The following is a 461,373-nucleotide window of genomic DNA, read 5'->3' as shown; positions in this document are numbered from 1 at the left end:
TTTTTTTCAGGAGCTATTCCTGCTATCATTCCAATCTTTTTTATTGCAGAAAAAGCAATAAAAAAGGATTTTCCCTTCTATCAGGGCTAAAAAAAATCCGCTAAGCAACACTCAGCGGAAATTTCCATTCATCTATTTATTCTTAATTACAATTCAAATAATAATGTCAGCGAAACATTCGTAAGCTTCGAGGTTATGTTAGCACCGTCTGTAAATCCGGTGGCAAAAAATCCTTCATTCGATTTTCTTTCGGAATAAGAATAAGCTAAATCCAATTTTGTAGCTCCAAAACTATATCCTAAACCGCCAGAATAACCGGTCAAATCTCCAATTGTTGTGGCGTTTTTATAAGGACTTCCTTCAAAACGATATCCGCCACGCAAACTCAGTTTATTTATTTTATACTCTCCGCCAATTCTAAGTTCGCCATTGCTTGTCAATTGATTACTTAACTGATTGTTGATTCCTCTAAAACCTTCGTCGCTAGTAGGTTTAAATTTAGTACTTCCGTAGTCTTTAATTGCGTAATCAATGCTAATTAAGCCAGATTTTCCAAAAACATAAGCCGCACTAAAAGTGGTTTTTCCCGGAGTTTGCAAAGTATAAGATTCATATACGTTAATTACGTTAGGATTTACAAATTTGTTTATAGGTTGTCCGCCATCTGCTTGTCTTGTGGTAGATAAAGTTTGCGAAGTTTCATCAAAAAGTTCGTACCAAGTATTTGACTCGTATGCCAATCCTAGTCTAAATGATTCTGTAACTTTTGCAATAGCTCCTAATTGAAAAGAAAAACCATTACCGTACGTGTACAATTCATTGTTAAAACGTAAATTAGAAATAGTTTCTTCTGGAGTTAACGGATTGTTATTGTCTTCGTAAAAACTGCTGGATCTTCTATAATCGGTAACATGAACATTTAAATTCGCTCCAAAGTAAAGACGGTCTTTATAAGAAGTAGCTATATTAAAACTTAATTTACTGTTATAACCTCTGGTATAAATTTCGTTTTCATGATAGTAATTTCCTCCTGCTGGTACATTAGAGTTGTATTGAGTGTTGTTATTGTCAAGTGGAGCAACGGGGTTAATAACAAAACCTTCATATCCCATGTACGCTTGTTGTTCTCTGTAGTTGAGCTCGTCGTAATACGAATTTTTAATTACCCCAAGCGGAACTCCATCAGCAAAAGCTAAAAAATAATCATCAATAGAGTTGGTAGGATTTGTACCGGCAGAAAAAACATTATTATTAAAATTGTTTGTGTTTTCGTAACTGGCCCCAATAGCAATTTTTTTCCAACTGTTACTTGGGTTGCTGTCGTGAAAAACAAAAACACCACTTGCTTGATTCAATATAAACGAGTTGTCTTTGTCACTTGTGTTCGTGCCAAAATAATTAGAGTTGTTTTTGGTATTTTGGTTGCTAAGCGTAAGTCCAAACTGGTTATTGTTGAATATAGCAGAACCAGCGGGATTGACCGTTGTAGAGGATAAATCTCCGCCAACAGCTCCAAATGCACCGCTCATGGCTCTAAATCGGGCAGTTCCAGTTAAATTATCTTGCGCATAACGTACAGCATCAGAAACTTCTTGAGAATAAGACACGCTAAAAGTTAGTCCTGTTGCAATAAGGAGAAATATTTTTTTCATTTGGCTAAGTTTTAATTTTAATTATGGTATTCAGAAAAGGGAAAAATTATCTTCTTCCACCACCACCGCCTGATGATCTTCCGCCACCGCCGCCACCTGATGATCTCATGCTGCCTCCGCCGCCACTATTCATAGAGCGCGATGGGCTAGGAGAGTAGTTTCTGGAAGAATTGCTATTGCTGCTATTGTTGTAGTTTCTGTTTGTTGTAGTTGTGTTTGATGATCTTCTGTTAGAGTAATCATAAGTGCTATTTTGTCCCTGACCAGTGCTTCTTCTATTGGTAAAAGTTGAATTACTTGCTCTGTTATCCATACCAGATCCTCTTCTGTCAGTAAAACCTCTGTTAGATGTGTAATTTCTGTTGGTAGTATAACTACTTCTGTTAGAAGTGTAACTGCTTCTGTTAGAATTGTAACTTCTGTTGCTTACAGTGCCTCTGTTAGAAGAATAGTTTCTTCCTGCGTAATATCCTGCAGAACCTCTTCGGCCTGTCGCGTATGAATAGTTATTGTAGCCGTACCCATAACCTGGTCTTCCATAGTAACCGCCTCCATAATAACCTCCGTAAAATCCACCACCATAACCCCAGCCCCAGCCGTATCCAGGTCCCCAAAAACCAGAGTAGCCCCAGTTTCCGCCACCGTACCATCCGTAACCAGGATATCCCCATCCGCCGAAGCCATAACCAGGAAATCCCCATCCCATAGACATTCCCCATGACCATGAAGAAGTTGGGTATGTATTTATGACAACTTCGGTATTGCTGCTTCCCCAAGCCGGGTAGCTTTTAGCTACTACTGTGCTGTCATTTTCGGCATTGTAATTACTGTAATTATCTACGTCTGTAAAAATTTCCGTTGGTTGTTCTTCGTCCTGCAACGATCTGAAATAGTCTGTGTATTGGTCATTTTTATTGGTTGTTGTTTGAGCATAGGTCCTTGTTGTTCCTCCGTAAACACCATCACTATCATAGTATGAAGTATTTTGATAAGAACCACATGACGTTACTAAAAAACTCACTAATACAATAATGTACAAATGAGATGAATTTTGGCGGAGAGAAGTATAAGTTTTCATATCTGTGGTGTTTTTTATTGTTGGACATTACAAAAATAGTTAGTTTTGTCAAACTATTTAGTTAAAATTATTAAAACAAAATTTGTGCCAAACTATTCAATATGAGCAAGAACCTCACTACAAGATCCGAAGATTATTCAAAATGGTATAATGAGCTGGTTGTAAAAGCAGATTTAGCTGAAAACTCGGGAGTTAGAGGCTGTATGATCATAAAGCCATACGGTTATGCTATTTGGGAAAAAATGCAAGCAGAGTTAGATAGAATGTTTAAAGAAACAGGACATCAGAACGCTTATTTTCCTTTATTTGTGCCAAAAAGCATGTTTGAAGCTGAGGAAAAAAATGCCGAAGGATTTGCAAAAGAATGTGCTATTGTAACGCATTACAGATTAAAAAACGACCCTGATAAACCTGGAAAATTGATGGTTGACCCAAATGCTAAATTAGAGGAAGAGCTTATTGTTCGCCCGACAAGTGAAGCTATTATTTGGTCAACGTACAAAGGTTGGGTGCAATCATACAGAGATTTACCTTTATTGATTAATCAATGGGCGAATGTTGTGCGATGGGAAATGCGTACGCGTTTGTTTTTAAGAACAGCCGAGTTTTTATGGCAGGAAGGGCATACGGCACACGCAACAAAAGCCGAAGCACTTGAGGAATCTGTAAAAATGATGAATGTTTACGCTGATTTTGCACAAAATTTTATGGCTATTCCGGTGGTAAAAGGTATAAAAACCGAAACGGAGCGTTTTGCTGGAGCTGATGAAACCTATTGTATCGAAGCTTTAATGCAGGACGGAAAAGCATTACAGGCGGGTACATCGCACTTTTTAGGACAGAATTTTGCAAAAGCTTTTGATGTAAAGTTTGCTAATGCCGAAGGAAAGCAAGAACACGTTTGGGGAACTTCATGGGGTGTTTCGACTCGTTTAATGGGTGCTTTGGTAATGACGCACTCTGATGACCAAGGATTGGTGTTGCCTCCAAATTTAGCTCCGATACAAGTGGTCATTGTTCCTATTTATAAAACGGATGAGCAACTGGCCGAAATTACTGTTGCAGTTAATGAGTTGACAGCGAAATTGAAAAAATTAAAAATATCGGTCAAATATGATGACAGAACAACTCAAAAACCAGGATTCAAGTTTGCTGAATGGGAATTGAAAGGGGTTCCTGTTCGAATTGCGGTTGGTCCAAAAGATTTAGAAAACGGAACTTTTGAGGTTGCGAGACGTGATACTTTATCAAAAGAAGTGGTTTCTAAAGAAGAAATTGTAAATTATGTAAACGAGTTGCTGGAAACGATTCAGGCAGATTTATTTAATAAAGCTTTAGAATATCGTAATTCTCACGTTACCGAAGTAAATAGTTTTGAGGAGTTTAAAGAAATTCTGGATGGAAAAGGAGGTTTTGTATCGGCTCATTGGGATGGTACGGCTGCTACCGAAGAAAAAATAAAAGACCTGACAAAAGCAACCATTCGTTGCATTCCTTTGGATAGTGTTGAAGAGGTGGGAACCTGTGTATTTACTGGTAATCCTTCTTCAAAAAGAGTGTTGTTTGCTAAGGCGTATTAAAAAAAAATAAATTTTTTTGCATCAGCTATTGTGCATCTTAAAAATAGATGTATCTTTGCATCCGCATTAGAGAAGCAGGGCCCGTTCGTCTATCGGTTAGGACGCATGGTTTTCATCCATGTAAGAGCGGTTCGATTCCGCTACGGGCTACTAATTTCTATTGCAAATTAAGTTATTTAACTTGATGTTTAAAAAAATGGCCCGTTCGTCTATCGGTTAGGACGCATGGTTTTCATCCATGTAAGAGCGGTTCGATTCCGCTACGGGCTACTATCTTCAATTATTTAGTTTGAAGAAAACTTAGAACGAGAATGGTCCGTTCGTCTAGGGGTTAGGACTCCAGGCTTTCGTCCTGGTAACAGGGGTTCGATTCCCTTACGGACTACTGAAATTAGTTGTAAATAAGTTTTGTAAAATAAAAACTGGTGTCTCTGTTTTTGTTTTATTAGTTAAAACCAAAGTGATTGTCATACAATTGTGGGAGGTTTTTCTTTTTTAACTAGTATTTATAATAATTATTACATCTAAAATTAAAAAGAAATGGCAAATCATAAGTCAGCATTAAAAAGAATAAGAAGTAACGAAAAAAGAAGAGTATTAAACAGATACCAACACAAAACTACTCGTAATGCTATTAAGGCATTAAGATTAGCTACTGATAAATCTGACGCTGCTTCAAAATTATCAACTGTAATTTCCATGATTGATAAATTAGCAAAAAAGAACATCATTCATGATAACAAAGCTTCTAACCTGAAGTCTAAGTTAACAAAACATGTTGCTAAGTTGTAATTCATTACAATTTCCTAAATATATAAAAGTCCTCTTTTTGAGGACTTTTTTTTGTTTGTGTAAAACTGATATATTTTAATGGAAAATGGTGAAAGCAATAGTGGCTTTCATTGTTTTATTGATTGCCTAGATGTCTAATTGTCGCTAGAGTGCGTTAAGGATGGTAACGATATCCTTTTGCGAAACCCTGAAAGTGTTCTTAGCAAAAGATATTCTTGAGCAAAAGATTTAGTGAACAGCCTGACCCGATAGGGAAACGCCATTATTATTATTATTATTATTATTATTATTATTATTATTATTATTATTATTATTATTATTATTGTGTTTTTGACGTGTTCATTGTGGTTTCATACATCAATTTTCTTTTTTATGTATTCTAACATTGGTAATGTTATGGGTTTTGAAAGAAAGTCGATTATAATTGGGTATTTTTTTGCTTTTATCAGGTCTTCGGGATCAATAGTTGATGATAAGACTATGACATTGACTGAGTTATAGTCGGAATAAGCGTAGGAAGTAAAGTGATCAAGGAATTCCCAGCCACCCATAACAGGCATGTTGAGGTCCAGGAAAATGAGTTCGGGTTTTTTGGGGTTGCTTTTGCTGCCGGCGTATTTTAAGGTGTTGAAATGATGAAGGGCTTCTTCTCCGTTTTGTGCTGTTATGATTTCATTTGAAAACTCTGATTTCGCAATTACTTTTTTGCACAACATCAGCGTGATTGGGTCATCATCGATGCATAAAATTTGCTTTAACATGTTTTTTATTGGTTTTTAAATGTTATGGTAAATGTTGTGCCTTTGTTTACTTCGCTGTCGATGCTTATCGTTCCGCCCATTGTTTCTACTTGCGATTTTACAAGATATAAGCCCAGTCCTTTACTGTCGGGGTAATTGTGAAATCTTTGATACAGGCCAAAAACTTTGTCTCTGTTTCTTTCTAAATCTATTCCGATTCCGTTGTCTTTAAAAGTTAGAATAGTTTTGTGATCTATTTGTTCGGCAGTTATTGTAATTTTTAATTTTCTGTTTTCGGATTTGTATTTGATCGAATTGGTTAGTAAATTGAGTAAAATGCTGTCGATATACGCCTTGTTGATGTGTAATGAAGGTGTTTGATCAAATTTGAGTTTTATGATTGGTTTGTGTAATTCGATCTGAAAGGCAAGTTGGCTCAATACATTTTCGAAGACCTCTTTTAGCGAAACTTCTTCTTTTTGCATAGAAGGATTGTCTTTGATGATAATTACTTTTACCAGATCATTGATGGTCTCGTTTAGTAAATGGGTCGATTTGCTGAATCCGGATAAAATTTCGTCCAATTCTGGATTCTCTACCGGAATGTCTTCTATAAGATTCAGAAGGCCAATTAAATTGGATAGTGGCGCTCTTAAATTATGCGATGTGATGTATGAAAATTGTTTTAGATCTTTGTTATTCTGAGTGAGCTCTCTAATGAGGTGTTCTTTTTCTGTTTCTAATTTTTTCTCGTCGGTGATGTCTCTTTGAATAGAAATCCAGTGCGAAATTTTTGTATCAGAATTAAAAATCGGAATCATAGAAAAACGAACCCAATATTCTTTTTTTTGTTTGGTGTAACTAATGGTTTCGATATAAAATTCTTCCTCGTTTTTTATTGCTTTTAGCAGTTTTTTTAGCTCGGATGAGTCGGATTTTGGGCCTCTGAAAATGTTAGGTGATTTGCCTATTATTTCATTAGATTGATAGCCGGACATCTGTGAGAATGCGGGATTTATATATACAATTTTGGGTATTTTGCCCTTTTCTGAATTTGCTTCGGTTATTAAAATAGAATCTTTAGACTGTGTAATAACGGTTTCTAAAAGTTTAAGTCGCTGTTCTTCTTCCTTCTGTTTAGTAATGTCCTGAATGGCTCCAATCATCCGTATAGCTCTTCCGTTTTCATCTTTTAACAAAAATCCTCTATCAAGAACATATTTATAGGATCCGTCTTTGCATTTAAAACGGTACTGATCTTGCCATTTTTCGGTTTTTTGTTCGATAAAAGAATAGAGCTTGATGGACATTCTGATACTGTCTTCGGGATGAATTTTGTCAAACCACCATCGAGAAGTTTTTCCAACTTCCTCAGTGTCATAACCAAAAACATTTTCTATGCCTTTATTCCAGCTAATAGTGTCTTGTTGAATTTTCCAGTCCCAAATAGTGTCGCTTGTAGCTTTGGCAACTATGTCATACTTTTCATTCGATTCTTTAATTTCCTCGTTTGTTGTGTTTAGCTTTTTAAATATAGCAATACTTTTCTTTTTGTTTTGGATTAAAATGTATTTGAAAATTAATCCCGTAGCCAAGATAAAAAAGATGTCTTTTAGGAAATTATAAAAGTAAAATTTTTCGGGAGAAGCATATTTAATAAGTAATTTATGACCTGCGACAGCCAAGAACAACGAAATGATAATGTAAATAAGAGTTATTTGTGTTGTTTTACTTTTCATCACTCAAATATAATTAATTTACCGAAAAAACATTAAAAAAATAATCCATTTGAGGTCGAAATTGGCGTTTGTTTTTCGAAACTAATTGCTTGGCAATACGTAAACTATAGTAAAAACGTTTTTTATATCAAAATAAAGTGTACCTTTGCACCCATTAAAAATCTCAGATGGAATCTATTAGAAACATTGCAATTATTGCCCACGTCGATCACGGTAAAACCACTTTGGTTGATAAAATTATGTATCACTGTCAATTATTTCGTGACAACGAAAATACAGGTGATTTAATTCTTGATAACAACGATTTAGAGCGCGAAAGAGGTATTACTATTACTTCAAAAAACGTATCAGTTCAATACAAAGGAACAAAAATCAATATCATTGACACTCCTGGTCACGCGGATTTTGGAGGTGAAGTAGAGCGTGTATTAAACATGGCCGATGGTGTATGCTTGCTAGTAGATGCCTTTGAAGGACCAATGCCACAAACGCGTTTTGTATTACAAAAGGCGATCGATTTAGGTCTTAAACCATGCGTAGTTATTAACAAAGTTGATAAAGAAAACTGTACTCCTGAAGAAGTTCATGAAAAAGTTTTCGACCTTATGTTTGAATTAGGTGCTGAAGAATGGCAGTTGGATTTTCCAACAGTTTATGGTTCTGCTAAAAATAACTGGATGTCTGATCATTGGGAAAACGTAACTGATAATGTGGAAGCATTATTGGATATGGTTGTTGAAAATGTTCCAGCTCCTAAAGTTTCTGAAGGTACTCCACAAATGTTGATTACTTCTTTAGATTTCTCAGCTTTTACAGGTCGTATCGCTATTGGTCGTTTGGAAAGAGGAGTTTTGAATGAAGGTATGCCAATTTCTTTGGTAAAAAGAGATGGAACTATTTCTAAATCTCGTATCAAAGAACTTCATACTTTTGAAGGACTTGGTCGTAAAAAAGTACAACAAGTTATTGCTGGAGATATTTGTGCAATCATTGGAGTTGAAGGTTTTGAAATTGGTGATACTATTGCTGATTTTGAAAATCCTGAAGGTCTAAAAACGATTGATATCGACGAGCCTACTATGAGCATGTTGTTTACAATTAATGACTCTCCTTTCTTTGGTAAAGAGGGTAAATTTGTAACTTCTCGTCATATTAGAGACCGTTTGACAAAAGAATTAGAGAAAAACTTAGCAATGAAGTTGGGTGAAACTGATTCTGCTGATAAATTTATGGTTTTTGGTCGTGGTGTACTTCACTTATCTGTTCTTATTGAAACGATGAGAAGAGAAGGGTATGAGTTACAAATCGGTCAGCCACAAGTTATCATCAAAGAAATTGATGGTAAAAAATGTGAGCCAATTGAAGAATTGACAATTGATTTACCAGAAACTCTTTCAGGTAGAGCTGTTGAATTCGTTACAATGCGTAAAGGTGAAATGCTAAGTATGGAAACTAAAGGTGACCGTATGATTGTAAAATTTAATATTCCATCACGTGGAATTATTGGATTACGTAATCAATTGCTTACTGCTACTGCTGGTGAAGCGATTATGGCACACCGTTTTATAGGATATGAACCTTACAAAGGTGAAATCGCCGGACGTAACAAAGGTTCATTGATTTCTATGGAAAAAGGAAAAGCGATTCCTTATTCTATCGATAAATTACAAGATCGTGGTAAGTTTTTTGTTGAACCAAATGCCGAAATTTACGAAGGTCAGGTAATTGGAGAAAACTCTCGTGGTGATGATATGTGTGTAAACGTAACTAAAGAGAAAAAACAATCTAACGTTCGTTCTTCAGGAAATGATGAAAAAGCTAGAATTATCCCTCCAATTATTTTCTCATTAGAGGAAGCTTTAGAGTACATTCAAAAAGATGAATATGTAGAGGTTACTCCAAAATCTATTCGTTTGAGAAAAATTTACTTGACAGAAACTGATAGAAAAAGATTCAAATTCTAATTCTTATCAAATTCAAAATATAGAAAAACCCAAATTCCAATATGGAGTTTGGGTTTTTTATTTTTAATAAGTTTGAAGTTTCAGGTTTCAAGTTTGGAATTTACAAACTTTATCTCTTCAAACTAAAGTGTCCTTTTGCCTCACGGCCATCTTCAAACTTTGCTGCATACCAATAATCATCTGCTGGCAAAGGACTCCCGTTAAAGGTTCCGTTCCAGCCTTCGGAGAGAGGAGAAAGCTGCTTGATTAATTTTCCATAACGATCAAAAATATAGATTATTGAGTTTGTATAAAAATCAGCATCAGCTCCTTTTACATTCCAAGTATCGTTATAGCCGTCTGCGTTTGGAGTGAAAAATTTTGGTGCTCCAAGAACTGCAATTAATTTTTCTGAAATTCCACAATCATTCAAATCCTTTACATAAACGGTGTGAAAACCTATTGGCACATTTTCGAATAAATTGGACTCTTGATAAGGACCATTCGCATCTGTAATGCTGTACACATAATTTCCTGCTCCAGTTGCTTTTACCAAAACAGAATTGTTGTCGCTCAAATCTTCAACTTCAATTGCCTGTATTTTTGCAATATCCGATGCTGTGACTTTTACAGTTCGTGTTCTCGAACAATTACTGGTGTTTTTTACTACTACGGTATAAATTCCTTGGGTACTGACTTCTATCGAAAAAGTAGTGGCACCCGAAAGTAGATTTCCATTCAGAAACCATTGATAAGTATAATCATTTACTGTGCTAGGAGTTGTAATTCCAGCATCGATTGTTATCAAAAACTCTGGTATGTTACTGCAGATTAACTCATTTTCTGCTCCATCTGCATTGAGCCGTACTTCCGGAAGTGGATTTACTATTAGATTAAAAGTGATAAAGCCATAACAATCATTAGATAAAGTGTTTTCTACTCGTGCCCAAATTTTTTGATTATTTGGATAGCCAATATTGCGATAATTTGAAATTGCGGTGATTGCCAAAGAATTGCCGGAAGCATCTGTTTCTGCGAGAAAATCGGCTTCATTTTTATAATAACTTACGGTATAATTTGTTGCAGGAGCGGGAAGCCTATTTTTGATTTCCTGGGTAGCATTGCTAAAATTAAAACTGGTAACGCCATCAGTATCATTGTTTAAAACATCAATAAAATCATCGCATTGCTGATAATCCGGTATTTGAAAATTACCGGGAAGCTGCGTAACAGCAACCACAAGATTTAACTGGCTAACTCTAAAACATCCGTTGGCGTTGGCAACTCTGGCGTAAATTATTTTATTTGAGCTTTTATAAGCAAGAGGTGTTGCAATTAACAAGTTCGGATTTTCTGTTTCTGCACCAGCAAGTGTGGCATAATAACTGATCGTCTCCTGAGCTGAATTTGCACTAATGATGTTATTCTTTTGTGTTAAATTGAATGCGGTAACTCCATCTGTATCATCATCGCATTGTACCAAAGTGACAGACGAAGCAACACTTGGCAACGCTAATATTGATACTGTAGCATTTGCAGAATATAAACCGCATGAATTCCCTGTTCGGTTCAAGTATACTCTGTATTGATACTTATGCATCAACAACGTAACATTCGAAACGACTAGCGTTGATGCAGTAACGCCCGAATATGTTGTATTGTTGGAAAGATCTGTCCAGGTTGCACCATTGTTGGTAGAAATCTGCCACTGGTAACTCGTAATAAAAGCGCTAGTTACGGCAAAAGTAGTGCTTTGTAATTCGCAAACGGATTTGTTTTCTGGTTGATTATTGATTATGATAGGAGCAGCAATAGTATAATTAGTATTCGGATTTGTGTAGCCCGCTCCGCTTGTTACAACACCATTGGCATTTACCGTTGGAGGGGAAATGGCACCTAATATTCGGTCATTATTGCCATCTGTAAAACCAGCTTCAATTACATCAGAGCACAAATCATTGTCGCTGTCAAGTGAGGTATAATTATAAATGCCGTCCGAATCTGTATCTGCAACAGTATAATTTAGTTTCCCGCTTTCTGCTACTGTTTCTACTGTATTTGCTAAACCGTTTGGGCCAAAATTATTGCCATCAATGATTCCATCCAAATTAGTATCAAGAGCATTACTGCCGGATTCTTTTAGATCATAAATACCATCATTGTCACTATCCAAATCCAGATAATTCATAACATTGTCGTTATCAAAATCGGCGGGTGTTATTCCGTTGGCAAACGCATCATCAATTCCGTCATGATTGGCATCAATAGTAGAAATCGTTTTAATCGTAGTACCTTGCGCCTCAATACTATCAGGTATGCCGTCGTTATCGCTGTCGAGATCCCATTGGTCTGGCACACCATCATTGTCAGTATCTTTTGAGACACAAACAGCGTAGAACTTTAATGAAGTCTTATTTGGTAATACATCCGAAAGGTTTTTATGCTTCAAGCTAATCATTTTTGACTGATTGGTCAGGAATTTAAAAGTTCCGGTTCCTGCGGCTAATGGTACTGTATTGTTGAGTCTAAATCGAATTTCGAAAGAAGAATATTCTGTTATACCGCTTTCATAAAAACCATCATAATTGGTGTCAATTAGTAATTGATTGTCTGGATTTAATACTGTGATCGTTTTGTTTATTTCTGAGTTTACCACATATTCAGCACCAGAATTTAATAAATCTCCCGTATTTGCTGTCGAAATATATTCTAAACCAAGCGAAATAGGTTGCGTAAAATTTAAAGTATAAGTTACCCAATTGGTTTTTCCGGGAGGAACTTCGGTAACAAAACTGCCATCAATGCTTCCTGTAAATGGAGTTGTGCTAGCGGAGGTAGAAGTTGTGACTTTTGTAATAAATGAATTGTTGTAGGTGCCAACTGAAATGATTCCGTTGCTTGTGGCGTCAATATTGATGTTTTGGTTCCCGAACGATTCGGTACAATTTGTTATTCCATCTGCATCATTATCCAAATCGATGTTGTCGTTTGTTTTGTCGTTATCTAGATCCGTAGGGCAATCGCTAACGGGTATTTCATCAGAAAATAAATCGATACCACAAGCAGATAAAGTTGCTTTTACTTTGTAATATCCAGGCTGAGTCGGCGAATATGAATTTGAATTTGCACCGGAAATGGCTACATCATTAAAATACCACTGAAAAGTGTCGAATCCTGTTAATGAGCTGATATTGAGTTTTATATTTGGAATACATCCGGATTGTGTAACGTTTAATTGCTGAAAATTCACCTCTGGTTTGAAGGTAAATCCGGAATAATAACCTCCAAAAGTTGCTGCACCATCGCTTCCATAAGCGGCCAAATACAACTCGGAAGTAGAAAAAACGGATACGTTTCCTGTCAATCCCGTGATGACATAGCATTGATAATCAGGATTTCCTGTTACAGCTGTTGGTCCTAAAACATTTACAAAAGGGGGTAATGTGGCCAAAGTATAAGGAGTGGCATCGATTATAAAATTGAGATTAGAACCTGTTTTTGTAGTAAGAGTAACCCTGCCCGTAAAATACCGATTACCAATTGCTTCAATAGCTGGAATATTATCTATCGTTTGCGGAGTTTGACAACTTAAAGGAGGTACAAAAAACATTTCCTGATTAGCTTCGTCCGGTCGCGAATTATCTCCTACACTTTGATAGGCAAAAATATTTTTATTAGAATGTACGTAAAGATTTCCTTCTGCATTATAATTATTACCCAAAACAGCAACATATTCGCCCGCATTGATTGTATAGTTTGGAGTTAGGGATCCATTTAAAAATATTTCAGTATTGTTTTCATGGGCAATTAAAATCACTTTTTCGACCTCGTCAGAACCTGTGCTTTTTATAAAAATATAATCTTTTCCTGTTCTTTCTGCCGATACAATTTGGTCAAAACCTAAATCTATATTGTTAGGAAGCGACCCGTTTGATCCTGCAAAAGAACCACAATTTACTGCTATTGGCTTATTTGATGCGATCAAAGCTCCTATTAATGCATCATTGTTGGCAGGCGTAGGGCCTTGTACAGCGATGGTATAACTTTCTCCGCTGTTGAGTGTGATGCTGGGAAGCGAATTGCCTGAAACGAAATTATTAATTAAAACTGAACCTGGTTTTATATCAGTAAAATTGATCACAGTATTGTTTTCGGTGGCCAAAATAGAAGCAAAAGTCAGATGCCTGTCTGAGTAGCCTGGATTGAATTTATTGGTGAGGCCACTTATTCTAAATTGTGTTCCTAATGCAGCAAGCCCTTTCGATACTATTTCGCTTGATTGATTGCCCGTTCGGTCTATAACTCTAACTGTAGCATACACAACATCTGCGGCTTCAATAATGTAACCACTGTTAGACTTGATTCGGCTCACCTCATATTCGTCCAGAACAAACTGATTGGCGTTATGCGCATTGATATCAAAAATATAAGGATTGTCTCTTGAAACTGTTCCTGAGAAGACGGCTCCTCCGATTTCTTTTAAATTAAAATTGACAGGAATTGTACTTGGAGTTGAAATATATATAAATTGCGAACCAACCGGAACTTTGGCAGAGGCAACAACTGGCGGAATATAATGCGTTTTACTAAATTGTGAAAATCCCAAAAAAGGCACTATTATCAATAAAATAAGTAACAGTAGTTTTTTTCGCATGTTTTAAAAGTAATAATTTTTAGATTATCTTTTCAAACTAAAATGGCCTTTAACATTTTTTCCATCTGCAAATAATAAAGTAAACCAATAATCATCGGCTGGAAGTTGTTGGTTGTTGAATAAACCGCTCCAACCGCTGCTCTGTTGATTCATTTGTTTTACTAATTTTCCATAGCGATCAAAAATAGAAATTTCAAAATCAGGAAGATAACTAGCGTTTTTAATTTGCCAAATATCATTAAAACCATCACCATTTGGCGTAAAAAATCTTGGGTAATCAACGACATAAATCAATAAAGTATTAGACATCCCGCAACCTTTTTTTTCACGAGCTACTGCATTGTAGATTCCCGGTAAAACGCTGGTAAATAAAGGCTCATTCTGAAAAGTAATGCCGTCAAGCGAAAATTCATAATCGCCTGAACCTGTAAATTCCAGTAAAACCGAATTGTCATTTCCTGAGAATTCTTTGACTTGCGTATTGGTTAAAGTGGCAGGTTCAGATAGATCTACCGCAAACTTTTTTGCTTTTTCGCAACCGTTAATATCGGTCACGGTCACGATATAATCACCAGCAGTGGTAGCCGTTATGGTGTTGGTATTGTTGCCTCCTGTGTCCCAGCGATAACTTGCAAATCCAGAAGCAATAGTCAAATCTACACTATCGCCTTTACATAAATGAATCGTTTCATCACCAAAATTTGGTGGATTAAAATTGTTTATTTCAAGTTGTATTGGTATGATGCCATAGCAATCGCTTCCGTTGATAGCTCGCGCATAAATTATTTGAGAATTTGGAGTGGTGTTTTTGAAAATATTGGGTAATGGATTTTTTTCTGCTAAAGCGTCCGAGGTATTCAAATAATAAACAAAACGCAATCCTGCGGGAACGCCTGTAATATTGGGAGAAATTTCTGCATTCAAATCAAATTGATACAAACCATCCTGAACCAGATCCCGATCACAAGTTTGAAAAGGGTTTTGATTCGGAATAGTATTATTGACAATCCTTAACGTAATTTCTGCTGTTGTGTAACAGCCGTATTTATTTTCAATTCGGGCAAAAATGATTTTATCTCTTGAAGTGTAATTTTCGGGTGAAATGATGGTATTTGTTTTTGCTTGTGCATCTACCAATGTTTCATAATAGCCCGCATTTGTAATATCTGTAGTATTGTTTTTTATAATGTTATCCAGTTTTGACAAATTAAAAACAGCTTCATCATTATTATTTGCACCACATTGGATCATTGTTGCATTCGAAACTGAAATTTGGGAGGCAAAATCAATTTTAATTTCTCCAATTAAAGTACATGTTGAAGGAGTTAGCACCACTTCCGCTTTATAAGTTCCGGAATCTGTTGGTGAATAATAGGGATTCGTTGCTGCTGGAATCAGAATATTGTTTTTGTACCACCTGTAGGTATAAGTTGCAGATAAATTGGTGTTTAAAGTAGTCGTTTCACCAAAGCATATCGGACTATTATTTGAGATAGTTCTATCGGGGCCAAAGTCTATCTTCGATTTAAAACTGCCTGCTTCAATAAAAACTGCCGAATCATAATATTCTTCAGAATCATCTGCGATAACAAGTTTTATGTGGTATTTTTTTCCCGAAATCACAGGGCTTTGAGCGTTCATAACGACTGTTTGTCCTGCATAATTTATCGGACTAGCAGCTGTATTAATTCCATTAAAATATTCTTGGTTTTGCTCAGGGCATCCTTGGTAAGGCACGTTTCCGTTAAGGCTAAAACCCGGTTCTATTTTGGGACGAACATTTGTTGAGGAAACTATCGCAGTTTGATTCGGTAAAACTGCAAGATTTTTATAAACGGCTGTTGGATCATCTGCTTCTTTCATTAAAAACGCAAAACCGTCGGAATACTGACACGGAAAAAACGACTGATATTCATTAGAAGCAAAAATATAATTGAAACTTAAAAAATCTGTTAGAGGAATAAAATCGAATTCTAAAACGGTTGCATTTACCGAATTAATACCCAACGCTTGATTTAAATCGCTGTCACCTTGCCAATTTGGATTTCCGCCTCCGCGATTGGTTCTAAAAGGGCCAATGGCATCGTGGCTGGGCGAAGTAGCAAGAACAACACCTTCTGAAAAGGGAAAATTACTGGCGTCTTTATTAAAGTAAGCAAAACTTTTTTGTCCGGGAGTAAACGTATCGCCAAAACCATTAATATTGGATACAGAAACGCAGGTGTTATTTACTAAAATAGTATTAATAAGTTGTTCCGGCGTTTTTGTATCATCAATACTAATAACTTGTTGTCCAATCATTTTTATAGAAAAAAAGGACATAAAAAGACCAATAAGCGTAATTTTAAAACAATTCATAGTATAGCAAATATACTACAAATCTCTCTTTTTTAATAATTTATAAGAGAAGAACACAAACAAGAACGTCCAGATCAATACTATGAGTATCGAAAGATAATTGACATCATAATCTTTTATGTTTTCAACGCCCATTTGGGTTCCGATATTTTTTACAACAGACAATCTTGTGAAGGGTTCAATAATCAAATTTGACATCGCTTCTAAAGGCAAAAATTGCATGATTGTCTCGTGAGTATTGCTGTTTGGAAAAATTTTAAAAGCTAAAATCCCTTTTACAATTCCTTCAATGATACTCCAAACCAAAAGAAATCCCAGGGCAAAAGCAGAGCGTTTTACTAATATTCCTAAGAATAGACAGAACGAAAAGAAACCGGTCAATTTGACAAAAAAGGCCAAAAGATAATCTAGATGACTAAAAACAATTCCTGCTTCGGTATAAGAAGAAAAGCTGAATCCTAAAATTAAAGTCATTACAAATACAAAAATAGTCGAGCAAAATGCAAAAAGTACCACCGTTAAAAATTTTGATAAAATAAATTCTCTTTTACTCAAACCATCAATTAGGTTTTGTTTTAAAGTACCGTAGCTGTACTCATTTGCCATCATTGAAACGATTACAATTGCCAGAAAAAACTTGAGCCAAGCGGCAACATAAGTATTAAAATGCCAGATAAACGGGAAGTTAAAGATGCCCATTTCGGCCAAATGAAATTTAAAAATACCTATGTCAAATTTTATCGAAGCAATCAAGGCGATAAACGAAAGTAAAATAAAATACGTCAGTGTAAGGATTTTGCTGGCTTTGTTTTTCCAGATTTTTTGTAATTCTATAGCGATAAGTCTGTTCATGATCTAGTTGTTTTGTGTAATGGTTTTACTAGTTAATTCTAAAAATTGAGCTTCTAAACTGTTTTTACGTTTGACCAAATGGCTCAACGCTATGTTTTTAGAAAATAAAAACTGATTCAGTTCTGAAGCCGATAATTCTGATTTTAGATACACCAAAACTTTTCCTTCTTCCTCTATCATTCTTTCTACTGATGAATGTGTTGCCAAAACTGTTTTCAAAATGTCATTATTTTCAGCCTGTACTTCAAAAAAGCCTTCATTGGCCGACATTTCATCTACCGAACCTGAATATAATATTTCGCCTTTTCTTAAAACAATCACATGCGAACATACTTTTTCGACTTCGTCTAATAAATGCGAAGCCAATAAAATTGTGGTACCTTGAGAGGCGATTTTTCTAATGATATCACGAATTTGGTGAATTCCCTGTGGGTCCAGACCGTTTGTAGGCTCGTCTAAAATTAAAATTTCGGGATCATTCAAAAGTGCCGAAGCGATAGCCAAACGTTGTTTCATCCCTAAAGAAAAAGTACTGAATTTGCTGTCTTTTCTTTCGGTAAGGCCAACTAAATCTAGCTTTTCGTTTATTTTAGCATAACTGATGCTTTTTATTTTACAAACCAGTTTTAGGTTTTCTTCGGCGGTCATGTACGGGTAAAAGTTAGGCCTTTCTATAATAGCGCCTACTTTTTTTAAGGCTTCGTGCGTTTGCATGTTGCCGCTAAACCAGCTGTAATCGCCGGAAGTTCGGTTGACGACATTCAACACAATTCCCAAAGTGGTAGATTTTCCGCTTCCATTAGGGCCTAATATGCCGTAAACGCGGCCTTTTTGTATTTCAAAAGACACATTTTTTAAGGCTTGAATACGCCCGTATCTTTTGCTGAGATTCTGAATTGTAAGTATGGTTTCCAATATAATTTTTGTTTTAGTTATTTAGTAAGACGTTTCAACTAAAGTTTTGTTACTGCCAAATGTAATTTAATGTAAATTTGCATTAAAGATATTGAAAATGAGCGAGCCGTTGATGGTTTTAAAAAAACCTTCTTACCCTTTGATGCAACCCCTTTTGAGTTATTTAGAACGATACGAACGTATTTCAAAAGTTTCTGTTTTTTATGATGATTTATTGCGTTTTACAGGTTCTGTAAACGTGTACGATAAGTATGAAAGTGATACGTTGTGGATTCGTGTGTATTATAGCGAATTTGAACGAAATGAGATCGACCTAAATCTAAAAAAAATTTATTCGTTACTGCATTCGGACGGAAATAACGAAATTATTCAGTTTCTAAATGTGGATGCGATTGATTATTGTACGTTTGGAAATTCTAAACCTTTCCGAATTAAAGTTCGAAATATTCTCAACGATAATTATGTGCATTTTTATATCAAAAAGGCAGATGCTTCGCGTATTTACGGACTCGAATTGGAAGATATTCTGTCTCCCGACAAAATCAATTTTTTGGTTTATAAAGACACTTTAATCGAGGAACATATTATCGGAATTCCAGGTGATGTTTTTATGGATACTTTGCTAGACACGTGTACTGAAACCGAAAAATCTCAGATTGCAAAAGAGTTTGTAAAATTCAACGAACGTTGTATGATCAGGCTTTTGGGAGATATGCGTGCGTATAATTATGTAATTGTCCCTATTCATGATTTTGATCAGGTGGTTTATAAAATTCGGCCCATAGATTTTGATCAGCAATGTTATGAAGGGAATTTTAAAGTATATCGGCCACAGTTTTTCAAAGAAAATTATCCAATGATTCAACTAATTAAGGATAAATTAGAAGAAAGATCGATCATTCAATATAAAGATGAGGAACGTGCTATTTTAGCAAAACGTATTCACTCGGCCGAGAACAGAATCAAAAAGTTACTGAATATCATGTGCCACGATACGATTTCGACAGAAGAAAATCTTAGTCAGCTAAAAATGGAATTATACCGTTATACTAATGATATGAAGTTTAAAAATGCAAAATCTATGGGGCATATTATGTTTGCTGCTTTTGAATTTATTACACGTAACTTTAAAAACACCCATTTAATTTAATTTTTGCCTCGAATTAACACAGCTTAAATGAATTTTTGAGTCATTCATATCATTTTAATTTGTGTTTAAATAAAAAAAAGTATGATGAAAAAATCAATTTTGTTCAGTTTTTCAGTTATTTTACTTGCTTGTCAGCAAAAAGATTCCAGCGATTTAAAAGCGCTTTATCCCCTTCCTAAAAAATTAAAAGAAGTTTCTGGAATTACTTATTTCCCAGAGACAAATCTAATTTATACTCTGGAAGACAGCGGAAATGCCAATGAAATCTATGCTATAAATGCAGAAGGAAAATTAGATAAAAAAATTGCAATTACCAATGCGACAAATGTAGATTGGGAAGATATTACCAAAGACAAAGACGAAAATATTTACATTGGAGATTTTGGGAACAATGATAATGAGCGTCAGGATTTATGTATTTACAAAGTGAATAAAAACCAGTTAAATTCAGAAAACGCTACAGCCGAATATAAAGTTTTGTTTTCTTATCCCGAACAAAAAGAATTTCCGCCGAACAAAAAAGAATTGTTTTTTGATGTCGAAGGCTTTTTTGAATACCAAAACTATTTTTATTTATTTACAAAAAACAGAAGCAAAATTTTTGATGGAACAGCTTTTATCTACAAGATTCCAAATGCAGCCGGAACGCAAAAAGCGGTAAAAATTGGAGAGTTTAAAACATGTAACAACTACAATCATTGTGTATTGACAAGTGCTACAATAAGTCCAGACGGAAAAAAAGTAGCTTTACTAAGCCACGATAAAATTGTGTTGTTTGAAAATTTCCCTGGCGATTTATTTCATAAAGGAACTCAGAAAGAGATCCAGCTCAATCATTTTTCTCAAAAAGAAGCCATTGTTTTTAAAGACAATTTTACATTGTTAATTGCCGACGAAAAAACAAATAAAGTAGGAGGTAAGGTGTATGAGTTTATTTTACGATAGGTTAAATGTAAAATGTAAAATGTAAAATGTAAAATGTAAAAAGTGAGATGTAAAAAGTGAGATGTAAAAAAGTGAGATGTGAAATGTAAAATAACAAATCACATTTCACTTTTTTATATCTCGATTTGTGTAAATTTTAGTATTCCTAAAAACTAAAGGCTGCTGCAAAAATAACTCTTCCAACTTCTTCAGGTGCTTTAAAATAGGAGATTCTCGCTGTCAAAACGTTGATAGCATTCAGCCAGAGGCCTCCTCCAAAATCCTGATGCCATTTTTTAGAATTATCTCCGTCTATCCAAATTCTTCCGTAGTCGAAACCACCTAAAACGCCGTAAGTCAGGGGAGCAATGGTACGCTGAATTTTACCAATGCTAAAACGCAAATCGCTGCTTTGAGAAAAATACGAACTGCCTAAAAATCGTTCGTTTCTATAGCCGCGCAAATTAGTATCGCCACCCAAAGAGGCTCCGTGGTAAAATTCGTAATTGTTGTTTAAAACTGTTTTTCCTTTAAAAGCTGTCGCTAAAACTAGCTTTCCGTTATGATCTATTTTATGTGTAAAACTTAAAAGACTTTCTAATGTAGGGAAATTTTGCTTGGTATTTTCCAGATTTACCAGCCACGTTGCAGACATCATAAAACCAATTCCTAAAGTAGGTTTTGATGCAAAATCGGCATTTTTAAAGCCATATTTTACTTTTGCACCACCATATAACTGACTTTCAAATACCGTTGGATTTATGATATTCGGCAGATCAATATAGCGGTCTTTGGTTTCCTCAACTCTCATTTGCTGCAATAAAGGCTGAATGCTAAATTCGCTTCCGTAACGTCCAACATGCCTGATGGCCGCTGCGATATTAAATTTCTGAATACGGACCCTATTGTAATCCATTCCAAATTCATCATCATTATTTTGTGTTTCATTTCCATAACCAAAATAATTCATGGCAAAGTTTGGAGTGGTGTATTGCGATTCAACATCAATAATCCATTTTCCTAATAATCCTGGAAAATGTGCTGCATAATTAAATTCCAGACCTCCTGTTGCAAAATAATAGAAACCGTTTAAAACATGTCGTTGTGTGTACGGATTCTGCTTAAAATTATTAACCGTATAATTTAAATTAATGCCTACTTTTATCCCGTCATCTGGGTTAAACCCAATGTTGGGTAGCCCCGAGACTACATTATATTTCGGTTTTTGATAATTATACAAGTTAACCTCGTAATCATCGGTCAATTGTGTTTGTGTTTTGCTATCTAAATTATAAGTGTTCTCTTTTGATTTAAAATCATAAACAATCACCTTTCTGCCGTTTTCGATTGCGTAAGTATCATTGTTTTGACCGCCAATTAAACGAATTTTTATTCTCGATTTTTCTTTTCCAACGACTTCAAAAACATCATTGTCATCCAAACCATAAATCCATAAATTTTTGGTTTTTGCATCCGTAACGTTTTTAGTATAAACTAATTCGTCACCTTCTTTTTTAATTCTGAATACTTGAATTTCAAGGCTTTTTTTAGCATTGTGATGAATGACAAATTTGTCTTTTTTGTCTGTTCCTGCTATCATTATCGTGTGGCTTAAAACACCAAAATATTCTGAAGCATATTTTTGAAGTTCTTTTTTTCTGTTTTTTAATTTTTGTTTGATATCAGCAACCGTTTCATCCTGTACTTCTTTCGGCATGTTTTTAAAAGCATTATCGATATCTGTATCAGACAAGTTGTCTTGAATAAATTGTGCCTGAGCCAACCAGTCTTTTTCTTCTGCCGTCTTCAAAAAAGCCAAATCCAAAGGATAAGGTTCTCTGTTGAGCCATTTTACATTGTCAATTTTATTTTTGAAAGTACGCATGTGACGCAATGCCGGAATATTCATCAATATCGACAGTAATGTTCCGTCATATTTTGTAAAAGCCTGATCGCGATCGCGAGGAATCGGGCGGTAAATTATTTTATCCCCTTTTTTATGCTCGGCCCAGCGCCATTGGTCAGAATGCCTGTCCCAATCGCCAATAAGCATGTCAAATAAACGTGCTTTTATATATTCTTTTTCATCCACTTCATATTTTTCGTCCTTATGAAGATTTTTCATCATATCATCAGTACTAATAATATCGCTCGGATGTCCAAAATTTTTGGCATCCAGATGATTGTCGGCTGGTCTTTCTTCCACCATGTACAATGCATCTCCAAAATTCGAATTAAACTCTTTTAATCCATCTTGTTTCGGAATGTAATACAATACAGGATTAGTATGCGGTAGACCTAATTGATCTGCCATACTGCCAATTACAAATGGAGCATAAGGATGCGAAGTTGTGTAAAAATCAAGTAAGAAATTTTCAGCGTATGTTTTTTCAAAGTCATTTACAACATATTGATCTTTAAAAGCAACAGATTGTAAAAATGCAGTGGCGCTTTTTTTCATTCCCCTCATCACATATTCTCTTCCTTTAGGATCAGACATACGAAGTGAAATAGATTGATGTCCGCCGCCTTCGCGAATGGGTTTCAACCCTCCCATTAAGGTATCTATTGTGGCTGTTTTGGCATTAATGGGTAAACTATAATATTTTCTATAATGATTTCCGAACAAAAATTTATGAAAAAGACTTTTCTTCGTCATATCGGTAGTATAAATCGAGGTCGTTGTGGTTTTCTGAAAAGTATTAGAACCTGCTGGAGCCCAATTAAATTCTTTCGCTTTGATGATTTCATGTTCAAAAAGCAACTTTTCTTTGTTGTTAGTATTGCCGAAAAAAGACACTTTTGCATCTCCGCTCTTAAAAAGCACTAGCATTGCATAACCATTTCCACCGTATGAAAAATCGTTTGGATTGATGGCTCTAGCAGCTTCAGATTTTGAGCCGGCACCACTAATAATTTGTTTAATGTTTTCGCTGTTGATATACTGTAGATTGTGGTCATGGCCCGAGACGACAATGACATTTTTCTGGCCTTGCAATAGGGTTTTAATTCTTTTGGCGTAAATTGTATATTGCTTGTTTTGAAGGTCTTGCGGATTAATTCCGGATGTCTTTCGTAACAAATTTATAAATGAGCCAATAATAGGAAGCGGTATCTTTTTTTCAAAAGGGAATAATTGTTTTTCTAAAGAATATTGTCCTCCGTGAGATCCGTTGCTCAGGATAGGATGATGAATAGCGACAACGACTGTTTTTTCCTGATTTTTTTTTAAAATATTTTCGAGCTGATCAAAAAAATCTTCTCGTGTTTTTATGTCACAATTCTCATTTATGGTCGGATGGTTGTCCCAATCTTCCAGAAACCATTCGCTGTCAATAGTAACCAGAGCGGTGGTGCTATCAATTTTTACATCCTCTATTGGGCAACTTTTCCTGGGCAAAAAAGCTTTTTTATTGTTCAGGTATTTAGAGACAAATTCGGCTTGAAGTTCTAAACCTTTAATGCCGCTGTACCAGTCGTGATTGCCCGGAATAAAAATCGTCTTTCCTCTGAAACCTTTGGTGAGTTGCAGCTGATTGGTGAGTTTTGTCTCTGCTAAAGCCTTCTCTGTTGCGTTATTATTGCTGGGAAACCCTTTCGGATAAATATTATCACCCAGAAATAAAAGAGTGGCATTTTTACCGGATTTTTTTAGTCTTTGATGGAGTAATTCTAATGTTTGCTGTGCCTTTTCTTCATCAGCATTTCCGGCATCTCCAACCAGGTATATGGTTTGTGCAATTTTTATCGTATCGGTTGCGTTTTCGGTATTGTTGGCAGTAACATTTTTTCCGTATTGTACTTTGTGAGTAGCACAGGAAGCGACAAGCAAAATGAGAGAAGCAAACGCTAAATAGGTGTTAAGTTTATTATTTAAATGATAATCCAAAAACAATTTCATAATTTCGTGGTATAAAAATATTCTTTATGAATCTGATAGACCAAGCCGAAGATTTCGTGAGTAATTTACTCAAAGATAAACTTTCTAATTTATATTCTTACCATAATTTTAATCATACTTTGACTGTTGTAAATGCGGTAAAAGAACTTTGTAAAAAAGAAGAGGTCGTAGACGATGAAAAAACAGCACTCTTAGTAGCTGCTTGGTTTCACGATACAGGTTACATTCAAGGATATGAAAATCATGAGAGTGAGAGTGTAAAAATTGCTGCTGCTTTTTTAAAAGAGCACGGCAAATCGGATGATTTTATCGCGATTGTTTCTAATTTGATTCTTGCTACCGAAAAAGAATATGTTCCTAAAACGCAATTAGAAAAAATAATTAAAGACGCAGATTATGCTCACATAATGGGTTCTGAATATGGAACGACTTGTGAGTTATTGCGCTATGAACTAAAAAATATCTGGAATATTTCATTTTCTAATTCTGAATGGGCCGCAGAAAATTTAGAATTTTTATTAAAAAAACATCGATTTTATACGGATTATGCGCAAAGAAAATGGCAGCCTCTGAAGGAAAAAAATTTAATTGCGCTTCAAAAAAAGATAGACAAACAAAAATTAAAAGAGTCGATAGCAATAGAGAATGATAATAAAAAGGATAAAGCAGAAAAACCGGATCGCGGGATCGATACTTTATTTCGTGTAACACTTGGAAATCACACGCGATTAAGCGGAATTGCAGATAGTAAAGCCAATATTTTATTGTCTGTAAATGCCATTATTATTTCAATTGCACTTTCGACTATTATTCCAAAATTAGATAGTCCCAAAAATGCACATTTGGTCATTCCTACTTTTATAATGTTGATTTCGAGTGTCACGACGATTATTTTTGCTATTCTTTCTACACGACCAAAAGTAACATCCGGCATTTTTACCCGAAAAGACGTAGAAGATAAAAAAGTAAATTTGATGTTTTTTGGAAATTTTTACAAAATGCCACTACAGGAATATGATTGGGCCATGAACGAAATGATGAAAGACCGTGATTATTTGTATTCGACGATGATTAAAGATTTGTACTACCTCGGACTCGTTTTGCAACGTAAATACAACTTATTGCGTATTGCTTACAATCTTTTTATGGTCGGATTGATTGTGACGGTGATCTCGTTTGTAATCGCTTTTAAAAATATTTAAAAAGCTCAATTAAAAATTAATTGAGCTCGTCTAGTAAGTCTTGATACGTTATTTTTTTGGCAGTGCTCGGCGTGTTGTTAATTACTTTTACACGAATGGCTCTTAATCCTGAAACACCTTGCAAATCTTCAACTTCAAATTGTTCGATGGCTGGTTCAAGAATTTTTTTGTGCTGCAAATATTTGATGTATTTTAAATATTCTGCTTCTTCGCTGTTCTGAGAATATACAATTGTGATTTTTTCTTTCTCAGTAATACGTTCTTTTGAGCCTTTAATATTGGCTTTGTCGATACGTTTTTTTACGACTTCGTATCTGGCATTGTAAGTTCCATCAACGTCAAAACGCTTTTCATCCATTCTAAAACGAATAGAAAGAGGCTGACTAAAGACCAAAATTAGCGAAGTCACATCCAGTTCATACGGCAAAGAAGCTTTAAGTTGGTGGTGTTCCAGCTCCATTTCGCATAATGTTTGTAATTGCCACAAACGTAAATTGTGCAAATACATGATGTCAAAAGGTTTTGTAGGCGCAATCGAAGACCCAATATATAAATTATGCTCAACACCATCCGTTTTAAAACGTTCGTAGTAATGCGGATAAATTTGCTGCGCATCGAGTTGTTTTTTGTCCAGAACAGTTGCCAGCTTTTTATTAATAATAGACATCGCATTATCAAATTTCTTTCTTTCCTGATAAAAAAGACCTGTTTTCTCGTCTAAACTTTTAAAATACAATTGCTCTAATTCTTCGTTTTGAGCATTGTCTTTGGTGTTTTTTAAAATAGGATGAATTTCATCTTCAATATAATGCTGAATATGCTGCTCTGTATCTGCTTTAAGCGGATGATCTAATTCATCTCGAAGCGATTCAAGTTCAAATTTGCGTTGTTCCAAAAGTACTAAATTGCTGTTAGGTTTTTGATTTTCAAAAATTTCTAAAAGCATCGTCAATTGGTTTTTTAAATCTTTTTTTACCGTTTCATTACGATGTTCAGACGAACCTTTTATATCAATCTGGCCGTATAAAGGAAATACATTTTTAAATACAATTTCTTTAAAAATATAATCTTTGGTAGGATGGGTATTTTGAAAATAATTTTGTGATTCTTTCTTAAACTTCCAATAAACACTCGGGTGGATCGTTGTATATTCACGCTGAATAATAGCCTCGATCTGATGTTGCATATCGGTGTTGTAACGATCAATAGTATCCGTTAGATAAGGCAAAACCAGTTCGAGTTTGGTAGCATTTACACTGTTTAAATCTCTGGAATTTTCAGAAACTAATTCTACAATTCCTAATAAATTTCCCTCTTTTATGATAGGTGCAAAAACACAGCTTTGAATATTTTGCTGCAATAAATGTTCGCCTAGTTTCTTGTTTTCTGATTTTTGTATGAATTTTTTAACATTCGAAATTACAAATGGTTCTTTGTTTGTGAGCAAATTTTCAAAAGAACATCCAAAAAAAGCATTGCTGCAATCTATTTCCTGATCTGCAGAAAGTAAAAAGCTCTGAATTTGATTGTCAAATTTAATGGGTCTTATAAATTTATCTTCCTCCGAATTGTAAATAATGAAACCTACTTTTAATGCTGGAATTTTAAAAATAGATCTAAAAATATTGGCGATCACATCATTAGAAGCAACGGTTTTGGAATCGGGTTTTAGCAAATTACTTTTTAAATTCGAAATCGCACTTTCTGTAGTGGCATCAAATAAAGTTACAATTCCAAAGCCTTTGAGAATCCAGCTTCCTACCGGAAATTTAGATTTCCATAAATCGATGTCGGTATAATTGTCTATCAGTAAATCGAGGTCGTCCTGAGTAAGATTAATAGCGTTTTCAGAAGGAATAATTTCAATAAAATCGGCATTATATAAAATTCTGTAATGTTTTATAACGCCATTTTCATCCGGAATATCATAAAAAAAAGGTTTATTAAAATCGATCTTTTGATTGTAATAACTTGCCAGAATCAAACAGCAATTGTTGATATAAAATTGGTGATCGTCAAAATCACGAATTTCCATGTCAAACTCGGTACCCGCATTATTGAGTATTTTTTTGAAGCGTTCGCTATAATTGAATGTTAAATTCTGAAAAGGTATCGTAACGGCTTTTATTTCGTTGTGTGTCAATGCTGTCGGAAATAAGTCTGACAGTAAGTGTTTTATGAGTGTTTCATTTTTTTGAATGAAATCATAGTCCTGTATTCCAGTTCTAAATTCTGGTAATGGAGCTATCTGTTGTAGCACAGCCTTCGCGTAGTCCGAACGATAGTCTACATCGGATAAAGCAATTTCTTCAAAAGATTCAATTAATTTATGAAAAGAAATAATTGTTTTGAAGGGACTTTCGTTGTACAAATGAGTATTCATCTGAATTTTATTTAGAATACAAAATTAAGCATAAATTAAGAATTGATCATTATTTTACTATTTCTTTCGCTTATGCAATGATAAATTTTTATGTTGACCAATAAAAAAACGGCAATTACGAAGGTAGTTGCCGTTTTTTGTTTGTAATAAGTAAGTAGTAGAAAATGAATGACTCTTAGCTTTTTTCTTCTTTATTGAAATAAACTAAGTAGTAATACATTTGTTTTTCTTCATCCCAGCCTTTTTCAACAAATTTTTCTGCACTTTCGGGATTGATAAAATCCATTTTAATCTGAATGTGAGTATCCAGATTTATTACGTTTTTAATCGATTTTCTAGCGTCAGAAACTGCTGCGTTTGCAATTGGGAACGAGGTGATGTCTTCGATGCTGTATTTTTCTCCTTTATCTACCTTATAGTTTTTAAATTCTGGGATAAGATCAGGATTGTCCAGTACTTCGTTTAAGAAATTTTGCTCTTCAAACTGGTCATTTTTTGCAAAATAATTCACAGAGCGATTCATAAACATGACTTCTTCTTTTTTGTCTTCTGCAGGCAGAACTACATCTTTTGCAAAATTCTGGCAGAATTTTAAATATTTTTTGGTAATAAAATTTTCATCTTCAAAAGCATCAACAGACAAAAAGTGCTCTAACCAATAACGCGCATCATAACGGTTGCTGTCAACAGTCAGGATTTTATAACCTTCTTCTTTTTTGTAGTTAAAAATCAAACATCCTTTGTCTAATTTGCTCAGGTTGATGCCTTGTTGCAAAATCATTTCAAGATTGCTGTTTTTTTCTTCAAATTGTAAAAAGTCAGCTTGTAATTCGCTTTTAAAAATTCCAATAGCATCCACCACATTATTATCGATGCTTAAATTGGTTAGATACGTTACATAAACCTCTCCGTTTTTAATGTGCGGATGGTTGGATTGCTCATATAAATGTGTGGTAATATTTTTAGAAACCTCAAGTAATTTGCTCGGATTGTCAAAGATTTCAGTTGCATATTTAAACATGTCGTTGTAATCCAAATCGACTTCGTGTGCAAACTGAAAATAATTTTCTTCTTTCTCTCTAAAAGGCTTAAAAAAATACTCTTTTATTAGCGGAACAATTTCATCATTTAAGTTAAAAGTTTGTTCTGATAAAAAAATTGCTTCGTTTCTGCTTTTGTTTCCTACGCGGTGTATCGCAAGCGTCTCGATGTGTGTGTTGAAAAGGTTTATCATTTTTTAAAGTTGCTGAGGTTCTGAGTTACTAAGGTTCTGAGTTTTTAGTTTCTGTTTTTTAATTTATTAATAAAAGACACTAACATTCTTTCTACTTCGCGACTATCCTCATATAAATTGTTAAATTCTTCTTCGTTAAGGTAGGTTATATTTTTAGCAATTTCTAATTGAGTTTGCATTTCAAATAATGAACCAATTGAAATATTTAAAAAGCGTAAAAAATCTTTATCACTTTGTCGTCCATAGCCTTCAGCGATGTTGCTTGGAATTGAAATGGAACTTCGTCTAATTTGTGAAGTTAGTCCAAAGATTTCTTCTTTTGGAAAATTATTGGTAGAATAATAAATTTTTGTAATCAAGCTCATCGATTTTTGCCAGATAAGTAAATTTCTAAAATTGCTCATTTTCTTAAATTTAATTCTAAAAATTAAATTTAAGAAAAAACTTTCAAAATATAAAACTTATAAACTTAGTTTCTTAGCAACTCAGAGCCTTAAAAAAAACTAATTCCAATTCTCCTCAAACCCAAAATCTTCAAAGCTGTCGTCGCCTTCAAACATGTCTAGATCGTCTTCGTCAAGGTCATCTTCAAATTCGCCGTAGATATCGTCGTGCATATCGGCTTCAAAGTTTTTTTCGATCGCTTCGTCAGGCATTTCTCCATGAGAGAATAAAGTTTCCGGATAAGGAGCTCCCGCAATTTGATCTTCTATAGCAGCCAATTCCACCAAAAAGGTCCACATATTGATAAAATCATATACATAGATAATTTTGGTATTTTGTTCGTCTAAGATGTCTGATAGTTTATAATCGCTCATGGTTTTTTGTTCTCCGGGAATGTCACCAGTATCAAAAAGTGCGATTTCATCTTCCTGATTCCAAGTTTCATCGCAGGTATAAAACGAAGCTACTTCCATCCCGTCAAAACCAAAAGCATTGAAGATTGCGTTGTGTAAATCTTCAAGAGTATCATCTTCAAGAATTGCAATGTCTCTAAAAATATCTTCTTCGGCGTCTAGAATTACTCTAAATTTATAAACCATAATCTTTGTTTTTATTGAAAGGTCAAAGGTAAAATATAAAAAACGAATTATGAATTAGGATTTAAGATTTGTTGAAAAGATTTTATTAAGCTCCTACAAGGGTTTAAAAATCTTGCGGGAACAAGCGACACATTATGATTTGCCTCTCAATCTCTTTCTAATCTTATGATACTGTTTTCGGTACAGACCATGACTTGGATAAGTTCTGCTCGAAGTCATATTGTTAAAAATCAAAGCGGTAATTAGCAAGATAAGTACACCCACCAAAACTGGAGAAAGCACGTACATATATCCCAAAGCTTTTATTTTTTCTGAGCCAATAATAGCGATCAGTGCTGTAGCACCTCCGGGAGGATGGAGTGTTTTGGTAATCTGCATGAAGATAATAGCCAACGAAACCGCTAGCGGAGCGGCAATCCAGATGATGTCGGGAGCCAATTTCTGAACCGTAACTCCTATAAAAGCAGATACAAGATGACCGCCAACTAAGTTTCTGGGCTGCGAAAACGGACTCTGGATTATTCCGTATACCAGAACACTTGAGGCTCCAAAAGAGCCAATCAGATAAACCGCATCATGTCCCGAAAATTGTATAGATTGAATGTAAGCCAAAACTCCAATTCCGACAAACGATCCTATAAAAGACCAAAAATGCTCTTTGTAATCAACTAAAGTTTCTTTGTAAAGAATGTAACGGGTTTTGCGATATCCTCTCTTTATTTTTTGAATTGGCATAAATTCTAACTATTTGTTTTGGTGTTTTTGTTACAGATTTAAAGGCTTGAAAATTTGTATGAATCTCTGAAATCTGTGGCAAGAATATTATTTTATTAGGCTAGGGGCGTAACTATAAACAGTATAGGGATAAATTGTTTTTGCAGTGTATTTGGATATCAGGCAGGCTACTAAAATCGGTAAAAATAAAGTATAATCGTTTATAAGTCCGCAAACTAAAAATAGGGCAGTAAATGGCGCATGTATGCTGGCACTTAAAACTGCCGCCATTCCGATAATCATAAAGTTTATCGGAATCACATTTACATGAAAAAAGGTATTCAAGGCAGAAGCCAATAATAATCCTAAAAAAGCACCAATAAATAAACTAGGAGCAAAAACACCTCCATCGCCTCCAGAAGCCAGCGTAATTGAAGTTACGATTGGTTTTAGAATCAAAATCCCGATAAAAGTCAGTGTCAAAGTTACCGTTAACGGCATTTCAGAAGTACTGAAAATTGCTTTTATCGCATGATAACCTTCTCCGTATAATTGAGGAAAAATAAATAAAGAAATACTCAAAATGGCTGAACCTAGTAAAATTTTATAATAATGAACTTCTATTTTTTGAAATTGGGCTTTAAAAAACAAGACGCAACGCGTTAAATAAACCGAATTGATTCCGGCCAAAATTCCTAAAACAATAAAATAAGATATGGCTTTTAGATGCCAAGTCGTAATTGAGATCGTAAACAAAGGTTCCTCTTTTAAAATTGAAAGTAAACCAAAAGCAACTAAAACCGAAATTACATTTGAAATTACAAATGCACGAGTGACTTTTCGGGAGATAACTTCAAGAGCAAATAAAATTCCTGCAATCGGGCTGCTAAATAAAGCGGTAACTCCAGCAGCAACTCCAGCACAAATTAATTCGGTTTTATACTTGCGAAATATATTTTCTTTTTGCTGTGCCACAGAACCAATTGTAGCGGTGGCGACCACTGTAGACACTTCGATTCCTGTTGAACCTCCAAAAATAACCGTTAATAATCCATTTATAAAGTGAGATGGAATTTTATAAGAAGGTAAATTTTTAGATCCAGTTCTTGTACTTTCAAAAACTTCTTTGATGCCTTTGTTCTCTTTTTTCTTAAACAAATACTGTCTTAAAAAGTAAATAACAGATAATCCGAAAACTGGAAAAACAATAAAAAATACAGGATGTAATGACGCTTTGTGAAAGAAGATTTCCTCGTAATATTCTGTAATTTTTTTAAGTGAAATTCCTAAAAAGGCAGATAAAAAACCAATTAAAACAGAAACAATTACTAATTTTTGAAAAAGGATAAATTGATAATTTTTTTTGATTCGAGCTGTTTTGTTCATCAGAAGTAAAATTTTGAATCGCAGAATTTTTATGCGATTTTACAAAATTAGAGAATCAAATTGGGTTTTTAATAAAAACGCTTTGCATATTGTGTTAAAGTTGGTAAAAAAGAAAAATCGTATGCTTTTATTGCGGTGATATTTGCCTGTAACGATAAGAAGTTTTCACAATACTTTAATTATCGCTCATAAAACTCAATTGGCAAAGCATCGGGGTCGGCGATAAAAGTGAATCGTTTCTGGGTGATTTGATCAATTCTAATAGGTTCCGACTCGATGTTTTTTGTATTTAAAAAAGCAATAGTTTCATCCAAATTTAATACTTCAAAAGCCAAATGTCTCAAGCCTGTTGCCTCTGGTTGTGACGGTCGTTTTGGCGGATTTGGGAACGAAAATAATTCGACAATATAATGACCATTCAAAGCCAGATCAAGTTTGTAAGATTGGCGTTCTTCGCGGTAGATTTCTTTAATGATTGACAATCCTAATACTTCAGTATAAAAAAGTTTAGATTTTTGATAATCCGAACAAAGAATTGCAATATGATGTATTTTAGTTAATGAAAGCATTATTTATTTGGAGATTTTTAATTTAATTTTCGAATAATTTTTGCTGGGTTTCCAACAGCCAAAGAATAATCGGGAATGTTTTTTGTTACTACAGAACCCGCTCCAACCACACATCCTTTTCCGATGGTTATACCGGGACAAATTACAGTATTTCCGCCAATCCAGCAATCGTCTCCGATAGATACAGGCAGCGCATTTTCGAGTGTTTTTCTTAATTCAGCGTCAAGCGGATGAGTTGCCGTGTAAATTTGAACATTTGGCGCAATAAACACATTTGAACCAATAGTGACTGGAGCACAATCCAAAACCACACAATTTACATTAAAATAAACATTGTCACCACAAATAATATTGTACCCGTAATCGCAATGAAAAGGAGGTTCTATGTAAAAACTCTTGCCGGTATTAGGAATTAATTCGGCTAAAATTTCTTTCGCTTTTTTCGTTAGGCGATATTCAGTAACATTCAAACGATGTAATAAATTTTTGGCTCTTCGGCGCTCTTTTACCAAAACTGGATCGCCGGCTGCATAGTATTCTCCGGCAATCATCTTCTCTTTTTCAGTTCTCATATACAACTTATGTTTAGAGTAAAAGTAGCTTAAAAACAATTCATCCCCAAATTTCAACAATTGGGTTATTTAATATTTTTTAACTTGAATCGTTAAAATACATTTGCCTCATCAAAACCAAATGTTATGAAAACCAAATTACTTTTTGCAATAGCTTTTTTATTTATTGGCTCACTTATTTTTGCCCAAAACACCATTTCCGGAAAAGTGGTAGACGAAAAAGGGAAACCTGTTCCGGGAGCTAATATTTACATCGATGGAACTTATGATGGCGCCACCAGCTCTGAAACCGGAGATTTTTCTTTTGAAACGACTGCAACCGGAAATCAATTTTTAGTAGTAAGTTTTTTAATTTATGATACTTTTAGAAAAGAAATTGATGTTACCAATTTTAAAGAGCAGACAGTAAAACTGCGAGAAAATGTAAACGCACTAGATGCTGTTGTCATCACCGCAGGAACATTAGAATCTGGGGATAAAGCGAGAGTTTCGGTATTAAAACCTCTTGATATTGTAACCACTGCAGGTTCTGCCGGAAATATTATTGCGGCGCTCCAGACTTTGCCTGGAACGCAAACAGTGGGCGAAGATGGCCGTTTGTTTGTTCGTGGAGGTGAAGCCAGCGAAACGCAAACTTTCGTCGATGGTATTCGTGTTGCACAGCCTTACGGAGCTACAACAAATAATTTGCCAACTCGTGGTCGATTTTCTCCTTTTTTGTTTAGCGGAATCGCTTTTTCAACGGGAGGATATTCTGCAGAATATGGCGAAGCTTTGTCAAGTGTTTTGCTGTTGAACACCCAAGACGAACCCGACCAAAATAAAACAGAAATAGCTCTGATGACAGTTGGTTTAGGACTTGGAAATACTCAAAAATGGAATAAAAGTTCTTTAAGCGTCAATACGGCTTACATCAATTTAGCGCCTTATCAAGCTGCTATTCCTCAAAATGTCGATTGGAATAATCCGTATCAATCTTTATCGGGTGAAACGGTATATCGTTATCATTTTGTAAACGGAATTTTTAAATTATATGCAGCTTTTGACTCCGAAAAATTCGATTTGAATCAACAGAATATCAATTTTATTGATCCTATCAGGACTAATTTAAATAATAATAATTTTTATTTGAATGCTTCGTACAAAGGCACAATCGGAACGGGATGGCAATTAACAACAGGAATGAGTTACGGCTACAATAACGGCAAAGTAAAACTGAATAGTAGCGACATTAACAGCGACGAGAATGCGGCTCAGTTAAAAATAAAACTGAGAAAAAATGTTTCAGATCATTTTAAATTGTCTTTTGGTGCCGATTATTTTATTACAAAATTCAATGAAAATTTTAATGATAATGCTTCCATTAACGTGGCAAATGGGTACGATTCTAATATTGCAGCTTTTTACACTGAAGGAGATATTTTATTTTCGAAAAATTTTGCAGCCAAAGTAGGTTTTAGACTTTCAAATAATAGTTTGCTGGACGAAACTGCTATTGCGCCACGAGCTTCTCTAGCTTATAAAGTTTCAAAAAGCAGCCAGTTTTCTTTTGCGTACGGAGATTTTACCCAAACTCCTGTGGTTGATTATATTAAATATTCGAAATTTCATCAATTCGAAAGTGAAAAAGCAAGACATTATATCCTGAATTATCAGTTTACTAAACCAGGACAAACTTTTAGAGCCGAAGCTTATTTTAAAGATTATAGCAATTTGGTGCAATACGATACGAGAGATATTCAGTACAATTCGAATTTTAATAATAATGGTTCGGGGTATGCAAAAGGATTGGATTTGTTTTGGAGAGACAGCAATTTATACAAAAATTTAGAATATTGGATTTCGTACTCCTACATCGATTCGGAGCGAGCGTATAAAAATTTTCCAACGATGGCTACACCTGGTTTTATTGCTAATCATAATTTGTCTGTTGTTACGAAATATTTTATCACCGATTGGAAATCGCAAATTGGTTTTACAAATAGTTTTAGCACTGGAAGACCTTATAACAATCCAAACGAAGCACAATTTATGAACGGAAAAACAAAAGCGTATAATAGTTTGAGTTTTAATTGGGCGTATTTATTAACCACTCAAAAAATACTGTATTTCTCGATTTCAAATGTATTAGGGACTCAAAATGTTTTTGGCTACGATTATGCCAAAACACCAGATGCAACAGGGTTTTACAACAGACAAGCCGTTGTGCCAACTGCCGATAGATTTTTCTTCGTAGGTTTCTTCTGGACCATCAGCCAGAATAAAAATGATAATCAGTTGAAGAATTTATAAGCTCCTAAGTGACTTAGGATCTGAGTCTATAAGGTAAAGCCTTAGGTTCTTAGCAGCTTAGTAGCTCAGAGCCTTAAAAAAAACAATTCAGTCACAAAATTCGACAACTCGGTAGTATTTAATTTTAAAACAATAAAAACCAACCTACTTTTGAAGTATAAAATAACAGCGTTTTAATCATCAGTAAAACTTAGAACACTAAAAATAAAATTTAACAACCTTTAAAAAAAAGAAATCATGACCAAAATTATCACCGTAATTACATTATTTATTTGCAGTTTAATTTCTGCACAAACACAATTTGAGCAAGGAATGAGTAAAGCTTTTGGGCTTTGGAAAGAAGGAAAAAATTCAGAAGCTTCTGCCATGTTTGAAAGAATCGCTGCCGCTGAAAAAACAAGTTGGTATCCTAATTACTATGTAGCTTTAGTAAATACAACCGGCGCTTTCTCAGAAAAAGACAAAACAAAAATAGAGTTGATGTTGACAAAAGCACAAGATGCTTTGGATGTTGAAATGATCAAGGATCAAAATAACGCCGAATTGTTTGTGCTTCAGGCGCTAATTTATACCGCGTGGGTAGTTGCAGATCCTATGACAAACGGAATGAAATATTCGTCTAAAGTGATGGAAGCTTATGCAAAGGCAAAGTCTATAGACCCAAATAATCCAAGAGCCGTTTTTGGAGAAGCAGATTATCAGTTAGGCGGTGCAAAATGGACAGGAGTGGATACTAAGCCTCTTTGTGCTGAGGTGGATAAAGCTGTCGAACTTTTTGCTACTTTTAAGCCAGAAACAGCTTTTTCTCCAAAATGGGGATTAGAAAGAGCTTTGGAAGCTCAAAAAGGGTGTAAAAAATAATATTAGAAGAAGATCACAATGAAAAATCATGGAAATACATTTACAGATTTAAAAGGAGGAGCCATCGTTTGTTTTAAGATTTCTATGATTTTTACTGTAATATTCTCTGCCTTTTTGGGCGCAGATTTGAGTATAAAAAATGTTTTAATCACATTCTCTTTAAGTTGTCTTTATTCTTTTGGTTTAGGATTTGGCAACGGTTTCATCAATTTGTTCTTGGATAAAAAATGGGATTGGCTGGATCAAACAAATCTCAGGGTTTATTATGGCATTCTGGTTACTGTTTTGTACACAATTCCGGCTGTTTTAGGAATCAATTACATCATTTTTGTGATTTTGCAAAAAATGCCGATCAACCAGTTTTTTACAGAAAGAATGATTTGGGTACATCTTTTTTACATTATTTTATCATTGGGTGTTTCTACGTTTATGCAGGCCAGAAGCTTTATGGTAAAATGGAAGCAGGCTTCTAAATTTGAAGTGACACAACAAAAGATAATCGCAGGAACAGCCAATGCTAAATTTGAAAGTTTAAAAAACCAAATTGACCCGCATTTTCTTTTTAACAGCTTGAATGTTTTGAGTTCTTTGATCGAAGAAAATCCCGAGAATGCACAACGTTTTACAACTTCCTTGTCTAAAATTTACCGTTATGTTTTAGAACAAAAAGACAAAGAACTGGTTTCAGTTGAAGACGAATTGTCTTTTGCAAAAACCTATATGAATTTGCTGAAAATGCGTTTTGAGAACAGTTTGTTTTATGAGTTGCCGACGGGAGATATAAATGATGATGCAAAAGTGGTTCCGCTGTCGTTGCAGCTTTTGTTGGAGAACACGGTAAAACACAATGTGGTGAGCGAGCAAAGACCCTTGCACATAAGAATTTTTATTGACGGCGATTATTTAGCCATCCAAAATGATTTTCAGAAAAAAGAAGTTTTACAAGACAGGCAAGGGGTGGGACTGCAGAATATCGTAAATCGATACGGAATTGTCACCAATAGAAAAGTCTTAATTGAACAAAATGAACAAAATTTTACAGTTAAAATTCCAATTTTAACCAAACAAATAACAGTTATGGAAACAAATGCAGATTATAATGATGAAAGTAAAGCTTATTTTAGAGCAAAAAAAAGAGTAGAAGAAATAAAAGGATTTTATGCAAATCTTATTTCATACTGCTGTGTAATCCCGATCTTGGTTTTTATCAACCTAACGTATTCTCCTAAATTTCAATGGTTTTGGTTTTCGGCTTTAGGCTGGGGATTTGGAGTCGTAATGCATGCCTTCAAAGTGTATGGCTACAGCTCTGATTGGGAGGAGCGAAAAATTAGAGAAATTTTAGAAAGAGAAAACAATAAACAAACCTGGAAATAATCATGGAAATTAATTATAGCGAAGAGGATAAATATTACATAGCGAAGAAAAAAGTCGAAAATATTAAAGGATTTTATGGAAATCTAACCTCATTTGTATTTGTAAATATATTTTTAATCGGAATCAATTTGTACACTTCACCAAACCATTTATGGTTCTACTGGCCCTTGATGTGGTGGGGCATCGGAGTGGTATTTCATGGATTGAAAGTTTTTGAAGTTTTTCCCGCTTTTGGAAAAGATTGGGAAGAGAAAAAAATCAAAGAATTAATGGAAAAAGAGAAGGAAAACAAAGGAAAATGGCAATAATTTAAATTTAGAAAAAATGGGTAGATTTAGAAAGTATATGTTCGAAAGTGAAGCTGACAGAGAATTAATTTCAGATGAACATTACAATATGGCGTATAAAAAAGTAAAAAGAATTAAAGGATTTTATTCGCATTTAAGAGTTTATTTAATCATTAATGTGCTGCTGATTATTTCGAACTTGAGCAGAAATTTTATAGGATCAGGATTCAACGAAGAGCGATTATTTGAGTGGCATACCTATTCTACCGCATTATTTTGGGGAATCGGTTTGCTGGCACACGCATTATCGGTGTATGGTCGCGATATCTTTTTTAGCGATGCATGGGAAGAAAGAAAAATCAAGGAAATTATGGATAAAAAATCGGCAAATACCAAATGGCAGTAATTTGGTTTAAATTTTAATCCGTTGGCTTTTGAAAAAAGAGTATTGCTTTTGCAGTATATAAATTAAGAATTCATTTCGTTAAAAATTTAAATTATAGATTTTAGTGAGATGAATTCGTGCCGTTTTAAGTTTTGTTATTTCTTTCTTTTTTTAATTGATAAAAAGCATATTTTTGATTCATTTTTATATTTAAAACCAAAATAAACCGACCTTTTTAAGCATGAAAACATTGATCATAGAAGATGAGAAACCCGCAGCAAGATTACTGCAACGGAAGTTAGAGAAACTAAATATTGCGGTAGAAACCATGTTGCATTCTGTTGAAGAATCGGTAGATTGGTTTACGAAAAACGAACATCCAGATCTTATATTTTTAGATATTCAGCTGTCTGATGGTTTATCTTTTGAAATTTTTGAAAAAATTGACATCAAAAGTGCCATTATTTTTACGACAGCTTATGACGAGTATGCACTGAAAGCTTTTAAATTAAATAGCATCGATTATCTCTTGAAGCCAATTGATGAGGATGATCTGGAAGTAGCTGTTATTAAATTTAAAGAACGTTTACCTAAGGTAGATTCGACAAATCTTCAGCTTGATTTTGAGCAGATAAGAAAAATGTTGTCCAATCCTTTTGAGAAAAATTATAAAAAAAGATTTACGGTTAAGATTGGACAACATTTGAAGGTGATCACAACAGATGAAATCGAGTGTTTTTTTAGCGAAAATAAAGGGACTTACATCCATACTTTCGACAATAGAAACTATCTTATTGACTCTACTTTAGAGATTCTTGAGCAAGAATTAGACATGAAAGATTTCTTTCGCGTAAGCAGAAAATTTATCATTCCGCTTCCAGCGATAAAAGAAATACAGTCGTATACCAATTCTCGTCTTAAAGTAATTTTACCTACTTACAAAGAGGATGAGGTGATTGTGAGTCGCGAAAAAGTACAGGATTTTAAGAGTTGGCTGGGATAGGTTTTTTTGCTTCCAAAATCATATAAAACTGAATTCCGAACAAGATAGAGGCTATTATCAAGTGTATTGCCTGACTTCCAACAGGGAAATCAAAATAGGCCATAGCTATCCCGGTTATAATCTCAAATCCGATTAAGAGTAGCACCCATTTTGTTTTTGAAAAGCCTAAGCCGAACTTTGTATTCCTCACATACAAATAGATGTTTGTAAGTAGGATCACTATAGAGAAGGAGCGGTGAACGTAAAAAATAACCGATGGATTTTGCAACCATAAAATGCTTTCAGTTAAACCATTTTTTATCTGCTCGTCTACAAATTGACGTACTTGTGTACCAATTGCAATCTGAATCAAAGTCAATAGAAGCGAAAATAACAATACATTTTTAAAATTGGTATTGTATCGTACCGCAGCTAATTTGGGTCTTGCCAATTGAATAATGTACAAAATAACCGCTACGATTACCAAAGCCATAATCATGTGAACTGTTATTTTGATAGGATTTAATACAGAATAAACCACTTTTGCCCCTAGCCAGGCCTGAAAACCCATCATGACAACAACAAGCCATGAAAGCAAAGTGATTTTTTTATTTTTATTCCGAAATTTAAATGAAGCAACTGCCATTATAAAGCAAGCAATTCCAGCCAGAGCACCAAACAATCTGTTGATATATTCGATCCAGGTATGCAATGGATTAAAAATAGCATAATCATGTTTAGTATATTTTTCCCAGTGAGACGCATCAAAACTTGTTTGGGTTGTAAAGTTATCCTTGGCAACCAAAAGTGTTTCATCTTTGATAATTACCTGACCTTTTTCGAAAACACGATTTGGCGCCCAAGTCAATTCTTTTAAATCGGTTGGGGGAATGTAATATCCAAAACATTTTGGCCAGTCCGGACAGCCCATTCCGGAACCTGTCATACGAACCAAAGCTCCTGCAACAATAACTAAATAAACTAAAACTAATGCTGTTTTTGCGATTGTAGGGAAATATTTTTTCATTTTTTTTGAGTGAATAAGTTTCTGAGGTTCTAATTTTACAACACTTCAATTGAAACAATAATATTTTAAATGATCTAGATTTTTGTTACTTTAATTACTCAGTAACTTTTTTCAGCCCTAATTTTTTTGCTCTTTTTTGCATAAAAGCAAAAGCTGCATCATATTCATTAGGGATTTCACCTTCCAGAATGGCTTCCTTAATTGCCTCTTTTAAGATTCCGATTTCTCGAGAAGGTTTTAAATTGTAATATTCCATGATTTCTTCGCCCGAAATAGGTGGCTGAAAATTACGTACATGGTCGCGTTCTTCAACTTCGACAATTTTTTTGCGAACTATTTCGAAATTTTTATGGTATTTTTTGAATTTGCCTGGGTTTTTGGTCGTGATATCTGCTTCGCAAAGTGTCATCAAATTTTCTACATCTTCGCCAGCATCAAAAACCAAACGACGAACCGCACTATCTGTCACGATATCTTGCGCCAAAACAATCGGTCGTGAACTCATGATGACCATTTTTTGCACAAATTTCATTTTATGATTCAAAGGCATGTGCAGGCGCTCGAATATTTTTTTGGCCATTTTTCCGCCTAAAAACTCATGTCCGTGAAAAGTCCAGCCTTGTTTTTTGTTAAAACGTTTTGTGGGCGCTTTTCCTATATCGTGCAACAAAGCCGACCATCGCAACCAAACATCATCTGTATTTGGGCAAATATTATCGACCACTTCAAGCGTGTGATAAAAGTTGTTTTTGTGGGTGTGACCTTCAATTTCTTCTACCTGATTTAAAGCGGTGAGTTCGGGCAAAATTATATCTAAAAGTCCAGTTTGGTACAAAAGCAAGAAACCTACAGAAGGTTTATCTGTAGACAGAATTTTGTTCAGCTCGTCTACGATGCGTTCGCCAGAAATAATTTTTATTCTTTCTGCATTTTGTGTAATAGCATCAAGAGATTTTTTTTCGATCTCAAAACCCAATTGATTCGCAAAACGAATCGCACGTAACATACGCAGTGGGTCATCAGAATACGTGATGTTTGGGTCTAATGGCGTTTTGATCGTTTTGTTTTCTAAATCTGCCAGACCATCAAAAGGATCAGAGAGCTCGCCAAAAGTTTTTTCATTCAATGATAAAGCCAGCGCATTGATGGTAAAATCACGACGATTTTGATCATCTTCCAGCGTTCCGTTTTCTACAATTGGATTTCGGCTCTCAAAATTATAAGACTCTTTTCGTGCTCCAACAAACTCAATGTCAGTATCTTCAAAACGCAACATGGCTGTACCGTAGGTTTTAAAAACTTGTACTTTAGGTTTTTTTGGAAGTAGTTCAGAGACTTTTAAGGCCAATTCGATACCGCTACCCACGGCAACCACATCAATGTCTTTTTTACTGCCTCGGTTCAAAAGCAAATCTCTCACAAAACCGCCAATTACGTAGCTATCTACGTTGAGTTCCTGAGATGCTTTCGAAATGATTCCGAAAATTTTATGATGTAAAGCTGTTTTGTAGTTTGTTGGTATCGCCACGAATTCACTAATTTAAAATATTACTTTTCTTTCTCGAATGAGATTGAAACGTATGCAAATTTACAACATAGATTACGCCTTTTATAATCTGGAAGCTACTTTTTTAAAGAAATTATCAGTTTTGAATGTCTAATTTTATCAAAATGTAAAAAGAGATTATTTTTGATCTAAGACTTTTATAGAACTATCGAACAAATCAATTTGTATCTGTGTTTTTTATGAATGCAATTTGTATTTTTGAATCAAAGAAAAAAGTACAGATGAAAATTGTTATATCGCCAGCCAAGTCCTTAAATTTTGATAAAGAGTTACCCACTTCTCACTATACAGAACCTTCTTTTTTGAAGGAAGCACGTGAGGTTCATAAAGTTTTAAAACCTAAAAAGCCTTCAGAATTGGCCGATTTAATGTCAATTTCGGATAAATTATCCGAGCTAAATTGGCAAAGAAATCAAGACTGGAAAACACCTTTTACACCAAAAAATGCGAGACCAGCAGTGTACACTTTTGATGGTGATGTGTATACAGGTTTGGATGCCTACACAATTCCCGTAGAAAAACTAGATGTTTTGCAGCGTAAATTGCGAATATTATCGGGACTTTATGGCGTTTTGAAACCGCTTGATCTTATGCAGGCCTATCGATTGGAAATGGGAACTAAATTACCTGTTGGTGCATACAAAAACTTGCACGAATTTTGGAAACCTACTGTTACCAAAGCTTTGAATAAAGAACTTGTAAAAGATGAATTATTTGTCAATTTGGCCAGTAACGAATATTTTTCTGCAGTAGATGTAAAGGCTTTAAAAGTACCGGTTATAACGCCAGATTTTAAGGATTATAAAGACGGAAAATTAAAAATAATTAGTTTTTTTGCGAAGAAGGCAAGAGGTATGATGGTGCGTTATATCATAGATACCAATGCCGAAACTATTGATGACCTGAAGGGTTTTAATTATGAAGATTACCAGTTTGATGCCAATCTTTCAAAAGGAAATCATTTGGTTTTTACGCGATAGTTTTTTTAGGGAGTGGCAGAGGTTTAGAGAGGCAAAGCGGCAGAGGTTTTGACTTCAAAATTTTGAAATTTTATTATTGTTGTAACGAATTTTAGATTGTTTAATTTATAAAAACACAAAAGCCGGGTTAAAATTATCTAACTCGGCTTTTTTGTGTCAATTGTTTTTTAATGCATTGCATCGGCAGGATTTATTTTGTTTTTTCCTTTTTTAATTAATAGAATAATCGGAATACAAAATAAAAACATTATGCCCAAGTACATAAAAATATCAGTATATGCCATGACGGTACTTTGTTTTAGAACGGCGTAATCAAGTGCCTGATACGTTTTTTTTAGGGCAACATCTGCACTGTATCCTTTGGCTTCAAAAGCTTTTTGCATTCCTGCGATACGTTGTTGAACCTGATATTTTGCCGGATCGAGATTGTTGATCAAATTTACCCGGTGTTCCTGACTAAAACGCGTGATAAAAGTAGTAATGATTGCAATACCAAAAGAACCTCCTAATTGTCGCATCATTCCTGTAAAAGCTGCTCCTTCGCCAATGTGTTTTCCTTTTAATGTCGAAAGTGATAATGTCGTGATCGGTACAAAAAGTAATCCCAAACCAACACCTCTTAATATCAGTGGCCAATACATGTGTTCTACTCCTGTGTCGGGTGTCATGCGGGTTTGCATCATAAAGGTAAAGAAGAAAAAGACCAAAAATCCAACTCCTACCATATAGCCTTGCGGAACTCCTCGCTGAATCATGTTTCCAACAAATGGCATCATGATCGCCGTTGTAATCGAACCAGGTATGAGCAGCAAACCTGCATCCGTGGCGGTCCATCCTAAAATAGACTGCGTGTAGATCGGAATAATTAACGTGGAACCATATAATCCGAAACCAAGAATGAAACACATAACAGTTCCGATTCGAAGGTTTCCATCCTTTAAAACACTTAAATTTACGATTGGATGCTCATAAGTAAGCTCTCTCCAAATAAATAATACTAATCCGAGAACACTTACAACACTTAGGGTTATAATTAGCGAATTATCAAACCAATCGTCTTGCTGTCCATGCTCTAATACAAATTGTAAAGAACCTATAAATGTTGTTAACAAAATAATACCCCACCAATCTACTTGATTGGCTTTTAATTTTTCGCCATATTTCGGACTTCTTACAAAAGCAAGAGTTAGTACAGTAGCGATAATCCCTAACGGAATATTAATATAAAAGATATACGGCCACGAATAATTTTCGACTAAATAGCCTCCTAAAGGCGGACCAAGAGTAGGACCAACAATTACTCCCATTCCGTAAATGGCTTGTGCCATACCTCTTTTGGCTACAGGATAACTTTCGGTAATAATAGTTTGAGCGGTAACTAATAATGCGCCACCACCCATACCTTGCACAAACCTAAAAGCGACCAACTCCCAAATATTACTGGCATTTCCGCATAAAAACGAACAGACAGTAAATATTATAATCGACGCCACAAAGTAATTTCGTCTTCCAAATTGCTGTGACAGCCAACTGGTCATCGGAATTACAATCACGTTTGCAATTGCATACGCTGTAATTACCCAAGCCACATCTGTCAAGGTAGCGCCAAGGCTTCCTCGCATGTCTGTTAGTGCTACGTTTACAATCGTGGTATCAACAATTTCCAACAATGCACAAAGTACTGCGGTAATCGTAATAATGACACGTCTGTAACCGTATTCTACTAAATCGTCTTCTCCTGCTTGTACTGCTGTCATTATTTTATTTTAAATGTACGTCTACATCAACATTCATTCCCGGACGTAATAATTTTACTTTTTCAGGATCATTTGAGTCATCCAAACTGATTTTTACCGGTAATCTCTGAATTGTTTTTACGAAGTTACCTGTGGCATTATCAGGAGGCAATAATGAAAAGCGTGATCCTGTTGCTGGAGAGAACGAAGTTACAGTTCCTTTAAATTCATAATTAGGATAAGCATCTACTTTTAAGGTCACTTTTTGTCCCACAATCATTTTATTCAATTGTGTTTCTTTAAAGTTGGCTACCACCCAAGCTTCATTATTATTGATGATGTAAAACAAAGATTGTCCCGGCTGTACCAGTTGTCCTGGCTGAATATCAACTTTAGAAACCTGACCATCAATTGCAGCGGTAACTACGGTATAACTAAGGTTAAGTTTAGCAACTTCCAACATGGTTTGTGCTCTTTTGATATTAGCAGCAGCAACTTCTGTTTGTTTGTCTGAAACTTTAGATTTTGACTGAATAACCGATTTTTGGTACGAACTTGCTCTTTGTTGTTGCTCTAAAATACGCACTTGACTTTCTGCTTCATCTTTTGCAGCCAAAGCTTTCTCGTACTGTTGTTTGGTGATCGTGTGTGTTTTGTATAAATTATCGTAACGGTTAAAATCACTGGTAATTTGTTTCAATCGAATTTTAGCCGTTTCGATAGAACCGCCGGCAGATTTTACATTCGCATCAGAAACAGAAATACTTGCATTCGCACTTCCAATATCTGCCTTTGCAGCTTCATATTGACTTTCTGAACCCAATAAAGTAGCGTTAGCTTCATCGATTTTTAACTGGTAATCTCTTTTATCAATCGTAAATAACGTGTCTCCTTTTTTTACAAAATCATTATCTTTTACATACACTTTGCTAATGTAACCTGATACTCTAGGGATAATCGGATTCATTTTTTTCTCAATCTGAGCATCATCTGTTTCTTCATGAGCTAATGAATGCATGTATTTTGTTATTCCGTATATTCCGCCCACCAAAATCAAAACGGTTAGTATAATGATGAATTTCGTATTTGTTTTTTTCTTTTCCATGAGAGCTATCGATTATATTTTAGAAAGATTGAAAGATTGTGATAATTGTCCTGATACGGTAAGCAATTCGTAATATTTTTGAATGATATTCGATTTTGAAACCGCTTTGTTTATTTGCGCACTTAGTTGATCTACATCAGCCTCTAATAAATCATTAGTATCTGCCAAATCATTATCATATTTGTCTTTTACAAGTCTAAAGTTTTCAGAAGCTTGTTCTACAGCCTCCTCATAAACAATACTTTGATTGATGGCTAAGTGATAATCTTCTATCGCTTTTTGAACTTCTACTTTTATGTGATCTGTAAGTATGGCTTCAGAAGTTTTTGCTTCTAAGGCTTTACTTTCTGCAACTTTTACATTAGCACTATTTTTGATGATTCCCGATAAATCATACGATAATCCTATTCCAAAATTCATTGCATATTTTACAGTAATAATATCTTTTAAGTCCAAAGCGGTATAACCTCCCAACAAGGCAATAGAGGGATAATAACCTGCTTTTGCTATTTTGATATTGGCTTCACTTGCTTTTCCCTGCAATCGAATCGCTTCAAGATCTTTTCTATTTTCGATAGCAACCTGATCGGTCATCGGAGCGTTATCCGTTTTTAAATTAAAGAAATCACTTTCGTTAATTTCTAACTGAGTTGTAGTGGGCAGCTTTAGTAAAGTCGTTAGATAAAAGTTAACGATATTCAAGTTGTTATTGGCTTCATCAATCGATAATTGTATTTTAGAAACCTGTAATTGCGCTTTCAATAAATCATTTCTCGGAATAATACCATTCTTTTCTAATTCTGTAAAATCAGTTACACGTTGTTTGGCTCTCTTTTGATTTTCATTCAATAAATCCAGTGTTTTTTGAGCTTTATACAAATTAGTGTAATACGTAATAACACGCATGGCTACATCTTCTTTGGTTTTGGCAGAATAAGCACTTTCAGCTTCATATAAATTTTCATTTAATTTAATGCTGTTCTGAATTTTAAAACCTGCAAAAAGCGGTAAACTTAAAGTCGCTTGCCCAAACATAAGTTGATCCGGAGACGGCAATGGATCAGAACTGGCAACATCATTGTGCATATCAACAGACGCTTTTGTCAAGCGTTGGTACTGACCCGAAATTTTTAAGTCAGGATACTGATTGTTTTTTATAGATCGTAATTCATATTTTTTTGAGTTCACCTTAGTTTCCGCAAGAGAAACCTCGTTGCTTTTTGTCCAGGCCATTTTTACGGCTTCGTCTAAGGTTAAACTTGTTTTTTCTTGTGCTTCTATTGAAGAAATTCCGATAAAGAAAACTCCAAAGAGCATTAATTGATTAATTTTCATAAACAAGTAGCGCTTTTATAGTTTGTTGAATGTGCTTTGTGAGGCTGTTTTTAATATAATCGTTGTACAACGTTTCTGTATTTAAATGTAAGAGTTCCTGAAAGAAAGGTTTGTTCATGTGAAAGTGAAAAAAAGTTCCTAAAATCGTGGGTGTGATCAGCGGAATAACAACATCTGTTCTAAAAATCCCCTTAGATTGTCCTTCTCTGATGATGGTTTCCAGAGATTTTAGATTTCCTTTTTTTAACTCAGCAAAAGCGGCCAAATTCTCTTCTCTTTTTTTAGAAGTTAATTCAAAATGTAAAATTCTGTAAATTCCTCTGTTGCAATTAATTCTGTTGATGTAAATTTCAACTAATTTATTTACTTTATCAAGTGGCTCGAGATTTTCGTGCAATAATGACTCAATTTGTAATTTTAAATCAGAAGTTTTGTACAGAATTAAAGCTTCAAGAAGTCTTTCTTTAGAACCAAAATAATACGAAACCATGGCGATATTTATTTTCGCCATTTTTGAGATATCCCGTATCGAGGTGCCGTCAAATCCTTTCTCAGAAAATAGCTTTTCTGCAACCTCAAGAATCTGAATTTTTTTATCGTTTAATTCAATGTTTGACATGATCGTGTTTCTAATCGTGTACAAAATTAAACAACTGTTTAATTTAAACACTTGTTTAGTTTTTGTTTAACAAAATATTAACGTAAAACGGTGTGGTAATTTTTGTGCATAAAAAAAGCTGAAATTTGTATTTCAGCTTGTATTTCTAGTAATCTTATCATTTCGACAAAGGAGAAATCTTCGTTGCAAGATCGACAAAGATTGAGGCTTTTGATTGAGGAGTAATTTATGGAGATTTCTTCTCCGTCGAAATGACAAATTATGATTAATAAAATATAGTTTTACCTGATCTCTCCAACAAAATCCTTAATTTTTCCGGAACCATTTTCGCTCAAATGTTTGATAAAAGCACTGCCAATAATAGCTCCTTTTGCAAATTTAGTAGCCTGAGTAAAAGTTTCTCTGTTCGAGATTCCAAAACCAATTATTTGTGGATTTTTAAGGTTCATGTTTGAAATTCTCTCAAAATAATTTTCCTGTGTGTCTCCAAAACCTGCCTGAGAACCCGTAACGCTTGCAGAACTGACCATATAAATAAATCCGTTTGAAACGCTGTCGATAAAACGAATGCGTTCGTCAGATGTTTGTGGAGTGATCAGAAACACGTTTATTAAACCGTGTTTTTCAAAAATAGCTTTGTATTTTTCGGCATAAACATCAACAGGTAAATCTGGAATAATTAAACCGTCGATACCAACTTCGGCACATTTTGTGCAAAATTCTTCTATACCGTATTGCAGCATCGGATTGAAATATCCCATAATAATGAGCGGGATTTTTACGCTTTCGCGAATAGTACGCAGCTGATCAAAAAGAATTTGAGTGGTCATTCCGTTGTGAAGTGCCTGCGTAGAACTCGCCTGGATAGTGGGGCCATCAGCCAACGGATCGCTAAAAGGCAAACCAATTTCGATTAAGTCAACGCCATTTTTTTCTAAATCCTGAATGATTTGAACCGTATCGTTTAAGTTTGGATATCCAGCCGAAAAATAAATAGAAAGTATCTTTTTATCTTCTTGTAATTTTTGAGTTATTCTGTTCATTTTTATTCTTTTATTGATTCCTGCAAGGTTTTTCGAACCTTGTAGGTATGTTATTTTTTTAATTTTTTATAATCTGACTCGTCCAATGATCATTTTGATTTTCGACCAATAATAATCCCGAATCCGAATCGTTCATCTGTGCGACAAGTTCACCTTTGTTATTCCAAAAAGCACTTTTTCCGCCAGAAGGATGTCCCCAGGATGCTCCGCTAAAATTAGACATCAAAATATTCATTTTATATTTTTGCGCATAATTTTGCAAATCCCGATACGCATTAGGAACGCCGCTTGGTGAGAAAAAAATACTTGCTATGTAAATTGAAGTATCTTTTTTACCGGCATTTTCAGGATGCAAAGGATTGTCAATATCGGCGCAAATTGCAAAAGAAATTTTTTGATCGTCTATCAATATCATCGGATTGTGATCTAACGAAGGCTGAAAAAATTCGTCTTCACCTTGGTGTAAAAATTGCTTTGTATATATTTTGATTGAATGGTCGGGAGCGATGATAAACTCGCTAATAAACAATTGCTCATTTATCTGAATAGGCGCACCAACCACAATAATAATGTTATGTTCTACCGATAATTTTCTTAAATGATCGAGTCTACTATCGTTTTTTGCAAAAGCCAATTTTGTCGCATTCTCCCGCTCGTAGCCTGTAATAGACATTTCGGGAAAGACAATTAGATGAGCTCCTTTTTCTGCAGCCAATTTTATAAGACGATAATGATCTACTAAATTAGCTTCTATATCTCCTCGTTTTGGTTGTGTTTGTGCAGCTGCTAGGATCATTTTTGGGTGCAAGTGTTTTTCTATTATTAACTTTCTATATAAATCCAAGCAACTAGCCCTGATTTTAAGGTGATTTGAACTCTTTTGTAAGCATTTGATTCAAATAAATCTGCTTTTGCGAGGTCTTTGCTGGTGATTTTAAAAACCATACCTTCGATCTTATCTGAAGATTTTTCGCTAGCAGTTGCTACAAAATAGTCTGTCATGCCAAATTCTTCCTCTATTTTCAGATCTTTTAGTTTATAGCCTGTCAGCTCATCTGGTGTGCCGGTGAGAAGTTTATTAAAAACCTGCATTTGAATTTCTTTTGATTGTAATGTTCCGTACGAAAATAGATGTTCCATAATTGCTGTTTTTCTCGTTGTTTGTGTGCGTTAGGGATGGAAGCGATATCTCCCGATTTAGAAAAACAAGGCTTTTTAGCCGTAGTTTTTGTTAATCGGGAATTTAGCGGACAGCCCGACCCTTGGGTAACGCCCAAAATAGTCTTCTATAATTTGAAATAATCGATATAATTGTCTAAATCTTTATCGCCACGACCCGAAAGACTGATGACCACGATGTCGGTTGGTTTGAATTTCTTTTGGTCTAAAACCGCAAAAGCATGCGCACTTTCTATGGCTGGAATGATTCCTTCCAGTTGGGTGAGCTGCAAACCTGCATTCATGGCATCCTCATCGGTAACCGAGAAGAATTCGCCACGACCTGTTTGCGCTAAGTGTGCGTGCATTGGCCCGACTCCAGGATAATCTAAACCAGCAGAAATCGAGTACGGTTCCGTAATTTGCCCGTCTGGAGTTTGCATCAAAAGGGTTTTGCAACCGTGAATAACGCCTACTTTTCCTAACTTACTAGTGGCTGCGCTGTGCCCGCTGTCAACTCCTTTTCCGGCAGCTTCAACGGCAATAATTCCAACTTCAGGCTCGTGCAAAAAGTGATAATAGGTTCCCGCAGCGTTGCTTCCGCCTCCGATACAGGCTACGACATAATCAGGGTTTTCGCGACCTTCTTTTTCTTTTAACTGCCATTTTATTTCTTCTGAAATCACGCTTTGAAAACGTGTTACCATATCGGGATAAGGATGCGGCCCGATGGCAGAACCAATAATATAATGGGTGTCTACCGGATTGTTGATCCAGTCACGGATGGCTTCGTTGGTGGCATCTTTTAGAGTGCGTGAACCCGAAAGAGCTGGACGAACTTCGGCTCCCAACATTTTCATACGTGCCACATTGGGTGCCTGACGCGCAATGTCAATTTCGCCCATATACACGATACATTGCATACCCATTAAAGCACAAACTGTTGCAGTGGCCACTCCGTGTTGTCCCGCACCGGTTTCGGCTATAATTCGTTTTTTATTCAGACGTTTTGCAACCAATATTTGCCCGATCGTATTGTTGACTTTATGTGCTCCGGTATGATTGAGGTCTTCTCTTTTTAAATACACTTTTGTGTTGTATTTTTCAGACAGTCGCTTGGCAAAGTACAATGGACTAGGACGTCCCACATAATCTTTTAGCAATTGGTCAAACTCTGCTTTGAAATCAGGCTCACTCGTAATTTTTAAATAATTCTGACGTAATTCTTCTACATTTGGATACAGCATTTCGGGAATGTAGGCTCCTCCAAATTCTCCGTAATATCCTTTTTCATTGACATTATAATTCATTGTACTCTTGTTTAAGGTTTAAAATTTCAGGTTTTAAGGTTTTCTGAAACTTTCTCAATAGACTTTTGTTTTTTAATCCTGGTACTGTCTCAAATTTGCTGTTTACGTCTATGGCGTAAATAGGTAAATTGAGGTTTTTTATGACGGGTATTTCTTCAATTCCGATGCCACCACTCAAGAAGAATGGTTTTTCAGATTTGTAATTTTCTAATATTTTCCAGTCGAAAGTGACTCCGTTTCCGCCGGGTAACTTTCCTTTTGTGTCGAATAAAAAGTAATCACATACTTTCTCGAAAGGTAGTAAAACTTCGAAATCAAAAGTTGCTTCAACAGAAAATACTTTTATGATTTCGATTCGGTTCCCGATTTTATCTTTCAATTCCTGGCAGAAGGCAACAGATTCTTCTCCATGCAATTGTACCGCCTGCAAATCGTAGTGATTGATTTTGGAAATAATGTTTTCGACGGTTTCGTCTACAAAAACACCGACTTTTTTGATTGTTTTGATCAGTTCCGGAATTTCTCCGTTACAATATCGAGCGGATTTTTCCCAGAAAATAAAGCCCATATAATCGGGTAGGAGCGAGCCTACTTCGAGGATATTATCGGGATATTTCATGCCGCAGATTTTGAGTTTCATTTTTTTTTGCTTTAAACTAAATTATTAATTCTTAAAAGATGTATTCTTTACAACTGAGTCTATAGCTGTTTGATAAAATCAGTTGCTGCCTGACCCGCATTATTAGTTTTCATGAAATTTTCGCCTATTAAAAAACCCTTGAAACCATAAGGCCTTAGTTGAGAAATAGCTTCGACTGATGAAATACCGCTTTCCGAAACTTTTACAAAGTCATTTGGAATTTGTGAAGCCAATTGCTTGCTAAAATCAAGGCTTACTTCGAAGGTTTTTAAGTTTCGGTTATTTACGCCAATCATGTCTAATGTAGGCATAATTGATTTTTCTAACTCTTCCTGATTATGTACTTCTAATAAAACTTCTAAACCTAAATTTTTAGCAAAAATCGAAAGAGATTTAATTTCTTCGCGTGTTAAAACCGCAGCAATCAAAAGGATCAGATCGGCTCCAAAAGCTTTGGCTTCGAGAATTTGATATTCGTCTACGATGAATTCCTTTCGCAAAAGCGGAATATTGACACTCGCTCTTGCTAAAAGTAAATCGTCTAGTGAACCACCAAAATATTTCCCGTCTGTTAAAACTGAAATACCACAAGCTCCTGCATTTTCATACCCTTTTACCACTTCTTCAACCGTAAAATCATGATTGATGACGGATTTTGATGGGGAACGGCGTTTGTGTTCGGCTATAATTCCGCTTGAACTTGTTTTTAGTTTTTGACTTAAAGAAATAGTCTCTCGCTCAAAAAATACAGAATTCTCCAGTTGCGATACTGGAATAATAGCTTTTTTAAGAACGACTTCTCGGTGTTTATCGAAAATTATTTTATCTAAGATATTCATTATGTTATTTGTTTCAGGTTTCAAGTTTCAGGTTCGTTCCAACTAATTTGAAACCTGAAACAAAAGAAACTAATTTTTTATTTACTTAATTCTTGTAATGTTTTTAATGCTTGATGTCCTTTTCCAGAGAACAGACTTTCTTTTGCTAATTCAAAACCTTCCAGCGGACTGCATTTTGTAACGGTTGCAATAGCCATTGCGGCATTGGCACAAACCACATTGTTCTGAGCTTCGGTTCCTTTACCGGAAATAATATTGACAAACATATCTGCAGATTCCTCGATGGTTTTTCCGCCTTCAATTTGGCTTTGCGATAAAAGGTGAATGCCAAAATCTTCCGGTTTGAGCATGCCTTCTATATGATTCGAAATGGTTTTGGTTGGTCCTGTCAAAGAGATTTCGTCATAGCCGTCAAGCGAATGTAAAATCGTAAAATTGACATCGGTACTTTGGTACAAATACGCATAAATTCGGGCTAATTCTAGGTTGAAAACACCAACCAATTGATTCTTTGGAAATGAAGGATTTACCATAGGTCCCAACATATTAAAGAAGGTTTTTACAGCCAATTCTTTTCGGATCGGACCAACGTTTTTCATTGCTGGGTGAAATAATGGCGCGTGTAAAACACAAATTCCAGCCTGATCAATACATTTTTCTAAAAAGGAAGCATCATTACTAAATTGGATGCCCATTTTCTCCATTACGTTGCTCGATCCAGAAATAGATGAAACTCCGTAATTCCCGTGTTTTGCGACTTTTATTCCGGCTCCGGCTGCCACAAAAGAAGCCAATGTTGAAATGTTGAAAGTATCTTTTCCATCACCACCGGTACCACACAAGTCGATCGTATTATAAGCAGACAAATCAACACGAATACACAATTCTAGCAAAGCCTCACGAAAACCCGAAAGTTCTTCAATAGTAATACTTCGCATCATAAATACAGTCAAAAATGCCGAAATCTGACTCGGATTGTAATGGCCACTCGAAATGTTAATCAATACATTTTTGGCTTCTTCTTTGGAAAGTATTTCGTGGTTGATTAATTTATTTAATATATTTTTCATTGTTTTTAAAGGTTCTAAGTCGCTAAGCAACTAAGGTTCTGAGTTTTTTTAGGTTTAAAGTTTCAGGTTTCAGGTTTCAAGTTTCGTTACCTGAAACTTGAAACAAAACAAACTAACTCTTTATCCAATTCTCTAAAATTCTTTTTCCGTTTGGAGTTAACACACTTTCGGGGTGAAATTGTACGCCTCTTACATCAAATGTTCTGTGGCGAAGCGACATAATCTGACCGTTTTCGTCGACAGAAGTGGCTTCTAAAACGTCCGGTAAACTACTGTCTACTACCCAAGAATGATATCTTCCTACTTCAAATTCGTTCCCCAAACCTTCAAACAAAAGTTCATCCGAAACTACTGTTTTTACATTCGTAGCAACTCCGTGGTATACTTTGTCAAGGTTTGAAAGTGTTCCTCCAAAAACTTCTCCAATTGCTTGTTGCCCCAAACAAACGCCCAAAATACTTTTTGTTGGCGCATATTTCTGAATTACAGCTTTTAATAAGCCTGCTTCCTCTGGAATTCCTGGTCCTGGTGAAAGTAAAATTTTTTCAAAAATGACAATCTCATCGATGTCAAATTCGTCGTTTCTGTATACCGTAACCTCACAATTTAAATCCTCTAAATAATGCACCAAATTATAAGTGAAACTATCGTAATTGTCTATAACTAATATTTTTTTCATGTCTTTTATTTTCTTTCAGGTTTCAAGTTTTCTTTGTTTCAAGTTTCAACAATTTGAAAATTAAAACCTAAAACTATTTTTCTATTTTTCTCGAACGTATTTTTCTGTAATAATTCGGTCAACTCCTAATTTTTCTATTTTTTCAATTCCTTTTTGAATCAGTGTGTCGTTTTTAATTTTAACAACAAATTCAAATTTATTATTCTCCCACTTACGATTATTGAAGTATTCTAAATTCTCGGTATAAATACTATCCTTTAAAGTATATTTTCCGCCACCACCAAAAAATATGGCTGAACTGTCTTTTCCGTTATTCAAATCATGATTGAAAAAAGCAAAATGAGAATCGTTTATAATTTTGATCATTTTTGTTTTTGAGTCGAAAGTAGAGACAGTCGAATCTTTTTCAGTCTTTTCAGCAGCTACTAAACGCCAGGTTCCTTCAATTGAGTTTTTATTTTTGTCTGTGTGACAAGCCGAAATGGTCATCATTAAAATTAAAGCCGAAATTATTTTTTTCATAATACTTTTTATTTTGTTTAAAATTTCAAGTCCCAACAATCTGAAACTTGACACAAAGAAAACTTCTAACTAAATTTTCTCTGCCATTTCTAAGGCGGTATTCAATGCTCTCAGTTTGTTGTACACTTCCTGCATTTCGCTTTCTTCATCAGAACTTGCCACGATTCCAGCACCTGCCTGACAATGCAATTGATGATTTTTACTGAGGAAAGTTCGAATCATAATGGCATGATTAAAATTACCTTCAAAATCCATGAAGCCAATCGCGCCTCCATAAAAATTACGATTTGTTTTTTCGTACTCTTCGATCAATTGCATGGCTCTGTGTTTTGGGGCTCCACTCAAAGTTCCGGCCGGAAAAGTATCGGCAACCACTTGCATCGTGGTTGCTTTTTCATGTAAATGTCCCGTAACTTTTGAAACCAAATGAATCACATGAGAGAAAAACTGTACTTCTCTGTATTTTTCTACATTTACATCGTGACCATTTCTGCTCAAATCGTTTCGGGCCAAATCAACCAACATTACATGTTCGCTATTTTCTTTTTTATCCTCTGAAAGTTCTTTGGCCAAAAGCGCATCACGCTCATCATTTCCTGTTCTTTTGAAAGTTCCGGCAATGGGATGAATCTCAGCCTTTCTATTTTTTACAATAATCTGTGCTTCTGGCGAAGAACCAAAGATTTTAAAATCGCCGTAATCAAAAAAGAATAAATAAGGAGATGGGTTAATGCTTCGCAAAGCTCTGTAAACATTAAATTCGTCACCTTTAAAACCCTGTGTGAAACGGCGTGATAAAACCAGCTGAAAGACATCGCCACGGAAACAATGTTTTTTTGCCAAAGCCACATTATGCTTAAATTCTTCATCGGTTAAGTTAGAGAAACCTTCGCCTTCTTTGGTGAATTTGTACGAAGCGATATTTCGTGATTGTAATAATTGCTCAATTTCAGAAATATTGTTTCGACCGTCAACACTGTGGCAAAAAATATACGCTTCATTTTTGAAATGATTGATAGCAATAATATTTTGATACACCGCATAAAAAACATCCGGGATTGAAGTAGCATTGTCTTTTTTGGCAATGGCAACTTTCTCGAAATAACGAACAGCATCATACGAAATGTATCCAAACAAACCATTATTGATAAATTTAAAATCGTTTTTCTCTGATTCGAATTGACTCGAAAATGCCTGAATTACTTCTGGAATGTTGGTTGAAGCATCAATGGCAATTTGCTCTGTTGTTCCGTCAGGAAAGCTTTTTGAAATAATTTCGTTTTCGATCTTAATGGTAGCAATAGGGTTGCAGCAGATGTATGAAAAACTATTGTCATTACCATGATAATCACTACTTTCCAGCAATAAACTATTCGGAAATTTATCTCTTATCTTAAAATAAATGCTTACTGGCGTGATGGTGTCTGCCAGAATTTGTTTGTAATGTGTGTTGAGTATAAAAGGTTTCAAAGTATTTCGTTTTTTAAGTTTTAATTTATTTTTAATTGAGTTATAACCAAAAAAAAAGGCTTGTCGTGATGACAAGCCTTTTATGTTTATAGTTTTACAATACCATAGGAAGCTTTGTTCACGACGTTTGACGTAAATTCTTCCACCACCAAGTATTGTTCATTATTGTTTTCATATCTTATTTTGATTTTACAAATATATAAATGTAATTTGAATTAGAATACATAAATTTTCAAAAAAAAACTTTATAAACTTAGAAATTTGTTAGATTTAAAAATCAATAATTTTATACTTGCTTAGTTTCCGATGGCAAGCGTATTGTTTTGGTTCATTCTAAAGTCTGGATTCCCTTTGATATTTGGTAATGTAAACAACTCACTGTTTTTGTTTTTGGTGTATGAAAGCTCTAATTCGGGTTTGTTATAAAAACTTTGAATGATAGTATTACTACCTGTAGATTCGCTTGTAATTCCGCCATTGCAATTGTTAATAATCAAATTTTTGAATGTAAGTTTAGATAAATTTACCTCTCCATTGCCAATGTTTCCTTCTAACAAGGCAAAAGGGCTAAAGCCTGAAATGATGCTGTTGGTTAGATTAAAAAAAGTATCTTCTCTCACAAAAATAGATTCACGAACCAAACCTTGGTTGTTTTCTTCCAGATTTACAAGTGTGATATTACTGGCGTTTATATGAGTAAATTTTTTAGAGACGTCTGTGTTTTGAATTTTATCATAAGAATCTACTTCAAAACATCTTGAGCCTGAAACATCCGATGAAAAAGGATGACGAATCGCAATACTGTTACTGATATTGATTTGTGAACCTTGCGTAAAATCAAAATCATCATCGGTTGTACGGTATGAAATCAGGTTGCTCATGTTTAATTCTCCTCCGTAACATTCAAAAGAGTCGTCATTTGAGAAACTAATTTGTATATTATTGATAACGGTTTTGCGACCAACTCCCGCCAATGATAATCCGTTAAGTTCCTTTAGAGCACTTAATTTTCGACCCGAATATTCAATTCGAACATATTTTATGATACCGGAGTTGTCATCAATATCTTGGCCTCCATAATGGTTTATTACTGGATCTAGATCAAAAGGCAAAGGATGTATTCCGCCAAGAGTATTTATGGGAGCTTTTCCTAAAATTACAATTCCGCCCCAGTCGCCTGGTTTTCTGTCGTTTATTTCTTTATTTGATGTAAAAATAATAGGATCTGTTTCCAGTCCTTCAGCTATAATTTTTGAACCATTAGCGATAACGAGTGTTCCGCAAGTTTTGTCGTCACCACGAATTACTGTTCCCGGTTCTATAGTCAAAACGGCGTTATTTGTTACGTAAACTACCCCAACGAGCTGGTACGTATTGCGTTTGTAAAGTTTGGTGTCTTTGTCGATCGTTCCAGCAATTATATTTGTCGCTTCATTGTATTCGATGGCAGTAGGCTTAAAATTGGTCCAGTTGCTCATCCAGTTGGTATTTCCGGTGATTCCTTTTTGTTGTGCCTGAAGAAAAAAACTGCTTAACAGCATTAGAAGTGCAATATGCATTTTTGTTTTCATAATTTTGATTGCTAGTTTTGATATTTTTATTTGTCCCAAAATTAAAAGACTCATGTTAATCAAAACCCCAATCATTATTACCAAAGTGTTATGTAAAGATTATGAACGTTATTTTTTTTGAATATATCGCAAAAAAGAAACCTCAATAGCACAAGCTTTTGAGGTTTCTTTAATAGATGAACGAGTAAGTCTGAAATATTAGAATTTTAAAACTACTGCCAATTCGAAATCGTCATTGATTGTTTTGTCTCCTAAGTTTTCGAAGAAGTTACCAGAATTGTATTTGATGTCGTATTTAGTTCTGTCAACTTTGAAAGCTGTTGTAGCAGAATTTCCGCTTACTGCGATGTCAAAAGTTACTGGTTTAGTAATTCCTTTGATGGTTAAATCAGCAGTTACTGTATATACGTCAGTTGCTTTAGCTCCGATAGTTTTGAAAACTAATTTTGCTGTTGGGAATTTTTCAGTTCCAAAGAAATCGTCTGCTTTCAAGTGACCATTCAATTTTCCTTGGTATTCTCCAGTTAAATCCGTAGCAGTCAATGAAGTCATGTCTACTGTAAAACTTCCGCCAGTTAATTTTTTTCCTTTAAAAACAACAGCTCCGTCTTTAAAATTTACTGTTCCAGAGTGCTCTCCAGTTACTTTTTTTCCTACCCATTTGATAGTACTTGTTTTTACGTCGATTTTTTTAGTTTGAGCATTTACAGAAATGCTAGCTACCGCTACGAATAATGCTATTGCAATTGTTTTTAAATTTTTCATGTTCTTTAAAATTGATTTTAGATTAATATTAATTATAGTTTGATAAATAATTCTTCTTGTGATTTTCTAACTTTTTTGTAATGTTGTGCTTCGTCTTCATCGTGTCTGTAGCCTATTGGTGCAATAACAGAAGCGTTTAAACCTAGTTTGTCAAAACCTAAGATTTCATTAAATGCAGCAGCATTAAATCCTTCCATCGGTGTTGCATCGATTTTCAATTCAGCGGCAGCGTTTAATAAGTTGCCTAATGCAATATAGGTTTGTTTGGCTGTCCAGTTATTTTTTGCTTCAGCCGATAAGTTTGCTATCGAGCCTTTTATCATGTCACTAAATCCTGCTAAAGCTTCTAAAGGTAATCCTCTTGTTTCGCTGATATTAGCCATATATTTGTTTACAGCATCTTCACCAACGTTCACGTCATTTGCAAAAACAAATAAGTGTGAAGCGTCTGTAACCTGAGTTTGTCCATAAGCGGCAGCTTTTAGTTGCTCTCTTATTTCTGGATTTTCTACAATAACAACTTTGTAAGGTTGTAATCCGTATGAAGAGGCGCTTAAGCGTACTGCTTCTTTTATTGTGTTTAGATCTGCATCAGCTATTTTCTTGGTAGCATCAAATTTTTTGGTAGCATATCTCCAATTTAGGTTTTCTAAATATGTGCTCATAATTTTAATTATTTGTATTGGTTCTGTATTTTTCTAATAAATAATTTAATAATTCTAATTCTTCAGGACTTATATTTTTTGCAAAAAAATGTTCATGTTGATCTACTTTTGGGTCCAGTTCTTTCAAAATATCCAATCCTTTTTGAGTGATCAGGACTTCAATTTTTCTTCGGTTGTCCGAGCAAACATTTCGTGTCACCAAATCTTTTAGTAATAATTTGTCTACCAATCGAGTCGTATTACTTGTCTTGGCTAACATGCGCTCTTGTATGACACACATGTTGGCAGGTTTTCCTTTTTGGCCTCTCAATATTCGTAATACATTATATTGTTCCCCAGATAGATCATACGGCTTCATTAATTCACTAAAGTTATCATTAATCACGTTCTGCGTGTACATGATGTTCAGAATAACTTTTTTCGCATTATCCATCTTAACTGTACTTTTTATAACCTCTTCAATTGTCATAGTCGTAAGTGTATAATTTGTATATACAAATGTATAACTTTTTATAGTTGTATATACAAGTGTTGTGTTAATTTTAAGTTAATACTGCAAGCTGGAATATTGATATTTATAGTTTACGAAATAATTATAGATAAAGTTACAGTAATTTTTTATATTTAAATAATTGATTTTATGGAATTTAACTATTATTTAAAGTTGTGACTGAGTATGCTTTGTTGCAAAAGAAAACCCGACACGTAAAAAAAACTGTCGGGTTTGATGGAATAAAAAAGGTAAAATTATTAATGAGGTAACTTATCTTTAAAGTAGCCATACACCCAAGTTCCTAAAATAGCACTGACTAAAGTGACAACAATTACGGTAACTCCCGTGCCAATCTGAGCAAATAGTGGTCCTGGACAAGCTCCTGTAATGGCCCATCCAAAACCAAACAACAGCCCGCCATAAATTTGTCCTTTACTGAAGGTCTTCGGCTGAATTTCTATTTTTTCGCCTTGAATGGTTTTGATATTGAATTTTTTTATCACCTGAACCGAGATGATTCCTACTACAACAGCGCTTCCAATAACACCGTACATAAAGAAAGATTGCAACTGAAACATTTCCTGAATGCGATACCAGCTGATGATTTCTGCTTTTACGAATACAATTCCAAAAACAATTCCCACCAAAAGGTATTTTAGATTCGAAAATCCAGAATCTTTCAATTGACTTCCGTTAATTCCTTCGGTATCGGTATTTTTATTTTCTAAATTTGAATGTGACATTTTCTAAATTTTAAAGTGAAAGAATATAAGGAAGGATCCAATTGGCCGTAATAAAACCACCAATCATAAAGCAAATCGTAGCCACCAAAGAAGGCCATTGCAGGTTTGAAAGTCCCATAATCGCATGTCCACTAGTACAACCGCCTGCGTACCGCGTCCCGAAACCAACCAGAAATCCTCCAACCACAATCATGATAAAACCACGCAATGTTACTAAACTTTCCCAAGAAAAGAGCTGTTTGGGCATCAATCCCGAGTGATCAGTGATGCCATAAGATGCTAATTGTTCTGAAAGTTTTGCATTGATTTCGATCGCATTTGGATTAGATAGAAAATAAGCAGCAATTATTCCGCCAAGGAAAATGCCAAAAACGAAGAATAAATTCCAGCTTTCTTTCTTCCAGTCGTATTTAAAGAAAGTAATATTTGAAGGAATACAAGAGGCGCAAATATGGCGCAATGACGAACTGATTCCGAATGATTTATTTCCGACAATTAATAAAATAGGAACGGTTAGCCCAATTAGCGGACCGGAAACGTACCACGGCCAAGGTTCTTTTAGGATTTCTAGCATATTTTAAGGTTCTTAGTTGTAGAGGTTCAAAGGTTCAAAGGCTTAACCATTATCGCTTTTCGCATCTTTATGTTTGTTATTTTATTTTTAGATTCTGAGTAGCAGAGGCTCAAAGGTTAAAAAAAACCTTTGCTACTTTGTACCTCTGCACCTTTGCATCTTTTTATTTTAATACTTTACTCTGGCAAACAAAATCAGATTTTGGAATGTTGGTGTTTGCGATAGCTCCAAAACCGCCTTCAATTTCGGTAAAGTTTCTAAAACCGCGTGCCTGCAAAATCGAAGCTGCAATCATGCTGCGGTAACCGCCTGCACAATGCAAATAAAAATGCTCGTTAGTGTTAATATCTTTTACCCAGTCATTAATGTAAGCCAACGGTTTGTTGTACGCATTGTCAATATGTTCTGCACTGTATTCTGTTTCTTTACGAATGTCGATTACTTTACTGTCCTCAGGTTTAAACTCTTTTGAAAATTGCTCAGCCGAAATTCTATTGATGCTATCTACTTCAAAACCTGCTTTTTCCCAAGCTTTAAAACCACCGTCAAGATGTCCGATAATCGCATCAAAACCTACGCGGCTTAAACGCGTTACGGCTTCTTCCTCTAAGCCAATTTCGGTAACCAATATTATAGGTTGTTTAACGTCGGCGATTAAAGTTCCTACCCAGGGTGCAAAATCACCGTTGATACCAATATTTACAGACTGCGGAATAAATCCTTTGCTAAAATCACTATTATTTCGGGTGTCTAAAATCAAGGCCCCAGTTTCTTCGGCTACAGCCTCAAATTCTTTAACATCAATCGCTTTCATCCCGTTATTCAAAACCGATTCGAAACTTTCATAACCGCCTTTATTCATTGCGACATTCATACCAAAATAGGCTGGCGGAGGCAATAATCCGTCTGTAACTTCGGTAATAAATTCGGCTTCGGTCATGTTAGCACGCAACGCATAGTTTGTCGCCTTTTGATTTCCTATCGTCGAAACGGTTTCTTTGCTCATGTTCTTTCCACAGGCACTTCCGGCGCCGTGTGCGGGATATACGATTACATCATCTGGCAAAGGCATAATTTTATCTCTTAAAGAGTGAAACAAAATTCCGGCCAGTTGATCTTGGGTCATTCCCGCTGCTTTTTGCGCTAAGTCGGGACGTCCTACATCGCCAATAAACAAAGTGTCTCCAGAGAAAAGTGCGTGATCTTTTCCGTTTTCATCAATCAATAAAAAGCTTGTGCTTTCCATCGTGTGCCCGGGAGTGTGTAACACCTTAATGATAATGTTTCCTATTTTGAATTCTTGTCCGTCTTTGGCTGAAACACAATCAAATTTGCAGGTAGCATTAGGGCCGTAAACAATAGGCGCCTGAGTTTCTTTGCTAAGATCGACATGTCCCGAAACAAAATCGGCATGAAAATGCGTTTCAAAAATATATTTCAATTGTACCTTATCACGTTCTAAACGATCGAGATAAGGTTGAATTTCTCGTAATGGGTCAATAATGGCAGCTTCACCATTTGAAGTAATATAGTAAGCACCTTGCGCTAAACATCCAGTGTAAATTTGTTCTATTTTCATGATAGTATATCTAAAATATTGTTTGACAAAGGTAACTCTGTTTTTTTGGAAAGTAAGTGACTAATGTTACAGAAATTATTTTTTTTGATTAAAAATATTTAGAATATTATTGAATAACCCGCATAAGCAAATTTAAGTTTTTCTCTATAGAACCTGAAGCATAATTTTAATGAGGCACCAAAAAATTAAATGTTTTTTGTGGTTAGAAATCTGGGTTTTAATAGGTAAATTTGTGGAACTTCATAAAACAAATACCACTCTATGGAAGAAATGCTTTTTTATGACCGAATGCAATTTGCCTTCACCATTACCTTTCACTATCTTTTTCCGCAACTAACAATGGGTCTCTCGTTGATTATTGTTTATTTTAAATGGAAATACCTCCGAACTAAAAATGAACAATACAATCATGCTACTCATTTTTGGATGAAGATCTTTGCCCTGAATTTTGCAATGGGTGTCGTAACAGGAATTCCGATGGAGTTTCAGTTTGGTACTAATTGGGCAAAATTCTCAGAATTGACTGGCGGAATTATCGGACAGACTTTGGCTATGGAAGGCATGTTCTCCTTTTTTCTGGAGTCATCCTTTCTCGGCATCTTTTTATTTGGAGAAAAAATAATAGGGCATAAGTGGCATTTTGTAACCGGATTATTAATTATGATTGGTTCGTGGGCAAGCGGTTATCTTATAATTGCCACACATTCGTGGATGCAAAATCCGGTGGGTTATGAAATTCTTGAAAACGGAAAATTTGTTTTGACCAACTTCAAGGCTTTGTTCCTGAATCCGTGGTTATGGCCTTCTTATTTGCACAATCAGGCCGCTTCTTTGGTCACAAGTTCTTTTGTGGTAGCCGGAATTGGAGCTTTTTATATTCTGAGTCAAAAGAATGTTTCTTTCGGCAGATTATTTGTAAAGACAGGCGTTGTTTTCGGTTTGATTTCGAGTCTTTTTGTAGCGGTTCCAACAGGTGATTTACTGGCTAAAAATGTGGTGAAATATCAGCCTGTAACTTTTGCTGCTATGGAAGGAATTTTTCATACCGAAAAAGAAGGTTCTGAAATTGTTTTAATCGGTCAACCCGATGTAAAAGATAAAAAATTAGACAATAAAATTGCAGTACCTAATATTCTGAGTTTCCTAACGTATGGCAGCTGGCATGAAGAAATTAAAGGCTTGGATAAGTTTGATCAAGACTTGCATCCTACCAATATTTCGGGACTTTATTATGCCTATCATATTATGGTGGGACTCGGAACGTTATTTATTGGTTTGATGGTTTTGGCTCTTTTTCAATTAATTAGAGGAAAATTATACCAAACCAAATGGATTTTATGGTCGCTGATGTTTATGATGCCGTTTCCTTATATCGCCAACACCACGGGCTGGTATACCGCCGAATTAGGCAGACAACCGTGGCTCGTCTATAATCTATTGCGAACTTCTGCGGGAGCTTCGCCAACTGTTTCTTCGGGAAATACATTGTTTACTTTGTTGGGTTTTATAGGATTGTATCTTTTACTCGGAATGTTGTTTTTGCTTTTAATTGGAAAAATTATTAGTAAAGGCCCGCACACAGAAGTCATAACTGAAAATATATAAGTATGGAATTTTTTTGGTACGTAGTTTTAATGGGAATTCTGGCCGTTTATATTGTATTAGACGGTTACGATTTTGGAGCAGGAATTATTCATTTGTTTTTTGCCAAAACAGAAAAAGATAAAAAAGCAATTACAAGCGCCATTGGCCCGTTTTGGGATGCCAACGAAGTTTGGATTATTGCGGCGGGAGGCGTATTGTTTTTTGCTTTTCCTACTTTGTATGCCTCTTCTTTCAGTGGTTTTTATTTGCCTCTAATCATGATTTTATGGCTGTTGATTTTTCGTGCTATTGGTTTAGAAATGCGCGGTCAGGTGCATCATCCGATGTGGGAAGCCATCTGGGATAAGGCTTTCGGAATTGCAAGTTTGCTTTTGGCCTTGTTTTTTGGGATTGCTCTTGGGAATATTGTCCGTGGTGTTAATCTCGGAATGGTAACCAACGGCGTTTCTACGCAAGAAGCACATTATTTCTTTTTGCCTTTATGGAATCCTACTTTTAGTCCACAAGCCAATGAATTGGGAATTATTGACTGGTTTACGCTCTTCTTGGGAGTAGTGAGTGTCGTTGCTTTGATGATTCACGGCGCCAACTGGATTATTTTCAAAACCAATTCGTCTTTGAATCCTCAGCTTAAAAAGTTGGTTTTTAAACTCAATATTGTCTTGCTGGTTTTGGTTATTGTTTCGTTACAAATCTCGCATTTTATTGAGCCGAAGCCGTTTCATAATTTTGTCGAAAACCCGATTTTATGGTTTTTCCCAATGATGACTTTTGTTGGTATTATTGGATTGTTTAAGGTACGATCGTACCAAAAAGATGGCTTGGGATTTTTATTCTCGAGTTTGTTTTTGGTGGGCGGTTTTGCCTCAACAGCGGTTTCTATTTTCCCGAATGTTTTGCCCTCAACCAACAAATTAAATCCTTCTTTAACAATTTATAACACTGCTGCCAACGAATACGGATTAAACGCTGGCATGAGCTGGTTTTTTATCGCTTTGTTTTTGGTAATTGTGTATTTAATTGTGCAATACCGTGTTTTTAGTGGTAAAATGGATGAGGTTGGGTATGGGGAACATTAAATGGTTTAATTTTTTTAGCCACTAATTGCACAAATTTTCACGAATTAATTATATGAATAGGCTTAATATTTACTTATTGTAAATTTGGTAGTGTGTTTGCTTCGTTCCTCGTAATAAGGTTAGGTGTGTCTTTGTGAGGAACGAAGCAATCTCATTTTTTACGTCCTTTAACTTAAATCAGTTGAGAATTTCGGTTTTATTGTCGTTACTTTAATTAATTCAAAAAAAACTTTAGTTTTCCGTAATTTCCCCAATCTTCAATAATAAGGGATCTGTTATTTGCAATTTCTATTAGTAAAGGAGCGAAAATATCATTTTTTTGATTGGATAGAATTTCTTCAAAAGCATTGACAATTATAATATTTCCGTTACTATCTTTTTTTTGTTTTGCGATAGTTCTGTCTTTTTTGTCAACAATCGTAATCATATCAAAGATGTTAGTTTTTTGCTTTGCTATTGTTTCTCCTTTTCCATTTTCGATACTAATGTTATCAAAAATATCTTTTTTTTGTGTCGCTATAGTGTAGCCTTTTCCATCTGTAATAACAACGTTATCAAAAATATCTCTCTTCAAGATTGCTATCACTTTTCCTAAAGAATCTTGAATTACAATGTTGCCAAAAATATCGGTTTTATAGTCTGATATGTTATGTTTTTGTAGCAACTCAATGGTGGTATTGCTAAATGTATCTGTTCTATAAATTATATTTTGGCTGTAAGTATAAATAGAAAAGCAGAAGAAACTTATAGTTAGAGTAATTTTTTTCATTAGGCCATTTGTTTATGACCCATAATTACAAAAGTAGTGCCAAAAAATCAATCAATTTGAAACGTAGTTTGCAAATTAAAAATATATTCGCACCTCAAAGTTTAGAAAATATCTTTAAATTAAAAAGACGTAAAATGTCTCAATTATTCGAGTTTGCATTAGGGATAGGAGCGGTATCCTTTTGCTTTTTTCTTTAAAAAGCAAAAGATTTAGCGGATAGTCCGACCGAAGGGAATGCCCAAATGATAGCAATACTCTAATGCAAACCGAATTTATTTTTTAAAAATAATGTCCAGTATATATTGACAGATTAAATTACTCTCTATTTTTTCTGGAAGATTATTTTTACTCATAAATATTGGTTTGTCTGCATCATTTTTCGGGATGCATCCATGAGAACCCTTAACCAGTTTGGCGTCTAGAGGAATTACATTCATAAGAGTGCGAAAGCCGAGTTTTTTTCTAATTAATTTTAAAATGATGCGCGGTAAAATAAACTTTTTCTTAGGGTCAAGAAATAGTTCAACAGGATCATACCCTATTTTTTTATGAATTTCTACCGTGCGGGCAAAATCGGGTGCCTTCCAATCATCTAACCAATAGTAATAAGTAAACCAACTGTCTTGATCTGCAACAAGTACAAGATCTCCTGCACGTTCATGATCCAGATGATGCGCTTTTTTTCCGGCATTATCCAGCACTTTTGCCACTCCTGGTATTTTTTCCAGTAATTTTTTCAGCTCCGGAATATCATTTTTACATTTGATATATACATGCGCTATTTGGTGATCTGCCAATGCAAAAGCACGACACTCACCAGTATCTAATAATTCGAGTTCTTTTTCTTCTCTAATTTGCAAATAACCGTTAGTTCGCAAAAACCGATTGATATGTATTGGGTTGCTAACTTTGGTAATGCCATATTCGGATAAAACAATTATTTCTGTTCCTTTATCTTCAAAATATTCAATTAAATCTTTGAAAACTAGGTCGATAGCTTTTAAATCTACTTCTATTTCGGGCGAATTGGGTTCGAATTTTTGACAGCAATAATCTAAATGTGGTAGGTAAATTAAGGTCAGGGTAGGATTGTGCCATTCGTAAACGAGTTTTGCCGCTTTGGCAATCCATTCGCTTGAGCGGATTGTTGTTTTTGGCCCCCAAAAGTCAAACAACGGAAATACGCCCAATTTGTCTTGCAAGCGATCTCGTAAATTAGCTGGTTTTGAGTACGAATCTGGTTTTTTCTGTCCGTCTGCCCAATATTGCGGACGAGGCGTTACCGTAAAATCAGCGTCTGAATACATATTGTACCACCAAAACAAATTGGCGCACGTAAATGTTGGATCAATTTCTCTCGCTAAGTCCCATATTTTGGGAGATTGCACCAGTTTGTTTGATTGTTTCCACATTTTTACCTCGGCATCATTTCGGTCATACCATCCATTGCCTACAATACCGTGTTCTGAAGGCCATTTTCCAGTTAGATAAGTGGTTTGGGCAGAGCAGGTAAGAGCAGGAAGCACGGGTTCGATACTACTCAAATACTTATTTTTTTTTAACCATTGGTGTAAAAAAAGATCTGGATTTTCGAGTAAATTGGTGGTAAGCCCCACTATATTAATAACGACAGTTTGCTGCATTGTTTTGATTTTACTTTTTTTTAAAGTGCTTTTGCATCAATCATTTGCTCTTTTGCATTATGATCTACTCTGTTTAAAACCCATTTTAATTCTCTCTCGATGGATTGCTCCAAATCTGTTTGTAAATGGGCAGGTAAAACTTGCCAAGTGTAAGTCTCTATTTCGAGATGTTTGGTAAACTCTTTTTGGCGCCATTTTTTTAAAACATCAATAATATCATTTTGGGTAGATTGCAATAGCTGGTAATCTTCAATGAAAATTGGAACATGAAAATGTGTACGCAACTCTTTAAAATCTTCTCGTTGCATGGCCTCGATACCGTTTTTTAAATCATTAAATTTTAGCAGTTCCTCGTCTATCGTCTTGATTACTGACTGATGCAAATAAGTAGGTTCATCAAAATTATGGAGGCATTTCTGTAGTTCCTGAATTGTTGTATTTGATGATGCAGTACATTTGAGAGCAGCACTAATTTGTAATTTTCCAATCTTTAAATTATGCTTTTCCATTTTTTGAAGTACATCTTCGCTTTTTTCAAATCCAATGGCAAAATGACAAACATCATAACAAAGCTGCACATGATTGCGTATGTAATATTTTGCTTTTGGCAGACTGCAAAAAAGAGTAGCGGCCAATAATGATGCCCCTTCTTTTAGTAAATAATCTTCAAAAAAAGCAATATATTCGGCACTGTTTTCAATGATCCCGTCGGGTTCCGGTTCTATATCCAAATGCATCATTGTACCTTTACTTTCATGAAGATTTACTAACTCTTTGACCACTGCGACCAATTGTTTTGTGGCTGTTTTTTTGGCTTCAATCAAACTGGCTTCGGTGGGGTACCAATGTTTGTAGGAGAGTGGAGAAGTAGAAATTCCGCCTTCTAAACCAGAGGGCAAAAGTTCAGACAAAATAGTAAAAAGTAACTGGGTATATTGCAATCTGTCGTCGCTTGTCCAATCCGGAAAATGAACTTTGTCTTTTACGGGTTGATCATGAAAATTTCCATAAGGAAATCCATTCATCGTAAAGACATACATTTTATTATTTTGCAGCCAATCCTTAAATATTGAAAGATTATTATCTAAGGTTAATTCGGTGGCGGCTTGGTAAGACAGACGCAAACCAATTCCGAAGGGCTTATTTGGTGAGACTTTTTCTTTGAGCGGAATGCAATACGTTTGGATACTTTTAAAAACAGCTTCCCACGATTCACCCGCGTGAATGTTGGTACAATAACTTAAATGACCATTTGCACTGATTAACATACTTTTGTATTTAATTGGCAAAATGAGTATAAGTATTGAATGGATGCTGCAATTAATTTATTATCAAGCGAATGTACTTCTTCTCCCGTGCCAATATCGCTTAATAACATGATTGTTAGTTGACCTCCGAGGTGTTCTCTAAATTCATCTAATCCTTTTATTACCTCATCAAGATGCGTATCAAGGATGGGATGTGTTATTGCAAACCCCAATGTTAAAAAGCATCTTAAGATTCGGTCCAGGCTTGATTGATCAATTTTTTTTGATAAAAAAGAATAGGTGACATCGAGGGCGATACCAATCGCTACGGCTTCTCCGTGTGTAATTTCATAATTGGTAAGCTGCTCCATTTTATGTGCCGCCCAATGTCCGAAGTCTAACGGACGGGAAGATCCTTTCTCAAAAGGATCTCCTTTTTTAGAAATATGATCAGTATGTAAAGCGGCACAACGAATAATGAGTGTTTCCATTGTTAAAATATCTCTATTATTTAGTGCCTGAGTATTTTTTTCTATCCAATCAAAAAATGATGCCTCTTTGATAAGCGCTACTTTTATAGCTTCGGAAATACCGGATCGCCAATGGCGTTTGCTCAAAGTTTTTAAAAAGTCGGAATCATTGAGGACAGCATAGGGCGGTGCAAATGTGCCCAAAAAGTTTTTTTTGCCAAAGTAATTCATGCTGTTTTTTACGCCAACGCCAGAATCATTTTGAGACAAAATGGTTGTCGGTATTCGGATCAGGCGCACACCACGATGTGCAATTGCAGCAGCATAACCCACAGCATCCAATACTGCTCCTCCGCCAATAGCTATTAAAAAAGAATGGCGGTCTATTTTATTATTGTTTATTAATTCTAGTACGGATTCGATATCATTGTGATTATTCTTAACGGCTTCACCTCCTTCAACTACAAGTATGTTGTTTTCGGTAATTCTGAACTGCTGATGATTAAAATAATGGATAACTTTTGTGATAAAATGTTCTGTACAGTCTACAACACCTTTATCAATCACAATTGTGACTTTGGGTTGTTGAAAACTAGGCTCTTTTTTAATCACATCAATAAGTGATGAATTATTTACATCAAATAAAGAACGATTAAAAATAATGTCATAATTAAATGCGACTTGAAAATTTTGCTGAAGTATATGTTGGTGTTTCATTTTTATGAGGTATAATCAAGTGACTGCAAATTTTTTAGATAATAAAATTGATACTGGCAATAAAGCCAGAACCAGTAGCGCATAAAACAATCCTGCCGAACCCGCAACGTAACTAGCATTAAGCGGAATTAAAGACAATATTCCTGTTTTTACAGCTTTTTGAATGGTGTGGGGTCGGTTGTAAACGAATGCTTTGTATTTGGCAAAAAAATTAATTCCGTACCAAAAAAGAAGAAAAGGCATCAATATCCAGAACCTAAATCCAAGTAGATGTCCTATCCAAACAAACAAGGCCACTACAGCGGCATCCAAAAACATAGCAATTAGTAAAGTCGATTTGTTATTGCCAGCTGCTTCTTTTTTGGCAGTAAGCGTGATGGCGGCAATAAATAAAATAGGAATAATGCCAATGTACCAATAATTGAAAACGGTGTCGTTGTTGATGCTCATTCCTAAAAGTAAATTGCCTCCCCGACAAAGCCCCATATTTAGCGGACCTATGACAGGATAATGTTTGCTTATCTTGTCGTAACTAAGTGCTAAAATGCTGATAATAATGGCTAAAACACCACTTAATGTAGAAACTGCAAAAGCAAATCCAATGCCCATCAGCAACAGTAAACAGCCCAATAAAATGGCTTCCTTTTTACGTACTAAACCTCTGGGAAGCACTCTTTCGGGACGGTTTATGATGTCTGATTCTAAATCAAAAATATCATTAAACACAATTCCTCCTCCGTATAAGCCAATAGTAGAAAAAACTAATAACAATAAATCGAGTAGAAAATAACCGTTGTTACCAGTAAAAACTAAAACTCCCGAAATGGCAATACCTGCCAAAATATCTGCTATGGCAGTTATAATATTGGCCGGACGCATTAAGGTTAATAAATAAAAGGGCTTACTTGACATTTAGTTTTCGATAATAATATTTGGGTATACAATTTTTTTTGATTCCTGTCCTCTAAGAACACTACTTCCCTCAAACATTGTATCTTGGGTAACTACCATTTCATTTTTCCAGTCTTTTTCATGCATTTGTCCGCTTTGAGAATAAGCTGTCAATGCATTTTTATAACAAGTTAGATGAACATCTTCTTTGGCAATTCCTCTTTCCAGCATTAAAGCGGCAGTTTTAGGAACAGACAAGGGATCACTCACACCCCAATCGGCAGAACTATCGACAATAATACGCTCAGAGCCATATTGTTTTACAACTTCTACCATTCTTTCGTTCCCCATTTTGGTATTAGGATATATTGTAAAAGCGGTCCAATAACCCCTGTCCAAAACATGTTTGGCAGTTTCTTCGTTATTGTGGTCGATTACGACCATGTGAGGAGCGATTCCGTGTTCTTCCAGCACGTCCATACTTCTGATAGTTCCGTTTTTTTTATCTCTGTGTGGCGTATGCACCATTACAGGGAGATTAAACTGTAATGCCAGTTCGATCTGCAATCTAAAATATTTATCCTCAGCTGGAGTTTGATCGTCATAACCGATTTCGCCAATAGCTACAACTCCTTCTTTGGCGGCAAACAAAGGCAATAAATCCATGACTTTTTCTGCCAAAGATTCGTTATTGGCTTCTTTAGAATTTAAACCTATTGTACAATAATGTTTGATTCCGAATTGTGATGCTCTAAATCGTTCCCAACCTACCAAAGTGCTAAAATAATCTTTGAAAGAAGAGGCTTCTGTTCTGGCTTGCCCCAACCAAAAAGCGGGTTCAATAACGGCTACGATACCTGCGGCACGCATGGCTTGGTAATCATCAGTAGTTCTGGATACCATGTGAATATGTGGGTCAATAAAATACATAGGTTAAGAATTTAATTGTGAATAATATTTTGCTCCTATCGCATTCCATGAAATGTTTTTATAAAACAGTGCTTCATTGGGCATTTCATTTTCATGATAAAATGAGCTTTTTTTTATTGTTTTGAAGGCTGCTCGTTTTGTTAGGTCATCTCCGTTATGTACAGCACTTACTAGATCTTGTGCTATTTCGGTATTTACAAAACCCACAACCAATCTCCAAATTTCAGGTGTTACTGCTCTTCCTGCTGACCAGCGTTCGTGAATATAATCGTGAACTATCAAAGCTAGTTTCTCGTTTTTTCGCGAGTCTAAATCGGTGATTTGATACAATGGACGCCCCATAAAAACGGCTTTCAATACCAATTGATTCCAAGCATCGATAGGTAGATATTTTGCAGCAAAAGGGTTTCCTAATGCTATGGCGTCAAATACAGCGACCATATTGGTTCTGATTCCTTCCTGAGCCATTGGCACAAAATCCTTAGCATTCTCTAGAAAAAATAAACCTTTATAAAGGCAAACAAGCTCTGTAATTGCAGCCATTTCGGCTAAGTTTTTCAGTATTTCAATATTTTGATGTTTTGGAAGCTGTATCATTAACAAGCAACGACAAAGCTGCTGTAAATCCCAGTTACTCTCTGTAAAGCCTGGATACAAATCCTCTAACAATGCTTTTTCTTCTGTAGTCCATTGCGGAAAAACCGGCGAAATGTTTCTGGAGATTAATCCGAATGTCTTAAAAAAATAGGTGCTGTTTTCGAATTTGATAGTAGCAGTAAACCACTCTAATTCAGATTCGGAAAGTTTCTTCTGAAGCAGGTTCTGAATGATTTCCTCGGCAGTTTTACTTGATTTTGCTATCATTTCTTTTTAATTTAGCACTTCTTTTATACCAGTATTATTTCAAAATATTCTCGCGGATGACCAAAGAATTATTGTCAGGATCTCTAAAAAAGAAAAACTTGTCAACATACCCTTTATCCGAAGTATTAGTATTGATTATTACACCGTCTATTTTATCGATCACAACTTTTTTACTTATAAAATACTCTAGGGTTGCCTTGATATCATCTACGATAAAACTGGGAACGCTACCAGTTTCAGGCAGCGGATAAAAAGGCACACTAATGTCTTTAAACAAACCCAGCATAAAATCATTTTTCTCCTTAGAGTCTAGGTACATTTGTAGGTATGACTCCATTCCGAAATTCCCACCCGAATTGAGCGTATATTTATCATCGACCTTAAATCCTAGAATTTCCTCATAGAATTTTCTGGATGCTACGACATCACTTACAGATAACTTAACAATTAGAGCTTTTGATTTGAATTTCATATTATGAAAGAATTTCGTGTTCAGAAAGTGTTTTGGTAAACTCGTATGAAGGTCCAATGGTGTAACCTTTTTTTCCAGGAAATGGCATTTCAGCTAATTTCTGAGAAGTTAACCTCAAATCAAACATAACTCCGATCGTATTGTTAAGATATTCGGGTTCTCCATTGAAAGTACGATGTAGCCCGTTTAATAAATCACTGTAAGAATTATTAAAAATATCTACCTGTCTTCTTTCTTCAGAACCTTCGGGCAGCATATTTGCTTTGGTGTTCGGAAAAATAGGCTGGACATTATTGGGATGAAATGGGATGGCAGGTCCGCTAAAAGAATAACCATTTGGAGCCGTTGGATTTTTGACTAATTCTTTGCCAACATATAATTCCTGAAATCGGTAATAATGTGCTAATTCTCCCTCTTCGTCTATTGGCGAAGTTGTGGTTCCCTCTCCTTGCTCTACAATTATATTGATGGCGCTTATGGCATCATGTTTTGTTAGAATAGGATACAGTAAATTAGAGTCAAAAAATGATGAAGTCACTTGTCTAGCAGGATCACCTGGTAATTTTTCTGGTGCTAATTCGTCTATTTTTTTTTGTAAAGCCATATAAAATTCTCCGATGGTCCTGAAGGAAGGCAAAGCGCTTTTGTTTGCCGTTTTTTCATAAACTATAGGGTTTTCAGGCTCTTCTATTTCCATAAAAACATTCTTTACCAGTTCGGGCGAATATTTTTCTATACCCACTATCAGGCCTTCACCAATGCCCATAGGCAAATGGGTAGGGTAATTGGGTACAAAATTCGGATTTGATATGTCTGGTTTTCCTCCCAAAGCATTCAATATATTCGCAGCGATGGTCATGTGCAGCATCTCTTCGATTACAATCGAATGGATGACTTTCCTGATCTCAGCTTCGGTGTTGGGTTTAAAAGAAAACAATGCTGTCAAATAAGGAGGGATCGTAGCATGTTCTAGTTCGATAGCATTTTGCAGCAATGGAAAAAGTTCTTCTAAACTTTCAGCATTGATTATAGAATTTACAAATTTAGGACTTATCTTTAGCATAGTGTTATAATTTAGAATTCAAATAGATTAGTGATTTCAGGGCTACTAAAGTTGGAGCCGTTTTTTGCTCGTACAGCATTTTTTAATCGCTCTTGGTTATTTGTCAAAGTGATAGTTTCTGTTAACGCTATTTCTTCCACTACATTTACTTTTGCTATCGTCTTTTGTTTTGTTACAGCAACCTGCTCATCAATGATTGGGTTTTCCAGCCATTTTAAAATAGTCAGTCTTTTATTTTCTGATAAATCTCGGGTTACGGGCATGTAAATAGGATCTTTTATATCTCTATCAAACGCAAACGTTAAAATTTCCTTCTTGGCTATCATTGCATTAGGATCAGTAAAATCAATAAAAAACTTGCTCATAATAGGGTAGAGATGCGCAAATTGTACCATAATATCTTTAATATCTGACCAAACCGGTTTCTCTGGAATTTCAAAATAGTCTCTTAAGTGTATTGCAATAAAAGCATCTGGCATCATAGAACCCGAGGCGGGATCTGGCGTTACGCCACTTAACTGATAATCCAGTGTGTAGATCTGACCATCCATATAATCTCGTGGACTATCAATTCTGTTTCCTGTCAATTTTAATATTGCCAAACCATTTTCATCGGTACTAATATTTGCATCAAAGCTAAGGCCTGCTGCGGGATAATTATTTCCCGGTATGTCGCAAATAGGTGGGGTGTTTTTGTTTTTTGGAGAAACTGGCGTAGCAGGCTCCAAAGTGATATCTAGGCTCGCGTTCTGTAGAGGTTTTCCAAACTGGTAGGCATAAAATCTCACTTCATTGGTTTGGTTGGTGTCTAAACGTTGTACAAAATTATCTGCTCTTACTACAAGTCCGTTAATCGCTTCTCGTGCAATAACCACATATTGATTTGCTTGTGAAGAGCCGCCAAGTAATAGTAATTGATTATTTTCTAAGGCCGCAACGGCCTCGGCAGTTAGGTTATTAAAATCTAAAATAGCACTGGTCTTATTGAGCCAATCTGTTCCGTTTTGATACTCAATTTTACCGATAAGTACAATATCGGTACTAGCAACTATAACAGAATTTGGGCTAGAAGGAGCGTCTATTACTTTTTTACTAACAGCCAGATATAAATTGGTAGTTAGCGAAACGTTGCCTATCGAGTTTGATACGGGGAATGAACTTCCCATATCAATCGAGAGTCTTGCATTATTTTTATCGAATAAAAAATTAGAAGTTCCAAAGAAAATAGAACCTCCATTAGAAAGAATTCCGTATAATCTTCTGGTAGGTGCAAAAAGTTGCGGTTCGTTGAAAAACCAAGGTCCCAAACTTCCTAATACACGTCCTAATGAAAATCTGCCATCTTCAGCATGACTGTAATAATAGCCAAAACCATTTAGGTTGATACTCAGTTTATTTCCTTGTGTTTTGTTTTTTAAGGCCAGTAAAAAAGGGGAATTAACAGCCAAATCGCCCCAAACTACATCTTCAAGAACCGAAGTCCATGAACCTCCTAAAGGTTGTCCGTTGACCCTGCCGCCAGATTGCTGACGCATTTGTAAATCCCTAAAACCAGTAGGCTCAATTTTTCCCTCAAGTAACAACTCATTCTTAGCGGTAAGTATTCTAAAAGTTACACCCCAAAGTTGTGAAACCATCTGCTGCTGTGGGTCTAAATCTACCATTTTTCCGGAGTTTCTTCCCTCAGCACCACATACAGCCTGGCCGATAATGCCATCCAATAAAGGATCTGAGGTGCTAGTACCATCTTCTCCTGTAATTCGTTTTACAAAACAATTTTGAAATCCAAATGTGGCACCGCCTTCAGGGTTCCACCATCCGTTTTGCGCCCCTTTGCCAAATTGCTGAAATGAAGGCTCAAAGCTGCTATTGTTGTAATGTTGTGGGTCATTATTGACCGTAGAGACATCAGAAATGAAATCTCCTGAAAAGGTAAGACGAGGGACGTTTAAGTACGACATGATTTTCTGGTTTGATTACTAAAAAACTACTAATAAGAAAGAAATGGATTGGGTTAATTTTCTATAGTAAATTTAATTTATCACCTCATTTTTTGATAGTAAAATGTCATGAACGGGCTTTTTTTGGACACAGGAAGGGTAAATGATGTTATAAGTTTTTTTTATAAATAAAGGTTTTACTGATTAAAAAAAGCTTCAGCATAATTTAGAAAACAATAAATCAATTAGACTAATGCTTCTCTGACCATTTTTGTTGGTATAGCAATGGTTTTATTTTGAATAAAAACTAGCTCAAAATTGAACGCTGATATTGAATAAATTAGACTAATTTTATAGAGATTAAAATAAATTCAAATTCATCACCCATACTAATACAAAATACTTATGTTTATAAGTACTTAAACGTAGTTTTTATTTCAAAAAAATGATACAAGTTATTGAAGCTTTAGCGATAGTCGAGGCAAACAGTTCTAAAATGCCGGGCAAAAGAATTCCTCTAGGTAAGGCTTTGTGCTATGTTTTGGCAGAAACGGTTTACTCTCACACTGCGACACCTGCTTTTCGACAATCTGCAATAGATGGTTACGCTTTTGTTTACAGCGAAAAACAACAATATGATATTGTAGGCAGTTTGCAGGCGGGAGAACACTTAAATACAAAACTGGAAAATAACCAAACCGTGCGTGTTTTTCCGGGAGCTTTTTTGCCCGATGGCGCCGATACTGTCGTTACACATGATTATGTGATGTCAAATGAAAAGTCAATTTTGATTACCGTAATGCCGGATCAGTTCGATAATATTCATGAAAATGTGGAACAAATTGATAAAATTGACAAAAATGAGGTGGTTATAGAAGCCAATACTTTAATTACACCGGCTTCAATAGGTCTTTTATCTGGTTTAGGAATTACAGAAGTTACGGTTTATAAAAAGCCGAAAATAGCTCTTTTGGTAATGGAAAACGAATTGGTTAAAACGGATGAAAAATTCCTAAAAGATAAAATTTACGAAAGTAATTCGCTGATGTTACAAGCCGCACTACAAACTATTGGAATCAAAAAAACGAAAGTTTTTGGAGTAAAAAATAATTTCAAAGTAATTAAAAAAGCACTAAAAAATAGTCTTTCAAAATATGATATTGTCCTGATTTCTGGCGGAGTTTCGGCAGGAGATTTTGATACTGTAAAAGAAGTATTACTCGAAAACGAAGTGAAAGAACTTTTTTATAAAATCAATCAAAAACCTGAAGGACTACTGTTTTTTGGAAAAAAAGAGGAAACTTTAGTTTTTACTTTATCAGGGAATCCAGCATCGTTATTAACTAATTTTTATGTTTACGTTTGTCCCGCAATAAAAAATAAAATGGGTTTTGGAGAAATTTATGTGCCAAAAGTAATTCGGAAATTAAATTCAGAAATTACAAATACATCAGGAAAAACAGTGTTTTTAAAAGGTTTATATGACGAAACATTTGTAACTGTTTTAGAGGATAATAGCCTGCTATTGCTCGATACTTTCGCAAAGGCCAACAGTGTATTGATGGTTCCTTATAACGTAGAAAATGTAAAAAAGGGAGAATCGGTTGCTTTGTTGCCGATAAATTAAACAATAATTAAAAGATCAAAACAACAACTTTGACTGAAGCTTAAGCATATAAATTAGTAGTAAATCATCAATAAATTGTTTGTTATGGAGACACTAACAGTATTTATTCTCTGCGGAGGAAAAAGCAATCACGTCCAGTCGGAGAAAGGGTTGGTTTTGTTTCAAAAAAAGCCTTTTATCGAACATATTATTCAGGCAATTTTGCCTATTACAGAAAATATTCGTTTGGTAACAAACTCAAAAGAATACGATTATTTGGTATATCCAAAAATAGCAGATATTATAATGGACAAAGGCCCTTTAGGAGCAATTTATACGGCCTTGTCACATTCTGAAACCGAATTTAATTTGATTTTGAGTTGTGATATTCCTTTAATTTCAACACAATTATTATCCGATTTGATTACGAGGCACAACCAGGAAGCGGGAATTACCATTTTTGCTTCCGAAAGCAGATTGCATCCGTTAATCGGAATCTATTCAAAAAAAATAGTGGCAGTTATCAAAAGCGCAATTGATGCAGGAGAGTTAAAAATGAATGATTTAATCGCGAAAATTCCGCATCAAATCATCACAATAGAAGATAGCGAAAAGATTCATTTGACCAGTATTCATTCGATGGATGAGTTAAACGACCTCAATATCAATTTAAGTTAAAAGAGTATGAAAAACTTTAAAAAACCAAAACTAACCATTGTGGGCGCAGGTCCTGGAGATGCTGAACTAATTACGCTGAAAGCCATAAAAGCGTTAAAAAATGCCAACGTGGTTTTGTATGATGCTTTGGTAAACGAAGAATTGTTGCAATATGCTACTCATGCTGAGATTGTTTTTGTTGGCAAACGTTCAGGATGCCATGCTTATACGCAGGATCAAATAAATGATTTGATCGTTTCTATGGCCAATCGTTACGGTCATGTAGTGCGTTTAAAAGGTGGTGATCCGTTTGTTTTTGGTCGCGGAAGTGAAGAAATTGAATATGTAGAAAAATTTGGGTTAGAGACTGCGGTCGTTCCCGGAATTTCATCGGCTTTGGGTGTTCCGGTTTCGTCAGGTATCAGCTTGACACAGCGTCATGTTGCCGATAGTTTTTGGGTAATTACAGGTACAACTTCCAATCATGAATTGTCTAAAGATGTTCAATTGGCTTCAAAATCAGCTGCAACTGTGGTAATTTTGATGGGAATGCATCAGCTTGATAAAATTGTTTCAATTTACAAAGCAAACCGAACCGATGATTTGCCAATTGCCATTATTCAGAACGGAACGAAAAATAACGAGCAAAAAGTAGTAGGAAATATTAGCTCAATTATTGACTTAGTAGCTCAAAAAAACATCGCGTCTCCGGCTATTATTGTCATTGGTGATGTGGTAACAAACACATCAAAATTAAGCTCTTATTTTAAAGAATATTTCGAGGATGAATTTGTCTTTCAGAATTTAAATTTAGAACAATAATTGAGTTTAAATGTTTAAAACTATAGTTGTAAAATAAAAACGGATGAATTAGTCTCTGACAGGTTTATTTACAACCCCAGAGATGCTTTAATCAAATTTAAATTTTCTTCAGAATAGCTGATCTTTAAAGCTTCCTTATGTCCTTTTTCAGACATTTTATCCCAAGTTTTTTTGATGATGTTTTTTAGTTTTTCGTCATCATGTTTTTGTGCAAAAGGCTCTAAATAGTAATCAAGAAAAACCAGGCAAATGACATCTTCCAGAAGCTGTGTTTCGGCATCTTTTTTAAGTAATTTTTTTTCGATTAAAAAAGAAACACGAGCAATAAAAGCCTCATCATAACCAGCTTTTTCTAAAATTTCTGAAGTAGTTTTGGCATGAAATTTTTTCAAATCTTCTCTCCATCTTAAATAACCAACACGATCCATAGCGTAAGATTCCCTTGCAACTTTCCATCGACAAATGTGTTGTGCTTTTGCTGCAATTTGGACTTCTTCAGAAGTATCTGGAGCAAAATCCATTAGTTTTTGATACATCCTCATCGAGTACAATAACTCTTTTGGATATTCGTTGTTTTGGTCAATTTCGATATTTGGATCCTGAGCATTTTCGGCATCAATCCAGATACTTGCTTGTTGAAAAGGTGTATTCATTTTTTTTGAAAAATATTGATTTCAAATATAGGTAATTAAAACAAAAAAGCCTCAAAATCAAAAGATTATGAGGCTTTGTGTGAACGCAGAAGGATTCGAACCTTCGACCGCCTGCTTAGAAGGCAGGTGCTCTATCCAGCTGAGCTATGCGTCCATTTGTTTTTAAACTTTATGGAAAGTTTTGTCGGGGTGGCAGGATTCGAACCTGCGGCCTCCTGCTCCCAAAGCAGGCGCGATAACCGGGCTACGCTACACCCCGAAAAGCAAATTATTATGCGGAGAGACAGGGACTCGAACCCTGGCGACGATTGCTCGTCGACAGATTAGCAATCTGCTCCATTACCGCTCTGGCACCTCTCCAAGCTCAAGGAAACATGTCCTATTTTGCGGTTGCAAATGTAACACAACATTGTATTACTCGCAACTATTTTGAGTCTTTTTTTTATCTTTTTTCAATCTTTTTTTTAAATCGCTTAACAATCAAACGAATAGAATTAACAAAAAGGCAACCTCAATTTAAAATTCAATCGTATTCGCTCAAAATTTGAATATCTACAAATAAAGGTTAAATTTGCTATCACTAACTAATAGTCTACAGAAAATGAACAAAAGAGTTGTTATCGTTTCTGCCGTTAGAACACCTATCGGAAGTTTCATGGGAGGTTTATCTACCGTTCCCGCACCAAAATTAGGCGCAGCCGCAATAAAAGGCGCACTACAAAAAATTAACCTTCACCCAGAATTAGTTGATGAAGTTTTTATGGGCAACGTAGTACAAGCTGGAGTGGGTCAGGCACCAGCTCGTCAAGCTGCACTGTTTGCAGGCCTATCTGAAAAGGTTGCCTGTACCACTATAAACAAAGTCTGTGCTTCTGGGATGAAAGCAATCATGTTTGGTGCGCAAGCCATTGCTTGTGGTGATGCCGAAATAGTTGTAGCAGGAGGGATGGAAAACATGAGTCTCATTCCGCATTATGTGCAAATGAGAAACGGAACTAAATTTGGTCCCGCCACAATGTTAGACGGCATGCAAAAAGATGGTTTGACAGACGCTTATGACAACAGTGCAATGGGAGTTTGCGCTGATTTGTGTGCTTCTGAATACCAGATTAGCCGTGAAGAGCAGGATAATTTTGCGATACAATCTTACGAAAGAAGTGCAAAATCATGGGAATCAGGAAGATTTGACAATGAAATAGTTCCTGTTGAAGTACCGCAAAGACGTGGAGAGCCCGTGATTTTTTCGAAAGATGAAGAATATACTAATGTAAAATTAGATAAAATACCTTCTTTAAGCGCTGTTTTTACCAAAGACGGAACGGTTACTGCCGCAAATGCATCAACAATAAACGATGGAGCAGCTGCTGTGATTTTGATGTCTGAAGAAAAAGCAATCGCATTAGGATTAAAACCTTTGGCCTACATAAAAGGCTATGCGGATGCTGCACAGGAGCCAAAATGGTTTACTACAAGCCCGGCAAAAGCATTGCCAAAAGCATTAGATAAAGCCGGAATAGCGATTGGAGATGTTGATTACTTTGAGTTTAACGAAGCTTTTGCTGTCGTTGGATTGGCCAATTCTAAAATCCTTGGTTTGGATAACGATAAAGTAAACGTAAATGGTGGAGCTGTTTCGTTAGGACATCCTCTTGGTTGCTCTGGTGCCAGAATCGTTGTAACTTTGCTCAATGTTTTAGAACAAAATAATGCCAAAACGGGTGCTGCCGCTATTTGTAATGGTGGAGGTGGAGCTTCGGCAATTGTGATAGAACGAGTTTAAAAAATAAATAGCATTATTAGGAGTTATTCTAAAAAAAATAACTCCTAATTTTAAATACATAAATTATCTGAAATGTTCGGAATTTGTAATCTAGCCATAGTACCTGTTCGATTGGAACCAAGTGACAGAAGTGAAATTGTTACGCAGCTTTTGTTTGGTGAACACATCGAAATTTTAGAACGCCAAAACCAATGGGCTAGAATCAGGATTCAGTTTGATGGCTACGAAGGATGGATGGATTCTAAACAATATCAGGTAATTTCTGAAACAAATTTCAATCAATTGAGCAACGAAGCCATTATTCTAAATGCGGATTTGATTGATTATATTACTTCTCCGGATAATTTATTATTGCCTATTCCGCTTGGAGCTTCCTTGTCATTTTTGAATAATAACGAAATTAATACCTCTAATTTTGAGTTTGAAGGAACCAAAACTAGTGGTATAAAACCCAAAACTGCTTTAATAACGACTGCCTATATGTATTTGAACGCGCCTTATCTTTGGGGCGGAAAAACTCCTTTCGGAATCGATTGTTCTGGTTTTACACAAATGGTATACAAATTAAACGGTTACAAACTCACCCGCGATGCTTCGCAGCAAGCCCTAGAGGGAGAACCGCTAAGTTTTATTGAAGAAAGTGAACCAGGTGATTTGGCTTTTTTTGATAATGAAGAAGGAAACATCATTCACGTCGGGATCATCATGGAAAACAATTACATCATTCACGCAAGTGGAAAAGTACGAATTGACCGTTTGGATCACCTCGGAATTTACAATCCTGAACTCAATAAACACACACACAAATTAAGAGTAATCAAAAAGATTATTTAAAAAAAAAAAATTCACCAATTGCCTTGGTAAAAAAAAATCTTTTTATTCTATTAAATCTGTCGCAAAAATTAGTATTTAAGCACTTATACGAATCGTTTTTCTAAATTCTGAAGGACTATTTCCTCGTTGCTTCTTAAAGAATTTATTAAAGTGGCTTTCGTCCGTAAAACCAAATTCATAAGCAATTTCATTGATTCGTTTTTCACTGAATTGCAAACGATGTTCAATCAATTTCGTTTTATAATTGCTAATATATTGCTGCATGGTTTCGCTGGCATGTTTCTTAAAATAACGCCCCAAATACGTATTCGAGATACCAAAATAATCACTTATTACATCTGCTTTTATTTTTTCTGGATAATAAATATTCGTCTGAATATATTGCAAAATATCCATTGCTTTTGCTTCACAACTCATATTTACCTGCTCGGGTAAATATTTTGCAATATTACGCGCCACAATAATAATCAAAGTATTTACGAGCTGCTGAATCAGTTCTTGGTTATAGACATCCTTATCCAGATGCTCCCGAATAACAGCTTCAACCATCACTTTTACCAAACATTTATCGGCATCATTCTTTAAAATACACCCCGGCTGATGATTCGCATTTTGCAAAATATATTCCAATCGCTGAATATTTTCGTTTTGCAGGCTTGAATTCTTCAAATAAATATCATTAAACCTCAAAAAGAAAAATTTTGTTTCGGTCTCAATCGTAAAATTATGGCAATCCTCAGGCGTTAATAAAAACAGATGTCCCGCATCATATTCAAAAATGTTTTTATTGATACATTGCGACCCAGTTCCCTCCAAAATATAAACCAATTCAAAAAAATTATGACGATCTCCCACCTCTGGATATTCAGTCAGAGTTTCAAAAGAAACCGTAAAAGGTTCGTATAAATTTTCTTTTATCATTTTGCAAATATACCTAATAAACGAAAATATCTACCAATATAAAGTCTTAAAAAAGGTATAATTTTGTCAAATAATTATAAACAGAAAAACAATAAGAAGTTTTTGGGTGTGTCCCCGCAGAAAAAGCGGGGTCGGGTCATTCGCTAAATCTTTTGCTTTTTAAAGAAAAAAGCAAAAGGATACCGCTGCTACCCCTCACACTACTCTCGACTTTAAAGAACATTTACAATATGAAGAAAATTTTTATCATCAACGGAGGACAAAACTTCGCACATTCAGGAGGAAAATTCAACCAAACAGTCACTGATTGGACAATCGAATACTTAAAAAGTAAAAATTACGAAATAAAAACAACCAGCATAAAAGAACAAATTGACCTTGACAAGGAAGTCGAAAAATTTGTTTGGGCAGATGTAGTCATTTATCACACACCTATTTGGTGGTTTCAATTGCCCAATCTTTTCAAAAAATATATTGACGACGTTTTTACAGCAGGACACAACAAAGGAATCTACAAAAGCGACGGTCGAACCAGAACAAATCCAGACATCAATTACGGTACTGGAGGACTTTTGCACGGCCGAAAATACTTGCTAACCACAAGCTGGAATGCGCCTGCAACTGCTTTTACACTTCCTGGAGAATTTTTTGAAGAAACATCCGTAGACGATGGAGCAATGTTTGGTTTTCATAAAATGAATAAATTTGTGGGAATGGAAAAACTAGAAAGCTTTCATTTTCACGACGTCGAAAAAGGAGCTACTTCCGAAAATATTAATATATTTAAGAAAAATTACACCGATCACCTGCAACAAATTTTTAAAAAGCTATAATCATGATTTCAATTACAGCCATCATAAAAAGTAAAACAGAAAACAGAGAACAAGTCCAAAATATGCTGCATCATTTGGTTACCGAAACCAGAAAAGAAGCGGCTTGTGTGCGATACGATTTACACGCAACAAAAAATATTTTTATCATCTGGGAAGAGTGGAAAGACCAAGATGGACTTGATTTTCATAATAGTCAAATTTATCTGCAGGACTTTATTGCAAAAAGCGAAGATCTGATTGATGCTCCTATTCAGGTTTACAAAACGGCAGCAGTTTTGTAAATAATAATTGTTTCTGTATTCGATAAAGTTCACGAATTAAAGTTTGTCTGCATGTGCAAAATTGGTTTACGTAGTGTGGTAAAAGCCCTCAATTTTAAATATCTTAGCAAATTATAATTCGACTTAATAAACTCAATAAAATGACGGAGCAATCTTCAATTCAGTGCCCAAACTGCGGAACCACTATCGACGTAAATGATATACTGAAACATCAGTTGGAAGATAGTATTCGCAAAGAATTTCAACAAAAAGCAAATGTTCAGTCGAGAGAACTCGAACTAAAAAATGAGCAATTAGAAAAAGCAAAATCTGAATTTGAAGCCAAAAAAAAGCAAGAAAACGAACTTTTTGCAGAACGTTTGGAGCGTGAAAAAAAACTAGCCGAAAAAGAAATTACCGAAAAACTAAAAAACAAACTCGAAGAGGAAAACAAAGATCGTTTGACATCGATGGAGAAGGAGCTCACAGAAAAATCTGAAAAAATTCGTGAACTCAATAAAATGGAAGGCGAAATTGCCAAGTTGCAACGTGAAAAACTCGAGATGAAAGACGCTATTCAGGCCGAAGCCGAAAAGCAGCTCAACGCTACTTTAATTCTCGAGCGTGATAAAATTAGAAAGCAGGAAGACGATAAAAACGAGTTGAAATTTAAAGAACTTCAAAAGCAGCTCGAGGAACAAAAAAAGCTTACCGAAGAAATGAAACGCAAGCAGGAGCAAGGTTCTATGCAGCTACAGGGCGAGGTGATGGAACTTGCAATTGAGGAATGGCTAGCCAATAATTTCCCACTTGACAGTATCGACGAAGTGAAAAAAGGCGCCAACGGAGCAGATTGTTTGCAAATTGTAAACACGAGAGAATTACAAAATTGTGGTTCTATTTATTACGAAAGTAAACGTACCAAAGCTTTTCAACCTGCTTGGATTGAGAAATTTAAGAATGATATACGAACAAAAAAAGCCAATATTGGCGTTTTAGTAACCGAAGTTATGCCCGCCGGAATGGAGCGATTAGGAATGCGTGATGGCATCTGGATTTGTACTTATGAGGAATTTAAAGGTCTAAGTGCCGTTTTGCGACAATCGCTCATACAAGTGAGTCAAGCCGTTCAGGCACAAGAAAACAAAGGCGATAAAATGGCAATGTTGTATGATTTTCTTACTAGCAACGAATTTCGTTTGCAAATAGAAGGAATCGTAGAAGGTTTTACCCAGATGCAAAGTGATTTGGATGCTGAAAAAAGAGCCATGCAGCGTATCTGGAAACAGCGTGAGAAACAAATAGAAAAAGTAGTCAATAATACTTTAGGGATGTATGGCTCTATTCGTGGTATTGCAGGAAATGCTGTTCAGACGGTTAGAGCATTGGAGCTGGATTTTATTGAAGACGAAGAGCCTACTGAAGAATTAGAATAACTGTATCTAACGATATAATGATAAAAAAATGCCTCTCGTTGAGACGAGAGGCATTAAAAAAACTACTTTTTTTAATTACAATTTTTTAAAGACCAGTGTTGGTCCAAATTGATTGAAAAGTGATAATTTTTCACTTTTTCTAGTGTAATTTGTTGTTGTTTTTAATAATCTTAAAAACTCATCTTCTTTTTTAGCCGCTGGGCATTTTTTTGTTTCTGAGCTCACATTTAAAAATTGAAGTTCTCCTTTTTCTTTCGAAAATAAAAAACCTTTAATAGCGTTACACCCCGAATTTCCGGTAAAAGATTCTGCTGAAGTATTGATTTCAACTTTAGGAAGTTGCTGTTCAAAATCAGATTCGGTAACCTTTTTACCGTTCATCTCATCCAGAACCCAAACTTCCTGCAATTTGTTTTCAATTGCTTTTGAGAGTGAATTCGTGGTTGGTTTGGCCTCTTTGGTAGCGTTACAGCTATAAGCCAATGAAGCTGTAATTAATAACATTAAAATCCTTTTCATGTAAAAAATAATATAATTTGTAAGTTTAATTTTTCAAAATTACGATTATTTTTATATTTATAAGAAAATTTGTATGTTAAAATAATTATAATATAATTTTTATCTTACATTTTTAAGGCTTTAATCTAGTCTACTTTTCTAAAAATCAAACGTAAACCGGAAGCATCAGAAAGAGACAATTGATTATTTCCAATAAAATATTGGGTCGTGGTTTGGAGGGTTTTTAGGAATTCCTCCTCATAATTTGAGGGAACGCAAGCCATCATGGTCGAAGTTACATTGGTGAAACGAAGCGAATCTTTCTCATAAAACAAACGTCCATTGATAGAATTACAGCCTCCAAAACCCATAAACTCATTTTTAGCCGCATTTATTTCGATTCTTGGCAACTCTTTAGAAACATCAGAAATTGCTACTTTTTTACCGTTTAATTCTTCTAAAACCCATATATCATGCAAGCGATAATCTGTCACATAATGTCCGCAGCCTTCTATATTTTCTACTTGATTAGTTGCTGTTTTTTTTATTAAAATTTGTACGCTGTAAGGAGACATGATGCCAGACATAGTAGTAGTGCACTCTTTTTTTAAAATGGTAATCTGAAAGTTGTAATTCGAATTACTCAATTTATAAATCTTAACATTAGCGTTGGCTGTGGTAATGGTCTCGACAGACGAAAAAACAATTTTCTCGGCACCTGGAAGCAATGATTTAAAAACGGTTTGTTCGGTACCTATTTTTACCTCCCAAAAAGGCTCATTTCCTCTGGCAATAAAAAGGTAATTATAGTCGTCATACTCAGTTTTTGTTTCTTCTAACTTTACTGGAACGACAGATTTACAGCTTATTAATAGTATGCTTGCGATAAAAAGTATAAATATTTTTTTCATAGAAAATAATTTTAAAAGGTAAAAAGAAAGTAAATATTAGATAGCTAATTTTTTAAAAAAGTTGGCAAAAGCTCTTCAATCAAAGTTATGCAGAATAAAGTGCTGTGCAACGTTTTATTGTAGTTACTATTAATCGAAGATCAATTGATGGGAAGTAACATCAGCTAATAATGCATTTTTATTAGTTTTAAACAAAAAAAGACGATCATGAAACATAATCGTCTTTTTGAGAATAAAGTAAGTCAGAATATAATTATTTATCTAAAATAGTTTAGAGATTTTTCAATAATATCAAGGCATTCATGAATTTGTACTTCAGTCATTACTAATGGAGGTGCCAATCTGATTTTGTTGCCATGAGTCGGTTTTGCCAGTAAACCGTTGTCTCTGAATTTTAAGCAAATTTCCCATGCCAAATCAGAAACTTCAGTACAATTAATGACAATTGCATTCAGTAATCCTTTTCCTCTCACCAAAGTAATTAGGTCGTTGCGTTCGGCAATTTCATTTAATCCTTTTCTTAAAATAATTCCTAAATGTTCTGCGTTTTCTGCTAGTTTTTCGTCTTTTACTACTTCAAGCGCTGCAATAGCAACAGCCGCAGCAACTGGATTCCCACCAAAAGTAGAACCATGCTGACCAGGTTTTATGACATTCATAATTTCGTCATTTGCCAACACAGCCGAAACAGGATAAACACCTCCAGAGATTGCTTTACCTAAGATAAGAATATCAGGCTGTACATTTTCGTGGTGTACGGCCAATAATTTTCCGGTACGGGCAATGCCAGTCTGAACTTCATCGGCAATAAATAAAACATTATGTTTTTCGCAAAGTGCTTTGGCTTTTGCTAAATATCCTTCAGATGGCACGTAAACGCCTGCTTCACCTTGTATTGGTTCTACCAGAAATCCCGCAATATTTTTTGAAGAGGCTAATGTTTTTTCTAAGGCTTCGAGGTTGTCATATTCAATTTTTATAAATCCTTCTGTAAAAGGGCCAAAACTTTTACGAGCTGTTTCGTCATTCGAGAACGAAATTATCGTGGTTGTTCTTCCATGAAAATTATTTTCACAAACAATTATTTGCGCCTGATTTTCCGGAATTCCTTTTACTTCGTAGGCCCATTTTCTGCATAATTTAAGCGCTGTTTCAACTGCTTCTGCACCCGTATTCATTGGCAGCACCTTATCAAAGCCAAAATATTTGGTTACATATTCTTCGTAATTTCCTAATTTATCATTGTAAAAAGCACGCGAAGTCAAACTAAGTTTTTGTGCCTGATCAATCATGGCTCCTACTATTTTTGGATGGCAATGCCCTTGATTTACAGCAGAATAGGCAGACAGGAAATCATAGTATTTTTTGCCGTCAACATCCCAAACATAAACTCCTTCGCCTTTTTCTAAAACTACAGGTAACGGGTGATAATTGTGAGCTCCGTATTTATTTTCTTTTTCAATTAAAACCTCAGATTTTGATGAAAGTACTTCCTGAATATGTCCCATGATCATTTATTTTTTAGTAGTACAAAAATATAAAAATTATTTATTTATTGATTAAAAAAGAATAATTTTAACTTAAAAACCATATTTAAAAACTAATTTTACTTTTAATTGTAGTATAATAAGTCATATTTGATATTGTTCGAAAGAATTAAATCATACTTATTTTTATCTTTATTGCTTTAAACGAAAAACAACAATTTCATGGAAATTTTAGATGAATTTGACATTAGAATAATAAAAGAATTAGAAAAAGACGGTCGGGTTGCCTATTCTACCATTGCCACTAATTTGAAAATTTCGAATACAATGGTGCATCAGCGCATCAATCGTCTGATGGAACAGGGTATTATCTCGGGAATTAAACCTGTGTTAAACGAGAAACAAATGGGGTATGATTGGGCTTCTTTTACGGGTATTACGCTCAATAAAGATTCGGATTCCGAGAGAATCATTGAAACACTAAAAGGTATTCCGGAAGTTACAGAATGTTATTTTGTAACAGGATCTTTTACTTTATATTTGAAAATTACAGCAAAAAATCATGAGCACATGCGGAAGATTTTGTATGAGCAAATTGATAATATTCCGGGTATTGCCAAAACAGATTCGATGATTGAATTGGGATGTGCCTTTAAAAGAAATATTATTTTGTAAATTATATAGTAAAAGCTTTAGAATAAATATCTTCAGAGGTTTTTTAGTACAATATTATTTCAGATATTTGTTTAAAATCTATCTTTATGAAAAATTATGCTCTTTTAATTTTAACTACTATATTCGTTTCGAGTACAATAACTGCTCAATTAAAGCCTGTGAAATATGCAGATGAAGGTCAAGTGCTAAATGGCTTATCGATAAAATCTGCCAAAAAAAGCAGTCAAAATCCCGGAATTTTATTGCTTCCGGCATGGCTAGGAATTGACAATGCTTCTAAAGGAATTGCAGAAAATTTATCTAAACTCGGCTATCATGTTTTTATTGCCGATATCTACGGCGAGGGAAATTATCCAAAAAACACTGCCGAAGCTGGAAAGCTAGCCGGTTTTTACAAGCAAAACGTTGCGGCTTATCAAAAACGTATTGATTTGGCTTTGCAGGAATTGGTAAAATCGGGTGCCAATGCCGATAATATTGTTGCAATTGGTTATTGTTTTGGAGGAACTGGAGTTCTTGAAGCCGCTCGCGGTCACCTAAATGTAAAAGGTGTAGCTTCTTTTCATGGAGGATTAGGAAAAGATGCAGCTCGCACCGCTGAGCCTATTACAACAAAAGTGTTAGTATGTCACGGTGCAGATGATCCTTTTGTTCCTACAGCAGAAATTACTGCTTTTCAGCAAGAAATGAGAGATAGCAAAGCAGACTGGCAAATGATTTATTATGCCAATTCTGTACATTCTTTTACCAATCCTGAAGCGGGAAATGACAATTCTAAAGGGGCTGCCTACAACGAAAAGGCCGCCAAAAGAGCTTTTGAGCATTTGCAATTATTTTTGAATGAAGTGCTTAAAAAATAACGCTCAACCAACTGATCAACCACCACAATAATGTCAAAAAGTACAATAAGAAAAGATAAAACGTGCCTGAACTGCAGGCACGTTGTCGAGCAACACTTTTGCCCCAATTGTGGGCAGGAAAATACAGAATCTCGAAAAACATTTCACCATTTGTTTATTCATTTTTTTGAAGATTTGACACATTACGAAAATGCTTTCTGGAAAACTATTCGGAATTTACTTTTTAAGCCATCTACACTAACTAAAGAATACCTCTCTGGAAAAAGACTTTCGTACCTGGCGCCAGTGCGCCTTTATATTTTTATCAGTTTTATTACGTTTCTTTTAATTGCTTTGTTTCCTAATAACGTAAGTGAACAATTAAATAAGAGCCGGGAGGTCATTTCTTTAGAAACAGAGAAAACCGCTAAAGCGAGCAATAAAAAGTTGGATGAGTCATTTGAATTCGAGTTAAATTCGGTTAGGAAACTCGATTCTATTCAAAAATACGGAACAGATAAAGAAAAATTTTCTGAGTTTGAATATTGGGCGATGAAGAAAGTTTTGGTGGTTACCGAACATTATTCAAAAAAGGAAATTATCGAAAAATTTATCGAATCTTTCTTTCATAATATTCCGAAAATATTGTTTATAGTGATGCCGTTTTTTGCTTTCTTTCTATGGTTATTTCACAATAAAAAGAAATGGTATTATTTTGATCACGGCATATTTACCCTGCACTACTTTTCGTTTTTGCTATTGCTATTTCTCATCATGTTTATCACTCAGAAAGTGATTGGCATGTTTGGAGAAAATAGTCCGATAGCTTTTGTGGCAGACATTACCAATTTTATTGGCTACGTCTGGATGATCTATTATTTTTTTCCTGCACATCATCGTTTTTATGGAGAAACGCGATGGATTTCTTTTATAAAAACCGTTCTATTATTTTTTATAAACTTCTTTTTTACTCTATTTTTACTCGTTTTATACACCTTTTATATATTCGTCAACTTACATTAATTTAAAATGAAAAAAATTTTAGTTTTATTACTAATTGCATCTGCGTTTTCTTGTAAAAACGTACAGTTAGCCGCTCCTCAAGACAATTCAGAACCAGCGAAGTACATGAATATTATTTCTGAAGAAAATTTAAAAAAGATGCTGTACATTGTTGCTTCTGATGAAATGGAAGGCCGTGAAACTGGCTCGAAAGGACAAAAGAAAGCAGGTCTTTATATGATTGAGCAATACAAGAATAACGGAATTCCTTTTCCTAAGGGTGCCAAAGATTATTACCAAGCTGTTCCTGCCGCTTTTTTGAATGCAAGACGCAACGAAAACCTTCCTGATTCTGAGAATATTTGGGCCTATATTGAAGGAAGTGAAAAGCCAAATGAAGTTTTGGTAATTTCTGCGCACTATGATCACGTAGGAATCAAAAAGGGAGAAATTTACAATGGTGCTGATGATGATGGTTCCGGAACAGTGGCGTTGTTAGAAATTGCAAAAGCATTTGCAAAAGCTAAAAAAGACGGACACGGACCTAAACGCTCTATCTTATTCTTGCACGTTACGGGCGAAGAGCACGGCCTACACGGTTCACGCTATTATTCTGAAAACCCATTATTTCCGATTGCGAACGCTATTGCAGATATTAACATTGATATGATTGGTCGCCGTGATGTAGAACATGCTAATACTAATAATTATGTGTATGTAATTGGTGCCGACAGATTATCATCGGATTTGCATAATATTACGGTAGCTCAGAATGAAAGATATGTTAAATTAGATTTGGATTTTAAATTTAACGATCCCGCAGATCCAAATCATTTTTACGAGCGTTCAGACCATTACAACTTTGCAAAACACGGTATTCCTGCTGTTTTTTTATTTAATGGAGTTCACGAAGATTACCACCAAAAAGGAGATGAGCCAGAAAAAATTGAGTATGATGCTTTGACCAAAAGAGCCAAATTGGCCTTTGTAATAGCGTGGGAATTGGCCAACAGAGAGAGCAGGCCAGTAGTAGATAAACCGATTAAATAAACGGATTTAGAAAGTATATTTTAGAAAAAGGATGAGTTGTAAAAATTCATCCTTTTTTGTTTCCCTAAAATATAGTTGAGATGCTCTATTGTCTGAGTGCGCGTTAGGGATAGTAGCGATATCCTTTTTGTTTTTTCTTTAAAAACAAAAAGATTTAGCGGATAGCCCGACCGAAGGGAACGCCCAAAATAGATGCTGTCTTTTAAAAGAAAATGTGCCAAATTGTTTGAAACTAATTAGATTAAAACAGCACTTCTTTGGTGATGATATAAAATCCCATGACGAGGACGAACCAGCCAAAAATAGGTTTTAGTCTGGCACCATCAATTTTTTTGGAGAGTTGGCTGCCAATAAACATTCCAGTGAGTGCCATTGCAGCAACGCTTAGTAGAAACGGGTAATCGATTGGTGTGCCGATGTATAGATCGCCTCCAAAGCCGATGGAAGAATTGATGGCGATAATGAGCAGTGATGTTCCAACGGCTTGTTTCATGGGTAAATTGGCAAAAAAGAGCAAGGCGGGAATGATCAAGAATCCGCCACCAGCGCCTAAAAATCCCGTGATGATTCCGACTACAAAACCGATGATGCTTAATTGCAAATAATTGGTTTCAGTTGTTACTATTTTGGGCTCTTTTTTTCGGATCATAGAGATCGATGCAGTAATCATCAATACAGAAAAGATGATCATAATGAGGAAATCCTTGGAAACAGAATAAGAAGCGATAGAAAATAGTGTTGAGGCAATTTGAGGAAAAATTACTTCTCTGATAATGAGTATTGAAATTACCGATGGAATCGCAAAATACAAAGCCGATTTAGGTTGCAGGTTGCCCATTTTGTAGTGACTATAACTCCCAAAAATGGCTGTCAATCCTACTATAAATAGCGAATACGATGTAGCTTGTTCTGGATTTACTTTAAATAAATAAACCAAAATAGGGATGGTGAGTATCGAGCCGCCTCCGCCAATTAAACCAAGTGAAACTCCGATGATGATAGAAGCAAAATATCCTAAATATTCCATTGTATTATTTTTTGGCAAAGTTGGGTCGTTAAACGCAAATGCGCAGTAACATTTGTCACATACGAGAAGAAATTTTAAATTATTTTTTTGATGTATTCACGAATGTATTTTATGGCTAATGGTCTCAACTATTTATTTTTAAAAGCTCGATTTGGTTTCGGTTTAATTTTACCAGACCGCGTTGTTCCATTTTTTTGAGTAATCTCGAAATTACTTCTCGTGAGGTGTTTAGTTCTGTTGCAATTTCCTGATGAGAGAGTTTTACTTCGGCACAGCCACAGGCGTCTGAGTGGCGTTTTAAATAAAATTCTAAACGTTCGTCCATAGATCGAAAAGCGATGCTGTCTACTACTTCGAGGATTTCTTCGAAACGGTTTTTGTAGGTTTCGATCACAAACTCATACCATGATTTGTGTTCCATCATCCATTTGTCCATCAGGTTTAACGGTATCATCATCACCGAAACATCTTCAACGACTTTGGCCATGATCTGGCTTTTTTCGCTTTTGGTTGCGCAGATCATCGAAATAGCACAGGCTTGTCCGGGTTGCAAATAATACATCAGGAACTCACCACCATCTTCGCCTTCGCGGTAAATTTTGATTTTTCCTTTGGTGACCAAAATGGTGTTTTTGATGTATTGTCCGGTGCGCATTAAAATTGTTCCCGCTTTAAAATCTTGCTCGCTGGCATTTTTTTCGATATCCGAAATGAGTTCGCTTGAGAAGTTGGGAAACAGTTTTTGTATAGAATTTTGCATGAATGAGAAGGATTAGGTTACATTGTGCAGCTTCGAATTTTTTGCTGTTTTGAATGCTGCTTGATGCGAAAACCATTAATTTGAAAGGCTTGTATTTTATTAAAAAAAGATTTAAACGGATGATTTTATACAAAGATAACAGAATGTAATAGTATAAGTTGTTAGAAAATCATATTTTGAAGGTATTTTATGCAAATGAAAAAATCTTATTTTCTATCGATTTTATAGAGTATATTTTTAAAAATAGTGAGTAAATTTGTATTTCACTGATTAAACTACTTTCTCTAAAACGTTTTCTGAGAATAATAATCGAAATCGTATTGGGCACGTTTTTAATTAGTAGAAACATCGTAATTTTACAAAAACACAATATTATGAATTTATCACAAGAAGAGTGGATTGCTCAGCTGGCTGCTGACAAAAACGCAGTTATACTGGATGTACGAACTGAAGACGAATTTAACGACGGCTATATCGAAAATGCCGTTAACATAGATATTCATAAAGGACAAGGTTTTATTTATGAAATCGAAGAATTAGACAAAAACAAAAACTATTATGTGTACTGTCGTTCTGGTGCAAGAAGCGCCAAAGCCTGCCAAATAATGAACGAATTAGGGATTGAAAATGCCTATAATTTACTTGGCGGAATCCTGGATTGGGAAGGCGAAACTGTACAGTCATAAAAGTTAGAGAGAGGCCCTGAAAAAGCCTCTCTTTTATTTGAAAAGCTATTAATAACCAAACTATAAATTACGAGATTATGAATTTGATACCCGAAGAATTTCAGATTAAAACCCTTATCAATCAAGATACTTATCTTGTAAACGGCGAGTTAAAAAAATGGACAGGTCAGACCACTCCTGTGTTTTCTACGATATCGTCTACAGAAAAATATGCTCCTACGCTATTGGGTTCAATTCCTTTTATGGGAGAAAAAGAAGCTCACGAAGTGGTGCAATCTGCTTATGATGCTTATGATATGGGACAGGGTTTATGGCCTACGATGAAGGTAATTGACCGTATAAAATGTATGGAAAGTTTCGTTAAGCAAATGAAGACCACCCGAGACGAAGTAGTGAAATATTTGATGTGGGAAATAGGCAAAACATTGGGAGATTCGCAAAAAGAATTTGATAGAACGGTAGAATACATCTACGATACCATTGACAGTTATAAAGAGTTAAACGGCCGCAGCTCACATTTTTCTAAAGTACAAGGCGTAAATGCCATGATTCGTCGTGGTCCTTTGGGCGTTGTTTTGTGCCTGGGGCCATACAATTATCCTCTCAACGAAACTTTTGCATTATTGATTCCGGCTCTGATCATGGGGAATACCGTGATTCTTAAACCTGCTAAAAATGGTGTTTTGTGTATCTCGCCACTCTTAGAGGCTTTTAGAAGCAGTTTTCCTAAAGGCGTAATAAACATCATTTATGGCAGAGGCCGAGAAGTAGCTTCTCCTATTATGAAGTCGGGAAAAGTTGATGTCTTAGGTCTTATCGGAAACAGTAAATCGGCTATCGCTTTGCAGGATCAGCATCCTAATAAAAATAGATTGCGTTTGATTTTAGGTCTTGAAGCAAAAAATCCCGCCATTATTTTGCCGGATGCCGACTTAGATTTGGCCATTCAGGAATGTATTGCTGGAACTTTGTCGTTTAACGGGCAACGTTGTACTGCATTGAAAGTTTTGTATGTACATGAGTCGATTGCAGAAGAATTTAATAAACGTTTTTCTGAAAAAGTGGATGCGTTAGTTTTTGGAAATCCATGGGGGAAAGGTGTTTCACTGACACCGCTTCCTGAAACAGATAAGCCGGCATATCTTCAGGGATTGGTTGATGATGCAACGGCTAAAGGAGCCAAAATATTGAACGAAAAAGGAGGGAAACATAGTGAGAATTATATTTTTCCAGCGGTTTTATTTCCTGTTAATAAAGAAATGCGTGTGTACCACGAAGAGCAATTTGGCCCCGTTATTCCAGTGATTTCATTTAAGGATATTAAAGAACCTTTGCACGATATGGCGGAGTCCAATTATGGTCAGCAGGTGAGTTTGTTCGGAAAAAACATCAAAACTCTTGCACCGCTTATTGATGCTTTGGTCAATTTGGTTTGTCGTGTAAACTTAAACAGCTCCTGCCAAAGAGGCCCTGATGCGTTTCCTTTTACAGGCCGAAAAGATTCTGCTGTAGGTACTTTGAGTATTCCAGATGCATTGCGTTCGTTCTCGATTCGTACTTTTGTAGCTTCAAAAGATATTGATTACAACAACGAAATTTTGCAGGAATTATTAAATAGTAAAGAATCAAACTTTATTAATACCGATTATATTCTTTAATTTTAGTACATATTACTGTCTAAAAAACCGTCTTTTTCTTTCGATTAAGACGGTTTTTTTTAAATAAAAAAAAGAAAAATACTACAAATAAAAGCACTTATATTTAGCTAGGATTTAGAAATAATTTATCTATTTTTGCCAAAAATATAGCTTTATTTTATGAAAAATTATCTTGTTATTATTACCTTTTTATTTGCCTTACAAAATTACGCTCAGAGCGATGTTAAAAAAAAATTTCAAAAAAACAGATATGATTTAGCTGTTTCGCATTACAAAAAATTAGAGTACACAAAAGCAATTGATCTTTTCTTTGTTGCCTCTAAAATTGATCCGGAAAGCCCAATAGGTCTTGAATCACGACAAAAAGTCGATACACTGAAAACAATTTTAAGGAAAGAATTAGTAAACCATTTACAGGGAACTTGGAGAAAAACAGGGAACGAACCAAGCTGGACAACTAAGGAAAAAAGCAAAATCTCCAGCACTGAAAAGGACGAATTAATCGTTATAAATGACAAGCAGATTTTGTTTTATGAACAAAATATAAAAACAAAAGAAAGAAAACTCGTAAAATCTGAGAACTTTGTGTTTTATGATAAAGAGGATCTGAATGGTGTGTTTTCTGGAATTATTTTATCTGATAAAACAATTTGGACGTATAGTGTGGATGATACTGCAAAAACATTGCAAATGCTATGTGTAGGTGAGGAAACACAAGAAGGAACCAAAAAAATTATTGTCGATAATCCCGAAATATATTGCGAAAAAGTACTATATCCTTAGGTTTTTACTGTTTTTTAGGGATATGATTTTTAAATTTTTCTTATGATAATCAAAGAAATCAAAGCTTCTGATACCTGGAAAATCAGGCATGAAGTGATGTGGTCCAACCAGCCCTTTGAATTTGTTCAACTCGAAGAAGATAATGAAGGATTGCATTTTGGAGCATTTATTAACGAAGAAGTAGTAACGGTAGTTTCCTGCTTTATCATTGCCGATGAAATGCAATTTAGAAAACTCGCAACATTAGAAAGTTATCAGGGACAAGGAATGGCTTCGAGACTTTTGAAATATATTTTGCAACTTGCAAAAGACAAAGGACTGAAAAAAGTTTGGTGCAATGCGAGAACCAATAAAAAGACATTTTATACAAAATTTGGATTGAAAGATACGCAGCAAAGGTTTACTAAGGCTGGGCAGGAATTTACAATAATGGAAATTGTTTTTTAGCAGTCTCTTTAGAATAAAAAAGAACTAAAAACCGCAATCAACTTTAATTGATTTCGGTTTTTTTATAGCTCAATTTTGGGTTTTTTAACACCATTGATGCGGTTCTTAACCCCAAATTTGAGGCTCCAGACCTAAACGATGGGGTTCCTAACCCCTTTGATGGGGTTCCTAACCCCATTGATGCGGTTCTTAACCCCAAATTTGAGGTTCCAGACCCAAACGATGGGGTTTCTAACCCCGTTGATGCGGTTCTTAACCCCAAATTTGAGGTTCCAGACCTAAACGATGGGGTTTCTAACCCCGTTGATGCGGTTCTTAACCCCAAATTTGAGGTTCCAGACCTAAACGATGGGGTTCCTAACCCCATTGATGCGGTTCTTAACCCCAAATTTGAGGTTCCAGACCTAAACGATGGGGTTTCTAACCCCGTTGATGCGGTTCTTAACCCCAAAGTTGGGGTTCCAGACCCAAACGATGGGCTTCCTAACCCCAACGTTGCAGCTTAGAACCCTATCGGAGGAGCTTTTAACCCCAACAACGCTATTTTATCCCTGTTAGAATGCTTTTTGATAATTCGCAACAGCGTTTTTAGCTTTTTTAGAAGGTAGAATAGAGCGGCAGTTGTCCTTTTCGATTACGGGATTCCAATCTCCTTCAAGAGGAACCGCGGTGGTAGTATTAGCCGCAAATATCTTTGCTTTGGTATACATAGATGCTTCTTCTTTAGTTAATTGATGCGTCCATGACAATCGTTTTTTTGGTAGATAGCCAGGACCAAAACAATCGTATTCGGCATAAAAAGTAGTTTTCCAGTTGTCAAACGCTTTATGGCTGGGGTCTTTTGACCATACCGACCAACCATCTGCTGCTATCTGTGGGCCTTCATACGAATGAATTAGCACCACATTGGCACCAGCACCCCAGGGTCTGCCAAAACTTACGTTGGTGACAGTCTCTTTGGGATAGGTCATAAAAACACAATCTTTAAACACAAAACCATATTTGCTTTTGCCAATCTCCTGATTGCTAGCGGTGATGTAAGAATCTTTTCTGCTGCTGATAAAGCAGTTTTCAAACAAGGCTATTCCGGCACCAAAAATAAAGTCTGTGGTTCCGTCAATAATGCAATCTTTAATGTAGGTTCTTTTGTTGTCTTTTAGATAAAAAGTATCCTGAAAACCAGTTATTTTACAGAGGTGAAAAACACCTCTGTCTCCCGTAACCATCAGCGCGACAGCTTGCCCTCCTTTTTGGTATTGTGGCAATTGGCTGTCGATGGTATTTTCAAAAGTAATGTTCTCTGCCGTAAAATCATCTGCCTCAATGCAGACGCTGAAAGACTTTTTGGTGCCGCCCGCAATTTCGGCATAATCATCATACGTCAGAATTGTGTTTTGGTACGATTCGCCTACAAGCTTTACATTTTTCTTGGCAGCAGCCAATATTAGTTTTTCTTTGTAAATCCCCGGTTTTATAAAAATCACAATTTGTTTAGAGTTATTTTCGGGCACAGCATCAAAAGCTTCTTGTATTTTAGTATAATTTCCGCTGCCATCTGTTGCCACTACGATGTCGTAAATAGCATTGTTTTTTTGAGCAATTACTGCATTTGTAAAGACAAATAAGAATATAAAACAAGAGGCAAGAGTAGTTTTCATTTGTAGTGTTTTTGGATTTGCAATGTAATTAAAATTTGAGTTTCTAAAATAATAAATCGCCAGAAAAGGCTCCTACAACCTATTCTTCATAAATAAAAAATAATTACACGCATAGCACATCCAGAAGATTACTTCATAGGCAACATCTTTATGCTTTGATTGCCTAATCTTCCCAGCCGCAAAGCGTAAGCCCGTAGTTTTTGGCCTGCGAAAGAGATGTTTTAAAAGTACCGTGTTTGCAGGAAGATAAGCCACGACAGCTTTCGTTATAATGGTATTTTTTGGCTCCCGTCTGGCCACAAATATAGACCTGAGTTTCGATAATATTCAAAGGACTCAGAAAAAGAAACAGTAGGATATAAATGGTTTTCATGTACGTATAGATTTGGGGAGTACTACTGTTATCTGACTACGAGCTGATAGTAGTTTCCGTGTTGATCGACTGCTTTTAGTTTTCCATAATGAACCCATTCAGCCTTTATTTCAATAACCGGAATCGAATCGTTTGTCAGGATTCCGGCACCATATTTTCCTTCAATATTAATGTTTCCAAAAACAGAATCTCCTTCGGTATTTATTCCTTTTACATCATAATTGTACTCATAATGTCCTGGTTTTCCTGTCCTGTACTCGTACTGATGCGTTGTATTGGTATGGTAGGTTTTGGCCTCTTCTACGGTAATGGTCTGGCGGTCAGCGGGCGTGATTACCTCTTTGTAAAAAGTATTTATTTTTTGAGGAGGCAATTGCTTTTTGCAGGAAATTAATCCTAAAGACAGCAATACGAGCGGTATTTTATAATTGAAAAGCATATTTTATAAATGTAAAAAGAACAACTCTAATGAAATAGCGTATTTATACGGGATTAATATGTTTTTTTATGAATTTTATTCGGCTTCATAAAGAGTGACAGTGTCCAGTAATTCCTTTTCAAATTGATAAATATCATCAATTGAAGCAATAGAGATTTTGGCTTCGGTTTTATTTTCGTTAAAGAGGCTGATGTATTTTTTACTGCCGTTAAGGTGCAATCGGCAAAGAGGTTTTCTATTATTATCATCTAATAAAATACCAAAATAAGATTGGGTATCACGATAAACAACTCGGCTGGTAGGAATTTTTCGTCTTAGTATGGCAACGATAATGCGATAGCCTTCAAGTTCTTCTTCGCTGGTAACTATTTTACTTTCTTCTTCAATAGATTCAACCTGTTCTCCTTGCTGTTTGATAGTTTCTTTGGTAAGTGCAGCATTGAGACGGTCATTTATTTTTTCGCTGATAAATTGGTTTAAGGATTTTTGTACCAAATCTTTAAACTCGTCTACTACTTTTTCTGTAAGTCTCCCAGCATACACTTTATTGGCGAAAAGTTTTGTAAAATCGTTTGAAGGATTTTCTAATTCGATAGTGATTTGCTTTTTAATTTCTTTGATATATTTTAAAGCGCTTGCGTTGCTTACAATGTTATCAACATTAAAATTTGTTTTATGAAATTTTGTAATTTCACTAATGGTATTTTCTTTAAGATTGGTAATGTCAAACTCTAAGAATGGCTTCTGATCCATTTTGTTTTTATCATCCAGATCAGTAAAAAACTGATATTGGATGCCATTGGTCAAAAGTGCAAAACGAGTTTTGGTTACATGAAAATAGCGAAAAAGTTGCGAATTATGAACTGTCAAATTTTCTTTCCAGCTTTTGCATTCAACTATGATAATGGGTTCTCCGTTTTGAAAGATGGCATAATCTACTTTCTCGCCTTTTTTTAAACCTAAATCGGCTGTAAATTCGGGCACTACTTCCAGAGGGTTAAAAGCATCATATCCCAAAACATGTATAAAAGGCAACACAAAAGCATGTTTGGTAGACTCTTCGGTCTCGATTTTGCTTTTTAGTTGGTTTATTTTATCAGCTAATGCTTTAAGTTGAATATTAATTTCCATAAGGTTCATTTTTAGTATGGTTTAGTATTTGATTTTTTAATTATTCAAATGTAAAACCATTAAAAAACAGTATTTTATGGAAAACCGTAATGAGATAAAAAAATGCTAAATAATTCCCATATCTTTTGCAATAGCCACGAGATGTACTGTGTTGTTTGCCTTAAAAAAGTCTCTAAGTTTGGCAATTCTTTTTTCGATAGTGCTTTTGCTGTTGGGTTTTATGCCTAACTCTTTAAATGTTGCGCCGATATCGTCCTGAGGTACACCCAACGAAAGTTGCTTGAGAATCAGGACATCAAAATCGTCTATTTCGTAGTTGTTTTTTTCTTGAATGACAGCCGCTATTTCAGATGAAACATACCTTTGTTCTGAAGCCGCCAATAAGTTGATCGCTTTTTTTAGTTCCTCGATACTGTTTCTGCCTTTAAGGACGAAACCATTTATCCCTGAGTTTTCAAAAAGTGACTTGATACGATAGCCTTTGTCTTCTACAGAATATGCAATAATTTTAATGTTAGGCTGCAGCGCGCGAACTTGCTCGATGAGCTCGTCTCCGCTGGCAATTTTTACTTCTCGATGGTCTGTTTTAAAAGACAAATCACTAATTAGTAAATCGTATGGTTCGTTATCCAAGATGGCTTTTCTCATCTTCAAAAATGCATCATCACAATATTTCGAATGTTGAAAATTTACAATATTCAGATCTTTTAAGGCTTGTTCGATTCCTAGATTAATACTGTCAAAATCTTCGGCTACTAATACTTTTTTAAACATGTGGCTCTTATTTAGTCAAGGCTATTTTTACTTTAAAACCTTTATGCGTTTCTGAGTCAAAAGTAATAGTTCCTTTGATGGCCAGAATACGGTTTTCCATATTTTGCAAACCATTTTTGATTATTTCCTCTTTTGCACATCCTTTTCCGTTGTCGGCATAGTCAATAAGCAGCGAATTTTGCAAGTTTTCAAACTTTACAATCACTATAGACGCCTCGCTGTGCTTTTTCATATTGACCATTAACTCTTGTAAAGTGCGGTAAATAGTGATTTTTTTTATATCATCCAGACCTTCCCAATTTACTTTTTCAAAATTGTTGATGATAATATTTCTACTCTCAGAGTTAAAAGTAGAGAGCATTTCTTTGATGTTTTTAGAATATCCGATACCCGTATCAACATCGTTATTCTCTCTCGAAATTCCTCTTACACGAACGTAAATCTGATCCAGTTGCTCCAATAATTTTTCTTTTTTATTCTCGCTTGTCAAAGATTGGGTCTCGGCAAAAGTGATCACATGAAATACATCATTGGCCAACTCATCGTGAATTTTTTTAGCAATTCGGGTCTCGGTATCGTACGAAGCTTTTAGTTTTCCGATTCGATTTCTGTTGCGGAAATAGCGAATCAAAACCAGAATCAGAATCAAAAGAAAAACTGCTACAATCAACCAAACAATACGCTGGTACTTTACTTTTTGAAGCGTCAGCAAATTTTCGGCTCTCTCTAAACGAAGTTTCTGATTTTCGTCTTTTTCTTTTTTAGAATCGTATTTTATTTTGGCAAATTTGTTTTTAAAATTGTTTCGAATCTTAATAATACTATCGTTCAGGAAAATGTATTTTTGGGCATACTGTGTATTTTTCGAACTAAAATCAGTTGAAATTAAAAAGGATAATGCTTTCAAACGTTCGTCAATACTGTTAAATTTTGTAGACGTTTGATAAGCTGTTTTTGCATAGTCAATAGATTTCTTCTGATTGGTTTCGGCGTAATATTCTGCGAGATGCAGGTTGCTTTCGATCGCACCGTATGCATCATCAATTTCATTTCGCATCGCAAATCCTTCATTCATCAAAGAAATACCTTTATCAAAATTTCCTTTTTTAAAGTAAGCGTAACCTAAATTGTCTGTAACACGTGCTTTTGTTGTCTGAGGTAACTTATTACTTATTTTACTATTTAAAATTGATTCCAAAATTTGAATAGCCTTGTCGTATTTTTTTTGCTTGATATAAACAACCGCAATATTGTTTAGGGGAGATTTTTTTGATATTGAATCCGTTACACTTTTTAAAGCAGTTTTGTATGAAATAATAGCATCATCGTAAAGTGACAATTCTTTATCTGCAATGCCAAAGAAATTATATATTGAAAGGAGATAAATATCGTCTTTTTTAATGTATGGTAAAGCTTCTGTTAAGGTTTCTTTACTGCCGTAATAATCGCCATTAATTTGCTGAATCGAAGCCATTTGGATCAAATTATATGCAATATTTATGCTGTCGTGAAAAGATTCAAATTTTATTTTTGATTTATTAAAATTATAGAAAGCAGTATTGAAGTTTTTATTCTTAAGGTTGAATAATCCTTTTTCAAGTAAAATATGAGCTTCTTTTTGAATGGGACTTTTAATAATATTCTTCTCCTCCTTATTGTCTTTGCAGGAAGTAAAGAAAAGTAGGAGGACAAGAATACTAAAAAACGGGGATCGTAGCATAAGAGTTACTTTCCCCGAATGTAGCAATTAATTATATATGATTACTTTTAATTAATCTTTTTTTGGTGGTGGCGGAACTATAGGATCATCACCAGGGCCATCTGCAACGGGTTGAATTGTTTTTTTAATTTCCTTTTTTGCTTGAGATTCCATTTCTTCAGCAGTGCAAGAAACAATTGTTGAACCCAATAGCGCAAACGCTCCCAATAATATTAATTTTTTCATGATAATTTGAATTAAAATTAGATATAGGTATTGCTGTCCGGAACTTTTCCGGAGCTGTTTTTAAGACAATACCAAGTTGTTTTTTGGGAAGTGAAGTGCGTAGAACAGTATGATTTTATTTATACTTCCCGGATAAAGTCCGTCTTACGGTTTTCCGCACTTTTAATTGAACTAGTTTTGTACATTTGTTTTATTTCGATATCGAACAACAACTAATTTCTGGTACAAAGGAAATACGATTACAAGCCTGCATTGATAGGGAATTCCCGGAATTCCTATTAAGTTTTTTCCACTCCTGACAATTCCTTAAAGTTCCCGGAAATTCCTAAAATAAATTTGTAATGCCTATGTCCAACACTACTTTTGAAGATTATAAAATTGCCGTTAAAAATAAATATGAGGAAGAAAAAGACGGCCGATATTTTACTTATTTGAGCGCTCCAACGAGAGCAAAACTTCGGGATTTATGTTGGGAAATATTTGAAAAACCAAACGTACATCAAGACGATTTGACTGTTTTTAATACTTTTTTAGGATTACCTTTTAGTATTAATACGAAGAATAAGTTTAAAGAGCAGAAAGATAAGTTTAGACCAATTGAGACTTTTTTTAAAGGAGAAACAGATCCGACAAATGTTGATGCTGTAAATCTTGCAGCCATATTGCTGGATTTTACACCACGTCCTTATGCTAAATTTAGAACGAGTAATCGGGAAGATGAGAATAAAGAAATTAACAGGTTTTATAATTCCGAATTAGTTGTAAAAAAAGAACAACCACTTGAAGTACTATCTGAATTAAAAGAAGTAAAGCCAGCGAGAGTCAACACTCCGATAAACCTTTTTATTAGTTTTAAGAAAAAGTGTTGTGAAACACTTTTAAAAAAATCAAAAGGAACCATCATTAGTGTAGCCCTTATTTTTTGTTTAATATCGGCTGTAATTTATTTTGCTTTCTTTAAAAAAGATTGCATGCAATGGTCGGGTGATCATTACGAAAGGGTAGATTGTAATTTAAAAGTTGAAGGATTAGTGGAGCTAAATAGTGTAGTACCCTTTGATAAAAGTACGTTTGAACTCAAAAAAATTAATCTTTCTGATACCACAATTTGTTTTAAAAATGGGGAAGCCATTATTTGGTATGCCAAGACGGCCAATGGAGTAGATTTTTTTAATACACACGGAAGACATCCTGAAAATAATAATCCGCTTCGTCCTGTGACGCAGTATATTTTGAATAAGTATGGAAAGCATTAGCCTATTTAAGAATTAAGCCAGCTTTTAAAATTATTGATTTCTTTTTTGCTCAGAATAATGGGTTCGGCATCTGGGCACGCCACATTCAGAACGATCTCTATTTTTTGGCTGGAGTGTTTGATAATTTCCTGAATATGATTGCGGCTGATAATGTACTTTCGATTTACTTTAAAAAAAAGTGACGGATCTAGTTTGTTAATGAGGTCTTTTAGATTGCTGTTGTACAAATGGCTGTTACCCGATTGGGTATGAATAAAAAGATGTTTTCCTGTGGCAAAAAAATAAGTAATTGAAGTAGTATTGATAGAGATGAGTTTATCTCTGTGATTGACCAAAAAGTGATGCTGAATATTGCTTTGGTTTTCAATTTCAACCAATGATTCAACAATTGGGTTGGGATTAAAAGTTGCTTTTATGTTTTTGTATTTTAATAAGGCTTCTAATAATTCTTCTTCTTCATACGGTTTAAGAAGATAGTCTATGGTAAAATGTTTAAAAACTTTGACCGCATAAGAGTCGTAAGCGGTTATAAAAATGATGGGGCAGGAGACCGCAATTTCTTCAAAAATGTCTAAGCTTTTTCCGTCTCCTAAATGAATATCCATAAAAGCAAGATCAACAGTGTTTTTTGTAAAAAAAGCAATAGCATCTTTTACAGATTTTAGAACCGTGATTGCGGTGATCGTAATTATAGTTTGTTGTTCTAGAGTTGATTTCAGATAATTCGAAGCCAGATGTTCATCTTCAATGATGGCAATTTTCATTTTCCTTTTTTTGCAAAGGTAAAAAAAAGCTCCGTTAAAAACGGAGCTTAATTCAATCTACAAGTTTGGATTATTTAAACGTGCATTCTGTGGGAATGGCAGTGTATAACGTGGGTCATTTTGGATTAATGTATAATCCTGATCAATTACTGTGTGTTTGATTGATTTTTGAGTTGTTCTTCTCAAATCAAACCAACGGTGTCCTTCTGCAGCAAACTCACGCTGTCTTTCCTGAGCAATAAAGGCAAGTAGTGCTGTTTGGTTCATTGCATCAATTTCAATACTAAGCTGATTGAAACCTGCAGCTTTATATCTTTTTTTGATAAAATCCAATACAGTAGTTTTTGCCGTTGTAAGATCACTTAATTGAGCTGAAGCTTCTGCTTTTGTCAAATATAATTCAGAGGCTCTAAAAGAGCATTTTTGAGCAAGTTCTCCTCCTTTTCTAAAAACATAATCACCTCCAAGTTTTTGAAAATATACCCCAAAACGTAAATCATTTGTCTGATCGTAAGCATCTAATAAATCTGAAGAAACATAACCAGCTCCTTTTAAGTTATTTGAAAAAACATCTTCAAGTGCTAATATAGATTCAACACCATCATAGCTTGTTGTTAGTACAGGAGTTGCATTTAAATCAACTAAAGTATTTTTGTATGTTAATGCTTTGTTTGCAGCTTCTACAGCTTTTGTCCACTCTTTTTGGTATAAGAAAATACGAGATTCCAATGCATAAATAGCTGCTTTAGAAAAACGGTAGTTCAATCCTTTAGTCTGAGTGTCTTTAGTAAGCAATCTTTTAGCTTCTTCCTTATCAGAAAGAATTTGCTCGTAAACTTTAGCGACACTTTCTGGAGTATAAGCCTGCTCTAAATCTACTTTTAAAGCTAATGGAACACCTTTATCAGTACCTGCTGTAGCAGCATTGTAAGGTTTTGCAAATAAGTTCAATAAGTCGAAATACGAGTAAGCTCTTAAAGCATAAGCTTCTCCAATTAATTGATCTTTATCAGCAGAGGCTTCAAGTTTACCTGCTGCATCATTAATAATAACATTTGCATAAAAAATGGTATTGTAAAGAGCATCGTATTGAAAACTTGTTGTAATCTTATCAGGGTTTGTATCATTCCATACATAAATATCTCTGAAATAAGCGAAATCCTGGCTATATTGGTCTAATATGATTTCATCACCTCTTAATGTAGTAAGCGACTTGTGTTTAGGAAAAGCTTCGTATCCTCTTGTAAGTACACTTCTGTAATCTGTTAATGTTTCAGGGATTACTCTGCCAATAGGCTGTACGTCCAGATAATCATCACAGCCTACTGTAGTTATAGCTGCAACGAAAAAGAATGCATATTTTAATATATTTTTCATTTTAAATCAGTTTAAAAAGTTAAGTTACATCCTAGAGATATTGATCTAGGGATTGGTTGTGCGTAGATATTTCCATAAGTTTCAGGATCAAAGTAACCTTTGTAATCCGAACTTAGAACAAATAAGTTTCTTCCTTCTACACTAAATCTGATATCTTCCATGAAAACACTATTTGTCGCTTTTTTAGGTAAAGAATATCCTAAACGAAGACTGCTTAATCTCATGTAACTCATCTCTTTTACCCATGTGTCAAGTAAAGCATAAGTGTCTACTGTATTTGCTGTAGCATACCAGTCGTAAGCCATCCATGAATCACCTGTTCCAGAATTTTTACCCACGATACCAGGTAAGTTTGAGCTGGTATTTGTCGGTGAATAGGCATTTAAAATATCCGTAGAATAGTTTTGTCCACGGTCTACTTCAGTTCCACTATAAGGAGGTCTCTCAACTACAGTTTGTTTAATATTAAAAGTAGTAGCAATGGTTAGGTCAAAGTTATGTACTTTAAATGTGTTGATAAAACCTCCTGTAAATTTAGGGTCACGATCTCCTACGTAGGTAAATAGGTTACGTGTTTCTGTTGCTGTTAAGCGCGATTGCGATATTTCTCCAGGAAAAAGATCTGCATAAGGGTCATAAAGGGCAAAAAAGGTGTTTGTATTAACGGTTTCTCCATTTTTATTAATAAATAATGGGTATCCATTTTCGTCGATTCCTGCTGTTTTTAGGGCGAATACAGCATTCACAGGATATCCTTCTCTTGAAGGTGTATAGGTGTTTTCTCTAATCTGGATACGATCTACATTACTCTTGTTGTGAGAGAAATTAATATTGGTAGTCCAAGAGAAATTAGGGCGTTCGATATTTTTTGTTGTTAATGCAATTTCATAACCTTTATTAGACACTTGTGCCCAGTTTAAAGTAGAGAATTCAAAACCATTTTCGATAGGAAGAGATTGTAAACCAATCAAATCTGTACTTTTTCTTCCGTAAACATCGGTTACAACACTCACACGGTTGTTAAACAATCCAAGATCAAAACCAAAGTTGGTATTGGTTGTTTTTTCCCATCTTAATTTATCGTTTGGAGGAGAGGAGATAAAGATAGTTGGCTCATTTTGTCCAGGCAATAATACTACGTTTTTATATTCTCCAACTACATAAGGAGAGGTATTTTTGTCGATATTTCCTTGTAAACCATAAGAGGCACGTAATCTTAAAGCAGAGATAATTGGGTTCTCTTTTAAGAAGTTTTCTTCAGATACTAACCAAGAACCAGAAATAGCCCATAATGGTAAGTATTTGTATTTAGGGTCTACACCAAATAAATCTGATCCGTCATAACGAACACTACCAAAAGCAGTATATTTTCTATTGTAAGTATACGATGCTGTAGCAAAGAAGGAAGCAAATGCATTTTCATTCTCTGTTTTTTGATATGTTTTGTAATTAGCATCATTAGCAACATCTGCATTAGGAAAAAGAATTTGCTTTGTTGTTAATGTTTTAGGATCAAATCCAAAACCTTTAGTTGCGATAGAAGTATTGTAATTTTTTCTTAATTCGCTACCAGCCATTACCTCAACCTCGTGTTTTTGGTTGAAAACAGCACTATAGTTTAACATTGTTTTCCAGTTGTACTGGAAAAAGTCAGTATTTGAGTTTTGAATAATTCCACCATCAGGAAGGAAATAATTAGCCACTCCGCCACTAAATCTTCTCGTTTTTTCTCTTTCTTTTCTAGTGTAATAGGTTTCTTTATCTGCAAATTTCTCAGAAGCATTATTGTCAAATTGAAGACCTACCTGAGTAGTTGCTTTGAAGTTTTTAGTAATGTTATAATCAATATCAAGTATCGCTTTTATAGCTCTGTTTTTTAATTCGTAAGATGTATTTTCTCTCTCTTCAAGGATGTTAAAAGGAACATATACAGAATTATTACCATATCCTGCAATATCCTTATCGTAGTTATAACTTCCATCAGCATTTCTAGGAGTTAAATAAGGGTTTACAGTTCTTGAATAATTGGAAGGATTTGTAAAACCATCTGTGTCAGTTAAATATGATTTTGTGGTACTTTGAGAACCAAAAATACTAACACCAACACGTAATTTATCGCTTACCTCAAAATTGTTTTTTAGGGTAAGGTTGTATCTGTCGAATCCGGTTCCAATTGTGGTTCCTTCTTCGTTATAAGCTCCAAGAGAGAAGTAGTAATCAGATTTTTCTCCACCACCAGATACACTCACACCATATTGCTTATTAACTGCATCCTGATATAATAAGTTACCCCAGTTTGTATTGTTGTTTCTTAATGCATTGATTGAGTTTTGAGTTTCTGGATTAAGAGAAGAAAAACCTCCGGCTCTGTAAGCTGCTAATTCATTAGAACCATTTAGAATACGAGAAATTTGTCCGCCAGTATCTCTGTAAGTTAAGTTTGGATCAGAAGCCATTGCTAATTCTAAATCTACTTTTTGAGAAGAGTTCATCAGGTTTAATTTAGAAAAGTCAGGTCTTTGTGTAATGAAAGTATTCGTAGTAAAATTGACTCTCATATTTCCTTTTTTTCCTTTTTTCGTGGTAACAACGATAACTCCGTTTGCAGCTCTTGCTCCGTAAATAGCAGTTGCAGAAGCATCTTTTAAGATCGTGATGTCTTTAATATCTTCAGGGTTTAATCCTGCAATAGAAAAGTTTGTCAATTGATCGATGTTGTCTTTATCATAGTTTTGTGGAACATCATTTCCTTCTAAAGGCAAACCATCTAAAACCCATAAAGGATCTTGTGGACCTGAAAGCGAAGCTGTACCACGAATTCTTACTTTGGCAATTGTTCCAGGAGCACCTGTTGCTTGAGTAACAGCAACACCCGTAACTTGTCCTATCAATAATTGGTCAATACTGGCAACACCCGCTTGCTGGATGTCGATCATATTTGCTTTACCAATGGCAGAAGTAAGTTTTCTAGTTTCAATTTTTTGGTAACCCGTAACCACAACTTCTTTCAACTCTGCTGTTTCAGATTTTAATGAAACACTGTAGTTATTCTGATTGGTAACTTCAAGTGTAGTAGATTCGTATCCAATATAGGTTACTCTCAAAAACTTGACATTACCATTTATTTTTAGTTCAAAGGTACCATCAAAATCGGTAACGGTACCAAGGCTTGAACTCTGGATTACGCCTTTTTGTTGTGTGCTGTTAGAAATAGAAGCGTTCTCTACATAAACGGTTACACCATACAAAGGCATACCATCTTTGGAGTCACTTACTTTTCCTTTAATAGTTCTGGTTCCTTGGGCAAACCCTGACAGGGTCATTAAGAAACTCAGGATGTAAAATAGATTTTTCATTCGGGAATTTGGATTTGGTTAAAAATTATAAGGTATTGTTTAATGCTCTTTCAATGCGCTGAATCAAGTCGAAATAATGGTTCTTGGTTTCTTGGTTACCACTATTTCTTTTTATTTTTAATAATTGTAAAATCTGATTCAATTCTCCTTTTTTGTCAGAAGTAACTTCTGATACTCTTTTCATAAAAGATTGATTTATGTTGCGCGCCATTCTGGATTCTTCTAAATAATCGCACAAATGTGGCATACTAAGATTTTCCTGTATTTCGATACTCTTTTTAGGTTCTGTCTTTTCAAAAAGTTTGTTTGCTGAAACGATAAGTACATCAACATAATTTTTCTGACTCAGGCGTTCTAAAATCGTAAGTGATTTATTTTGAATCGTAGAAGCAAAAATGGATTCACGCATTGTCTTAAATAATTGCGTTACCGTAAACACATTATCTTTGGTTTTATTACGCTGAAATAATTCATTTTCCGTAATACGTAATAAACGTTCGTCGCTTAACATTTTGTATAAAATATCGTATTGTAAATCTCTTGCCAATGTATAAGGCGTTATTTCATATGGCCCTAAAGGAGTATCTTTGATCGGATTTGTTTTATCCAAAATCGGATTAAAAAACAACCATTCAGGTAAAGCAATACTGTTTTTCAATAAATAAGCTACAGCTCTTTTTTGAACGGCAGCCGGAACCGGAACATAACTTGCCTTATTATCACCATGAACCGTAGGATTAAGATAAATACCCCCAAGATTGGTTAATACGTGATAGTTGTACAAATTCCATTGGCCAATAGCACTAATATAAAGTTTGCCTGTTTCATAGTAAGATTCATCTTTATCATAGGTCCAGTCCAGAATATTGCCAACAACTCTTTTTAAGTTTTTAAGTCCGTATTCACCGGCTTTCATGGCATCATTTCCTAAATCTTCAGATTGTGAACGCGGATCAATCGAAGTTCCTAGACTTTGTTGTTCTCCGTAAAAATAAAGAGGATCATTCTGATGTTTTGTAATCAAATTGTTCAATGCAGTATGCTCTTCATTTTCGTTAGCATACCATCTGTATCCCCATTCGATTGCATATTTGTCGTACTCGCCAATTTTTGGCGTAATCGCTTCTACATGATCTTCGGGTTGGGCGATATAATTGTAACGCGCATAATCCATTATTGAAGGCGCAGTTCCACCCATTTTTGCCGTAAAGTCTGGTGATCGAAGGGATTCAACATCATAAGCAAATGAAGCGCCCATATTATGTTTTAAACCAAAAGTGTGTCCAACCTCATGAGACGAAACAAAACGGATGGCTTCTCCCATGTGTTCATCAGTAAATTTATTTCCTCTGGCTTTCGGGTCAATTGCGCCGGTTTGTATGCGCATCCAGCTATGAAGTGAAGTCATTACATTATGCCACCAGATAATGTCTGATTCAATAATTTCGCCACTTCTTGGATCAACAACGGCTGGTCCCATCGCATTTGACTTTTGCGATGCAACATACGTAATAACAGAATAACGAACGTCATCAATGTCAAAATCCGTGTCTTCATCTGTAGGTTCTTTGGCAATAACTGCATTTTTAAAGCCTGCTTTTTCAAATGCAATTTGCCAGTCACGAACCCCTTCGATGATATACGAGCGCCATTGTTTAGGTGTCGACGGATCGATGTAGTAAACAATGGGTTTCTTAGGCTCTACTAATTCGCCATTTTTATATTTTTCAAGGTCTTCTTTTTTAGGTTCTAATCTCCAGCGTGTAATCAATTCTTTTTCGCGCACCGCTTGCTGATTATCACTAAAATACCAGTGTTTTTCTGAGAAATAACCAACTCGGTTGTCTGCAAAACGAGCTTGCATTGGCACTTTATCCAACAAGATGATATTACTTGTTATGCCAATTGTAACTGATGAGGGAATGCCGTTATCATTTATAGAAGTTGTAAGCTGTGACTTTACTACTATATTATTAGGAAACGTTTTGACACTCTCTATATAAGACAATTCAGATTTTACAGAACTGCCAATACCAATGTTGCTCAAAATATCATTGAAACTCTTTTGTTTCCCGTCAAAAACCTTATTTGCTTTAATAACAACCGAAGTTGAGTCGTCATTTTTTGTTTCAATATCAAAGACTTCTATAATAGATTCCGAAAAATTAGCATTTACCGAAGCTGTTATAGCATCTCCTACAGGCGATGAAACTTTTGGAACGGATGATTTTACCCAAACTTTTTTTGCCATAAGATCTTTGTGGAAAGTAATAATCTTGTTTTCGTAATTCATTCCTCTGTTTAAACCTTCTTCATTAACCAGCATTGGAACATTGGAAATTTTATTAACGACCAAAAATTCTCTTTGAAATAAAGAATCGTTTATTTCCAGGTATAAATCTGTTTTAACCTGAATTGTATTGAATAAGCCTTTTTTGAAAGTTCCCTTTTTAACAAGGTCGTTGTAATTTTTCCCTTTTGAAGCTTTAAGAGAATCTGTAACTTGTTCTGTTTTGTCTTTGTCTTTTTTATTCTTTTTTTGAGAAATAACAGAACTGGTACTTAATAGCAATGCTACCAAAGCAACGTTTTTTAGGTTTGTTAATAATGCCTTTTCCCTCATATTGAAAGTTAAGTTTAGGTTAATTTTTGCCGAAATTATTGGATAAATTATGTTAAAAAAAACAAAATGGAGTGAGTGGCTTTTTTTTGGGAGTGAATGATTTTTTTTAACCGATTAAGGGTAAAATGCAAGTAAAATTCCCGTCTTTTTTGAAGGTTAGAAACGGCTCTTTTGAGTAGAATGTATAAACGCTCTCCAAATATTTGTGACCAAATTGAGAAGGGTTCTCAAACTGTTGTTTTTCGTTTAGATTATTAACAATTATCACTTGATTTTGAAAGATTGCAATACTTATTCTTAACGGGTTTTCAACCGAGGCAATATTGTGTTTAATAGCATTCTCTACCGCAATCTGCAAAGAAAGATACGGTACTTTTTTGGTCAAAACACTTTCATCTTCGATCCTGATGCTAAAATCAAATTCTTCTTTAAAACGGGTTTGTTGCAAGAAAATATATTTTTCTATAAAAAGTAATTCTTCCTGCAGGGTCACAATGTTTTGAACAGGAGGATTAATAAGGTAACGATAAATTTTAGAAAGATTCAGCGTAAACTTCCTCGCTACACTCGTATTGCCATCAATAAGCATGTAGAGTGAGTTTAGAGAATTAAACAAAAAATGAGGATTTATCTGCTCTTTTAGCTGCTGCAATTGTATTAGCGCTTTCTCTTTGTTTATCTTTTCGTTCTCCAAGAGCAAAGTGTTTTTTTCTTGCGAAAGAATCTCTTTCTCCCGAAAACTCCTTCTGTTAAAAAGCGTGAATAAATAGAAAAAAACAATCAATATAAAGGTGGTGATCACATATATAAGCGATGCGTATTTTTTTACAGCACGTACATCCTCACTTCTAATTTCTTTAGGAAAGTTAACGCAAATGTACCAATGTGTATTTTTTACAGGAAGCCTTTTGGTATAACGTATAATATCCAATTTCAAATATTCTGAAAGATCTATTTTTTTGCCAAAAAATTCGTTATTAATAAAGGTAGTGTCTGCTGCCACCAAATTTGTAATTTTAAAGATGTTTTTTTTAAGAAGTTTGATCTCGGGATGATACAGTACCGTTCCTTTTTCATCAAACACAAAAGCATAATTGGGAACATTTTGATCAACGGTCGCAAAATAAGCTTGCAAAGATTTCAGATCAATGTCATAACCATAACGCACGATGGTGCCATTTTTTCCTTTTGACATAAAATAAATACGCCAAAAAAAGTTTTCATGATCTTGAACGATACCATTAAATTGATCTTTCGAATCATTCTGGTCAATAAGTTCTTTTATCTGGGTTGCTAGAGTAGGGTTGCTAGTAGCAGTAGTAACCTCTATTTTGTCGTTGTCTATTTGAAACCAGTTATTCTTAACAAGGCTATCATTCGCGTGAAGCGTACTCAAGACTTTAAGATGATCAGATAAATTTTGAGGAGTACTAATTGCAATAATACGATCAATTTCCTCTTGAGTTTGCAAAAAACGCGAAAATTCCTGTTGTACCACTTCCTGTTTTTTTAGAAAGCTGCGCTCCGCGCTTTCCGCGCTTGATTTTTCAGTTATTTGTGTAATTAAATTACTTAAAACATAAATAGAAATCAATGTCAGGACAATAAAAAAGAATCCTAAAATAAAGAAGTTGCGTCCGGAAAAGATATTTTTTAAAGAAAATTTCAAAGGTGTTTTTTAAGTATAAAGTATCGACCATTTTTAGTCAGAAACTATTTTTGGTCGTCAAAGATAGTATTTTCTTTCATACTGTTTTTCGATTGTTTTTTCAGAATCTTTTTAAAATTACAAATTACAACAAATTTTTAAGAGAGTAGAAAAAAAGTAGCTCCATGCATTTCATTTTGAGATAAGGTAAGATTCCCTTACTCTTCAGGTTCGCTAAAACAGAAACAAAAAAACAGAATGATTTTGCTATGATCTCGTTCAGTTTAGTAGATCGGGGGGATAATTGAACACCTAATACCTCTTTTAGCGTTTCTTGATAATTTGAAATTATTATTATTTATTATTTAAAATTCTTGAATATATTAAAATTTTATATGATAAAAAAAAAGTAGACACTCTTCATTTAGCCATTAAATAATTTTATGAATTAACGAATAAAAAAAATGTAGTTTTACTTTTTCTCTTCTTTTTATTTGCAGATTCAGTTTGTAAAATCAGTAATTAATTTTCTTTTCAATAGCTAAGAAAGCAATATATTTTTTTTTATTTTTAAGTTAATTTTAGAAGAATTAGTTATATTATTAAGTAAAATTTGTTATTTTTATAAGTAAAAGAAATAGACCTTCCTTACATAGTTTTGTTTTAAAAACAAATAAAAATTCAGTTATATGCATAAACCTGAAATTCCTGATAATGAGGATCTTCGTTTTGAAGCCTTGAGCAGTTATAATATACTAGACACCCTCCCTGAAGAAGAGTATGATGCCTTAACCAAAATAGCAGCACAAATTTGTGGCACCCCTATTGCCTTGGTAACTTTGATAGATCACAATCGACAATGGTTCAAATCACATCATGGTTTAGATGTAACCGAAACTCCTCGGGATTTTGCTTTTTGTGCACATGCAATCAACACACCTAATGAATTATTTATTATTCCAGATGCTACTAAAGACGAAAGGTTTCATGATAATCCGTTAACAACTAATGACCCAAACGTTGTATTTTATGCAGGAGCCCCTTTAAATACCAAAGACGGTTATTCTTTAGGAACGCTTTGTGTTATTGATAATAAACCAAGAGAAGGTCTTACAGAGAGCCAGCAAGAATCTCTAAAGGCATTGGCCAATCAAGTGATTTCGCAATTTGAACTTCGTAAAAAAAATAGATTTTTAGAAGATTTGAATGATGAAATTTCGAAAAAAAATGTGCAGTTGAACCAATTTGCGCATCGTCTTACTCACGATTTAAAAGTCCCAATTCGAGGGGTAAATTCGTTATTAATTTTTATAAAAGAAGATTATAAAACACTTATCGAAAATACAGACTTAGAAGTCTGGATTGATTTGATTTATTCTCGAAATGAATACATGGATTTTTTAATTAATGGTATTTTAGAATATACAAAAGTTAGTAACGACCAAATTTGTTTTGAAGATTTTAATGTCAAAAGTATTATTCAATATATAGTTGATAATGATGCTTTACATATTCCAACTTATATTCATTATAGAAATTGTGATACCGTGATAAGGCATTCAAAAATAGGTTTTGTTCAAATTATTCAAAATCTTTTATCAAATACTACAAAACATACCGACAAAGAAGAGTGCAATGTTTGGATATCACTCACAGAAAATGAAACTAGTTATTCTTTTGTTTATGAAGATGATGGTCCAGGTATACCACAAGAATATTGGGAAAAAGTATTTGAATTATTTGAAACAGTTAGTTCAAAATATGGTAAAAATGCCGGTATTGGCTTGTCAACAATAAAAGCCATAGTAGATCGAGTAGGTGGTGCTATCTATTTGAAGAAAAGAGAAGACAATAAAAAAGGTGCTTGTTTTTGTTTTGTTTTACCTAAAGAGTACGAGTGCTAATTTTTTATCAATTATAATAAAATTGATTACACAATACTTTTACTTTTAATGATAATTAGGATCAAAAGTTTATTTGTGGATTAGAAAAATAGCACTTCTCTAGAATTACATCGCCTTTACTGATTTTAATTTGGATAAAAGCTCAGGGCTTTTCGGGCAAAAAAGGCGGTCATGTTTTTGGTACTTAGCAAGTCTTTTTTGAATTTGTAGGCAATTTCAAAATTGATTTTAAAAGGGCAAAAGTCCAACAATAAACGGCAATGTAATTCTGGAAGTAACTGCAATAGTGGCATAATATTGGTGCAAACAGGATAATGGCAGTGACAAAAATGAAACAAAAAATTAGTTTTAGTTTGTCATTTTTCAAACAACTAATAAAAAATTCTTTGCTTGATACTATAACTTGCGGTAACTAATACCGTTTTTGAAATGTATCGAATAAAATTTTGTTTTTTAAAAGGTTATTAACAATTTGAAGTGTCATTCCGATTAATGAAATGGCTAAAAAACTCATAATCAAAGTGTTTACTTCGATAGGGATCTTTGGCTCTAGGCTTTTTCCAACAGTTATAATAATCATGGAGAATACTAAATAGTGCTCAGATTTGATTTCAGTAGGAATTGTGTTTGCTAAAGTAATTGCTGTTTTCATTTTTCAGTGGTATTTGAATGAAACTTCATTTCTTGTTAATAAATAGTTTTAATTTTGAGTGTTTACTAAATCGAATAGATTATCTATCGAAGTTGCAATCACTGCTGACATTGTTAAATTGTTTTTGGAAATAATTATTTTATTAATTTTTATTTTGATTTTTTTGTTTCTTAATTCTGATACAAATCTAAGACGATTATAAGAATTGTTTTTTGTTTTTTCGATGAATAGCAGTTTGCTGTCGATGAATAATCAATCTTTACACTTGACTTACAGTTGATTATGAATTTTGTGTCGATAAATGAATATTAAAAATGGAAATCGTCCTTTTTTTTTGGTTTTTTTAATATTCAGTTTACTTATTATATAGATACAGACGTTCTACTTATCTATAAGAAATTTTAAAAATCAGATGCAATGGCTGTTCTATAAAAAATAGATTGAAGTATTAGGATCCCTTTTTAGATTTCGTTTTACTGGCTTCAAGATATTTTTTATGGTTGAATTACATATAAAATACCATTCGTCGACACTTTTTTTGCAGTTGTCTACACTTTATTATGAATTAACGAAAAATGACTCTTGCTTTAAAAGGAATAAAATACCTTTGAAGTTGAATAAGTATGCATCAAACTTTAAAATTAATAAAATGGCAAAATCGTTGAATATACTATTAATAGAAGATGATGCAATTGAAGTAATGAAATTCAATAGAGTACTAAAAAGTTTAGAACTCAATCATCGCATCATTGAAGCAAATAATGGAGAAGAAGCAGTTGATGTATTAAAAAAGAAAGAAATAATACCAGATGTTATTATTTTAGACCTTAATATGCCTAAACTAAACGGTATCGAGTTTTTGTCTATCTTAAAAGCAGATGATGTATTAAAATACATACCAGCAATTATCTTAACTACTTCTAACAATCATAGAGACGTTATGGAGTGTTATAAAATAGGTATTGCGGGCTACATTTTAAAGCCTTTGAAATATGAGGATTATGTAGATAGGATAAAAAAAATACTAGATTATTGGAGCACGAATGAATTAATTTCTCAGTAAAAATAAGTAGTGTTGTTTTTTGAATCTAGAACTAGAGATAAGAATTAAAGCTTTTAAATGTTTTTTTGTTTTTATGTCATAAACAAATTGAAAACCACTTTAGATTTAAAATATTTGTAGTGTAAGAAAAAAAGTAGTACTTTACGTTACAATTCTAAAAGAGTTGAATAGCTGGAATTTGAGTTGGGTTTAGCAGTAGTCTTAGCTACTTTTCGTAATCAAAAACATTCTAAATAATAGATTGTATTCAGATGCCGTATTCATGAAATTTTTAAAAATAAGGAGGCAACAGCATGGAAAATTCTCAATTTCATTTTGACAGTGAAACATTCAATAGGATTTTCCCTTTTTATGTTTTGCTAGACCACAACTTACTTATTCAAGACCGAGGTGAAGGTTTAATCAAAGTGCTTCCGGACTTAAAATGCGGAGGATATTTCCTGAACTCATTTACAATTACCAATCCATTTATCGAAGAGCTAAATGTTGACAATTTTTATAAAGTCACTAATCAATTAGTTGTAATAGAATCTGTTAAATATAAAATTTCGCTTCGAGGACAATTTGAAAACTATGAAAATGGCTATTTGTTTATAGGTAGCCTATCGCATACTTCTGTGGATTATTTTGAAGAAAAAAAAATCTCTCTTTATGATTTCGCTCACTACGATGCAGCATTACAAAATTCTTTGAATACAATACATCAACAACAAAATCAATTAAAAGAAGCCAATAAGGAAATTGTTGATATTGCTCTTTTTACTACTCAAAGTCCAGATCCATTAATTCGCATTGATTTTGAGGGTCATCTATTAAAAATGAATCCAGCAGCCGAAGATTTAAAAAATCTTACATTTCAAGGAATTGATTATGAAATTGAGGATTTTTTAAAATTTATCATTCATCAAATTGATAAGACAAAAGAAAGATGGATGTTTGAGGCGGAGAATAATGGAAAGTGCTATTCTTTTGTTTGTAAAAGTCTGCAACGAGAGGGCTGTGTAAATATCTATGGACGTGATATTACAGAACAAAAAAGAAATCAAGAAGAGCTAAATAAGTTGTCGTTGGTGGCAAAAACGAATAAAAACGGCATTGTATTTACTTATCCGGATGGAAAGATATTTTGGTGTAATGATGCATATCTTAAATTGACAGGATATGAGAATGATGAAATTATCGGGAAAACACCTGTAGAAGTAGGTTCAAATCCTTTATCGAATAAAGAGGAAATTCGTAGAATGATCAATGCTTTTTACGAAGGAAATACTTTTGAAGTAGAAATTTTGCATGCTAAAAAAAACGGTGGTACTTTTTGGTCTAAAACAGTGGGACAGCCCATTCTGGATTCCTCCAAAAAAGTGATTCAGTATTTTGCAATGATAGAGGATATTTCTGAAGACAAACAAAAAGAAGAACAACTTTTATTACTTTCCTCGATAGCTGATAAGAATATTAGTGCTGTCATTATTTGTGACAAAGAAGGGAAAATTGAGTGGGCCAATAGTAGTTTTACCACAATGACTGGCTACTCCAAGGAAGAATTGATTGGTAAGAGTCCTGGTCGTTTATTACAAGGTGAAGCAACCAATCCAGAAACAATTGCTTATTTAAAGAATCAAATAAGACAAGGACTTCCTTTTACTTGTGAGATCTTAAATTATACAAAATTTAAAAAAAAATACTGGGTTAAAGTCCAAGGACAGGCGCTGCATAACAAACAAGGAGAAGTGATTAAGTATTTTGCTATTGAAGAAAATATTAGTCAAGAAAAAGAGTTCAATCAACAGCTTATAGATTCTGAAAATCGTTTGACTTCGTTAATAACCAATCTTCAATCGGGTATTTTACTAGAAGATGAGGATAGAAAGGTGCTAATTGCCAATAAAAGGTTTTGTAATTTATTCGATTTTAAAGGAGAACCTGCAGAGATGATAGGTTTTGATTCTAAAATGGCTACTGAAGAAAATAAACACTTTTTTAAAAGACCAGATGAATTTATTGAAAGGGTAGAAGAAATTTTGAGAAATAAAAAAAACGTCTTTTCTGAAGAAATTGAATTGGCCGATGGACGCGTTTACGAAAGAAGTTTTATTCCGATAGCCAAAGGCAAGAAAAATGATGGTCATTTATGGAGTTTTGAAGATATTACCATCAAGAAAAAGTACAAAGAAAGTCTAGAAGCAGAAAAAGAAAAATATAGAAATATTATTGCCAATATGAATATGGGCTTATTGGAAGTAGATAAGGACGATGTGATACAATTAGCCAATCAGTCTTTTTGTGATATGAGTGGTTTCTCTTTAATTGATTTGTTAGGCAACAATGCATCTGAAATTTTGTTGCATCCTGAGGATAAAAAATTAGTAAATTTTAAAAATAAAGAACGGGTTAAAGGTAAGTCAGATTCGTATGAAGTAACTTCTATCAATAAAAAAGGAGAGACAAGATATTGGTTAATTAGCGGCGCTCCCAATTATAATGTAAATGGTGAAGTAATTGGTTCAATAGGTATACATTTAGACATAACTCGACAAAAGAGTCTGGAATTGCAAAAAGAAGAATTACTTAAAAAATTAGAAAAACAGAACGAGCAGCTCAATGATTATGCTCAAATTGTATCGCATGATTTAAAGTCACCACTGCAGAGCATACATTCTCTTGTTACATGGATTAAAGAAGATAATGATAAAGAGTTTAATGTGCAAACGACTCAATATCTTGATATGATTGAAGACAAAGTCGAGAAAATGGATCATTTGATTGAAGGAATTCTAACTTATTCTAAAGTAGATGATATTGAGATGATTACTGAGAATATTAATTTGAATGTTGAAATCAACAAAATAATTGATATCATTCACATACCGAAAAACATTCAAGTTATCATAAAAAATGAACTTCCAACAATTAAAGCAGAACGATTTAGAATGCAACAGTTGTTTCTAAATATCATCAGTAATGCGGTTAATTATATGGATAAGCCTCAGGGAATTATTGAAATAAGTTTTGAGGAGGAAAAAAAGCATTATATTTTTGCTATCAAGGATAATGGTCCTGGAATTGCTACAGAGAATCAAGAAAAAATTTTTAAAATATTTCAATCTTTTACATCGAATAAAAAATCTACAGGTATTGGATTGTCTATAGTAAAAAAAATAGTCGAGAATTACAAAGGAAACATTTGGATAGAAAGTGAACTGACTAAAGGTACAACCTTCTTTATTAAATTACCAAAATAGAAACTATGAAAATAATTCAAGCTTATAAAAAAAAGAATGAAAATTGGCAGTACCTAACAAATGAGGAAGAACTAAAAAATCCGCTGGTACTTGTTTTTGCCAATAGGATGCAATTAGAGCTTCCAGAAGTCATTGATGCTATTAGAAAGGAGTTTCCTTATGAACATCTGGTTTTTGGCTCTACAGCGGGTGAAATTTTAGATGCAAATGTCTTTGATGATTCTATTGTTGTTACTGCTATAGAATTTGAAAAAAGTACGTTTGCAATTAAAACAGATAATATTTTTAATCATAATAAAGATGCAAATGCTTTAGGACAATCTCTTTACGAACAAATACCTAAAGAAAATTTGAAGCATTTATTTGTGCTCTCAGAGGGAAGTTTCGTAAACGGAAGTTCCCTTATTGACGGTCTTGAAAATAGTATTCAAAATAAAGTTCCTATTTCAGGAGGTATGTGTGGAGACGATGCAAAATTTGAGAAAACATTAGCTTCTTATAAAGAAAATCCAAAAGAAGGAGAAGTTGTTTTAATTGGATTTTATGGAGAAACTTTAGAAATTTCATTTTCCAGTTTTGGAGGATGGAGCTCTTTTGGCCCGGAAAGAATTATTACACGATCAGAAGCCAATGTGTTGTATGAAATTGATGGACAACCTGCTTTGGATTTGTATAAAAAATACTTAGGCGATAAAGCCAATCAATTGCCTCAGGCTTCTTTGTTATATCCTTTAAATGTTACCCCAGAAGGCAAATCTCAAGCTGTAGTTCGAACTATTTTAAATATTAATAACCAAGATCAGTCGATGATTTTAGCTGGTGATGCACCCGAAAATGCAAAAGTACAGCTCATGATGGCTTCTGTAGATGCTATCGCAGAGGGAGCTTCACAAGCGGCAATGTTAGCAATGCAAAATAGAATAAATCATCCACAACTTGCTTTACTAGTGAGTTGCGTAGGAAGAAAATTAGTTATGAATCAACGGGTTGAAGAGGAAATAGAGCGTGTTCAGGAAATAATTGGAAATGAAGTAGCAATTACCGGGTTTTACTCGTATGGCGAAATGGCTCCATTTAGCGAGAATACTTTTTGTGAATTGCATAATCAAACGATGACTTTAACCCTAATCAGCGAATAATGAATATGCTATTAAAAAGGCAAATTGCCAAATTTATAAACCCTGAGCATTTAAAAGATTTAAAGCATTTTTTGCAGGCAGTCAATGAATCTTATGATAATCACGAGGATCAGATGAATATGTTGCAGCGAGCGATGAAAATTAGTTCTGATGAACTTTTCCAAGCCAATAAAAAACTCCGAGAGGAAGCAAATAGTTTAAAAGAAATAAATTCAAATTTAAAGGAGATTTTAAATTCTATGAATTTGGATGCTGAAAAATTAGGTAATGAAAAAGATTTTAATCAGTCTGATTTCTTAAAAAAACAATCTATAGAAATTGTCACGATGAACAAGCAACGAGAAGAATTGTTGCAAAGTTTAGAAAATCAAAATAGAGAACTTAACGAATATGCTCATGTTGTTTCTCATGATTTAAAAGCACCACTCAGAAATATAGACACCCTTATTAATTGGGTCATTGAGGATAATAAAGAAATGGGTGAAAGTTGTTTAAACTCGCTTAATCAGGTACTTTTTAATGTAGAAAAGATGGATTTATTAATCAAAGGGATTTTAGATTATTCTACTGTAGATAAATTAGACTCTGAAGAAAGATTAATTGATCTTAATCAAGTGATTGATGAAATTAAGAGAGAGATTCACATTCCGAAAAATATTCAAATTTCGATAATTAATGATTTGCCTAAAATAAAAGGAAATACTTGGCGATTCAAACAATTATTGCAAAATTTAATTGAAAATAGCATCCATTATAATGATAAAGCTCAAGGTATAATTGAAATTGCTTGCACAGAAAAAGAGCAAGATTTTGAATTTTATATCAAAGATAATGGCATTGGAATAGCTAAAAAATACCACGATAAAATTTTTAAAATATTTACAAAATTAGAAAGCAACAATCAAAATTCAGGAGTAGGACTTTCTATAGTTAACAAAATTATTGAGTATTATAAAGGTTCTATCTGGCTTGAAAGTAAAGAAAACATTGGGACAACATTTTATTTTACCTTACCTAAAAACTATGGAACAGCCTAATTTAAATTATATAGATCAACTCTGTGGAGAGGATAATGCATTTAGAATTAAAATGATTGATATTATTAAAAAAGAACTTCCAATTGAAATATCGGCATATCATAAAAGTATGGAAGCCCATAATTACAGACATGCAGCAGAACATGTTCATAAATTAAAACATAAAATATCTATTTTAGGTCTTGAAAAAAGCTACAATCTTGCACATGAATATGAAGAACATTTATTAAATGGCACATTTGAGTCTCAAGATAAATTTGAAAGTATTTTGCAGTTAATGCAAAGTTTTGTAAACGGTTTGTAAAAAAAACTTTATTTGCGAATCGTATTGTTGTCATTTCAAGAAATAAATTTAGTATCCCTGAATGAAAGTAGTAAATAAAATTACATTTGGTAGTGTATTTTTAACAACTAAATGTGCTGTAGATTCAACTATTGTAGTTTACTCTATTGTGCTAATTTTAAGAATAATGGTTCAATTGTTTTTTGCTAAATAATCCATTACAGAAAATAAGCTTTGAAAAAGGGTTAGCTTTGTTTCTTTAACATTCAAAATCTTTTCATTGTATTTTAAAATATTCAGTTGATTATCTTGAATGAATTTGATTAACATTCCTAAGTTTTCAAACTTACAAAATGTGTTTGTAGTAATAAATCCAATTTGTTTTAAATTGTATTCGTTGAACATAAATCTAGCTCCGGCTTTTATCGCTAATCTACTACTTTTGTATTTGTTGATATTAACTACAGAGACATTTTTGCACGTTTCGCTGATGTCTTTTAAGAGTTCAAAGGTATTGTCTTCACTATTATTGTTGACTAAACAAAACTCAATATCTCTAACATCATTTATATACTTGATACAGATATCCTTATCAATTTCGTATTCATTGTTGTAGCAAATGATGATAATTCCTGTTTTCATCTTTTTAAATTATGAGTTATTCTTTCTTGTTGAATTAAAAAATACTAACGGGCTCTTTGGATTTTTTTAAAAAAAAGTGTGCTGTCGCTTTATAACTGTAGAAGTTTTTCTAATTGTTTTTTTACTCCTTTTTACCTTTTCAAATTCTCTCTTTTACTATCCGAACAAGTTGACTTATAAAATGAAGGTGTTCGTTGTTTCCTTATCAATTATTTATAGGTGTAGGCCTTTATAAAAGAAGGAATATTTTGGTATCCGATAAATTTAGGTACAATATTACTAGATTAGAAGATAGTATTCCGCTCCAAGGGATTCCTGCTACTAGATCAATATCTCTAGGAATTAAGTAAATTTTTTTAAGAATGGTAATGTTTAATAGGTTTAAATTTCTGTCATTCATAATATTAAATTTATAGTACAAACTTAAGGTTACAAAACAGCGTATTTTAAGATATTTCGATGGATAGGAGTTTAGTATAGTTGAATGGCGATTTTTGTTGCTCTATTTCGGTTGCAACGATTATTAACATTATACTCACATACTTCTACACGCCAGTTGGTGTTGCCTAAAAACACTATTGCTGTAAGACGAAATTCCGCACCTAAAGGCTACGTGATTATTCCAGTGAAAGTGTACACCTAATTCCGTTTTAAACTGGACAGGTGATTCCGGACAAAGTGGACAGTTATTTTACTGATGTTTTCTTCGTTTTAAATTAGCTAATTTTTTTACTGCTTTTTCATTTTTTACTTATCGATTCCTCTTTGGGTTCAAAACGTATTGCCGAGTGAATAATTCGATCCAAAATGGTATCGGCTATTGTCTTTTCTTCTATTAAGTCGTACCCATTTTTATGGGTAATTGTAAACAAAAGCTACTAGCTCTTTTTTGATTCCGGTCCTCTACAAGATCCATCAATGTCATCTGTTTATCACTGTTGAAGACTTGGTGTTCAAAGTCATCGATGATCAGTAAATTATAATTCTCTATTTTATTGAGTTCTCTGATATAGGAGCCATCGGCTTTAGCCAGCATTAACTTTTGAAAAGGGTCCCTAAATTATAATAAAGGACTCTATACCTTTTAATACAGTCTTGGTATCCCAGAGCTGTTGTCAAAAAGTTTTTTCCTGTCACTGTAAAGCCCGTGATAATGATATTTTCATTGCGATTCAATAAAAAGAACAGTCTGAAAAACGGAGTAGAAGATTACGGTCAAGATTTGGATCTTCGTTATGGCTCATCTCCTCTTAGGAGTTCTGATAGTGTAACTTGGCATTTTTTAGTAATCGATCTGTACGACTTTTGTTGCGATGGTTGTCTTCCGATTTTATAAGCCATAAGGGATTTCCAGTTTTCTTATTAACAGCTAATTATGAGTGAATCTAAGAGATGTTACTATTTCATTTGCTGTAATTCTTTATAAGTTAAAACCTAACTATCACCATAAAATAAATTTATGTTTTCTTCTTTTTTGGTCTAAATATCCACTAAACTCAAAACCGTTTATCGTTACTTTTTGGTGATTTGTCTTGACTTGTTAATGAGTTGACGAAAATGGTTTATCGCTCATAAAGAATTGGGATAATTTTGATTTTGAATAAGAGGTTTAACCGATCAGTATTTTAAAAATACAGCTGCTAGATGAGTCTTTGAGATTGATTATTAGCTATCACTTTTTAAAAACCAATGCGATTTATCTCTTAAATTAATTTTAAAGATTCTAATTAAAAAATTACATAACATGAAGAATTTTACTCCCATCAATTCTGCAAATAAAGGTTTAGTTGTGATTTTACACTTATTATTGATTAAATTATCAACGAGCTTCAGTAAGAAAATTCAATTTAATTTCTTTACTTATTTTATGATGATAATTTTACTTTGTAATACTTCATCTTTTGTTTATGGTCAAGCCACCATTACAACAAATCCCTCAAATTTGCAGATAAATACTGCTATAAATGGGAGTGGAATAGTAATTGTAGGAGGAACATTATCTGGAGGTGCAGCTGCTGCTACATTGCGTGCCAATCAAGTTGCTACTTTTTCGAATGGTGTCAGTGGTGCTGGTTTAAGCATAGCTAGTGGGGCTTATTTTACTACAGGAAGTGCTCCTTTCGAATTAGCAAATAGAAATACGGCTATTCAAAGAAGTTCTAACCCTGCAGGAGCTACAACAGTATCAGATCCTAACTTATCTACAATTGATGCTACTGCAACACGCGACTTAGTATCGTATTCTTTTTCGATAACTTTAGCAGCAAATGTTTCGGGGCTACTTTTTAGCTATCAATTTGGATCAGAAGAATATCCAGATTATGTAGGTTCTAATTTTGATGATGCTTTTGGTTTTTTTGTTTCTGGACCTGGTATTACTGGAGTTCAGAATTTCGCAACATTACCAAATGGTAGTGCCACATCAATCAATAAGGTAAATGCGGGTACTCCTGGATTCAGTTCACCTGCAACTCCTGTTGCTGCATACGATGGTTCTCAATCTGCTTTGTATATTAATAATGGTCATATTACAACTGTTACTGGAGGTAAATACAACCAGAATGTTGCGCCTCAACCTGGGCCTTTTCCTGTTTTTACAGAGCATAATGGTTTAACAAGAGCGATAAAAAAATCCATTAAAGGTTTAACTCCTGGGGGTACTTATACTTTTAAAATTGTAATTGCTGATGCTGGTGATGCATTGTTGGATTCTGGAGTTTTTTTAGATCAAATACAAGGCATCACATCTTCAGATCTTTCTATTTCTAAAACTGTCAACAACGCAAGCCCAAATGTGGGAAGCAATGTTGTTTTTACACTTACAGCGAGCAATGCAGGTCCTAGTAATGCGCCAAGCACTATAGTTACCGATATGTTGCCATCAGGTTATACTTTTATTTCTGCTACTCCAAGTGTTGGTACATACAATTCTTCGACAGGAGTTTGGGATATCGGTTTATTAAATGTAGCCTCTTCACCAACTTTACAAATTACTGCCGCCGTAAATGCTACAGGTTCTTATTCAAATAGTGCTTCTATATCATCTACAGACATTACCGATCCTACATCGGGTAATAATACCTCTAGTGTTACTCCAACACCGGTTGCCCAATCTAATGTTGGTATCACAAAAACGATAAATACTGCTAATCCAAATGTTGGTAGTAATGTTACTTTTACCTTAACGGCTACTAATGCAGGACCAAGTGCAGCAACAGGAGTAAGTGTAGCAGACATTTTACCTTCTGGTTATACTTTTGTAAGTGCTAGCACAGCTACAGGAACCTACACAAGTGGAACAGGTATCTGGTCTATTGGTACTTTAGCCAATGGATCGAATGCTACTTTGTCTATTATTGCAACAGTAAATGCCACAGGAACGTATACCAATAGCGCGAGTATTGCTGCTAATGAAGCCGATCCTACACCGGGCAATAACACTTCTAGTGTTACTCCAACACCAGTTGCTCAATCTAATGTTGGTATCACAAAAACTATAGATACTGCTAATCCAAATGTTGGTAGTAATGTTACTTTTACCTTAACGGCTACTAATGCAGGACCAAGTGCAGCCACAGGAGTGAGTGTAACAGACATTTTACCTTCTGGTTATACTTTTGTAAGTGCTAGCACAGCTGCAGGAACCTACACAAGTGGAACAGGTATCTGGGCCATTGGTACTTTAGCCAATGGATCGAATGCTACTTTGTCTATTATTGCAACAGTAAATGCCTCAGGAACGTATACCAATAGCGCAAGTATTGCTGCTAATGAAACTGATCCTACACCAGGCAATAATACCTCTAGTGTTACTCCAACACCGGTTGCACAATCTAATGTGGGTATCACAAAAACTATAGATACTGCTAATCCAAATGTTGGTAGTAATGTTACTTTTACCTTAACGGCTACTAATGCAGGACCAAGTGCAGCCGCAGGAGTGAGTGTAACAGACATTTTACCTTCTGGTTATACTTTTGTAAGTGCTAGCACAGCTACAGGAACCTACACAAGTGGAACAGGTATCTGGTCTATTGGTACTTTAGCCAATGGATCGAATGCTACTTTGTCTATTATTGCAACAGTAAATGCCACAGGAACGTATACCAATAGCGCGAGTATTGCTGCTAATGAAGCCGATCCTACACCGGGCAATAACACTTCTAGTGTTACTCCAACACCAGTTGCTCAATCTAATGTGGGTATCATAAAAACTATAGATACTGCTAATCCAAATGTTGGTAGTAATGTTACTTTTACCTTAACGGCTACTAATGCAGGACCAAGTGCAGCCACAGGAGTGAGTGTAACAGACATTTTACCTTCTGGTTATACTTTTGTAAGTGCTAGCACAGCTGCAGGAACCTACACAAGTGGAACAGGTATCTGGGCCATTGGTACTTTAGCCAATGGATCGAATGCTACTTTGTCTATTATTGCAACAGTAAATGCCTCAGGAACGTATACCAATAGCGCAAGTATTGCTGCTAATGAAGCTGATCCTACACCGGGTAATAATACCTCTAGTGTTACTCCAACACCGGTTGCCCAATCTAATGTTGGTATCACAAAAACGATAAATGCTGCTAATCCAAATGTTGGTAGTAATGTTACTTTTACCTTAACGGCTACTAATGCAGGACCAAGTGCAGCCACAGGAGTAAGTGTAACAGATATTTTACCTTCTGGTTATACTTTTGTAAGTGCTAGCACAGCTACAGGAACCTACACAAGTGGAACAGGTATCTGGTCTATTGGTACTTTAGCCAATGGATCGAATGCTACTTTGTCTATTATTGCAACAGTAAATGCCACAGGAACGTATACCAATAGCGCGAGTATTGCTGCTAATGAAGCCGATCCTACACCAGGTAATAATACCTCTAGTGTTACTCCAACACCGGTTGCACAATCTAATGTGGGTATCACAAAAACTATAGATACTGCTAATCCAAATGTTGGTAGTAATGTTACTTTTACCTTAACGGCTACTAATGCAGGACCAAGTGCAGCCGCAGGAGTGAGTGTAACAGACATTTTACCTTCTGGTTATACTTTTGTAAGTGCTAGCACAGCTACAGGAACCTACACAAGTGGAACAGGTATCTGGTCTATTGGTACTTTAGCCAATGGATCGAATGCTACTTTGTCTATTATTGCAACAGTAAATGCCACAGGAACGTATACCAATAGCGCGAGTATTGCTGCTAATGAAGCCGATCCTACACCGGGCAATAACACTTCTAGTGTTACTCCAACACCAGTTGCTCAATCTAATGTGGGTATCATAAAAACTATAGATACTGCTAATCCAAATGTTGGTAGTAATGTTACTTTTACCTTAACGGCTACTAATGCAGGACCAAGTGCAGCCACAGGAGTGAGTGTAACAGACATTTTACCTTCTGGTTATACTTTTGTAAGTGCTAGCACAGCTGCAGGAACCTACACAAGTGGAACAGGTATCTGGGCCATTGGTACTTTAGCCAATGGATCGAATGCTACTTTGTCTATTATTGCAACAGTAAATGCCTCAGGAACGTATACCAATAGCGCAAGTATTGCTGCTAATGAAGCTGATCCTACACCGGGTAATAATACCTCTAGTGTTACTCCAACACCGGTTGCCCAATCTAATGTTGGTATCACAAAAACGATAAATGCTGCTAATCCAAATGTTGGTAGTAATGTTACTTTTACCTTAACGGCTACTAATGCAGGACCAAGTGCAGCCACAGGAGTAAGTGTAACAGATATTTTACCTTCTGGTTATACTTTTGTAAGTGCTAGCACAGCTACAGGAACCTACACAAGTGGAACAGGTATCTGGTCTATTGGTACTTTAGCCAATGGATCGAATGCTACTTTGTCTATTATTGCAACAGTAAATGCCACAGGAACGTATACCAATAGCGCGAGTATTGCTGCTAATGAAGCCGATCCTACACCAGGTAATAATACCTCTAGTGTTACTCCAACACCTATAAATATAATTGCCGCGATCACAGAGACTACAACTCCAATTAATGGCAATACAGGCGGTACTACACCAGCCTTGACCGCCAATGATACTTTGAATGGCAATCCAGTTGTGATTGGCACTAATGCAGGAGAAGTAACCCTAACAGGGGTGAGTGTTCCATCAGGATTGACTTTAAATGCAGACGGTACTCTTAGCATTGCCGCTAATACTCCAGCAGGAAATTATACTGTGAGCTATACGATCTGTGAGGTAACCAATGCATCTAATTGCAGTACGGTATCAAGTATTGTGGTGGTGACTCCAGCGAGCATTGCCGCGATCACAGAGACTACAACTCCAATCAATGGCAACACAGGCGGTACTACACCAGCCTTGACCGCCAATGATACTTTGAATGGCAATCCAGTTGTGATTGGCACTAATGCAGGAGAAGTAACCCTAACAGGGGTGAGTGTTCCATCAGGATTGACTTTAAATGCAGACGGTACTCTTAGCATTGCCGCCAATACCCCAGCAGGAAATTATACCGTGAGCTATACGATCTGTGAGGTAACCAATACATCTAATTGCAGTACGGTATCCAGCATTATTGTGGTGAGTGCCGCGAGCATTGCCGCGATCACAGAGACTACAACTCCAATTAACGGTAATACAGGCGGTACTACACCAGCCTTGACCGCCAATGATACTTTGAATGGCAATCCAGTTGTGATTGGCACTAATGCGGGAGAAGTAACCCTAACAGGGGTGAGTGTTCCATCAGGATTGACTTTAAATGCAGACGGTACTCTTAGCATTGCCGCTAATACTCCAGCAGGAAATTATACTGTGAGCTATACGATCTGTGAGGTAACCAATGCATCTAATTGCAGTACGGTATCAAGTATTGTGGTGGTGACTCCAGCGAGCATTGCCGCGATCACAGAGACTACAACTCCAATTAACGGTAATACAGGCGGTACTACACCAGCCTTGACCGCCAATGATACTTTGAATGGCAATCCAGTTGTGATTGGCACTAATGCAGGAGAAGTAACCCTAACAGGGGTGAGTGTTCCATCAGGATTGACTTTAAATGCAGACGGTACTCTTAGCATTGCCGCCAATACCCCAGCAGGAAATTATACCGTGAGCTATACGATCTGTGAGGTAACCAATACATCTAATTGCAGTACGGTATCCAGCATTATTGTGGTGAGTGCCGCGAGCATTGCCGCGATCACAGAGACTACAACTCCAATTAACGGTAATACAGGCGGTACTACACCAGCCTTGACCGCCAATGATACTTTGAATGGCAATCCAGTTGTGATTGGCACTAATGCAGGAGAAGTAACCCTAACAGGGGTGAGTGTTCCATCAGGATTGACTTTAAATGCAGACGGTACTCTTAGCATTGCCGCCAATACCCCAGCAGGAAATTATACCGTGAGCTATACGATCTGTGAGGTAACCAATACATCTAATTGCAGTACGGTATCCAGCATTATTGTGGTGAGTGCCGCGAGCATTGCCGCGATCACAGAGACTACAACTCCAATTAACGGTAATACAGGCGGTACTACACCAGCCTTGACCGCCAATGATACTTTGAATGGCAATCCAGTTGTGATTGGCACTAATGCAGGAGAAGTAACCCTAACAGGGGTGAGTGTTCCATCAGGATTGACTTTAAATGCAGACGGTACTCTTAGCATTGCCGCTAATACCCCAGCAGGAAATTATACCGTGAGCTACACGATCTGTGAGGTAACCAATGCATCTAATTGCAGTACGGTATCAAGTACCATTGCAGTGACTCCAGCGAGCATTGCCGCGATCACAGAGACTACAACTCCAATTAACGGCAACACAGGCGGTACTACACCAGCTTTGACCGCCAATGATACTTTGAATGGCAATCCGGTTGTGATTGGCACTAATGCAGGAGAAGTAACCCTAACAGGGGTGAGTGTTCCATCAGGATTGACTTTAAATGCAGACGGTACTCTTAGCATTGCCGCCAATACTCCAGCAGGAAATTATACTGTGAGCTATACGATCTGTGAGGTAACCAATGCATCTAATTGCAGTACGGTATCCAGCACCGTTGCAGTGACTGCCGCGAGCATTGCCGCGATCACAGAGACTACAACTCCAATTAATGGCAACACAGGCGGTACTACACCAGCCTTGACCGCCAATGATACTTTGAATGGCAATCCAGTTGTGATTGGTACTAATGCAGGAGAAGTAACCCTAACAGGGGTGAGTGTTCCATCAGGATTGACTTTAAATGCAGACGGTACTCTTAGCATTGCCGCTAATACTCCAGCAGGAAATTATACCGTGAGCTACACGATCTGTGAGGTAACCAATACTTCTAATTGCAGTACGGTATCCAGCACTATTGTGGTGAATGCCGCGAGTATTGCCGCCATCACAGAGACTACAACTCCAATCAATGGTAATACAGGCGGTACTACACCAGCTTTGACCGCCAATGATACTTTGAATGGCAATCCAGTTGTGATTGGCACTAATGCAGGAGAAGTAACCCTAACAGGGGTGAGTGTTCCATCAGGATTGACTTTAAATGCAGACGGTACTCTTAGCATTGCCGCCAATACCCCAGCAGGAAATTATACCGTGAGCTACACGATCTGTGAGGTAACCAATACATCTAATTGCAGTACGGTATCAAGCACCGTTGCAGTGACTGCCGCGAGCATTGCCGCGATCACAGAGACTACAACTCCAATTAACGGTAATACAGGCGGTACTACACCAGCCTTGACCGCCAATGATACTTTGAATGGCAATCCAGTTGTGATTGGCACTAATGCGGGAGAAGTAACCCTAACAGGGGTGAGTGTTCCATCAGGATTGACTTTAAATACAGACGGTACTCTTAGCATTGCCGCCAATACCCCAGCAGGAAATTATACCGTGAGCTACACGATCTGTGAGGTAACCAATACATCTAATTGCAGTACGGTATCATCAATTATTAGTGTAGGACAATCTTCTTTGAATGCTATTGAAGATGATTTTACAACTAGTCCAATTAATGGTATTACTGGGGGCATTACGCAAACAGTATTTGAGAATGATTTGCAAAATGGAAAATTTGTAAATGTATTGGATTTTAATTTACAAGTTGTTGGAGAAATGCCAAAAGGTTTTAGCTTAAATGCAAACGGAACAATAACAGTAGCACCAAATACAACAGGAGGTAACTATATGTTAATGTATGAGATTTGCGATAAATTGAATTCATCTAATTGTAGTACGGCTAAGGTTCTTGTTTTTGTTGAAGTTCCATCAATTGCCATAATTAAGACAGCGGTATTTAATGATGAAAATAGTAATGGAAATGCAGATGCTGGAGAAACAATAACTTATAACTTCAAGGTTACTAATACTGGAAATATTCTTTTACACAATATTACTGTTTCAGATCCATTACCTGGTATTATTATGTCAGGAAGTCCAATCGATTTGGATGTAAATGATACGGATGAAGTTTCTTTTAGTGCTCAATATAGCATCACGCAAAATGATATTAATATTGGAAGTGTTAGTAATCAGGCTAGTGTAATGGGTAGTACTCTAAGTGGAATTAAAGTTGAGGATAAGTCAGATAACATAAATAATCTAGGTGATAATCCAACAGTCTTATTATTAAGCGGATGTGTAATCAAAATTTTTAATGCCGTTTCAATAAATGGAGATAGCATGAACGAAAGATTCTATATACAAGGAATAGAATGTTATCCTGACAACACAGTTCAAATTTATAATCGTTGGGGTGTATTGGTTTTTGAAAGAGATCATTACAATAATACCGATGTTGCCTTTAGAGGAATTTCAGAAGGACGTGTTACCATTAAAGAATCAAATGGATTACCAGAGGGAACATATTATTATATCATAAAATATAAAGACCATCAATCTAATCCTCATCAGGAAGCGGGTTATTTGTACTTGACCAAATAATATTCTATGCTAATTAAATGGCTTGTTGAAGTTTGAGCTGTTATTAAAAATGAAAAAAATGAAAAAGTTAATTCTAGTTTTACTGTTTTGTTCAACTGCAAGCTTTGCACAGCAGGATGCACAATTTACACAATACATGTACAATACCATTAATGTGAATCCTGCTTATGCGGGATCACGTGGAGTACTGAGTATTTTTGGTTTATATCGTACCCAATGGGTTGGATTAGAGGGAGCACCAAAAACAAGTAGTTTTTCGGTAAATACGCCATTAAATAATAGCAATTTAGGACTTGGTGTTTCGTTAATCAATGATAAAATAGGCCCAACTACTGAAAATAACTTATCTGTTGATTTGTCTTATTCTATTCAAACATCTGCAGATGCTAAACTTTCTTTCGGTATAAAAGGAACAGCAAATATATTTAATCTTGATCCTACCAAACTATCTCCAGAAAATCAAGGAGATCCTCAATTTCAGGATTTTGCTAATAAGTTTAGACCAAATATTGGCGCTGGAATCTATTGGCATTCTGATAAGGCATATGTTGGTCTTTCTGTACCAAATTTTATTGAAACCGATCGTTATAACGATAATAATATTGCTATTTTCAAAGACAAAATTAGCTATTACTTTATTTCAGGATACGTTTTTAATTTAGATCGTTATGAAATGATAAAATTTAAACCTGCTTTGTTAGCAAAAATGGTAGCTGGTTCGCCACTACAAGTAGATATTTCAGCCAATTTTATGTTTAATGAAAAATTTGTATTAGGAGCCGCTTATAGATGGAGCGCTTCTATAAGTGCAATGGCTGGATTTCAAGTTACTGATGGTTTATATATTGGTTATGCGTATGATCGCGAAACAACCAAGTTGGTAAATTACAATTCAGGATCGCATGAGATTTTCTTTCGCTTTGAATTTTTAAACAAATACAGTCGTATAACTTCACCTAGATTCTTTTAGTTATGAAAATTAAAAAATTAATATACAGCATCTTTTTGTCATTTTTATTTTTTAATACTAATGCTCAGGAGGCTGTATTAAGTAGAGCAGACAGAGATTATAACAAATATGCTTACATAGATGCAATTGCTATTTATGAAAAGTTAGCAGAAGCGGGTTATAGAGAGGAGAAAATTTTTCAAAGATTGGGAAATGCTTATTATTTTAATGCTGAATTAACAAAAGCGCTAAAGTGGTACGACGAATTATTCTTGTTAAATAATCAGCAAGATCCGGAGTATTATTATCGCTATGCGCAAACTCTTAAATCTGTTGGAGATTATTCAGAAGCAGATAAGATGTTGGATATCTTCAATGAAAAAATCAAGACTGACAGTAGAGGTGTCTTGTTTGAAAATAATAAAAATTACCTCGAACAAATTAAATTAAATTCCGGCAGATTTGAAATCGCTGATGCAGGAATTAATTCAACTGAATCCGATTATGGAACCACCATGCTTGATGGAAAATTAGTATTTGCTTCTGCAAGAGATACAGCTAGATTAAGTAAAAATACATTTAGATGGACAAATAGATCTTTTACAAATTTATATACGGCAGTAGTTAAATCAGACGGAAGTCTTGAATCTCCTATACAACTTGATAAAAAGATTAATTCAAAGTTTAATGAATCGACTCCAGTTTTTACTAAAGACGGAAATACAATGTATTTTACCAGAAATAACTTTTTAGCAGGAAAAAGAGGTAAGGATGATAAAAAAGTTACGCTACTAAAACTATACAAAGCAGAACTTGTAAATGATAAATGGATAAATGTTGTAGAATTGCCTTTTAATAGCGATCAATATAGTATTGCGCATCCAGCTTTAAGTGTTGATGAAAAGAAATTATTTTTTGCCTCAGATATGCCAGGAGGTCAGGGACAATCTGATTTATATAGTGTTACCATTAATAATGGCGGTACATTTGGAAAGCCAGAAAATTTGGGGCCAGTTATTAATACTGAAGGAAGAGAAACTTTTCCTTTTATTTCGGGAGATAATGAACTATACTTTGCAAGTGATGGTCGTCCAGGATTAGGAGGTCTAGATATTTTTGTGGCAAAGATAAAAGACGATGCAGGTTTTGGTGATGTGCAGAATATTGGAGAACCAGTTAATACAAAATTTGATGATTTTTCTTTTATAATAGATCCTGCGAGTAGAAAAGGATTTTTCTCTTCAAATAAATCTGGCGGAATTGGCAGTGATGATATCTACAAATTTACCGAAACAAGAAGATTAGATTGCAATAAAAAATTATCAGGAGTAGTCGTAGATTCTCAAACGAATCTGACATTGAGTGATGCGAAGGTAATTTTGCTTGATTCTAATTTTCAACAAATTTTAGAAGTTGTAACGGATAAAGAGGGAAGGTATACATTTGAAGTTACTTGCAATAAAAATTATTATATAAGAGTTTTAAAACAAGACTTTGAAACACACGAAAGTGAGATCAAAATTGGATCATCAAAAGAGAAATATGAACTTGACGTTAAATTAGAAAAACAGATTAAAAAAATAGAAGTCGGAACCGATTTAGCTAAAACATTAGATATTCCACTTATTTATTTTGATTTAAACCAGTCATTTATTACACCCGAAGCTAAATTCGAGTTAGAGAAAGTTTTAGCCGTAATGAAGCAATATCCTAAAATGAAAATAGATGTCCGCTCTCATACAGATAGTAGAGAAAATAAAAATTACAATTTGATTTTATCAAACAAAAGAGCTAAAGCAACAATAGAATGGTTTGTAAAAAGAGGGATTTCTAATCAAAGAATCTCGGGTAGAGGATATGGCGAGAGCCAGTTGGTAAATCAATGTTCGGATAATGTGAAATGTTCAGAAGAAGAGCATAAGATAAACAGAAGAAGTGAGTTCGTCGTGCTTTCAATTAAATAAAAAAAATAGTAGAAATAATTGATAATTAATAGTATTAATAACCAAAGAGCTTGAAATGAAATTAGCTCTTTGGTTTTTTTTTAGCTTGAAATAGCTCCCCCTACTAATGAATATTGATAAGATTGAACTTAGGCAGTAGTTGTAATATTTTTTTAAGACACTGTCCTAAAAAGTGTGTAAGTTTAAAAATAATGGGGTTTGACTTTTTAATTAAAGTTGAACCCTTTTTTCAAATATAGTTAAGAACTGATTGAGTATTAATCCCCAATTATGGATTGGCATTGTCCATTTTTTGGTAGCTTCTCTTAAAGCCAAATATACAGATTTTAAAACTGCTTCATCGGTTGGGAATGATAATTTATTTTTGGTGTATTTTCTAATCTTACCGTTTAGATTTTCGATTAGATTAGTGGTATAAATTATTTTTCTAATCTCAACGGGGAAGTCAAAGAATACGGTAAGCTCTTCCCAATTGTCTTGCCATGATTTTACAGCATATGGATATTTACTATTCCATTTATTAGCAAAATCTTCAAGAGAAGCCCTGGCAGCCTGTTTGGTTGGAGCATCATAAATCTGCTTCATATCTTTAGAGAATTCCTTCTTATCTTTCCACACTACATAACGCGCTGAGTTGCGTATTTGGTGCACTACACAGATTTGAGTCTGTGATTCAGGAAATACATTTTTAATGGTTTGAGTAAAGCCGTTTAGGTTATCTGTAGCAGTAATTAATATATCTTCAACACCTCTGGCTTTTAAATCGGTTAAAACTCCCAACCAAAAACTGGAACTTTCATTCTTGCCCAGCCACATACCTAAAACTTCTTTTTTTCCATCTCGATTCAGGCCTACAGCTAAATAAATAGTTTTGTTAATGACCTTAGAGTTTTCTCGAACTTTAAATACAATCCCGTCCATCCAAACAATTAAATAAACAGCTTCTAGTGGGCGATTTTGCCAAGCTATTACATCATTAGAAACAGATTCAGTAATTCTAGAAATAGTGGAGGTTGAGATATCAAATTTATAGACTTCTCTTATTTGTTCTTCAATATCACTAACGGTCATTCCTTTGGCATAAAGAGAAATAATTACATTCTCTAATCCATCAACCATATTTTGACGTTTTGGAATAATCATGGGATTAAAAGAAGATTCTCTGTCCCTTGGAACCTGAATGTCTGATTCTCCAAATGAAGTTTTTATCTTCTTATTGGAAAAACCATTACGAGAATTAGTTGAAGGCGTCTTTTCGTGTTTCTCATAACCTAGATGAGAATCTAACTCTCCTGATAAAATAGCTTCTATCCCTCGTTTTTGTAATTGAGCAAGAAAACCATTTAGGTCTTCGCCTGTTTTGAATTGTTTTAAAAATTCATCTGATAATAAATCTTCTTTTTTCATAAGACTGTGTAAAAGTTAAAGTTAAAAAAAAATGATGGGTGATTTTAAACCCCATCATTTTTTAACTTACACAGTTAGTGAGACACTACCTTTTTTAATATGGCCTGTAATTTATGATTGAGTATAGTTTTTTATCTATAATGGAGTGCAATCTGGCCAATTTGACCAATAATTTTTATAGAATCTTTAAATGATAATTTAGAGCCATCCATGTGAATCCATCTATTTAAAGGTTTTTCTAAAATTAAGTCCTGAGTTTTTGCAGAGCCATATATTTTTTTCATTCGCATAAAAATCTCTACGTCAAAAACCCATTTTGTTATGAATTTTTCGTTAAAAGTTTTTTCTATGATTTCTCTTGTCATTATTTTGGCGCCACATTGTGTATCATTAATTTCCATTCCAAGAATTTTTCTGATGATGTAATTTATCGTTTTGCTAATGATAGCTCTTGCAGATTGTTTGGTGATGTCAGCTCCCATTCTTGAAATTCTAGAACCAAAAACTAATTTGTATTTAGAGTTATAAATAGTATCTGCCAAATCTTGAAAATCATCAAAATTGGTGGATAAATCGGCGTCTAAAAAACCGATGTAATCAAATTGATTTTGCTTGGCCAAGTGTAACATTCCCAGACGGACAGCTTCAGCTTTTCCACCATTTTTCTCGCAATCATATACGCTAATATATTCTTCTTTTCCTTTTGTTAGTTCATGCAATACGCCCAATGTATTGTCTTTACTTCCATCGTTTACAAAGCACAAATGGTACCCTAAATTTTTATGTACAAAAGACTTAAATTCATCACTAGACAAACGTGTCTCCTCGTTATAACAAGGAATAACAACTCCAATACATTTGTTTTGGATGTATCGCTCTTTCGAATTGGGTTTTTCCGTAACATTTTTTTCGATAGTAGAGCCTATTAATCTTTTTACTCTTGCGCCAATTTCGCTTAAGCTCAAAGGTTTCTTCATGTAATCATCAATTCCCAAATCAAAACCTTTTATAATGACTTCTTCATCAGTGTTACCAGATAAAACCATTACAGGTGTATTGTCTTTTTTGATTTGCTTAATATGCTTGACTACTTCTAGACCAGACGCATGCTCATTTATAGATTCTGTATTAGAAAGATTAGACATATTAATGTCGACAATAACTAAATTTGGTTTTTCACTGTCATATTTGGTAATGGCATCTATTATATTATCTGTACTTACAACTTCATATCCTAAACCACTTAACATTTTTTCTAAAGACAACAACACCAATTGCTGATCATCTACTATTAGTATTTTCATAATATTACATTTAAGTTTATTGTATTGATTTAAAACATTCTATATACATCATTATAATTTTGTCCATTGAAAGGGCACTTGCAGCGTTAAAATTGGCAATAGCTAATTCTTTTCGATAGGCATCATTTGAGATAATTTTATCAATTGCCATAGCTAAAGAATCAGCACTTTCCGGATTGAAAAATTCTCCTTTATATCCCTCATCTTTTATGAGCAAAGTCAAATCGCCCAAATCAGGCATTATAACTGCTTTGCCGTAGCTTCCTGCTTGATGCAATACTCCAGAACTACCAGTAGTAGAGGTATAAGGAAACACCACAATTGTACTATTAGTAAAAATTCGTTCTACATCATTTTCTTCGACATAGCCGGTAAAAATTATTCCGTCAACGTTTTTGTATTTTTCTTGTACTCCATCTAAATATCCAGGTGTGTTTGGACTATCTGTTCCAGCAATTACGACTTCTAATTTTTCTGGATTTGTTTTTCTAACAATTTCGACTGCTTCAATTAAAATTTCCACTTTTTTGTAGGTTCCAAATTTCCCAAAAGCCATAATTTGTTTAGGGCCAGATTTAATTTCAAAATTAGGATTTTTGACTGATTCGAATGTCCCATGTGGTATTAGCATTACATTTTTGGTATGGTATTTAGCATTTAAAACATCCACATATTTATGAATAGTTACTGCAACTTTATTGGCTTTCAAAATGCATCTGGTAATGTTAGTTCCAATAAAATTATAGATCTTCTGCATGAATTTACTCTCTGTAAATCCCGCTTTTTCTAGATCAACTTGTTCTAAAATGTTGTGTAATAAAACCACTGTTTTGTATCCAAAAAATCTCAAAATCATGGGTAACAATAATCCCAAGGCAGAAGGTACTTTTTTGTCTCCAAATTTTACAAACTGAAGATTAAACAAAATCACATCTGGTTGTTCTTCTCGAACTGCATTAAGAACAGAAAAAATAGTGGTGTAACTGTTAAATCTCCAACATTCTTTTACTTTTACCTTTTCTTTTTGGTCAAAGTCTAATTGTTTCGCTTCAGATGTTTTATCGGATAATAAAATTAATTCGGATACTTCTGAGTTTTGAACAAAGTTTTTTACCAAATGATAACCATATTCATTTAGTGTAACTTTACTTGGCGGAAATGCAGTGACTACAGCTACTTTCATATTTAAAATATTACTTTTTATTGTGATTAAAAAAGAAAAAAACCAATTGAAATAATAATAATACCACCATTGCGATGATTTGCATCACAACAACCTGTTCCAGTGAATTATGATAAAGGATTATTAGAATTATTTGTGCAAGTCCAAGAAAGGCTGATATTATCACAGGTACATACTTATTTATGGAAAGAAAATAGTAAGCAAAAATATTTGAAATGGCAAAAATTGAAGTTGCCAATGCGTATTTCCACAACAAGAAAGCAATGGGCAGGTATTTCTCGCCAAACATTAACCGTACTACAATTTCGGGAAATAAGAGTGCACTTAAAACAATTATTGTAGACAAGCAAGCAATATATAAAACATATTTTAACAGAATCGGAAGTGTATCTGCTCCTTCTTTTTTTAACTGTATTACTTTAGGTAAAAGGAGCATTACAAACATCCAAGCGACAAAATATACCACCCTGCCTATTAATGCTAAAGAAGCATATAAACCCGCTTTTTCATTATCAAAATAATGTTTAACCAACATAATATCACTATTGTTAATGATGATTTGCGTTAATTCATAGAAGGCTGTTAAAGCAAAAAATGTAATAATGGATTTTGTGTCTAAATTGTCACTTAGGGTTTGTTTGTTTTTACTGTTAATTATTTTTTGAAAAGGAATCAAACCAAAAGCAAAAGAAATTAAAATCCCTAGTGCGATGATAATAGAAGATTGAATTTTAGGTAAAAGGTAGAGTAACAAAAGTGTTAAAATCAAACGACATAACATTTCAAAATAGTAGGTTTTTGACAAATTTCTCAGATCGTTTTTGCCCTGATATAAACCTCTATTAATACTCATAATAAAATACATTGGAAGTCCTAAACCAAACAAAATGAACATTAGTGAGGTTTTGGTTTTAAAAATTTCTTGCAATTGATGGCTGAATAATAGTACAATACACCCAAACAATACACCAAACAGTAATGCGTACCTAAAAATAAATTTTAAAAAGATATGCAATTGAGTTCCTTCTAGCAAAACTGCATATTTAGCAGTAGTAACCTGAAATGTCATTCCAACAAAAGACAATACTAAGAGTAAAGTTATTAAAATCGCAGCGTCAGCAAACCCAGAAGGACCAAGTATCCTTCCTAATAGTAGATTGTACAAATAATTGCCTGCATTTACAAATAAAATTGTAAGCATAAAAAAATTCTCCGCAGTGATTTTTTTATAAGTATTTTTAATATTCAATTCAAGTGTGTGGTATTAAAAAAATTGTATGATGAAATTTTAAAAAGCTTATTCTTATAAACAAATATAAGAAAAATAAGAAAACTTTAACAAAAATGAAAAGGAATTTATTAGATAAATTCCTTTTCGGCAACAATTAACTAAATCAACATATTTATTATGAATTGTAATTTTTTAAATTAAACAGTACTTTCAGCGAAAGTCTCTACAAGAGCTGTAAACAAACGATGTTTTGTTTTTTTGAAAATAACATCACTATAAATGCTCTAATTACATGCTTCTGGCAATACTTATTTTTAGAATATTATTCTGATGTAAAATTAGAACTCTTGTATGACTTTTTTTGATATTTTAGATGTTTGGTACTGTTTCTTTCGATGAAAGGACATTTTGTACAGTTATATCGTTTTCTTCTATAGAACGATATCGCTATATTTACAAAAACAATAATCTAAAATAAGAGTGATTGAAAGAAACTTCTAATAAATATTTGATAGTAGCCTTACTTTTTGGATTGACTTTCCATGGCAGCGCTATTTTTTTTACTTTAGAAAGTACTTATGATGCTTTAATTCACATGTTTTTCGGAAATCATTATGCCCACAGTTGGTTTGAACCTTGGAACTATAGTTGGTATACGGGTTTTAACGTGATGAGTTATCCTCCATTAGTGCACCAAACCATTGGTTTACTTTCTTTAATTGGAGGTTTGAAATTTGGCATGTTTACTGTTGCCATCGTTGGAATTATTTTATTCATTACAGGAGCTTTTAGATTTTCACTTTTAATAACTGGAAATCGAACCGTTGCAGGCTATTCTGCTATTCTGGCGGTGGTTTCTTCTTCTTTTGTCGAAACATTGCATATTTTTGGACAGCTCCCGAGTATTATTGGAATTTCTGTTTTAATGCATGCACTTCCAGAGATTTATCTTTTTATCAAAACAGGAAAAAAGAAATATTACTTCACATCTTTGTCTTTAATGGCCGTAACTGTTTGTTCGCATCATGTTACACCTTTATTTGGGATGGTATTTTTTGTTTCGCCTTTAATCGGAATGATCATAATGGATACCGCTCGCGAAAATGTCAATTCATTCAAGGAAATCACATTCAAAATATTCTACAAAACATTTCTATCATTATTAAAACGGATTATTCTTTTCTGTGGTAGCGCCGTTTTTCTGCTAGTATTTTGTATACTGCCTTATTGGATTAATTCTAAAGCCAATCCCATTACTCAGGTTCCTATTCCGCATGGGAGTCGCGACAATTTTATAGAAGTGACCTCTTCGGGCTTGATGTTCTTTTTAATACCTTGGGGAATATTACTTTTTATATTGCCTTATATATTTTATCGATATTACAGCAAAAGGTATATTTTTTTCGGATTATCTTTAACCTTGCTAACTGTTTTAGGGACAGGCGGCACAACTCCAATTCCCTTATCAATTTTAGGAAAAAATGCTTTTAATATCCTAACCTTAGATCGCTTTACACTTTGGGCTTCTATAATGAGTTTACCCATTTTTGGTGAATTTGTGTACCGATTAGTTGAAGGTGACTTAAGAACCGCTTTGCAAGTGAAATTTGGTAGTGTTTATAGGAGGATCGTAGGCGGATTATTTGCTGGTTGCTTTTTGTTTTTTGCAGTTTTTACTATGACGTTAGGGTATTTTAGACCCTTGCAACCGCAAAAAATTAACTTTTTACCAATTGTCAATTTCTTAAATCAGGATCAGCATGATCATTGGCGGTTTTTGCCATTAGGTTTCGGTGATCAGATGGCCTACTTATCGACACAAACAAAGGCAATGACGGTTGATGGAAATTACCATTCGGCAAGAAGATTACCAGAATTGACTTCTCGTGCGGTAGAAAGGCTGGAAAACTCCAAATTTCGAGGACTTGAAGGCATTGGTTCATTGCAACAATTTCTAACGGTTCCTGAAAAATACAATTTGAAATATGTTTTTTCTAACGATAAATTCTACGATCCAATTCTCTATTTCTGCGGTTGGCATCGATTATCACAATTAGAAAATGGTATAATGGTCTGGGAAAAACTAAATGTGCAGCCCTTGTCCAAAATTCTTCCAAAAGATGAAGTACCGATCTATTTGAAATTAATGTGGGGAATTATTCCATTGTTAACGATTCTTGTGGCTTTTATACTTAATGTTCAGATGATTTGGTTGCAGGCCTTAAAAATAAAGCCTTTAGAAAAACCTTCTTTCAATAAGTATGGAATTGTTTATGCTAATTTCCCAAGAGCGATGATAAAATTTCTACACATTTGGACAGGAATTTTACTGCTAATTATAAGCTTTGGAGTATATCGCATTTACATCAAAAATGCTACTCAGATTAGTCCTGAAAATGTTGTAAAAGCATATTATGATGCTCTAGATTTTAAGTTTTTTGATAAAGCGCACTCATATATTGTTCCTAATAAAGAATACTCGGTGGCGCAATTTATGTTAGAAATTTCTGTTTCTGATGGTGTTCTTAATTCTTACGCAAAATTAGATGCTATCGAAACTAAAATTGTTCAGCAAAGTAAAGATAAAGCCAAAATCATTGCAACGACCAAATGGGTTACACCATTAGAATTAATTGAAAAAAAGTACACACATGACGTTCAGAAAATAAAAGGGAAATGGTTTATCATTCCAGATAAAAAAGATACCGATATTCCTCCGGACGAATTCATGTCAGACAATATTAATTCGTATTACAAGCAAGGTAGAAGAAAGATAACTACTCAGCAAACCTACCATGAAGATGTGTTGCGTCAACCAGATTTAGAAATTATATCGGCAAGTTTGGTAAAAATTGACAGTCAATATATAGTGATTGGTGAAGTTCAAAATATAGATAATGTTCCCGCAGATGTCGTATTGAAAGCTACTTTATATGATCGAAATGATAAATCGATTGCCGTATTCAACGCGAAGTATACTATTAAACATAAATTGATGCCAAAAGAAGTCACTAGTTTTAAGGTTAATTTTGAAGATATTGCGTGGTTAAAGCCAACTGATGTAAAACCAACTACTTTTAACCCCGATGAATTTACACCAAAAGAATTGAAAAATATTCCCACCACATTTGATATTCAAAGTGCAGGAAATGTAGCGACCACAGACTTGTATAATTCGGTTGCTATTTCAGATTTAGTGATAGATAATAACCAGATCAAAGGTACTTTATTCAATTACGGAATTCAAGAAGTGACCATCCCAGAGCTTTTAATTTCGTATTACAATGATAAAAGAGAATTGGTTTATGTTGATCATCAGTTTGTAAAAGAGGGTGTTCGCATTCAGCGTAAGCAATATTTTACGTATAATTTGTCAAGAGATTTGAAACCTGTTATTATAAAATCTTCAACAGAAAATTGTTTTGTAAATGGTTTAAAATCAGAAGTTCTTGCTCGTGCGGTAATTCCAGTGCGAAATAGTAAACGAGAAAATGCACAAATGCAAAGGGTTAAAGGACATAAAGGGTATTCGTTTATTAAAATTGAAATCAATAATTACGTTGGAAATCCTAGATAATGAAGAATAAAGTCTGTATATTTTGTTTTTGTTTGTTTACTATATTATTGGTATCAGTCACTTTATTGCCTAAAAAACAAACGGGCGCTATTGGATTAATGACGCAACAGAAGACCTTTATAGCGGGTACCAAAATAACTTTAGATTTTAAGGTAAATTCCTCAAATAGACCGAAGTTGTTTTTAATTCATTCTTTAGGAAAAACACTTTTAGATGGTACTGTAAAAAATGATAAATTAACTTTTACTCTTCCTGAAAATTATGCTAAAAAATCGGGTCGTATCGATTGGTTTTTGGTTGTAAACGGAGAAAATAAACTACAGGGTAACTTTCAAATTTTGCCCAATAACGATACTAAAACGGGTATAGAAAATTATTTAGGTCCGCCAAGTACGTTGGTAGGAGATGGTCATTTTGTAATGTACGTTACGATTCCGACAGATGACTTTGATAATCCGAAACCCGAAAATACTCCCGTAATTTTTAAAACTCAGTTTTTAAACGCTATTACGGCTCAAACGGTAAAAACGAAAGATCTTATTGCTTGGAAAATAGTTAATGCTCCGACAAAATCTGGAATAGTTTTACTCTCTGCTCAATGCAATGCTACAATTACTAAAGAATTTGATGCTGTAATTTTTCCTGGAATCGCTACAAATTTCATAATTTCATTTACCAGAAATCATCAATTTGCCGATGGAAATCAAATAACGACCTTAAAAACGGCTGTTATTAAAGACAAATTTGGTAATGTTGTAAGCGACGGAACTATGGTGTCATTTGTCATTTTTACTACTAATAATATGGTTTTAAAATCATTTGGAACAACAATAGACGGAGTTGCAACCGCTCAGATTTTGCATCCTGATCACCAAGATGTTTATACTGCAAAAGCTTATGTGGCGGGAATAGCAGAAAGTAATTCTATAGTAATTAACTACAAACCGATTAATCCGAAAATTGAATTTGAATTTTCAAAAGATAATCGAACTATAATAGTTGGTCCGTTGCGTAGTTTCATGAATCAGCTAGTTCCTGACGGAATTAAAGTGACTCTAAAAGTGTATCATCATAATCAACTCGTAGCAAATTTGCAAGAAGATAGCGTAAAAGGCAATGCTGTTTTTACTATTTCATCTGAATATTATAAAGAAAAAAAATATTCATTTGAAATTTCAACCTTAGGAAGTATTCAAAAAATAGAAGAAAAAAATTATGATAGTAATTAACAATAAAAATAATTATCGGGCAATTTTAATAGTTTCATTTATTGCGATTAATATTTTGGTATTATTTGCAATTAGTGAAATTTTAGGCTACTTAAATTCGGGAGCAGATAGAAGTTCGATGCTGCATTTAGAAAAAGAGACCTCAAATACATATTTACCAAAAGTAACGTGGGAAACCTTAAAAAATCAAGGTAGACCGATGGAAAATCAAACCATCCAGAAAATTGAGAGGCATTATTTGTTTTCTTATGTAATAAAAAATAATGCTCTCAAAAACAATGTTAATGATGGAATTGACGATTATTTTACAGAAAGTTCGAGAAAGCAATTAGAACAAATTATAGCCTATAATAAGGCCAAAAAAATTTCGATCCACAGTACGACAATTGAACATCATCCATCTTTAAATTTTTATAGTGAAGATGGCCAACAAGTCGTTTTTACTGATAAAAATGTAGTTGAATTTCAAAATATTTATCAAGATAACAAGCTTATAACTTCTGTTCGGGACACCGCAAATTATAAGGTTTTAATGCTATTAGAGGATGGGTTTTGGCGTATTCGACATTATGTTCGGATGCAAAAAGAAAAGAGTTTGGTTGCTGTAGAATTAAATAAAAAAATATACACAGTAAAAGAAAATGAAATTTTAAAAAATGGTGTTCCCTATATCATAAAAGGTATTAATTATTATCCTAAAAATTCTGCTTGGGATATGTTTGGGAATAAATTTAATAGAGATACGATAGCCGCTGATTTTGACATTATTACAAAAGCAAAACTCAATACGATTAGGATTTTTGTTCCTTATGAAGAATTTGGTAAAGCAGAGATTTCACAAGAGAAATTAGATAAGTTAAAAATAGTTTTAGACTTGGCAGAAGAAAAAAAACTAGCTGTAATCGTTACATTATTCGATTTTTATGGAGATTATGCTCCAGAAAGCTGGACTTTAACGCATCGCCATGCAGAGAAAATTGTGACTACTTTTAAGGACTGCAAAAGTATTATTGCTTGGGATATTAAAAACGAACCTGATCTAGATTTTGAATCGCGCGGGGAACAAAATATAAAGCCTTGGCTGGAAGAAATGATTGCTACTGTTAAGAAATTCGATCCTAATCATTTGGTCACTATTGGATATTCTAATATTGTATCGGGAGAGATACTAAAAGATAAGGTAGATTTTATATCGTATCATTATTATGAAGATATTTCACTTTTTGAAGACAAGCTTGTTGTTTTAGAAAAAGTAACCAAAAAGCCTTTGGTAATGCAAGAATTTGGACTTTCATCCAATCGTGGACTTTGGAGTTGGTTTGGTAATTCAAAAGAAGATCAGGCTGATTATCATAAACAAATGCAATCCATATTCAAAAAGAGACAATTGGCATTTGTATCCTGGACTTTATATGATTTTCCAAAAGTTCCAGATAAAGTTGCTGGAAAATGGCCGTGGATAAAAAACAAACAAAAACAGTTTGGATTCATCGATTCAGAAGGCAAAAATAAACCTTCTTTTTTGTATATTAATTATTGATTTTAATTTTCATGATAGTACTTCACTAAAATTACATTGCCTTTACTGATTTTAATTTGGATAAAAGCTTACAGCTTTTGGGGCAAAAAAGGTGATCATGTTTTTGGTACTTGGCAACTCTTTTTTGAATTTGTAGGTAATTTCAAAATTGATTTTTAAAAATGCAAAAGTCCAACAGTAAACGGCAATGTAATTCTGGAAGTAACTGTAATAGTGGCATAATATTGGTGCAAACAGGATAATGGCAATGACAAAAATGAAATAAAAAAATACTTTAGTCGGTCATGTTTCTGACAGTTTTTGATTTTTTTTTCTGTGTTTAATGGTTTTTCATGCTCATGAAAATTTATCAATTATTTATAATTAATTTTTACTCTTTTGTTTCTTAATTCTGATACGAATTTAAGCTGCTCATAGGATTTTTTTTTATTTTTTTCGATGATTAGCAGTTTGCTGTAGACGAATAATGAATGTTTATACTTAACTTGCAGTTAATTACAAATTATATGTTAAAAAATGAATATTAAAAAGGAAATAGTCTTAGTTTTTTGCTTTCTCCTTGGATTATCAATCCAAGCCCAAGATATGCAACAGGGTTTTACCAATTTAGAGAAAGGAGAATTTGCTCAAGCCGAAATTTTTTTCAGCAAAATTTTAAAGACATATCCAGATAATAAAACGGCAAAGCTATGTTACGGGAGAGCTGTCGGTTTAAATTCTAGTCCAGAAAAAGCTACAGTAATTTTTTCTGAACTACTAAAAACGTATCCAGATGATTTTGAAATCCAACTGAATTATGCAGAATGCATGTTATGGAATAAAAATTTTTCTGAGGCAAAACCTTATTATTTTGGTCTGATAGCAAAGCATCCCGAAAGTTTTCCGGCTTTGTTAGGCTATGCAAATACTTTGTCTAATTTAAAAGAATATAAGGAGGCTTTAATATATGTAAATAAAGCTTTGGCAGTTTCTGTTAAAAATCCAAATGCCTTGGTTTCTAAGAAATACATACGCATGGGATACGCCAATCAATTGGTACAACAACAAGATTATAATACTGCACTCTCTTTACTAGATGAAAATTTTGAGGATTTTCCGAAAGACAAGGAAACATTAATGAATAAAGCTAATATTTATTTAATGACTAAAGATAAAAAAAATGCAACTAAGACATATCAAGAAATAGCAGTGACTAAAAAGGATAGTTTGTTTTCTTTGAACGGATTATCATTGGTTGCGCATATAGCCGAAAGAGATAGCGAAGCTTTATCCATAGCCGAAAAAGCATTAAAAAAGAGCGAACTTATTGAGGATGTAAAATTACAAAATGAAACAAAAGAGCGTTATGTTCAGGCATTAATTTGGAATAAAAAATACAAAGAAGCAGCAGCAAAAATTAAGGAATACCAAATTAGCAATCCCAATGAAAATTGGGTATTAGCACTTTCTGCAACTTTAGGAATGTATCGCAGTGATTTTAAAGAAAGTATTGCTGACTACCAAAATATATTGGTCAACGATGCAAAATCATTCGATGGAAACTTAGGAATATCGAATGCTTATTTTGCGGATGGCGAACCATTAAAAGCTTATGAAGCAGTAGATACTACCTTAAGAATATTTGAAAATCAAAAAGATGCTGTCGGATTTCTAAAAAAATTAAATGAAAATTTCACACCAAGTGTAGAGGAGAAGTTCAGTTATTCATTTGATAATGGTAAGAATGAAGCGTACGCAACTAATACAGTTTTGAATTTTCCAATATCGACGAAATGGTCCTTTTTAGGGACTTATCAATACAGGAAGACCGAAAATACAGTCACTAAAAATTCGGCAACATCGAATGATTTTAAGTTAGGAGCACAGTGGCAATTTCATCCCAAAATAAATTTTAATGTTTTAGTAGGTTCAAGTAACGCGCGATCTTTTGTTAGTAGTTACAGTCAATTATTGGTAGATGTGTTTTTTAAGATAAAGCCCTTAAAATTGCAAGATTTAGAAGTGGGGTATAAGCGAGATATTCAGAATTTCAATGCTGATCTGGTAAGTAGAGAAATAACTGCTAATAATTTTTATTTCAATTATAATATTGGCACTAACTTCAAATTAGGATGGTTTACACAATATTTTTATAGCACTCAAAGTGATAGTAACCAGCGAAACTTATTGTTTACCTCGCTATATTATAATTTTTTATCAAAACCAATTTTAAAAGCTGGTTTTAATTATCAATTTATAGCCTTTCAAAAACAAGTACCAACAATTTATTTTAGTCCAAGTAAATTTAATGCTTATGAGATTTTTATTGATTTTTTGAAAGATGAAAAATCGGCTGAAAACAATACTATCTTTTATACACTAAGTGCTGCAACAGGATTTCAATACATTGAAAATGATAGCAAGCAATCGACTTATCGTGTGCAAGCTAAATTTGGCTATAAATTTTCAGATCGTTTTTTGGCTAACTTTTATGGTGTTAAAAGTAATATTGCTTCAGCTACGGCTGCTGGATTTCAATATACAGAAGTAGGTTTGCGTCTTAGATGGATGTTGACATCTAAACCAGTATTCAAAGTCAAGAAAAACGAGGAATAACAACTTTTTCAACTTAGTAATAAATATGTAGTATTGTTTTTTATAAAGATTGCTACAATAAATTCAAACGTTTCATCAAATCAGGTCGATTGGCACGACTTACAGGAATCACATCTTTACCAATTAAGACACTATTGTCCTCAATGTCAATAATTTTTTTTGTATTGATGATAAAGGAACGATGCACTTTTAAAAACAAATCTTTGGGTAATTTGTCTTCAATTTTTTTAAGAGTGGAGTGAACCACATAGTTTTTGTTTTCTGTTTTGATATGAATGTAATCTCCTTTGGCTTCTACAATATTGACCAAAGCAAATTCAATTTTGATCAAACGGCGATCGATATTAATATAAAATTCGTTTGCAGTATCTTCGATTATGCCTTTATTTACTATTGTTGTTACAGATGATGAAATAGCATTTGCTTTTTGAATTGCTTTTTGAAAACGATCTTCGGTAATAGGTTTGACTAAATAATCCACAATACATTCGTATTCAAAAGCTTCGATAGCAAAATTTTTATCAGAAGTTACCAGTATAATTTTAGGAGGATTTTTTATTGTCTGAATAAAATCGAAACCTGTGAAATCAGGCATGTGGATATCTAGAAAAATCAAATCGACCTCATTCTGATTCAGATACTTTATGGCATGCATAGCATTTGAGAACTCTTGTAACAAGTTTAATTGAGGGGTATTCTCAATCATTTTTTCTATGATGGCTCTTGCCATTTCTTCGTCGTCAATAATAATGCAATTCATAATATAAGCTGATATTATAATGCCAGACCAAGCTTTTTAAGGATCTTGAAAATAACTTCAAAGCCTGATTGAAAAGCCGTACTGATGTTTATGTAATTTTCGTACTATTCTTTAGCAATATAATAATTTTTTTTAAGACTTTGCTAATATAGAGTCAATAGCTGTATCAATATTTGGAAGAATTGAAATCGCTTGTGTAATTTTTGATGAAGCAATATTTTCAAGAAAATTTCCATGCATTTCAAAGTAGGGTATCAATGAAGCTAAACAGCTTTCCAGTAAAGGACGTTGATTAAAATTGAAAATTTTTACTCTGGGCAGCTTTGTGGGGTGTATTTCGAGGCTATAAAATCGCCCAAGTCTTTCTAGTCGATAAATGCATGGCAACTGCTTTATTCGGTAATCCATCTTTTGGGATCTTGATGATGGTAGCCAATTGATTTCTTAGAATTAAAAAAAGTACTGACCGCACCAAATACACAACTTTTATCTACCAGGAGAGCATTAATAAATACGGACTTGAAAACCTCTTAAGGCTCGGGGAGGCCTTCTAAAACAGCAGTTTAGTAGATTCTGGGAGATGATTGGTTTAATTTTTCCTGAAAATTTCACATTTTGAGATAGTAAAATCCAAATCGCTCGAATCAATGAAATGGTCAATTTTATTTATTTTTTCAAATAAAAATGCATCAAATTTTTAAATGATTAAAGACATTAAAATATGATTTGTTAGTATTTTATAAAATAAAAAAGGAAGGTGTCGAACACCTTCCTTTTTGTGGAGTCGCCGGGAATCGAACCCGGGTCCAAACAAGCAACTAAAGAGCTTTCTACACGTTTATTTCCTGATTAGATTTTCGATAGTATGCTGGGCCAGAAACAGCCACATACTACTTAGCTTCTTAATTTCGAAAACCACCCAAAGCTAGTGATAATCTAGGTCTATTTTTACGGTTCCCCTGTACTGACCGCCACAAACCAAGGCTTTCAAGGAGAATCCAGCTTTCCTATCTGATAGGAACGTGGCTTAATCTTACTATAATTCGGATTATGCAGCTAAAGCGTAGTTATTTTCGCCGTGTAAAAGTGTAAGATCTTATATTTACGAGCAAGGTCTCAATGCTCGACGTGCTTACTTTCCAATTCGACTTGCTGTCAAAACCAGTCGACCCCAAAAATGAATTTGCAAATTTAGACTTTTTGAACTTAGTTTTGTAATAAATCTTTCAGAAATTTTTTATTCCGCTTCTTCCTTAAATTTAAACGGATAGTCGCCAAAAATTGGCGCTAATTTGCGAATAGCATACGTTTTTCGAGTCATTTTATTTGATAAGGCAATAATAGTAACGTGCTCTTTCATCAATGTAATGTATGAAGAAGTATTTCCGTGCCACCAACCGTTATGAAAATAGAAATTCTGTCCGGTCTCCCAGTTAATCATCCTAATTCCTAATCCATAGTTTTTTTGTCCTTGTCGTTCGTTGCTGTAACCGGTATACACTTCTTTGAGCAAAGCAGGTTTTAGAAAATCGGGTGAATTTCTCGCACGATCAAATTTTAATAAATCTCTTGGTGTAGAAAAAATATTTTTATCACCATACACACAATCCAGATAATCAAAACCAATTTCGGCATTATTCCCTTTATACGATGGCACTATTTTTTTTCTGTCTTTTTCGTTATCAAAAACATAGGTATTTGTCATGTTCAGAGGCTTAAAAATCATCTGATACATGGCTTCTTTGTATCTAAGTCCGGTAATCTTTTCGATAATCAGTGCCAACATAGCATAATTGGTATTGCAATACGCAAAACGAGTACCAACAGGAGCTTCTAAACCTATGTTCTTGGTGGCCAGAATCTCCAGAATATCTTTATTTGTCAATTGATTGTGCCTGTCCCAAACCGATTTGTCCCTGTCTGTAAAATAGGCGTAGTTACGCATCCCGCTTCGGTGGCTTAACAACATTCTAATCGTACATTCATCATAAGGAAATGTCTTCAGAATCGTATTTACTTTTTGATCTAAAATAATTTTTCCCGCATTGACCAACTTTAAAACCGCTGTTGCAGTCAAAACTTTAGTTACAGATGCAATGTGTACAGGAGTAGTAGCGGTTATCTTAGTGCCTTCGTTTTTATTGGCGTAACCATTATATCTTTCAAAGAGAATATGACCGTTTCTGGCAACCAAAAAGCTTCCGTTCATGCTATTGTTGGGCCAGTTTTTGGTGTAAAAATGATTTATACTTCCTTTTATCGAATGAATATAATTGGCTGGTAACCTTTTTTCACGACCTAAAGGTTTCATTTTAGGGAGCGTATCTTCTATCGTTGAGACGGTTTTTTCTTTAGGTTTATTATTGTTCCCGCAACTACTTAAAACTAAAATTAGGAAAAGTATTTGTGGTATATTTGTTTTTTTAAGGAAATTCATTTGCATCGTTCTTTAAAAACAAATATATAGAATTCAATAGTTATGTTTTATCGTTTTTGTGAAGTTTCTAAGGTTGATTAGACAATTTTATTAAACCATTTTTATCTATTTGTTTGTGCATCAGATTATAAAGGCTTTTGCATTTTTAAATTTAGTAGAGGAAAATAAAAATTTAACTAAATTTGTTATATTTGAAACAAATTAGATTAAAAAAGTTATATTAATTAATTATATTAAAGCTGTATAAATGAAGTTTGGAATCATAAAAGAAAGAAAAAGCCCACCAGATCGTAGAGTTGTTTTTGCTCCGGAAGAATTGGCAAAACTGAAACAACAATATAATGAAGCTTCCATTGAAGTGGAAAGCTCTGATATTCGAATTTTTTCTGATCTTCAATACCAAAGTTTTGGGATTACTGTTACCGATGATCTTTCTGACTGTGATGTATTATTTGGTGTGAAAGAAGTACCAGTAGAAAATTTAATTCCAAACAAGGCGTATTTCTTTTTTTCTCATACCATAAAAAAACAGCCTTATAACAGAAAGCTCTTGCAAGCTATTTTGGACAAAAAAATAGATTTATATGACCATGAAACAATCGTAGATGAGCAAAATCGTCGTTTGATTGGTTTTGGAAAATATGCCGGAATGGTAGGTGTATATAACGGAATTCGTGCATTTGGAATAAAATTTGAATTATTTAAACTGCCAAAAGCGGAAACACTTGCGGGTAAAGATGCTTTGATCATGCAATTGAAGCGCATTACGTTGCCGCCTTTAAAGTTTGTTCTTACAGGAACTGGAAAAGTAGGAAGTGGAGCAGTTGAAATTCTAAAAGCAATAAAAGTTAAAGAAATTACTACTGAAAATTACCTGACAAAAAATTATACACAACCAGTTTATGTGCAATTGGATGTTTTAGACTACAACAAACGATTGGATGATCAAGTGCTTGGTTTTAATGATTTTATAGCACATCCCGAAGCGTATGTTTCTGATTTTGAAAGATTCACAAAAGTTTCTGATGTTTATTTTGCTGGACACTTTCACGGAAGTGGAGCTCCAATGATTTTAACTCAGCAAATGTTAAATGCAAGCGATTGCAAAATAAAAGTAGTAGCAGATATTTCTTGCGATGTAGGTGGACCAATTGCCTGCACACTTCGTTCTTCTACGATTGCAGAACCTCTGTACGGTTATTGGCCATTAGAAAACAAAGAAGTAGATGTTTTTCATCCTGCCGCAGTGGTCGTGATGGCTGTTGATAATTTGCCTTGCGAAATTCCGAAAGACGCCAGCGAAGGTTTTGGAGAACAGTTTATGGAGCATGTGATTCCTGCTTTCTTCAATGGTGATAAAGACGGAATTCTAGAAAGAGCCAAAATCACCGAAAAAGGAAAACTAACGCCAAGATTTAGCTATCTGCAGGATTATGTGGATGGAAAATAAAGTTTCTAGTTTTTTAGAAAAGAAGTTTCAAGTTTAAAAAGTTTCAGGTTTAAGGTTTCAAGTTAGTGGAACGTAGACATAGCGTAAAAAAAAATCCCATTCGTTTAACGGATGGGATTTTTTTTTAGGACTGAAACCTGAAACCTGAAACCTGAAACCTGAAACCTGAAACCTGAAACCTGAAACCTGAAACCTGAAACCTGAAACCTGAAACCTGAAACCTGAAACCTGAAACCTGAAACCTGAAACCTGAAACCTGAAACCTGAAACCTGAAACCTGAAACCTGAAACCTGAAACCTGAAACCTGAAACCTGAAACCTGAAACCTGAAACCTGAAACCTGAAACCTGAAACCTGAAACCTGAAACCTGAAACCTGAAACCTGAAACCTGAAACCTGAAACCTGAAACCTGAAACCTGAAACCTGAAACCTGAAACCTGAAACCTGAAACCTGAAACCTGAAACCTAAAACCTGAAACCTGAAACCTGAAACCTGAAACCTAAAACCTGAACAATTGCAATTAAACCATCTCCTCAGGTTTCACCCAAGCATCAAATTCTTCGGAGGTGACATAACCTAAACGAACAGCTTCTTCTTTAAGAGTAGTTCCGTTTTTGTGCGCAGTTTGGGCGATTTCAGCGGCTTTATAATATCCTATTTTTGTGTTCAATGCCGTTACCAGCATGAGAGAGTTGTCTACTAATTCTTTGATTCTTTTGTAGTTGGGTTCAATTCCCTGAGCGCAATGTTCATCAAAAGACACACATGCATCTCCCAATAGTCGCGCCGATTGCAGGAAGTTTGCAGCCATCATCGGTTTAAAAACATTGAGTTCGTAATGACCTTGCATACCGCCCACGGCAATAGCAACATCGTTCCCGATCACTTGTGCGCAAACCATAGTCAGCGCTTCGCATTGTGTTGGATTTACTTTTCCGGGCATGATAGAAGACCCTGGTTCGTTTTCGGGAATATGAATTTCGCCAATTCCAGAGCGTGGTCCAGAAGCCAGCATTCTAATGTCATTGGCTATTTTATTTAGAGAAACCGCCAATTGTTTTAATGCTCCATGCGTTTCTACAATGGCATCGTGGGCGGCCAAAGCTTCAAACTTGTTTTCGGCAGTTACAAAAGGATGATTGGTAAATTGTGCAATATATGTGGCCACTTTTACATCGTAGCCTTCTGGTGCATTAAGTCCTGTTCCTACAGCAGTTCCGCCTAAAGCGATTTCTGATAAATGTGCCAGTGTGTTTTTTAATGCTTTGATGCCGTAGTTTAATTGTGCTGCATATCCCGAAATTTCTTGCCCTAATGTTAGTGGCGTGGCATCCATAAGATGGGTGCGGCCAATTTTTACAACGTTTTTGAACTCGGTTGCTTTTTGGTGTAATGTATCTCTTAATTTTTCAACTCCCGGAAGGGTCGTTTCTACGACCATTTTGTAAGCTGCAATGTGCATCGCAGTAGGAAAAGTATCGTTGGAAGATTGCGATTTATTGACATCGTCGTTGGCTTTTATAAAAGGTTCGCCTTCGCCAATATTAAAGCCTTTAAGGACTTGTGCACGATTGGCAATGACTTCATTGACATTCATATTACTTTGTGTTCCTGAACCTGTTTGCCAAATAACCAAAGGAAATTGATCGTGTAGTTGGCCTGCCAAAATTTCGTCGCAAACGGCTGCAATAGCGTCTCTTTTTTCGGCGGGTAAAACACCTAAATCGGTATTGGCAAATGCGGCAGCTTTTTTAAGATAAGCAAAACCTTCTATGATTTCTTTGGGCATGGAGGATGCTGCGCCAATTTTGAAATTGTTTCTTGAACGTTCGGTTTGGGCTCCCCAATATTTGTCTGCCGGAACCTGAACTTCGCCCATGGTGTCTTTTTCTATTCTGTATTTCATGATTTTTTTGTAAAATGTTATCTGTAATTTGTGAAATGTTGTCTGAACTCTCTAAAATGTTATCTGTAATTTATGAAATCGCTCAACCAGATAGTATTGAATAAATTTTATTATGAAAACAAGTGTCCTAGCCCTGATGGGACCGACATCCTTTTTCTGGCTTCTTTAGCTAGGAAAAGATACAGGGGACAGCAGGAAACAGCTCCTGAAAACACTCATATTCTTGTGATTTAGTTAATTAAAAAATAATCGAAAGAAAAGCTTATTTAAAATGAGTTTAAATATACGGATTATTGTGATTTTATAAAAATTGATTTGGTTTTTATTGCTAACGAAAAATTTAAAACATACATTTGTACTTACATTCAAAAATTCCGGAAAACATGTTTGAATTTTCACAGTACTTAGGTTTTTTACTTTTCTTGACCATACTAACTATAGGGTTTTGGTTGATGTTTTTCTTGGTTGGTTTCGTAGGTTATTGGATAACTGGAGCCAGTGTAGAAATGATCAAAGAGAAAAGAGCAAAGAAAAAGCAAGAACAATCAATTTAATTTTGAATTGATTTCATAAAAAAAGGACCCGTTTGTACGAGTCCTTTTTTTTATGTCTTTTGTTGGATTATCCAGGGAATTCTCCACCACCGTTTTCGTCGCCACCATTTTTTGGAGCATTTTTATCTCTATCGGTTTTCTTTTTGTTGAAACGATACGTAAACGATAAGTTGAACTGTCGTCTACGGAACTGCATTTCGCCATAAGAGGTTTGATTTTCAAGATAGGTATATGACCTCATGACACGAGAATTGAAAATATCACTAACATTGAAGGCGACTGTTGCCTGTTCTTTTAAAATATCTTTGCTAAATGAAGTGTTCATTCCAAATTGTCCAAGGTTTTTACCCTGAGCTGTTTTTTGTTCACCATTGTACACGCCTGTTAACTGCCAGTCAATTTTATAAGGCAATGTAACTTTTGAGCTCATTCTAGCAAACCATGTATTGGCTTTGTTGTCCAGATTTTGAACTACAAGTTCTCCATTGGCATTTGTATAGCTGTTTTCTCCACTGGTTTTTACGTTATAAAGATTGAAGTTACTATTTAATCTCCACCATTTAAAAGGTGTATAATTTAATGTGAATTCGAAACCAAATTTTTGCTCTTTTCCTAAGTTGATAGGTCTGCTTAAAATGACAGGCACACCATTTACTTCTTCACCAGTAGGAGATCTCACAAAACTGAAAACATCTTTAGTATCTTCATAATAAGCAGAAGTATTAAAAGTTACTTTCTCCCAACGTTTGAGATAACCAACGTCATATTTGTCAGTTAAAGAGGGATCCAGATCTGGATTTCCTTGAAAAATATTGATATTACTTGAATAATTTACTGCAGGATTCATGAAACGTCCTCTTGGTCTTGACAGACGTTTACTGTAGCTGACAGAAAAATTACTCTGATCGGATATTTCATAACTAACAAATGCACTTGGAAACAAGTTGTTGTATTTTTTAGTATTAAAATCATTTGTATCTAAAAGGTTAACCTGAATATTGGTATCCTCCCAGCGTAAACCAAATAAATAAGAGAATTTGTTTACTTTGAAGCCGTACTGAGTGTAGATTGCATTGATGTTTTCTTTATACTCTAACGTATTGGATAAATTTGGAAGTGCGATACCGTTTTCGTCAAGAACATAATATTCATTGTTCAAATCGGCAAAGTTTCCTTTGTATCCTGCTTCAAACTGACTTCCTTCGCCGATTGGTAAAACATAATCTGCCTGCAACTGAACTTGTTTTTGAACCTGATCATTTAACGTATTGTTAAAATCATCTGTACCCGTAATAAGACTGTTGCTATCGTCTGTATTTCTTGAAATAGATAAATCGGCAGTTAATTTATGGCCTTCATTATTAAAGTTTTTGATCAAATTTGAGCTATATTCTACATTTTCGCTACTGGTATTTCCGTCATTCAATCGAAAAGTAGCACCTGTAAAATTACGAGAGGCATCATAATTATTATAATTGATCAAGTCTCTGTCTTCTCCGGTATTATTTTGATAATTAATAGAGTTGGTCCAAAAAGTAGTAGGGGTAATGGTCCATTCCAATCCCGCTCTTGCATTAAAACCGTCTCTGATTCTTTTGGTATCACGGTCTTCATCCAAAAAGTTTTTAGTTGTGCCGTCTTCGTTAAAATATTCTGAATCAGTTTTACCACGACCTTCATTGGTTCTGTAGTTGTAACCAGCAGTTGTAAAGTAATTTAATTTTTCAGTTTTATAATTTAAATTAGCGCTTAAACCGTACGTTTCTGGTATACCAGTTGAAGCAATAAAAGTTCCGTTAAAACCTTGATTTTTACCTTTTTTAAGAATGATATTAATTAATCCTGAACCTCCTTCTGCATCATAACGAGCTGATGGATTGGTAATCACTTCTACTTTATCAATAGCATCTGCCGGAAGTTGGCGCAATGCTTCTGCCATATTAATTGCGTTAGAAGGTCTTCCGTCAATTAATATTCGAATATTGTCACTTCCTCTTAAACTTACATTTCCTTCTGTATCTACAGAAACAGATGGTACATTGTCCAGAACATCGCTTACGGTTCCGCCTTTTACCATCATATCCTGACCTACGTTATATACTTTTTTGTCTAGTTTAATTTCTACCGTTGATTTTTCTGCACGAATGACAACTTCATTCAATTGTGCAGCATCTTCAGAAAGATTCACGGCACCAAGATTAGTGTCGCTTTCAATATTTTGTTGCTTAATTTCTGTTGCTTTAAAAGAGATAAATTCAATCTTAATATCATATATTCCCGGTGCAACGGCTACTTCAAATTCACCTTTTGGGTTGGTGATTCCTCCTGCAATAACTTTCGTGTCATTGGCCGACATGATAGAGATCGTGGCATATTCAAGAGGTTGTTTACTTACTTTTTCGAAAACTTTTCCGGTAACTTTAACTTTGTTTTTGGGTGATAGTGCTTGTTGAGCGTAGTTGTAAAAACTTGTAAAAAGAAATACAAGTATTACAGCAAATTTCAATTTTTTCATTGGTGTTTTGGGTTTCATTCAGTCTTTAGACTGAAAATGTACCTTTTGGTTTAATGATAAGAATCACAAAAATATGTTAATATTATTCTTTGCAATTATTCTAAAAAAGAAGCAACCTCATCTAAATCTCTACCAATAATGGCTTTTTTATCTTTTACTACAATGGGTCTTTCGATTAAAATAGGATGATCGACCATTGCCTGAATGATTTCGTTGTCTTGTAAGTTTTTGCTTTTATAGTTTTCGATCCATATTTTCTCTTTAATTCGAATCAATTGAATTGGTTTTATATTTAATTTTTCGAGTATAATTTTTAAATCCTCAAAAGATGGATTTTCAATGAGATACGGAATAATTTCGTACGGTTGATTGGTTTGCTCAATAAAAGCAAGACAGTTTCTGGATTTTCCACAACGTGGATTATGATAAATTTGTATCATTTTTGTATTTTTAGAGGATATAAAGGTAGTTAAAATAAAAAATAAGTATTTTAGCATTCCCCAAAAAAATTATTAGTTGTACAACTAAACTCTTATTTTTTAAACTTTCAAATGTATGTTTTTAGAACAAGGAATTTCACCAGAGAATAAATTTTGGAAATATCTTATTGGCTCGGTATTTATAATTGCGGCTTCATTTATCGGCCAAATACCGTTTTCAGTAGCGGTTCTTTATAAAAGTTATATAAACAAACAGGATTTTCCCAGCGAAAATGCTGTTATAATGAAAGTTTTTGAGCCCAATCTTACGTTGTTTTTAGTCATGCTCTCGTTTGTTTTTGCTTTTGCAGGAGTATTTTTTGTCGTAAAATATTGGCACAGTCAAACGTTGTTGTCTATTACCACTTCTCGAAAAAAAATAGATTGGAAACGTGTTTTTTTCTCCTTTGCGTTGTGGGCAACTTTTTCCGTAGTAAGTTTTTTTATTCTTTATTTTAATGCGCCAGACAAGTTTATCAGTAATTTTAAATGGGAGCCTTTTTTGATATTATGTTTTATAGGAGTAATTTTTATTCCTATACAAACCAGTACAGAAGAATATATTTTTAGAGGATATTTGATGCAGGGATTTGCCAATTTGGCTCATAATAAATGGTTTCCTTTAGTTATGACTTCACTTATTTTTGGTTCGATGCATTGGTTCAATCCAGAAGTCACCAAAATGGGAAGCATTGTCATGATTTATTATATCGGGACCGGTTTTTTATTGGGTATCATTACCTTAATGGACGAAGGTATAGAGTTGGTACTTGGTTTTCATGCTGCCAACAACCTCACGGGAGCATTACTGGTTACATCAGATTGGTCGGTTTTTCAGACGCATTCTATTTTTAGAGACTTGTCTGAACCTTCCGCTGGTTTTGATGTGATTTTGCCGGTGGTGATAGTATATCCTATTTTGCTTTATATTTTTTCAAAAAAATACAAATGGAGCGACTGGAAACAAAAATTAACGGGAAAAATAAATGTTGTAGAATCATCAAATCAATAGCGCTATGTCAAACTTAACACACCACAACGTACATAATTTTTTTAAATTAAATGGTCATCATTTTAATGCTAAAGAACTGGGGAATATTGCCTACAGTTATATTAAAGAAGGCGATCTTTACGAAAAAGCAATTGGCGAATTTTTGCTGGATTGGTTTGATAATAAAGAGTATATTGAAATGACGACATCCGGGTCTACAGGGCTTCCGAAGGAAGTTAGGCTTCAAAAACAAGCCATGATTCATTCGGCTCTGGCAACGGGTGATTTTTTTGATTTAAGCCCGGGTGATAAGGCGTTATTGTGTCTTCCGGTTAAATTTATTGCGGGAAAAATGATGCTTGTGCGAAGTTTAATTCTCGGTCTCGAAATAGACATCGTAGAACCAAGTCTTGATCCTTTGGCTAGAAATACAGTAAAATACGATTTTGTGGCTATGGTACCTTTACAGGTTCAAAATAGTATAAAACAATTAATAAATGTAAAGAAACTAATCGTAGGAGGCACAAAAATGGATGCTTCTCTAGAAGAAAAATTATTGTCTCTAAAAACGGAAGTTTACGAAACGTATGGCATGACCGAGACAATTACTCATATTGCCGCCAAGCGAGTAGGAGAGAAGGTTTTCTCTGTTTTGCCAAACGTAAAAATTGCAAAGGACGAAAGAGAATGTCTGGTGATTTATTTGCCTTCCGTATCTGCTGATCCTATCGTTACTAATGATTTGGTTGAACTTATAAACGACCGCCAATTTGTTTTTATTGGCCGAATAGATAACGTCATTAATAGTGGCGGTGTAAAATTGATTCCCGAACAAATTGAAGCAAAACTGACAGGAAAAATAAATGCACGATTTTTTGTAACAGGAGTTCTTGATATCGCTTTGGGCGAAAAATTAATTTTAGTCATTGAAGGTGAAAAACAAGAGTTTGCGTCAGATTTCTTTAATTTTTTGGGCAAATTTGAAAAACCCAAAGAAATTGTTTTTGTACCTAAATTTAAAGAAACAGGAAACGGCAAAATGCTCCGAAAGCCAAGTTTAGAATCCTAAAAAACAAAAATCCAAATTCCAAGTTTTAGTGTTGGAATTTGGATTTTATTATTTTAGAATTAAAAATTTATCCTTTTCTTTCTAAAAGCGCCATGTAAAAACCATCAAAACCTGACTCTGAAGCCAAAATTTTTCTGTCTTTGATAAAATTAAATTGTTGTCCAATTTCTGTTTTTAGAAATTTTTCTACTTGTTCCTGATTTTCAGAAGGCAAAACAGAGCAAGTTGCATATACTAATTTCCCGCCTGGTTTTACAATTTTAGAATAGCTTTCCAAAACTTCACTTTGTACTTTTCGAATGTTATCAATAAACTCCGGTTGCAATTTCCACTTAGCGTCAGGATTTCTTTTCAGTACTCCCAAACCACTACAAGGTGCGTCAATCAAAACACGGTCTGCTTTTTCGTGCAATTTTTTGATCACTTTTGTACTGTCAATAATGCGGTATTCTATGTTGAAAGCGCCGTTTCTTTTGGCTCTTAATTTCAATTGTTTCAATTTGCTTTCGTACAAATCCATTGCAATTAGTTGTCCTTTGTTTTCCATTAAAGAGGCAATATGCAATGTTTTTCCTCCTGCACCTGCACACGTATCTACAACTCGCATTCCTGGTTTTACATCAAGAAAACCAGCTACCAATTGTGAGTTGGCATCTTGTACCTCAAAAAGTCCTTGTTTAAAAGCGTCTGTCAAAAATACATTGGCTCTTTCTTTCAGAACCAAAGCTTCAGGTTGATCGTTTAAATATTCGGTTTCGATATTCAAATCCATCAAGGTGTTTCTAAGGTTTTCTTTGGTTCCTTTAAGTGTGTTGGTTCTTAAAATAACTTTGGCAGGTTGGTTTTGAGCAGCAATTTCTTTTGCCCATACTTTTTCGCCAAGTTCCTTTACGCCCAATTCGTCCATCCAGTCCGGAATGGATTCTTTTAATGCTCTAATTTTAGAAAGTTCGTCAAAACGTCCTTTTATTTTTCGCTCTGGCGTTCCTTCCAATTGTCTCCAATCTGGGATAGGATATCCTCTTAAAACTGCCCAAACAGAGAACATTCTCCAAAGATTGTCCCTGTCAAAAGGCTCTTTTACTTCGGCAATTTCTGAGTATAATCGTTTCCAACGAACAACTTCGTATATGGTTTCAGCAACAAACTTCCTGTCAGAACTTCCCCAACGTTTGTCTTTTTTTAAGGCTCTTGCTACCACTTTGTCTGCATATTCTCCTTCATTGAAAATTGCGTTCAAAGAATCGATGGTAGTATAAACTAAATTTCTGTGTAATCTCATTTTAATTATTTGATTTGCAAAGGTACTATTAATTGATTGAAAGTTAAATTTTTAATTTTGAATGTTATTTTGACTTTCAATAAAAAGAAAAAAAACACTCAGATAGTAACTAAATGAGTGTTTTTGAATGTATTTTAAAAGAATTTTTATTTTATTATTCGAGTTAATCCAATGTTTTCGGGAGCATGAAGCACCATTGGGAATTTCTCTATTTTCACAGAACTACTATCTAAACCGAAAGCTCTTTCTTCAGACAAACTTAGTTTCTTGATGAAGAAATAAGAGTTCATGATAATATTCTCATGCCATTTTAAATCACTATCATTCGAAAGGAATTTTTCTGATAATACAAATTTAAAGTCGCCAATAATATTGTTTTTGTTTAATGATTCATAACGGCTGGTAATATCTACTTCTCCTCGTTTTACCATATCTCGAATCACTTCACGAAACATTAAATTGATTTTGGTAGGTTCTCTAAATCCGAGATTAAAATCGATTCTATAAATATCATCTTTTACTATTTCGGTAACTTTATATTGCGTTTTATATGGTTCTGTCAAAATATTTACGTGTACAAACCAATAAATATCGGCTCTTTTTGGTCGCTTTTGCAAAATAGAATACATTACTTTTTGCTCTAATTCATCTACACGATTAGCATTTGTCATATATACCAAATGGGTAGCATATTTTGGAATCGTTAAGTCCTGACTCAATTCCATCAACACCTTTTTATAATCGTCAATCTTGACAATTTTGGTGTAACTTTTGTTAATTTTCTTAGCTAAATACCAAGTAGTCATTACAGAAATTAACAGAACGGCAATAATTAAAGTAACATATCCGCCTTCGCTAAATTTTGTAATGTTGGCAATCAAAAAGCTAAATTCAATTATTAAATAAATAGTAATCAACGGAATCATAAAATAGAGTTTTACTCTTTTCATGATTAAATAATAATTGAGTAAGATGGTTGTCATGATCATGCACAATACGATTGCAAGACCATAGGCATGCTCCATATTACTTGATTTTTCAAAATGTAAAACGATTCCAACACAACCAAAAAATAACAACCAGTTGATTGACGGAATGTACAATTGACCTTTGACTTCTGTAGGGTATTTGATTTTTACTTTTGGCCAGAAGTTTAGTCGCATCGCTTCATTTATCAAAGTAAACGAACCGCTAATAAGTGCTTGAGAGGCAATAACAGCAGCCAAAGTAGCGATAACAATACCCGCCGGCTGAAACCAATCTGGCATGATTAGGTAGAATGGATTTCCGTTTTCACCGCCTAAACCTTTAAGTGTTTGACCTTCATTATTTATAAGATAAGCTGCTTGTCCAAAATAATTTAAAACCAAAGTTATCTTAACAAAAATCCAACTAATTCTGATGTTTTTGCGTCCGCAATGTCCCATATCCGAATACAAAGCTTCTGCTCCCGTTGTACACAAAAACACAAAGCCAAGTACAAAAAAGCCATCCGGATGTATTTGTAATAAGTGATAAGCATAATAAGGGTTGATTGCTTTTATTACTTCAGGGTGATCTAAGATTTGAATTATTCCTAACGTACCTAACATGGCGAACCAGATTAGCATCATCGGAGCAAAGAATTTTCCAACTAGTTTGGTCCCAAATTGTTGTATAGTAAATAAAACGAACAAAATTCCGATAACGATCGGGATCGTGTTTATCTCCGGATAGTAGGTTTTTATTCCTTCTACGGCAGACGAAACCGAAATCGGCGGTGTTATAATTCCATCAGCTAATAAGGCACTTCCTCCAATAATGGCGGGCACAATGAGCCATTGAATTTTTGTTTTTTTTACCAAAGCATACAAAGCAAAAATGCCTCCTTCACCATGGTTGTCAGCGCTTAAAGTGATAAGGACATACTTTATAGTAGTTTGTAAAGTTAATGTCCAAAAAACGCAGGAGATACCCCCTAAAACGATATCTGCATCAATGGTATGTTCACCAAGTATGGCTTTCATTACATATAAAGGAGAAGTACCAATATCTCCGTAAATAATTCCTAATGTGATCAATAAACCTCCTACAGACAACTTACTATGTAAGTTTTTATGTGATGCGCTCATGTATGTTTTTATAAAAGACGGTTGCAAATTTACTGTTTTAAAATAAATTAACGTCAATTATAATTAAAAAGATAAAAAAAAGCACAATCGTAAAATTGTGCTTTTTAGTTATCGTGAATTCTCTTAATTTAAATTCTTCTGCCACCACCTCTAGAAGAGGAAGAACTTTCTCTTGAGCCTTGATTACCCCTTGCTTCCTGATTGCCCCTCGGAGCTTCGGAGCGTTGAGTGGCTTGTGGTCTCGAAGTACTGTTTCTGTTTTCTGAGTTGCTTCTGTTTTGAGAATAATTTCTTTGCGACTCTGTTGCTCTTTGCTCAGTAGCAACTCTGTTAGTATTATTTCTGCTTTCTGAATTTCCTCTTGAAGAACTCATATTATTTTCGCCGTAGCTTCTTTGAGATTCTACTCTTCTTGTACTTTCAACTCTTGCGGGAGTAGCTGCTTTTACAGTATTATCTCTATTGTATGCAACTCGCTCTGTATTATAATTTTTGTTTGATGATCCTCTATTTTCGGTGTAATTTCTATTTTTATTATCTAAAGATGAAGATCTTCCTTCGTTTGATCTGTTAGCATTAGTGTAAACACCATTGCTTCTGCTGGATTGTCTACTTGCAACACGTCTTTGATCTAATTCGTATCTGTTGTTTACATTTGAATTTCTTTGCGAAAAACTATGATTAGGACGCATTTTTTCGTACCCATAAGCACGTCTTGTTTCACAGATGGCAGGAGCTCTATAGCTTCTTCTATAGTTTACATAGTTGTAATTGTTGCTTACATTAATACAAACATTGATGTTTCTTCTGTATCTGTAAATAGGGTAAGGTCTCCATGCATAGTAATAGGTAGGATAAACATTCCATGTGCAGCTAGAGTAATAAGGTCTGTAATTATTTACCCAAAACGATGTGTAAATTACTGGAGATACATGGTAAACTGGCTCATAAATATAATTGTCTCCATATAAATAAGAGTTTCCTACCACCTGTACGCTTACTTTGTTGTAATTGTCTCTTTCAACATCAATTGTTGCAATGTCTTGGTAAACATCTCTGTCTAATACCGCCTGAATTATAACAACGTGCGTTCTGTTTTCTACAGATTCTATTACACGTAAATAATCAACATCGTTGTCGTCATTTAAATCAAGATTCGAAATTTGAAATTTTGGATCGTTTAAACGTCTCTCAAAATCTTGTAAGTTATTCGATTCTCCAAAAATAGAAGCAACAGCTCTTAGATCTAAATTATCGCTTATATCTGAATTTTTTGCATAAACAGTTGTTTGAGCCTGAACTTGAAAAGTGCTAAAACCCAAAGTTAGCATTGCTATTAAAAGTAGATTGGTTTTCATGGCAAATCATTTTTAAGATTAATATTCTGAGATATCCAATTACTGTGCCAGAAAAAAAGCGAAAGCTTTTCATATCTTATAAATAATTGTATTTTAGCGCAAAAAAAAATCTGTATGAGAAAATTAGTTTTGTTTCTAGGAGCCTTTGTTTTATTAATGTCTTTTAGAACTGCAAATGATGGTAACAAGCGCGCATTATATTATGGTTTTACATCTATGCAAGTAGATACTTTATTTCAGGATAAAATCAGTATTCGTGCCATTGCTATTGATGGTGATAAAGTATGGTATGGAGCAGATAACTCTCGTTTTGGTTATTATGATTTGAGTAAAAAGTCAAGATTTGAGGAGCATATTTATCGTGATACGCTTAAATTAGAGTTTAGAAGTATTGCACAAACTTCGCAAAATATCTATTTATTAAGTGTTGCTAACCCGGGATTATTGTATCAGGTTTCTAAAAAAACGCAAAAAGTAAAATTGGTTTACAAGGAAATTCATTCAAAAGTTTTTTACGATAGTATGCAATTTTGGAATGAAAATGAAGGAATCGCTATTGGAGATCCAACAGAAGATACTTTTTCGGTTATTGTAACCCGTGATGGTGGCGAAACTTGGGCAAAATTATTGTCTGATAAATTACCAACAAATGCTGTTGGCGAAGGCGCTTTTGCAGCCAGTAATACAAATGTGGTAGTCAAAGGAGATGATACATGGATCGTTTCTGGTGGAAAAAAATCACGTGTTTTTTATTCGGGAGATAAAGGAAAAACATGGAAAGTGATCGATACCCCTATCATACAAGGAAAAGCAATGGCTGGAATTTTTACAGCCGATTTTTATGATTCTAAACACGGAATTATAGCCGGTGGAGATTTTGAAGATCTGGATAAAAAGACAGACAATAAAGCGATAACCAATGATGGTGGTCAAACTTGGCAATTAGTAGCTCAGGACAAAGGATTTGGATATGCTTCTTGTGTGCAATATGTACCGGGTACGAATGCCAAAGAATTAGTTTGCGTGGGACAATCAGGAATAATGTACTCACTGGACGGAGGAGTAAATTGGATAAAATACTCTAATGATAATTCACTTTTTACCATTCGTTTTATCAACAAAACTACTGCAATTGCTGCGGGATACAATAAGGTAGTTAGACTTCGTTTTAAGAGACAAGAGCCTTAATTAAATATATAACATCAGTTAAATAGAAAGAACCCTAAATAATAAAGTAAGTATTATTATATAGGGTTCTTTCAGCTGTTGTTTCTTTGGGTAATTAATTTTTACCTGCTTTGTCTCTGTATTGCTTTAATAATTTTCTATTAAAATCATCTTCCGATTTTTTAAGCTTTAATATCTTTTTTGCCGAAAGTATTTTTTTTAGGCTTTGAATGTATTTTTCTTTTAACAAATACAATTCTTTATCTGTACTTTCTATTTGTGATAAAAGCGTAGTAGCCTCTTTTTCTGAAATCGAATTAATAGTATCGTCATTCAATTTGCGTAGATACGTTTTCATCTTATCATGACGCAATTCAAATTGTTTGTCATCATAAGCGTTATAAATCGGCCAAAATTTTTCAGCTTCTGCTGAAGTAAGTTCGAGTTCAGTCGTTAAAAAAGCAACTTTGTATTCTTTTATTTTTTCACGTTTTTCATCTAGGTTTCCATTTTGTGCATAAAATGAAAAGCTGACCAGAAAGAAAAGTATTGATAGTATGTTTTTGATTTTCATCTTTTTAAAATTTAGTTATTCCGAAATTAAGTTTTCAATATTTGGATTAGATGATAAAATATCTTCTATCGTTTCATCTTCAAGTGCTACATTTTTGCCCAATTTTTGAATGTCAGTATTGTCTAATTCTTTAATTAAATCATATTGGTTTAAATTTGACTGATACGATAAATAGGTTTCTAAAGTCTCAGCATCAAGTTCTTTTGATTTGCTATTGTAATTATTTACTATCGGAATCATTAATCCGATCAAGATTACAGCTGCAGCAAACATAGAGATCACTTTTTTACGTCTGTTAAGGGCAATAACTTTTACTTCTTTTTTGTCTACTTGTTCCAAAACCTTAGTCGAAAAAGTATCAAAATAATCCTCAGGAGTTTTAAATCCAGATTTAATTTTTGGCTCGTTTTCTAATTTAAATGTTTTCATAGTGTCTATAAGATATCTGTTTTGCCAAAAGGTTTAATTTGTGGTAACATATAATTCAATTTTTTTTACAGCATGATGATAGGAAGCTTTTAATGCACCCACAGAAGTACCCAAAATTTCGGCTATTTCTTCATATTTTAATTCTTCAAAATACTTCATTTTAAAGACCAACTGCTGTTTTTGAGGCAATGTTGCTATCGCTTTTTGAAGTTTTATCTGAATCTCGCTTCCATCAAAATATACATCGGCAGGAAGATTGTCAATGGTTTTATTTTGTAAAGCTTCAGATGTGAGCTGGTTTAATTTTGCCTTTTGATTTAAAAAAGTCAACGCTTCGTTAGTAGCTATGCGGTACATCCATGAAAACAATTTGCTTTCACCTTTGAAATTTTTTAAATATTGAAAAACTTTTACAAATGTATTTTGCAAAACATCATCGGCATCATCATGATTCAAAACAATGTTCCGAATGTGAGAATACAAAGGTCTTTGATATTCTGACAAGAGTTTTTGAAACGCAGTATTTTGCGTTTTAGGATTTAATAATTGTGCTATAAATTCCTCCTCGTTTGTCAAGTCTGATTCTTTATCTTGTTAGAATGAATTTAGGACAAAAGGTTTAAAACGAAACTTTTTTTTAAAATTCAGATTGCTCTTCTTCTTGTTTAGCAGGTTTTTCTACTGGCGTAGGAATAGGTTCTGTAGTTTGAGGTTTGTAGACAGGAGCTATTGTTATCGGTGCTACTTTTGGTTTTACCGGCAAATAGATTTCAGTCATTAGTTTTGACGGACTTTTAACATCCATTTTGTTAATTGCTAAAATTTCCAGATGTGACCAGCTAAGTTCTGGGGTTAATTTTTCTTTGTTGATAAAGACTCTGGTTTTTGTAATGGCTTTGTCTAAATGCGTGTAGTCTCCCGTTAATGTAGATTTTACGGCTTCAAAAGAATTGAGTTTTCCAGCCAAAATATCACTTCCGGAACTGGTAAAAATTTCTTTATTAATAGGCAAACAGATCGATATTTTTGCCAGACCCGTAACGGTGTCGTACGTATGGTAAATGATAAAAGGTTTTCCTCTCTGAATTAAATTACCCGTTTTACAAAACTCCATAAGTTTCGGAATTACGATACGCGCATTTTTATTAACTTTTTTTATTTCGCTAGTAAAAGTTTGCTTGATGTAAAAAACTTCAGTTTTCTTAACGAGACCGTTTACTTTTATTGCAAAAGTCTTGGTTTCGTAATCTAAATTTTTATCAATATTGGCCAAGCTTTTTTCTGAAATTGTTCCAATTATATTATCTGACCCACCATTTAAAGCCGTGTAGATTTTAAATAAAAAACTCATTGTTCCTGTAGCTTTCCATGTCACTTTTGTTTTTCCGGCCAGAGTATCTTTAAAAATCCAATTAATATCTGCTTCATTACCGTCGTAGTTCATTTTCTGATGAATACTTTCGCCTTCTTTGGCTTCCAATGTTATCGCATTTCCCGTTCCCTCATCCCCACTCCAGGAATAAGAAGCGCCATTACCAATCGTTTTTTCAGGAAATACAATTTTTACAGACGGATCTTCAACTGCCCATGATTCAAAATCTTCAAAGTTTCTAAAATCATTTACATAACTATAAACAGTAGCTTTTGGTGAATTGATCACTTTACTTCTTTCTACAGAAAAATCGCCTTTTTGAGTCGCTACAAAAACGGTGAGAGCAATAAAGCTTAGTAATAATAAAAGGAATAAATATTTTAAGATTTTCATCGGTAATGTATTGTTTGAGTCGTAAAGTTATAAATTTTATTAGTAGTCGTACTATAAGAAAGCAAAATATTACTCGCTTTTTGAAAATAGTGGTTCAAACAAAAAACGTTTTTAGACAAAAAATAACAAACCTTTGCGGGTATAAATCTTAAAAATATTTTTGAATTAAATCCCTAAAAATTTAGCCGAATTATCGCTTCAAAAATATTTTAATGACAAAAAGGATCGTGATAAAAAGAAGAAAAGCGATCAATACTTTATAATTTCCTTTGTAAAAAATCTTGTGTAATGCTAAATCTTTTCTATAAGCAAATACAATAGCTATTACAAATGCGATAAAAAAACATAATCCAAATATTAATTGTCCCTGACTAAACATGATTTTAATTTTTTTTGACAAAAATAGCTAATTGTATATGAATTGTTGCTAATTTGGCCGCTCATTTAATCAAATAAAAATTATGAAAAAACAACTTGATGCGGTGAAAGAGTTTCATACTGCTTTTAAAATCGGTCATAGCGAAACTCCCATTGCAGACTTGGGTCAAGCCAAAAATATTTTGCGTTATAATTTGATGAAAGAAGAAAATGAGGAATATCTGGAAGCAGTACACAATAAGGATTTAGTAGAAATTGCTGATGCACTTGGGGATATGATGTACATTTTGTGCGGAACAATTATAGAACATGGTTTGCAGGGTAAAATTGAAGCTGTTTTTGATGAAATCCAGCGCAGTAATATGAGTAAATTAGGCGAAGACGGACAGCCAATTTATCGTGAAGACGGAAAGGTAATGAAAGGACCAAATTATTTTAAACCTGATTTTTCAAAACTTTTATAAAATAGAAAACCCGACAAATTTTAAAATCTGTCGGGTTTGTTTTTATAATTATCTTTTAGTTATTGAACTTTTACAGTCCATCCAAAAGTATCTTCTGAAAGTTTGTTTTGAAGATTTGTTAGTTTTTCTTTTAAAAGAGAAGCATAAGAATTCTCAACAGGAGCCATTTCGTAATAAACATCCTGATACGAAAATCCCTTGATAACGCTTACAACTGCAGCGGTTCCGGCACCAAAAATTTCTTTTAGAGAACCATTTTTTACAGCCTCTACCAATTCAGAAACAATAACAGGGCGTACATCAACATTTAGACCTTCTTTTTCAGCCATTGCAATCAAACTTTTTCTGGTGATACCGTCTAAAATTCTTTCGCTTGTAGGTGCTGTCAGCAAAGTGTCATTTATTCTAAAAAAGACATTCATTGTTCCCGCTTCTTCCAGTTTGGTGTGCGTGGCATCGTCTGTCCAGATTATTTGCTGAAAACCTTCTTTATTGGCCAAAGTTGTTGGGTAAAATTGCGCTGCGTAATTTCCTGCAGCTTTTGCCGCTCCGATGCCACCGTTGGCAGCTCTACTGTAATGCTCTGCAATAATTACTTTTACTTCTCCAGAATAATAGGATTTTGCAGGAGAAAGTAAAATCATAAATTTGTATTCTTCAGATGGATTAGCAACAACACCGGCCCCAGTTGCAATCATAAATGGTCGAATGTACATGCTGCTTCCGTTTCCTTTCTGAATCCAGTCTTTGTCTAATTTCAATAATTCATTCAAACCATCCATAAAAATATCCTCCGGAACTTCTGGCATTGCCATACGGGTTGCAGATTTATTAAAACGCTTGTAGTTTTCATCAGGTCTAAACAACCAAACATCATTATTGTCGTCTTTGTAAGCTTTCATTCCCTCAAAAATAGCTTGCCCGTAGTGAAAGACTTTTGATGAAGGATCCATTAAAATGGGCGCGTAAGGCTTAATGACAGGATTTTGCCACTGACCATTTTTAAAATCACATTCAAATAAATGGTCTGTAAAAACAGCACCAAAGCTTAAGTTTTCAAAGTCTACCGCATCTATTTTTGATGAAGTGGCTTTTCTGATTTCAATTTTGCTTGTTTGAGTTGTACTCATAATTATGTAAGGTTTTATTGTAAAATTCATTTCTATAGAAAAAATCTAAAGCAATGATTTGGTGTAAATAGAATTTGTAATATGCAAAATTAAATAAAAATATATAATTTACTTACTAAAACTGCATTATTTATACCGTTTGACTGAGATTTATCTATCTTATAATAAACTTAAAAATTTAAGACATTTTTATAAAGAATTTATGAAAAACGTGTGGTTTTTTAAGGCTTTACGCATTTGTTTTGACTAAATTTGACTCATAATCCGATTTTAAAATCGGTTAGGCCTTACAATAAATTTTAAAAAAGTGAAAAGAGAAATAATTAAAACGCTAGATGGCTCAACTACAATTCATTTGGATGAATGGGATGAATGCTATCACTCAAAACACGGAGCCATTCAGGAAGCCAAACATGTTTTTATAAAAAACGGTCTCTCATTGTTTGAAAATAAAGAGGTTTCGTTGCTTGAAATTGGTTTTGGAACTGGTTTGAATGCATTTATCACTTTTTTAGAGTCAAATTTAAAAACGCAACCTATAAATTATGTTGGAGTAGAAGCGTATCCGGTTCCTGCAGAAGAAGTTTTGCAGATGAATTATGTTGCTGAGCTGGAAGCTTCACCGTTTGAAGATATATTTAAAAAAATGCACGAGTGCGAATGGAACCAAAAGGTGATGTTAAGCAGGAGTTTTTCGTTAACCAAAAGAAAACAATTTTTTGATGAAATAGACGATTTAGAAATTTTTGATTTGATTTACTTTGATGCCTTTGGATTTCGAGTGCAACCCGAGTTGTGGAGTACCGAAATTTTTAGAAAAATGTACAATAGTTTAAAGCCAAATGGCGTTTTGGTAACATACGCAGCGCGAGGTGTTGTAAAAAGAAGTATGATTGAGGTGGGTTTTGTTGTAGAAAAATTGGCAGGACCGCCAGGAAAACGAGAGATGTTCAGAGCAACTAAAAAGGCTTAAAAATAAGCTATTTAGAATAATTCTATATTGATTTATAATTATTCAGAAAACGTTTTCGTTAATAAAACTTTCAAAAAAAATAGTTAAATACTGTTGTTATATTTGTTATTTGTTTACTTTTACCGGGAGTTTAAAAATAAAGATAAACCCCAAAATCTTATTTTACCATGTCAAAAATGATGTTTGATTACACAAAATCAATACTTGAACGAGTGAGTTTTGATCCGATACTTTTCTATAAAGAGTTAGAAAAAGCAATAAAAACGCTCTTACCATACGAGATGGAGCAATTGCAAGAATGGTTATTAAATTTTATAATTGAAAAACCAGAATTAGAACCAAGTTTATTATTAATCAAAGTATAAAAAAAGGAGCCAAATCGGCTCCTTTTTTAGGGTCTATTTTTTAGAGAGCGGACTCACTATTTGCACATTTTGAAAAACAATTGCGCCTTTTACAACTCCTGCAATGGTAGAGCGAAGTGCGTCTATGATTTGCATTTTCAATTCACTTTTGGGGTAAATTAAGCTTACTTCGCGAGCGGGTTTTGGTTCCTTAAAGTTGCGAAGTTTTAATTTGTCTGAATCTTTCAAATCTAAAGTATGCAAGTACGGAAGCAATGTCGTACCCAACCCTTCGTCTGCCAGTTTTATTAAGGTTTCAAAACTTCCGCTCTGAATTTGAAAATTATTTTGGTCGATGTCTGAACCATTTTTGCATAAATTTAAAATGCCATCTCTAAAACAATGGCCATCCTGCAAAAGCAATATTTCATTCAGATTCAAATCAGAAACTTCAATTTCCTGCTTTTCAAAACTTGCGTGATGCTCTGGTATATAGGCGACAAAAGGCTCAAAATACAAAACAATTTCTTTTATTTTTTCATCTTCCAGCGGCGTAGCGGCAATCGCAGCGTCCAGATGACCATTTTTCAATTTTACAATAATTTCGTCTGTATTTAATTCTTCGATTAATAATTTTACTTTTGGATATTTTTTTATAAAATTATTCAGGAACATTGGTAAAAGCGTTGGCATGATGGTCGGAATGATTCCTAAACGAAATTCGCCACCAATAAAACCTTTCTGCTGTTCTACAATATCTTTAATTCTATTGGCTTCATTAACAATATTCTTGGCTTGATTTACAATTTTTTGGCCAATATCGGTAAGTTGGATAGGCTTTTTTGTTCGATCAAAAATCTGGATATTAAGTTCTTCTTCAATTTTTTGAATTTGCATGCTCAAAGTCGGCTGAGTCACAAAACATTTTTCTGCAGCCAGCGTAAAATTTTTGTGTTCGGCAACAGCTAATACATATTGTAATTGAGTTATCGTCATTTGGATAGTATTTTTTGATGCAAAAATAATGAAATATAATTTTTATTTATAATAATTTTAAAAAACTTAGCTTAAATTTGTAGTTGTATACTGTAAATTTAAAAATCATGAAAACAAATATTTTAGGATTACCCGTAAAAGAATCAGAATTATTAGTAGAAAAGTTAAATATTTTATTGGCCAATTTTCAGGTATATTATCAAAATTTAAGAGGAATTCATTGGAATATTCGTGGAAAACGATTCTTTGATTTACATGTAAAATTTGAAGAGTTGTATACAGATTCACAACTAAAAATAGACATGATAGCCGAAAGAGTTTTAACAATTGGCGGGACACCCTTACATACTTTCGAAGATTATATTAAAAACAATAAACTTACTGTAGGTAAAAATATTTCTAATGATGAGAAAGCAGTTCAATTAATCGTTCATTCTTTGTCTGATTTATTAAAAATTGAAAGAGAAATTTTGAATAAATCTGGAGAAATCAGCGATGAGGGAACCAATTCTATGATGAGCGACTTTATTGCTGAGCAAGAAAAAACAATCTGGATGATGCGCGCATGGCTTGAGGAAGAATTGTAAAGCGCTGTTTTTGATTTTTTTATAACTAGAGTCTGATAAGATTTTGTTTGGCTTGTTTCTTAGGAATGTTAAATTTGTATAAATTTTTCTCCTTCTTGCGCTGATTTTATTTGTTAAATTCTATTTTTGCTCAAATGAAATTAATTGCTCAGATACTTTTATTTATATTTATTGCATTCTTGTCAACACCTACTATTGTAACGGTGATCAAGAAAAGCAGTGATACGTCAATATTTTTTAGTTTTTCTGAAGAAGAAAAGGCGCATAAAGAATTAAAAGCAGCTGTTTATTCTCCTGTTTTTGAGCATGAATTTATATTTTTTGTCGTTACAGAATCAAAATTGATACTTTCAGAAAATATTGTAAAATTAGATAATATTTCTCCGAGCATATTTGCTCCACCACCGAACTTGATATAATACTTCCCATTATTTTTTCGCGAATCCACATTTATGTAAATAGATTCGTACCTTTATAAATAATTTTTTAGTATTGTATTATGACAAAAAAAATCAATCTTTTTGCCAATCTCAAATCTGATTTCGCTTCAGGTTTAGTAGTTTTCTTAGTGGCCCTTCCATTGTGTTTGGGTATTGCAATGGCATCTGGAGCGCCTTTATTTTCAGGTATTATTTCTGGTGTTATTGGTGGTATAGTCGTAGGCTATTTGAGCCAATCTCACATTAGCGTTTCCGGGCCTGCAGCTGGTTTGACAGCAATAGTGTTAACTGCGATAACAAGTTTTGGTGCTTTTGATGTATTTTTGATGTCTGTTTTTATTGCAGGACTAATTCAATTAGCGTTAGGGTTTTTAAAAGCAGGAAGTATTTCAAATTATTTTCCGACCAATGTAATAGAAGGAATGTTAGCCGGTATCGGAATCATTATCATCTTAAAACAATTGCCTCACGCTTTTGGTTACGATGCAGATTTTGAAGGTGATCAGGCTTTTATTCAGCATGACGGAACCAATACGTTTTCGTTCCTTTTCGATGCAATCAATCATGTTCAGTTGGGAGCAGTTGTCATATCGCTAGTTTCTTTTGTTATTTTAATATCTTGGGATAAAGTTTCTTTTTTAAAGAAATTAAAACTAGTTCCAGGCGCATTAATAGCGGTTTTGGCTGGAGTGATTTTGAATGAAATTTTTATTTCATCAGGAAGTCCATTGGCTATTTCAAAAGAACATCTGGTTTCTTTACCTGTCCCAAAATCTTTTGATGAATTTAAATCTATCCTGATTCTTCCTGATTTTACTGCGGTTACCCAAGGTAGAGTTTGGATTACCGGAGTAACAATTGCCGTTGTAGCCTCTATCGAAACGTTATTATGTATTGAGGCAGCAGATAGAATGGATATTCAAAAGCGATATACCAATACCAATGTAGAGCTTAGAGCCCAAGGAATTGGAAATGTTTTAAGTTCATTATTAGGAGGTTTACCCATGACATCGGTTGTAGTAAGATCGTCAGCAAATAATAGTGCAGGGGCAAAATCTAAAATGTCTACAATTATTCACGGCGTGCTCTTGATGATAAGTGTTTTAGCGATTCCCAATATTCTAAACAAAATTCCATTGGCAACTTTAGCAACTGTTTTGATTTTGGTTGGATACAAATTAGCCAAGCCTTCTACAGTTATTCATTTTTGGAAAAAAGATAAAGTTTATCAATTTATTCCATTTATTGCCACTTTAGTATTTGTTGTAGCGACAGATTTGCTAAAAGGGGTTGCATTAGGAATTGTGATTAGCGTTATTTTTGTTTTGAGAGGAAACCTAAAAAGAGCCTACAGTTTCAAAAAAGAAGAGTATGAAGATGGAGATATCATTCATATCGATTTGGCACAGGAGGTTTCGTTTTTGAATAAAGCAGCAATCAAAGAAACGCTGAGTGAGATTCCTCAAAATTCAAAAGTAATCATCAATGCACATGATACAGAATATATCGCGCATGATGTCCTGGATTTGATTCGTGAGTTTAAAGAAACCCGTGCTATTGATGAAAACATCAAAGTAAAATTAAAAGGATTTAAAAAGGCATACAAATTAGAAAATACGCCCGAAGTAAACAATCACGTCTCTATTGAGCATTATTATGATGTAGCGAAAAGGCAAATAATAAAAAAAGATAGTAAAGAAGATTTTTAAAAAAGGTTAAATAAATTTATGGTTTTTCTGGGTAATAGGAGATATTAAAATTTTAAGTAACTTTGTTACAACGTTCTTTTTGATAAGCCTAATTACACAGAAATGCCAGCCAAAAATTTAAAAAAATGAAAGATTTTTATAAGCAAATATTAGAAAACAATAAAGAGTGGGTAGAAAAATCATTAGCATTAGATCCCAATTATTTTGCAGATTTAGCCAAAGGACAAACGCCGCCATTGTTATGGATTGGTTGTTCTGACAGTCGTGTTCCTGCAAACGAAATTATTGGTGCAAAACCAGGAGAAGTTTTTGTTCACCGTAACATTGCCAACATGGTTGTGCATTCAGACATGAATATGCTGAGCGTCCTGGATTATGCTGTAAACGTTCTAAAAGTTAAACACGTAATTGTATGTGGCCATTATGGTTGTGGTGGTGTAAAAGCTGCTATGGGCAATATGTCAGTGGGAATTATCGACAACTGGATTCGCCATATTAAAGACGAGTACCGTTTGCATGATAAATATTTGAATGCTATTGAAGATGAAACGGAGCGTTTTAATGCCTTTGTAGAAATCAATGCAAAAGAGCAAGTATACAATCTGGCCAAAACATCTATTGTACAAGGAGCTTGGCAAAATGGTCAGGAATTAATGTTGCACGGATGGGTTTACGGTTTGAATTCGGGCTTTGTAACCGACTTAGAAGTAAATATTAGTTCGAATGATGAACTAGATGATGTTTATCAACTGAATAATTTATAAAAAGTAAAATCGCCTCACAAGGGCGATTTTTTTTATTCGTTTTCGTCTAAATTCTCGTTGAATGCAGAGGGCAGCATCGTAGGGATAAACTTGATTAATATCGGCAATAATAATCCTCCGCCTGGAAGTAAAAATATCGTCAATGACGGGATCGTTTTGCAGATATCCAAAATTTGCTTTTTAACTTTTTTCTTTTCTTTAGCATCAAGATCGCGATGTGTAGAATGGGCCAGTAAAATCATCAATTCTTTACTTTGTACAATCTCTTTTATTAGTCTGTTTTTATTTCTTGTTATCAGTTTTACGACACTGTGCGTCATCTGATCGTAAAAATGTTTTACAGGATTTGAGTAATTAAAATAAGGAATCTTCTTTTTATGGGTAGTGATAAAATGGTTGGTCGTTGTGATGCTTTTGGTCACAAACTCATCTGGAACCGAAAGTTTTGAACCCAAAGAATACAAAAAGTATGCTTCTTCATTTTCTACAATACCATCGCTCCATAAGGCCATCCCAGCCATATCGATTAAATAATATTGTTCTAATTTATTTCCGAAATATTCTAATTCTAAGGTTTCTAGTGTATCAACCGTTACTTTTGAAAATTTTGAATAACGAATTGAGGCTTCAAAAAGTTTGATCAGCAAATCATCATATTGCGATTTGACGGTTTTCGTTCTTAAAGCCAAACCTACAACGCCAAGAACAGTTTCTTCAATCCTTTTTAAATATTTTTCCTGAATAACACCGTGTTCCAGATAATGTCTAAAAGCTAAAACATCAATAAATAACAAGGCATTGGTAACCAAATGAGAAAAGTTTTTACTAATGATACTATCGTTTGTTTGAACTCTTTGGTCAATTACATTTTCTAAAGAAAGGGAAGGAGTATCTTTTGGAAGCAAAATTTTAAATAAATTAAAACCTTCCGGACTCATTTCTTTATAAAATTTTAAAACTTCGCTAATAAAGTTATTCGGCTCAGAATTTCTTTTTTCTAAGCAAAAGACACCATAAAGAGTATTTAATAAAGCTGCTTTTGAGATTTCGGTTTTAAACCACCCTTTTATTGTAATTGGTATCTGAGAGTCTATACCAATAATATGACCGTAGATAAAACCAGTTTCTCTTACTTTATCATAGAAGGTGTCTGCAGTCTCAAAAGGAATCAATTCTGAAATCTTTTGTTCGCTAAAAAACTTATCTATCCAACCTGGAGCCGATGGGTTAATCATTACATTTATTTGAGATTACAAAGCTATATCTTTTTCTGGTTTTAAAATTGATTTAAAATTAAATAACCACTGATTTTTGTTAAAAATAGTGGTCATTGTTTTTAAGTATTCAATGAGATTTTTTCAAATCTAAAATTAATCTCTTGCTTTTTTATTTTGCGCACAAAGGGCAATAATTTCTGCAATTCTATTATTTCGGGTATCCATTCTTTTAGCCTGATTGAGCCAGTACAAATAACTTTTTCGGTATGTTTTACTAAAATTCAGATAATTATCAAAGGCTATTTTATTAGCTTCAAAAGCTAATTGAAGATCTTCCGGCAATAGCAACTCCTCAACTGCATCCAGCGAATTCCAGGAACCATTTTGTTTGGCGACCGCAATTTTTGCCAAACCACTTTGATGCATCAAATCGTTCTCTATCAGTTTCTCAATATAAGTTTTGTTCAGTTTACTCCAAACACTTTTGTCTTTTCTGGGCGAAAAAAATTGTTTTCTGCAGTCTTCGTCTATTTTACGAACAGTAGAGTCGATCCATCCATAACAAAGGGCTACCTGAACGGCTTCTTCCCAGCGCATGCTTTCGCTGATGCTACTCACTTTATAAAAAATTAAATGAATACCTTTTGAACTCGCATGGTTCTCATGCAACCATTCTCGCCATTCATCTGCATTTTTAAAATATAGAGGCTCTGGATGTTCCACAAAAGAGATTTTCTATTAAAAAATTATTTAATAATCCCCGAACAAGCAACTCTTGCGCCAGCATTACCTGCTGGTTGCGAGGTAAAATCATCTGCTCCCTGATGTACAATCAAACCTTTTCCTAAAATGTTTTTGGTTTCGTCATCTCCGCCAATTGACCATTCGTCTGTGGTCATGGTAATGGTTCCGTTACCTTTTGCATCAGCTGTAAAGTTACCAATATCGCCTTTGTGATATTCTCCAACTCCCCATTTTCCATGTTTTTTAAAGGTTGGATTCCAGTGTCCTCCCGCAGAACTTCCGTCTGCAGCAGTACAATCAGATTTTTCGTGAATGTGTATTGCATGAACACCCGGTTCTAAACCGGCCATTTTGGCTACAAAAGTTACTTTTCCGTTTTTTTCTGTAAAAGTAGCTGTTCCTGTTACGGTACTATTGCTTTTTGGCTCGAGGGTAATGGTCAAAGTTTTACTGTCTGCTGATTTTGTATTAGTCTTACATCCAATAAATATTGCAGTAATTATAGCTAAAGAAATTAGTATCTTTTTCATTTGAGAGGCTTTTAAAGTTAAATAATTAAGTAAATTTAGTCTAAAATGCCGACAAACTTGGCCGTAAAAAGTTAAATAAATCTCAAACTAGCCATATAAATTAAGATTGCTTTGAGATAGGAACTCATAATTTATATGTAAATTAGTACGTGATTTTGAAATGAGCTCTTCATTTTTTTAATTTAATCACTAATATCATGATAAAGAAAGTTTTAACTTTAGTTTTTTTGGGAGTTGTTTTAGCTTCTTGTAGTATTTTCAAATGTAAAAAAGGTGATGCAGTTGCAAAACTCGATGGAAGTTGGGAATTGAATTACATCACAGGACCAAGAATAGCTTTTGATGGTTTGTATCCAAACAAAAAACCTATCATTACTTTTAATGTAAAAGAAAGTCAGGTTTCAGGCAATAATAGTTGTAATTCCTACACAGGAAAACTGGCTGTAGAGGGACATAAAATAAATTTTAGTGAACATCCGATGATAAGTACCAAAATGATGTGTGTAGACGGACAAGGCGAACAGGTTTATATGAATACCTTACAAAAAATAACCAGTTATGATATTACTGAGGATGGTAAGGTATTGACTTTTATTTCTGGTGATATTGCCATGATGCGATTTGAGAAAAAGTAAATATCCCTTCTTTAAATTATAGATGTAGAACTTTTAAATTTTTGTTTATGAAATCTAAAATATCAATTTTACTACTATTAGTTTGTTTTTTGAATACTCAAGTTCATGCCCAAAAAATGCCCAAAAAAGAATTGAAAGCACAAGAGAAGCTAAAAAAAGAAAAGGAAATTGAAGCATTAATCGAAAATAAAAATTTTGTTTTTGATGCAGAGAGAGTTTTGCCACAAGGTTTTCGAACTATCATAATTGATTTCAATACTTATTTTTTGAAGTTTACAGAGGATAAAATCAAGTGTGATTTACCCTTTTTTGGACGTGCTTTTAATGTAGGATATGGTTCTAATGATGGCGGAATTAAATTTGAAGGAAAACCTGAGAATTTAAAAATTGAAAAAAAGAAAAAACATTACGAAGTCAAAACTTCGGTAAAAGGAAAAGAAGATGTTTACACTATTTTTTTAATGATTTATTTTGAAGGAGGAACCACAGTCTCTATCAATAGTAATAAAAGAGCTCCTATTTCTTACGATGGAAACATTAGAGCATCCAAGGCAAATGAATTAAAATAATAAGCAATTTAATTATTGAAAGTTAAATTATTAAAAACAGAAAGAGCAATTAAAACAACTGCACTTTCTGTTTTTTTGAATTCTCTAATTCTGTTTTTTTACTTCGTAAATAGCATTTAGTAAGCCATTTTGCGTAACATCTAATGTGAGTTCCCAAAACATAATTCCACCTAATTTTTTAGTTTTTGCATATTCTGTTTTTGCTTTCACAGAACGAATATCATCTCCGGTTGCAAATGTTTTGGTACTTTCATTGTACCAATAAGGTGCCTTTGCTTTGTCATCCCAGAAATATTTCCAGCCATTTGATTCGGTATAGGTAGTGGCAAAATTTTTATAATTTACACCTTCAACATGTTCTCCTGCTTGGTATAAACCGTTATTTATATTGGCAACATTTTTCCATGTTCTTGTGTAAAAAGCACCTCCAATAACTAATTTTTCAGAAGGAATACCTAATTTTAATAAATAGGAAACGGCTTTATCAACCGACTCTTCCTTTGTATTCGTACTAAATAATGGCGTATGATGTCCCGTAACTTTTGAATATCCATTTACTAAATCATAACTCATAATATTGACACGATTGACCAAAGGCATTATTTTTTTCCACTCGACAGATTCATCTAAATATTTTTGAAAACCTCCGGCTGCAAAACTCAGTTCGTATTTTTTGCCTAGTGTAGAGCGCAAAATTTTTATTAACTCAGTAAAGTTGGTTTTGTCAACTGCTTGGTATAAATGTCCCGGAAGCCCTTCTATCGTTGGATATTCCCAGTCGAGGTCCAGCCCATCTACTTTAAAATAATCACTTACTTGTTTTACAGATTTTGCAAAAGTGAATCTTCCTTCTGCTGTAGAAAAAGCGGCAGAACAAGGCTCGCAACCACCCCAACCTCCAAGAGAAAGTACAATTTTTAGTTGTGGATTTTTTGCTTTTAGGGCAACCAAATGTTGTATAGTTGTTGAATCTTTGGCAGAATCTACATTTAATTTCCCTTCTTTTAAATGACAAAAGCTAAAAATGATTTGGTCGATTTGAGAAACTTCATAATCATCAATGAGTTTGTCATCACCCGTATAATAGGCGATAATGTCCAGTTTTTTGTTTTTTTGTGCAAAAGTATTTGTGGTATACAAACACAATAAAAAGAAGGCGAGTAGGTGAATTTGTTTCATTTTTAAGCTTTTAGTTTTTTGAAATGCTAAAGATAAAACATTAGAAGTAAAAATTTACTATAGAATATGCAACAGAAAATCAATTTTAATAAAGATTTGTGAAATGGTATTATCTAAGATAATATATGTAGCGTGTTGTAAACGAAATTTTATAAACGTAAAGGTTGAAATAAAAAATAACAAAAGGTATATTAGGTAAAAAGTCAGTATTTTTTTAAATGAATTGATACAACTTATATTGGTAAAAAATAAACCCGCACTGTTTCGGACAAGTGCGGGTTTAAACAAAATTAAAAGCTAAAAACTATTTTTATATTAGAAGCAGTATTCGTTTTCTGCCACTAATTTAGATGTAATAACCTCTCTTAAAGCTACAACATTTGGATTGTTTGTGTATTTTGTAAAACGTTTTAATCCCATTAGCATCATACGTTGCTCGTCACCTTCAGCAAAAGAAATAATTCCTTCTTTTCCTTTAGAGTTTACGATATCTACAGCTTTGTATAAGTATAATTTTGCCATAGCAATTTGCTCTTGTACTTTAGCTTCACCTTCTTTTTTGGCCAATTTCTCGGTTCTTAAAATAGTACTTTCAGCCATATAGATTTCGATCAAGATGTCTGAAGCAGCCATTAATAACTGTTGGTGAGAATCTAAATCTGGTCCGTATTTTTGTACAGCACTTCCGGCAACCATCAAGAAAACTTTTTTCAGATTAGCAAGTATTCCTTTTTCTTCAGCAAATAATTCAGATAAATCCGGAGTGTCAAAAGAAGGAATTCCCATCAATTCTTCCTGAACTTTCATAGCTGGTCCTAGTAGATCAACATGACCTTTCATTGCTTTTTTGATCAGCATTCCTACAGAAAGCATTCTGTTGATTTCGTTTGTTCCTTCGTAGATACGAGCGATACGAGCATCTCTCCAGGCACTTTCCATCGGTGTATCTTCAGAGAAGCCCATTCCGCCAAAAACCTGAATTCCTTCATCGGCACAGTTCTGAACATCTTCAGAAACGGCTACTTTCAAAATAGAACATTCTATAGCATATTCTTCAACACCTTTTAATTCAGCTTCCTGATGTGTAGATCCTTCTGCTTCACGAGCAGCAATTCTGTCTTCGATATCTTTTGCAGCTCTGTAAGAGGCACTTTCACCTGCGTAACAGTTTGTTGCCATTTCGGCTAATTTTGAACGAATAGCACCAAAACTTGAAATTGCTGTATTAAACTGAATTCTTTCGTTTGAATATTTTACTGCTCCTGAAGTTACTCTACGTTGTGCGTCCAGACAAGCGGCAGCCAATTTGATACGACCAACGTTCAAAGCATTCATTGCAATTTTGAAACCGTTTCCTCTTTCAGACAACATGTTTTCTACAGGAACTTTAGTATCATTAAAGAAAACCTGACGCGTAGAAGAAGCACGGATTCCTAATTTATGCTCTTCTTCATTCATAGAAATTCCGTTTGACGGATCGTTTTCTACGATAAAACCAGTAATATTTTTATCATCACCAATACGCGCAAAAACGATGAAAAGGCTACAGAAACCTGCATTCGAAATCCACATTTTTTGACCTGTAATTTTATAATGTGTTCCATCTTCAGACAAAACCGCTTTTGTTTTTCCAGAGTTGGCATCAGATCCTGCACCTGGCTCAGTCAAGCAATATGCTCCAAACCATTCGCCAGAAGCCAATTTAGGAACGTATTTTTTCTTTTGCTCTTCAGAACCATAAAGGGTAATTGGCATAGTACCAATTCCGGTATGTGCTCCAAAAGCAGTTGAGAAAGAACCTGTTGCACCAGAAATGTAATCACAAACTAACATTGTCGATACGAATCCCATTCCTAATCCGCCGTATTCTTCAGGAACTGCAACTCCCAAAAGTCCTAATTCACCCGCTTTACGCATAGATGATTCTGTATACGCATAATCTTTCTTTTCAAAACGATCTTTGTGCGCCCATAATTCTTTGTCAACGAACTCTTTTACAGAGTCACGCATCATTAATTGCTCTTCCGAAAAATCTTCTGGTGTAAAGATATCTTCGCACTTTGTTTCTTTAACTAAAAACTGACCACCACGGGTTACGTTTTTTTCGATTGTATCTGCCATTGCTTTTGTTTTTGTATGTTTTTTATTTATGATTTTATTCCCTAATCTTGTCATTGCGAGGAACGAAGCAATCACATTGCAAAATAAAACTTTGCGTTATTGTTAGCGAGGTTGCTTCGTTCCTCGCAATGACGAATAAGAAAGAATGCTTTATCTATAGTACCTCGTAAATCCCTGCGCTTCCTTGTCCGGTTCCAACACACATACTCACGATTCCGTATTTGTTCCCTCTGCGTTTCATTTCGTCGAATAATTGAACAGAAAGTTTTGCCCCTGTACAACCTAGTGGATGTCCTAAAGCGATTGCTCCTCCGTTTACGTTTACGATATCCGGATTTAATCCTAACTCACGAATTACAGCCAAAGATTGAGAAGCAAAAGCCTCATTCAATTCGACTAAGTCAATATCTTTCAACTCTAAACCTGCTTGTTTTAATGCTTTCGGAATCGCTTTTACTGGCCCGATACCCATAATTCTTGGCTCAACACCAGAAGAAGCAAAATTTACTAATCTAGCAATTGGTTCCAGGTTTAATTCTTTAACCATGTCCTCACTCATGATTAAGACAAAGGCAGCACCATCACTCATTTGTGAGGAGTTACCTGCTGTAACGCTTCCATCAGCTGCAAAAACAGGTCTTAGTCCAGATAAGGCAGCAACAGATGTTCCTGCTCTTGGGCCTTCGTCTTGTTTTACAACGTAAGATTTAGTTTCTTTTTTACCATTTTCATTGATGAAAGTCTGTTCTACTGTAATAGGAACGATTTGTTTATCGAATTTTCCTTCTGCTTGTGCTTTCAAGGCTTTCATGTGAGAGTTATAAGCAAACTCATCTTGATCTTCTCTCGAAATTTTATATTGGTTGGCAACGGCTTCTGCAGTTAAACCCATTCCCCAGTAGTAATCTTCGTGACCTGCAGCCGCTACTTTATAATCTGGAGTTGGTTTGTAACCTCCCATCGGAATAAAACTCATACTTTCTGCACCACCAGCAATGATACAATCTGCCATTCCTGATTGGATTTTAGCAGTTGCCATTCCGATAGTTTCTAGTCCGGATGCACAATAACGGTTTACGGTTACACCAGGAACATCTTCTACTTTTAATCCCATCAAAGAGATCAAACGTCCAACGTTAAGTCCCTGTTCTGCTTCCGGCATGGCATTTCCTACCATTACGTCATCGATACGTTTTTTGTCAAAATCAGGCAGTTCATCCATCATAAACTGAATGGTTTCTGCAGCCAATTCATCAGGTCTTTTAAATCTAAAAACCCCTTTTGGTGCTTTTCCTACCGCTGTACGATAAGCTTTTACTATATATGCTGTTTTCATAAATGATTGTATTAAGATTGGAGAATTAAGTATTAAGATTTTCCAATATTTGTGTTGATTTTATCTTTTAATGATCTCTGAAATGAAAAATTCATATTTGAAACCTCTACTAATTGATTAATAGTAGGTTGAACTACATCTTCATGAACAAGTTTAAGTCTTTTGGCAAGTATTAATTGCGTTATTAATTCAAAAGTGGAACCATTTGCAATTCCTAGAAAATGCATAAATTCTTTATCTGAATTTCTTCCAGATCCTTCAGCAATATTTGAAGGAATTGAAACGGCACATTTTTTAATTTGATGAATTAAATTGAATTTTTCGTCATTGGGTAACAATAAGGATATTTCGTAAACATGAACTGCAATATCCATTGCTTTTTGCCAAATTTTTAATTTTTCAAATTGGTGCATCTCTTAATACTTAATTCTTATTACTTGATACTAGTTTCTTAAAGGTTTTCCTTTAGTTAACATATATTGAATTCTCTCTAAAGTCTTACGCTCAGTACAAAGAGATAAGAAAGCTTCACGTTCGATATCTAATAAATATTGTTCAGATACTAAAGTTGCTTCAGATAAATCACCACCAGCCATTACGTAAGCCAGTTTGTTAGCGATTTTTTTATCATGCTCAGAGATGTATTTTCCAGCTTCCATTTGATCGGTTCCCACTAAGAACATCCCTAATGCTTGTTTCCCTAAAACCTTAACATCAGTTCTTCTGATAGGTTGTGTATAGCCTGCTTCTGCCATTAACAAAGCATGTTTTTTTGCTTCAGCGATCTGACGGTCTTTATTTACCACGATAATATCTTTACCATGTTGCAAAAGTCCTGTATCAAAAGCTTCGTATCCTGAAGTAGATACTTTTGCCATTGCAATTGTTAAGAAATATTCCTGAAGAACATTCAATTCGACATCGTTTTTACGGAATAAATCAGATGCTCTCAACGCCATTTCTTTAGATCCGCCACCACCAGGAAGTACACCAACACCAAATTCAACTAATCCCATGTAAGTTTCTGCGGCAGCCACTACTTTATCAGCGTGTAAACTCATTTCGCATCCACCTCCAAAAGTCATTCCGTGAGGAGCAACTACAACTGGAATAGAAGAATAACGAACGCGCATCATCGTGTCCTGGAACATTTTGATTGCCATGTTCAATTCGTCATATTCTTGCTCAACTGCCATCATAAAAATCATTCCGATATTGGCTCCAACAGAGAAATTTGCTGCTTGGTTTCCAATAACTAAACCTTGGTATTCTTTCTCCGATAGGTCGATTGCTTTATTGATCGCTTGAAGAACATCGCCACCAATAGTATTCATTTTAGATTGGAATTCTAAGTTCAAAATTCCATCTCCTAAATCCTGAATAATTGCACCGCTATTGCTCCAAACTTTTTTGCTTTCGCGGATGTTGTTCAGAATAATGAATGCATCTTGTCCTGGAACTTTCGTTTGAGATTTTGTTGGAATATTGTAGAAATAAGTTGCTCCTTCTTTTACAGAGTAGAAACTTTCGCTCCCAGAAGCCAACATTTCAGTAACCCATGCAGCTGGTGCTAAACCTTCTGCTTTCATGATTTCGATTCCGTTGGCAACACCAATAGCGTCCCAAATTTCGAATGGACCATTTTCCCATCCAAAACCAGCTTTCATCGCATCATCAATTTTGTATAATTCGTCTGAGATTTCAGGAATTCTATTAGATACATACGCAAACATTCCGGCGAAACTCTTGCGGTAGAATTCTCCCGCTTTGTCTTTTCCTTTTACCAAAACTTTAAAACGGTTGATAGGTTTATCGATCGTTTTTGTCAATTCAAGTGTAGCAAAATTTGCTTTTTTTGCAGCACGATATTCTAAAGTATCTAAGTCTAGAGAAAGAATGTCTTTGTCTACTTTTTTGTAGAAACCTTGTCCAGTTTTGCTTCCAAGCCAATTGTTTTCCATCATTTTGTTGACGAAATCCGGAAGTTTAAACAATTCGTGTTGTTCGTCGTTAGGGCAGTTTTCATAAATACCATTGGCAACGTGTACCAAAGTATCCAAACCAACCACGTCAACCGTACGGAAAGTAGCCGATTTTGGACGACCAATTACAGGACCAGTTAATTTATCAACTTCTTCAATTGTCAGTCCCATTTCTTTCACTAAATGGAATAAACTTTGAATACCGTAAATACCAATTCTGTTTCCAATAAACGCAGGAGTATCTTTGGCTACAACTGAAGTTTTTCCTAAAAATTTAGATCCGTATTCGTTTAGGAAATCCAGTACCTCTGTTGAAGTTTTTGGACCAGGAATGATTTCGAATAATTTTAAGTAACGCGCAGGGTTAAAAAAGTGTGTGCCGCAGAAATGTTGCTGAAAATCTTCGCTTCTTCCTTCGCTCATAAAATGAATTGGAATACCAGAAGTGTTCGAAGTAACCAAAGTTCCCGGTTTACGGAATTTCTCGATTTGCTCAAATACCAATTTTTTGATATCCAAACGCTCCACAACTACCTCAATAATCCAGTCAACAGTAGCAATTTTTGCCATGTCATCAGTCGTATTTCCAGTGGTAATTCGACTTGCAAATTTTTGACTGTAAATAGGAGAGGGTTTCGATTTCAATGAATTCGCCAAGTGTTCGTTTACCAAACGGTTGCGAACTGCTTTACTTTCAAGTGTTAATCCTTTTTTAGCTTCGGCTTCTGTCAACTCGCGTGGTACGATGTCAAGCAGTAAAACCTCAACACCAATGTTGGCAAAATGACAAGCTATTCCTGAACCCATAATTCCGGATCCGATTACAGCAACTTTTTTAATTGTGCGTTTCATATTTGTTAATTTTGTTTTTTGAAGGTCAAATAGGTTATCGCTTTTTTATTATTCAAAAAAATAAAAGTGGCGATTTCATAATTTGTTATTATTTGTTTTTAGTTAGAATTTGATTTTGCCATTCCCGTTAAGGAATTAAGGCTGTTCATTTTCCAGTTTTTCTGTTTGATTAAATATGTTTTTGTCTTGAATTAATTCGTTGATGATTTCCGAAACTTCAATAAAATGCTGTAGGCTTTCATCCGAAACATGTTTTCTCACGGTTTCATTAAATTTCAGTACAGTATTTTTTGATAAATCTCTTTTTTCTTTTCCAAATTCGGTCAGGTAGATCAAAACACCTCGCCCGTCTGTGGGGTTTTTTTTGCGAACAATCAAACCTTTGTCTTCCATAGATTTTAATGTTCTGGTGAGGCTTGTGGCTTCCATTCCCATTCTTGGCCCTAAAGCTGTCGAAGGAGTTCCTTCTTCTTTGTCGATGCTTAATAGCGCAAATCCAGTGGCCATTGTAGCGTCGTACTTTGCAGCTTCTTCATTATACATTCTTGAAACAGCCTGCCAGGTAGCTCTCAAAATATAATCTATTGTTTTGTCTTTCATAGGTAACTATATCGATTTCAAATATAATCAAAAAATACTATGCATGCATATAATTTTACGATATTTTTTTGGTTAATTAAAAAATAACTCTGGAATAGAGTGTTTTAGGGTTGTTTTTTAAGTGAAATATACTATTCTTTTTTGAGATTTTGATAATGTAAGCAAGCCTAAAATTACTTTTTGATTCAAAATCACGTTTTAATTCTTCTTTCTGTAAAAAAATCCTTTCTTCGTTGCCAAAAATTACAACTCATATCGAGTAATTGCTTTTTGAAGAATTTTTTTCATGCGATTTCTCAGATTCTCGGGCCTAATAATTTCAATTCCACCACCAAAACCCAATAAAAGACGTTCCATTTCATAATTCGGAATGATAAATAAATGAATAATAATACTTCCATCTTCATTTTGCTGAATCAGTCTTTGCGTATTGTGCAAAGGTTTTGTGAGCACATAAGGAGCATTTTCGGGATCAATCCAAAGTTCAATTCTTGCGGGTCTTAAACCTGAATTTACCGTAACACCCACCACATTTTTATAATACAATTCGGCATCAAAATTTTCTTCTATATAAGGTAGGTTAAAATCATAATCGACTTTTATGATACGATCTAGAGCCAAGTTGGTAATCGGTTGCGAACCCTTTTTCTTTCCAACCAAAAACCAGCGATTGTTAAATTCTTTCAAAATAAAGGGATGAAAATTAAACTTGCTTTCGTCTCGTGACTTAAAAGATTTGTACGTGATCACCAAAACTACCTTCTTGATAATCGCCTGATAAATTTCGTCCAGATAATGCAACCCTTTTAGATTATCGTTTTTATCGAGGTAAATAACGGGTTTGGTATGCGATTTTTCAGAATAGATTTTATCCTCCAAACGTTGTAAGATATCCGATACATCATTAAATAAAGAGAAATCTTTAAACTGTTTCAGCATCGCAACCGTCTCGGTCAACACATTCATATCGGTTTCTGTAAGAGGAATATCAGTGATCGAGAAATCGTCATCCTCATATTTGTAATACTTTTTATCATACACAACAATGGGCGCATTATAGCCCAGCTTTTCACTTCGCATCAACTGAATATCCATCTGAATCGTGCGTTTGCTAATCGGGTTGTCCCGACCTTCATATTCAAACAAAGCTTCAGAACAACATTCGATCAAATCCTCCAAAGTCCATTGTCGGTATTTATTCTGCAAACATTTGTCTATCGTTTTGTAACGAATTAAGGCATTTTTGTTTTGTGACATAGTCTTTTTTTTTGGGCGTGTCCCTACGGGTCGGGCTTTTCGTTACAATCTTTTGCTTTTTAAAGAAAAAAGCAAAAGGATTTCCACTGCAATCCCTCACGCATTTACGTTAATAAGGAAATCTCCTTTTCAATATTTCTTCTCGCTTTTTCTTCATATAACTTCCTGAATTCTTCGGTCTGAAAAATAAATTCATTCTCCAGAAAATGTTGTAGCGCCTTTGCTCTTCCGGGCTTATAAAGAAAATCAGGATAGATGCGGTATTCTTTCCTGATCTGTTCAAAATACATTTGATACTCGTTCCAGTCTCGGGCGAGAATCTTCAAATCAAAATCGATTAGCCAATTAATATCCTCAATTTGATGATGTTGATGCAATTGCGTAGCACAAATCGTATCAAAAACCAATTGTTTGTCCAGCTTTGTATTTTCAGGTAAAATTGACAACGCATATTCGGCACTTTTGAGTTCGTTGTCTTTTTTACTGCTTTTATAAATGTAATCGTGATAAAAAATAGCAAATATTATTTCATTAGGATTTTGAATTTGATCGCGATACGTTTCAAAACTAACAATCATATCCTCAAGATGCGTCAGGTTGTGGTAATGTCTTGATTTAACTGAATATACCTTTTCTAAATCCAACCATTTTTGTTGGATTTTATTTTCATCAAAACCAATATTCAAAAGTAAATCGGTATAAATTTCCTTTACCATCATATTCTTTTTTACTCAAATATAGTATTCTTTTTTTGCTGCGCAAAATAACTGCGTAGTAGTTCTGAAATCTTTGCTCAAGAAATAAAAACAAGTTCATTGAAATAAGAATTGTGTTAACAAGGTCAAGTATGAGTTACTTCGAAAACTTTCCACGTACACACTTATACCATTATCGGTTAATACAATTTAAATGGGGCAGTAGCTCAGCGGTTAGAGCAGGTAGTTTTGAAATTATCCTCAAAAGGTCAATCAAAACTTACTTCTTACACTTTTAACGTCCAGGTCGTGGGTTCGAATCCCACCTGCTCCACAATTAATGGTCAATTAAAACTTACTTCAGAAAATTGGTATTTCCGGTTCGAGTCCGGCGAGTTTTAAAATCATCATTAATAAAAAATGAGGGTCAAGATTAACTTAATTTTGGGGAAACCCACCAAACTGTCACTTTGAATCAGTTAATCAATTATCGTCAAATTTAAGGTCAAGTGTTTCTTACTTCAAATCTTTTAGGTAGAACCAGAAACACCATTATCTAAATTTTAAAAATTAAAAAAAATGAAAACAAAAGAATTATTAAAAATCAGTTTGCGTCAGAATGCCATTTTCGTTCCATCAGAAATGATTGCTAATGATATTAAAAATTTATCAGGAACAACATCGGTTTTAGTGGCCAATGTTTCAAAACTCGGATTTACATTTTCCGAAGCTTTATTGCACGCTTTAAATAATGTAAACCCAAATTATAAAGTTGAGGTTTTAGATGTTTTAAAAGAAGTTTTAGGAACGGATAAAAACTGGACGCCTTTGGTAAAAGAATGGAATATTCCGACGGGAGAATCTCTTTTGGATCATATACTAACATTCTTTTGGAATGTTTTGAATGTAAAAAGCGGAACAACTTTGCAATGCGGACACATCATACCAGATCGTACTTTTCCTTTAGAAAGATACAATGGATGCCCTTTTTGCGGAACTCCATTTGAATTTGGTGAAATCGAAAACTTCGGACAAGGAAGCAAGTTAAAAGTATTGGATTTATGGACAGAAAACCAGTTAGAAGACTTCTATAAGTCGTTGTTGCAATCCAAAACGGCTTTAGACGCTACGCAAGTAGAAAGTTTAAAAACGTCCTTGAAATACTTGCCTTTGCCAAAAACAGATATCGCCATCAAAGAGACGTTGATGTTGGTGATTGATGTTTTAATTGAACAAGGTCAAGCCGAAAATGCGGCTCAGTATTTTAAAACGCCAACCGATATCTTGAGATATTTGTGGTTTAAGAATACTGGATTATTGCAAATTATCGAGCCAAAAACGATCATCAAAAGAACGGCCAAAAACGAGACACATTTTTATGAATTTATGGATGCGAGTGCGAAAGCAAAAATTGCAGCTCAAAAAGATTTAAAACTTAAATATTCAAGAAAAGAATGTTTGATGGTGGCAACTTGGTTGAATAATTTGGATATGGAAGTTGAAACGATGTGCGAAATCATGCATCCAAAAAGAGGTATGTGGGTTCGTTTTATCCGAGCCTTGCGTTTGGCAGAATACAGTAAAAGAAAAGGCTTTGAAAAATTGTCTTTCTTAATGGATGTATTTTACAATCAGGTGTATGATGTTTGGCAAAGTAAAGTAAACACGTCACGCTTGAAGTTTGATGCCGATAAAACATTTGCTTTGTTAAAACAGCGTCCAGGATTGTTTGCACGTTCGTTATTCTCCAACATGCTTTGGTTTGGTGCAGACGAGTCTGTAGCACATTTTTCTGAAATTATTGACAAAGTGCCAGCGAGATTGGTGTTTACTTTAAATATGTATGCTCAAAATTATTTTGATCCAAACATGCAGAGAAGTGTGAAACCGTTGGGTGGAACCAACAAACGAGTAAACCCAAATGCGTTGTTAAAATTGTACGAAAATTATCAATTGGAAGCAATGAAAAAGCAGGTTGAGGATTTGTGTCTTTTGGCTATGAAGAAAAGATTTGCTGCCATTACAAACACAAACAAAACTATCTATATCGATCCTCAGTTGTACAATATCCCCGTTTCGATTGGCGATAGAAGCGAGACAGTTCAGGACTTACCGGTTGCATTAATGGGAACTCGTTTCCCTATTGAAGGTAATGAAGTGCGATTGTTCATGCAGTGGGGTAAAGATTTGCCAGCCCAACATTTGGATATGGATTTAAGCTGTCATATTGCATACGAAAACAGTACAGATATATGCTCTTATAGCCGATTGGAAACTGTTGGTTGTAAACATAGTGGTGATATTAGAAGCATTCCGAGTAAAATTGGAACCGCAGAATATATCAACATCAACATCGATGATTTAGCGAAAGCCAAAGCAAAATTTGTGACTTTTACTTGCAATGCGTATAGCAACGGAAGTATCTCGCCAAATCTTGTTGTAGGATGGATGAATAGCAAACATCCGATGAGAATCTCTGAAAAAACTGGTGTTGCCTACGATCCGTCATGCGTTGATCATCAGGTTCGTGTGACACAAAATGTTGCCAAAGGTTTGGTTTTTGGAGTTCTTGATGTAGCTAAAAGAGAAATCGTTTGGTTAGAGATGACTTTTGGAGGCCAGGTCGTGCAAGGTTTAGATAGTAAAGGAGTTCAGGCATTGTTGGCAAAATTGAGCAGTAAATTAAATATTGGTAATTTGTTACAACTAAAAGCAGAAGCACAAGGTTTAACCATTACCGAAAATGAAACCGCCGATGAGGTATATACTGCACAATGGGCCATGAATCCTGCGGTTGTTACACAATTATTAATAGATTAATTTTAGACCACGGATTCTTAATTGAGTTCGTGGTTTTTGTGTTTCAATTCTCATCAAGAGCAATGAAGAATCTCCTCGAGAATTTCTAAAGATTAGATTTTCGTTACGGAGTTCCTTGCGAAGATTTCTCGTACCTCGAAATGACATTCGATAAGTAAAAAAATCATTTTAATGCTTTGGAAGTTTGTGTCAAAAAAAGCGTTGCTATCGGAGCAAAGTTCTATTAAAGTAATAATTAATCGTAAAGTTTGTCATTTCGACGAAGGAGAAATCTCCGTGAGAAGCGGTACAAAGATTGGATTTTCGTTACGGAGTTACTTGCGAAGATTTCTCGTACCTCGAAATGACATTCAATAAGGAAAAAATCATTTTAATGCTTTTAATCTGTGGCTTGAAAACTTTGCAACTGCTAGCTATTGGTTTACTAAATGTACCATCCAATAAATAAAAAAGTAACTACGCAAAATAATTGCGTACAGAATTTTGAATCTTTGTTGAAAGATAAGAACTAATGAATACAACGCTTTTAAAAGAAATGATTGCAAAAAATTACGTAAGGGTAAACAAACATCCTGAACATGATTTATACATTTATAATTATACCCAAAATGCTCAATTTGAAAGAGTTTGGAATGATGTAACTTTAAGTTGTAGGGGTTTAATTTTAGATGAAAAAGAGAATGTGATTGCCAGACCATTTCCTAAGTTTTTCAATTTGGGTGAAATGGAAAATCAAGTGCTGCCTAAAGTTACTTTTGAAGTCTATGATAAAATGGATGGTTCGCTAGGAATTTTGTATTGGATCGAAGATGTTCCTTTTATAGCCAGCCGAGGCTCTTTTGCCAGCGATCAGTCGGATAGAGCAAATGAAATGCTGTACGGAAAATACAAAAACACTTGGTCGCTTTTGGATAAAAATAAAACCTATTTGTTCGAAATTATTTATCCCGAAAACCGTATTGTTTTAGATTACGGTGCAGCCGAAGAATTGGTGTTACTTGCGATTATCGATATCAAATCTGGTGAAGAGTTTCCGCTCGAAGATATTGGTTTTCCTTTGGTAGAACGATACGACGGAATCAATGATATTGTTTCTTTAAAACAAATGAACAGCAACAATAAAGAGGGTTTTATCATTAAATATTCGAACAATTTCAGAGTAAAAATAAAATTTGAAGATTATCTTCGTTTGCACCGGATTATTACTCAGGTTTCTAATTTGAATATCTGGGAATATCTACAAACCAATCAACCAATGGAGGAAATTCTGGACCGTGTTCCTGATGAATTCTTCGATTGGGTAAAACAAACCAAAAGCGATTTAGAAAATAAATATTCGGTAATAGAAAATCAATGTAAAAAGGATTTTAAAGTGTTGGAATCACGTAAAGAAACTGCCCTATATTTTATGACTTGCAAGCATCCTGCAGTATTGTTTGCGATGCTTAACAATAGAGATTATGCAATGATTATCTGGAAGATGATTCGGCCAAAATTTGAAAAACCGTTTAATAAAAGAGAAGAATAAGATGAGAAAAGTTATTTTGATGAGAGGATTACCTGGAAGCGGAAAATCGACCATGGCAAAAAATATAGTAGCAGAAAATCCTGAAATATACAAACGAATCAACAGAGACGATTTGCGTACTATGTTTGATAACGGAATCACGAGTTCTAGTAACGAAAAATTTGTCAAAAAGGTACGTGATATCTTGATCGTAAAATCTCTAGAAGAAGGTAAAAGTATCGTGGTAGATGATACCAATTTGTCTGAAACAAATCTAAGACGAATATCGCAATTGGTGCAGGAATACAATGCAAAATACGATGAAAAGGTTACGGTAGAAGTGATGGAGGTAAATACAGATGTGGCAGTTTGTATAGAAAGAGATGGGTTGAGAAAAAAGCCTGTTGGAGAAAAAGTTATTCGTAAGATGCACCGTCAGTTCTTTAAAGATTCTCCAGAATACGCCCCACAAAACCCAACACTTCCTAAAGCCATTATTTGCGATCTTGACGGAACGTTGGCCTTGATGAATGGCAGAAATCCGTTTGATGCCAGTACATGCGACCAAGATTTGATCAATACTCCGGTTGCCAACGTCTTGAAGAATTACAAAAAATTGGGGTACAAAATACTCTTGGTGTCAGGAAGAGAAGACCGATACAAAGAACCAACATTGCGTTTTCTAGCACAACACGAGATAGAATTTGACGAGCTAATCATGCGAAAAACAAAGGACAGCCGTAAAGATTCGATCATTAAAACCGAAATCTACAACGATGCCATCAAAGAGCATTATTTTGTAGAATTTGTGTTAGACGATAGAAATCAGGTGGTAGATACTTGGCGAAATGACTTAAAATTGCCTTGCTTCCAGGTGTATTATGGGGATTTTTAAATAGAGGTCCAAAGGGGCAGAGTAGCAAAGGCTCTGAGGTTTGCTTTACTATATAAACTTTGTAACGCTGTGTCCTCGTGACTTAAATAGAGGTTCAAAGGTGCAGAGGAGCAAAGGTTCAAAGGTTTGCTTTACTATTAAAAACTTTGCAATGCTGTGTCCTCGTGACAATAAATAATAATAATAATAATAATAATAATAATAATAATAATAATAATAATAATAATAATAATAATAATAAATAATAATAAATAATAATAAATAATAATAAATAATAATAAATAATAATAAATAATAATAAATAATAATAAATAATAATAAATAATAATAAATAATAATAAATAATAATAAATAATAATAATAATAAATAATAATAATAATAATAATAATAATAATAAATAATAATAATAAAAAAAAGACTCTAAGAGAGAACCTCTGAACCTTTGAGTCTTTGTAACTAAAAAAGCTCAAAGAGAGAACCTTTGAGCCTTTGTAACTTAAAAAAAAATGAATACATACATAGATATAGGAATCAACCTAACGAATAAACAATTCCAAAATGATACAGACGATATCGTGCAAGACGCACAAGATGCCGATGTTGCAAAAATGATCCTTACGGGAACAAGCGTCAGAAACAGCGAAGAATCGTCAAGAATAGCCAAGCAATACCCGGGCGTATTGTATGCCACGGCGGGAATACACCCGCATGATGCAAAGAGTTTTGATAGCCAGAGTATTCTGAAACTAAAGAATTTATTGCTGCAAAAACATGTGGTTTCAGTAGGCGAGTGCGGACTCGATTTTGACCGTGATTTTTCGCCCAGAAACAAACAAGAAGAATGTTATAAAGCCCAATTAGCATTGGCGATCGAAGTGCAGAAACCATTGTTTTTGCACGAAAGAGCTGCTTTTGCAAAGTTTATCGGCATTACAAAAGACTATTTGCCGCAATTACCAAAAGCTGCTGTGCATTGTTTTACAGGAAGTTTGGAGGAAGCCAAAATCTATCTCGATAACGGATTCTATCTTGGTTTTACAGGAGCAATATCCGATAGTAAACGTTTTGGCCATTTAAAAGAAGTGGTGCAATACGTTCCGCTAGACCGAATGATGATCGAAACCGATGCGCCGTTTATGCTTCCGAAAAATGTGCCGAACAGTCTACTCAAAAAATACCACGAGCGCAGATGCGAACCCGCTTTTCTGCCTTTTGTAGCGGGAACTGTGGCGCAGTTTAAAGGGATTCCTCTAAGCAAAGTGGCAGAAGAAACCACACAGAATGCGAAGGCATTTTTTGTAATTTAGGTATAAGGGGATGGTGCAAAGGTTCAAAGCGGCAAAGGTGCAGAGGATAAAACGCATTTAGGTGTTTTGATGCAGTTTTTGGGTCTTTTGATCAAAGTTTTAGGTCCTGTACCCAAACGTTTAGGTTCTGTCATGAAGTTTTTAGGTTCCTAGGGTAAAGTTTTACCCTCTGAACCTAAACGTTTAGGTTCCCAACCTAAAACTTTAGGTAGTAAGACCTAAACGTTTGGTACAATCGCTAAAATTTTGGGTTCCCGACCTAAACGTTTAGGTAAACAACCGAAACACTTCACCTTAGAACCTAAACGAAGGAGTATAAAGCCTAAAAACTTCTCGATACAATACCAACAATAGGTTGCTGAACCTGTACGAACCAGTATTTTAGTGGTACAATACTGGTTTTTGGTTTTAAAACAGGTATTTGTACTGGGTTTAAAGGCTTTTTGTTTAATTATATTTGACAACCATCATGAAAGAAAAGATACTAGCAAAATTAAAAGAAATAGAAGAAAGCAAGAATGTCAAAATACTGTTAGCGGTAGAATCGGGAAGTCGTGCCTGGGGATTTGCCTCGCCAGACAGCGATTATGATATCCGTTTTATATACCAACACCCGCCAGAGTATTATTTGTCGCTTTGGGAGCAACCCGACGTAATCGAGTTTATGACCGAAGACGATCTTGACGGTTCTGGTTGGGACTTACGGAAAACCGTAAGATTGTTAGCAAAATCCAACGCACCTTTGATAGAGTGGTTGTTCTCGCCAGTGGTGTATTACCAAGACGAAACCTTTGTACAACAAATGCAGGAGTTAGCCGTAGGATGTTTTTCGCCCATAGCGACGCTGCATCACTACTTAGGAACAACAAAGAATTTTATGGAGGTGTGCGAAATGCAAGAAGTAAAACTAAAAAGTTATTGCTACGCCTTACGCACCGCTTTGGCAGGCAAGTGGATTATAGCAAACAATACGTTTCCGCTTGTTGCTTTTGCCGATTTGTTGCCCATAGCGCCCTTGCCCGTACAAGCCAAAGTAAAAGAGTTATTGGCCATAAAAGCCATCAAAGACGAAAAGTATTTGCACCCAAAAGAGGCCTTGATAACTGATTTTTTATTGGAAACCGTAAAGTTTAATCAGGAACATGCAAGTACTTTGGGAAGTGGTAAGAAGATGAATGATGAGTTGGATATGTTTTTTAGGGGAGAAATAAATTAAATAGATTATAAAAATAGTATTATGAAAAATATAAAATCAATTGAAATAAAAAATTCTCCTTTTTTTGAGAATTTAAAAATTCATTTTAGCGAAAAGATGAATTGTATTATGGGAGGCAGAGGCACTGGTAAGTCTAGTATACTTTATTTTTTAAAGTCAGCATTGAGTATAGACTCACAAAAAGGCAAGATAAATGATATTTTGAAAAGTAATTTAGGCATGGGCGAGATTATTATAGAAATTGAATCTGAAGATGGTTCTTTATTTAGGATTGTAAAAACATTTAATGAAGAGCCTCAACCTTATAAATTGCCTAATCAAGATTATATTGCTATAGCTAGAATATTTGATGAGATTGAATGTGACTTTTATGAAACAAACCAGATAGAGGAAATAGGAAGGTCAGCAACAGACAGACTTTATTTGATCGATAAAAAAATTAAGGATAGTATATATGAATTTATAAAAGTAATTAGAAAGATACAGATTGATTTAGATGCGAATGCACAAGACATTAAAATATCTAATTTTAGAATCAACCAAATTAAAGATTCTTTATTACAATATGAAAATATTGAGGAAGAATTGAAAGAGTTTAGAAATAGTGAGCCTATTGATATTCAACCAGATGAGAAATTAGAATTTGAAAATGCTGATTTTAATGAAAAAAAGAGAACTGATGAAAAAAGATTTTTTATCAAAGCAACATCTCTTTATAGTGATCTTCAAAATCAGCTTGTTTTATTTAGAGATGATCTGGAAGAAAATTTTGAAAGTGCAATTCTAAACGTTGAAAATTTTTTTAATAAAGATCTAATCTTAAAGAACGTTAAAGTAATCCAATCTAATAACAAGTCAGTTATTGATAAATTGAGAGAAATTAATCAATTGTTAAAGTCAAACTCACAATTATTGAATGAAAATTATGGTGAAGTTGAAAAAGCTCATGAATATCAACAAGCTGAATTTGTTACTTTGAAGCAAAAATTTGATAAGAATAGAGATTATTTTAATAAATACAATGTTTTGACAAATAGATTAAAAGATAAAGAAACATTAGAATTAGAAGTAGTTGAGCGCGAATTAAAGAGAAAAAGATTTATTGATGAAAGAAAATTTATGATTGATAAATTTAATGAAGTTAAAAATGATATTTTCTCTTTAAGGCTATCTGCCGTACAGGAAATTAATACTATTCTTGCTGGAGACGTAAAAATTACTTTGAAATTTTCAGGAATTGTCTATGAGTTCGAAGAAAGATTAAGAGATGCATTAAAAGGCTCAGGTTTAAAATATAACGAACTAGTAAATAAAATAGTAGAGACATTTAAGCCTGATCATTTTGCAAGAATAATACAAGAAAAAGATGTTGAAACCTTAAAAGTAATTTCAGGAATTGATGAATATAGATCTATAGCTTTAATTAATGCTTTATACGATACTGAAGAAATTTATAAAATAGAAAGTACTTACTGTGATGATTTGCCAGATTTTAAATTAAAAATTGAAGGAGATACACAAAGAGAAAATTACAAAAATTCTGATGAATTATCTATGGGGCAAAGGTGTACAACAGTATTACCAATAATATTTGCTGTTTCAAATAATCCTTTAATCATTGACCAACCAGAGGATAATTTAGATAACAAGTATATAAGTGAAAAGATTCATAATATTATTAGAGATCAAAAGGAAAATAGGCAATTAGTATTTATTACACATAATCCAAATATTCCTGTTCTTTCGGATTCAGAGTATAATTTATTTTTGAATTATGAAAACAAAAGATCTAAAAAAATAGTAGAAGGAAATGTGGATGGAGTTAAAGATGATATTTTAAAAATTTTGGAGGGTGGAGAAAAAGCGTTCAAAACCAGAAAAGAAAAATATAAATTATGAGTTACAATGAAGCCAATAAATTAGAATTATTGAATTCATTAAAAGCACAAGCTTTTTTAAATAATTCTGTAAATACATCGATTACTGAATACATTTCATTTGAGTTAAAAACTATACCAGATGAAGAAAAACATAAATTTCATGATTTTGTTGAATTATTTCTAGAATTAGGATTTGAAAGTGGTTATGAAAGTAATATTAATCTTGAAGAGTTTTCAGTTTTAACAGATGATGAAAAAAATGAAATAATAATTGAGGAGTTAGAGAATGATGCTAAAGAAACAAATAAATCTATTACATCATTTGAAGACCTATTTGAGAAAGTTAAAGTTGAATTAAAAGATTATTTTGTAAATTATAAAGGTTATTTCATAACAGAATTAATTAATTCACGTGATCTTGGATATAAATTAATTTTTTTTTACGAAAATAATTATCACGTTACACCATTAAAGGGAAGAGTAGGTAATCAATTTAATGGATATGAATGTGACTTTATAGAATTTAATACATCAGTGGAATTGAATCTAGACTCGGATAAAAATTATTTATGCATCTTTCTGTTAATGTCAAAAATGAATAATAAAGATGGGTTGAAAAATATTATGACAAGTATCAAAAAATTTATAAATAATTTTCAAGATTTTTATTACCATTCTATAACTGAAAAGAAAGAAAATCTTTTATGTGAAAATACTAATCGTAGAGATGATTTTATTGATGAAATAGATGTAGTTCTATCAACTTATATATCTAATGGAAGAATAAATTTTGAGGAGGAAAAAATTATTAAAAAGTTATGTGCAGATTTTAAATCACCATTGATTTTTTATAAAATTCTGAGTGGCGGTTTTAGTGGTTCAAAAGTACTAGAAATTAGACCTAAAAAGACTAACAATTTTGAGAACGACAAAATTTATATAATAAAGTATGGATTTATTAGCGATGGTAAAATAAAAGAAGAAAAAGATAATTTTAGTGAATTTATAAAGGGTAGAAAAGGCTTTTTAAGTTATACAGACGCAACTTATGAGAAGACTTTGCATTACGAGGGTATACTTTATAATTATGCAATTTCTGAAAATAGTAAAGTTTCTTATTCATTTGATGAGATATTAAAGAAAGCTGAAACTCCGTATTGTGACATTGAAAGTAAAAAAAATATTATTACAAATCTATTCAGTGAAAATGAAGCTTTTAATAAATGGAGAGAAGATTTTAATGAGTTGAAAACAGGTAAAGTTGGAGATTTATATATTGATTTTGTTAGCAAAGACAAAATAGAAAATACTTTAAAATACATACTAAATGATGAAAATAAGAGCAACGCTATTTTAGATGTTTTTGATAAGATTTCCAATTATACTATTACTTATAAAGAAACGGTATGTCATGGAGACTTACATACTGATAACTTTTTTGTCGATGATGAAAAGAATATTTATTTAATTGATTTTGGATTTACGAATAAGAGACATTCAATTTTAGATTATACATCTTTGGAATGTTCTTTAAAATTTAAACATTTTCCTTTTTATTTAGAAAGTAATGAATTGATAGAAATTGAAAAAGAACTTTTGTCTGAAAGAACATTTGATTTAAGTTATAATTTTGTTAGTACTAAAAGAAAAGAAGTTATTGAATTTTTATCTATGATAAATACAATTAGGCACAATTCTCTTAGAGACTTTTCAGGACAAACATCAGATAATATCGAATATTATATTTCATTATATTTCATGACAATCAGACAGATCAGGTATCCTAATATGAATCAACTTTATGCATATCATTCTACAAAAAAATTGGGAGAATTTATTGTTGAAAAATTAAAATTATAGATGAACATCCAACTCCTAAAATCCAAAAACCTAATCCTTTTCGAAGTCATTTCGGGCAGTAAATCTTTTGGTTTAAATACGCCAACATCAGATACCGATATCAAAGGGGTTTATTATCTGCCAAAAGAAAAGTTCTTTGGGTTAGATTATATTCCGCAAATCAGTAACGATACCAACGATGAGGTGTATTATGAGTTGGGTCGTTTTGTAGAATTGTTGCTAAAAAACAATCCTAATATCTTAGAGATTTTGGCTTCGCCAGAAGATTGTATTCTGTACCAACATCCTATAATGAAGCGTTTAAAGATTGAAGATTTTCTATCTAAACTCTGCAAAGATTCTTTTGCGGGTTATGCCGTAACGCAAATCAAGAAGTCGAGAGGTTTAAACAAGAAGATTGTAAACCCAATACCAAAGGAAAAGAAAAGCCTTTTAGATTTTTGTTATGTTCTAAAAGGGTACGAAACAGTCGGAGTTCATAGTTTTTTGGCAGAAAACAACTTTAATCAAGCGCAATGCGGTTTGGTTAATTTGCCCAATTCTAAGGGAATGTTTGCTTTGTTCTACGATTCTAATAAAACGTTAGGTTACAAAGGAATCATTCAAAAAGAAAACTCCAACGAAGTTTCGGTTTCGTCTGTTCCTAAAAACGAAGAGCCAATCGGGTATTTGTCGTGCAACCAAGACGGTTATTCTAAATATTGCAAAGAATACACCGAATACTGGAGCTGGATCGAGAAGCGAAATGAAGACCGATACAATACCAACCAGCAACACGGCAAGAATTACGACAGCAAAAACATGATGCACACCATTCGGTTGTTGCAAACCGCAGCGCAAATTCTCGCTACGGGAACATTAAATATCAGAGTTGCCAATCGTGAGGAATTACTCGACATCAAAGCCGGAAACAAAGAATACGATGACTTACTAGAAATGGCAGATAATTTAATTGCTTCAATCGAAAATCATTATGAAACATCGACGCTTCCCGAAAAACCAGATGAGGCAAAAGCTATTCAGACCTTAATAAGTATTCGGGAAGAATTGTACCAATAAAAAAAGCGCCTTTTGAATGCTTAAAATATCCGTTGGTGTAAATAAGTTGATTATAAGTTTTGTTTAATTATCTTAATTTTGATCGTATCAAATAAAAAATCTGAATATTAATACTGTAATGGACAGACAAACAACAAACAAGTACCTTTTTGAACAGGAACAATCTTAAAAGTTCCTTTTATACTATCCATTCGCAAAGACATATTGGTTAAACCATTTCCTTTTTGAATAGTATCTGATAATCCAATGCCGTCATCAATTACAGCAATTTTAAAAGAAGTATCGGTTTGCTCAAATTGGATAAGTATGTTAGTTGCCTGACTGTGTTTGTAGACATTATGAATGGCTTCTTTAACCACTAAAAAAAGGTTTCGTCTTGCTTTTACAGATAAGTTGGTTTCTTTTTCAAGAACGTTCGAATCCAATTGTGTATTAATTGTGGTTTTGTTCAAAAAGCGTTTCACATACAAGCCGGTATATTCTATAAAATTGCCAATAGTATCATTTTGAGAATTCAAACTCCAGAGAATTTCCCGCATGGCCAAATTCATATCTTCAGAAGTAGTGATAATCGCTTCTAAATCTTCGGAATAATTTTCCTTAGGCATTTTATATTTTAAAAACTCAGCCTGAAGTTTTATAGCCGAAATTCCCGCGCCTAAATCATCGTGCATATCTTGTGAGATACGTTCTCTTTCTAACTGAATCGCTTTTTGCCGTTCTAATTCTTTCTGTAGCAATTGATTTTTGAATTCGCTTTCCCGTATTTGATCTTCTTGCTGCTGAATCAGTTGCTTTTTATTGTAAATAAACACCACCATAATAATGAAACAGACAAAAATGAACATCACTATGATGGCAATAATGTAAGTGAGTTTTATTTCTTGTGGAAGCGGGCTCATTTATTTAGATTTTTTGCAAGGATTTCGTATTTCATCAAAGCTTTGAAAAATAAAAGATACATTATACTATTTATGATATATACCAATTCTCTCAATAAAATTAAAAAATCTTTATCTGTAGTATCAAAAAAATATCTCGGAATTACTCTAAAAATAAAGAAACAACTCCAAAGAAGTAAAGCGGTTGAAATCCAAAAATTAGGATCATCCGTAATTTTGTCTTTGGATGGGAAAGCTACTTTTTGATAAAACCATAGCATCGAATATAAGATATAAAAAATAGGTAAAGCAATGACTAATCTTGAAACTAAGTCTTCTCCCAAAAAGCCAGGGAATACTAAAACATAAACTATGAGAATAACAGATAATATATTGACTTTTTTTCTTAGTTTTTTATGGCATTGTCTGGAATAATGAAACCAGAAAAATAGTATGCAGAATATACAATATACAGTATATTGAAAACTAAATTTAGAATCTTTATTTATTAAAAGAATGATCCACGAAAGTACTTCTACCAAAAAAGTAATAAGAAGGTATATGAACAAATAGTTTTGGCTGGAAAGACTGAACTTTCTAACCAAAACTATTGATTTTACTAGTGTTATAAGTAATATTATTTCGTAAATACTATTCATATTAAGGCATTAGATTTCCTAAATCGTAACCGTTACTTTCACCGAATAGTTTATCAGTATTGCTAAATATAGCATGTACGCAGAAAGAAATTTTATTATTTTTGCCTTCAAAATTCATTAAGATCTCATCATTTAAATTAGTAGAACGATATTGGAACATGTTGAATTTTAAGAAACTAACAGGAAAGTGAAAATCCAATGTTTTTAAGTAATAATCGACATTTTCAAAATCATATGAAATCATATTCGTCTCAAGTTTAGTCTTAGCTTTTATATTCTTTCCGATGTCATTTTTAAAAGTATTTATTAATTTGTTAAAATTTGCGTAATCTGTTGTAATAAAGAGTTCGTTTTGTAAAATATACAATGCATCAGATTCTTGAATAGGTTCTTCGCCATTATCTGAAAAAGACAAACCCAGATTCAACATATTATCGTTTTGGATATAATAGAAATTACAATAACTTTTGCTACCATTTTCCAGAAGTAATTCTTTTAGCCTTTGAAAGTTAACGATAAAGCTCTCAGTTAATCCATTAATGCTTTTTGTTAAAACTTGATACCTCATAATAAAAAGTTTTTCTTCTTCTTGTTTAATCTTTTTTTTAAAGATAAAATTTTCAATTCCTTTGTCTTGTAATTTTTCTAATTCCATAATTTCTAGTTTTTAATGTTAAACTTGTTAATTGCTTCAATTTTGTTGCTTACCTGTAATTTTCTGTAAATGTTGCCAATGTGTTTTTTAATGGTGTCAATGGTGACACTTTTTTTATCGGCAATTTCTTTGTAGAGAAGTCCTTGCGCCAGTAATTCCAGCACTTCTTTTTCGGTTACCGTAAGTAATGCTAAACTTTGTACTTGTACTTTTGATTCCTGAAAATGCTGTAAAATACGCTTGGCAATAGCAAAACTCATTGGGGCGCCACCTTTATGTGCTTCCAGAATTGCCTGAATGATTTTGTCCAAAGGATCTCCTTTTACAAGATAACCACTCGCGCCGGCACGCAAGGCAGAAAAGATTTTTTCGTCATTTTCAAAACTGGTACACATTACGAAAGTAGTGCTGGGCATTAACTCTGTTAGTTTAAAAACAATATCAATACCCGATAAATCCTGCAGTTGAATGTCCATTAAAACCACGTCTGGTTCGAGGGCTTCCAATTTTTGCAAAGCATTTTTACCATTAAAAAATTGAGCTACACATTCCATATTATTTTGAAAGTCGATGATATTCTTCAGCGCCTGACTGTAATTTTTATCATCCTCTACTATAGCAACTCTTATTTTCATGGTGTTATATTTTCATTACAAAGTTGAGTAATAAGCCCATTGAGCGCAATTACCCTTTTGGGTGATATTTGAAATTAACATAGAAAAGACAAATGTTAAATATTGAATAAACTTACAAAAAAAAAACAGGAGAAATGCAAAAAATAAATATCACCCAAACGGGTAATTGATTGATATGTAGTTCTGTAAATACATTTGGGAAATCAACTAAAAATATAGAAATCATGAAAACAACATTATTTATCCTTTATTTATTTTTTGGATTTATTGGTTATAGCCAGGTCGCAACCAAAGTCATAGAAGTCGATTTAGGGAAGCCACACAAAAAAAGTATTACGATTTATACAGATTCATTATCTACCGCTTTAGATAGCAGTAAATGGCTTTCTGTAAGATCTAGAGATGTAGTCGCTATTAAATTAATAAATTGGAATCCTTTAAAGCACACTTATAAAATTGACACGAAAGAGCTTTCTTTTTTTAATGACAAAAAAAAGCTAGATAGTATTATTGAAGGAATAAAAGTACTAGTAAATAATGAAATTCCAGAACTAGTTCTTCTGAATGATTCTATAAAAAGAATTATCAAAGAAAACGAAAATGTGATTAAAAGTATAGATAGTTTAAACTTTCAAGTAGAAAATTTTTATGAAATTTTAAAGCAAAAAAGCAAGCTTGTTGAAGATGATTACAATGTTAAAAGGAAAGAATTTTTAGATAATTCAAAAATACAATTAGGCAAGATTTATAGTTTATTAAATGATTTACAAAATATTGAAGATAATAGTTCTATTTACTCAGATACGCAAAAAAACTTACTTGAAACAAAAGAAAAATCTGAGAAAAGTATTGAATCAATTATACAAAAATTCTACACTATCAATTTAGATATTTATACTTTACCAATCGATATCCAAGGTAAAAACATCGATGTTTTAGAATTCACGCTACACCGATTTGATAAAGAAACGAAAGACGAAGATCTTAGTTTCGCACCAACACCTTACAATATATGGATCAAAGGAGGTTTAAAAATAGATGTTAGTGCCGGAATATTTTTCACATCACTTTATGATGATGAGTATGATAAAAGAGACGATCCGGCAACTTCAGGTAATAAAATCATCATGCTAAAAAATAGTGGAGACTATGATATGGCATTTGGTTCTACAATTAACACTTATGTCCGAATGAATTCGTGGGTGGTTCCAACCCTTAATTTTGGTGCAGTAATAACTCAAAATCAGAAGTTACAAGTACTTCTGGGGTTTGGGGCCATATTAGGAAAGCAGGAACGTATTATTTTTTCGGCAGGTATTTCTATGGGAAAAGTTGATAGAATTGCTGATGGATATCAAGTTGGTAGCTCTTACAACTTGGGTGACTCCGGAACTATACCTACACAAAGCCAATTCAAATTTGGGAAATTTTTCGGAATAACTTACAATTTATCTAAAGTTAAGAAAATAAGTTTGGATAAAGGAATTGAAGAAAATTAGGTACTGCAAACGACCTTACAATTAAAAATACTGCCAAGCAGTTCGTTGTAAATAAGTTTTAAAAACAACACGGACAATTTCGAATCATCAAAATCAATTTTTATGAAATACACTAAATACCTTTCGATATTTGTAGCTGCAATTGTATTTACAAGTTGCAAACCTCTAAAAACGGCTATAAATAATCAATTTCCTCCACTTTCTACAATTGATCAACAATATACATCTATTGAAAGAAACCTTTTAGAAATATCGGACTTTGAACCACACGTAGGAATAAATATTAATAAAGATATTATCCTAAAATATTTACCTACAGAAATTAAAAATGAAGCAGAATCAATCGATGATGAAAACATTATAATTCAAAATATTGAACCAAAAGTATCTTTGGACAGGCAAGGTATTCTTATTGGAGCTGATTTTTCAATTCTTATTCCCAAAAATGATGTAGAAATTAAAATTTTAAATGAAAATGCAAAAATTAAAATCCCCAAAGAAAGCATAGAAATCAAAGGATATTTAAACGGTTTGACTGCAGTTTCTACTAAATCAGATTCCTTATATTTAAGAAGCGCAGTAAATTCATTAAAAGTAAAGAGCATAAAGTTTACAAAAAAAACAAAATTACCAAAAGAAACTTTAGCAAAATTAATTTCTCCAATTCTTAAAAACTACATTGAAAATTTAAATGGGGCTTTTTTAAAAAAACCAACAGTAATCTATACTGGTTGGGGGGAGACTTACAAAGTGAGTCTCAAAAAAATCTTTAAAGACCCAAATACAGAAGTTATAGCTGACTCATTAAAAGCAACTCGATTTATTAAGAAATCTTGCATTCGTATAAAATCTGATGGCATTTCAGTAATGATTCAATTGATGAAAGATAAACCAACAATGGATACATTAACTACTCCGGCAATTACTGAGAAAACTAATTTAGAATTGACAAAGATATTTAATACATTCAATGAAAAGTATGATAGTACATGGATAAGCATTTTTGAACCGATTGATACAAAACATTTAGCTGTTACAAATATTAGCAAATCAGAAATTTCAAATATTTTAAATGAGACATTGTCTAAGCAAATAATTTTGAAACAAAATTTCATTATTCCTGACGCGACATTCAATGAAAAATTAGAGGTAAAAAAAGCATATATTGATTGTCAAAAAGTAAGAACTGATTTTAATTATCCTAATTTTAATGGAGACAGTTGTAATTGGGATTGTATGCGTAGGATAACAGTTGGTATCTGTCCAGTTTGCAGAAGAGTAAGAGTGGAAGACCCTGTATGTGCTGCAACAAGGCGAGCTTGTAGAATTAGAGTAGAAGCGGAAAGAGTCGCATGGCAAATTGCTCGTGAAACTGCTCGCATTGCGCATCAAGTAGAAAATGAAGCAAAAGTAGGTGCATGTAATATTTGGAGAGAAACTACTGGTCTTTTAGCTTTAGGGAGATTTAAAGGGGATGTGTCAGGAAGTGGAAAAGCAACTATTAATCTTAACTCTTTTAATTTTAACTCAGACCTTTCAGAAATCATGCTACAATATTCTGGTGGGGTTGACGCAAAATTAAAAGCTAATTTGGAATTAAAACCAATTGATTTAGGGAATATCTTTTTTTGCTTTACCAACTACGATAAAAAGATTTCCAGTACTATAAATATAGATATTCCAGAAGTTAACTCAAAAATATCGATCACTCCAAGACAAGAAGGAGAAGATTTATTTTTAAATATAGAAGTAGACAAAGTTCGATATAATGCATCAATAAATCCTAGTCCATTACATAGTTTGCTTTTAGACCCAGAATTCCAATTAAAATGTCCTATAAGTAATTTATTAAACTTGGCTACAATAGGTATTGGTGCGGGCAAATTTTTAGGTATGGTTAAATTAGCACCCGAGCACGAGCTATTACTACTCGGAAAAGTAAGTGGCAATTATGGTATTGATGCTATCGAAATACCATTTAAACCAATTACTTTCAAAATAAACGGAGAAGAAAAAAAATCTTTAATATTTTGGAAAAACAAATCATTACAATTTGCATATTTTAAACCTTGAAATTTAATAAAAATCTACGAAGAATTAGACCAATAAAAAACTCAAACCCCGCAAATACCAATTGGCGGGGTATTTTTTTGAAATAAAAAACTACTTTTATTCTCAACTTGTCAGCGTAATTTTTTAACATTAAAATAAGTTATCGCAGTATAATCGTATTTTTTAATTTATTATTTTACAAGTTCAATTAAAAGCCGGTAAAAAATGAATATCAACATATCCGTCAAGCAGTTAGGGAAAAAGCATCCTGTACTTCAGGAAAAAAGCATCAGTTTAGATACTTCCGATTCGGTTGTTTCTGTTCGTACTTTCTTAGAATTAATTGTAAAACATCAGGTCGAGCTATTTCATGCTTCTTCATTTGAATGGGAAGATGAAGATACGATTCATCTTCCAAAAGAAAATTACCTTCCCATTTTAACCGATACCGGAAAAGTAGGTTTTGGAGCAGTTTACAACCACAACAAAGTAGATATTGCCAAAGCACAGGAAAATGCCATTGTCGCTTTTGAAGATGGTTTATACGCTCTTTTTCAAGGAGATGACCAACTCGAATCTTTAAACCATGAAATCGATTTATCCCAAAACAAATCCATCACTTTTATCAGGCTGACTTTTTTGGCGGGAAGTTATTGGTAATCTAATTGTAAAATGCTTTTTGTAAAATGTGAAAAGCAAGAAGATTAGAGTCAGATAAATAATTATTCAATGATTAGTTTTGATTCTGTTGCATATCACATTTTAAAAGACAGACACCAGCATTTCACACACATCATTTCACATCTCACAAATAAAATAAAATTATGACGATAGAAGATCTTCTGAAAAACAAGGTAATTGAAAATCCAATTAAGAGATTTAAAAAGGAACTGGAAGAAATTGTAAACAGCAATTTGGTTTCGAAATTATTATTAAAAACAAAGCTTACAAAAGAAGTAGCTGAGTTTGGTCTGCAACTTTTAAAGCTAAAAGACAATTATTACAACACCTATATATCTTTGGGTTCTAAAGAATGCACCGAATTCGAAAAATGGGTAAAAGAAGATTTGTGGGAAGATAAAAAATACTACGATCTTTTGGTTTACTTTTTTGGTGAACAAAATGCTGTTTATGTAAAAGAGGCCTGGAACCGACTGCCTCAAAAAATGTATCAGAGCGGTTATACGCGACGTTCGTTCAGGGCGCCAAACAATAAAAAATACTTGCTTGTCAATCAGGTTAATTTTTTGCGTTCCCTGCTTACTGGTCCAAATATTTATAATTACCACGACAGCAATAGCGTGTATTATGATTTAAATATTGAGGAACAAATTCGCTTTGATACTGAAGTTTCAAGTTCTACGAATCAGTTCATGCTTTGGTCGGCGGCTATAGATTTGAATAAAGAAAATTTATTTCAGCTTTTTGAAGATATTATTTTCAACAAAGACCCAAGAGGAAAAGTTTCGCGCAACATTATCAAAGCACTTTTAAACAGCGAGAAAAAAGAAAGTTGGGAACTGGTAGAAAAACTTTTGTTGGCGGCTCAGCGTCAGGAAGGTTTACGTCAAACGGTTCTGGAAGCGCTGGACGAAACCAGTATCGGCGCTTTGCAATATATGATAAAGGTGATTATCGATAATAAATTGACCCGTTTTTCATCTGTCGTACGCAGCATTGATACTTGGACAGGTTTGGGCTGGGATTCTGAAAAAGAAACTACGGTTCGAAATATCATCAATCTGGCGTATGGATATTTCTCCAATCCGGAAACGATTCTAGCGGGAATTCAGAGTAAAAATAACAACGAAGTTTATATGGCGCTTTGGGTTCAAGGCGTTTTTGATGTCGAAAAAACCGTTCCGTATCTGCATCATTTGTTAGAGAAAGGTTCGATCGAAAAGAAATCGCTTGCCTTGAAATTTGCAGGAGAAACCAACGATCCTTATATCGAAATGCCGTTGTATTTTAAAGCGCTAGACGATGAAAATCTTCAGGTTTTGGCATTTGCGCTTCCAAGATTAAATGCCTTGCTTGAAGCCAATGCCAAATCGAGATATTATGCTGAAAATACAGATTATCCTAATTTCTTCAATAAAGTTTACAATCTCACACAGACAATAACCGAAAAAGAAAAGACTTTTGAAGGAAAGGTGTTTTCATGGTTAAATGCTAAGTTTGAAAAAGACGCATTATATTCGGCAGCTATAAATTTAATTGGCGATAACAGCGAAAGATTAGAAATTATTCTAAATCATTTTGAAGGTTTTGCCATCAGCCTAAGAGAAAAACTAACCCGACAAATTTTGGGTGATTATTATTGTTATTCTTTTTACAACTTTAAAAGCAATGGCGGAAAAGGTAAAAAAGAACCAAACGATTTTCAACGAAATTTTGCCCTTCGTATCTTAAAAGACAGGGGGGAATCTTTGGTAGCTTCGGCAATAAATACTTTGAATAATTTGAGTTTAACTGAAGAGGAACTGGACATTTTTCAGGAATTATACAAACGTAAAAACTCTAATTTAAAGAAAAACTTAACCGCAATTTTATTAAAACAAGAAGATCAAAAAATAACTTCTTTTGTAGAAAATACGTTAGAAAAAGGTGATTTAGAGCAGCGCATGTCCGTTTTAGATTTGATGTTGCAATTGCAAAAAAATGCTAAACTTACCGATAAAGTAAATGACTGGGTTGCGGTATATTCGGCTCGACCGAAAATCACCGAAAAAGAAACCAAATTTATCGAGCAGTTAGAGCCTTCAAAAAAGAAAAATATTTTAAGTACAGAAAACGGATTTGGTTTCTATACTCCAAATGAAGTTTCGCCTTATGCGCTGCCAAAACCGCAAGCAGATTCTTTATATGTAAAATCGATTAAAGAACATCAATACGGTTTCTCCAAATCGATGTCTCATATACAATCGGAGATTTCTAAATTGTATAAATTATACGAAGAAAACAAAAATTACGAATACGAAATCGAAAACTACGACAACAGTAAATCGACTGTTTTACTGGCCAATAGTTTTAGGCCTGTAAAAAATCTAAAAGACGACAAAGATTCTGAAATCGCAGCGACAAATTATCCTTTATATGAAGTTTGGTCGGGCTGGTTTGAGCATTCGGGATTAACTGAAAAAGATTTGTTTTTAATGACGCTGATAAGCAATTGCGACCGAAAAATTTGGCGTGATTTTCTGGAAAAACATGTTTTTTATTTTAAAGAATTACTGCCGCATCAAAACAAAAGAGGTTACGATTGGGACAATGCTATTTTGCAAATTTTAAATGCTTTACAGCTTAAATATTCCTTTAAAGAAAAAGTCGATTTTTTAATCGACGCATGCAGTACCTTATATGCAGATCTTCCAAAATCTGTTTTAGAATTTGAATACAAACCATCAAAAGACGAATATTATTATAATTCAGATAACGGAAACGGTTGGCAGAATCAAGGCTTTTTTGATATTTATCTGAATACAATCAGTTTCCATGATTTGTCAGAAGAACAAAATAATAAGATTTGGAACCTATACAGATGGCGACAATTAAACGGATTAGAAAGAAATATTCCTTACACTAAACCAACAATTTATTTGTATTGCGTGGCTTTTGAGCAAAATTTAATTACCGAAGGTGAATTGTACGAAGGTGTTTTAGAAAGTGAAAGAATCTCTGTTTTAACCAGCGAAACCAAACATTACAGACATTTTGGAAGTGAAGATTTAATCAAAAGATTTCCATTTTTGGTTCCGATGATAGCTAAAATCCGCGAAACCTTTTTGGATATTGAAGTCAAAAGAGGCGATTCGAATACATCGGTTACACATTTGGTTCAGAGTTTCCAGAAGATTTTCGGCATCAATCGTTTGGTAGAAATGCTGACGGCACTCGGAAAATCAAGCTTATACAAAGGCTATATTTATTCGTGGAGCTACACCGAATTAACGAAGCAGAAACTGTTTAGTTATTTATTAAAAAGATGTTATCCGCTGGATTCAGACACGCAGGAAATTTTTAACGAGGCCATTAAAAAAGCCAAAATCTCTGAAGAAAGATTAATTCAGGCTGCTATTTATGCACCGCAGTGGCAGAAGTTTATTAGCAATTATTTAAACTGGAAAGGTCTTGATGAAGGAATCTGGTGGTTTCATGCGCATACGAAAACAGCAAGTTACAGTGCCGAAAATTCGGAACTAGAAAGTGAAATGGCTAAGTTTTCATCTATCGATCTTCAGGATTTTAAAGATGGAGCGGTTGATAAAAACTGGTTCGTATCGGCTTACAAACAATTAGGCAAAGCCAAATGGGAAATGCTGTACGAATCGGCAAAATATGTAACCGATGGAAACGGACACCGACGTGCGCGCTTGTATGCAGACACGATTACGGGTGATTTAAAAATAAGGGAAGTAATAGCCAAAGTAAAAGACAAACGCGATCAGGATTATTTACGAGTTTACGGATTGGTTCCTTTAAGCAAAGCGAGTCCGGAAAAAGATATTTTGGCGCGCTATGAATATTTGCAACAGTTTAAAAAAGAAAGTAAAGAATTTGGTTCGATGAAACAGGCTAGTGAAGCTTTGGCAATTCGTGTGGCGTTAGAAAATTTAGCCAGAAATGCAGGTTATCCAGATCCCGTTCGTTTGACTTGGGCGATGGAAACGAAACAAATTCAGAATATTTTATCAAAAGAAACCGAAGTTGTTTTAGATGATATAAAAGTAAATCTGGTAATTAATAAAGAAGGAAAAGCAGATCTGGTTACTTTTAAAGCAGATAAAGAGTTAAAAGCGATTCCGCCGAAATATAAAAAAGACAAAGCAATCCTGGAATTGACGACTTACCGCAAAACGATGCGCGAACAATGGACACGTTCAAGAAAAGGATTGGAAGAAAGCATGATTCGCGGGGACGAATTTTTATATGCCGAAATGCAGCATCTTTTTGAGCACCCAATTATTTCGAAACATTTAGAAAAATTAGTTTTCATTACCAATGATGATAAAATTGGTTTTTATATTGACGGAAATCTGGTTTCGGCTTTAGGCGAAGTTAATTCACTAAATGAAAATCAGACTTTTAGAATTGCACATTGTTACGATCTGCATAAAAATAATGTCTGGACAGATTTTCAAAGCTATTGTTTCGATAACAAATTACAGCAGCCGTTTAAGCAGGTTTTCAGAGAATTATATGTTCCAACTCCAGACGAATTAAAAGAGAAATCAATTTCAAGACGTTATGCCGGACATCAGGTACAGCCCAACCAAACTTTGGCTCTATTAAAAACCAGAGGATGGAAAGTTGATTATGAGGAAGGACTGCAGAAAGTTTTCCATAAAGAAGGTTATCAGGTAAAAATGTATGCGCTAGCCGACTGGTTCTCGCCAGCAGATGTTGAAAGTCCGACTTTAGAAACGATTGAGTTTCATTCGCTAAAAGATTATAAAAACATTGCATTTGAAGACATAAACCCGAGAATTTTCTCAGAAGTAATGCGAGATATTGATTTGGTAGTAAGTGTTGCTCATGTTGGAGGCGTTGATCCAGAAGCGAGCCATTCTTCTATCGAAATGAGAGGTGTTTTATTGAGAGAAACATTGCGCTTGTTTAAAATCAAAAATGTCGAGATCAAAGAAAACCATGCCATTGTAAAGGGAAAAATGGGCGAGTATAGTATTCATTTAGGAAGTGCGGTAGTACATCAAATTCCAGGTAAATATTTATCGGTACTGCCAATTCACTCGCAGCACAGAGGCCGTTTGTTCCTTCCATTTGCAGATGATGACCCGAAATCGGCTGAGGTAATGTCTAAAGTTTTATTGTTTGCAAAAGATGATGAAATTCAGGATCCAACTATTTTAAGTCAGATTGATAAAACGTATGTTTAATAAATAGTTGATTTTAAAACGGAATTTTAAAATAGAAATAAAAAAGGCCTTCTCAGAAAGAAGGCCTTTTGGTGGTTATATACTATTTTGATTAATTATGATCGTAGATTTTGGCGTAAAGATCTTTGTAGATTTCTTTGATGATCTTACGTTTTAGTTTAAGAGTAGGAGTGAGCTGGCCACTGTCTATAGACCAAACATCTGGAGTGAGCTCAAAACGTTTTATTTTTTCCCAGTTTCCAAACTTCTCATTTATAGTTTCTACTTCGCTGTCAATGCGTTTTACTACTTCAGGATTTGCAGCAATTTCTGCGTTGGTACTTCCTAAAGCTATCTTATGAATCTTCGCCCATTCTTTTACAAACTCAAAATTAGGCTGAATAAAAGCTGCTGGCATTTTTTCGCCGTCACCAATTACCATAATTTGCTCAATAAAGCGAGATTGTTTCATTGCGTTTTCGATCAACTGAGGCGCAATATATTTTCCGCCAGAAGTCTTAAACATTTCTTTTTTACGGTCGGTAATTTTCAGGAAGCCTTCGCTGTCGATTTCGCCAATATCTCCCGTATGAAAATAACCTCCTTGCATGGCTTCGGCTGTTTTTTCGGTATCTTTATAATAGCCCATCATTACGTTAGGGCCTTTGCAAAGGATTTCGCCATCTTCGGCAATTTTTACTTCTACGTTGCGAATCACTTTTCCTACGGTTCCAATTTTAAAACCTTTGTTTCGAATATCATTTACAGCAATTACGGGAGAAGTTTCAGATAAACCGTAACCTTCCATTACCGGAATTTCGGCAGCAGCAAAAACTCTCGCCAAACGAGGCTGTAAAGCAGCACTTCCAGAAACCATCAAATCAAGATTGCCTCCCAAACCTTCTTTCCATTTACTGAAAATAAGTTTTCTCGCAATCTTCAACTGAAATTCATACCAGCCACCATTGGCGCCGTATGGCTCATATCGCAAACCTAAATCAATAGCCCAGAAAAATAGTTTTTTCTTAATACCTGTCAATTCAGAACCTTTTGCGTATATTCTATCGTAAACTTTTTCAAGAAGTCGTGGTACAGCGGTAATCACAGTTGGTCGAACTTCTTTTAAGTTATCACTGATTTTTTCAATAGATTCTCCAAAATAAACCGACACACCATAATATTGATAGAGGTACAAAATCATTCTTTCAAAAATATGACAGATAGGTAAGAAGCTTAACGCTGTGCTTTTGCCCGCATCAAACGGAATCCTTGGTGCACTGTCCAATACATTCGAAACAATATTTCGGTGCGAAAGCATCACACCTTTTGGTCTGCCCGTTGTTCCAGACGTATAAATGATAGTAGCCAAATCATCAGCGGTAATACTGTTTTTTCTCGCTTCTACTTCGCTTTGATTACTGGCGTCTTCGCCAAGAGTCAGTAATTCAGACCAGTGTTTACAGTCTTCGATTTTATTAAAAGAATATACTTCTTTCAGAGTCGGCACGTTGGCTTTAATCAAATTTACTTTGCGAAGCACTTCCTCATCCGAAACAAAGCAGTACATGCTGCCACTATGGTTTAATATGTATTCGTAATCTTCCTCAGAAATCGTTGGGTATATAGGTACATTTTGAGCACCAGTTTGTAGAATACCAATATCCATGATGTTCCATTCGGTACGATTGTTCGAAGTGATCAACGCTATTTTGTCGTCTTTCTGAACGCCCATGCGTAATAATGCTCTCGAAACAGCATTTGCTTTTGCAATATATTCTTGGCTGGAAGTCTTTTCCCAGACACCGTTTTGTTTGGTGGCTAAGGCAACTTCTGTATTATAGTTTTCTTGTTGATAGTAAGGAAAATCAAAAAGGCGTGTGATTGAAACCATTGTATGATATATTGAATTTTATCGCAAATTAAATAAAAATTAAGTATAATATTTAATTTTGTGAAATTAAATGCGGAATTTTTTGCCTACAATTAAAATCTAACGAAAACGTTTTCTTTTTTGTAGTAATTTTTCGAATAAATCCTTTCGATTATTTTGATTTCGGTTTTGGCAAATCATTATAATCAACATACTCTTTAACGCGTTCGCCCATGATAAACATTTTTCTCTTATTAAAATGTATAGAGAACTGCGTTGTAATCCAGTTTTCCTCATCCGAAGGCTTGTACCAAAAGGAGTACGAAGCGCTATTAAATCCTTCTTTAAAAATCGGAATCCCTTCTTCAGAGCATTCAATCCCCCAATTAATATTTTTTTTACTCAGATCTTCAGACTGATAAATACCGGTTCCATCAGGATTCAACTGTATGATAGGTTCCTTCTTTCCATCAATCGTAAAAAGCCCGTCAACAGGATAGCCAATAGTAGTAGTGATAAAGTGCTCATGATTTTTATACGTAATCGGAGTAATCTTGATCTGTGCATAAGACTGCGTAGCACCAAGGCAAAGTGCAATAAATAATAAAGGTAAAGTTTTCATCATAGTAGGTTTTGTTTAAGAGTTCTCGCAGATTCTAAAAACGGGTCTTTTTAGATATTGCTTGTATTTTGTTTCCAAAAGCAAATCTAAATAATTTGATTTAATATATAGACTGTAATAGGTAGGAAGATTTTATAATTTTTCTAAAAGTATAACTATCCACGTATCATGTATACCCGACAGTTTTTTCTATCTGTCGGGTTTTTCATTTGTACCTATATATAATGTATTTTTTTTCAGGAGCTATTTCCTGCTATTCGTTTCAATCTTTTGTACCGAACCCCGGCACAAAAGGATTTCCACTTCTATCAGGGCTAGGGGTTGTTGTTTTCATAGGAAGAGATGTAGTTAATACGATATAAGGAGAAAGCATGATGCTATTATTAAAGTCTTATACTATATATGGTATACAAACGAAAAGATATCGCCTTTGCATTGACGATTAAAACGTTTTAAAATGTTTAAATGTGTTCTTAAGGAGAAAAAAAGTATTTTTTAGGTGTGTTTGCGAAGTTGTGATAAAAGGGGTTATATGGTTGTCAAGTCAATAAAAATGGTTGTTTGGGGTTGCGGTGTATTGTGAAGTCTTGAAAAGTAAAAAGATAATTCTCACAAATGCTAAAAAGGCATAAAAGCTAAGTTTGCTGTTATCAGAAAGTTAAGAAAAAGTTTTACAAAAGGTTTAAAATATGTAACAAAAAGTCTTGTAAATGTAAATAAAGGGACTACTTTTGCACCCGCAACAGCGATAGACGTTCACTGAAATACTGACAAGTTGAGATAATCAAAAGAAAATTTATTTTCAAAAAAGATTGTAAAAAGCTTGTGAGATTTGAAAACAGATGTTACATTTGCACCCCGCAAAACACGGAAAGTTCATTGATAGATTGGTAAGGTTGAGAAGTGAAAAAGGAAATAAATTTTCTTAAAAAAAACTTCAAAAACATTTGCCAGTTAAAAATAATTTTCTACTTTTGCACCCGCTTTGAGAAACAACGATAAGCGTAAAAGAATAAATAAATACACGTTCGTAGACATATTGAATTGACAGCCGTTTTAACAGAGATGTTAGAGCAAAAGAATAAGAGTAATGGAATCGAGAGATTCGAGAATAACCACTAGAGAAAGCATCATTATAAATAGCTTAAGTAATTAAGCACACAATATACGATGAAGAGTTTGATCCTGGCTCAGGATGAACGCTAGCGGCAGGCTTAACACATGCAAGTCGAGGGGTATAGTTCTTCGGAACTAGAGACCGGCGCACGGGTGCGTAACGCGTATGCAATCTACCTTTTACAGAGGGATAGCCCAGAGAAATTTGGATTAATACCTCATAGTATTACGACTCGGCATCGAGATGTAATTAAAGTCACAACGGTAAAAGATGAGCATGCGTCCCATTAGCTAGTTGGTAAGGTAACGGCTTACCAAGGCTACGATGGGTAGGGGTCCTGAGAGGGAGATCCCCCACACTGGTACTGAGACACGGACCAGACTCCTACGGGAGGCAGCAGTGAGGAATATTGGACAATGGGCGCAAGCCTGATCCAGCCATGCCGCGTGCAGGATGACGGTCCTATGGATTGTAAACTGCTTTTATACGAGAAGAAACACTACTTCGTGAAGTAGCTTGACGGTATCGTAAGAATAAGGATCGGCTAACTCCGTGCCAGCAGCCGCGGTAATACGGAGGATCCAAGCGTTATCCGGAATCATTGGGTTTAAAGGGTCCGTAGGCGGTTTAGTAAGTCAGTGGTGAAAGCCCATCGCTCAACGGTGGAACGGCCATTGATACTGCTAAACTTGAATTATTAGGAAGTAACTAGAATATGTAGTGTAGCGGTGAAATGCTTAGAGATTACATGGAATACCAATTGCGAAGGCAGGTTACTACTAATGGATTGACGCTGATGGACGAAAGCGTGGGTAGCGAACAGGATTAGATACCCTGGTAGTCCACGCCGTAAACGATGGATACTAGCTGTTGGAAGCAATTTCAGTGGCTAAGCGAAAGTGATAAGTATCCCACCTGGGGAGTACGTTCGCAAGAATGAAACTCAAAGGAATTGACGGGGGCCCGCACAAGCGGTGGAGCATGTGGTTTAATTCGATGATACGCGAGGAACCTTACCAAGGCTTAAATGTAGTTTGACCGTTTTGGAAACAGAACTTTCGCAAGACAAATTACAAGGTGCTGCATGGTTGTCGTCAGCTCGTGCCGTGAGGTGTCAGGTTAAGTCCTATAACGAGCGCAACCCCTGTTGTTAGTTGCCAGCGAGTCATGTCGGGAACTCTAACAAGACTGCCAGTGCAAACTGTGAGGAAGGTGGGGATGACGTCAAATCATCACGGCCCTTACGCCTTGGGCTACACACGTGCTACAATGGCCGGTACAGAGAGCAGCCACTGGGCGACCAGGAGCGAATCTATAAAACCGGTCACAGTTCGGATCGGAGTCTGCAACTCGACTCCGTGAAGCTGGAATCGCTAGTAATCGGATATCAGCCATGATCCGGTGAATACGTTCCCGGGCCTTGTACACACCGCCCGTCAAGCCATGGAAGCTGGGGGTGCCTGAAGTCGGTGACCGCAAGGAGCTGCCTAGGGTAAAACTGGTAACTAGGGCTAAGTCGTAACAAGGTAGCCGTACCGGAAGGTGCGGCTGGAACACCTCCTTTCTAGAGCCTGAGTGTTAGCACTAGTGCACGCTTAGGAAAAAAGATGTGGATCTTTTGGATATGAATTTTAAAATTCGATTACTCTTGCTGTTAGTTCAAATAATAAATTTTAAGTAAAACAGAGTCTCGTAGCTCAGCTGGTTAGAGTACTACACTGATAATGTAGGGGTCGGCAGTTCGAGTCTGCCCGGGACTACTATTTAACTTAAAAAAAGGAAATTCTAGAAGTTGGAATTCACCAAAAGAAATTAGAGAAGAATTAGAAATCTAAAATCTGAATTCTACAATCTAAGATTGCAAAATGGGGGATTAGCTCAGCTGGCTAGAGCGCCTGCCTTGCACGCAGGAGGTCAACGGTTCGACTCCGTTATTCTCCACAAGAAGTACAAAGATAGTAGTACAAAGTATCAAGATTAGTCTTAATACTTAATACAAGAATCTTACATACTTATTAAAGTTCATTGACATATTGAGATAAGAAAATAATAAAAAGTAGAAAGCGTTTTTTATTATAAGTAGCAATACAAATAATAAAAGACAAAAAAAAACGGTCATAATTGATTTTATGATTGGTACAATAAGCAAAATAAGGGCGTATGGGGGATGCCTTGGCTCTCAGAGGCGATGAAGGGCGTGATAAGCTGCGAAAAGCTACGGGGATCGGCACACACGACTTGATCCGTAGATACCCGAATGGGGCAACCCACTATGTTGAAGACATAGTACACCGATAGGTGGGCAAACCCGCTGAACTGAAACATCTAAGTAGGCGGAGGAGAAGAAAACAAAAGTGATTCCGTAAGTAGTGGCGAGCGAACGCGGATTAGCCCAAACCAATGATGTTACGGCATTGTTGGGGTTGTAGGACCACGAGATTTTATGTACAAGGAACCGGAAGTTACTGGAAAGTGACACCATAGAGGGTGATAGTCCCGTATGGGTAACGAGTATAATAGATAGTGGTATCCTGAGTAGGGCGGGGCACGTGAAACCCTGTCTGAATTTGGCGGGACCATCCGCTAAGGCTAAATACTCCTGAGAGACCGATAGTGAACCAGTACCGTGAGGGAAAGGTGAAAAGAACCGTGAATAACGGAGTGAAATAGATCCTGAAACCATACGCTTACAAGCGGTCGGAGCCCTTTCGTGGGGTGACGGCGTGCCTTTTGCATAATGAGCCTACGAGTTAACGTTGCTGGCAAGGTTAAGTGGTTAAGCCACGGATCCGTAGCGAAAGCGAGTCTGAATAGGGCGCTTTAGTCAGTAGTGTTAGACGCGAAACCGTGTGATCTACCCATGGGCAGGATGAAGCTGTGGTAACACACAGTGGAGGTCCGAACCGGTTGACGTTGAAAAGTCTTCGGATGACCTGTGGGTAGGGGTGAAAGGCCAATCAAACTCGGAAATAGCTCGTACTCCCCGAAATGCATTTAGGTGCAGCGCTGAGCGTAAAATTATATAGAGGTAGAGCTACTGATTGGATGCGGGGGCTTCACCGCCTACCAATTCCTGACAAACTCCGAATGCTATATAATGTTTCTCAGCAGTGAGGGCTTGGGTGCTAAGGTCCAAGTCCGAGAGGGAAAGAACCCAGACCATCAGCTAAGGTCCCCAAATATATACTAAGTTGAAAGAACGAGGTTTGTCTGCCCAGACAGCTAGGATGTTGGCTTGGAAGCAGCCATTCATTTAAAGAGTGCGTAACAGCTCACTAGTCGAGCGGACGAGCATGGATAATAATCGGGCATAAGTATATTACCGAAGCTATGGATTTAGAGTTTACTCTAAGTGGTAGGGGAGCATTCTAACAGGGTTGAAGGTGTATCGTAAGGTATGCTGGACTGGTTAGAAAAGAAAATGTAGGCATAAGTAACGATAATGCGGGCGAGAAACCCGCACACCGAAAAACTAAGGTTTCCACAGCTATGCTAATCAGCTGTGGGTTAGTCTGGTCCTAAGGCGAACCCGAAAGGGACAGTCGATGGCTAACGGGTTAATATTCCCGTACTACTAATTACTGTGATGGGGTGACGGAGTGATGAAAGCGCCGCGAACTGACGGAATAGTTCGTTGAAGTACCTACCTATAAGATCTGCAGGCAAATCCACAGATTTTGGGGAAATACGATAGTACTCGGCGTCTTCGGACAAAGAGATAGTGCGCCTAAGGGCTTCCAAGAAAAACCTCTAAACTTCAGGTAATTAGTACCAGTACCGTAAACCGACACAGGTAGTTGAGGAGAGAATCCTAAGGTGCTCGAGAGATTCATGGCTAAGGAATTAGGCAAAATAGACCTGTAACTTCGGGAGAAAGGTCGCCAGCGCAAGCTGGCCGCAGTGAAGAGGTCCAGGCGACTGTTTATCAAAAACACAGGGCTCTGCAAAATCGTAAGATGAAGTATAGGGCCTGACACCTGCCCGGTGCTGGAAGGTTAAGAGGAGATGTTATCTTCGGAGAAGCATTGAATTGAAGCCCCAGTAAACGGCGGCCGTAACTATAACGGTCCTAAGGTAGCGAAATTCCTTGTCGGGTAAGTTCCGACCTGCACGAATGGTGTAACGATCTGGACACTGTCTCAGCCATGAGCTCGGTGAAATTGTAGTAACGGTGAAGATGCCGTTTACCCGCAGTGGGACGAAAAGACCCTGTGCACCTTTACTATAGCTTAGTATTGACCTTGGATAAATGATGTGTAGGATAGGTTGGAGACTGTGAAGTGGCGTCGCTAGGCGTTGTGGAGTCATTGTTGAAATACAACCCTTTGTTTATCTGAGGCCTAACCCCGCGATTGCGGGGGACATTGCTTGGTGGGTAGTTTGACTGGGGTGGTCGCCTCCAAAAGAGTAACGGAGGCTTCTAAAGGTTCCCTCAGTACGCTTGGTAACCGTGCGTAGAGTGCAATGGCATAAGGGAGCTTGACTGAGAGACATACAGGTCGATCAGGTACGAAAGTAGAGCATAGTGATCCGGTGGTTCCGCATGGAAGGGCCATCGCTCAAAGGATAAAAGGTACGCCGGGGATAACAGGCTGATCTCCCCCAAGAGCTCATATCGACGGGGGGGTTTGGCACCTCGATGTCGGCTCGTCACATCCTGGGGCTGGAGAAGGTCCCAAGGGTTGGGCTGTTCGCCCATTAAAGTGGCACGCGAGCTGGGTTCAGAACGTCGTGAGACAGTTCGGTCTCTATCTACTGTGGGCGCAAGAAATTTGAGTGGATCTGATTCTAGTACGAGAGGACCGAATTGGACAAACCTCTAGTGTATCTGTTGTTCCGCCAGGAGCATCGCAGAGTAGCTACGTTTGGAAGGGATAAGCGCTGAAAGCATATAAGCGCGAAACCCACCACAAGATGAGATTTCTTTTAAGGATCGTGGGAGATGACCACGTTGATAGGCTATAGATGTAAAGGCAGTAATGTCATAGTCGAGTAGTACTAATAATCCGTAAGCTTATGTACACCCTTTTCCCGAGCCGCAAGGCTCGGGGAGAAACTTTCTAAATCAATACTTTTTTCTTTATCTCAGTATGTTAAGATATTTGCTCGACGCAGAGCAGTCTTAAAGACGAAAGTCAAAATTCTTAAAGTGAAATACTTTAGACTTTATGACCTTAGACTTTAGACTAACAACCTTAAGGTGGTTATTGCGGCGGGGCTCACCTCTTCCCATCCCGAACAGAGTAGTTAAGCCCGCCTGCGCAGATGGTACTGCAGTTATGTGGGAGAGTATGTCGTCGCCTTTCTTTTTAAAACCCCTGTTTCAATCGAAACAGGGGTTTTTTGTTTATAAAAAAATCTCCAAATTTAATAAATAATGGATCAAGACGAAAACGGATCAAGACGAAAACCTGTGGAGTGATAAAAATTATGCATAAATAGTAGTGAGTCTAAAAAGGAAGTATTCTACATTTCTAACACCTATGAATTTTGATCTGAATGTTTTTATTTTAGCATTGAATGATTCTGCAGAAGCATTAGTACTTCTGTTGTCAAAATAGTTCAATATCGTTTGATAATGATTCATAATGGTACGAGAGATTGTACCGAAAGACTTAAACCCGGATTGATTTACTTTTTCATGCCATTTGCCCAATTTTGCAAAACCAATGATTTTGTCTTTTGTATTCTCGAAGATACCACGAAGCTCTTGAGTTAGATTGTATCCTTTTTGAATATCAGGATACAATTCAAATAATAATGCAGCCCGTTCTGTTTGATTTTGAGTCCATTTCGTTTTGGTTTTGTACAAGAAATAGCGACTTCTGGCTAGTAATTGTTTAAGGGTATCTCCATTTGAGAGTGTTTTAGATTCGAAATTTACTTTTAATTTTTTGGCTTTTTCAATAGTATCATTCTCTTGATCGATGACTTCCCAGCGATATTTAATCCTGATTTCCTGCAAGGCCTCTGTAGCCAGCTTTTGAACGTGGAATCGGTCTGTAACGCGAGTAGCATTAGCAAAACACTTTTTAGCTATCAATCCCATGTTTCCGGCCATATCCAGGGTGATTTCCTTGACTAGATTTCGTTGTTGAAGAGGGATTTTTTCAATAATTGAAATTACATTCTCTGCTTTTGTACCAGCAACCATGGCCACTATAGTACCTTTTCTGCCTTTACCTGATTTATTGGTGACTATCGTATAAAGCTCGCCATTAGAAAGAGAAGTTTCGTCTATAGATAAACGTTTTCCAATGTTCTTGGGGAAAAGAAGCCATTTTTTAGCATGGGGTAGTTGATCCCAAACTTTGAAATCACTTAGAAAATCTTTATATTGAGTTTGCAGGTTTCTACCAGAAACTCCGTAGAAAGACCCAATGGTATTACAATCATTTGGACTGGAATCTATTGATTTCTTTTAAAAAAGACGCAAACTCCTGGGTGACACGAGTTCCGTCTGCTACTAAATTCCAATCTCTAAAAACCACTTTTCCAGTATCTTCATTAAGCCATCTTCTGCGAGTAATATGAAGATACACCTGATGTCCTCGAATAGGAAAATCCTGAACTGTTATCTCTTCAAAGAATCCTTTTGAGCTCAATTTTGATTCTCTATACTCTTTAGGTATTGAATTAATCTCTTTTAAATACAGATGTAGTGTTTCCTCCTCCTTTTTATAAGAAGTAAGTTCAAAGTAGTCTACTATTATCTCAGGCAATAATAACTTAAGGATGTCGATAAAAGAATCTTGCATTAGAAAAGATTTTAAAATACAAATATCTAGATTTTAATATTTCCCCACAACAATATGTGTTGATCCTAAATAGTAGTGAGTCTAAAAAGGAAGTATTCTACATTTCTAACACCTATGAATTTTGATCTGAATGTTTTTATTTTAGCATTGAATGATTCTGCAGAAGCATTAGTACTTCTGTTGTCAAAATAGTTCAATATCGTTTGATAATGATTCATAATAGTACGAGAGATTGTACCGAAAGACTTAAATCCAGATTGATTTACTTTTTCATGCCATTTGGCCAATTTTGCAAAACCAATGATTTTGTCTTCTGTATTCTCAAAGATGTTACGGAGCTCTTGAGTTAGATTGTATCCTTTTTGAATATTAGGATACAATTAACAACTTAAGGATGTCGATAAAAGAATCTTGCATTAAGGTATAATTTTAAAATACAAATATCTAGATTTTAATATTTCCCCACAAAAATATGCTTTGATTCCTAAAAATGCGTTAAGGATGGAAGCGGCATCCTTTTGCGATCGATTCATACTCTATCATACCCAAAATATCCCTCGCAAAAGATATAGGGGACAGCCTGACCCAAAGGGAAACGCCATAAATAGTAAATACGAAAGGCTAGAATAATAACGATAAACTTTTCTTATTCCTCTTAGCGTATTATCAAAAAATAAATTACTATTTTGATACAAGCGATTCTCACGAATTAAAAAGTAAATTACATCTTTCTAAATAAAGTTTCTTCTGATTTTTTTTTTGAAAAAAAAAGGTTTGTATCGTCTGAAAATATTCTAATGAAGTATGGAAACTTGGTAAATTGTTTTGATCTTCAAAATAATGTTTGACTTTATGTTTGTTATAATGGATTGATCCTGTATTATCTAATTTCTTCAAAAGTTGTTCCCTGACTCATATCTCCAGAGGTAAATCCTTTTTTAAACCAATACATTCTCTGCTCTGATGTGCCATGAGTAAATGAATCAGGTACAATCTGTCCTTGCATTTTACTCTGAATTGCATCGTCACCAACGGCGTTAGCTGCACTTAAGGCTTCTTCGATGTCACCTGTGTCCAAATTTTCTTTGTTATAATGTGCCCAAACTCCCGCATAGAAGTCTGCTTGAAGCTCTAAGGCAACCGAAAGTTTATTGGCTTCTGCATCACTTTTTCCTTCTTGCGCCTGACGCATCTTTGTCGAGGTGCCCATTAAGGTTTGGATGTGGTGCCCAATTTCATGCGATATAACGTAGGCAATTGCGAAGTCGCCACCCTTAGCTCCAAATTTTGTTTTAAGCTCTTCAAAGAAGTCTAAATCCATATATACTTTTTGATCACCTGGGCAATAAAAAGGTCCCGACGCAGATGAAGCACCTCCACAAGCCGTTTGTACAGAGCCTCTAAAAAGTACTAATATTGGCTTTTTGTATGTCATGCCTTGCTCGGTAAATATTTTACTCCAGATGTCTTCGTTATCGGCAAGAACGACTTTTACGTAGTCTCCTAATTCCTGATCTTCTTTGCTCAATGGAGTTGCAGCTTCGGTTTGCGAGGATTGAGAGCCTTGCAATTGCTCCAAAATAGGGGTTATCATCTGAGCATTTTCACCACCAAAAACATTCACCAATAATATGATGATCCCAATAATTCCGCCTCCTACGATGGTTTTTCCTCCTGATGACATTCCTCTTCTGTCTTCGACATTGTCGCTTTGTCTTCTACCTAGCCATTTCATAGTGTGTTGTTTTTATGTGGGTTAAAATTTATCTTATACGAATTTATATATTTTTTTTATACTTTGCTCTATCCGGCAGAATTTACTTCGATATATTTTATCCATTTGGCTAAGGCATCTTCTACTTTTCCTCTGATAATTGGTTTCGAGATATAATCATTCATTCCGGCATTTAGACATTTATTGCGCTCGTCTTTTTCTGCTCCTGCGGTTACCGCAATTACTGGAATTTTTTTTCCAATATTAATTTTTCGGATTGCTTTTGTCGCTTCATAACCATTCATAATTGGCATCTGGATGTCCATAAAAATGATGTCCGGTTTAATGTTTTCAATCTGATTTACGGCCTCGTATCCGTTTTCGCATTCGAAAATATGGGTATTAAAATTTAGGTTTTTTACAATAGTTTTTAGTAAAAGCATGTTTACTTTATTGTCTTCTACAATCAAAACGGTTAACTTATTTCGTTTAGAATTATAACTTAAAGCATATTCCGGACTAGGATTAAGTAAAGCGAGAGTGTTGTTGTCGTTGAGGATTTGATTGCTGGTTTTTAAATTCAAATCAAAATAAAAAGTACTTCCTTCGTTTATTTTACTTGTGAGCTGCATACCACTTTCCATCAACGCCAATAATTGATTTGAAATGGTGAGCCCTAAGCCTGTTCCGCCAAATTTTCTCGTTGTAGAACTATCTTCCTGCGAAAATGCTTTGAATATTTTTTTCTGATTTTTTTCTAAAATTCCAATACCCGTATCGGTTACAGAAAAACGTAGGATGTAATTCTCTTCTGTTATTTTCTGCAAAACCGAAACATTTAATTTTATATAACCTTCGTTTGTAAATTTAATCGCATTGGATAAAAGGTTTATCAAAATTTGTTTTAATCGCACAATATCTGTCCAGATGTATTGCGGAACATCGGGGTCAATTTGAAGTTCCAGCTGCAGGTTTTTTTGATTGGATTCGTAAATGATCAAATCAAATATTTGACCTAACACTTTTTGAACATCGTACAAATCAATAAACAAATCTAATTTTCCAGCTTCGATTTTAGAAAAGTCAAGAATATCATTGATGATTTCGAGCAAAGAATGTGCCGACTGATTGATCGTGGTCATGTACTTTTCCTGAATTTCCTCCAGATTGGTTTTCATCAATAGATGTGTAAAACCTATTATACCATTAAGAGGAGTTCGAATCTCATGTGACATATTGGCCAGGAAATCCGACTTTGATTTGTTTGCAGCTTCAGCGAGTTCTTTTGCTTTTATGGCATCTTCACTTTCTTTAATTTTGGCAATATTTTTATTTCGATCTAATGCAGATGAAATATTGTTGGCCAATGTTTGAAAAATATAGATTTCATCATCAGACCATTTTTTTTCTCTGGTACAATCATCAAAACCAATGAATCCTGAAAATACACTATTAGAATACAACGGTAAAATAAGAATTGATTTTATCTGATTGGCGATCAATAAATTCTTAAAAAAACCATCTTGCAGATCATTTGTCAGAGAGTTTAAGACTTTTTTATTTTGTGAATGAAAAACAATCTCTTTTAAGTTTTCTTCGCTAAATTTCTGCAATTCTGTTATCTGATGTACCACTCCTTTTTTTGACCATTTGTATTTTTGGCTGATAGTATTAGTCTCAAAATCTTTTTCGTAATAAAAAATATGATCCACATTAGACGCTTTTCCTATGATTTCATAAGTTTCAGCAAACATTTTTTCAGTGCTTTTGCTTAATAAAAATTTCTCTGTACAAAGTGCTAATGCAGAGAGTAATTCGCTTTTTAATTCTAATTTTTTCTCTGCTTTCAAACGCATTTGAGAAGAAATAGCCAGCGAAATAACATCAGAAATAGTTCGGGCATAATTAATATCTTCGTTATCCCATTCTCTTTTTTCCTCGGTACTTTCAAAACAAACAACACCAGCTAATTGACCGCTAAAAAAAATAGGAACATCCAGCATCGATTGTATTTTATTTTTTTTAAAATAAAGTCTTTCAAATTCAGAGGTTTCCAGTTTGTTAAAAACGTCGGGAGCATTTATGATAGCTTTACTTTTGAGTGTTTCAAAATAAATTGGATAAGATTCTTTGTCTAAAACGTTTTTGTCACTGAGACTTTGATTGTCTATGCTAAAAAGGTTTTTACAAGTAATTGTATCGGCCGAAAACTTCCAGAAACTCACTCTGTTTGATTTGGATACCGAAGCTCCTTCTTTTATAATATAATCAATTACAGTCGAGAGACTGTCGTAATTACTAAAATCGGTCGTAGATAGTTTTTTAGTCGAACTATTATAAGATTCAATTTTTTCCAGACGTCTTTTTTTCTCGTTTTCGATATTTTTCAGCTCTGTAATATCTCGGGCAATTCCGGCGTAACCAATAATTTCACCCAAATCATTTTTTCGAATGATAACTTTTTGAGAAATCCACAACTCCTCCCCATTTTTTTTGATAACCGGAATTTCGATTGTTGGAAATTTATTTTCGTTTAATTCTAAATTTTCATAGAAATCAACTGCATTCTTAATGTAATGGGTATGAATAAAATTAGAATAATGCTGTAAAATGATTTCTTTTTCTGAATAACCTAAGATAGAAAAAGCAAATTCATTTATAAAAGTAAAATAGCCTTCTGCATTGATTTCGAAGATAATATCTGTGGCAGTCTGGATTAAATTTTCATATTGATTTTGAACATTGATTTGCTCTGTAACATCCTGCCCAATTCCAATTATCAAATCATCAGAAAACTTTTTGTCTTTCCATTGAATGTATTTGTATTCTCCATTTTTAGACTTTAATCTTCTAATATATAGCTTGTTAGTAATGTAGTTGAGACCTTGTTTTTCTTTAATGAATTCAATGTCTTCGGTGAGTTTCCAGAATTCGAGTCCCATTACTTCGTCCGGCAAATAACCTAAAATAGATGTTATGGTTTCGCTGCAAAATAATACTTCTCCGGTTTTATTGGTAGCAATTGTTAGCGAATTTCCTTTGTGAACGATTTCATTTGTAAATCTAAAATTATCTCTGTTGCTGGTTAGTATTGCATGTTTTACATGGTTGATGATAAAAACCATGATGCAATAATTGATTAATAGAATAGATGATTTTATTGGTATTAGATGAAAAATTATCGTGATAATTAGGTAGATAAATACAGTAGCAACAAAAGCCCAATAAATCTGGATGGGTTTTAAAATGGTATAAGAGAAGAAAAAGGATATTAAAAAAGCAATAATTGGTACAATATCATGGGTCAAAAAAATGATATTTCGACCCACGTAAGCCACATAAATTAAAAATAATGTGATAAAAATGTACTGAATTCTACTGCGTAAAAATTTAACTCTTACGATAACCAAATAAAATAGGAGTACCAGAAAGCCGATCCCTACATTTAAAACCAATAAACTCGTTGGCCGGATTTTAAAAATTTCGTTAATGATTTCTATAACGATAATAGCAATCCCAAAAAATAAAAGATAAAGCTGGTATTCTCTATTAGCGGTCTCAATTTCTCTTCTTTTTTCTATAAAATAACCTATTTTGGCCTTTATTTTAAAGAATTGATATACCAAGACTCCTAAAAAACCAAATAATAACAATCCTAAAATGATAAGTTTAGGGTTGTGATAAAATATAATTTCTGAGTTAAACATAAACCAATTGGTCACAATAGATTCTATGGCTAGTTTAATAAATAACTGCCCTTTAATAATAGACGAAAACAGACTATAGTAAGCTACCATAACAATTATTTAGGTTCTGGTATTTTATGTTTCAAAAAAGAGTGTGTCAAACTCGATTGAGTTTTTTATTATAAATCTGAATGACCAATAGAATCGATAGAATCTTCTTTTTCTTCTACACCAATAATTTCGTAATACATAGCGTAAGACATAGAATAACTAAATGGTACTGTAAAGATGATTCCGACGCAACAAGCAAAACCGCCTATAAGAGATAATATGCCGGCTACTACCAATAAAAAAAGAATTGTGAGAGGCTGTTTGCTTACCATTATAAAACTTGATTTTATAGCATCAATTGCTTTTAATTTTCCAAAAGCTATTAAAGGAATAACAAAACAAGTAAAATACGATATCAATAATGATACTACAAGACCAAAATATATGATGTCAAAACTTTGTAATACGGCATTGATAGCGTTGCCAATAACGGCGATAATAAAAGAAACTGCAAAGAGTTGTGCAAAATATGGCGATTTATAAAAATAAAAAATAGTAGAGGCATTAAATTCTTCATCTTTGTCTGCAGAGTCAGCCATTTTTAGAAAACCTGCGCTAAAAGGTCCTACCAGGGCTCCAAATAGAGCATAACACAAAGTCGAAATTATAGATTGTACATACGTTAATTTTTCACTTTGTAAATTTTGAATAAAATCTTTAGACATGCTTTCGGCACCATAAATAGCAACTATAATTGCAAAAGCGGCAATTCCAAACAGGATAGAAAAAACTAATAACATCAATCCGGCATACAATGCTATTTTTTTATAGTTTTCGAATGCGTGGTTAAAAACATTCGAAAAATCCAGAGAATAGCCATTCGTTTTGATGTCTTCAATTTGGTCGAGGGTAGATTTCATTTTGAGTAAAGTTGTTTTATATTTTCTTAAATTAATTTGAATACTAAATAGTAAATATAATATTTTAAATCAATTTTACATCAAAAACAGTGAAATACTACTAAATCAATTTTTGCTTACTATAGCCAGTTTAATATTCGTTTTATACTACTTAATTTGTCTTTGTAGGGAGCGTATCGCATAGGCAAATCAATCCAATTTCCTTTTTTAACCACACCTTTATGATGAGAAAATACGTCAAAACTCAATTTGCCATGATAAGCTCCAATTCCGCTATGGCCAACCCCACCAAATGGTAATCTTTTATTCGAAAAATGAATAACAGTATCATTAATGCAACCTCCTCCAAATGAATAAGTCGTGATTAATTTTTTGGCAAAGAAGTTATTGTCGCTAAAAACATAAAATCCTAATGGTTTTTCGTAACGATTGACCACTTTTGCTATATCTATTTCTGTTTCATAACTAAGAATAGGTAAAATAGGGCCAAAAATTTCTTCTAGCATTACAGAACTCTCCAAACTTGGCTCGTCGATTAGTGTTGGTGCTATGTAATGATGTTCAGCGTCTGTCTCTCCTCCAAAAATAATCTTTTCGTTTTGGATCATATTGGTCAGTCTGAGCCAATTTTTGGTGTTGATGATGCGTGCAAAATCTGGGGATTTCTCCATTTTTTTTCCATACGCTAAAGTTATTTCTTCCATAAGATAAGTGATGAAAGGAATCTTCATGTCCTTATGAATCAAAATATAATCAGGAGCGATACAAGTTTGACCTGCATTAATAAATTTTCCCCACACAATACGTTTGGCAGCCAATTTTAGGTTGGCTGTTTCGTCAATTATGCATGGATTTTTCCCTCCTAATTCTAAAGTAACAGGAGTTAAGTGCTCGGCAGCAGCTTTGGCGACAATTTTTCCAACTGCTACACTTCCTGTAAAAAAAATATAATCCCAGCGTTTTGCAAGCAAAGTATTAGAGACTTCTACACCTCCCTGAATAACTTCTACATGGTTAACATGAAATGTTTCTTCGATAATTTTGGCAATAATGGCGGCCGTATTTGGGGTAAGTTCTGATGGTTTTAAAACGACTTTATTTCCTGCTGCAACAGCCGAAATTAAAGGGCATAAAGCCAATTGAAACGGATAATTCCAAGGTGCAATTATAAGAACATTTCCATAAGGTTCTTTGTAAATATAATCTGTTGAGGGGAAATTGAGGATAGAAGGAAAAACACATTTTGGTTTTGCCCATTTGTGTATGTTTTTGATGGTGTCTTTGAGCTCTGAAATAACATAATTGGTCTCGGTTAAAACAGCTTCAAATTCTGGCTTTTTAAAATCATCGTACAAAGCTTTGACAATCAAATCCTCGCTTTTTTGAATAGTGTGCAATAATTTTTTAAGCGTTTCTTTGCGGTATGCAATGTCGTTTTTATAATCCATCTTTTTATAATCAGGTTAATTTCTGACTATGCAAGTTACTTGATAAAATTTTAATTTTTAACAAATTAATCATAAAAATCATAAAGCGTTCCAGATCGTTTCTTCAGGAGTAGGAGCAATAATGGTGATTTCTTCTTTGGAGACGGGATGAATAAAAAACAATTTTCTGGCATGAAGATGTATGCCACCATCAGGATTACTTCGGTCAAAACCATATTTTAAATCACCTTTTATAGGTGAACCAATGGCAGCTAATTGCACACGAATCTGGTGATGACGACCTGTATGCAAATTGATTTCGAGAGCAACGTAATTCTGTAATTCTTTAAAAACAGTATAATCTAAACTCGCTATTTTACTATCCGGAACTTCTTTAAGATGTGCTTTTGAAGTATTGTTTTTTTCGTTTCTTTTCAGATAATGAACCAATTTGGCAGTTGTTTGTTCAGGTTTATTCTTGACAACTGCCCAATAGGTTTTTTGAGTTTCCCTGTTACTGAACATTTCGTTCATGCGAGATAAGGCCTTGCTGGTTCTGGCAAAAACTACAATTCCTGTTGTGGGTCTGTCCAAACGATGAATCACTCCCAAAAAAACTTCACCAGGTTTATTGTATTTGTCTTTGATGTATTCTTTGACTACTTCAGATAATGGCTTGTCTCCTGTTTTATCGCCCTGCACGATGTCGCCCACACGTTTATTGACCACAATAATATGATTGTCTTCGTGTAGAATTTGAAGATTGTTTTTATCTGATATAATTTTCATTTTAGATTTCTCGGGAATTTTAAATTTCTGATTGAAACATAGTAATAGAACCCCTTACAATAGATAGAAGGAGTCTCATTTTTAAAACCTTTGCTGCTTTACATCTTTGAATCTTAAAAAAAAACTAATATTGTTCTTTTTCGTTCGGAAAGTCGCTAGATTTTACATCTGCTACGTATTTGCCAATTGCGTCAGTCATTTCTTGGTACAAATCCAGATAACGACGCAAAAATCGTGGGCTAAACTCATTGTTCATTCCCAACATATCGTGTATAACGAGCACTTGTCCGTCAACTCCGCCACCCGCTCCAATTCCGATTACGGGAATCGAAATACTTTTGGCTACTTTTTCGGCAAGATGAGCAGGTATTTTTTCTAAAACTATACCAAAACAACCAATTTTTTCGAGCATTTGAGCATCTTCCATTAGTTTTTCGGCTTCTTCATCTTCTTTGGCTCGTACGGTGTAAGTGCCAAATTTATAAATAGATTGGGGTGTTAAACCCAAATGCCCCATAACTGGAATTCCTGCGTTTAATATTTTTTTGATAGAATCTTTAATTTCTTTTCCTCCTTCGAGTTTTACTGCATGACCACCGCTTTCTTTCATAATCCTGATAGCCGAGCGTAAAGCTTCTTTCGGGTCTGATTGGTAACTTCCAAAAGGCAAGTCAACTACAACCAAAGCTCTTTCGGTAGCGCGAACTACAGACGAAGCGTGGTAAATCATTTGGTCTAAGGTAATTGGCAAAGTCGTTTCGTGCCCAGCCATGACATTTGAGGCTGAATCGCCAACCAAAATCACATCAACTCCAGCGGTATCCACGATTTTTGCCATGGTAAAATCGTAAGCAGTAAGCATAGAGATTTTCTCTCCGTTGCTTTTCATTTCGATTAATGATTTTGTGGTGATTCTTTTATAATCTTTTTTTGCAACAGACATTATCAGTGAGTTTTTAGTTTTTGAATAGTTTTAAAAGTCAAATAGTACTTTTTAAACGAAATTTTTCCGCAAAATTAAGGAATATATTTCTAACAATCGGCCATATTAACGGCAATTGCCAATCCGCCTTCAGATGTTTCTTTGTATTTAGAATTCATGTCTTTAGCAGTCTGCCACATGGTATTAATTACTTTATCCAAGGGTACTTTTGCGTTTTTAGAGTCGGTTTCCAGTGCAAGTTCGGCAGCATTAATTGCTTTTATGGCACCCATTGTATTTCTTTCGATACAAGGAATCTGCACCAATCCGCCTATCGGATCGCATGTTAAACCAAGGTGATGTTCCATGGCAATTTCGGCCGCCATAAGTACCTGAGCCGGTGATCCGCCCATTAACTCACACAATGCCGCTGCTGCCATTGCAGATGAGACTCCAATTTCAGCCTGACAGCCTCCCATTGCAGCAGAGATTGTAGCTCCTTTTTTAAAAATACTCCCAATTTCGCCGGCAACCATCAAAAATTGTTTGATTTCTTTTTCTCCCGCAGCATGATTTTCAATTACCAAATAATACATCAAAACTGACGGAATAACGCCTGCGCTTCCATTGGTTGGAGCCGTAACTACACGGCCTAAAGACGCATTTACTTCATTCACGGCAAGTGCAAAACAACTTACCCATTTTAGAATCTGACGAAATTTCACTTCCGTTTTTCTAATTTCTTCCAGCCACGTTTGTGGACTACTGTAATTAGACAAACCAATTAAATTTTGATGCATATCAAAAGCTCTTCTTCGCACGTTTAAACCTCCCGGAAGAATGCCTTCAGAGTGGCAGCCAATGTACATACACTCGAGCATTGTGTTCCAGATTCGCATCAATTCTGAGTTGATTTTTTCCTCTGATCGCATTGATTTTTCGTTTTCATAAACGATTTCAGAGACTAATTTTTTTTCAGAAATGGTATAATTTAAAAGCTCTTCAGCGTTTTGAATCGGGAAAGGAAAGGCACATTTTATCTCTTCTTTCTTTTTGGCATTAATGCGTTCTTCTTTTACAACAAATCCGCCACCGATCGAATAAAAAGTAGATTCGTACTCAGAACCATCCGCTTTAAAAGCTGTAAATTTGAGACCATTGGCATGAAAAGGAAGAAACTCTTTATTAAAAACAATGTCCTGAAGAAAGTAAAACGGAATCGTAATTTGATTGCCTAAAATAATTTCATTTTTGGTTTCAATGATTTTAATTATACTTGCAATATTCTCAACAGGAATGTATTCGGGATCCTGACCGCTCAATCCAAGCATAACCGATAAATCTGTAGCATGTCCCTTGCCTGTTAAGGAAAGTGAGCCATACAAATCTACTTTTATACGTGTGATTTGTTCCAAAATAGATTCGTTTTTTAACTCCTCCAAGAAGCGTTCTGCGGCGCGCCAAGGTCCTAGAGTGTGCGAGCTGGATGGGCCTACACCAATTTTAAGCATATCAAAAACAGAGATACATTCTTCCATTGTTCAAATTTTATTTAAACAAAGATAATTGAATAATGCAATGAATTTAATAGTCGAACTACTAATCTTGAGTATTTGTTAAAAAAAATATTAAATTTTAATAATTTGTCAACGAAACAAATTTTATTGTTTAATATAGAAGTTTCATAGAGTGTTCGAGTTTTTTTTAGGTATTTTTGTAGATAAGTAGTGGCTCAAATGATCGTTTTTTTTAGTTTTAAATAGATCTCAGGGAACTGCAATTTCAGGTATTTTAATTTTTATTGAATGATTATTTTTTGAAAATTAAACTAACAAAATAGCATATAAAGTTATATTATGATAGAATTTTTCAGGCATTTTTTAAGCGAATTTGAACTACCACTGAGTAATCCGGTATTGATTTTTTCGTTGATCCTTTTCATTATTTTGTTGTCTCCCATATTGTTAAAAAAAATAAATATTCCGGGTATCATCGGTTTAATTATTTCAGGAGTTATTATTGGTCCTCATGGGTTAAATATTTTGGCAAAAAGCTCGGCAGTCGATTTGTTTTCGACGATTGGCCTTCTTTACATCATGTTTATTGCGGGTCTGGAACTCGATATGAATGAGTTTAAAGCCAATAAAAACAAGAGTTTATTATTTGGATTTTTTACCTTTATTTTTCCGCTTTCTATTGGTTTTCCGGTGTGTTTCTATATCTTACAATACGATTTTAACGCTAGTTTTTTAACCGCTAGTATGTTTGCCACGCACACTTTGGTCGCCTATCCAATTGTGAGTAAGCTAGGTATTGCAAAAAATCAGGCTGTGGCCATTACAGTAGGAGGTACGATCCTTACAGATACAGCCGTTCTGATCATTTTGGCGATTATTATGGGCAGTAGTCAAGGCAATCTAAATCAGGCTTTTTGGATAAAACTGACTGTTTCTTTGCTTATTTTTTCGGCCATCATGTTCTTAGTTATTCCAAGAATTGCCAAGTGGTTTTTTAAGAAGTTAGAAAGTGAGAAACATGCTCATTATATTTTTGTGCTTTCGGTTGTTTTCTTTGCCGCCTTTTTGGCCGAAGTAGCAGGAGTAGAGCCTATCATTGGTGCATTTGTCGCTGGTTTGGCTTTAAACCCATTGATTCCGCATTCTTCTGCTTTGATGAATCGAATTGAGTTTATAGGGAATTCATTATTTATTCCGTTTTTCTTAATTTCTGTCGGAATGTTGGTCGATGTAAGTGTGATCCTGAGTGGGCCAACCGCCTTGATTGTAGCCGGAACATTAAGTGTTGTCGCTATCTTCGGAAAATGGATTGCAGCATTTTTTACCCAAATTGTTTTTAAATATACCAAGACCGAGAGACAATTGATTTTCGGTTTAAGCAGCGCACATGCCGCAGCAACTTTGGCTGTGATATTGGTTGGTTTTAAAGCCAAAATTCTGGATGAAAATATTTTAAACGGAACCATTATCCTGATCCTGATTACGTGTATTGTCGCTTCATTTGCTACTGAAAAGGCGGCCAAGAAAATCGCTATTTGCGAAGAAGAAGTCTCTCCTCAGCACACCGAGAAAGATCAGATTTTAGAGGAACACATCTTGATTCCGCTGGCTAAAACCTCAGCCACAGCAGGTCTTTTGGATTTTGCTCTTTTAATTAAAGATAAAAAATCAAACAATCCTGTTACATTATTGACAATTGTTCCGAATAATGATCAGGCAGAAATTAATATTTTGAAATACCGAAAAGCAGTTGATAAATTTATCATTCAGGGATCTGCTTCCGAAGTAAAAATAAATACAATTGCCAGAATTGACCATAATCCCGCAAGCGGAATCGCACGTACATCAAAAGAAATTATGTCTGATATCGTGATTATTGGCTGGCCAAGAAAAACAGGTTTCTTAGATAAGATTTTTGGTGAGAATGTCGATTCAATCATCAATAATGTAGATAAAAGTTTATTCATCTGTCGTTTTGAAAAATCATTTATAGAAGAAAAAAGACTGGTTTTTATTTGTCCGCCATTTTCAGAAAGAGGAATTGGTTTTCAGCTTTTATTGCAGAAAATATGCCGACTGTCGCAAGAATTGAGTATTCCGATTTTAATTTATGCAGAATATAAAACACATCAGGCCATTCAGCAAATTGCGAATCATTTAAAGCTAAACCCTAAATTAGGTTTTAAAAGTATATTGTATTGGGATGATTTTGAAGCGATTTCGGATGAAATTAAACCAACCGATCTGATTGTTTTTAATTTATCCCGTAAAGGCTCGATCTCTTACCAATCTATTTTTGATAAATTGCCACAAAAATTCGAAAAGTCATTCAGTACTAACAACCTTATTTTGGTGTATCCACATGATGATCGTCAGGAAAGCGCCATGGATGCTTACGAAGATTTTACTGCAACGCCACTTACAAAAGGTATCGAAGCTATTGAACAAATTGGTAGAGGTTTAGGAAATATTTTAAAGAAAGGTTAGCATAATTACCATGAAAAGAAATTTTTTTATCGCAGTTTTATTGTTCATCAACCTAATTGCCTCGGCACAAAATAAAATGAAAAAAGCTGACGAACTTATAAACAAAACAGATCCCGGATGGACTGTTGTAGAAGATTGGATCAAGAAAGCCAAAAATAAAGTAGAGATTTTACCAGCAGATTTGTCTAAAGCAAAAGAAGCTTTATATCAAACACAAGTTACAACGCATTCACCCATGGGAGCAATTGTTTTTATGACCGGCGGACTTTTGATTGATGACGGCTGGATTAGAATCTTAGGTTCCGGAAATGCAAAATGTAACAGAACACTTCCTGACTGGAATAAAGGCAAATCATTTAAAGAGTTTGGTGATTTACCTTCTTTTTTATTAATTGCAGATGATGCAATCGGAGGTTTTTATATTTTGAATGGGGGAGCATTAGGCACTGATACTGGCAAGATTTATTATTTTTCGCCAGATAATCTGGAATATGAGCCACTTGATATTACGTATTCAGAATTTCTGCAATTTTGTTTTAATAATGATTTAGACAAGTTTTATGAAGGGAATCGATGGAAAGGATGGAGAGAAGAAGTTTCAAAATTGAAAGGCGATGAAGTATTTAATTTTTATCCGTTTCTTTGGAGTAAAGAAGGAAACGATATCGATAAAAATTCAAGAAAAGTGATTCCGATAAGCGAACAATACAGCTTGAATTTAGATTTAAGAAAACAGTTAGGTTTTGATAATTAAAAATAAGTTTGACCCATCATTTCAAAATTATAAATGAAACATAATATCAAATCAATCCGGCCTTTTATTGGTGCTAAAGACTTTCAGGTTTCAAGAAGTTTCTATTGCGATCTTGGATTTGAAGAAACCATTTTAGCAGCTAATCTTTCTGTATTTAAAACAAATAAAATAGCATTTTATCTGCAAGACGCCTATGTCAAAGATTGGATCGATAATTCTATGATTTTTATCGAAGTAAATGATGTGCATCAATTTTACAAAGAAATTGCGGCTTTAAATATTACAGAGAAGTATCCAAGATCAAAATTGCTTCCCGTCAAAGAATTAGACTGGGGAAGCGAATTTTTTTTACATGATCCAGCGGGAATTTTGTGGCACTTTGGGACGTTTAACAAATAAGGATTTTTTATTTTAAACTTTTATTTTAAACTTTTTCTTTATCAATCCATTTCCCTACAGTAGGGGCCACATAATGTTGCATTTTATCAAGCAAATCATCAATAGTAGCACTCGTTAATAGCATTTTTTGATTTACTTCTTTCAGTAAACCTTTATCAGTCATTGTCTGAATCATCATTAATAAAGGGTCGTAAAAACCATCGATATTCAAAATAGCGATTGGTTTTTTATGCAATCCTAATTGCGCCCAGGTAAGCATCTCAAAAAGTTCTTCCAAAGTACCAAAACCACCTGGAAGCGCAATAACGCCATCGCATAAATCATTCATTTTGGTTTTTCTTTCGTGCATGCTTTCTACCAAAATAAGTTCGGTTAGGTTTTCATGAGCGATTTCTTTCGATCGAAGAAAATTGGGCAGTATACCAATAACTTTTCCTTTTTCGCTCAAAACACCATCCGCAACAGCGCCCATCAAACCTACTTTTGCACCACCATACACCAACTCTATATTTTGTTTGGCCAATGTTTGACCAAGTTCAAAAGCTTGAGATCGGTATTTTTCTTCGGTTCCAAAACTGGAACCGCAAAAAACTGTTATTCTTTTCATTCTTAATTTATTTTTTTAATTCATATTCAAAATGAGGTAATGCTACTCCGTTATGCGTAACCGTCATTTCGTTTACTTTTTCTGCGCCTAGCTTTAAAACTGCTTTTTGCGAACGAATATTTGCTGCTCCTACATGAAAAAATATCGAATTGAGACTTTTGAAAGCATAATCAATCAATAATTTTTTTGAAGAATTATTATAAGGACTTCCCCAATATTTTCTGGAAATAAATGTAAATCCGATCGCAATACTTGACTGCTCGTGGTCATAATTGTAAAATCGGGTACTGCCTATGATCTCATTATTTTTTTGGTCGAGGATCAAAAAAGCACCTTTTGAATTGATAGCTCCTTCAAAAAAGAGAGTAAAAGCATCCTTTTTATAACGATCTTTAATTGGATGCTGCTCCCATATCAAAGGGTCTGAAGCTATTTTATAAAGTGCTTCAAAATGTTTTTCTTCTAACGGAATTAATTTTGTCAACTCATCTTCTAAAATTTCGGGTTGTAAACTGAAGTTTGATTTTGGCATTTTAAAATGAATTTTATTAATTTACTTGTTTAATTTGGAAAGCAGGAAACGTTTATTTTACAGCTTTTTCATCTAATTTTAAAAAATCGCCATCGATAATCAATAGTTTGACGCCGTTTTTTGAAATGGAACGATGTGAACTCAAATCATCCGAAACGATATACGTCATTCCTTTTTTCAATAAAAAAGATTCGCCAGTTTCGAGTTCGCTTGTCACTTCGCCCTCTAAACAGTGCACGACATGTCCTTTTTGGCACCAGTGATCGGCAACATATCCGGCAGAATATTCTACAATTCGGGTGCGCAATCCTGGGTGTTGTACCGTTTGCCAAAAAGCAATTCCGGTTTCTCCTGCATGTTCGGTTTTCGGAATAGCATTCCAATCTATTGTTTCAAAAGGGATATTGCTCATATTTTTTTTTTTAGTTTATCCTTTCCAGTATTCCTTAAATTCTTGATTTTAAATCCTTAAATCAACCATTTCGCCAATCATGGGTATCTTAATCAGAATACGATTTAAGGAGTTTTTAGTTACTGCTTGCCACGCTTATCAAGGTTTTGGAAGAGGTAGGTTTTGTCAATACCTATTTTGAAAAATGTATTTTAAAATCGTCATCGATGTAGTATTTTGTTTTAGTAGATTGATCTAATTTCTTGTTATTGCCAGGAATGTAGCACCAAATTAGGTCTTATTTTTTAATAGTCAAAAATGTTTCTAAAAAAGTTGTTAGTGTGTTTTGCAACCTTACATCTCATTTTGATGTGCTTACAGCAATAGCAAGCTGTATGAACGCTATTTTTTGGCTTTGCACAGCTGTAAATAAAAAAGACTAACGTTTTATCAAGTATATTAGTCTTGATGCAGCAAAACACAAATCGTTATTGTTTTTTCAGTGGGTAGGATGCTACTTTACAGTGGTTAAATCTAACTTGCATACGGTCGAATGCTACTTTACAATGGTTAAATCTAACTTGCATACGGTCGAATGCTACTTTACAGTGGTCAAATCTAACTTGCACACGGTCGAATTCTACTTTACAATGGCTAAATCTAACTTGCATACGGTAGAATTCTACTTTACAATGGCTAAATCTAACTTGCATACGGTAGAATGCTACTTTACAGTGGTCAAATCATACTTGCATACGGTCGAATTCTACTTTACAATGGTCAAATCATACTTGCATACGGTAGAATTCTACTTTACAGTGGTCAAATCATACTTGCATACGGTCGAATTCTACTTTACAGTGCTTAAATCATACTTGCATACGGTCGAATTCTACTTTACAGTGGTCAAATCTAACTTGCACACGGTCGAATTCTACTTTACAGTGGTCAAACCTAACTTGCATACGGTAGAATTCTACTTTACAGTGGTCAAATCATACTTGCATACGGTCGAATTCTACTTTACAGTGGTCGAATCAAGTTTTCAGTCGGTCAAATCAAGTTTTCAGTCGCTTCAATCAAGTTTTCAGTCGGTCAAATCAGGTTTTCAGTCGCTTCAATCAAGTTTTCAGTCGGTCGAATCAAGTTTTCAGTCGGTCAAATCAAGTTTTCAGTCGCTTCAATCATGTTTTCAGTCGGTCTAATCAGGTTTTCAGTCGGTCGAATCAAGTTTTCAGTCGGTCAAATCAAGTTTTCAGTCGCTTCAATCATGTTTTCAGTCGCTTCAATCAAGTTTTCAGTCGGTCGAATCAGGTTTTCAGTGGGTCGAATTCTTTTTGCAGTGATCAAATCCGAAAAATGTTTAAAAATCTGTATAAAGACATCTTTAAATTAATTTTAAACGTGATAGATTTTTAAAAGTTAGTTAGGAAACCTTTTTTTTATTTATAATGTGAATCTCAATTTCGTCATTCCATTTTTGTCCAACAAATGTTTTTAATTCATAATATTTTCCATCTTTCGCTTTCGCTTTAAAAATTCTCATAAAAGTTGTGATGTATTTCAGCCTACTTATAGAAACATTATTAAAGAAAAATGTGGGTTTTAAAACTATGTTAGAGAAGGAAAAAAACTCCATTAATTTCAAAGGTCTTTCTTCAATTAATTCATATCCAATTTTTTCAAAGTTTAATTTTACAAATTCAAGAATACGCTTTCGTCTTTTTAAGTATAATTTGACATATAAAGCGATTATTGAAGGCAAAAATCCAAGAAACCTATGTTCTATCGTAATTGCTATTAAGATTGTAGAAATGAACCAAAGGAGAACAATGGCTATATTCAGTAAAATATCTTTAAATTTTATCATCCTTCTTAAAATATTTGAGAACGTTCTGCTTCTGTAACGAGTTTGGGATTAAAACAATTTCCATTATCGGATTTGTTAAAATGTTTTAAATTTGAAGCTAACTTTCTATTAAGATTAATGCTTAAATCTGTTATAATAGATATTAGGTTCAGAGTTTTATTCGTACACTGTTTTTATAATTTCCATTGCTTCATTTTTAGCATCTTCTACGTTTTCAAACTTTCGAGAATAGAAGTAAAATAGAGCTATACCAAACTTTGGAAGTTCTAAAAAAATAAAATCATTTAAGTGATGAAAGAAATAAAAACTTTCATTTTTTGTTTTAAATATTACTAAAGAATTTTGATTACTAGCTTTAGATTTTTGTGTAACTCTTTTCTGCGCAAGTCTAATTTCAGTTAACGCTTTATTTGGCGAATAATCAATATTAGTTCTCATAATAGATATAGGAATGTCTCTGAGATATTCTAAATATTGAGACGACTTTGATTTTATGAATTTTCTCCGAATCTCTAATAACTGAAATTTATATTCTATTATTTCTAACCAACGAATTATGTTCTGCAATTGCTCATTATTAAAAAAAGAGTTTGATAAATCGGTATCATTCAAAATTGAAATTATATAGCTTTCAACATTACTCAATAAATTATTGTTACAATCTGCGCAAACAGGAATTGTTGTTTTATTATATGTTTGTTCACTACCATTTATATTTGTTACAAAGAACTCTTTAGTGCAATTTTCAAATGTCCATTTTGGAAGTACATGTTCTTTTGTTAAATTATCTTGATTTGCACAAAAGACACATATTTCTTTTTTTGATTTATTTTTTGACCTAATTCTCGGAACATTTCTCACTAAAATATCATTTATGATTTCTCTGGAGTTCTGTCTCAATTTGACTCTAAGATTTTTTAGTTTAATGTCAATATCCATGAATGTGTCTTTTTAACTAAGCATCTTGTAAATTTGTGCCTAAGGTTTTGTAACTAAAGCAGGTTTTTGGCCTAAATTAAGTCTATTTTCGGATTTGCCAAATCTCCCAAATACAAAACCAACTTTCTATTAAGCAAATTGCCCAAATCTGTTGTAGCTGTTAGCTACTGTATTTTTTTAAATCAACAGTTACTTTTCCAATTAACCACTTATCTTTTTCGTTTTTTTTTGTATTTATATGCTATTTCAAAAATTCCATTTTTAATTCCTCCATCTTCAAATAAGGTTTCTGAAAAAAGATGATTTGTGATTTTCATTGTCTTTTCAATTCTTCCTTTTGGTAAATTTATTTTAAAAATTTTATTTGTGTCTAAATTTAGAAAAGTTAAGAAGTTTGATTTGTCTTTATCAATAGTTACAAAATATGGATATTTGTCGTCATTACTACCGAAAATTTGTCTTCCTAAATTTGCAATTTTTCTTCCAGTAATTTTGTCAAACAATATATATTCATAAGGATCACAACATCCTGAAATCGTATGATATTCTACTAAAAATGATTTTTTGTATTCAAACCATTCAGCGAAACCCAATTTTCCAGTGTATTCCATTAGTTCCTTATCTAATGAAAAAAGCACTTTCTTTTTCTTGTTTTTACTTTCGAAAAGTACCCAGGACGAATCACAAGAAAATTGGCGATATATTTTTGCACCATTTTTAAAGACTGTTTTTTCGCATGTGATAACCTCTTTTAGTTCTGCTCGAATTTTACAAGCACAATTTTGACCCAAACAAAGTTGTGTTATTATTGAGAATATGATTGTTACAATGATTTTCATGATATGGTAGCCAACGTTCCGCCGCTTAACGCAATTGCAAACTTCGGGACTTCTTATTTTCGTTTAAAGATAAAAATTCTTGCGAAACGCAAACGCAAACGCAAACTTACCACATAATTCACAATTGCTTGAAACGGCTGTGCTTGTTGCACAACTGCTCAAATATAACAAAAAGGAAACATTAAAAAGCGTGGTTTTATGTAAATTTAAGCATGCAAGGAAGAAAAGAATTTACCCCAAAAATGCTCTATCAAGTATACTTAACAGACTTGATTCCAGAGCATAATTTTTATAGATTATTAGATCAATCCATCGATTTTCGATTTCTATATAAAGCTACTGCAAAGTATTATGGAGACGAAGGACAAGAGAGTATTGACCCGGTTGTGTTTTTCAAAATCTGTTTAGTAGGTTATTTAAACAACATAAATTCGGATAGGAAACTCATCGAATATTGCTCGAATTGTTTAGATGTTCGCTTGTTCATTCGTTATGACATTGACGAGGCTTTACCATGGCACAGCACCATTAGTCGCACGCGTCAGTTGTATGGTGAAGAAGTGTTTTTAAGTTTATTCAAAGAAGTTTTAAAGCTGTGCGTTTCCAAAGGTATGATTCGAGGCAAACGTCAAGCAGTGGACAGCGTTTTTATCAAAGCCAATGCTTCTATGGATAGCTTGGTAGAGAAAGAAGTACTGGAAGACGCCAGTGCCTTTGTGGATGAATTAGAAGAAAACAGCGAATTTAAAACCACAAGCACCAGAAAGAAACTAGTTGATCAGCACCACAATTGGAAAAAAGAAGCTTACAAAGACCAACCCAATCCCAACTTTAATATTGACAAATTAGATGAACATGGGAATACAATACGACCAAGATTTATATCGAATCACACCCATTATTCACCCACAGATTCTGATGCCAGGGTAAGTGTAAAACCAGGCAAAGCAAGACAGTTAAACTATTTTGGACAAATCGCTGTAGACGATGCCCATCATGTAATAACAGGCGCATGTTCTGATTTTGCAGACAAACGCGATAGTCAATGTTTAGAAAAAATAGTTGAACTAACAGAGAACAACCTACATGAAAACGGCATTGCATTAGAAGAACTCTTAGCTGATGGAGGATATAGCAGCGGCGAAGCATTAGCCTATTTATACAAAAAAAATATCGATGCTTATATTCCAAACTTCGGACAGTACAAACCCGAACGTGAAGGTTTTGTTTTTAATAAAGAATTGCATCAATATGAATGTATCAAAGAAGGTTCTAACAAAGCTATTCTACTCTTTAAAGGAGAAAAGACCGATAGTAAAGGCTACATCAAACGTACGTATCGCAGTAGCGAGAGCGATTGTAAAACCTGTCCGCTCAGAGAACAATGCTGTGGAAAAAGCACCAAATACAAAAAAATAGACAACAGCATTCATAAAGAACATTACGATAGAATGCACCAAAAACTCACACAAAACCCAAACTATACTAAGAAAATGGTACGAGTGAGAAGTAAAACCGTAGAACCTGTAATCGGAACTTTAGTCAATTTTACCAATATGAAGCGTGTAAATACTAGAGGAATCAAGCAAGCTAACAAACATGTTTTGATGGCAGCATTAACCTATAATTTAAAGAAATACTTGAAGTTTATCACCAAAAAAACAAAAACAAAAACTGGAGTAGTAAGTGAAATACCAACCAAAGTAACAACTTCTCTAAAAACTGCTTTCTATGACTTGAAAAACACCTTTTTAAGACTCTTTATTTTTACAAACTCCAACTTACAACCCAAAATAAACCTCGCTTAAATACGCTTAAACGAGGTTGTCTTTTATGCTTAATTTTAAATTTTACTTTTGAATGAGGTTGTGCAACAGCTACGTGTGTTATGAGCAGTAATTATTTTATGGTTACTGTTTTCCACTCCATTACCAATTCTCCGTCTGCTCGCATGTCTGATATTTCTAAAAACTTAAATTTATTTTTAGAGATTTTCTTGTAAAGTTTATGGAAGTCTTCCATAGCCTTATATTTACCATTATTATAGAAAAAATCAAATTTCCCAACAGTTTTCCATTTATTTTTCTTCAAAGTCCAAATTTCTATAACTTTAAAATTACTTGCACAACTTGAATAATATTCAGCTATTTCATTTCCACCATCTTCGTCCATATCTCCAATACTAAATACGCTTTCCGTATGACAGCAATTAGAGTCAGTTTGTATTCTGGGAATTTTATTGTCGGTAAAATAATAGGATTGACCTTCTTCGCACCAAGCTAAACCTGGTAAAATGAAAACAGAATCACTTTTTCCATCACCGTTCAAGTCGCCCAAATTTTTAAACTCCTTCTTAGATTTTTTTTCAGCTTCGAGGTCATACTCATAAAAGTATTCTTTTTTTACTATTGTTGGGAGGCATTTCTTTTTTGCATTCTCAAGCTCATAATTGGAAATATCTAATTTGAATTTTCCTTCAAGGATAGAATCATTTATAAATTGAATGTCATTAGAAAGAACTGAATTTTTCGGCAAACTTTCTTTCATCTTTTTTATTTGTTCCTTATAAGAAAGCTTTTCAAAAGAATTTGATTTGGGAACTACTGTTTTTTCACTAAGCTTTGCTTCGATTTTTCCATCTTCTTTTTTGCAAGCGAACAAACTAAAAAAAGTAATTAAAAAGATAAAATTTCTCATTTAACGTATTGAATTATTGCTCATAACGTTCTCGCGCTACAGCGGGTTTGGGACTAAATTAAGCCTATTCTTCGGATTTGCCAAATCATCCCAAATACAAGAACATTTTCAAGTTGTTCCAAATACCCAAATCCGTTGTAGCGTGTGTTATGCCTTCGGTTTTTTATTTACTCCAATTTTCGGTTTCGCTTCCGCACCGCTTTTAAGTCGTAAGTATTTTTAAATTATTTATTATGTCAAAACACTTATTTTTAATCAATTTTAAAGACGGAACTTCAAATGTTATTGTCTTAAATCAAGGTGATACTGAATTGTATTTTCAAACGCTTTTTAACTGCGTATCAGATTCTAAAATAGAATCGTATAAACAATTCACTGGGTCAGATGTGACAAATGAAGAAAACGAACATGTTCTTAAATGTTGCAAAAGATTTTTAGGACTTGATCAAGTTATTTTTGAAAGAAAATCAAATCCTTTTTCAGTTATAATATGATGTCTTTTATCGTTATGTTTTTGAGTATATTCAAGGTATCCTAGATCCTCTAATATCATAACTAAAGTATCTGCATCAACCTTATCTTTGTATCTGAATTCATTTTCTTTTCTCACGTAATTTAAAGAATCGTATTCAAAATCTTTTTCAATATTATTTTCGGTAGTATGTCTTTTATATTTTTCAAAAAATATCAAGGCGTGTTTTTTAAAATCCATATTTTTTTCGGTGTTTCGGTTTTCTAAACTGAGGCATAACTTGTTTATACCAGCCATAAAATGGCTTCAATCTACCTAATTTTGGTTAGCTTTGTGCCATAAATAAGCTGATATTTATTTAGCTAATATAGGAAAAACTTTCATAAATCATCAAATGGACTTTTTATTTGTTGTATGTTTTTTGTGCTTACATGCGTATAAATTTCTGTGGTCTTACTACTAGAGTGTCCTAATAATTCTTGTATGTATCGCAAATCAGTTCCGCTTTCTAGTAAATGAGTTGCAAAACTGTGTCGTAGCCAGTGTAAGCTAACAGGCTTATTTATACCTGATTTTGTTAAGGCTTGTTTAAGTACATTAGATAAACTGCGTTCGTCGTATTTTATGCCTACGATTGCACCTTCGAATAGCCAAATTTTGGGTTTGTAGCTAATGTAATATTCTCGAAGCATTTTTAATATTTTTAGCGATAAAGGTGCAATACGGTCTTTTTTGCCTTTACTTTGACGAATAATCACAATCCCTCTTTTAGAATCTATATCTGCAGGTTTAAGATTTAGTAATTCATTTCGTCTCAAGCCACAGCTATAGATCAAACTTAACATGGTTTTGTGCTTGAGGTTAATATGAGCTTCTAGAATAGATTTAATTTCTTCTTTACTTAAAACATTGGGCAACAATTTTTCTCGTTTCGGACGATGGATTTTGTCTATTTCTATTTTTCTATTCTGAATAGTTTGAAAAAATAGTTTTAATGCATTAACTATTTGGTTTTGGTAGGAGGAGGAAAGCTTATTTTTGAAAATATACTCGACATTATAAAAAATAACATCGTCATTGTTGATTTCTGTAATTTGTTTTTCTTTAAAAAAGATTAAAAATGATTTTAGAGCGTCAGTATAGGTTTTGATAGTGTTTGGACTGTATCGCCTTGAAATTAACCAATCATTGAATTTTTGAATCTGATCGATTCCATCCAACGAAAGAACCGGTTGCTCTTCTATCCTGAAACGGATACGGTTTTGTAATGTGTCTGGAATATGCCAAAAACTTTGATTTTGACTCCATCTTGCACCTTCAATCTGTTTTATTCTTTCAATTAGAATTTGATTTCTTTCAAAAAGAACTGCAATTCTATTTTGAGTTTTATATTTTATCAATTTAGCTGACCAATTCATAAAAAAATATTTAGTATAAATAAATATAGGAATTTTCTTTATTTAAAATAATGTTTTGACTTTCTTTTTACAAAAAGTAATCTTTTGAAAATGAGTGTCGCGTGAAGGATGGGAGCGGCATCCTTTTGAGTAGCGGAGCGGAGCAAAAGATATAGCGAACAGCCTGACCTGGAGTTTACGGAGGGACACGCCCAGAAAATAAAAGTCCGACTTGTTTGCACAAATCGGACTTTTTGAAATTTATAGATGTGGTGAGATACTTTTATATTCGCTACAAATCCGTTTTATTATAAATGAATTACTTCGCTGTAAGCATCAGTAAACGCTTCAATAATAGCCTCGCTCAAGGTTGAGTGAGGGTGTGTCGATTTTAAGATTTTTGTAGTTTTAAAAGGGATATTGCTCCTATTATGTTATTTAATTTAGTCCTTTCCACCATTCTTTAAATTCTTGATTTTCATCTCTTAGATTTACCATTTCGCCAATCATGGGTGTCATGATCGGAATAGGATTTTCGGAGTTTTTGTTTAATGTTGTCACTCTTATCAAAGGTTCGTCCCACGGATGATTGGCCAACACAAATTTGGAAGAATGTAGCGGAAGAAATCTTTTTGCATTTAAGTCTTTTGCAGCCTGTACCACATCTTCAGGAGCATTATGAATGTATTTCCACTTGACGTCGTACTGACCATTATCGAGTATCGCAAGATCAAACGGCCCAAATTGTTGCCCTATTTCGGCATAATGTGTGTCATAACCACTATCACCACCCAAATACATTTTAAAAGTAGGTGTTTCTAATACAAAAGACATCCAAAGTGTGTTGCAGCGATGAAGACCTCTTCCTGAGAAATGCCTGCTTGGCGCGGTAAAAAAAGTAATTTTAGAATCGATTTCTATTTTTTCGAACCAATCTTTTTCAATAATTATGGAGGCAGGAAAACCCCAATGTTCAAAATGCGAGCCTACACCCAAACCACATACAATTTTTTTGGTTTTTGATTTTAGTTTTAAGATCGTTTTATAATCAACATGGTCGTAATGATCGTGTGTAATGAGTAAATAATCGATCTCGGGAAGATCATCAACGGTATAAATATCGGTGCCGTCAAACGATTTATTGGTTCCCGGAATAGGAGAGGCGTTGCCGCTAAAGACGGGATCTACCAAAATACGTTTTCCTTCTATCTGAATAAAATAAGAGGAATGCCCAAACCAAACCAAGACATCTTGTTCTTGTGCGAGTTCAAGTAAATTGGACTTGACAGAAGGAATAGGGTTTACAGGAGTTTTTCGTTCTTTTTTCTTGAAAATAAACTCGTAAAAAACTTCAAAATAAGTATAACCTTCTGTAATTTCGGGAGTAAAATGGATGTTCTGAAACTTTCCGTTTTTATAATGTGGTGATTTTTGAAGTACAGCTAATCTTTCGCCGGAAGGTTTTTTTCCAAATTGTGGATGTTGTAAAAAGGCATAGATCGCAACTCCTAAAAGTATAATAAGTGTTAATGTCATTTTATTTTGATGAATAGAATTTGTGTGTATAAGTTATGTGATTTATAAATTTTTCGGAGATACTACATTGCCGTTACACCTTTTTTTGAAAGGATACAAACATAAAAATCCCAAACGAAATTTCGATAAGCGAGCCTGTTGCCAACGTACCAAAAGAGGATGCTTTGCTGTAAAATAAGAAGTAAGCGGCAACAGCCAAAGCGGCTCCTAAAACCCAGTAAAGTCTGATTCCGTAAAGGGAAGAAAATGTGAGATATCTTCCGCCGATAATGAGAAGCATACCCTGAAAAAACCATTCTGCGTGCAGCAACGAGAGTCCGTATGCCAGAGGTAAACACAAGATCATGAAGAAGGTTCCTTCCATGGCGAGATTTCCTAATGGATTTCCTTTGGTATGATTTCCTCTTAAACCCATTATTTTGTACAGAAGAATGCTAACAGGATGTATAAGGGTTCCTCCGATTAAAAGTGTCCAGACTGCGTTTTGGGTCGAATATAAATGACTTACAGTTGCAGAAATGAGCCACATAAGCCCTGAAACAATAATGCCTACTGAGCCATTTGCATAGCCTGTGCGCATGTCTTTTTGGGCTTGCGCAATAGTTTCTGTACTGTTTATTGGATCATTTAGTAATTTTTCAGCCATTTTTTTTATGTTTTGATGCGTTAATAGTTTACCGGATTTTATTGTTTTTTATGTGAAGGGTTTGTTTTTTAAGTTATCAAGTATTGATTGAACGTTAGAGTTGGATTTGCTTGCCATTTTTTTTATGAAGTCAATTGTTACGATCAATAGCTGAGTGAGCGGGCATATAATAGATGTGAAATAGATGTAAAAAAATCGATACTTTCTCTTTATTTGAATGTCTCTGAGAAGATTATCTGCTTTTTAGTACATCAAATATATTTATTTTTTCTTACAAATGGTTAAAAGGATTCTTTATTTATTGAAAGTGTTTTCACTAACACGCAACTTAATTTTGGTAGTTGTGCTGCTGTTTTGCCGAGTATTTTTTTGAGAATTAGTTTTTTTTAATTTCTATTGGCGACAAATAGTGTTTTGAAAACGGGTGTTGCGTGAAGGATGGCAGCGGCATCCTTTTGAGAAGCGGAGCGGAGCAAAAGATATAGCGAACAGCCTGACCCGAAGTTTACGAAGGGACACGCCCAAATAACAAAAGTCCGACTTGTTTGCACAAATCGGACTTTTTGAAAATATATTTGGTAGCTTTTGCTTGTAGTAAATTTTGGCTGCAAATATTTGATTACAAGTGAATTACTTCTCCGTATGCATCAGCAACGGCCTCCATAACAGCCTCGCTCATGGTTGGGTGAGGGTGTATCGATTTTAGGATTTCGTGACCTGTAGTTTCTAATTTACGGGCTACAACTGCCTCAGCAATCATATCGGTAACGCCAGCGCCAATCATATGGCAACCTAACCATTCTCCGTATTTTGCATCAAAAATTACTTTTACAAATCCGTCAGCTGCTCCGGCTGCTTTTGCTTTTCCAGAGGCTGAGAAAGGGAATTTACCAATTTTTAATTCGTATCCTTTTTCTTTGGCTTGTTTTTCGGTTAATCCTACAGAAGCAATTTCCGGAGTTGCGTAAGTACAACCTGGAACGTTTCCGTAATCAATTGGGTCTACGTGTAAACCAGCAATTTTTTCTACACAGTTAATTCCTTCGGCAGAAGCTACGTGAGCCAAAGCCTGACCAGGAGTAACGTCTCCAATTGCATAATATCCCGGAATATTGGTTTGGTTGTAAGCGTTTACCAAGATTTTGTCTCTGTCAACAGCAATTCCAACTTCTTCAAGCCCAATGTTTTCTATGTTTGTTTTGATTCCAACTGCCGAAAGTACGATGTCAGCTTCTAGGATTTCTTCTCCTTTTGCTGTTTTTACAGTTGCTTTTACGCCAGTTCCAGTGGTGTCAATTTTCTCAACAGAAGAGTTGGTCATGATTTTTACACCTGCTTTTTTCATAGAACGTTCCATTTGTTTCGAAATGTCTTCGTCTTCTACAGGAACGATGTTTGGCATAAATTCTACAATGGTTACGTCTGTTCCCATTGAGTTGTAGAAATGTGCAAATTCTACACCAATGGCTCCAGAACCTACAATGATCATAGATTTTGGCTGCGTTGGCAAGGTCATTGCTTGGCGGTAACCAATTACTTTTACACCATCTTGTGGTAAATTTGGCAACTCACGAGAGCGTGCTCCAGTGGCAATGATGATGTGATCGGCGCTATATTCGGTAACTTTATTGTCTTTGTCTGTAACGTCAAGTTTTTTGCCTGGTTTTAGTTTTCCAAAACCTTCAATTACGTCAATTTTGTTTTTTTTCATCAAGAACTGAACTCCTTTGCTCATTCCGTCAGCAACACTGCGGCTGCGTTGTACTACCGCCGGGAAATCTTTATCAAATTCAGAAACTTTTAATCCGTAATCAGAAGCGTGTTTTAGATAATCAAAAACCTGAGCCGATTTTAGTAATGCTTTTGTTGGGATACATCCCCAGTTTAAACACACACCACCAAGGCTTTCTTTTTCAACTACAGCTACTTTAAAGCCCAATTGTGAAGCTCTAATTGCTGTTACATATCCGCCGGGACCACTTCCTAAAACAATAACGTCGTATTTCATTTTTTTGGTTTTTAGTATTTAAAGACCGAAAATGAAGTTTATATTTCCGAAACTCATTTTCCGATTTTTCTTTTGTTATTTGTGATTGCGAATTTAAGGATTTATTTTAAAAAAATAGTAACAAGTAAAAAAGTATAAAGGTAAAATGTGAAATGTGAAATGTGAGTTGTGAAATGTAAAATCTGAAAAGTTGAAATTATGAGAGGTAAAAAAGTGAGATGTGAAATACCTGTCAATATCTCTCATCTCACTTTTTACATTTTACTTTTTTACATTTTACAAATTAAACCTTTACATGTCCCCAGTTTTCACCACTGGCAATGCGTCTGATTTGCATTTCGCTTACGCCGAATTGTTTTGCAATCATTTTTAAACGTGTTTTTTGTTCAGGTCGTGCCAAAATTTTCTTGATCAACATCACTTTGGTAGTGGTTAATTTTCTTCCGTCTGCTTTTAAGTTGTGTTCGATGAGGTTTTTTTTTGCCTGAATCACACGCGGACTCTTGCGACTGTGCGCCATCATTTCGGCTTTTGTGGCCCAGCGTAAATTATTAACGTCATCGTTGCTTCTGTTGTAATCTAAATGCAACACGTACGTTTGTTCTTCAGAGGTTTTTGGAATAAAGTATTCGGCGACTAATTTGTATAAAAAAAGATATTTATTGACAATTTTGTCATCTTTTTTAACCTTAAATCTAAAAGTAGGATACCCATCACTCAAACCGCCTTTTAAGAGCCGTCCGTTTTGCATTTCGTCTGTAAAGCTTATCAATCGGCCTTTGTTCGAAATGGCGTATCGCAATTGTAGTGAGGCGTTTATTTCTATTTCTTTGAATTCTTCGTTCGGATAAAATCTAGTTTGTGGCATTTTCTTTTTCATTTGAATTAGTCTCTCAAAGATAAATAATTCAAAAAAAAGGAATGCCATTTTACGGACCACCAAGTGGTAGTTTTATGATTCTTATAACGCTAATTTAACTTTTTTAAGAACTTTTTTAGCATTTGTAGAACTATGTTGCAACCGAAAATTGAGAATCATACAAGTTTTTGTAATAGCCATCTGCTTTATTCAGCAATTCTTGATGTGTTCCTTGCTCTACAATCAATCCTTTATCCATTACTACAATCTTATCGGCATTAACTATTGTTGCCAATCGGTGCGCAATGATAATCGAGGTTCTGCCTTTGGTAATCGTTTCGGTGGCACGCTGAATCAGTTCTTCAGAATAGGTGTCAATAGATGAAGTGGCTTCATCCAGAATCAATATACTCGGGTTGCTCACATACGAGCGCAAAAACGCGATTAACTGACGCTGTCCAGACGAAAGCATCACCCCACGCTCTTTTACATCAAAATCATAATTATCGGGCAAACTCATGATAAAATCGTGTACGCCAATTTTTTTGGCTGCATCTAGAACCTGCTCGCGCGTGATCTCAGGATTGTGCAAAGTGATGTTGTTGTAAATCGTATCGGCAAACAAAAAAACGTCCTGCAAAACCACGGCAATTTGCTTTCTCAAAGAAGCCAAAGTATAGTTTTCAATATTTTGACCGTCAATAAAAATGGTTCCGCTATTGATTTCGTAAAAACGATTCAGCAAGTTAATAATCGTCGATTTTCCTGCTCCTGTAGAACCTACAATAGCAATAGTCTGCCCGGCATCAACAGATAAATCGATTCCTTTGATAACTTCCTCTTCGGGAATATAACTAAAACGGACTTCCTTAAACTCGATGCTTCCATTAAAAGTAGGAGCTTCAAGAGTTCCGGTGTCTTGTATATGATCTTGTGTGTCTATTATGTCAAAAACACGATTGGCAGCAATCATTCCGAGTTGCATCTCATTAAATTTATCTGCAATTTGTCGCAACGGGTTAAACAACATTCCGATGAACATCGTATACGAAAATAAATCTCCAAAAGTCGTAAAATGATCGCCATTCAAAATTCTAAAACCGCCATAAACTACTACCAATCCTAATGTTATCGAAGAAATTATATCAGCAATTGGAAAAAATATAGAGTTATACAAAATCGTTTTTATCCAAGCCACACGGTGTTTATCGTTGATATTTCTAAAATTTTCGGCTTCAATTTTTTCACGGTTAAAAAGCTGCACAATCTTCATTCCTGTCACGCGCTCCTGCACAAAAGAGTTCATGTTGGCAATTTGTGTTCGCACTTCTTCAAAAGCAACTTGCATTTTTCGCTGAAAAATTCTCGTAATGTACACCAAAATAGGCATGGCAACCACGACAATCCAAGTCAGTTTCCAATTCATGTAAAACATAAAAATCAATACGACAAGCATTTTCATCAAGTCACTGATAATCATAAACAAACCTTGGCTGAAAATTCGTGCAATCGACTCAATATCCGAGACCGATCGCGTAACCAATTGTCCCACCGGAACTAGGTCAAAATACTTCATTCTAAAACTCAAAATATGCTTAAAAAGTTTGGTACGAATGTCTTTTACAATATCCTGCCCGAGCCAGTTGGCCCAATAAACAAAATAAAACTGAGAGAAAACCTCGCATAAAAGAACTACGCCCATCAAAATAATGTACATTAAAAGTCCGTGTTTGTCATGCGTCTTGATGTAGCCGTCAACCGTTTGTTTTAGCAAATAAGGGCGAAGCGCAGCAAAAACAGATAACGAAACTGCAAAGGCAATCACGCCATAATAACGCCATTTATAAGGTTTGGTATATTGTAATATTCGTTTAAATAATCGGGTATCAAATGCTTTTGCTTTCATTTATTTTAGGAGCTAATTCCTGCTTTTCGTTACAAGTTTTTTTCAAAAATATGTTTTTGTTTTATTTTTATAAAGCTTCCGCTGGTCGCTTCATAAAAATCACAAAAACTATATTTTTTTCAAAAAAGCTTTTCACTGCAATCAGGGCTATTTTATGATGTAATCGTAATCAATTTTAGTTAAATATAATCCGTGTGCCGGAACCGAAAAACCTGCTTTTTCTCTGCTTTTACTGATAATGATGTTTTCAAAATCGGTCAAAGTAATTTTATGCAAACCAATATTAATAAGCGTTCCCACAATGGCGCGAACCATATTTCGTAAAAAACGATTGGCCGAAATTGTAAAAACCAAATTATCATTTTTAATTTCCCAGTACGCCTCAAAAATAGTGCAATCAAAAGTATTTACATCGGTATTTACTTTCGAAAAACATTGAAAATTGGTGTGTTCCATCAAAATTCTGGCTGCCTGATTCATCAAATCTACGTCTAAATTTCGATTAAAATACCAGCTCAATTCTGCCAAGAACGGATTTTTAACCGTATTAATGTGGTATTCGTACGTTCTTTTGGTTGCATCAAATCGGCAATGTGCTTCATCGTGAACAGGCATAATATCAAAAATAGCAATGTCTTTTGGCAAATACGAATTGAGTTTGTGTATAAGATTCGGAATATCGATAGAAGTTTCAAAATCAAAATGGGCATACATTTCCTGTGCATGGACACCTGTGTCTGTTCTTCCAGCTCCCATTGCATTAATAGGAGCATGCAGCAAAATCGAAAGTGCTTTGTTTAAAGTTTCCTGAACAGAGGCTGCGTTGGGCTGAAATTGCCAACCATGATAATGGGTTCCGTTATATGCAAATCGAATAAAATATCTCAAAGTAAAGGTTCAAAGGTTCAGAGTGACAAAGGTACAAAGGTTTTTTGAAGTTACTAAGGTTCTGAGCTGCTAAGGTTCTGAGTTTTTTTGTTTTATTTAGAGGAAGGTTAAGAGTGGCAAAGGTGTAAAGGTTTTTTTTTGAAGGTACTAAGGTTCTGAGCTGCTAAGGTTGTGAGTTTTTTTTCTTTTATTTAGAGGAAGATTCAGAGTGGCAAAGGTGCAAAGGTTTTTTTTTGAAGTTACTAAGGTTCTGAGCTGCTAAGGTTGTGAGTTTTTTTCTTTTATTTAGAGGAAGGTTCAGAGTGGAAAAGGTAGAAAGGTTTTTTTGGAGGTACTAAGGTTCTGAGTTTTTTTCTTTTATTTAGAGGAAGGTTCAGAGTGGAAAGGTACAAAGGTTTTTTTTGAAGTTACTAAGGTTCTGAGTTGTTAAGCTTCTGAGTTTTTTAAATTATAATAATGTAGAGGTTAAGCTTGCAGTATGCCTCCGTAGAAAACTTTCTAACTCTTAACTTTAAATTTTAGAAATGAAAGCTTAGAAACTTAGCTTCTTAGAATCTCAGAATCTTAAAAAAGAATTGTTAAAACCCAAAATACCAATCATAGTTGACAAAGCAAAAAATCGTGTCAGAAAATGACAATTCTAACGATTTAGTTTCGGGCTAATTTTCAATTTTTTTTGAAAAAATATCGAATTGTTAATTTTATTTATTTTTCATTTTAACAGGAAATATTTCTATTAATTTTGTAGTTCAAATAACAAAAACTATGAGTGAAATTACTTCTTATTGGTGGATAATCTTGATATTATTCTCCATTATTTTTTACAAATTTATTTTACGTGTTTTCTTCGGAATGGTCATTGTTCCCGAGGATAAAATTGGTTTGGTGACCAAAAAATTCGTTTTGTTTGGTGCAGACAGGTCGCTTCCAGATGGCCGTATTATTGCAACAAAAGGGGAGGCTGGTTATCAGGCACAAACACTTGCTCCTGGTTTGTACTGGGGAATGTGGATCTGGCAATATTCAATAGATATGTCAGGTTTTACTATTGTACCGGAAGGTAAAATTGGACTTGTTTTAAGTAAGGACGGAAAAGAAATTCCAACAGGACGGATTCTGGCCCGAAAAGTTACCAGTGACAACTTTCAGGATGCTAAGGCTTTCCTGGATAATGGAGGGCAAAAAGGACGCCAAACCGCTTTTATTACTACAGGTTCGTACCGTATCAATACGTTTCTTTTTGAAATCGTGATTGTAGAACAAATCAAGATTTTCGAAAATATGATCGGTATCGTAACAGCTCTTGACGGTGAACCAATACCGATTGGTCAGATTGCAGGTAAATATGTAGAAGGACACAATAATTTTCAGGATTGTGATGAGTTCTTAAATCTTGGCGGAAACAGAGGTTTACAGCCTCAGGTAATGTTGGCAGGTTCTTACTACATTAATACTTGGGCAATTCAAATTGAGCAAAATCCAATGACCGATGTGCCAATTGGATATGTGGGTGTCGTTATTTCGTACATTGGTGAAGACGGGTTAGATGTAACCGGAGAGCATTTCAAACATGGAAATATTGTATCAAAAGGACAACGCGGTGTTTGGATGGAACCTCTTGGGCCTGGAAAATATGCTCTGAATAAATATACAACTAAACTGGAATCTGTTCCTACAACCAATTTGGTTCTAAATTGGGCTGATGCACGCAGTGAGTCTCACAATTTAGATCATAATTTATCGACCATCACTGTTCGTTCTAAGGATGGTTTTCCATTTAATCTGGATGTATCACAGATTATTCATGTTCCTGCCAATGAAGCCCCAAAAGTTATTGCCCGTTTTGGAAGCATGACCAACCTCGTTTCTCAGGTTTTAGAGCCTACTATTGGTAACTATTTTAGAAATTCTGCTCAGGAAAGTGATGTTATTTCGTTTTTGAGTACAAGGAAAGAACGTCAGGAATCTGCCAAAAATCATATTAAAGTAGTTCTTGACGAATATAATGTGAATGCTGTTGATACTTTGATCGGTGATATTGTTCCGCCAGATTCGTTAATGAAAACTTTGACAGACAGAAAATTGGCAGAGGAGGAGCAAAAGACCTACCAAACGCAAAAAATGGCGCAAGAACAACGTCAGGGAATGGAGAAAGAAACTGCTATTGCCGACATGCAAAAAGAAATTGTACGAGCTTCGCAAAGTGTAGAAATTGCTCAGCGTACCGCCGATGCGACTGTAAAAAAAGCAGAAGGAGACGCAACCAGTTTAAAACTGAATGTAAACGCTGAAGCCGAAGCTACCAAAATGCGTGCAAATGCTGAAGCTGAAGCAACAAAAGCACGAGCAGGAGCACAAGCCGAAGCAACAAAATTAAACGCAAGTGCAGAGGCCGAAAGAATTTCGAAAACGGGTTTGGCTGAAGCCGAAAAAATCATGGCAATTGGTAAATCTACTGCAGAATCATATCAGTTGCAGGTAAGTGCAATGGGCGGCGATAATTTTACTCGTTATAAAGTAACCGAGGAAATTGGTAAAGGAAACATCAAAGTGATTCCAGATGTTTTAATTTCGGGCAATGGTGGCTCTGATGGTTCTATCAGTGGTTTGTTAGGTCTGAAACTAATGGAAATGATGGATACAAAAGATTCCAAAGAGACAAAAAATCCTAAGAAATAGTAATTATTGTACAATGTAAAACGTTAGATGTGAAATAAAAGATAACGTTAACATAGAGGCGCACAGCAGTGTGTCTAACCTTAAATATGAAAATCCGATTTGCGAAAGCGATCGGATTTTGTATTAAAAAACTTAGCAACTTAGTGTCTTAGAACCTTAGCATCTTTAAAGAAAACCTTTGTACCTTTGCACCTCTGAACCTTTACCCCTCAAAAAAATTGAAAAAAATTCTCCTCCTTTCTGATACGCACAGTCATATTGATGATACTATTTTGAAGTATGTTGCTCTGGCCGATGAGGTTTGGCACGCTGGCGATATAGGCGACTTGATCGTGACAGATACCATTAAAAAACTAAAACCTTTACGATGTGTTTATGGCAATATTGATGATGCTCAGGCACGATTAGAATTTCCCTTACACAACAGGTTTTTATGTGAAAATGTTTCAGTCTGGATCACACATATTGGCGGTTATCCCGGGAAATACAATCCGGCAATTAGAGAAGAAATGCAAAAAAATCCGCCACAATTGTTTATTTGTGGTCATTCGCATATTTTAAAAGTAATGTTTGATAAAAAGCACAATTTACTTCACATGAACCCAGGTGCTGCAGGAAAAAGTGGCTTCCATCAAGTGAGAACAATGTTGAGGTTTGTCATTGATAACGATAAAATAAAAGATTTGGAGATTATCGAAATCGAAAAGAAGGCTTAATGCGAAATAGGAACTTTTATGACCACCGTGGTTCCTTCATTTTCGATAGATTTGATAGCAAAGGTGCCTCTTAGTTTCTTGATTCTTGCTCTTATCCTGTTTAAACCAAATCCTTCAACTGAATCCAGTTTTTTTGCATCAAAACCATTTCCGTTATCATAAACGGTTACAATTAACCGATCATTTATTTCATTCAAAATTACTTTTGCATTTTGAGCCGTGCTGTGCTTTACAATATTATTTAGAAGCTCCGAAATGATAAAATAAACTCTTATTTCAAAACGTTCGTTGTATCTTTTTTTTAGCGAAACGTTACTAGAAAATTCAAAGTGAAGTGTGGAGTTTGAATTTCTTTCGCATAAATCCTCAACTGAAAATAATAATCCAAAACGAACCAACAACGCCGGCAAAAGCTCATGAGACAAGTCACGAACACTGTCATGTGCGTTTTCTAGTATGGCCTTTGTTTTTGCAATTTCCTCAGATTCTGTATCTGTTTGTGATGAATAAGCATTTAAATGTAAACCAGCCGATGATAACATCGCACTTACGTTATCGTGCAAAAAAGAAGCGATTTTTTTTCGCTCTAATTCCTGACCGTCAATACTGGCATTGATAATATTGAGCTGTATGTTTCTTTGTATGTCTTTAAGTTTGTTTTTTTGTCTTAATCGAGCATTTTGATACAAAAAGTAAAACAAGATGACAATGATAACAAAAAGCAAAATTACAACACTAACAATTTTTTTATTTCGGTTTTGCTCAGCCTTAAAAAGTTGCTGCTTGGTTTTGTATAATTTGTCTATTTTTTCAAGCTCTCTTTTGTATTCATCCAGTTCAAGATCAATTCCGGCAATTTTTATTTTTTTTAATTTTTCTTCAGAGCGTAACTCTTCATCTAACTTTTTGTATGCATTTAAGTTACTGTAAGCGTTTTTATAATCTTCAATTTTATTTAAAAATTTAGAATATTCTTCATAAGCAAAACATAAATCTGTTTTTTCACTGCCTTGAAGTCCTGCTTTTATTGCTTCCTGAAAGTATTGTCTGGCTTTATCATTTTCTTCAGAATAACTACAATACATACCATTGAGCATGTTTAGCGCGACATAAATAGAGGGTTCTTTTTTTGTAGTGTAATAGTTGTTTATGGCTTTTAGGTAAGGGTAGCCGCTCTTGTAATCTCCAATATCAAAATAAGCCCATGTGATATTGAGTTTGGTAAAATTTACTTGGTAATTATCCTTTTGCTTTAAGCTAATATTAAGTGACTTTTCGTAGTATAATATTCCTTTTTTATACTGTTTTTTATCAAAGCAATAAATATTTCCCAGATTATTATAAACAAGTTTTTTAAGTCTTTCATTGTTCGATTTTTCTGCAAAATAGAGACTTTTGTTATAATAAAAAAAAGCTTTTTCGGATTCTTCCAGTTCATCAAAATTTGCCGCAATTGTATTGTAAGCCTCTGCTGCGATACTGTAATTTTTGGATAAAATTGCAAAACTTAGCAGTTTCCTTGCCTGAATTAATGATTTTTCTAAAAAACCATCTTCATAATTCTTTCCAGCCTCATAAGAAAGTTTCTTAAGCTCCTCCTGAGATGGAATTTTTTCTTGCCCAAATACACAAATAAAATTCATTTGTATAAATATTGACAGAAATATCAAAAAACGAAAAATTGACATGTTTATAGCTGAAGTTAAGAAATATTTTTAAAAGGCATTTAGTTTTTTCGGTTTTTGTATGGTTCAATTAAGACTTGATCAAATTGTTTTTTATAGCATATTTTACGAGTCCGATTGTGTTCTTGGTTTTTAGCTTTTTCATGATGTTTTTTCGATGTGTTTCCACCGTGTTGGTACTAATGAAAAGCTGTTCACTAATTTCTTTTCCGCTGTATTCTAGCGATATTAAAGTGATTATTTCTAGTTCTCGGGCACTTAGTATCTTGTCTTCCTGAATGATTGATTTGTTTAGTTTTGGATTGTTTTCGGTAAAAGTATTGAATATTTTTTCGCGTACAGAGTCATCAAAATATTCTTGGCCAAGATGTACTATTTCAATGGCTTCAATAATATTTTCTCCGGCACATTTTTTAGTCAAATAGCCGTTGGCTCCGAGTTTCATAACTTCTTTTATAATTTTCAAATCATCATAACTGGATAGAATAATGACTTTGCAGGGAAATCCTTTTTGATGAAATTCTTTCAGCACTTCAATTCCGTCTTTTTTAGGCATACTAATGTCGAGAATTAATATCTCGGCATTGTTTTTTGTAACGTCTTCAAAAATATTTTCTCCATCTAATGAAGTTCCGGCTACTTCAAATTCCTCGACTGTATTGAGCAAATTTGTCAAGCCATCAATTAAAACCTGATGATCATCTGCTAAGTGAATGCGTATTTTTTCTTTCATCTTATCGAAGTATTTGTAATCAAATTTATAAAATTATTTTGTACAAAATGTAAATGACTTGCCTTTAATCAATTAAAGCGCGATTTACTTGGCTTTATTAACAAAAAAACCCGAATTAAAATCCGGGTTCTCTTCGCACAAATAAATTAAGTTTATAGGTTTATCTCAAACGATCGACAGATTTTACAAGATCTTCATCCTTCTTGATGGCCTTATTAGCCAAGACTAATAATACGATAGCAACAATTGGTAGAAACATCCCAATACCTTTCTCAGAAACCTGAGTTTCTCCAGATAGATTTAGTGATCGATATACAAACAATCCTAATAAAATTAAATTTAAAATTATATTTAGTCTGCCCAAAACAAACTGATTTTGTCTTTTTTTGTATGAAATAATACTTACTATGGTAAGCATCGTACTTAAACCTAATAATATAGTATACAATTGATCTTGCATAAAATAGAAAGATTTCCCTGTGTTTGATGTCCAGAGCGGTATAAAAAACAGTAAAACCCCAGTAATTAAAAAGGTAAGGAGTAAATATACGGTTTGAATTCTTTGTATCATCTTTTGAAAATTGTTTTACAAAAATATATTTTCTTTTTTATAAATACTATTGTATGATAAAATTTTATTCGTATTATTGCATTATAATACCGTAAGCACTTCATACTGCGGTCAATTCAAAAAAAAAATATCTACCTATTCTTTTTTACAATATTTCCTTAAAAATAATTAAATTCATAGAACATTCATGTTTGATATTTCTGCATTAAAAGAAATGAAGCTTTCTGAGCTTCAAGAAATAGCTAAGTTAGCTAAAACAATTAAGTTTAATGGTGTCAAAAAAGATACTTTAATCAGTCAGATCTTAGCACATCAAGAGTCTTCTGTAGCGCCTCAGGCGAATGCTGTGATAGATATTGAAAAAGGAGATGATGATAAACCAAAAAGAACGAGAATAGCTCCTATAAAAAAAGCAGCCATTAGTAAAAACAATCCCGTTCTTGAATTTGACCAAGTTGCTGAAGCTCCTGCGAACGTAGAAAAAGAAGTTGTTTCTGAAACAAAGATTCAACCAAAAGCAGACTCAGAGCAGATTGTAGAAAAAAAGGCTGAAGAGAAAAAAGGACCAAAAATTGTAAAATTTAGTAAATCTGCTTACGAGAAAAAAGTTGCTTTGCAGAAAGAAAAAGAAATCTCAAAAGAAATAATTTCTGAAGGAGATGTAGTAGCAGAAACTCCAACTGCCGAAAAAACAGAAGCTCCGGTTATAGGAAAAAAGGTTAATCCAAACCAAAATAAAAATCCAAACCAAAACCCGAATCAAAATCCAAATCAAAACGGGAATAACGGTAACCAAAATCCAAATCATAAAAACAAAAAGAATAATTTTAGAGATTCAGACTTTGAATTTGACGGAATTATTGAAAGTGAAGGTGTTCTAGAAATGATGCCAGACGGATATGGTTTTTTACGTTCATCAGATTATAATTATTTAGCATCTCCGGATGATATTTATTTATCGACTTCACAAATTAGATTGTTTGGCCTTAAAACCGGCGATACTGTAAAAGGAGTGGTTCGCCCTCCAAAAGAAGGAGAAAAATTCTTTCCTTTAGTTCGTGTACTAAAAATCAATGGTCATGATCCCCAAGTTGTTCGTGACAGAGTTTCTTTTGAACATTTAACTCCTGTATTTCCTTCAGAAAAATTCAAATTGGCAGAAAAAGGAAGTTCGGTTTCTACTCGTATTATCGATTTGTTTTCACCAATCGGAAAAGGGCAGCGTGGTATGATAGTCGCACAACCGAAAACGGGTAAAACAATGTTGTTGAAAGATATTGCCAACGCCATTGCCGCCAATCACCCAGAGGTATATTTGATCGTGTTACTCATTGATGAGCGTCCTGAGGAGGTGACCGATATGCAACGTAGTGTACGTGGTGAAGTTATTGCTTCGACTTTTGACAGAGAACCTCAAGAACACGTAAAAATTGCTAACATCGTGCTTGAAAAGGCAAAACGTTTGGTTGAATGTGGTCATGATGTGGTGATTTTGTTAGATTCGATTACACGTTTGGCACGAGCTTATAATACCGTTCAGCCAGCATCTGGAAAAGTTTTGAGTGGTGGTGTGGATGCTAATGCATTGCAAAAACCAAAAAGATTTTTTGGAGCTGCTCGAAATGTAGAAAATGGAGGATCTTTAAGCATTATCGCAACGGCATTGACAGAAACTGGTTCTAAAATGGATGAGGTAATCTTTGAAGAATTTAAAGGAACCGGTAATATGGAGCTTCAGCTGGATCGAAAAATTGCCAACAAACGTATTTTTCCTGCAATCGATCTTACATCATCAAGTACACGTCGTGACGATTTGCTTTTAGACGAAAAAACATTACAAAGAATGTGGATTATGCGTAAATATCTTTCTGATATGAACCCTGTAGAATCAATGGATTTTGTAAATGATCGTTTTAAGAAGACCAGAAACAACGAAGAGTTTTTGATCTCTATGAATGATTAATTGCCAGATGAGGTTTTGAAAATAGAATTTTGAAGCCTTACATTAAAATAATATAATATGACTAAATTTTAGAATGCAGCCAAAATTTAGCCAATATTATAACTGAATTTGATTAAGATGAGCCCGATACTGTATCGGGCTTTTCTATTTCAATAAAATAAATTCAAGGAAAATCAATTATGTTTTGCTGTTTATACTATTTGTGTACAAAAAACGAAGTCTGAGTTAGAAATCGGTTACCTCAATAAAACTCTATAGGGTACATTCTTGATAAAAACCTATTTATTAATAAGGTTTACATCATAGTGTTGATACGAATACTCGCTTTTATAAGTGCTAATGCAGAAATCTGTGAAATGTGAATGTCTTTAGGTTGATGATGCGAATTCTGGCTTACGAGTCTCACAAATTCCTGTCCCTGGTCTGATTTCTGAACATATTTGACCGTAATATATTCTTCCCAATCATTTAGTTTTACACTTAAAAGATACATTTCTCCAAAAAAGATATTTTCAAATTCAGTTTCTTTATATAAAATAATGTCTCCTGATTTCAGTAAGGGATACATACTGTCACCTGTTACAGAAATAGCTCCGTCACATTTTGGAAGGTTCGGAATCTTTATAGTATCTAGTACTCTTTGCGGTTTTCCGCTCTTAAATAACTCTTTCAAACCCGCAACAGCTTCAAGGTCATAAAGCGGAATTTCCTGATTTAAATGTATAGAGTCGATAGTCTTTCGGTTGGTATTCATTACTACAACATCTGTGGTGTTCTCTTTTAACATTGGGCCATTTCCTGTAAGCAACCATTCTGAATTTAACTCGGGGAAATAATGTAAAATTTTACACGCTTTGTCTGTTCCCATGTTACTACTGTTGTCTAGAAATTTATTAGAAAAGCCTAGGTCGTTGCAAAATTTGTATTTAGTAATTCCTTTGTAGTCAAGGTATTGTTTTGTTCTTTCAGTTGACCCCATAAAAAGATGTATTTTTTTACGTTAAATATTTTTTTAATGTATTATTTTACATTATATTTGCAAAGTAAAGAAATAAAAAAAACAAAAGAAAATATTTAAGCAAAAAAATAACTGTAATTGAAGGCATTAAAAAAAACACACAATTTATTATGAAATTATTGCTAACTGAAAGAGATGTTAAGAATCACTCCAGTATAAGATAGTAACAAAATAACTCTTAACTATATAAAATGAAAGCAGATCAAATTGAAGAGAAAATCCAAGAACTTGAAAACTGGCTAATTGAAAATCCAAATAGTGCAGAAAGAAATTTAATAGAATCGGACATAAAAAAATTACGAACCACTTTACAAAAAAAATCATGAGTAAAAAACAAATCGAAGAACGTATTGCCTTGTTATATATGGCTCTACAGTTCTGTTCTGAAAAAACAAAAACATTTACAGCTGGAGAAAGAATTTGTATTAATCAAGAACGTTTTCAATGGATGCACATTATGGAAAATGAATCCGCTCTCCCGCGTCCCGTATCTCCAGCTATAGAAAGCAAAATAAAAAATATCTCGAAACTGGCTTGTCTTCATGGTTTTAGACCTTATTATGAAGATCCATTTAAAGAATTAATTGACATCGTCTAACACAAAATTAAACCCAAAATACCTATGAACACTTTAAATTCTCAAGCAAAAACCATTGATTTGTCTCAATTTTCTTCTCAGCAACTAAAAGAAGCTTTGATAAGAATAGAAAATAAAAAAAATGAAGAACGAGAAACTTACAAAAAACTGGTAGCAGAAACGATTCCAAAAGCACTTTTGAAATTACAGAAGACATCAGAAATGATCAGTAACGTAAAAACAGAAACATTCCAGCTTTTTGAAACTATTTTAGACTTAAAAAACCAAGTTTATGGTTTTAAGGAAAAACAGATGTCGCATACTTTCTCTAATGAAAAAGAAGAAATTACAATTGGGTATCGCATTAATGAAGGTTGGGACGATACTGTAACGATTGGAATTGAAAAAGTGCAGAATTATATTTCATCGCTTTCTACAAGTAAAGAAACGGCTTCACTCGTTAAAATTGTTTTCAATCTTCTTAAAAAGGATGCAAAGGGAAATTTAAAAGGTTCAAGGGTTTTAGAATTGCAGAAATTAACAAAAGAATTTAATAATGAGGAATTTACAGACGGTGTAGAAATAATTGCGTCATCCTTCAAACCAGTACGTTCAAGTTGGTTTATCGAGGCAAGTTTAATCAATGAAAACGGCACTCGTACAAATATCCCTCTGTCAATGTCATCAGTTGATTTTTTGCATGGTTATGCTTTTAATTTTTTTAGTCAGCAAAACGAGCATACACATGCAGCCTAACAGAAATCTTCGAATTATTTTGAATTTAGCTATTTTGTTATTTTTCAATAAATCAATATTATTAATCTTTAACAAACCCTCATTATAAAACTTCGTTCTTCGCTTATCTTTTTCATTCTCTATCACTCAAATACCATATCCTCATGCCTATATCCTCAAACAGAAGTCTCGGAATTCAAAAAAATAAATTACTACGCTACAAACTTATTAAAGAATTATATCAAAAACACAAAATAGATGATATCCCTACAACGGTAGTATGGCGTAAATATGTTTATCCGGTGTATCCTATTTCGCGCACTACTTTATACGAAATTCTTTGTACGCCAGTAACTTCAGAACTAAAAAAAATTGAAGAACTGATGAGCAATCAGAAAAAATCTTGTTAGTGACTATATAAAAAAAATTATGGCTTCATCGGCAACAACAAAATCGATTTTAAATTAAGTGTAAAAAATAATAAGCAATAATAGATTTATTAATGATTTCTTAAATCGATAAAGAAGAAACCCTGTCAATACTGATATGGTTTCTTCTTTTTTTTATGTATTAATGGCTAGATTTTAATATTTTTTTATTTGACTATTACCATATTGTAATGCTTGTAATTAAGTGTTTTAACAGATTACTTATCGTGGGGTGATTCCCCATCTTATTGAAGAATTAAATATAATTTGCGTTGTTTAGTAAAAAGCGATAAAATACTAGTTCTTTTAAAATCATCACACGGATCTATATTTTATAGTCGTATTTATTAAATTGAGTAATAAAAGGAAAGCCAGCGTTGGAAGTTCTCTTGAACTCCAACGCTGGCTTTTTTAAAAAATCATAAAATAAGAAAAGTATCTTGTATTATTAAGGTTTTTTATTTCATACTTTATGAAATTTAGAGATTTATTTCATGAAAAATGAAATATAATTACTGGATCATATGATAATTTAATTTTAAAATCTTTTGAACTTTAGTGTTTTTTACTATTTACATTTACTATATAAGGAACGATTTTGTGTTTGACTATTTTTTAATTTTTCAAATTTCTTTTAGTTTTCAATTTAGCGTTTTATATATTTTATGTTTCCAATATTAAAATGTTTAATTCCTACTTTAAAAGTAATACTCCCTGTATTACTTAAATCTGTAAAAGTTGCTAATGTTATACCTAATTTTTTTACATACATTTGCGAACCTATTCTCTCAAAGTAAAATTCATCGAGATTAGGAAATATCGTAGTTGCAGAACTAGTAGTTATATTATTATTTGCGAAGTCACTATATGGGCTTTTTGAAATTGAAAAAGCACCTATTCTTGATGGACCGAACCACCAAGAAAATCGGTATCTCGATATTCCATTTTCGACAATATCAACATAATCTTCACCATTAGTATAAGTTGCGGTACTAATTGGACTTGGTTTTGCCGCAAATCTTAATTGAAAATCTTGACCTAATGGAACGTTAAAAAAAGTAACAATTCCTAACGCTTGATTAGACGAAATTTTAATTTCACCTGATTCTGAAATATTTGCAACTCCAGAAATTATATTGAAATCATTTGTTTGCGGAACTAATAATTCACCCAGAGTTATAAGAAGTACATTATTGTATGTTGCTGATAATCCGTTGTTCAATGTTACAGAGGAGCTTCCTTGCACTGATCCAGTAGTTATGTTGGCTACTACTTCATTGTCATTTTTAAATTCAATATAATTTACAAGGGCGCCACTACCAAAAGAAATAGTCATTGTTGGTGTAAAGAAGGCTCCCTTTAAAATAATATTATCAGTTGTATTGGGCTGAATATTTTCAGGAGTCAATTGATCTAAAAAAGGCGCTGGAAAGGTAGCGATAGTATAAAGCTTCAAATTACCATTTACGTCAGGTGCAAGTACCTTGTTGGTAGTTGATGGTCCGTCATTACGTGTTGATGGATAGTTTGAGAGCCTGATATCCTTATTGAGGAAATCTGTAATTTCGGTAACATTTGCTGCTAGAATGGCAGGTTGGCCAACACCAAAGCTTCGGCCTCTTAAATTCAACTGAAAAACTCTTCCAGTATCTGAAGTAGTATATTTTACGATTTCATTTGACCCAACAACCAAAACAGGATTTAGCGTATTGATATAGGTTACAAATCCCGCTACGTTTTGAGTAGTCAAAGCTGTCGATAGTATTGTTTTTGTAGTTGTAGTTACGTTTATCGATCCTGAAAGTTTGGCAATTTCGGTAGCATTTATCAATCGCTCGCCTGCAACTTTATCTACTTTATTAGTTTGCAATGTTTTCCCCATTTCGGCTGTTAATGCCTTTGTAGTTCCTCCGGTCGTGAGATCATTTACCAACATAGTAGTAAGTGAGGTCTGTACCGTTTCAATTGCATCAACTAGTTTTTGAATAGTATTTAAATTGACATTATCAGAAGCAAGTAATGTGTTGATATTATTAATCAAATCTTTCAAAATTTTGCCTTGTCTGGCATCCAGTGTTTTACCTTCTTGAGTGTAATCTAATGCATTGTAACTATCGACCTGAATGTCGCTGATGTTGCTAAATTCTAACTCTCCATCATTGTTAGTGGTTAGGATTTTGTTCGGCTGATTTTTTTCTAAATCTGATACCTTTATTCTATTGTGATTGATGCTCATTTTATATTTTTTTAATTAAATAATTGTTTTTTTAGTTTAAAAACTAATCTTAAAACCCAAATGCTGCATTAGATTAAAACTATTGAGAAAAAGAGATTCAATTATAATAGCCTAACTATTTTTTGTTTCTGTTCTAAAAATTTCTAATGCAGAGTTTGGGTTTAATCTTGAAGATTTTAAGCGGATGAATTATTTTACTTTAGTAAAATCAGATTTTAATACGCTTCTTTATAATTATGAGTTAAAATTCCATTTGCAAAATAGGTGTGAAACGGATTTAATGTCAAAGGATAAATTTTTCTTTTTTCTAAATTAATTGAAACAGATGTAACGGGTATAATTTCACTTTCAATAGTGTATAAATTATCTCCTACCAGAATATCTCCCAGAGCAATAAATCTCCAAAGACCATCACGCTGAATTAATTGCAGGTGAGTTGGCGTAGCTTCGAATAAACCATTGTTAATTACCATTGTTTTATCTGCAACTTTCTGTGTCAATTTAGTGATTGGTGATGTAATTCTGCTTTCTGATAAATGTTTAGAAGACCATTTATATAATTCGCTGGCATTATTGGTATCAATCAATGTTTCAATTTCTGCAGAAAGCAAGAGTTGATCTAGCTGTAATTCTTCTATTGCTTTTGCGGAGCCATCCGGCAACGTGATTAAGGTACCTTCAACAAAGCAACCACCACCACCGCCTCCACCAGAAGGAGGTGTATAAGTAAGTTCGCATGTTCCTGCATTATTTGCGTAAGTTTGCACATTTGCAGCCAGCCAGGCATCAGCTTGTGCATTTGCATCTGATAAACTGGTAGTAGAAAAAAACTGATTTGGATAGGAGGTAAGTATAACGGTACTTCCGCTATATCCGCTACCGCAGTTATTTTTTTTTGCACTTAATTTTTTTTCTACGCTGTAGTATCTTGTACTTGGGGCACAAGTAACATTATCTAAAACTGGTGCAATATAATCAGGATCTGTAACTACATTAGGTTTTGTTGGTTGTCCGGCAGAACTACCGTCATCGACATAGTATAACTCCAGATTAGCGAATGATTTATATCCTGTATTTCCCATGTTTATTTTTTTAATATTTAATTACTACTTGTCCCGTAGCAGAATCTTTGATGTAGGTGATGTACCCAAGATTAGTAACAGACTCAATGTTTTTAGCCAAATTTGTACCTTGAATGGATACTTTTTTAGAAAAATTCTTTAAATCCACTTGAGTTCCACCAACGTTAATGATGTCATATCCTGATTTAACCATTGTACCACCGAGGTACGTTACTATTTCGACATCGATATTTCCGGTACCTAAAGTTCTATACCAAGATCCAGCCATTCTTACCTGTATAGTATTAAGAGTAGGGTAGTCTGTTGTTATTTTACTAAAATTTACCAGACAGCTTTCTACACCATTTGCTTGTGTATTATCACCTCCCCACATGATGTAAGAATCGGTTGCAAGAGCATTTATTGGAATTTCATTATTAAATCCGTGACCCCAGCCCATCCATTTATTATCTAGGGATGTTCCTGAATTTACGATTCCGGTGTAAGTGTCAAAATCTTGTCCGGCTCCTAATGCCCATTTATACCTAATAACCATATAGTTAAAAGGTGATAATGTTACTGTTGGTTCGACCACGCAAGAAGGATTAACTCCTCTCCAGGCAGTAACTCTGCAGGAACCAGAATTATTTGCGTATGCCTGAACATTTGCTGCTAACCATGCATCTGCTTTTGCATTTGCGTCTTCGACACTTATGGTCGATACAAATTGATTTGCATTGGCAGTAAGTGTGACGGAAGTTCCAATGACTCCAGCAGCGCAATCATTTTTTGCCGCAGTCAATGACTTGGCTATATTGTAATATTCCATACTTTATTTGTAATTGATTGTGATTTGCCTTAATTGACATTCTGATTTTTTCAATTAAATAAGCTGACAGCTGTGTTACTTGACAACTATTTTATTTTTTCAGTTTATTGCTTTTCTTGTTTTACAATTTCGCCTGTTTCAATGTTGACACGAATATCACCGTGCTCTTCTTTGATTACTTTTTCCAGTTCATTGAAGTTTTGTTGCTGAACTGCAATCTGGCTTAAAATATCCGCTTTCTGAAATTCGTATTGAATTGATAATTCTCCTAATGATAATCTCGCTTTATCTATGAAGGCATTAAAGTCTTGTAACTTCTTTAATTGTTCTGCGTTGATTGTTTTTACTTCTTGCTTATTGATTGTTAGGTTTTCCATTTTGTTGTGTTTTTGAGTTTTTATTAAGATTATTACGTAGTTATTCCGCCATCTGTAATTATCCAATTGTTTGGTGCTCCGGTAAGGATTGCTCTAGCGGCTTTACTTGCTGATGTATACTTTGCAGAGCCAAAATTTATACTAATTGATGGTTTTAAAGGTCTCGAACTCCAACCATTATAAATAGCATTTAGATTGGCAGAAGATAAAGTTGTAGTTGTTTTACCCTCCATAAAATTTGAAAAATAAGTAACATTAGATACATTCCAGGAACCGATGTCCTGATTGAAATTACTGCTAGAACTAAATACTTGAGCCATATTTGTAATCTTGCTCGTATCCCAATTTCCAATAGGTTGATTGAATGCACGCGAATTATAGAACATTTGGTAGATACTAATTACCGATCCTGTATTCCAGCTTCCAATAGGCTGATTAAATACAAATGCCTGATAGAACATATAACTCATATCCGTAACTTTGCTAGTATCCCAGTTTCCAATAAATTGATTAAATACATATGCTGAATAAAACATAATACTCATATTGGTTACTTTACTGGTATTCCAATTTCCAATAGGTTGATTAAACAGATATGCCGATGAAAACATAGCTCTCATATTTACAACATTACTAGTGTCCCAATTTTCAAGAGGTTGATTAAATACATTTGTATTATTAAACATACTACTCATGTCAGTAACCTTACTAGTATTCCAATTTCCAATGGGTTGATTAAAGGAGAATGCCTGACTAAACATGCCAGCCATATTAGTAACGTTACTAGTATCCCATGATGTAATATCCTGGTTAAATTTTGTAAAATTCACATATGCAGAACCAAACATGGCATTCATATTCGTAACTTTACTAGTATCCCAATTTCCAATAGGTTGATTAAATTCTCTATTTGTAGCAAATAATTGACTCATATCAGTAACGGAGCTTGTATTCCAATTTCCAATAGGTTGATTAAAAACAAATGCAAGAGAAAATAGGTTTCTCATAGTGGTTACGTTACTTGTATCCCAATTTGAAATATTTTGATTAAATGCTCTGGCATTATAAAAAGTAAAACTCAAATCATTAATTGATTTAATGTTCCATTCGTTTGCTCTATTTATAGTAGAAAGTATTGTACATGTACTAAAAGCATAAGATAAAGATGTCGTTTCAGTTAAGTCTAATAAATCTGTTACGGCAGACAGATCTAGATTTGCACAGCCATAAAAATAGCCTCCTTCATTTGTACCTAATTTTAGTATTCCCCATTCAGAAACGTTTAATATTTTTAGTTTATCACCAATGTTATTGAATTTCCACCCTTTACAAGTTCCAGAGATATTAATAGTGTAAGTACCAGAAGCAGCATATGTATGTAGAACTTCAACTTGATCATATGAAGTTATGTAATTTGTCAAGCCATCACCCCAATCAACATTAAAAGCATAAGTACCAGTGCTAATCAAAGGCAATTTTACTTGTGAAGCAGTGCTAGATCCAGTTGAGATATTATCGGTCTTCCACGTAGAAATAAATGGTAGAGAAGGAGTAGTGTTGCTTAGTCCATATTCATAAAATAATAATGTATTCATAATTATATGTTTGAAATTCTTAAATAATCTGTAGTACCAATACTCGAAATTGTTGCTGTGCTTCCAACTGCTCCGTTTAATATAGCGGTTGCATTCACTTGTATTAAAGTTCTACCGGATGCTTGTACAAAAGTTATTGCACCCGAACCATGTTTTAAATAAGAAGCACAAAAATCAGTTCCACCATTTACTGTTATGTTTATTGCATTTACTCCATTATTAATGATTACGTTTTTGCTAATTTGTTTTTTACTATTTGCATCAAGCGTATCAGTTGTAATACTTACAGCTGTAGTAATAGTAATTTGTAAAGGTTCTACTGATGAACTAAATGATACACCAATCTTCTTCTCAACACCGTCACTTCCCATTACATACATGTCAGTCGTACCGTCTGTTTTGGCGTATAATTTTGCGTGTCCTGCAGTTGCAGCTGGAGAATCAGAACTAGCTAAAGTTAAAAAACCGTCAGTAATATCGGCTTTGGCTGTAAATGTTGTAAAAGAGGTGGCAGTTACATTTCCTTCATGGGTAATAAATGCATTTTCTTGTTCTAATTTTCGAATACTGATTGCTTTTCTGTTATTATTGGCAGTAGTAGTGTCAAAAGTAGAAGTTGTGGCGTTAGAGCTGGAGTTTTGTACAAGCTTCAAACAATTGGCACTATTGTTTTTAGTAATCGTTAAAACATCTTGTGCGGAGGTATCATGAGTTAAACTTAAAGCTCCGTCTTTCGATTCGTTTCCTGTGGTGTGAATGACATCGGTATCTAAGGAGTAAGTATTTCCGTCAAGCGAACCATCTCCCTTAACAAATTGTGTAGCTGTTGCTCCTGAAGTTACATATTTAGGTGCTATTATCACACCATCATCTTCAATTTTAACTTTGACAACATTGTCTTTTGCTACTTGTAAAATATCTCCTGTTGCTGTGGCAGCCGAATTTAAATAAACTCCGCTTCCTGCTCCGGTATTTAATACTTTGACACCAGTTCCTGTGGATGAATTTTGCAGTAAAATTCCGCTTCCTGTTCCGGTAACAGTAATATCAAGAGCAGTTGCATCAACGCCAGCACCACTATTGGTTAAAACAAGACCACTTGTTGAGGTAGGTGTGGTGTTGTTAAAAGTCAAAAGTCCATTTTTAGTTTCATTTCCCGCCGTATGCAAAAAACTAGTAAAATCAATTGGTTCTGAGGTATCGCCGCCCGGAATTGGTCCTAAATTTTTAAACCAATAATCTACTTCGATGTTGCGATCACCCACAGTTCCTGAAAAAGTGATTACTGCTGTATTGTAGTCAACGGTATAATCTTCTCCTTCTTGTAAGAGCTGCCCGTTTTTATATACTTTAATGCTATGCTGAATAGGTAATTTTTCTAATGATAAGGTAGTACCACTAAAATTATCAAAAGGTTCCTTAAAAGGCATATAACAGTTACCTGTAATAATCCCAATATTTTGTAAACCGGTATACAAAAGCGCGGGAGTTACATAGTGGTCATTATCGGTACCTCTTTCAACCATTTGAAGGTCGGCTTTGTCTTCGTCCTTATGAACAAAACTATCAAAAATTTCTACAAAGTCACTTTGTGATGGAATGTCTCCGTTTTGGAATTTACTACCAATGTTAATTCTACTTGTTGCCATGTTATTTTAATTTTATTTTCTTGCTGTAAATATTTGTTTGATTGCCATTTTTTGAATCCCAATAAAATTATTTACTGGGATTCAATAAGGTTTAAAGGGTTAAGATTTTTTCTTCACTGCTGAACATTCCCGAAGAGTTTTCGGAGAGAACTTTAAAATGATGGTAAATTCTTTGCTCATCGTTAGTCTTGATTACCAGCTCATCCGTGTAGGATGCAACATTTTCTAAAGGAAGTATTACGTTATTTTCATTTGAAAACATTTCATGAATTTTTTCCCAGTTTCCTTGGTTTTTCATCTTATACAAATGGTATTTACCATTATGTACGGTCTTTTGCCATCTAAAAACTACTGGTTTCAATAAAGATTCATTTATTCCGGTTACAGTTCCTGTGGCTTCTACTATTGGAGATGCAGGTGAAACGTTATCAACAATCACTGTAGCAGTAATTTTTGATGGTTGTGATGGTGCGTAATCAACAGTGATGATCGGATTAATTTCAGTTGAACCAGGATTAGCGTATTCAATTTCTTTAGATACGGTAATTCTATAAAAAAGACCATCTCCAAAAGGAACAAATTCTAGATCATCAAATTCATCATAAACAGTCCATACATCATTAAAATCAGTTGATAAAGTATCTTCGTTAATTACAATTTCTTTCACGGGAGTCATCGTTCTTATCGATTGCGCATCCAGCATAGAAGTAGCACGATAAATATTGATTTTTTTAATCTTGTATTCTGGCTGGTATGTATTTAACTCAATCTGAATGGCTGGCTTGATTCCTAAAACTTTATTTTCCAGAATTGGCATAATTCGCTTGATTTCTGGTGTCTGAGGCGAAGTTGAAGCTACCAATTTTACGGGTCCTAACAACTTGCTAAACTCACTAAAATTCATTTTAATATCCATTTCACGAACACCGTAGAAATAGATGTTTTGTGAGTTTCCATCCAAATTAAAATCGGTAAACTGAGTTCTGTTTTCACTATCATTAGTGATTTTCATCATAGGTGCAATATCAAAATCAGCATCAGTTGACTTTAAAATATGACCGCTTTTATCTTTAATAGTTTGCTTTTTATTGCTTGGGATGTAATCATTCCCCTTAATATATTCGTAAATAACAGGTACTTCTGTAAGAGGTACAAAAGCTGCGTGAATAGCTTGCTCAATAAAGTGAACGGCCAGCAAATCTTGCTGAACTCCTTGAGATCTGGCAATAATAACTTGATTAAGTGCGGTTAATGAAGTAATTTTCACAACATTTTTGCCTTGTGATTCATTGTGCCATTTAATAAAATCATTTATCGCAGCTATTAATTGCAAATTGTCTGGCACAGGAAAGTGATATCCTAATTCAGATTCATTTTCAGGAGGATATGTTTCGTAGTTGACTTTTATTTCCAGTAAATCAAAATCTAAAAAGTTTTTCCATCTATTACTAAAGTATGCTTCATCATTCCCGCCAAGTTTTTTCAGTTTTTCCCGAATTACATTGATGGTATCTCTTTTGTACAAAACACTTAATAAGTCTTCATCATTGGCCCTGTAATGCAATGCTCCATAAGGTTTGTGATTGTATTTGGTTGTAAATGTGTAGGTTGAACGATTATAAAAATCAGGTCGGGTTGCATATAAACTTCCTTCTACTTCGTCAGGTCTTTGTGGCTCTACAATTTTTACGGCATACATAGGACTTGGTACACTAATTTTCGAATCGTAATTAAGTGCATCAGAATGCGTACTAATTCCAAAAATGGAGTAATGTGTACTTTCTCCCTCTCTCGGTTGAATATTCGAAGCTGTAATGCCGCTTCCGGCATCGGCATAGAGGTACACTTTATAACTTGGATAATAATTTACTTTTTGCGATACATAACCCGCCGTAAAACTTCCCTCATCTTTTGCGCCAATAATTTCGTCATGATCCGGATGCATAGTTTGATTGATGAAATCGCCTAATTTGAAATTGGTATCGTTGATATACACAATCAAATCTCCCGTCTGTCCAATGTTTTCTGTTCGAACAACTTTAAACTCCTTTCGGGATTTTACAGGAATTGTATTTCCGTCTTTTACAGCACTTTTTGTAAACAACCTAATTGTACCATTAAACCATTCTACCGAGTTTTCGCCAGCTGCTTTAAATTGCGGATGCTGAGATAAATTATAATTAGAGAAAATTATTCTGTACAATCCGAGATGTTTTTTGGTTGGCAATAGAATTGGATTTTTGTCTGCATCCAATTCGAAGTTTCCTTTTGCATCCATTTTATAGCTTTCTTCCAGAACTCTTTCAATTACCGCATCATTCCAGATTCCTCTTGATTTTTCTACTTGTAAATTGGTAGGATCTTCGGCGTCAGGCTGAATAATTTCTCTATGAACCGCTTTTAAAGCTGGGGGATATTGCACTCTAAAATTAAGTGGTCCGGGCTGATGCCAATTAGTAGGAGTTAACATGTTTTCTACCAAAGTACACAGACCGTTTTCAGACTTTTTGATGGCTTTTATTTGTTCAGAATCCAATGTAGCATCGCCATCTGAAAGAATACTTTCACTAACTTCTTTTTTAAGCACTTCAACCAAAGCATAGTCAAATATATCCGGATCTCCGATATTTTGCTTTGTTTTAAGAATTACATCGATCTCTTTTATAACATAATTTTGATCTCCGATGGTTAAAATACCTCCTATAAATTTCCCTTTATTGGCATCATTCAGCGTTACTTTGATTTCTTCTCCCGTACTCAGTACTTTATATTCTGTAATTTTTATAATCGAGGTAAGATGATCCGTTGTGCTATTTTCGATACTATAAATCGAGGCATATTCTATCTGAGGAAGGCCATCTTTGTAATACAGTTTAAAATTATCAGCAAATATTTCTTCATTGTCGGGATAAATAGTGTTTGGTTTTACAGCATCTTCATTTGTCATTCCATCAGGAATACTGTAGCTCAATAATTCTTGAATAGTATAATATTCGAATAAAATTCTAATCAGTGTTTTGTCTGTTGCTACAGGAATTGCATTATAACGTACTTGCTCAGATTGCGATGTAAACATTAGAGGGTTTTCCTCAGTGATCAAAAGTGTATTAATGCCGGTTGGAGGCATTAAATTATTTGCCGGCTGAATGTTAGAATTAATGTTTATCGATCGACCAGCTGATGCTCTCGAAAAAATATTAATACCATACCCTTGATAGATATATGTTTTTTGGCCTACTTCTTCCTGACGAACATTTAAAATAGATTTTCCCGACTCAGGAATAATAATGGGAGCAGGCTCATAATAAGATTCAATGAGGTTTTTATTGATGTTTTTATATTCTGAATCAAACGCCAGTTCTGGTTTAACCCAAGTTGAATGGACATCTTTAATTTTGTAATCAACACCCAAATAAATAGGAAACGTAAAAGAGCTGCCATCAAACTCTAACGAAGATTTAAAAAATTCAGTATTGATATCATAATCCATGACATCATCCATAAATAAGCTTACGTATCTTTTTTTTCCATCAAAACTGTATCCGTCTGGATCTGTAATTTTTGCAGGCTGGCTTTCGTCTGAACCAATATTTAAACCTGGAACAATCTTGCTCAATTGTACAGGAAGAGGCAATCGCTCTGTGTTTACAGAAGTTGGAATACTCATAGAAAGATGTAAAACTTCTTTCTCAGATGTTCCTCCTTCTAAGTTGCCAAATGTGGTGTATTCTGTAAGGTAAATAAATTCTCCTGAATAAACGGCATCATCGATATCAATGCATCCCAAGCCCAACATACGTGCAATATGATAATCATTTGCAGCAATGTTTAGCATGTCCAGATTAGATATTTCGGTTAGATTTTTAGCATATTGCTGCGTTTCTCCTTCCAAAGGTTCGTTTACCGGAATATCTTCTCCAAAAGTGATGGTTTCTACCCCAGTAGGATTATCGGGCACATTACTTAACTCCAGATATCTTGCAACTACTTGCTTGATATTTCGGCTGTCACCAGTGGTCGTTTTGTTCCATCTGTTTTTGTAATTGGTAATATTTACGTATTCACCATCATTGTATTTTAGCCATTTTCCGTTAACGGAATTTAGTTTGGGCTCTAATTGTTCAAATACTTTTGAATCTTTATCGCTCAAAGCATATTTTCCTTTTAAGTCCCAATTTCCATTAGTATTTGCGTGCTGAATAAAATCGGAATAAAATTCAAAATGAATTGTATTTAAAAGACAATTATTTGCCTTAAATCGAATGCTTCTTCCGTTTTCAGCCACTACGCGAACTAAATTTACCTCAGTTGAAGAATAAGTTTTACGATTGGTTACCCTTTTGGATGCCAAAATTGTGTTTTCGGCTACAGACAAAGTTTCTAATCGAAGAGCGCTGGAATTATTTACTGAATTAAAATTTAATTCTGCTGCAAAAAACAATTCATTTTTATTCTCAATTTCGATAAGATTATTTCCGTAAGCCTCAATAAAAGAAGATGGATTTGCTCTTGGATTAATAGTTGCTTTTACAGACAAATACTTTGCTTTGTTTTTAAAATAAACATAAACAGATCTTTCAGGATTTGTTGTTTTATAAATCCATAACGCATTACTATTATCTACTAAGTTGGGGGTCTGATTAAAATTTAAACTATAAGTAACCTTAGTATAGGGAGCTCTGTATACTTTTACAAAGTCATCAGGTTTATTAAAATTAGATCTTGTACCAGTAAATAAATCGCCCTTCGGAAGGTGTTTTTCTCCTAATTGTCCTGCCAGCATCCAACGAAGATGAATACCTTTTGTACTATCAACTCCTTTTGAACCAACAGCTGCAATTTGTAAATGGGCAGATTGCAATGCCGTTGTGCCAGAAGAATTGCCAACAATGTATAACTCTTTTGTTACATTAAAATTAATGCTTATTCCGAGTGGATTACCAACCTTGTTTAGAACAACGGGAGCCGAAAAATTTCCGGTAAGTAGGGGTGTACCATCTATTCTGATTGCAACTTCCTGAGTAGATGATCCTGGAATGGTAATGGTGCTTTCAATTTTAAAAACTAATCCGTCTAAACTGCTGGCATTATGAATTCTTGTTCCTGCAGGCAGCGAGAGCGCAACACGACTTTTGTTTTTAAGAACCAAAGTTCCGGCTTCTTTGTGCACAGGCAGACCTTTTCTTAAAACAGGATATACTAATTTGTTCTGAATAATGCTAACATTAGCAACGCAACCTACCTGAGCGCGAGATAAATCTGTATTAAGTTGGTTTAGTTCGTTACCTAAAGTACTAAAGTCAGCAACTCTTATGTAATCTGAATTTAGAATAGAAATACCGCTGTTTTTTAAGATTGGCGGTTTTTCTAAAAAAGTAGTAAGCGGAGTTACCAATTCGCTAATATTATTTGCATTGCTTGTCACACCATACACAAAAATCTGTGATCTTAGATTTAGATCACGATACAAACTTTTTAGTACATCAGAATTATTGACCTGCATACCATCTGTAACAACTACAATAATATCTGGAGTGACAGATAATTCGCTGGCTGCTTTCAGGCCGGATGCCCAATAATCAGATTGCTTATTGACCCTTCCTGAACCAAATGAATTGGTCCAGGTTAAAAATTCAGATGTATTACTCGAGATTCTTTTTTGAATAATATTGTCAGTTCGCAAAGTACTATCATTATCAGACATTCCGATCAATGAAAGCGTTATGTTACCTTGAGCTTGCGAATTGATAAATGAAGTAAGCCCGCTTCTTATTTGCTGTGCTTCGGTTGCATTAATAGAACCCGATTCATCAACAACGATCGCTATATACGTTTCGCAACCAGAGAGTTGACTTTCTTGTAAATTTATAGAACTCATTTTTTTCTTGTTTTTAAAGATTTATATTTTCTAATACTTTGGTTAATATTTGTTTATCAACCGAAACGGTCAACGGAGTACTAGCGTTATTATTCCACATTCTATAGTCAAACTGAATGTCAAAATCGGTCTCTGTAATTTTTTTATCATTATTCATTATTAATGCCTGAGAATAATCTTTGGAATGCAATACTTGATAATCTGCTTTTTTGTTACCAGCACTATCTAGTAACATAATAGAATCCTTGATTTCTTGTAATGGAATTTTAGGAATATTAAACGGTTCCGGATTACGAATTAAAAGCGCTATAATGTCACCTGTAGCAGTATCGATAATACGATTGACTTCGGTGGTGCGCGCAGGATCAAGTGGAGATAATTTTAAAATCCCTTCTATTGCACGATCAAATGAATGTTGGTATTGTAATGCAATTGCATCATTTGATACATTAGAATTTCCGGCAATGATATCATGCAAAGCTCTAATTTGGTCTTGGGCTAAATTCAATTTGATATCAAATAATGCTTTTCGCGAATTTATTGTGGTTCCGGATTCATCTTTCTCTGTAATGAAATAACTGTTTATTTGCTCTTCGAAATTTTTGTAGCGTGACGTTTGGAAACCAAATTGATGTACTAATGTATTTTTGCTTTTTTCTCCAAGTAAATTTTGATTGTCATCAAAATAATTATTTACTAAAACGGTATATAATTTCGAAGGTTTTAAATCGGTAAGCGTTACTTTAAAACTATATGATTTTGGCTGTAAAGCTCCTCCAATTTCAATTTGGCATTTCATTGCAGGATTTCCAGCGATCAGGTTTCTCAATAATTGAATGCCTATTGGAACTCTCGGATCATTATCATCTTCCCATTTCGCATTTCCTTGTTCCGCTTTAGGGTAGGTGGTTTTTTTAACGGGAAGCGGGTAAGGAATCAAAGTATCATTTAAAGGATCATTAATGATGAGATTCATGGCACCTTTTATTTCTGGTCTGGCGTTGCCATAACTACTCCAGTCCTTAAACATGTGATAAACATAAGGGCTTGTAAAAAATAATTCTACTTTGCATTGCTCATTTCCGTAAAACGAAGGTTTAGATTGTAATAAACTTCCATCTGCGTTAGGATAAGAGCGGTTATAATCTAGATATTGCCTTAAGGATGTCAATGGCGATTTTGATAAATCAATAAGTTCATTGCTTGGTGCAGGTTGTTGATCTTCAGGAGTAACCGGATCTGCAACAGGGTAGTGCCCGACTGGTCCTAATGTTTTAAATCCGTAATAGTATTTAAATTCTGTTGTTTTTTTGTCATCTACGGTATCAGTCAAAACAAAATCTAAACAATACGTTGTATTAGGTCTCCAAATTGGTTGAACCGTGTTTTGAATGGCGGCCTCCATAGCCTTATTGTCTGCTACGACAGCTTCTGAACCAGGTATGGTTGTATTGTGAAAGTAACTCTCTTTACTCAGCCACTCGACTCTTTGAAGGTAAGTAGTATAATCTAATTCTTCATCGTTGTTAGAATTTCCTCCATCCGAACAAATAACATTATTGACGATTATTAGTTTTGAATTTTTAGTATTTCTCGCATAATCATTAGTTGTAACTATTGCAAGTTCAGTCAAAACAGTATTTTCAGTTGTTAGTGTCGATGTAGAAGTTGTTACCGCTACAGTTTCCGCCGGATGCAGAGAGCAATTATCAAATTGATCATTAAATAAAGAAAAGTAAACTCCTTTCTCACTTTGTTTAGAAGAAAGCATTAAAATTTCATTCGCAGATGGCTCATTTTGAATAGCGATGATCGATGCATTATCGACCGTACTTCCTCTCTCAATTAATTTTGTAAGGACTAATGCTGTGTTAAAAACAAAGAGATACTTTGCATTATAAGCAACAACAGAATTATCATTTAAAGGATTATTTGATAAATAAAGCGCCGAATCAAAGATGGTATCATGTTGTACTATTTCAGTATTCGTACCATTAATTTGAGCTAAACCAAATTTTCCGTTTGATAATGCAACAGTAAGCAAGATTTTTCCGTTTGCAATTATTGCATCTGTAATTTCGGCAACAGCTTCATCAGAAACGATTTGTGTCTCATTCACAGCAATTGCTTTGGTAGTGGTATTAACACTAAAGCGAATGATTTTTTTATCTTTTGTAAGTATACTAAACGATGTGGCACTGTGCTGAAGTACTTTAATTGCTATTCCATTGACTTTTACACGACGAATAAGAGTACGATCGATTGCAGTAATCCAACTAATTTCAGTCTCATTTGCCATGTTGTTGATCCAAAGTAACTCATTGTCCGGCAGAGGTAATAAAGTATTAAAACCAATTGAATAGGTATTTAAATAGTGTTTACCTGATTTTAAATTTAGTTCATCATCGAGTTCTATAATTGCGGTACTGCCAATAGGAGTGGGGCAGCCTACAATAAAATCATCATCAATGATAGCTTCGCCAATTCCTTTACATTGTTTAGCATCTAAAGCCTGAGTAATCAATAAGGTATTGTTTAGTACTTGCATCGAAGTAACTTTGCCATTTAATAAACGCTCTCTCAAAATAGCTCCATTGGCATCAAGCTGCACAAGAGCAGTAGTATTGGCTTGTGGATGGAAGGAAATAAGGTAAGTGTCGTTGTATTTAATTACTTTGTCAAATGCATAAGAGTTTCTTCTTGTAGGTCCATAATAGTGAGTAAAAGTAAGCAGATCAGGTGTTCCTGTAGGATTGCTGTTTTGGTTTCCTGCATTGGCCTTCAAAAGGGCTAATTCTGTCAGTAATGCATTGTATTTTGATAAATCATTCGGAAAAGAAATAGAAACTTCATCGCTTTCATCTGTGTAAGTATCATTAAATAATGTTGCGATTTCATTTCGGATTGCTTTAATACGCTCGGCATTTGCGGCTAAAGGTGTGATAACAATTTTATCAATTTTTGTTTTTGAAATTGCTTCATTTTCTGAATCATATAAAGTTATAGCACCTAACAGTTCTGCCTTAGAGTATGTTACTGTTTCTGAAGGTGTCGAATTAGCTGTTTTTTTTATTTTAATAGGATCGTAAGAAACTAATTTTGCTCCTTCTTTAATAACAGCGGTATAGGCTTTTATTGCGACTTCTTTTGCCTGGGTTGTGAGGTTTAAAGTAGGCTCAATAGCAGATTCAGGAAAAATAATTTCTAATTCATTATAATTTTTAAAAGATAAAGATCGATTGTATCCCAACGGATTACTTTCTCCTGTAATACTCATAAAATCGCCGCCCTCTGTTGTATTCTTTTCTATAATTTCAGGAGCATCTCCGATGAGTTTAAAGAATAATCCATTTATTTTATCTGCTTCATATTGAGTGGGTACATAGTAACGCTGTCCAATTTTTTTATTAAGAAAATCAGTGTGCTCTTTTTCAATTGCATCAGACACACAGAATAATTTTGATGTCGTAATTCCGTATTGTTCCGGTACGTGCCATCCAGGCTCGCCTGCACTTAAAAATGAAAATGGATTGGTGGCTAAAACACGAATACTATCATATTGATCAATTGCTTTTTGCCATTGTGCCCATGGTAAATTTTTAACAAGATCTCTCGAGTCAGATGCTACGACAGCCTCAAACGGATGGTAAGTTTCCCAAGCACTTGTTGTGCTATTCCATGATTTTATATTAATTGACTGAATAGAATATTGATGTTTTACCTGACGTAATTTTCTACCTGCTTGTGTACTAACAGGTGGCATCATATCAGTATAATTTTTGGCATCACCAGTATAACCTCCAATTTTTTGTGATAATGAAGTATTAGGCAATAATCCTTTAGCCATTTTAATATCGATAAAGGTGTCCAGAGGAATTACTTTTGTAATGGCTGTAACGTTAGGAACAGTTTTAAAATAATCAAGTGCGAAGGCTTGATTTGTAAGCATGTGAACTCCCTTAACAGATTCTGTTGTTCTGTTATCTTGGCCGTCTCCATCGGTTCCCATTGGTAGTGGGCTGTAAGGTGTACGATCAACAACTCTGTTAATATCCCATTGTAGTTCTACAACGAAATTTTTTCGAACTCTGACAAAAGCAATTTTTATACGAACACTTAACTCTAATTTTGCATAAATTAAAAACGGTTTAAACGATTCAACCGAGAATATTGTATCAAGGACTATTTCTACGTTTATTATCCAAAGTTTAATTTGAATTCCTCCACCGGCACTTATATAACCTCCCATTTGAGGACGTTTGAATGAAATTTTTCCGCCCAATTCAAGATAAGCCCATAATTTTACTTTTGCAGGACCAAAACTTTTTTCCAGTTTAAAATCTAATCTTGCACCGGCTTCAATTCCCTGAGCAGAAAGCATAATAAAGGCTTTTGCTGTAAAAAGCGTTAAAATTCTGGCGGTAATAGGATCTTTTTTAGAGCCCAGATTTACATACCAAGGCTTTTGATTTTTAAAGAAAAACCCTGACTCTAATAAAGCATGAAGCTGAAAGATTTGTCCACTATCTTTAGGAATACTAAAATCGGCTCCGGCAGCCAGTTCTAACGAATCGTCACCAAAAGCAACCATGGCAAAGAAAGGAGGATTACTAGGATCATCTTCAATAAGGCCTAATCTGCCTGCAATCACGTTTAATCCTGCTTCGATGTAAAATAGAGTAGGTAACGACAACAACAACATCGCTCTTAACGATAAAACATGGCCACCATCTGCTGTGGTACCAAATGTCGCTCCGGCACCAATAGAGAATGGTGATTTGTATTGTAAAGAATCTGGTGGTCCGCTGAATTTTCTAATATTAATTCCAGGCTTGGGATGTTTATAAAATTCATACCACGAATTGTCTGTGGTTAAGCCCACAGATTGTTTGGTCGCTACATATTTAAATCCCAATAAACCTCTAAAGGCAGAGATCGAAATAAATCCTAACGGAATAGGCGTAGGCAATTCGATATGAGCATCAATTAAAAATGCCGGATATTTAGGCATAAAACGCATGCCGACACCACCTGATATCTTGGCTTTTGGTAATTTTAAAGAAACTTCACCCGTAAACTCTGGAGATTTTCCTGGCTCAGGAAGAGAAATCATACCATGAATAATAGCCATTGCAGATGCCTCGCTAGCAGTTCCCGGAATAATTAAATCGACTTCGATGGTTTGAATTCTTAAAAAGTCATCTTTTGGGCCATCATCAGTAGAATAGTAATATTTAACACCTTCTCCACGAGCATCTAACCCTAACGGATTGATGCTAATGGCGCCATCAAATCCCCAAAAGTTATATTTACGTCCGTTTATTTGGGTAGAACCAAAATTAACATTCGAAACAGACATTTTAACTGGTCCAAGTTCTAATGAAAAATTGATTGGAATTGGAATAGAACCTCCCTCGACCTCAATGTTTCCGTTACTGTAAATACGTAATTTTTCGACATTGATTCCTTGGCCTTTCATGATATTATTCATGACGGGATTCGGAAATGTAATAAAGCAAGAAGTTCCTACATAATAGTCTTTGTCTTCTTTTCCAAGTTCAAAACTGAAGAAGTCAAAATTTACAAGACCTAATAAATTAGCTTTCGGAGCATTATTTTTATTAAATGAGGCAGTAAGATTAAAGTCTCCGTCGTCGTATAGATGTCCTTCAATAAGCGCACTAAAAGGAGTATTATCTGGTTTTTTTAATTTCTCTATGATCAGTTGGCCTTTTATATTAGAGCCAATAACCTTATTTTGTTTAAAAGAAATATCAAATTTAGTAAAACCTACTTTAAAACCAGTGCTCTCGGAACCAATGGTTTTCCATAATGTATTTTCAATAAGTTGTGACAAAAAGTTTTGGTAGTCTTTTGCCGTATTAAAACTATAAGTGGTTGATTTTTTTATAGTTGGAGATACAATTGTAGGTAATGTTTTTAACGATAAAGGATATTTAAAAGCATACGGTAATTTAGCAGCGTTTAACTCTTGTAAAAAAGTAGTTAAATCAGTATAATCAGCAATTTCTTTTTCTTCTACCTCACCACTTTCTTCGTTCTTTTCGAACATTGTGATTGGATAAATTAAATCGAATTTGTCATCAAAATAATGAAATTCACCGCCTGTAATTTGGGGGACTGTTTCCAGATAAATATTTCCGGACAAACCACCAGAACCTACTAACAAGTCTGAAGCACCAATTTTTAAGGTAGCGGCAGTACCTCCTACAGCTTCGTCTTCGCTATGAAACCATTTAGAAGGTAAAGTAACCGAAATGGCACGTGCATAAACGCCCACGAAATCATTTGGCCTACCATCTGCATCTGCTTCCGCAATATTGGTTTTCTTGCTTAAATCGACTTTTAAAGTATCTAATTCAAGAATTAATCCAGTATTACCAATCATGGCATGAGGCGGTGTCAATGTACCAGCCAATTCTATTTGATAGCCAATGCCAGCTTCTGTATCGGCATACAATTGTGCTTTGGCAAATACAAATATCGATTTTGCAGTAAGGCTTTCATAAGCAGAACCATCTATATTAACAGGTCTTAGAATAGTTTGAGGGAACTCAATACCAGCACTTAACTCAAGAGTAGCTTTTGCCTTTGGTGTAATAATTCTTTTAATATGCGCTTCGATACCGTCCGGAGCGATGATAGTATAGAATTCCTGAAGTTTACTTTTAGTGTCGCTTACATCTGATTTTAAAATATAAACCGCAAACAAAAGCAAAGGAATTGATTTTGTTATTTTTGGATTAGTATTGATAAGTGAAATTACACTTGTAATAGATTGTTCAACACCTACTGGAAATTCTAATTCTTGATACGATGGATCATTTGTAATTGCTTGTAAATCATTAATGTCTTTTAAAAGCTGTTCGTATTTTGTAATCCCGTCAGCGGCTTCAACAAAAATGTTAAGCATGTGGGCAATTACTTGTTCTTCGCTAATGCGGAAGACTTGTAATCCTACAGCATAAAAATCTTCTAATGAAAACGAAAAACTGCTGGAGCTAAACGTTTTAATAAAAGCCAGTATTTCCCACTGGTATTCAAGTGTGATAGGAAATGAGGTAATGTCAGAATCACCGTCTTTCAAATCAGGATTTAGTACAAGACCTAAACCAAACGGTAAAGGAAGAGCCAGTTTTTTGCTCGTTACAATATCAAGGCTATAAAAGGCCGAGTCGCCACGATAGCCTTTTGAATATTGTAAATTTTTGTAATGTATTTTATCAAAAATGGCATTCAAACCATTTTGAACAAATGACAAAAACTCAGGTAGTTCATCTACGGTAATTACCTCAGATAATCGAGGATAATATCTTGGCGTAGCTGCTGGAATTGGAATTGCTGGAATTGGGTTAGTTGGCATGTGCTAGTTTTTTTTAACTTTAATTTTGTTTGTATTTTAAAAGATTAATACGAGTTGTAACAACCAATCTGAGCAATCAAGCGACGAATCTATTTATTGCGTTTGTACACTTTTCGGTAATTTATTTAGGCTTACATACCAATTCAAAAAACTGTTGAATTTGATGTGTTTTATAGTGTTTTTTCCTTTTGATAATGTAAAGGTGAGCCTAAAATAGGGGTTTAAAAAACCGTTGCTTAGTGGTTTAACAGAGATGTTCTATTGCTTTACAAGGTTGTAAAGTAAGCGGAATAGGTATTGAGTTGCTCTCTAGGAATTAGCCAATAATTAAGATTGGAGAACTTGTAGGAAGAAGCTTCTTCGTGTATTAAAAATGTTTTTTGAGTTTGTCAGATCATGGTTTATTTGTCTTGAGAATGACAGTCTTTTTATGATCGTTTATGTTAGTGTTTTTATATTTTGGTTTGATGAGCGGTACCCTCGCTCTGGCTTTTTTTTCTAACTTATTCGCCTCTCAAAAAAAAGGAATTAGAGTAAATAATTTTTGCTCAAAGTTATAGCGCGATTTAAAAATAGTTATCGATTATTAAATCACTATTCAAAAATCTTACAGACACACATGTCTTTTTAACCTATTTTTTCTAAATACCGTACTCAAACCGTAGTCTTAAATTCTATTTTAATCCATTTTTCTTGTTAATATTGTAAACACTTACAAGCGCTATGTTAGTCTATAGTGTGTGATTTTAATCTTAAAAAAACATTTATGAAAGAAAAAGAATCTGAATAAAATGATTGTAAAAGCGCAATTAATTTTCCTACCGTTTTTGCAGCTTCCTTTTTAATTACAAATGACCAAATGAGTTTAATATTGACCAAATAAATGTAAAATCAAAAAATAAACAGCCCCAATTTACCATTTCTAAAAAAGATTTATTCATTACAAAAAAAATTAATCATGAAAAAATTAACTACACTAATTAGAATTGCTTTCCTACTTTGTTTTATCGCAATGAGTACAACCACAATTGCGCAGACACAACCTTTTCCTGCAAACAAAACCTATTCGCAAGGACTTATGCCAAGCAATAGGAATACACAAGATGCTATTACTAATTATGCCATCTGGAAAACAAATTTTTTAGAACAATGCGCGAATGGCCGCTACCGCGTAAAGTTTGATGATCCGAGCAAAACGGTTTCGGAAGGAATCGCTTACGGAATGCTCCTTACAGCCTATACAGGCGAGAGGACTATTTTTGATGGACTTTGGAACTACTATAAAGACAATAGAGATGCAGCAGGACTTATGAATTGGAAGATCAACGGCTGTAATGGTGGCGCTGCTGGAACCGGTGGTGCAACAGATTCTGAAGTTGATGCAGCGATGGCTCTTATAATTGCTGATTATCAATGGGGATCTTCGGGTGCAATTAATTACAATAGCGATGCCAAAATATTGATTAATGCAATTAAGATTCATGAAGTTGAACAAGGTACTTTTGTGCTAAAACCCGGAGAATTCGGAGGCAGTTCTATTACAAACCCGTCGTATTTTGCTCCTGCTTATTTTAGAAAATTTGCCACTTTTACAAATGATCCTTTTTGGAATAGCGTAGCCAGTAAATGTTACGAAATAATCAATAATAATCTTTCTGTAAATGGAGCTGCAGGTGGATTAGTTTCGGACTGGTGCACCAGCTCAGGAAGTTACTCTAGCCAAGCAAGTGGTTATGCTAATGGAGGTACTAAATATTCTTATGATGCTGCGCGTACGCCCTGGAGAATAGCCGTTGATTATGTATGGCATGGCAACGCCGAAGCAAAAAACTACTCGAAAAAATCATCCGATTTTGTTCGAATAAATGTAGGTGGTTCTCAAAATGTTGTAGACGGATACAACCAGAACGGATCTAAATCGAGCCAATACCATAATGCAACTTTTGTCGGAGCTTTTGCCGCAGCAGCTATGGGAGGTGATAACCAAGCACACCTTAACAATTCGTATTCTGACTTAGTAAGTCTCAACGAGCCAAATTCGTATTTTAATCAAACGCTAAAAACACTTTACCTGTTTCTTTTAAGTGGCAACTTTTATTTGCCTGGTACAACAGTTGTGAATCCGCCAAGTGATGGAATTGTAAACGGAAACGTATACAAAATTATAGGAAAACAAAGCGGAAAAAGTGTTGATGTAACTGATGTTTCAACCAGCAACGGAGCAAATGTTCAACAATGGACTTACGGTGGTACTGAAAATCAAAAATGGAAAGCGGAAAGCGTTGGAGATGGTTACTGGAAACTAACTAATAATAACAGCGGAAAATGTCTCGAAGTAAGTGCCTATTCTAACGCAGACGGCGGTAATATACAACAATGGGATTACGCAAACCATGCTTACCAACAATGGAAAATTGAAGCTACGGGAGATGGCTCTTATAAATTAATCAATAGAGGAAGCGGTAAATCAATGGATGGTGCCGGTACCTATGATGGGGCAAATATTCAACAATGGTCTTATGGTGGAGGTGATAATCAAAAATGGTTTTTTGATAGTCTTGGCAGTAATGCTCGAACAAGCGTTGCAAAAATTGAAAACTCAGAAAGTGGTTTTGGAAAATTGTTTCCGAATCCATCTTATGGACACGTATCACTAGACATCACAGACAATACCAATGTAAAAGTATTTGATGTGTCAGGGACTATTGTTTGGCAAAAAAACTTCATCAAAGCAGAAAGAGCTGAGTTAGATTTAAATCATTTAAAAGCTGGTATTTATATTGTAAAAACAGCTAAAAATGGTGCTCTTGATTCTCAAAAATTAATTATAAAAAAATAGACTGAAGCTATACAAAGGAATAGAAAAGGTAGTGTTTCAACAACTGAGTAAGTTAGTGAGACACTACCCTTTAAAGGTAATTTCGTTTGAAGAGTTTTTTTCAATCAAAATTGCTTCTGTTAATCCATATGGGTTTATCGTAGTTAAATCTATTGTTGTCATAATTATTTTGCTTTATAATGTCCTTTTGCTAATATTTCTTTTTCTTGTGGTGTTATAATCGGAGGTATCCTTTTTTGTCTATTAATTAATCCCATCCAATTATCAGGAGATATTGGATTTGCCTTATCTTGAAACTTAAACCAGGTAACGTCATTCAAAAGAATTTCCCCCTGCTGGCGCGAGCGTCCCGCTCGTGAACGTAATCAACATCAATTCATATCAATTTTTAAAACAGTTTGGTCATTGTCGCCATAATTTTTGGCAGAACTATATTTCCAGTCTACAGGATTAGTAATGCCTTTGAGTTGTTTTTTTATACTTTGTGTTCACGAGCGGGACGCTCGCGCCAGCAGGGGTGAATAATCAGTACTAATAATTTCGCTAAACGATAGGATCTGATGGTAAGACAGGATAAAAACTATGATAATAAGGATTAGCAAACCAATCAAAGTAACTAGTTATTCCTGAATCAATAAATTCAGAAAGGGAATAATATGTTGTATCTCCCTCCCAGCCTGTTACAACTTTTTCTATTTCGGTATCATCATTATCATCATATACTATAACTAAACCTGAGTCATATTGCTGTTCTATAATAGAGCTAGTTAAATATTTCTTTTTACCTATAATCTGATTATCTATTAAACTTTTTTCACAATAAAATAGCTTATCATTTTGCCCATTATATCCTTTAATCCATTTCCTTTCTATTTCCTCGTTATAATATGCATGAATTTCCCATGAGTAATCACCAAAACTATTGGTTTGCTTATTAAAATAAAAAGTCCAATTTTTTCTCTTTCCCATTGGGGCATATTGACTTACTATGGCCTCATAATCTTCATTATCAGATAAATAATATTCTCCTCCTCCCAGTATCTTTCTGTTATCTGTTCTACTAGTGGGAACATACTCTTCTATTTTTTTTAATTCATTATTTTCATAAATGTATTTAAAGAAAAATGTAGATTGTTCTGCTTGTTGAAGAGTAAGTATTTCTGAATGCTCGTTTCTATATTCTATTTTTGTTATCATAATAATTGATTTAGTCATTAAACTTAAAATCTGTATAAGGCTGTGTATCATATTTACTGCCTTCTTTAACTATGGCAAATTTAACTTTTTTTGAAGCAAAATTAATATCATCCGAAATCGCATTTCTGAAATTTTTAATAAAACTTTTATCTAAAATATCTTCTAAGTTAATTCCATCTTTTGCTTCAGAAATTAAAAAGCCTTTCTCTATATAAGTAATTTCATTAAACCCTTTGTGTTTCTTTTTAAATAATTTCCCTAAAACTTGAAAATCTTTATCCTTAAATATCAAAGCAAACTCAAAATCACCTGGTATTCCATCTGGTAAATCTTCTGCTAATAATCCAACATGAGGTTCCCCTGTATTGTGCTTGGTGTTTGCAGATCCTTGAACAACAAGTCTTATTCGTTTTTTGAAATCAAATTTTGCACTCATCCAATAATCGTCAATATGATCAGCAAAACTAGGAAATACGGCCACTATATCATCTAAATCATTATCATTCCAAAATCTAAAATTATTAGAAAAAAAAGTCCTTGTTTTTGTACAAAAACCTTTAAAATGTGATAAACTGTTAAATCCAGATGTAAAACCTCTAACCTGTACTACGTCATAAAAGAAATTAATTCTTTTTATGAGTTGTTCTTTGGAAATAAGTTTAAGATTGTCTGCTCCTTTTCTAGATCCAGTGAAAATAAAATCCTTACATAGATTGTCAAATATAGATTCAATAGCTACTGTATTAACTTTTGTAGAAAGATGTTCAACAATTTCTCTTATAGCTTGAATACTGTATTGATCAAGCTTGAATTTTCCTACATTATATTTAAAATTAACTTTATCTTGAAACAATTTAAGCACTCTGTCGGCTATTTTATTAATTCTTTCAGAATTAGATGTTTCATCAGCAAATTCTAGAATTGTAATAGCTGCTGTATTTGCTTCGGCTGTTCCTCCTAATACTTCTGTTAAATTATCTAATGAATTATTATTAGTTCCTATTTCATTGGCACTATCAATAAGCTTTTTTGCTTTAAATTTAGCCATATTACTTGCGAGACCATCTGTCGTATTAAATGCTAAACAAGCTAATTGCAAATAATTTAAAAAACCTTTAACTCCATTACATATAGCATCATTTGTACTACATTCCACAAAATTTCCTAAAAAGCTTAAAACTCCTGAAGAGAATTCTACTCCACCAATAAATATTCTAATTCCATCAATTGTAAATAAACCTATTTCAGCAGTACCAGTTGCTGCCCATCGCAAGTGCTTCAATTTTTGCAAAGAACCTATACCAGTAGCTGTTGATGCTACATCAACACTAAAACCTATAATGTCCTCTGCGTTACTTCTACCAGTATCTTCATGGATAAACTGTAAAACAAACATTGGGATTAATGTGTTTATTTTAGTAGCGTTTACAGTAATATCTTCTCCTGTAGAAAAAGAGTAATATTGTCGTGACTCAAAATTAAAATTAGTTAGCGTTACTGGCTGATATATTTTATATGTTCCAAAAGGAACATTAATACTACCAGCGGCAAGATTGGTATTATAAATATAATCATGAGGATCTGGAGTAGAAATATTTTCATATCTTCTCCATTGTGTACATTTTTGTTCAGCTTTGATAAATTCTCCAGAAAAACTTAATTCAAAGTTTGTTACATAAGGATCTAAGACTAAATATTTTTCACCAAATGCCGTTGACATTTTTTGGTTGTAATAGGGCATAACAATTGGAGCAGCATCAGGTCTTGTTTCCTTGTATCCTTTTAGTATTGTATAACTAACTCCTTCTACTTCACCGTTTTCAAAAATTGGATCCGAAGCATAATAATTTGTATATTTAAAAAGATAATTGCTAGTATCTACATATGTCTCTATTTCAACTAAATCAGAATATTGGGAAATTAAACCAATTGTGTTTGCTTTATAACTCCCTTCATCATTAAAAGGATTATACTTACTAAGTATCCATAAAGCATATATATTATTAACAAAATAAGCTTTAGTTGTTGTTGGTTTAAAATCTGTATTTACAACATAATTTACTAGACTAATTACTCCTTCAAACATTTTTGTAGAAGTACTCATTTTACTATACAAACATTGATAAAGTGTAAAATCAGAATCAGAATATGGCTTAGTCAATATTAGTTTATCCAAAAATAAATCTATTTGGTCTGAATTTGTTAAATCAAAAGATGCACAAATTGACAAAACTAATCTTTCATCCTCTTCTTGCTCAAAAGTGGCACTTAATGTTTCTTTATTTAGATATGTCAATAACTTTATTTTTTCCTCATAATTCATAATCGTTAAGGATTCTGCATCAAGACAAAGAGCTAGAATATACAATCTTTTTGCCGGTACTGCATTTTGAAGTTTTAAAGTATTTTTATATGCAGCTTCTTGAAATAATGATATGCTATCATAATAATTATTTAATTTTTGGATAGATGGTTCCCCAAAAATATCTTTTGTCGTCCATACATTTCTTTGTTTTGTAATATAATTATAAATATCCCCGTCGGAAGATTCGTCGAATTTTGAAAATATTTCTCTTTCAATTTCTGCTATTTTAAGACCGATTTTAACTAAAATGTAATGAGCTGATTTTCTGACATCATTATCTACAAAAGATGCCAAAATGGGAAACTTATTTGTAAAAAAATCTTTTGCTGTTTGGTTTTGAACAGCACTTACATCTTCTAATGCAGAAGTTACTCCTGAAGTCGGAAATTTAATATTACCTTTTTCATCTAATAATTTTAAATTTTGATTAAAAAGAAACGATTTCCTCTCTAATTTATAAAAAACATCAGTATTTGAATCAACATTTAAAAAAGAGACCTTTACTATATCATCCTTCTGTGCTGATTTAATATTTTCTTTTAACAATACATGTTTAGTTAATTCATTAATAACTATTTCATTTGCATAATATTTCAACAACTCACTTTCTAATACATAACCCTTATAATGTTTTTCTCCAAAACCAGAAAATTCAAAACTATCAACATGTACATATTTTTTTTGCGAGGCAATTATTGTAAACTCTGTCAAAAAACCTTGTAAGTTGTAAAATCTTTTTTCTAGATTATCTATTCTAATGGCATGACCGCCCACTAATATTCTTGATTCACTCATATTTCTTCAATTAAATTATTGTCAAATAATGATTTTATTTGATACTCCTCTTTTTTGGGCATATACTCACTATACTCCTTACTAAAATGGTACTTCCTATCCAGTGAATACACAAAAAAATCTGTTTCAGGTTTAAAGAGTTGTTTTTCTCCACTTGTGTTTTCTGCCACAATAGCTACTTTGTATTTTTGGTATTTTATGTTTTCGGGTGATAATAATTCGCTACCATCTTCAAACAAGTCAATCAAAAAAAGACGTGGATTTTTTAATTCGTCAGAAATCAATGCTCGAATACTATCGTTTTCAGTTTTGGTAAGTCCGAGGATAATTTTGTTTGGCGTGCTGCCATCCAATGTTTTCAGCTCCAATCCTGTAATGGTTTGTGTACTGTCTGTAAACAGTTTCAAGTTATAGTAATAGGGCTCGGGTAACTCGTAGGTTTTGCTTTTGGTTACCGTACCACTGGCAGAAGCAGTAGTTTTAGTATCGGGTGTAGTACTTCCGGTTGCAGATACAGCGTTGTTCATGACATCCACAGCTTCAGTAAGATAAGTGACACGAGCAACCGTTGGTGTGGCTTCAACTCCGGTTTCGATAACATCGTTTACGGTTAGAGTTTGTACTACCGAGATACCTTGTTGTTTCTTGTCATAAAATTCATTGATAAGGTTTAGTTTCTCAGACGTCATTTTAGAAAAACGGCTATCATCACTTAGTTTTAATAAAGGTTGAGCATCAATTAAACTAAAAACATCATCAAAAAAGTTTGCTTGTCCGTAAAGAATAACAAGATCTCCATTCTCATCTTGCGTTGTCCCAACTGTATACATATTAACCTTTCCCTGATAAAGTAATATACTCAGCGTTGCAATGTTTTTTCCAGCTGCTGCAGTTGCTGTAAGCTGTATTGTTGAGGTTAGCTTTTGGTAAGTGCTATATGTGTCAGGAGGTAATCGCAAACCATCTGCATTGATAAAATTACCTTTCTGTGCGTTGGCTATTTTTCCAATTTGCCCGTATAATGCAGTATTGTTGTTGTTATCGGTTGTTAATTGCAAATACAGGTTGTTTGTAGTTACTGAGGTTGCCTGTTGTTGCGTATTGATTAAAACAGGCCAGTCAAAAGTTCCGTATTGGCTTTCGGTCATCGGAACAATTTTGGTTACTGCATCTTCAAGTAATCCGGTTTTTAAATTAGGAGCTCCAGTTTCGTTTATTTTGTAATTGCCATAAAAGTCATAACTACGCGTACGATCACTCTGGATATACACGTACCAATTGTTTTTTGTAGCAAATTTGCTAATAATGGCATCGTATATTTCAGAGCCTTTTTTTACAGTTTGCGTTCCTGATGTTGTAATGCCTACACTTTCGCTAGGAACAAATAAACCGTAGAACGCTGCAATATCAATAAACTGGATACTTTGCTCACGTAATAATTTTTTATTTACATCAGTACCGCTCAGGATAATTTTAGCTTCGGCTTTACGGGAATACTCTAAATTGAAAGCGAACTCGCTATTATCAAAATTATGCTTGTAGTCACCGTAGTTGAGTACAACGTCAATTCCGCATTCGCCTTGAGCAAAATTTCCTAACGTTTTACCCATGTCAATCATAGGTAACTCAAAATCATCTTTTTCGTCAAAAGTATTGTCAGCGGCTACAAATTCGGATTCTTTAAAAAAGAAAGCAGCTAACGGAATTGTTAGATCTGTGATGCTTTCATCATAACCAATGTATTTGGCGATGAATGGTGGTGTAGGTAGTTCCGTAACGCCATCCTCTGCTTTTCGACCTGAATGAAAAGCATTAAAATCAGCATTTATTTTAGTAATAAAATCAGAGGCGGAATCATTAGTTGTATTGATAAAAGGATCAGTATCTGAGGTAAAGAAGTCACTTTTTTGTAAACCTCTATAGATAAAGTATTTTATATTTAGTCCTGGAAAAGGTTGTTTGTAAGGACGAAGAATAACGTTTACTTTATCTGTATTTCCTGCTTGAGGTTGTACCAAAACAACTCCTTTACAAATAGAATAGGCCTTTTGAGTAGTGGTGACACTGAATTTGGAAGTCAAATTAAATTCAGAATTATTTACGGGTCCAAAAGATTGCGCAGGACTTTGGGTAAAGCCCCCCGAATCTGTAAAAAAATGACATGTTGCAGACATATATGTGGGTATGAAATTATTTTTAAGTTGTGTTGCTGGTCTTTAAATTATTCTGTAGAATCTCAGTAGGAATCTGCCGACATAATAAATCAGGATCAGGAGAAAAATTCGTCCTAGCCAGATTTGTACTTTCTGCCAAAAGGTCAACTGATTGATAAATTTTGTCGTATTAACTGTTTTTACTTCTACCTCTTTTACTTGTTGCGATTTCCAGAAGGCATAGAGTTCCTGTTTTTTCAATTCGCAGTCTACAATGAGTTTGTTGTTATCAAGGCGAACCTTTGGGCTTTTTAATGTGCGCCCTGGTTCGACTTGAGTAACATTCTTGAAAACAACTTTTCCGTTTTGACATTCTAATAAAGCTCTAAACGTGCTGCTGTCTTTTTCGATTTTAAAAATAGTATCGTGTAAAATTTCTTTAATGGTGATGGTTTTGGTTTTTTCTTCGCTTAGAACTGGTTTCGGGGTTCGGCAGGAAACCAGAACTAAGACAGAAAAAAACATAAAAACAATTCGGTTTAGATTTTTGCTCATGGGTTATATTTAATTTTAAGTAATTTGTATAGTGTAATTTGGGTTCGTTTTGTAACCGTTATTTCGGTATGCAAAAGCAAAGATTAGCCGAAAGTCACAGTTTAAAAAACACATGTAAAGTGGTTGAACTATTGTGTTCTAAGATCGAACAACGTTGTAAAGTGAGAGAACTTTAAAGCATGGCAAAAGTCATTCACAAAAGAATTATTTTAGAGAAAATGATTTGTATTTTGAATTAAAGTTTCACTTGATTCTTAATCGCTTCCTCTATTTCTCTCAGCTCAACAGTGACAGAAGTGCATAGAATTTCATATAAAGTTGTACGCGAAATAGGATAGACGGGACAAATATATTTTCTCCAAACTACGGTAGTCGGAATGTCTTCTGTTTTGTGTTTATAATAAAGCTCCTTGATGAGTTTGTAACGTAATAGTTTATTTCTTTGCATGCCCAGACTTTTGTTGGTTGCTGTTGGCTTAATAGTAGTAGATTTAGGTTTTTATAAGCTATTCAATAAAGTAGAATACGCTTGTTTACTAAAATTGATATTCAGTTTTTTTGAGAATTATGGTTTAAAGATCTTTCTAGAACAATTTGAGGTATTAGAAGAAATTGTTTATCTGCTGAAAATGATGTTATAAGAGTAGATTTAGAAAAAAGTTGGTCTTTTGTTCCTGAGGCAACTGTTTGTCGCAATACCTTCAGGAACAAATAAACCAGTATACTTTTTTATTTAAAGCTCAATTTGATGCTGTAACACCAAAAGTGACAGAAATCTTCATTAATAGGATTTGAATTAGGAACAATTGAATAGTGCTGTTTTTTGAAATCTTATGGATGATTACAGGAGTGGAATATATGATATGCTTCTGGATATAAAGATTTTATATTTAGTCCCTGAGAATGGTTGTTATAGGGACAGCGAATGAAGTTTGTATGTATCATTTTGCCACTCCTTATTGTGGCCACAATTAATCACCTTTTTTAAGAATTCTTGCAAGCCTGTAAAGTTTTATTTTCCATCTAAATTATCAGTGTATTAATGGTTATAAGCCGACCTTTTAGGCTTTTTAATGTACGCCCTAGTTCGGCTTAATTAACCTTAATTTTTTTATCACTTCAATTTTTACGGTACAACTTTGAGGGCTTTATTCTTGCTTTGATTTTTTTGTATTATTGATAGTTTAAGGTTGAGTTTTATGTAATAACTAGTTTTAAAGTCTCAGAAACCCCTTCATAGTTTTAATTTCTCTCCTTCTTCTGCATACTTTATATCCTTCACGGCTGCCGGTATCATTGGTGTTTCCTTCAATGGTATGAATAATGTTTCCGGTTACTTTTTCTACTATTCCGGTGTGACCCAATCCTTTTCCGAGGTCCAGAATAAAAATGTCACCCACTTGCGGAACCTTTTGTATTAGCAGAGGTCTGGAATTGTATTGATCTAATACACCGCCGGTTTTCTTTAAAGGATTTTTAAATTTAGTTTGTAGCGCTGCATTTTGGGTGCACCAAAAAACAAAGGCCATACACCAGGAATATCCTCTTGTTAGTCCTACGCTTTTTAGGTAAATTTCAACCTCAGGGCCTGAATTACTGTATTTTGGCATTTCTTCAACGCCGATCTGTGCAATTGCAATTTCTAATGTTTTTTGGGCGAGTGTCATTGTTGTTTTCCGTTTAATTGTTTGAATTTTTGTAACTCATCAACTAATTGTTGGTTGACAACCATTAGTTCTCTGTGTTGTATCTCCATTTTTTTGATGGTTTCGGTAGCCGCAGTCAATCGGGCAGTAATATCATCAAGCAGATCACGGTAATATTTTACGGCATTTACGGCATTGTCAAGTTCAGCGGCTCTATCTTGGGCTAAAGATCTCCTCACAGAGAATAACCACGTGATAAAAGCGGCAAAAAAAGCGGTTAGAGTGGGGTAGAGAAATTGTTCCATTGGATGTTTTTTTTATAATATTTCGAAATTTTTAGAAGGGAACAATAAGTGTAATTTTTTAAGATTTGAGGTCTCATTTTTATCCTTATTAAATCACTTGTTTCCCTTTGAGATGACAAAGATTGCACAAAAGAAGGGGTTTGAAAAATGGATGCACACCCGCTGTACATTTGTGTATCATGACTTTACAGAGCTGTAAAGCAAATGAACCAAAGTTTAATATGATGAAGATAGATAACTGACAAAAAGTAGTAGTATGCTTTTCTAGAAAGAAGATAATACGTCGTTACCAGAAAGGACATTTAATAGATGATCTCACTTTTTTGAAGTTTAATTCATAAAAAAACAAAAAAATAAGGCTGTCTAAATGTTAATTTATTAGACAGCCTTATTTTTTCAATTTGAGCCTTTTGAATCAGTAATTTTTTTGGAATAAATGGTTTGAAGGCAATATAAATGACGCCAATGTCGCTCTTCATATTTCTTCGATTTCGAGAGACTCTAAATATTTTTCATGAAAATAATTTAGTCCGAAGAAAATTCAATAAAAAAAATACTTTTAAAGATATCGTAATTTCTCTTCCTCAACATCAAGATAATGCAATTGTCTTTTAATAATTGCTTCGTCTAAATTTTGATTTTCTTTGTTTTTATTGAGAAGCCATTGTCGTTGTTGATTTAATAAATCAAGATAAATCACTTTAAGTTCCCTTCCGATGGATTCATCATCATTTTTTGTACTATGCTGCTCCCATTTTTCAATAAGTCGTTGTAGCGAAATATTATCTTCTACCTGATTGTTATAAGTGGTTTTTAAATAATTAGAAGCATATTCTGCCAATTCTTGTCTTAAAAGGTTGTAATCTTCATCAGGAGTCAAAGCATCATCAGCTGTATTAAATTGAATTTTTCGAATAAAATAAGGCAACGTTAATCCCTGAATCACTAATGTTAATAGGATTACGATAAAAGTAATAAACAGAATAAGGTTACGCTGTGGGAAACCGTTTCCGTTATTCAGATAAACTGGTATTGATAATGCTGCGGCCAACGATACAACGCCTCTCATTCCGGTCCAGCCGAGGATAAAAGGGCTTTTTAAGTCAGGATTTTTACTATCAGCCACAGTAATGAAATTTCGGGCAATTATCGTGATAATTACTGCGCCATAAGAAGATAAAATTCTACTCACCATCAAAACAAGGGTAATCAATATCCCGTAACCAATGGCTGTCGCAATGCTTACATCTTCAAGGCCTCGAGTAATTTGTGGTAAATCTAACCCGATGAGCATAAAAACCAATCCATTCAATATAAAACAAAAACTTTCCCACACATTTATTCCCTGCAGGCGGGATTTACTCGTTAGAAAACGGTGTCTGTTGTTGGCTAAGAGCAAACCGCCACTTACGACAGCTAAAACTCCTGAGCTATGCATTTTTTCGGCAGCAAGATAGATGATATAAGGCGTAAGTAATGACAGCACTATATCTACATTAGCATCAGTAGGCAAATATTTATGCGCTTTCATAAAAACCCATCCTATTAATAAACCAATTGCGACACCTCCAAAAATCATCCAACTAAAGCTCATGGCGGCTTTATAAAAAATAAATTGCTCTGTGGCAACGGCGATCATCGCAAATCTAAAAATAATTAGGGAAGAGGCATCATTCAATAAACTTTCTCCCTCTAAAATAGACGAAATCGTTTTGGGTACTTTCACAAATTTCAGAATAGCACCAGCACTTACCGCATCTGGCGGAGATACAATTCCGCCCAGTAAAAAACCTAATGCCAAAGAGAAACCAGGGAAAACATAATTGGCTACTAAAGCTACTGAAAGCGCCGACAAAAAGACAACTATAAAGGCAAAACTCGTAATAATACGGCGCCAGCGCCACATTTCTTTCCAGGAAACAGACCATGCAGCTTCATATAAAAGTGGTGGCAAAAATATAAAAAAGATAAGTTCCGGTTCGATATTTATAACAGGCACTCCGGGGATAAAACTGATCATAAGTCCTGCTAATACCGGGAGTACTGGATATGCGACTTTAATTTTATTAGCCAGCATGATCAAAAGTAAAATAACCATTAAAAGTCCTAAATAAAAAGGTAAGTTGTCAAGCATTAGTTTGTTTGTGAGGAGGTTTAGTTTTTAATTGGTGTCCAAATCTTCAATAGCTGTAAAATAGTTTTTTTTCTCAACACTCGAATAAAAATGATTCGGATATTTAAAATCATTTCACACATTTTTTGATGAATTGACTTATGATTCCAGAAAATTGTTATTTAACTACATGTATTCATTTTCTTCAAATTTTTTTATGTGCGTTTTTTCGTTCTTATTTTTGTTCCAAATCAATAAAAATAATTTTATAAAGGAGATAGATAATCAATTAATTATGTGTAAAATTGACACTATAAGACTGGAATTTATCAAAAAGAGGATTAAAAGAATGAATTTTATTATTTGTTATAGAATTTTTACAAAGAAAATAGGAGACACCAGTACAAAAATAAATAATCAATACATCATCTATAGTACTGAAAAGTGATGTTTTATTTGCTACCTTGCTAGCAAATACCATAAAATAAGAATAATGAATAAAGGTGGGCCAATAATAATTATAGAAGACGATCTGGATGATCAGGAATTTTTGGCAGAGGTTTTTAAAGGACTGCAATATCCCAATGAAGTCATTTTTTTTGGTGATGGAGAGCAGGCACTTGAGTATCTTACGGCTACAATCATTGAGCCTTTTATTATATTCTCTGATATCAATATGCCAAGGCTAAATGGAATAGAATTACGAACAAAAGTGCACGAAAATGAAGATTTGAGAATGAAATCAATTCCTTATCTCTTTTTCTCAACTGTTGCTGAACAGCAGCATGTTATCGATGCATATTCAAAATCTGTTCAAGGTTTTTTTGTAAAACCATCTGATTTTAATGAAATGAAAGAGATGATAAAAAATATTGTAGAATACTGGCAAAATTGTGTTTCACCCAATTACGTAAAATAGTTTTTTTTAACTGGGAACAAAAATGACAATTACAGAATAATACTTTTTACAATCGCAAAATAAATCTACAAAATTACGATAGATTGCATCTATAAATTTTTTTACAGATAATTTATTGGGTTTTGTTTCTAACTAATAGGGAAAGTTTTGAGAAAATAATAATTTCTAAAGACTTTCCCCATTTTGTTTTAATGGTAAGATAACGGTAAAAACGGCTCCATTGTCTTTCTTTCCATCGGCAGATATAATACCATTGTGGCGGGAAGCAATTTTTTTGCATAAGGCCAAACCAAGACCGTTCCCTTCATATTGATCTTTAGAATGAAGTCTTTCAAATGCATCAAATATCCGTTCAAAATAATTGGCTTCTAATCCAATACCATTGTCCTCAATAACGATCCGAATACATTCAGTACCATTATGATCAATTTCGGCAGAAGATATAATAACTCTTGGGGGCTGGTCTCTTTTTGAAAACTTTAAAGCATTGTGAATGAGGTTGTAAAATAGCTGATGAATTAAGATCGGGGCTCCTTCTATTTCTGGAAGTTCACTGGTAATCAGTATCGCACCTTTTTCTTTTATGACCAGTTCCAGGTCTGTTTTTATGTTTTCGATCACATCATCGAGATTTATCTTTTCGATGGGTTGTGTTTTTTTATTTAAGGTAGAGTAGGCCAGGATTCCTTCAATAATGGTCTGCATTCGTAAAGCAGATTGGTCGATTTTTTGAAGGTATTTTTTTGACTTATCATTAAAATTAGTTTCCTTTTCAGCTTGCAAAAGACTATTGAAGGTTTTTATTTTTCGAACAGGTTCTTTTAAGTCATGACTTACTACATTGGCAAAATGCAAAAGATCATCGTTGGATCTTTGCAGTTCGTGCGTGCGCTCTTCTACCTGTTTTTTTAATTCTTCTTCAAACTGCTTTTGCTCATGTATATCCTGAATTATTCCAATGATAGTGGTGGGAGTATCATTTTCGTTCTTAATCATTTTACCACTAATTTTAATCCATTTAGAGGTTTTATCCTCATTGATAATTCGAACCTCATAAGACATTTTTCCAGTAGTTTCAATTTCTTTTTGTGCTTTCTGATATAATGCCTGATCATCAGGATGCAATTTTTTGATGAGTTGCTCACTGGCAATTTCGTTTTCAGTACTAAAGATGTTTTTAAAATTTCCGCAAGTCGTAATTTTTTTTGTTTGAAGATCAATTTCATAGGTGCCAATTCCTGATGAGTCGATCGCCATTCTTAGCCTTTGTTCAGCACTTTCAATTTGCTGTTTTGCCTCATGTAAATCTGTTACGTCAACGCCACTATTCATCACACCAAAAACATTTCCGTGAATATCAAAAAGAGGTATAAAACTGTAGTTAAAGTAATGTGTTTTTAGCGTGCCGTGCATTACCAGATCGACTTTTTTGTCTTTGGCATGAAAAGGAACTCCAGTTTTAAAGACTGCTAGCGCTTGTTCAAAAAAATGCTGATTCTCAATCTCTGGAAGAACTTCGAGGTATTTTTTACCGATAACCTGATCTCCTTTTCCCCAGGTTTCGATCATGGCACGATTGATAAGTTCTATTTTAAATTCTTCTCCTATGTAAACAGCAATGGGCAAAGGGGTGTGATCCACAATGTTTTTCAAAAGCAATACGTTATCGTACATCGGTAGTAGATTTAGTTTTCTACGAAAATATCATTAATTTGAGCCAATGGTGTTATAGAAATTCAAATGAATGTTTTATAATTTCAATGGAGTTTTATTATAATTTAAAAAATCAAGCAACAGATTGTCAGCTGTTCAAACTCAATAGCCTGATCTAAGATCATCTGCGTTTTCAGACCTGCTTTTTTTATTGCATTTTTTTAAAATATCTTCGTAGTATAAACGTTCAAAAGTTTCTAATAGTTACCACTTTTTCAAACCGGCCATGATGGCTAATAGAGACATTCTGCGATGTATTTTCAGGATAAGTAGTCAGATAAGGAATTCCATACTTATCTTTAACAATATCTTTGTTTTCAATTTCAATTATACAATTTAAATCTTCTAAGGAAGCAGCTGCTAGAGTATGAATAATGTCCTGAGAAAGCATTGTTTTTGTGTGATATATATTTTCATCACAAAACACTAAACCTTTTACAGAACTGTTCTTATGAGTCTTAATGCTACAGATCAGTTTTTTAGGAATATAGGCTCTGATTTTGGTTTGTCTGTTGTAAATTTTATAAGCCGCTTCTTTCATGCTCCAAAGCACCCATACCATAATTTCTGGATCAGAACTATTTGATATGATTATTTGTTCATCATCGGTAAAAATTTTGTTTATAAAACCTTTACGCTGCCAATTGCTTTCTTGGCGCGATTGTAAAAGATCTATAACATCATTGCCAATCATTTTGCAGCCAGTTTGGTTTCGATGATTTCTACAGAGGTTTTAACATCAAGCATGCGCTCCATATCTGTATTGTCGATTACCACATCAAAAGCCTCTTCAATATCCAATACAATATCAACAAGATTGGCAGAATTAATGTTTAGATCATTAATAAAATCAGTGTCTTCCGTGAGATTGTCATAAGCTTCGGTGTTTGTTGTATAAGGCTTTATGATTACTTTTAGTTTCGAAATAAGTTCTTCTTTATTCATATAAATTAATTATCAAATTTTTTAAATAGTATACACGCATTTACATCGCCAAAACCAAAACTTGCTTTTGCAATTATATTGGGTTGCGAATAAATCGTTTTTAAAATTACTTTTGTCGGATCAATCTGTGAACCAATTTCGGGATGAAGGTCATCACAATTGGTATTAGCAAATATAAAGCCTTCATGAAGTTGCAAAACGCTGGCTACACTTTCGATACTGCCGGCAGCACTAAGGCAATGACCTGTCATGCTTTTTAGGGAATTGATATACGGAAAATCATTGCCGCTTCTGTTCAATGCTTTGGTCCAGTTTTCAATCTCCAGACTATCTTTTGTGGTTGCCGTAAGATGACCGTTTATGGCATCAATATCATTCGCAGAAATGCCGGCATTGCGCAGCGCATTTTTGATGCATTGTTGTACCGCCCCACTGTTTGGTGCGGTCATGCTGCCAGTGCCTCGCTGCCCGCCAGAGTTTACATTACCACCCAATATTTCAGCATAAATCGTAGCACCTCGTTTTAGGGCAGTTTCCAGTTCTTCTACGACCAATGCTCCCGCGCCACAGCCGGGTACAAACCCAGCTGCGCTCGCACTCATAGGACGAGAACCAAGCTCAGGAGTGTCGTTGTATTTTGAACTGCATACGCGAAGCGCATCAAATCCTGCCCAAATATACGGACCGCTATCGCCGGTGCTTCCCGCAAGGATGCGTTTTGCTTGACCGGATTGTATACGATCATAGGCCATCATGATAGCTTCGGTACCCGTTGCACAAGCCGAGGAATTTGTTGTTACCTGATTGCCAAGCCCCAGTTTACCGCCAAGATACGCACTAATACCGCTGTTCATAGTTTGAGCTACAACAGTGCTGCCAAGTCTTCGGGTTTGCAAATCATCTATTTTATAAATGCTTTCGCGAAATTTATCGATGCCCGAAGTCCCAGATCCAAAGATGGTACCGCTATGCCAATCGGGTTCGTTATTAGTTTCGATTGTCAATCCTGCATTTGTCCAAGCTTCTATTCCGGCTATTACGCCGTACAAAATACCTGTACTATTAAAACCGCGTAATTCAAGTTCTGTAAAATATTGATTTTTAAGTTCGTCTGATATTTGGGGCTGACCCGCTATCTGACAAGAAAACTGCAGCGCCTGTAATTGTGCATCATGACGAATTCCTGATACGCTGTTTTTTAGGGCATCAGTAAATGCAGGAATTCCCACTCCGTTAGGAGCAGCGACTCCCAGACCTGTTATTACGACACGCTTTTTCATAATTTTGTAGTAATCATACCCGCAACAATACCTTTACAAACTTCTTGTCCCGCCTCGTTTTTCATCACAACATTGCATTTAAGTTTGCCGAATCTGAAAAATGTTTTTTGAGAAGTTACCGTTACTTTTTCATTAGGATATACAGGTTTTAAAAACTGCATATCTGCCGATGTAAACGCTATCACGGTATCTTCTTTTGCAGCATCATTCAATAAATAAATACCAAGGCAAACCATTCCTATCTGAGCCATCGTTTCGGTGAGAATTACGCCCGGAGTGACAGGATTACCTTTAAAATGTCCTTTATAAAAATATAAATCTTCTCTAAAGGTATAAGTGCCCGTAATTCCGTTTTCATCTGCAGCTACTATTTCGTCTACAAATAAAAAGGGCTCGCTATAAGGCAATTTGGCTATAATATCGGTCAATTCCATAATTTGTTTTTCTGAAAAATTACCATTGTAATAAAACCCGTTGTGCCGAAAATCCGGGACCAAAGCTTAACATTAATCCTCTCTCGCCAGATTTCGGATTGCGATCCATGATGCGCTCTAAAACGTACAAAACAGTTGCACTCGACATGTTTCCGTATCGCTTAAGAACTTCTTTGGTATCATCAATATTTTTGCCTAATCCCGAGAACAGCGACTCTACTGTTGTGATTATTTTTTTTCCGCCGGGATGAAATATCATGTGGTTTATGTCTGCGATTTCAAGATTGTTTTGTTGCAAAAAAGGATGAATAATAGCTCCAAAATGAGAGGCGATAGTGTCCGGAACTTCAATATCCAAAACCATTTGCAAACCACTGTTAGTTAGCTTAAAGCCCATCATGTGTTCGGCATCATAAAAATGATACATTTGTTCGTCAATTATTTCTGGACCCTTGTCCTCTTCATACGATGACAAAAGACAACAGGCGGCTCCATCGCCAAAAATAGCAGCACTGACAATATTAGGCATCGAAAAATCATCAAGCTGAAATGTTGCTGTTGGAGACTCCACCGCAATGACTGCTGCTCGTTTATCCGGATTAGATTTCAAAAAGTTTTTAGCATACAAGATGCCCGATATTCCTGCGGCACAACCCATTTCTGTTACGGGAAGGCGCACTATATCCTGTCTCAGTTTCATTTTATTGATGAGATATGAATCTAATGAGGGGATCATGATCCCAGTGCAGCTTACCGTGATAATGTAATCCAGTGTTGTAGGATCCCAACCTGCTTTTTTAAGTGCTTTCTCTAGTACTTGTTCTCCCAGAATAATGACTTCTCTGGTGTAAATATCATTTTTATCTTCAAATGAAGTCGCTGTAAAAACCTCTGCAGGATCCATGATCGAGTAACGTTGGTCTACAGCTGCGCCCTCGAAAATCTTTTTTACTTTTTTTATAAAGCGTTCTTCTTTTCCATCAAGCCATCCATCCAAAAGCGGAAGTATATCGTTTGTGGTGCGCGAATATTTTGGTAGTTGCTTGGCAACCGTTACTATTTTTACACTCATTTTTTTGTAATTATCCATTGGTAGCGAAAAGCCCATTTCCAGTATATGGTATAGTTTTTTAGATTTAATTTTTTAGAAAACTCCTCTAATTCGGTTTTCTTAAAGCCTCTCAAAATAGAAACCAGTCCATCTTCTCGGGACATCCTATTGAGGTTAAAAATAGTGCAAACTATCTCAAAAAGTCTGTAAGCCAATTTGCTTCGATGCAAATCGTTGACTATGATTCCGGTTGTTGCATTAGTACTAAAGATAGTGATTATATTTAATATCTGCTCATTGGTAAAATGGTGCAGGGTAAGTGTGCATAAAACAATGTCATATTGTATGGCCTTAAAATCTTCGCTAAAAATATCAATACATGCATATTCTATGTTTGAATATTCATCCGAGAGGGTTTTGGCATAATTGATCGTATATTCATTTGCATCGATGCCGATCAGTTTAAAATTAATAGTATGCTTTAGTCCGTATTGAGCCAGCATACGCAGCATGTCTCCGTTGCCGCAACCAATATCTGCAATCACTATTGTTTTGGTAATATCTGTTTTCTTCAATAATTTTTTTACTCCATTCAAAGTAATACGGTTGCCACCCAGCAACTGATTAATGTTGGCAATTTGGTCTAGTGCAGCACGTAATTCTTCGCCTTCAAGCAAAAAATCATCCATTATCTCAGTTTCCTGAGTTCTGTATTGGGTACTTATATCCATTTAATTTATTGCTATTGGTTTTCCGTGCGTTTGTTTGATAATTTTAGGGAGTATTGATGGTAATGATGCCAATAGTCCGACCAATTGGTTGGTGATGATTTTATTTTTAAGCAGTTGAGCCAGAATTCTGCCCATAAGTACTCTTTTACCAAAATGCGTATTCCATTCCTTTTTATATTTTTTTTCTAATAATTGTCGAGAGGTTATCTCACCGTTGTAATACTCCAACACCAGTTCTGATGCTATTTTCGCAGCGTGTATCGCCATTGCCATTCCATTGCCGCACAGCGGGTGAATAAGTCCTGCGGTATCCCCAATCATCAGAATGTGATTTTCTACAGGCTGTTTTTTATCAAAAGAAATTTGACTTATCGTGAGTGGTTTTTCAAAAAGAAGGGTACTGTTTTCAAAAATAGCTTTCAGGTGTTTGTTTTTGTACAGCACATTTTGCTGATACTCCTCGATATTTTTATATTTTTTAAAGGTGGCATAATCGGCCAGATAACAAATATTGATGCTATCATCTTCAACCTTAGAAACGCCGCAATAACCGCCTTTGAAGTTGTGCAAAGCCACGAGATCATGATCAAATTTACCCGAATAATGTGCCTTAACAGCCAGCCAGGGCGATTTTTTACTAATAAAATCCCGTGCCAAAACTTGATCAATATTAGATCGTTTGCCAAAAGCGCCCAAGACTATTTTGGCAGTCAAAATTTGGTCTGAAGTGCTTACCGTAAAACTGTCATTGCCAAAAGAAATATCGGTAACAGTATCTTTTATAACGGTACAGTTGTTGGCCAATGCTTTTTGATATAAAAAATCATCAAGCGCATATCGGCTAATGCCAAATCCTCCTAAAGGAAGTTTTGCGGTTGCCGTTTTTCCATTACCGGAAGTAAATTCAAACCTTGTGATAGTCGTAGGACGTAATTCTGATACATCTGCACCAAGCCAGCTGAGGTACGGCAAAATTTCGTTCGAAATATATTCACCGCATACCTTGTGCCGCGGATAAGCTGATTTTTCTATCAGGATTACCTCTAAGCCTTTTTTAGATAAATGTATGGCGCTGGCTAAACCGGCTAGTCCGCCGCCAATAATCAGCACATCACAATTTGTTTTCATACCTAGCAATTTAGTGATAAAATCTCAATAAAGTGTGCTTTACGTAAGATAATTATGTGTTTTTAATAAAAATCTAGATCTTATACACTTTATAAAGTGCTTTTGTTGCCCTGATAAAATGATAACTACAGTAGTCAAAATCTAAGGTATATAGCGATTAGTAATCCAAAACAAAATGTATCAGTATGGCATCATATTTTGAGTTTTATTTCAGAACAAAATAAGGTCATACACAGTGTTTAGCATTACTTACGTAAAATTTCACATCACTTACGTGAAATTTGACATGCCAGACCTAAAGTTTCACATCACTGACCTAAAGTTTCACATCACTTACGTGAAATTTGACATACCAGACGTGAAATTTCACATGTTAGACGTGAAGTTTCACATCACTTACGTCAAATTTGACATCACTTACGTGAAATTTGACATGCCAGACGTAAAGTTTCACGTTTCTAAGAAGCAATTGGAATTCCTACAAGGTCTTTTTTGACCTTGTTAGGTATTAATTGTAATAAAAGCCATACCTACAAGGTTTTTGAAACCGTGCAGGATAACCTTATGATATATACGGATAGAGAGGAGTACAAGATATGAATTAGCATACGGGCGCAGAAACCCGCAAAATAAAGGCTATAAAATAGCATAGGAAAGAGGTGTAAAGGGCAAAAAAGCATCAGATAAAAGCTTTATACCAAAACAATTTTGTGTTTGATGGCGTACAAGACCAGCCCAATTCGGGTTTTGATTTCGAGTTTATCAAACAAACATTCCCGGTATCCATCGATTGTTTTCGGACTTAAACACATTTCTGAGGCGATTTCTTTATAGGTTTTTTCGGTGCAGGCATGTTTTATAAAAACAATTTCTTTTTCTTTCAAATTGATTTTTTTCGAGTCATCATTGGCTTTCTTAACGAGCATTCCTGAGACTAACTCGGTAAAATAAAAGCCTTTTTCGATGACAGAAATGATCGCTTCTTTGAAGATTTCTGGCGAGGTATCTTTTAGTAAATACCCTTTGGCGCCATTGGTAATCATTTTGATAATAATTTCTTCATCATCATTTACAGAGAGCGCAATTACTTTAAGATCGGGTCTGTTTTCTTTTATCCATTTCATGGTGCTTACGCCGTCTAAAACGGGCATGTTAACATCTAATAAAATCAAGTCTACTTCTGCATCTGGTTGCTCCTGCAGGTAAGAAAGAAATACTTTGCCGTTTTCGAAACGATTGATCACTTCAAAATCTTTAAAACTATTGATGAGCAGTTCTAAAGATTGCGAAAATAACTGATGATCATCTACAATAATAATTTTGTTTTTAGTACTAGGTTTCATTGGTTTTGCTTAATAAGTATTCTAAAGTTACGGTTGTTCCTGACGAATCTGACTGCATTATTAAGTTAGCGTCAATTAATCGGGCTCTTAATTTCATGTTGCTCAACCCCAATCCAGCGTTGATCTGGCTTGTGTCATAACCAATACCGAAGTCTTTTATTTCCAGAAGAAAAACGGTATCGGTGGTATGAATATTTACTTCAAATAAATCACTGTGCGAATGTTTGAGGCTGTTGTGCAGTGCTTCCTGAAAAATTCGGTAAATAAACAAATCATGTTCTTGGCTAATCTCAGGGATTTCTCCCGTAAGATTATAATTGTATTGAATGTTTTTTAGTTTTTTTATACGTTCTAAATCTTGCTTGATTGCTTCTATAAAATTGCTTTGCAGTAAATTATCTTTGTTGATGATTCGGGACAAAATTCGAATTTCGTCTAGTGATTTGGCGAGTATTTTTTTCAAATCCTGCAATTCATTGACCTGTACAGGTTTTCCGCTGTCCAGATACATGTTGAGATGCATAATGCCCACAGAAACAATTTGGCCTATATTATCGTGCAGTTCCTTACTGATTTCGCTCAGGGTCTGGTCTTTAATCTCTATTCTTGTCTTAATTAATTCGGATTGAAAATAGAGTTCTGATTCCATTTTTTCGACCAAATAATTGTTTTTCTTTTTCAAAAAATAAAAGAATATGACAAGCAGAATAACAAGTAAAGTTAAAAAAACAATACCTAACGAAATAACTAATAATTGTATTTCTTTTCGCTCCATAAGAATCCGGTAATATAGCAGCTGTGGGCCAAAACATTTAAAATAAATACTACTAAACTAAAAACAGATTCGTCTTGTTTGATCAAAAAACAGTTTAAAGCAAGCATGAAAGGCAAAAAAGGTACATGAAAAACTAATATGCCTAATATGTACCAAAAAAAGACCGATTTTTTAAAATTTAATATTTTCTCCGAATTAAAGATTTCTACCAAATACAAGCAAGATAATATCATAATAAGCAATACGCCAGTTGCATAACTGTAAGTATAGGAGTGGTTTAAGTACTCTTTGACGTATACAATATTTATAAAAAAGGAAAGTACAAATAGTATCAAACTAAGCAGCGCTATCATGCGATATTTTATTTTTGATAAAAGACTCCTTAAAAGTATGATATAAGCACAAAAACTAACCAGCATGTAAAAATTGAATACAGGATAGTTTAACAGGCCTGTCCATTCGGTAAAATAATAGCCAACTTTCTCTATTACAGCAGAAAACCAAATTAGAATCACCAAGAATTTAGCTTTTCTGGAAGGAAGTTTATGCCATGAAAGCAAGCCAATAATCCCGGAGAGTACGACTAAATAGACAATATAAAATCTTAAAAATTCGAACATAATTTTCTAGTATAATAAGCTCGGTGGTCTGCCAATGCTTCCGTAATTCATTGGTTCTATGCTTTGTATGTCTTCATTGTCATTATTTTGATCATCAGGATCATTATTTTCGCGAGTCAAGGCAAAGGTTTGTACACTGTTTAGTGCAACGGGTCTAATTCTTTTTCCTGTAGCTGTTAGAAAAAGGGTCATCAAGCCTGCTTTATCAGCATATTTTTTTTCATTCGGATATACTCCAAAATAAAAGCGGATTCCGTTTACAGCAAAACCCTTTTTTGCGCCTTTAGACTTGATGTAATGAATATAATTTTCTAGTTCTTCTATAGAAAACCAAACGGCGTTAGCATCTTCTTTTTTAATGTACTTCGCTATTATGCTGGCTCTGTACTTCATAAAATTAGAATGCAATTCTTTAGCAAATTTTTTTGTAATTAATTGTGCCGGTCTTCCTGGTTCGTTTTTCATAATCGTGTTTTATAGTTAATGGTTTTATTGATTGTTAAATAGTGGTTTACATCAATAGTAAAGAGCAAATTTATTTTAAACGGCTCAAGTTTACAAGGGTGAAAATACCCTTTTTTTTAGGGTAAATTTATTTAAAAAATTGGGGTAAAGTACTGTTTTATAGTAAATTATAATAAATCAATTTTACATCGTTCTTTTTGTGCACAAAATGAATAGGCGAAATCTGAAAAGCCTAATAAAAGAGTAAGAGCTAATTATAATACTAAGAATTATGAGTTTATATCATGAAGTTTTTCAGGGAGAATCATTCAGCGAAGACAATTATTTTGAAGCTGTACGATATGTATTGGGGCCGGAATATTCTAATTTAAGTGAAAATGAACTAGAAGATGTCCTGCTGTCACGAGTAGATCTAATGTCTGAAAGTGAAGCAGAAGGATTTTGGTCAAGTTTAGGCAATGTGGCCAGCAATATTGGTTCGGGAGTGTTACGTGGCGTTTCTGCAGTTGCTCCTATTGTTGGCACTGCGGTGGGTACTTATTTTGGAGCCCCGCAAATTGGGGGAGCAGTTGGTGGTTTGGTTAGTAATTTGGCGGGATCTGCAAGTACTGCTTTAGACAATAATCGTCAACAACAACAACGCAGACCATCACCTCCGCAGCAACAACGCAGACCGGCAAATAATAACAATTACAGACGCAGACAAGCGCCTTCGCCAGTTGGGCAAGCCTGGAGCAATACAACCCGATATTTGGCCGATGCAGGCAGAGCGGCTCTTCCGGCTATTCAGCAGTATGTGCAGGATAATCCGGTTGTGCTTCGTCCGCAGGTAGCGCAGGATATTGGCAGAGTACAAGGGCTGTACAACCAGCTGGGTGGTGTGATAAACAATCCACAATTTCAGGCGGGTCAGGCGCAGCAAAGTTTAGGAACGGCAAGCCCAAATTCGCCAATAGAAAGTCACTCTTTTGCAGAATTAATCGAAAGTGTAAATTACCTGACCGAGAATATTTTGTATGAATATTACAACGGAGGATTAATTCCGACCGAAGATTATTATGTGGACCAATATGGCCAATTTGTGGGTACCAACACTCCTAACCGAATCAATAGACTTGAAAATGCTATTGCAAGTTTATAAAACCTAAAAGTTATACAATGGATGCTTATTTAGAATATTTGAAAGAACATAATCCTGAAATGGCTAAATATTTTGAGCTGATGCAGCCTATGATGGGGAAAAATGAACCGGAAGAAGAAAAAGAAATTCCAAGAATTGATTTAGAAGTTGAGGAAAGAATTAAAAAACTCAAAAAAATCAATCACAAACTTTTTACGATGATCGAAAATCTAAAGTTGCAGTTGGAATTTGAGTTAAATCAGAACGATGATTTGGCAAAAGCCATTGGTGCCTGCACGGAATGTTTTGGCGAAGATAATGAGTGCTCAGCATGTTTCGGAACCGGAAAACCAGGCAACGGCATTCCTGATTTTATTCTTTTTAATAAATATATTCAGCCGGCCATCCAGAAATATAACAAACATTATTTCAATAAAAATTAACCAATTAATATTTAAAATTATGAATTATTTCGAAAGTTATTTAGACGAAGATTTATTAAATGAAGATTACTACAACGAGGATCTTTTAGGCGAAGATTTATTAGAAAGCTACGACGAAAGCTTTGATGAGGCTGCAAGACGCAGAAGACCATCCATAAAAGGAATCAGACCTAATGTGAGCTCGGCGGTAAAACAAAGATCTAATTTTGGAAAAACCCTGAGCGGGAGAGCTAATGATTATGCGACCAAAAGTGAACTGAAGAAATCGTTAGATTCGATTTCTAACCAAGTGAATGAGCTTAAAAAGACTTCGCTGGCTACTAATAAAGCGTTGGTAGCTTTAGATCAAAAACATACCGAATTTGCAAAGATTGACGCCCGAAAAGGCGACAACCAAACCAAGGTTTTAAAAAATATGCAAATGATGAGTATGATGGGATCTTTGTTGAATCAGCCAAAACTAAAACCTGAAAATTTGGAATTTGTTCCTGAAGCTAGTACTGAAAAAGGCGTAAAGATACCTGCACACATCATTGAAAAAAAGGATGCAAAAGCTATTTATGTAGATCAGACAATGTCTTTATTGTTGCCAATGATGACTACTATGGGAGATTCGGGCTCAGGTAAATCAGACAATATGAATATGATGTTGCCGATGGTTTTATTAATTTCTGAGCAAAATAAAAACAACTCGACAGAATCCAACAACATGTTGCCAATTGTCATGATGATGATGATGAATAAGTAAATGTAAAAAGGGCAGTTGTTACCCAATTGCCCTTTTATTTCTATTAATTTAAAATACGAAACAATGAATCCATTTAATTTATTAATCAGTTACGTTATAGCCAATAGCAGAGCCACTTTTTATAATGTTCCCGGAAATCAGGAAATAACCAATACGGCACTTTTGGCGGGTATGATTTCAGAAAATCCCTTGATGAGCTATTTAATCATTGATAACAAAGCCAAAAGCGAAGGCGAGAAGTTTAGCGCTGCTGCTAGAAATGAAACTGCTGCTGTAACTCCTATTGCGCCTGTTGTTATTTCTCCTATCGTTGGTACTGAAAAACCAATTAAGGATAAAAAAAACAATGTAACAACTGACGCAGAGAAAAAGGTTGAGGATGTTGTATTAGAAAAAAAAGAATCTTCGGAAAGTGACTTAAAAGAGGGTAATCTGGATACGAAAACATTACCACAATTAGTTACAAATAAAGAGAGTGCTACTATTACCAGCGACAAAACGCTGAAAAAAAACAATAAAAACCAACAAAAATGAAGGCTGAAATAACTAACCAAGAAACCATCAGTTTGAATAAAATTGAAAAAAACGTGACGCAAATTCTAAAAAAGATAAATCAGATTCGACCTAATCTTCTAAAAAAAAGTTTTAAATTTTCCAAAAAGGCACAAGAAGAAAAAGCTTTTTTACTTAAAAATTTAGTTTCAAAAAAAATCATTTTAATTGAAAAAACCAACGAATTATTTGTCCAGATTTTTACGAATACTAATTTTTCTAAACTTCAAGAAGAAGATCAGGACTTTATTTTAGGATTAGAAAAAATAGGATTTATAAATAGTCAGTATGTTCGAGAAATCAAAGCTTATCTGTCTAATGCAGGAGATTTTGAAGAGACCTTTCTTAATGTGATTGATGAGAATTTATACTTTATGCTTTTGTATCAAGAATTAGATGATATTGAAACAAAATTATTAAATCTGAATTAATCTCTAAAACAAAAACTCATGGATCCAAGACTCAAAGTTATATTATACGGCAATCCTGACGAAGAATTATCGCTGTTAATGCGTCTCGAAAAAGAGAATGAATATCCGGATCATTGTAAAATTATTTCAGAGTTCGGAAAAATTGTAAGTATCAGAACAAAGCGTCGTTTTTTATGTGCTATCTATAACAGCAAAAAACTAAAAAGTTTAAAAGCTCCAAGTGTGATTCCTGCTAATGATCGTGTTGAGGTAGATCCTCAAACTCATGTTTTAGATCAAAAAAATGCGGTTCTTACCAACAGTGTTTCGAAAGTTGTATTTGGAATTATTGATTTTGGTTTCGATTTTACGCATCCAGATTTTATCAATAATGGCAAAACCCGTTTCGAAAAAATTTGGGTACAATCTGATCGCTGCGATCGAAACAAATATGGTTATGGAAGGATCATTAATCAAACTCAGCTTGATGAAAGTTTACTTGATGATTTACCGTTTAAAAAATTGGGCTACCATCCGGGAAAATCAGATTTGTTTGGAAACGGAACTCATGGAACTCATGTTCTCGGAATTGCTTGTGGAAATGGAGCAGTAGCACCAAAAAGCTTTGCGCCAAACGCTTCTATCATAGCGGTCGATATGGGAACCAATCTCGTAAACGGATCAAATTTGTCTTTGGGCGATTCGGTAAAATTAATCGAAGGCATTGATTTTTTGTTAACCGAAGCAGGTCAGCGACCCATTGTGATCAATATGAGCTTAGGCGGTCATGGCGATGCTCACACGGGACAAACTCTCGTAGAACAAGCTATTGATCATATTCTTACTACGAGAAAAGGTACGGCAATAGTGCAGAGTACCGGCAATTATCATCAATCAAATGTGCATACCTATGGCGATATAAAAGTCAATCAGAAAATTAAAATTCCGTGGATGTTTAAGAAATATGATCGTACACCCAATGAAATGGAAATTTGGTATCACGGAGATGATATTTTAAGTATCAATATTTATGATGATAATAAAAAAGTACTGCTTTCATCAACACCTTTTAAAGATGAATTGATTCTAAAAGATGGCGCTGAGGTAGGCATTTGTCTACACAGAAGCAATGAGCCAAATACAAATAAAAATCAAATTAATATTTTGATTAATGGCAAACTAAATTCAAAATTTTGGGAGATCGAATTAGTTGGCAGAACGGTCAAAAATGGCCGCTACCATTGTTACATCGAACGAGATGACGGAGGCCAATCTATCTTTTTGCCTGCAATTGCCAACAAAACGCATACCACCAATTCGATCTGTAATTCAAAATATAGTATTGTTGTGGGTGCTTACAATCAAAATGAGGAGGCAAAATCTATATTGTCTTTCAGTAGTTCTGGTCCCACGGCCGATGGGCGTATGAAACCAGAGCTTGTGGCACCTGGTTTTAAGATAAAATCGTCATGCTCGTCTTCTAATAGAGAAAATAGGGCTTCAAACAAGCTAACGTCTAAAAGCGGAAGCAGTATGGCGGCTCCTTATGTTGCTTCTTTAGTCATTAAAATACTCGAAAAAGAGCCTGATCTGGATATTATTTCAATACGAAAAAAACTTTTTAATGCTTGCGATACAGCTTCTTTTAAAGACAACAGTTTTGAGATTTTTAGAGCTGGTCATGGCTATATAAATCCAAATAAACTAATCTAAATAAAGATGATCATGGAAAATTTAATTGCAAATCCCCCAGTTATAAATCAAATCCCGAGCTTAGTAACAGAATTAACGAATAGCGTTGGACTGAATGCTGTAAATAATGCATCAGATGTCGTGCAAATTCAGACTTATTTGAGAACACTTGGTTATCCTGTGCAGGCTAATGGTAGTATTGTAAATGATAAAACAGACGTTACTATTATCTCTATTCTGAATTTTCAAGCCAATAATAAAATCGTGATTAGCGGTCTCATTCGTCCAAATGATGCGACGCATAACGCATTAAAACAATTAAACTTGACAGGCGTTTCGTTGGCAGAAAGTGAGGATGAATCGCTCCATCAGCCTTTTTTGACCAATTCATTTTTGTTTAGAAGAAATGCCTCAAATGCAAATACGCTCAATGTGATTTTTGAGGGAGATTCTTGGTTAGATTATCCCGTACCAAGGGTTTTAGATTTATATGACACGATTACAGATCGAAATCAAAGGCTTAATCTCAACTGTCTTCATTTGGCAAAATTTGGTGAAACAACGTCGCAGATGTATGCAGATAAAACTCATTTTGTACAGTATATTAGCGGTTATCGTATTGATCGAATTTATTTTAGCGGAGGCGGAAATGATGTTTTTCCTCAGCTGGGAAGAATTTTAAACCCCGGCGTTACCTCTTTTAATTCGGGTTTTTTTACAGATCAGTCAAAATTAAATGAGCTTAAAAGTTTGCCTTCAGGCGATGTTCTGTATCAAAAATGTATTCTTTATAAAAGATATTTAAACACCAATGCTTTTGATGCTACGCTTTTTAATACGGTCAATCTCAATGCCATTTTTAATACTATTTTGCGCAATTACCTTGGTTTTGGAAGTATTGTAAATGCGCATGCTACTGCAAATACAATATTTTATATGCATACGTACGATTATCCTTTATTCAAACTGGGAGTGCGACCATCAATTGTGGGTGTCGATCTGCCTTTGGGACCTTGGATAAAACCAGTTTTTGATCGCCTTGGAATTGCTGACGAAATCTTAAGATGTTATATTATTATTCGATTATTAGACCGATTTTATGCGCTTCTGTGTCAGATTAAAAATCGTTTTATAAATAATGGATATCGTTTTCAGTGCCGAATCATTGATTACCGTGGACTTCTGAATGCATCAGAATTTTGGAGAGATGAAATTCATCCCAATTCAGCAGGTGCCAGGAGGTTATCGACCCGTGTTACTTTTTAAAAAAATAAAACCGACCTTTATCTATCAGTCGGTTTTTTGTTGTTTTACAAATACTTTAACGCTTTTTGATATTTTGATCACAATTAAAATTCTGTTTTTTAAGGTAACATTAAATTCAAGATAGGATAAAGGCTTGGTAAAGATTTCTTAAAACCAATAAGGTGATTCACGTTTAATATTTTTACATATTTACGTGATGAAAAATCGCTGATAGCGAGGAATTGTTCTGTTTTATAATTTAATAAAACTTTTTTATGAAATTATAAAACAGAAGCTTTGTTTGAAAAGAAGAAATACAATTATTTAAAGATTAAAAGTAAATAAAATGAAAAAATCAAGTGTACTAATAGCGTTATGTTTTATGAGCTTTTTTGGTGCAATCGCCCAGCAAAAAAAAGAGTTAAAGAATCCAAAAGTTATCGTAATTACTTTGGATGGTTTTCGCTGGCAAGAATTATTTACCGGTGCAGACAACAAACTTATTGCAAATAAAAAATACGTAGAGGATACGCTTGGTCTTAAAGAAAAGTTTTGGAGAAAAACCGCTGAAGAAAGAAGAGTAGCGCTAATGCCTTTTTTTTGGAATGAAGTGAGTAAAATGGGAGAATTACACGGCAATAGAAACCAAGGAAGTAATGTAAATTTGACCAATTCTATGTGGTTTTCATATCCGGGTTACAACGAGATTTTAACAGGTTCTGCTGATGATATCCGAATTAATAGTAATGATAAAATTAATAATCCAAATACAACGATTTTAGAAAAAATCAATAAGCTTCCTAAATATAAGGGCAAAGTAGCTGCTTTTGGAAGTTGGGATGTTTTTCCTTTTATCATCAACGAAGAACGCTCGGGAATACCTGTAAATGCAGGTTTTGAAGCCGCTAAGGAAGGTAAACTTTCTCCTCGAGAGATGTTTTTAAATGAAATGCAGACTAAGGTTCCTTCGCCTTGGGACTCTGTTCGATTTGATGCTTTTACTTCAAATTACGCGCTGGAATACATGAAAAAAGAACATCCCGAATTGGTGTATATTTCTTTGGGAGAAACAGATGATTTTGCTCATGATGGCAATTATCAGGCCTACCTAAAATCGGCGAATGCCAGCGATGGCCTGATTCAGGAATTATGGAATTTTACCCAAAAAGATTCTTTTTACAAAGACAACACTATTTTTATTGTATCGACAGATCATGGCCGTGGCACAGATCCATTGGATGAGTGGAAGAGCCATGGTTCAAAAATTGCCGGTGCAGATCAGGTTTGGTTAGTGATTTTTGGAAACGGTATTCAACCAAAGGGAGAAGTAATTTCTAGTGAACAGATTTTTAGTAATCAAATTGCGCCAACGGTATTACATTTATTTGATCCTAAAGCAAAAGATCCAGAGATGAAAGGCCTACCTCTTCAAATTCTTAAAAATAATTAAAATAAAGCCTAAAATGCAATTATATTGTAATTTTATTATCCTATTCTAAAGAATTTACTATGACTTTTTCGTTCTCTATGAATGTACAAATGTAATTTGGTACAAAAATTAACTCATTATTATTACAGAAGAGCAACCTCATTTTAGTAAGACAATATTGCATTACCCACTTTTATTCTATTAAAATTACAATAATTGTAAGAAATATTATTTATTTTTAGCTATTAATATCTGTATATCAACGATATAATGTTAAAAATATTTTTTTTTGTAAGATGTCTTAACATTTAATTTGTACTTTAGCATTATATGTTAAATATTAATGCTGTTTTTTTGTTTTATCCTCAAGTAAAATAATTTGTTTTTTGTTAGAATATTAGAAGAATTTTAAAGCATGATTTTCTTTTAATTTTTAAAAGTATGTAAGGAATTTTTTCAATACTAAGTAATTTAAATAAGCTTAACAAATGGCATTTAAAATTTTAATAGTCGATGATCATCTGGTTGTAAGGATTGGGGTTGGTATGGTTATTAAAGACCAGATCGAAGATGTTAAAATTTCAAATGCAGAAAGTTTTTCTGAAACAATTACGCTTTTAAAGCAAGAAACTTTTGACCTCTTAATTTTAGAAATTAATATTTCAGGAGGAAAAAGCAGAGAAATACTCGCTGAAATAAAAGTAATACAACCTAATATTAAAATTTTAATCTTTTCAACGTATGATCAGCGAAGTGCTTACAAATATATTCTTTTAGGTGCTCACGGCTATTTAAATAAATTGTCTTGTGAAAAAATAATAGTAACGGCCGTAAAAACTATTTTAGAAGGCGGCAGTTATATTTCGGCTGAAATTGTCGAAAAAATAATTCAGGCAGCATTGCACAAAATAGAAATGAACCCATTGGATGTTTTGTCAAAAAGAGAATATGAAATTGCCGAATTACTCGTAATTGGTAATGGCAATCTCGAAATTGCAAATAAATTAAATATTCAGATGTCTACAGTAAGCACGTATAAGAATAGAATGTACGAGAAACTTAAAATACGTACTTTGGTAGAACTTATCGATGTCTTTAAGATGAATATTTATTAACTTGAAGTAACACAGCTTTCTTATTTCTCGATTATCCCCGTTTTACCTAGATCTAATTTGTAAAGTCATGATTCTAATTTCTTTTTTAGAGTCATAAAAAATTCACTTTTCTAATTTTTTTATTGCAATTAAAGTACTTTGGTTTTATTCTTTTGGGCCTATTTGTAAGTTTGCTTTATCGTGCTGTGATTATAAGATACCAAATAGCAAACTAAAGATATTTTTTCTCTTATATATAGGTATAAATTTTTTACAATAAGTCTTCCTGATTTTTTCTCTAGATTTTTCTCTATTGTGTTTGCGATGCTTTTTTAAACAAGGTAATAAAGCTCGCAATCTTATTTTACTGTTTTTCGAGTTGCGATTATAAAAAAACTAAAAATTTCACTCCAAATATTTCTTACATTTTTTAAGAAAAAAGTAACGGTTTTTTGTAGAATTAATTCTACTAAAAACTGTTTTTTTTTCTACAAACTATTGGTTTTATTGTATTTACCTTTGCTTTAAATGATCGTTATGTCTTTAATATATTGACTATTTTGATTTGTGAATGATTGGAGAGGAAAAATTTGTTCACATATAAAAATTATGATTTTATTCTAATTTGTTTCTTACATATAATTGAATTTAAAATGCTACAAGCTCTTTTTTGTTTTAGGATTTGAGCATTATAATATTAAGGACAAAAATTGATAAACAATTAATAAGAGAAGTTGAGATAAGGCAATATCTAAATTTTATAGCTAAGAAAGCATAACAAAATAATTACTAATCATTAAATTTTAAAAACCAATAAATATGAAATTAAAATTACGAATTATCATATTCTTGCTACAGTGTAGTATGGCGGGGTTTTCCCAAACGGCTCCCGGAGGTGTAAGTGCTAATTTACGTATTTGGCTAAAACCAGAAGTGGGTATTACAACCTCGGGAACCAATGTAAGCAATTGGGCAGATCAATCAGGAATTGCTACCCCTAATAACTTTGATCAAACAAATGCTACTGCTCAACCTACACTTACAGCAGCAGCAGCAGTTTATAATTTTCATCCTGCTATCAATTTTGTTACAAATAAATTTTTGCGAAGCAGAGTAGTAACAAATGCTCCCTTTACGGCTGATAATCTTAACGGAACCCTTCATGTAGTTCTTAATAAAACAAATCTGGCGGGTGCTCAAGATACTTTTGGATTTGGAGGTTCAACCACAGGAGCAGCTGTAGGAACTGCAAATACTCCAGTTATGGGGGCAACCAATGGGAATCCTTATTGGTATGATGGAGATTGGCCTAATGCCACTACTATACCAATGACCGCAGGAAAAACACATATAGAAGGATTTTCTTGGCGGTATAATGTGGCTGGTTCAGGGATATTGTCTCTTGACGGTAAAAATGAGGTGACTGCTCAGAACCCTAACTTAATACTTACAGCACAAGGTGCTATATTAGGTTCGCAACCAGAGGAATTTAACGGTCTTATGCAAGAGGTTATTGCTTATGAAAGAGAGTTGACACTTGCTGAGAAACAACGAGTAAATTCTTATTTAGCAATAAAATATGGAATTACATTAGATCAAAGCGTTGCGCAAAATTATTTAGATTCTGGTTCTGGTATTATGTGGAATGCTACCCTAAATGCTACTTATAAGAATAATATAGCAGGGATCGGTAGAGACGATACAAGTCTATTAAATCAAAAACAAAGTCAGTCTGTAGACGCAGGTTTTCAGGTAACAATGGGTTTGACAACCATAGAACCGACCAATGCAGGTAATACAGCTACTTTTGCAGCGGATAAAAATTTTATGGTTTGGGGAGATGATGGCGCTGCAGCAACTTTTAGTACGCCTACCAGTAATGGTCATGGCGTAGATACTCGTTACACAAGAATTTGGAAAATTCAGGAAACAGGTACTGTGGGTATCGTTAAGTTTGCAGTACCTTCTACCATTGGTGCTAGTGGCAAAGTATATTTGGTACGTTCTACCAATACTACTTTTGATGCGGCAGATGAATATATTCCTTTAACTACTTATACATCAGGGTCAAATTCTTATTTGGCTTGCGATATAAATTTCAATACAGGAGATTTTTTTACATTGGCAACCAATACTAATCCAGCGACTATCGCATTGAGTATTACTCCAGCTACTGCAATTGTAGCAGAAGGTTCAACTCAAATTGTAAAAGTAGGCTTTCCTACGGGTATCACTTTGGTTACCAATACAATTGCTGATTATACTATAACTGGTACAGGTATAAATGGTACAGATTGTACTACAATTTCTGGTTCTGTAACAATTCCTGCAGGTCAAAATTCAGTAGATATCAATGTGGCTGCATTATCAGATAATGTTTTAGAAACAAATGAAACTATTACACTAACAGGAACGACAGTTACATCTATAGAAGGTTCAGAATGGACTACTGTTGCAGCAAATAAAACCACTACCGTAACCATAACAGATGCAAATCCAGCATCAGATAAGTTTTTAAGTTTTGTACCCACAACCATTAGTACACCAGAAGGTACAGCTACTTCGGTCGTAGTAAGTTTGCCATCAGGTATTACGGCGGTGAATGATATTACATTCAATTATGCAGTTAGTGGTACGGCAAGTAGTGGCAGTGATTTTACTGCTTTAAGTGGTACAGGTACTATAGTTGCAGGACAAAATTCTGTATCAATAGCTGTAACACCTTTGACCGATAGTATTATAGAACCGAATGAGACGATTATCTTGACAGGAGGCACTATAACGGGAAGCCCTTTAACAGGATTTACATGGAGTAGCTCAGCAAATACAAGTACAATTACCATTACGGATGTCACTAGTGCAGCAAGTAAGATACTAAATATTACCCCTACTGCGGTAAGTGTTGCCGAGGGAAGTCCTACTACTTTAACAGTAAGTCTGCCTACAGGTATAACTGTTGCAAGTCCGCTTGTGGTGAGTTATACAGTATCAGGAACGGCTATAAGTGGTACAGACTATACCGCTTTAACAGGATCCGTAACGATTCCAGCTGGTTCCGGTTCAGCAACGATAATAGTATCTTCTTTAACTGATAATTTGATTGAATCTGATGAAACAGTAGTAGTCACGGGAGGTACTACCTTGGGTTATACTTGGGGAAGTAACAATGCGTCTACGGTAACCATTACAGATGTAAGTGATCCAGCAAATAAAGTATTGAGCATTACACCTTCGACTGCAAGTATTGCAGAAGGAGCAAATACAATATTAACAGTGAGTTTACCTACAGGAGTTTCGGTAACTACGCCATTGGTTGTAAATTACACAATATCAGGTACTGCTTTAAGTGCAACAGATTATTCTACTTTGAGTGGTACAGTAACCATACCAGCAGGATCAGGTTCTGCCACTATCACAGTTGCTAGTTTAAGCGATAGCTCAATAGAACCAGACGAAACGGTAGTACTAACAGGTAGTACGACGTCAGGATTTACATGGAATGCTTCTGCAAGTACTTCAACAGTTACAATTACCGATGTAACAAGTCCAGCAAACAAAACATTAAGTTTTAGCCCAACTACGGTAAGTACAGCAGAAGGAACAACGACAGTTTTAACAGTAAGTTTACCAACTGGAATAACAAGTACTTCTCCAATTACGGCAGATTATACTGTGACAGGTACTGCTACAAGTGGAACTGATTATACTGCTTTGACTGGAAGTGTAACAATTCCAGCAGGACAAAATTCGATTACAATTAATATGTCGGCTTTGACAGATGGGGCAATAGAATCCAACGAAACAGTAATTCTTACTGGTGGAACAATTACAGCGACTCCTTTAACAGGTTTTACTTGGAATGTTTCAGCAAATACCGCTACTGTAACCATCACAGATGTAAGTGATCCAGCAAGTAAGGTATTAAGCATTACACCATCAACTGTAGATGTTGCCGAAGGAAGCAATACTATTTTAACCATTAGTTTGCCAACAGGAGTAACAACAGCGAGTGCTCTTGTTGTTAATTATACGGTATCAGGAACAGCTATTAGTGGTACAGATTATACCGCTTTGACAGGAAGTGTAACAATTCCAGCTGGGCAGGGTTCTGCCACTATAACATTAGCAACTTCAGCGGATAGTTTAATTGAATCGAGTGAAACAGTAATAATTACAGGTGCAACAACAGCAGGATTTACGTGGAATCCATCTGCAAATAATTCAACAATAACAATAACAGATGTAACTAATGCAGCGAATAAAGTATTAAGTATCACGCCAGCAACGGTAAGTACAGCTGAAGGAACAGCTACTGTTTTAACGGTAAGTTTACCTACGGGCATTACTACTGCTACTTCAATTGTTGTTAATTATATAGTTTCAGGAACAGCTATTAGTGCTACAGATTATAACGCATTGTCAGGAAGTGTAACCATTCCTGCCGGACAAGGGTCTGCCACAATTAATGTATCAGCCTTAACCGATGGAATTTTAGAATCTGACGAGACAGTTGTAGTTACAGGCGGTACAACATCTGGTTTTACTTGGAGTCCTTCAGCGAGTTCATCCACAGTAACAATAACTGATGTAACTAGTGCAGCTAATAAAGTATTGAGTATTACACCAACAGCAGTAAATGTTGCAGAGGGAAGTAATACTGCTTTAACAGTGAGTTTACCAACAGGGGTAACTACTGCTAATGCACTTGTTGTTAATTATACTATAGGAGGCACAGCTACCAGTGGTACCGATTATACTGCCTTAACAGGAAGTGTAACAATTCCTGCAGGACAAGGATCAGTTACTATTAATGTTTCATCCTCAAGCGATAGCATTATAGAGTCAAGTGAAACGGTTACTGTAACAGGAGCTACAACAGCTGGTTTTACTTGGAGTCCATCTGCTAGTACATCTACGGTAACAATCACAGATGTAACTAGTGTGGCTAGTAGAGTGTTGAGCATAAATCCAATAACTATAGACGTTTCTGAAGGCGCTAGTACTGATTTGACAGTAAGTTTACCATCAGGAGTAACCACAGCCAATGCACTTGTAGTGAATTATACGATTGCAGGCACCGCTACAAGCGGGGCCGATTATACAGCCTTAACAGGAAGTGTAACGATTCCAGCCGGACAAAATTCGGCTACAATAACAGTTGCAGCTTTAAGCGATTCAGTTATTGAATCTGATGAAACAGTAGTGGTAACAGGAGCTGCAACACCAGGTTTTACTTGGAACCCATCTGCAAATACTTCAACAATAACAATAACAGATGTAAGTAATGCAGCCAACAAAGTATTAAGTATCACGCCATCAACGGTAAGTACAGCTGAAGGAACAGCTACTGTTTTAACGGTAAGTTTACCAACGGGTATTACTACTGCTACTCCAATTGTTGTCAATTATACAGTTTCAGGAACAGCAACTAGTGCTACAGATTATACCGCATTGTCAGGTAGTGTAACCATTGCTGCTGGACAAGGGTCTGCCACAATTAATGTATCAGCCTTAACCGATGGAATTATAGAATCTGACGAGACAGTTGTAGTTACAGGCGGCACAACATCAGGTTTTACTTGGAGTCCTTCAGCTAATTCATCCACAGTTACAATAACAGATGTAACCAGTGCTGCAAACAAAGTATTGAGTATTACACCAACATCAGTAAATACCGCAGAAGGAAGTAGTGCTAACTTAACAGTGAGTTTGCCAACAGGTATAACTACTGCTAATGCGCTTGTTGTGAATTATACAGTGTCGGGCACTGCTGCAAGCGGAACTGATTATAACGCCTTAACAGGAAGTGTAACGATTCCTGCAGGACAAGGATCTGCCACTATAAATGTATCGGCTTTAAGCGATAATATTATAGAATCAAGTGAAACAGTGATAGTAACAGGGGCTACAACAGCAGGTTTTACTTGGAGTCCATCAGCTAGTACATCTACGGTAACAATAACAGATGTAACTAGTTTGGCTAGTAGAGTGTTGAGCATAAATTCAACATCAGTTAGTACTGATGAAGGTACCAGTACTGCTTTAACAGTAAGTTTACCATCAGGAGTAACCACAGCTAATGCGCTTGTTGTGAATTATACAGTGTCAGGAACAGCGACAAGTGGAACCGATTATACAGCCTTAACAGGAAGTGTAACAATTCCGTCAGGACAAAATTCGGCTACAATAACAGTTGCTGCTTTAAGTGATTCTGCTATCGAATCTGATGAAACGGTAGTGGTAACAGGAGGTACAACAGCTGGATTTACATGGAGTCCGACTAACAATATTTCGACAGTAACCATTACTAATGTAGATGATCCAGCTAGTAAGGTATTGAGTTTTTCTCCAATAACCATAAGTACTGCCGAAGGGACAAGTAGTGTGATAACAGTAAGTCTACCAACAGGTATTACTACTGCTACTGCTGTTGTTGTCAATTATACAGTTTCAGGAACCGCTACAAGTGGGTCCGATTATACAGCATTGAGTGGAACGGTAACTATTGGAGCAGGGCAAAATTCTGGAACCATTAATGTTTCTGCTTTAACAGATGGTGTTATTGAATCAGACGAAACTGTAATTTTAACAGAAGGAGTTACTCCAGGATTTACATGGAATGCTTCTGCTAATAGTGCAACGGTAACGCTTACGGATGCTACAGGAAATAATCCTGCCAATAAAGTACTAAGTATTTTGCCAACTACAACAAATGTAGTCGAAGGTGCTAGTACTAATTTGACCGTCAGTTTGCCAACAGGAATTACAGTAGCAAGTCCATTAGTAGTAAATTATGCGGTTTCGGGAACAGCAACTGGTACTACAGATTATACAGCATTGAGCGGAACTGTAACGATTCCAGCTGGTCAAAATTCGGCTACGCTTAATGTATCAGGTTTAACGGATAACATTCTGGAATCAAACGAAACGGTAGTATTAACTGGAGCTAGCACCAATGGATATACTTGGGGTATAAATAATGTTTCTACAGTAACAATAAATGATGCTACAGGAAATAATCCTGCTAATAAGGTGTTGACTATTACACCAGATGCGGTTAATGTGGACGAGGGTATGGCTACTACTTTGACAGTGAGTTTACCAAATAGTATTATAACAGCTAATCCATTGATTGTAAATTATACAGTTTCTGGTACTGCTACAAGTGCAAATGATTATACTGCCTTGACAGGTTCTATAACGATTCCCGCAGGTTCTAGTTCGGCTACAATAAACGTAGCGGCTTTAACTGATTCAGCAATTGAATCTGATGAAACTATCGTAGTAACGGGAGCTATTACTTCAGGATTTACATGGAACCCATCTGCTAATACTTCTACTGTGACAATTAAAAATGTAGATGATCCTGCTAATAAGGTTTTGAGTTTCTCTCCTATAACAACAAGTGTACTCGAAGGTGGTCTCAGTACAATTACCATAAGTTTGCCAACAGGAGTAAGTACGGCAGTTGCCTTAGCTGTTAATTATACAATATCGGGAACAGCTCTGAGCGCCTCAGATTATAGGTTGTTGAGCGGAACTGTAACTATTGGAGCAGGTCAAAATTCAGCAACAATTAGTATATCAACTTTGGCAGATGGTGTCATAGAGACTGATGAAACCCTAATTCTAACTGGAGGAGCTACTCCAGGCTTTACGTGGAATGTTGCTGCAAATACTGCTATTGTAACTATCACAGATGCTACAGGAAACAATCCAGCAAATAAAGTATTGAGTATTGTTCCCACTACGGCTACTGTAGCTGAAGGAGCAATTACTAATTTGACAGTAAGTTTACCAACAGGAATCACGACAGCTCAAGATCTGAATGTAAATTATACATTAAGTGGTACAGCAGGAATATCAGATTTTAGACCTTTAACTGGTACGGTAATAATTCCAGCTGGTTCTGGTTCTTTCACCATTCCTGTTGAGGCTTTGAATGACGGTGCAATCGAATCTCCAGAAACCATAGTATTTACAGGAGCAGAGACATCTGGTTTTACTTGGGGTGTGAGAAATGTAGCGACTGTCACTATTACAGATGAAACAGGAAATAACCCAGCTAATAAGGTATTAAGTATTTTACCAGCTTCAGTGAATGTTTCAGAAGGAAACAGTACCTCATTAATCATAAGCTTGCCAAACGGCATAACAACAGACAATAGCCTTGTTGTGAATTATGCAATAGGAGGTACGGCCACAAAAGATTCGGATTTTGAAAGTTTAACGGGTAAAGTAACAATTCCTGCAGGAGCGAATTCAGTTAGTCTAGATGTTGCTACTTTGAATGATTTGGTTCTTGAATCAGATGAAACGATTGTTCTTACAGGTGCTGCCACTACTGGTTTTACATGGGGATCAAATAATGTTTCAACAATTAGCATTACAGATGAAACAGGAAATAATCCAGCAAATAAAGTACTAAGTATTTTACCAGCAGTCACTAGTATTAGCGAAGGCTCAAGTACGAATTTGGTAATTAGTTTGCCTTCTGGAATAACTACAGGAATTGCACAAACCGTTAATTATAGTATTGGAGGGACAACGGATGATGGTGTGGATTATAGTACTTTAACAGGAACAGCAATTATTCCAGCTGAATCCAATTCGGTAACTTTTCCTGTACAAGCATTAACAGATAGTGTTTTAGAGTCGGATGAGACAGTAGAACTTGAAGGAGCAGCTACAACAGGTTTTACCTGGGATATTTTTGCGAATAAAGCTTCGATAGCTATAATAGACTTAGAGCGAGAAGATGCAAACAATAGAATCATAAGTATTTCTTCAGGGACAGCTTACCTAGATGAAGAATCTGTAATTTTAACAGCCAGTTTGCCCAGTGGAATAACGGCTACTGAAGATATTTATGTAAATCTAGATAACGTATTTAGTTCTTACAGCGACTTAAGTATGAGCAAATTTGTGATCATTCCAGCGGGTCAAAATTCAGCTGAGTTTGAAGTAAAAGTTGGAAGCAAAAGAAAGAACAATGAGAGCATAGAAATAAAAGGTAACGTGAATGACGTAATTTTTGAGACACGTGAAAACGAACTACCTTCTTATGAATTCACATTGGAACCAGGTAAGGTTATCGTCAAAAATGATTTGATAGAAGTTGCAGATGCTGTTTCGGCAAATGGGGACGGAATAAATGACTACTTCGCTATTGGAAATATAGAAAAATACAAAGACAACACCGTTACTATTGTTGATCGTTGGGGAGTAGAAGTTTTCAAAGTAAGAGGTTATGATAATCAATCTACAATCTTTGATGGACAATTTAGAGGTAAAGATTTAGAAAACGGAACCTATTTCTATTTCATCACAATTGTTCGTAAACAAGTTGAACATCAATACAAAGGATTTTTAGTTCTAAAAAGATAAAAAAAATGATTACTGGTAGTGTAAGGTTTTAATCCTTACACTGTCAGTAATTCATTTCTACACAAAAATTTTCAAATTCTCTCTTTCAAAATATGTGCTTAAATAAGAGAATTAGATAAAAAATAAAATTATTCATAATAAAAAAAATAATATGAAAATTCTTAAAAAATCAAAAATTTTGTTTTTAATAGGATTATTTAGCGTAGGTGTAAATGCTCAGCAGTCTCCTTTATATTCACAATACATCTACAACAGTTCTCTAATTAATCCCGCATTTATGTCTATGGATGAATATTCTAGTGTAAATGTAATGTATCGGTACCAATGGGTTGGAGTACCAGGAGCACCTAAAACAGGAGTAGTAAGTTTTTATACTCCAGTAGGAGGTGGAAAGACTAGTTTAGGCGCTATTGTTTCTCGCGACGAAATTGGTGTTGACAGCGATACAAAAATAAATGTATTACTGTCACAAAATGTTAGACTAGGAGATAATTCCTTTCTGGCGTTAGGTTTTACAACGGGAATTGGGGTATTTAAGGAAGATAATAATTTGCTCAACAATGTAGATAATGATCCCCGATTTAATGAGCCAAGAAATTTTACAAGAGGCGATATAGGTTTTGGTATTAATTATTTTTCCGATCGTTTTTTTGCAGGATTCTCGATACCATCATTTTCAAAAATAGATGTGTCATCTAATGATGATTTTAAGTTGGATAGTGAGAAAGTAATGTATTTCTACACAGGCTACTTATTTGATCTTAGTGGAGATTTAAAATTTAGGCCTTCTGTCTTATTAAAGAAAGGAAATTTTGACATTCAGGCAGAAGCACAAGCTAATTTTTTGATACATGATTTTTTTTGGATAGGAGCTGGTTGGCGTCAAGATGAATCAATATTGTTTTTAACACAATTTCAGTTAACCCCTGGGTTAAAGTTTAGTTATTCCTATGATTATGGCCAAATAGGAAAATTAAACAGGATAAATTCAGGCTCACATGAGTTTTCATTAAGTTACCGATTTAGTAATAGAGAAAAAATTGTAAGACCGTCATACTTTTAAAAACTATATAAAAATGAAAAGAAAAAATATATTATTTTTAGCCTTACTCGCTTTTACACAATTGACTTTTTCGTCTGATTTAAAAGCGGATTTCAAAAAAGTGCCGCCAGGTAAATTAGGTTCTTCCTATAAAAGGGCTTTGAGAGCTTTCGAACTAAAAAATTATGAACGTGCAATAAAAATACTTAATTATTCGATTGTCAGTGAATCTTCTTCAAAATATGAAGTAGGAGAGTCAGCACTTTTACTGGCAAGAGTATATAATGATATTAATGAGTATGCCAAGAGTTTAGAATTATACAATAGTTTGCATAATGAGCATAATCGTGGATTCACACCAAATGATGTGTGTCTGTATCTGGATTTATTAAAACGAAACGGATCAATTTCCAGAGGTGTTGAAGTGGTAAAATATTATCATAAGAATATGCGAGGAAATGTACGTTTTAATAATTTAGAGAAATCTTTATTAGAATACTATCAGTATTATGGCGATCAGGCCAGAAATACAGGATTGATAGTTAGTAAATTCGAATTTGGATCTATAGTCGATGGTAGTTACGTGTATGGAGTAGCTCCTTACCAAGGCGGAATTGTTTTTCTGGCAAATGAGGTAGACAAATTCAGATTAAAATCGTTAAGTACTAATTCAAAGTTGTATCGATTTACAAGCACTGGAGAAATCGTTCCTTTCTCAGAATTAAGAACTATTTTTCAGGCTGGGCCAGTTTCTTTTTATAACAATGGTAACTCAGTTATTTTTACGCTAAATAAATTGCGCTCCTCTAAGATAGGCGATAAGCCTTTTGGAGAGATTAACAATTTGCAATTGTATGTAGAAAACAGAAAAGAAGGGAGTGACAAATGGTCTCGACCAGCAATAATTTCAAAAAATTTCTGTCCAAAATCTAATAAATATTCTTTTTTGCATCCAAGTATTTCAGAAGATGGAAGCCGTTTATATTTTGCCTCGGATATGCCGGGAGGATATGGAGGAGTTGATATTTATTATGTAGATTATGATAAAAAGCGCAAGAATTTTGGTAAGCCAGTAAACTTAGGGCCAAAAATCAATACTAATGGAGATGAATTATTTCCTTATGTAGAAGGAAATAGCTTGCATTTTTCATCCAACGGTCACAAAGGATATGGAGGTCAGGATATTTTTGTTACGAACTTAAAAGAAGCAGATGCAACAATATTTCATTTTCCATACCCAATCAATACTCATTTTGATGATTCGAACCCTGTTTATGATGTAATCAATAAGAAATATTATTTTTCTTCTGATCGAAAAAACAGCGAAGAGGATAATTTGACAAACAAATGTGTTTATATAGTTGAATCTCCTGATCCGATGCTTTCAATTATGGATGCCTTTAATAAAACTGTGAAAGCTGGACCTATTGGTGGTTCTGGTGTAGGATCGAAAGTTGTTGAAGAACTGGTTGCTCTTCCAGATGAAGAAATATACAAATTAGTACATTTTGATTTTAATAAGGCCACTTTGAAGACAGAGGAATTGTTTATTTTGGATAATATTTATCAATTATGGACTTTAAATAAAAAAGCAGTAATTGACCTAAGCGGTAATACAGATACAGTAGGAACAGAATTATATAATCTGGAGTTATCCAAAAGAAGAGCAGAAGTTGTTCGAAATTATTTGATGGCAAAAGGGATTCCTAGTGAGTCATTCATTCTTCAATACAATGGGGATAATAATCCTTTGAAACGCATTCAACCTGGAATGTCAGAAAATGAAATTGAACAAATTTCAAGAGAAAACAGGAGAACTGTTATTACTTTAAAATAATAAATTAAACAAATAAATCCTTTAATATGATAAAAAAATTTACACAATTATTGATTATGATTGGCTGCTTTGCCACTTATGCTCAGGAGATGCCCGTAGTTTTTAATAAGAATTTAAGCGAAGGAAATAGTACCGTAAATAAAGTAGTTCCTCTGGAATCAGGTGATCTGATCATTGCAGGTGGAGGTAGCTCTAAAGCGTATATAACTAAATTATCGGAAGATGGAAAAGTACTCTTTGAACGAGCGATAGTAAATCGTGGAATAGATTCCTATCGTGATATTGTTGTCACTAAAAAGGGCTCCTTTTTGGCAGTTGGTGGAGGAACATTAAATGTAGGTGCGGGAAGAATTTCTCTTTTTGATTCTAAAGGAACACCTGTTTTTGATAAAGTTTTTGGAGAAAATGATGGAGGTTATTTCACCACTGTCAAAGAAGATTTAGAAGGTAACTTTATAGCAGTTGGGGTGTCTGGAGGCATTTTGCAACAGGGGAGAATTGTGAAATTTACTGTCGAGGGAAAAATTATTTTCGATAAATTTTTTGATAACAGTACAGTACTTCACGGTTTAATCATAGACGAAAACAACAATATTCTTTCTATGGGGAGCTCTGTAGATAATAGCAATGGATCAGGGGTTTTACTAAAACTAGATACCTCAGGAGTTGAAATTTTTCATCAGATTTCGCCTATTGCAGGAGGAGTTTATAAAGAGTTCAAGCTTTTAGAAGATGAAAGTTTATTAGCTATCGGTGGTGGTGGATATGGTTCGGGGAATTCTCCAAGAATAACACGTATTCGGATGGATGGTCAGGTTATTTTTGATAAAACTTATAGTAATGTAGATGGTATTTTTACTGCTTTAGAGGTAGATCCTTCTGGTTACATATATGCATCGGCAGAAGAATTTGATCGAGGGCGTATGTTAGGATTGCGATTTGATGGTACCATGGTTTTCAATCAAGAAACAGACACACCATTAACATCAATAAAAAGAGGTGAAGACACCAATATTGTTGCCATTGGAGGAAAAGAAGGGCAAGGTGTAGTGATAAAAACTAAACAAAATGGTAAACTTATTTTTGAAAAAAAAATAGCTCATGCCTTAAAAGAATTGTATGTATCTGAAGACAATGATATTTATGCAACAACATCTAAAGATTTCAGTATTGTAAAATTTGATACTAAAGGAAATCTCGTATTTGATAAAAATTATGTCAAAGGCAGTAAAGAAGGACATTATGCTTCCTTAATCATCTTGCCAACTGGAGAGATGATTGCTTTAGGAACGGGAACAAATATCGGAGGCAGAATAACCAAAATAAGCCAAGGAGCAACGATTAACGATATTTCGGTATCGGAGCCATTAAATGGCATTATGACAGCAAGTGTACGAGTAATATTGTCTGGTTTTTTACGTAAAGACGGTGTGAGAATGCCTGTTAAGATAAGTTATAAATGTCTTTCAGACGGTACCGCTACAGGTGAAGACTATTTGCCATCGGAAGGAGTTTTATCGTTTCTACCATCTGATTTTGCAACTGGCTCTTTGATTGAAAAGACGATTGAGATTCCAATTAAAAGCGATTCCAATTTTGAGGATTCGGAGTATTTTAATGTAAAATTATCTTCACCAGAATATACCTACATAGCCAAAGAAGAAGCTAAAATAAATATCATCAATCAAGCAGCCGTAGTTCGTTTTGTAGGAGGTTCGGATGCAGAGGAGAAAGGATCTTTAAGTTATGAATTGGGTTTATTTAGTCAAGATGGAAAGCCTTTGGTTAATAAAACTTCAAAAGCTTTACAGCTTAATTATATGTTTGGAAATGGATCGGCAACTGAAGGTCAGGACTTTTTTGGAGATACTAAAACTGTATTAAAAATACCTGTAGATCAATCTTCTGCAAAATTATTAGTAAAAACTAAAGATGATAATTTATTTGAAGATATAGAATCTGTCCAGTTAGTCTTGACAGGAGTAGAATCAAATAGTGTAGAGTCGATGGTAGAATTTCTAGGTGGAGCCAGAACGATTTCGCATATCCAAAAAATAAGAGATCAGGCTGCTGAGTTACAGATTTCAAAATTATCTAATCGAAATGAGTCTAGTGTTTTACCAGTAGCAATGTTCAAGGTATTTTTTACTAAAGTAAGTGACGGTAAGCAGCTAGTGAATTGCTCTGGCTCGGACATTCGAGTTAAATTTGATGTTGATGCAACCAATACTACAGCAGTACTAAATAAAGATTTTGTGATTTTAAATAGCCACGATCTAGTTATTGCCGGAAACTGTGACAATATGGAAGCCGATATTCAGGTACTTGTTATTCCAGACGTAGAACAAAAAGGCGACAAGAACATTGCCTTAAAACTAACAGGGGTTGATAGTTTATCAACAGCAGGTATTATTAACATTTCTCAAAAACAAGACAAAGCGATGGCGACAGTATTGTTCAATAAATAAGTATTCTATAAAATCAAACCATGATTTTTGTAAAAAGGCAAGTGTCTCAATGGAGATGAGATGCTTGTCTTTTTTCTTATTAGTTGTTTTAAAATAATAATTTTTAGAACACATCTTTTTTGTTATTGAATTTTTCTATTGAAAATATCATCTACGAAATTACTTGTTATTAAGTAGTTTTTTTTGCCCATTTTGTAGATATAAATAATTTTTTTTCAAACCTTAATTTTTTCTGCCGTTTGATTTTTTGAGGATTCATAATAGAAAGAGTACTCGATTTTTTTTATTTCATTTTTAGATTTTCATTATAATAAATTATTATAACTCTAATAATTCAATCTTATGAAGAATAAATTACTTTCTTTAATTTTATTTTCAGGCAGTTTTGCAGCTTATTCTCAGGTTGGTATCGGAACTCCTATGCCAAATGCTTCTTCTCAATTAGAAGTTGTTTCCAATGATAAAGGTGTATTAATTCCGAGAATAAAGTTAACTGGTTCAACTGATGTTACAACAATTCTAAACGGTAATATAAATAGCTTATTAGTCTTTAATACAGAGATTATTTCAGATATAACACCAGGTTATTACTATTGGTACAATAATAAATGGAACAGAATTGTTGTTTCAAGTGAAATTGCTTCGATTCCTAATACAGTTATTTATAATCCCTCTACTCAAGAATTTACTTATGTAGACGGATCGGGTACTACACAAATTGTTGATATTAGAGCAATTATCAAAGCCAATGAAACACTAACGACCCAAGCTCAAAATACGAGTACAGGAGCGATTACCTATACCAATGAAGCAGGCACGGCAGTGACTTCGCAAGTCGTGAGTGCAACTGCTGGTAACCTTATTGGTGTTGGAACCGATGGAGGTGGTTTTATTGATAATGCAGTTATTAAAGCCAATGAAACATTAACGACTCAGGCTCAAAATACTACTACTGGAGCGATCACGTATACCAATGAAGCAGGAACGACAGTGACTTCGCAAGTCGTGAGTGCAACTGCTGGCAACCTTATCGGCGTGGGAACAGATGGAGGAGGATTCATTGATAATGCAGTTATTAAAGCCAATGAAACACTAACGACCCAAGCTCAAAACACTACTACTGGAGCGATTACCTATACCAATGAAGCAGGCACGGCAGTGACTTCGCAAGTCGTGAGTGCGTCTGCTGGTAACCTTATTGGTGTTGGAACCGATGGAGGAGGATTTATTGATAATGCAGTTATCAAAGCCAATGAAACACTAACAACTCAGGCACAAAACACTAGCACTGGAGCAATTACGTATACTAATGAAGCAGGAACGGCAGTGACTTCGCAAGTAGTGAGTGCCTCTGCTGGTAACCTTATTGGTGTTGGAACCGATGGAGGAGGATTTATCGATAATGCAGTTATCAAAGCCAATGAAACACTAACGACTCAGGCACAAAACACTACCACTGGAGCGATTACGTACACCAATGAAGCAGGCACAGCAGTGACCTCACAAGTTGTGAGTACGTCTTCTGGTAACCTTATTGGTGTTGGAACCGATGGAGGTGGATTTATTGATAATGCAGTTATCAAAGCCAATGAAACACTAACGACCCAAGCTCAAAATACGAGTACTGGAGCGATTACCTATACCAATGAAGCAGGCACGGCAGTAACTTCACAAGTTGTGAGTACGTCTTCTGGTAACCTTATTGCTGTTGGAACCGATGGAGGTGGTTTTATTGATAATGCAGTTATTAAAGCTAATGAAACACTAACGACCCAAGCTCAAAATACGAGCACTGGAGCGATCACGTACACCAATGAAGCAGGCACGGCAGTGACTTCTCAAGTTGTGAGTGCGTCTGCTGGTAACCTTATCGGTGTGGGAACCGATGGAGGAGGATTTATTGATAATGCAGTTATTAAAGCTAATGAAACACTAACGACTCAGGCTCAAAATACAAGTACAGGAGCCATTACCTATACCAATGAAGCAGGCACGGCAGTGACTTCTCAAGTTGTGAGTGCGTCTGCTGGTAACCTTATTGGTGTTGGAACCGATGGAGGAGGATTTATTGATAATGCAGTTATTAAAGCTAATGAAACACTAACGACCCAAACTCAAAATACGAGCACTGGAGCGATCACCTATACCAATGAAGCAGGCACGGCAGTGACTTCTCAAGTTGTGAGTGCGTCTGCTGGTAACCTTATCGGTGTGGGAACCGATGGAGGAGGTTTTATCGATAATGCAGTTATTAAAGCCAATGAAACACTAACGACCCAAGCTCAAAATACTAATACTGGAGCGATCACCTATACCAATGAAGCAGGCACAGCAGTGACCTCACAAGTTGTGAGTACGTCTTCTGGTAACCTTATTGGTGTTGGAACCGATGGAGGAGGATTCATCAATACGGCTGTTATTAAAGCCAATGAAACGCTAACGACCCAAGCTCAAAATACGAGCACTGGAGCCATTACCTATACCAATGAAGCAGGCACGGCAGTGACTTCTCAAGTTGTGAGTGCGTCTGCTGGCAACCTTATTGGTGTTGGAACCGATGGAGGAGGATTTATTGATAATGCAGTTATTAAAGCTAATGAAACACTAACGACTCAGGCTCAAAATACAAGTACAGGAGCCATTACCTATACCAATGAAGCAGGCACGGCAGTGACTTCTCAAGTTGTGAGTGCGTCTGCTGGTAACCTTATTGGTGTTGGAACCGATGGAGGAGGATTTATTGATAATGCAGTTATTAAAGCTAATGAAACACTAACGACCCAAGCTCAAAATACGAGCACTGGAGCGATCACCTATACCAATGAAGCAGGCACGGCAGTGACTTCTCAAGTTGTGAGTGCGTCTGCTGGTAACCTTATCGGTGTGGGAACCGATGGAGGAGGTTTTATCGATAATGCAGTTATTAAAGCCAATGAAACACTAACGACCCAAGCTCAAAATACTAATACTGGAGCGATCACCTATACCAATGAAGCAGGCACAGCAGTGACCTCACAAGTTGTGAGTACGTCTTCTGGTAACCTTATTGGTGTTGGAACCGATGGAGGAGGATTCATCAATACGGCTGTTATTAAAGCCAATGAAACGCTAACGACCCAAGCTCAAAATACGAGCACTGGAGCCATTACCTATACCAATGAAGCAGGCACGGCAGTGACTTCTCAAGTTGTGAGTGCGTCTGCTGGCAACCTTATTGGTGTTGGAACCGATGGAGGAGGATTTATTGATAATGCAGTTATTAAAGCTAATGAAACACTAACGACTCAGGCTCAAAATACAAGTACAGGAGCCATTACCTATACCAATGAAGCAGGCACGGCAGTGACTTCTCAAGTTGTGAGTGTGTCTGCTGGTAACCTTATCGGCGTGGGAACAGATGGAGGAGGATTTATCGATAATGCAGTTATTAAAGCCAATGAAACATTAACGACCCAAGCTCAAAATACGAGCACTGGAGCGATCACGTACACCAATGAAGCAGGCACGGCAGTAACCTCGCAAGTCGTGAGTGCGTCTGCTGGCAACCTTATTGGTGTTGGAACCGATGGAGGAGGTTTTATTGATAATGCAGTTATTAAAGCTAATGAAACACTAACGACCCAAGCTCAAAATACGAGCACTGGAGCGATTACCTATACCAATGAAGCAGGCACGGCAGTGACTTCTCAAGTTGTGAGTGCAACTGCTGGTAACCTTATTGGTGTGGGAACAGATGGAGGAGGTTTTATTGATAATGCAGTTATCAAAGCCAATGAAACATTAACCACAATAACTCAACTGGTGACTACAGGAAATACTATTGCGAATTATACTAATGAAGCAGGAGGAGTTCCTATTGATATCAAAGAGACTGTTACGTCTCTGAGAGACGTTGTAACACAAAGTACTGATCCGCTCGGGCAAGTATTTGATTTACATACTTTGACTTATACTGATGAAACAAATACACCAAATCCTATCGATTTGGCAGTTTTAGTCAAAGGAGTAGAAACCTTGACGTCGTTAGTCTATGATGGTGCCAATCAGTCATTAATTTATAAAGATGAAAAGGGCATTTCATCAGAATTTAAAATGATTGATTTAATTGGAGATGCTGAGACATTAACCAAATTGGAAATAAATACAACAGCTGGAACATTAGATTATACTGGCGAAGACACACAATTACATCAACTGAATCTTGGGGTTCTTGTAAAAGAACCTTGGTTTAGTACAACAACTAATATTGGCGCTACTTTAAATACAGAGGATATTTATACAAATGGATGGGTAGGAATTGGTTATACATCTCCATCTGCTGCTCTTAATGAAAAACTAAGAGTTAACGGCGCAATAACTACCGTAAACAGTTACTATGCAGATTATGTATTTGAGGATTATTTTAATGGATTTTCAAATATTAAGAAGGATTACAAATTCAAACCTTTATCAGAAACGGAGAAATTTATCAGAGAGAACAATCATCTTCCTGGAATAACGTCTATCAAAGAATTAGTTAAGACAAAAGAAGGCTATTCATTTAATATATCCGAATTGTCAGTTCAATTATTAGAAAAGACAGAAGAACTTTATCTGCATATTATCGAGCAGAACAAAATAAACGAAATTCAAAGTAAAAAAATTGAAGAAAAAAATAAAGAAATTAAAGAATTAAAAGAAGTTTCAAACTCACTGAATCAGCGTCTTGAGAAACTAGAAAAATTAATAGTAGAACAAAAGAAGTAAAAACAATTACTGGATTTTGAGTATTCACAACTTGAAATTCTTAGGAACAATTTATATTATTCTAGATTTAAATAGCACGATTATGAAAATAAAAATACATAAAATACAAAAAATACTATTTCTAATAGTATTTAGTTTATTCGGTTTCTCTTCGATTTTTGCGCAAGTAAATAATACTAAAATAAAAGACGGAACAGTAAGTACAGGGGCTGAAAAAGCAAAGGCGGGAGCCATATTTGAATTAGAGAGTAACAATAAAGGAATGTTAACTTCGAGATTAACAACGGCGCAAAGAGATGCTATTCCGCCAGCTAATTTGACAGATGGATTATTACTGTATAATTTGACTACTGGATGCTTTGATTATTGGAGTCAAATACAAAATATATGGTTAAGTATTTGTGGGACATTACCTCCGGCGATTTTTGATATTTCTCCAACACAATGTACTCAAGTAGCAGCATCTGGAATTTTTAAACAAGGTGTTTCTTTGAATTTATCAAATTATTTATCCATTCCGGTGACAGTCACACAACCAGGAGTTTATTCGGTTTCTGCGACCACAACAAATGGATATTATTTTAATACGAATGGTACTTTTCCAAGTGCAGGTTCTTATATTTTGAATTTACCCGGTACAGGTACACCTAATAATGGCTATAATATTGGAGATCCAGGAGATCCTGTAAACATTTCGCTAAACGGAGTGGATAGTTCTTGTGTGCCAAATATTTTTGTAGAAAAAGCGAGTGTTGATTTTGTAATAAATTGTGGAAGTATAAGTCCATTAGGAGACTATTTTATAGGAATTCCTTTGACATCTTCAAATAAAATTACATTAACTGTAAATCCCACAACTATTGGTTTTTGGAGCATGACTACTAACACCGTAAATGGATATTCCTTTAGTGGCACAGGAACATTTAATAATACAACACCTAATCAAAGTGTCGAATTGTTAGGGACTGGCACACCAGTCGCATCTGGTACAAATAGTTTTAATCTTTCTTCTAATGCCAGCACAACAGCAACGGGTTCTTGCACAGGTATTCCTGTAACTGTTTCTACAGTAGCTTACACAATTGATTGTGCTACAGCAACTCAAAATGGAGTATATATGCAAGATGTTGCACTGTCTGCTTCAAATACTATAACGCTACCGATTAATGTGACCGCAACGGGTCAAACTACTATTACAACCACTACAGCAAATGGAATCTCATTTACTTCTGGATTAGTCAATTTATCAACTTTAGGGCCCCAAAACGTAATGTTAACTGGTACAGGAATGCCCTCGTCTGCCGGAACAACGGTTCTAACAGTCTCTGGAACTCCGGGTGCAGCGGCAACGTGTTCTCTCAATGTAACTATCGCTCCACAACCTGTAACCTATACAATAAATTGTGCAGGAATTACGACGAGTGGCAGCTATGCTCCGGGAATAGCAATGACTGCAACAAATACGATGACTGTTCCTGTTAATGTAACTTATGTTGGAGCTTATACCATTACAACAAATTCAGTAAATGGAGTTAGTTTCGCAGCAACAGGAACATTTACCGCAACAGGTGCTCAAAATGTAGTCATGACAGCAACTGGTACGCCAGTATCTGGAGGGACTTTTTCTTATGCAGTTTCAGCAAATAGTACCAATGGAGCTACAGCTTGTAACAAAAGCATCACTTTTATTTTTCGTACTATGAGGGTATTGGGGCTTGGAGGTGGTGTTTATCAGCCAGGATCCTCTGGTGCAGCAAATTCTTCTCGAGCAATATTGGCCTCAACAGCAAACTTTAGTGCTACAGGTACTTTTCCTGTACAAGGCATCACGATATTTGATGGAGCATATAGTTATGGCACTGCATTACGAAACTTAATTAACACCAACAATATTGATATTGTTGTGATCGGTTATAATTATACTCCAGATGCAGCTACTATTACGGTTCTGAATAATTTTGTTAAAAACAAGAAAGGGGTTCTTATTCATTCTCAAGAAAATGATGCCGCAAATGTTGTGAATTTAGTTAATACTATTTGTGGTTCTACAACAGTAGCTATCGCTTCAACGGGAACTACTTATACAAATCCAATTTTGAATATTTCTGATTCAATTTTGGAAGGGCCATTTGGAGATGTAAAAGGATTCAATTTAGGTTCAGATGTAAATAACTCTTATTACGCAACTGGTTTACCTGCAAATGTGACTAGTTTATCTACTCAAAATGGTAATGCAACGAGAATATTTTCTTTTAAACATACTACTTTAGGATATATCTATGTGGGTGATTCGGGATGGACAGCAGGTGATGCAACAAATGCCGCAACGACTATTTATCCAGCAAAAATGAGTTCAACAGGATTACCCTTAACAAAAGCGTATGATTCCGGGATTCCGGTATACAATAGTATTATGTATGCTAATACCATGGCATGGGCAATTAAATATGTACAAGCAAACATAAATTCTGCTTATGTTATTCCTTAACAATAGTTAAATAAAAAAGCACCTCTTTTATAAGCTTCATAATCGAGGTGTTTTATAAACTAGATGATTTTTATTAATGTCTTATAGATTTATTGTAATTAAAAAAGATGGACAAAATTTATATAAAAATAGTTGTATTATTACTTTTTCTGATGGGTGAAGTTGCTGCGCAAACAGTCAATATCGGAGATTTATCTATTGCACCTAATACACAGTTTGCAACATTATTTGATTTTAATAATACAGCAACTGGAGATTTTTTAAATGATGGGAATTGCATTGTTTATGCAAATTTTAAAAACGACGGATTAACAACTTATAGTAATTCGAGTACCGGTAAAACCTTTTTTATTGGTTTCCAGGAACAGTTAATAGAGGGGACACAAATTTCGCATTTCCAGAATATTGTTTTTGATAATAAAACCTCATTAATTCCCATTCATTTAGCTACAACAATCGCAATTGGCAATCAGGCAGAGTTTAACACTGGTATTGTTGATGCTGCCAGTTTTAACGGTAAAATGATTTTTAATGAAAATGCTTTTCACTCAAATGTAAGTGATTTGAGCTTTGTGGACGGGAAGGTAGAAAAAATAGGAAGTGAAATATTTGAATTTCCTGTTGGAGATAATGTATTCTTCAGGCCTTCTTATAATGGAACAGGCACCAATAGTAATAACGCCTACACGACTCAATATTTTCGTGAAAATACAGGTAGTCTTCATCCTTATACCAACAAGGAGGATACAATTTTGTCTATTGATGAGGTTGAGTACTGGAGCGTAATACAAGAGCAGGGGAGCGAAAAGATTGTTTTAAGTATCACTTTAGATACAAATACAACACCATCTTTATTTTTTGCAGAAACTGCGGAAACAGAACTGGCTATTGTGCGTTGGGATGACATACAATCAAAATGGATCAATGAAAAAGGAATAGTCAGTGATGCTTCCGTTGGAGAAAGTTATTCTAAATTAATTACGGCACAAGTTTCCGGATATGGTCTTTTTACAATAGCACTTGTTAAAAAGGGACCTGTCGTAGAAAGTGATTTAATTATCTATAATGCGCTGTCTCTTAACGCAGACGGCGTCAATGATCGTTTTTATATTAAAGGAATTGATAAATACCCAGATAATAGAGTTGAAATATACAATCGTTGGGGAATAAGGGTATTTGCGGCAAATTCATATAATGAAAGCGATGTAATGTTTAGAGGATATTCTGATGGACGAACAACTATCGATAGGGGGGAAGGACTTCCTGCAGGAACTTACTTTTATATTTTGAAATACAATACAGGAAGCAGAACGATTGAAAAGTCAGGGTATCTATATATTAACAAACAATAGATTAAAAATAGTGGAGTAAAAAAAATAGTAAACTTAATAACAGCTTTGAATTATGCTAAAACAATAAAATGCTGTTTTTAGATTGGCTTTTATTTCTCTTTTGACTCAACTAGCTTTCATAAAATAATAAATATCTATTATGAGAACAAAATTATTTTCTTTCGTTTTGATCTTTACAGCTATTGTAAGTCACGCTCAGCAAGATGCTCAATTTACACAATATATGTACAACACTATAAATATTAATCCAGCCTATGCTGGTTCGCGTGGAGCTCTAAGTATTTTTGGTTTGTACCGTACGCAATGGGTTGGGCTTGACGGAGCACCAGTAACAAGTAGTTTTTCTATAAATACTCCAATAAACAATAGTAATTTGGGAGTAGGAATTTCATTAGTCAATGATAAAATTGGTCCAACCAATGAGAATAATTTTTCTATAGATCTTTCCTATACAGTACAAACTTCGGCTGATTTTAAACTATCCTTTGGTATAAAAGGAACCGGGAACTTATTTAATCTCGACATTAATAAATTAAATCCTGAAAATCAGGGCGATATTCAGTTTCAGGACTTTGATAGCAAATTTTCTCCAAACATTGGGGCAGGGGTTTATTGGCATTCTAGTAAGGCCTATATTGGTTTATCAGTGCCGAATTTTATTGAAACTAATCGTTATAATGATAATGATATAGCAATCTACAGGGATAAAATCAATTATTATCTTATGGGAGGTCTAGTTTTTAATCTGGACGATTATGGTTCTATCAAATTCAAACCAGCTGTACTCGCAAAAATGGTAGAAGGCGCACCTTTGCAAGCAGATATTTCTGCCAATTTCATGTTTATGGACAAGTTTGTAGTTGGAGCTGCTTATAGATGGAATGCGGCATTTAGCGCCATGGCAGGGTTTCAAATCAACGATGCAATGTATATCGGTTATGGTTATGATCGTGAAACGACTCAGTTAAATAACTATAATTCAGGATCACATGAAATTTTCCTGCGTTATGAATTATTTAAAAATAATGATAAAATGACAACTCCACGTTTTTTCTAAAAAATATTTATTATGAAAAAATATATACTCCTTTACGTCACAATAATTAGTGCTTTTTCATTTAATACGTATGCACAACAAAGCAAAATAGCCTCGTCTGATAAGAATTACGATAACTATGCTTATGTAGATGCAATTAAAACTTATGAACGAATAGCGGAGAAAGGATATAAATCTGAAAGTATGTTTAAAAAGCTAGGTAATTCTTTTTATTTCAACTCTCAGTTTGATAAGGCAGCAAAATGGTACGGGGAATTATTTGCAATGAATAGTGAAGCAGAACCAGAATATTATTATCGTTACGATCAATCTTTAAAATCGATTGGAAATATAGAAAAATCGACTCAAATGATTGATTTATTCAATCAAAAATCCGGAAATGATACTCGATCAAAATTGTATCAGGAAGATAGAAATTATCTTGAGGAGATCAAAGCCAATTCTGGTCGTTATATCATTGAAAATTCAAAAATAAATACTCCTTATTCGGATTACGGAACTGCTTTTTATTTGGATAAAATATTTTTTACCTCTGCAAGAGATACTGGAAATTTTACGCAGCGAAAACACAAATGGACTGGCGAATATTTTACAAATTTATATCAATCGGATATTGATACTGATTTTAATCTGAATACACCGAAAAAGGTAAAATCAAAAATTAATACAAAATTTCATGAGTCGACTCCCACTTTTACAAAAGATGGCAAAACGGTTTATTTTACTCGAAATAATTACATTCATGGAAGAAAAGGAAAAGATGAAAACAAACACACTTTAGTAAAAATATACAGAGCTACACTTGAAAATAATAAATGGGTCAATGTAACAGAAGTTACCTTTAGTAGCGACAACTACAGTACGGCGCATCCCGCATTAAGTCCCGATCAAAAAACATTGTATTTTGCATCTGATATGCCGGGAACTATTGGTCAATCAGATATTTATAAAGTGAGTATAGACAACAGTGGTAATTTTGGTATTCCTGTAAATTTTGGACATGGAATCAATACCGAAGGAAAAGAGACTTTTCCTTATGTAACCGATCAAAATGAAATCTATTTCGCTTCAGACGGGCATCCTGGACTTGGAGGATTGGACTTATTTGTTGGCAAAATTGACGACAAAGGCATAAGTAATATTCAGAATATTGGAGCCGATGTAAATTCTCCTAAAGATGATTTTGCCTACATCATCGATTCTAAATCCCGAAGAGGCTTTTTTTCATCAAATAAAGATGGCGGACTAGGCTCTGATGATATTTACCAATTTTTGGAAACAAGAAGTTTAGATTGTTCCCAAGAATTAAGCGGAGTGCTAAAAGATGTTGTAACCGGCGAGGTTTTACCAAACACAAAACTGACTTTATATGATGCTGATTTTAAAACAATAAGTAGCACTTATTCTGATCAAAACGGCAATTATACTTTTACTGTCGAATGTGATATGACGTATGTCCTAAGAGTTGAAAAGGAGGAATATACAACCAAGGAACAAAGTGTTAGTATCTCGAAACAAAACGGAAAAACGAATTTACCCATTTTCATGGAAAAGGCAGATTGCGTAGTAACGGTTGGTGATGATCTTGGTAAGTGTTTTGGTATAAAAATGATTTATTTTGAGGTCGATAAATCTACTATAAGCACAGTAGCTGCTTTAGATCTTGAAAAAATATTAGATGTCTTGAATCAATATCCAAAAATGCAACTAGATATTCGTTCACATACAGATAGCCGTCAAACTGCTCAATACAACCAGAATTTATCAGACAAACGAGCTAGACTAACAAAGGAATGGCTTGTGAAAAACGGGATTGCTTCCAACAGATTAATTGCCAAAGGTTATGGAGAAAATCAACTTGTAAATAAGTGCTCTGATAATGTAAAATGTACCGAGGAAGAACATCAGATGAACAGACGGAGCGAATTTATTATATCTGTTTTGTAAAGATAAATATGCTTCATGATTTTTGTTAATTCTGCCCAGAAGTAGCGTTAATAACCAAATAAATTGTAGAACAAGTTCTACGTAGGATTGTCAAACGTACTACAGAACGTTTTGCTTTAGAGAAGTACTTTTGCCTTCAACTCATAAATAAACATAAATATAAATTCAAAAATTGAATTAAAATATAAATTTTGATCAGAAAGCATTTTATAGGTAATACGTTTAGTTTTATAAAACTAAAATTTAGATACAGGAAAGTAATTCATTATACTTTGCTGGCATGTGTTGTTTTTTTGCAAGTTGTTGTCATTATCCTCTGGTATAACGAAACTTCAAATGAAGTCCAGATTGCGAAAGCTTTTGAATCTATCAACACCTTAAATAAAATTTCACTTGTAACCAATAAAGTAAATAGGTCCTTCATTAATTCTCAAAAGTATTTTAATGATTATATACATTATAAAGATGAGGTTTCTTTTCAAAATTATACGGGTTCTCTTAACGAGATAAATCGTCTAGTGGATAGTTTGAGTTTATTTACCGAAAAAAATCAGGAATTTAAAAGGATTTTGATGGAAAAGAGCAAGTCAGAATCTGATATTTTGTCTTTAAAATCTGATATTGATTCTATTATAGCAATACAAATTAATCCCGATAAAAAATATTCATCAGACTCATTTAAGCTCAATAAATTTGAATATAAAAAGATTTTAGACAGTATTAAAACAGATTTTTATATAAAAGTTGACAGTGTATCACGCAAAGGATTGTTCTTAAGACTTGGAGATGCATTAGCTGGTAAAATTGATGTGCAAAAAGAGCATCTTAATATCATTGTTACGATGAAATATAATGATAAAGTAGTTTCAGGAAGCATTGAAAATCAGGTAGAAAATGTTTTTAATGCTACCAATAAATATTATGAAAATGAATTTAATAACTTAAAAAAGTCTTTTTCGAGTTTGACAAATGAAGACTCAAAATTGACCCAACTTAATAGCAAACTCCTCGACTTGCAAGGACAAATAATACCTAATTACAGTAATTCTTTGAGTGCGCTTCAAGAGAACACTCAAAAACAGCTGGAGGACAGATACAAATCAAATATCACAGTTAGAAATTATTCTATAATCCTGCTTTTAGTATTAATGTTTGTAATATCAATTATACTTTTCAGTTTTACACGAATGGCTTTTGGATATGAAAAAAGATTAACAAATGCGCAGAATAAGATACTACAAAGCCTGAATTTTAAGAATAGAATTATGGGTATGATAAGCCATGAAATTAGGTCTCCCTTGAGTATTATTTCTATTTATAGTAAAATGATAAGTTCCTCGATAAAAGATATTGAAATAAAAGAAACTTTCAAATCTATCCAGTTTACTACTAATTCACTGCAACTTTTAGCGAATCAGATTTTAGAGTATTCTAAAGATGAAAATCATAAACCAAAATTAAATAACAAGAAGTTTTATTTACAAACAGAAATCAAGCAGATTATTTCTTCTATGGCTTCGTTGGTCGAAACCAAAGGAAATAAAATAAAGGTAAATTCTAACTTAGATTTTGATTATGAAGTAGTGTCAGATGCTATAAAAATTCATCAGCTTTTTTATAACATAATTGGTAACGCAAATAAGTTTTCAGAAAATGGATTGATAATAATTACTATTGATCTGGACTATATTTCGGGGACTAAACTGAATTTAAAAATAGAAGTTCAAGATCAAGGAATTGGTATTGCCGAAAATGACTTAAAAAACATATTTGAGCTATATTATCAAGGAACAGTCTCGACAAAAGTCAATGATTTAGGTGTAGGTTTAGGCTTGAACCTGTGTAAGGAAATAGTCGAATTATTTGGAGGAGAAATACATGTAGAAAGTAAAGAACGCAAAGGTACCAAGGTTACTTTTAATTTAATATTAAATCTGGTATAAATTTTAAAGACCTATGATTGTTTCGAGTAAACATTTCTAGAATAGTTGATGAGTTAGTGAACAGAGTTGCAATAATTTAATTACAAATGAAATCATCAGATCAATATAATTTTTTAATTGCCGATGATCACAGCGTAGTGCGTCAAGGTATTTCGTTGATATTTAAGGATTTATTTTTAAATGCTGAGGTTTTTAAAGCAGGATCTTTCAAAGATATTTTTAAAATACTAAGTGAAGTTTACGTTGATTTACTGGTTCTGGATGTTCATTTTCCGGATGGCAATAGTTTGAATATTCTGGCAGAAATAAAAGCAATCCAACCAGATATTAAAATACTTGTATTTTCTGCCTGTGATGAAAATATTTATGCTATGCGATACCTGAATAATGGGGCATCAGGCTATTTGAATAAAGGAAGTTCAGAAGATGAAATGAAATTTGCAATTAATACTATGATTTCATCAGGGCAATATATGAGTCAAAATATAAAAGAGAGAATCTTAGATTCTTTTATTTCAAAAACAATAGTAAATCCGTTGGATATTTTATCAAATCAAGAAATTGAAGTCGCAAGATTGTTAATCAAAGGATATGGAAACTTAGAAATTCTGGAATTATTAAAGTCAAAGAAAGATATTGTTACAGTCAATAGCTATAAAAACAGAATTTTCGAAAAACTTGGAATAGATAATTTACCTGATTTAATTAACCTTTTTCAGTTGTATTTTGAAGAAAAAATATAATAATTAATCAAGAGAATATGTAGAAATTTATTAATTTATAAAAAGTACAATTATGGAATTCAATTTTTATAAAACGAAAATAGAAAACACTGTTAATCAATTGAAAGTAAAATTGTTTGACAACATCCAAGATGCATTTTTTGTATTAACGGTATCGCCAAATAATGATTACGATCTGCCATTTGTAAATGATTCGGCGTATGAAATGTTTGAAATATCAGAAGATGAGATTTTTATAAATAAAGTATTTTATATTTATAATCAAATTCATCAGGAAGATAAGAAACTTGTGAAACAATCTTTATTTGACTCGATCAAAGAAGGAAAAAGATGGGACACTATTTTTAGGGTAGAATTACCCATCAAAGGGTTATGTTGGTTTAAAATTTCCTCAACAAGTGAGATAAATAGTGATCAAAGTATTATTTTTTACGGACGAATTACAGACATAACAGATTCTAAAATACAGCATACAGACATTGGTACATACGATGCATCTCAAAAGGAAAAAGAAGAATCAAAGGTGATAAATAAAACGGAGTTATCCAGCCAAAACAATAACAGATTACTGAATTTTTCACATATTGTATCACATAATTTAAATTCGCATGCGGGCAATTTTAAGCTTCTTTTGGATATGCTTGATTTGGAGGATAGTTTTGCTCAAAAACGGGAGACGATGAAGTATCTTCGAATTGTTTCTAATGATTTAAATAAAACAATTGAAGATTTATCTCAAATAGTCAATATACAGAACAATAAGGATATTGTTGTAAAGCCTCTCAATTTGAGCGATTATTTAAGCAGAGTGCTTAATATTGTTAGTGCTTACAGTTTTAAAAATAATGCTACCATTGTAAATAATGTGCCTAAAGATGCTACGATTAATTTTAATCCCGCCTACCTTGAAAGTGTTTTGCAAAATTTATGTACGAATGCAATTAAATATGCCAATCCTGAAAAGTCTTTAATAATTGAATTTAATTTTTTTGTAGAAAACGAACAGAAAGTGTTTACCATAAAAGATAATGGTTTAGGGATTGATCTGGAAAAGTACGGACATCTGTTGTTTGGAATGTACAAAACATTTCACAAGCACGAAAATGCCAATGGTATAGGGCTTTACATAACGAAAAATCAGATTGAGTCCATGAATGGGCGAGTGACTGTTGAGAGTCAATTAGGAAAAGGAACCACTTTTAAAATTATTTTTAATGGTTGAGTTAACTTGATTTCCTCTTTTTTTTAAATCATGTTTTTCTTGTGGATTTTTTTTAACATCGAAATTTTACCAAAACTCTTTAAAAAAGGTTGTTGGTCGAAATAGTATTTATCAGAGATGTCTTTTTCCTTAATATTGTGTTGTTACTATTTTAATAACAAAATGTTAATCAAAACTGCGATGAAAAATATTTTTCTATTACTAAGTTTTTTTATTTTGCTAACTCCAATTTATAGTCAGAAGCGGGTTACACCTCCTGAGCCGTTTGGCCCTTTACCAACGCAAAAACAATTGGACTGGCACGAAATGCAATTCTATGCATTTATTCATTTTTCATTAAATACGTTTACAAATAAAGAATGGGGGTATGGTGATGAATCTCCACAACTGTTCGATCCAAGTGATTTAGATGTCCGTCAATGGGCTCGTACTGCTAAAGAAGCTGGAATGAAAGGAATTATATTGGTTGCAAAGCATCATGATGGATTTTGCTTGTGGCCTTCGGCGTACACAGAACGCTCTGTGAAAAATTCTCCTTGGAAAAATGGCAAAGGTGATTTGGTTAAAGAATTGGCTGCTGAATGTAAAGAATATGGACTTAAATTAGGGTTGTATCTTTCACCTTGGGATAGAAATAATCCTGATTATGGTAAACCTGCCTACATTACTTATTTTAGAAATCAATTAAAAGAATTACTAACCAATTATGGAGATGTTTTTGAAATGTGGTTTGACGGAGCAAATGGTGGCGATGGTTACTATGGAGGTGCTAATGAAATTAGAAAAATAAATACTTTAGAATATTACAATTGGGATGAAACTTATGAGTTAATATATAAAATAGCACCCAAAACATTGGTTTGGGGTATTGGACCTTCGGAGGCCAGATGGATAGGCAACGAGGAAGGTTATGCCCATGAAACCAATTGGAGTCTCTTACGTCAAAAAGATGACTTAGCTGGAAAAGTGCATTATACAGAATACATGTCTGGTCATGAGGATGGCGAAAAATGGGTTCCTGGAGAAACCAATGTGTCGATACGACCAGGTTGGTTTTATCATGCTGTAGAAGATGATAAAGTGCACACACTAGACGAAATGGTAGATTTTTATTATCATTCTATAGGTCGTAATTCTACTTTTTTATTGAATATTCCTCCTGATGAAAGAGGATTGATTCATGAAAATGATATTCAAAGATTAAAAGAATATGCAGCCATTATTAAAAAGGATTTCAAGACAGAAGTACTTGCAAAAAGTAAAGTTAGTGCCAGTAATTGGAGAGGAAATAGTACAGAATATGGTGCTAAAAATACAATTGACGGAAATAAAGAAACATATTGGGCAACGGATGATACTGTAAAAAAAGCTTCTATATTATTTACATTTAAAAAACCAACAGCTTTCAATCGGATTTTATTGCAAGAATATATCAAATTAGGACAGCGGGTTAAAGTATTTACAGTTGAAGCAAAAGTAGATGGAGAATGGCAAACTATTGCCAATGAAACAACTATTGGTTATAAAAGAATATTGAGAACAAAAAGAGTGACAGCTTCTGCGCTTAGGATTAATATCATAGATTCTAAAGCAAGTATTGTGATTTCTAATATTCAGGCCTTTAATGCGCCTACTTTCGTGCGAATGCCAGCTGTACAAAGAGATAAAAACGGAATGGTTTCTATGGATTCCGAAGCAGAAAATACGATTTATTATACTCTTGATGGGACAAAACCTACTGCAAAAAGCTTTAAATACAGTGGTTCTTTTAAGTATGATAAAGCAGTCGAAATAAAAGCTATTTCATTACATAATAAAGAGAAAATAAGTAGTGCTATTCGAATTGTTAAGTATGGTGTTTCTAAAGAAAATTGGAAAGTTGTTTCAGCTTCCAGTGGTGACTTAAAAACAGTGAATAAAATTATTGATGGTAATCCTGGCACAACCTGGGGTTTTGAGGAAGATGTCAATCAACATGCACAAGAAGTAATTATTGATTTAGGAAACGAGATCACCATAAAAGGGTTTACTTACACTCCGCAACAAGTAGGCAATCCTCTTAATTTAATTTCGAACTATGAATTTTATAGTAGTATAGACGGAAAAACTTGGACTAAACAATCAGAGGGCGAGTATTCAAATATAAAGAATAACCCAATAGAGCAAATCAAAACATTCGATCCGGTAAGAGCAAGATATTTACGTTTTGTAGCTAAATCAGGTCTTGACAAATCTAAGACTGTAACTATAGGAGAGCTTAGTATTGTGGAGTAATTATTTCTGTTTTAGGGATTGAATAAAATACAAGTCTAAAAAAATGTCTTTTGCCGAAGTTGATAGGTTATTGGTCGAATTTTTGATTTAATCGACAGGCTAATTCTTAATTTTATACTAATGATAAACGAAATAGCATTAAATGATTAAGGAAAGCATAAATTTTAGTGAGGCAGGAAAGTTTGAAGAAACTCGTTTTGAAAAGATTCATAACGTTATTTTCGAATCGTCTCATGAAGCTTCAATATTGGTAGCACAGGAAATCGCCAACATAATTCAAAGAAAAGAAGAATTAAACGAACCTTGTGTTTTGGGACTAGCAACTGGATCATCACCAATAAAAGTTTACGAAGAATTGGTGCGATTGCATAAAGAAGAAGGTTTAAGTTTTGCCAATGTAGTAACTTTCAATCTAGACGAGTATTATCCGATGGACAGAAATAATATTCAGAGTTACTATCATTTTATGCATGAACATCTTTTTAATCATGTTGATATTCTCGCAGAAAATATTAATATTCCTAACGGAAAAATAAAGAGTGAAGATTTACAGCAATATTGCATTGATTATGAAATGAAAATTAAGGCTTATGGCGGATTGGATTTTCAGTTATTGGGCATTGGAAGAACGGGACATATCGGATTTAATGAACCAGGATCTCACGTAAATTCGGGCACAAGAAGTATAACACTTGACCACTTGACACGTCAGGATGCTGCATCATCATTTTTAGGAATAGATAATGTACCCAGAAAAGCAATAACAATGGGAATTGGCACTGTAAAAAATGCTAAAAGAATTGTTCTTCTTGGATGGGGAATCAGTAAAGCAGGAATTATCAAACAAACAATAGAAGGAGAGATTTCTTCGAGAGTGCCTGCAACGTATTTGCAAGAACATAAAAATACGACGTTTGTTCTGGATATTGAAGCTTCATCAGAATTAACCCGCGTAAAAACGCCTTGGCTCGTCAAATCTGTTGTATGGACAGAAGAGCTAAAACTAAAAGCTGTAGCATGGCTGAGCGAACTGACTAAAAAGCCTTTTCTTAAACTAACGGATAAAGATTATAACGATAATGGAATGTCTAGTCTTTTGACAGAAGAAGGAACTGCATACGATTTGAATATTAAAATGTTTAACAAAATGCAGCAGACCATTACTGGCTGGCCAGGTGGAAAACCCAATGCTGATGATACTTACAGGCCGGAACGTGCTACGCCTGAGAGAAAAAGAATTATCATTTTTAGCCCGCATCCTGATGATGATGTTATTTCGATGGGAGGAACTTTTGATCGACTTGTAGAACAGGGACACGATGTACATATTGCCTATCAAACTTCAGGAAACATAGCAGTTTCTAATGAAGAGGCTTTAAAGTTTGCCGAAATTTCAAAGGCATTAAATGCAAATTCTAATGAGTCTAAAGATATTATCAACTTTTTAAAAACTAAAAAAGAGAATGATATTGATTCACTGGAAGTTAGAAAATTAAAAGGGTTAATTAGAAGAAGCGAATCTCTTGCGGCGACGAGATATTTAGGCGTGCCAGATTCAAATGTAAATTTCCTTGATTTGCCTTTTTATGAAACAGGAACAGTAAAGAAAAATAATCTTGGAGAGGCAGATATACAAATTATGTGTGACATTATCGAAAGAGTAAAACCACATCAAATTTATGCCGCCGGAGATCTGGCCGATCCGCACGGAACACATAAAGTTTGCCTGGATAGCTTATTTGAAGCTCTAAAAAGACTAAAACACAATAGTTTTATGAATGATTGCTGGGTTTGGCTGTATAGAGGAGCTTGGCACGAATGGGAGTCCTATCAGATTGAGATGGCAGTTCCTATGAGTCCGGATCAGGTGCTTAAAAAACGTCATGCTATTTTCTATCACCAATCTCAAAAAGATGGAGTGATGTTTCAGGGAGATGACAGTAGAGAATTTTGGGTAAGAGTTGAAGATCGAAACAGATTGACAGCAGAAAAATATCATGCTTTAGGACTGGCTGATTACTCGGCAATTGAAGCATTTAAACGATACCATTTTTAGGTTGGTATTGTTTTAGAAAATTAATAAACTATTTCATGTGGTTTATTTGGTTAGTTACCTATATGTTTAAAATGCAATCATTTATGGTTGCATTTTTTTTGTTTTATAAAGATGCTATAAATTTAGTGTAGAAAAAAAGCGCAAAACGGCATGCTTTTAAGAAGGAGAACTTAATTTTTTTACATAGGAGAATTTAAAATTCTTTGTTTTACATGGTCGATGTAAGATCTACCGATAACATATCTAAGGCCTTCAATCTCAATACTGTTTCCTTCAACAGCATCAATTTTATCGATGGCGATCGTGTAAGATCGGTGTATTCTTAAAAAATTTCTTTCGGGTAATAATTCTGTAAAATCAGATAATGTGCTGTGTATGATGTATTTGCCTGTTAAAGTATTTATTTTTAAATAATCCTTCAGGCTTTCTATGACTAGAATTTCATTAAAGAAAATTTTCTTCATTCTTTTTTTGTCAATTTTAACAAAAATAAAAGGGCTTTCAGGATTATTTTCTGTAATTACTTGGGTGTTGTTTTCCAGTCTTTTACTTACCTTATTTAATGCCTTCATCAATCTCGGAAACTCAATTGGTTTTACCAGATAATCCAACACGTCTAATTCGTAAGTTTCGATCGCAAACTGACTATATGCGCTCGTAATAATAAGCAATGGAGGGTTATCCAGACTTTTAATAAAATTAATACCATCAAGAACAGGCATATTGATGTCAAGAAAAATCACATCTACCTTGTTGTTTTTCAAAAAATTAAGACCTTCTATTGGATTACTAAAAGTATTGATTACCTCAAAATTTTCAATAGGATCTAAATAATTTTTAATAACATTAATAGCCAATGGCTCATCATCTATAATTAGGCAATTTATTTTCATTTCTGGTTGTTATTATTTGAGCGAAATAATTTTTGTAGCGATCACTTTTTAGAAAAAAAGCAGTGTGTCTCAAGAGACTTTAATGACAAGTTTAACAACAAAAATATCCTTTTTATTTTTAAATGAAAGCTTATAATCATTTTTATTATAGCCAAGTTCAAGTCTTTTTTTAACATTTTCTATACCTATACCACTTGACTTGTTAAAATTTTCTTTGTGTTGTGTAATTTCTGGCGTTGGGTTCGAAATTGTAAAATGTAGAAAATCTCCTTTAATTTTAAAATTAATATTTATAACTACTTTTCCGGTGTTTTTATTAACGCCATGTTTGAAAGCATTCTCAATAAAGGTCAATAATATAATTGGAGATATTTCTTTATCGTGAATGTCTCCGGAAATAGACATGTTTACCTCAAGGCGATCATCATTTCTAATTCTTTCTAAATCAAGATAATTTTGAATGCAAAGTATCTCGTTTTCTAAAGTTTGGCGCTTACTTTTTGTTTCGTATAACATGTAACGCATTAATTCAGATAACTTTAGAACTATTTTAGGTGTTTTGTTTGATTTTTCTACCGATAAAGAATAAATGTTATTAAGCGTATTAAAGAAGAAATGCGGAGAAATTTGAGATTTTAAAAAAAGCAATTCGGTCTCTAACTGTGATCTTTCAAGATCAGTAACTCTTTTTTGTTCTTTTAAAAAATCCAAAGTGATCTTTATTGCCGTTACAAAAGTCATGACATACAGTTCTCCCATCATCATGTCGATGGTATAGTTGAGCGTTAATTTGTCTATGGTTTCAGGACCTTCGGGCCAAACTTCATGGGTTATCAATAAATAGGTTAGATTAAATTTTACGATCACCATCATAAATATAGCCGCTAAAACCGAAATAATATAGAGGATATATTTTTTTCGATATACCAAATATGGCATAAAAATTAAAATATTCAAATAACACAACGTCATGTGAATCGGAAATCCTAATAAATTTGTTTTAAAGGAATATAGATAATCATTAAAATAGCTTCCCCATCGAAAGGTATTAAATAAAAAATAAGTCAGCCAAAAGATGATATGATAATGAAGCGGTATTCGATATAATTTGCCGGAATTGAAATTCATAATTATAGTATTTTTTGTGACTTTTTTTGATGTTTATCTAAGTTTAAGTGTTGTCCGTCTAAATTACTTTTAATAAAAACCAAATTTATCTAAATTTAAAGTTAAATTAACATTGTGCTCCATGAAGAATTTTACATTGCTAGTTTTGTTGATTATTTTAGTTGCAAGTTGCAAAATAAATGTAAATAAAAATACTCATCAGCAAACACTTTTTACCAACCATGTTGATCCGCTTATTGGTACAGGTGGTCACGGCCATACCTATCCCGGCGCAACTGTTCCTTTCGGGATGTTGCAGGTGAGTCCCGATAATGGTATTTCAAACTGGGATTGGTGCTCGGGATATCATTATTCTGATGCTACTGTGGCTGGTTTTAGCCATTTGCATTTAAGTGGTACCGGAATTGGTGATTTGGCAGACATTCTATTCATGCCCATTAATAAAAAAGTCGATTTAACGACCAAAACAACTTCTCGAGATCAATTACCTTATAAATCATCATACAATCATGTTAACGAAAAAACAACACCGGGTTATTACCAGGTTTTTCTTGAAGATCCTAAAATTAATGTAGAGTTAACAGCATCACAACGCACTGCTTTTCATAAATATACCTTTACTAAAGGCGACAAGCAATCGGTCGTGATCGATCTTGGTTTTGCAATCAACTGGGACAAAGCCTTAAAAACATCCCTTAAAGTTGAAGATAAATATACCATTAGTGGCTATCGCTACAGTATAGGTTGGGCAAAAAATCAGAAAGTATTTTTTGTTGCTCAATTTTCAAAACCTATTGCAGAATCTGTTTTAATTGCTAATAAAAGTGTTATTACCGGCAATAGTGCAGAAGGAGAAAATACTGCGGCTCAGTTATTTTTTGATCCCGCAAATACAGATAAATTATTGGTAAAAGTAGCGCTGTCTTCTGTGAGTGTGGCTAATGCCAAAGATAATCTGGAGGGTGATAATTCTAACTTTGAAAAAGCAAAATCAAAAGCTACCAAAATTTGGAACACTGCTTTGAGTACAATTACTGTGGAAACTCCCACAGATTCTTTAAAAACCATTTTTTATACGGCGATGTATCACGCTCAGATTGCCCCTGTAACCTATAGTGATAAAAACGGTCAGTTTAGGAGAGAAGATGATCAAATTGTTACAGCAAATGATTATACTGCTTACTCGACCTTATCACTATGGGATACTTTTAGGGCCGAAAATCCTCTGTTGACTTTATTGGCTCCAGACAAGGTTTCGGATATGGTAAACTCGATGGTCGCCTATTATGATACAAAAAAAATATTGCCCGTTTGGACACTTTATGCCAATGAAACTAATACAATGACGGGCTATCATTCTATTCCTGTAATTGTAGATGCATATCTAAAAGGAATTAAAGGTTTTGATGCGGAAAAAGCTTACGAAGCCTTGAAAGCCACAATGATGCAAGACGAACGTGGATTAAATTTCTACAAAAAATACGGCTATATTCCGTATAATTTATTAGACGAGTCGGTTACTATTACTTTAGAATATGCTTATGATGATTGGTGTGTAGCACAAATGGCAAAAGCTTTAGGGAAAACAGAGGACTATCAATTTTTTCTAAATCGTTCTAAAGCCTATCAATATTTATTTGATTCGAAAACGGGTTTTATGAGAGGTAAATCGGAAGATGGAAAGTCATGGAACGAACCTTTTGATCCCAAACATTCGAACCATAGAGAACATACCGATTATACCGAAGGAAATGCGTGGCAACACAGTTGGTTTGTACCACAAAATGTAGAGGATTTTATCTCACTTCACGGAAGTGATGCCATTTTTACCAAACGTTTGGAGCAACTTTTTACGGAGAGTTCAGAAATTACAGGAAACAATGTTTCGGCTGATATTTCGGGTTTAATTGGGCAATATGCGCACGGCAACGAGCCAAGTCATCATATTGCTTATATGTTTAATAAAGCCAATGAGCCTTGGAGAACACAATATTGGGTACGTCATATTTTGGATACACAATACAATACAACGCCAAACGGATTGAGTGGTAATGAAGATTGCGGTCAGATGTCGGCTTGGTATGTTTTTAGTTCATTAGGATTTTATCCGATGAATCCGGCTTCGGGAGAATACGAAATCGGAAGTCCAATTTTCGAAAAATCAACGATACATCTTCAAGGCGGAAAAACCTTTGTAATCGAAGCAGAAAAGGTTTCCGATAAAAATTTTTACATCCAGTCGGCGACATTAAACGGTGTTCCATTCAACAAAACACTCATCACGCATCAGCAAATTTTACAAGGCGGGATTCTACACTTTGTGATGGGAGCGGAACCCAATAAAAACTGGGGAATTAAAAAATAAAAACGAGCGTAACTAACTAATAAATAAAATTAATGGATATTATTGACGTATCAATTATAGTAGCTTATATACTGCTTTCGGTAGGTATAGGAATCTGGATTTCACGAAAAGCATCAAAAGGATTGGATGATTATTTCCTTGGTGGAAAAACAATCAAATGGTATTTCTTAGGGCTAAGCAATGGGTCAGGAATGTTTGATGTTTCGGGGACTTCCTGGATGATCGGAGTGCTGTTTTTGTACGGAGTAAAGAGTTTTATGTTTATGTGGCTGTGGCCGATTTGGAATCAGATTTTTGTAATGATGTTCCTCGCCGTTTGGATACGAAGATCGAAAGTAATGACAGGTTCTGAATGGATTTTAACCCGATTTGGAAGCGACAGAGCCGGAAAAGCATCACACATTATAGTAGCTATTTTTGCCATTATTTCTACAATTGGTTTTATCGCTTACTTTTTTGAAGGAATCGGGAAATTTGTAACTATTATTCTTCCTTGGGATTTAACGCTTCATTACGGAGATTTAATTTTGCTAACCTCTGAGCGTTCTTATGCATTAATAATTATTCTTTTAACTACAATTTACACGGTAAAAGGCGGAATGTTTTCTGTAGTAGCCACAGAAGTGGTACAATATTTAATCATGATTATTGCGGGTGTTTTAATTGCCAGTTACGCATTTGTCAATTATACAGATGTTCAAATTAATTCGGTTATAACCGAAGAATGGAAAAATGTTTTCTTCGGATGGCAGTTCGAAACCCAGTGGAGCGATAAGTTTCAGACCTTTAATAATCTCATTGATTCTGAAGGCTACAAAATGTTTGGCGCTTTTATCGGAATGACCTTATTTAAAGGCTTTTTTGCTAGTATTGCCGGGCCAACGCCAAGTTACGATTTGCAGCGCATTCTTTCTACCAAATCGGTAAAAGAAGCGGCTTATATGAGTGGTTTTACCAACCTGATTTTGTTTATTCCGAGGTATTTATTAATTACCGGAATTGTGGTAATTGCTTTGATGAATTTAGCTCCGGAACTAAATGCAAATACTGGTTTAACAGGAGCCGACCTGGAATTACTAATGCCAAAAGTGGTCAATTTATATATTCCTGTTGGGATAAAAGGTATTTTGTTAGCTGGTTTACTAGCGGCATTTATGTCAGGTTTCTCGGCTTTTGTAAATGCTGGGCCTGCTTATATTGTAAATGATATTTATAAAAAGTATTTCAAACCAGTTGCTACAAATGCTCATTATATAAAAGTAAGTCAGATTTCTTCTTTTTTGGTGGTAGGTTTAGGAGTATTTATGGGTTTTTTTGCAGACTCAATCAACTCACTAACTTTATGGATTACCAGTGCTTTGTACGGTGGTTATGTAGCCGCCAATTTTTTAAAATGGATTTGGTGGCGTTTTAACGGATGGGGATATTTCTGGGGAATGTTTGCTGGTTTATTGGTAGCTTCTTTTCAGTTTGTTTTAGGGCAAAATAAAGGAAATTTTACACCGGGATCATTTTTATATGATTTGTCAGAGGTACAGGCTATTTATTTATTTCCGGTAATATTTGGGTTTTCTATTTTAGGTTGCCTTCTTGGAACTTTTCTCAGTAAACCAACAGATATGGACGTTTTAAGGTCTTTTTATAAAAATGTAAGACCTTGGGGATGGTGGAATCCCGTATACAAAACACTAAAATTAGAAGATCAGTCTTTCGAAAAAAATAATGATTTCTTCCGAGATATGCTCAATTGTGTCATCGGGATTGTGTGGCAATCGAGTATGATTTTACTTCCGATATTTTTTATTATTAAAGATTATCCGAAAGCAATTACAGCATTAGTAGTGTTTTTAGTGACAACAACGATATTAAAATTTACTTGGTTAGATAAGGTTCGAAAAATACAGGATTAATACTTATAGCAATTGTGTCAAAGTTTTACGCCAAAGTTTGTCTTTCCGAGGAACGAGGAATCTTAGAGAGAAACTCTACAAAGATTGGCTAATTTTCACGAGGAGCTTCTTGCGCAGATCCTTCCTTCGTCAGGATGACAAATTGAGTGGAGTAGTAAGAATATAAAACTTTATTAAAGATTCAAACTTTTACAAAGTTTTTAGAAATAAAAATGTAACACATAGAAGCATTGGTTTTGATGGTGTTAAAAAATATTTAATATAAAAAACAAACAAAATAAAGTAAAATGAGCACAATTCCTTGGCAAGACAGACCAGAAAACAACAATAATGTAATGTGGAGATATTCTAATAATCCCATTATAGAAAGATATGCAATACCTTCATCAAATAGTGTTTTTAACAGCGCAGTTGTTCCTTTTGAAGATGGCTTTGCAGGTGTTTTTAGATGTGATAACAAAGCGGTTCAAATGAATATTTTTGCTGGTTTTAGTAAAAACGGAATCGACTGGGACATTAATCACGAGCCAATTGTAATGCAATCGGGGAATACCGAAATGATCGAATCGGCTTATAAATATGACCCTCGTGTGGTTTTTATCGAAGATCGCTACTGGATCACTTGGTGTAATGGTTATAACGGCCCAACGATTGGAATTGGTTATACTTTTGATTTTAAAGAATTTTTTCAGTGCGAAAATGCTTTTTTACCTTTTAACAGAAATGGGGTATTATTCCCTCAAAAAATAAACGGAAAATACGCGATGTTAAGTCGCCCGAGTGATAATGGTCATACGCCTTTTGGAGATATTTGGATCAGTTACAGCCCAGACATGAAATATTGGGGAGAACACCGATTAGTAATGAAACCAAGTCCTTTTGAGCAAAGTGCCTGGCAATGTACCAAAGTGGGAGCAGGGCCCATCCCGATTCTTACTAATGAAGGCTGGTTGATGTTATATCACGGCGTGATTAATACTTGCAATGGTTTTCGTTATGCAATGGGAGCAGCTCTGTTAGAGGTTGATGCACCTGAGAATGTAAAATACAGAACACAGCCTTATTTACTTGGGCCTGCAGAAATTTATGAGCAAGTTGGCGATGTACCCAATGTCGTATTTCCTTGTGCCGCTTTGCACGATACAGAAGAAGATAAATTGGCCGTTTATTATGGAGCAGCAGATACAGTCGTTGCCATGGCATTTGGTAAATTAAGTGAAGTTGTTCAGTTTACAAAAGATAATAGTTTATAGAAAAAAAAATATGGGTTCAAAATTTCAATGGTTAACCGTCATTTTAGCATTTCTTTCGATAATGGGGTATTCACAATCGAATAAAACCATTACGCCCAAAACCTATGTGGCCGCTAAAACCAGTGATATTATTGTAATTGATGGAGAAGAATCGGATGTTTCTTGGAATAAAGCAGATTGGACCGATCTTTTTGAGGACATATCAAATAGCGAAAAACCAAAATATGCAACACAAGTTAAAATGCTCTGGGATGATACCAATTTTTACATACTGGCAAAAATGGAGGAGCCACATGTTTGGGCCAATTTGAAACAGCGCGATACTATTATTTTTTACAACAACGATTTTGAAGTTTTCATAGATCCCGATAGCGACACTTTTAACTATTACGAATTAGAGATAAACGCCTTAAACACCGCTTGGGATCTATTTTTGTCAAAACCTTACAGAGAAAATGATAATGTTGTTTTAAATGACTGGAATATTCCGGGTCTAAAATCGGCAGTTAAAATCAACGGAACGCTAAACAATCCAAACGATATCGATCAGGGTTGGGTATTAGAAATGGCGATTCCCTGGGCATCTTATAGAAAATCCAATAACGAAAATAATGTACCTGAAGATAAATTTTGGAGGGTCAATTTTTCAAGAGTAAATTGGCAACATACTGTAAAAAATGGCGGTTACATGCGCAAGAAAGATGCCGACGGAAAATTTTTGCCCGAGTACAATTGGGTTTGGTCACCAATGGGTGTCATCAATATGCACGAGCCAGAAAAATGGGGTTATGTTTATTTTTCATCCAAAGAAAAAGAAATTTTTACAATTCCGCAGGAAGAAAAAGTAAGATGGGAGTTGTACAATTTGTATCGGGCTCAAAAAGAATATTATCAAAAATACAAAACATGGGCAAAGTCTTTAACGAGTCTTACTAAAGAAACCATCAGCGTTGATGGTAAAATTTTGAAACCAATAGTAGAAAATCATTCGGCAGGATACAACATATCAATCAAAAGTCCTTTTTCCAATAAAACCTTAATTATCAAACAAGATGGTCAAATCATATCCAACTAAAATAACCATGAAGCTATCCAAATTACTACTTTTTTTGGTAGTATTAAGTACTATTTCATGTGTAAATAAAGACGAAAAAACTACTTTTAAATTTGGAGTCTGGACTACCGCTGATGCTAAAAAAGCTGATGCGGAATACACAAAAGAATTTAAAAAATACAAAGCTGGCGGAATTGACGAAGTATTAATCAATACGGGAACAGATCCGAAATTGCTAAAAAGATTAGTACCACTGGCTACAAAAGAAGGTTTAAAAGTTCATGCATGGATCATGGCCATGAACCGACCTGGAGATTCAATTGCATTGCAACATCCTGATTGGTACATGGTGAGTAAAGAGGGAAAATCATGTTTTGATAATCGTCCGTATGTCGATTATTATCAATGGTTATGCCCAACAAGAAAAGAGTCCAGAGAACATGTTTTGGGCTTGGTGGAAGAATTGGCAAAAGTAGAAGGTATAGAAAGTGTACATCTGGATTATATTCGGTTTCCAGATATTTTTTTACCAATTAGTTTATTGCCAAAATACAATTTAGTTCAAGACGAAGAATTACCGCAATTTGATTTTTGTTATTGTGATGAATGTATCAAAGCTTTTGAAAAAATTCATCATAAAAATCCAAAAAAGAGCCACAATACTTCTATCGATATGGAGTGGAAAAACTTTAGATTGAATGCTATAAAATCGGTGGTAAATGATGCTTACAAAATTGCTCATAAATACAACAAAAACTTAACGGCTGCAGTATTTCCTTATCCAGAAATGGCAGATCACATGGTACGCCAGCGTTGGGACAAGTGGAACATTGATGAGGTATATCCGATGATTTATCACAGTTTTTATAATGAAGAAATTGACTGGGTAGGTTATGCAACCCAACAGGGAGTATCTGATTTAGAGGAAAAAAAGATCAAAATAAACACCGGAATTTACATTCCAGAATTAAAATCAGATAAAGAATTAAGGGAAGCAATCCTACTAGCCAAAGAAAATGGAGCCAAAGGGGTTTCTTTTTTTGATGGTAATGCTTTATCCGATAGTAATTTAAAAACCATTGCAGCAACAAAAGCCATTTTGAAATAAATGATTCGAAATAGTTATCAATATCGCTTATTTAAGTAGACATAATTGCATAACTTTTCATCCGAAATGTTTCATAAAAAATAAAATTATGTCGAATAGAAGAGATTTTATAAAAAAAACCACTTTAGGGACATTTGCTCTAAGTGCTTCTTTGGGGTATAGCGGATTTGCTAACGACAAGGAAAATATAACTGAGAATACTGGTAAAAAAGAAAAAAAGCCCGTAATTATTTCAACATGGAATCATGGCCTTCCGGCAAATGAAGAAAGTTGGAAACAATTAAAAGCAGGAAAATCAGCCTTAGACGCCATTGAGGCGGGCATGAAAATCCCAGAAGCAGATCCTAATATTCGCAGTGTAGGTTATGGAGGATATCCTGACCGTGAAGGAAAAGTAACTTTGGATGCGTGTATTATGGATCATAACAGCAACTGCGGCTCTGTTTGTTTTTTGCAAGGAATCAAACATCCTATTTCGGTGGCTAAAAGAGTACTACAAAATACGCCTCATGTCATGTTAGCAGGTCAAGGTGCTTTCCAGTTTGCTCTTTCAGAAGGATTTAAAGAAGAAAATTTATTAACTCCTGAGTCAGAAAAAGATTGGAAAAAATGGCTGGAAGATTCAAAATACAAACCAGTTATCAATATAGAAAATCACGATACAATTAGTATGTTAATGTTGGATAAAGACGGTAATCTTGCCGGTGGCTGTACGACCAGTGGTGCCGCTTGGAAGATGCATGGTCGCGTCGGTGACTCCCCAATCATCGGCGCGGGTCTTTTTCTTGACAACGAAGTAGGTGCCGCAGCAGCAACCGGTCTCGGAGAAGCTGTTATTAGAACGGCCGGAAGTGCAATGGTTGTCGAATTAATGCGCCAGGGAAAATCGCCTTACGATGCCTGTAAGGAAATTACAGAACGCATTTATAACAAACATAAAAACCATAAAGACATGGAATACCTGCAAGTAGGTTTTATTGCTTTGAATAAAAATGGTGAACATGCTGGCTACAGCTTAAGATCAGGTTTTAATTTTGCAGTTTCTGATGACGAAAACGGACATAGAATGGAAGATGCAAAGTTTAAAATGTCTTGGGATAAATAACAAAAAAGCAATGAAAAAAAACATATTCATAGTAACTTTCATTATTACTTTTATAGGAACTGTAAAAGCGCAGGAAAGTGTTCTTTTTTGGCAAAAGGAAAAAATTAATGAGGAGAACAGGGCGTCAATGCACGCTGCTTATTATGTTTTTCAAAATGAAACAATAGCCGCAAAAAAAGCTGTAGGCAATCTAAAAGACCTATTATGAGACACAAATATTACTATTAATTTACAATTACACCATCAATAAAATAATTCATTATGAGGATATTAAAACCATTCCTTATCGTTTTTTTTATAACTTTTGTAAGTGCTGTATATTCTCAGAAAATATACACAGAAAAAGAGATTCAAATCATTCCAAAACCGGCACAATTACTTATTCAGCCTGGCGTATTTGAATTTTCTGAAAAGACGAAATTTGTTGTAAATAATGTTTTTCAAAAAGAAATAACTGCCGTTTTAATAGAGAAATTTGGTGCCGCTGCAGGATGGAGTCCTGAATTTTCAAATGCAATTCCGCAGAGTAATTTTATTCAATTTAAAACAGATGAAAACTTAAATAAAGAAGCATATAAATTAGAAGTTACCTCAAATGTTATTACGATTACAGCCAAAGGAAATGCAGGTTTTATTTACGGTTTAGAAACAATTAGACAATTGCTGCCGAGTGCTATTGAAAGCAAAAATGTAGTATCGAATGTTAAATGGCAAATTCCGAATGTTGTTATAAATGATGAACCTCGTTTTCAATGGAGAGGATTGATGTTGGATTTGTCTCGTCATTTTTTTGATAAAGACTATGTTATTCAAACTATTGATCGTTTGGCTATGCTTAAAATGAATGTTTTGCATTTGCATTTGGTCGATGATCAGGGTTGGAGAATCGAAATAAAAAAATATCCAAAATTAACCGAAATCGGTGCATGGAGAGTCGATCAGGAAAATTTAGCTTGGAATGCCAGATTAACAGTAAATCCAGATGAAAAAGGAACTTACGGAGGGTTTTTGACACAAGAAGAACTAAAAGAAATTGTCAAATATGCTGCCACCAAAAATATCGAAATCATTCCAGAGATCGAGATGCCTGCGCACGTGAGCAGTGCCATCGCATCGTATCCAGAATTGGCTTGTTTTAATCAGCGTATTGGGGTGCCGTCAGGCGGATTATGGCCTATTACCGATATTTATTGCGCAGGTAAAGAAACTACTTTTGAGTTTTTGCAGAATGTAATTGATGAGGTTATTGCTGTTTTTCCTTCAAAATATATTCATATTGGTGGAGACGAAGCCACCAAAACCAATTGGGAGAAATGTCCTAATTGTCAAAAAAGAATGAAAGACAACGGTTTGAAAAATACCCACGAACTGCAAAGTTATTTCGTTAAACGAATTGAAAAATACATCAATTCTAAAGGTAAAAAAATAATCGGTTGGGATGAAATATTAGAAGGCGGCCTCGCTCCCGAAGCCACAGTCATGAGTTGGAGAGGAACTAAAGGAGGTACTGATGCGGCCGAGCAGGGTCATGACGTGATTATGACGCCAGAATCACATTGTTATTTTAATTTTTATCAGGGACCTCAAAACGAAGAACCTATCGCTTTTGACGGCTATACACCCTTGAGTAAAGTATATGAATTTGATCCTGTTGTACCCACGATGACACCAGAACAGGCAAAACATGTTTTGGGCGGACAAGCCAATTTGTGGGCAGAACACCTGCCTAAACCAACAGATTCAGAATACATGATTTTTCCTAGAATTGCTGCTTTGGCCGAGGTTTTATGGACTAAAAAAGAAAGTAAAAACTGGAATGATTTTACAGACAGATTAACTTTGTTGCTAGAGCGTTACGATTATTTAGGTATCAATTATGCAAAAAGTGCTTATTTGGTTACCGCTTCTTCAAGTGTTAACATGACGCAGAAACAAATTAATGTTACATTAAAAAATGAATTTCCAAATCCTGATATCCGTTATGTTTTGGGGGATAAAAGTCTGGCGGGCAATGCTATAAAATATACAACTCCTATTGAGTTTACCGGAAACACAATTTTAAAAGCATCTCTTTTTCAAAATGAAAAACTGGTAGGCAAAATTTTTACAGATACAATTGTTTTTCATAAAGCGTTTGCCCACAAAGTAACTTATTTAACCCCTTTTAATCAAAATTATAAAGGTGATGGCCCTTTTGTAATGGTCAATACTATCAGAGGTTCGAAGAATTTTCACGATGGTCAGTGGCAGGCGTGGTTGATTAATGATATGGAACTTGTTATCGATCTAGAAAAAGAACAGAGCGTAGAACAGGTTACTCTTGGAGCTTTGGAGAGTCAGGGTTCGGGAGTTAATTTTCCAACACAAATAAAAGTTTTAGTGTCCAGCGACGGCTTCAAATATAAAGAAGTTGGCAAAGTCGTGCGTCCTTATGCTGCGAATGTAAATTCGGAACTAAAAGACTTTAAAATCAATTTTGAAAAACGCAACGCAAGATTTGTAAAAGTAATTGCTTTTAACTTAAAGAAAAGCCCTAAAGGAGAAGATTCTTGGCTGTTTGTGGATGAGGTTTTGGTAAATTAAATAATAAATTATAAACATATTCTTGTAGATGTTGTAAATTCTTTTTAGCTACTCATTCTAATTATAGTTTATCAAACACGAATACGCATTGTCTGTAAAAGAAACAAATTAATTTATCATAAACATGATGATGAAATAGAGATGCGTGAGATGAAATTTTTACTATAAAAAAAACATTACAAATGTATTTTTAAATTATTTCTGATAAAAAAAAGAATTTTTAAGAGATATAATAATTAACGAATAAAACAATTTGAGGTGCTATATATTATCTATGTACATAAATCATAGGTTATAATTAAAGGTATTGTAGATATATTTAAAAAAAGAAAAAATGAAGCAGATTTTATTTAGGTTCGGAATTTTATTAATTTATTTATTAACCTTTAGTAGTCTAGGTCAGTCAAAAGGATTTTCTATTTCTGATGGAGAATTTCGTCAGGATGGTAAAGTTATAAAAATACATTCGGGAGAAATGCACTATGAACGTATTCCTAGGGAGTATTGGAGGCATAGATTACAAATGCTCAAAGCTATGGGTATGAATACTGTTGCTACTTATGTGTTTTGGAATTATCACGAAATAGAGCCAGGAGTATGGGATTTTCAAACTGGAAATAAAGATTTGGCCGAGTTTATTCGTATTGCAAAAAGTGAAGGATTGTTTGTAATTCTTAGGCCAGGCCCATATGCATGCGGTGAGTGGGAATTTGGCGGTTACACGTGGTGGTTACAAAACAATACAGAGTTAATGATTCGTACAAATAACAAAGCTTTTTTAGAGGCTTGTAAAACTTATCTTCAACATTTGTATGCAGAGATTAAAGGGCTTTTTGCTAGTGAGGGCGGACCTATTATTATGGTTCAAGTTGAAAACGAATTTGGATCATATGTTTCGCAAAGAACAGATATTAAAGCTAGCGATCATAAAGATTATAAAAATGCGATTTATAATTTGCTTAAAGAAACTGGTTTTAAGGGACCATTTTTTACTTCGGATGGGACTTGGTTATTTGAGGATGGCGTAATTGAAGGTATTTTGCCAACAGCAAATGGTGAAACAAATCTTGATAATTTAAAAAAACAAGTTAATAAGTATAACAAAGGTCAAGGACCTTATATGGTTGCGGAGTTTTATTCAGGTTGGTTGGATCATTGGGCAGAACCATTTGTTAAAATAGGAACCGACGAGATTGTAAGTCAAACAAAAAAGTATCTAGATGCAGGTGTGTCTTTTAATTATTATATGGTGCATGGAGGTACTAATTTTGGATTTACTTCTGGAGCTAATTATAATTTAGAAAGTAACATTCAGCCAGATCTTACGAGTTATGATTATGATGCTCCCATTAGTGAAGCAGGTTGGCCAACACCAAAATTCATGGCTATTCGTGAGGTCATGCAACAGTTCTCAAAAACAAAATTAGCTCCTATTCCTGAAAAGATTCCATTTGTTAAATATCCTAATCAAGCTGTAAAAGCCAGTATGGATATTTTGAGTTGGATAAAAAAAGAAAAAGCAGTAGTTAGTGATCAACCACTAACATTTGAAAAACTTGGTCAGGGAAATGGGTATGTTTTGTATCGAAAACGATTTACTCAACCCATCATAGGCACATTAAAAATAGATGGATTGAGAGATTTTGCTGTAGTTTATGTTAATGGAGTAAATGTTGGTGAATTAAATAGGGTTTTCAATAAGTATGAATTAGCTGTTTCTATTCCTTTTAACGGTATTCTGGAAATTCTAGTAGAAAATATGGGGCGGATCAATTATGGAGCTGAAATAGTACATAACACCAAAGGAATCATTTCTCCTATTTTTATAAATGATTATGAAATTAGTGGTGGATGGGAAATGTATAAAATGCCTATGAATGAAGTTCCCATTATTAAAAATGAAATGGTTAAGCTTGGACGCCCCGTTGTATATGAATCGATATTGAATATAGATAAACCAGCCGATACATTTCTTGACATGACAGATTGGGGAAAGGGTATTGTATTTGTCAATGGACATAATCTTGGACGATATTGGAAAGTAGGACCACAACAAACGCTTTATGTACCTGGTTGTTGGTTAAAATCCGGACAAAACAGCATCGTAATCTATGATCAACTTAATGAAAAACCACAAACTCACATCAGTTTTACTAATGAGCCAGTATTAGAACAATTAAGAAAGCCGGAAAATTAATAAACAACTATTTTCCACAACCAAAAGTTTGTATCATAGACAATATTTTCAATTTAGATTAGTATAGAAAATTTAATTTATGAAAATATCAAAATTAGCTGAAAGTGTTTAGTTAAAACTCTATTTTTTAAAGAAATATTATTCATAAGATTGGTCTAATTTTCAACGATTTCAAAATAAAAATTCTGAATTATTAAAACGAAGAATTCATGAATGATAGGTTGTGTTTGTTGGTGATTCAATCATCTAATTTTGGCTAACCATAAAGCCTACAAACAAGATATTTAATTATAGAATGCTTTTTAAAAAGAGCAATTAAAAAAGTAATAAATTATAAACATATTAAAAATGAAAAGAATACTATTCATAATCGCCATTTTATTTTCCCTTCAAATGTTTTCGCAAGCCATTTATGAAGACGAACGCTATGTGCCGGAAACAGATCCGTTGGTGTTGAAAAATTTAGAAGAATGGCAAGGCAAAAAATTTGGATTGTTAATGCATTGGGGTACGTACAGTCAGTGGGGAATTGTAGAGTCTTGGTCAATTTGCCCTGAAGATTATGGATGGTGTGAACGTAAAAAAGGGAGTAATCCAGGTAATTATACAGAATATGTAAAAGAATATGAAGGATTGAAGAAAACGTTCAATCCCGTAAAATTTGATCCTGTAAGATGGGCAAAAGCGGCCAAAGCTGCAGGTATGAAATACATGGTTTTTACCACCAAACATCATGACGGATTTAATATGTATGATACAAAATACTCTGATTATAAAGTAACAGATAAAGATTGTCCTTTCAGCGTTAATCCGAAAGCTGATATTCTAAAAGAAGTTTTCAATGCTTTTCGAGCTGAAAATATCTCGACAGGAGCTTATTTCTCTAAACCTGACTGGCATAACGAGAATTACTGGGATCCTTATTTTCCTCCATTCGACAGAAACGTAAATTATGATCCGTCTTTATATCCAGAAAAATGGCAGAAATATGTTGATTTTACCCATAACCAAATTTTAGAAATTCTTACCAATTACGGTAAAGTTGATATTTTATGGCTTGATGGCGGTTGGGTTAGAAAAAGAGACCAACAAAACCTAAAAGAAAACTATGATGAAAAGTTTACTGAAAACGAATCTAAAAACGGTTTTATCAAGCATAGAGTGGTAGATCAAGATCCTAAAATGGATGAATTGGTTGTAAAAGCACGCCAGAAACAACCGGGAATAATTGTGGTAGACAGAGCTGTTCACGGAAAAAACCAAAATTATTTAACACCCGAAGGACGTGTTCCTGCTAAAACATTACCTTACCCTTGGGAGTCTTGCATTACATCAGGCGGTGGATGGTCTTATTCTCCAGATGTTACCTACATGACTGGAAGACAAGGTATCCACATGCTTATTGATATTGTAGCAAAAGGTGGGAATTTATTATTGAATGTTGCACCAAGTCCTGAAGGAGAGTGGCAACAAGGCGCTTATGATCTATTAGCAGCATACGGAGACTGGATGAAGGTTAATAGCACTGCTATTTATGATACAAAACCTATTGAGCCTTTTAAAGAAAATAATATTTGCATGACCCAAAATAAAAGCGGAAATGTATTCCTGTTTTATTTGGCTAAAGAAGGAGAAACTAAGATCCCTGCTGAAGTTATAGTAAAATCTATCAATCCTAAAAAAGGCACAAAAATTACGATGCTGGGCGCTAAAACACCATTGAAGTGGACCAAAGAAAAAGAAGGATTTAAAGTAGTGATTCCGGAGAATTTACGAAATAATTTGCCTTGCAAAGAAGCATGGACGCTAAAAATTGAAGCGATTAACCAATAGAAAATTATTTATGTTTTTGACAAAAAAGATAACCATACAAACAGCATGTTGTTTTTACATGCTGTTTTTTAGCATCACTATTTTTGCACAGCAACCGGCAGATTTTGTCAATCCGTTTATCGGGACTTCTAATTATGGAGCGACTTTTCCGGGACCTATTGCACCAAGAGGAATGGCGAGTATTAGTCCTTTTAATGTTGCAGGATCTCAAAATGCATTAGAAAAAGACAGTCAGTGGTTATCAAATCCGTATGTAAATGAAAACACATTTCTCACCGGATTCAGTCAGGTCAATATTAGCGGCGTTGGTTGCCCTGATTTAGGCGTTATTTTAGTAATGCCAACTACGGGAATGGTAGAAACAGACCATTTAAAATACGGTTGTACGTATTCCAACGAAATTGCAAAAGCGGCTTATTACAGCGTACAACTTGATAAATATAATGTTAAAGGCGAATTTACCGCCTCAAAAAGAGTAGGTGTAAGCAAGTTTACTTTCCCGAAAGGGCAATCAAATGTTCTGTTAAATCTTGGTTTAGGTTTAACCAATGAAGAGGGCGCTATGGTAAAAATAGTGTCTTCTACAGAAATAGAAGGAATGCGAAGCGTTGGGTCATTTTGTTATAATAGCCCAGAAGATGCTTATCCCGTATATTTTGTAGCAAAATTTTCTAAACCAGCCAACAAGTTTGGAGTTTGGAAAAAACCATCAAAATATAAAGGTCTAGAAGCACAATGGATGACCTACAATGGTAAAACCAGAATGATGGACAATACCATTAAAACGGTAGTGGGCGATAGCATTGGCACTTATTTTTCGTATCAATTTGATAAGGAAGAAAGCGTTGAAGTTAAAATTGGAGTTTCGTACGTAAGTATCGAAAATGCTCGTGAAAACTTAGAAAAAGAAACCGGAAACAAATCGTTTGACGCCGTTTATAAAGAAACGTATAACGAATGGAACGAAGAACTTTCTAAAATTCTGGTCGAAGGTGGTTCAAAAGATGATAAAACGATTTTTTATACTGCTTTGTATCATACTTTAATTCATCCCAATACATTAAATGATGTAAACGGAGAATATCCTGAAATCAAAAGAAAGAAGATTGGTAAGACTTTAGGAACCCGTTATACCGTATTTTCTTTATGGGATACGTATAGAAACATGCATCCGTTGACGTCTTTAGTATACCCTAAACAACAATCTGATATGATAAAAAGCATGTTGGATATGTATGATGAAAACGGCTGGTTGCCCAAATGGGAATTAAATTCTACCGAGACTTTTACTATGGTAGGTGATCCTGCGAGTATCGTTATAGTTGATGCCTGCTTAAAAGGAATTCAGGATTTTGATATTTACAAAGCATATTATGCAATGTTAAAAGGGGCAGATCAGATTGAAAATAATCCGTTGCGTCCCGGTCTTAAAGATTATATCGAAAAAGGCTATTTGACAACAAATGATCGCGGGCCCGTTTCTACAACGCAGGAATATAATGCTTCCGATTATGCGATTTCACTTTTAGCGAAAGCTTTGGGTAAAAAAGAAGATTATAAGCGTTTTACTAATCGTTCATTATCCTATAGAAAATTATATGACAAAGAGTTACAATTACTCCGGCCAAGAACCGCTAACGGAAAATGGTACGAACCTTTTGATCCTGTAGCAGGAGCTAATTTTCAGGAAAATGTTGGCTTTATCGAAGGCAATGCCTGGCAATATGCTTTTATGGTGCCACATGATATTGTTGGACTTAAAAAATTAATGGGCGGTGATAAAGCTTTCTCCGATCAATTGCAAAAAGTCTTTGATAGCAAACAATTTGATATGGCCAATGAGCCTGATATTGCCTATCCGTATTTATTCAATTATGTAAAAGGAGAAGAATGGAAAGCACAGGAAACGGTAAAAAAACTGGTGAAAGAGTATTTTCAGAATAAACCCAAAGGATTACCAGGAAATGATGATACGGGAACCATGTCTGCCTGGTTAGTATATTCTATGATAGGAATTTATCCAATTTCTCCGGGTGATCCAATTTATGCGATTACAGCACCAATGTTTCATAGAATCACGATCAAATTAGATCCTGCATATTATAAAAAAGAAAGCATTGTAATTGAAAGACAAATCAATAATGATGGAAAAATCATTTCGATTGAGCTAAACGGAAAACCACTTAATAGCTTTTTTATTTCGCATGAAGATTTTGTGAATGGAAAAACACTAAAAGTGATTCAAAATTAAAAACAATACCACTATGTTACAAGTAAGAATGAAAAAGACAGCCATTATTTTTGTAATGGCTGTAGGTTTTTTAAACCATGCCGAAGCGCAAAAAAAATATCCTTACCAAGATCCTAAACTACCGGTTGAAGAAAGAGTAAAAGACTTGTTGAGCCGAATGACTCTTGAGGAAAAGGCACGCCAAATGGACATGTACAAAGGTGAATTTTTTAAAGAAAAGGAAGATTTCTCGAAATCTAAATCGGATTTAAAAATAGGCAATTTAGGCATCGGTGCCATCCATGACATTTATCCGCGTTCGGCCAAAATGATCAATGATCTTCAGAGTGAAGTGATAAAAAAGAACAAATGGGGAATTCCTGCACTCATAATGTGCGAGATGCTTCACGGCTATTTAGATGACGGAAGCACCGCTTTTCCTATGAATATTGGTTTGGGCGCAACTTGGGATACTAATTTGATGGATAAAGTTGGAAAAGTAATAGGAACTGAAGCCCGAGCGCATGGCGTTCATTTTGGTTTAGGTCCCAACCTTGATGTTGGTCGTGAACCACGCTGGGGCAGAGTAGCAGAGACTTTTGGCGAAGATGTTTATTTGGTGGGAGAAATGGGTACTGCGATGATCAAAGGAATGCAAGGTGATGATTTTAAATCTGATCGTTCTATAATTGCAGAACCAAAACACTTCGCAGTTCACGGTATTCCGCAGGCAGGTGGAAATTCATCGCCAGTATTGGTGGGCGAACGTACCGCACGCGAAGATTTTTTACCTTCATTTGAAAAAGCTTTTACTAAAGGAAATGCGCTCGGTACCATGTGTGCCTATTCTGAACTTGACGGAATTCCTTGTGCCGCAAATCATTGGTTGTTGACAGATGTTTTGCGTAAAGAATGGGGTTTCAAAGGAATTGTAGTTTCGGATTTAGGGGCTATAAAATACCTTCAAACGACACATTATGTTACTAATTCTCCAAAAGAAAGCATCAGAGAAGCTGTGGCTGCGGGAGTAGACATGCAGTTTTATGATTTCACTAATGAGTTTTGGCAACAAAGCATCATTGAATTGGTGAATGAAAAAAAACTAACCATGGAGCAAATCGACCGTGCTACAGGTGGTGTTTTAAGACTTAAATTTTTGTTAGGCTTATTTGAAAATCCTTATACCGATAAAAATTTGATCAAGGAACGTTTTCATACCAAAGAAAATCAGGATATTGCTTTAGAAGCAGGTCGTAAATCGATTGTTTTATTGAAGAATCAAGACCAAATTTTGCCTTTAAATAAAGATGTAAAAACGATTGCAGTTATAGGCCCCAATGCAGATGCTTCGAGATTAGGAGGTTATTCTGTAAAAAATAAGGTAGGAACTACAGTTTTGGAAGGTGTAAAACAAGTTGTGGGCGCCCAAACAAATGTGCTATATGAAGAAGGAGTTTCTTTGATTGTAAAAGGACAAATTATTCCGTCAAAATTTTTATTTACTCCTAATGGATCTCAAAACGGATTAAAAGGAGAATATTTTAATAACAGAAATGTAGAAGGAAATCCGGTTTTGACGCGTATCGACAGTCAGTTAGAGTTTGACTGGCCTTGGTCTCCGGGTGATGGCGTTACAGATGATGATTTCTCTATTCGCTGGACAGGTTACATTCAATCAGAAAAAGCATTTGACGGTTGGTTGGGTTTAAGTTCGGATGACGGAATCAGAATGTGGATTGACGATCAATTGGTGATTGACAACTGGACAAAAGGAGCGACAAGTATGGTAACAACTCCAAAAAATATCGAAGCGGGCAAAAAATACAAAGTCCGTATCGAGATGTGGGAAGGCGGCTGGGGAGCCAGAGCGCACTTGCGTTGGAATTTAGAAAAAGTAAACTTTCAACCTGCGATAGATATTGCTAAAAAATCAGATGTTGCAATTGTGGTTTTAGGCGAATCAAACGAATTGGTTGAAGAAAACAGAGATGTTGCTTCATTAGATTTACACGGAATGCAGCAAGAATTGATAGAGGCGATTCAAAAAACTGGAACTCCGGTAGTTTGTGTGTTGTTAAATGGTCGTCCCCTTTCGACCAACTGGATCAGCGAAAATATTCCTGCTCTTGTAGAAGGCTGGTTTCCAGGTGAAGCAGGAGGAAAGGCTGTAGCCGATGTTGTGTTTGGGAATTATAATCCGGGTGGAAGATTGCCTATTACGGTTCCGAAATCTGTTGGGCAATTGCCTATTTATTATAACCAAAAACCATCAGCGATACACCGATATGTGAGCGAAAGCGAAAACCCATTGTATACTTTTGGGTACGGTTTGAGTTATACCAAATTCGATTATTCAAATTTTACTTTAAATTCTAAAGAAATAAAGGCCGACGGAGTATTAAAAGTTAGCGTAGAGGTAAAAAACACAGGAAATTATGATGGAGATGAAGTAGTACAATTATACATTAATGATGTTTACAGTTCTGTAACAACTCCGAGAAAAACATTAAAAGGGTTTAAAAGAATATTTATCAAAAAAGGAGAAACTCAAAAGGTTGAATTTACATTGACTGCTGATGAACTTTCTATCTGGAACCGCGAAATGAAAAAGGTTGTAGAACCAGGTGATTTTGAGGTAATGGTTGGAGGCAATTCTACAGATCTACAAAAGTTAACTTTTAAGGTTTTAGAGTAATAGAAAATAAGATAATCAGCTTTTTAAGTGTTTTATATAGAATACTTTTAAAAATTTACAAATTGACTAGATTAATAACATGTTAACCTCCAAAAAGTAAGGATTTTAATAGAAAAAAATGACCGTTTTGAGCAAAGTTTAACCAACACCTTTTCAAAATTGTCATTTGTCGAAATAATGATTTACTTAACAAAACGTATTCCTAAATTTAACATGTTATTAACTCAAAAAACAACCTATATGATTAAAGACGTACTAAAATTACTGTTCGTTTTCTGCTTATTCGGATTTCAAAATCTACAAGCACAAACTACAGTAAAAGGAACGATAACAGAGGCTGGAAGCGGGATTCCAATTCCAGGAGCAAATGTTGTTGTAAAAGGAACCAAAACAACTGTATCTACAGATTTTGATGGTAAATACAGTATAAATGTTTCAAATCAATCAGCGATTTTAGTGTTTTCTTATGTAGGCACTGCTACAAAAGAAATTCCTGTTGCAGGACAGACCACTATAAATGTAGCTTTAGGCCCAGACACACAGCAACTAGGTGAAGTAGTAGTAACGGCTTTGGGTATCAAGAGACAGAAAAAAGCTATTACGTATTCTGCTCAAAACATTGATGTAGGTGAGGTTTCTCAGGCAAGGTCTCTTAACGTGGCCAACTCCCTTTCGGGTAAAGTTGCGGGACTTAACTATTCTACGACTTCAAATGGTGTGGGTAGTTCGTCAAGAATTACTTTAAGGGGTAACAGATCTCTTAATGGTAACAATCAGCCTTTATATGTAGTAGATGGTGTGCCAATTAGCAACGGAACCACAACTGGTAATCCTGATATTGATACAGGAGGAACTACACAGCCGGATGGTATTTCGAATATTAACCCTGAAGATATTGCATCTATGACGGTTCTAAAAGGACCTTCTGCTGCAGCTCTTTACGGAAACAGAGCGAGTAACGGGGTTATTATTATTACGACCAAATCTGGCGCTGCCGGTAAAACTTCGGTTTCGTTATCTTCTAATTTTATGGCTTCTACAGCTTATGATCTGACAAATTTTCAAAATGAGTACGGACAGGGAGATCAAGGTGTTTATAATCCGATCTCTGTATCAAGCTGGGGAGGAAAATTAGACGGAAGTCAGGTTTCGGCATGGCAGTTGGCTCGTAATCCTAATTATTCAGGTCCTGCCACTACAGACTATTCGGCACAACCCAATAATGTTATTGATTTTTACAAAACAGGATATAATTTGGCCAATACATTATCTGTTACTACAGGAAACGAAAAGGCACAAGGTTATTTTTCATACACAAATACTCGCGCAGAAGGTATTGTGGGAGGAAATGCTTTAGACAGACATAATCTTAACTTAAGATTGACAAGCAAATTGTCTGATAAATTTTCTTTAGATGTAAAAACAAACTATATCATTCAGAATATTGATAATTTATTAAGAACGGGTGAAGAGTCTATTGGTACTTCGGCTTACTTATTGCCTCGTAGTATTAAATTTAATGAATACAGAGATTTTGAATATACCGATGCTGCTGGACAATTGCAACAAAACTATTTTATAGACGAAGCAGGATCTCCGGGCGGAAACCCATACTGGTCTGCATTACGCGATGATTCTCGTAAAGACAAAAGAAACAGATTTATTGGTCTTGCATCTCTTAAATATGATATTACCAATACGGTTAGTTTGCAAGTGAGAGCCGGTTTGGATCAAATGACCAATAAAGCAGTAAGAAACAGGTATGCAACCAGAGCGTTTAATAATAATTTAGGTTCTTATACAGAGTCTTACGAAACAGTAAGTGAGTTCAATACAGATGCATTGCTTTCGTACAAAGAGACTTTTGGTGATTTTACAATTGGTCTTAATGCGGGTGCCAACATGCTAAAACAATCTAGTTCTGGGTTAAGCTCTGGTGGGGTTTTAAGCAAAAGAAATTATTTTTCTTTGATTAATGTTGCCACCGTAGGATCTAGTTCGACAATGTCAGAAAAGCAAGTAAATTCGGTTTACGGATTTTCTCAAATCGGATTCAAAAATTATTTGTTTTTAGATCTAACAGCCAGAAACGATTGGTCTTCTGCTTTGCCTTCTAATAACCGATCTTTCTTCTATCCTTCAGTAGGTCTTTCTGCTGTAGTGTCAGATATGGTTACTTTGCCGGAACTTATTAGCTTTGCTAAATTAAGAGGATCTTATGCAAAAGTAGGTAATGATACAGATCCTTACCAGACCAGTTCTCAATTGTCTTATATTGGTGGTAATGGTGGTATGCTGTATTCTCAAACTACTGCTGCAAATCCTAATTTGAAACCAGAGATGTCTACTTCTACAGAGTTTGGTGTTGATGTTAGATTTCTAAAAAATCGTTTAGGTTTAGATTTTACTTATTTTCAAACAAAAACGGCAGATCAAATCTTTTACATCAATACGCCTGAATCTTCTTCAAAATCAAGAGCCGTGCTTAACGGAGGAGATATCGAAAACAAAGGTATAGAGCTTACGCTTACAGCAACTCCGGTGCAAACAGAAAATTTCACTTGGGATATTATGGCCAATTATGCTTCTTACAAATCCAAAATCACCTCTATTTATGATGATAGAGAAGAATTGGTGATTGGAGAAGGAAGATTGGTGAGAAGTAAAGTTATCAAAGGTGGTGAATATGGTGATTTGTACATCAAAGGTTTTCAAAGAACACCAGAGGGACAAATTATTGTAAACGCTGCAGGTATTCCTTTGGCAACTGACGATTTTAGTGTTCGTGCGGGTAACTTTAACCCAGATTGGACGGCAGGTTTTAAAAATAATTTTAGATATAAAGATTTTTCACTTAGTTTCCTTGTTGATTTTAGAATTGGTGGAGAGGTTATTTCTTATACCCAAGCAAGACAAGCTGGTTTAGGGGTAAGTGATGTTACTTTAGCAGGAAGAGAAGGCGGAATTGTAGTTGATGGTGTTGTTGCCAGCGGAGGAACTTTTGTTCCAAACACTACAAGTATCACCGCAGAACAATACTGGACAGCAATTGGACAAAGAACTCCTGTAGCAGAACCTTTTATTTATGATGCTACAAACATCCGATTGAGAGAACTTGTTTTCGGGTATTCATTGCCAAAACGTATGTTGCAGAATACTGGTTTTGCCAGTATGGATTTCTCTTTAGTAGGAAGAAATTTATTCTTCTTCCTGAATGAAGCGAAATACTTTGATCCAGAAGCCGGTGCCGGTACAGGAAACTTACAAGGTATCGAATCTTTTAATATTCCTTCAACCAGAGAATATGGTGTGAATGTAAAGTTTGGATTTTAATTTAAAAAAGAGATAACATGAAAAACAATAATAAAATTAAAACAATCGTTGCTGTCTTATCGATGGTCTCCGTTTTTTCAAGCTGTACACAGGATTTTGATGAAATAAACACCAATAAAAATGCTTTGACCGAAGATCAATTAGATCAAACTCTTGCAGGTCCTGCCTTTGCATCAGCATTGTATGCCGGGATACACAATGGTTCTTATTCTTCGCCGGGTGTAGATGATCAAGGTACCTGGGGTATTGCAACGGGTATATTACCGTCAACTTTTACACAATATCTTAGTTGTGGATACGGAACAGAAAGAAATGCATTTGTAAACGGTTATGAAGGACGCGGATGGTTACGATTTTATACCGTTGCCGTTCCTGCTTTAAACAATGCTATCAAAGCATCTGCAGGAAATGAAGATGCTCTTGCAGTCCTAAAAATCTGGAAAGTATTTATGTACAATCAGATGACAGATGCTTATGGACCAATTCCTTACACTGAAGCAGGAAATAACAAAGAAAAAGTTCCTTATGACAGTGTTGAATTTATTTACGAAGACTTTTTTAAATTGCTTGACGAAGCCAATGCTACTCTTAATAGTACTACTGCCACTACGGTAGGTACTCTTCAGCCCAACGATAGAATATATTCTGGGAATGTGCAAAACTGGAAAAGATTTGGAAACAGTCTTAGATTGCGTTTGGCTTTAAGAATTTCGGATATACAACCGGCAAAAGCAAAAACTCAGGCAGAAGCTGCTGTTGCTGCAGGTGTGATAGAAACCAATGAGCAAAGTGCGACTTTTAAAGTGAGTAACATTACCCCAAACAACATGAACATGATTGTAAATGCATGGGGTTATTATATGACTGCTTCTATGGAAAGTCTTCTTGTAGGATATGATGATCCTAGACTGGCAAAATGGTTTTCTCCTATAGATACAGGTGTTTATCAAGGGCGACCTGTTGGAGGTTTACAAGGTCAGTTTGGAACTACAAAATTTTCTATGTTTAATAATGACGTTTTAGGAAGCGGTGCTAACGGAAGTCTGAGCGAAACTAAAAATATCGAAATCTTTATGGCTTCTGAAAATTATTTAAGCAGAGCAGAAGGTGTTTTAAATGGATGGAGTATGGGTGGTACTGCCCAAAGTCTTTATGAGCAAGGTATTACATTATCTTTAAGACAATGGGGCATAACAGATCCTGCCGTTATTGCAAATTATATTGCTGGAACATCCACGCCAAGTGTACCCAACGTAGCTGCAACTTACCCAACTCTGGATTTGCAGACAGTTCCTGTAACTCTTCCTGTGGCATGGTCGGCTTCTACAGCAGATCAACGTACTCAAATTGCGGTTCAGAAATATTTGGCAGTTTTCCCGGAATCTTGGGAGGCATGGGCAGATTTGCGCAGAAGCGATGCCAAAGTAATTTACCCAATACTTAACACAGACAATGTAGAAGCGGGTGTTGGTAAAAGCTTAATGAAACGTGTGATTTTTGTTACCAACGAATATTCATCAAATAGAGATGCTGTTACAGATGCTATCTCAAAATTGGGTGGTCCTGACTCAGGAGGTACAAAACTTTGGTGGGATACTAAATAAATAAAATGAAGTAATGATAGTGAGTTTCGTTACTTATTAGATAGAAGGAGAGGTAACTCTCCTTTTATTTTTTTACTTAATTTAAAAATTAATTTTTGGCTTAACCATGATTTCAACAGTAAAAAAAGCAATATCGTTAGTAGTCTTAATGTGCTTTTCGGTGTCGTTTGCTCAGAAAACGCCGGAAGCAATCCATATAATGACTCGTTTTATAGCAGATTCTCCCGTAACGGCAAACAGTCACGCTGCAACATTAGTTGAGGTAAAGCCTAATAAATTGATGGCAGCCTGGTTCGGAGGGAAATATGAGGGTGCCAAAGATGTCGGTATTTACTGTGCTACTTTCAAAGAAAACAAATGGTCTGCACCACAAAAGGTAGTGGCTCCCGCTATTATACAAAAGGATACATTGCCTTGCTGGAATCCTGTGTTATTCAAAAGTAAAAGCAAATGTCTTTATTTATTTTATAAAGTGGGTAAAAATCCAAGAGAGTGGGTTGGTGCCATGATTACTTCAAAAGATGATGGCGACACTTGGAGCATTCCTCAATATTTGCCTAAAGGAATATTGGGTCCTATCAAAAACAAACCTATCGAAACAAAACCCGGTACTATTTTGTGTGGCAGCAGCACAGAAAGTGTCGAAAATAATCAGTGGCGTGTACATGTCGAGAGCTATAATGAAACCAATAATACCTGGCAGAAAATTGCTGTAGATAACAAAAAGAATTTCGATATTATTCAACCCACTTTTTTAATACATCCTAACAACAAAATTCAGATGTTATCCAGAAGCAAGCACAATAAACTGATTGCGAGCTGGTCAGATGACGAGGGAAAAAATTGGACAAAGACTGACTCAATCAATGTTGTAAATTCTAACTCCGGAATCGATGCCTTAACGCTGCCCAATCATTCCTTTTTATTAGTGAATAATCCGCTGCCCCAAGGAAAAGACTGGTTTAACGGTCGTAATGTATTAGATGTCGAATATTCTAAAGAAGGTATAATTTGGAAAAAAATCATCGATCTCGAAAACCAACCCGAAGGTGAGTTTAGCTATCCGGCTATCATTCAAACTTTTGATAAAAAAATTCATGTTTTGTATACTTACAACCGTAAATATATCAAGCACGTAACTTTTAAATTGAAGCCATAAAAAGCAAAAAGGCTCTTTAATTCTTTTTACAAAATTCCCTCCAAGCACAAATGGCTTCTAAAAATCGAATTAATACTCCACATAATTCAATTTGCAATTCTAATAATTGAGTTATGAGTTAACATAATTTAATTTACGATTTTTACAATCAAATTTGTAGGTGTTACAACTTAATTTATAATTCACATAATTGAATTACAGGAACCGTAAATTATTATAAAATTTCATATAATTTCTACAATAAAGAGCCTGTTATTCAATTCTCGTATACAGTGTTTTTATTTCCATAACATTTCATTAATAGTTTGATAAAAAAAGCTCTTTTTTTTAAGCATTTTTTTATTTTCAAAATGGTTGTTTGGTTTTACAAAAACGCAGTATTTTGACTTGCTCACCTGCTGTCTTATCAACAGCAATTTCGTCTTCAAAAACAGGACAAAAAAATCTTGTTTGATGGTTCCAATTATTTATAATTGTATAGCCAAAAACAACTTTTTTTTGCTCAAAGTTGTACTACTATTCCTTACAAGCATTTTATACAGTAAAAACATCGGTTTATAGATTTAATTATAACATTTAGTTATATTCTATAATGGTTATTGTAAGAAAAAAAAGAGTATAATGATTAATATTGCTATCAATAGATGAGTTTTTATGAATTCATTAATTCATGTCTTATTTTTGACTTTTTAAATATTAATTTATTTGAAAATATTGGTAAAATCGATCATCCTTTTTTCTAAATTATTTACTTATAATTATGTTCATCACTCTTACCTCAGATCAAGTACAGTTTAATTATGGATCCAAAAAATGGCACTATCAGTTTGAAGAGATAGTACAATTGGCATTACTTAAAAAAAAGAAAATCTATTTCCTCGAAAATGCCACTTTCATTGCCATTACTGCATTAGCTTACTACATAATGGTTTTTTCAGATGTTAACGAAATGTATTATATAGTGCCAACACTTTTTTGTTACACTATTATTATCGTCTTACGCTTTCAAAACCCTTCAGAATTTGAGTATTATCTTGTTGTCCGGAATATCTATCAGAAAGAAACAAAAATCAAAATAAAACCAGAACATAAGCACGTCATCACAAAACAAATAGATGAGTATCTAGACGTTGCCTATCATCGTATTTTAAAGAAAAATGCTTAGATTTTTGTACCCATGTTAACACGCACCCTTTCCCATTATGATCTCGCTTTTATTGTTGTAGCGGTCGTATATGGTTTTATTATTACTACTCGAAAAAAATAACGAGAAACTGTTTCATCAATCTATTATTGAAATGGTTTTTGATATTTAATATAAAATAAAGACAGTTGCACGCTACAAAGTCTAGTGATGCGGCTGTCTTTCTGTACAAGCCTCCCAAACCACAAGATATGACAACTTCGATAAAAAATAAAATAAAAAGTATTAGAGAATTAAAAAATTACACGCAGGAATATATGGCCAAACAATTAGGCGTTACGCAGGCAGGTTACAGTAAAATAGAAAAAGGAATTACAATTTTATCCTATGAAAAATTAGTTGCAATAGCACACATTTTAGAAGTCAGCGTAGAAGACATCATCAGTTTTGATAGACAGAAATATTTTAATAGTTTTAATAATGTAAAAGGCAATAATAACGGGAGTGTTCTCATAAATTCGGATAATTCTGTTGCTCTGAAAAAGCTATACGAAGACAAAATAAAATTACTCGAAAAATTATTAGACAGAACTGAAGGAGAACTTGATCGCTACAAAGAAAAGTACGGCAAGATTTAAATTTTTCCTGACATGAGTTTCCTATTCAAGTTCTGGCCGGGCGCAATAAATTATTACTATATTTACTCTTAGGAATATAACATCATTTTCATGAAATCATTTGCAAAGCCTTTATTTTTTTTAATTTACATTTTTTGTGTCGTCTCTTCAAATGCACAGACGCAAGATAGTGCAGGAGTTTCAGACACCACATTTGTAAACTTAAAAGATTATAGTAAAGATTTTATTTATGATATGAAATATGCTTCTGAAGATAATTTTTTGAAAGCAAAAGTATACGATTGTGCCGAATGTTTTTTGCGTTTAAAGACTGTTAAAGCCTTGATCGAAGCCAATAAAAGTTTTATAAAAAAAGGATATAAAATAAAACTCTACGACTGCTACAGGCCTTTGTCCATACAGAAAAAAATGTGGGACATCGTGCCTAATCCAGAGTATGTAGCAAATCCGAAAAAAGGCTCCATCCATAATAGAGGAGGAGCCGTTGATATTTCTTTGGTCGATGCCAGTGGAAAAGAATTAGATATGGGAACTTCTTTTGATTTTTTTGGAATTGAAGCAAGTCACAATTATAGCAAATTTTCTAAAGAAATTATTTCAAATAGAAAATTTTTAAAAAATGTAATGATTAAAAACGGTTTCAATTCATTTGATTCAGAATGGTGGCATTATAATTTAAAAACAGGTTTGAAAGATAAAGTTTCTAATCAAAAATGGAACTGCAATTAGTTTTGAATGCATCGAATATTGTCGATAAAATAAGTCTCAGGATGAAATACTTTACCGTCCATTTCAGAGGTTAATTCACTTTTTAGGATATAATCTTCGGTATCTGTCAAATATTTGATGCGCATTATCGTAACGGGAGAATTTTTAAGTTCCTCAAAGTTATCTTTCATAAACATAAACATTCCCGAGTTGATCCTGTTATTAAAACCTTTATCACGAATAAGCGTCCCACAATTTTCCTGATTAACAGAAAGTAAGGTTACAATTTTTCCGTTCTGCAACTGCAAAAATATTTTGGAGTTTTTGTCAAAACAATTGGCTTTTATAAAATCTTTGCTTTTTTGTATCAATTGTACGTTCAATGTAGGTAAACCATCTGTTTGCGCCAAAGCAAAAAAGATATAGTTAGAGGTTCCAGCAAAGTTTTTCTCGCTCACTAAGGTTTCCGGTGTTATTTTGTAGGTGCCAATAGAGTCGTTTACGTTGGTGGTATATTCGCAAGGTTTTTGTGAAAAAGAAGTGCAACTTAACAGCAAAAAAGTTAATGTAATTAGGTATTTCATGTTTAATTTATTTTTCTGCAAATTAAAACTATTTTGTTATCATTTTTATCAGTTGTAAAAAAACAATAACAATTTCCGCCATTTTTTATTTTCCACTTTTTTCGAATGTTTTCTACAGTCTCCGGAAAGTTACGTGTTGTAATATTGGCTTGTTTGTTTTGCAACATAATTTTCATTTCGTTTTTATGGTATGAAATGGTTTTTTCGATCTCAAAACTTCGTCCGGGAAAATCAATTAACGTCTCAGAAGTATATAAATGAGAGTGTTTATGAAGTTTATGTATTCTAAAAATAGTACTTACTTCTTCAAAACCGCCAGATTTCATTATCGCCGCATTGGGTTCGTACAGGTATTTTTGAGGCAGTTCATAATTGGAAAACTCTTTTTCATCGTCCAGAATAAAATTGAAAGTCTCTGTTTTTTCTTTTAAAATATTAGCTGTTTTGATGCTTATTTTGCCCAAATACTGATTATGAATTTCAAAAAGCAATTCTTTTACTTCATTATCTAAAGCAATAATATGAATATTTTTTACAAATTTTAATTCTGATAGACCTGCTGAAAGATCCAGTAAAGGAGCTGTTTTTATTAGAATAGCATTTGATTTTTCAAAATAAAGCGGCAATAATTCGGGAACGTTTGGCAAACAATCTTTCAGTAAAAAAACTTTTCCTTTGGCATCATTTCGTCTTGAGGGGTCAATATAAATCCAGTCCCATTTTGTGTCTGATTCTTTTATTAAATTGATAGAATCACCTGCATAACAAAAACAATTTTCAACTTGTAATTGCTTAAAGTTATGCTGTACAATTGCCGAAAGTTTGGAATTTATTTCGCAATGTGTAATTGAATCAAATCGTTTGGCAAAGTAATAATCATCTACTCCAAAACCGCCTGTTAGGTCAATGAGGGTTTCGCCAGAAACTAAAGAAGCCTTGTACGCTGCCGTTTTTTCAGATGAGGTTTGCTCTACCGAAATTTTACTCGGATAGATAACATTTTGAGTTGTAAACCAAGTTGGTAGTTTCTCTTTTGCTTTGGTTTTGGCTTCAATTTGATTTAAAATCACAATCCAGTCTACCTCTGGAAAAGGATTTTTCTGAAGTGCTAATTGAGCAATTGAGGCGCCAATATTATTAGTTATAAATTCTTGAATATCGTTGCTTAAAATAGGAGTGTTCAAGGTCAAATTCTTTCGGTTAGTACAGATACAATTTTGTTGTCCGGAAAAAATTCTTTCAAAATTACTTTTAGCATTGTATAGACGGGAACAGCAATGATCATTCCAACAATTCCAAAGGTTATTCCACTTATTATAGTGATAAGAAAAATTTCCAGCGGATGCGAATTTACACTTTTTGATGAAATTATGGGTTGACTGATATTGTTATCGATCGCCTGAACAATCAGGAATCCGATGACAACATAAATGGTGTGAGGCAAAATTTCTGATTGAAAATCACTTCCGATAAGGCTAATCATCGTTAAAATTCCAGCTAAGATGGTTCCGATGATGGGGCCTATGTAAGGAATAATGTTTAGGATGGCACATAAAAAGGCAATCACAAAAGCATTTTTATTACCAAAAATGATTAAAACAATTAAATACAAAATAAAAACAACGGTTAATTGTAATAGTAGACCAATAAAATAGCGTGTTAACAGATGATTGATTTTAAGGATAGAATTTAGAATTTTATCTTCATTGTTATCAGGAAGAATTTTTTTGGCACCTGCCTTAAAAACCTCTTGGTCTTTAATAAAAAAGAAAGTAATAAAAAATATAGATACTAAGCCCATTCCCATATTGGCCATAAAACCCATGATAGAGTTGATAAAACCAGTAAAATAGCTAAAATCTAATTTTGATGTAATTTTGGATTCTCTTAGAACTTCATTCAAATCTAAGTGTTGTATGTTAAAATAAGTTTCTATAGCTCTTCCTGTCGCCATCAACTGTTTTTGCAAACTATCTGTATCGAGCAAGGATAAGTTATTGGCTTGCGAAATTATTAAAGGAACAAAAAGCAGAAAAAAACCAATCATGGTCAATATAAAAATTATCAGCGTAGTAGTAGCTGCCCACGAATTACTAAATTTTAATTTGTTTTTTAGAAACAGAATGAGCGGATTTGCTATCAAACAAAGTATTAAGGATATCACTAAATATACAATTACAGTTTGTATTTCATACAAAAAATATAAAATAGCAACAATTATCAAAATAGTGGCTAAAGCTCTTAAAATGCCGTTCGAAATAATTTTTGGTGTGATCATGATTTTATTTTAGTGTATAAATATAAGAAAAAGCTTTTATAATTTATAAGGCATAAAAAAAGCGAGACTTTTATATCTCGCTTTTATTTTTTTTTGATTTTGAAAATTAGATTCCAAAAGCAGCTCTCGGTCCTCCAGAAAGAAAGATAGCAGCCATTCTGCTTTTTTGTCCATTAGAGAACATATACATTCCGTTATCATCCGTATAATCCATGTAGTTCATAGTCATTTCTACAGGTGTACCTGTGCAAGTGCTATAATGAGGATATGCTGGAACTCCGTAATTTGCAGTATTGTGCGTAGGTGTATCAGATACTAAATCGCTTCCACAATTTGCATCTCCCCAAATATGACGTAAATTCATCCAGTGTCCTACTTCGTGAGTACCTGTTCTTCCTAGATTGAAAGGTGCATTTGCACTACCAGATAAACCAAAATATTTAGAGTCTATTACAACTCCATCTGTAGCAGATGATCCTCCAGGAAATTGTGCATATCCTAAAATTCCTCCACCAATGGCGCATGACCACATGTTCAATTTTGTAGTTGGAGAAGTTGGTGCAATACCTCCTTGTGCCGTTTTTTTCATGGCATCATTTGTTCCCCATGAAGTTTTAGTAGTCGATTTACGATTGATTTTTTCTAAAACAAAAGTAATTCCAACATTTGCTTTTACACCTGAAAATAATGCTGGTACACTATTATAATCAGAGTTTGCAGCATTAAAATCTTTGTTTAAAACATCGATTTGTGACTGAATTTGTGCATCAGAAATGTTTTGTGCAGTAGTTCTGTACAATACATTTACAATTACAGGAATCTCAACTTTACCATTTACTAAACGGTTTGTTAAAACTTGATTTTGAGTAAAGGCCTCAATTTCGTTCATTTTAATAGCCAAAGCAGGATTGGCTCTTAATTGGGCATCCAAAACGTCTTGTGAAGCACAGCCACGTTGTGCAATAGTGTTTGTATCTTGATCTAAATTTTCACTTTGATCATTTTGACAAGAAAAGAATACTAACGCTGCGAATGCAGATAAAAAAACTTTTTTCATAATAACTTGGTTTTTTGTTATAAAATTGTGATTTGGTTAATTAATGAAGCAATTCTATGACAAAAGTTTTACGTAACAAAATTTTTGCTTATAATAATTTGTGAGAATTTTACAATCCCTTGTAAAATATAGTTCTTACAAAAATTTAATGAGTTAAAATTGTGAAGTCATTTCGTACAATGCTATGCCTGTGGCTTGTGATACATTCATACTACTATTGTTTCCAAACATCGTAATATGAATGATTTGATGGGATATCTTTAAAATTTCTTCCGATACGCCATTAATTTCACTTCCTACAATTAAAGCTATTTTCTTACCTTGTGGAATGTTAATTTCTTTGAGCGTTTTACTGGTACTGGCAATTTCTAAAGCAATAATTTCAAAATTATTTTCTTGTAAATAGTGTACTAATTCATTGGTTTCTTCTATGACAGAGTAGGGTACATGAAGATGGGTACTTCTGGAAGTTTTGTTGATTTTGCGGGGAGTTAGCGGAATATCTTTGCCTAAAAAAATAATATTTTCAACGCCAAAAGCTTCACTTATTCTAAACAATGAACCAATATTTTGCTGAAAATAGATATGATCGCAAACAAGCGTTATCGGAAACGTTTTTCTTTCAAATTGATTCTCTCCGTGAGTCAGCTGCACTGTTTTTGTATTAGTTGGTAAAAATATAGTTAAGAATATTGGCACCCATTTTTAGCGCTTTCTGACGAACTTCAATTGGGTCGTTGTTGACTTCTGCATCTTCCCATCCATCTCCCAAATCACATTCGTAAGTATAAAGCAAAACCAATTTGTTTTCTACAAATACACCAAATGCCTGAGGTCTTTTGGCATCGTGTTCATGAATTTTGGGTAATCCGTTGGGGAAAGGAAAAGGTTTTTGAAAAATAGGATGGTTGGCTGGAATTTCGACCAAATCGTTATTCGGGAATATTTTTTTTATTTCTTTTCGAATGTATTGATCCATTCCGTAATTATCATCAATATGAAGAAATCCTCCACCGGTAAGGTAATTTCGAAGATTGTTTACATCAGCATCACTAAAAACAACATTTCCGTGACCTGTCATGTGTACAAACGGGTACGAAAGTAAGTCGGGATTACTGGGTTCAACTGTTGATGGTTTTGCTTTTATTCGGGTATTAATATTCGAATTACAAAAATTAATTAAGTTGGGCAATGAGGTTGGATTTGCATACCAGTCGCCACCTCCGCTGTATTTCAGTAACGCGATTTCTTGCGAAAATGACGAAACAGAAACCAATACTACTAATAAGAAAAGCTTTTTCATAGTTCTAAAATATCAATTACTGAATCGTTTCATTAAAAAAGACAACACTATGGCAAGCTACAATAGCAGCTGTTTCGGTTCTTAGACGTGTGTTTCCAAGCATTACAGGCTGAAAATTATTTTCGAGTGCCAAGGTAATTTCTTTATCAGAGAAATCGCCTTCGGGGCCAATAAGAATCGTAACGTTCTCCTCTTTTTTCAGTACTTCTTTTAGTGATTTTTTGTCGGTTTCTTCACAATGTGCAATCAGTTGTAAGCCTTTGTTTTTTTGTTTTATGAATTCTTTAAACGAGACGGCATCATTCAGTTTTGGCAAAAAAGTTTCGTTTGATTGCTTCATCGCCGAAAGAATGATTTTCTCAAAACGCTCTTTGTTAATCACTTTTCTTTCAGAACGATCGCAGATAATTGGCGTGATTTCCTGAATTCCAATTTCGGTAGCTTTTTCCAGAAACCATTCAAAACGATCGTTCATTTTGGTTGGAGCCACAGCCAAATGCAACCAGAATTTTGGATCAGCTGCTTTTTTAATATTTGTGACCTTAACAGCACATTTGTTGTCAGAAGCCAGCGTGATTTCAGTTTCAAACAAAAGCCCAACACCATTTGTAACGTGTAAAATGTCTGAATCTTTTTTTCGTAATACCTTAATAATATGACGACTTTCTTCTTTATCGAAAAAAAAAGTTTCGGTTGTTTCGTCTATGGCAGGATTGTAAAATAATTGCATAATTTAAAATTGAATTCTCGCTTTTGAGACTACCGAAGCAGTTTCGAAGGTATTAGATAAATATTTTTGATAGCCCACAATGCCAATCATAGCAGCGTTATCGGTCGTGTATTCAAATTTCGGAATGTACGTTTTCCAGCCATAAGGGTTTTCTTTTAATCGGGTTCTGATGCCAGAATTGGCCGACACGCCTCCGCCAATCGCAATTTGTTTGATTCCGGTTTGTTGTACGGCTAATTTTAATTTGTCCATCAAAATTTCGATAATAGTATGTTGAATCGAAGCACAAATATCATTCAGGTTTTCTTCGATAAAATTGGGATTCTCTTGTTTTTTCTTCTGAATAAAATATAAGATGGCCGTTTTTAAACCTGAAAAACTAAAATCTAACCTGGGAACTTTTGGTTTGGTAAAAATAAATGCTTTTGGATTGCCTAATTGGGCATATTTATCAATTAAGGGGCCGCCAGGATAGGGAAGTCCAAGAATTTTGGCACTCTTGTCAAACGCTTCTCCAACCGCATCATCAGTCGTTTCGCCGATGATTTCCATATCAAAAAAACTATTGACTTTTACGATTTGAGTATGGCCTCCGCTGATTGTCAAAGCCAAAAACGGAAACTCAGGTTTATCATATCCCTCTTCATCAATAAAATGTGCTAAAATGTGGGCATGCATGTGATTTACAGCAATTAACGGAATTTGCAAAGCCAACGACAGTGATTTACTGAATGAACTTCCTACCAATAAAGAACCCATTAGTCCCGGACCTTGGGTAAAAGCAATGGCAGATAACTGTTCTTTTTGTACATTTGCTTTACGAAGTGCAGCATCGATTACAGGAACAATGTTTTGCTGATGCGCTCGAGACGCTAATTCAGGAACAACACCCCCATACTGATTGTGAATTAGCTGATTGGCCACAACATTTGAGAGTACTTTATCGTTATGTAAAACTGCTGCAGCAGTATCATCGCAGGAACTTTCGATGGCAAGAATAAAAACCTCTGGATTTTGCATATAAAGGCACGAATTTTGAATTATATTTGACGAATCAAATATTAAGATTTTCTTTAGTTAAAATTAGCAGTCAAAATTAAAGAATTTTTATCAAAACAGCCGTTCTTTGTCTGTTCAAAATAATTTTAAAATAAAACTAAATTTAATAGGTATCAAAAAAGTCAAAAAAATAGTATCTCGAACCCTAATTGGGTTAATTTTACTTTTGTTAGCTATCGCTATTATTTTGTCTTTGCCAGTTGTGCAAACTTATATTGCGCATTATGCTACCAGAACATTAAATGAAGATTTTAAGACCGATATTACGGTAGATAAAGTTGCTATTAATATTTTTGGCGGCGTAAAATTGAAGAATGTTCTTATCAAAGATCATCATAAAAAAACTTTAATTTATTCGGATATTATTTCTACCGATATTTTAAGTTTTAAAAGATTGACCGATGGAGATTTGATTTTTGGTGATATCAGATTAACAGGTTTGATTTTTAATCTAAAAACCTATAAAGGCGAAAACGAGAACAATATCAATAAGTTTATTCGTTTGTTTGAAACTGGCAAAGCTTCCGAAAAAACCAATAAGCATTTTTTGATGACGGCCAAAAACGCTTACATCTCCAGAGGCGCTTTTTCTGTAGTTGACGAGAATAAAGTCAACAAAAACATGCTCGACTTAAAAAATCTTAACGCGTATATTAGCGATTTTAAAATTTATGGACCAGACGTTAACACGTATATCCACAGGTTTTCGTTTCTGGATAGTAGAGGTTTGTATGTTTCTAATTTAAAGTCTAAATTTAGTTATACCAAGAAGCAAATAAAGCTTGAAGAGCTTGCTATCACTACAAAAAGATCTTCTATTTACGGGAAACTGGAAATGAATTATAAAGTAGAAGATTTTCTTAATTTTACCGATAAAGTACAGTTTAAAGCGGTTTTCGACTCGGCTTCTATTGCTTCTAATGACATTCGATATTTTTATGACGGATTAGGAAAAAGTCAGCATTTTAAAATTAGAACAAAAATCAAAGGCACTTTAAATAACCTTACTTTAAATAGGTTGAGACTTAGTGATACCAATGGTTCAAAAATAAACGGAAACATCAATTTCAGAAATCTTTTAGGAAACAAAAATCAAAAGTTTTCTATGGATGGAAAGTTTGATAAATTGATTTCGAGTTATGATAATTTAGTAGCTATCTTGCCTAATGTTTTGGGTAAAAAACTTCCAAAAGAACTCAAAAGAATAGGAAAATTTAATATTGTTGGAAAAGCAAAAGTTTCTACCACCGATCTCGAAGCCGATTTTTACATGGTGACCGATCTCGGAAATGGAAAAGCCAATTTGAATATGAATAATATCGATTTTATTGATAAAGCGTCTTATTCGGGCAACATCGTTTTGGAAAATTTTGATATTGGAACTTTATTAGACAGAAAAGATCTTGGTAAAACAACTTTAAATTTAGACATTGATGGCGTTGGTTTTTCAGAAAAATATCTCAATACGGTAATAAAAGGAGATATTTCTAAATTTGATTATAATAAATATACCTATAATAATATCGTAGTAGATGGTACTTTTAAACTGCCTTATTATAAAGGGCAACTGTCTGTAAACGACCCCAATTTGAGTCTTACTTTTGACGGATTAGTCGATTTAAGTAAGCGAGAAAGTAAATACGATTTTCACCTGAATGTAGAGAATGCGGATTTACGAAAATTAAAATTTGTAAATGATTCGATCTCCTATTTTAGGGGAGATATGGTGGTTGAAGCTACTGGAAATTCGATCGAGAATCTTCAGGGAAATATATATTTGAAAGATGCGGTGTACCAAAACCCAAAGGCGACTTATGAGTTTGATGAGGTTACAGTAAATTCTAGTTTTGATACCAATAAATTAAGAACCATAACGGTCAATTCTACGGATATCGTCGACGGAAAAATTGTAGGTAAATTTCAATTTAATCAGTTAGGTAGATTGGTAATGAATTCTGTGGGAAGTCTTTATACTAATTACAAACCTTATAAAGTAGGTAAAGGACAGTTTTTAAATTTTAATTTTCATGTGTACAATAAAGTCGTTGAGATGTTGTATCCAGAGATTAAAATTGATTCCAGTACCGCTTTTCGCGGAAGAATTGACTCGGATAAAAAAGAATTTAAATTCAGATTTAATTCTCAGAAAGTCACCGCGGCCGAAAATGAATTTAATAATATAAGGATTGCAATTGATAACAAAAATCCGCTTTATAATGCTTTTGTCGAATTGGATAGCATTAAAACCAAATACTATAAGGTTAGAGATTTTAGTTTGATTAATGTAACATCAAAAGATACATTGTTTGTTCGATCTGAGTTTAAAGGAGGTGATCGGGGCGAGGATTATTACAATCTGAATTTGTACCACACTATTGATAAAAACAAAAATAATATCGTAGGAATTCACAAATCTGAAATGAAATTTAAAGATTATTTGTGGTTTTTGAATGAAGATTCAAAAAAAGATAATCAGATAGTTTTTGATCAGGATTTCAAGAATTTTACTATTGATAATATTGTTTTGTCGCATGAAAATCAGAAAATTGATTTGAATGGTGTCATAAAAGGAAAAGATTATAAAGATATTGCTTTGAATTTTGAAGATGTTGACATTTATAAAATTACGCCATTGAATAATAAATTTGTATTCAAGGGAAATTTAAATGGAAATATAAACTTTAAGCAAAATAAAGATGTTTATCAGCCAACTGCTTCGATAGTAGTAGATCATTTAAATCTGAATGATACCGAGTTAGGAACGTTGGATTTTGATATTTCGGGAGACCAAAGTTTTAAAAAGTTTACGATTTATTCGACTATAGAAAATGGTTTTACACAATCATTTAAAGCAGATGGTAATTTTTCTATAGAAAATAAAGAGACGATTTTAGATTTAAATTTAAAACTCGAAGGATTTAATTTGGCCACTTTAGGAAAAGTCGGTGGTGATGTTTTGTCTAATATACGAGGAAGCGTTTCCGGAAACGCTGCTATTGTTGGTAACGTCAAAAAACCTGAAATCAACGGAAGACTTTATTTAGAAAAAGCCGGAATGACAATTCCTTACCTCAATACAGATTATGCATTGAGCGATCGAACTGTTGTAGATTTAACAGGCGAAAAATTCTTGTTTCGAAACAATCAGTTGACCGATTCGAAATACGATACTAAAGGATTATTAAACGGAAGTATTGAACATAATAATTTTGCAGATTGGAAACTTGATTTGAATATTTCGACCAAAAGACTACTGGTACTTGATACCAAAGACAGTGAAGATGCCGCTTATTTTGGAACCGCTTTTATTAACGGAACCGCTTCTATAACAGGTCCTGTCGACGGATTATTTATCAAAGTAGCTGCGAAATCTGAAAAAGGAACACAGATAAAAATTCCGATAAATAATGCCGAAAGTGTGGGTGAAAGCAGTTTTATTCACTTCGTCACTCCCAAAGAAAAATATAATTTGGCTAACGGTATTTTAGAAAACACAAGAAATTATAATGGTTTAGAACTGGAATTTGATTTTGATATCACACCAGATGCCGAAGTTGAGGTTATTTTGGATAGAAGTTCGGGACACGGTATGAAAGGAAAAGGGTATGGTTCGTTATTGTTTAAGATCAATACTCTGGGTAAATTTAATATGTGGGGGGATTTCCAGGCCTATGAAGGAACGTATAATTTTAAGTATAAAGGATTAGTAGATAAAAAGTTTTCGGTAAAAAAAGGGGGTTCAATTACTTGGGAAGGAAACCCAATGCGAGCACAACTGAATCTTGAAGCGGTATACAAAACATTGGCAAATCCTGCTGTATTATTAGAAAATTCTTCTTTTAATAAAAAAGTACCTGTTGAGGTTGTCATTGGTTTAAGAGGCGATTTGGCCAGTCCGGAACCTAATTTTGACATACTTTTTCCTTCGGTAAGCAGTGTTTTTAAATCAGAGATTCAATATAAATTAGATGATAAAGATGTGCGTCAAACACAAGCATTGTATCTATTGTCTACGGGCTCGTTTATGAGTACCGATGGATTTAATCAGAATGATTTATCAGGAACATTTGCAGAAACGGCCATGGGATTGTTAGGAGGTATCATTAAATCTGATAATGATAAATTTAATGTCGGTCTTAATTTTATATCTGCCGACAGGCGTATTGGCCAGGAAGCTGATGGTCAGTTTGTGGCGACAGTTTCATCACAAATAAACGAGAAAATTTCTATCAATGGTAAAGTAGGTGTGCCTGTAGGAGGAATCAATGAATCTGCGATTGTGGGTGATATTGAAGTGCTGTATCGCATTAATCCAGACGGTACGGCTAATTTACGATTGTTTAACAAAGAAAATGATGTCAGTTATATCGGTCAGGGTATTGGCTACACGCAGGGCGTCGGTATTACGTATGAGGTAGATTTTGATACTTTTACCGAATTGGTCAATAAAATATTCAAAAATCACAAATTAGAGCGCGCCTCAAAAACTTCTGACGATTATCAAGATTCGTATTTAAATCCTGATTTCATTAATTTTAATAACGCTAAGAAAGAAAAAGAAAACGCTGCTAAAAAGGACACCGACAAAAAAGACGATAAAAAGAAAGAAGAGCAAAAACGTGAAGATTTGAATCAAGGGTTGATTCCAGATGACGATTTTTAATTATTCCATAACTTATAGCCATTTTTTTCGAATGGCTTTTTTTTGTTTAATACTTTATTAAATGGACATAAAACACATGATGCAAAAATTACCTATTTTTATAACACTTCATTAATGTATTGTTAATTTTAAGGATTTAATTAAAATAAGGGGCTTTTTTTATTTTAAATGAATTTTTACACACAGAAAAACTTATTAACGAAAACGTTTGAATTTAACATATTTTATTAATTTATAATAAACATCCATCAAAAAGTGGTGAATGTTTGTTAATTTTACACTTTAATACTTAAATAATGCCAAAAACAATAAAAAAAGTAGGTGTTCTTACTTCAGGAGGAGACTCACCGGGAATGAATGCCGCCATACGATCAGTTGTTCGCACATGTGCTTATCATAACATAGAATGCATAGGAATTTATAGAGGGTATCAAGGAATGATCGAAGGTGATTTTAAAGAAATGGGCCCTCGAAGCGTAAATAATATTGTAAACAAAGGAGGAACGATCTTAAAATCTGCCCGTTCTACGGAGTTTAGAACCCCAGAAGGTAGAAAAAAGGCACATGAAAACCTTTTGAAAGCAGGTGTTGACGCACTGGTAGTGATTGGTGGAGACGGTAGTTTTACTGGAGGTTTGATTTTTAATGCTGAATATGGTTTTCCAGTAATGGGAATTCCAGGTACAATAGATAACGATATTTTTGGAACAAGTCATACCCTAGGATATGATACCGCTCTGAACACGGTTGTAGATTGTATTGATAAAATTAGAGATACAGCAAGTTCTCATAATCGTCTGTTTTTTGTAGAGGTTATGGGTCGTGATGCAGGTCATATTGCACTAAATGCTGGTATTGGTGCTGGTGCCGAAGAAATTCTAATACCTGAAGAAGATTTAGGTTTGGATAGACTTTTAGATTCACTTCAAAAAAGTAAAGCTTCAGGAAAATCATCCAGTATAGTTGTTATTGCTGAAGGAGATAAAATTGGTAAAAATGTTTTCGAATTAAAAGATTACGTAGAGGCCAATTTACCAGAATATGATGTGAGAGTCTCTGTTTTAGGTCACATGCAGCGTGGAGGTTCTCCATCTTGTTTTGATCGTGTATTAGCAAGCCGATTGGGCGTAAAAGCAGTCGAGTCGCTGATAGAGGGTAAATCAAATTATATGGTTGGTTTGCAGTCAGACAAAGTGGCTTTGACACCTCTAGAGCAAGCAATCAAAGGGAAATCTGAGATTGATAGAGAATTATTAAGAGTATCTGATATAATGTCAACATAAAAGGAATGAAGTTTATTGTGAGGAAATTAGACTTTAAATTAGCGAAATTAAAAACAAAAGCAAAAATTAAGTAAAATGTCAAAAGTAAAATTAGGAATAAACGGATTTGGACGTATTGGAAGAATCGTTTTTAGAGAGACTTTCAACAGAGATAATGTAGAAGTAGTAGCTATCAATGATTTATTAGATGTAGATCACTTGGCTTATTTATTAAAATATGATTCAGTTCATGGTCGTTTCAACGGAACTGTAGAAGTAAAAGAAGGGAAATTATACGTAAACGGAAGAAATATTCGTATCACGGCAGAAAGAAATCCAGCTGATTTGAAATGGAATGAAGTAGATGTTGATGTAGTAGCAGAATGTACTGGTATTTTTACCACTATCGAAACTGCAAATGAGCATATCAAAGGTGGTGCTAAAAAAGTAATTATCTCAGCACCTTCTGCAGATGCTCCAATGTTTGTAATGGGAGTAAACCACGAAACTGCAAAAGCTACTGATCTTGTTGTTTCTAATGCTTCATGTACGACAAACTGTTTGGCTCCTTTGGCTAAAGTAATTCACGATAATTTCGAAATTGTTGAAGGTTTGATGACTACAGTTCACGCAACAACTTCAACTCAAATGACTGCAGATGGTCCTTCAAGAAAAGACTGGAGAGGTGGACGTGCTGCTAGCATTAACATCATCCCTTCTTCAACTGGAGCTGCAAAAGCGGTTGGAAAAGTAATTCCTGCTTTGAATGGGAAATTAACCGGAATGTCTTTCCGTGTTCCTACTGCTGACGTTTCTGTAGTAGATTTGACTGTAAAAGTGGCTAAAGAAACTTCTTATGAAGAAATTATGGCAGTTTTAAAAACAGCTTCTGAAACTACAATGAAAGGTATTTTAGGATACACTGAAGATGCAGTCGTTTCTCAAGATTTTATTTCTGATAAAAGAACTTCAATTATTGATGCTACTGCAGGAATTGGTTTGAATTCTACTTTCTTTAAATTAGTGTCTTGGTACGATAATGAGTACGGTTATTCTAGTAAATTAATCGATTTATCTGTACATATCGCAGGATTAAAATAATAGTATATAACTTTGCAAAATCCCGTTATCTTAAGTTAACGGGATTTTCTTATTTTATTTGATCGTAAATTAGTTAAAAAAATAAATTTTTAAGGTAATTTAGGATTGAACTAATCCAAAAACTAAAGAAAATGAAATTAATAGTTGATAGTGGGTCTACTAAAGCCGATTGGATAGCAATTGATGATAACGGAAAAGTATTATTTACAACACAAACCCTAGGTTTAAACCCTGAAATTCTTGATGGTCCCGAAATTATTTCGAGACTAAATGATCGTTTTGATATTTTGCAAAACAAAAAAAATGCAACACATTTGTTCTTTTACGGAGCAGGTTGCGGAACAGATAGGATGAAAATATCCCTGACGCAAATTTTTCAGGAATACTTTGTTAATGCAATAGTAGAAGTTCAGGAAGATACGTATGCAGCCGTTTATGCTACTACTCCAAAAGGAGAAGAAGCCATTGTGAGTATTTTGGGTACAGGTTCTAACTGCAGTTATTTTGATGGAAAAATATTGCACCAAAAAGTACAATCATTAGGATACATTGTCATGGATGATTGCAGCGGAAATGTTTTCGGAAAAGAATTAATCAGAAAGTATTATTTTAATAAAATGCCTAAAGAATTAGCGACTCTGTTTGAAAAAGATTATAACTTAGATGCTGATTTTATTAAAAACAAATTGTACAAAGAAGCTAATCCAAATGCTTATTTAGCGACTTTCGCTAAGTTTTTAATTCAGCATAAAGATTCAGAATTTTGCAGAAAAATTATCTTCAAAGGAATGAAATCTTTCGTTAAAAATTACATTAAACAGTTTGATAACTGCAAAGAAGTTCCTGTGCATTTTGTGGGTTCAATTGCTTTTTATTTAAAAGATGAGCTACAAGAAACATTTGATAAATACGAACTTAAGTTAGGTAATGTTTTAAGACGTCCTATAGATGGATTGATCGCTTATCACGTTGCCAATCAGTAATATAATTTATGGAAATTGCTATAATTGCACATGATGGTAAAAAAGCAGATTTAATTGATTTTTTACTTCGTAATTCTGAAGTTTTACATCACGAAAGCATACAACTTATCGGAACTGGTACTACAGGAGGAAAAGCTGAAGCTGCGGGGTTTAAAACACAAAGAATGTTGTCCGGACCTTTGGGGGGAGATGCACAAATTGCGGGTAGAGTGGCAGAAGGAATTACCAATATGGTTTTCTTTTTTAAAGATCCTCTTTCGAGTCATCCTCACGAGGCGGATATCAATATGCTAATTCGTGTTTGTGATGTGCATAATGTGCCGCTGGCCACAAACGAGGCAACGGCACAGTTATTATTAGATGCTATTGCACTGCGATTATAGAAATCTCAACATTTACATTTTTTGGCAAACAAGCCACCTGAACCGTTTCACGAGCTGGAGCGGTTTTTTCATTAAAGAAAGAACCATAAACCGTATTGATAGCAGCAAAATTATTCATATCCATGATAAAAATCGTGGCTTTCACTACGTTTTCAAAAGTCATATTTGCGGCTTCCAAAATGGCTGCAATGTTTTGCATTACTTGTTGCGTTTCGTCATTGATATTTTCGGTAATCAAATCGCCAGTTGCTGGATTTAGGGCAATTTGTCCGGAAGCATAAAGTGTGTTTCCTGATAATACAGCTTGGCTATAAGGACCGATAGGAGCAGGCGCTTTATCAGTAAAGATTATTTTTTTCATGTTTAATAAATTTTTAATTGTATCATAAAGTTAACCATTACCAAAGTAAGATAGGGTGTTTTTCTTAATTTTCTAAATGGTTAAAAAGTGTGTTTTTTACTAACGAAAAAAGAATATTTATCGGTTTATGGTGCTTCGCTTGTTCCATTTGATGTCGCTCAGGATTCCTGATTTGATACCGATAAAGAAATTCCAGTTTGAAAATTCTCCCAGAGGAGTCCAATTAAAAGCCATTCTCCAGCTCAATAAGTCTCTTTCGAAACGAAGTTGTGTAAAAGTAACCCCTTTTTGTACAAAGTCATAACCTGTAGAAACACCACCTTTCCATTTTGGTGTGATATCCATGTTGGCCGATATCATAATAGAGTTTCCGCTTATTTTGTTTTCGCGATTCACATTAGAATATGTCAAAGAATAAGCCATTGTCATATCCCAAGGTAATTTGGCATTAAAGAATTTTGTTATCACATCGTCTTCGTTATCGTCTTCTGAAAACTGACTATTCCGAGTATCATTCAAGTCAGTATTGGTTCCGAATAAGTCATCATTACGACCACCATTTCTCTGGCTTTGTTGATTTTTATCATCTTTTCCAGTTCCTTTGTTCGAGAAAGAGTAATTCAGCGTTACATTGGCGCTCGTCATTCTAAAAAGGCTTCCTCCATTATCGATATTAAAAACATTGATTTGCTGACCAGAATTATCAATGGCATACGGATTTAAAGTAGCAGCAAAGTTGACATTCATTTTGTTTTCAAACAATTGAGTTCCTCCGCTTACGCGAACGGGTTCCCAGGCAAAAGTAGTTTCTCCGTCGGCATTAAAATTATAACTTGTACTAAAATTTAAGTTGTTTAACAACATCATTTTTTTAGGCTCTGTTTTGGTACTGTCGCTGTCTCTCACTTTGGCTTCAAAGGTATTGCTTAAATCAAAACCTACTATATTTGAGTTGGATAGGCCCGGAGATCCGTATATTCCTCCTTCAAATCGGGTATAATCTTTAATCGTTGTTCCTGTTGCATCAAGGGCATACGTGTCGTAATATTTTTCAAAACTAGGCGTGTAAGCGTAGGAGATAGACGGACGCATTACATGGCGTATAGCCTGAATTCTTTTGTTCTCACCAAACTTAAACGTACCATAAATAGTAGTTCCTAAACTCGAGCTAAAATTATAAGTCCTAAAAGCATCAAAACCGTTGACAGTTCGGTCTATTACTTTGCTTTGGTCAATATTGTAGCTTTTTTCAATTGTCTTATTAACCCATGTTTCCTGATAGTTGGCTGAGGCACTTGCGCTAAAATATTTAAATACCTTAAAGTTGGTGCTAAGCGGAATACTGTGTTGCATACCAATTTCGGCATCTCTGAACATTTGAGGTTTAAAAAACAACGAGTCAGTTGTTACGTAGCTGTTTTTACCACTTAAATTATATTGTAAGTTGATGTTTTTGATAAAGCCTTTTTTAACACCATCTTTACCCACAAAAGGATAAACACGGTCAATACTGGCTTGTAACGACGGAAGGGTCATGTTGATCACCTCTGTTTGCGTATTTTGCGTATGCGTTGCAGTTACTGCTATACGAGCCTGTGGAAGCGTATTAAACGTTCTGTTGTATGAGATAGACGAACTCAAAGTATTATTAAGATTCGAACCAACATTTGCCTGATTGATCGATTGTTTAAAGTATTTACTACTACCTAAGTTTACTGATGCAGAAAAGGTCGAATTTGGGTTCGATTTACTGTCTTTGGAGTGTGACCACTGAATGTTGTAAATATTTTGTTTGGAGTAATCGGGATAGCCTCTTTCGCTGTTAATCAAATTTTCAAAACGAATATTTACATTTCCTCTATACTTGTATATTTTCGCGTAAGCAGACTCAAAACGCATTGCATAACTTCCGTTGGTGTAATAATCTCCTAAAACGGTCAGGTCGTAATTATCGCTTAAAGCGAAATAATAACCGCCGTTCTGCAACGAAAATCCTCGGGTATTCGAGTCGTTATAACTAGGTATTATAATTCCGGAGATACTTTTTTCTTCGCTCATCGGAAAAAAAGCAAAAGGCAAAGCAATTGGTGTAGGAACATCAGCAATTACCATGTTGGTCAATCCTGTCACTATTTTTTTACCTGGAACAAATTTTACTTTTCGTGTAAGAAAATAATATTCAGGATCGTCAATATCTTTTGCTGTTGTAAAACGGGCTCTTTTTAAAAAATAAACAGAGTCATTTTCTTTCTTGGTAACTTCCGCTTTTATTCTAAATTCGCCTTGTTCTGTTCTGGAATTGTAAATTAATGCTTTTTTTGTTTTGAAATTAAAACGAATAGAATCGGGCTGAACTTCGCTTGCACCTTGCTTAAAGTTGGGGTATTGTATCAAAACTCCGGCTGAATCTTTAATTCTTCCGGCATAAACTTCGTCCTTTTCATAATCAAGAACGATGATTCCCGATTTTAGTTCGACATCTTTATAGTATAATTCTGCTTCGTTGTAAAGTGTAATGAGTTTCTTTTTCTGGTCAATCTTAGCATAATCTTTAGCTCTGTACTTAACTTTTCCATCCAGAAAAGTCTTTTTAGGTTTAATACTGTCTACCTTTACAGTATCCACCGGGCTTTCGGTTACGGTAGTTTTAGGTTTATCTGCTTGTTTTGCAGTTGGTAAGGCGTTTTTTTTTGACTTTATATCTTGCGAATATAAATTACCGCATCCTAATGTTAGGAAAAATGATAACAAAACGGTATTAAATAAGTTTGTATGCAAAGGTTTAAATGCTATTTTTGTAAAATTATGGCCTGTTTTTTGACATGTCAAACTTACATATAATTTTTTGTCAAAAATAATCAATTGTAAAAATTATAGCACTTGCATTTTATTAAAATTAACTTTTAGATTTATGAACATATTTAACAGAACTAGGCTTATATTTAGTTTTTTTCTAACAATAACTTCAATTTGTGCATTCAGTCAGGCAAATGTTTTTAAGGTAACCTTAGATGCGGGCCACGGTGATCATGATTTTGGAGCTGTTTACAGCGGAAGAATTGAAAAAAATATTGCGCTGGCAATTGTTCTTAAAGTGGGTAAAATTTTAGAATTAAATCCAAATGTAGATGTTATTTATACTCGAAAAACAGATGTTTTTGTTGATTTGGTCGAACGAGCCAATATTGCCAACAGATCCAATTCAAATATTTTTGTCTCCATCCACTGTAATGCAAATAAAAATACCAACGCATTCGGTACTGAGACTTATGTGATGGGTTTGAGTAAAAGTGCTTCGAATCTTGAAGTAGCTAAAAACGAAAACTCGGTAATTACTCTAGAAAAGGATTACAAACAAAAATATGATGGATATGATCCTAAATCGCCTGAATCTATGATTGGGATGAACCTTTTGCAAGAAGAATATTTGGATAATAGTATTTCTTTGGCCAGTAAAGTAGAAGAGAATTTTGAAAAATTAGGAAAAGTACTCCGTCAGGGAGGGGTAAAGCAAGCTGGTTTTATGGTTTTGCACAAAGCATATATGCCAAGAGTTTTAATAGAAACTGGATTTATATCCAATCCGACTGAAGGTGATATTTTAAATTCTGAAGAGGGACAAAATGATATTGCAAAAGCCATTGCAGAAGCTATTTTAAGTTATAAAAGAGAATATTTTGGAACTGGCGCTCCCGAAATGATGGAAGCCAGACCTAAAAAAGATACTTCAATTCCTGTAAAGCCAAAAGCGGTAGAGACGCCAGTAATAAAAAATGCTCCAAAAGGAACTTTCTTTAAAGTACAACTTATCGCAAGCATAAAAAAAACACCTTTGGAACCTAAAAATTTTAAAGGTCTTAAAAATGTAACGATGGTATTCGAGAATAATATTTATAAATATTTTTATCAGGAAACATCAGATTATCAAATGGCTCAAAAATATTTGCAAGAAGCTAAAAGTAAAGGTTATGGAGCCTCCTTTTTAATAGCATATAAAGATGGTGAGAAAATCAGTATTCAAGACGCTATCAAATAAAACATATAAGTTCGAATATTTATATTAATTTTGTACAAACACTTAGAATTTTGAAACTAACAAGAGAAATTAAAACGGCTATTTTAGTCATAGCATCAATTTTATTATTTATTTGGGGCTATAGTTTTTTAAAAGGCAAAGACCTTTTTACAAATTATAAAACATTATATGTTGAGTATGATAATGTGGAAGATTTATCTGGTTCGGCTCCCGTAACTTTAAACGGTCTTGTAATTGGTAAAGTTACTAAAATCACCATTAACGAGACAACTGGAAAATTATTAGTCGAAATGCAGTTAAAAACTGATTTTCCTATTTCTAAAACAAGTCAGGCCTCACTTTATTCTCCAGGCTTGATTGGTGGAAAGCAAATTGCTATTATTCCAAATATGGCGGACAAAGAATTAGTCGAAGAAGGACAAATGTTAATCTCAAATGTAAAATTGGGTTTAACAGATTCTTTGGGTGGTAAATTAGAGCCAATTCAACAAAAGTTAGAAAAAATGCTTGTTAATATTGATGCTCTTGTATCAGGACTGAATAATGTTTTGGACAAAAAAGGTCAGGAAGATATCAAGAAAACTTTGGCTGAACTAAGCCAAACAATGGAGCAGTTTCACAGAGCTTCTGGTAGCATCAACAGTATTTTAGATACCAATAAAGGTCAGATCAACGGAGTGGTGACAAATTTTAATAAAATGTCAAGCAACTTCAACAAAATTTCAGATTCCTTAAACAAAGCCGATCTCGGAAAAACGGTCAGAAACCTAAACCAAACTTTGGCAAAAGTAGACGGAATAATGAGTAATTTAAACTCAGGAAAAGGTACAGCAGGAAAATTATTAAACGATGAAGCTCTTTATAATAACTTGGCTAAAACTTCAAAAGAATTAGAATTATTATTGCAGGATGTTCGTCTTTTTCCAACACGTTATGTAAATGTTTCTCTTTTTGGAAAGAAAAACAAACCGTATGTAGCACCAAAAGAAGATGAAAAAATAACGCCTAAAAATTAATAAATATGAGTTATTTAGATAATATTTTATTTGCAATACTTCTTATCGTTGGATTTGGTTTTTTTGCATTGAATGTTAAAAAAATCATTAGAAATATTAACCTCGGTGTTGATGTTGACCGAAAAGATAATCCAAAGGAACGTTGGAAAAACATGGCGATGATTGCTCTGGGACAATCAAAAATGGTAAAACGTCCTGTTGCAGGAGTTTTGCACATTATCGTTTACGTAGGGTTTATTATCATCAATATTGAGTTGTTAGAAATCATTATTGATGGTTTGTTTGGGACTCACAGAATTTTTGCTTTTTTAGGAACCGTTTATGATGTTTTAATCGGCTCTTTTGAAATTTTAGCACTGTTGGTTTTAGTTGCTGTTGCCGCTTTCTGGATAAGAAGAAATGGTATACGATTGAAGCGTTTTATTAGTTCAGATTTGAAAGGTTTCCCTAAAAACGATGCCAATTACATTTTATATTTTGAGGTAGTTTTGATGACTTTGTTTTTACTGATGAATGCTTCTGATTTGCATTTGCAAAATGTTCCTGGAGGATTCTCACATTTTCATAAAGCAGGAAGTTTTCCTGTAAGCCAATTTATAGCGCCTATTTTCAATGGAATGTCGAATGAATTGGTGATGTTATTGTCTGAAGTTTTCTGGTGGTTGCATATTGCAGGTATTTTGGTTTTTATGAATTATTTGTACTTTTCTAAACACTTGCATATTTTATTGGCTTTTCCAAATACTTATTTTGCCAATTTAAAATCACAAGGGCAATTTGATAACTTAGCATCTGTTACCAAAGAAGTAAAACTGATGATGGATCCTAATGCCGATCCTTTTGCAGCAGCTCCCGTTGACGAAAATGCTGCTCCGAGCAAATTTGGAGCTAGCGATGTTCAGGATCTTAACTGGGTGCAGTTATTAAACGCTTACACCTGTACAGAATGTGGGCGTTGTACATCATCGTGTCCTGCTAATCAAACAGGTAAAAAACTGTCTCCTCGTAAAATTATGATGGATACCAGAGACCGTTTAGAAGAAGTAGGAAAAAATATCGATGCCAATAAAGGTGTTTTTGTGCCAGATAACAAAACGCTTTTAAACGACTATATCACACCCGAAGAATTGTGGGCGTGTACATCATGTAACGCATGTGTAGAAGAATGTCCGGTCAATATTAGCCCATTGTCTATTATTATGGACATGCGCCGTTATTTGGTAATGGAGCAAAGTGCTGCGCCAATGTCGCTAAATGCGATGATGACCAATATCGAGAACAATGGAGCTCCTTGGCAATACAACCAGCAAGACAGATTAAACTGGAAGAACGAGAATTAAAAAATAAAAGTTTAATCGGTTAATCGTTAATTCGTTTAATCGTATTCAGGATTCGCAAGATGCCGATTAAACAGTTAATAGAAATCAACGATTAAACAAATAGAGATGTCAGAAAATTTAGTAGTGCCAACAATGGCTGAAATGCTGGCTCAGGGTAAACAACCAGAAGTATTGTTTTGGGTAGGTTGCGCTGGGAGTTTTGATGATAGAGCAAAAAAAATTACAAAAGCATTTGTGCGAATATTAAACCGTACCAATGTTTCTTTTGCAGTGCTGGGTACAGAAGAAAGTTGTACCGGAGACCCTGCAAAAAGAGCTGGAAATGAGTTTTTGTTTCAGATGCAAGCTATGATGAATATCGAGGTACTGAATGCGTATGAAGCAAAAAAAATAGTGACAGCTTGTCCGCATTGTTTTAATACTTTGAAGAACGAATATCCTGAATTAGGAGGTCAATACGAAGTTATTCATCATACCGAGTTTTTAAAATCGTTGTTGGATGATGGCCGTTTAACCATTGAAGGAGGACAGTTTAAAGGGAAAAAAATTACTTTTCACGATCCTTGTTATTTAGGAAGAGCCAATAAAGTATATGAAGCGCCAAGAGATTTAATTGAAAAATTGGATGTAGAATTGGTCGAAATGAAACGTTCTAAAGCCAACGGATTGTGCTGTGGAGCAGGTGGAGCGCAAATGTTTAAAGATGCGGAGCCGGGAAACAAAGAAGTAAACGTGTTACGTACCGAAGACGCTCTGGAAGTACAACCGGATATTATTGCAGCGGGTTGCCCATTTTGCAATACCATGTTAACAGATGGTATCAAACACCAGGAAAAAGAAGGACAAGTAAAAGTGATGGATGTAGCTGAGTTGATCGCTAACGCACAAGATCTTTGATCTGAGGTTCAAAGGAACAAAGGTTCAGAAGGAACAAAGGTTGAAACATCAAACGTGAAACTTTCGAAAATCTAAAATCACCAATCTAAAATCTAAAATTAAAATGTATATCCCTTTTGAAAATTTACCTGGTGAGTCCAGAATTTGGATTTATCAATCAAACAGAAAATTTTCTGAGGAAGAATTTTCTGAAATAGAAGCTGACCTTAAAACGTTTATTGAGGGTTGGGCTGCTCACGGCACTAGCCTTGAAGCTTCGTATGAATTGAAATACAATCGCTTTATTATTTTGGCTGTAAACCAAGAGGTGCAAGCAGCTACTGGTTGCTCTATTGATAGTTCGGTAGAATTTATTCAGGGTTTAGAGAAAAAATACAATGTTGATTTGCTGGATAAAATGAATGTTACTTTTAAGTTAGGAGAACATATTGCTCATAAACCCTTGATCGATTTTAAAAAAATGGTCAAAGACAAATCGGTTTCTGAGAACACGATTGTTTTTAATAACTTGGTAAACAATATCGAGGAATACCAAGAATCTTGGGAAGTTCCTGCTGCTGATAGCTGGCATAGTCGCTTTTTCTAGAAGAAATTACAACCTATTTGAAAGGCATAAAATTTAGATTTTGTGCCTTTTTTATTAAATAAAAATACCTGTAAAAAACATAAAAAAATGAAGTTAAGAACGATAAAAATAGTCGTAATACTTTTTATTATCATTATGATTGGATATTTATTATTGGATTATTACACAGGTAGAATGTTTGATGGTTTGCATCCTCCTGATTGAAAATGCATACCAAATTTTCAAACATTAAGTCTTATGAAAACCAAAACTTTCAAGTCTAGCCCTGATAGAAGTGAAAATCCTTTTGTGCCGGGGTTCGGTACAAAAGATTGTAACGGATAGCAGGACCAGACGTTCTTTTGGAACTAAATGGTTTCTGCTCCTAAAAAAGAAAATGTAAAGTTTGTTGGCTTTGTCTTAAGCAGCGAATTAAAACTGTAATTTTCTGAAAATTCTAACATTTTAAAACTTCGATTAAACGCTATTTTTAAGTACTTTCGTAGTACTAAATTTAATACATGAAAATAGCAATAGTTTGTTATCCGACTTTTGGTGGTAGTGGGGTTGTAGCCACAGAATTAGGCCTTGAATTAGCAAGACGAGGACACGAAATACATTTTATTACCTACAGTCAGCCCGTTCGGTTGGCGCTTTTAAATCCGAATGTACATTATCACGAGGTGAATGTTCCCGAATATCCTTTGTTTCATTATCAACCATATGAATTGGCTTTGTCCAGCAAATTGGTAGATATGGTAAAATTATATAAAATAGAAGTTTTGCACGTACATTATGCTATTCCGCACGCTTATGCCGGTTATATGGCAAAGCAAATGCTGAAAAACGAGGGCATTAATTTGCCGATGATTACGACGTTGCACGGCACAGACATTACTTTGGTGGGAAATCATCCGTTTTATAAGCCGGCGGTAACGTTTAGCATCAATAAATCTGATTATGTGACCTCGGTATCACAGAGTTTAAAAGATGATACGCTCAAATTATTCAAAATTAAGAACAAAATTAAGGTCATCCCAAATTTTATTGAGTTGGATAAAGTCAAAAAAGATCCGCTTGCGCCTTGTCATCGCAATGTGATGGCGGCTCCAAATGAGCGCATTATTACACACATTAGTAATTTTAGAAAGGTTAAACGTATTCCTGATATTATTAAAATTTTCTATAATATCCAGAAACAAATGCCTGCAAAATTGATGATGGTAGGCGATGGACCGGAAAAAGAAAAGGCAGAAATCCTTTGTCAGGAATTGGGGATTTATGATAAAGTTATTTTTTTTGGAAACAGTAATGAGATTGATAAAATTTTGCTTTTGACCGATTTGTTTTTGCTTCCGTCAGAAACAGAAAGTTTTGGTTTGGCTGCTTTAGAGGCAATGGCTTGTGGTGTTCCGGTAATTTCGAGTAACTCAGGAGGTTTGCCAGAAGTAAATTTTGAAGGTTTCTCCGGTTATTTGAGCAACGTGGGAAATGTAGAAGAAATGGCCGAAAACGCAATGAAAATATTGAAAGATGATGTTGTTTTAAATCAGTTTAAGGCAAACGCTTTAGAGGTCGCGAAGAAGTTTGATATCAAAAATATTCTACCAAAATATGAGGCTCTTTATGAGAAGGCGATTGACGATTATAAACATGAGAAACATTAATTTTTAAAAATAAACGCAAATGAAAAAAGTAATTGTAGTTTTAACGGTTTTTGTTTTGTTTTCTTGCGGTGCTAAAAAAACATCTGATTCGGGCTCGAAAATTTTATACGAAGTCTTGACTGAACAGACTGATGGTGGTGGAAATATTAAGTTTTTTGAAATTTTGAGCGAGCCTAATGAAATTATGATGCTTCAGAATGATCCTCTTTTGAAAGATAAAATGAAACATGACGATATCAGTACTTCTAATTATGTGATCTTGAACATGGGCGAGAAAAGCACAGGAGGATATTCGATAGGAGTTGATAAAGTAGAAGAAACGGATAAAAATATCATTATTACAGTAAAAGAAAACGCTCCTGCCAAAGATGCGATGCTCATGCAAGTGATCACATATCCTTATACGGTTGTTAAAATTCATTCGAAAAAAGAAATTATAATTAAGTGATTTTTTGTTGAGATAATAACTTATAACCTTGCTTAATAGTAAGTCTTTATTCTAGGAGTTTAAAATACCAGCTTTAGCTCGAGTTGTGACCTTACAGAAAAAAATTTGAACAAAAAAACCGTCGCTATTAAACGACGGTAATTTTTTTACAATTATTTTTTACTTTTATTTAGAATTTGAATTTTACTCCCAAACCTACATCAAAACCAAAGTTGTCATCGTTGTAATATCCTGAACCAATTTCTGGCCTTGCATCTATTGAAAGTAAAATTGGCACATTTTTGAAACCATATTCTATACCAATATCTCCTGCTGCAAATACATAAACTCCATTAAGGTCGTCGTTGTATACCGGACCATATTCATGTTTGTCATCCCAAGCTGCGATACCAGCACCAACACCAGCATACCAGTTAAAACCTTGGTCAATGTTCCAAACCCATTGGTACAATCCTACCGCTTTTACAGCATCAATATTTCTACTGTTTCTCCATCCTAAATCAAACTCCAGTCTGTTTTTTTGAGACAAACCTCTTTGGTATGATATTTCTGCGCCAAAACCGTCATTACTACCTAAACGTAAACCTAAAGCGTTTTTAGCAATGTCTTGTGATTGTGCCGAAAATGCCAAACCTAATAGCATAAAGGCAGATAAAATGATTTTTTTCATAAGTTGATTTAATTTTAATTCAAAATTACAATTAGTGTTAAATTGTAACGTATAAAATTTCCGAAAATTGTTATACAATTCACACTAGTGAAAAAAAATAGAATGTAACGGATAAAGTATCCAAAAGAATAAAAAGACCTATACCTTTATTGAGTTACTTACTTTTTATAATCGAAGTAATTAAATTTGAGGTTAAAGTATCTTCCATTTCAAAAAGATTTTCTTCTTCTGTGAAGTTCAAATCGGCATAGGAGAAGAGCTTCCAGCGTTTTTTGTGATATTCTAAAGCGGTAAGATTTTCGACCCAGTCTCCGGAATTCAGATATAAAGTAGAGCCATGTTTGTTTTCTTTTTGAATGATTTTTGGTTCGTGAATGTGTCCGCAAATTACATAATCGTATTCTTTTTCGATAGCCAAATCGGTTGCTGTGGTTTCAAAATCTGAAATAAATTTGACAGCTTTCTTTACACTTGCTTTTATTTTTTTAGAAAATGAATAAGGTTCTCTTCCTAATTTTGATAAACACCAGTTAACTAATCTATTGATCAAAATTAGATAATCATATCCTAAACCACCTAATTTTGCAATCCATTTTGAATGTTGTACGGAAGCATCAAAAACATCTCCGTGAAAAATCCACGCTTTTTTATCGTCTAATTCTAAGACTAATTTGTCTACCAAAGCAAAATTTCCCATGTTCATATCACTAAATTTCCGAAGAATTTCATCGTGATTTCCTGTAATATAATATACTTTGGTTCCTTTAGAAGCCATTCCGATTATTCTTTGAATGACTTTTAAATGTGATTTTGGGAAGTAAGATTTTCGAAATTGCCAAGCGTCAATAATATCTCCGTTTAAAACTAATGTTTTGGGCTTAATCGTTGATAAGTAATTATTTAACTCTTTGGCATGGCTACCGTATGTTCCTAAATGTACATCCGAAATAATGACCAATTCGACATTTCTTTTTTTCAATTTTTATTGATTTGAAGTTTAGCAAATTAACATAAACTTAACTACTTTCATTTTATCAAAAGGTTATCAAATGGGTTTTAATTTTAATAAAATGTGATGTTATTCTGTTGGAGTTTAAGTTCATTATCAGTGTTTTTAATTTTTTAATTTAATTCATAAAACATATATTTGTTCAAAACTATTAAAATGGCAGGAAATAGCTACGGCACACTCTTTAAAATAACCACATTTGGAGAATCTCATGGTGAAGCTTTAGGCGGTATCATAGACGGTTGCCCATCAGGAATACAACTTGATTTGGAAGCAATTGAGTTTGAAATGTCACGCAGAAAACCCGGACAGTCTGCAATTGTTACACAACGAAAAGAGCCAGATGCTGTTCAGTTTTTATCAGGTCTTTTTGAAGGAAAAACCACCGGAACGCCTATCGGATTTATTATTCCGAATACCAATCAAAAATCAGACGATTACTCGCATATAAAAGACAATTACCGACCAAGTCATGCCGATTATGTATACGACCAAAAATATGGTTTTCGTGATTATCGCGGTGGCGGAAGAAGTTCTGCCCGTGAGACCGCCAGCAGAGTTGTAGCGGGTGCCATTGCTAAGCAAATGTTACCGGAGATTAAAATAAATGCGTATGTTTCGTCTGTGGGGCCAATTCACCTCGAAACACCGTATCAGGATTTGGATTTTTCTAAAATAGAAAGTAATCCTGTGCGTTGTCCTGACGAAAAATCTGCGGCAATCATGGAAGAATATATTCGTGATATCCGCAAGCAAGGCGACACCGTTGGTGGTGTGGTGTCTTGTGTGATTCAGAATGTGCCTGTTGGTTTAGGCGAACCAGTTTTTGATAAACTACATGCAGAGCTCGGTAAAGCAATGCTTTCTATCAATGCGGTAAAAGGCTTTGAATACGGAAGCGGTTTTTCTGGTTCTGAAATGAAAGGAAGCGAACACAATGATTTGTACAATCCCGACGGAACAACAAAGACGAATCTTTCGGGAGGAATTCAGGGAGGAATCAGCAACGGAATGGATATTTATTTTAGAGTTGCATTTAAGCCAGTTGCGACGATTATGCAAACGCAAGACTCATTAGATAATAAAGGAAATATTACACCAATGACAGGCAAAGGTCGTCATGATCCATGTGTAGTGCCTCGCGCAGTGCCTATTGTAGAAGCCATGGCAGCGATAGTTTTGGCTGATTTTTATTTGATCAACAAGACTTATTAATAAATGTTAAGACAGTGAGGGTCTTATTATTTTAATTTAAAACAAACAAATTAATGCAAGTTACAGAAACCAAAAAAAAATCATTTCTTTCAGGATTAACAGGGCAAATTATAATTGCCATGATTCTTGGAGCGACTTTAGGAATTATATTGCACAATTCGATTTCGTCTGAAGCGGCACTATCATTTAGCAATAAAATAAAAATGCTGGCGACTATTTTTATCCGATTGGTACAAATGATTATTTCGCCTTTAGTATTTACCACTTTAATAGTCGGAATTGCCAAATTAGGAGATGTGAAAACGGTAGGAAGAGTAGGAGGAAAGGCACTTGGATGGTTTTTTACTGCTTCATTTGTATCACTTTTAATTGGGTTGTTTTATGTAAATATTTTAGAACCAGGAGTAGGTCTGAAATTAGAACACGTAGATATGGCTGCAGCATCTGAGGTGACTGGAAAAACACAAACATTGTCTTTTAATAATTTTGTAGAGCATATTGTTCCTAAAAGTATTTTTGAAGCAATGGCAACCAATGAAATTCTACAAATTGTTGTGTTTTCTATCTTTTTCGGACTAGCAGCTGCTTCGTTAGGAAATACTGTAAAACCTGTAATAAATGCTTTGGATAAAACATCACATATTATCTTAAAAATGGTAAATTATGTAATGAATTTTGCTCCAATTGGTGTTTTTGGTGCCATTGCAGGCGTTTTTGCAACCAGAAATGCTTCAGAGCTGTTAATTACTTATTTTAAATTTTTCGGATCTTTTTTAATCGGAATAGGTACTTTATGGTTTATTTTGATTTTAATTGGTTATATTTTTCTAAAGGGAAGAATGACAGAATTATTAAGACGCATTATGGGGCCTGTGGCAATTGCTTTTGGAACAACCAGCAGTGAAGCCGTTTTTCCTAAATTAACAGAAGAATTAGAAGAGTTTGGTGTAAAAGACAAAATTGTGTCGTTTATGCTCCCACTAGGGTATTCTTTCAATCTGGACGGAAGTATGATGTACATGACTTTTGCCAGTATTTTTATTGCACAATTTTACGGAGTACACTTAGATTTAGGCACTCAAATGGTAATGCTTCTGGTACTCATGTTGACCAGTAAAGGAATTGCAGGCGTGCCTAGAGCAAGTTTGGTGGTTGTAGCCGCTACTTGTGGTATGTTTGATATTCCGATTGAAGGGATTGCTTTGATCTTGCCAATTGACCATTTTTGCGATATGTTTAGAAGCGCTACGAACGTTTTAGGAAACGCTTTGGCAACTTCTGTGGTAGGAAAATGGGAAGAGAACAAAGAGCTTCAAATTTCTTCTGAAGAATAAGACTTTATAATTTCGTACTTAAAAAAGTAAATAATAAATAAAATAGAGAAAGTTGCGTTTTGTAAATAAAATGCGACTTTTTTTATTTTTAAACGTATATTTGATCAAAAATAGCCGAATTATGCCCCCAATACGGATTGTTTTGTTTTTCCTACTATTTATGAGCTGCTGTGACAATTTTGTACTGGCTCAAACGGATGCGAATGTTTTAAGGATTTTAAAAAAGGCTGAAAATGAATTTAAAGAAGCCAATTTTGAGCAATCATTGATTACTTCCAGAGTCGCATTAAATACTTCTACCTATATAAAAAATGATTATTTAATAGCGCGTTCTTATAAAGTTATTGCTGCCAATTATAACGAATTGGTTGAGTTTGATAAAGCCATTTTTTTTTATAAAAAAGCATTAATATACGCCAGCAAAACAGATAATGATACCATCAAAAATAAGATTTACAATAATCTCGGAAATATGTATTGCTTTGAGAAAAAGAGCTACAGCGAAGGGATAGATTATTACAAAAAATCCATACGATATTGTCTCAAAATTAAGGATTCCAGTCAGGTTTATTTTACTACTGTAAATATTACGTGGGCTTTTTTTGATATTGCAAGTTTTTCTCAGGGAAAGCGATATTTAGACTTTTTAAACAAAAATCATATAAAATTTGGTGACGATTCTACAGAAGTTATCTTAAATATGCTCAACGGAATGTATTGTCGACATACAAAAGAGATTGAAAAAGCAAATGCTTACTTCTTAAAAGCGATTCAATTAGGTAAAAAAAGTACCGAAAAATCAGATTTGTCTTTTGCACATTTAGAATATTCAAAGTTTCTTTCTGATATTAAAAAATACAAAGAGGCGTATTATAATCTTCAAAAATACAATGCAATTACCGATGAATTATACAATGTCGAAAAATTAAAAAAGGCTTCTATTGCTGGTTTTAATCTCGAATTAGACGAATATAAAAGACAAATTGATAAAATTGAGAGCGAAAAAGATTCACAATATCAAAGTCTTAGAAAATCGAGAATTATAGTCTTTTTATTTGTGTTGATTTCGTTTGTTTTTTTAATTCTGATTTTTACTTTATTTAAAAATATCAGTTTTAAGAAAAAGACCAATATTGAGCTCTTGAAGGCTAAAGAAATTGCGGAAGAAGCATCACTTTTAAAAACACAATTTATTTCGACAATAAGTCACGAACTGCGTACGCCTTTGTATGGCGTGGTCGGGATTACCAACATGCTTCTTGAGGAACACAAAGAACTCGCTCGCAGTCCGCATCTGAGTTCCCTAAAGTTTTCGGCGCGTTATTTATTGTCCTTAGTCAATGATATTCTCCAAATTAATAAAATTGAAGAAAATAAAGTCGTTCTCGAGAATCTGACTTTTAATATTTTGGATGAAATCAGTATGATTAAAAATTCACTGTCTTTTTTATCTCAAAAAAATAATAATACTATTGCTGTAAATATCGATCCTAATATTCCGGAATACCTCATTGGTGATAAATTAAGATTGGCCCAGATTATGATCAATTTGGTTAGTAATGCCTTAAAATTTACTAAAAACGGCGAAGTCATTATTACTGCAAATCTTATTAAAGTAGAAGGGATTTATTATTTTATTAAATTTACTATCAAAGACAACGGAATTGGTATTGCCATAGAAGATCAAAGTAAAATTTTTGAAAAATTTGTGCAAGTTGGCAGAAAAGAGGAAGATTATCAAGGCACAGGATTAGGCTTGACCATTGTAAAGAGACTATTGGGACTTTTTGGAAGTTCTATCGAAATAGAAAGTGATATTGGTAAGGGAACAATGTTTACTTTTACGATTGCTTTTGAATATAATCTGGAGAAAACAAAAAAATTAATTAACGAAATACAAGTTGATTTGACATCTAATCAGGAATATAAAGTTTTGGTGGTCGAGGACAATCGCATCAATCAAATTGTGACCAAACGGATCATCGAAAATAATAATTACAGCTGCAAAGTTGTAGATGACGGTTTTGCCGCATTAGAAATCTTAGAAATAGAAGATTTTGATATCATTTTAATGGATATTAATATGCCTTTGATGAATGGATTTGAAACGACAAAAAGAATTCGTCTCAAAAACATCAAAACGCCAATCGTAGCACTTACTGCTTTTGATAAAGATGAAATAAATGATGAAGCAGTTGCATCAGGAATAAATGAAATTATTATCAAACCATTTGAACCTGTAAAACTATTTAAAATTATAAATTACCTAATTGTAGAAACAAAAAACGTTGGTTATTAATACCAACGTTTTTTGTTTTGTTTAGAAGCATTTGATTTTCTTGACTTGTGTGCACCACCGCTTCGGTTAGAGTTTTTAGGCTGTTCAACCGTGGCTTCCGGACTTCCGGCATGCCATTGGTAAGGATGATCGCTGATGGTTTTTACATCTACTTTAATCAGTTTCTGAATGTCTTTCCAGTACGGATGCTCGTCTTTGCTACAAAACGAAATAGCAATTCCGCCATTTCCTGCACGTCCTGTTCTACCAATTCGGTGTACGTAAGTTTCCGGAATGTTAGGCAAATCAAAGTTGATTACAAAAGGCAATTGGTCAATATCAATTCCTCTCGCAGCAATATCGGTAGCGACTAAAACACCCACTTCTTTGTTCTTGAAAGCATCCAAAACTCGTTGTCTTGCATTTTGTGACTTATCACCGTGAATGGCTTCAGCTGGAATATCTTTTTTGCGAAGTGCTTTTACCACATTATCAGCGCCATGTTTGGTTCTCGAAAAAACCAACACATTTGACAAATCTTCATTTTTTATTAAATGATAAAGTAAATTTCTTTTTTCTGTTTTTTCAACAAAATAGACACGTTGCTCTACATTTTCTGCCGTTGACGAAACTGGCGAAACTTCTACTTTTGCAGGATCCTGCAAAAACATTTCGGCTAGTTCGCGAATTGCAATCGGCATAGTAGCTGAAAACAAAAGGGTCTGACGATTTTTTGGCGTTAATTTTACAATTTTTTTGACATCGTTTATAAAACCCATGTCCAGCATTTGATCGGCTTCGTCTAATACTAAAACGTGCAAATTATCCAAATCAAGAAAACCTTGTTTTTGTAAATCTAGTAATCTTCCTGGTGTTGCGACCAAAATATCAACACCTTTTTTTAGAGTATCAACCTGAGGATTTTGAGAAACGCCTCCAAAAATAGTCAGCTGAGTAAGATTGGTATATTTGGCGTAAGTATCAAAACTTTGCCCAATTTGTACCGCTAGTTCTCTGGTAGGGGTGACTACTAAAGCTCTAATGACTTTTGCTTTTTTTGATGAACCTACAATGCGGTGTAACTGATGTATGATGGGGATTGCAAAAGCTGCTGTTTTTCCAGTACCGGTTTGAGCACAGCCAATCAAATCTCTTCCGGCCAAAACGATGGGGATAGATTGTTCTTGAATTGGAGTGGGATTTAGGTAGCCTTCTTCAAATACGGCTTTTTGTATACTTTTTGAAAGTGATAAATCTTCGAATAACATATCTTAGGTATTAAGAATTTAGCTTTAAGTACTAAAATTCTTTGCAAAGATAGGTTTATTCGCGTAATCGTTGAGCCGAATATTGCTTTATTTGGTAAAAGCGTTTGTTTTCAGTTGATTATCTTTACGTAAATTACTCTTTTTCGTTGTTTGCTTTTATAAAGTCGGTTACTAAATAGCCAATTAATTTGCCAATTAAATGTTTGTTCTGTGAATCATCCAGATCGGGAGCACCTTCGCAAATATGCAAATAGGTCGCATTTTTATGTTGGGCAAAAAACGAAATAAACTGACGTAATTCTTCGATCGAAAAACCGCTGATAGTCATTGCGCTACTTGCAATGTTAGGAATGGCGTCTAAGTCAATTTCGATTCCAAAAGCATCTGTTTTGATAAATTCTAAAGCATAAAACATTTCTCTGCTAAAATCTTTTTCTTTACGGATGTTAACACTGTCATAGGTGTTGTAACGCACACGATCTTCTATTTTTTTTATAATATCGAGGACACTTTTTGAGGTGTAATTTTCATGTAAACCAAAAATGAAATATTTTTTCAGAAAACCTTCTTCATAAGCATAAGAAAAACCATTGCCGCTATGACGTCCTTCCAGAATTCTAAAATCTGAATGTGCATCAAAATTGATAGCATTGATCGGTTTTCCTTTGGCCAAAGCCGAACCTTTTATGTTTCCGTACGCATTATTGTGGCCACCGCCTATAATGATCGGAGTTTTTCCTGCTTTGACAATGTTAAAAATAATATGCGAAACTTCTTTGTCTATTTTTTCGACCAACTGACTGAGTTTTGAGCGGTCATCAATATCGTTAAAATCTAAGTTTTCGACGTCACGCATTTCCTGACTTACATTAATCTGACCTAAAACAATGATTTGGCTGCCTTTGCAAAAACGATTGTGCTGAATATTTGCAATTCCTCTGATCGCACTGTCCCAAGCAGACGCCGCACCAGGGCGCCCGAAATTAGCACGTATGCCAATATCTTCAGGGATGCCCAAAAGGACATATTTAGCATCGGTCTCTTTCAGAAATTGAATGATGTCTGCTCCTTTTGGAATGACAATCATCTTTTCTCCGAATTTTATTTCGCCGCTTCGGTGATTGGTTACCCTGGCTAAGTCGTTAACAGTAAAAGGAATTAATTTCTCCATGAAAAAAAATATTGCTCAAAAATAATATAATTGCACTAACTTACGTTATAACCTTATATTAATTCTTAAATTTGTTTTAAAGAAAATTATTTAAATATGGAAAACCCAAAGAACAACAACTCAAGTCTAAAGGCAGTTATCGCTGTTTTAGCAGTCCTACTTATTGGTAGCTTAGTGTATATTTTTAAATTGTCTTCTGACACAGACGTAGTTAAGACAGAACTTACTACAACCCTAACAGAGAAAGAATCTGTTATGAAAGATTTGCAAGAATTAAAATCTACTTATGATGCAGCTATTGCAGAAAACACTTCTATGTCTGATGAATTAATTCAGGAAAGAGATAAAGTAGTAGCGCTAATGGATGATTTGAATAAATCTAAAGGTGATGTTTCTAAATACAAAAACCAAGTGCAGGCAATGCAAACTAAAATGAAAACTTTGGTGGCAGAAAACGACGAATTGAAAAAACAAAACGGAGTATTAACTGTTCAGAGAGATAGTACTATTGTGGTTTTAGGAGAATCTAAAAAATACAACGAAGTTTTGGTTGGTCAAAATGAAGAGTTAGCTAAAACTGTTGAAAAAGGAGCAAAATTATCTGTTTTGAATACTAAAACAATTGCTTACAAAGTAAAAAGTTCTGGTAAACAAATCGAGACTGATAAAGCAAGCCGTGCAGACGTTTTAAAAGTAAGTTTTACGATTGCTGAAAATCAAATCGCAAAATCTGGTGATAAAACATATTATGTACAAGTGATTGATAGCAAAAACAATGTTTTAGGAGATAAGAAAACAGAAAATTTTGGTGAGCAATCATTAACTTACAGTTTTAAAACAACTGTTCAGTACGAAAATAAGACAGTAAATGTTTCTGAAGATTTAATTGGTAAAGATTTTGAAAAAGGAACTTATTTTATCAATGTATTTGATAATGACGAATTAGTTTCTAAAACAAGTTTTACTTTAAAATAAGTCTAAAAAAACATTTTATTATAAAAAAGAGGAGCTTTACGGCTCCTCTTTTTTATACTATAATTTTACCTTCTATAAAAACACTTTCGATAAGATTACTGCCAAAAGCATACGGAATTTGATAATAAGACGAAATAGATTTTGTAAGGATCAAATTGGCTTTTTTGCCTTTTGTAATGCTCCCGTGAGTCTCAGAAAGTCCCATTGCATAAGCACCGTTTAGGGTGGCAGCATTTATAGCTTCTTCTGGAGTCATCTTCATTTTGATGCAAGCCGTTGCTACTACAAAATTCATATTTCCGGAAGGAGTAGAGCCTGGATTAAAATCTGTGGCTAATGCCAGAGGCAATCCCGCTTGTATCATTTCTCGCGCAGGTGTGTAGGGAATACTTAAAAAATAAGAACACGATGGCAAGGCAACAGGCATCGTTTCGGAGTTTTTTAAAGCTTCGATATCCTCTGGATTCATAATTTCTAGGTGATCGACAGAAAGGGCTTTAAATCGAACTCCAGCCTGAATTCCGCCAATAGAATTGAATTGATTGACATGGATTTTTGGCTTTAAGCCGAATCGAATGCCGGCAGCCATAATTTCCTCTGTTTCTTCTACAGAAAAATAGCCCGTTTCGCAGAAAACATCAACATAATCGGCTAGTTGGTGTTGTGCTATTTCTGGCAACATTGTATTGATGATTTCGTCGATATAACCTGCTTTGTTTTCTTTGTAATGCAACGGAAAAGCGTGTGCACCCAAAAAAGTAGCTTTTATTGCAATAGGATAATTTTGCGCTAGTTTTTTAATCACGCGCAGCATTTTCAATTCGCCTTCAACTGTAAGACCGTAGCCCGATTTTATTTCGACCGCACCAGTTCCTAAATGTATGACTTCTTCCAATCTGAGTTTGGATTGCTCATAAAGTTCTTCTTCAGAAGTTTCGTTGAGTTTTTTAGCCGAATTTAAAATTCCGCCACCACGATTGGCGATTTCCTCGTACGTAAATCCGTTGATTCGGTCTACAAATTCCTGCTCCCGATTGCCTGCATAAACAATGTGTGTATGGCTGTCGCACCAAGAAGGCAAAACAATTCTTCCTGTGGCATCAATAACTTTATCGGCTTTGATTTTAGGAAGATTTTCCATTAAACCAAAATCTTCGATAATATTGTCTTTTAAAATTAAATAAGCATTTTTTAAAGAAGGAAGCACCGCCATTTCGGCTCCTGAAACTTTACTAATAGCATTTTCACGAACTTGTAGCAGTTCTTTTATATTGGTTATTAAAGTAATCATATTGTTTATTCTGAAACGGTGATTTCGAACATTTTATTCCAGTTTTTACCCGTTACAAAAATTGTTTTTGTTTTTGGGTTGTAAGCAATTCCGTTTAGAACATCGTCTTTAGTAACGCCGGTCATTAATTTGCGTAAGCCAGACATGTCGAGAATGCCCTCAACTGCTCCTGATGTTGGGTTTACTACTGCGATAGCGTCTTTTTGCCACACATTTACATAAAATTTACCGTTAATTAATTCTAATTCATTAATGGCTTTTATTTTTGATTCTCCTGAATAAACATTGATATAATCGATCAACTTCTGAGTGTTTGGATCCATTTTCCAGATTTTTTCAGTTCCGTCAGAGCGATAAATAAACTTTCCGTCATTGGTCATTCCCCAACCTTCTATCTTTTTATCATAATTAAAAGTTTTTTCCAATTTTAAGGTTTTTGCATCATAAATAAAACCTTTGTTCTCTTGCCATGTCAATTGGTACAGTTTACCGTTTACAATCGTAATGCCTTCGCCAAAATATTGTTGGTCAAGATCAACTTGTTTGAAGACTTTGCCTGTTTTGTAATCGTATTTTCTTATGTAAGAACTTCCTTTTTGACCTGTGCTTTCATACAAAGTATCGTTGTAGAATTCTAAACCTTCGTTGAATGATGCAATGTCATGAGGATAAGTATTGATTACTTTGTATTTTAATAATTTTGGAGTCACATTTGAAACCAACTCGATTCTTTTGGTGGCAATAGAGGAATCTGCTCCAAAATAAACAGTTGCTTTGAGGTATTGATAGCCTAATTTTTGATCTTTTAATTCGAATTTGAATTTCTCAGTACCTTTTGTACTTCCTACTCTTTTATCGTTTATGGTGTAAGCAATACTGTCAATTTCTTTCGATTTTGGGTTTAAAATATCAATTGAAACTGCTTCTGACGATAAAAAATGAGCAGGAAAAGCCGAATCATCGATAGTAAATAGAGAATTTTCACCTTTTTTTGTGTCCCCACATCCAATTAATGTGATTCCTAATAAAATGAAAGCTAGGAAGTTATAATTTTTCATAGTTTAAAATTTGAATAAGCCAATATACGACGATATTTTTATAGCAACAAAGCTCTTGCAAAAATATAAAAAGATTGTATATTTGCACCGGCAAGTCCTACACGACCAGCTCCTGCAGACTCCCCCAGGATGGGAACATAGCAAGGGTACGTGGTTGAGCGGTGCGATGTAGGTCGCTTGCCATTTTTTATTTTATCGAAATTCTTTTATCAGAATTATTACAAAACGAGTCTTCCTTATGGAGGATTTTTTTATTTTTGGGCTTGTCGTAAGTGAGAAGTTTTTACCTATGGTATCAAATCTGCTTACAGACAATCATATTGAGCTTATCACATATAACATTTAACATCTAACCAAGCAATGAATAAAGTTGTTTTAATTACCGGAGGATCCTCAGGAATTGGAAAGTCTATTGGAGAATTTTTGCATAAAAAAGGTTTCGTTGTGTACGGAACGAGCAGAAATCCTGAGAAAGTATTAAATTCTATTTTTCCGCTTGTGGCGTTAGATGTTCGAAATGCCGAATCTATTCAGGCTGCGGTGGCCAATATTATCAAAACTTCTGGACGACTGGATGTGGTGATCAATAATGCTGGTGTGGGAATCACAGGACCTTTGGAAGAGATTCCGATGGAGGAAATCAAAAACAATTTTGAAACCAATTTTTTTGGACCGATTGAAGTAATGAAAGCCGTTTTGCCTCAAATGAGGGAGCAAAAATCGGGTTTGATTATTAATATTACATCAATTGCTGCATATATGGGTTTGCCGTACAGAAGTATATATTCGGCATCAAAAGGGGCTTTGGAGTTGGTTACCGAAGCATTGCGTATGGAAGTAAAGCAATTTGGTATTGAAATTACCAACATCGCACCAGGAGATTTTGCGACCAATATTGCTTCGGGGCGTTTTCATGCACCAGTTATCAAGGGTTCGGCTTACGAAAAAGTGTATGGTGATACGCTCGCTGCAATGAACGAGCATGTTGACGCAGGAAGCAATCCTAACGAAATGGCCGAAGCCGTGTACCAAATTATACAGCAAAAATCGCCTAAAATACATTATAAAGTGGGCGCTTTTATGCAAAAGTTTTCAATTGTTTTGAAACGTGCGCTTCCCGACAAAGTGTATGAAAAGATGTTAATGAACCATTATAAATTATAAAATCATGGAAAATATTAACGAGTTTATACCTGTAGCGATTGGTATTTTGTTTTTTGTTGCGGTTTGGATCATTATTCGAAGACTACTCAAATCGATAAGTGACCGGATAAATAATGCAGAACTTTATAGAGAAGATACTCTTAATGTTCTCGAAGAAATTAGGGATGAGCTAAAAGAATTGAACAAAAACAATTCTCTTAAATAATTATAAGTTGTAATTTTGCAACGGAATTTGCGTGAGGGATTGGAGTGGAAATCCTTTTGTTTTTTTCTTTAAAAAATAAAAGATTGCAACAAAAAGCCCGACCCTTGTGGTCACGCCCAAAATACGAACACAATTAAATAGATATAATATGAAGTTTTTTATTGACACAGCTAATTTAGCTCAGATTAAAGAAGCACAAGCTTTAGGTGTTTTAGATGGTGTAACGACCAATCCGTCGTTGATGGCGAAGGAAGGTATTACTGGAAAAAACAATATTTTGAAGCATTATGTAGACATTTGCAATCTTGTTGAAGGCGATGTAAGTGCTGAGGTAAATGCGCTGGATTATGACGGAATGATTAAGGAAGGTGAGGAATTGGCAGAATTGCACGAGCAAATCGTTGTAAAATTGCCAATGACCAAAGAGGGTGTTATGGCTGCAAAATATTTTTCTGATAAAGGGATCAAAACCAACGTAACGCTTGTATTCTCTGCTGGGCAGGCTTTGTTGGCTGCTAAAGCGGGAGCAACGTATGTGTCTCCTTTTATTGGTCGTTTGGATGATGTTTCTACTGATGGTTTGAACCTGATTCAGGAGATTAGAGAAATTTATGATAATTACGGATATGAGACTCAAATTTTGGCAGCTTCTGTGCGTCACACGATGCACATTGTAAACTGTGCAAAAATTGGTGCTGATGTAATGACAGGTCCTCTTTCTGCTATTTACGGATTGTTGAAACACCCATTGACTGATATTGGATTGGCGCAGTTTGTTGCTGATTTTGAGAAAGGAAATAAGTAGTGGTTAGTACTTAGTGATTAGTTCTTAGTACTTAGTGAAAAGTGACTTGTAGGTAGAATTAATTTTCTAGTAAAAAGAATTAAGTAAACACCTCAGACCATTAGTAACTTAGCAAAACATCTCACTTTTTACATAAAACATTTCACATAAAAAAAAATTCCATCTACGTTTGCAGATGGAATTTTTTTATGGATTAAAAGCAATATTAGTGACCACCGCCTTCGCTTTGGATATAACTAATGCCTTGTTTTTTTAATATTTTAGGGCAGTAAAATCCGTAGAAACCTAAATAAGCAAAACCTAAAAGTGGCACAACATAAGAGAAATGTGTCCAGGTAATGCCAAATATACCTTCTGGACTTGTAAGATCAATATCACAGATGCTTCCCTGAATTAACGGAATAACTCCACCTCCTAAAATCATCATGATTAAGAATGAAGACGCTTTTCCAGTGTTTTTGCCTAAACCAGCGATCGCCAAATCAAAGATAGAGGGCCACATGATCGACAAGAACAGACCTCCTGAGATAAAGAAGAATTTAGCAATTTCCGGACTCGGACAAACTAATCCTGCCAACATCATGATCAAACCTGATATTCCGAAAAGCATTAAAGTTTTACCGGCATTTTTACCTCCAACAAAACTTATAGCAATAAACAATAAGATCCAGATTGGGTAAATATAAAAAGACGAAACATCATGTGCAGCAAAAATGTTAGCACCAATAATTACTCCAAATGCCAAAGCTGGAACAATAAATTTTAATGCTGTATTGACTAAGTTGGATGTGTTAAAAACGTTTACACCACCATTCCAGCGTCCGATCATTAAACTTCCCCAATATAGAGCAATAAATGGAGCAATTGCATCTTCCAGAACATTACCAAATTCGGCAGTGTGAAGTAAAGCGGGTAAATTACTGATGATGGTTACCTCTGTTCCTACGTAGATAAAAATAGCTAACATTCCTAAGTATAGTTGAGGATAGTCTGAAATATTAAATTTTTCGTGCGCTACTTGTACAACTACTTCTTCTTTTACAGGATCTTCAATTTTAGACAAATACATAAAAATGGCTACCAGAATAAAGGCAAGTCCAAGAATGATAAAAGGCAATTTGATATCTTCTAATGAAAGAGAAGTATTTTTGTTGTCTCCCATTCCAAATAAAGCAATTCCTAGTAAAATAGCTCCGATGGTGGTTCCAAAAGAGTTAACACCACCAGCCAAGGTAAGACGGTGAGCTCCTGTTGAGGCACTTCCCATTTTAATAGCCAAAGGGTTGGCAACGATTTGCTGGATAGAAAATCCTAAACCTACTGTAAATAAAGCGGTTAAAAAGAACGGAAAACTTTCCATTGTAGCTGCTGGAACAAACAAAAACGAACCCACAGCAGAAAGAAGTAATCCAGCAGATAGTGTTTTTTTGTATCCAAATTTTTGTAAAACATCTATTTTAAGAGATATTAAAAAGAAAATTATTGATCCTACAAAGTAAGCTGCATAAAATGCCCAAGCCACTAGTTGTGATTGTACTTGCGATAAAGTAAATACTTTTTTGAAAACTGGAATTAGGATATCATTGGCAGACCCAACAAAACCCCAAAAGAAGAAGACGATTATCAACGAGATAAATTGTCCCCATTTGGTCTGTACATTTTCTGAACTCATAATGTGTTAAGGTTAATTTTTAATTTAATGTTTTTTGAAGACCGTAAATATATTTGTTACAATTATCAAAAAAAAATAAAACAACACAAATAATGTTAAATTTAAACCAACAGCACATATTATTCAACAATGTGTTAGTTATTAGGGTTTTAAAATGCAGAAAATGTTGCAGTTATTCTAATATCTTGTTTTTGACTTCTTTACTGTAATTTCGGCCAATCGGAATGGTGTAAGATAAAATCTGGATGCGATTGCCTTCTATAGATTTTACTTTATCTAATGCAATAACATACGATTTATGAATGCGGATAAAACGATCACCAGGCAATTCTTCTGATAATGAGGTTAATGATTTGTGGGTGATGTACGTTTTATCGGGCGTGACCACCTTTATGTATTCCTTCATTCCTTCGACAAACAAGATTTCCTCCATATTGATTTTCATCATTTTTTTATCCACCTTAATAAAAATATGCGAATCTCCTTTGCTGGTTTCAACTTTGATATTATTTTTTAAATTGTATTCTGTGGTAATTTTATGGATGCATTTTATAAATCTGGGCAGCGGAATAGGCTTTACTAAGTAATCCAAAACATCCAAATCATAGCTTTCTGCGGCAAATTCTCTAAAAGCAGTCGTGATAACTACTTTGGTTTTACTTTCGATTAAACTGATTAATTCAAAACCCGTCATCATTGGCATATTGATGTCAAGAAACACAACATCTACAGGTGTTGTGTTTATAAAATCCAGAGCTTCTAACGGGTTATAAAATGTGCCCACAACCTCAAAATCTACAAAATTAGCAAGGTAATTTTGTATCACTTTGATCGCCAAAGGCTCATCATCAACCAACAGACATTTAATCTTCATTATAAATGGGTATTTGCAAACGGATTATATAGTACTTAAACTTTGTTTTGTGCTCTAAGCTAAAATTGTTTTTGTAAATTAACTTTAACCTCTTTTTGGTATTGTGTAATCCGATACCTCCTTTTTGATTCTTTTTTTGCGAAATTACAAAGTTATTGATGATTTCAAAGTCGAGGATTTTGTTATTAATAACTTTGCAGTTAATTTTTATTTTCAAATCCTGATTATTAAAACCACCGTGTTTAAAGGCATTTTCTACCAGTGAGATAAAAATTAAAGGCGGAACTTTAACATCTTCGATATTAGATTCGAGATTTACTGCAACTTCAACATACTCAAAACGAAGCTTTTCGATTTCGATATAATTCTGAATATACTCTATTTCTTTCACCAACGGAACAAATTTAGTCGATTTTATGTCGTACAAAACATATTCCATTAGCCGTGATAATTTTAGAATAACGTCTGGAACTTTATTGGATGATTCTAAAGACAACGCATATAAATTATTTAAAGTATTGAAGAAAAAATGAGGCTGAATCTGATTTTCAAGATATTTTAGTTTGATTTTGAATTGATTCTCGCGCAACGATCTGTTTCGTTCTCTCTCACGCAACCATGTCAAGGTAAGATATACCGAGGATGCCATTGCAAGAACGTACAATTCACCAATACAAACTGCCAGGATATGATTGATATCAAAAGGATGGTATTCGCGATTGGCTTCAGGCCAAATATTTTCTGAAATGACATAATAGGTAAGCGCGGTTTTTATCAAATATACTCCGAACAAACTCAACAATAAAGCAATGGTGTAGGGTATGTATTTTTGTTTTAATACAAGTCGGGGAACCAGAACAAAAAGGTTAAAATACACGAGCGGAATATGTAGTGAAAATTCGATCAGATTTGATTGGAAAGAATAGGTGTAGTCGTTAAAGTAAGCGCCCCATCTCAAAAAATTAAGAGTAAAATAAATGCCCCAGAACCAAATATGATTTTGCAGTTTAATATCAAACTTTACTTTCTGAATTTCACTCACTTTATAATAAGGAATAGGTTATTGTTAATTGTTGTTGCTGAAAAATATTTTGCAACTTTAAACAATTAGTTAGTAAAAACACAATTTTTTTAAATAAAATTTTATTATTATTCTAAAAAGATGTAGTATTTCTGAATGAAAACGTTTTCGTGTAACGTATTATTGATTGTTTTGTGTCGTTGGTTTAAAGTTTAAAGCAGTTTGTATAAATTATTTTTTTTAACAATACCTTAAGAATAAATTTACACCATAACTAACAAAATAAATCAACATGAAAAAAATTTTCTTAATCTTTATGATTGCCTTTACAACGCAAGTTTCACTTGCTCAGGTAAAGAATATCAAAGGTGTGATTACAGATTCTGATGGGATGCCGTTACCAGGGGCATCTGTTGCTGTGCAAGGAAGTCAAAAAGGTACAAGTACCGATTTTGACGGTTTGTACACCATTGAAGTACAAAAAGGACAGACTTTAGTTTTTAGCTATGTAGGTCTTGAGACGCAAAACATAGTGGTAGGAGATGAAACTACAATAAATGTAAAAATGCAACAAGGTGCTTCTAATGCATTAAATGAAGTTGTCGTAACTTCATTAGGTATCAAGAAAACCAGAAAATCTTTAACTTATGCTGCTCAGGAGCTTAAAGGAGAAGAATTGACTCGTGTAAAAGATGCCAACCTTATCAACACTATCGCAGGTAAAATTGCGGGTGTTGCCGTAACCAAAAGTGCAGGAGGTACAGGTGGTTCTACAAAGGTTGTTATTCGTGGAAACTCTTCAGTTTCTAATAATCAGCCTTTATATGTTATTGATGGTATTCCTTTATATAATGGTGGTTCGGGACAGCCAAATGATAGTTTCGGTAGTACATCTACAGGAAACCGTGACGGAGGAGATGTTGTTTCTTTAATCAATCCTGATGATTACGAAGGGATGACTGTATTAAAGGGTGCAGCTGCATCTGTATTATATGGTAGCCAAGGTGCTAATGGCGTTATTTTATTATCTTCTAAAAAAGCCAAAGCGGGTAAACCAGTACTTTCGGCTTCATCAGTAACTACTTTTGAGTCAGCTGCGTATTTGCCGGAATTCCAAACAGATTATATTGCTGCTCCGGGAGCTGATGAATCTTGGGGTGTTGCAGGAAAATCAAAAGACCATGTAAAAGATTTCTTCGAAACGGGAACTACTCAAATTACCTCTCTTGGTTATTCTACTTCTGCAGAAAATTCTACTACCTCTTTTACCTATTCTAATACATCTGGATCGGGGATTATGCCGGGCAATAGTATTAAGAAAAATAACTTTGGTGTGCGTCAGACCGCTAAGTTCTTTGAGGATAAACTTAGTTTTACGGCAAGTGCCAATTATACTTCTCAAACGATCATCAATAAACCTGTGAGTGGTTTTTATTTCAATCCTTTAACAGGAGTGTATTTGATGCCAAGAGGAAATGATTTTAATTTCTATAAAGATAATTATGAAGTTTTTGATCCCAACAGAAATTTAATGGCTCAAAACTGGATGACAAACAGAGATATTATGCAAAACCCATACTGGGCAATTAACAGAAATAAATCTGAAGACAAAAACAACTTTTTTAATGGTGCATTAGCATTGACATATAAAGCAAATAAATGGTTAAGTATTGCTGGTAGATATAGCTATAACAGGATAGAAAGTGATTTTGATAAAAAAATATATGCTACTACACAAGGTACCATATCTCATGAAAACGGTCGTTATTATGTAGAAAATACGTTAAGTACACAGCGTTATGCCGACTTGATAGCTACTATTAACACTAACTTTAGCGAAAACTTTACTTTTAATGCAAATATTGGTACCAGTATCAACAATACATTAGGAAATCAAAAGACTATTCTTGATTCAGGAATTGGCGCTGGATTAAAATATGCTAACTGGTTTACATTACAAAATTTCAATAATAACTCTGGTAACTATCAAACAATTGATGCCAAAAGAGAAATTCAATCGGTATTTGCCGCTACAACTTTTGGATACAAAGAAATGCTGTATCTAGATATTGCAGCAAGAAATGATTGGTCTTCAACTTTATCAAACACAAAAAATGCTGGATATTTTTATCCATCTGTTGGTGTAACAGCTATCATTAGCGAAATGACTACACTTCCGGAGTTTATTAATTTTGGTAAAGTTCGTGCGACTTATGCTCAGGTGGGTAATGATGTTAATGCATTTGTAACGGTTCCAACTTACTATTATACCCCTGGCGTTACAGATCCAAAACCAAAAGTTGCACCAAAGGAAGGAACTTCATTGCGACCTGAGTTAAAATCTGAGTATGAAGTAGGTACAGAATGGAGAATGTTTAATAACAGATTTGGATTTGAATTATCTTATTATAATTCAGAAACTAAAAACCAATATTTACAGGTTGTAGCCCCAAAAGGAAACTCACAAGGAGTTGATTTTTATGGTATCAATGCAGGTAGCATAGAGAATAAAGGTTTTGAAGCAGTTGTTACAGCAGGTATTTTCAGAGGAGAAAAATTCTCTTGGGATTCAAGCATTAATTTCTCTCAAAACAAAAATAAAGTAAAAGAAATCCCTACTGAATTAGGTGGTAGAGTTAATTTGACTGAGGCAGGTGTAAACAGTTACAGATATGCTTTAATTGAAGGTAAGCCATTTGGTGTTATAGAAGGTATAAACATCAAAAAAGATGCTCAGGGAAGAATGTTGTTGAATGATGATGGTACTATTCAAAAAACTGATTTTGAAGAAGTTGGTAATTCTAATCCTGATTTTATGTTAGGTTTTTCTAACTCATTCAAAGTAGGTTCGTTCTTTGCAAATGTATTAATTGATGGTCGTTTTGGTGGTGACGTAATGAGTTTAACACAGGCTCAAAATGATTCTTTTGGTGTTTCTAAAGCTACAGGAGATGCAAGAAATGCGGGCGGAGTACCAATTAATGCTGTAAGAGCCAGCGATGGAACACCAGTTTCAAACATGGATGCGCAACTTTACTACACTCAGGTAGGTGGTAGAGCAGGAATTACAGGAGAATATGTGTACAAAGCAACCAACGTAAGTGTAAGAGAGATTTCTATTGGCTATAATTTTAATCCAAAAAATTTACCTTTTATCCAAACAGCAAATGTTTCTTTAATTGCCAGAAACTTATTCTTCCTTTACAAAGATGCACCGTTTGATCCAAATATTGCATTGAGTACAGGTGAGGGTTTACAAGGTGTTGATATTTACGGATTACCATCTACAAGAAGTATAGGTCTTAATTTAAATGTAACATTCTAATTTTAAACACATGAAATTAAATACGATAAAAAGAACAGCAATCTGTATTTCGCTACTTACAGCAGTAGGTTGTACAGGTGATTTTGAAGATATTAATACAAATCCCAATGGGATTACTCCCGAACTGTTTGAACAAGATTTTAATCATATTAAAGGAGGATTTGCTCCGATGTTTAACAATATTCAGGTTCTGACACCAGAATGGGTATACCAATTACAACAGGGCTTAAATAGCGATATTTGGTCAGGTTATATGGCAACTCCAACGGGTTTTGCAGGAGGTATAAACAATACAACTTACTCATTAGTTGATGGTTGGAATGGATTTATTTGGGATTATGCATATAGTAACGTAATGTTTAATGCATACGATATTGCACAAAAATCGAAAGGTAAATACGATCAGTTTTATGCATTGTCACTGATACTAAAAGTGGAAGGTATGCACCGATTAACAGATACTTTCGGTCCTATTATTTATTCTAAATTTGGAACTACAGATGCAACGATAGAATATGATTCTCAGCAAGAAGTGTACACGCAAATGTTTGCCGAATTAGATTTTGCAGTTGCCGAATTAACCAAAAGAGTAGATGCTGGCGAGGCTACAAGTTTTGCTACAACTGATTTGTCTGGATACAAAGGAGATTATAAAGCATGGGTAAAATTTGCCAATACCTTACGTTTAAGGTTAGCGATGCGTATTGTAAAAGTAAATCCTGCCCTGGCAAAAACGGAAGCTGAAAAAGCTGTCGCTCAAAAATTTGGTGTTTTTACTGCCAATGCTGATTTATTCAAAATTGTATCTCCAGTCTATAATAATCCAATTTCTACCATTAGTGGTGCTTGGTTAGATATTCGCATGTCCGCCGATATGGAGTCTATTTTAACAGGTTATAATGATCCCCGAATTGCTACTTATTTTGATACTTCGACTCAGTTTCCGGGGCAGTACAAAGGAGTACGCACAGGTATTGATATTGCAGCCAAATCAGATCATCAGGATTTTTCGGGTGTTGGTGCTGTTATTAAATCCAAAGAAATTGTTCTTATGACAACTGCCGAAGCTTATTTCCTAAGAGCAGAGGGAGCCTTGAGAGGATGGAACATGGGAAGTGATGCCAAATCATTATACGAAGCAGGTATCACAGCTTCATTTGAGCAAAGAGGAGCTTCTGGTGCAGCCGCTTATATTGCAGATAATGTAAAATTACCTACAGCTTATGTAGACCCTAATTTTCCTGTAAATAATTCTCCGGCAGTAAACAATGTTACTATTGCATGGGATGCCGCTGCAACTAACGAAGTAAAACTGCAAAAAATCATTACTCAAAAATGGATCGCAGGTTTCCCTGAAGGACAAGAAGCTTGGTCTGATTACAGAAGAACTGGATATCCTAAACTTTTCCCAGTACTTAAAAATTACAGTGGAGGTACCATTACAACGGAGTTTGGGGTAAGAAGAATCAATTTTGTACAATCTGAGAAAGCGGGTAATTCGGGAGGCGTTGCTTCTGGTGTTGCTAAATTAGGAGGTGCAGACAACGGAGGAACACGACTTTGGTGGGATACTACTGGTCCTAACTTCTAGAAAAATAAAAAAAAAGAGAATATTAAGTTTGGTTAGTAAATAGCATAGGTAATGAAAATTAGCTATGCTATTTCAAAAACCAAAGCGATAACTACTTCAAAAAGAAAAAAATGAAAAGTGCTTTAGAGATAAAACCTGATATTAGTTATAAAAGTGCGGGAAAATTTGAAGAGACTCGATTTGAAAAAATTCACAACGAAATCTTCAAAAATTCGGCAGAGGCTTCAGTTATTGTAGCACAAGAAATCGCTCAGCTAATTCGATCAAAACAAGAAAAAGGCAAAACTTGCGTATTGGGTTTGGCAACCGGCTCTTCTCCTATAAAAGTATACGAAGAATTGGTGAGAATGCACAGACAGGAAGGCTTGAGTTTTAGCAATGTGATTACTTTTAATTTGGATGAATATTATCCGATGAACAGAGAGAATAATCAGAGTTATCACTATTTCATGCACCAACATCTTTTTAATCATATTGATATTAATCCGAACAATATTAATATTCCGGATGGTACTGTAGCAATTGATGAATTGAATCAATATTGTATCGACTACGAGATGAATATTAAAAATGTCGGAGGCCTTGATTTTCAGTTATTAGGTATCGGACGTACAGGTCACGTTGGTTTCAACGAACCGGGATCGCACGTCAATTCGGGTACCCGTATTATAACGCTGGATCATATTACTAGAGTAGATGCTTCGTCAGACTTTAATGGTATCGATAATGTTCCAAAAAGAGCGATTACCATGGGAGTTTCTACTATTATGAGATCCAAAAGAATCGTATTAATGGCTTGGGGACAAAACAAAGCCGATATCATCAAACGAACCATTCAGGGTGATATTAGTTCTGAAGTTCCTGCTACATTTTTACAAAATCATTCTAATGCCACTTTTGTTTTAGACCAATCTGCTGCTTCAGAACTAACGCGTTTTAAAACACCTTGGCTCGTTGGAGAGTGTATTTGGACACAAGAATTAAAAAGTAAAGCGATTGTTTGGTTGTGCCAAAAAACAAAACAATCTATCTTAAAATTGACAGATCGTGATTATAACAATAACGGTATGTCTGATCTTTTGGCGCAAGAAGGTTCTGCTTATGATTTGAATATCAATATGTTCAATGTGTTACAGCATACCATTACAGGATGGCCCGGAGGGAAACCAAATACAGATGATTCTCACCGACCAGAAAGAGCCAATCCTGCCAAAAAAAGAGTCATTCTTTTTAGTCCGCACCCAGATGATGATGTCATTTCTATGGGTGGAACTTTTTCAAAATTGATAAAACAAGGACATGATGTACACGTGGTATATCAAACCTCTGGAAATATAGCGGTTACAGATGACGAAGCACTAAAGTTTGCTGAAGTCTGCAACGATTTTGTGGGTGATAATGATTGTAAAATTAATTTCAAATCGGTTATTCAATTTTTGAATAACAAATCTGAAAATCAAATAGATTCTTTGGAAGTTCGAAAATTAAAAGGACTTATCCGCAGAAGAGAGTCGTATGCCGCAACAAGATACATCGGATTAAAAGATGAAAATACTCATTTTTTAGATCTTCCTTTTTACGAAACAGGACAGGTCAAGAAAAATCCGCTTGGCGCAGAAGATATTGCGATCGTAAAAGATATTATTGCTCAAATAAAACCGCATCAGGTATTTGCTGCTGGTGATCTCGCTGATCCGCACGGAACGCATGAAGTTTGTCTGAACGCAATTTTTGCTGCAATGGGCGAATTAAAATCTCAATCTTATATGGATGATTGCTGGTTATGGCTCTACAGAGGTGCTTGGCACGAATGGGATATTCATGAAATAGATATGGCAGTTCCTCTAAGCCCTTCGGAAGTATTGCTCAAACGTCATGCTATTTTGTACCATCAATCTCAGAAAGACAGGGTGATGTTTCAAGGAAATGACTCCAGAGAATTTTGGGTTAGAGCAGAAGATCGTAATAAAAATACAGCTGTTTTGTACGACGATTTAGGTCTGGCAGAATACGAAGCTATCGAAGCTTTTAAGCGCTTTGATTACTAAAAGGTTTCTTTAAGATTCGGTTTAAAGGGAGTCAAATTAAAACATTAGATAGCTGTCAAGCGAAAGTGAGGTTTAGTAGAGGTCGTCTCAGTTTTGTTGATTTTCCTTATTTATTATGGTTGTTTTCGGAGAACCACTTTTCAAAAAAAAAATTAAAATGAAATATTTATTAGTTCTACTATTTGCGGGTTTAACAACTGTTGCTCAAACAAAAAAAGAGCAGCTACATCTTATGCCTTGGCCTCAAAACGTTGTTTTAAATGATGGTAATTTTACTTTAGATAAAAATTTTAAAGTAAACATTACCGGAAATCCTAACTCTAGAATTTTTGGAGGAGTTACTCGTTTTTTGCGCCGGTTGGATGGTAGAACAGGAATGTTTTTTGAACAGGGTTTTATTGCAAAATTAAATGAATTCCCTTCGGCTTCTTTGCAAATTAATTGTGATAAGAACGGAAAAATTGGTTTGTACGAAGACGAAAGTTACCACTTAGAGATCAAACAAAATAAAATTATACTCAACGCTACTAGTGATTTAGGGGCTTTGCACGGTCTTGAAACGCTGCTACAATTGTTACAAAATAATGCTACTTCTTTTTATTTTCCGAATTCTCAAATTTCAGATTTTCCCAGATTTACATGGAGAGGTTTGATGATTGATGTGGCAAGACATTTTCAGCCGGTGGATGTGATTAAGAGAAATATAGATGGATTGGCAGCAATGAAAATGAATGTTTTTCATTGGCATTTGGTTGATGATCAAGGTTGGAGAATCGAAACGCCAAAACATCCAAAGCTGATAGAATTGGCCTCAGATGGAATGTATTACACACAGGAAGAAATAAAAAATATCGTAAAATATGCGGATGAGCGTGGTATTTTGGTAGTACCGGAAATAGATGTTCCGGGTCACGGATCGGCAATCTTAACGGCTTATCCCGAAATAGGAAGCAAAGTAATGACGCTCACAGGCGGAACTTCAGAAAAAAATATTCAGGGAACGGCAATCGTAACCTATGGAATTGAAAGAAATGCTGGTATTTTTTCGCCAACATTAGATCCTTCAAATCCTAAAACATACCAGCTATTAAGCGAACTATTTGATGAGGTGTGCCCATTATTTCCTGGGTCTTACTTTCATATAGGAGGAGACGAAAATGAAGGAAAAGATTGGGATGCGAACCCAAAAATCCAGGAGTTCAAAAAGAAGCACAATTTGGCGACCAACCATGAATTGCAAACTTATTTTACGATGCAACTGGTGCCAATGCTTAAAAAACACGGAAAACAATTAATGGGTTGGGAAGAGATCATGACAAAAGACATGACAAAAGACGCTATTATTCATTCTTGGAAAGGCGCTAACGAAGGAGTTCCAACGGGTCAATCCTTAATAAATGCCGTAAAAAATGGTTATAAAACTGTTTTATCAAACGGATATTATATCGATTTGGTACTGGGTGTCGATAGCCATTATCTCAACGATCCGATGCCGGCAGGAGTATCATTATCTACCGAGGAAAAGGCCAGAATATTAGGAGGCGAGGCAACTATGTGGACAGAATTGGTAACACCAACAACCATTGATTCAAGACTCTGGCCAAGGACAGCAGCGATTGCCGAGAGACTTTGGTCTGCCGAAGAAATTAAGGATGTTGCCAATATGCGCAAACGTCTCGAAACAGTTTCTTTTCGATTAGAAGAATTAGGATTGACTCACATTCGAAATAAAGCAGTTATCCTTAGAAATATTTTAAACAATCAAAACATACAAGCACTTGATGAATTTTCAAATGTTTGCGAACCCTTAAAAGGATATTCGAGAAATAAAGACGGAACAGAATATCAAATGTATTCTCCATTTACTCTTTTTGCTGATGCTTGCACCCCGGATGCAAAGGACGTAATTCCTTTTGATGAAGCTGTCAATCAGTATTTAGCAACTCAATCTCCCGAAAACAAAGCAAAAGTCGCTGCTTTTTTAAGCAAATGGGTGGTTGTAAATAAAGAACTTATTCAGTTGAGTCACAATGCTCCGCTACTACAACCAATTTTGCCTTTGGCCGAAAAATTAAGTAATGCATCAGAGCAATTGTTACTTTTTTTAGATAATAAACAGACATTAAAAATAACAGATTTAAAAAATTTAATCGAAGCCTGTAATACAAAAGATCACGCAGATATAGAGTTGGCGGTATATACAAGCTTGAAGAAATTGATAGAGAAAGTTTAATTTGAGTTAGTATTCAATAGTTTTAGTTGCCATGTTTTTTTTAGGAAAAATTATCTCTGTCGGAATTTCTGGCAGGGATAATGATGGCGAAAAATCGATTGAAATACTCTTTAAAAGCATAAAAAAATAACCGAAAAATATTCAAATAAAATATTAACCCTAAAACCAAATAGTATCGAAAAGAAACCAATGAAAAAACAAATCAAATATTTAGAGTGATAAATTATCAATTTATCTTTTGTGTTTAAACCAAATATTTAAATCACATATAAATATCAATCCGTACTATTTACCGATGATTTGATCTAAAGTAGTAATAGTAATTTTTATTTATAGAAGTTTTACAAATTCATTTTTTAATGAATTGCAATTCTAGTCCAATTGTAATGAATTGAATCCATTTTTAATATTCTGAGTGCTCAACTGTGCATTTAGGATATCCTATTTTGAATTTTCTATTAACCAATATTTATTAATTATGAAACATTATTACAGCTTACTTTTTTTATTACTGTTTCCCTTACTCGTGTTGGCGCAACCAGCCCACGGTAAAAAGGTAGTGGGATACTACGCGCAATGGTCGATTTATGCCCGGGATTTTAATATTCCTAAAATTGATGGTAGCAAATTGACACATTTGAATTATTCTTTTTATGGGACGACTTTTGATCCTGCCCAGCCACAGAACACCAAACTAAAATGTTTGGATACTTATGCCGATTTTGAGCACACAGAAGGTGGAATTCCCTGGGATGCTCCCGTAAAAGGGAATTTTTATGACTTGAAAAAGTTAAAAGAAAAGTACCCGCATTTAAAAATTTTAATTTCTGTCGGAGGATGGACCAAAGGTCAGGATCTTTCTCCTATTGCTGCAAGTCCTGTCGCAAGAGCCGCTTTGGCTACAGATATGGCAAACTTTATAACAACCTATCCTTTTATCGATGGGTTTGACATTGACTGGGAATATCCTCTTTCTGGAGGAACCGATGGTACCGAGGTAATCAATGGAACTCCAATTCCTCCACAAAAGTACAGCCCAGATGACAACAAAAATTTAGTGTATTTATTAAAAGCAATGCGTCTTGCAATGCCTAATAAATTGGTTACCATTGCTGCTGGAAACAATGTTCGAAAAGTAGGTGCGCAATATCTAGGTCCAAACAACAGATCACAATACGGAATGACAGAAGATATTTCCACGTATTGCGATTATATCACTTATTTTGGATATGATCTTGGGGGTAACTGGTATGATAAAACATGTTACAATGCGCCTTTGTATGCAAGTGGCAATACCAATGATCCATTATATGGAGCAACACAATCAGAGTCATTGGATGAATTAACGAATCAATTTTTAAATGTTGTGGGTTTTCCTGCGAATAAACTAATCATGGGATTGCCTTTCTACGGCAAAAAATTTGATAACGTTGCTAATAACGGTACTAATCCTAACCTTCCAGGATTGTTTGTTAGTGCACCAAGATATTCAGTTCCGGGATGTACCAATCCACAAAATCCTACAGGTACTTGGGATGGTCCGGCCGCTTGTGAAAAATCGGGCAGTATCGAAATCTGTGATTTGGTCGGGAATCCGGTTACCAACCCGCATCCTTACTTAGATCCCAATACTATGTTGGTTACGCCAACGGCTGCAGCTGCAGGCTGGGTTCGTTATTTTGATAATACAACAAAAGTACCTTATTTGTATAATGCCACTTTGAAACAGTTTATCAGTTATGAAGATAAACAATCAATGGATTTGAAAGTGCAATATATTAAATCAAAAAATTTGGCAGGAGGAATGATTTGGGAGCTGTCTCAGGACACAAGAGGAGCAATTCCAAACGCATTACTCAATCAGGTAGATACTTCTTTCGGAAGCATTTTGCCAGGAAGTGTAAGTATAGCCGGTACTGTAAAAAACGGAACAGCTTTAGTTCCAGATGTGACAGTAGAGTTGCGCGATGCAAGCAATACTGTTTTAAGTACGGTGATTGCTACAACAGGTAATTTTTCTTTTAATAATTTGGCTTTAGGGCAAAATTATTCGCTTACAGCATCAAAAGCAACTTACACTTTTACACCTGTTACTTTAACAAATGTAACAACCAATCAGACTGCGGTAGTAATTCAGGGAACGCAGCCTTTATACACTGTTAGCGGAACTGTTTTAGACGGTACAACCCCAGTTTCTGGTGTGACGGTTTCTGCCACTTCAGGAACAACAGTTCTAACTGCGGTTTCAAATGCCAGCGGAGTTTATACTATTGGAGGTTTAACAGCTGGGTTAAATTTTACCGTTACAGCTGCAAAATCAGGGTTTTCATATATGCCTGCTTCAACAGTTTATACCGCAATTGATACCAATAAAACATTAAATTTTACGCAAGGTGCGGCAGTTGTAAATTACACGGTAAGCGGAACAATTTTAAACAACACTACTCCGGTTTCGGGCGTGACCGTTACAGCAGCTTCTACAAGCGGAAATTTTACGGCCGTTACCAATGCAAGCGGTATGTATTCACTTAGTTTACCTTCCGGAAGCAATTATACAGTGACTGCTGCCTTATCTGGTCAGACATATACACCAGCTTCAACTGTTTACAGTAATTTAAATGCCAATAAAACATTAAACTTCTCTCAAGATGTTGTGGTAATTGGCGGCAATAAAATTAGCGGAACGGTAAAAAACGGAACAACTCCGGTACCTGGTGCAAAAGTAGAATTGGTGTTACCTTGGACAGATAATGCACATGGCTGGAAAAGTGTTTTTGCCATTACAGATGCACAGGGAAAATATAGTTTTAGTAATGATATTTTAAGTGGCTACAATACAGTTTTAAGTTTAAAATTGAACGCTTGGGAAAATGGAGATGTCGTTTATTTGCCATCCAATCTGACTAACTTTCCGATTCCTGCAACGGCAACAATTTATGATTTTAATACGAATGTAGTAGTTACGCCAACTTATTTCAGCGTAAGCGGAACTGTTTTAAACGGAACAACTCCAGTTTCTGCTGCAACAATTTCAGCAGTTTCCGGTGCAACCACTCTTACAGCTGTTTCAGATGCAGCGGGTAATTACACTGTAGCAAATTTGGTTTCAGGATCTGATTATACCGTTACAATCACTAAAACGGGCTTGACATTTACTCCAGCTTCAACAGTTTATACAGCTATTAATTCTAACAAAACGTTAAGCTTTACTCAAACAGTTGTTAATCCAGTTTATTACACCGTAAGCGGAACTGTCTTAAACGGAACAACTCCAGTTTCTGGCGTAATGGTTTCAGCAACTTCGGGGACTACAACTTTAACAGCTGTTTCAGATGCAGCGGGTAATTATACTGTAGCAAATTTGGTTTCAGGATCTAATTATACAGTAACGGCTGCAAAATCTGGACTAACATTTACTCCTGCTTCAACGGTTTACAATGCCATTAGTGCAAACAAAACCTTAAGTTTTACGCAAAATGTAGTAACGCCTGTTTATTACACTGTAAGCGGAACGGCTAAAAATGGTACAACGGCAGTTGCTGGTGTAACGGTTTCAGCAACTTCTGGAACTACAACGCTTACCGCAGTTTCTGATGCCAGCGGAAATTATATTTTGTCTAATTTAATTGCAGGATCAGATTATATTGTAACCGCTTCAAAAACGGGTTTAAGTTTTAGTCCGTCATCTATTATTTATACGGCTATTGCTTCTAGTAAGACTCTAAACTTCACGCAAAATGTTGCCAATGGGTATTTAATTAGCGGGACTGTTAAGAATGGAACAGCTCCAGTAGCTGGAATAAAAGTAGATTTGATTTTACCTTATACCGATGATACTCACGGATGGGTCAACTTATCAACTTTGTCAGATGCCCAAGGAAATTATCATTTCGAAAATGCTGCCATTAATGGTTATAAGACTTTTTTAAGTCTAAAGATTAATGCTTGGGAAAATCAAGATGTTACTTATTTACCATCTTATCCACAAACAAATCTTCCAACTGCACCACAAGTATTTAATTTTAATACTCAAAGTGTAGTTGCGACTAAACCAGTGGTTACCATTACTGCACCAACAACTTCAGCGATTGCTATAAATTTAGGAAGTGCAGTTAATTTTGCAGCAAGTGTTGGATTAACTGCCAGCGATGCCACTACAATTTCGTCGGTTGTATTTAGTTTAGATGGACAAAGTTTGAGTGCTACCAATTCTTCGGGAACTTATACAGCTATTTGGACACCAGCTGCAAATCAGTTTTCGCTTAGCCATACGTTAACGGTTACGGCTACTGCATCAAACGGAACAACAGATTCAAAAACGTATAGTTTTACATTAAATTGCTCAGGTGCAAATTGTCCTAATTCATTGCCTGTAATTACTTGGAATACTCCATCAAATACTACTGTAAACCAAAGTTCTTTTCAGGTAGTGCCAATTTCAGTTACAGCTGTTGATAGTGACGGATCAGTTTCGGGGGTAACTATCACAATCAACGGAGGTACTTTTAATATGGCTGCGGGAGCAAACAATACGTATACGTATAATTTTACACCATCTGCTTATCAGGATTATCCAGTTGTAATAAAAGCAACTGATAACAAATCTGGCGTAACTACTTTAAACAATACCATTAAAATAGCTCCGATAAACAATAATAGGTTTATTCCACTTCCTTCAAAGATAATTTTAGGATATGCCCACTCTTGGGAAAACGCTTCTGCTCCATTTTTATATTTTTCTCAAATGGTGGGAAGCAAGTTTAACGTGGTTGATTATTCTTTCGTAGAAACAGTGAATCGTGATGGTTATACACCAGTACTAACTACAAATGACACCAGATATTTGACTAATGGTGTTTTCAATAAACAGTTGTTGAAAAATGATATAAAATCCTTAAGAGATAGTGGTGTTCCCGTTATTGTCTCTATTGGAGGTCAAAATGGCCATGTTGTTTTAGATAATGTAGCTCAAAAAAATATTTTTGTTAATGGCCTAAAAGCAATTATTGACGAGTATCAATTTGATGGAGTTGATATAGATTTTGAAGGCGGATCGATGAATTTTAGTGCAGGAGGTTTAAGAGATATTTCTTATACGGGTATTTCTGCTTATCCAAGATTAAAAAACGTGGTGGATGCTTTCAAAGAATTAAAAGCGCACTATGGTCCTGGATTTTTATTAACTGCAGCTCCGGAAACACAATACGTACAAGGAGGATATTCTACCTATAATGATACTTTTGGTTCCTTTCTGCCAATTATTCAAAACTTACGTAATGAATTGGATTTGTTAGCCGTACAATTGTATAATACAGGTGGAGAAAACGGATTAGATGGTCAATACTATGGTTCAGCTAAGAGAGCAAATATGGTGACCGCCCTAACTGATATGCTTGTAAAAGGGTATAACATTGGTACAACTGGAATGCGTTTTGATGGTTTACCACCTTCAAAAATCCTTATAGGATTACCCGCTTGTCCAAGTGCAGCAGGTAGTGGTTTTATTACTTCGGCCGAAGGAATTAGTGCTTTGCATTATTTAAGAACAGGAACCACATTTTCAGGAAGAACGTACACGATGCAACCCGGAGGCCCTTATCCAGATTTGAGAGGTTTAATGACTTGGTCCGTAAACTGGGATGCTTCTTCTTGTGGTAATTCGTCTGAATTATCTAAGGCGTATGCCGCTTATTTTGCATCACAATCGGGGAATAAAATATTCTCTGCGGCTAAAATTGAACCACAAAGCACAAGTACTGTTACCTATTTCAATAATGATGTTTTAACAGTGAAAAATGATGCTGAAGAAATTGCTCAGGTGTCTGTTTTCAACAGTATTGGGCAAATATTAGTGAGTTATGATAACGTTCAGAGCAATAAAGAAATCTACCTGCAAAACAGAAATTTCTCTACCAAACAATTGTTCATCGTCATTGTAACTGATAAATCAGGAAACAAACATTCATTCAAGGTGATGAACTTTTTAAACTAAGTTTCAAAACCAAAAAATGTAAAAATTAGAAGTACAAAAATCGAAAAGGTTAATTTTGAGTTTGGTTATTTATTTTTTAATCTGATTTTTATATTTCGAATAAATGCATCGAATTTAGGCGATTTGTTATTTGGTTTTCGCCTAAACCAGAGCATTATGAACCTGGCAATTTACGTTGCCAGGTTTTTTTATGGTTTAAAATGTAATCCAGTAAATTATTTTTTTTTAGGAGCTATTTCCTGCTATCCGCTTGTATCTTTTTCCGGCTAAAAGGAGCCAGAAAAAGGATACCGCTGCTATCAGGGCTAAGGCATCTGGTTTCATAAGACATTATATTTTTACATAAAAAAGAGAATAAAAAAAAGCTCCTGGAATCTGCTTAAAACTGCAAAATATTCGTGAAATAAAATAATCATACTCTTTTAAATAGTTTTTTAATTTAAAGTGTATTTTGCACCAAATTTGATCCACCCCAAATATGAAAACCTTTACTTTTTTTAAATATGCTTCCGCTATAGTTGGTTTTGCTTTAGTAATAGCAGCTATTTATTTCTTTCTTGAAAAATTCTCTTTTATAAAAACAGCAGTCGATGCACAGGGTACTGTTATAGAGTTGCGTGAGGTAAAGTCTAGCAAATCATCAACATACAGTCCGGTGGTAGTGTTTTATACAAAATACGAAAAAAAAATAGAGTTTGCTTCGAATGTAAGCAGCGATCCTCCTAGTTATGACATAGACGAAAGCGTAGCCGTCTTGTACGATCCGACAAATCCTAATAAGGCATTTATCAATGATTTTAGCTCTTTATATTTAGGTTCATTAGCTTTAGGCGTAATAGGAATGGCTTTCGCTTTGGTAGGTTTTTTGGGTCTTAGATCAGATCGTTTAAAAAGAAAAAAAATAAATTTTTTACAGCAAAGTGGCAAAAGTATTATGACAAAATTTATTGATGTAAAGCTTAATTTAAGTTTAGCAGTAAACGATAGCCATCCTTATCTAATTTGCAGTCAATGGTTGGATTCAAGAACTAATGAAATATATCTTTTTGAAAGCGAGGATATTTGGTTCGACCCGACAGATTTTATACAAACAGAAGAAATAACAGTCATAATTGATCCAGAAGATCCAACCACGTATTCTATGGATATTTCTTTCTTGCCAAAAAAGAAGAATTAAATTTTCATAAGAAAAAGTGATTAGAAGAGAGAAGACAAGGCGAAAAATCAAATAGCAATTTGCCTACTTTGTGAAGATCCTTCCTCCGTCAGGATGACAAGATTATAAATAAAAAATCTGCTAGATCTGCCAAATCTGCATGAAAAAATAAGTACTTTTGAGTCCAATATTTGTATCAACTTTCATGAAGAATTTAATCATTATAATAGTCACATTTCTAATTTCAATTGCCGGTTTTAGTCAAAATAAATTTGGAAATCCTGAAGTTGATCCTATTCAAATTCAGCAAAAATACGCTGATTGGTGGCCGTATCAAAGCAAAAAGATTATGCTTTCGAGAGATTTTACAGCATTAGATGCAGATTCAAAAGAAATTTCAAAAGAATCTTTTTTAAATGAATTGGTAAACGCAAACTACATCCCAATCCGATTAGAATCAGACGATTCTATTTTTTATTACAAATTATTCAAAATCTTGCCCGATTCTGATACTAGTATAAAAGCAACCATCAATCAGGAAGCTTTTGATGCGTACAAAAATTTTAAAATGGAAGGTACTCCTTTTCCAAAATTCTCTTTTACCGATTTAGATGGAAATTTAGTTTCTAACGAAACAATGAAGGGCAAAATAATCGTTATTAAATGCTGGTACATTCATTGCGCTGCCTGTATCAAAGAATTTCCTGAGGTAAATGCTTTGGCGGCAAAATACAAAGACCGAAAAGATATTGTTTTTTTGAGCCTCGCAGAAGATACACCAGAACAATTAAAAACGTTTTTGGCAAGAAAGCCGCTGTCATATTCTGTAATTCCAAACATGAAAATTTATATGAATGAAACCTTGCAATTGAATGCTTTTCCAACGCATTTCATCCTTAATAAAGAAGGCGTAATTGCTAAAGTTTTGCCCAATTATAAGAGTTTAGAAGTGGCTTTGGAGAAAGAAAGTAAGTTGTAAACGGTTAGAGGTTAAAAGTCAGAAGTTATATGTTCTTGTATTTGGGCATAATAAGATATTTTACTTTTCACTTTTGCATCTTACGATTTAAAAAACTTAGCGCCTTTGTATCTTTGCAACTCTGAACCTTTTTCCTTACTTTTGCACAAAATTAATTAAAAAGACATTCATGTTAACAGTCAATAATTTATCAGTTCAATTTGGCAAACGTATCTTGTTTGACGAAGTAAATACAACTTTCACTCACGGAAATATTTACGGCGTTATTGGAGCCAATGGTGCTGGAAAATCTACTTTTCTTAAAATTATTTCGGGCGATATTGACCCAACTTCCGGACATATTCATTTAGAACCAGGAAAACGTATGTCAGTTTTAAACCAAAATCACAACATGTTCGATGAGCATACGGTTTTGGAAACCGTTTTGATGGGAAATAAAGTTTTGTACGCTGTTAAAAAAGAAATGGATGAACTTTATTTAGACTACAACGACAAAAACGCTGATAGAATAGGGGAACTTCAGGTTCAGTTTGAAGAAATGAACGGATGGAATGCAGATTCTGATGCCGCTTCGATGTTGTCTAACTTAGGGATTAACGAAGAGCACCATTATACTTTAATGGGTGATTTGGAGGGGAAAATAAAAGTTCGTGTGCTTTTGGCGCAAGCCCTTTTTGGAAACCCGGATTTGCTTATTATGGATGAGCCTACCAACGATTTGGATTTTGAAACCATCGCCTGGTTAGAAAATTTCCTTGCCAATTACGAGAATACTGTAATCGTAGTATCTCACGATCGTCACTTTTTAGATTCGGTTTGTACACATATTTCGGATATTGATTTTGGAAAAATAAATCACTACTCAGGTAACTATACTTTCTGGTACGAGTCGAGCCAATTGGCCGCAAAACAACGTGCGCAGCAAAACAAAAAAGCAGAAGAAAAGAAACAGGAATTAGAAGAATTTATTCGTCGATTTAGTGCCAACGTTGCAAAATCGAAACAAGCTACTTCTCGTAAAAAAATGATTTCTAAATTAAATATTTCAGATATCAAACCGTCAAGCCGTCGTTATCCTGCGATTATTTTTGATCAGGATCGCGAAGCAGGTGATCAGATTTTAAATGTTGAAAATTTAGCTGCTTCTGTAGAAGGCGACCTTTTGTTTAAAGGCGTTAATTTGAATATGGCAAAAGGCGACAAAATTGTTCTTTTTTCTAAAGATTCACGCGCCACTACCGCTTTCTACGAGATCTTAAACAATCAGCAAAAAGCAGACGCAGGAATTTTTGATTGGGGAATTACCACTAACCAAGCCTATTTGCCTGCTGAGAATCATTCTTTCTTCGAAAACGATTTGAGCCTTGTAGATTGGTTACGTCAATACGCAAAAACTGAAGAAGAACGCGATGAGGTTTTTATTAGAGGATTTTTAGGTAAAATGATTTTTTCTGGAGAAGAAGCTCTAAAAACAAGCCGAGTTCTATCAGGAGGAGAAAAAGTACGTTGCATGTTGTCGAGAATGATGATGGAGCGCGCCAATATCCTGATGCTTGACGAACCAACAAATCACCTTGATTTGGAGTCGATTACGGCATTTAATAACTCATTAAAAAACTTCAAAGGTTCTGTGATTTTTACCACTCATGATCATGAGTTTGCACAAACTGTAGGTAATAGAGTAGTAGAATTGACGCCAAACGGAGCAATTGATCGCTACATGACATTTGACGAATATCTGGATGATGAAAAAGTTCAGGAATTAAGAGTAAAGATGTACACCAAATAAAACTTCAAAATCCCGTTACCTGAGTAGCGGGATTTTTTTATGTCTTATTTTCTGCCAAATAGTTTTGCAAAAGCAAAAATAATTATTGCAATTACAACCACTACAATAAATATTCCGAATCCCATTCCGGCTTTAAAAATATCTCCTATAATTTCGCAACTTGTAAATGAAAACAGTATTACGAATACCATTAACAAACGTGTAATGTTTTTTTGCATGATTTTGCTTTTTTTTAATTATTTCAAAAAAGAATTTCTCCTTCTAATTATCGAACGATAAAATTAATTGAAACGACAAAAAAATAGTTTATATAATTTTTGAGAAAAGTTCTAATATTTGGAGATTTTACTAGATTTCAATTAGCAGGTAAGATCAATTAAGGTTCTTGATAAGGAGTTTGTATTGTTTTTATTTCTAAAAATACAATCCCTGATATGACTATTATTTCTCCTAAAAAGTAAACGATACCCAAAACTGAAATACTTTGGTAATAATAGAATATGATTCCAAATGTTACAACACAATACAGGACGTTAGCAATGCAGATTGTTTTTAAATACGGTTTCCAAATGTTAGTGATTAGAAAAAAACAAGTAATAGAATAAAATGCAAATACCAATGCCAGCAAAGAAAGATATTCGAAAATGGTTTTTGATAGACCAAAATAAGGGCTCAAAGTTCTAAGAACAAAGAAAAGTAATGCAACAGTAAGTAATGCACCAAAACCGTCTATGAGAAATATATTTTTAGGGTTTTTTAGAAACTTTCTAGTACTTTCTTTCATTTTGAGTTTGCCTCTTATTTATAATTAGTCATTTGTTTTCAGTATTTAAAAAAATGGTAATTAATACCTTTTTTTTATGGATGATTTTGATTTGTTTTTAAGAAATCATGGAGCATTATTATCTGCCTGTATTTGTTTTATGAAGCCTAAAATGTTGATAGGGAGGTTTTCCGGAACTTTGTCCAGAGCCTTATTGCTCTCTTTTTTAATTTCCATAGTAGTCATAATTCAAAAATAGTAATTTTATTTTAAAATATTTTTCAAATATAAGACTCATAAATAGTTATTTAAGTCTCTCAAGGTTCTAAAAACAGCAATTTTGGGGTTAAAAGCTCCGTCGATGACGTCCGGAACCTAAAGTTTTAGGTTCTGGACGTAAAACTTTAGGTTGCAGACGTCAAATTATACGTCTATGGACGTCAAATTTGGGGTTCTGGACGTCAAAAATGAGGTTCTAGACGTCAAATTTGGGGTTGCGAACCCAAACGTTGGGCTTCGCAACCCCATCGACGGGGCTTTTAACCTAAAAAAACTTGTTTGAGAATCTAAAACCCGTTGCCGACCAAAAAAAATATTCCCTCCCCAACACCGCAACAAATAAAATCTGATTTCGTATATTTGCCCAACCAAACATCACACTTAATTATGAGCCAAAAAGTATTACTTAATTCAAAAGAAGTTACTATCATACTCCATCGTTTGGCTTGTCAGTTGATCGAAAAACATCTTGATTTCTCTGATACTATCTTAGTTGGAATCCAGCCAAGAGGCGTTTTTTTAGCCGAACGTCTAAAACAAATATTAGAAAACGAATACCAAACTCCCGAGATTTCTTTGGGATATCTTGACATCACTTTTTTTAGAGATGACTTTCGCCGAACAGATAAACCGCTTGAAGCCAATAAAACACAAATCAATTTTATAGTCGAAAATAAAAAAGTCATTTTTATCGATGATGTTTTGTTTACCGGACGCAGTATCCGTTCTGCCTTAACCGCTATTCAGTCTTTTGGGAGACCTTCAGAAATCGAATTGCTAGTGTTAATCGACAGACGTTTTAGTAGAAATCTGCCAATTCAGCCCGATTATCGTGGTCGTCAGGTAGATGCTATTAATAATGAAAAAGTAAAAGTAAGCTGGAAAGAAAATGAAGGCGAAGACGTGGTTTACCTCGTTACAAATTAAAAAGTTTAATCGCTTAATCGGTTAATCGTTTTATGGTTTAACCGCAAGCCAAACGATTAAACAATTCAACAAATAAACCTATAAACACACACAATGAAAGAATTAAGCGTAAATCACTTATTAGGAATTAAATACATCAACGAGAATGATATTAACCTAATTTTTGAAACGGCCGATCATTTTAAAGAAGTCATTAACAGACCCATTAAAAAAGTTCCTTCATTACGAGATATTACCATTGCCAACATTTTTTTCGAAAACAGTACTAGAACCAAACTTTCTTTCGAATTAGCACAGAAACGTTTGTCTGCAGATGTAATTAGTTTTTCGGCAGCGCAGTCGTCTGTCAAAAAAGGCGAAACACTTATAGATACTGTAAACAATATCCTGTCTATGAAAGTAGATATGGTAGTCATGCGCCACTCCAATCCCGGAGCGGCTTATTTTTTGTCTAAAAATGTCAAAGCAAGTATCGTAAATGCTGGCGATGGTGCGCATGAACACCCAACGCAGGCTCTGTTGGACAGTTATTCTATTAGAGAAAAATTGGGTGACGTAGCCGGGAAAAAAGTCGTTATTGTAGGCGATATTCTGCACTCAAGAGTGGCATTGTCTAATATTTATGCGTTGCAGATGCAAGGTGCAGAAGTAAAAGTATGCGGGCCAAAAACCCTGATTCCGAGATACATTGAGTCGCTTGGTGTTACGGTCGAGCCGAATTTACGCAAAGCGCTTGAATGGTGTGATGTAGCCAATATGCTTCGCGTTCAGAATGAGCGTATGGATGTGAATTTTTTCCCATCAACACGCGAATACGCACAACAATATGGTGTAGACAAACCCTTATTAGATTCACTTGGAAAACAAATTGTCATTATGCACCCAGGACCTATAAACAGAGGCGTAGAGATAACTTCTGAGGTGGCCGATTCTGCACATTCTGTAATTTTAAACCAGGTCGAGAACGGTGTAGCGATAAGAATGGCCGTGATTTATCTTTTGGCTTCTAAGATTCAGTAAAATTAAAGTTTCAGGTTTCAGTCCTTGGAACGTTCAGCATGTTAAACCTGAAAATAAAACTAAAAAAAACTTTGTATCTTAGCTTTCAAAAATGGAGAGTTGATATAAGCCTAGAAATATAAATATGAAAGTAGATCAAAAAGGACATACCGTTACGATTAAAGATACGCAGGGAGATATTAATTCTTTCTTAGAAAAAGTGATGCAGCAATTTAAAACTTTTGAAAAACAAAATATCGTCATCGATTTAACGCCTTATTCTAGTTTGCCGGAAGCTGATGTTAAGTTGTTCCTGCCACTTTCGAAGCAACACAAAAAAGCTAAAAAATCTTTTGTAGTAGTCGTTGCTGATTTTGATTTTAACTCTGTTTCTGACAAACTAACTGTAGTGCCTTCGCTTCTTGAAGCGCACGACATCATCGAAATGGAAGAAATTGAAAGAGATTTGGGGTTTTAGAAATTGGTTAATTGTTTAACTGTTTAATGGGTTAATCGTTTCGCTGTTTAATCAATTTTATGATGAAACAATTACCATTCTTACGATTAAACAATTAAACTAATCAATAAAAATTGAAACTAACCATACTTGGCTGTTATGCCGCTACTCCCAGAACAATTACCAATCCGACTTCTCAGGTTTTAGAAATAAAAAACAGGTTGTTTTTAATCGATTGTGGTGAGGGAACTCAGGTGCAATTGCGCAAAAATAAAATCAAGTTTTCTAAAATCAATCATATTTTTATTTCGCATTTGCACGGCGATCACTTTTTTGGATTAATCGGTACCATTTCGACTTTTGCACTTTTAGGAAGAACTACCGACCTGCATATTTACGGGCCAAAAGGAGTGAAGGAAATTATTATGCTACAATTGAAATTATCAAATTCCTGGACTACTTATGAGCTGTTTTTTCATGAATTAGAATCGAACGAAAGCCAAATTATTTTCGAAGACAGTAAAGTCGTTGTCAAAACTATTCCGCTCAAACACCGCGTTTATACTAATGGCTTTTTGTTTGAAGAAAAATTGGGCGAAAGAAAACTAAATGTTGATGCTGTGCAACACTATGACATTCATACGGCGTATTATCAAAAAATAAAAAATGGTGGCGATATCACGCTCGAAGACGGAACCGTAATCGAAAACGAAAAAGTATCATTCGATCCAATTCCGCCACTGAGTTATGCATTTTGTTCAGACACCGCTTATCACGAAGCCATACTTCCAATCATAAAAAACGTAGATGTTTTATATCACGAAGCTACTTTCTTGCAATCAGAAGAAGCTTTGGCTCAGAAGACATTGCATTCGACAGCAATAGAAGCCGCCACAATTGCCTTGAAAGCAAACGCAAAACAACTTGTTTTAGGACATTATTCGACCAGATACGAAGGTATAGAACGTTTTAAAGAAGAGGC

343 protein-coding genes, 9 tRNA genes, 3 rRNA genes, 2 other RNA genes and 1 pseudogene (1 of these 358 only partly in view) are annotated in these 461,373 nt (G+C 34.5%); 168 read left to right on the top strand and 190 right to left on the bottom strand.

Translation table 11 applies throughout. From position 1 onward, the window contains the following. Positions 1-146: 146 nt before the first annotated feature. Both LNP22_RS17990 and LNP22_RS17985 read right to left on the bottom strand, forming a co-directional pair. Complete coding sequence (locus LNP22_RS17990; RefSeq protein WP_229974683.1) at positions 147-1,652, bottom strand: OmpP1/FadL family transporter; 1,506 nt, start codon at positions 1,650-1,652, stop codon at positions 147-149. Between the two features lie 46 nt (positions 1,653-1,698). Continuing rightward, positions 1,699-2,730 carry a hypothetical protein gene (locus tag LNP22_RS17985; RefSeq protein ID WP_229974682.1) on the bottom strand — a complete coding sequence of 344 codons (1,032 nt, stop codon included), beginning with the start codon at positions 2,728-2,730 and terminating at the stop codon, positions 1,699-1,701. A 101-nt stretch (positions 2,731-2,831) separates the two neighbouring features. Here LNP22_RS17985 and proS point away from each other — a divergent pair, with 101 nt between their 5' ends. The 5 genes from proS to rpsT all read left to right on the top strand — a co-directional run bounded on the left by proS (position 2,832) and on the right by rpsT (position 5,102). Then, complete coding sequence (gene proS, locus LNP22_RS17980; RefSeq protein ID WP_229974681.1) at positions 2,832-4,310, top strand: proline--tRNA ligase; 1,479 nt, start codon at positions 2,832-2,834, stop codon at positions 4,308-4,310. A 78-nt stretch (positions 4,311-4,388) separates the two neighbouring features. After that, positions 4,389-4,460 (top strand) — tRNA-Glu (locus tag LNP22_RS17975). A gap of 48 nt (positions 4,461-4,508) precedes the next feature. Further along, positions 4,509-4,580 (top strand) — tRNA-Glu (locus LNP22_RS17970). A 43-nt stretch (positions 4,581-4,623) separates the two neighbouring features. Beyond that, positions 4,624-4,695, top strand: a tRNA-Glu gene (locus LNP22_RS17965). 155 nt (positions 4,696-4,850) lie between these two features. Then, positions 4,851-5,102 carry a 30S ribosomal protein S20 gene (rpsT, locus tag LNP22_RS17960; RefSeq protein WP_041517133.1) on the top strand — a complete coding sequence of 84 codons (252 nt, stop codon included), beginning with the start codon at positions 4,851-4,853 and terminating at the stop codon, positions 5,100-5,102. Positions 5,103-5,452: 350 nt separating this feature from the next. Here rpsT and LNP22_RS17955 read toward each other — a convergent pair whose 3' ends face one another. Together LNP22_RS17955 and LNP22_RS17950 are read right to left on the bottom strand one after the other, a co-directional pair. Continuing rightward, entirely contained in the window at positions 5,453-5,863 is a 411-nt protein-coding gene (locus tag LNP22_RS17955; protein WP_210666496.1) for a response regulator, read from the bottom strand. Between the two features lie 5 nt (positions 5,864-5,868). Further along, on the bottom strand, positions 5,869-7,581 hold the full coding sequence (locus tag LNP22_RS17950; RefSeq protein WP_229974680.1) for a PAS domain-containing sensor histidine kinase: 1,713 nt from the start codon (positions 7,579-7,581) through the stop codon (positions 5,869-5,871). A gap of 167 nt (positions 7,582-7,748) precedes the next feature. On the opposite strand from LNP22_RS17950, the gene typA reads away from it, so the two are divergent. Continuing rightward, a complete protein-coding gene (gene typA / locus LNP22_RS17945; RefSeq protein ID WP_229974679.1) occupies positions 7,749-9,545 on the top strand; it encodes a translational GTPase TypA in 1,797 nt (598 codons plus the stop codon). Between the two features lie 109 nt (positions 9,546-9,654). On the opposite strand, the gene LNP22_RS17940 is transcribed toward typA, so the two are convergent. From LNP22_RS17940 to LNP22_RS17925, 4 genes are all read right to left on the bottom strand, one after another. Continuing rightward, positions 9,655-14,178: a T9SS type B sorting domain-containing protein gene (locus tag LNP22_RS17940; protein ID WP_229974678.1), complete on the bottom strand. Its 4,524-nt coding sequence runs from the start codon at positions 14,176-14,178 to the stop codon at positions 9,655-9,657. 24 nt (positions 14,179-14,202) lie between these two features. Continuing rightward, a complete protein-coding gene (locus LNP22_RS17935; protein ID WP_229974677.1) occupies positions 14,203-16,479 on the bottom strand; it encodes a choice-of-anchor L domain-containing protein in 2,277 nt (758 codons plus the stop codon). 72 nt (positions 16,480-16,551) lie between these two features. Continuing rightward, a complete protein-coding gene (locus LNP22_RS17930; protein WP_229974676.1) occupies positions 16,552-17,388 on the bottom strand; it encodes an ABC transporter permease in 837 nt (278 codons plus the stop codon). Positions 17,389-17,391: 3 nt separating this feature from the next. Continuing rightward, positions 17,392-18,303: an ABC transporter ATP-binding protein gene (locus LNP22_RS17925; RefSeq protein WP_229974675.1), complete on the bottom strand. Its 912-nt coding sequence runs from the start codon at positions 18,301-18,303 to the stop codon at positions 17,392-17,394. Between the two features lie 97 nt (positions 18,304-18,400). Between LNP22_RS17925 and LNP22_RS17920 the strand changes: the two genes are divergently transcribed. Both LNP22_RS17920 and LNP22_RS17915 read left to right on the top strand, forming a co-directional pair. Further along, positions 18,401-19,453 (top strand): hypothetical protein, encoded by a 1,053-nt coding sequence (locus LNP22_RS17920; protein WP_229974674.1) that lies wholly within the window; start codon positions 18,401-18,403, stop codon positions 19,451-19,453. Between the two features lie 84 nt (positions 19,454-19,537). Next, positions 19,538-20,398 carry an SdiA-regulated/phytase-like domain-containing protein gene (locus LNP22_RS17915; protein ID WP_229976403.1) on the top strand — a complete coding sequence of 287 codons (861 nt, stop codon included), beginning with the start codon at positions 19,538-19,540 and terminating at the stop codon, positions 20,396-20,398. A 145-nt stretch (positions 20,399-20,543) separates the two neighbouring features. Here the strand turns inward: LNP22_RS17915 and LNP22_RS17910 are convergent, their stop codons facing one another. Further along, positions 20,544-24,278 carry a metallophosphoesterase gene (locus LNP22_RS17910; RefSeq protein WP_229974673.1) on the bottom strand — a complete coding sequence of 1,245 codons (3,735 nt, stop codon included), beginning with the start codon at positions 24,276-24,278 and terminating at the stop codon, positions 20,544-20,546. A 26-nt stretch (positions 24,279-24,304) separates the two neighbouring features. Between LNP22_RS17910 and LNP22_RS17905 the strand changes: the two genes are divergently transcribed. Then, on the top strand, positions 24,305-25,480 hold the full coding sequence (locus LNP22_RS17905; RefSeq protein WP_229974672.1) for a Pycsar system effector family protein: 1,176 nt from the start codon (positions 24,305-24,307) through the stop codon (positions 25,478-25,480). A 16-nt stretch (positions 25,481-25,496) separates the two neighbouring features. On the opposite strand, the gene LNP22_RS17900 is transcribed toward LNP22_RS17905, so the two are convergent. The 8 genes from LNP22_RS17900 to LNP22_RS17865 form a co-directional block, all read right to left on the bottom strand. After that, positions 25,497-27,863 carry a GAF domain-containing protein gene (locus LNP22_RS17900; protein WP_229974671.1) on the bottom strand — a complete coding sequence of 789 codons (2,367 nt, stop codon included), beginning with the start codon at positions 27,861-27,863 and terminating at the stop codon, positions 25,497-25,499. 175 nt (positions 27,864-28,038) lie between these two features. Next, on the bottom strand, positions 28,039-29,097 hold the full coding sequence (locus LNP22_RS17895) for a nucleoid-associated protein (protein ID WP_229974670.1): 1,059 nt from the start codon (positions 29,095-29,097) through the stop codon (positions 28,039-28,041). Between the two features lie 44 nt (positions 29,098-29,141). Continuing rightward, positions 29,142-29,501, bottom strand: a complete 360-nt coding sequence (locus LNP22_RS17890) for a four helix bundle protein (RefSeq protein WP_210666508.1) — start codon at positions 29,499-29,501, stop codon at positions 29,142-29,144. Between the two features lie 99 nt (positions 29,502-29,600). Continuing rightward, positions 29,601-30,140 (bottom strand): IS1096 element passenger TnpR family protein, encoded by a 540-nt coding sequence (locus LNP22_RS17885; RefSeq protein ID WP_210666509.1) that lies wholly within the window; start codon positions 30,138-30,140, stop codon positions 29,601-29,603. A gap of 132 nt (positions 30,141-30,272) precedes the next feature. Further along, positions 30,273-30,875: an HPP family protein gene (locus tag LNP22_RS17880; protein WP_229974669.1), complete on the bottom strand. Its 603-nt coding sequence runs from the start codon at positions 30,873-30,875 to the stop codon at positions 30,273-30,275. An 87-nt stretch (positions 30,876-30,962) separates the two neighbouring features. Then, a complete protein-coding gene (locus tag LNP22_RS17875; protein WP_229974668.1) occupies positions 30,963-32,240 on the bottom strand; it encodes a chloride channel protein in 1,278 nt (425 codons plus the stop codon). 179 nt (positions 32,241-32,419) lie between these two features. Further along, on the bottom strand, positions 32,420-32,809 hold the full coding sequence (gene gloA2 / locus LNP22_RS17870; RefSeq protein WP_229974667.1) for an SMU1112c/YaeR family gloxylase I-like metalloprotein: 390 nt from the start codon (positions 32,807-32,809) through the stop codon (positions 32,420-32,422). 17 nt (positions 32,810-32,826) lie between these two features. Then, positions 32,827-33,381, bottom strand: coding sequence for a sugar O-acetyltransferase (locus LNP22_RS17865; RefSeq protein WP_229974666.1), 555 nt, complete (start codon positions 33,379-33,381; stop codon positions 32,827-32,829). A 126-nt stretch (positions 33,382-33,507) separates the two neighbouring features. Here LNP22_RS17865 and LNP22_RS17860 point away from each other — a divergent pair, with 126 nt between their 5' ends. From LNP22_RS17860 to LNP22_RS17835, 6 genes are all read left to right on the top strand, one after another. Then, positions 33,508-35,673: a TonB-dependent receptor gene (locus tag LNP22_RS17860; protein WP_229974665.1), complete on the top strand. Its 2,166-nt coding sequence runs from the start codon at positions 33,508-33,510 to the stop codon at positions 35,671-35,673. Positions 35,674-35,910: 237 nt separating this feature from the next. Beyond that, a complete protein-coding gene (locus LNP22_RS17855) occupies positions 35,911-36,534 on the top strand; it encodes a hypothetical protein (protein WP_229974664.1) in 624 nt (207 codons plus the stop codon). An 18-nt stretch (positions 36,535-36,552) separates the two neighbouring features. Further along, on the top strand, positions 36,553-37,911 hold the full coding sequence (locus tag LNP22_RS17850) for a histidine kinase (protein ID WP_229974663.1): 1,359 nt from the start codon (positions 36,553-36,555) through the stop codon (positions 37,909-37,911). 2 nt (positions 37,912-37,913) lie between these two features. Continuing rightward, complete coding sequence (locus tag LNP22_RS17845; protein WP_229974662.1) at positions 37,914-38,219, top strand: 2TM domain-containing protein; 306 nt, start codon at positions 37,914-37,916, stop codon at positions 38,217-38,219. Between the two features lie 16 nt (positions 38,220-38,235). After that, the gene (locus LNP22_RS17840) at positions 38,236-38,604 is read left to right on the top strand and encodes a 2TM domain-containing protein (protein WP_229974661.1); all 369 of its coding nucleotides are present in this window, start codon (positions 38,236-38,238) and stop codon (positions 38,602-38,604) included. Between the two features lie 220 nt (positions 38,605-38,824). Continuing rightward, entirely contained in the window at positions 38,825-39,586 is a 762-nt protein-coding gene (locus LNP22_RS17835) for a LytR/AlgR family response regulator transcription factor (protein WP_229974660.1), read from the top strand. Here the strand turns inward: LNP22_RS17835 and LNP22_RS17830 are convergent. Both LNP22_RS17830 and LNP22_RS17825 read right to left on the bottom strand, forming a co-directional pair. Next, positions 39,567-40,592 (bottom strand): COX15/CtaA family protein, encoded by a 1,026-nt coding sequence (locus LNP22_RS17830; RefSeq protein WP_229974659.1) that lies wholly within the window; start codon positions 40,590-40,592, stop codon positions 39,567-39,569. The two genes, LNP22_RS17835 and LNP22_RS17830, sit on opposite strands and share 20 nt — an antisense overlap. A 94-nt stretch (positions 40,593-40,686) precedes the next feature. Then, the gene (locus LNP22_RS17825; RefSeq protein ID WP_229974658.1) at positions 40,687-42,120 is read right to left on the bottom strand and encodes a CCA tRNA nucleotidyltransferase; all 1,434 of its coding nucleotides are present in this window, start codon (positions 42,118-42,120) and stop codon (positions 40,687-40,689) included. Between the two features lie 260 nt (positions 42,121-42,380). On the opposite strand from LNP22_RS17825, the gene yaaA reads away from it, so the two are divergent. After that, a complete protein-coding gene (gene yaaA, locus LNP22_RS17820) occupies positions 42,381-43,139 on the top strand; it encodes a peroxide stress protein YaaA (protein WP_229974657.1) in 759 nt (252 codons plus the stop codon). 167 nt (positions 43,140-43,306) lie between these two features. Here yaaA and LNP22_RS17815 read toward each other — a convergent pair whose 3' ends face one another. The 21 genes from LNP22_RS17815 to LNP22_RS17715 all read right to left on the bottom strand — a co-directional run bounded on the left by LNP22_RS17815 (position 43,307) and on the right by LNP22_RS17715 (position 63,055). Then, complete coding sequence (locus LNP22_RS17815; RefSeq protein WP_229974656.1) at positions 43,307-44,896, bottom strand: DHA2 family efflux MFS transporter permease subunit; 1,590 nt, start codon at positions 44,894-44,896, stop codon at positions 43,307-43,309. Between the two features lie 4 nt (positions 44,897-44,900). Beyond that, on the bottom strand, positions 44,901-45,980 hold the full coding sequence (locus LNP22_RS17810; RefSeq protein ID WP_229974655.1) for an HlyD family secretion protein: 1,080 nt from the start codon (positions 45,978-45,980) through the stop codon (positions 44,901-44,903). A gap of 12 nt (positions 45,981-45,992) precedes the next feature. Further along, complete coding sequence (locus LNP22_RS17805; RefSeq protein WP_229974654.1) at positions 45,993-47,315, bottom strand: TolC family protein; 1,323 nt, start codon at positions 47,313-47,315, stop codon at positions 45,993-45,995. Next, positions 47,305-47,934, bottom strand: coding sequence for a TetR/AcrR family transcriptional regulator (locus LNP22_RS17800; RefSeq protein ID WP_210666527.1), 630 nt, complete (start codon positions 47,932-47,934; stop codon positions 47,305-47,307). Before LNP22_RS17800 ends, LNP22_RS17805 begins: the two co-directional genes overlap by 11 nt. Before the next feature lie 281 nt (positions 47,935-48,215). After that, entirely contained in the window at positions 48,216-48,977 is a 762-nt protein-coding gene (gene trpA, locus LNP22_RS17795; protein WP_229974653.1) for a tryptophan synthase subunit alpha, read from the bottom strand. 58 nt (positions 48,978-49,035) lie between these two features. Beyond that, entirely contained in the window at positions 49,036-49,773 is a 738-nt protein-coding gene (locus tag LNP22_RS17790) for a carbon-nitrogen hydrolase family protein (protein ID WP_229974652.1), read from the bottom strand. A 26-nt stretch (positions 49,774-49,799) separates the two neighbouring features. Next, entirely contained in the window at positions 49,800-50,117 is a 318-nt protein-coding gene (locus LNP22_RS17785) for a gamma-glutamylcyclotransferase family protein (RefSeq protein ID WP_229974651.1), read from the bottom strand. Positions 50,118-50,263: 146 nt separating this feature from the next. Then, on the bottom strand, positions 50,264-51,445 hold the full coding sequence (gene trpB / locus LNP22_RS17780; protein ID WP_229974650.1) for a tryptophan synthase subunit beta: 1,182 nt from the start codon (positions 51,443-51,445) through the stop codon (positions 50,264-50,266). After that, complete coding sequence (locus LNP22_RS17775) at positions 51,435-52,085, bottom strand: phosphoribosylanthranilate isomerase (RefSeq protein ID WP_229974649.1); 651 nt, start codon at positions 52,083-52,085, stop codon at positions 51,435-51,437. The genes trpB and LNP22_RS17775 overlap by 11 nt, the downstream gene beginning before the upstream one ends. 59 nt (positions 52,086-52,144) lie before the next feature. Beyond that, entirely contained in the window at positions 52,145-52,924 is a 780-nt protein-coding gene (gene trpC / locus LNP22_RS17770) for an indole-3-glycerol phosphate synthase TrpC (protein WP_229974648.1), read from the bottom strand. A 77-nt stretch (positions 52,925-53,001) separates the two neighbouring features. After that, positions 53,002-53,994, bottom strand: coding sequence for an anthranilate phosphoribosyltransferase (gene trpD / locus LNP22_RS17765; RefSeq protein WP_229974647.1), 993 nt, complete (start codon positions 53,992-53,994; stop codon positions 53,002-53,004). Positions 53,995-54,106: 112 nt separating this feature from the next. Beyond that, positions 54,107-54,673, bottom strand: a complete 567-nt coding sequence (locus LNP22_RS17760) for an anthranilate synthase component II (RefSeq protein ID WP_229974646.1) — start codon at positions 54,671-54,673, stop codon at positions 54,107-54,109. A gap of 81 nt (positions 54,674-54,754) precedes the next feature. Next, positions 54,755-55,195 (bottom strand): hypothetical protein, encoded by a 441-nt coding sequence (locus LNP22_RS17755; RefSeq protein WP_229974645.1) that lies wholly within the window; start codon positions 55,193-55,195, stop codon positions 54,755-54,757. A 69-nt stretch (positions 55,196-55,264) separates the two neighbouring features. Continuing rightward, positions 55,265-56,665, bottom strand: a complete 1,401-nt coding sequence (locus LNP22_RS17750; protein ID WP_229974644.1) for an anthranilate synthase component I family protein — start codon at positions 56,663-56,665, stop codon at positions 55,265-55,267. Positions 56,666-56,961: 296 nt separating this feature from the next. After that, complete coding sequence (locus LNP22_RS17745) at positions 56,962-58,236, bottom strand: hypothetical protein (protein WP_229974643.1); 1,275 nt, start codon at positions 58,234-58,236, stop codon at positions 56,962-56,964. A gap of 198 nt (positions 58,237-58,434) precedes the next feature. Continuing rightward, positions 58,435-59,001, bottom strand: a complete 567-nt coding sequence (locus tag LNP22_RS17740; protein WP_229974642.1) for a YceI family protein — start codon at positions 58,999-59,001, stop codon at positions 58,435-58,437. A 32-nt stretch (positions 59,002-59,033) separates the two neighbouring features. Beyond that, positions 59,034-59,666 (bottom strand): NAD(P)H-dependent oxidoreductase, encoded by a 633-nt coding sequence (locus LNP22_RS17735; protein WP_229974641.1) that lies wholly within the window; start codon positions 59,664-59,666, stop codon positions 59,034-59,036. A 4-nt stretch (positions 59,667-59,670) separates the two neighbouring features. Then, complete coding sequence (locus LNP22_RS17730) at positions 59,671-60,135, bottom strand: MarR family winged helix-turn-helix transcriptional regulator (protein ID WP_210666539.1); 465 nt, start codon at positions 60,133-60,135, stop codon at positions 59,671-59,673. Between the two features lie 281 nt (positions 60,136-60,416). Then, positions 60,417-60,902, bottom strand: coding sequence for a DUF6691 family protein (locus LNP22_RS17725; protein ID WP_229974640.1), 486 nt, complete (start codon positions 60,900-60,902; stop codon positions 60,417-60,419). A 10-nt stretch (positions 60,903-60,912) separates the two neighbouring features. Continuing rightward, positions 60,913-61,476 carry a YeeE/YedE family protein gene (locus tag LNP22_RS17720; RefSeq protein WP_229974639.1) on the bottom strand — a complete coding sequence of 188 codons (564 nt, stop codon included), beginning with the start codon at positions 61,474-61,476 and terminating at the stop codon, positions 60,913-60,915. Positions 61,477-61,639: 163 nt separating this feature from the next. Next, entirely contained in the window at positions 61,640-63,055 is a 1,416-nt protein-coding gene (locus tag LNP22_RS17715) for an MBL fold metallo-hydrolase (protein ID WP_229974638.1), read from the bottom strand. A gap of 261 nt (positions 63,056-63,316) precedes the next feature. Here LNP22_RS17715 and LNP22_RS17710 point away from each other — a divergent pair, with 261 nt between their 5' ends. Both LNP22_RS17710 and cydB read left to right on the top strand, forming a co-directional pair. Continuing rightward, a complete protein-coding gene (locus tag LNP22_RS17710; protein WP_229974637.1) occupies positions 63,317-64,660 on the top strand; it encodes a cytochrome ubiquinol oxidase subunit I in 1,344 nt (447 codons plus the stop codon). A gap of 2 nt (positions 64,661-64,662) precedes the next feature. After that, positions 64,663-65,739: a cytochrome d ubiquinol oxidase subunit II gene (gene cydB, locus LNP22_RS17705; RefSeq protein ID WP_229974636.1), complete on the top strand. Its 1,077-nt coding sequence runs from the start codon at positions 64,663-64,665 to the stop codon at positions 65,737-65,739. 214 nt (positions 65,740-65,953) lie between these two features. On the opposite strand, the gene LNP22_RS17700 is transcribed toward cydB, so the two are convergent. The 10 genes from LNP22_RS17700 to LNP22_RS17655 form a co-directional block, all read right to left on the bottom strand. After that, a complete protein-coding gene (locus LNP22_RS17700; RefSeq protein ID WP_229974635.1) occupies positions 65,954-66,508 on the bottom strand; it encodes a hypothetical protein in 555 nt (184 codons plus the stop codon). Positions 66,509-66,780: 272 nt separating this feature from the next. Continuing rightward, positions 66,781-68,151 (bottom strand): alkaline phosphatase family protein, encoded by a 1,371-nt coding sequence (locus LNP22_RS17695; RefSeq protein WP_229974634.1) that lies wholly within the window; start codon positions 68,149-68,151, stop codon positions 66,781-66,783. 20 nt (positions 68,152-68,171) lie between these two features. Continuing rightward, a complete protein-coding gene (gene eboE / locus LNP22_RS17690) occupies positions 68,172-69,419 on the bottom strand; it encodes a metabolite traffic protein EboE (protein ID WP_229974633.1) in 1,248 nt (415 codons plus the stop codon). Continuing rightward, the gene (locus LNP22_RS17685; protein ID WP_229974632.1) at positions 69,413-70,585 is read right to left on the bottom strand and encodes a 3-dehydroquinate synthase; all 1,173 of its coding nucleotides are present in this window, start codon (positions 70,583-70,585) and stop codon (positions 69,413-69,415) included. Before LNP22_RS17685 ends, eboE begins: the two co-directional genes overlap by 7 nt. A 15-nt stretch (positions 70,586-70,600) precedes the next feature. After that, positions 70,601-71,497, bottom strand: a complete 897-nt coding sequence (eboC, locus tag LNP22_RS17680; protein WP_229974631.1) for a UbiA-like protein EboC — start codon at positions 71,495-71,497, stop codon at positions 70,601-70,603. Further along, positions 71,498-72,406: a TatD family hydrolase gene (locus LNP22_RS17675; RefSeq protein ID WP_229974630.1), complete on the bottom strand. Its 909-nt coding sequence runs from the start codon at positions 72,404-72,406 to the stop codon at positions 71,498-71,500. Between the two features lie 3 nt (positions 72,407-72,409). Continuing rightward, the gene (locus LNP22_RS17670) at positions 72,410-73,270 is read right to left on the bottom strand and encodes an EboA domain-containing protein (RefSeq protein ID WP_229974629.1); all 861 of its coding nucleotides are present in this window, start codon (positions 73,268-73,270) and stop codon (positions 72,410-72,412) included. Between the two features lie 34 nt (positions 73,271-73,304). Next, positions 73,305-73,742, bottom strand: a complete 438-nt coding sequence (locus LNP22_RS17665; RefSeq protein ID WP_229974628.1) for a VOC family protein — start codon at positions 73,740-73,742, stop codon at positions 73,305-73,307. A gap of 1 nt (position 73,743) precedes the next feature. Further along, on the bottom strand, positions 73,744-74,805 hold the full coding sequence (locus tag LNP22_RS17660) for a ferritin-like domain-containing protein (RefSeq protein WP_229974627.1): 1,062 nt from the start codon (positions 74,803-74,805) through the stop codon (positions 73,744-73,746). Positions 74,806-74,816: 11 nt separating this feature from the next. After that, positions 74,817-76,766 carry a hypothetical protein gene (locus LNP22_RS17655; protein ID WP_229974626.1) on the bottom strand — a complete coding sequence of 650 codons (1,950 nt, stop codon included), beginning with the start codon at positions 76,764-76,766 and terminating at the stop codon, positions 74,817-74,819. 424 nt (positions 76,767-77,190) lie between these two features. On the opposite strand from LNP22_RS17655, the gene LNP22_RS17650 reads away from it, so the two are divergent. From LNP22_RS17650 to cobA, 3 genes are all read left to right on the top strand, one after another. Next, positions 77,191-78,372 (top strand): molybdopterin molybdotransferase MoeA, encoded by a 1,182-nt coding sequence (locus tag LNP22_RS17650; protein ID WP_229974625.1) that lies wholly within the window; start codon positions 77,191-77,193, stop codon positions 78,370-78,372. 84 nt (positions 78,373-78,456) lie between these two features. Next, positions 78,457-79,029 (top strand): molybdenum cofactor guanylyltransferase, encoded by a 573-nt coding sequence (locus LNP22_RS17645; RefSeq protein ID WP_229974624.1) that lies wholly within the window; start codon positions 78,457-78,459, stop codon positions 79,027-79,029. A 6-nt stretch (positions 79,030-79,035) separates the two neighbouring features. Continuing rightward, the gene (cobA, locus tag LNP22_RS17640) at positions 79,036-79,830 is read left to right on the top strand and encodes a uroporphyrinogen-III C-methyltransferase (RefSeq protein WP_229974623.1); all 795 of its coding nucleotides are present in this window, start codon (positions 79,036-79,038) and stop codon (positions 79,828-79,830) included. A gap of 68 nt (positions 79,831-79,898) precedes the next feature. On the opposite strand, the gene LNP22_RS17635 is transcribed toward cobA, so the two are convergent. From LNP22_RS17635 to LNP22_RS17620, 4 genes are all read right to left on the bottom strand, one after another. Beyond that, complete coding sequence (locus tag LNP22_RS17635; protein WP_229974622.1) at positions 79,899-80,483, bottom strand: DUF4202 domain-containing protein; 585 nt, start codon at positions 80,481-80,483, stop codon at positions 79,899-79,901. 80 nt (positions 80,484-80,563) lie between these two features. Beyond that, positions 80,564-80,637 (bottom strand) — tRNA-Arg (locus tag LNP22_RS17630). Between the two features lie 30 nt (positions 80,638-80,667). Then, positions 80,668-80,742, bottom strand: a tRNA-Pro gene (locus LNP22_RS17625). Between the two features lie 17 nt (positions 80,743-80,759). After that, positions 80,760-80,843: transfer RNA gene (locus LNP22_RS17620), tRNA-Ser, on the bottom strand. 241 nt (positions 80,844-81,084) lie between these two features. On the opposite strand from LNP22_RS17620, the gene LNP22_RS17615 reads away from it, so the two are divergent. Together LNP22_RS17615 and LNP22_RS17610 are read left to right on the top strand one after the other, a co-directional pair. Then, positions 81,085-82,263: an acetyl-CoA C-acyltransferase gene (locus LNP22_RS17615; RefSeq protein WP_229974621.1), complete on the top strand. Its 1,179-nt coding sequence runs from the start codon at positions 81,085-81,087 to the stop codon at positions 82,261-82,263. Positions 82,264-82,335: 72 nt separating this feature from the next. Then, positions 82,336-83,097, top strand: coding sequence for a C40 family peptidase (locus LNP22_RS17610; protein WP_229974620.1), 762 nt, complete (start codon positions 82,336-82,338; stop codon positions 83,095-83,097). A 75-nt stretch (positions 83,098-83,172) separates the two neighbouring features. On the opposite strand, the gene LNP22_RS17605 is transcribed toward LNP22_RS17610, so the two are convergent. After that, positions 83,173-84,018 carry an AraC family transcriptional regulator gene (locus LNP22_RS17605; RefSeq protein ID WP_229974619.1) on the bottom strand — a complete coding sequence of 282 codons (846 nt, stop codon included), beginning with the start codon at positions 84,016-84,018 and terminating at the stop codon, positions 83,173-83,175. Between the two features lie 230 nt (positions 84,019-84,248). Between LNP22_RS17605 and LNP22_RS17600 the strand changes: the two genes are divergently transcribed. The 3 genes from LNP22_RS17600 (at position 84,249) to LNP22_RS17590 (ending at position 86,547) form a co-directional block, all read left to right on the top strand. After that, on the top strand, positions 84,249-84,851 hold the full coding sequence (locus LNP22_RS17600) for an NAD(P)H-dependent oxidoreductase (protein ID WP_229974618.1): 603 nt from the start codon (positions 84,249-84,251) through the stop codon (positions 84,849-84,851). Between the two features lie 2 nt (positions 84,852-84,853). Beyond that, positions 84,854-85,132 (top strand): putative quinol monooxygenase, encoded by a 279-nt coding sequence (locus LNP22_RS17595; RefSeq protein ID WP_229974617.1) that lies wholly within the window; start codon positions 84,854-84,856, stop codon positions 85,130-85,132. Positions 85,133-85,272: 140 nt separating this feature from the next. Beyond that, a complete protein-coding gene (locus tag LNP22_RS17590) occupies positions 85,273-86,547 on the top strand; it encodes a DUF2130 domain-containing protein (RefSeq protein WP_229974616.1) in 1,275 nt (424 codons plus the stop codon). A gap of 75 nt (positions 86,548-86,622) precedes the next feature. Here LNP22_RS17590 and LNP22_RS17585 read toward each other — a convergent pair whose 3' ends face one another. The 3 genes from LNP22_RS17585 to rocD all read right to left on the bottom strand — a co-directional run bounded on the left by LNP22_RS17585 (position 86,623) and on the right by rocD (position 89,464). Beyond that, positions 86,623-87,066, bottom strand: a complete 444-nt coding sequence (locus LNP22_RS17585; protein ID WP_229974615.1) for an META domain-containing protein — start codon at positions 87,064-87,066, stop codon at positions 86,623-86,625. Positions 87,067-87,191: 125 nt separating this feature from the next. Further along, on the bottom strand, positions 87,192-87,956 hold the full coding sequence (locus tag LNP22_RS17580; protein WP_229974614.1) for an META domain-containing protein: 765 nt from the start codon (positions 87,954-87,956) through the stop codon (positions 87,192-87,194). A 257-nt stretch (positions 87,957-88,213) separates the two neighbouring features. Next, positions 88,214-89,464, bottom strand: a complete 1,251-nt coding sequence (rocD, locus tag LNP22_RS17575; RefSeq protein ID WP_229974613.1) for an ornithine--oxo-acid transaminase — start codon at positions 89,462-89,464, stop codon at positions 88,214-88,216. Between the two features lie 201 nt (positions 89,465-89,665). Here rocD and LNP22_RS17570 point away from each other — a divergent pair, with 201 nt between their 5' ends. The 4 genes from LNP22_RS17570 (at position 89,666) to LNP22_RS17555 (ending at position 93,009) form a co-directional block, all read left to right on the top strand. Further along, positions 89,666-90,118 (top strand): Lrp/AsnC family transcriptional regulator, encoded by a 453-nt coding sequence (locus LNP22_RS17570; protein ID WP_210666572.1) that lies wholly within the window; start codon positions 89,666-89,668, stop codon positions 90,116-90,118. A gap of 86 nt (positions 90,119-90,204) precedes the next feature. Then, positions 90,205-90,978, top strand: a complete 774-nt coding sequence (locus LNP22_RS17565) for a dienelactone hydrolase family protein (protein ID WP_229974612.1) — start codon at positions 90,205-90,207, stop codon at positions 90,976-90,978. A gap of 30 nt (positions 90,979-91,008) precedes the next feature. Further along, on the top strand, positions 91,009-91,980 hold the full coding sequence (locus LNP22_RS17560) for a DUF3667 domain-containing protein (RefSeq protein ID WP_229974611.1): 972 nt from the start codon (positions 91,009-91,011) through the stop codon (positions 91,978-91,980). 6 nt (positions 91,981-91,986) lie between these two features. Further along, positions 91,987-93,009: a M28 family peptidase gene (locus tag LNP22_RS17555; RefSeq protein ID WP_229974610.1), complete on the top strand. Its 1,023-nt coding sequence runs from the start codon at positions 91,987-91,989 to the stop codon at positions 93,007-93,009. A gap of 241 nt (positions 93,010-93,250) precedes the next feature. Here LNP22_RS17555 and LNP22_RS17550 read toward each other — a convergent pair whose 3' ends face one another. After that, positions 93,251-94,036 carry a sulfite exporter TauE/SafE family protein gene (locus LNP22_RS17550; protein ID WP_229974609.1) on the bottom strand — a complete coding sequence of 262 codons (786 nt, stop codon included), beginning with the start codon at positions 94,034-94,036 and terminating at the stop codon, positions 93,251-93,253. A 124-nt stretch (positions 94,037-94,160) separates the two neighbouring features. Then, positions 94,161-94,796 (bottom strand): Crp/Fnr family transcriptional regulator, encoded by a 636-nt coding sequence (locus LNP22_RS17545; RefSeq protein WP_229974608.1) that lies wholly within the window; start codon positions 94,794-94,796, stop codon positions 94,161-94,163. Positions 94,797-95,170: 374 nt separating this feature from the next. On the opposite strand from LNP22_RS17545, the gene LNP22_RS17540 reads away from it, so the two are divergent. The 4 genes from LNP22_RS17540 to LNP22_RS17525 all read left to right on the top strand — a co-directional run bounded on the left by LNP22_RS17540 (position 95,171) and on the right by LNP22_RS17525 (position 98,370). After that, entirely contained in the window at positions 95,171-95,482 is a 312-nt protein-coding gene (locus LNP22_RS17540; protein ID WP_210666578.1) for a rhodanese-like domain-containing protein, read from the top strand. A 77-nt stretch (positions 95,483-95,559) separates the two neighbouring features. Continuing rightward, the gene (locus LNP22_RS17535) at positions 95,560-97,140 is read left to right on the top strand and encodes an NADP-dependent glyceraldehyde-3-phosphate dehydrogenase (protein WP_229974607.1); all 1,581 of its coding nucleotides are present in this window, start codon (positions 95,560-95,562) and stop codon (positions 97,138-97,140) included. A gap of 159 nt (positions 97,141-97,299) precedes the next feature. Further along, positions 97,300-97,923 (top strand): hypothetical protein, encoded by a 624-nt coding sequence (locus LNP22_RS17530; protein WP_229974606.1) that lies wholly within the window; start codon positions 97,300-97,302, stop codon positions 97,921-97,923. 42 nt (positions 97,924-97,965) lie between these two features. After that, positions 97,966-98,370, top strand: a complete 405-nt coding sequence (locus LNP22_RS17525; protein ID WP_229974605.1) for a GNAT family N-acetyltransferase — start codon at positions 97,966-97,968, stop codon at positions 98,368-98,370. Between the two features lie 43 nt (positions 98,371-98,413). Here the strand turns inward: LNP22_RS17525 and LNP22_RS17520 are convergent, their stop codons facing one another. The 8 genes from LNP22_RS17520 to LNP22_RS17485 form a co-directional block, all read right to left on the bottom strand. Beyond that, on the bottom strand, positions 98,414-98,863 hold the full coding sequence (locus LNP22_RS17520; protein WP_229974604.1) for a hypothetical protein: 450 nt from the start codon (positions 98,861-98,863) through the stop codon (positions 98,414-98,416). A gap of 61 nt (positions 98,864-98,924) precedes the next feature. Then, positions 98,925-100,028, bottom strand: a complete 1,104-nt coding sequence (locus tag LNP22_RS17515) for a pectinesterase family protein (RefSeq protein ID WP_229974603.1) — start codon at positions 100,026-100,028, stop codon at positions 98,925-98,927. A gap of 163 nt (positions 100,029-100,191) precedes the next feature. Then, positions 100,192-100,401 (bottom strand): hypothetical protein, encoded by a 210-nt coding sequence (locus tag LNP22_RS17510; protein ID WP_210666584.1) that lies wholly within the window; start codon positions 100,399-100,401, stop codon positions 100,192-100,194. A gap of 28 nt (positions 100,402-100,429) precedes the next feature. Continuing rightward, entirely contained in the window at positions 100,430-100,840 is a 411-nt protein-coding gene (locus LNP22_RS17505; protein WP_210666585.1) for a hypothetical protein, read from the bottom strand. A 75-nt stretch (positions 100,841-100,915) separates the two neighbouring features. Then, positions 100,916-101,971, bottom strand: a complete 1,056-nt coding sequence (locus tag LNP22_RS17500; RefSeq protein WP_229974602.1) for a type I restriction endonuclease — start codon at positions 101,969-101,971, stop codon at positions 100,916-100,918. A gap of 105 nt (positions 101,972-102,076) precedes the next feature. Then, positions 102,077-102,745, bottom strand: a complete 669-nt coding sequence (locus tag LNP22_RS17495) for a helix-turn-helix domain-containing protein (protein WP_229974601.1) — start codon at positions 102,743-102,745, stop codon at positions 102,077-102,079. Between the two features lie 7 nt (positions 102,746-102,752). Next, entirely contained in the window at positions 102,753-104,465 is a 1,713-nt protein-coding gene (locus LNP22_RS17490) for an ATP-binding protein (RefSeq protein ID WP_229974600.1), read from the bottom strand. 51 nt (positions 104,466-104,516) lie between these two features. Further along, positions 104,517-104,690 (bottom strand): hypothetical protein, encoded by a 174-nt coding sequence (locus LNP22_RS17485; protein WP_229974599.1) that lies wholly within the window; start codon positions 104,688-104,690, stop codon positions 104,517-104,519. Positions 104,691-105,031: 341 nt separating this feature from the next. On the opposite strand from LNP22_RS17485, the gene LNP22_RS17480 reads away from it, so the two are divergent. Then, positions 105,032-105,946 carry a hypothetical protein gene (locus LNP22_RS17480; RefSeq protein WP_229974598.1) on the top strand — a complete coding sequence of 305 codons (915 nt, stop codon included), beginning with the start codon at positions 105,032-105,034 and terminating at the stop codon, positions 105,944-105,946. A 5-nt stretch (positions 105,947-105,951) separates the two neighbouring features. Here the strand turns inward: LNP22_RS17480 and LNP22_RS17475 are convergent, their stop codons facing one another. The 5 genes from LNP22_RS17475 to LNP22_RS17455 all read right to left on the bottom strand — a co-directional run bounded on the left by LNP22_RS17475 (position 105,952) and on the right by LNP22_RS17455 (position 115,735). Continuing rightward, on the bottom strand, positions 105,952-106,710 hold the full coding sequence (locus LNP22_RS17475; RefSeq protein ID WP_229974597.1) for a LytR/AlgR family response regulator transcription factor: 759 nt from the start codon (positions 106,708-106,710) through the stop codon (positions 105,952-105,954). Positions 106,711-106,767: 57 nt separating this feature from the next. Further along, complete coding sequence (locus LNP22_RS17470) at positions 106,768-108,087, bottom strand: RagB/SusD family nutrient uptake outer membrane protein (RefSeq protein ID WP_229974596.1); 1,320 nt, start codon at positions 108,085-108,087, stop codon at positions 106,768-106,770. A gap of 11 nt (positions 108,088-108,098) precedes the next feature. Next, the gene (locus LNP22_RS17465; protein WP_229974595.1) at positions 108,099-111,443 is read right to left on the bottom strand and encodes a SusC/RagA family TonB-linked outer membrane protein; all 3,345 of its coding nucleotides are present in this window, start codon (positions 111,441-111,443) and stop codon (positions 108,099-108,101) included. Positions 111,444-111,468: 25 nt separating this feature from the next. Next, positions 111,469-114,066 (bottom strand): zinc-dependent metalloprotease, encoded by a 2,598-nt coding sequence (locus LNP22_RS17460; RefSeq protein ID WP_229974594.1) that lies wholly within the window; start codon positions 114,064-114,066, stop codon positions 111,469-111,471. A 106-nt stretch (positions 114,067-114,172) separates the two neighbouring features. Next, positions 114,173-115,735, bottom strand: coding sequence for a sensor histidine kinase (locus LNP22_RS17455; RefSeq protein WP_229974593.1), 1,563 nt, complete (start codon positions 115,733-115,735; stop codon positions 114,173-114,175). Between the two features lie 668 nt (positions 115,736-116,403). Between LNP22_RS17455 and LNP22_RS17450 the strand changes: the two genes are divergently transcribed. Further along, positions 116,404-117,618, top strand: a complete 1,215-nt coding sequence (locus LNP22_RS17450; protein WP_229974592.1) for a sensor histidine kinase — start codon at positions 116,404-116,406, stop codon at positions 117,616-117,618. A gap of 412 nt (positions 117,619-118,030) precedes the next feature. On the opposite strand, the gene LNP22_RS17445 is transcribed toward LNP22_RS17450, so the two are convergent. Further along, positions 118,031-118,270 (bottom strand): hypothetical protein, encoded by a 240-nt coding sequence (locus LNP22_RS17445; protein ID WP_229974591.1) that lies wholly within the window; start codon positions 118,268-118,270, stop codon positions 118,031-118,033. Between the two features lie 649 nt (positions 118,271-118,919). Between LNP22_RS17445 and LNP22_RS17440 the strand changes: the two genes are divergently transcribed. The 5 genes from LNP22_RS17440 (at position 118,920) to LNP22_RS17420 (ending at position 125,055) form a co-directional block, all read left to right on the top strand. Next, the gene (locus tag LNP22_RS17440; protein ID WP_229976402.1) at positions 118,920-119,333 is read left to right on the top strand and encodes a response regulator; all 414 of its coding nucleotides are present in this window, start codon (positions 118,920-118,922) and stop codon (positions 119,331-119,333) included. A gap of 293 nt (positions 119,334-119,626) precedes the next feature. After that, a complete protein-coding gene (locus LNP22_RS17435) occupies positions 119,627-122,575 on the top strand; it encodes a PAS domain S-box protein (RefSeq protein ID WP_229974590.1) in 2,949 nt (982 codons plus the stop codon). A gap of 5 nt (positions 122,576-122,580) precedes the next feature. After that, entirely contained in the window at positions 122,581-123,714 is a 1,134-nt protein-coding gene (locus LNP22_RS17430) for an FIST signal transduction protein (RefSeq protein WP_229974589.1), read from the top strand. Beyond that, positions 123,714-124,751, top strand: coding sequence for a sensor histidine kinase (locus LNP22_RS17425; protein ID WP_229974588.1), 1,038 nt, complete (start codon positions 123,714-123,716; stop codon positions 124,749-124,751). Before LNP22_RS17430 ends, LNP22_RS17425 begins: the two co-directional genes overlap by 1 nt. Continuing rightward, a complete protein-coding gene (locus tag LNP22_RS17420; RefSeq protein ID WP_229974587.1) occupies positions 124,738-125,055 on the top strand; it encodes an Hpt domain-containing protein in 318 nt (105 codons plus the stop codon). Before LNP22_RS17425 ends, LNP22_RS17420 begins: the two co-directional genes overlap by 14 nt. A gap of 171 nt (positions 125,056-125,226) precedes the next feature. On the opposite strand, the gene LNP22_RS17415 is transcribed toward LNP22_RS17420, so the two are convergent. Together LNP22_RS17415 and LNP22_RS18485 are read right to left on the bottom strand one after the other, a co-directional pair. Beyond that, positions 125,227-125,676: a glycosyltransferase gene (locus tag LNP22_RS17415; RefSeq protein WP_229974586.1), complete on the bottom strand. Its 450-nt coding sequence runs from the start codon at positions 125,674-125,676 to the stop codon at positions 125,227-125,229. An 835-nt stretch (positions 125,677-126,511) separates the two neighbouring features. After that, positions 126,512-126,813, bottom strand: a pseudogene (locus tag LNP22_RS18485) (ATP-binding protein). Positions 126,814-126,829: 16 nt separating this feature from the next. Between LNP22_RS18485 and LNP22_RS17410 the strand changes: the two are divergent. From LNP22_RS17410 to LNP22_RS17395, 4 genes are all read left to right on the top strand, one after another. Continuing rightward, complete coding sequence (locus tag LNP22_RS17410) at positions 126,830-127,012, top strand: hypothetical protein (protein WP_229974585.1); 183 nt, start codon at positions 126,830-126,832, stop codon at positions 127,010-127,012. Positions 127,013-127,420: 408 nt separating this feature from the next. Beyond that, positions 127,421-135,637, top strand: coding sequence for a choice-of-anchor L domain-containing protein (locus tag LNP22_RS17405; RefSeq protein ID WP_229974584.1), 8,217 nt, complete (start codon positions 127,421-127,423; stop codon positions 135,635-135,637). 58 nt (positions 135,638-135,695) lie between these two features. Then, entirely contained in the window at positions 135,696-136,607 is a 912-nt protein-coding gene (locus LNP22_RS17400; protein ID WP_229974583.1) for a PorP/SprF family type IX secretion system membrane protein, read from the top strand. Between the two features lie 2 nt (positions 136,608-136,609). Further along, positions 136,610-138,550: an OmpA family protein gene (locus LNP22_RS17395; protein WP_229974582.1), complete on the top strand. Its 1,941-nt coding sequence runs from the start codon at positions 136,610-136,612 to the stop codon at positions 138,548-138,550. Positions 138,551-138,760: 210 nt separating this feature from the next. Here the strand turns inward: LNP22_RS17395 and LNP22_RS17390 are convergent, their stop codons facing one another. The 4 genes from LNP22_RS17390 to LNP22_RS17375 all read right to left on the bottom strand — a co-directional run bounded on the left by LNP22_RS17390 (position 138,761) and on the right by LNP22_RS17375 (position 143,693). After that, a complete protein-coding gene (locus LNP22_RS17390; RefSeq protein ID WP_229974581.1) occupies positions 138,761-139,957 on the bottom strand; it encodes an IS256 family transposase in 1,197 nt (398 codons plus the stop codon). Positions 139,958-140,088: 131 nt separating this feature from the next. Then, positions 140,089-141,261: a response regulator gene (locus LNP22_RS17385; protein ID WP_229974580.1), complete on the bottom strand. Its 1,173-nt coding sequence runs from the start codon at positions 141,259-141,261 to the stop codon at positions 140,089-140,091. Positions 141,262-141,277: 16 nt separating this feature from the next. Beyond that, complete coding sequence (locus tag LNP22_RS17380; RefSeq protein ID WP_229974579.1) at positions 141,278-142,444, bottom strand: glycosyltransferase; 1,167 nt, start codon at positions 142,442-142,444, stop codon at positions 141,278-141,280. Between the two features lie 10 nt (positions 142,445-142,454). Continuing rightward, on the bottom strand, positions 142,455-143,693 hold the full coding sequence (locus LNP22_RS17375; protein WP_319616491.1) for an MATE family efflux transporter: 1,239 nt from the start codon (positions 143,691-143,693) through the stop codon (positions 142,455-142,457). A gap of 466 nt (positions 143,694-144,159) precedes the next feature. On the opposite strand from LNP22_RS17375, the gene LNP22_RS17370 reads away from it, so the two are divergent. The 4 genes from LNP22_RS17370 (at position 144,160) to LNP22_RS17355 (ending at position 152,616) form a co-directional block, all read left to right on the top strand. Beyond that, positions 144,160-147,252, top strand: coding sequence for a hypothetical protein (locus tag LNP22_RS17370; RefSeq protein WP_229974578.1), 3,093 nt, complete (start codon positions 144,160-144,162; stop codon positions 147,250-147,252). A gap of 32 nt (positions 147,253-147,284) precedes the next feature. Next, positions 147,285-148,481 carry a hypothetical protein gene (locus LNP22_RS17365; protein ID WP_229974577.1) on the top strand — a complete coding sequence of 399 codons (1,197 nt, stop codon included), beginning with the start codon at positions 147,285-147,287 and terminating at the stop codon, positions 148,479-148,481. Beyond that, positions 148,468-150,021 (top strand): cellulase family glycosylhydrolase, encoded by a 1,554-nt coding sequence (locus tag LNP22_RS17360; protein WP_229974576.1) that lies wholly within the window; start codon positions 148,468-148,470, stop codon positions 150,019-150,021. The genes LNP22_RS17365 and LNP22_RS17360 overlap by 14 nt, the downstream gene beginning before the upstream one ends. Before the next feature lie 516 nt (positions 150,022-150,537). After that, complete coding sequence (locus LNP22_RS17355; RefSeq protein ID WP_229974575.1) at positions 150,538-152,616, top strand: tetratricopeptide repeat protein; 2,079 nt, start codon at positions 150,538-150,540, stop codon at positions 152,614-152,616. A gap of 52 nt (positions 152,617-152,668) precedes the next feature. Here LNP22_RS17355 and LNP22_RS17350 read toward each other — a convergent pair whose 3' ends face one another. The 3 genes from LNP22_RS17350 to LNP22_RS17340 all read right to left on the bottom strand — a co-directional run bounded on the left by LNP22_RS17350 (position 152,669) and on the right by LNP22_RS17340 (position 155,819). Next, complete coding sequence (locus tag LNP22_RS17350) at positions 152,669-153,376, bottom strand: LytR/AlgR family response regulator transcription factor (protein WP_229974574.1); 708 nt, start codon at positions 153,374-153,376, stop codon at positions 152,669-152,671. 776 nt (positions 153,377-154,152) lie between these two features. After that, positions 154,153-154,549, bottom strand: a transfer-messenger RNA (tmRNA) gene (ssrA, locus tag LNP22_RS17345). Between the two features lie 64 nt (positions 154,550-154,613). Next, entirely contained in the window at positions 154,614-155,819 is a 1,206-nt protein-coding gene (locus LNP22_RS17340) for a serine hydrolase domain-containing protein (protein ID WP_229974573.1), read from the bottom strand. Between the two features lie 241 nt (positions 155,820-156,060). Between LNP22_RS17340 and LNP22_RS17335 the strand changes: the two genes are divergently transcribed. Beyond that, positions 156,061-157,263 (top strand): NAD(P)-dependent oxidoreductase, encoded by a 1,203-nt coding sequence (locus tag LNP22_RS17335; RefSeq protein WP_229974572.1) that lies wholly within the window; start codon positions 156,061-156,063, stop codon positions 157,261-157,263. Between the two features lie 522 nt (positions 157,264-157,785). On the opposite strand, the gene fumC is transcribed toward LNP22_RS17335, so the two are convergent. Next, positions 157,786-159,171 (bottom strand): class II fumarate hydratase, encoded by a 1,386-nt coding sequence (gene fumC / locus LNP22_RS17330; protein ID WP_229974571.1) that lies wholly within the window; start codon positions 159,169-159,171, stop codon positions 157,786-157,788. Between the two features lie 383 nt (positions 159,172-159,554). Between fumC and LNP22_RS17325 the strand changes: the two genes are divergently transcribed. After that, on the top strand, positions 159,555-159,725 hold the full coding sequence (locus LNP22_RS17325) for a hypothetical protein (protein ID WP_229974570.1): 171 nt from the start codon (positions 159,555-159,557) through the stop codon (positions 159,723-159,725). A 67-nt stretch (positions 159,726-159,792) separates the two neighbouring features. Here LNP22_RS17325 and LNP22_RS17320 read toward each other — a convergent pair whose 3' ends face one another. After that, positions 159,793-162,240, bottom strand: coding sequence for a TonB-dependent receptor (locus tag LNP22_RS17320; RefSeq protein WP_229974569.1), 2,448 nt, complete (start codon positions 162,238-162,240; stop codon positions 159,793-159,795). 95 nt (positions 162,241-162,335) lie between these two features. Then, a complete protein-coding gene (gene arsC, locus LNP22_RS17315) occupies positions 162,336-162,680 on the bottom strand; it encodes an arsenate reductase (glutaredoxin) (RefSeq protein WP_229974568.1) in 345 nt (114 codons plus the stop codon). Between the two features lie 115 nt (positions 162,681-162,795). Here arsC and LNP22_RS17310 point away from each other — a divergent pair, with 115 nt between their 5' ends. Both LNP22_RS17310 and LNP22_RS17305 read left to right on the top strand, forming a co-directional pair. Continuing rightward, entirely contained in the window at positions 162,796-163,731 is a 936-nt protein-coding gene (locus LNP22_RS17310; RefSeq protein WP_229974567.1) for a CPBP family intramembrane glutamic endopeptidase, read from the top strand. A 4-nt stretch (positions 163,732-163,735) separates the two neighbouring features. Further along, on the top strand, positions 163,736-164,779 hold the full coding sequence (locus LNP22_RS17305; protein WP_229974566.1) for an AMP-binding protein: 1,044 nt from the start codon (positions 163,736-163,738) through the stop codon (positions 164,777-164,779). Between the two features lie 67 nt (positions 164,780-164,846). Here the strand turns inward: LNP22_RS17305 and LNP22_RS17300 are convergent, their stop codons facing one another. The 3 genes from LNP22_RS17300 to LNP22_RS17290 all read right to left on the bottom strand — a co-directional run bounded on the left by LNP22_RS17300 (position 164,847) and on the right by LNP22_RS17290 (position 169,530). After that, the gene (locus LNP22_RS17300; RefSeq protein ID WP_229974565.1) at positions 164,847-166,061 is read right to left on the bottom strand and encodes an RsmB/NOP family class I SAM-dependent RNA methyltransferase; all 1,215 of its coding nucleotides are present in this window, start codon (positions 166,059-166,061) and stop codon (positions 164,847-164,849) included. A 146-nt stretch (positions 166,062-166,207) separates the two neighbouring features. Then, on the bottom strand, positions 166,208-168,172 hold the full coding sequence (locus tag LNP22_RS17295; protein WP_210666340.1) for a KUP/HAK/KT family potassium transporter: 1,965 nt from the start codon (positions 168,170-168,172) through the stop codon (positions 166,208-166,210). A 128-nt stretch (positions 168,173-168,300) separates the two neighbouring features. Next, positions 168,301-169,530 (bottom strand): hypothetical protein, encoded by a 1,230-nt coding sequence (locus LNP22_RS17290; RefSeq protein ID WP_229974564.1) that lies wholly within the window; start codon positions 169,528-169,530, stop codon positions 168,301-168,303. A 114-nt stretch (positions 169,531-169,644) separates the two neighbouring features. Between LNP22_RS17290 and LNP22_RS17285 the strand changes: the two genes are divergently transcribed. Next, a complete protein-coding gene (locus LNP22_RS17285; RefSeq protein WP_210666338.1) occupies positions 169,645-170,718 on the top strand; it encodes a WD40/YVTN/BNR-like repeat-containing protein in 1,074 nt (357 codons plus the stop codon). Positions 170,719-170,812: 94 nt separating this feature from the next. On the opposite strand, the gene LNP22_RS17280 is transcribed toward LNP22_RS17285, so the two are convergent. From LNP22_RS17280 to LNP22_RS17265, 4 genes are all read right to left on the bottom strand, one after another. Further along, complete coding sequence (locus LNP22_RS17280) at positions 170,813-171,271, bottom strand: sensor of ECF-type sigma factor (protein ID WP_210666337.1); 459 nt, start codon at positions 171,269-171,271, stop codon at positions 170,813-170,815. 15 nt (positions 171,272-171,286) lie between these two features. Further along, the gene (locus LNP22_RS17275) at positions 171,287-171,700 is read right to left on the bottom strand and encodes a hypothetical protein (protein WP_229974563.1); all 414 of its coding nucleotides are present in this window, start codon (positions 171,698-171,700) and stop codon (positions 171,287-171,289) included. 33 nt (positions 171,701-171,733) lie between these two features. Then, positions 171,734-172,276: an RNA polymerase sigma factor gene (locus LNP22_RS17270; protein WP_229974562.1), complete on the bottom strand. Its 543-nt coding sequence runs from the start codon at positions 172,274-172,276 to the stop codon at positions 171,734-171,736. A gap of 61 nt (positions 172,277-172,337) precedes the next feature. Next, on the bottom strand, positions 172,338-173,465 hold the full coding sequence (locus tag LNP22_RS17265; RefSeq protein ID WP_229974561.1) for an SRPBCC family protein: 1,128 nt from the start codon (positions 173,463-173,465) through the stop codon (positions 172,338-172,340). A 461-nt stretch (positions 173,466-173,926) separates the two neighbouring features. Between LNP22_RS17265 and LNP22_RS17255 the strand changes: the two genes are divergently transcribed. Then, positions 173,927-174,307 carry a nucleoside triphosphate pyrophosphohydrolase family protein gene (locus tag LNP22_RS17255; protein WP_229974560.1) on the top strand — a complete coding sequence of 127 codons (381 nt, stop codon included), beginning with the start codon at positions 173,927-173,929 and terminating at the stop codon, positions 174,305-174,307. Positions 174,308-174,366: 59 nt separating this feature from the next. On the opposite strand, the gene LNP22_RS17250 is transcribed toward LNP22_RS17255, so the two are convergent. Continuing rightward, on the bottom strand, positions 174,367-175,437 hold the full coding sequence (locus tag LNP22_RS17250) for a branched-chain amino acid aminotransferase (RefSeq protein ID WP_229974559.1): 1,071 nt from the start codon (positions 175,435-175,437) through the stop codon (positions 174,367-174,369). Between the two features lie 307 nt (positions 175,438-175,744). Between LNP22_RS17250 and mnmC2 the strand changes: the two genes are divergently transcribed. Beyond that, on the top strand, positions 175,745-176,410 hold the full coding sequence (gene mnmC2, locus LNP22_RS17245; RefSeq protein WP_229974558.1) for a tRNA (5-methylaminomethyl-2-thiouridine)(34)-methyltransferase MnmC2: 666 nt from the start codon (positions 175,745-175,747) through the stop codon (positions 176,408-176,410). A gap of 167 nt (positions 176,411-176,577) precedes the next feature. Then, complete coding sequence (locus LNP22_RS17240) at positions 176,578-176,775, top strand: hypothetical protein (protein WP_210666330.1); 198 nt, start codon at positions 176,578-176,580, stop codon at positions 176,773-176,775. A 33-nt stretch (positions 176,776-176,808) separates the two neighbouring features. On the opposite strand, the gene LNP22_RS17235 is transcribed toward LNP22_RS17240, so the two are convergent. Next, positions 176,809-177,750, bottom strand: a complete 942-nt coding sequence (locus LNP22_RS17235; protein WP_210666329.1) for a LysR substrate-binding domain-containing protein — start codon at positions 177,748-177,750, stop codon at positions 176,809-176,811. Between the two features lie 107 nt (positions 177,751-177,857). Between LNP22_RS17235 and LNP22_RS17230 the strand changes: the two genes are divergently transcribed. The 4 genes from LNP22_RS17230 to can all read left to right on the top strand — a co-directional run bounded on the left by LNP22_RS17230 (position 177,858) and on the right by can (position 181,250). Beyond that, a complete protein-coding gene (locus LNP22_RS17230; RefSeq protein ID WP_229974557.1) occupies positions 177,858-178,337 on the top strand; it encodes a Dps family protein in 480 nt (159 codons plus the stop codon). 134 nt (positions 178,338-178,471) lie between these two features. Continuing rightward, positions 178,472-178,756 carry a hypothetical protein gene (locus LNP22_RS17225; protein ID WP_210666327.1) on the top strand — a complete coding sequence of 95 codons (285 nt, stop codon included), beginning with the start codon at positions 178,472-178,474 and terminating at the stop codon, positions 178,754-178,756. Positions 178,757-178,836: 80 nt separating this feature from the next. Further along, the gene (locus LNP22_RS17220) at positions 178,837-180,486 is read left to right on the top strand and encodes a SulP family inorganic anion transporter (RefSeq protein WP_229974556.1); all 1,650 of its coding nucleotides are present in this window, start codon (positions 178,837-178,839) and stop codon (positions 180,484-180,486) included. Between the two features lie 125 nt (positions 180,487-180,611). Beyond that, positions 180,612-181,250, top strand: a complete 639-nt coding sequence (gene can, locus LNP22_RS17215) for a carbonate dehydratase (RefSeq protein ID WP_210666325.1) — start codon at positions 180,612-180,614, stop codon at positions 181,248-181,250. 32 nt (positions 181,251-181,282) lie between these two features. Here can and LNP22_RS17210 read toward each other — a convergent pair whose 3' ends face one another. From LNP22_RS17210 to LNP22_RS17200, 3 genes are all read right to left on the bottom strand, one after another. After that, the gene (locus LNP22_RS17210; RefSeq protein WP_229974555.1) at positions 181,283-182,485 is read right to left on the bottom strand and encodes an LETM1-related biofilm-associated protein; all 1,203 of its coding nucleotides are present in this window, start codon (positions 182,483-182,485) and stop codon (positions 181,283-181,285) included. 135 nt (positions 182,486-182,620) lie between these two features. Next, positions 182,621-183,190 carry a YdeI/OmpD-associated family protein gene (locus LNP22_RS17205; protein ID WP_229974554.1) on the bottom strand — a complete coding sequence of 190 codons (570 nt, stop codon included), beginning with the start codon at positions 183,188-183,190 and terminating at the stop codon, positions 182,621-182,623. A gap of 23 nt (positions 183,191-183,213) precedes the next feature. After that, positions 183,214-183,741 carry a superoxide dismutase family protein gene (locus LNP22_RS17200; protein WP_229974553.1) on the bottom strand — a complete coding sequence of 176 codons (528 nt, stop codon included), beginning with the start codon at positions 183,739-183,741 and terminating at the stop codon, positions 183,214-183,216. 197 nt (positions 183,742-183,938) lie between these two features. Here LNP22_RS17200 and LNP22_RS17195 point away from each other — a divergent pair, with 197 nt between their 5' ends. Together LNP22_RS17195 and LNP22_RS17190 are read left to right on the top strand one after the other, a co-directional pair. Then, positions 183,939-184,376 (top strand): META domain-containing protein, encoded by a 438-nt coding sequence (locus LNP22_RS17195; protein WP_229974552.1) that lies wholly within the window; start codon positions 183,939-183,941, stop codon positions 184,374-184,376. Positions 184,377-184,423: 47 nt separating this feature from the next. Further along, positions 184,424-184,945, top strand: coding sequence for a DUF4251 domain-containing protein (locus LNP22_RS17190; RefSeq protein ID WP_229974551.1), 522 nt, complete (start codon positions 184,424-184,426; stop codon positions 184,943-184,945). 84 nt (positions 184,946-185,029) lie between these two features. Here the strand turns inward: LNP22_RS17190 and LNP22_RS17185 are convergent, their stop codons facing one another. From LNP22_RS17185 to LNP22_RS17150, 8 genes are all read right to left on the bottom strand, one after another. After that, positions 185,030-186,124 (bottom strand): glycoside hydrolase family 18 protein, encoded by a 1,095-nt coding sequence (locus LNP22_RS17185; RefSeq protein WP_229974550.1) that lies wholly within the window; start codon positions 186,122-186,124, stop codon positions 185,030-185,032. Positions 186,125-186,439: 315 nt separating this feature from the next. Further along, entirely contained in the window at positions 186,440-188,245 is a 1,806-nt protein-coding gene (locus LNP22_RS17180) for an acyl-CoA dehydrogenase family protein (protein WP_229974549.1), read from the bottom strand. 154 nt (positions 188,246-188,399) lie between these two features. Beyond that, positions 188,400-189,581, bottom strand: coding sequence for a thiolase family protein (locus tag LNP22_RS17175; protein WP_194615768.1), 1,182 nt, complete (start codon positions 189,579-189,581; stop codon positions 188,400-188,402). 32 nt (positions 189,582-189,613) lie between these two features. Then, entirely contained in the window at positions 189,614-189,994 is a 381-nt protein-coding gene (locus tag LNP22_RS17170) for a four helix bundle protein (RefSeq protein ID WP_229974548.1), read from the bottom strand. A 30-nt stretch (positions 189,995-190,024) separates the two neighbouring features. Next, positions 190,025-192,415, bottom strand: a complete 2,391-nt coding sequence (locus tag LNP22_RS17165; RefSeq protein ID WP_229974547.1) for a 3-hydroxyacyl-CoA dehydrogenase/enoyl-CoA hydratase family protein — start codon at positions 192,413-192,415, stop codon at positions 190,025-190,027. Positions 192,416-192,550: 135 nt separating this feature from the next. Beyond that, the gene (locus LNP22_RS17160; protein WP_229974546.1) at positions 192,551-193,015 is read right to left on the bottom strand and encodes a MarR family winged helix-turn-helix transcriptional regulator; all 465 of its coding nucleotides are present in this window, start codon (positions 193,013-193,015) and stop codon (positions 192,551-192,553) included. A gap of 243 nt (positions 193,016-193,258) precedes the next feature. After that, the gene (locus LNP22_RS17155; protein ID WP_229974545.1) at positions 193,259-194,272 is read right to left on the bottom strand and encodes a helix-turn-helix transcriptional regulator; all 1,014 of its coding nucleotides are present in this window, start codon (positions 194,270-194,272) and stop codon (positions 193,259-193,261) included. A 104-nt stretch (positions 194,273-194,376) separates the two neighbouring features. Beyond that, positions 194,377-194,988, bottom strand: coding sequence for an HD domain-containing protein (locus LNP22_RS17150; protein WP_319616483.1), 612 nt, complete (start codon positions 194,986-194,988; stop codon positions 194,377-194,379). A gap of 195 nt (positions 194,989-195,183) precedes the next feature. Here LNP22_RS17150 and LNP22_RS17145 point away from each other — a divergent pair. The 9 genes from LNP22_RS17145 to LNP22_RS17105 all read left to right on the top strand — a co-directional run bounded on the left by LNP22_RS17145 (position 195,184) and on the right by LNP22_RS17105 (position 207,512). Then, positions 195,184-195,301, top strand: a tRNA-OTHER gene (locus tag LNP22_RS17145). Between the two features lie 245 nt (positions 195,302-195,546). After that, the gene (locus LNP22_RS17140) at positions 195,547-197,787 is read left to right on the top strand and encodes a hypothetical protein (protein WP_229974543.1); all 2,241 of its coding nucleotides are present in this window, start codon (positions 195,547-195,549) and stop codon (positions 197,785-197,787) included. A 511-nt stretch (positions 197,788-198,298) separates the two neighbouring features. Continuing rightward, positions 198,299-199,315, top strand: coding sequence for a T4 RnlA family RNA ligase (locus LNP22_RS17135; RefSeq protein ID WP_229974542.1), 1,017 nt, complete (start codon positions 198,299-198,301; stop codon positions 199,313-199,315). Between the two features lies 1 nt (position 199,316). After that, positions 199,317-200,189, top strand: a complete 873-nt coding sequence (locus LNP22_RS17130) for a phosphatase domain-containing protein (RefSeq protein ID WP_229974541.1) — start codon at positions 199,317-199,319, stop codon at positions 200,187-200,189. Between the two features lie 507 nt (positions 200,190-200,696). Beyond that, on the top strand, positions 200,697-201,497 hold the full coding sequence (locus LNP22_RS17125; RefSeq protein WP_229974540.1) for a TatD family hydrolase: 801 nt from the start codon (positions 200,697-200,699) through the stop codon (positions 201,495-201,497). A 469-nt stretch (positions 201,498-201,966) separates the two neighbouring features. Continuing rightward, the gene (locus LNP22_RS17120; RefSeq protein ID WP_229974539.1) at positions 201,967-202,713 is read left to right on the top strand and encodes a nucleotidyltransferase domain-containing protein; all 747 of its coding nucleotides are present in this window, start codon (positions 201,967-201,969) and stop codon (positions 202,711-202,713) included. 21 nt (positions 202,714-202,734) lie between these two features. Then, positions 202,735-204,612, top strand: a complete 1,878-nt coding sequence (locus LNP22_RS17115) for a structural maintenance of chromosomes family protein (RefSeq protein WP_229974538.1) — start codon at positions 202,735-202,737, stop codon at positions 204,610-204,612. Then, the gene (locus LNP22_RS17110; RefSeq protein WP_229974537.1) at positions 204,609-206,453 is read left to right on the top strand and encodes a phosphotransferase; all 1,845 of its coding nucleotides are present in this window, start codon (positions 204,609-204,611) and stop codon (positions 206,451-206,453) included. Before LNP22_RS17115 ends, LNP22_RS17110 begins: the two co-directional genes overlap by 4 nt. Continuing rightward, entirely contained in the window at positions 206,454-207,512 is a 1,059-nt protein-coding gene (locus LNP22_RS17105) for a nucleotidyltransferase domain-containing protein (protein WP_229974536.1), read from the top strand. A gap of 107 nt (positions 207,513-207,619) precedes the next feature. Here LNP22_RS17105 and LNP22_RS17100 read toward each other — a convergent pair whose 3' ends face one another. The 3 genes from LNP22_RS17100 to LNP22_RS17090 form a co-directional block, all read right to left on the bottom strand. Beyond that, on the bottom strand, positions 207,620-208,414 hold the full coding sequence (locus LNP22_RS17100; protein WP_229974535.1) for a sensor histidine kinase: 795 nt from the start codon (positions 208,412-208,414) through the stop codon (positions 207,620-207,622). 639 nt (positions 208,415-209,053) lie between these two features. Next, complete coding sequence (locus LNP22_RS17095; RefSeq protein WP_229974534.1) at positions 209,054-209,707, bottom strand: hypothetical protein; 654 nt, start codon at positions 209,705-209,707, stop codon at positions 209,054-209,056. A 5-nt stretch (positions 209,708-209,712) separates the two neighbouring features. Beyond that, positions 209,713-210,342: a response regulator gene (locus tag LNP22_RS17090; protein ID WP_229974533.1), complete on the bottom strand. Its 630-nt coding sequence runs from the start codon at positions 210,340-210,342 to the stop codon at positions 209,713-209,715. Positions 210,343-210,566: 224 nt separating this feature from the next. Here LNP22_RS17090 and LNP22_RS17085 point away from each other — a divergent pair, with 224 nt between their 5' ends. The 4 genes from LNP22_RS17085 to LNP22_RS17070 all read left to right on the top strand — a co-directional run bounded on the left by LNP22_RS17085 (position 210,567) and on the right by LNP22_RS17070 (position 219,790). Further along, positions 210,567-211,841: a hypothetical protein gene (locus LNP22_RS17085; RefSeq protein ID WP_229974532.1), complete on the top strand. Its 1,275-nt coding sequence runs from the start codon at positions 210,567-210,569 to the stop codon at positions 211,839-211,841. A 102-nt stretch (positions 211,842-211,943) separates the two neighbouring features. Next, a complete protein-coding gene (locus LNP22_RS17080) occupies positions 211,944-213,914 on the top strand; it encodes a hypothetical protein (protein ID WP_229974531.1) in 1,971 nt (656 codons plus the stop codon). Between the two features lie 204 nt (positions 213,915-214,118). After that, entirely contained in the window at positions 214,119-214,553 is a 435-nt protein-coding gene (locus tag LNP22_RS17075) for a hypothetical protein (protein ID WP_229974530.1), read from the top strand. A gap of 164 nt (positions 214,554-214,717) precedes the next feature. Next, positions 214,718-219,790 carry a DUF4132 domain-containing protein gene (locus LNP22_RS17070; protein ID WP_229974529.1) on the top strand — a complete coding sequence of 1,691 codons (5,073 nt, stop codon included), beginning with the start codon at positions 214,718-214,720 and terminating at the stop codon, positions 219,788-219,790. A gap of 91 nt (positions 219,791-219,881) precedes the next feature. On the opposite strand, the gene LNP22_RS17065 is transcribed toward LNP22_RS17070, so the two are convergent. Together LNP22_RS17065 and LNP22_RS17060 are read right to left on the bottom strand one after the other, a co-directional pair. Continuing rightward, entirely contained in the window at positions 219,882-221,660 is a 1,779-nt protein-coding gene (locus tag LNP22_RS17065) for an AMP-dependent synthetase/ligase (protein WP_229974528.1), read from the bottom strand. A gap of 151 nt (positions 221,661-221,811) precedes the next feature. Next, entirely contained in the window at positions 221,812-222,264 is a 453-nt protein-coding gene (locus tag LNP22_RS17060) for a hypothetical protein (RefSeq protein ID WP_229974527.1), read from the bottom strand. Positions 222,265-223,428: 1,164 nt separating this feature from the next. Here LNP22_RS17060 and LNP22_RS17055 point away from each other — a divergent pair. The 5 genes from LNP22_RS17055 (at position 223,429) to rrf (ending at position 228,684) form a co-directional block, all read left to right on the top strand. After that, positions 223,429-224,942, top strand: a 16S ribosomal RNA gene (locus tag LNP22_RS17055). 122 nt (positions 224,943-225,064) lie between these two features. Beyond that, positions 225,065-225,138: transfer RNA gene (locus LNP22_RS17050), tRNA-Ile, on the top strand. A 107-nt stretch (positions 225,139-225,245) separates the two neighbouring features. Then, a tRNA-Ala gene (locus tag LNP22_RS17045) sits at positions 225,246-225,319 on the top strand. 198 nt (positions 225,320-225,517) lie between these two features. Then, positions 225,518-228,400, top strand: a 23S ribosomal RNA gene (locus tag LNP22_RS17040). A 174-nt stretch (positions 228,401-228,574) separates the two neighbouring features. Continuing rightward, positions 228,575-228,684 (top strand): 5S ribosomal RNA (gene rrf, locus LNP22_RS17035). Together the 16S, 23S and 5S rRNA genes with 2 tRNA genes alongside form the textbook arrangement of a ribosomal RNA operon. Before the next feature lie 122 nt (positions 228,685-228,806). Here the strand turns inward: rrf and LNP22_RS17030 are convergent. From LNP22_RS17030 to LNP22_RS16985, 10 genes are all read right to left on the bottom strand, one after another. Beyond that, positions 228,807-229,760 carry an ISAon1 family transposase gene (locus LNP22_RS17030; RefSeq protein ID WP_229976399.1) on the bottom strand — a complete coding sequence of 318 codons (954 nt, stop codon included), beginning with the start codon at positions 229,758-229,760 and terminating at the stop codon, positions 228,807-228,809. 10 nt (positions 229,761-229,770) lie between these two features. After that, positions 229,771-230,136 carry an ISAon1 family transposase N-terminal region protein gene (locus LNP22_RS17025; RefSeq protein ID WP_229974526.1) on the bottom strand — a complete coding sequence of 122 codons (366 nt, stop codon included), beginning with the start codon at positions 230,134-230,136 and terminating at the stop codon, positions 229,771-229,773. A 65-nt stretch (positions 230,137-230,201) separates the two neighbouring features. Further along, positions 230,202-230,516: a transposase gene (locus LNP22_RS17020; RefSeq protein ID WP_229974525.1), complete on the bottom strand. Its 315-nt coding sequence runs from the start codon at positions 230,514-230,516 to the stop codon at positions 230,202-230,204. A 500-nt stretch (positions 230,517-231,016) separates the two neighbouring features. After that, entirely contained in the window at positions 231,017-231,871 is an 855-nt protein-coding gene (ypfJ, locus tag LNP22_RS17015) for a KPN_02809 family neutral zinc metallopeptidase (RefSeq protein WP_229974524.1), read from the bottom strand. A 68-nt stretch (positions 231,872-231,939) separates the two neighbouring features. Then, positions 231,940-235,647, bottom strand: coding sequence for a response regulator (locus LNP22_RS17010; protein ID WP_229974523.1), 3,708 nt, complete (start codon positions 235,645-235,647; stop codon positions 231,940-231,942). A 68-nt stretch (positions 235,648-235,715) separates the two neighbouring features. Continuing rightward, positions 235,716-236,507 carry a hypothetical protein gene (locus tag LNP22_RS17005; RefSeq protein WP_229974522.1) on the bottom strand — a complete coding sequence of 264 codons (792 nt, stop codon included), beginning with the start codon at positions 236,505-236,507 and terminating at the stop codon, positions 235,716-235,718. 119 nt (positions 236,508-236,626) lie between these two features. Next, entirely contained in the window at positions 236,627-237,955 is a 1,329-nt protein-coding gene (locus LNP22_RS17000; RefSeq protein WP_229974521.1) for an aldehyde dehydrogenase, read from the bottom strand. A gap of 78 nt (positions 237,956-238,033) precedes the next feature. Further along, positions 238,034-238,723, bottom strand: a complete 690-nt coding sequence (locus LNP22_RS16995; protein ID WP_229974520.1) for an RluA family pseudouridine synthase — start codon at positions 238,721-238,723, stop codon at positions 238,034-238,036. A 124-nt stretch (positions 238,724-238,847) separates the two neighbouring features. Then, positions 238,848-239,666 carry a 3-methyl-2-oxobutanoate hydroxymethyltransferase gene (gene panB, locus LNP22_RS16990; RefSeq protein ID WP_229974519.1) on the bottom strand — a complete coding sequence of 273 codons (819 nt, stop codon included), beginning with the start codon at positions 239,664-239,666 and terminating at the stop codon, positions 238,848-238,850. 89 nt (positions 239,667-239,755) lie between these two features. Then, positions 239,756-241,183 carry an L-serine ammonia-lyase gene (locus LNP22_RS16985; RefSeq protein ID WP_229974518.1) on the bottom strand — a complete coding sequence of 476 codons (1,428 nt, stop codon included), beginning with the start codon at positions 241,181-241,183 and terminating at the stop codon, positions 239,756-239,758. A gap of 318 nt (positions 241,184-241,501) precedes the next feature. On the opposite strand from LNP22_RS16985, the gene LNP22_RS16980 reads away from it, so the two are divergent. The 3 genes from LNP22_RS16980 to LNP22_RS16970 are packed head-to-tail and all read left to right on the top strand — an operon-like array spanning position 241,502 to position 244,802. Next, positions 241,502-243,649 carry a cation:proton antiporter gene (locus LNP22_RS16980; RefSeq protein WP_229974517.1) on the top strand — a complete coding sequence of 716 codons (2,148 nt, stop codon included), beginning with the start codon at positions 241,502-241,504 and terminating at the stop codon, positions 243,647-243,649. A gap of 10 nt (positions 243,650-243,659) precedes the next feature. After that, entirely contained in the window at positions 243,660-244,403 is a 744-nt protein-coding gene (locus tag LNP22_RS16975) for a DUF2625 domain-containing protein (RefSeq protein WP_229974516.1), read from the top strand. Positions 244,404-244,436: 33 nt separating this feature from the next. After that, a complete protein-coding gene (locus LNP22_RS16970; RefSeq protein WP_229974515.1) occupies positions 244,437-244,802 on the top strand; it encodes a VOC family protein in 366 nt (121 codons plus the stop codon). A 25-nt stretch (positions 244,803-244,827) separates the two neighbouring features. Here the strand turns inward: LNP22_RS16970 and LNP22_RS16965 are convergent, their stop codons facing one another. The 3 genes from LNP22_RS16965 to LNP22_RS16955 are packed head-to-tail and all read right to left on the bottom strand — an operon-like array spanning position 244,828 to position 246,353. After that, positions 244,828-245,409, bottom strand: coding sequence for an LOG family protein (locus LNP22_RS16965; RefSeq protein WP_210668181.1), 582 nt, complete (start codon positions 245,407-245,409; stop codon positions 244,828-244,830). A gap of 7 nt (positions 245,410-245,416) precedes the next feature. Continuing rightward, positions 245,417-245,941 (bottom strand): GNAT family N-acetyltransferase, encoded by a 525-nt coding sequence (locus LNP22_RS16960; protein WP_229974514.1) that lies wholly within the window; start codon positions 245,939-245,941, stop codon positions 245,417-245,419. A 52-nt stretch (positions 245,942-245,993) separates the two neighbouring features. After that, positions 245,994-246,353 (bottom strand): DHCW motif cupin fold protein, encoded by a 360-nt coding sequence (locus tag LNP22_RS16955; protein ID WP_229974513.1) that lies wholly within the window; start codon positions 246,351-246,353, stop codon positions 245,994-245,996. A 984-nt stretch (positions 246,354-247,337) separates the two neighbouring features. Here LNP22_RS16955 and LNP22_RS18480 point away from each other — a divergent pair. Then, positions 247,338-247,751 (top strand): hypothetical protein, encoded by a 414-nt coding sequence (locus LNP22_RS18480; RefSeq protein ID WP_429670534.1) that lies wholly within the window; start codon positions 247,338-247,340, stop codon positions 247,749-247,751. Between the two features lie 7 nt (positions 247,752-247,758). Here the strand turns inward: LNP22_RS18480 and LNP22_RS16945 are convergent, their stop codons facing one another. The 3 genes from LNP22_RS16945 to LNP22_RS16935 form a co-directional block, all read right to left on the bottom strand. Next, on the bottom strand, positions 247,759-248,202 hold the full coding sequence (locus LNP22_RS16945) for a hypothetical protein (RefSeq protein ID WP_229974511.1): 444 nt from the start codon (positions 248,200-248,202) through the stop codon (positions 247,759-247,761). 156 nt (positions 248,203-248,358) lie between these two features. Continuing rightward, a complete protein-coding gene (locus tag LNP22_RS16940; protein ID WP_229974510.1) occupies positions 248,359-249,141 on the bottom strand; it encodes a hypothetical protein in 783 nt (260 codons plus the stop codon). A 209-nt stretch (positions 249,142-249,350) separates the two neighbouring features. Beyond that, the gene (locus LNP22_RS16935; protein ID WP_229974509.1) at positions 249,351-249,980 is read right to left on the bottom strand and encodes a hypothetical protein; all 630 of its coding nucleotides are present in this window, start codon (positions 249,978-249,980) and stop codon (positions 249,351-249,353) included. A 212-nt stretch (positions 249,981-250,192) separates the two neighbouring features. On the opposite strand from LNP22_RS16935, the gene LNP22_RS16930 reads away from it, so the two are divergent. Continuing rightward, the gene (locus tag LNP22_RS16930; RefSeq protein ID WP_429670526.1) at positions 250,193-251,788 is read left to right on the top strand and encodes an IS1182 family transposase; all 1,596 of its coding nucleotides are present in this window, start codon (positions 250,193-250,195) and stop codon (positions 251,786-251,788) included. A gap of 91 nt (positions 251,789-251,879) precedes the next feature. Here LNP22_RS16930 and LNP22_RS16925 read toward each other — a convergent pair whose 3' ends face one another. The 9 genes from LNP22_RS16925 to truA form a co-directional block, all read right to left on the bottom strand. Continuing rightward, positions 251,880-252,677 (bottom strand): hypothetical protein, encoded by a 798-nt coding sequence (locus tag LNP22_RS16925; RefSeq protein WP_229974508.1) that lies wholly within the window; start codon positions 252,675-252,677, stop codon positions 251,880-251,882. A gap of 445 nt (positions 252,678-253,122) precedes the next feature. Beyond that, the gene (locus LNP22_RS16920; protein ID WP_229974507.1) at positions 253,123-253,389 is read right to left on the bottom strand and encodes a hypothetical protein; all 267 of its coding nucleotides are present in this window, start codon (positions 253,387-253,389) and stop codon (positions 253,123-253,125) included. A 140-nt stretch (positions 253,390-253,529) separates the two neighbouring features. After that, a complete protein-coding gene (locus LNP22_RS16915; RefSeq protein ID WP_229974506.1) occupies positions 253,530-254,549 on the bottom strand; it encodes a tyrosine-type recombinase/integrase in 1,020 nt (339 codons plus the stop codon). Positions 254,550-254,984: 435 nt separating this feature from the next. Beyond that, the gene (locus LNP22_RS16910; protein WP_229974505.1) at positions 254,985-256,082 is read right to left on the bottom strand and encodes an MBL fold metallo-hydrolase; all 1,098 of its coding nucleotides are present in this window, start codon (positions 256,080-256,082) and stop codon (positions 254,985-254,987) included. 73 nt (positions 256,083-256,155) lie between these two features. Further along, complete coding sequence (locus tag LNP22_RS16905) at positions 256,156-256,728, bottom strand: DUF7010 family protein (RefSeq protein ID WP_229974504.1); 573 nt, start codon at positions 256,726-256,728, stop codon at positions 256,156-256,158. Positions 256,729-257,347: 619 nt separating this feature from the next. Then, positions 257,348-258,736 carry a dihydrolipoyl dehydrogenase gene (gene lpdA, locus LNP22_RS16900; RefSeq protein WP_210668099.1) on the bottom strand — a complete coding sequence of 463 codons (1,389 nt, stop codon included), beginning with the start codon at positions 258,734-258,736 and terminating at the stop codon, positions 257,348-257,350. Between the two features lie 283 nt (positions 258,737-259,019). Continuing rightward, positions 259,020-259,604 (bottom strand): NUMOD4 domain-containing protein, encoded by a 585-nt coding sequence (locus LNP22_RS16895; protein WP_229974503.1) that lies wholly within the window; start codon positions 259,602-259,604, stop codon positions 259,020-259,022. Between the two features lie 142 nt (positions 259,605-259,746). Then, entirely contained in the window at positions 259,747-261,501 is a 1,755-nt protein-coding gene (locus LNP22_RS16890; RefSeq protein WP_229974502.1) for an ABC transporter ATP-binding protein, read from the bottom strand. Between the two features lie 147 nt (positions 261,502-261,648). Beyond that, a complete protein-coding gene (gene truA / locus LNP22_RS16885; RefSeq protein ID WP_229974501.1) occupies positions 261,649-262,389 on the bottom strand; it encodes a tRNA pseudouridine(38-40) synthase TruA in 741 nt (246 codons plus the stop codon). 765 nt (positions 262,390-263,154) lie between these two features. On the opposite strand from truA, the gene LNP22_RS16880 reads away from it, so the two are divergent. Next, complete coding sequence (locus LNP22_RS16880; RefSeq protein WP_229974500.1) at positions 263,155-265,068, top strand: SPFH domain-containing protein; 1,914 nt, start codon at positions 263,155-263,157, stop codon at positions 265,066-265,068. Positions 265,069-265,286: 218 nt separating this feature from the next. Beyond that, complete coding sequence (locus tag LNP22_RS16875) at positions 265,287-265,784, top strand: metallophosphoesterase family protein (RefSeq protein ID WP_229974499.1); 498 nt, start codon at positions 265,287-265,289, stop codon at positions 265,782-265,784. Here the strand turns inward: LNP22_RS16875 and LNP22_RS16870 are convergent. From LNP22_RS16870 to LNP22_RS16860, 3 genes are all read right to left on the bottom strand, one after another. After that, positions 265,781-267,427, bottom strand: coding sequence for a tetratricopeptide repeat-containing sensor histidine kinase (locus LNP22_RS16870; protein ID WP_229974498.1), 1,647 nt, complete (start codon positions 267,425-267,427; stop codon positions 265,781-265,783). The genes LNP22_RS16875 and LNP22_RS16870 overlap by 4 nt on opposite strands. Positions 267,428-267,539: 112 nt before the next feature. Continuing rightward, entirely contained in the window at positions 267,540-268,202 is a 663-nt protein-coding gene (locus LNP22_RS16865; protein ID WP_229974497.1) for a response regulator, read from the bottom strand. A gap of 160 nt (positions 268,203-268,362) precedes the next feature. Then, complete coding sequence (locus LNP22_RS16860) at positions 268,363-268,773, bottom strand: DUF4293 domain-containing protein (RefSeq protein WP_210668082.1); 411 nt, start codon at positions 268,771-268,773, stop codon at positions 268,363-268,365. A 187-nt stretch (positions 268,774-268,960) separates the two neighbouring features. Between LNP22_RS16860 and rho the strand changes: the two genes are divergently transcribed. Next, positions 268,961-270,736 (top strand): transcription termination factor Rho, encoded by a 1,776-nt coding sequence (rho, locus tag LNP22_RS16855; protein ID WP_229974496.1) that lies wholly within the window; start codon positions 268,961-268,963, stop codon positions 270,734-270,736. A 295-nt stretch (positions 270,737-271,031) separates the two neighbouring features. Here the strand turns inward: rho and LNP22_RS16850 are convergent, their stop codons facing one another. After that, positions 271,032-271,715 carry a S24 family peptidase gene (locus LNP22_RS16850; RefSeq protein WP_229974495.1) on the bottom strand — a complete coding sequence of 228 codons (684 nt, stop codon included), beginning with the start codon at positions 271,713-271,715 and terminating at the stop codon, positions 271,032-271,034. A gap of 230 nt (positions 271,716-271,945) precedes the next feature. Between LNP22_RS16850 and LNP22_RS18440 the strand changes: the two genes are divergently transcribed. From LNP22_RS18440 to LNP22_RS16835, 4 genes are all read left to right on the top strand, one after another. Then, positions 271,946-272,080 carry a hypothetical protein gene (locus LNP22_RS18440; RefSeq protein ID WP_255670659.1) on the top strand — a complete coding sequence of 45 codons (135 nt, stop codon included), beginning with the start codon at positions 271,946-271,948 and terminating at the stop codon, positions 272,078-272,080. After that, on the top strand, positions 272,077-272,352 hold the full coding sequence (locus LNP22_RS16845) for a hypothetical protein (RefSeq protein WP_229974494.1): 276 nt from the start codon (positions 272,077-272,079) through the stop codon (positions 272,350-272,352). The genes LNP22_RS18440 and LNP22_RS16845 overlap by 4 nt, the downstream gene beginning before the upstream one ends. Positions 272,353-272,376: 24 nt before the next feature. Then, positions 272,377-273,087, top strand: coding sequence for a DUF3164 family protein (locus LNP22_RS16840; protein ID WP_229974493.1), 711 nt, complete (start codon positions 272,377-272,379; stop codon positions 273,085-273,087). Positions 273,088-273,230: 143 nt separating this feature from the next. Beyond that, positions 273,231-273,476, top strand: coding sequence for a hypothetical protein (locus LNP22_RS16835; RefSeq protein ID WP_229974492.1), 246 nt, complete (start codon positions 273,231-273,233; stop codon positions 273,474-273,476). Between the two features lie 664 nt (positions 273,477-274,140). On the opposite strand, the gene LNP22_RS16830 is transcribed toward LNP22_RS16835, so the two are convergent. The 8 genes from LNP22_RS16830 to LNP22_RS16795 form a co-directional block, all read right to left on the bottom strand. Next, positions 274,141-275,730, bottom strand: a complete 1,590-nt coding sequence (locus LNP22_RS16830) for a hypothetical protein (protein WP_229974491.1) — start codon at positions 275,728-275,730, stop codon at positions 274,141-274,143. Positions 275,731-275,945: 215 nt separating this feature from the next. Beyond that, on the bottom strand, positions 275,946-276,812 hold the full coding sequence (locus tag LNP22_RS16825; protein ID WP_229974490.1) for a DUF5977 domain-containing protein: 867 nt from the start codon (positions 276,810-276,812) through the stop codon (positions 275,946-275,948). Between the two features lie 10 nt (positions 276,813-276,822). Continuing rightward, positions 276,823-277,620 (bottom strand): DUF5977 domain-containing protein, encoded by a 798-nt coding sequence (locus tag LNP22_RS16820; protein WP_229974489.1) that lies wholly within the window; start codon positions 277,618-277,620, stop codon positions 276,823-276,825. Between the two features lie 104 nt (positions 277,621-277,724). Next, positions 277,725-277,997 (bottom strand): hypothetical protein, encoded by a 273-nt coding sequence (locus LNP22_RS16815; RefSeq protein WP_229974488.1) that lies wholly within the window; start codon positions 277,995-277,997, stop codon positions 277,725-277,727. A 32-nt stretch (positions 277,998-278,029) separates the two neighbouring features. Continuing rightward, positions 278,030-279,592 carry a BspA family leucine-rich repeat surface protein gene (locus LNP22_RS16810; RefSeq protein WP_229974487.1) on the bottom strand — a complete coding sequence of 521 codons (1,563 nt, stop codon included), beginning with the start codon at positions 279,590-279,592 and terminating at the stop codon, positions 278,030-278,032. A 2-nt stretch (positions 279,593-279,594) separates the two neighbouring features. Beyond that, positions 279,595-281,241, bottom strand: coding sequence for a DUF2460 domain-containing protein (locus tag LNP22_RS16805; protein WP_229974486.1), 1,647 nt, complete (start codon positions 281,239-281,241; stop codon positions 279,595-279,597). A 91-nt stretch (positions 281,242-281,332) separates the two neighbouring features. Next, the gene (locus LNP22_RS16800; protein ID WP_229974485.1) at positions 281,333-287,119 is read right to left on the bottom strand and encodes a vWA domain-containing protein; all 5,787 of its coding nucleotides are present in this window, start codon (positions 287,117-287,119) and stop codon (positions 281,333-281,335) included. Between the two features lie 13 nt (positions 287,120-287,132). Then, positions 287,133-294,503 (bottom strand): hypothetical protein, encoded by a 7,371-nt coding sequence (locus LNP22_RS16795; RefSeq protein WP_229974484.1) that lies wholly within the window; start codon positions 294,501-294,503, stop codon positions 287,133-287,135. A 958-nt stretch (positions 294,504-295,461) separates the two neighbouring features. On the opposite strand from LNP22_RS16795, the gene LNP22_RS16790 reads away from it, so the two are divergent. Continuing rightward, on the top strand, positions 295,462-297,342 hold the full coding sequence (locus LNP22_RS16790; protein ID WP_229974483.1) for a glycosyl hydrolase family 8: 1,881 nt from the start codon (positions 295,462-295,464) through the stop codon (positions 297,340-297,342). 543 nt (positions 297,343-297,885) lie between these two features. Here the strand turns inward: LNP22_RS16790 and LNP22_RS16785 are convergent. The 7 genes from LNP22_RS16785 to LNP22_RS16755 form a co-directional block, all read right to left on the bottom strand. Continuing rightward, positions 297,886-298,539, bottom strand: coding sequence for a hypothetical protein (locus tag LNP22_RS16785; protein ID WP_229974482.1), 654 nt, complete (start codon positions 298,537-298,539; stop codon positions 297,886-297,888). 10 nt (positions 298,540-298,549) lie between these two features. Beyond that, on the bottom strand, positions 298,550-301,699 hold the full coding sequence (locus LNP22_RS16780) for a hypothetical protein (RefSeq protein ID WP_229974481.1): 3,150 nt from the start codon (positions 301,697-301,699) through the stop codon (positions 298,550-298,552). Then, on the bottom strand, positions 301,696-303,873 hold the full coding sequence (locus tag LNP22_RS16775) for a hypothetical protein (RefSeq protein ID WP_229974480.1): 2,178 nt from the start codon (positions 303,871-303,873) through the stop codon (positions 301,696-301,698). Before LNP22_RS16775 ends, LNP22_RS16780 begins: the two co-directional genes overlap by 4 nt. 42 nt (positions 303,874-303,915) lie before the next feature. Continuing rightward, entirely contained in the window at positions 303,916-304,407 is a 492-nt protein-coding gene (locus LNP22_RS16770) for a hypothetical protein (protein WP_229974479.1), read from the bottom strand. A gap of 1,214 nt (positions 304,408-305,621) precedes the next feature. Further along, entirely contained in the window at positions 305,622-306,074 is a 453-nt protein-coding gene (locus LNP22_RS16765; protein ID WP_229974478.1) for a CHAP domain-containing protein, read from the bottom strand. Then, positions 306,071-306,358 carry a methyl-accepting chemotaxis protein gene (locus LNP22_RS16760; RefSeq protein WP_210664977.1) on the bottom strand — a complete coding sequence of 96 codons (288 nt, stop codon included), beginning with the start codon at positions 306,356-306,358 and terminating at the stop codon, positions 306,071-306,073. The genes LNP22_RS16765 and LNP22_RS16760 overlap by 4 nt, the downstream gene beginning before the upstream one ends. A gap of 559 nt (positions 306,359-306,917) precedes the next feature. Continuing rightward, positions 306,918-308,492: a Na+/H+ antiporter gene (locus LNP22_RS16755; RefSeq protein WP_229974477.1), complete on the bottom strand. Its 1,575-nt coding sequence runs from the start codon at positions 308,490-308,492 to the stop codon at positions 306,918-306,920. A 472-nt stretch (positions 308,493-308,964) separates the two neighbouring features. Between LNP22_RS16755 and LNP22_RS16750 the strand changes: the two genes are divergently transcribed. Beyond that, positions 308,965-309,390 carry a response regulator gene (locus LNP22_RS16750; RefSeq protein WP_210664975.1) on the top strand — a complete coding sequence of 142 codons (426 nt, stop codon included), beginning with the start codon at positions 308,965-308,967 and terminating at the stop codon, positions 309,388-309,390. A gap of 165 nt (positions 309,391-309,555) precedes the next feature. Here LNP22_RS16750 and LNP22_RS16745 read toward each other — a convergent pair whose 3' ends face one another. From LNP22_RS16745 to LNP22_RS16690, 12 genes are all read right to left on the bottom strand, one after another. Further along, complete coding sequence (locus tag LNP22_RS16745; protein WP_229974476.1) at positions 309,556-311,064, bottom strand: PAS domain-containing sensor histidine kinase; 1,509 nt, start codon at positions 311,062-311,064, stop codon at positions 309,556-309,558. 226 nt (positions 311,065-311,290) lie between these two features. Then, a complete protein-coding gene (locus tag LNP22_RS16740) occupies positions 311,291-311,797 on the bottom strand; it encodes a 4'-phosphopantetheinyl transferase family protein (protein ID WP_229974475.1) in 507 nt (168 codons plus the stop codon). Next, positions 311,794-312,048 carry an acyl carrier protein gene (locus LNP22_RS16735; RefSeq protein ID WP_210664972.1) on the bottom strand — a complete coding sequence of 85 codons (255 nt, stop codon included), beginning with the start codon at positions 312,046-312,048 and terminating at the stop codon, positions 311,794-311,796. The genes LNP22_RS16740 and LNP22_RS16735 overlap by 4 nt, the downstream gene beginning before the upstream one ends. Before the next feature lie 5 nt (positions 312,049-312,053). After that, positions 312,054-313,328: a beta-ketoacyl-[acyl-carrier-protein] synthase family protein gene (locus tag LNP22_RS16730; protein ID WP_229974474.1), complete on the bottom strand. Its 1,275-nt coding sequence runs from the start codon at positions 313,326-313,328 to the stop codon at positions 312,054-312,056. Beyond that, positions 313,325-313,762: a 3-hydroxyacyl-ACP dehydratase FabZ family protein gene (locus LNP22_RS16725; protein ID WP_229974473.1), complete on the bottom strand. Its 438-nt coding sequence runs from the start codon at positions 313,760-313,762 to the stop codon at positions 313,325-313,327. The genes LNP22_RS16730 and LNP22_RS16725 overlap by 4 nt, the downstream gene beginning before the upstream one ends. A gap of 19 nt (positions 313,763-313,781) precedes the next feature. Further along, entirely contained in the window at positions 313,782-314,834 is a 1,053-nt protein-coding gene (locus tag LNP22_RS16720) for a type III polyketide synthase (protein WP_229974472.1), read from the bottom strand. Next, entirely contained in the window at positions 314,831-315,544 is a 714-nt protein-coding gene (locus tag LNP22_RS16715; RefSeq protein WP_229974471.1) for a methyltransferase domain-containing protein, read from the bottom strand. The genes LNP22_RS16720 and LNP22_RS16715 overlap by 4 nt, the downstream gene beginning before the upstream one ends. Continuing rightward, positions 315,545-316,672, bottom strand: a complete 1,128-nt coding sequence (locus LNP22_RS16710) for an NAD(P)/FAD-dependent oxidoreductase (RefSeq protein ID WP_229974470.1) — start codon at positions 316,670-316,672, stop codon at positions 315,545-315,547. Positions 316,673-317,364: 692 nt separating this feature from the next. Further along, complete coding sequence (locus LNP22_RS16705; protein ID WP_210664966.1) at positions 317,365-318,015, bottom strand: response regulator transcription factor; 651 nt, start codon at positions 318,013-318,015, stop codon at positions 317,365-317,367. After that, entirely contained in the window at positions 318,005-318,664 is a 660-nt protein-coding gene (locus LNP22_RS16700; RefSeq protein WP_229974469.1) for a sensor histidine kinase, read from the bottom strand. The genes LNP22_RS16705 and LNP22_RS16700 overlap by 11 nt, the downstream gene beginning before the upstream one ends. A gap of 98 nt (positions 318,665-318,762) precedes the next feature. After that, positions 318,763-319,410 (bottom strand): hypothetical protein, encoded by a 648-nt coding sequence (locus LNP22_RS16695; protein WP_229974468.1) that lies wholly within the window; start codon positions 319,408-319,410, stop codon positions 318,763-318,765. A gap of 6 nt (positions 319,411-319,416) precedes the next feature. Next, positions 319,417-319,875 carry a hypothetical protein gene (locus tag LNP22_RS16690; RefSeq protein ID WP_229974467.1) on the bottom strand — a complete coding sequence of 153 codons (459 nt, stop codon included), beginning with the start codon at positions 319,873-319,875 and terminating at the stop codon, positions 319,417-319,419. Positions 319,876-320,146: 271 nt separating this feature from the next. Here LNP22_RS16690 and LNP22_RS16685 point away from each other — a divergent pair, with 271 nt between their 5' ends. The 23 genes from LNP22_RS16685 to nagB (LNP22_RS16575) all read left to right on the top strand — a co-directional run bounded on the left by LNP22_RS16685 (position 320,147) and on the right by nagB (LNP22_RS16575) (position 363,170). Then, positions 320,147-321,016 carry a hypothetical protein gene (locus LNP22_RS16685; RefSeq protein WP_229974466.1) on the top strand — a complete coding sequence of 290 codons (870 nt, stop codon included), beginning with the start codon at positions 320,147-320,149 and terminating at the stop codon, positions 321,014-321,016. A 17-nt stretch (positions 321,017-321,033) separates the two neighbouring features. Continuing rightward, positions 321,034-321,438, top strand: a complete 405-nt coding sequence (locus LNP22_RS16680; RefSeq protein ID WP_229974465.1) for a hypothetical protein — start codon at positions 321,034-321,036, stop codon at positions 321,436-321,438. Between the two features lie 19 nt (positions 321,439-321,457). After that, positions 321,458-322,186 (top strand): hypothetical protein, encoded by a 729-nt coding sequence (locus LNP22_RS16675; RefSeq protein WP_210664961.1) that lies wholly within the window; start codon positions 321,458-321,460, stop codon positions 322,184-322,186. Positions 322,187-322,249: 63 nt separating this feature from the next. Then, positions 322,250-322,720, top strand: a complete 471-nt coding sequence (locus LNP22_RS16670; protein ID WP_229974464.1) for a hypothetical protein — start codon at positions 322,250-322,252, stop codon at positions 322,718-322,720. Then, the gene (locus LNP22_RS16665) at positions 322,717-323,169 is read left to right on the top strand and encodes a hypothetical protein (RefSeq protein ID WP_229974463.1); all 453 of its coding nucleotides are present in this window, start codon (positions 322,717-322,719) and stop codon (positions 323,167-323,169) included. The genes LNP22_RS16670 and LNP22_RS16665 overlap by 4 nt, the downstream gene beginning before the upstream one ends. An 18-nt stretch (positions 323,170-323,187) precedes the next feature. Then, positions 323,188-324,861 carry a S8 family serine peptidase gene (locus tag LNP22_RS16660; RefSeq protein ID WP_229974462.1) on the top strand — a complete coding sequence of 558 codons (1,674 nt, stop codon included), beginning with the start codon at positions 323,188-323,190 and terminating at the stop codon, positions 324,859-324,861. Between the two features lie 12 nt (positions 324,862-324,873). Further along, a complete protein-coding gene (locus tag LNP22_RS16655) occupies positions 324,874-326,106 on the top strand; it encodes a hypothetical protein (protein WP_229974461.1) in 1,233 nt (410 codons plus the stop codon). 325 nt (positions 326,107-326,431) lie between these two features. Continuing rightward, a complete protein-coding gene (locus LNP22_RS16650; protein WP_229974460.1) occupies positions 326,432-327,535 on the top strand; it encodes an alkaline phosphatase family protein in 1,104 nt (367 codons plus the stop codon). Positions 327,536-328,002: 467 nt separating this feature from the next. After that, on the top strand, positions 328,003-328,629 hold the full coding sequence (locus tag LNP22_RS16645; protein ID WP_229974459.1) for a LuxR C-terminal-related transcriptional regulator: 627 nt from the start codon (positions 328,003-328,005) through the stop codon (positions 328,627-328,629). Between the two features lie 798 nt (positions 328,630-329,427). After that, a complete protein-coding gene (locus LNP22_RS16640; protein ID WP_229974458.1) occupies positions 329,428-337,995 on the top strand; it encodes a Calx-beta domain-containing protein in 8,568 nt (2,855 codons plus the stop codon). Between the two features lie 151 nt (positions 337,996-338,146). Continuing rightward, positions 338,147-339,058 carry a PorP/SprF family type IX secretion system membrane protein gene (locus tag LNP22_RS16635; RefSeq protein ID WP_229974457.1) on the top strand — a complete coding sequence of 304 codons (912 nt, stop codon included), beginning with the start codon at positions 338,147-338,149 and terminating at the stop codon, positions 339,056-339,058. 13 nt (positions 339,059-339,071) lie between these two features. Continuing rightward, the gene (locus LNP22_RS16630) at positions 339,072-340,874 is read left to right on the top strand and encodes an OmpA family protein (protein WP_229974456.1); all 1,803 of its coding nucleotides are present in this window, start codon (positions 339,072-339,074) and stop codon (positions 340,872-340,874) included. A gap of 26 nt (positions 340,875-340,900) precedes the next feature. Then, on the top strand, positions 340,901-343,342 hold the full coding sequence (locus tag LNP22_RS16625) for a Calx-beta domain-containing protein (protein WP_229974455.1): 2,442 nt from the start codon (positions 340,901-340,903) through the stop codon (positions 343,340-343,342). Positions 343,343-343,684: 342 nt separating this feature from the next. Beyond that, on the top strand, positions 343,685-348,088 hold the full coding sequence (locus LNP22_RS16620; RefSeq protein ID WP_229974454.1) for a hypothetical protein: 4,404 nt from the start codon (positions 343,685-343,687) through the stop codon (positions 348,086-348,088). An 82-nt stretch (positions 348,089-348,170) separates the two neighbouring features. After that, on the top strand, positions 348,171-350,576 hold the full coding sequence (locus LNP22_RS16615) for a hypothetical protein (RefSeq protein ID WP_229974453.1): 2,406 nt from the start codon (positions 348,171-348,173) through the stop codon (positions 350,574-350,576). A 107-nt stretch (positions 350,577-350,683) separates the two neighbouring features. Beyond that, positions 350,684-351,928, top strand: coding sequence for a T9SS type B sorting domain-containing protein (locus LNP22_RS16610; RefSeq protein WP_229974452.1), 1,245 nt, complete (start codon positions 350,684-350,686; stop codon positions 351,926-351,928). Between the two features lie 139 nt (positions 351,929-352,067). After that, the gene (locus LNP22_RS16605) at positions 352,068-352,985 is read left to right on the top strand and encodes a PorP/SprF family type IX secretion system membrane protein (protein ID WP_229974451.1); all 918 of its coding nucleotides are present in this window, start codon (positions 352,068-352,070) and stop codon (positions 352,983-352,985) included. Positions 352,986-352,997: 12 nt separating this feature from the next. Beyond that, positions 352,998-354,932 carry an OmpA family protein gene (locus tag LNP22_RS16600; protein WP_229974450.1) on the top strand — a complete coding sequence of 645 codons (1,935 nt, stop codon included), beginning with the start codon at positions 352,998-353,000 and terminating at the stop codon, positions 354,930-354,932. A gap of 191 nt (positions 354,933-355,123) precedes the next feature. Next, positions 355,124-356,875, top strand: coding sequence for a sensor histidine kinase (locus LNP22_RS16595; protein WP_229974449.1), 1,752 nt, complete (start codon positions 355,124-355,126; stop codon positions 356,873-356,875). A gap of 86 nt (positions 356,876-356,961) precedes the next feature. Further along, positions 356,962-357,618 (top strand): response regulator, encoded by a 657-nt coding sequence (locus LNP22_RS16590; protein WP_229974448.1) that lies wholly within the window; start codon positions 356,962-356,964, stop codon positions 357,616-357,618. Positions 357,619-357,670: 52 nt separating this feature from the next. Next, a complete protein-coding gene (locus tag LNP22_RS16585; protein WP_229974447.1) occupies positions 357,671-358,840 on the top strand; it encodes a sensor histidine kinase in 1,170 nt (389 codons plus the stop codon). A gap of 162 nt (positions 358,841-359,002) precedes the next feature. Continuing rightward, positions 359,003-361,114, top strand: a complete 2,112-nt coding sequence (locus tag LNP22_RS16580) for an alpha-L-fucosidase (RefSeq protein ID WP_229974446.1) — start codon at positions 359,003-359,005, stop codon at positions 361,112-361,114. 142 nt (positions 361,115-361,256) lie between these two features. Beyond that, entirely contained in the window at positions 361,257-363,170 is a 1,914-nt protein-coding gene (gene nagB / locus LNP22_RS16575; RefSeq protein WP_229974445.1) for a glucosamine-6-phosphate deaminase, read from the top strand. 179 nt (positions 363,171-363,349) lie between these two features. On the opposite strand, the gene LNP22_RS16570 is transcribed toward nagB (LNP22_RS16575), so the two are convergent. Together LNP22_RS16570 and LNP22_RS16565 are read right to left on the bottom strand one after the other, a co-directional pair. Next, on the bottom strand, positions 363,350-364,063 hold the full coding sequence (locus tag LNP22_RS16570) for a LytR/AlgR family response regulator transcription factor (RefSeq protein ID WP_210664938.1): 714 nt from the start codon (positions 364,061-364,063) through the stop codon (positions 363,350-363,352). Between the two features lie 69 nt (positions 364,064-364,132). Then, positions 364,133-365,191, bottom strand: a complete 1,059-nt coding sequence (locus tag LNP22_RS16565; protein WP_229974444.1) for a sensor histidine kinase — start codon at positions 365,189-365,191, stop codon at positions 364,133-364,135. Between the two features lie 121 nt (positions 365,192-365,312). On the opposite strand from LNP22_RS16565, the gene LNP22_RS16560 reads away from it, so the two are divergent. The 18 genes from LNP22_RS16560 to LNP22_RS16475 all read left to right on the top strand — a co-directional run bounded on the left by LNP22_RS16560 (position 365,313) and on the right by LNP22_RS16475 (position 394,131). Next, positions 365,313-367,556 carry a GH92 family glycosyl hydrolase gene (locus tag LNP22_RS16560; protein ID WP_229974443.1) on the top strand — a complete coding sequence of 748 codons (2,244 nt, stop codon included), beginning with the start codon at positions 365,313-365,315 and terminating at the stop codon, positions 367,554-367,556. 32 nt (positions 367,557-367,588) lie between these two features. Next, a complete protein-coding gene (locus LNP22_RS16555) occupies positions 367,589-369,466 on the top strand; it encodes a sodium:solute symporter family protein (protein WP_229974442.1) in 1,878 nt (625 codons plus the stop codon). A 287-nt stretch (positions 369,467-369,753) separates the two neighbouring features. Then, positions 369,754-370,719, top strand: a complete 966-nt coding sequence (locus tag LNP22_RS16550) for a glycoside hydrolase family 130 protein (RefSeq protein WP_229974441.1) — start codon at positions 369,754-369,756, stop codon at positions 370,717-370,719. Positions 370,720-370,729: 10 nt separating this feature from the next. After that, on the top strand, positions 370,730-371,794 hold the full coding sequence (locus LNP22_RS16545) for a carbohydrate-binding family 9-like protein (protein WP_229974440.1): 1,065 nt from the start codon (positions 370,730-370,732) through the stop codon (positions 371,792-371,794). 7 nt (positions 371,795-371,801) lie between these two features. Continuing rightward, the gene (locus tag LNP22_RS16540) at positions 371,802-372,881 is read left to right on the top strand and encodes a putative glycoside hydrolase (RefSeq protein WP_229974439.1); all 1,080 of its coding nucleotides are present in this window, start codon (positions 371,802-371,804) and stop codon (positions 372,879-372,881) included. 88 nt (positions 372,882-372,969) lie between these two features. Next, the gene (locus LNP22_RS16535) at positions 372,970-373,986 is read left to right on the top strand and encodes an isoaspartyl peptidase/L-asparaginase family protein (protein WP_229974438.1); all 1,017 of its coding nucleotides are present in this window, start codon (positions 372,970-372,972) and stop codon (positions 373,984-373,986) included. A 10-nt stretch (positions 373,987-373,996) separates the two neighbouring features. Further along, entirely contained in the window at positions 373,997-374,194 is a 198-nt protein-coding gene (locus LNP22_RS16530) for a hypothetical protein (RefSeq protein ID WP_229974437.1), read from the top strand. A 53-nt stretch (positions 374,195-374,247) separates the two neighbouring features. Continuing rightward, positions 374,248-376,569 carry a beta-N-acetylhexosaminidase gene (locus tag LNP22_RS16525; protein WP_229974436.1) on the top strand — a complete coding sequence of 774 codons (2,322 nt, stop codon included), beginning with the start codon at positions 374,248-374,250 and terminating at the stop codon, positions 376,567-376,569. A gap of 334 nt (positions 376,570-376,903) precedes the next feature. Continuing rightward, positions 376,904-378,766 (top strand): beta-galactosidase, encoded by a 1,863-nt coding sequence (locus LNP22_RS16520; RefSeq protein ID WP_229974435.1) that lies wholly within the window; start codon positions 376,904-376,906, stop codon positions 378,764-378,766. A 348-nt stretch (positions 378,767-379,114) separates the two neighbouring features. Beyond that, positions 379,115-380,599, top strand: coding sequence for an alpha-L-fucosidase (locus LNP22_RS16515; protein ID WP_229974434.1), 1,485 nt, complete (start codon positions 379,115-379,117; stop codon positions 380,597-380,599). Between the two features lie 10 nt (positions 380,600-380,609). Continuing rightward, positions 380,610-382,850 (top strand): GH92 family glycosyl hydrolase, encoded by a 2,241-nt coding sequence (locus LNP22_RS16510; protein WP_229974433.1) that lies wholly within the window; start codon positions 380,610-380,612, stop codon positions 382,848-382,850. 13 nt (positions 382,851-382,863) lie between these two features. Next, positions 382,864-385,524 carry a glycoside hydrolase family 3 protein gene (locus tag LNP22_RS16505; RefSeq protein WP_229974432.1) on the top strand — a complete coding sequence of 887 codons (2,661 nt, stop codon included), beginning with the start codon at positions 382,864-382,866 and terminating at the stop codon, positions 385,522-385,524. A gap of 240 nt (positions 385,525-385,764) precedes the next feature. Further along, positions 385,765-388,857 carry a SusC/RagA family TonB-linked outer membrane protein gene (locus LNP22_RS16500; protein ID WP_229974431.1) on the top strand — a complete coding sequence of 1,031 codons (3,093 nt, stop codon included), beginning with the start codon at positions 385,765-385,767 and terminating at the stop codon, positions 388,855-388,857. A 17-nt stretch (positions 388,858-388,874) separates the two neighbouring features. Continuing rightward, positions 388,875-390,461: a SusD/RagB family nutrient-binding outer membrane lipoprotein gene (locus LNP22_RS16495; RefSeq protein WP_229974430.1), complete on the top strand. Its 1,587-nt coding sequence runs from the start codon at positions 388,875-388,877 to the stop codon at positions 390,459-390,461. 106 nt (positions 390,462-390,567) lie between these two features. Continuing rightward, on the top strand, positions 390,568-391,620 hold the full coding sequence (locus LNP22_RS16490; RefSeq protein ID WP_229974429.1) for a sialidase family protein: 1,053 nt from the start codon (positions 390,568-390,570) through the stop codon (positions 391,618-391,620). 760 nt (positions 391,621-392,380) lie between these two features. Beyond that, the gene (locus LNP22_RS16485) at positions 392,381-392,785 is read left to right on the top strand and encodes a hypothetical protein (RefSeq protein ID WP_229974428.1); all 405 of its coding nucleotides are present in this window, start codon (positions 392,381-392,383) and stop codon (positions 392,783-392,785) included. 230 nt (positions 392,786-393,015) lie between these two features. Continuing rightward, complete coding sequence (locus tag LNP22_RS16480; protein ID WP_210664922.1) at positions 393,016-393,402, top strand: helix-turn-helix transcriptional regulator; 387 nt, start codon at positions 393,016-393,018, stop codon at positions 393,400-393,402. Positions 393,403-393,492: 90 nt separating this feature from the next. Then, complete coding sequence (locus tag LNP22_RS16475) at positions 393,493-394,131, top strand: M15 family metallopeptidase (protein WP_229974427.1); 639 nt, start codon at positions 393,493-393,495, stop codon at positions 394,129-394,131. On the opposite strand, the gene LNP22_RS16470 is transcribed toward LNP22_RS16475, so the two are convergent. The 8 genes from LNP22_RS16470 to tsaD all read right to left on the bottom strand — a co-directional run bounded on the left by LNP22_RS16470 (position 394,128) and on the right by tsaD (position 401,082). Further along, the gene (locus LNP22_RS16470) at positions 394,128-394,694 is read right to left on the bottom strand and encodes a hypothetical protein (RefSeq protein WP_229974426.1); all 567 of its coding nucleotides are present in this window, start codon (positions 394,692-394,694) and stop codon (positions 394,128-394,130) included. The genes LNP22_RS16475 and LNP22_RS16470 overlap by 4 nt on opposite strands. A 2-nt stretch (positions 394,695-394,696) precedes the next feature. Further along, entirely contained in the window at positions 394,697-395,878 is a 1,182-nt protein-coding gene (locus tag LNP22_RS16465; protein WP_229974425.1) for a THUMP-like domain-containing protein, read from the bottom strand. A gap of 2 nt (positions 395,879-395,880) precedes the next feature. Then, positions 395,881-396,972: an AI-2E family transporter gene (locus LNP22_RS16460; protein ID WP_229974424.1), complete on the bottom strand. Its 1,092-nt coding sequence runs from the start codon at positions 396,970-396,972 to the stop codon at positions 395,881-395,883. Positions 396,973-397,078: 106 nt separating this feature from the next. After that, positions 397,079-398,029 carry a zinc metalloprotease gene (locus tag LNP22_RS16455; protein WP_229974423.1) on the bottom strand — a complete coding sequence of 317 codons (951 nt, stop codon included), beginning with the start codon at positions 398,027-398,029 and terminating at the stop codon, positions 397,079-397,081. A gap of 153 nt (positions 398,030-398,182) precedes the next feature. Next, positions 398,183-398,683, bottom strand: coding sequence for a TrmH family RNA methyltransferase (locus LNP22_RS16450; protein WP_229974422.1), 501 nt, complete (start codon positions 398,681-398,683; stop codon positions 398,183-398,185). A gap of 10 nt (positions 398,684-398,693) precedes the next feature. Further along, positions 398,694-399,332 carry a DUF4159 domain-containing protein gene (locus LNP22_RS16445; RefSeq protein ID WP_229974421.1) on the bottom strand — a complete coding sequence of 213 codons (639 nt, stop codon included), beginning with the start codon at positions 399,330-399,332 and terminating at the stop codon, positions 398,694-398,696. 16 nt (positions 399,333-399,348) lie between these two features. Continuing rightward, the gene (locus LNP22_RS16440; protein ID WP_229974420.1) at positions 399,349-400,062 is read right to left on the bottom strand and encodes a 16S rRNA (uracil(1498)-N(3))-methyltransferase; all 714 of its coding nucleotides are present in this window, start codon (positions 400,060-400,062) and stop codon (positions 399,349-399,351) included. Between the two features lie 3 nt (positions 400,063-400,065). Then, positions 400,066-401,082 (bottom strand): tRNA (adenosine(37)-N6)-threonylcarbamoyltransferase complex transferase subunit TsaD, encoded by a 1,017-nt coding sequence (gene tsaD, locus LNP22_RS16435; protein ID WP_229974419.1) that lies wholly within the window; start codon positions 401,080-401,082, stop codon positions 400,066-400,068. A 226-nt stretch (positions 401,083-401,308) separates the two neighbouring features. Here tsaD and LNP22_RS16430 point away from each other — a divergent pair, with 226 nt between their 5' ends. The 5 genes from LNP22_RS16430 (at position 401,309) to LNP22_RS16410 (ending at position 409,513) form a co-directional block, all read left to right on the top strand. Further along, positions 401,309-405,784 carry a translocation/assembly module TamB domain-containing protein gene (locus LNP22_RS16430; RefSeq protein WP_229976398.1) on the top strand — a complete coding sequence of 1,492 codons (4,476 nt, stop codon included), beginning with the start codon at positions 401,309-401,311 and terminating at the stop codon, positions 405,782-405,784. A gap of 296 nt (positions 405,785-406,080) precedes the next feature. Further along, a complete protein-coding gene (pfkA, locus tag LNP22_RS16425) occupies positions 406,081-407,067 on the top strand; it encodes a 6-phosphofructokinase (RefSeq protein ID WP_210664912.1) in 987 nt (328 codons plus the stop codon). Between the two features lie 75 nt (positions 407,068-407,142). After that, a complete protein-coding gene (gene gap / locus LNP22_RS16420) occupies positions 407,143-408,147 on the top strand; it encodes a type I glyceraldehyde-3-phosphate dehydrogenase (protein ID WP_210664911.1) in 1,005 nt (334 codons plus the stop codon). A 131-nt stretch (positions 408,148-408,278) separates the two neighbouring features. Beyond that, a complete protein-coding gene (locus LNP22_RS16415; RefSeq protein WP_210664910.1) occupies positions 408,279-409,130 on the top strand; it encodes an N-acetylglucosamine kinase in 852 nt (283 codons plus the stop codon). 8 nt (positions 409,131-409,138) lie between these two features. Further along, complete coding sequence (locus tag LNP22_RS16410) at positions 409,139-409,513, top strand: methylglyoxal synthase (RefSeq protein WP_210664909.1); 375 nt, start codon at positions 409,139-409,141, stop codon at positions 409,511-409,513. Here the strand turns inward: LNP22_RS16410 and LNP22_RS16405 are convergent. Together LNP22_RS16405 and LNP22_RS16400 are read right to left on the bottom strand one after the other, a co-directional pair. Next, positions 409,494-409,874: a RidA family protein gene (locus LNP22_RS16405; protein WP_210664908.1), complete on the bottom strand. Its 381-nt coding sequence runs from the start codon at positions 409,872-409,874 to the stop codon at positions 409,494-409,496. The two genes, LNP22_RS16410 and LNP22_RS16405, sit on opposite strands and share 20 nt — an antisense overlap. 117 nt (positions 409,875-409,991) lie before the next feature. Beyond that, entirely contained in the window at positions 409,992-412,703 is a 2,712-nt protein-coding gene (locus LNP22_RS16400; protein WP_429670528.1) for a putative LPS assembly protein LptD, read from the bottom strand. 82 nt (positions 412,704-412,785) lie between these two features. Here LNP22_RS16400 and LNP22_RS16395 point away from each other — a divergent pair, with 82 nt between their 5' ends. The 7 genes from LNP22_RS16395 (at position 412,786) to LNP22_RS16365 (ending at position 419,843) form a co-directional block, all read left to right on the top strand. Further along, complete coding sequence (locus tag LNP22_RS16395) at positions 412,786-413,910, top strand: N-acetylmuramoyl-L-alanine amidase family protein (protein ID WP_210664906.1); 1,125 nt, start codon at positions 412,786-412,788, stop codon at positions 413,908-413,910. 50 nt (positions 413,911-413,960) lie between these two features. Then, positions 413,961-414,926, top strand: a complete 966-nt coding sequence (locus LNP22_RS16390) for an MlaD family protein (RefSeq protein WP_210664905.1) — start codon at positions 413,961-413,963, stop codon at positions 414,924-414,926. A 5-nt stretch (positions 414,927-414,931) separates the two neighbouring features. Continuing rightward, on the top strand, positions 414,932-416,266 hold the full coding sequence (locus LNP22_RS16385; protein WP_229974417.1) for a 4Fe-4S dicluster domain-containing protein: 1,335 nt from the start codon (positions 414,932-414,934) through the stop codon (positions 416,264-416,266). Positions 416,267-416,371: 105 nt separating this feature from the next. Next, the gene (locus LNP22_RS16380; RefSeq protein ID WP_210664903.1) at positions 416,372-417,163 is read left to right on the top strand and encodes a (Fe-S)-binding protein; all 792 of its coding nucleotides are present in this window, start codon (positions 416,372-416,374) and stop codon (positions 417,161-417,163) included. Between the two features lie 103 nt (positions 417,164-417,266). Beyond that, positions 417,267-417,749 (top strand): ABC transporter ATPase, encoded by a 483-nt coding sequence (locus tag LNP22_RS16375; protein ID WP_210664902.1) that lies wholly within the window; start codon positions 417,267-417,269, stop codon positions 417,747-417,749. A gap of 500 nt (positions 417,750-418,249) precedes the next feature. Next, positions 418,250-419,395, top strand: a complete 1,146-nt coding sequence (gene bshA / locus LNP22_RS16370) for an N-acetyl-alpha-D-glucosaminyl L-malate synthase BshA (protein WP_210664901.1) — start codon at positions 418,250-418,252, stop codon at positions 419,393-419,395. A gap of 19 nt (positions 419,396-419,414) precedes the next feature. Continuing rightward, complete coding sequence (locus tag LNP22_RS16365; RefSeq protein WP_210664900.1) at positions 419,415-419,843, top strand: protease complex subunit PrcB family protein; 429 nt, start codon at positions 419,415-419,417, stop codon at positions 419,841-419,843. A gap of 169 nt (positions 419,844-420,012) precedes the next feature. On the opposite strand, the gene LNP22_RS16360 is transcribed toward LNP22_RS16365, so the two are convergent. Then, a complete protein-coding gene (locus LNP22_RS16360) occupies positions 420,013-420,513 on the bottom strand; it encodes a hypothetical protein (protein ID WP_229974416.1) in 501 nt (166 codons plus the stop codon). 154 nt (positions 420,514-420,667) lie between these two features. Beyond that, the gene (locus LNP22_RS16355; RefSeq protein ID WP_229974415.1) at positions 420,668-421,492 is read right to left on the bottom strand and encodes a UDP-2,3-diacylglucosamine diphosphatase; all 825 of its coding nucleotides are present in this window, start codon (positions 421,490-421,492) and stop codon (positions 420,668-420,670) included. A 186-nt stretch (positions 421,493-421,678) separates the two neighbouring features. On the opposite strand from LNP22_RS16355, the gene aroC reads away from it, so the two are divergent. The 3 genes from aroC (at position 421,679) to LNP22_RS16340 (ending at position 426,370) form a co-directional block, all read left to right on the top strand. Next, positions 421,679-422,737 carry a chorismate synthase gene (aroC, locus tag LNP22_RS16350; RefSeq protein ID WP_229974414.1) on the top strand — a complete coding sequence of 353 codons (1,059 nt, stop codon included), beginning with the start codon at positions 421,679-421,681 and terminating at the stop codon, positions 422,735-422,737. Positions 422,738-422,790: 53 nt separating this feature from the next. Continuing rightward, positions 422,791-424,071, top strand: a complete 1,281-nt coding sequence (locus LNP22_RS16345) for a dicarboxylate/amino acid:cation symporter (protein WP_210664896.1) — start codon at positions 422,791-422,793, stop codon at positions 424,069-424,071. Positions 424,072-424,192: 121 nt separating this feature from the next. Next, positions 424,193-426,370, top strand: a complete 2,178-nt coding sequence (locus tag LNP22_RS16340) for a response regulator (RefSeq protein WP_229974413.1) — start codon at positions 424,193-424,195, stop codon at positions 426,368-426,370. Here the strand turns inward: LNP22_RS16340 and LNP22_RS16335 are convergent. After that, entirely contained in the window at positions 426,367-427,617 is a 1,251-nt protein-coding gene (locus tag LNP22_RS16335; protein ID WP_210664894.1) for a DEAD/DEAH box helicase, read from the bottom strand. The genes LNP22_RS16340 and LNP22_RS16335 overlap by 4 nt on opposite strands. A gap of 133 nt (positions 427,618-427,750) precedes the next feature. Continuing rightward, positions 427,751-428,788, bottom strand: coding sequence for a formimidoylglutamase (locus LNP22_RS16330; RefSeq protein ID WP_229974412.1), 1,038 nt, complete (start codon positions 428,786-428,788; stop codon positions 427,751-427,753). Between the two features lie 96 nt (positions 428,789-428,884). On the opposite strand from LNP22_RS16330, the gene LNP22_RS16325 reads away from it, so the two are divergent. Beyond that, entirely contained in the window at positions 428,885-429,763 is an 879-nt protein-coding gene (locus LNP22_RS16325; protein WP_229974411.1) for a hypothetical protein, read from the top strand. 52 nt (positions 429,764-429,815) lie between these two features. On the opposite strand, the gene hutI is transcribed toward LNP22_RS16325, so the two are convergent. Next, on the bottom strand, positions 429,816-431,054 hold the full coding sequence (gene hutI / locus LNP22_RS16320) for an imidazolonepropionase (RefSeq protein WP_229974410.1): 1,239 nt from the start codon (positions 431,052-431,054) through the stop codon (positions 429,816-429,818). A gap of 5 nt (positions 431,055-431,059) precedes the next feature. Then, positions 431,060-432,112: a glutaminyl-peptide cyclotransferase gene (locus tag LNP22_RS16315; protein ID WP_229974409.1), complete on the bottom strand. Its 1,053-nt coding sequence runs from the start codon at positions 432,110-432,112 to the stop codon at positions 431,060-431,062. Positions 432,113-432,200: 88 nt separating this feature from the next. Between LNP22_RS16315 and ffs the strand changes: the two genes are divergently transcribed. The 4 genes from ffs to fsa all read left to right on the top strand — a co-directional run bounded on the left by ffs (position 432,201) and on the right by fsa (position 434,286). After that, an RNA gene (ffs, locus tag LNP22_RS16310) (signal recognition particle sRNA small type) lies at positions 432,201-432,298 on the top strand. A 174-nt stretch (positions 432,299-432,472) separates the two neighbouring features. Next, positions 432,473-433,276 (top strand): SDR family oxidoreductase, encoded by an 804-nt coding sequence (locus LNP22_RS16305; RefSeq protein WP_229974408.1) that lies wholly within the window; start codon positions 432,473-432,475, stop codon positions 433,274-433,276. Between the two features lie 4 nt (positions 433,277-433,280). Then, positions 433,281-433,481, top strand: coding sequence for a hypothetical protein (locus tag LNP22_RS16300; RefSeq protein WP_229974407.1), 201 nt, complete (start codon positions 433,281-433,283; stop codon positions 433,479-433,481). A gap of 148 nt (positions 433,482-433,629) precedes the next feature. Beyond that, complete coding sequence (gene fsa, locus LNP22_RS16295; protein ID WP_095383453.1) at positions 433,630-434,286, top strand: fructose-6-phosphate aldolase; 657 nt, start codon at positions 433,630-433,632, stop codon at positions 434,284-434,286. 205 nt (positions 434,287-434,491) lie between these two features. Here the strand turns inward: fsa and LNP22_RS16290 are convergent, their stop codons facing one another. From LNP22_RS16290 to LNP22_RS16280, 3 genes are all read right to left on the bottom strand, one after another. Beyond that, positions 434,492-435,958, bottom strand: a complete 1,467-nt coding sequence (locus LNP22_RS16290; RefSeq protein ID WP_229974406.1) for an MFS transporter — start codon at positions 435,956-435,958, stop codon at positions 434,492-434,494. 172 nt (positions 435,959-436,130) lie between these two features. Beyond that, a complete protein-coding gene (locus tag LNP22_RS16285; RefSeq protein WP_229974405.1) occupies positions 436,131-436,832 on the bottom strand; it encodes a LytR/AlgR family response regulator transcription factor in 702 nt (233 codons plus the stop codon). Then, positions 436,822-437,874, bottom strand: coding sequence for a sensor histidine kinase (locus LNP22_RS16280; protein ID WP_229974404.1), 1,053 nt, complete (start codon positions 437,872-437,874; stop codon positions 436,822-436,824). The genes LNP22_RS16285 and LNP22_RS16280 overlap by 11 nt, the downstream gene beginning before the upstream one ends. Positions 437,875-438,145: 271 nt before the next feature. Here LNP22_RS16280 and LNP22_RS16275 point away from each other — a divergent pair, with 271 nt between their 5' ends. The 8 genes from LNP22_RS16275 to LNP22_RS16240 all read left to right on the top strand — a co-directional run bounded on the left by LNP22_RS16275 (position 438,146) and on the right by LNP22_RS16240 (position 456,966). Continuing rightward, positions 438,146-441,178 carry a SusC/RagA family TonB-linked outer membrane protein gene (locus LNP22_RS16275; RefSeq protein ID WP_229974403.1) on the top strand — a complete coding sequence of 1,011 codons (3,033 nt, stop codon included), beginning with the start codon at positions 438,146-438,148 and terminating at the stop codon, positions 441,176-441,178. Between the two features lie 10 nt (positions 441,179-441,188). Next, positions 441,189-442,769, top strand: a complete 1,581-nt coding sequence (locus LNP22_RS16270; protein ID WP_229974402.1) for a RagB/SusD family nutrient uptake outer membrane protein — start codon at positions 441,189-441,191, stop codon at positions 442,767-442,769. Between the two features lie 110 nt (positions 442,770-442,879). Beyond that, positions 442,880-444,817, top strand: a complete 1,938-nt coding sequence (gene nagB, locus LNP22_RS16265) for a glucosamine-6-phosphate deaminase (RefSeq protein WP_229974401.1) — start codon at positions 442,880-442,882, stop codon at positions 444,815-444,817. 157 nt (positions 444,818-444,974) lie between these two features. Then, positions 444,975-447,050 (top strand): beta-N-acetylhexosaminidase, encoded by a 2,076-nt coding sequence (locus LNP22_RS16260; protein WP_229974400.1) that lies wholly within the window; start codon positions 444,975-444,977, stop codon positions 447,048-447,050. A gap of 478 nt (positions 447,051-447,528) precedes the next feature. Beyond that, on the top strand, positions 447,529-453,042 hold the full coding sequence (locus LNP22_RS16255; RefSeq protein WP_229974399.1) for a glycosyl hydrolase family 18 protein: 5,514 nt from the start codon (positions 447,529-447,531) through the stop codon (positions 453,040-453,042). 478 nt (positions 453,043-453,520) lie between these two features. Next, a complete protein-coding gene (locus LNP22_RS16250; RefSeq protein ID WP_229974398.1) occupies positions 453,521-454,219 on the top strand; it encodes a DUF3592 domain-containing protein in 699 nt (232 codons plus the stop codon). A gap of 184 nt (positions 454,220-454,403) precedes the next feature. Continuing rightward, complete coding sequence (locus LNP22_RS16245; protein ID WP_229974397.1) at positions 454,404-455,177, top strand: TlpA family protein disulfide reductase; 774 nt, start codon at positions 454,404-454,406, stop codon at positions 455,175-455,177. Between the two features lie 169 nt (positions 455,178-455,346). Continuing rightward, positions 455,347-456,966: an ABC-F family ATP-binding cassette domain-containing protein gene (locus LNP22_RS16240; protein WP_229974396.1), complete on the top strand. Its 1,620-nt coding sequence runs from the start codon at positions 455,347-455,349 to the stop codon at positions 456,964-456,966. Positions 456,967-457,010: 44 nt separating this feature from the next. Here LNP22_RS16240 and LNP22_RS16235 read toward each other — a convergent pair whose 3' ends face one another. Both LNP22_RS16235 and LNP22_RS16230 read right to left on the bottom strand, forming a co-directional pair. After that, positions 457,011-457,184 carry a hypothetical protein gene (locus LNP22_RS16235; protein ID WP_229974395.1) on the bottom strand — a complete coding sequence of 58 codons (174 nt, stop codon included), beginning with the start codon at positions 457,182-457,184 and terminating at the stop codon, positions 457,011-457,013. Positions 457,185-457,342: 158 nt separating this feature from the next. After that, positions 457,343-457,750, bottom strand: coding sequence for a hypothetical protein (locus tag LNP22_RS16230; protein WP_229974394.1), 408 nt, complete (start codon positions 457,748-457,750; stop codon positions 457,343-457,345). Between the two features lie 645 nt (positions 457,751-458,395). On the opposite strand from LNP22_RS16230, the gene pyrR reads away from it, so the two are divergent. The 4 genes from pyrR to LNP22_RS16210 form a co-directional block, all read left to right on the top strand. After that, positions 458,396-458,935, top strand: a complete 540-nt coding sequence (gene pyrR, locus LNP22_RS16225) for a bifunctional pyr operon transcriptional regulator/uracil phosphoribosyltransferase PyrR (RefSeq protein WP_007805230.1) — start codon at positions 458,396-458,398, stop codon at positions 458,933-458,935. A gap of 93 nt (positions 458,936-459,028) precedes the next feature. Continuing rightward, complete coding sequence (locus tag LNP22_RS16220; RefSeq protein ID WP_229974393.1) at positions 459,029-459,955, top strand: aspartate carbamoyltransferase catalytic subunit; 927 nt, start codon at positions 459,029-459,031, stop codon at positions 459,953-459,955. A gap of 124 nt (positions 459,956-460,079) precedes the next feature. After that, complete coding sequence (locus LNP22_RS16215) at positions 460,080-460,412, top strand: ribonuclease Z (protein WP_229974392.1); 333 nt, start codon at positions 460,080-460,082, stop codon at positions 460,410-460,412. Between the two features lie 113 nt (positions 460,413-460,525). Further along, on the top strand, positions 460,526-461,373 hold the 5' portion of the coding sequence (locus LNP22_RS16210; RefSeq protein WP_229974391.1) for a ribonuclease Z. Its footprint extends 58 nt past the window's final position; only the first 848 of its 906 coding nucleotides appear in the window; its start codon is at positions 460,526-460,528; the stop codon falls past the right edge of the window.

The organism is Flavobacterium flavipigmentatum, from assembly GCF_020911905.1.
Taxonomy (GTDB): domain Bacteria; phylum Bacteroidota; class Bacteroidia; order Flavobacteriales; family Flavobacteriaceae; genus Flavobacterium; species Flavobacterium flavipigmentatum.
This window is presented reverse-complemented; position numbering and strand designations above follow the sequence as displayed.

Excerpts from the sequence above, each read along its gene's own strand:
- trpA (WP_229974653.1), bottom strand. The coding sequence starts at position 48,977 with ATGAACAGAATAACTCAAAAATTACAAGAAGATAAAAAGATACTTTCT.
- LNP22_RS16535 (WP_229974438.1), top strand. The coding sequence starts at position 372,970 with ATGTCGAATAGAAGAGATTTTATAAAAAAAACCACTTTAGGGACATTT.
- LNP22_RS17550 (WP_229974609.1), bottom strand. The coding sequence starts at position 94,036 with ATGGAATATTTAGGATATTTTGCTTCTATCATCATCGGAGTTTCACTT.
- LNP22_RS16780 (WP_229974481.1), bottom strand. The coding sequence starts at position 301,699 with ATGAGTGAATCAAGAATATTAGTGGGCGGTCATGCCATTAGAATAGAT.
- LNP22_RS16235 (WP_229974395.1), bottom strand. The coding sequence starts at position 457,184 with ATGCAAAAAAACATTACACGTTTGTTAATGGTATTCGTAATACTGTTT.
- LNP22_RS16445 (WP_229974421.1), bottom strand. The coding sequence starts at position 399,332 with ATGAAAAAGCTTTTCTTATTAGTAGTATTGGTTTCTGTTTCGTCATTT.
- proS (WP_229974681.1), top strand. The coding sequence starts at position 2,832 with ATGAGCAAGAACCTCACTACAAGATCCGAAGATTATTCAAAATGGTAT.
- LNP22_RS16260 (WP_229974400.1), top strand. The coding sequence starts at position 444,975 with ATGAAATATTTATTAGTTCTACTATTTGCGGGTTTAACAACTGTTGCT.
- LNP22_RS16585 (WP_229974447.1), top strand. The coding sequence starts at position 357,671 with ATGGAATTCAATTTTTATAAAACGAAAATAGAAAACACTGTTAATCAA.
- LNP22_RS17710 (WP_229974637.1), top strand. The coding sequence starts at position 63,317 with ATGGAAGAAATGCTTTTTTATGACCGAATGCAATTTGCCTTCACCATT.
- LNP22_RS17295 (WP_210666340.1), bottom strand. The coding sequence starts at position 168,172 with ATGAGCGCATCACATAAAAACTTACATAGTAAGTTGTCTGTAGGAGGT.
- LNP22_RS16510 (WP_229974433.1), top strand. The coding sequence starts at position 380,610 with ATGTTTTTGACAAAAAAGATAACCATACAAACAGCATGTTGTTTTTAC.
- LNP22_RS17815 (WP_229974656.1), bottom strand. The coding sequence starts at position 44,896 with ATGACAGCAGTACAAGCAGGAGAAGACGATTTAGTAGAATACGGTTAC.
- nagB (WP_229974401.1), top strand. The coding sequence starts at position 442,880 with ATGAAAAGTGCTTTAGAGATAAAACCTGATATTAGTTATAAAAGTGCG.
- LNP22_RS17560 (WP_229974611.1), top strand. The coding sequence starts at position 91,009 with ATGTCAAAAAGTACAATAAGAAAAGATAAAACGTGCCTGAACTGCAGG.
- hutI (WP_229974410.1), bottom strand. The coding sequence starts at position 431,054 with ATGATTACTTTAATAACCAATATAAAAGAACTGCTACAAGTTCGTGAA.
- LNP22_RS17220 (WP_229974556.1), top strand. The coding sequence starts at position 178,837 with ATGACAAAAAAAATCAATCTTTTTGCCAATCTCAAATCTGATTTCGCT.
- LNP22_RS16935 (WP_229974509.1), bottom strand. The coding sequence starts at position 249,980 with ATGAAAATCATTGTAACAATCATATTCTCAATAATAACACAACTTTGT.
- yaaA (WP_229974657.1), top strand. The coding sequence starts at position 42,381 with ATGAAAATTGTTATATCGCCAGCCAAGTCCTTAAATTTTGATAAAGAG.
- LNP22_RS16800 (WP_229974485.1), bottom strand. The coding sequence starts at position 287,119 with ATGAGTTCTATAAATTTACAAGAAAGTCAACTCTCTGGTTGCGAAACG.
- LNP22_RS17675 (WP_229974630.1), bottom strand. The coding sequence starts at position 72,406 with ATGTATTTTATTGACCCACATATTCACATGGTATCCAGAACTACTGAT.
- LNP22_RS16830 (WP_229974491.1), bottom strand. The coding sequence starts at position 275,730 with ATGAGCATCAATCACAATAGAATAAAGGTATCAGATTTAGAAAAAAAT.
- LNP22_RS16845 (WP_229974494.1), top strand. The coding sequence starts at position 272,077 with ATGAGTAAAAAACAAATCGAAGAACGTATTGCCTTGTTATATATGGCT.
- LNP22_RS17830 (WP_229974659.1), bottom strand. The coding sequence starts at position 40,592 with ATGAAAAAATATTTCCCTACAATCGCAAAAACAGCATTAGTTTTAGTT.
- LNP22_RS16625 (WP_229974455.1), top strand. The coding sequence starts at position 340,901 with ATGATAAAAAAATTTACACAATTATTGATTATGATTGGCTGCTTTGCC.
- LNP22_RS16380 (WP_210664903.1), top strand. The coding sequence starts at position 416,372 with ATGTCAGAAAATTTAGTAGTGCCAACAATGGCTGAAATGCTGGCTCAG.
- LNP22_RS16805 (WP_229974486.1), bottom strand. The coding sequence starts at position 281,241 with ATGGCAACAAGTAGAATTAACATTGGTAGTAAATTCCAAAACGGAGAC.
- LNP22_RS16500 (WP_229974431.1), top strand. The coding sequence starts at position 385,765 with ATGATTAAAGACGTACTAAAATTACTGTTCGTTTTCTGCTTATTCGGA.
- LNP22_RS17645 (WP_229974624.1), top strand. The coding sequence starts at position 78,457 with ATGGAGACACTAACAGTATTTATTCTCTGCGGAGGAAAAAGCAATCAC.
- LNP22_RS17735 (WP_229974641.1), bottom strand. The coding sequence starts at position 59,666 with ATGAGCACATATTTAGAAAACCTAAATTGGAGATATGCTACCAAAAAA.
- LNP22_RS17390 (WP_229974581.1), bottom strand. The coding sequence starts at position 139,957 with ATGAAAAAAGAAGATTTATTATCAGATGAATTTTTAAAACAATTCAAA.
- LNP22_RS17530 (WP_229974606.1), top strand. The coding sequence starts at position 97,300 with ATGAAAAATTATCTTGTTATTATTACCTTTTTATTTGCCTTACAAAAT.
- LNP22_RS17545 (WP_229974608.1), bottom strand. The coding sequence starts at position 94,796 with ATGCAAAATTCTATACAAAAACTGTTTCCCAACTTCTCAAGCGAACTC.
- fsa (WP_095383453.1), top strand. The coding sequence starts at position 433,630 with ATGAAGTTTTTTATTGACACAGCTAATTTAGCTCAGATTAAAGAAGCA.
- LNP22_RS16640 (WP_229974458.1), top strand. The coding sequence starts at position 329,428 with ATGAAATTAAAATTACGAATTATCATATTCTTGCTACAGTGTAGTATG.
- lpdA (WP_210668099.1), bottom strand. The coding sequence starts at position 258,736 with ATGAAATACGACGTTATTGTTTTAGGAAGTGGTCCCGGCGGATATGTA.
- LNP22_RS16230 (WP_229974394.1), bottom strand. The coding sequence starts at position 457,750 with ATGAAAGAAAGTACTAGAAAGTTTCTAAAAAACCCTAAAAATATATTT.
- LNP22_RS17100 (WP_229974535.1), bottom strand. The coding sequence starts at position 208,414 with ATGAGCCCGCTTCCACAAGAAATAAAACTCACTTACATTATTGCCATC.
- LNP22_RS17430 (WP_229974589.1), top strand. The coding sequence starts at position 122,581 with ATGAAAATAATTCAAGCTTATAAAAAAAAGAATGAAAATTGGCAGTAC.
- LNP22_RS17745 (WP_229974643.1), bottom strand. The coding sequence starts at position 58,236 with ATGAAAACAAAAATGCATATTGCACTTCTAATGCTGTTAAGCAGTTTT.
- gap (WP_210664911.1), top strand. The coding sequence starts at position 407,143 with ATGTCAAAAGTAAAATTAGGAATAAACGGATTTGGACGTATTGGAAGA.
- LNP22_RS16410 (WP_210664909.1), top strand. The coding sequence starts at position 409,139 with ATGGAAATTGCTATAATTGCACATGATGGTAAAAAAGCAGATTTAATT.
- LNP22_RS17355 (WP_229974575.1), top strand. The coding sequence starts at position 150,538 with ATGAATATTAAAAAGGAAATAGTCTTAGTTTTTTGCTTTCTCCTTGGA.
- LNP22_RS16530 (WP_229974437.1), top strand. The coding sequence starts at position 373,997 with ATGAAAAAAAACATATTCATAGTAACTTTCATTATTACTTTTATAGGA.
- LNP22_RS17890 (WP_210666508.1), bottom strand. The coding sequence starts at position 29,501 with ATGAGCAATTTTAGAAATTTACTTATCTGGCAAAAATCGATGAGCTTG.
- LNP22_RS16910 (WP_229974505.1), bottom strand. The coding sequence starts at position 256,082 with ATGACATTAACACTTATTATACTTTTAGGAGTTGCGATCTATGCCTTT.
- LNP22_RS16220 (WP_229974393.1), top strand. The coding sequence starts at position 459,029 with ATGAAAGAATTAAGCGTAAATCACTTATTAGGAATTAAATACATCAAC.
- LNP22_RS16615 (WP_229974453.1), top strand. The coding sequence starts at position 348,171 with ATGAAAATAAAAATACATAAAATACAAAAAATACTATTTCTAATAGTA.
- cobA (WP_229974623.1), top strand. The coding sequence starts at position 79,036 with ATGAAAAACTTTAAAAAACCAAAACTAACCATTGTGGGCGCAGGTCCT.
- LNP22_RS17065 (WP_229974528.1), bottom strand. The coding sequence starts at position 221,660 with ATGGTTTCAATCACACGCCTTTTTGATTTTCCTTACTATCAACAAGAA.
- LNP22_RS17885 (WP_210666509.1), bottom strand. The coding sequence starts at position 30,140 with ATGGTTTATAAATTTAGAGTAATTCTAGACGCCGAAGAAGATATTTTT.
- LNP22_RS17085 (WP_229974532.1), top strand. The coding sequence starts at position 210,567 with ATGAAAACAACATTATTTATCCTTTATTTATTTTTTGGATTTATTGGT.
- LNP22_RS17080 (WP_229974531.1), top strand. The coding sequence starts at position 211,944 with ATGAAATACACTAAATACCTTTCGATATTTGTAGCTGCAATTGTATTT.
- LNP22_RS16335 (WP_210664894.1), bottom strand. The coding sequence starts at position 427,617 with ATGTTATTCGAAGATTTATCACTTTCAAAAAGTATACAAAAAGCCGTA.
- panB (WP_229974519.1), bottom strand. The coding sequence starts at position 239,666 with ATGTCTGTTGCAAAAAAAGATTATAAAAGAATCACCACAAAATCATTA.
- LNP22_RS16850 (WP_229974495.1), bottom strand. The coding sequence starts at position 271,715 with ATGGGGTCAACTGAAAGAACAAAACAATACCTTGACTACAAAGGAATT.
- rho (WP_229974496.1), top strand. The coding sequence starts at position 268,961 with ATGTTTGATATTTCTGCATTAAAAGAAATGAAGCTTTCTGAGCTTCAA.
- LNP22_RS17650 (WP_229974625.1), top strand. The coding sequence starts at position 77,191 with ATGATACAAGTTATTGAAGCTTTAGCGATAGTCGAGGCAAACAGTTCT.
- LNP22_RS17835 (WP_229974660.1), top strand. The coding sequence starts at position 38,825 with ATGAAAACATTGATCATAGAAGATGAGAAACCCGCAGCAAGATTACTG.
- LNP22_RS16825 (WP_229974490.1), bottom strand. The coding sequence starts at position 276,812 with ATGGGAAATACAGGATATAAATCATTCGCTAATCTGGAGTTATACTAT.
- LNP22_RS17865 (WP_229974666.1), bottom strand. The coding sequence starts at position 33,381 with ATGAGAACTGAAAAAGAGAAGATGATTGCCGGAGAATACTATGCAGCC.
- LNP22_RS17140 (WP_229974543.1), top strand. The coding sequence starts at position 195,547 with ATGAAAACAAAAGAATTATTAAAAATCAGTTTGCGTCAGAATGCCATT.
- LNP22_RS17655 (WP_229974626.1), bottom strand. The coding sequence starts at position 76,766 with ATGTCGTACTTAAACGTCCCTCGTCTTACCTTTTCAGGAGATTTCATT.
- LNP22_RS16665 (WP_229974463.1), top strand. The coding sequence starts at position 322,717 with ATGAAGGCTGAAATAACTAACCAAGAAACCATCAGTTTGAATAAAATT.
- LNP22_RS16860 (WP_210668082.1), bottom strand. The coding sequence starts at position 268,773 with ATGATACAAAGAATTCAAACCGTATATTTACTCCTTACCTTTTTAATT.
- LNP22_RS16695 (WP_229974468.1), bottom strand. The coding sequence starts at position 319,410 with ATGTTCGAATTTTTAAGATTTTATATTGTCTATTTAGTCGTACTCTCC.
- LNP22_RS16520 (WP_229974435.1), top strand. The coding sequence starts at position 376,904 with ATGAAGCAGATTTTATTTAGGTTCGGAATTTTATTAATTTATTTATTA.
- LNP22_RS17950 (WP_229974680.1), bottom strand. The coding sequence starts at position 7,581 with ATGAAAAGTAAAACAACACAAATAACTCTTATTTACATTATCATTTCG.
- LNP22_RS17985 (WP_229974682.1), bottom strand. The coding sequence starts at position 2,730 with ATGAAAACTTATACTTCTCTCCGCCAAAATTCATCTCATTTGTACATT.
- LNP22_RS17900 (WP_229974671.1), bottom strand. The coding sequence starts at position 27,863 with ATGAATACTCATTTGTACAACGAAAGTCCCTTCAAAACAATTATTTCT.
- LNP22_RS16255 (WP_229974399.1), top strand. The coding sequence starts at position 447,529 with ATGAAACATTATTACAGCTTACTTTTTTTATTACTGTTTCCCTTACTC.
- LNP22_RS17875 (WP_229974668.1), bottom strand. The coding sequence starts at position 32,240 with ATGAACAAAACAGCTCGAATCAAAAAAAATTATCAATTTATCCTTTTT.
- LNP22_RS17360 (WP_229974576.1), top strand. The coding sequence starts at position 148,468 with ATGATAGTAATTAACAATAAAAATAATTATCGGGCAATTTTAATAGTT.
- pfkA (WP_210664912.1), top strand. The coding sequence starts at position 406,081 with ATGCCAAAAACAATAAAAAAAGTAGGTGTTCTTACTTCAGGAGGAGAC.
- LNP22_RS17850 (WP_229974663.1), top strand. The coding sequence starts at position 36,553 with ATGAAAAATCATGGAAATACATTTACAGATTTAAAAGGAGGAGCCATC.
- LNP22_RS17695 (WP_229974634.1), bottom strand. The coding sequence starts at position 68,151 with ATGCAGCAAACTGTCGTTATTAATATAGTGGGGCTTACCACCAATTTA.
- LNP22_RS16895 (WP_229974503.1), bottom strand. The coding sequence starts at position 259,604 with ATGCCACAAACTAGATTTTATCCGAACGAAGAATTCAAAGAAATAGAA.
- LNP22_RS16215 (WP_229974392.1), top strand. The coding sequence starts at position 460,080 with ATGAAAGTAGATCAAAAAGGACATACCGTTACGATTAAAGATACGCAG.
- LNP22_RS16765 (WP_229974478.1), bottom strand. The coding sequence starts at position 306,074 with ATGACACTCGCCCAAAAAACATTAGAAATTGCAATTGCACAGATCGGC.
- LNP22_RS17585 (WP_229974615.1), bottom strand. The coding sequence starts at position 87,066 with ATGAAAAGGATTTTAATGTTATTAATTACAGCTTCATTGGCTTATAGC.
- LNP22_RS17730 (WP_210666539.1), bottom strand. The coding sequence starts at position 60,135 with ATGACAATTGAAGAGGTTATAAAAAGTACAGTTAAGATGGATAATGCG.
- LNP22_RS17125 (WP_229974540.1), top strand. The coding sequence starts at position 200,697 with ATGAATACATACATAGATATAGGAATCAACCTAACGAATAAACAATTC.
- LNP22_RS17635 (WP_229974622.1), bottom strand. The coding sequence starts at position 80,483 with ATGAATACACCTTTTCAACAAGCAAGTATCTGGATTGATGCCGAAAAT.
- LNP22_RS16645 (WP_229974459.1), top strand. The coding sequence starts at position 328,003 with ATGGCATTTAAAATTTTAATAGTCGATGATCATCTGGTTGTAAGGATT.
- LNP22_RS16835 (WP_229974492.1), top strand. The coding sequence starts at position 273,231 with ATGCCTATATCCTCAAACAGAAGTCTCGGAATTCAAAAAAATAAATTA.
- aroC (WP_229974414.1), top strand. The coding sequence starts at position 421,679 with ATGGCAGGAAATAGCTACGGCACACTCTTTAAAATAACCACATTTGGA.
- LNP22_RS17610 (WP_229974620.1), top strand. The coding sequence starts at position 82,336 with ATGTTCGGAATTTGTAATCTAGCCATAGTACCTGTTCGATTGGAACCA.
- LNP22_RS17395 (WP_229974582.1), top strand. The coding sequence starts at position 136,610 with ATGAAAATTAAAAAATTAATATACAGCATCTTTTTGTCATTTTTATTT.
- LNP22_RS16945 (WP_229974511.1), bottom strand. The coding sequence starts at position 248,202 with ATGATAAAATTTAAAGATATTTTACTGAATATAGCCATTGTTCTCCTT.
- LNP22_RS17325 (WP_229974570.1), top strand. The coding sequence starts at position 159,555 with ATGTTTGAATTTTCACAGTACTTAGGTTTTTTACTTTTCTTGACCATA.
- LNP22_RS16460 (WP_229974424.1), bottom strand. The coding sequence starts at position 396,972 with ATGATCACACCAAAAATTATTTCGAACGGCATTTTAAGAGCTTTAGCC.
- LNP22_RS16270 (WP_229974402.1), top strand. The coding sequence starts at position 441,189 with ATGAAATTAAATACGATAAAAAGAACAGCAATCTGTATTTCGCTACTT.
- LNP22_RS16795 (WP_229974484.1), bottom strand. The coding sequence starts at position 294,503 with ATGCCAACTAACCCAATTCCAGCAATTCCAATTCCAGCAGCTACGCCA.
- LNP22_RS17845 (WP_229974662.1), top strand. The coding sequence starts at position 37,914 with ATGGAAATTAATTATAGCGAAGAGGATAAATATTACATAGCGAAGAAA.
- LNP22_RS17940 (WP_229974678.1), bottom strand. The coding sequence starts at position 14,178 with ATGCGAAAAAAACTACTGTTACTTATTTTATTGATAATAGTGCCTTTT.
- LNP22_RS16415 (WP_210664910.1), top strand. The coding sequence starts at position 408,279 with ATGAAATTAATAGTTGATAGTGGGTCTACTAAAGCCGATTGGATAGCA.
- LNP22_RS16750 (WP_210664975.1), top strand. The coding sequence starts at position 308,965 with ATGAATAAAGGTGGGCCAATAATAATTATAGAAGACGATCTGGATGAT.
- LNP22_RS17130 (WP_229974541.1), top strand. The coding sequence starts at position 199,317 with ATGAGAAAAGTTATTTTGATGAGAGGATTACCTGGAAGCGGAAAATCG.
- LNP22_RS17515 (WP_229974603.1), bottom strand. The coding sequence starts at position 100,028 with ATGAAAACTACTCTTGCCTCTTGTTTTATATTCTTATTTGTCTTTACA.
- LNP22_RS16970 (WP_229974515.1), top strand. The coding sequence starts at position 244,437 with ATGAAACATAATATCAAATCAATCCGGCCTTTTATTGGTGCTAAAGAC.
- LNP22_RS16755 (WP_229974477.1), bottom strand. The coding sequence starts at position 308,492 with ATGCTTGACAACTTACCTTTTTATTTAGGACTTTTAATGGTTATTTTA.
- LNP22_RS16960 (WP_229974514.1), bottom strand. The coding sequence starts at position 245,941 with ATGCCAAAATCAAACTTCAGTTTACAACCCGAAATTTTAGAAGATGAG.
- arsC (WP_229974568.1), bottom strand. The coding sequence starts at position 162,680 with ATGATACAAATTTATCATAATCCACGTTGTGGAAAATCCAGAAACTGT.
- LNP22_RS16650 (WP_229974460.1), top strand. The coding sequence starts at position 326,432 with ATGAAAAAATCAAGTGTACTAATAGCGTTATGTTTTATGAGCTTTTTT.
- LNP22_RS16675 (WP_210664961.1), top strand. The coding sequence starts at position 321,458 with ATGAATTATTTCGAAAGTTATTTAGACGAAGATTTATTAAATGAAGAT.
- gloA2 (WP_229974667.1), bottom strand. The coding sequence starts at position 32,809 with ATGCTTTCATTAACTAAAATACATCATATTGCAATTCTTTGTTCGGAT.
- LNP22_RS17595 (WP_229974617.1), top strand. The coding sequence starts at position 84,854 with ATGATTTCAATTACAGCCATCATAAAAAGTAAAACAGAAAACAGAGAA.
- LNP22_RS17490 (WP_229974600.1), bottom strand. The coding sequence starts at position 104,465 with ATGCTACGATCCCCGTTTTTTAGTATTCTTGTCCTCCTACTTTTCTTT.
- LNP22_RS16300 (WP_229974407.1), top strand. The coding sequence starts at position 433,281 with ATGGAAAATATTAACGAGTTTATACCTGTAGCGATTGGTATTTTGTTT.
- can (WP_210666325.1), top strand. The coding sequence starts at position 180,612 with ATGAAAGATTTTTATAAGCAAATATTAGAAAACAATAAAGAGTGGGTA.
- LNP22_RS16540 (WP_229974439.1), top strand. The coding sequence starts at position 371,802 with ATGAAGCTATCCAAATTACTACTTTTTTTGGTAGTATTAAGTACTATT.
- rpsT (WP_041517133.1), top strand. The coding sequence starts at position 4,851 with ATGGCAAATCATAAGTCAGCATTAAAAAGAATAAGAAGTAACGAAAAA.
- LNP22_RS16505 (WP_229974432.1), top strand. The coding sequence starts at position 382,864 with ATGTTACAAGTAAGAATGAAAAAGACAGCCATTATTTTTGTAATGGCT.
- LNP22_RS16385 (WP_229974417.1), top strand. The coding sequence starts at position 414,932 with ATGAGTTATTTAGATAATATTTTATTTGCAATACTTCTTATCGTTGGA.
- LNP22_RS17025 (WP_229974526.1), bottom strand. The coding sequence starts at position 230,136 with ATGCAAGATTCTTTTATCGACATCCTTAAGTTATTATTGCCTGAGATA.
- LNP22_RS16925 (WP_229974508.1), bottom strand. The coding sequence starts at position 252,677 with ATGAGAAATTTTATCTTTTTAATTACTTTTTTTAGTTTGTTCGCTTGC.
- LNP22_RS16980 (WP_229974517.1), top strand. The coding sequence starts at position 241,502 with ATGATAGAATTTTTCAGGCATTTTTTAAGCGAATTTGAACTACCACTG.
- LNP22_RS17090 (WP_229974533.1), bottom strand. The coding sequence starts at position 210,342 with ATGAAAATAAGAGTTGCTATAGTAGAGGATGATAAAAATTACAGTCAG.
- LNP22_RS16455 (WP_229974423.1), bottom strand. The coding sequence starts at position 398,029 with ATGAAAAAAGTTTTTTTATCTGCATTCGCAGCGTTAGTATTCTTTTCT.
- LNP22_RS17555 (WP_229974610.1), top strand. The coding sequence starts at position 91,987 with ATGAAAAAAATTTTAGTTTTATTACTAATTGCATCTGCGTTTTCTTGT.
- LNP22_RS16365 (WP_210664900.1), top strand. The coding sequence starts at position 419,415 with ATGAAAAAAGTAATTGTAGTTTTAACGGTTTTTGTTTTGTTTTCTTGC.
- LNP22_RS16975 (WP_229974516.1), top strand. The coding sequence starts at position 243,660 with ATGAAAAGAAATTTTTTTATCGCAGTTTTATTGTTCATCAACCTAATT.
- LNP22_RS16955 (WP_229974513.1), bottom strand. The coding sequence starts at position 246,353 with ATGAGCAATATCCCTTTTGAAACAATAGATTGGAATGCTATTCCGAAA.
- LNP22_RS17210 (WP_229974555.1), bottom strand. The coding sequence starts at position 182,485 with ATGATTAACCCATCGGCTCCAGGTTGGATAGATAAGTTTTTTAGCGAA.
- LNP22_RS16865 (WP_229974497.1), bottom strand. The coding sequence starts at position 268,202 with ATGAAAGAAAAAATACGCATTCACTTAGCAGATGATCATCAGGTTTTA.
- LNP22_RS16660 (WP_229974462.1), top strand. The coding sequence starts at position 323,188 with ATGGATCCAAGACTCAAAGTTATATTATACGGCAATCCTGACGAAGAA.
- LNP22_RS17755 (WP_229974645.1), bottom strand. The coding sequence starts at position 55,195 with ATGAAAAAAATAATTTCGGCTTTAATTTTAATGATGACCATTTCGGCT.
- LNP22_RS16515 (WP_229974434.1), top strand. The coding sequence starts at position 379,115 with ATGAAAAGAATACTATTCATAATCGCCATTTTATTTTCCCTTCAAATG.
- LNP22_RS16890 (WP_229974502.1), bottom strand. The coding sequence starts at position 261,501 with ATGAAAGCAAAAGCATTTGATACCCGATTATTTAAACGAATATTACAA.
- rocD (WP_229974613.1), bottom strand. The coding sequence starts at position 89,464 with ATGGGACATATTCAGGAAGTACTTTCATCAAAATCTGAGGTTTTAATT.
- LNP22_RS17175 (WP_194615768.1), bottom strand. The coding sequence starts at position 189,581 with ATGAAAACAGCATATATAGTAAAAGCTTATCGTACAGCGGTAGGAAAA.
- LNP22_RS17590 (WP_229974616.1), top strand. The coding sequence starts at position 85,273 with ATGACGGAGCAATCTTCAATTCAGTGCCCAAACTGCGGAACCACTATC.
- LNP22_RS17715 (WP_229974638.1), bottom strand. The coding sequence starts at position 63,055 with ATGAAAATAGAACAAATTTACACTGGATGTTTAGCGCAAGGTGCTTAC.
- LNP22_RS16810 (WP_229974487.1), bottom strand. The coding sequence starts at position 279,592 with ATGAATACATTATTATTTTATGAATATGGACTAAGCAACACTACTCCT.
- LNP22_RS16570 (WP_210664938.1), bottom strand. The coding sequence starts at position 364,063 with ATGAAAATAAATTGCCTAATTATAGATGATGAGCCATTGGCTATTAAT.
- fumC (WP_229974571.1), bottom strand. The coding sequence starts at position 159,171 with ATGAAATACAGAATAGAAAAAGACACCATGGGCGAAGTTCAGGTTCCG.
- LNP22_RS16840 (WP_229974493.1), top strand. The coding sequence starts at position 272,377 with ATGAACACTTTAAATTCTCAAGCAAAAACCATTGATTTGTCTCAATTT.
- LNP22_RS17170 (WP_229974548.1), bottom strand. The coding sequence starts at position 189,994 with ATGCACCAATTTGAAAAATTAAAAATTTGGCAAAAAGCAATGGATATT.
- LNP22_RS16395 (WP_210664906.1), top strand. The coding sequence starts at position 412,786 with ATGAACATATTTAACAGAACTAGGCTTATATTTAGTTTTTTTCTAACA.
- LNP22_RS17510 (WP_210666584.1), bottom strand. The coding sequence starts at position 100,401 with ATGAAAACCATTTATATCCTACTGTTTCTTTTTCTGAGTCCTTTGAAT.
- LNP22_RS17385 (WP_229974580.1), bottom strand. The coding sequence starts at position 141,261 with ATGAAAATACTAATAGTAGATGATCAGCAATTGGTGTTGTTGTCTTTA.
- bshA (WP_210664901.1), top strand. The coding sequence starts at position 418,250 with ATGAAAATAGCAATAGTTTGTTATCCGACTTTTGGTGGTAGTGGGGTT.
- LNP22_RS17320 (WP_229974569.1), bottom strand. The coding sequence starts at position 162,240 with ATGAAAAAATTGAAATTTGCTGTAATACTTGTATTTCTTTTTACAAGT.
- LNP22_RS16705 (WP_210664966.1), bottom strand. The coding sequence starts at position 318,015 with ATGAAACCTAGTACTAAAAACAAAATTATTATTGTAGATGATCATCAG.
- LNP22_RS16880 (WP_229974500.1), top strand. The coding sequence starts at position 263,155 with ATGAGTGAAATTACTTCTTATTGGTGGATAATCTTGATATTATTCTCC.
- LNP22_RS16710 (WP_229974470.1), bottom strand. The coding sequence starts at position 316,672 with ATGAAAACAAATTGTGATGTGCTGATTATTGGCGGCGGACTAGCCGGT.
- LNP22_RS17400 (WP_229974583.1), top strand. The coding sequence starts at position 135,696 with ATGAAAAAGTTAATTCTAGTTTTACTGTTTTGTTCAACTGCAAGCTTT.
- LNP22_RS17425 (WP_229974588.1), top strand. The coding sequence starts at position 123,714 with ATGAATATGCTATTAAAAAGGCAAATTGCCAAATTTATAAACCCTGAG.
- LNP22_RS17470 (WP_229974596.1), bottom strand. The coding sequence starts at position 108,087 with ATGAAAAATATATTAAAATATGCATTCTTTTTCGTTGCAGCTATAACT.
- LNP22_RS16490 (WP_229974429.1), top strand. The coding sequence starts at position 390,568 with ATGATTTCAACAGTAAAAAAAGCAATATCGTTAGTAGTCTTAATGTGC.
- LNP22_RS16610 (WP_229974452.1), top strand. The coding sequence starts at position 350,684 with ATGGACAAAATTTATATAAAAATAGTTGTATTATTACTTTTTCTGATG.
- LNP22_RS16330 (WP_229974412.1), bottom strand. The coding sequence starts at position 428,788 with ATGGAGAAATTAATTCCTTTTACTGTTAACGACTTAGCCAGGGTAACC.
- LNP22_RS17500 (WP_229974602.1), bottom strand. The coding sequence starts at position 101,971 with ATGGAAATTAATATTCAACTTAAAGCATTAGCTGATAAAATAAACCAA.
- LNP22_RS17180 (WP_229974549.1), bottom strand. The coding sequence starts at position 188,245 with ATGGCAGATACAATCGAAAAAAACGTAACCCGTGGTGGTCAGTTTTTA.
- LNP22_RS16495 (WP_229974430.1), top strand. The coding sequence starts at position 388,875 with ATGAAAAACAATAATAAAATTAAAACAATCGTTGCTGTCTTATCGATG.
- pyrR (WP_007805230.1), top strand. The coding sequence starts at position 458,396 with ATGAGCCAAAAAGTATTACTTAATTCAAAAGAAGTTACTATCATACTC.
- LNP22_RS17660 (WP_229974627.1), bottom strand. The coding sequence starts at position 74,805 with ATGCTAAAGATAAGTCCTAAATTTGTAAATTCTATAATCAATGCTGAA.
- LNP22_RS17415 (WP_229974586.1), bottom strand. The coding sequence starts at position 125,676 with ATGAAAACAGGAATTATCATCATTTGCTACAACAATGAATACGAAATT.
- LNP22_RS16580 (WP_229974446.1), top strand. The coding sequence starts at position 359,003 with ATGTTAATCAAAACTGCGATGAAAAATATTTTTCTATTACTAAGTTTT.
- LNP22_RS16905 (WP_229974504.1), bottom strand. The coding sequence starts at position 256,728 with ATGGCTGAAAAATTACTAAATGATCCAATAAACAGTACAGAAACTATT.
- LNP22_RS17450 (WP_229974592.1), top strand. The coding sequence starts at position 116,404 with ATGCATAAACCTGAAATTCCTGATAATGAGGATCTTCGTTTTGAAGCC.
- LNP22_RS17235 (WP_210666329.1), bottom strand. The coding sequence starts at position 177,750 with ATGACGATAACTCAATTACAATATGTATTAGCTGTTGCCGAACACAAA.
- LNP22_RS17290 (WP_229974564.1), bottom strand. The coding sequence starts at position 169,530 with ATGAAAACCAATCTACTTTTAATAGCAATGCTAACTTTGGGTTTTAGC.
- LNP22_RS16285 (WP_229974405.1), bottom strand. The coding sequence starts at position 436,832 with ATGAAGATTAAATGTCTGTTGGTTGATGATGAGCCTTTGGCGATCAAA.
- LNP22_RS17255 (WP_229974560.1), top strand. The coding sequence starts at position 173,927 with ATGAAAAAACAACTTGATGCGGTGAAAGAGTTTCATACTGCTTTTAAA.
- LNP22_RS17785 (WP_229974651.1), bottom strand. The coding sequence starts at position 50,117 with ATGGAACATCTATTTTCGTACGGAACATTACAATCAAAAGAAATTCAA.
- LNP22_RS16405 (WP_210664908.1), bottom strand. The coding sequence starts at position 409,874 with ATGAAAAAAATAATCTTTACTGATAAAGCGCCTGCTCCTATCGGTCCT.
- LNP22_RS16250 (WP_229974398.1), top strand. The coding sequence starts at position 453,521 with ATGAAAACCTTTACTTTTTTTAAATATGCTTCCGCTATAGTTGGTTTT.
- trpB (WP_229974650.1), bottom strand. The coding sequence starts at position 51,445 with ATGAATTATAATGTCAATGAAAAAGGATATTACGGAGAATTTGGAGGA.
- LNP22_RS17230 (WP_229974557.1), top strand. The coding sequence starts at position 177,858 with ATGAAAACAAATATTTTAGGATTACCCGTAAAAGAATCAGAATTATTA.
- LNP22_RS16785 (WP_229974482.1), bottom strand. The coding sequence starts at position 298,539 with ATGATAACAAAAATAGAATATAGAAACGAGCATTCAGAAATACTTACT.
- LNP22_RS16550 (WP_229974441.1), top strand. The coding sequence starts at position 369,754 with ATGAGCACAATTCCTTGGCAAGACAGACCAGAAAACAACAATAATGTA.
- LNP22_RS17505 (WP_210666585.1), bottom strand. The coding sequence starts at position 100,840 with ATGCTTTTCAATTATAAAATACCGCTCGTATTGCTGTCTTTAGGATTA.
- LNP22_RS16790 (WP_229974483.1), top strand. The coding sequence starts at position 295,462 with ATGAAAAAATTAACTACACTAATTAGAATTGCTTTCCTACTTTGTTTT.
- typA (WP_229974679.1), top strand. The coding sequence starts at position 7,749 with ATGGAATCTATTAGAAACATTGCAATTATTGCCCACGTCGATCACGGT.
- LNP22_RS17880 (WP_229974669.1), bottom strand. The coding sequence starts at position 30,875 with ATGCCAATTCAAAAAATAAAGAGAGGATATCGCAAAACCCGTTACATT.
- LNP22_RS16290 (WP_229974406.1), bottom strand. The coding sequence starts at position 435,958 with ATGAGTTCAGAAAATGTACAGACCAAATGGGGACAATTTATCTCGTTG.
- LNP22_RS16340 (WP_229974413.1), top strand. The coding sequence starts at position 424,193 with ATGCCCCCAATACGGATTGTTTTGTTTTTCCTACTATTTATGAGCTGC.
- LNP22_RS16605 (WP_229974451.1), top strand. The coding sequence starts at position 352,068 with ATGAGAACAAAATTATTTTCTTTCGTTTTGATCTTTACAGCTATTGTA.
- LNP22_RS17565 (WP_229974612.1), top strand. The coding sequence starts at position 90,205 with ATGAAAAATTATGCTCTTTTAATTTTAACTACTATATTCGTTTCGAGT.
- LNP22_RS17305 (WP_229974566.1), top strand. The coding sequence starts at position 163,736 with ATGTCAAACTTAACACACCACAACGTACATAATTTTTTTAAATTAAAT.
- LNP22_RS17250 (WP_229974559.1), bottom strand. The coding sequence starts at position 175,437 with ATGAGTACAACTCAAACAAGCAAAATTGAAATCAGAAAAGCCACTTCA.
- LNP22_RS17805 (WP_229974654.1), bottom strand. The coding sequence starts at position 47,315 with ATGAAAATTAATCAATTAATGCTCTTTGGAGTTTTCTTTATCGGAATT.
- trpD (WP_229974647.1), bottom strand. The coding sequence starts at position 53,994 with ATGAAAAATATATTAAATAAATTAATCAACCACGAAATACTTTCCAAA.
- LNP22_RS17200 (WP_229974553.1), bottom strand. The coding sequence starts at position 183,741 with ATGAAAAAGATACTAATTTCTTTAGCTATAATTACTGCAATATTTATT.
- LNP22_RS17475 (WP_229974597.1), bottom strand. The coding sequence starts at position 106,710 with ATGAAAATTGCCATCATTGAAGATGAACATCTGGCTTCGAATTATCTG.
- LNP22_RS16725 (WP_229974473.1), bottom strand. The coding sequence starts at position 313,762 with ATGGAATTGACCGATATTATAGCCAAATTGCCTTATAGCGAGCCCTTT.
- cydB (WP_229974636.1), top strand. The coding sequence starts at position 64,663 with ATGGAATTTTTTTGGTACGTAGTTTTAATGGGAATTCTGGCCGTTTAT.
- LNP22_RS17300 (WP_229974565.1), bottom strand. The coding sequence starts at position 166,061 with ATGAGATTACACAGAAATTTAGTTTATACTACCATCGATTCTTTGAAC.
- LNP22_RS16315 (WP_229974409.1), bottom strand. The coding sequence starts at position 432,112 with ATGAAAAATTATAACTTCCTAGCTTTCATTTTATTAGGAATCACATTA.
- LNP22_RS17570 (WP_210666572.1), top strand. The coding sequence starts at position 89,666 with ATGGAAATTTTAGATGAATTTGACATTAGAATAATAAAAGAATTAGAA.
- LNP22_RS17165 (WP_229974547.1), bottom strand. The coding sequence starts at position 192,415 with ATGAAACGCACAATTAAAAAAGTTGCTGTAATCGGATCCGGAATTATG.
- LNP22_RS17460 (WP_229974594.1), bottom strand. The coding sequence starts at position 114,066 with ATGAGGGAAAAGGCATTATTAACAAACCTAAAAAACGTTGCTTTGGTA.
- LNP22_RS16745 (WP_229974476.1), bottom strand. The coding sequence starts at position 311,064 with ATGTACGATAACGTATTGCTTTTGAAAAACATTGTGGATCACACCCCT.
- LNP22_RS17445 (WP_229974591.1), bottom strand. The coding sequence starts at position 118,270 with ATGAAAACAGCAATTACTTTAGCAAACACAATTCCTACTGAAATCAAA.
- LNP22_RS17615 (WP_229974621.1), top strand. The coding sequence starts at position 81,085 with ATGAACAAAAGAGTTGTTATCGTTTCTGCCGTTAGAACACCTATCGGA.
- LNP22_RS16715 (WP_229974471.1), bottom strand. The coding sequence starts at position 315,544 with ATGGATATAAGTACCCAATACAGAACTCAGGAAACTGAGATAATGGAT.
- LNP22_RS16560 (WP_229974443.1), top strand. The coding sequence starts at position 365,313 with ATGAAGAATTTTACATTGCTAGTTTTGTTGATTATTTTAGTTGCAAGT.
- LNP22_RS16730 (WP_229974474.1), bottom strand. The coding sequence starts at position 313,328 with ATGAAAAAGCGTGTCGTAATAACAGGTCTGGGAGTCGCTGCTCCTAAC.
- LNP22_RS17855 (WP_229974664.1), top strand. The coding sequence starts at position 35,911 with ATGACCAAAATTATCACCGTAATTACATTATTTATTTGCAGTTTAATT.
- LNP22_RS17110 (WP_229974537.1), top strand. The coding sequence starts at position 204,609 with ATGAGTTACAATGAAGCCAATAAATTAGAATTATTGAATTCATTAAAA.
- LNP22_RS17905 (WP_229974672.1), top strand. The coding sequence starts at position 24,305 with ATGAATCTGATAGACCAAGCCGAAGATTTCGTGAGTAATTTACTCAAA.
- LNP22_RS16470 (WP_229974426.1), bottom strand. The coding sequence starts at position 394,694 with ATGAAATACCTAATTACATTAACTTTTTTGCTGTTAAGTTGCACTTCT.
- LNP22_RS16720 (WP_229974472.1), bottom strand. The coding sequence starts at position 314,834 with ATGAGTGTAAAAATAGTAACGGTTGCCAAGCAACTACCAAAATATTCG.
- LNP22_RS17740 (WP_229974642.1), bottom strand. The coding sequence starts at position 59,001 with ATGAAAAATTTAAAAACAATTGCAATAGCATTATTCGTAGCGGTAGCT.
- LNP22_RS17665 (WP_229974628.1), bottom strand. The coding sequence starts at position 73,742 with ATGAAATTCAAATCAAAAGCTCTAATTGTTAAGTTATCTGTAAGTGAT.
- LNP22_RS16965 (WP_210668181.1), bottom strand. The coding sequence starts at position 245,409 with ATGAAAAGAATAACAGTTTTTTGCGGTTCCAGTTTTGGAACCGAAGAA.
- LNP22_RS17790 (WP_229974652.1), bottom strand. The coding sequence starts at position 49,773 with ATGATCCTAGCAGCTGCACAAACACAACCAAAACGAGGAGATATAGAA.
- LNP22_RS17155 (WP_229974545.1), bottom strand. The coding sequence starts at position 194,272 with ATGTCACAAAACAAAAATGCCTTAATTCGTTACAAAACGATAGACAAA.
- LNP22_RS16820 (WP_229974489.1), bottom strand. The coding sequence starts at position 277,620 with ATGGAATATTACAATATAGCCAAGTCATTGACTGCGGCAAAAAATGAT.
- LNP22_RS17115 (WP_229974538.1), top strand. The coding sequence starts at position 202,735 with ATGAAAAATATAAAATCAATTGAAATAAAAAATTCTCCTTTTTTTGAG.
- LNP22_RS17935 (WP_229974677.1), bottom strand. The coding sequence starts at position 16,479 with ATGATTGGACAACAAGTTATTAGTATTGATGATACAAAAACGCCGGAA.
- LNP22_RS16735 (WP_210664972.1), bottom strand. The coding sequence starts at position 312,048 with ATGAATAAAGAAGAACTTATTTCGAAACTAAAAGTAATCATAAAGCCT.
- LNP22_RS17225 (WP_210666327.1), top strand. The coding sequence starts at position 178,472 with ATGAAATTAATTGCTCAGATACTTTTATTTATATTTATTGCATTCTTG.
- LNP22_RS17685 (WP_229974632.1), bottom strand. The coding sequence starts at position 70,585 with ATGAAACACCAACATATACTTCAGCAAAATTTTCAAGTCGCATTTAAT.
- LNP22_RS16760 (WP_210664977.1), bottom strand. The coding sequence starts at position 306,358 with ATGGAACAATTTCTCTACCCCACTCTAACCGCTTTTTTTGCCGCTTTT.
- LNP22_RS17280 (WP_210666337.1), bottom strand. The coding sequence starts at position 171,271 with ATGAAAATCAAAAACATACTATCAATACTTTTCTTTCTGGTCAGCTTT.
- LNP22_RS16345 (WP_210664896.1), top strand. The coding sequence starts at position 422,791 with ATGCAAGTTACAGAAACCAAAAAAAAATCATTTCTTTCAGGATTAACA.
- LNP22_RS18440 (WP_255670659.1), top strand. The coding sequence starts at position 271,946 with ATGAAAGCAGATCAAATTGAAGAGAAAATCCAAGAACTTGAAAACTGG.
- LNP22_RS17150 (WP_319616483.1), bottom strand. The coding sequence starts at position 194,988 with ATGGTAAAGGAAATTTATACCGATTTACTTTTGAATATTGGTTTTGAT.
- LNP22_RS16545 (WP_229974440.1), top strand. The coding sequence starts at position 370,730 with ATGGGTTCAAAATTTCAATGGTTAACCGTCATTTTAGCATTTCTTTCG.
- LNP22_RS16770 (WP_229974479.1), bottom strand. The coding sequence starts at position 304,407 with ATGAGCAAAAATCTAAACCGAATTGTTTTTATGTTTTTTTCTGTCTTA.
- LNP22_RS16690 (WP_229974467.1), bottom strand. The coding sequence starts at position 319,875 with ATGAAAAACGAACCAGGAAGACCGGCACAATTAATTACAAAAAAATTT.
- LNP22_RS17005 (WP_229974522.1), bottom strand. The coding sequence starts at position 236,507 with ATGAAATCTACCCTCGACCAAATTGAAGACATCAAAACGAATGGCTAT.
- LNP22_RS17095 (WP_229974534.1), bottom strand. The coding sequence starts at position 209,707 with ATGGAATTAGAAAAATTACAAGACAAAGGAATTGAAAATTTTATCTTT.
- LNP22_RS17120 (WP_229974539.1), top strand. The coding sequence starts at position 201,967 with ATGAAAGAAAAGATACTAGCAAAATTAAAAGAAATAGAAGAAAGCAAG.
- tsaD (WP_229974419.1), bottom strand. The coding sequence starts at position 401,082 with ATGCAAAATCCAGAGGTTTTTATTCTTGCCATCGAAAGTTCCTGCGAT.
- LNP22_RS17540 (WP_210666578.1), top strand. The coding sequence starts at position 95,171 with ATGAATTTATCACAAGAAGAGTGGATTGCTCAGCTGGCTGCTGACAAA.
- LNP22_RS16590 (WP_229974448.1), top strand. The coding sequence starts at position 356,962 with ATGAAATCATCAGATCAATATAATTTTTTAATTGCCGATGATCACAGC.
- LNP22_RS16305 (WP_229974408.1), top strand. The coding sequence starts at position 432,473 with ATGAATAAAGTTGTTTTAATTACCGGAGGATCCTCAGGAATTGGAAAG.
- LNP22_RS16485 (WP_229974428.1), top strand. The coding sequence starts at position 392,381 with ATGTTCATCACTCTTACCTCAGATCAAGTACAGTTTAATTATGGATCC.
- LNP22_RS16555 (WP_229974442.1), top strand. The coding sequence starts at position 367,589 with ATGGATATTATTGACGTATCAATTATAGTAGCTTATATACTGCTTTCG.
- LNP22_RS16375 (WP_210664902.1), top strand. The coding sequence starts at position 417,267 with ATGTATATCCCTTTTGAAAATTTACCTGGTGAGTCCAGAATTTGGATT.
- LNP22_RS17525 (WP_229974605.1), top strand. The coding sequence starts at position 97,966 with ATGATAATCAAAGAAATCAAAGCTTCTGATACCTGGAAAATCAGGCAT.
- trpC (WP_229974648.1), bottom strand. The coding sequence starts at position 52,924 with ATGAATATCTTAGATAAAATAATTTTCGATAAACACCGAGAAGTCGTT.
- LNP22_RS16995 (WP_229974520.1), bottom strand. The coding sequence starts at position 238,723 with ATGAAAATTATATCAGATAAAAACAATCTTCAAATTCTACACGAAGAC.
- LNP22_RS17895 (WP_229974670.1), bottom strand. The coding sequence starts at position 29,097 with ATGATAAACCTTTTCAACACACACATCGAGACGCTTGCGATACACCGC.
- LNP22_RS17265 (WP_229974561.1), bottom strand. The coding sequence starts at position 173,465 with ATGAAAATCTTAAAATATTTATTCCTTTTATTATTACTAAGCTTTATT.
- LNP22_RS16670 (WP_229974464.1), top strand. The coding sequence starts at position 322,250 with ATGAATCCATTTAATTTATTAATCAGTTACGTTATAGCCAATAGCAGA.
- LNP22_RS16630 (WP_229974456.1), top strand. The coding sequence starts at position 339,072 with ATGAAAAGAAAAAATATATTATTTTTAGCCTTACTCGCTTTTACACAA.
- LNP22_RS17405 (WP_229974584.1), top strand. The coding sequence starts at position 127,421 with ATGAAGAATTTTACTCCCATCAATTCTGCAAATAAAGGTTTAGTTGTG.
- LNP22_RS17600 (WP_229974618.1), top strand. The coding sequence starts at position 84,249 with ATGAAGAAAATTTTTATCATCAACGGAGGACAAAACTTCGCACATTCA.
- LNP22_RS17285 (WP_210666338.1), top strand. The coding sequence starts at position 169,645 with ATGAGAAAATTAGTTTTGTTTCTAGGAGCCTTTGTTTTATTAATGTCT.
- LNP22_RS17000 (WP_229974521.1), bottom strand. The coding sequence starts at position 237,955 with ATGGATTATAAAAACGACATTGCATACCGCAAAGAAACGCTTAAAAAA.
- LNP22_RS17725 (WP_229974640.1), bottom strand. The coding sequence starts at position 60,902 with ATGTCACATTCAAATTTAGAAAATAAAAATACCGATACCGAAGGAATT.
- LNP22_RS16775 (WP_229974480.1), bottom strand. The coding sequence starts at position 303,873 with ATGTCTGCAACATGTCATTTTTTTACAGATTCGGGGGGCTTTACCCAA.
- LNP22_RS17275 (WP_229974563.1), bottom strand. The coding sequence starts at position 171,700 with ATGAAAACATTTAAATTAGAAAACGAGCCAAAAATTAAATCTGGATTT.
- LNP22_RS17670 (WP_229974629.1), bottom strand. The coding sequence starts at position 73,270 with ATGATAGCAAAATCAAGTAAAACTGCCGAGGAAATCATTCAGAACCTG.
- ypfJ (WP_229974524.1), bottom strand. The coding sequence starts at position 231,871 with ATGAAATGGCTAGGTAGAAGACAAAGCGACAATGTCGAAGACAGAAGA.
- LNP22_RS17380 (WP_229974579.1), bottom strand. The coding sequence starts at position 142,444 with ATGAAAGTAGCTGTAGTCACTGCATTTCCGCCAAGTAAAGTTACACTA.
- LNP22_RS17605 (WP_229974619.1), bottom strand. The coding sequence starts at position 84,018 with ATGATAAAAGAAAATTTATACGAACCTTTTACGGTTTCTTTTGAAACT.
- LNP22_RS17160 (WP_229974546.1), bottom strand. The coding sequence starts at position 193,015 with ATGAAAGACAAAACAATAGATTATATTTTGAGAGCTACCTGGCAGGCT.
- LNP22_RS16700 (WP_229974469.1), bottom strand. The coding sequence starts at position 318,664 with ATGGAATCAGAACTCTATTTTCAATCCGAATTAATTAAGACAAGAATA.
- LNP22_RS16245 (WP_229974397.1), top strand. The coding sequence starts at position 454,404 with ATGAAGAATTTAATCATTATAATAGTCACATTTCTAATTTCAATTGCC.
- LNP22_RS17010 (WP_229974523.1), bottom strand. The coding sequence starts at position 235,647 with ATGGTAGCTTACTATAGTCTGTTTTCGTCTATTATTAAAGGGCAGTTA.
- LNP22_RS17440 (WP_229976402.1), top strand. The coding sequence starts at position 118,920 with ATGGCAAAATCGTTGAATATACTATTAATAGAAGATGATGCAATTGAA.
- LNP22_RS17700 (WP_229974635.1), bottom strand. The coding sequence starts at position 66,508 with ATGAAAAAAATTACTCTAACTATAAGTTTCTTCTGCTTTTCTATTTAT.
- LNP22_RS17920 (WP_229974674.1), top strand. The coding sequence starts at position 18,401 with ATGAGCGAGCCGTTGATGGTTTTAAAAAAACCTTCTTACCCTTTGATG.
- LNP22_RS17720 (WP_229974639.1), bottom strand. The coding sequence starts at position 61,476 with ATGCTAGAAATCCTAAAAGAACCTTGGCCGTGGTACGTTTCCGGTCCG.
- LNP22_RS17060 (WP_229974527.1), bottom strand. The coding sequence starts at position 222,264 with ATGATGAAAACTTTACCTTTATTATTTATTGCACTTTGCCTTGGTGCT.
- LNP22_RS17350 (WP_229974574.1), bottom strand. The coding sequence starts at position 153,376 with ATGAATTGCATTATTATTGACGACGAAGAAATGGCAAGAGCCATCATA.
- eboE (WP_229974633.1), bottom strand. The coding sequence starts at position 69,419 with ATGTTAATCAGTGCAAATGGTCATTTAAGTTATTGTACCAACATTCAC.
- LNP22_RS17105 (WP_229974536.1), top strand. The coding sequence starts at position 206,454 with ATGAACATCCAACTCCTAAAATCCAAAAACCTAATCCTTTTCGAAGTC.
- LNP22_RS17420 (WP_229974587.1), top strand. The coding sequence starts at position 124,738 with ATGGAACAGCCTAATTTAAATTATATAGATCAACTCTGTGGAGAGGAT.
- LNP22_RS16635 (WP_229974457.1), top strand. The coding sequence starts at position 338,147 with ATGAAAATTCTTAAAAAATCAAAAATTTTGTTTTTAATAGGATTATTT.
- LNP22_RS16985 (WP_229974518.1), bottom strand. The coding sequence starts at position 241,183 with ATGGAAGAATGTATCTCTGTTTTTGATATGCTTAAAATTGGTGTAGGC.
- LNP22_RS17910 (WP_229974673.1), bottom strand. The coding sequence starts at position 24,278 with ATGAAATTGTTTTTGGATTATCATTTAAATAATAAACTTAACACCTAT.
- LNP22_RS16440 (WP_229974420.1), bottom strand. The coding sequence starts at position 400,062 with ATGCAATTATTTTACAATCCTGCCATAGACGAAACAACCGAAACTTTT.
- LNP22_RS17340 (WP_229974573.1), bottom strand. The coding sequence starts at position 155,819 with ATGCAAATGAATTTCCTTAAAAAAACAAATATACCACAAATACTTTTC.
- LNP22_RS17955 (WP_210666496.1), bottom strand. The coding sequence starts at position 5,863 with ATGTTAAAGCAAATTTTATGCATCGATGATGACCCAATCACGCTGATG.
- LNP22_RS16685 (WP_229974466.1), top strand. The coding sequence starts at position 320,147 with ATGAGTTTATATCATGAAGTTTTTCAGGGAGAATCATTCAGCGAAGAC.
- LNP22_RS17070 (WP_229974529.1), top strand. The coding sequence starts at position 214,718 with ATGACGATAGAAGATCTTCTGAAAAACAAGGTAATTGAAAATCCAATT.
- LNP22_RS17465 (WP_229974595.1), bottom strand. The coding sequence starts at position 111,443 with ATGAAAAATCTATTTTACATCCTGAGTTTCTTAATGACCCTGTCAGGG.
- LNP22_RS16600 (WP_229974450.1), top strand. The coding sequence starts at position 352,998 with ATGAAAAAATATATACTCCTTTACGTCACAATAATTAGTGCTTTTTCA.
- LNP22_RS17860 (WP_229974665.1), top strand. The coding sequence starts at position 33,508 with ATGAAAACCAAATTACTTTTTGCAATAGCTTTTTTATTTATTGGCTCA.
- LNP22_RS17760 (WP_229974646.1), bottom strand. The coding sequence starts at position 54,673 with ATGAAAAAAATATTAGTTATAGACAATTACGATAGTTTCACTTATAAT.
- LNP22_RS16325 (WP_229974411.1), top strand. The coding sequence starts at position 428,885 with ATGGAAAACCCAAAGAACAACAACTCAAGTCTAAAGGCAGTTATCGCT.
- LNP22_RS17930 (WP_229974676.1), bottom strand. The coding sequence starts at position 17,388 with ATGAACAGACTTATCGCTATAGAATTACAAAAAATCTGGAAAAACAAA.
- LNP22_RS17485 (WP_229974599.1), bottom strand. The coding sequence starts at position 104,690 with ATGAAAAAATTAATATTATTGGGAGCGTTTGCGCTATTGGGTTCAACA.
- LNP22_RS16930 (WP_429670526.1), top strand. The coding sequence starts at position 250,193 with ATGCAAGGAAGAAAAGAATTTACCCCAAAAATGCTCTATCAAGTATAC.
- LNP22_RS17410 (WP_229974585.1), top strand. The coding sequence starts at position 126,830 with ATGATATTTTCATTGCGATTCAATAAAAAGAACAGTCTGAAAAACGGA.
- LNP22_RS16360 (WP_229974416.1), bottom strand. The coding sequence starts at position 420,513 with ATGAAAAAAATCATTTTATCTGCCTTTATGCTATTAGGTTTGGCATTT.
- LNP22_RS17075 (WP_229974530.1), top strand. The coding sequence starts at position 214,119 with ATGAATATCAACATATCCGTCAAGCAGTTAGGGAAAAAGCATCCTGTA.
- LNP22_RS16480 (WP_210664922.1), top strand. The coding sequence starts at position 393,016 with ATGACAACTTCGATAAAAAATAAAATAAAAAGTATTAGAGAATTAAAA.
- LNP22_RS17190 (WP_229974551.1), top strand. The coding sequence starts at position 184,424 with ATGAAATCTAAAATATCAATTTTACTACTATTAGTTTGTTTTTTGAAT.
- LNP22_RS17480 (WP_229974598.1), top strand. The coding sequence starts at position 105,032 with ATGCCTATGTCCAACACTACTTTTGAAGATTATAAAATTGCCGTTAAA.
- LNP22_RS17915 (WP_229976403.1), top strand. The coding sequence starts at position 19,538 with ATGAAAAAATCAATTTTGTTCAGTTTTTCAGTTATTTTACTTGCTTGT.
- LNP22_RS17810 (WP_229974655.1), bottom strand. The coding sequence starts at position 45,980 with ATGGAAAAGAAAAAAACAAATACGAAATTCATCATTATACTAACCGTT.
- LNP22_RS16870 (WP_229974498.1), bottom strand. The coding sequence starts at position 267,427 with ATGAATTTTATTTGTGTATTTGGGCAAGAAAAAATTCCATCTCAGGAG.
- LNP22_RS17195 (WP_229974552.1), top strand. The coding sequence starts at position 183,939 with ATGATAAAGAAAGTTTTAACTTTAGTTTTTTTGGGAGTTGTTTTAGCT.
- LNP22_RS17185 (WP_229974550.1), bottom strand. The coding sequence starts at position 186,124 with ATGAAACAAATTCACCTACTCGCCTTCTTTTTATTGTGTTTGTATACC.
- nagB (WP_229974445.1), top strand. The coding sequence starts at position 361,257 with ATGATTAAGGAAAGCATAAATTTTAGTGAGGCAGGAAAGTTTGAAGAA.
- LNP22_RS16620 (WP_229974454.1), top strand. The coding sequence starts at position 343,685 with ATGAAGAATAAATTACTTTCTTTAATTTTATTTTCAGGCAGTTTTGCA.
- LNP22_RS16275 (WP_229974403.1), top strand. The coding sequence starts at position 438,146 with ATGAAAAAAATTTTCTTAATCTTTATGATTGCCTTTACAACGCAAGTT.
- LNP22_RS17335 (WP_229974572.1), top strand. The coding sequence starts at position 156,061 with ATGAAGTTTGGAATCATAAAAGAAAGAAAAAGCCCACCAGATCGTAGA.
- LNP22_RS17535 (WP_229974607.1), top strand. The coding sequence starts at position 95,560 with ATGAATTTGATACCCGAAGAATTTCAGATTAAAACCCTTATCAATCAA.
- LNP22_RS16940 (WP_229974510.1), bottom strand. The coding sequence starts at position 249,141 with ATGGATATTGACATTAAACTAAAAAATCTTAGAGTCAAATTGAGACAG.
- LNP22_RS16525 (WP_229974436.1), top strand. The coding sequence starts at position 374,248 with ATGAGGATATTAAAACCATTCCTTATCGTTTTTTTTATAACTTTTGTA.
- LNP22_RS17990 (WP_229974683.1), bottom strand. The coding sequence starts at position 1,652 with ATGAAAAAAATATTTCTCCTTATTGCAACAGGACTAACTTTTAGCGTG.
- LNP22_RS17310 (WP_229974567.1), top strand. The coding sequence starts at position 162,796 with ATGTTTTTAGAACAAGGAATTTCACCAGAGAATAAATTTTGGAAATAT.
- LNP22_RS16475 (WP_229974427.1), top strand. The coding sequence starts at position 393,493 with ATGAAATCATTTGCAAAGCCTTTATTTTTTTTAATTTACATTTTTTGT.
- LNP22_RS17840 (WP_229974661.1), top strand. The coding sequence starts at position 38,236 with ATGGGTAGATTTAGAAAGTATATGTTCGAAAGTGAAGCTGACAGAGAA.
- LNP22_RS16680 (WP_229974465.1), top strand. The coding sequence starts at position 321,034 with ATGGATGCTTATTTAGAATATTTGAAAGAACATAATCCTGAAATGGCT.
- LNP22_RS17435 (WP_229974590.1), top strand. The coding sequence starts at position 119,627 with ATGGAAAATTCTCAATTTCATTTTGACAGTGAAACATTCAATAGGATT.
- LNP22_RS16920 (WP_229974507.1), bottom strand. The coding sequence starts at position 253,389 with ATGGATTTTAAAAAACACGCCTTGATATTTTTTGAAAAATATAAAAGA.
- LNP22_RS17800 (WP_210666527.1), bottom strand. The coding sequence starts at position 47,934 with ATGTCAAACATTGAATTAAACGATAAAAAAATTCAGATTCTTGAGGTT.
- LNP22_RS17495 (WP_229974601.1), bottom strand. The coding sequence starts at position 102,745 with ATGTTTAAAAAAGTATTAGTAGCCGAAGATTTTGACAGTATTAATCTA.
- LNP22_RS17240 (WP_210666330.1), top strand. The coding sequence starts at position 176,578 with ATGTCAAAAATGATGTTTGATTACACAAAATCAATACTTGAACGAGTG.
- LNP22_RS16240 (WP_229974396.1), top strand. The coding sequence starts at position 455,347 with ATGTTAACAGTCAATAATTTATCAGTTCAATTTGGCAAACGTATCTTG.
- LNP22_RS17580 (WP_229974614.1), bottom strand. The coding sequence starts at position 87,956 with ATGAAAAAAATATTTATACTTTTTATCGCAAGCATACTATTAATAAGC.
- LNP22_RS16815 (WP_229974488.1), bottom strand. The coding sequence starts at position 277,997 with ATGGAAAACCTAACAATCAATAAGCAAGAAGTAAAAACAATCAACGCA.
- LNP22_RS17135 (WP_229974542.1), top strand. The coding sequence starts at position 198,299 with ATGAATACAACGCTTTTAAAAGAAATGATTGCAAAAAATTACGTAAGG.
- LNP22_RS17775 (WP_229974649.1), bottom strand. The coding sequence starts at position 52,085 with ATGAAACTCAAAATCTGCGGCATGAAATATCCCGATAATATCCTCGAA.
- eboC (WP_229974631.1), bottom strand. The coding sequence starts at position 71,497 with ATGTCAAGTAAGCCCTTTTATTTATTAACCTTAATGCGTCCGGCCAAT.
- LNP22_RS16565 (WP_229974444.1), bottom strand. The coding sequence starts at position 365,191 with ATGAATTTCAATTCCGGCAAATTATATCGAATACCGCTTCATTATCAT.
- LNP22_RS16740 (WP_229974475.1), bottom strand. The coding sequence starts at position 311,797 with ATGATTGGCAATGATGTTATAGATCTTTTACAATCGCGCCAAGAAAGC.
- LNP22_RS16655 (WP_229974461.1), top strand. The coding sequence starts at position 324,874 with ATGGAAAATTTAATTGCAAATCCCCCAGTTATAAATCAAATCCCGAGC.